This is a genomic window from Aeromonas sp. sia0103, assembly GCF_963895295.1.
GTDB classification, from domain to species: Bacteria; Pseudomonadota; Gammaproteobacteria; order Enterobacterales; family Aeromonadaceae; genus Aeromonas; species Aeromonas encheleia.
In genome coordinates this window covers 1-461,373 of the sequence record NZ_CAWQKG010000033.1, presented here as the reverse complement: position 1 = coordinate 461,373, position 461,373 = coordinate 1, and the positions used below count along the sequence as shown (strand labels likewise).

The 461,373-nt window shown below is 61.6% G+C and carries 402 protein-coding genes, 12 tRNA genes, 1 other RNA gene, 2 pseudogenes and 1 riboswitch; of the genes and pseudogenes, 203 read left to right on the top strand and 214 right to left on the bottom strand.

Going from position 1 to position 461,373, the window contains the following annotated elements; translation table 11 throughout:
* The first annotated feature begins 10 nt into the window (after window positions 1–10).
* Entirely contained in the window at window positions 11–2,887 is a 2,877-nt protein-coding gene (gene gcvP / locus AACW18_RS13400) for an aminomethyl-transferring glycine dehydrogenase (protein WP_218388937.1), read from the top strand.
* Between the two features lie 201 nt (window positions 2,888–3,088).
* Here the strand turns inward: gcvP and AACW18_RS13395 are convergent, their stop codons facing one another.
* Window positions 3,089–3,757 (bottom strand): hypothetical protein, encoded by a 669-nt coding sequence (locus AACW18_RS13395; RefSeq protein WP_218290906.1) that lies wholly within the window; start codon window positions 3,755–3,757, stop codon window positions 3,089–3,091.
* Between the two features lie 219 nt (window positions 3,758–3,976).
* Here AACW18_RS13395 and AACW18_RS13390 point away from each other — a divergent pair, with 219 nt between their 5' ends.
* The 4 genes and pseudogenes from AACW18_RS13390 to AACW18_RS13375 all read left to right on the top strand — a co-directional run bounded on the left by AACW18_RS13390 (window position 3,977) and on the right by AACW18_RS13375 (window position 7,507).
* Window positions 3,977–4,312 carry a helix-turn-helix transcriptional regulator gene (locus AACW18_RS13390; RefSeq protein WP_042652424.1) on the top strand — a complete coding sequence of 112 codons (336 nt, stop codon included), beginning with the start codon at window positions 3,977–3,979 and terminating at the stop codon, window positions 4,310–4,312.
* 41 nt (window positions 4,313–4,353) lie between these two features.
* Window positions 4,354–4,495, top strand: a pseudogene (locus AACW18_RS13385) (IS3 family transposase); the annotation flags it as partial.
* Between the two features lie 926 nt (window positions 4,496–5,421).
* A complete protein-coding gene (locus AACW18_RS13380) occupies window positions 5,422–7,077 on the top strand; it encodes an SEL1-like repeat protein (protein WP_218388936.1) in 1,656 nt (551 codons plus the stop codon).
* Window positions 7,052–7,507 carry a LysR substrate-binding domain-containing protein gene (locus AACW18_RS13375; RefSeq protein WP_218388935.1) on the top strand — a complete coding sequence of 152 codons (456 nt, stop codon included), beginning with the start codon at window positions 7,052–7,054 and terminating at the stop codon, window positions 7,505–7,507. The genes AACW18_RS13380 and AACW18_RS13375 overlap by 26 nt, the downstream gene beginning before the upstream one ends.
* Window positions 7,508–7,651: 144 nt before the next feature.
* Here the strand turns inward: AACW18_RS13375 and AACW18_RS13370 are convergent, their stop codons facing one another.
* The 3 genes from AACW18_RS13370 to AACW18_RS13360 all read right to left on the bottom strand — a co-directional run bounded on the left by AACW18_RS13370 (window position 7,652) and on the right by AACW18_RS13360 (window position 9,179).
* Window positions 7,652–8,137 (bottom strand): VOC family protein, encoded by a 486-nt coding sequence (locus AACW18_RS13370; RefSeq protein WP_218388934.1) that lies wholly within the window; start codon window positions 8,135–8,137, stop codon window positions 7,652–7,654.
* A 61-nt stretch (window positions 8,138–8,198) separates the two neighbouring features.
* The gene (locus AACW18_RS13365; protein WP_218388933.1) at window positions 8,199–8,906 is read right to left on the bottom strand and encodes a dihydrofolate reductase family protein; all 708 of its coding nucleotides are present in this window, start codon (window positions 8,904–8,906) and stop codon (window positions 8,199–8,201) included.
* A 66-nt stretch (window positions 8,907–8,972) separates the two neighbouring features.
* On the bottom strand, window positions 8,973–9,179 hold the full coding sequence (locus tag AACW18_RS13360) for a hypothetical protein (protein WP_218388932.1): 207 nt from the start codon (window positions 9,177–9,179) through the stop codon (window positions 8,973–8,975).
* Between the two features lie 171 nt (window positions 9,180–9,350).
* On the opposite strand from AACW18_RS13360, the gene AACW18_RS13355 reads away from it, so the two are divergent.
* The gene (locus tag AACW18_RS13355) at window positions 9,351–10,100 is read left to right on the top strand and encodes a class I SAM-dependent methyltransferase (protein WP_218388931.1); all 750 of its coding nucleotides are present in this window, start codon (window positions 9,351–9,353) and stop codon (window positions 10,098–10,100) included.
* A gap of 362 nt (window positions 10,101–10,462) precedes the next feature.
* Window positions 10,463–12,022: a GGDEF domain-containing protein gene (locus AACW18_RS13350; RefSeq protein ID WP_218329081.1), complete on the top strand. Its 1,560-nt coding sequence runs from the start codon at window positions 10,463–10,465 to the stop codon at window positions 12,020–12,022.
* Between the two features lie 146 nt (window positions 12,023–12,168).
* Here AACW18_RS13350 and AACW18_RS13345 read toward each other — a convergent pair whose 3' ends face one another.
* The 4 genes from AACW18_RS13345 to AACW18_RS13330 form a co-directional block, all read right to left on the bottom strand.
* Complete coding sequence (locus tag AACW18_RS13345; protein ID WP_218388930.1) at window positions 12,169–12,414, bottom strand: hypothetical protein; 246 nt, start codon at window positions 12,412–12,414, stop codon at window positions 12,169–12,171.
* A gap of 189 nt (window positions 12,415–12,603) precedes the next feature.
* Window positions 12,604–14,190: an alkyl hydroperoxide reductase subunit F gene (ahpF, locus tag AACW18_RS13340; RefSeq protein ID WP_218388929.1), complete on the bottom strand. Its 1,587-nt coding sequence runs from the start codon at window positions 14,188–14,190 to the stop codon at window positions 12,604–12,606.
* Window positions 14,191–14,332: 142 nt separating this feature from the next.
* A complete protein-coding gene (gene ahpC / locus AACW18_RS13335) occupies window positions 14,333–14,899 on the bottom strand; it encodes an alkyl hydroperoxide reductase subunit C (RefSeq protein ID WP_042652416.1) in 567 nt (188 codons plus the stop codon).
* Window positions 14,900–15,543: 644 nt separating this feature from the next.
* On the bottom strand, window positions 15,544–15,990 hold the full coding sequence (locus AACW18_RS13330; protein WP_218388928.1) for a CBS domain-containing protein: 447 nt from the start codon (window positions 15,988–15,990) through the stop codon (window positions 15,544–15,546).
* A gap of 211 nt (window positions 15,991–16,201) precedes the next feature.
* Between AACW18_RS13330 and queA the strand changes: the two genes are divergently transcribed.
* From queA to nlpI, 7 genes are all read left to right on the top strand, one after another.
* Complete coding sequence (gene queA / locus AACW18_RS13325) at window positions 16,202–17,254, top strand: tRNA preQ1(34) S-adenosylmethionine ribosyltransferase-isomerase QueA (RefSeq protein ID WP_218388927.1); 1,053 nt, start codon at window positions 16,202–16,204, stop codon at window positions 17,252–17,254.
* A 72-nt stretch (window positions 17,255–17,326) separates the two neighbouring features.
* Window positions 17,327–18,463, top strand: coding sequence for a tRNA guanosine(34) transglycosylase Tgt (gene tgt, locus AACW18_RS13320; RefSeq protein ID WP_218290915.1), 1,137 nt, complete (start codon window positions 17,327–17,329; stop codon window positions 18,461–18,463).
* Between the two features lie 51 nt (window positions 18,464–18,514).
* Complete coding sequence (gene yajC / locus AACW18_RS13315) at window positions 18,515–18,850, top strand: preprotein translocase subunit YajC (RefSeq protein WP_033129086.1); 336 nt, start codon at window positions 18,515–18,517, stop codon at window positions 18,848–18,850.
* Window positions 18,851–18,868: 18 nt separating this feature from the next.
* Complete coding sequence (secD, locus tag AACW18_RS13310) at window positions 18,869–20,722, top strand: protein translocase subunit SecD (RefSeq protein ID WP_218388926.1); 1,854 nt, start codon at window positions 18,869–18,871, stop codon at window positions 20,720–20,722.
* A 9-nt stretch (window positions 20,723–20,731) separates the two neighbouring features.
* Window positions 20,732–21,679, top strand: a complete 948-nt coding sequence (secF, locus tag AACW18_RS13305) for a protein translocase subunit SecF (protein ID WP_218388925.1) — start codon at window positions 20,732–20,734, stop codon at window positions 21,677–21,679.
* A gap of 98 nt (window positions 21,680–21,777) precedes the next feature.
* Complete coding sequence (locus AACW18_RS13300; protein ID WP_218388924.1) at window positions 21,778–22,146, top strand: rhodanese-like domain-containing protein; 369 nt, start codon at window positions 21,778–21,780, stop codon at window positions 22,144–22,146.
* 90 nt (window positions 22,147–22,236) lie between these two features.
* Window positions 22,237–23,181 (top strand): lipoprotein NlpI, encoded by a 945-nt coding sequence (gene nlpI / locus AACW18_RS13295; RefSeq protein WP_331854090.1) that lies wholly within the window; start codon window positions 22,237–22,239, stop codon window positions 23,179–23,181.
* A 66-nt stretch (window positions 23,182–23,247) separates the two neighbouring features.
* On the opposite strand, the gene AACW18_RS13290 is transcribed toward nlpI, so the two are convergent.
* Both AACW18_RS13290 and ubiU read right to left on the bottom strand, forming a co-directional pair.
* Window positions 23,248–24,120, bottom strand: a complete 873-nt coding sequence (locus tag AACW18_RS13290) for a U32 family peptidase (protein WP_218388923.1) — start codon at window positions 24,118–24,120, stop codon at window positions 23,248–23,250.
* A gap of 77 nt (window positions 24,121–24,197) precedes the next feature.
* Window positions 24,198–25,193, bottom strand: a complete 996-nt coding sequence (gene ubiU / locus AACW18_RS13285; RefSeq protein ID WP_218329075.1) for a ubiquinone anaerobic biosynthesis protein UbiU — start codon at window positions 25,191–25,193, stop codon at window positions 24,198–24,200.
* Window positions 25,194–25,383: 190 nt separating this feature from the next.
* Here ubiU and ubiT point away from each other — a divergent pair, with 190 nt between their 5' ends.
* Window positions 25,384–25,899: a ubiquinone anaerobic biosynthesis accessory factor UbiT gene (ubiT, locus tag AACW18_RS13280; RefSeq protein ID WP_218388922.1), complete on the top strand. Its 516-nt coding sequence runs from the start codon at window positions 25,384–25,386 to the stop codon at window positions 25,897–25,899.
* Here the strand turns inward: ubiT and AACW18_RS13275 are convergent.
* Window positions 25,864–26,280, bottom strand: a complete 417-nt coding sequence (locus AACW18_RS13275) for a hypothetical protein (protein WP_218388921.1) — start codon at window positions 26,278–26,280, stop codon at window positions 25,864–25,866. The genes ubiT and AACW18_RS13275 overlap by 36 nt on opposite strands.
* A 186-nt stretch (window positions 26,281–26,466) precedes the next feature.
* Between AACW18_RS13275 and trmJ the strand changes: the two genes are divergently transcribed.
* The 20 genes from trmJ to AACW18_RS13175 all read left to right on the top strand — a co-directional run bounded on the left by trmJ (window position 26,467) and on the right by AACW18_RS13175 (window position 45,427).
* The gene (trmJ, locus tag AACW18_RS13270; protein WP_218388920.1) at window positions 26,467–27,192 is read left to right on the top strand and encodes a tRNA (cytosine(32)/uridine(32)-2'-O)-methyltransferase TrmJ; all 726 of its coding nucleotides are present in this window, start codon (window positions 26,467–26,469) and stop codon (window positions 27,190–27,192) included.
* A 93-nt stretch (window positions 27,193–27,285) separates the two neighbouring features.
* On the top strand, window positions 27,286–27,789 hold the full coding sequence (gene iscR / locus AACW18_RS13265) for a Fe-S cluster assembly transcriptional regulator IscR (RefSeq protein ID WP_042652403.1): 504 nt from the start codon (window positions 27,286–27,288) through the stop codon (window positions 27,787–27,789).
* 52 nt (window positions 27,790–27,841) lie between these two features.
* Complete coding sequence (locus AACW18_RS13260) at window positions 27,842–29,056, top strand: IscS subfamily cysteine desulfurase (protein WP_218388919.1); 1,215 nt, start codon at window positions 27,842–27,844, stop codon at window positions 29,054–29,056.
* A 55-nt stretch (window positions 29,057–29,111) separates the two neighbouring features.
* Window positions 29,112–29,495: a Fe-S cluster assembly scaffold IscU gene (gene iscU, locus AACW18_RS13255; RefSeq protein ID WP_218329071.1), complete on the top strand. Its 384-nt coding sequence runs from the start codon at window positions 29,112–29,114 to the stop codon at window positions 29,493–29,495.
* A 15-nt stretch (window positions 29,496–29,510) separates the two neighbouring features.
* Window positions 29,511–29,834, top strand: a complete 324-nt coding sequence (gene iscA, locus AACW18_RS13250; protein WP_218329070.1) for an iron-sulfur cluster assembly protein IscA — start codon at window positions 29,511–29,513, stop codon at window positions 29,832–29,834.
* Between the two features lie 109 nt (window positions 29,835–29,943).
* Entirely contained in the window at window positions 29,944–30,462 is a 519-nt protein-coding gene (hscB, locus tag AACW18_RS13245) for a co-chaperone HscB (RefSeq protein ID WP_042652400.1), read from the top strand.
* A gap of 28 nt (window positions 30,463–30,490) precedes the next feature.
* A complete protein-coding gene (gene hscA, locus AACW18_RS13240) occupies window positions 30,491–32,338 on the top strand; it encodes a Fe-S protein assembly chaperone HscA (protein WP_218388918.1) in 1,848 nt (615 codons plus the stop codon).
* Window position 32,339: 1 nt separating this feature from the next.
* Window positions 32,340–32,678 carry an ISC system 2Fe-2S type ferredoxin gene (gene fdx, locus AACW18_RS13235; protein ID WP_005324284.1) on the top strand — a complete coding sequence of 113 codons (339 nt, stop codon included), beginning with the start codon at window positions 32,340–32,342 and terminating at the stop codon, window positions 32,676–32,678.
* 158 nt (window positions 32,679–32,836) lie between these two features.
* A complete protein-coding gene (pepB, locus tag AACW18_RS13230; protein WP_218388917.1) occupies window positions 32,837–34,126 on the top strand; it encodes an aminopeptidase PepB in 1,290 nt (429 codons plus the stop codon).
* Complete coding sequence (pepB, locus tag AACW18_RS13225) at window positions 34,123–35,406, top strand: aminopeptidase PepB (RefSeq protein WP_042652397.1); 1,284 nt, start codon at window positions 34,123–34,125, stop codon at window positions 35,404–35,406. Before pepB (AACW18_RS13230) ends, pepB (AACW18_RS13225) begins: the two co-directional genes overlap by 4 nt.
* A 279-nt stretch (window positions 35,407–35,685) precedes the next feature.
* Window positions 35,686–36,114 (top strand): nucleoside-diphosphate kinase, encoded by a 429-nt coding sequence (ndk, locus tag AACW18_RS13220; protein WP_042652396.1) that lies wholly within the window; start codon window positions 35,686–35,688, stop codon window positions 36,112–36,114.
* 167 nt (window positions 36,115–36,281) lie between these two features.
* On the top strand, window positions 36,282–37,385 hold the full coding sequence (locus tag AACW18_RS13215; protein WP_042652395.1) for a bifunctional tRNA (adenosine(37)-C2)-methyltransferase TrmG/ribosomal RNA large subunit methyltransferase RlmN: 1,104 nt from the start codon (window positions 36,282–36,284) through the stop codon (window positions 37,383–37,385).
* Window positions 37,386–37,397: 12 nt separating this feature from the next.
* The gene (tapF, locus tag AACW18_RS13210; RefSeq protein ID WP_126623341.1) at window positions 37,398–38,189 is read left to right on the top strand and encodes a PilW family type IVa pilus biogenesis/stability lipoprotein TapF; all 792 of its coding nucleotides are present in this window, start codon (window positions 37,398–37,400) and stop codon (window positions 38,187–38,189) included.
* The gene (locus AACW18_RS13205; protein ID WP_218388916.1) at window positions 38,179–39,111 is read left to right on the top strand and encodes a RodZ domain-containing protein; all 933 of its coding nucleotides are present in this window, start codon (window positions 38,179–38,181) and stop codon (window positions 39,109–39,111) included. Before tapF ends, AACW18_RS13205 begins: the two co-directional genes overlap by 11 nt.
* 10 nt (window positions 39,112–39,121) lie before the next feature.
* Window positions 39,122–40,237 carry a flavodoxin-dependent (E)-4-hydroxy-3-methylbut-2-enyl-diphosphate synthase gene (ispG, locus tag AACW18_RS13200; protein WP_042652392.1) on the top strand — a complete coding sequence of 372 codons (1,116 nt, stop codon included), beginning with the start codon at window positions 39,122–39,124 and terminating at the stop codon, window positions 40,235–40,237.
* Between the two features lie 154 nt (window positions 40,238–40,391).
* A complete protein-coding gene (gene hisS, locus AACW18_RS13195; RefSeq protein ID WP_042652391.1) occupies window positions 40,392–41,669 on the top strand; it encodes a histidine--tRNA ligase in 1,278 nt (425 codons plus the stop codon).
* Between the two features lie 3 nt (window positions 41,670–41,672).
* On the top strand, window positions 41,673–42,323 hold the full coding sequence (locus AACW18_RS13190) for a YfgM family protein (protein WP_218388915.1): 651 nt from the start codon (window positions 41,673–41,675) through the stop codon (window positions 42,321–42,323).
* Window positions 42,316–43,500 carry an outer membrane protein assembly factor BamB gene (gene bamB, locus AACW18_RS13185; protein ID WP_218388914.1) on the top strand — a complete coding sequence of 395 codons (1,185 nt, stop codon included), beginning with the start codon at window positions 42,316–42,318 and terminating at the stop codon, window positions 43,498–43,500. The genes AACW18_RS13190 and bamB overlap by 8 nt, the downstream gene beginning before the upstream one ends.
* A 74-nt stretch (window positions 43,501–43,574) precedes the next feature.
* Entirely contained in the window at window positions 43,575–45,089 is a 1,515-nt protein-coding gene (gene der, locus AACW18_RS13180; RefSeq protein WP_218388913.1) for a ribosome biogenesis GTPase Der, read from the top strand.
* Window positions 45,090–45,193: 104 nt separating this feature from the next.
* The gene (locus AACW18_RS13175; protein ID WP_218388912.1) at window positions 45,194–45,427 is read left to right on the top strand and encodes a zinc ribbon domain-containing protein; all 234 of its coding nucleotides are present in this window, start codon (window positions 45,194–45,196) and stop codon (window positions 45,425–45,427) included.
* Between the two features lie 341 nt (window positions 45,428–45,768).
* Here AACW18_RS13175 and mltF read toward each other — a convergent pair whose 3' ends face one another.
* A complete protein-coding gene (mltF, locus tag AACW18_RS13170) occupies window positions 45,769–47,262 on the bottom strand; it encodes a membrane-bound lytic murein transglycosylase MltF (RefSeq protein ID WP_218290931.1) in 1,494 nt (497 codons plus the stop codon).
* Between the two features lie 149 nt (window positions 47,263–47,411).
* Between mltF and purL the strand changes: the two genes are divergently transcribed.
* Window positions 47,412–51,305 (top strand): phosphoribosylformylglycinamidine synthase, encoded by a 3,894-nt coding sequence (purL, locus tag AACW18_RS13165; RefSeq protein WP_218388911.1) that lies wholly within the window; start codon window positions 47,412–47,414, stop codon window positions 51,303–51,305.
* Between the two features lie 283 nt (window positions 51,306–51,588).
* On the opposite strand, the gene nuoN is transcribed toward purL, so the two are convergent.
* The 20 genes from nuoN to mepA all read right to left on the bottom strand — a co-directional run bounded on the left by nuoN (window position 51,589) and on the right by mepA (window position 72,174).
* The gene (gene nuoN / locus AACW18_RS13160; RefSeq protein ID WP_042652384.1) at window positions 51,589–53,052 is read right to left on the bottom strand and encodes an NADH-quinone oxidoreductase subunit NuoN; all 1,464 of its coding nucleotides are present in this window, start codon (window positions 53,050–53,052) and stop codon (window positions 51,589–51,591) included.
* Window positions 53,053–53,095: 43 nt separating this feature from the next.
* Complete coding sequence (gene nuoM, locus AACW18_RS13155; RefSeq protein ID WP_218388910.1) at window positions 53,096–54,613, bottom strand: NADH-quinone oxidoreductase subunit M; 1,518 nt, start codon at window positions 54,611–54,613, stop codon at window positions 53,096–53,098.
* Between the two features lie 89 nt (window positions 54,614–54,702).
* A complete protein-coding gene (gene nuoL, locus AACW18_RS13150) occupies window positions 54,703–56,550 on the bottom strand; it encodes an NADH-quinone oxidoreductase subunit L (protein ID WP_218388909.1) in 1,848 nt (615 codons plus the stop codon).
* Window positions 56,547–56,855 (bottom strand): NADH-quinone oxidoreductase subunit NuoK, encoded by a 309-nt coding sequence (nuoK, locus tag AACW18_RS13145; protein ID WP_042652381.1) that lies wholly within the window; start codon window positions 56,853–56,855, stop codon window positions 56,547–56,549. Before nuoK ends, nuoL begins: the two co-directional genes overlap by 4 nt.
* Window positions 56,856–56,940: 85 nt before the next feature.
* Window positions 56,941–57,492 (bottom strand): NADH-quinone oxidoreductase subunit J, encoded by a 552-nt coding sequence (nuoJ, locus tag AACW18_RS13140; RefSeq protein WP_042652380.1) that lies wholly within the window; start codon window positions 57,490–57,492, stop codon window positions 56,941–56,943.
* A gap of 9 nt (window positions 57,493–57,501) precedes the next feature.
* On the bottom strand, window positions 57,502–58,044 hold the full coding sequence (gene nuoI / locus AACW18_RS13135) for an NADH-quinone oxidoreductase subunit NuoI (RefSeq protein ID WP_042652379.1): 543 nt from the start codon (window positions 58,042–58,044) through the stop codon (window positions 57,502–57,504).
* Between the two features lie 9 nt (window positions 58,045–58,053).
* The gene (gene nuoH / locus AACW18_RS13130; RefSeq protein ID WP_042652378.1) at window positions 58,054–59,022 is read right to left on the bottom strand and encodes an NADH-quinone oxidoreductase subunit NuoH; all 969 of its coding nucleotides are present in this window, start codon (window positions 59,020–59,022) and stop codon (window positions 58,054–58,056) included.
* Window positions 59,019–61,748: an NADH-quinone oxidoreductase subunit NuoG gene (gene nuoG, locus AACW18_RS13125; protein WP_218388908.1), complete on the bottom strand. Its 2,730-nt coding sequence runs from the start codon at window positions 61,746–61,748 to the stop codon at window positions 59,019–59,021. The genes nuoH and nuoG overlap by 4 nt, the downstream gene beginning before the upstream one ends.
* 62 nt (window positions 61,749–61,810) lie before the next feature.
* Window positions 61,811–63,178: an NADH-quinone oxidoreductase subunit NuoF gene (gene nuoF, locus AACW18_RS13120; RefSeq protein WP_218388907.1), complete on the bottom strand. Its 1,368-nt coding sequence runs from the start codon at window positions 63,176–63,178 to the stop codon at window positions 61,811–61,813.
* Entirely contained in the window at window positions 63,175–63,717 is a 543-nt protein-coding gene (nuoE, locus tag AACW18_RS13115) for an NADH-quinone oxidoreductase subunit NuoE (RefSeq protein ID WP_042043686.1), read from the bottom strand. The genes nuoF and nuoE overlap by 4 nt, the downstream gene beginning before the upstream one ends.
* 48 nt (window positions 63,718–63,765) lie before the next feature.
* A complete protein-coding gene (gene nuoC / locus AACW18_RS13110; protein WP_218290938.1) occupies window positions 63,766–65,571 on the bottom strand; it encodes an NADH-quinone oxidoreductase subunit C/D in 1,806 nt (601 codons plus the stop codon).
* Window positions 65,572–65,573: 2 nt separating this feature from the next.
* Window positions 65,574–66,248, bottom strand: a complete 675-nt coding sequence (locus AACW18_RS13105) for a NuoB/complex I 20 kDa subunit family protein (protein WP_042652374.1) — start codon at window positions 66,246–66,248, stop codon at window positions 65,574–65,576.
* Between the two features lie 29 nt (window positions 66,249–66,277).
* Window positions 66,278–66,682, bottom strand: a complete 405-nt coding sequence (locus tag AACW18_RS13100; protein ID WP_042652373.1) for an NADH-quinone oxidoreductase subunit A — start codon at window positions 66,680–66,682, stop codon at window positions 66,278–66,280.
* Window positions 66,683–66,940: 258 nt separating this feature from the next.
* Complete coding sequence (locus AACW18_RS13095; RefSeq protein ID WP_218388906.1) at window positions 66,941–67,816, bottom strand: flagellar motor protein MotB; 876 nt, start codon at window positions 67,814–67,816, stop codon at window positions 66,941–66,943.
* Entirely contained in the window at window positions 67,794–68,552 is a 759-nt protein-coding gene (locus AACW18_RS13090) for a flagellar motor protein (RefSeq protein ID WP_042652371.1), read from the bottom strand. Before AACW18_RS13090 ends, AACW18_RS13095 begins: the two co-directional genes overlap by 23 nt.
* A 598-nt stretch (window positions 68,553–69,150) precedes the next feature.
* A tRNA-Ser gene (locus tag AACW18_RS13085) sits at window positions 69,151–69,238 on the bottom strand.
* 177 nt (window positions 69,239–69,415) lie between these two features.
* Window positions 69,416–70,033, bottom strand: a complete 618-nt coding sequence (locus AACW18_RS13080) for a TPM domain-containing protein (RefSeq protein ID WP_042652370.1) — start codon at window positions 70,031–70,033, stop codon at window positions 69,416–69,418.
* A gap of 22 nt (window positions 70,034–70,055) precedes the next feature.
* Window positions 70,056–70,787 carry a TPM domain-containing protein gene (locus tag AACW18_RS13075; RefSeq protein ID WP_218388905.1) on the bottom strand — a complete coding sequence of 244 codons (732 nt, stop codon included), beginning with the start codon at window positions 70,785–70,787 and terminating at the stop codon, window positions 70,056–70,058.
* Window positions 70,784–71,374 (bottom strand): LemA family protein, encoded by a 591-nt coding sequence (locus AACW18_RS13070; RefSeq protein WP_218388904.1) that lies wholly within the window; start codon window positions 71,372–71,374, stop codon window positions 70,784–70,786. Before AACW18_RS13070 ends, AACW18_RS13075 begins: the two co-directional genes overlap by 4 nt.
* Window positions 71,375–71,430: 56 nt before the next feature.
* The gene (gene mepA / locus AACW18_RS13065) at window positions 71,431–72,174 is read right to left on the bottom strand and encodes a penicillin-insensitive murein endopeptidase (RefSeq protein WP_042652524.1); all 744 of its coding nucleotides are present in this window, start codon (window positions 72,172–72,174) and stop codon (window positions 71,431–71,433) included.
* A gap of 177 nt (window positions 72,175–72,351) precedes the next feature.
* Here mepA and AACW18_RS13060 point away from each other — a divergent pair, with 177 nt between their 5' ends.
* Complete coding sequence (locus tag AACW18_RS13060) at window positions 72,352–72,894, top strand: hypothetical protein (RefSeq protein ID WP_218388903.1); 543 nt, start codon at window positions 72,352–72,354, stop codon at window positions 72,892–72,894.
* Between the two features lie 217 nt (window positions 72,895–73,111).
* A complete protein-coding gene (locus tag AACW18_RS13055) occupies window positions 73,112–73,390 on the top strand; it encodes an RNA recognition motif domain-containing protein (protein ID WP_081965963.1) in 279 nt (92 codons plus the stop codon).
* 71 nt (window positions 73,391–73,461) lie between these two features.
* Here AACW18_RS13055 and AACW18_RS13050 read toward each other — a convergent pair whose 3' ends face one another.
* The gene (locus AACW18_RS13050; protein WP_218388902.1) at window positions 73,462–74,361 is read right to left on the bottom strand and encodes an aldo/keto reductase; all 900 of its coding nucleotides are present in this window, start codon (window positions 74,359–74,361) and stop codon (window positions 73,462–73,464) included.
* A gap of 122 nt (window positions 74,362–74,483) precedes the next feature.
* Here AACW18_RS13050 and AACW18_RS13045 point away from each other — a divergent pair, with 122 nt between their 5' ends.
* The 3 genes from AACW18_RS13045 (at window position 74,484) to ltaE (ending at window position 76,794) form a co-directional block, all read left to right on the top strand.
* Entirely contained in the window at window positions 74,484–74,891 is a 408-nt protein-coding gene (locus AACW18_RS13045; RefSeq protein ID WP_218388901.1) for an XRE family transcriptional regulator, read from the top strand.
* A gap of 80 nt (window positions 74,892–74,971) precedes the next feature.
* Complete coding sequence (locus AACW18_RS13040; protein ID WP_218388900.1) at window positions 74,972–75,688, top strand: short-chain dehydrogenase; 717 nt, start codon at window positions 74,972–74,974, stop codon at window positions 75,686–75,688.
* Window positions 75,689–75,777: 89 nt separating this feature from the next.
* Window positions 75,778–76,794, top strand: a complete 1,017-nt coding sequence (gene ltaE / locus AACW18_RS13035; protein ID WP_218329056.1) for a low-specificity L-threonine aldolase — start codon at window positions 75,778–75,780, stop codon at window positions 76,792–76,794.
* Between the two features lie 74 nt (window positions 76,795–76,868).
* Here ltaE and AACW18_RS13030 read toward each other — a convergent pair whose 3' ends face one another.
* The 4 genes from AACW18_RS13030 to AACW18_RS13015 form a co-directional block, all read right to left on the bottom strand.
* Complete coding sequence (locus tag AACW18_RS13030; RefSeq protein WP_042652362.1) at window positions 76,869–77,300, bottom strand: PAS domain-containing protein; 432 nt, start codon at window positions 77,298–77,300, stop codon at window positions 76,869–76,871.
* Window positions 77,301–77,359: 59 nt separating this feature from the next.
* Window positions 77,360–78,379 carry a response regulator gene (locus tag AACW18_RS13025; protein ID WP_218388899.1) on the bottom strand — a complete coding sequence of 340 codons (1,020 nt, stop codon included), beginning with the start codon at window positions 78,377–78,379 and terminating at the stop codon, window positions 77,360–77,362.
* 53 nt (window positions 78,380–78,432) lie between these two features.
* Complete coding sequence (locus AACW18_RS13020) at window positions 78,433–79,371, bottom strand: LysR family transcriptional regulator (RefSeq protein ID WP_218388898.1); 939 nt, start codon at window positions 79,369–79,371, stop codon at window positions 78,433–78,435.
* Between the two features lie 83 nt (window positions 79,372–79,454).
* Window positions 79,455–80,156, bottom strand: coding sequence for a DUF2982 domain-containing protein (locus AACW18_RS13015; protein ID WP_218291220.1), 702 nt, complete (start codon window positions 80,154–80,156; stop codon window positions 79,455–79,457).
* A gap of 169 nt (window positions 80,157–80,325) precedes the next feature.
* Between AACW18_RS13015 and AACW18_RS13010 the strand changes: the two genes are divergently transcribed.
* The 5 genes from AACW18_RS13010 to AACW18_RS12990 all read left to right on the top strand — a co-directional run bounded on the left by AACW18_RS13010 (window position 80,326) and on the right by AACW18_RS12990 (window position 86,251).
* The gene (locus tag AACW18_RS13010) at window positions 80,326–82,266 is read left to right on the top strand and encodes a putative bifunctional diguanylate cyclase/phosphodiesterase (protein WP_042652523.1); all 1,941 of its coding nucleotides are present in this window, start codon (window positions 80,326–80,328) and stop codon (window positions 82,264–82,266) included.
* A gap of 154 nt (window positions 82,267–82,420) precedes the next feature.
* Window positions 82,421–83,986 (top strand): AbgT family transporter, encoded by a 1,566-nt coding sequence (locus AACW18_RS13005; RefSeq protein ID WP_218290949.1) that lies wholly within the window; start codon window positions 82,421–82,423, stop codon window positions 83,984–83,986.
* A 67-nt stretch (window positions 83,987–84,053) separates the two neighbouring features.
* Window positions 84,054–84,779: an oxygen-insensitive NADPH nitroreductase gene (gene nfsA, locus AACW18_RS13000; protein WP_218388897.1), complete on the top strand. Its 726-nt coding sequence runs from the start codon at window positions 84,054–84,056 to the stop codon at window positions 84,777–84,779.
* A gap of 159 nt (window positions 84,780–84,938) precedes the next feature.
* On the top strand, window positions 84,939–85,703 hold the full coding sequence (locus AACW18_RS12995; protein WP_042652356.1) for a hypothetical protein: 765 nt from the start codon (window positions 84,939–84,941) through the stop codon (window positions 85,701–85,703).
* Window positions 85,697–86,251: a VOC family protein gene (locus AACW18_RS12990; protein ID WP_218388896.1), complete on the top strand. Its 555-nt coding sequence runs from the start codon at window positions 85,697–85,699 to the stop codon at window positions 86,249–86,251. Before AACW18_RS12995 ends, AACW18_RS12990 begins: the two co-directional genes overlap by 7 nt.
* Window positions 86,252–86,315: 64 nt before the next feature.
* Here the strand turns inward: AACW18_RS12990 and AACW18_RS12985 are convergent, their stop codons facing one another.
* A complete protein-coding gene (locus tag AACW18_RS12985; RefSeq protein WP_218388895.1) occupies window positions 86,316–87,527 on the bottom strand; it encodes an MFS transporter in 1,212 nt (403 codons plus the stop codon).
* A 92-nt stretch (window positions 87,528–87,619) separates the two neighbouring features.
* On the opposite strand from AACW18_RS12985, the gene AACW18_RS12980 reads away from it, so the two are divergent.
* The gene (locus tag AACW18_RS12980; protein WP_042652353.1) at window positions 87,620–88,495 is read left to right on the top strand and encodes a LysR family transcriptional regulator; all 876 of its coding nucleotides are present in this window, start codon (window positions 87,620–87,622) and stop codon (window positions 88,493–88,495) included.
* A gap of 88 nt (window positions 88,496–88,583) precedes the next feature.
* Here AACW18_RS12980 and ribA read toward each other — a convergent pair whose 3' ends face one another.
* Window positions 88,584–89,177, bottom strand: coding sequence for a GTP cyclohydrolase II (ribA, locus tag AACW18_RS12975; RefSeq protein WP_042652352.1), 594 nt, complete (start codon window positions 89,175–89,177; stop codon window positions 88,584–88,586).
* A 248-nt stretch (window positions 89,178–89,425) separates the two neighbouring features.
* Here ribA and cmk point away from each other — a divergent pair, with 248 nt between their 5' ends.
* From cmk to pyrF, 6 genes are all read left to right on the top strand, one after another.
* Window positions 89,426–90,118: a (d)CMP kinase gene (gene cmk / locus AACW18_RS12970; protein WP_218388894.1), complete on the top strand. Its 693-nt coding sequence runs from the start codon at window positions 89,426–89,428 to the stop codon at window positions 90,116–90,118.
* Window positions 90,119–90,211: 93 nt separating this feature from the next.
* The gene (gene rpsA / locus AACW18_RS12965) at window positions 90,212–91,882 is read left to right on the top strand and encodes a 30S ribosomal protein S1 (RefSeq protein WP_005327816.1); all 1,671 of its coding nucleotides are present in this window, start codon (window positions 90,212–90,214) and stop codon (window positions 91,880–91,882) included.
* Window positions 91,883–91,974: 92 nt separating this feature from the next.
* On the top strand, window positions 91,975–92,259 hold the full coding sequence (ihfB, locus tag AACW18_RS12960) for an integration host factor subunit beta (protein ID WP_005299934.1): 285 nt from the start codon (window positions 91,975–91,977) through the stop codon (window positions 92,257–92,259).
* Between the two features lie 156 nt (window positions 92,260–92,415).
* Window positions 92,416–92,700, top strand: coding sequence for a LapA family protein (locus tag AACW18_RS12955; protein ID WP_042652349.1), 285 nt, complete (start codon window positions 92,416–92,418; stop codon window positions 92,698–92,700).
* A 9-nt stretch (window positions 92,701–92,709) separates the two neighbouring features.
* A complete protein-coding gene (gene lapB, locus AACW18_RS12950; protein WP_218388893.1) occupies window positions 92,710–93,876 on the top strand; it encodes a lipopolysaccharide assembly protein LapB in 1,167 nt (388 codons plus the stop codon).
* 158 nt (window positions 93,877–94,034) lie between these two features.
* Entirely contained in the window at window positions 94,035–94,733 is a 699-nt protein-coding gene (pyrF, locus tag AACW18_RS12945) for an orotidine-5'-phosphate decarboxylase (protein ID WP_218388892.1), read from the top strand.
* Between the two features lie 128 nt (window positions 94,734–94,861).
* Here the strand turns inward: pyrF and rrtA are convergent, their stop codons facing one another.
* Window positions 94,862–95,440: a rhombosortase gene (rrtA, locus tag AACW18_RS12940; protein ID WP_256351876.1), complete on the bottom strand. Its 579-nt coding sequence runs from the start codon at window positions 95,438–95,440 to the stop codon at window positions 94,862–94,864.
* On the opposite strand from rrtA, the gene AACW18_RS12935 reads away from it, so the two are divergent.
* The 5 genes from AACW18_RS12935 (at window position 95,439) to AACW18_RS12915 (ending at window position 98,311) form a co-directional block, all read left to right on the top strand.
* Window positions 95,439–96,050: a tRNA-uridine aminocarboxypropyltransferase gene (locus AACW18_RS12935; protein ID WP_371317036.1), complete on the top strand. Its 612-nt coding sequence runs from the start codon at window positions 95,439–95,441 to the stop codon at window positions 96,048–96,050. The genes rrtA and AACW18_RS12935 overlap by 2 nt on opposite strands.
* A gap of 28 nt (window positions 96,051–96,078) precedes the next feature.
* Entirely contained in the window at window positions 96,079–96,786 is a 708-nt protein-coding gene (gene queC, locus AACW18_RS12930; protein WP_042652522.1) for a 7-cyano-7-deazaguanine synthase QueC, read from the top strand.
* Window positions 96,787–96,847: 61 nt separating this feature from the next.
* The gene (gene queE, locus AACW18_RS12925; RefSeq protein WP_042652344.1) at window positions 96,848–97,519 is read left to right on the top strand and encodes a 7-carboxy-7-deazaguanine synthase QueE; all 672 of its coding nucleotides are present in this window, start codon (window positions 96,848–96,850) and stop codon (window positions 97,517–97,519) included.
* Window position 97,520: 1 nt separating this feature from the next.
* Window positions 97,521–97,751 (top strand): DUF3820 family protein, encoded by a 231-nt coding sequence (locus AACW18_RS12920; protein ID WP_042652343.1) that lies wholly within the window; start codon window positions 97,521–97,523, stop codon window positions 97,749–97,751.
* Complete coding sequence (locus AACW18_RS12915) at window positions 97,748–98,311, top strand: cob(I)yrinic acid a,c-diamide adenosyltransferase (protein ID WP_042652342.1); 564 nt, start codon at window positions 97,748–97,750, stop codon at window positions 98,309–98,311. Before AACW18_RS12920 ends, AACW18_RS12915 begins: the two co-directional genes overlap by 4 nt.
* A gap of 72 nt (window positions 98,312–98,383) precedes the next feature.
* Here the strand turns inward: AACW18_RS12915 and AACW18_RS12910 are convergent, their stop codons facing one another.
* Window positions 98,384–98,788 carry an H-NS family histone-like protein gene (locus tag AACW18_RS12910; protein ID WP_042652341.1) on the bottom strand — a complete coding sequence of 135 codons (405 nt, stop codon included), beginning with the start codon at window positions 98,786–98,788 and terminating at the stop codon, window positions 98,384–98,386.
* Between the two features lie 321 nt (window positions 98,789–99,109).
* A riboswitch (Lysine riboswitch) is annotated at window positions 99,110–99,281 on the top strand.
* 86 nt (window positions 99,282–99,367) lie between these two features.
* Here AACW18_RS12910 and AACW18_RS12905 point away from each other — a divergent pair.
* Together AACW18_RS12905 and AACW18_RS12900 are read left to right on the top strand one after the other, a co-directional pair.
* The gene (locus tag AACW18_RS12905; RefSeq protein ID WP_218329043.1) at window positions 99,368–100,948 is read left to right on the top strand and encodes a Na+/H+ antiporter NhaC family protein; all 1,581 of its coding nucleotides are present in this window, start codon (window positions 99,368–99,370) and stop codon (window positions 100,946–100,948) included.
* A gap of 87 nt (window positions 100,949–101,035) precedes the next feature.
* Window positions 101,036–101,617: a thymidine kinase gene (locus AACW18_RS12900; protein WP_218388888.1), complete on the top strand. Its 582-nt coding sequence runs from the start codon at window positions 101,036–101,038 to the stop codon at window positions 101,615–101,617.
* 58 nt (window positions 101,618–101,675) lie between these two features.
* On the opposite strand, the gene AACW18_RS12895 is transcribed toward AACW18_RS12900, so the two are convergent.
* Window positions 101,676–103,013, bottom strand: coding sequence for a flavohemoglobin expression-modulating QEGLA motif protein (locus AACW18_RS12895; protein ID WP_218388887.1), 1,338 nt, complete (start codon window positions 103,011–103,013; stop codon window positions 101,676–101,678).
* Between the two features lie 158 nt (window positions 103,014–103,171).
* Between AACW18_RS12895 and AACW18_RS12890 the strand changes: the two genes are divergently transcribed.
* From AACW18_RS12890 to AACW18_RS12880, 3 genes are all read left to right on the top strand, one after another.
* The gene (locus tag AACW18_RS12890) at window positions 103,172–103,627 is read left to right on the top strand and encodes a YbjN domain-containing protein (RefSeq protein WP_218388886.1); all 456 of its coding nucleotides are present in this window, start codon (window positions 103,172–103,174) and stop codon (window positions 103,625–103,627) included.
* Window positions 103,628–103,772: 145 nt separating this feature from the next.
* Window positions 103,773–103,860, top strand: a tRNA-Ser gene (locus tag AACW18_RS12885).
* Between the two features lie 54 nt (window positions 103,861–103,914).
* Window positions 103,915–104,044: non-coding RNA, RtT sRNA (locus AACW18_RS12880), on the top strand.
* A 306-nt stretch (window positions 104,045–104,350) separates the two neighbouring features.
* Here the strand turns inward: AACW18_RS12880 and katG are convergent.
* From katG to AACW18_RS12860, 4 genes are all read right to left on the bottom strand, one after another.
* The gene (gene katG / locus AACW18_RS12875; RefSeq protein ID WP_218388885.1) at window positions 104,351–106,525 is read right to left on the bottom strand and encodes a catalase/peroxidase HPI; all 2,175 of its coding nucleotides are present in this window, start codon (window positions 106,523–106,525) and stop codon (window positions 104,351–104,353) included.
* 737 nt (window positions 106,526–107,262) lie between these two features.
* Window positions 107,263–107,338: transfer RNA gene (locus tag AACW18_RS12870), tRNA-His, on the bottom strand.
* Between the two features lie 49 nt (window positions 107,339–107,387).
* Window positions 107,388–107,464: transfer RNA gene (locus tag AACW18_RS12865), tRNA-Arg, on the bottom strand.
* 37 nt (window positions 107,465–107,501) lie between these two features.
* Window positions 107,502–107,578: transfer RNA gene (locus AACW18_RS12860), tRNA-Pro, on the bottom strand.
* Window positions 107,579–107,782: 204 nt separating this feature from the next.
* On the opposite strand from AACW18_RS12860, the gene folD reads away from it, so the two are divergent.
* Window positions 107,783–108,640: a bifunctional methylenetetrahydrofolate dehydrogenase/methenyltetrahydrofolate cyclohydrolase FolD gene (gene folD / locus AACW18_RS12855; protein ID WP_042652335.1), complete on the top strand. Its 858-nt coding sequence runs from the start codon at window positions 107,783–107,785 to the stop codon at window positions 108,638–108,640.
* 104 nt (window positions 108,641–108,744) lie between these two features.
* On the opposite strand, the gene AACW18_RS12850 is transcribed toward folD, so the two are convergent.
* The 3 genes from AACW18_RS12850 to AACW18_RS12840 all read right to left on the bottom strand — a co-directional run bounded on the left by AACW18_RS12850 (window position 108,745) and on the right by AACW18_RS12840 (window position 112,042).
* On the bottom strand, window positions 108,745–109,908 hold the full coding sequence (locus AACW18_RS12850) for a trans-sulfuration enzyme family protein (protein WP_218388884.1): 1,164 nt from the start codon (window positions 109,906–109,908) through the stop codon (window positions 108,745–108,747).
* A 111-nt stretch (window positions 109,909–110,019) separates the two neighbouring features.
* Window positions 110,020–111,057 (bottom strand): isopenicillin N synthase family dioxygenase, encoded by a 1,038-nt coding sequence (locus AACW18_RS12845; protein WP_218388883.1) that lies wholly within the window; start codon window positions 111,055–111,057, stop codon window positions 110,020–110,022.
* A 346-nt stretch (window positions 111,058–111,403) separates the two neighbouring features.
* Window positions 111,404–112,042: an NAD(P)-dependent oxidoreductase gene (locus AACW18_RS12840; protein WP_218388882.1), complete on the bottom strand. Its 639-nt coding sequence runs from the start codon at window positions 112,040–112,042 to the stop codon at window positions 111,404–111,406.
* 101 nt (window positions 112,043–112,143) lie between these two features.
* Between AACW18_RS12840 and AACW18_RS12835 the strand changes: the two genes are divergently transcribed.
* The 4 genes from AACW18_RS12835 (at window position 112,144) to AACW18_RS12820 (ending at window position 117,463) form a co-directional block, all read left to right on the top strand.
* Window positions 112,144–113,052 carry a LysR family transcriptional regulator gene (locus AACW18_RS12835; protein WP_218329037.1) on the top strand — a complete coding sequence of 303 codons (909 nt, stop codon included), beginning with the start codon at window positions 112,144–112,146 and terminating at the stop codon, window positions 113,050–113,052.
* A gap of 193 nt (window positions 113,053–113,245) precedes the next feature.
* The gene (locus AACW18_RS12830; RefSeq protein WP_218388881.1) at window positions 113,246–114,154 is read left to right on the top strand and encodes a helix-turn-helix domain-containing protein; all 909 of its coding nucleotides are present in this window, start codon (window positions 113,246–113,248) and stop codon (window positions 114,152–114,154) included.
* A 280-nt stretch (window positions 114,155–114,434) separates the two neighbouring features.
* Window positions 114,435–116,579, top strand: a complete 2,145-nt coding sequence (locus AACW18_RS12825; RefSeq protein WP_218388880.1) for a TonB-dependent siderophore receptor — start codon at window positions 114,435–114,437, stop codon at window positions 116,577–116,579.
* Between the two features lie 41 nt (window positions 116,580–116,620).
* Complete coding sequence (locus AACW18_RS12820; protein WP_256351874.1) at window positions 116,621–117,463, top strand: siderophore ferric iron reductase; 843 nt, start codon at window positions 116,621–116,623, stop codon at window positions 117,461–117,463.
* A gap of 55 nt (window positions 117,464–117,518) precedes the next feature.
* On the opposite strand, the gene AACW18_RS12815 is transcribed toward AACW18_RS12820, so the two are convergent.
* Complete coding sequence (locus AACW18_RS12815; RefSeq protein ID WP_218291244.1) at window positions 117,519–118,427, bottom strand: LysR substrate-binding domain-containing protein; 909 nt, start codon at window positions 118,425–118,427, stop codon at window positions 117,519–117,521.
* Between the two features lie 229 nt (window positions 118,428–118,656).
* Here AACW18_RS12815 and metE point away from each other — a divergent pair, with 229 nt between their 5' ends.
* Together metE and AACW18_RS12805 are read left to right on the top strand one after the other, a co-directional pair.
* On the top strand, window positions 118,657–120,936 hold the full coding sequence (gene metE, locus AACW18_RS12810; protein WP_218388879.1) for a 5-methyltetrahydropteroyltriglutamate--homocysteine S-methyltransferase: 2,280 nt from the start codon (window positions 118,657–118,659) through the stop codon (window positions 120,934–120,936).
* 253 nt (window positions 120,937–121,189) lie between these two features.
* Window positions 121,190–122,317: an HPP family protein gene (locus AACW18_RS12805; RefSeq protein ID WP_218388878.1), complete on the top strand. Its 1,128-nt coding sequence runs from the start codon at window positions 121,190–121,192 to the stop codon at window positions 122,315–122,317.
* A gap of 36 nt (window positions 122,318–122,353) precedes the next feature.
* On the opposite strand, the gene AACW18_RS12800 is transcribed toward AACW18_RS12805, so the two are convergent.
* On the bottom strand, window positions 122,354–124,285 hold the full coding sequence (locus AACW18_RS12800) for an amidohydrolase (protein WP_218388877.1): 1,932 nt from the start codon (window positions 124,283–124,285) through the stop codon (window positions 122,354–122,356).
* 168 nt (window positions 124,286–124,453) lie between these two features.
* On the opposite strand from AACW18_RS12800, the gene AACW18_RS12795 reads away from it, so the two are divergent.
* On the top strand, window positions 124,454–125,131 hold the full coding sequence (locus tag AACW18_RS12795; RefSeq protein WP_218388876.1) for a TetR/AcrR family transcriptional regulator: 678 nt from the start codon (window positions 124,454–124,456) through the stop codon (window positions 125,129–125,131).
* 90 nt (window positions 125,132–125,221) lie between these two features.
* Here AACW18_RS12795 and AACW18_RS12790 read toward each other — a convergent pair whose 3' ends face one another.
* The 10 genes from AACW18_RS12790 to nrfA form a co-directional block, all read right to left on the bottom strand.
* Window positions 125,222–126,475, bottom strand: a complete 1,254-nt coding sequence (locus tag AACW18_RS12790; RefSeq protein WP_042652323.1) for a D-amino acid dehydrogenase — start codon at window positions 126,473–126,475, stop codon at window positions 125,222–125,224.
* 337 nt (window positions 126,476–126,812) lie between these two features.
* Window positions 126,813–127,733 (bottom strand): D-alanyl-D-alanine endopeptidase, encoded by a 921-nt coding sequence (gene pbpG, locus AACW18_RS12785; protein ID WP_042652322.1) that lies wholly within the window; start codon window positions 127,731–127,733, stop codon window positions 126,813–126,815.
* A 415-nt stretch (window positions 127,734–128,148) separates the two neighbouring features.
* Complete coding sequence (locus tag AACW18_RS12780) at window positions 128,149–128,604, bottom strand: NUDIX hydrolase (RefSeq protein ID WP_218388875.1); 456 nt, start codon at window positions 128,602–128,604, stop codon at window positions 128,149–128,151.
* A 92-nt stretch (window positions 128,605–128,696) separates the two neighbouring features.
* The gene (gene nrfF, locus AACW18_RS12775) at window positions 128,697–129,905 is read right to left on the bottom strand and encodes a heme lyase NrfEFG subunit NrfF (RefSeq protein WP_218388874.1); all 1,209 of its coding nucleotides are present in this window, start codon (window positions 129,903–129,905) and stop codon (window positions 128,697–128,699) included.
* Complete coding sequence (locus tag AACW18_RS12770; RefSeq protein WP_218329026.1) at window positions 129,902–130,474, bottom strand: DsbE family thiol:disulfide interchange protein; 573 nt, start codon at window positions 130,472–130,474, stop codon at window positions 129,902–129,904. Before AACW18_RS12770 ends, nrfF begins: the two co-directional genes overlap by 4 nt.
* On the bottom strand, window positions 130,471–132,444 hold the full coding sequence (gene nrfE, locus AACW18_RS12765) for a heme lyase NrfEFG subunit NrfE (RefSeq protein WP_218388873.1): 1,974 nt from the start codon (window positions 132,442–132,444) through the stop codon (window positions 130,471–130,473). The genes AACW18_RS12770 and nrfE overlap by 4 nt, the downstream gene beginning before the upstream one ends.
* A 145-nt stretch (window positions 132,445–132,589) precedes the next feature.
* Window positions 132,590–133,546, bottom strand: a complete 957-nt coding sequence (nrfD, locus tag AACW18_RS12760) for a cytochrome c nitrite reductase subunit NrfD (protein ID WP_218388872.1) — start codon at window positions 133,544–133,546, stop codon at window positions 132,590–132,592.
* A complete protein-coding gene (locus AACW18_RS12755; protein WP_218388871.1) occupies window positions 133,543–134,223 on the bottom strand; it encodes a 4Fe-4S dicluster domain-containing protein in 681 nt (226 codons plus the stop codon). The genes nrfD and AACW18_RS12755 overlap by 4 nt, the downstream gene beginning before the upstream one ends.
* A complete protein-coding gene (gene nrfB / locus AACW18_RS12750; RefSeq protein WP_042652316.1) occupies window positions 134,220–134,816 on the bottom strand; it encodes a cytochrome c nitrite reductase pentaheme subunit in 597 nt (198 codons plus the stop codon). The genes AACW18_RS12755 and nrfB overlap by 4 nt, the downstream gene beginning before the upstream one ends.
* A gap of 50 nt (window positions 134,817–134,866) precedes the next feature.
* Entirely contained in the window at window positions 134,867–136,303 is a 1,437-nt protein-coding gene (nrfA, locus tag AACW18_RS12745; RefSeq protein ID WP_218389005.1) for an ammonia-forming nitrite reductase cytochrome c552 subunit, read from the bottom strand.
* A gap of 731 nt (window positions 136,304–137,034) precedes the next feature.
* Here nrfA and AACW18_RS12740 point away from each other — a divergent pair.
* Window positions 137,035–150,261, top strand: coding sequence for a retention module-containing protein (locus AACW18_RS12740; RefSeq protein WP_218388870.1), 13,227 nt, complete (start codon window positions 137,035–137,037; stop codon window positions 150,259–150,261).
* A 281-nt stretch (window positions 150,262–150,542) separates the two neighbouring features.
* On the opposite strand, the gene glpC is transcribed toward AACW18_RS12740, so the two are convergent.
* The 4 genes from glpC to AACW18_RS12720 form a co-directional block, all read right to left on the bottom strand.
* Window positions 150,543–151,745 carry an anaerobic glycerol-3-phosphate dehydrogenase subunit GlpC gene (glpC, locus tag AACW18_RS12735; RefSeq protein ID WP_218388869.1) on the bottom strand — a complete coding sequence of 401 codons (1,203 nt, stop codon included), beginning with the start codon at window positions 151,743–151,745 and terminating at the stop codon, window positions 150,543–150,545.
* 51 nt (window positions 151,746–151,796) lie between these two features.
* Window positions 151,797–153,077, bottom strand: coding sequence for a glycerol-3-phosphate dehydrogenase subunit GlpB (glpB, locus tag AACW18_RS12730; protein ID WP_218388868.1), 1,281 nt, complete (start codon window positions 153,075–153,077; stop codon window positions 151,797–151,799).
* Window positions 153,074–154,774, bottom strand: coding sequence for an anaerobic glycerol-3-phosphate dehydrogenase subunit A (gene glpA, locus AACW18_RS12725; protein ID WP_218388867.1), 1,701 nt, complete (start codon window positions 154,772–154,774; stop codon window positions 153,074–153,076). The genes glpB and glpA overlap by 4 nt, the downstream gene beginning before the upstream one ends.
* A 309-nt stretch (window positions 154,775–155,083) precedes the next feature.
* Window positions 155,084–155,539: a YchJ family protein gene (locus tag AACW18_RS12720; protein ID WP_218388866.1), complete on the bottom strand. Its 456-nt coding sequence runs from the start codon at window positions 155,537–155,539 to the stop codon at window positions 155,084–155,086.
* Between the two features lie 271 nt (window positions 155,540–155,810).
* Here AACW18_RS12720 and AACW18_RS12715 point away from each other — a divergent pair, with 271 nt between their 5' ends.
* On the top strand, window positions 155,811–157,022 hold the full coding sequence (locus AACW18_RS12715; protein ID WP_042652310.1) for an ROK family transcriptional regulator: 1,212 nt from the start codon (window positions 155,811–155,813) through the stop codon (window positions 157,020–157,022).
* A gap of 145 nt (window positions 157,023–157,167) precedes the next feature.
* On the opposite strand, the gene AACW18_RS12710 is transcribed toward AACW18_RS12715, so the two are convergent.
* The 3 genes from AACW18_RS12710 to AACW18_RS12700 form a co-directional block, all read right to left on the bottom strand.
* The gene (locus AACW18_RS12710; RefSeq protein ID WP_371317035.1) at window positions 157,168–158,553 is read right to left on the bottom strand and encodes a transglycosylase SLT domain-containing protein; all 1,386 of its coding nucleotides are present in this window, start codon (window positions 158,551–158,553) and stop codon (window positions 157,168–157,170) included.
* 353 nt (window positions 158,554–158,906) lie between these two features.
* Entirely contained in the window at window positions 158,907–160,592 is a 1,686-nt protein-coding gene (locus AACW18_RS12705; RefSeq protein ID WP_218291261.1) for an aspartate:alanine antiporter, read from the bottom strand.
* 772 nt (window positions 160,593–161,364) lie between these two features.
* A tRNA-Asn gene (locus AACW18_RS12700) sits at window positions 161,365–161,440 on the bottom strand.
* Between the two features lie 133 nt (window positions 161,441–161,573).
* Here AACW18_RS12700 and uvrB point away from each other — a divergent pair.
* The 3 genes from uvrB to AACW18_RS12685 all read left to right on the top strand — a co-directional run bounded on the left by uvrB (window position 161,574) and on the right by AACW18_RS12685 (window position 164,674).
* Complete coding sequence (gene uvrB / locus AACW18_RS12695) at window positions 161,574–163,586, top strand: excinuclease ABC subunit UvrB (protein WP_218388864.1); 2,013 nt, start codon at window positions 161,574–161,576, stop codon at window positions 163,584–163,586.
* A complete protein-coding gene (locus AACW18_RS12690) occupies window positions 163,583–163,864 on the top strand; it encodes a YkvA family protein (RefSeq protein ID WP_042652307.1) in 282 nt (93 codons plus the stop codon). The genes uvrB and AACW18_RS12690 overlap by 4 nt, the downstream gene beginning before the upstream one ends.
* 156 nt (window positions 163,865–164,020) lie before the next feature.
* Window positions 164,021–164,674, top strand: coding sequence for a DedA family protein (locus AACW18_RS12685; RefSeq protein ID WP_218291477.1), 654 nt, complete (start codon window positions 164,021–164,023; stop codon window positions 164,672–164,674).
* 272 nt (window positions 164,675–164,946) lie between these two features.
* Here AACW18_RS12685 and dsbB read toward each other — a convergent pair whose 3' ends face one another.
* Entirely contained in the window at window positions 164,947–165,468 is a 522-nt protein-coding gene (gene dsbB, locus AACW18_RS12680; RefSeq protein WP_218388863.1) for a disulfide bond formation protein DsbB, read from the bottom strand.
* 86 nt (window positions 165,469–165,554) lie between these two features.
* Window positions 165,555–167,126: a sodium/proton antiporter NhaB gene (gene nhaB / locus AACW18_RS12675; RefSeq protein ID WP_218291264.1), complete on the bottom strand. Its 1,572-nt coding sequence runs from the start codon at window positions 167,124–167,126 to the stop codon at window positions 165,555–165,557.
* Window positions 167,127–167,442: 316 nt separating this feature from the next.
* Between nhaB and fadR the strand changes: the two genes are divergently transcribed.
* Window positions 167,443–168,156: a fatty acid metabolism transcriptional regulator FadR gene (gene fadR / locus AACW18_RS12670; protein ID WP_218388862.1), complete on the top strand. Its 714-nt coding sequence runs from the start codon at window positions 167,443–167,445 to the stop codon at window positions 168,154–168,156.
* A gap of 55 nt (window positions 168,157–168,211) precedes the next feature.
* Here fadR and AACW18_RS12665 read toward each other — a convergent pair whose 3' ends face one another.
* From AACW18_RS12665 to AACW18_RS12650, 4 genes are all read right to left on the bottom strand, one after another.
* Window positions 168,212–169,732 (bottom strand): SpoVR family protein, encoded by a 1,521-nt coding sequence (locus tag AACW18_RS12665; protein WP_218388861.1) that lies wholly within the window; start codon window positions 169,730–169,732, stop codon window positions 168,212–168,214.
* Window positions 169,733–169,742: 10 nt separating this feature from the next.
* The gene (locus AACW18_RS12660; protein WP_042652301.1) at window positions 169,743–171,014 is read right to left on the bottom strand and encodes a YeaH/YhbH family protein; all 1,272 of its coding nucleotides are present in this window, start codon (window positions 171,012–171,014) and stop codon (window positions 169,743–169,745) included.
* A gap of 24 nt (window positions 171,015–171,038) precedes the next feature.
* Entirely contained in the window at window positions 171,039–172,961 is a 1,923-nt protein-coding gene (locus AACW18_RS12655; RefSeq protein WP_042652300.1) for a PrkA family serine protein kinase, read from the bottom strand.
* A 562-nt stretch (window positions 172,962–173,523) separates the two neighbouring features.
* Window positions 173,524–175,446, bottom strand: a complete 1,923-nt coding sequence (locus AACW18_RS12650) for a RecQ family ATP-dependent DNA helicase (RefSeq protein ID WP_218388860.1) — start codon at window positions 175,444–175,446, stop codon at window positions 173,524–173,526.
* Window positions 175,447–175,780: 334 nt separating this feature from the next.
* On the opposite strand from AACW18_RS12650, the gene sstT reads away from it, so the two are divergent.
* A complete protein-coding gene (gene sstT / locus AACW18_RS12645) occupies window positions 175,781–177,031 on the top strand; it encodes a serine/threonine transporter SstT (RefSeq protein WP_042652298.1) in 1,251 nt (416 codons plus the stop codon).
* A gap of 674 nt (window positions 177,032–177,705) precedes the next feature.
* On the opposite strand, the gene AACW18_RS12640 is transcribed toward sstT, so the two are convergent.
* From AACW18_RS12640 to pabB, 3 genes are all read right to left on the bottom strand, one after another.
* A complete protein-coding gene (locus AACW18_RS12640) occupies window positions 177,706–179,007 on the bottom strand; it encodes a serine/threonine transporter (RefSeq protein ID WP_218291267.1) in 1,302 nt (433 codons plus the stop codon).
* A 216-nt stretch (window positions 179,008–179,223) separates the two neighbouring features.
* A complete protein-coding gene (locus tag AACW18_RS12635) occupies window positions 179,224–179,790 on the bottom strand; it encodes a CoA pyrophosphatase (protein WP_218291268.1) in 567 nt (188 codons plus the stop codon).
* A 38-nt stretch (window positions 179,791–179,828) separates the two neighbouring features.
* Complete coding sequence (pabB, locus tag AACW18_RS12630) at window positions 179,829–181,232, bottom strand: aminodeoxychorismate synthase component I (RefSeq protein ID WP_218388859.1); 1,404 nt, start codon at window positions 181,230–181,232, stop codon at window positions 179,829–179,831.
* A 195-nt stretch (window positions 181,233–181,427) separates the two neighbouring features.
* Here pabB and AACW18_RS12625 point away from each other — a divergent pair, with 195 nt between their 5' ends.
* Complete coding sequence (locus AACW18_RS12625) at window positions 181,428–182,951, top strand: fumarate hydratase (protein ID WP_218291270.1); 1,524 nt, start codon at window positions 181,428–181,430, stop codon at window positions 182,949–182,951.
* A 188-nt stretch (window positions 182,952–183,139) separates the two neighbouring features.
* On the opposite strand, the gene AACW18_RS12620 is transcribed toward AACW18_RS12625, so the two are convergent.
* Window positions 183,140–183,628 carry a cell division inhibitor gene (locus AACW18_RS12620; protein ID WP_218388858.1) on the bottom strand — a complete coding sequence of 163 codons (489 nt, stop codon included), beginning with the start codon at window positions 183,626–183,628 and terminating at the stop codon, window positions 183,140–183,142.
* Window positions 183,629–183,861: 233 nt separating this feature from the next.
* On the opposite strand from AACW18_RS12620, the gene AACW18_RS12615 reads away from it, so the two are divergent.
* The gene (locus AACW18_RS12615; RefSeq protein ID WP_005323525.1) at window positions 183,862–184,059 is read left to right on the top strand and encodes a DUF4250 domain-containing protein; all 198 of its coding nucleotides are present in this window, start codon (window positions 183,862–183,864) and stop codon (window positions 184,057–184,059) included.
* 396 nt (window positions 184,060–184,455) lie between these two features.
* The gene (locus AACW18_RS12610; protein ID WP_218388857.1) at window positions 184,456–186,930 is read left to right on the top strand and encodes a glycogen/starch/alpha-glucan phosphorylase; all 2,475 of its coding nucleotides are present in this window, start codon (window positions 184,456–184,458) and stop codon (window positions 186,928–186,930) included.
* A 307-nt stretch (window positions 186,931–187,237) separates the two neighbouring features.
* Here AACW18_RS12610 and AACW18_RS12605 read toward each other — a convergent pair whose 3' ends face one another.
* Window positions 187,238–188,623: an SLC13 family permease gene (locus AACW18_RS12605; RefSeq protein ID WP_042652289.1), complete on the bottom strand. Its 1,386-nt coding sequence runs from the start codon at window positions 188,621–188,623 to the stop codon at window positions 187,238–187,240.
* Between the two features lie 154 nt (window positions 188,624–188,777).
* Complete coding sequence (trxC, locus tag AACW18_RS12600) at window positions 188,778–189,218, bottom strand: thioredoxin TrxC (RefSeq protein ID WP_218291274.1); 441 nt, start codon at window positions 189,216–189,218, stop codon at window positions 188,778–188,780.
* A 150-nt stretch (window positions 189,219–189,368) separates the two neighbouring features.
* Here trxC and AACW18_RS12595 point away from each other — a divergent pair, with 150 nt between their 5' ends.
* The 3 genes from AACW18_RS12595 to AACW18_RS12585 all read left to right on the top strand — a co-directional run bounded on the left by AACW18_RS12595 (window position 189,369) and on the right by AACW18_RS12585 (window position 195,913).
* Entirely contained in the window at window positions 189,369–192,167 is a 2,799-nt protein-coding gene (locus AACW18_RS12595; RefSeq protein WP_218291275.1) for a hybrid sensor histidine kinase/response regulator, read from the top strand.
* 148 nt (window positions 192,168–192,315) lie between these two features.
* A complete protein-coding gene (locus tag AACW18_RS12590; RefSeq protein WP_218388856.1) occupies window positions 192,316–194,052 on the top strand; it encodes an ABC transporter transmembrane domain-containing protein in 1,737 nt (578 codons plus the stop codon).
* 109 nt (window positions 194,053–194,161) lie between these two features.
* The gene (locus tag AACW18_RS12585) at window positions 194,162–195,913 is read left to right on the top strand and encodes an ABC transporter transmembrane domain-containing protein (protein WP_218388855.1); all 1,752 of its coding nucleotides are present in this window, start codon (window positions 194,162–194,164) and stop codon (window positions 195,911–195,913) included.
* 64 nt (window positions 195,914–195,977) lie between these two features.
* Here the strand turns inward: AACW18_RS12585 and AACW18_RS12580 are convergent, their stop codons facing one another.
* A complete protein-coding gene (locus AACW18_RS12580; protein WP_218388854.1) occupies window positions 195,978–197,159 on the bottom strand; it encodes a hypothetical protein in 1,182 nt (393 codons plus the stop codon).
* Between the two features lie 552 nt (window positions 197,160–197,711).
* On the opposite strand from AACW18_RS12580, the gene AACW18_RS12575 reads away from it, so the two are divergent.
* Window positions 197,712–198,185, top strand: a complete 474-nt coding sequence (locus AACW18_RS12575) for a DUF4442 domain-containing protein (protein ID WP_218388853.1) — start codon at window positions 197,712–197,714, stop codon at window positions 198,183–198,185.
* 39 nt (window positions 198,186–198,224) lie between these two features.
* Here AACW18_RS12575 and ybcJ read toward each other — a convergent pair whose 3' ends face one another.
* From ybcJ to AACW18_RS12555, 4 genes are all read right to left on the bottom strand, one after another.
* Window positions 198,225–198,458 carry a ribosome-associated protein YbcJ gene (gene ybcJ, locus AACW18_RS12570; RefSeq protein WP_218388852.1) on the bottom strand — a complete coding sequence of 78 codons (234 nt, stop codon included), beginning with the start codon at window positions 198,456–198,458 and terminating at the stop codon, window positions 198,225–198,227.
* A 178-nt stretch (window positions 198,459–198,636) separates the two neighbouring features.
* Entirely contained in the window at window positions 198,637–199,047 is a 411-nt protein-coding gene (locus tag AACW18_RS12565; RefSeq protein WP_218388851.1) for a MaoC family dehydratase, read from the bottom strand.
* Window positions 199,044–200,828 (bottom strand): class I poly(R)-hydroxyalkanoic acid synthase, encoded by a 1,785-nt coding sequence (locus tag AACW18_RS12560; RefSeq protein WP_218388850.1) that lies wholly within the window; start codon window positions 200,826–200,828, stop codon window positions 199,044–199,046. The genes AACW18_RS12565 and AACW18_RS12560 overlap by 4 nt, the downstream gene beginning before the upstream one ends.
* A gap of 90 nt (window positions 200,829–200,918) precedes the next feature.
* Window positions 200,919–201,269 (bottom strand): phasin family protein, encoded by a 351-nt coding sequence (locus AACW18_RS12555; protein ID WP_218388849.1) that lies wholly within the window; start codon window positions 201,267–201,269, stop codon window positions 200,919–200,921.
* 314 nt (window positions 201,270–201,583) lie between these two features.
* On the opposite strand from AACW18_RS12555, the gene AACW18_RS12550 reads away from it, so the two are divergent.
* The 3 genes from AACW18_RS12550 (at window position 201,584) to pdxY (ending at window position 204,202) form a co-directional block, all read left to right on the top strand.
* Window positions 201,584–202,147, top strand: coding sequence for a VC2662 family protein (locus AACW18_RS12550; protein WP_218388848.1), 564 nt, complete (start codon window positions 201,584–201,586; stop codon window positions 202,145–202,147).
* A gap of 77 nt (window positions 202,148–202,224) precedes the next feature.
* On the top strand, window positions 202,225–202,980 hold the full coding sequence (locus tag AACW18_RS12545; RefSeq protein ID WP_218388847.1) for a DUF429 domain-containing protein: 756 nt from the start codon (window positions 202,225–202,227) through the stop codon (window positions 202,978–202,980).
* Between the two features lie 358 nt (window positions 202,981–203,338).
* Window positions 203,339–204,202, top strand: coding sequence for a pyridoxal kinase PdxY (pdxY, locus tag AACW18_RS12540; protein ID WP_218388846.1), 864 nt, complete (start codon window positions 203,339–203,341; stop codon window positions 204,200–204,202).
* Between the two features lie 36 nt (window positions 204,203–204,238).
* On the opposite strand, the gene AACW18_RS12535 is transcribed toward pdxY, so the two are convergent.
* The 4 genes from AACW18_RS12535 to cyaB all read right to left on the bottom strand — a co-directional run bounded on the left by AACW18_RS12535 (window position 204,239) and on the right by cyaB (window position 206,196).
* Window positions 204,239–204,550: an antibiotic biosynthesis monooxygenase family protein gene (locus AACW18_RS12535; RefSeq protein ID WP_218388845.1), complete on the bottom strand. Its 312-nt coding sequence runs from the start codon at window positions 204,548–204,550 to the stop codon at window positions 204,239–204,241.
* A gap of 126 nt (window positions 204,551–204,676) precedes the next feature.
* Entirely contained in the window at window positions 204,677–205,183 is a 507-nt protein-coding gene (locus AACW18_RS12530) for a GNAT family N-acetyltransferase (protein ID WP_218291285.1), read from the bottom strand.
* A gap of 51 nt (window positions 205,184–205,234) precedes the next feature.
* Complete coding sequence (locus AACW18_RS12525) at window positions 205,235–205,627, bottom strand: NUDIX hydrolase (protein WP_218388844.1); 393 nt, start codon at window positions 205,625–205,627, stop codon at window positions 205,235–205,237.
* Window positions 205,628–205,644: 17 nt separating this feature from the next.
* Window positions 205,645–206,196 carry a class IV adenylate cyclase gene (gene cyaB, locus AACW18_RS12520; RefSeq protein ID WP_218291287.1) on the bottom strand — a complete coding sequence of 184 codons (552 nt, stop codon included), beginning with the start codon at window positions 206,194–206,196 and terminating at the stop codon, window positions 205,645–205,647.
* A gap of 268 nt (window positions 206,197–206,464) precedes the next feature.
* Here cyaB and AACW18_RS12515 point away from each other — a divergent pair, with 268 nt between their 5' ends.
* The 3 genes from AACW18_RS12515 to AACW18_RS12505 all read left to right on the top strand — a co-directional run bounded on the left by AACW18_RS12515 (window position 206,465) and on the right by AACW18_RS12505 (window position 208,439).
* Window positions 206,465–207,310 (top strand): DUF5718 family protein, encoded by an 846-nt coding sequence (locus AACW18_RS12515; RefSeq protein WP_218388843.1) that lies wholly within the window; start codon window positions 206,465–206,467, stop codon window positions 207,308–207,310.
* Between the two features lie 203 nt (window positions 207,311–207,513).
* On the top strand, window positions 207,514–207,846 hold the full coding sequence (locus AACW18_RS12510) for a YnfA family protein (protein ID WP_042652272.1): 333 nt from the start codon (window positions 207,514–207,516) through the stop codon (window positions 207,844–207,846).
* A gap of 155 nt (window positions 207,847–208,001) precedes the next feature.
* Window positions 208,002–208,439, top strand: coding sequence for an acetyltransferase (locus AACW18_RS12505; RefSeq protein WP_218388842.1), 438 nt, complete (start codon window positions 208,002–208,004; stop codon window positions 208,437–208,439).
* A 69-nt stretch (window positions 208,440–208,508) separates the two neighbouring features.
* Here the strand turns inward: AACW18_RS12505 and AACW18_RS12500 are convergent, their stop codons facing one another.
* Together AACW18_RS12500 and AACW18_RS12495 are read right to left on the bottom strand one after the other, a co-directional pair.
* Complete coding sequence (locus AACW18_RS12500; RefSeq protein WP_218388841.1) at window positions 208,509–209,918, bottom strand: DEAD/DEAH box helicase; 1,410 nt, start codon at window positions 209,916–209,918, stop codon at window positions 208,509–208,511.
* Between the two features lie 234 nt (window positions 209,919–210,152).
* Window positions 210,153–210,635, bottom strand: coding sequence for a glutathione peroxidase (locus AACW18_RS12495; RefSeq protein WP_042652269.1), 483 nt, complete (start codon window positions 210,633–210,635; stop codon window positions 210,153–210,155).
* A 223-nt stretch (window positions 210,636–210,858) separates the two neighbouring features.
* Between AACW18_RS12495 and AACW18_RS12490 the strand changes: the two genes are divergently transcribed.
* Together AACW18_RS12490 and AACW18_RS12485 are read left to right on the top strand one after the other, a co-directional pair.
* The gene (locus AACW18_RS12490) at window positions 210,859–211,467 is read left to right on the top strand and encodes a 2OG-Fe(II) oxygenase (RefSeq protein WP_218388840.1); all 609 of its coding nucleotides are present in this window, start codon (window positions 210,859–210,861) and stop codon (window positions 211,465–211,467) included.
* A gap of 217 nt (window positions 211,468–211,684) precedes the next feature.
* Entirely contained in the window at window positions 211,685–212,674 is a 990-nt protein-coding gene (locus AACW18_RS12485) for a D-alanine--D-alanine ligase (protein ID WP_218388839.1), read from the top strand.
* A 63-nt stretch (window positions 212,675–212,737) separates the two neighbouring features.
* Here AACW18_RS12485 and AACW18_RS12480 read toward each other — a convergent pair whose 3' ends face one another.
* Entirely contained in the window at window positions 212,738–213,151 is a 414-nt protein-coding gene (locus AACW18_RS12480; RefSeq protein WP_218328987.1) for a VOC family protein, read from the bottom strand.
* Window positions 213,152–213,343: 192 nt separating this feature from the next.
* Between AACW18_RS12480 and AACW18_RS12475 the strand changes: the two genes are divergently transcribed.
* Both AACW18_RS12475 and AACW18_RS12470 read left to right on the top strand, forming a co-directional pair.
* Window positions 213,344–214,123, top strand: coding sequence for a tRNA-uridine aminocarboxypropyltransferase (locus tag AACW18_RS12475; RefSeq protein WP_218388838.1), 780 nt, complete (start codon window positions 213,344–213,346; stop codon window positions 214,121–214,123).
* A gap of 336 nt (window positions 214,124–214,459) precedes the next feature.
* Window positions 214,460–215,239, top strand: a complete 780-nt coding sequence (locus AACW18_RS12470; protein ID WP_042652264.1) for a TSUP family transporter — start codon at window positions 214,460–214,462, stop codon at window positions 215,237–215,239.
* A 68-nt stretch (window positions 215,240–215,307) separates the two neighbouring features.
* On the opposite strand, the gene AACW18_RS12465 is transcribed toward AACW18_RS12470, so the two are convergent.
* Window positions 215,308–216,159, bottom strand: coding sequence for a LysR family transcriptional regulator (locus AACW18_RS12465; protein ID WP_218388837.1), 852 nt, complete (start codon window positions 216,157–216,159; stop codon window positions 215,308–215,310).
* A 51-nt stretch (window positions 216,160–216,210) separates the two neighbouring features.
* Window positions 216,211–217,128, bottom strand: a complete 918-nt coding sequence (locus tag AACW18_RS12460; RefSeq protein WP_218388836.1) for a DMT family transporter — start codon at window positions 217,126–217,128, stop codon at window positions 216,211–216,213.
* A gap of 167 nt (window positions 217,129–217,295) precedes the next feature.
* On the opposite strand from AACW18_RS12460, the gene AACW18_RS12455 reads away from it, so the two are divergent.
* From AACW18_RS12455 to yjjG, 11 genes are all read left to right on the top strand, one after another.
* Window positions 217,296–218,174, top strand: a complete 879-nt coding sequence (locus AACW18_RS12455) for a helix-turn-helix domain-containing protein (protein WP_371317033.1) — start codon at window positions 217,296–217,298, stop codon at window positions 218,172–218,174.
* A gap of 259 nt (window positions 218,175–218,433) precedes the next feature.
* Entirely contained in the window at window positions 218,434–220,068 is a 1,635-nt protein-coding gene (locus AACW18_RS12450; protein ID WP_218388835.1) for an ATP-dependent endonuclease, read from the top strand.
* A 110-nt stretch (window positions 220,069–220,178) separates the two neighbouring features.
* Window positions 220,179–220,898, top strand: coding sequence for a hypothetical protein (locus tag AACW18_RS12445; protein WP_042652259.1), 720 nt, complete (start codon window positions 220,179–220,181; stop codon window positions 220,896–220,898).
* 275 nt (window positions 220,899–221,173) lie between these two features.
* Window positions 221,174–221,250: transfer RNA gene (locus tag AACW18_RS12440), tRNA-Met, on the top strand.
* 104 nt (window positions 221,251–221,354) lie between these two features.
* Window positions 221,355–221,431, top strand: a tRNA-Met gene (locus AACW18_RS12435).
* A 109-nt stretch (window positions 221,432–221,540) separates the two neighbouring features.
* A tRNA-Met gene (locus tag AACW18_RS12430) sits at window positions 221,541–221,617 on the top strand.
* A gap of 109 nt (window positions 221,618–221,726) precedes the next feature.
* Window positions 221,727–221,803, top strand: a tRNA-Met gene (locus AACW18_RS12425).
* A 109-nt stretch (window positions 221,804–221,912) separates the two neighbouring features.
* Window positions 221,913–221,989: transfer RNA gene (locus AACW18_RS12420), tRNA-Met, on the top strand.
* A 109-nt stretch (window positions 221,990–222,098) separates the two neighbouring features.
* Window positions 222,099–222,175: transfer RNA gene (locus tag AACW18_RS12415), tRNA-Met, on the top strand.
* Between the two features lie 145 nt (window positions 222,176–222,320).
* A complete protein-coding gene (locus AACW18_RS12410; RefSeq protein WP_218388834.1) occupies window positions 222,321–223,811 on the top strand; it encodes a M17 family metallopeptidase in 1,491 nt (496 codons plus the stop codon).
* A 37-nt stretch (window positions 223,812–223,848) separates the two neighbouring features.
* Window positions 223,849–224,532 (top strand): pyrimidine 5'-nucleotidase, encoded by a 684-nt coding sequence (gene yjjG / locus AACW18_RS12405; RefSeq protein ID WP_218388833.1) that lies wholly within the window; start codon window positions 223,849–223,851, stop codon window positions 224,530–224,532.
* Between the two features lie 67 nt (window positions 224,533–224,599).
* Here yjjG and AACW18_RS12400 read toward each other — a convergent pair whose 3' ends face one another.
* The 23 genes from AACW18_RS12400 to AACW18_RS12290 all read right to left on the bottom strand — a co-directional run bounded on the left by AACW18_RS12400 (window position 224,600) and on the right by AACW18_RS12290 (window position 246,761).
* A complete protein-coding gene (locus AACW18_RS12400) occupies window positions 224,600–225,856 on the bottom strand; it encodes an amidohydrolase (protein WP_218388832.1) in 1,257 nt (418 codons plus the stop codon).
* A 1,632-nt stretch (window positions 225,857–227,488) separates the two neighbouring features.
* Entirely contained in the window at window positions 227,489–227,818 is a 330-nt protein-coding gene (locus tag AACW18_RS12395; RefSeq protein WP_218388831.1) for a hypothetical protein, read from the bottom strand.
* 511 nt (window positions 227,819–228,329) lie between these two features.
* Window positions 228,330–229,793, bottom strand: a complete 1,464-nt coding sequence (locus AACW18_RS12390) for a Shedu anti-phage system protein SduA domain-containing protein (RefSeq protein WP_218388830.1) — start codon at window positions 229,791–229,793, stop codon at window positions 228,330–228,332.
* 666 nt (window positions 229,794–230,459) lie between these two features.
* Window positions 230,460–232,076, bottom strand: coding sequence for a hypothetical protein (locus AACW18_RS12385; protein WP_218388829.1), 1,617 nt, complete (start codon window positions 232,074–232,076; stop codon window positions 230,460–230,462).
* The gene (locus tag AACW18_RS12380) at window positions 232,073–232,624 is read right to left on the bottom strand and encodes a baseplate complex protein (RefSeq protein ID WP_218388828.1); all 552 of its coding nucleotides are present in this window, start codon (window positions 232,622–232,624) and stop codon (window positions 232,073–232,075) included. The genes AACW18_RS12385 and AACW18_RS12380 overlap by 4 nt, the downstream gene beginning before the upstream one ends.
* Entirely contained in the window at window positions 232,621–233,499 is an 879-nt protein-coding gene (locus tag AACW18_RS12375; RefSeq protein ID WP_218388827.1) for a hypothetical protein, read from the bottom strand. Before AACW18_RS12375 ends, AACW18_RS12380 begins: the two co-directional genes overlap by 4 nt.
* A complete protein-coding gene (locus AACW18_RS12370; protein ID WP_218388826.1) occupies window positions 233,496–233,900 on the bottom strand; it encodes a DUF2829 domain-containing protein in 405 nt (134 codons plus the stop codon). The genes AACW18_RS12375 and AACW18_RS12370 overlap by 4 nt, the downstream gene beginning before the upstream one ends.
* Before the next feature lie 8 nt (window positions 233,901–233,908).
* A complete protein-coding gene (locus tag AACW18_RS12365; protein WP_218388825.1) occupies window positions 233,909–235,927 on the bottom strand; it encodes a phage tail-collar fiber domain-containing protein in 2,019 nt (672 codons plus the stop codon).
* Window positions 235,924–236,514, bottom strand: coding sequence for a phage tail protein (locus tag AACW18_RS12360; RefSeq protein WP_218388824.1), 591 nt, complete (start codon window positions 236,512–236,514; stop codon window positions 235,924–235,926). The genes AACW18_RS12365 and AACW18_RS12360 overlap by 4 nt, the downstream gene beginning before the upstream one ends.
* Window positions 236,507–237,691, bottom strand: a complete 1,185-nt coding sequence (locus AACW18_RS12355; RefSeq protein WP_218388823.1) for a baseplate J/gp47 family protein — start codon at window positions 237,689–237,691, stop codon at window positions 236,507–236,509. The genes AACW18_RS12360 and AACW18_RS12355 overlap by 8 nt, the downstream gene beginning before the upstream one ends.
* Complete coding sequence (locus tag AACW18_RS12350; RefSeq protein ID WP_218388822.1) at window positions 237,688–238,011, bottom strand: DUF2590 family protein; 324 nt, start codon at window positions 238,009–238,011, stop codon at window positions 237,688–237,690. Before AACW18_RS12350 ends, AACW18_RS12355 begins: the two co-directional genes overlap by 4 nt.
* A complete protein-coding gene (locus AACW18_RS12345) occupies window positions 238,008–239,882 on the bottom strand; it encodes a phage tail tape measure protein (protein ID WP_218388821.1) in 1,875 nt (624 codons plus the stop codon). Before AACW18_RS12345 ends, AACW18_RS12350 begins: the two co-directional genes overlap by 4 nt.
* Before the next feature lie 11 nt (window positions 239,883–239,893).
* Window positions 239,894–240,037, bottom strand: coding sequence for a DUF6890 family protein (locus AACW18_RS12340; RefSeq protein ID WP_371317034.1), 144 nt, complete (start codon window positions 240,035–240,037; stop codon window positions 239,894–239,896).
* A 41-nt stretch (window positions 240,038–240,078) separates the two neighbouring features.
* The gene (locus AACW18_RS12335; protein ID WP_218388820.1) at window positions 240,079–240,339 is read right to left on the bottom strand and encodes a putative phage tail assembly chaperone; all 261 of its coding nucleotides are present in this window, start codon (window positions 240,337–240,339) and stop codon (window positions 240,079–240,081) included.
* 27 nt (window positions 240,340–240,366) lie between these two features.
* Window positions 240,367–240,690, bottom strand: a complete 324-nt coding sequence (locus tag AACW18_RS12330) for a phage holin, lambda family (protein ID WP_218388819.1) — start codon at window positions 240,688–240,690, stop codon at window positions 240,367–240,369.
* Window positions 240,691–240,721: 31 nt separating this feature from the next.
* On the bottom strand, window positions 240,722–241,174 hold the full coding sequence (locus AACW18_RS12325; protein WP_218388818.1) for a phage protein: 453 nt from the start codon (window positions 241,172–241,174) through the stop codon (window positions 240,722–240,724).
* Window positions 241,175–241,177: 3 nt separating this feature from the next.
* The gene (locus AACW18_RS12320) at window positions 241,178–242,293 is read right to left on the bottom strand and encodes a DUF2586 domain-containing protein (RefSeq protein WP_218388817.1); all 1,116 of its coding nucleotides are present in this window, start codon (window positions 242,291–242,293) and stop codon (window positions 241,178–241,180) included.
* A 4-nt stretch (window positions 242,294–242,297) separates the two neighbouring features.
* Window positions 242,298–243,020, bottom strand: coding sequence for a phage virion morphogenesis protein (locus AACW18_RS12315; RefSeq protein WP_218388816.1), 723 nt, complete (start codon window positions 243,018–243,020; stop codon window positions 242,298–242,300).
* A complete protein-coding gene (locus AACW18_RS12310) occupies window positions 243,017–243,526 on the bottom strand; it encodes a phage tail protein (RefSeq protein ID WP_218388815.1) in 510 nt (169 codons plus the stop codon). Before AACW18_RS12310 ends, AACW18_RS12315 begins: the two co-directional genes overlap by 4 nt.
* A complete protein-coding gene (locus AACW18_RS12305) occupies window positions 243,523–243,984 on the bottom strand; it encodes a head completion/stabilization protein (RefSeq protein ID WP_218388814.1) in 462 nt (153 codons plus the stop codon). Before AACW18_RS12305 ends, AACW18_RS12310 begins: the two co-directional genes overlap by 4 nt.
* Before the next feature lie 117 nt (window positions 243,985–244,101).
* On the bottom strand, window positions 244,102–244,812 hold the full coding sequence (gene gpM / locus AACW18_RS12300; RefSeq protein ID WP_218388813.1) for a phage terminase small subunit: 711 nt from the start codon (window positions 244,810–244,812) through the stop codon (window positions 244,102–244,104).
* Window positions 244,813–245,865 carry a phage major capsid protein, P2 family gene (locus AACW18_RS12295; protein ID WP_218388812.1) on the bottom strand — a complete coding sequence of 351 codons (1,053 nt, stop codon included), beginning with the start codon at window positions 245,863–245,865 and terminating at the stop codon, window positions 244,813–244,815.
* Between the two features lie 14 nt (window positions 245,866–245,879).
* On the bottom strand, window positions 245,880–246,761 hold the full coding sequence (locus AACW18_RS12290) for a GPO family capsid scaffolding protein (protein WP_218388811.1): 882 nt from the start codon (window positions 246,759–246,761) through the stop codon (window positions 245,880–245,882).
* A 190-nt stretch (window positions 246,762–246,951) separates the two neighbouring features.
* Between AACW18_RS12290 and AACW18_RS12285 the strand changes: the two genes are divergently transcribed.
* The 6 genes from AACW18_RS12285 to AACW18_RS12260 all read left to right on the top strand — a co-directional run bounded on the left by AACW18_RS12285 (window position 246,952) and on the right by AACW18_RS12260 (window position 254,141).
* A complete protein-coding gene (locus tag AACW18_RS12285) occupies window positions 246,952–248,769 on the top strand; it encodes a terminase large subunit domain-containing protein (RefSeq protein WP_218388810.1) in 1,818 nt (605 codons plus the stop codon).
* Window positions 248,766–249,779 (top strand): phage portal protein, encoded by a 1,014-nt coding sequence (locus AACW18_RS12280; RefSeq protein WP_218388809.1) that lies wholly within the window; start codon window positions 248,766–248,768, stop codon window positions 249,777–249,779. Before AACW18_RS12285 ends, AACW18_RS12280 begins: the two co-directional genes overlap by 4 nt.
* Before the next feature lie 59 nt (window positions 249,780–249,838).
* Window positions 249,839–250,090: an ogr/Delta-like zinc finger family protein gene (locus AACW18_RS12275; RefSeq protein ID WP_218388808.1), complete on the top strand. Its 252-nt coding sequence runs from the start codon at window positions 249,839–249,841 to the stop codon at window positions 250,088–250,090.
* Between the two features lie 599 nt (window positions 250,091–250,689).
* Window positions 250,690–251,793: an ABC-three component system protein gene (locus tag AACW18_RS12270; RefSeq protein ID WP_218388807.1), complete on the top strand. Its 1,104-nt coding sequence runs from the start codon at window positions 250,690–250,692 to the stop codon at window positions 251,791–251,793.
* Window positions 251,786–252,280, top strand: coding sequence for an ABC-three component system middle component 2 (locus AACW18_RS12265; RefSeq protein WP_218388806.1), 495 nt, complete (start codon window positions 251,786–251,788; stop codon window positions 252,278–252,280). The genes AACW18_RS12270 and AACW18_RS12265 overlap by 8 nt, the downstream gene beginning before the upstream one ends.
* A gap of 4 nt (window positions 252,281–252,284) precedes the next feature.
* Window positions 252,285–254,141: an AAA family ATPase gene (locus AACW18_RS12260; protein ID WP_218388805.1), complete on the top strand. Its 1,857-nt coding sequence runs from the start codon at window positions 252,285–252,287 to the stop codon at window positions 254,139–254,141.
* 342 nt (window positions 254,142–254,483) lie between these two features.
* On the opposite strand, the gene AACW18_RS12255 is transcribed toward AACW18_RS12260, so the two are convergent.
* The 10 genes from AACW18_RS12255 to AACW18_RS12215 form a co-directional block, all read right to left on the bottom strand.
* Window positions 254,484–254,726: a hypothetical protein gene (locus tag AACW18_RS12255; RefSeq protein WP_256351871.1), complete on the bottom strand. Its 243-nt coding sequence runs from the start codon at window positions 254,724–254,726 to the stop codon at window positions 254,484–254,486.
* A 1-nt stretch (window position 254,727) separates the two neighbouring features.
* Window positions 254,728–257,010 carry a replication endonuclease gene (locus AACW18_RS12250; RefSeq protein ID WP_218388804.1) on the bottom strand — a complete coding sequence of 761 codons (2,283 nt, stop codon included), beginning with the start codon at window positions 257,008–257,010 and terminating at the stop codon, window positions 254,728–254,730.
* Window positions 257,007–257,264, bottom strand: coding sequence for a hypothetical protein (locus AACW18_RS12245; protein WP_218388803.1), 258 nt, complete (start codon window positions 257,262–257,264; stop codon window positions 257,007–257,009). Before AACW18_RS12245 ends, AACW18_RS12250 begins: the two co-directional genes overlap by 4 nt.
* A complete protein-coding gene (locus AACW18_RS12240) occupies window positions 257,261–257,713 on the bottom strand; it encodes a hypothetical protein (RefSeq protein WP_256351870.1) in 453 nt (150 codons plus the stop codon). The genes AACW18_RS12245 and AACW18_RS12240 overlap by 4 nt, the downstream gene beginning before the upstream one ends.
* Window position 257,714: 1 nt before the next feature.
* A complete protein-coding gene (locus AACW18_RS21510) occupies window positions 257,715–257,933 on the bottom strand; it encodes a ParE family toxin-like protein (protein ID WP_445206810.1) in 219 nt (72 codons plus the stop codon).
* 38 nt (window positions 257,934–257,971) lie between these two features.
* Window positions 257,972–258,226 (bottom strand): helix-turn-helix domain-containing protein, encoded by a 255-nt coding sequence (locus tag AACW18_RS12235; RefSeq protein ID WP_218388802.1) that lies wholly within the window; start codon window positions 258,224–258,226, stop codon window positions 257,972–257,974.
* A 2-nt stretch (window positions 258,227–258,228) separates the two neighbouring features.
* Window positions 258,229–258,405 carry a hypothetical protein gene (locus AACW18_RS12230; RefSeq protein ID WP_218388801.1) on the bottom strand — a complete coding sequence of 59 codons (177 nt, stop codon included), beginning with the start codon at window positions 258,403–258,405 and terminating at the stop codon, window positions 258,229–258,231.
* 66 nt (window positions 258,406–258,471) lie between these two features.
* Entirely contained in the window at window positions 258,472–258,927 is a 456-nt protein-coding gene (locus tag AACW18_RS12225; protein WP_218388800.1) for a hypothetical protein, read from the bottom strand.
* A 13-nt stretch (window positions 258,928–258,940) separates the two neighbouring features.
* Window positions 258,941–259,456, bottom strand: coding sequence for a phage regulatory CII family protein (locus AACW18_RS12220; RefSeq protein ID WP_218389003.1), 516 nt, complete (start codon window positions 259,454–259,456; stop codon window positions 258,941–258,943).
* A 49-nt stretch (window positions 259,457–259,505) separates the two neighbouring features.
* On the bottom strand, window positions 259,506–259,823 hold the full coding sequence (locus AACW18_RS12215; protein WP_218388799.1) for a Cox family DNA-binding protein: 318 nt from the start codon (window positions 259,821–259,823) through the stop codon (window positions 259,506–259,508).
* A gap of 98 nt (window positions 259,824–259,921) precedes the next feature.
* Between AACW18_RS12215 and AACW18_RS12210 the strand changes: the two genes are divergently transcribed.
* Both AACW18_RS12210 and AACW18_RS12205 read left to right on the top strand, forming a co-directional pair.
* Window positions 259,922–260,221: a helix-turn-helix domain-containing protein gene (locus AACW18_RS12210; protein ID WP_218388798.1), complete on the top strand. Its 300-nt coding sequence runs from the start codon at window positions 259,922–259,924 to the stop codon at window positions 260,219–260,221.
* An 87-nt stretch (window positions 260,222–260,308) separates the two neighbouring features.
* On the top strand, window positions 260,309–261,316 hold the full coding sequence (locus tag AACW18_RS12205) for a phage integrase (protein WP_218388797.1): 1,008 nt from the start codon (window positions 260,309–260,311) through the stop codon (window positions 261,314–261,316).
* A 242-nt stretch (window positions 261,317–261,558) separates the two neighbouring features.
* Here the strand turns inward: AACW18_RS12205 and pfkA are convergent, their stop codons facing one another.
* The 3 genes from pfkA to elyC form a co-directional block, all read right to left on the bottom strand.
* Window positions 261,559–262,530 (bottom strand): 6-phosphofructokinase, encoded by a 972-nt coding sequence (gene pfkA / locus AACW18_RS12200; RefSeq protein ID WP_042652255.1) that lies wholly within the window; start codon window positions 262,528–262,530, stop codon window positions 261,559–261,561.
* A 143-nt stretch (window positions 262,531–262,673) separates the two neighbouring features.
* Window positions 262,674–263,429, bottom strand: a complete 756-nt coding sequence (tpiA, locus tag AACW18_RS12195) for a triose-phosphate isomerase (protein ID WP_218291302.1) — start codon at window positions 263,427–263,429, stop codon at window positions 262,674–262,676.
* A 135-nt stretch (window positions 263,430–263,564) separates the two neighbouring features.
* Window positions 263,565–264,335: an envelope biogenesis factor ElyC gene (elyC, locus tag AACW18_RS12190; protein ID WP_218388796.1), complete on the bottom strand. Its 771-nt coding sequence runs from the start codon at window positions 264,333–264,335 to the stop codon at window positions 263,565–263,567.
* 130 nt (window positions 264,336–264,465) lie between these two features.
* Between elyC and cmoM the strand changes: the two genes are divergently transcribed.
* From cmoM to AACW18_RS12155, 7 genes are all read left to right on the top strand, one after another.
* The gene (gene cmoM / locus AACW18_RS12185) at window positions 264,466–265,242 is read left to right on the top strand and encodes a tRNA uridine 5-oxyacetic acid(34) methyltransferase CmoM (RefSeq protein ID WP_218291304.1); all 777 of its coding nucleotides are present in this window, start codon (window positions 264,466–264,468) and stop codon (window positions 265,240–265,242) included.
* Window positions 265,243–265,475: 233 nt separating this feature from the next.
* Window positions 265,476–266,795, top strand: coding sequence for a chromosome partition protein MukF (mukF, locus tag AACW18_RS12180; RefSeq protein WP_218388795.1), 1,320 nt, complete (start codon window positions 265,476–265,478; stop codon window positions 266,793–266,795).
* On the top strand, window positions 266,776–267,513 hold the full coding sequence (mukE, locus tag AACW18_RS12175) for a chromosome partition protein MukE (protein WP_218291305.1): 738 nt from the start codon (window positions 266,776–266,778) through the stop codon (window positions 267,511–267,513). Before mukF ends, mukE begins: the two co-directional genes overlap by 20 nt.
* Before the next feature lie 45 nt (window positions 267,514–267,558).
* Window positions 267,559–271,986 carry a chromosome partition protein MukB gene (mukB, locus tag AACW18_RS12170; RefSeq protein ID WP_218388794.1) on the top strand — a complete coding sequence of 1,476 codons (4,428 nt, stop codon included), beginning with the start codon at window positions 267,559–267,561 and terminating at the stop codon, window positions 271,984–271,986.
* A gap of 147 nt (window positions 271,987–272,133) precedes the next feature.
* Window positions 272,134–272,535: a septal ring lytic transglycosylase RlpA family protein gene (locus AACW18_RS12165; RefSeq protein WP_218388793.1), complete on the top strand. Its 402-nt coding sequence runs from the start codon at window positions 272,134–272,136 to the stop codon at window positions 272,533–272,535.
* A gap of 395 nt (window positions 272,536–272,930) precedes the next feature.
* Window positions 272,931–273,239 (top strand): putative quinol monooxygenase, encoded by a 309-nt coding sequence (locus tag AACW18_RS12160; RefSeq protein WP_218388792.1) that lies wholly within the window; start codon window positions 272,931–272,933, stop codon window positions 273,237–273,239.
* Window positions 273,240–273,400: 161 nt separating this feature from the next.
* Window positions 273,401–273,892 carry a SixA phosphatase family protein gene (locus tag AACW18_RS12155; RefSeq protein WP_218388791.1) on the top strand — a complete coding sequence of 164 codons (492 nt, stop codon included), beginning with the start codon at window positions 273,401–273,403 and terminating at the stop codon, window positions 273,890–273,892.
* A 106-nt stretch (window positions 273,893–273,998) separates the two neighbouring features.
* On the opposite strand, the gene AACW18_RS12150 is transcribed toward AACW18_RS12155, so the two are convergent.
* Entirely contained in the window at window positions 273,999–274,592 is a 594-nt protein-coding gene (locus AACW18_RS12150) for a hypothetical protein (RefSeq protein ID WP_218388790.1), read from the bottom strand.
* Between the two features lie 177 nt (window positions 274,593–274,769).
* Window positions 274,770–274,973, bottom strand: a complete 204-nt coding sequence (locus tag AACW18_RS12145; RefSeq protein WP_218291312.1) for a hypothetical protein — start codon at window positions 274,971–274,973, stop codon at window positions 274,770–274,772.
* Between the two features lie 241 nt (window positions 274,974–275,214).
* On the opposite strand from AACW18_RS12145, the gene AACW18_RS12140 reads away from it, so the two are divergent.
* Window positions 275,215–276,072, top strand: coding sequence for a PhzF family phenazine biosynthesis protein (locus tag AACW18_RS12140; protein WP_218388789.1), 858 nt, complete (start codon window positions 275,215–275,217; stop codon window positions 276,070–276,072).
* A gap of 112 nt (window positions 276,073–276,184) precedes the next feature.
* Here AACW18_RS12140 and AACW18_RS12135 read toward each other — a convergent pair whose 3' ends face one another.
* Window positions 276,185–276,820, bottom strand: coding sequence for a LysE family translocator (locus tag AACW18_RS12135; RefSeq protein ID WP_218388788.1), 636 nt, complete (start codon window positions 276,818–276,820; stop codon window positions 276,185–276,187).
* Between the two features lie 620 nt (window positions 276,821–277,440).
* Window positions 277,441–278,019 (bottom strand): PhnA domain-containing protein, encoded by a 579-nt coding sequence (locus AACW18_RS12130; RefSeq protein ID WP_218388787.1) that lies wholly within the window; start codon window positions 278,017–278,019, stop codon window positions 277,441–277,443.
* Window positions 278,020–278,252: 233 nt separating this feature from the next.
* On the opposite strand from AACW18_RS12130, the gene AACW18_RS12125 reads away from it, so the two are divergent.
* The 6 genes from AACW18_RS12125 (at window position 278,253) to AACW18_RS12100 (ending at window position 283,358) form a co-directional block, all read left to right on the top strand.
* Window positions 278,253–279,470 (top strand): methyltransferase, encoded by a 1,218-nt coding sequence (locus AACW18_RS12125; protein ID WP_256351869.1) that lies wholly within the window; start codon window positions 278,253–278,255, stop codon window positions 279,468–279,470.
* A gap of 311 nt (window positions 279,471–279,781) precedes the next feature.
* Window positions 279,782–281,224: a chitinase gene (locus AACW18_RS12120; protein WP_218388786.1), complete on the top strand. Its 1,443-nt coding sequence runs from the start codon at window positions 279,782–279,784 to the stop codon at window positions 281,222–281,224.
* Window positions 281,225–281,467: 243 nt separating this feature from the next.
* A complete protein-coding gene (locus tag AACW18_RS12115; RefSeq protein WP_218388785.1) occupies window positions 281,468–281,833 on the top strand; it encodes a VOC family protein in 366 nt (121 codons plus the stop codon).
* Between the two features lie 217 nt (window positions 281,834–282,050).
* Complete coding sequence (locus AACW18_RS12110) at window positions 282,051–282,449, top strand: GFA family protein (RefSeq protein ID WP_218388784.1); 399 nt, start codon at window positions 282,051–282,053, stop codon at window positions 282,447–282,449.
* Between the two features lie 185 nt (window positions 282,450–282,634).
* A complete protein-coding gene (locus tag AACW18_RS21505) occupies window positions 282,635–282,724 on the top strand; it encodes a DUF4287 domain-containing protein (protein WP_256351868.1) in 90 nt (29 codons plus the stop codon).
* 223 nt (window positions 282,725–282,947) lie between these two features.
* Complete coding sequence (locus tag AACW18_RS12100; RefSeq protein WP_218388783.1) at window positions 282,948–283,358, top strand: SRPBCC family protein; 411 nt, start codon at window positions 282,948–282,950, stop codon at window positions 283,356–283,358.
* Between the two features lie 40 nt (window positions 283,359–283,398).
* Here AACW18_RS12100 and smrB read toward each other — a convergent pair whose 3' ends face one another.
* Entirely contained in the window at window positions 283,399–283,923 is a 525-nt protein-coding gene (gene smrB / locus AACW18_RS12095; protein WP_042652236.1) for an endonuclease SmrB, read from the bottom strand.
* A 65-nt stretch (window positions 283,924–283,988) separates the two neighbouring features.
* On the opposite strand from smrB, the gene prmB reads away from it, so the two are divergent.
* A complete protein-coding gene (prmB, locus tag AACW18_RS12090) occupies window positions 283,989–284,924 on the top strand; it encodes a 50S ribosomal protein L3 N(5)-glutamine methyltransferase (protein WP_218329309.1) in 936 nt (311 codons plus the stop codon).
* 16 nt (window positions 284,925–284,940) lie between these two features.
* Window positions 284,941–286,029 (top strand): chorismate synthase, encoded by a 1,089-nt coding sequence (aroC, locus tag AACW18_RS12085; RefSeq protein WP_042652235.1) that lies wholly within the window; start codon window positions 284,941–284,943, stop codon window positions 286,027–286,029.
* Window positions 286,030–286,122: 93 nt separating this feature from the next.
* Here aroC and AACW18_RS12080 read toward each other — a convergent pair whose 3' ends face one another.
* Window positions 286,123–286,947 (bottom strand): substrate-binding periplasmic protein, encoded by an 825-nt coding sequence (locus AACW18_RS12080; RefSeq protein WP_218389002.1) that lies wholly within the window; start codon window positions 286,945–286,947, stop codon window positions 286,123–286,125.
* Window positions 286,948–287,273: 326 nt separating this feature from the next.
* On the opposite strand from AACW18_RS12080, the gene AACW18_RS12075 reads away from it, so the two are divergent.
* On the top strand, window positions 287,274–288,662 hold the full coding sequence (locus tag AACW18_RS12075; protein ID WP_042652233.1) for a DEAD/DEAH box helicase: 1,389 nt from the start codon (window positions 287,274–287,276) through the stop codon (window positions 288,660–288,662).
* Window positions 288,663–288,809: 147 nt separating this feature from the next.
* On the opposite strand, the gene AACW18_RS12070 is transcribed toward AACW18_RS12075, so the two are convergent.
* Complete coding sequence (locus AACW18_RS12070) at window positions 288,810–289,742, bottom strand: LysR family transcriptional regulator (RefSeq protein WP_218388782.1); 933 nt, start codon at window positions 289,740–289,742, stop codon at window positions 288,810–288,812.
* Window positions 289,743–290,268: 526 nt separating this feature from the next.
* Here AACW18_RS12070 and AACW18_RS12065 point away from each other — a divergent pair.
* Window positions 290,269–293,370 (top strand): MGH1-like glycoside hydrolase domain-containing protein, encoded by a 3,102-nt coding sequence (locus tag AACW18_RS12065; RefSeq protein ID WP_218389001.1) that lies wholly within the window; start codon window positions 290,269–290,271, stop codon window positions 293,368–293,370.
* Between the two features lie 159 nt (window positions 293,371–293,529).
* Here the strand turns inward: AACW18_RS12065 and AACW18_RS12060 are convergent, their stop codons facing one another.
* From AACW18_RS12060 to cra, 3 genes are all read right to left on the bottom strand, one after another.
* The gene (locus tag AACW18_RS12060; protein WP_218388781.1) at window positions 293,530–293,757 is read right to left on the bottom strand and encodes a DUF3955 domain-containing protein; all 228 of its coding nucleotides are present in this window, start codon (window positions 293,755–293,757) and stop codon (window positions 293,530–293,532) included.
* Window positions 293,758–293,986: 229 nt separating this feature from the next.
* Window positions 293,987–295,180: an aromatic amino acid transport family protein gene (locus tag AACW18_RS12055; protein WP_042652230.1), complete on the bottom strand. Its 1,194-nt coding sequence runs from the start codon at window positions 295,178–295,180 to the stop codon at window positions 293,987–293,989.
* 281 nt (window positions 295,181–295,461) lie between these two features.
* Window positions 295,462–296,460 carry a catabolite repressor/activator gene (gene cra, locus AACW18_RS12050; RefSeq protein WP_218388780.1) on the bottom strand — a complete coding sequence of 333 codons (999 nt, stop codon included), beginning with the start codon at window positions 296,458–296,460 and terminating at the stop codon, window positions 295,462–295,464.
* A 297-nt stretch (window positions 296,461–296,757) separates the two neighbouring features.
* Between cra and fruB the strand changes: the two genes are divergently transcribed.
* From fruB to AACW18_RS12030, 4 genes are all read left to right on the top strand, one after another.
* Window positions 296,758–297,858 carry a fused PTS fructose transporter subunit IIA/HPr protein gene (gene fruB / locus AACW18_RS12045; RefSeq protein ID WP_218388779.1) on the top strand — a complete coding sequence of 367 codons (1,101 nt, stop codon included), beginning with the start codon at window positions 296,758–296,760 and terminating at the stop codon, window positions 297,856–297,858.
* Window positions 297,858–298,853 (top strand): 1-phosphofructokinase, encoded by a 996-nt coding sequence (gene pfkB / locus AACW18_RS12040; RefSeq protein ID WP_218388778.1) that lies wholly within the window; start codon window positions 297,858–297,860, stop codon window positions 298,851–298,853. Before fruB ends, pfkB begins: the two co-directional genes overlap by 1 nt.
* Entirely contained in the window at window positions 298,850–300,586 is a 1,737-nt protein-coding gene (gene fruA / locus AACW18_RS12035) for a PTS fructose transporter subunit IIBC (RefSeq protein WP_218388777.1), read from the top strand. Before pfkB ends, fruA begins: the two co-directional genes overlap by 4 nt.
* Before the next feature lie 177 nt (window positions 300,587–300,763).
* On the top strand, window positions 300,764–301,342 hold the full coding sequence (locus tag AACW18_RS12030) for a glucose-6-phosphate isomerase family protein (RefSeq protein ID WP_256351866.1): 579 nt from the start codon (window positions 300,764–300,766) through the stop codon (window positions 301,340–301,342).
* A 32-nt stretch (window positions 301,343–301,374) separates the two neighbouring features.
* On the opposite strand, the gene AACW18_RS12025 is transcribed toward AACW18_RS12030, so the two are convergent.
* Window positions 301,375–302,382 (bottom strand): LacI family DNA-binding transcriptional regulator, encoded by a 1,008-nt coding sequence (locus tag AACW18_RS12025; protein WP_218388776.1) that lies wholly within the window; start codon window positions 302,380–302,382, stop codon window positions 301,375–301,377.
* Window positions 302,383–302,594: 212 nt separating this feature from the next.
* Between AACW18_RS12025 and AACW18_RS12020 the strand changes: the two genes are divergently transcribed.
* The 6 genes from AACW18_RS12020 (at window position 302,595) to AACW18_RS11995 (ending at window position 308,205) form a co-directional block, all read left to right on the top strand.
* Window positions 302,595–304,373, top strand: coding sequence for a class I mannose-6-phosphate isomerase (locus AACW18_RS12020; protein WP_218388775.1), 1,779 nt, complete (start codon window positions 302,595–302,597; stop codon window positions 304,371–304,373).
* The gene (locus AACW18_RS12015; protein ID WP_218388774.1) at window positions 304,367–304,798 is read left to right on the top strand and encodes a PTS sugar transporter subunit IIA; all 432 of its coding nucleotides are present in this window, start codon (window positions 304,367–304,369) and stop codon (window positions 304,796–304,798) included. The genes AACW18_RS12020 and AACW18_RS12015 overlap by 7 nt, the downstream gene beginning before the upstream one ends.
* 9 nt (window positions 304,799–304,807) lie before the next feature.
* A complete protein-coding gene (locus tag AACW18_RS12010) occupies window positions 304,808–305,302 on the top strand; it encodes a PTS system mannose/fructose/N-acetylgalactosamine-transporter subunit IIB (protein WP_218388773.1) in 495 nt (164 codons plus the stop codon).
* Between the two features lie 12 nt (window positions 305,303–305,314).
* On the top strand, window positions 305,315–306,118 hold the full coding sequence (locus AACW18_RS12005) for a PTS mannose/fructose/sorbose/N-acetylgalactosamine transporter subunit IIC (protein ID WP_218388772.1): 804 nt from the start codon (window positions 305,315–305,317) through the stop codon (window positions 306,116–306,118).
* Window positions 306,118–306,966: a PTS system mannose/fructose/sorbose family transporter subunit IID gene (locus AACW18_RS12000; protein ID WP_218388771.1), complete on the top strand. Its 849-nt coding sequence runs from the start codon at window positions 306,118–306,120 to the stop codon at window positions 306,964–306,966. The genes AACW18_RS12005 and AACW18_RS12000 overlap by 1 nt, the downstream gene beginning before the upstream one ends.
* A gap of 75 nt (window positions 306,967–307,041) precedes the next feature.
* Window positions 307,042–308,205, top strand: coding sequence for an AGE family epimerase/isomerase (locus AACW18_RS11995; RefSeq protein WP_218388770.1), 1,164 nt, complete (start codon window positions 307,042–307,044; stop codon window positions 308,203–308,205).
* 17 nt (window positions 308,206–308,222) lie between these two features.
* Here the strand turns inward: AACW18_RS11995 and AACW18_RS11990 are convergent, their stop codons facing one another.
* Window positions 308,223–308,474, bottom strand: a complete 252-nt coding sequence (locus AACW18_RS11990) for a DUF1289 domain-containing protein (RefSeq protein ID WP_218388769.1) — start codon at window positions 308,472–308,474, stop codon at window positions 308,223–308,225.
* A 381-nt stretch (window positions 308,475–308,855) separates the two neighbouring features.
* On the opposite strand from AACW18_RS11990, the gene mltA reads away from it, so the two are divergent.
* Window positions 308,856–310,007, top strand: a complete 1,152-nt coding sequence (mltA, locus tag AACW18_RS11985) for a murein transglycosylase A (protein WP_042652224.1) — start codon at window positions 308,856–308,858, stop codon at window positions 310,005–310,007.
* Window positions 310,008–310,130: 123 nt separating this feature from the next.
* Here the strand turns inward: mltA and yfaE are convergent, their stop codons facing one another.
* The 5 genes from yfaE to ubiG form a co-directional block, all read right to left on the bottom strand.
* On the bottom strand, window positions 310,131–310,436 hold the full coding sequence (yfaE, locus tag AACW18_RS11980; RefSeq protein WP_218388768.1) for a class I ribonucleotide reductase maintenance protein YfaE: 306 nt from the start codon (window positions 310,434–310,436) through the stop codon (window positions 310,131–310,133).
* Window positions 310,433–311,566 carry a class Ia ribonucleoside-diphosphate reductase subunit beta gene (gene nrdB / locus AACW18_RS11975; protein WP_042652222.1) on the bottom strand — a complete coding sequence of 378 codons (1,134 nt, stop codon included), beginning with the start codon at window positions 311,564–311,566 and terminating at the stop codon, window positions 310,433–310,435. Before nrdB ends, yfaE begins: the two co-directional genes overlap by 4 nt.
* Window positions 311,567–311,632: 66 nt before the next feature.
* On the bottom strand, window positions 311,633–313,897 hold the full coding sequence (gene nrdA / locus AACW18_RS11970; protein WP_218388767.1) for a class 1a ribonucleoside-diphosphate reductase subunit alpha: 2,265 nt from the start codon (window positions 313,895–313,897) through the stop codon (window positions 311,633–311,635).
* Between the two features lie 544 nt (window positions 313,898–314,441).
* Entirely contained in the window at window positions 314,442–315,125 is a 684-nt protein-coding gene (locus AACW18_RS11965) for an HAD family hydrolase (protein WP_218388766.1), read from the bottom strand.
* Complete coding sequence (gene ubiG, locus AACW18_RS11960; protein ID WP_218291338.1) at window positions 315,125–315,841, bottom strand: bifunctional 2-polyprenyl-6-hydroxyphenol methylase/3-demethylubiquinol 3-O-methyltransferase UbiG; 717 nt, start codon at window positions 315,839–315,841, stop codon at window positions 315,125–315,127. Before ubiG ends, AACW18_RS11965 begins: the two co-directional genes overlap by 1 nt.
* Window positions 315,842–316,028: 187 nt before the next feature.
* Here ubiG and gyrA point away from each other — a divergent pair, with 187 nt between their 5' ends.
* On the top strand, window positions 316,029–318,812 hold the full coding sequence (gyrA, locus tag AACW18_RS11955) for a DNA topoisomerase (ATP-hydrolyzing) subunit A (protein ID WP_218291339.1): 2,784 nt from the start codon (window positions 316,029–316,031) through the stop codon (window positions 318,810–318,812).
* Between the two features lie 295 nt (window positions 318,813–319,107).
* Window positions 319,108–319,284: a hypothetical protein gene (locus AACW18_RS11950; protein ID WP_218388765.1), complete on the top strand. Its 177-nt coding sequence runs from the start codon at window positions 319,108–319,110 to the stop codon at window positions 319,282–319,284.
* 13 nt (window positions 319,285–319,297) lie between these two features.
* On the opposite strand, the gene AACW18_RS11945 is transcribed toward AACW18_RS11950, so the two are convergent.
* Window positions 319,298–320,350, bottom strand: a complete 1,053-nt coding sequence (locus tag AACW18_RS11945) for a PA0069 family radical SAM protein (protein ID WP_218388764.1) — start codon at window positions 320,348–320,350, stop codon at window positions 319,298–319,300.
* Window positions 320,351–320,524: 174 nt separating this feature from the next.
* Between AACW18_RS11945 and AACW18_RS11940 the strand changes: the two genes are divergently transcribed.
* Entirely contained in the window at window positions 320,525–321,133 is a 609-nt protein-coding gene (locus AACW18_RS11940) for a tetratricopeptide repeat protein (RefSeq protein ID WP_218388763.1), read from the top strand.
* 9 nt (window positions 321,134–321,142) lie between these two features.
* On the opposite strand, the gene AACW18_RS11935 is transcribed toward AACW18_RS11940, so the two are convergent.
* On the bottom strand, window positions 321,143–321,355 hold the full coding sequence (locus AACW18_RS11935) for a hypothetical protein (RefSeq protein WP_042652215.1): 213 nt from the start codon (window positions 321,353–321,355) through the stop codon (window positions 321,143–321,145).
* Between the two features lie 386 nt (window positions 321,356–321,741).
* On the opposite strand from AACW18_RS11935, the gene thrS reads away from it, so the two are divergent.
* From thrS to AACW18_RS11870, 13 genes are all read left to right on the top strand, one after another.
* Window positions 321,742–323,670, top strand: coding sequence for a threonine--tRNA ligase (gene thrS / locus AACW18_RS11930; RefSeq protein WP_218388762.1), 1,929 nt, complete (start codon window positions 321,742–321,744; stop codon window positions 323,668–323,670).
* A 3-nt stretch (window positions 323,671–323,673) separates the two neighbouring features.
* Window positions 323,674–324,222, top strand: coding sequence for a translation initiation factor IF-3 (gene infC, locus AACW18_RS11925; protein ID WP_084228267.1), 549 nt, complete (start codon window positions 323,674–323,676; stop codon window positions 324,220–324,222).
* Between the two features lie 88 nt (window positions 324,223–324,310).
* Entirely contained in the window at window positions 324,311–324,508 is a 198-nt protein-coding gene (gene rpmI, locus AACW18_RS11920) for a 50S ribosomal protein L35 (RefSeq protein ID WP_005315535.1), read from the top strand.
* 14 nt (window positions 324,509–324,522) lie between these two features.
* Window positions 324,523–324,879: a 50S ribosomal protein L20 gene (gene rplT, locus AACW18_RS11915; RefSeq protein WP_005300683.1), complete on the top strand. Its 357-nt coding sequence runs from the start codon at window positions 324,523–324,525 to the stop codon at window positions 324,877–324,879.
* A 313-nt stretch (window positions 324,880–325,192) separates the two neighbouring features.
* Complete coding sequence (gene pheS / locus AACW18_RS11910; RefSeq protein ID WP_005315542.1) at window positions 325,193–326,176, top strand: phenylalanine--tRNA ligase subunit alpha; 984 nt, start codon at window positions 325,193–325,195, stop codon at window positions 326,174–326,176.
* 12 nt (window positions 326,177–326,188) lie between these two features.
* Complete coding sequence (pheT, locus tag AACW18_RS11905) at window positions 326,189–328,576, top strand: phenylalanine--tRNA ligase subunit beta (protein ID WP_218388761.1); 2,388 nt, start codon at window positions 326,189–326,191, stop codon at window positions 328,574–328,576.
* A gap of 3 nt (window positions 328,577–328,579) precedes the next feature.
* Entirely contained in the window at window positions 328,580–328,876 is a 297-nt protein-coding gene (gene ihfA, locus AACW18_RS11900) for an integration host factor subunit alpha (protein ID WP_005300715.1), read from the top strand.
* 36 nt (window positions 328,877–328,912) lie between these two features.
* Window positions 328,913–332,857 carry an ATP-binding protein gene (locus AACW18_RS11895; RefSeq protein WP_371317032.1) on the top strand — a complete coding sequence of 1,315 codons (3,945 nt, stop codon included), beginning with the start codon at window positions 328,913–328,915 and terminating at the stop codon, window positions 332,855–332,857.
* A 1-nt stretch (window position 332,858) separates the two neighbouring features.
* On the top strand, window positions 332,859–334,109 hold the full coding sequence (locus tag AACW18_RS11890; RefSeq protein ID WP_218291382.1) for a response regulator: 1,251 nt from the start codon (window positions 332,859–332,861) through the stop codon (window positions 334,107–334,109).
* On the top strand, window positions 334,106–334,720 hold the full coding sequence (locus tag AACW18_RS11885; RefSeq protein ID WP_218329287.1) for a GNAT family N-acetyltransferase: 615 nt from the start codon (window positions 334,106–334,108) through the stop codon (window positions 334,718–334,720). Before AACW18_RS11890 ends, AACW18_RS11885 begins: the two co-directional genes overlap by 4 nt.
* A gap of 73 nt (window positions 334,721–334,793) precedes the next feature.
* Window positions 334,794–335,567: a Sir2 family NAD+-dependent deacetylase gene (gene cobB / locus AACW18_RS11880; protein WP_042652209.1), complete on the top strand. Its 774-nt coding sequence runs from the start codon at window positions 334,794–334,796 to the stop codon at window positions 335,565–335,567.
* An 85-nt stretch (window positions 335,568–335,652) separates the two neighbouring features.
* The gene (locus AACW18_RS11875) at window positions 335,653–336,129 is read left to right on the top strand and encodes a hypothetical protein (RefSeq protein WP_218388760.1); all 477 of its coding nucleotides are present in this window, start codon (window positions 335,653–335,655) and stop codon (window positions 336,127–336,129) included.
* Complete coding sequence (locus tag AACW18_RS11870; protein ID WP_218388759.1) at window positions 336,126–337,787, top strand: GGDEF domain-containing protein; 1,662 nt, start codon at window positions 336,126–336,128, stop codon at window positions 337,785–337,787. The genes AACW18_RS11875 and AACW18_RS11870 overlap by 4 nt, the downstream gene beginning before the upstream one ends.
* Window positions 337,788–337,856: 69 nt before the next feature.
* On the opposite strand, the gene AACW18_RS11865 is transcribed toward AACW18_RS11870, so the two are convergent.
* The 7 genes from AACW18_RS11865 to AACW18_RS11835 form a co-directional block, all read right to left on the bottom strand.
* Window positions 337,857–338,885, bottom strand: a complete 1,029-nt coding sequence (locus AACW18_RS11865) for a substrate-binding domain-containing protein (RefSeq protein WP_218388758.1) — start codon at window positions 338,883–338,885, stop codon at window positions 337,857–337,859.
* The gene (gene rbsK, locus AACW18_RS11860) at window positions 338,885–339,817 is read right to left on the bottom strand and encodes a ribokinase (RefSeq protein WP_218388757.1); all 933 of its coding nucleotides are present in this window, start codon (window positions 339,815–339,817) and stop codon (window positions 338,885–338,887) included. Before rbsK ends, AACW18_RS11865 begins: the two co-directional genes overlap by 1 nt.
* Window positions 339,818–339,916: 99 nt before the next feature.
* Window positions 339,917–340,792: a ribose ABC transporter substrate-binding protein RbsB gene (gene rbsB / locus AACW18_RS11855; RefSeq protein WP_033131835.1), complete on the bottom strand. Its 876-nt coding sequence runs from the start codon at window positions 340,790–340,792 to the stop codon at window positions 339,917–339,919.
* 22 nt (window positions 340,793–340,814) lie between these two features.
* Window positions 340,815–341,780 (bottom strand): ribose ABC transporter permease, encoded by a 966-nt coding sequence (rbsC, locus tag AACW18_RS11850; RefSeq protein WP_025327024.1) that lies wholly within the window; start codon window positions 341,778–341,780, stop codon window positions 340,815–340,817.
* Window positions 341,777–343,300: a ribose ABC transporter ATP-binding protein RbsA gene (gene rbsA, locus AACW18_RS11845; RefSeq protein WP_218388756.1), complete on the bottom strand. Its 1,524-nt coding sequence runs from the start codon at window positions 343,298–343,300 to the stop codon at window positions 341,777–341,779. The genes rbsC and rbsA overlap by 4 nt, the downstream gene beginning before the upstream one ends.
* 18 nt (window positions 343,301–343,318) lie before the next feature.
* On the bottom strand, window positions 343,319–343,738 hold the full coding sequence (gene rbsD, locus AACW18_RS11840) for a D-ribose pyranase (RefSeq protein WP_218388755.1): 420 nt from the start codon (window positions 343,736–343,738) through the stop codon (window positions 343,319–343,321).
* A 208-nt stretch (window positions 343,739–343,946) separates the two neighbouring features.
* The gene (locus tag AACW18_RS11835) at window positions 343,947–344,564 is read right to left on the bottom strand and encodes a glutathione S-transferase family protein (RefSeq protein WP_218388754.1); all 618 of its coding nucleotides are present in this window, start codon (window positions 344,562–344,564) and stop codon (window positions 343,947–343,949) included.
* A gap of 303 nt (window positions 344,565–344,867) precedes the next feature.
* Between AACW18_RS11835 and AACW18_RS11830 the strand changes: the two genes are divergently transcribed.
* Together AACW18_RS11830 and AACW18_RS11825 are read left to right on the top strand one after the other, a co-directional pair.
* Window positions 344,868–345,620 carry a hypothetical protein gene (locus AACW18_RS11830; RefSeq protein WP_042653806.1) on the top strand — a complete coding sequence of 251 codons (753 nt, stop codon included), beginning with the start codon at window positions 344,868–344,870 and terminating at the stop codon, window positions 345,618–345,620.
* 16 nt (window positions 345,621–345,636) lie between these two features.
* Window positions 345,637–346,302 carry a DUF2987 domain-containing protein gene (locus tag AACW18_RS11825; protein ID WP_218388753.1) on the top strand — a complete coding sequence of 222 codons (666 nt, stop codon included), beginning with the start codon at window positions 345,637–345,639 and terminating at the stop codon, window positions 346,300–346,302.
* Between the two features lie 83 nt (window positions 346,303–346,385).
* Here AACW18_RS11825 and ttcA read toward each other — a convergent pair whose 3' ends face one another.
* The 11 genes from ttcA to ccoN form a co-directional block, all read right to left on the bottom strand.
* The gene (gene ttcA / locus AACW18_RS11820; RefSeq protein ID WP_218291392.1) at window positions 346,386–347,294 is read right to left on the bottom strand and encodes a tRNA 2-thiocytidine(32) synthetase TtcA; all 909 of its coding nucleotides are present in this window, start codon (window positions 347,292–347,294) and stop codon (window positions 346,386–346,388) included.
* A 67-nt stretch (window positions 347,295–347,361) separates the two neighbouring features.
* A complete protein-coding gene (gene uspE / locus AACW18_RS11815; RefSeq protein WP_218329278.1) occupies window positions 347,362–348,309 on the bottom strand; it encodes a universal stress protein UspE in 948 nt (315 codons plus the stop codon).
* Between the two features lie 139 nt (window positions 348,310–348,448).
* Window positions 348,449–349,204, bottom strand: coding sequence for an FNR family transcription factor (locus AACW18_RS11810; protein ID WP_042653802.1), 756 nt, complete (start codon window positions 349,202–349,204; stop codon window positions 348,449–348,451).
* 68 nt (window positions 349,205–349,272) lie between these two features.
* Complete coding sequence (locus AACW18_RS11805) at window positions 349,273–349,959, bottom strand: sulfite exporter TauE/SafE family protein (protein WP_218388752.1); 687 nt, start codon at window positions 349,957–349,959, stop codon at window positions 349,273–349,275.
* The gene (gene ccoS, locus AACW18_RS11800) at window positions 349,943–350,131 is read right to left on the bottom strand and encodes a cbb3-type cytochrome oxidase assembly protein CcoS (protein WP_218388751.1); all 189 of its coding nucleotides are present in this window, start codon (window positions 350,129–350,131) and stop codon (window positions 349,943–349,945) included. The genes AACW18_RS11805 and ccoS overlap by 17 nt, the downstream gene beginning before the upstream one ends.
* 91 nt (window positions 350,132–350,222) lie before the next feature.
* Window positions 350,223–352,613 carry a heavy metal translocating P-type ATPase gene (locus AACW18_RS11795; protein ID WP_218388750.1) on the bottom strand — a complete coding sequence of 797 codons (2,391 nt, stop codon included), beginning with the start codon at window positions 352,611–352,613 and terminating at the stop codon, window positions 350,223–350,225.
* Between the two features lie 3 nt (window positions 352,614–352,616).
* Window positions 352,617–353,105 (bottom strand): FixH family protein, encoded by a 489-nt coding sequence (locus AACW18_RS11790; RefSeq protein WP_218388749.1) that lies wholly within the window; start codon window positions 353,103–353,105, stop codon window positions 352,617–352,619.
* Window positions 353,106–353,230: 125 nt separating this feature from the next.
* Entirely contained in the window at window positions 353,231–354,208 is a 978-nt protein-coding gene (ccoP, locus tag AACW18_RS11785; protein WP_218388748.1) for a cytochrome-c oxidase, cbb3-type subunit III, read from the bottom strand.
* Window positions 354,208–354,387 carry a CcoQ/FixQ family Cbb3-type cytochrome c oxidase assembly chaperone gene (locus tag AACW18_RS11780; protein ID WP_042076232.1) on the bottom strand — a complete coding sequence of 60 codons (180 nt, stop codon included), beginning with the start codon at window positions 354,385–354,387 and terminating at the stop codon, window positions 354,208–354,210. Before AACW18_RS11780 ends, ccoP begins: the two co-directional genes overlap by 1 nt.
* Window positions 354,388–354,398: 11 nt before the next feature.
* Window positions 354,399–355,013, bottom strand: coding sequence for a cytochrome-c oxidase, cbb3-type subunit II (gene ccoO / locus AACW18_RS11775; protein ID WP_042653796.1), 615 nt, complete (start codon window positions 355,011–355,013; stop codon window positions 354,399–354,401).
* A gap of 16 nt (window positions 355,014–355,029) precedes the next feature.
* Window positions 355,030–356,454 (bottom strand): cytochrome-c oxidase, cbb3-type subunit I, encoded by a 1,425-nt coding sequence (gene ccoN, locus AACW18_RS11770; protein ID WP_042653795.1) that lies wholly within the window; start codon window positions 356,452–356,454, stop codon window positions 355,030–355,032.
* A 287-nt stretch (window positions 356,455–356,741) separates the two neighbouring features.
* On the opposite strand from ccoN, the gene AACW18_RS11765 reads away from it, so the two are divergent.
* From AACW18_RS11765 to prc, 4 genes are all read left to right on the top strand, one after another.
* On the top strand, window positions 356,742–357,200 hold the full coding sequence (locus AACW18_RS11765; protein WP_218388747.1) for a hypothetical protein: 459 nt from the start codon (window positions 356,742–356,744) through the stop codon (window positions 357,198–357,200).
* A 111-nt stretch (window positions 357,201–357,311) separates the two neighbouring features.
* Window positions 357,312–357,770, top strand: a complete 459-nt coding sequence (locus tag AACW18_RS11760) for a GAF domain-containing protein (RefSeq protein WP_218329271.1) — start codon at window positions 357,312–357,314, stop codon at window positions 357,768–357,770.
* A 102-nt stretch (window positions 357,771–357,872) separates the two neighbouring features.
* Entirely contained in the window at window positions 357,873–358,511 is a 639-nt protein-coding gene (gene proQ / locus AACW18_RS11755) for an RNA chaperone ProQ (RefSeq protein ID WP_042653792.1), read from the top strand.
* Window positions 358,512–358,519: 8 nt separating this feature from the next.
* The gene (prc, locus tag AACW18_RS11750) at window positions 358,520–360,535 is read left to right on the top strand and encodes a carboxy terminal-processing peptidase (RefSeq protein ID WP_042653791.1); all 2,016 of its coding nucleotides are present in this window, start codon (window positions 358,520–358,522) and stop codon (window positions 360,533–360,535) included.
* Window positions 360,536–360,592: 57 nt separating this feature from the next.
* Here the strand turns inward: prc and AACW18_RS11745 are convergent, their stop codons facing one another.
* On the bottom strand, window positions 360,593–361,555 hold the full coding sequence (locus tag AACW18_RS11745; RefSeq protein ID WP_218388746.1) for an IS1595 family transposase: 963 nt from the start codon (window positions 361,553–361,555) through the stop codon (window positions 360,593–360,595).
* Between the two features lie 173 nt (window positions 361,556–361,728).
* On the opposite strand from AACW18_RS11745, the gene pepN reads away from it, so the two are divergent.
* The 10 genes from pepN (at window position 361,729) to rmf (ending at window position 378,210) form a co-directional block, all read left to right on the top strand.
* A complete protein-coding gene (pepN, locus tag AACW18_RS11740) occupies window positions 361,729–364,353 on the top strand; it encodes an aminopeptidase N (RefSeq protein ID WP_218388745.1) in 2,625 nt (874 codons plus the stop codon).
* Between the two features lie 108 nt (window positions 364,354–364,461).
* Window positions 364,462–364,683, top strand: a complete 222-nt coding sequence (locus AACW18_RS11735; RefSeq protein WP_218388744.1) for a DUF2835 family protein — start codon at window positions 364,462–364,464, stop codon at window positions 364,681–364,683.
* 274 nt (window positions 364,684–364,957) lie between these two features.
* Window positions 364,958–369,799, top strand: coding sequence for an NAD-glutamate dehydrogenase (locus AACW18_RS11730; RefSeq protein WP_218388743.1), 4,842 nt, complete (start codon window positions 364,958–364,960; stop codon window positions 369,797–369,799).
* 64 nt (window positions 369,800–369,863) lie between these two features.
* The gene (pyrD, locus tag AACW18_RS11725; RefSeq protein ID WP_218388742.1) at window positions 369,864–370,874 is read left to right on the top strand and encodes a quinone-dependent dihydroorotate dehydrogenase; all 1,011 of its coding nucleotides are present in this window, start codon (window positions 369,864–369,866) and stop codon (window positions 370,872–370,874) included.
* Between the two features lie 85 nt (window positions 370,875–370,959).
* The gene (locus AACW18_RS11720) at window positions 370,960–371,496 is read left to right on the top strand and encodes a cell division protein ZapC (RefSeq protein ID WP_218329268.1); all 537 of its coding nucleotides are present in this window, start codon (window positions 370,960–370,962) and stop codon (window positions 371,494–371,496) included.
* 326 nt (window positions 371,497–371,822) lie between these two features.
* Complete coding sequence (gene rlmKL / locus AACW18_RS11715) at window positions 371,823–374,003, top strand: bifunctional 23S rRNA (guanine(2069)-N(7))-methyltransferase RlmK/23S rRNA (guanine(2445)-N(2))-methyltransferase RlmL (protein WP_218388741.1); 2,181 nt, start codon at window positions 371,823–371,825, stop codon at window positions 374,001–374,003.
* The gene (locus tag AACW18_RS11710; protein WP_042653784.1) at window positions 374,003–374,227 is read left to right on the top strand and encodes a glutaredoxin family protein; all 225 of its coding nucleotides are present in this window, start codon (window positions 374,003–374,005) and stop codon (window positions 374,225–374,227) included. Before rlmKL ends, AACW18_RS11710 begins: the two co-directional genes overlap by 1 nt.
* An 85-nt stretch (window positions 374,228–374,312) precedes the next feature.
* Entirely contained in the window at window positions 374,313–376,223 is a 1,911-nt protein-coding gene (gene uup / locus AACW18_RS11705; protein WP_218388740.1) for an ATP-binding cassette ATPase Uup, read from the top strand.
* Between the two features lie 8 nt (window positions 376,224–376,231).
* Window positions 376,232–377,872 (top strand): DUF3466 family protein, encoded by a 1,641-nt coding sequence (locus AACW18_RS11700; RefSeq protein WP_218388739.1) that lies wholly within the window; start codon window positions 376,232–376,234, stop codon window positions 377,870–377,872.
* Window positions 377,873–378,030: 158 nt separating this feature from the next.
* Window positions 378,031–378,210: a ribosome modulation factor gene (gene rmf / locus AACW18_RS11695; protein ID WP_005315693.1), complete on the top strand. Its 180-nt coding sequence runs from the start codon at window positions 378,031–378,033 to the stop codon at window positions 378,208–378,210.
* Window positions 378,211–378,370: 160 nt separating this feature from the next.
* Here rmf and fabA read toward each other — a convergent pair whose 3' ends face one another.
* The 3 genes from fabA to AACW18_RS11680 all read right to left on the bottom strand — a co-directional run bounded on the left by fabA (window position 378,371) and on the right by AACW18_RS11680 (window position 381,429).
* Window positions 378,371–378,931, bottom strand: a complete 561-nt coding sequence (gene fabA / locus AACW18_RS11690; RefSeq protein WP_042653781.1) for a 3-hydroxyacyl-[acyl-carrier-protein] dehydratase FabA — start codon at window positions 378,929–378,931, stop codon at window positions 378,371–378,373.
* 78 nt (window positions 378,932–379,009) lie between these two features.
* The gene (locus AACW18_RS11685; protein ID WP_042653780.1) at window positions 379,010–380,986 is read right to left on the bottom strand and encodes a Lon protease family protein; all 1,977 of its coding nucleotides are present in this window, start codon (window positions 380,984–380,986) and stop codon (window positions 379,010–379,012) included.
* 53 nt (window positions 380,987–381,039) lie between these two features.
* Complete coding sequence (locus AACW18_RS11680) at window positions 381,040–381,429, bottom strand: helix-turn-helix domain-containing protein (RefSeq protein ID WP_218388738.1); 390 nt, start codon at window positions 381,427–381,429, stop codon at window positions 381,040–381,042.
* Window positions 381,430–381,553: 124 nt separating this feature from the next.
* Between AACW18_RS11680 and AACW18_RS11675 the strand changes: the two genes are divergently transcribed.
* The 8 genes and pseudogenes from AACW18_RS11675 (at window position 381,554) to AACW18_RS11640 (ending at window position 388,696) form a co-directional block, all read left to right on the top strand.
* Window positions 381,554–381,805, top strand: coding sequence for a hypothetical protein (locus AACW18_RS11675; RefSeq protein ID WP_042653778.1), 252 nt, complete (start codon window positions 381,554–381,556; stop codon window positions 381,803–381,805).
* A complete protein-coding gene (locus AACW18_RS11670; RefSeq protein ID WP_218388737.1) occupies window positions 381,792–383,264 on the top strand; it encodes a replication initiation factor domain-containing protein in 1,473 nt (490 codons plus the stop codon). Before AACW18_RS11675 ends, AACW18_RS11670 begins: the two co-directional genes overlap by 14 nt.
* 27 nt (window positions 383,265–383,291) lie before the next feature.
* Window positions 383,292–383,612, top strand: a pseudogene (locus AACW18_RS11665) (hypothetical protein).
* 304 nt (window positions 383,613–383,916) lie between these two features.
* Complete coding sequence (locus tag AACW18_RS11660) at window positions 383,917–384,129, top strand: hypothetical protein (RefSeq protein ID WP_042653774.1); 213 nt, start codon at window positions 383,917–383,919, stop codon at window positions 384,127–384,129.
* 129 nt (window positions 384,130–384,258) lie between these two features.
* On the top strand, window positions 384,259–385,485 hold the full coding sequence (locus AACW18_RS11655; RefSeq protein ID WP_218388736.1) for a hypothetical protein: 1,227 nt from the start codon (window positions 384,259–384,261) through the stop codon (window positions 385,483–385,485).
* A 3-nt stretch (window positions 385,486–385,488) separates the two neighbouring features.
* Complete coding sequence (locus AACW18_RS11650) at window positions 385,489–385,803, top strand: DUF2523 family protein (RefSeq protein WP_218388735.1); 315 nt, start codon at window positions 385,489–385,491, stop codon at window positions 385,801–385,803.
* 3 nt (window positions 385,804–385,806) lie between these two features.
* The gene (locus tag AACW18_RS11645) at window positions 385,807–387,009 is read left to right on the top strand and encodes a zonular occludens toxin family protein (RefSeq protein ID WP_218388734.1); all 1,203 of its coding nucleotides are present in this window, start codon (window positions 385,807–385,809) and stop codon (window positions 387,007–387,009) included.
* Window positions 387,010–387,553: 544 nt separating this feature from the next.
* Window positions 387,554–388,696: an HNH endonuclease gene (locus AACW18_RS11640; protein WP_218388733.1), complete on the top strand. Its 1,143-nt coding sequence runs from the start codon at window positions 387,554–387,556 to the stop codon at window positions 388,694–388,696.
* A 246-nt stretch (window positions 388,697–388,942) separates the two neighbouring features.
* Here AACW18_RS11640 and AACW18_RS11635 read toward each other — a convergent pair whose 3' ends face one another.
* The 4 genes from AACW18_RS11635 to AACW18_RS11620 all read right to left on the bottom strand — a co-directional run bounded on the left by AACW18_RS11635 (window position 388,943) and on the right by AACW18_RS11620 (window position 392,099).
* Entirely contained in the window at window positions 388,943–389,374 is a 432-nt protein-coding gene (locus AACW18_RS11635) for a DUF2158 domain-containing protein (protein WP_218388732.1), read from the bottom strand.
* Window positions 389,375–389,688: 314 nt separating this feature from the next.
* A complete protein-coding gene (locus AACW18_RS11630; RefSeq protein WP_218388731.1) occupies window positions 389,689–390,039 on the bottom strand; it encodes a DUF3653 domain-containing protein in 351 nt (116 codons plus the stop codon).
* Between the two features lie 186 nt (window positions 390,040–390,225).
* Window positions 390,226–391,476: a tyrosine-type recombinase/integrase gene (locus AACW18_RS11625; RefSeq protein ID WP_218388998.1), complete on the bottom strand. Its 1,251-nt coding sequence runs from the start codon at window positions 391,474–391,476 to the stop codon at window positions 390,226–390,228.
* A gap of 317 nt (window positions 391,477–391,793) precedes the next feature.
* Complete coding sequence (locus AACW18_RS11620) at window positions 391,794–392,099, bottom strand: YebG family protein (protein ID WP_042654753.1); 306 nt, start codon at window positions 392,097–392,099, stop codon at window positions 391,794–391,796.
* A 273-nt stretch (window positions 392,100–392,372) separates the two neighbouring features.
* On the opposite strand from AACW18_RS11620, the gene AACW18_RS11615 reads away from it, so the two are divergent.
* The 4 genes from AACW18_RS11615 (at window position 392,373) to rsmF (ending at window position 397,785) form a co-directional block, all read left to right on the top strand.
* Window positions 392,373–393,017 carry a paraquat-inducible protein A gene (locus AACW18_RS11615; protein WP_042654754.1) on the top strand — a complete coding sequence of 215 codons (645 nt, stop codon included), beginning with the start codon at window positions 392,373–392,375 and terminating at the stop codon, window positions 393,015–393,017.
* Complete coding sequence (locus AACW18_RS11610; protein ID WP_042654755.1) at window positions 392,995–393,603, top strand: paraquat-inducible protein A; 609 nt, start codon at window positions 392,995–392,997, stop codon at window positions 393,601–393,603. The genes AACW18_RS11615 and AACW18_RS11610 overlap by 23 nt, the downstream gene beginning before the upstream one ends.
* 54 nt (window positions 393,604–393,657) lie before the next feature.
* Window positions 393,658–396,210 carry an MlaD family protein gene (locus AACW18_RS11605; protein WP_218388730.1) on the top strand — a complete coding sequence of 851 codons (2,553 nt, stop codon included), beginning with the start codon at window positions 393,658–393,660 and terminating at the stop codon, window positions 396,208–396,210.
* A 144-nt stretch (window positions 396,211–396,354) separates the two neighbouring features.
* The gene (rsmF, locus tag AACW18_RS11600) at window positions 396,355–397,785 is read left to right on the top strand and encodes a 16S rRNA (cytosine(1407)-C(5))-methyltransferase RsmF (RefSeq protein ID WP_218388729.1); all 1,431 of its coding nucleotides are present in this window, start codon (window positions 396,355–396,357) and stop codon (window positions 397,783–397,785) included.
* A gap of 255 nt (window positions 397,786–398,040) precedes the next feature.
* Here rsmF and AACW18_RS11595 read toward each other — a convergent pair whose 3' ends face one another.
* The 15 genes from AACW18_RS11595 to yceD form a co-directional block, all read right to left on the bottom strand.
* Window positions 398,041–398,298: a RepB family protein gene (locus AACW18_RS11595; protein ID WP_218388728.1), complete on the bottom strand. Its 258-nt coding sequence runs from the start codon at window positions 398,296–398,298 to the stop codon at window positions 398,041–398,043.
* A gap of 168 nt (window positions 398,299–398,466) precedes the next feature.
* Window positions 398,467–399,495, bottom strand: a complete 1,029-nt coding sequence (locus tag AACW18_RS11590) for a site-specific integrase (RefSeq protein WP_126623323.1) — start codon at window positions 399,493–399,495, stop codon at window positions 398,467–398,469.
* Window positions 399,496–399,782: 287 nt separating this feature from the next.
* Complete coding sequence (locus AACW18_RS11585) at window positions 399,783–400,562, bottom strand: TatD family hydrolase (RefSeq protein WP_218388727.1); 780 nt, start codon at window positions 400,560–400,562, stop codon at window positions 399,783–399,785.
* An 18-nt stretch (window positions 400,563–400,580) separates the two neighbouring features.
* Window positions 400,581–401,528 (bottom strand): DNA polymerase III subunit delta', encoded by a 948-nt coding sequence (gene holB, locus AACW18_RS11580; protein ID WP_218388726.1) that lies wholly within the window; start codon window positions 401,526–401,528, stop codon window positions 400,581–400,583.
* Window positions 401,513–402,154 carry a dTMP kinase gene (gene tmk / locus AACW18_RS11575; protein ID WP_042654761.1) on the bottom strand — a complete coding sequence of 214 codons (642 nt, stop codon included), beginning with the start codon at window positions 402,152–402,154 and terminating at the stop codon, window positions 401,513–401,515. Before tmk ends, holB begins: the two co-directional genes overlap by 16 nt.
* Entirely contained in the window at window positions 402,154–403,155 is a 1,002-nt protein-coding gene (mltG, locus tag AACW18_RS11570; protein WP_042654762.1) for an endolytic transglycosylase MltG, read from the bottom strand. The genes tmk and mltG overlap by 1 nt, the downstream gene beginning before the upstream one ends.
* The gene (gene pabC / locus AACW18_RS11565; protein WP_218388725.1) at window positions 403,145–403,951 is read right to left on the bottom strand and encodes an aminodeoxychorismate lyase; all 807 of its coding nucleotides are present in this window, start codon (window positions 403,949–403,951) and stop codon (window positions 403,145–403,147) included. Before pabC ends, mltG begins: the two co-directional genes overlap by 11 nt.
* 77 nt (window positions 403,952–404,028) lie before the next feature.
* Window positions 404,029–405,270: a beta-ketoacyl-ACP synthase II gene (fabF, locus tag AACW18_RS11560; protein ID WP_218388724.1), complete on the bottom strand. Its 1,242-nt coding sequence runs from the start codon at window positions 405,268–405,270 to the stop codon at window positions 404,029–404,031.
* An 82-nt stretch (window positions 405,271–405,352) separates the two neighbouring features.
* Window positions 405,353–405,589, bottom strand: coding sequence for an acyl carrier protein (gene acpP / locus AACW18_RS11555; RefSeq protein ID WP_005300909.1), 237 nt, complete (start codon window positions 405,587–405,589; stop codon window positions 405,353–405,355).
* 157 nt (window positions 405,590–405,746) lie between these two features.
* A complete protein-coding gene (fabG, locus tag AACW18_RS11550) occupies window positions 405,747–406,481 on the bottom strand; it encodes a 3-oxoacyl-ACP reductase FabG (RefSeq protein ID WP_042654765.1) in 735 nt (244 codons plus the stop codon).
* Between the two features lie 13 nt (window positions 406,482–406,494).
* Window positions 406,495–407,430, bottom strand: a complete 936-nt coding sequence (gene fabD, locus AACW18_RS11545; protein ID WP_218388723.1) for an ACP S-malonyltransferase — start codon at window positions 407,428–407,430, stop codon at window positions 406,495–406,497.
* 66 nt (window positions 407,431–407,496) lie between these two features.
* Entirely contained in the window at window positions 407,497–408,456 is a 960-nt protein-coding gene (locus AACW18_RS11540; RefSeq protein ID WP_218291420.1) for a beta-ketoacyl-ACP synthase III, read from the bottom strand.
* 7 nt (window positions 408,457–408,463) lie between these two features.
* A complete protein-coding gene (gene plsX, locus AACW18_RS11535; protein ID WP_042654768.1) occupies window positions 408,464–409,483 on the bottom strand; it encodes a phosphate acyltransferase PlsX in 1,020 nt (339 codons plus the stop codon).
* Between the two features lie 9 nt (window positions 409,484–409,492).
* Window positions 409,493–409,660, bottom strand: a complete 168-nt coding sequence (rpmF, locus tag AACW18_RS11530) for a 50S ribosomal protein L32 (RefSeq protein ID WP_081966227.1) — start codon at window positions 409,658–409,660, stop codon at window positions 409,493–409,495.
* 21 nt (window positions 409,661–409,681) lie between these two features.
* Window positions 409,682–410,203 (bottom strand): 23S rRNA accumulation protein YceD, encoded by a 522-nt coding sequence (yceD, locus tag AACW18_RS11525; RefSeq protein ID WP_084228411.1) that lies wholly within the window; start codon window positions 410,201–410,203, stop codon window positions 409,682–409,684.
* A 339-nt stretch (window positions 410,204–410,542) separates the two neighbouring features.
* Between yceD and AACW18_RS11520 the strand changes: the two genes are divergently transcribed.
* Entirely contained in the window at window positions 410,543–410,914 is a 372-nt protein-coding gene (locus tag AACW18_RS11520; RefSeq protein ID WP_042654769.1) for a hypothetical protein, read from the top strand.
* Window positions 410,915–410,939: 25 nt separating this feature from the next.
* On the opposite strand, the gene AACW18_RS11515 is transcribed toward AACW18_RS11520, so the two are convergent.
* On the bottom strand, window positions 410,940–411,596 hold the full coding sequence (locus AACW18_RS11515; RefSeq protein ID WP_218388722.1) for an START domain-containing protein: 657 nt from the start codon (window positions 411,594–411,596) through the stop codon (window positions 410,940–410,942).
* Between the two features lie 200 nt (window positions 411,597–411,796).
* Here AACW18_RS11515 and AACW18_RS11510 point away from each other — a divergent pair, with 200 nt between their 5' ends.
* The gene (locus AACW18_RS11510; RefSeq protein WP_218388721.1) at window positions 411,797–412,378 is read left to right on the top strand and encodes a Maf family protein; all 582 of its coding nucleotides are present in this window, start codon (window positions 411,797–411,799) and stop codon (window positions 412,376–412,378) included.
* Window positions 412,379–412,450: 72 nt separating this feature from the next.
* Here the strand turns inward: AACW18_RS11510 and AACW18_RS11505 are convergent, their stop codons facing one another.
* Both AACW18_RS11505 and rluC read right to left on the bottom strand, forming a co-directional pair.
* Entirely contained in the window at window positions 412,451–413,098 is a 648-nt protein-coding gene (locus tag AACW18_RS11505) for an HAD family hydrolase (RefSeq protein WP_218388720.1), read from the bottom strand.
* Window positions 413,098–414,042 (bottom strand): 23S rRNA pseudouridine(955/2504/2580) synthase RluC, encoded by a 945-nt coding sequence (rluC, locus tag AACW18_RS11500; RefSeq protein WP_218388719.1) that lies wholly within the window; start codon window positions 414,040–414,042, stop codon window positions 413,098–413,100. Before rluC ends, AACW18_RS11505 begins: the two co-directional genes overlap by 1 nt.
* A 413-nt stretch (window positions 414,043–414,455) precedes the next feature.
* On the opposite strand from rluC, the gene rne reads away from it, so the two are divergent.
* Window positions 414,456–417,662: a ribonuclease E gene (gene rne, locus AACW18_RS11495; protein ID WP_218388718.1), complete on the top strand. Its 3,207-nt coding sequence runs from the start codon at window positions 414,456–414,458 to the stop codon at window positions 417,660–417,662.
* 731 nt (window positions 417,663–418,393) lie between these two features.
* On the opposite strand, the gene AACW18_RS11490 is transcribed toward rne, so the two are convergent.
* The 4 genes from AACW18_RS11490 to apbC all read right to left on the bottom strand — a co-directional run bounded on the left by AACW18_RS11490 (window position 418,394) and on the right by apbC (window position 422,708).
* Window positions 418,394–419,866 carry an inorganic phosphate transporter gene (locus AACW18_RS11490; protein ID WP_042654775.1) on the bottom strand — a complete coding sequence of 491 codons (1,473 nt, stop codon included), beginning with the start codon at window positions 419,864–419,866 and terminating at the stop codon, window positions 418,394–418,396.
* Window positions 419,867–420,227: 361 nt separating this feature from the next.
* Window positions 420,228–420,809, bottom strand: a complete 582-nt coding sequence (gene dcd / locus AACW18_RS11485; RefSeq protein ID WP_043134827.1) for a dCTP deaminase — start codon at window positions 420,807–420,809, stop codon at window positions 420,228–420,230.
* A 63-nt stretch (window positions 420,810–420,872) separates the two neighbouring features.
* On the bottom strand, window positions 420,873–421,517 hold the full coding sequence (udk, locus tag AACW18_RS11480) for a uridine kinase (RefSeq protein ID WP_042654777.1): 645 nt from the start codon (window positions 421,515–421,517) through the stop codon (window positions 420,873–420,875).
* A gap of 108 nt (window positions 421,518–421,625) precedes the next feature.
* On the bottom strand, window positions 421,626–422,708 hold the full coding sequence (apbC, locus tag AACW18_RS11475) for an iron-sulfur cluster carrier protein ApbC (protein WP_218388717.1): 1,083 nt from the start codon (window positions 422,706–422,708) through the stop codon (window positions 421,626–421,628).
* A 185-nt stretch (window positions 422,709–422,893) separates the two neighbouring features.
* Between apbC and metG the strand changes: the two genes are divergently transcribed.
* Window positions 422,894–424,927 carry a methionine--tRNA ligase gene (metG, locus tag AACW18_RS11470; RefSeq protein WP_218388716.1) on the top strand — a complete coding sequence of 678 codons (2,034 nt, stop codon included), beginning with the start codon at window positions 422,894–422,896 and terminating at the stop codon, window positions 424,925–424,927.
* Between the two features lie 112 nt (window positions 424,928–425,039).
* Here the strand turns inward: metG and AACW18_RS11465 are convergent, their stop codons facing one another.
* Both AACW18_RS11465 and AACW18_RS11460 read right to left on the bottom strand, forming a co-directional pair.
* Window positions 425,040–425,786, bottom strand: coding sequence for a CHAD domain-containing protein (locus AACW18_RS11465; RefSeq protein ID WP_218388715.1), 747 nt, complete (start codon window positions 425,784–425,786; stop codon window positions 425,040–425,042).
* A gap of 27 nt (window positions 425,787–425,813) precedes the next feature.
* A complete protein-coding gene (locus tag AACW18_RS11460) occupies window positions 425,814–426,086 on the bottom strand; it encodes an acylphosphatase (RefSeq protein WP_218291430.1) in 273 nt (90 codons plus the stop codon).
* A gap of 82 nt (window positions 426,087–426,168) precedes the next feature.
* Here AACW18_RS11460 and AACW18_RS11455 point away from each other — a divergent pair, with 82 nt between their 5' ends.
* Window positions 426,169–427,599 carry a methyl-accepting chemotaxis protein gene (locus AACW18_RS11455; protein WP_218388714.1) on the top strand — a complete coding sequence of 477 codons (1,431 nt, stop codon included), beginning with the start codon at window positions 426,169–426,171 and terminating at the stop codon, window positions 427,597–427,599.
* Window positions 427,600–427,721: 122 nt separating this feature from the next.
* On the opposite strand, the gene AACW18_RS11450 is transcribed toward AACW18_RS11455, so the two are convergent.
* Entirely contained in the window at window positions 427,722–430,934 is a 3,213-nt protein-coding gene (locus tag AACW18_RS11450) for an ExeM/NucH family extracellular endonuclease (protein ID WP_256351858.1), read from the bottom strand.
* A 332-nt stretch (window positions 430,935–431,266) separates the two neighbouring features.
* Between AACW18_RS11450 and AACW18_RS11445 the strand changes: the two genes are divergently transcribed.
* Window positions 431,267–432,460 (top strand): class I SAM-dependent methyltransferase, encoded by a 1,194-nt coding sequence (locus AACW18_RS11445; RefSeq protein ID WP_042654784.1) that lies wholly within the window; start codon window positions 431,267–431,269, stop codon window positions 432,458–432,460.
* Window positions 432,461–433,002: 542 nt separating this feature from the next.
* On the opposite strand, the gene AACW18_RS11440 is transcribed toward AACW18_RS11445, so the two are convergent.
* The 3 genes from AACW18_RS11440 to AACW18_RS11430 form a co-directional block, all read right to left on the bottom strand.
* Window positions 433,003–434,901 (bottom strand): alkyl/aryl-sulfatase, encoded by a 1,899-nt coding sequence (locus tag AACW18_RS11440; RefSeq protein WP_339381528.1) that lies wholly within the window; start codon window positions 434,899–434,901, stop codon window positions 433,003–433,005.
* A 305-nt stretch (window positions 434,902–435,206) separates the two neighbouring features.
* Window positions 435,207–435,851, bottom strand: a complete 645-nt coding sequence (locus AACW18_RS11435; RefSeq protein ID WP_218291433.1) for a glutathione S-transferase family protein — start codon at window positions 435,849–435,851, stop codon at window positions 435,207–435,209.
* Between the two features lie 104 nt (window positions 435,852–435,955).
* Entirely contained in the window at window positions 435,956–436,384 is a 429-nt protein-coding gene (locus tag AACW18_RS11430) for an EamA family transporter (protein ID WP_218388713.1), read from the bottom strand.
* Between the two features lie 345 nt (window positions 436,385–436,729).
* On the opposite strand from AACW18_RS11430, the gene selD reads away from it, so the two are divergent.
* Genes selD through AACW18_RS11415 form a run of 3 tightly spaced genes read left to right on the top strand, consistent with a single transcriptional unit; the run spans window position 436,730 to window position 439,594 of the window.
* Entirely contained in the window at window positions 436,730–437,767 is a 1,038-nt protein-coding gene (gene selD, locus AACW18_RS11425) for a selenide, water dikinase SelD (RefSeq protein WP_218388712.1), read from the top strand.
* A gap of 58 nt (window positions 437,768–437,825) precedes the next feature.
* Window positions 437,826–438,956, top strand: a complete 1,131-nt coding sequence (gene mnmH / locus AACW18_RS11420) for a tRNA 2-selenouridine(34) synthase MnmH (protein ID WP_218388711.1) — start codon at window positions 437,826–437,828, stop codon at window positions 438,954–438,956.
* Window positions 438,950–439,594, top strand: coding sequence for an MBL fold metallo-hydrolase (locus AACW18_RS11415; protein ID WP_218388710.1), 645 nt, complete (start codon window positions 438,950–438,952; stop codon window positions 439,592–439,594). The genes mnmH and AACW18_RS11415 overlap by 7 nt, the downstream gene beginning before the upstream one ends.
* Window positions 439,595–439,711: 117 nt before the next feature.
* Here AACW18_RS11415 and rplY read toward each other — a convergent pair whose 3' ends face one another.
* The 5 genes from rplY to AACW18_RS11390 all read right to left on the bottom strand — a co-directional run bounded on the left by rplY (window position 439,712) and on the right by AACW18_RS11390 (window position 446,727).
* On the bottom strand, window positions 439,712–439,999 hold the full coding sequence (gene rplY / locus AACW18_RS11410) for a 50S ribosomal protein L25 (protein WP_042654790.1): 288 nt from the start codon (window positions 439,997–439,999) through the stop codon (window positions 439,712–439,714).
* 171 nt (window positions 440,000–440,170) lie between these two features.
* Window positions 440,171–441,013, bottom strand: a complete 843-nt coding sequence (locus AACW18_RS11405) for a hypothetical protein (protein WP_218388996.1) — start codon at window positions 441,011–441,013, stop codon at window positions 440,171–440,173.
* 73 nt (window positions 441,014–441,086) lie between these two features.
* Window positions 441,087–444,974: an ATP-dependent RNA helicase HrpA gene (gene hrpA, locus AACW18_RS11400; protein WP_218388709.1), complete on the bottom strand. Its 3,888-nt coding sequence runs from the start codon at window positions 444,972–444,974 to the stop codon at window positions 441,087–441,089.
* A gap of 176 nt (window positions 444,975–445,150) precedes the next feature.
* On the bottom strand, window positions 445,151–445,573 hold the full coding sequence (locus AACW18_RS11395; protein ID WP_042654793.1) for a CBS domain-containing protein: 423 nt from the start codon (window positions 445,571–445,573) through the stop codon (window positions 445,151–445,153).
* 83 nt (window positions 445,574–445,656) lie between these two features.
* The gene (locus AACW18_RS11390; RefSeq protein WP_218291440.1) at window positions 445,657–446,727 is read right to left on the bottom strand and encodes a helix-turn-helix transcriptional regulator; all 1,071 of its coding nucleotides are present in this window, start codon (window positions 446,725–446,727) and stop codon (window positions 445,657–445,659) included.
* A gap of 437 nt (window positions 446,728–447,164) precedes the next feature.
* Here AACW18_RS11390 and AACW18_RS11385 point away from each other — a divergent pair, with 437 nt between their 5' ends.
* Window positions 447,165–448,487, top strand: coding sequence for a YjiH family protein (locus AACW18_RS11385; protein ID WP_218388708.1), 1,323 nt, complete (start codon window positions 447,165–447,167; stop codon window positions 448,485–448,487).
* Between the two features lie 87 nt (window positions 448,488–448,574).
* Here the strand turns inward: AACW18_RS11385 and AACW18_RS11380 are convergent, their stop codons facing one another.
* Complete coding sequence (locus AACW18_RS11380) at window positions 448,575–449,441, bottom strand: pirin family protein (protein WP_218388707.1); 867 nt, start codon at window positions 449,439–449,441, stop codon at window positions 448,575–448,577.
* 118 nt (window positions 449,442–449,559) lie between these two features.
* On the opposite strand from AACW18_RS11380, the gene AACW18_RS11375 reads away from it, so the two are divergent.
* Complete coding sequence (locus AACW18_RS11375; protein ID WP_218388706.1) at window positions 449,560–450,468, top strand: LysR family transcriptional regulator; 909 nt, start codon at window positions 449,560–449,562, stop codon at window positions 450,466–450,468.
* Between the two features lie 439 nt (window positions 450,469–450,907).
* Window positions 450,908–452,125, top strand: a complete 1,218-nt coding sequence (locus AACW18_RS11370; protein ID WP_218388705.1) for a S1 family peptidase — start codon at window positions 450,908–450,910, stop codon at window positions 452,123–452,125.
* A 119-nt stretch (window positions 452,126–452,244) separates the two neighbouring features.
* Here the strand turns inward: AACW18_RS11370 and AACW18_RS11365 are convergent, their stop codons facing one another.
* From AACW18_RS11365 to AACW18_RS11350, 4 genes are all read right to left on the bottom strand, one after another.
* Complete coding sequence (locus AACW18_RS11365) at window positions 452,245–452,574, bottom strand: YbaB/EbfC family nucleoid-associated protein (protein WP_042654799.1); 330 nt, start codon at window positions 452,572–452,574, stop codon at window positions 452,245–452,247.
* Between the two features lie 115 nt (window positions 452,575–452,689).
* The gene (gene dnaX, locus AACW18_RS11360; protein ID WP_218388704.1) at window positions 452,690–455,299 is read right to left on the bottom strand and encodes a DNA polymerase III subunit gamma/tau; all 2,610 of its coding nucleotides are present in this window, start codon (window positions 455,297–455,299) and stop codon (window positions 452,690–452,692) included.
* Between the two features lie 182 nt (window positions 455,300–455,481).
* The gene (gene apt / locus AACW18_RS11355; protein ID WP_042654801.1) at window positions 455,482–456,027 is read right to left on the bottom strand and encodes an adenine phosphoribosyltransferase; all 546 of its coding nucleotides are present in this window, start codon (window positions 456,025–456,027) and stop codon (window positions 455,482–455,484) included.
* Between the two features lie 132 nt (window positions 456,028–456,159).
* Window positions 456,160–456,537, bottom strand: a complete 378-nt coding sequence (locus AACW18_RS11350) for a YbaN family protein (RefSeq protein WP_218388703.1) — start codon at window positions 456,535–456,537, stop codon at window positions 456,160–456,162.
* A 177-nt stretch (window positions 456,538–456,714) separates the two neighbouring features.
* Between AACW18_RS11350 and dusC the strand changes: the two genes are divergently transcribed.
* Both dusC and AACW18_RS11340 read left to right on the top strand, forming a co-directional pair.
* Window positions 456,715–457,659, top strand: coding sequence for a tRNA dihydrouridine(16) synthase DusC (dusC, locus tag AACW18_RS11345; protein ID WP_218388702.1), 945 nt, complete (start codon window positions 456,715–456,717; stop codon window positions 457,657–457,659).
* Between the two features lie 96 nt (window positions 457,660–457,755).
* On the top strand, window positions 457,756–458,124 hold the full coding sequence (locus tag AACW18_RS11340; protein ID WP_218388701.1) for a TraR/DksA family transcriptional regulator: 369 nt from the start codon (window positions 457,756–457,758) through the stop codon (window positions 458,122–458,124).
* A 276-nt stretch (window positions 458,125–458,400) separates the two neighbouring features.
* Here AACW18_RS11340 and AACW18_RS11335 read toward each other — a convergent pair whose 3' ends face one another.
* Window positions 458,401–459,057, bottom strand: a complete 657-nt coding sequence (locus tag AACW18_RS11335) for a LuxR C-terminal-related transcriptional regulator (protein WP_218388700.1) — start codon at window positions 459,055–459,057, stop codon at window positions 458,401–458,403.
* A 186-nt stretch (window positions 459,058–459,243) separates the two neighbouring features.
* Here AACW18_RS11335 and AACW18_RS11330 point away from each other — a divergent pair, with 186 nt between their 5' ends.
* Window positions 459,244–459,537, top strand: coding sequence for a PilZ domain-containing protein (locus AACW18_RS11330; RefSeq protein WP_256351856.1), 294 nt, complete (start codon window positions 459,244–459,246; stop codon window positions 459,535–459,537).
* An 80-nt stretch (window positions 459,538–459,617) separates the two neighbouring features.
* On the top strand, window positions 459,618–461,373 hold a 1,756-nt coding region (locus AACW18_RS11325; RefSeq protein WP_218388698.1), incomplete at its 3' end, for a VCBS domain-containing protein.

Sequence of the window (461,373 nt, the reverse complement as noted above, 5' to 3'; positions counted from 1 at the left end):
GAATAGGGAAATGACCCAGTCACTGTTTGAACTCGAGCAAAAAACCGATTTCATCCGCCGTCACATCGGCCCGGGTGAGGAAGAACTGCGCGCCCTGCTGGCCGAAGTGGGCGCCGAGAGCCTGGACGATCTGATCGAACAGACGGTCCCCGCCGCCATCCGCCGCCTGGGCCCGCTCGGCATCGGTGCCCCCATGACCGAGGTCGAGGCGCTGGCCAAGCTCAAGGGCTACGCCGCCCAGAACCAGATCGCCAAGAGCTACATCGGCATGGGTTATCACGACACCCACGTGCCCCACGTCATCTTGCGCAACGTGCTGGAAAACCCGGGCTGGTACACCGCCTATACCCCTTATCAGCCGGAGCTGGCCCAGGGCCGTCTCGAGGCACTGCTCAACTTCCAGCAGCTCACCCTGGATCTGACCGGCATGGATCTGGCCAGCGCCTCCCTGCTGGATGAGGCCACCGCCGCCGCCGAAGCCATGGCGCTCGCCAAGCGCATGGCCAAGTCCAAATCCAACCTCTTCTTCGTGGCCGACGACGTGCACCCCCAGGTGATCGACGTGGTCAAGGAGCGCGCGGTGCACTTCGGCTTCGACGTGAGCGTCGGTCCGGCTGCCCAGGCGGTGAGCGAGGAGGTGTTCGGTGCCATGTTCCAGTTCCCGGGTACCACCGGGAATGTGACCGATCTGCGCGCCCTGATTGCCGCGGTCCAGGCCCAGAAGGGGCTGGCTTGTGTCGGCGCCGACATGCTCTCCCTGCTGCTGCTCAAATCCCCGGGTGAACTGGGCGCCGATGTGGTGTTCGGCTCCGCCCAGCGCTTCGGCGTGCCCATGGGCTACGGCGGCCCGCACGCCGCCTTCTTCGCCACCCGCGACGCCTACAAGCGCTCCATGCCGGGTCGCATCATCGGCGTCTCCAAGGATGCCCGTGGCAAATCTGCCCTGCGCATGGCGATGCAGACCCGCGAGCAGCATATCCGCCGCGAGAAGGCGAACTCCAACATCTGTACCGCTCAGGTGCTGCTGGCCAACATGGCGAGCTTCTACGCCGTCTACCACGGCCCGGTGGGGCTCAAGACCATCGCCTCCCGGGTGCACCGTCTGACCAGCATCCTGGCGCTGGGGCTCAAGGCCAAGGGGCTGAGCCTCAAGCACGACAGCTGGTTCGATACCATCACTGTGCTGACCGCCGACAAGGCAGCCCTGATCGCCAAGGCCGAGGTCCTGCACATCAACCTGCGGGCCGATCTGGATGGCGCCGTCGGGGTATCCCTGTCCGAGACCAGCACCCGCGGCGACGTGGCCGAGCTGTTTGAGCTCTTCCTGGGCCAAGGGCACGGGCTGGATGTCGAGGCACTGGATGCCAAGGCCCAGGCTCATCAGGCCATCCCGCAGGATCTGCTGCGCAGCGATGCGGTGCTGACTCACGAGGTGTTCAACAAGTACCACTCCGAGACCGAGATGTTGCGCTACATCCACCGTCTCGAAGCCAAGGATCTGGCCCTGAACTACGCCATGATCTCCCTGGGCTCCTGCACCATGAAGCTCAACGCCACCGCCGAGATGATCCCGGTGACCTGGCCCGAGTTTGGCAAGCTGCACCCCTTCGCCCCGCTGGCCCAGACCAAGGGCTACCAGCTGCTGCTGGCAGACCTCGAAGACTGGCTGGTGAAGGTGACCGGTTATGACGCCGTCTGCATGCAGCCGAACTCCGGCGCCCAGGGCGAATACGCAGGCCTGCTGGCCATCAAGAAGTATCACGAGTCCCGCGGCGAAGGGCATCGCGACGTCTGCCTGATCCCGGCATCGGCCCACGGTACCAACCCGGCCTCCGCCCAGATGGCGGGCCTCAAGGTCATCGTCACCGCCTGCGACAAGTTCGGTAACGTGGATCTCGACGATCTGCGCGCCAAGGCCGCCGAGGTGGGGGATCAGCTCTCCTGCCTGATGGTGACCTACCCATCCACCCACGGGGTGTACGAGGAGACCATCAAGGAGGTGTGCGACATCGTTCACCAATACGGCGGTCAGGTGTACCTCGACGGTGCCAACATGAACGCCCAGGTGGGCCTCACCGCACCGGGCTTTATCGGCGCGGACGTGTCGCACCTAAACCTGCACAAGACCTTCGCCATTCCCCATGGCGGTGGCGGCCCGGGTATGGGCCCCATCGGTGTGAAGCAGCACCTGGCGCCGTTCGTGGCCGGTCATGCGGTGGTCAAGACCGACAAAGAGAGCCGCAACAACGGCGCCGTCTCCGCGGCTCCGTTCGGTTCGGCCAGCATTTTGCCCATCAGCTGGATGTACATCGCCATGCTGGGGGACGAGGGGCTGAAGAAATCCACTCAGGTGGCCATCCTCAACGCCAACTACCTGGCCAAGAAGCTGGGGGAATCCTTCCCCGTGCTCTACACCGGTCGCAACAACCGTGTGGCTCACGAGTGCATCCTGGACATCCGTCCGCTCAAGGAAGCCTCCGGCATCAGCGAGATGGACGTGGCCAAGCGGCTGATGGACTACGGCTTCCACGCGCCGACCATGAGCTTCCCGGTGGCGGGCACCCTGATGGTCGAGCCGACCGAATCCGAATCCAAGCGCGAGCTGGATCGCTTCGTCGAGGCCATGACCCGCATCCGCGCCGAGATCGGCAAGGTGCAGGACGGCCACTGGAGCCTGACCGACAACCCGTTGGTCAACGCGCCCCACACCCAGGATGACGTGATGGACGAGCAGTGGGCGCGCGGTTACAGCCGCGCCGAGGCGGTCTTCCCCTCCGACGCCGTGCGCGCCGCCAAGCTGTGGCCCTCGGTCAACCGCATCGACGACGTCTATGGCGATCGCAACCTGTTCTGCTCCTGCATCCCGACCGAGGATTACGCCAAGTAATCACGGCCATTTAAGCTGGAAACTCAAGGACCCTGCATTGGCAGGGTCTTTTTTATTCTCGTCCATAAAATATGCAATTAAATTACAAAACAGATCAGATTTGATCTTTTTAGAGCGATTCATGGGTGCTCGCGGTCATTAAAATTGGAAACGATAAAACCCTGTATCAGCAGACTTTATCGGGTCTGGGATTGCGATACATCAATCGTCCTTTGGCAGCAACCGAGATAGGCCCACTTGGGCCGGTAGTTCCCCGATGACCTCAATCTCCCAACCCGTCATATTGGCACGACACATGTGATAGTAGTGCGCGATGTTGGCCTGCGCTTGCAAGGCGTGACGGGCTTTATCCAGGGCCTCTGTTGCATCGATGCCAATGCGGCTCAGCAATAGCTCAACGCGGGTTTCCAGTTGCCTGCATTCATGGGGGGAGAGCACCCCAGCCATCACCTTTGACGCCACGTAAAGACGGGCGTCGTCTTGCGAAATTGGCTTCAAGACACCGCGAGCATACTCGTTGGCAAGCGTGACCTCTTGGGCCATGTATTTGTGCATGAGATGGCCCTCTTCGAGGCGCATGATCACCTCGTTGACGTTGTAGTGACTGTGCTCCTCCAGATAATCACGCACCAGGAGCTTGTGGGCCAGCGCGAGTACATCAGCCAGCTCGATAGCGTTAGTGAGCCGAAGGCGCAATTCGGTTGCGCTGGCCAATTTGCCCATCGCGGCAGAAAGCAGACGACCACGTTGCGCCTGACCGGGGGATTCATCGCGACCGATAACGCCCGTTGGCAGGAATTGATCGGCTAGGTCGCGGCTGACGGTGACGCGAATGCGGCTATTTTCTACGGTGAGGGTTTGATGCGTCATGTTACTGCTCCTGAGGCTTCTCGATGACCCGCCTGTTGTACGGTGGCCCGTGAATATTTAGCAAATACGATAGAGCTGAAAACGGATTTATATGGCATTTATTGCCAAATTAGTTCCCCAAAAGGAACCTTGACGGTGTTACTCGTCATTTCTATTATGTTCCATATATGGAACTTAACGGCATTAAAAGGCTCCAGTGTCCCGATAATGGAACATAACATGAACATCTCCAATAGCGATCCTGTCGATGCTATCACCCAAGAGCTGGGGGTGAGATTGCAGCGGGTACGGTTGAATCTCAATATCACTCAGGCAGCACTTGCAACACTGGCAGGTGTGACTCGCAAGAAAGTGATCCACGCCGAGACAGGCAATGCCGATCTAGTCACCGTCGTCAGATTGATGCGAGCAATGAATATTGCCGACCAGCTTGATAGCTTCCTGCCCCCAGTGCCCGTCTCACCACTTCAACTTGCCAAGTTAGCAGGAAAAAAACGGCGGAGAGCGTCCGGTACACCCGACACACAAAGTAAAAAAGTGGTCAGCGAATGGTAATCGAGTTCATCAATATCCATTCATATACAGGATCTTTAGCTCACCGGATTTATCGGGAACTGGCACTCAACTTGCGGATAAAGCCCAGGAAACGGCTGGTACGTGCCAAACCGGCGGCGTTGGCGGTCCAATAGTTGCTGGTCGATGGACTTCATGCATGACCAACTGTCTGATGGCCGCTCGGTTGCATATTCCGGCCGTAAATGAACACCTATTCCGGACTGCTCTGGACACGTACTCTGGAGCCAAATGAACGGTCATGATTCGACCTGTGGGCATGATAACTGCCGTGCCGTGCCGTGCCGTGCTGTGCTTGGCTGCTGGCTTGTTCGGCGAGTCGAAAAGATGCCTCCCCTCAAAGCTCAGCTTCTGCTCGAGTACTCCCTGTCGGCATCCTTTCCGGAAATGGTGTACACAGATTCCGGAATCGCTGTTCAACTTGGCCGGAATACGCATCGGTACGGTTGTTCAATGTGATAGACGACTTCAACCGTGAGGCGTTATGCATCGAAGTGGATTTTTCGCTGCCCGCCTCGCAGGTGAAGCCACCTGCAATAGTCACCTATTTTTGTAATTAAGTTACATGAACGCTATCAGGTCAAACGGAGATTGGTTTCCAACTTCAATGTCTTATTTGCTTGTGGTACAGGTGGAGGTTCGCTTTTGAGTTTCCAACTTAAATGTCACATTGGGTATCGATAACTTATTGAATTTTTTGACCTGCCTGTTTCCAACTTAAATGGTCGTGATCAGGTGGTGATGATCACGGCCATTTAAGTTGGAAATCGTGACATTGAAGTTGGAAACTAGAGGACCCTGCATTGGCAGGGTCTTTTTTATTCGTCTTCTGACTGTACTTGGTGTTGGCCCGGTCTCGGCCTTGATCAACAGGGCCGCGGCATGTTCATCGCTCGCAATAAAACTCCGCTGAGGACTCTCAATCCACCCAGCCGGACATCCATCGAGGCTGCGCTCTGTGGTTGCACCAGGCCACCGAGTTCTGGCAGCGCCATCCATCCCGTGGTGATTGGAGACTCAATAACCGGCTGCACTACAATGCGAAAGGGGAACAAACATCAGCAGGGCGGTATCCAGGGATGAAAAAAACGATGTTGGCACCGTTGTTGGCGGTGTTGCTGGTAACCGGTTGCCCCGATCGGCAAGCGGAGCCGACAACAGACAAGCAAGAGAAAGCCAGCGTGAAGGCCCCGGCAGGCGATGTTGTCGCTCTGGCTCAGCAGGGTGATGCCAAGGCGCAATTTAACCTGGGCCTGATGTATGCCACCGGCGAAGAGGTGCCGCAGGACTTCAAGCAGGCGCTTGCCTGGTACCGCAAGGCCGCCGAGCAGGGGGATGCCGGGGCGCAATACAACCTCGGCCTGATGTATTACCGCGGCCAAGGGGGGCCACAGGACTACAAGCAGGCCGCGGCCTGGTATCGCAAGGCCGCCGAACAAGGGGATGTCCAGGCGCAATTTAACCTGGGCCTGATGCATGCCACCGGCCAAGGGGTGCCAGAGGATTTCAAGCAGGCGTTCACCTGGAGCAGTAAAGCCGCCGAGCAGGGGGATGCCAAGGCGCAAAGCAGCCTGGGCCTGATGTATGCCACCGGCCAAGGGGTGTCTCAGGACGACAAGCAGGCGTTCGCCTGGTATCGCAAAGCCGCCGAGCAGGGGGAGGCCAATGCGCAATTCAACCTGGGCGTGATGTATGACCACGGCAAAGGGGTGCCACAGGACGACCAGCAGGCGTTCACCTGGTACCGCAAAGCCGCCGAGCAGGGGGATGCCGGGGCACAATACAACCTGGGACTGATGTATTACCGCGGCCAGGGGGTAGCACAGGACTTCAAGCAGGCCGCTGCCTGGTATCGCAAGGCAGCTGAGCAAAGGGATACCCATGCGCAATTTAACCTGGGGGTAATGTATTACAACGGCGAAGGGGTGCCACAGGACTTCAAGCAGGCGCTCGCCTGGATCAGCAAAGCCGCCGAGCAGGGGTATGCCATGGCGCAGAACAACCTGGGGGTGATGAATTACCGCGGCCAAAGGGTGCCACAGGACTTCCTGCAGGCGTTAGCCTGGTATCGCAAAGCCGCCGAGCAGGGATATGCCAAAGCGGAGTTCAATCTGGGCGTGATGTATGAACGGGGTGAAGGGGTGCCACAGGACGACCAGCAGGCGCTCGTCTGGTACCGTAAGGCCGCCGAGCAGGGGGATGCCGATGCGCAAAACAACGTGGGCCTGATGTATTACCACGGCGATGGGGTACCACAGGACTTCAAGCAGGCGCTCGCCTGGTATCGCAAGGCCGCCGAGCAGGGTGAGGTCAATGCGCAAACCAGTCTGGGGGTGATGTATGAACACGGGCAGGGGGTACCAAAAGACGGCCAGCAGGCGGTCGCCTGGTACCGCAAGGCCGCCGAGCAGGGGTATGCCGGGGCGCAAACCAGCCTGGGGGTGATGTATTACCGCGGCGATGGGGTGCCAAAGGACTTCAAGCAGGCCGCGGCCTGGTACCGCAAGGCCGCCGAACAGGGGTATGCCGGGGCGCAAACCAGCCTGGGGATGATGTATGCCAGCGGCCAAGGGGTGCCGAAGGATGTCAAACAGGCATATGCCTGGTTCTCGGTTGCCGCGGCCAACGGCAGTGGCAAGGCGGCCGAGTGGCGCGACGCTGTGGCCAAGGAATTGCCCCCCGCCACACTGGCAGCTGCGCAGGCACTGGCTGGTCGCTATTTTGAGCAGTATCCATCCAAGCCGTAACGAGCTGGCGCGCAAGCTGGAAGAGGTACCCCTGGGGCTATTCGCGGCGCCCGACTATATCGAGCGCATGGGCATGCCTTCTTCGTTGGCGGAATTAAAAACCCATCGCTGTATTCTGTTTTTGATCCCCAGCACCGGCCGCGCGCTCCCCTGGCAATTGTGCGAGGGGGGCGTGGATGTGGATTGGATGCCGGAGGCCGCGCTGGAGGTCACCGATGATCCCCTCGGTGTCGTGTCGCTGGCAGAGAGCGGGCTGGGTATTTGTCAGGCTTATGATTTCATCGTCGCCGAGCGGATTGCGCGCGGCACTCTGGCGGAAATCATGCTGGAACTGCGCGGGCGCCTGCGCGTTTTTTCGCTGATCTATGCCCCCCATAAAACCCTGACCGCGGCGGCCAAGGCCTTTATCGAGGTGATGTTGTCTGACTAAAGGTTTGTGGTACGGTGCCTGATATGGCATTTGATAGGCAATCAGTTTCCCACTTGAACCAGCCGTTTTATCCCCAGTAAAAGCCCCCGCCAGTTGGTGAGGGCTTTGTTTTTATACGAGATGCATCCTGAGGCGATAGTAATCTCAACCGCGGCGCGCCGCCTCTATGGTCGCGATGTCGATCTTTCTCATCTGCATCATCGCATCGAATGAGCGCTTGGCGGCTGCGGGGTCGGGATCGGTGATCGCCTGCAGCAGGGCGACCGGGGTGATCTGCCAGGAGATACCCCACTTGTCCTGGCACCAGCCGCACTCGCTCTCCTGGCCACCGTGGTCGATGATGGCGTGCCAGTAGCGATCCGTTTCGGCTTGGGTCTGGGTGGCGACCTGAAACGAGAACGCCCAGTTGTGCCTGACCCCGGGTCCGCCATTGAGCCCGAGGCAGGGGATCCCCATCACCCTGAACTCGACCGTCAGCACATCCCCTTGCATGCCCGACGGAAAGTCGCAAGGCGCCAGGTACACAGCGCCGACGGAGGAGTCGGGAAAGGTGCTGGCGTAGAACTGCGCCGCCTCCTCGGCATCGCCGTCATACCAGAGGCAAATGGTGTTCTTTGCGGGGGTATTCATGTCATTTCTCCATCCTGATAGGCCGTCCTGCGCCGCCACAAGGGAGGCGGGTCCTTTTTCATCACCATTTAGCATTGGCCATCCGTTGGCGCCTGGCCAACTCCAGCTCGCTCGGTGCGCTGCCGGGGAAGGTGCCGGGCTGGATATCGCCGTCCGGTACATAGGTGCTCATCAGCACGCCGGAGTCTGACACCCGGGAGCGCACCAGCCGCAGTGCCGATGGCCTGGCCGCCTCGCCAAACAGGCGTTTGCCCCGGCCAAGCACCACCGGAAAGGTCCAGAGGTGGTACTCGTCTATCAGTGGCATACCCGGCAGTGGCATACCCAGCGACGGGTCCAGGGTCGCGGCCTGGAGCGTCTGGATCAGGTTGCCGCTGCCAATCACCTGCAGATCGGGGCCAGGCTGGCCCTTGAGGGCGATGACGGCCGCGACGACATCGCCCTCAAGCAGGCTCGAGTTGTGCCACTGGAGCCGCGTCAGGGTGCGCGAGGCGACGTGCTTCTTCGCGGCGTTGAGCGTCTTGGCGATGGGGTGATCATGGGGCTGATAAGGCCAGTAGGCCTCGAAGATCTGGTAGGTTCTGCGCCCGAGCAGCAGCTCGCGATCCTTGCCGTCGAAGCCCGCGGCCGAGATGTCCATGCTGTCGTCCGCATAGTTGAACATCCAGCCGCCAAGGGCAAAGCCGCCGGTGGGGTCCTCTTCTGGCCCGCCGGGGGCTTGCATGATGCCGTCGAGGGACACAAAGGCAGAGACGATGACTCTTCTCATGGCAATCCTCCTGTGGTGATGCGAGTCGGGTAAAGGGGCTAGTCAGGCTGGTGCGGAGCGGTGTGTTTACTGGGAATTGGCCGCGGAAGCGGCAGCCTGAGTGGCTCGCATGGCCTCATCGAGCTGCAGTTTGAGCTGATCCGCCTGCGCCTTGGCTTGTTCTGCCTGCTCTGCCTGCAGTTTCCCGTTGATCACGGCCGTGCCAACCACCTCGGCGCCGCATCCGCTCAGCAGGGCCGCGATGAGGGGGAGCAGATAGTGGGATCTCGGCATGGGGACTCCTGCGGTGCTGGATAGCCGACCTGATGTGCTCGTGCTGTGTTGAGTGTAGTGGCATAGTGAATCTGGCCACCAGGGGAGGGCGACGCGCGCCCATGCCTGAATCATTGCCAGTGGGCGGCGTGGCGCAGGGTTGGCACAGAGATAACCAGAGAGGAGTGAGCAATGGACAGTACCCAGCGATTCTCGGCCCGGGTCGAGGCCTATGTGAAGTATCGCCCCGGCTACCCGGCGGCCATGCTGGATTTTCTGGCGCAGGAGCTCGGCATGGGGCCCTCGGCTGTGGTCGCCGACATAGGGGCGGGCACCGGCATACTGACGGCGCTGCTGGCGCCCAGGGTGAGTCAGCTGTGGGCGGTGGAGCCCAATGCCGAGATGCGCAGCGCCGCCGAGCGGCTGTTGGCGGGGGCCGGCAACCTCAGCTGGCACAGTGGCAGTGCGGAGGCCACCGGCTTGCCTGCGGGCGCCGTGGATCTCGTCACCGTCGCCCAGGCCTTCCACTGGTTCGACCGCGCCGCCTTCAAAGCCGAATGCCGTCGGCTGCTCAGGCCCGGTGGCCGGGTTGCGCTGATCTGGAACGACAGGCTGACCAATACCCCCTTCCTCGAGGCCTATGAGGCGGGGCTGCGCACCTATTCCGGGGATTATGAGGAGGTGAACCATCGCAATCTCGGCGAGGCCGATTTTCGCGCCTTCTTCGAGGGGGACTATCGGCTCGATCGTTTCGAGAACCGCCAGCTGTTCGACCTCGACGGGGTACTGGGGCGGCTCAACTCCTCCTCCTATGCGCCCGCCATGGGCACACCGGCCTATGAGGGGCTGACGGCGCTGATCCGCCGCGAGTTTGCCCGCTGCGCCGTCGATGGCCAGATAGCCTTCAACTATTGCACCCTGGTCTACAGCGGCCGGGTCTAGCCCCGGGCGATGGGGGACACCAGGGGGAGACACGGGCAGGGTGATGTTCATTAAAGCCCCTGCCGATGGCGCTGTCTGCCGACGAAGTGCCCCGTTTGTCCCCTTGTTCCAGGATCCCTCCTCGCGGAGGGCGAAACCGGCGGGCTTGCCCACTGGTTTTTTTTTGCCCAGAAAATATCTCCTATCTCTCTGTTCCACTTAACGAAACCCCATTTTGATGAAAAAGTTGCCTGAATCACAGTTGAATGAGGTCGGGAAAATGATTCACTACCCCTAAAGTGATGGCGGCATACTGTGCGCCCTCCGATGGAGCCATGCCGCATGGCAGGGTGCACCACGAGGTGATGAGCAGGACCCCAGGTATGTTGATTTTCAAACGCACGAAGAAAAATTTTGCCTTTATCACGGGCTATCTCTGGCTGTTGGCCTTGCCGATGCTGCTCGGGATCGGCGGCATGTTTGCCCTCTCGGTCTACAACCATGGGGTGGTCGTTGAGCAGAAGCTGGTCAGCCTCAACAGCATGGCCGTGGTCGCCGAGGCGAGAATGCTCGATCACATCGAGCAGCTGATGGCCGTCGAGGTCACCGCGGACAAACTGAACCCGGTGATCTCGTCGACCCGGGCCCGGCAGGAATACCGCGAACTCTGGGGTAACAAGGCCGCCCTCGACTCCCTGATCACGCTGATCTTTTATGCCGACTCGACCGGACGTTTCTTCTCCGGCAGTGAGGAGGCGGATCAGGCCTGGGTGAACGCCAGGGTCAATGTGAACTCCCGCGCCTGGTTCAAGGGGGCGCTGGCGGCCCGGACGTTTTACTGGACGCCGGCCTATCAGGACATCTTAACCGGCGACTATATCCTGACCCTCGCCCATCGGCTGACGGATGGCCAGCAGGAGGGGGCCCGTGTCATCGGCACCGATGTGAACGTCGCGGAATGGTCACAGATGCTCAGAGACATGCTGTACGGGGACAACGCCTTGAGCCACATGGTGATCGATCGCCGCACCAACCAGATCCTGGTGAGCTCGCAGTCGGCCTACAACGGCCAGATATTGCAGGCCCCCTGGCTGGCGCGCCTGACCTCGCAATCCGGCTCCTTCTACTCGGAGCAGAGCAACGAGTATGTGGCCTATGGGACGCTACCCAAGCGTGAACATTGGTTGGCCATCACGGTACAACCCAGGCGAGATTCGGTCGCCGTGCTGGGAGGCAGCCTCGCCCTGGGGCTGCTGGTCGTCGCCTGCGCGCTCTTCATCACCATGTCGGCCTTCTTCCGCCTGCGGTTGCTGGTGCTCATCGACAGCCTGGTCAACCGGATCCGCCAACTCGGTGCCGGCGCTATGGGGGGGCCCTCATCGAGCGTCCTGCCGGTGTTCCCGGAGATGGCGTTGCTGGATCAGGCGCTGAATCAGGTGTCTGATCACCTGCAAGAGTCGTTTGACATGGCACACAGGGACGCCCTGACCGGCATCTACAATCGACGCTTCCTGGATGGGCGCCTTCGTCAGCTGCATGAGGAGGGAAGCCCCTTCGTGCTGGCCCTGGTCGATCTGGATAACTTCAAACAGATCAACGATGTCTATGGCCATACCGGCGGAGATGCGGCGCTTTGTCGCAGCGTCGAGCTGGGTCAGGAGCTGCTGGGTGAGAGTGCCTCCCTGTGCCGTTACGGCGGCGAGGAGCTGGTCGCCCTCTTCGAACACGGCACGCTGGCGGAGGCCGAGGCGCTGATGGAGCAGTGGCGTTGCCGTGTCAGCGAGCTGAAGTGGCGGGAGAAGGGGATGCTGGTCACCTTCAGTGCCGGCATCGGCAGCAGTAATGGCCGCACCCCCGAGGAGCTGCTGGCCATGGTCGACAATGCCATGTATCAGGCCAAACGGGCCGGCAAGAACCGCATCTATCGCATCGAGGGAGAGTAAGCGGCATAGCGTTCGCTCGATGAGCGTGACACGGCTCCCGCATGACAAGGCCCTCGCCATGGCGAGGGCCTTGTTGTTTGTATCGCCTCTGCGTTGGGCATCACCGGCCGGATGATGCCTCTCGTCGCCAGGACGTGCAGGCGGGATCAGGTCTTGTCGATGCCAAGCAGGGTCATGGCCTTGGCCAGGGTATCGATGGACTCCTGATGCTTGCCCTCCTTGTGCAGGATCTCGCCCTCGGCCCTCAGCTGCTTCACCTCGGCCAGCCGCTCGGCACTGATGGGAGGGCCCGCGGCCAGGGCATCGTCAATCCTCTTCATGTCCATGGGACAGTGAAACGCGAAGGCAGTGCCGGCGAAGAGCAGGCCTGCCAACAACAACATGAGCCTCATTTTGACTACCTCCGTGATGGGACCCCATTAAGGATAGCCCGTCTATGCTGGGGTTATCGATGGGGGCGGGGAGGCCAGGGCTAGCAAGCCGTCTGGTCAGGGAGGCACTATCTCTCTCATGCCGGGCCTGCAAGGGAGATAAAAAAAGCCGACTCCAGGGAGTCGGCTTTTTTATTGGCGATGCGCCTATCATGCGGTCACGGCATCGGCCTTGACGGCGGCGGCTTCCGGCGCCGCATTGCGGATGAGGTAATCGAACGCCCCCAGCGCGGCGGTGGCACCGGCACCCATGGAGATGATGATCTGCTTGAACGGCACCGTAGTGGCGTCACCGGCGGCGTAGACACCGGGCAGTGAGGTCGCGCCCTTGGTGTCGATCTCGATCTCGCCGAAGCGGGTCAGTGCTACTTCGCCCCCCTTGAGGAACTCGGTGTTCGGCACCAGGCCGATCTGCACGAAGATACCGGCTACCGCCAGGTGCTTGATCTCACCCGTGGTGCGGTCTTCGTAATCCATGCCGACCACCTTGCTGCCGTCACCTATCACTTCGGTGGTGCGGGCGCTCATGATGATGTCGATGTTGCCCATGGAGCGCGCCTTCTTCTGCAGTACCTCGTCGGCGCGCAGGGTGTCGGCGAATTCCACGACGGTGACGTGCTCGACGATGCCGGCCAAGTCGATGGCGGCCTCGATGCCGGAGTTACCACCACCGATCACCGCCACGCGCTTGCCCTTGAAGAAGGGACCGTCGCAGTGCGGGCAGTAGGCCACGCCCTTGGTGCGGTACTCGAGCTCGCCCGGCACGTTCAGATCGCGCCAGCGGGCACCGGTGGCCAGGATCACGGCGCGGCTCTTGAGGGTGGCACCGGAGGCGAGCGCCACGTTCACGTAGCCATCCTTGCTGATGGCGGCGGCGCGCTGCTCGGTGATCACTTCCACGCCGTACTGCTTGACGTGCTGCTCCAGGCTGGCGGCCAGCTTGGGGCCTTCGGTGTAGGGCACGGAGATGAAGTTCTCGATGCCGACGGTGTCCATTACCTGACCACCGAAACGCTCGGCGACGATGGCGGTACGGATCCCTTTACGGGCGGCATAGATGGCGGCGGCGGCGCCAGCCGGGCCACCACCGACGACCAGTACGTCGTAGGGGGCTTTCTCGCTCAGCTCGGCGGCTTTGCGTTCGCTTGCGCCGGTATCGAGCTTGGCGACGATCTCTTCCAGCGAGATGCGGCCCTGGCTGAACGGCTGACCGTTCAGGTAGACATTCGGCACCGCCATGATCTGACGCTCATTCACCTCATCCTGGAACAGGGCACCGTCGATCATGGTGTGGGTGATGCCGGGGTTCAGGGTGGCCATCAGGTTCAGGGCCTGTACCACGTCCGGGCAGTTGTGGCAGGAGAGGGATATATAGGTCTCGAAGTGGAACTCACCCTTCAGGTTCTTGACCTGCTCCAGCACGGCCGGATCGGCCTTGGAGGGGTGGCCGCCGCTTTGCAGCAGGGCGAGCACCAGGGAGGTGAATTCATGACCCATGGGGATGCCGGCAAAATGAACACGCGGGGCCTGGCCCTTCGGCGCGATGCTCATGGAAGGCTTGCGAGCGGCAGTGCCATCGGTCATGGAAATCTTGGGGGACATGTCGCTGATTTCTGTGGCCAGGGCCAGCAGCTCCGCGGACTTGTCGCTGTCATTGCCGGACACGCTGATCTCGATGGGATTGACGATGTACTGCAAGTAACCGTTGAGCTGCTGTTTGAGGTTGGTATCTAACATCTTCGAATTCCTTCTTGTTATGGCGGGTCGGCACTATTACTGGATACAGAAAGCACTGGATGCAAAAAACAGTGAACGCAGAAAGCACTGAGCCAGAAAGCAGACCGGCCCTTGGATGGGCCGGTCTTGGAGAGCAGGAGGCTTAGATTTTGCCTACCAGATCCAGGGACGGGGCCAGGGTGGCATCGCCTTCTTGCCACTTGGCCGGGCACACTTCACCCGGGTGAGCGGCAACGTACTGGGCAGCTTTGACCTTGCGCAGCAGTTCCAGAGCGTCACGGCCGATACCGCCGGCGTTGATTTCAACGATCTGGATAACGCCCTGCGGGTCGATCACGAAGGTACCACGGTCAGCCAGGCCAGCCTCTTCGATCATCACGCCGAAGTTGCGGGTGATGGCGCCGGTCGGGTCACCGATCATCGGATACTGGATCTTCTTGATGGTGTCAGAAGTGTCGTGCCAGGCCTTGTGAGTGAAGTGGGTGTCGGTAGAGACGGCGTAGATCTCGACGCCCAGCTTCTTGAATGCGGCGTAGTTGTCTGCCAGGTCGCCCAGCTCGGTCGGGCAAACGAAGGTGAAGTCAGCCGGGTAGAAGAACACCACGGACCACTTGCCTTTCAGGTCAGCGTCAGACACCTGAACGAATTTGCCATTGTGGTAGGCGGTAGCGTTGAACGGCTTGATTTCAGTGTTGATATAGGTAGACATGTATTTGCTCCTTGGTGATGTACATATGCCCGTCCGGTAGTGAAGAGTCTTGCCAGACGAGGCGCTTAACTTTCGATGGGGTCATCATAGGGCCTTTCGCTAATCGGTTAAAGCCACAATTTTGAATCACTTAAATCTACTTATTAGATAGCCCATCGCAACTGTACCTAACATGAATATCTCAGGCCTTCGAAGATAACTCATTGGCGAAGTTCAATTTCTGTCCTGCAGCTCACATTTTCAAGGCCCGGATGGGATCTTGTTTTATGAAATGTGAGGATGCTCGAGTGGCAATCGGCCTGTGGTGCGAAAGAGGGGGCAGGGAGAGGCGGACAAAAAAATCCCGGCGCTATCGCGAGGATAGGGCCGGGTCATCAAACAAGGAATGGCGATATAACAAATGCTTTACAGCAAAGACTTACTACGGGGTGTGCAAACTTGCAGACATATGAAGAGAAGACCCGGGTGCACAATCCCTTATCTCCCCTTCGGCAATAATTGCATGACGGGCATCATAGTGTGACGACGATCACAAATCAAGGTTGTGGTGTAATTTTTCAATCAAAATGAAAGGCTTTCAGATTAATGGCCGATTTTTTCCGCTGAAAACGCTTTTATTGTAATTTAATTACAGGTTTTGGCGATCAGAAGTCCACAGGTGGCTCCTGCTCCTCCATCAGCTCCAGCAGGTTGATGGCGACGGCGATGAAGTCCGACTCTGTGACTATGCCCACCAGTTTGCTGCCCCGGATGACCGGCAGGCAGCCATATTTGTGGCGCTGCAGGTAGAGGGCGGCCTCCTTGATGCCGGCGTGGGGATCCACGCTCGCCACCTGGTGGGTCATGATCTCGTCGAGCTGGACGCTGTCGGTGAACTCGGCCTCCCGCTCCGGGTTGATGAGCAGCAGCTTGGATTCGCGAGTGGCCAGGATGTCGGAGAGGGTGACCAGGCCCAGCAGGTGATGGTGTTCGTCGACGATGGGGATGTGGCGGATCCGCTCCTGCTGCATCAGATCCATCGCCTGTTTGACGCTGTTCTGTGGCCCCAGGGTGAAGGGATGTTCGGTCATGATTTCGGACAGGGTCATCATGGTGGGACTCCTTGTGTCTCTGGTTTCACCATAGTCCAGCCGCTGGCGCCAAAACATGATCAGGGTCAATACAGATCATTAAAGAATCATTAACCGGCAAGGTGTCACAAAAACGAGCGCTATCCCTTGTCTCTCTTGGGTTTTTGGTCTTTTGGGTTGCCTTGCTGGAAGGGGATAACTAGACTAGCCGCCGATTCCCCCGAGGTGAAAGATGCAAGTATCCGATTTTCATTTTGATCTGCCAGACGAGCTGATTGCCCGCTATCCCATGACGGAACGTACCGCCAGTCGTCTGTTGCAGCTCGATGGTCAAAGCGGCGCCCTGCGCCATGGTCAATTTGTGGATGTGCTGGACCGGCTCAACCCCGGCGATCTGCTGGTGTTCAACAACACCAGGGTCATCCCGGCGCGCATGTTTGGCCAGAAGGCCAGCGGCGGCAAGCTGGAGGTGCTGGTGGAGCGCATTCTGGACGAGCACAGCGTGCTGGCCCATGTGCGCTCCTCCAAGTCGCCCAAGCCCGGCACTCGCCTCATCCTTGATGGTGGGGTCGAGGCCGAGATGCGCGCCCGCCACGACGCCCTGTTCGAGATCCACTTCCTGGACCCGCGCCCCGTGCTGGAGATCCTGGAGGCCATCGGCCACATGCCGCTGCCGCCCTATATCGACAGGCCCGACGAGGATGCCGACAAGGAGCGCTACCAGACCGTCTACAACCAGAAGCCGGGCGCCGTGGCGGCGCCGACCGCGGGGCTGCACTTCGATGAGCCGCTGCTCGAGCGGATCAAGGCCAAGGGCGTGGAGCTGGCCTTCGTCACCCTGCATGTAGGGGCGGGGACCTTCCAGCCGGTGCGGGTGGACAGGATCGAAGATCACCACATGCACTCGGAGTATGCCGAGGTGCCGCAGGAGGTGGTGGATGCCATCAACGCGACCCGGGCTCGTGGTGGTCGCGTGATTGCGGTGGGCACCACCTCGGTGCGCTCCCTGGAGAGCGCGGCCAAGGTAAGCCTGGCCCAGGGCAAGCCGCTGGCGCCCTTCTTCAGCGACACCGACATCTTCATCTTCCCGGGTTATGAGTTCCAGATCGTCGATGCCATGGTCACCAACTTCCACCTGCCGGAGTCGACCCTGATCATGCTGGTCAGCGCCTTCGCCGGCTATGACCATGTGATGGCGGCTTATCAGGCGGCCGTGGCCGAGCAGTACCGTTTCTTCAGCTACGGGGACGCCATGTTCGTCACCCGTCGCCGGGCGCAGGCATAAGCCTCGCCCTTTATACCGGGCCCATCGGGTCCTCTGCTGTCAGACTGTTTCTCTGACTGAATCGAGGTAGCAATGAAATTTGAACTGAAAACCACAGACGGCCGCGCCCGTCGCGGTCAGCTGGTATTCGAACGCGGCGTGGTGCAGACCCCGGCCTTCATGCCGGTCGGCACCTACGGCACCGTCAAGGGGATGACCCCGGAGGAGGTGCGCGAGACCGGCGCCCAGATCCTGCTCGGCAACACCTTCCACCTCTGGCTGCGGCCGGGGCAGGCGGTGATGCGCGCCCACGGTGATCTGCATGACTTCATGAACTGGCAGGGCCCGATCCTGACCGACTCCGGTGGTTTCCAGGTGTTCAGCCTGGGTCACATCCGCAAGATCACCGAGGCGGGCGTGCATTTCCGTCACCCCATCAACGGTGAGAAGATCTTCCTCGACCCCGAGAAATCCATGGAGATCCAGTACGATCTGGGCTCCGACATCGTGATGATCTTCGACGAGTGCACCCCCTATCCGGCGACCTACGAAGAGGCGCGCAAGTCCATGGAGATGTCCCTGCGCTGGGGCAAGCGCTCCCGCGACAAGTTTGATGCTTTGGGCAACAAGAACGCCCTGTTCGGCATCATCCAGGGTTCCGTGTATGAAGAGTTGCGGGATGTGTCGCTGAACGGGCTGCTGGAGATCGGCTTCGACGGCTACGCGGTCGGTGGCCTCGCCGTGGGTGAGCCCAAGGAAGACATGCACCGGATCCTCGAGCACGTCTGCCCGAAGATCCCGGCCGACAAGCCACGCTATCTGATGGGCGTTGGCAAGCCGGAGGATCTGGTGGAAGGGGTGCGCCGCGGCGTCGACATGTTCGACTGCGTGATGCCGACCCGCAACGCCCGCAACGGCCATCTGTTCACCACCGATGGGGTGGTCAAGATCCGCAACGCCAAGTATCGCGAAGACACCAGCACCCTGGACGCGGACTGCGATTGCTACACCTGCAAGAACTACACCCGCAGCTATCTGTACCATCTGGACAAGTGCAACGAGATCCTCGGCGCCCGTCTGAATACCATTCATAACCTGCGTTATTACCAGCGGGTGATGCAGGGTTTGCGGGACGCGATCGAGCAGGGTAAATTAGACGACTTTGTAACTGAGTTTTACCGTCGGCAAGGGAAGCCTGTGCCTCCGATAGCTGAAAATGACGTGAAATAACAACGATTTATAATCTAGTTATCAAATCTACATCAAACAAGAGGTTGTTAAATGAGCATTATCTCCAAGGCATATGCAGAAGGCGCGGTTCCGGGTGCACAGGGTGGTGGCATGGAAATGATCATCATGCTGGCCGTGTTCGGCCTTATCTTCTACTTCATGATCTATCGTCCCCAGGCCAAGCGTGCCAAGACTCATCGTGATCTGATGAGCTCCCTGGCCAAGGGTGACGAAGTGCTCACCTCCGGCGGTCTGGTCGGCAAGATCGCCAAGGTTTCCGCCGATAGCGAATACCTGGTGCTGGCCCTGAACGATCAGACTCAAGTCACCATCAAACGTGATTTCGTCTCTGCCGTTCTGCCCAAGGGTTCTATCCAGTCCCTTTAATCTCCCGAGGAGCACAGCGTGTTAAATCGCTATCCGCTGTGGAAATACCTGATGGTGGTCTTCGTGATCGCCATCGGTTTTCTATATGCAGCCCCCAATCTTTACGGCGAAGACCCGGCCCTGCAGGTATCTGCCAGCCGCGGCGCCGAAGTCAAACTAGAGACGCTGGATCTGGTGAAGGAGACGCTCGAGGCGGCTCAGATCCCGGTCAAGCATGCGGCGTTCGAACACGGCTTCATCCTGGTCCGTTTTAACAACACCGAAGATCAGCTCAAGGCGCGCGATGTCGTTGCCGGCAAGCTGGGCGACAACTTTATCACGGCCCTGAACCTGGCTCCGTCCACGCCTGCCTGGCTCGAAGCCATAGGTGCGGCGCCGCTCAAGCTGGGTCTGGACCTGCGCGGTGGTGTGCACTTCCTGATGGAAGTGGACATGGCCGAGGCGCTGACCAAGCAGCAAGAGCAGATGGTGCAGGATTTCCGCACCGAGCTGCGTACCCAGAAGATCCGTTACTCCGGCGTGCGCCGGGTGGGCGATCAGGTGCAGGTGGTGTTCCGCGAGGAAGCAGATCAGGCCAAGGCCGCCTCTTTCCTGCGCCGCCAGAATCCGGATCTCACCTTCACCACCGAGCAGAAGGGTGACGACTTCATCCTGCTGGCCGGCTTGAGTGACGCCAAGATCAAGGAAGTGAAGAAGTACGCCCTCGAGCAGAACATCACCATCATCCGTAACCGGGTGAATGAGCTGGGTGTGGCCGAGCCGCTGGTGCAGCAACAGGGTGCCGAGCGCATCGTGGTCGAGCTGCCCGGTATTCAGGACACCGCTCGTGCCAAGGAGATCCTGGGCGCGACCGCGACCCTGGAATTCCACATGGTCGATGAGAGCGCCGATATCCAGGCTGCCGCCGATGGCCGGGTGCCGCCGAGCTCCAAGGTGTACAACGATCGCAACGGCCGTCCCGTGGTGCTGCAAAAGCGCATCATCCTGACCGGTGACCACATAGTGGGTGCCCAGTCCGGTTTCGACGAATACAGCCGTCCCCAGGTCAACATCAAGCTCGATGGCCAGGGTGGCAACAAGATGGCCAACTTTACCAAGGACAACGTTGGTAAGGGCATGGCGACCGTGTTCATCGAGTACAAGCCGGTGGGTCAGCCTGGCCCGGATGGCAAGCGCAAGTTCCGCAAGCAGGAAGAGGTGATCAACGTCGCGACCATACAGTCACGACTGGGTAGCCAGTTCCGCATCACCGGGATCGACAACGCCAACGAAGCCCACAACCTGGCGCTGCTGCTGCGTGCCGGTGCCCTGATCGCGCCCATCCAGATCGTGGAAGAGCGCACCATAGGCCCGAGCCTGGGCCAGCAGAACATCGACAGCGGGATGGAAGCCATCGGCTGGGCCATGCTGGTGATCGTGCTGTTCATGGGGATCTACTACCGTGCCTTCGGTTGGGTTGCCAACCTGGCCCTGAGCATGAACCTGGTGCTGATCGTCGGCATCATGTCGATGATCCCGGGCGCCACCATGACCCTGCCGGGTATCGCCGGTATTGTGTTGACGCTGGGTATGGCGGTGGATGCCAACGTGCTGATCTACGAGCGTATTCGTGAAGAGATCCGCAACGGCCGCGGGGTGCAGCAAGCCATTCACATGGGCTTCGACCGTGCCTTCTCGACCATCGCCGACTCCAACGTCACCTCGCTCATCACCTGTGTGATCCTGTTCGGTATCGGCACCGGCGCCATCAAGGGCTTCGCCCTGACGCTGGGCATAGGTCTGACCGCCTCCATGTTTACGGCCATCACGGTATCCCGCGCCATTATCAATCTGGCCTGGGGTGGACGGCGCATCGACAAGCTGCCGATCTAAGGAAGAGACATGTTTCAGATTCTACATTTTGAAAAGCCGATCCCCTTCATGCGCTTCGCCAAGTCGGGAATGGTGTTCTCTGCCCTGCTGACGATGTTCGCCCTGTTCTGCCTGTTCGATCGCGGTCTGAACTGGGGGCTGGACTTCACCGGCGGTACCACCATAGAGGTGGGGTTCCAGCAGTCGGTGAGCCTGGACAAGATGCACGAGGCGCTGGATCAGCAGAAGATTGAAGGGGCGACCCTGCAATTCTTCGGCTCCAGCCGCGACGTGCTGGTGCGCATGACCCCGAAAGAGGGGATCAAGGTGGAACAGCAGGGCAACGAGGTGCTGGCGGCCGCCAAGCTGATCGATGAAGGTGCCGTGCTCAAGCGCGTCGAGTTCGTCGGTCCCTCGGTGGGTGACGAGCTGGCGACAGACGGTGCCCTGGCCATGCTGGCCTCCATCCTCTGTATCCTGGCCTACGTGGCGGTGCGGTTCGAATGGCGTCTGGCCATGGGGGGCATCCTCTCCCTGGCGCACGACGTCATCATCACCCTCGGCATCTTCGCCTACTTCCAGTACGAGTTCGACCTGACCGTGCTGGCGGCGCTGATGACGCTGGTGGGTTACTCCCTGAACGACACCATAGTGGTGTTCGACCGCTTGCGGGAGAACTTCCGCAAGGTGCGCAAGGGGGATACCGCCGAGATCATGGATCTCTCCATGACCGAGACACTGAGCCGGACCATCATCACCTCGGGGTTGACCTTCGTGGTGGTGGTGGCGCTGCTGCTCAAGGGCGGTCCGCTGATCCACGGTTTTGCCATCGCCATGGTGATCGGGGTGGCCTTCGGGACCTACTCCTCCATCTATGTGGCGAGTGCCTCTGCCATGTTCTTCGGGGTCAAGCGGGAGCACATGCTGCCGACCCAGGTGGAAAAAGAGGGTGCGGATCAACAAGAGATCCTGCCGTAATCGACAAGGGCGCCACAAGGCGCCCTTTCTCTTAGGGTCAGGGTGAGTCATTATGCTCCCCATCATTGGGTAAAATGTGCGAGAACAAGGAGCAAGCCATGCATCACAATCCCCGTTTTCTGGCGCTGGTAGAGGCCGTTCGCCCCCAGGTGCAAGAGACTGACGTGCATCAGATCAAACGTTGGCAGGATGAGGGGCGTGCCTTTCATCTGATCGACGTGCGGGAAGATAACGAATGGGCGAAAGGTCACCTGCCGGGGGCCGAGCATCTGGGTCGCGGGGTGATAGAGCGGGACATCGAGACCCGTTATCCGGAGCCAGCCACCGAGCTTTACCTTTACTGTGGTGGGGGTTTTCGCTCCATCCTGGCCACCGCCAACCTGCAGAAGATGGGTTATACCCGAGTGGTCAGTGTCGATGGGGGCTTTCGTGGTTGGAGTGATGCCGGATACCCTGTCGAATCCTGATTTATTTGAAGGATAGGGGTTCCGCCACATGACAAACTGTCGGTGGACCTTTACCATATGGCGGGTCAAGCGTAAGCGTCGGAGTGTTCATTGAACGTCAGGAAAGGGATTGGATACCTCACGGGTATCCTGTTGTTGCTCCCCATGTGGGGATGCAGCAGTAGCAGTCAGGTTGAAGCTCCTCAAGTTCCCAAGCCGCAACCCGCTTCACTGGTATTGGCGACCCCTCTGCAGGTCTCTTACCAGAGCGAGTTGGCGCTGGCGCGACTCGGGCAGATGCTCAGTGAAATGGAATTGACGACAGAGCAGCGGGCCGAACTGTTTTATGAGCGTGCCGTGGTGTTTGACCGGGTCGGGTTGCGTTCCCTTGCCAGATTGGATTTCAACCGCGCCTTGCGGGAAAAACCCGATTTTGCCGAGGCTTACAACTTCATCGGTGTCTATCTGGTTCAGCAACAGAACTATGACGAGGCCTACGAGGCATTCGACTCCGCCCTCGAGCTGGCCCCGGATTACGACTACGCCTACCTCAACCGTGGCATAGCGCTCTACTACGGTAATCGTCCCGAGCTGGCTGCCGCCGACATGAAGCGGTTCTACGAGGCGCAGCCGGAAGATCCCTACCGGGTGCTCTGGCTCTATCTGGCCGAACAGAAGCTCAATGCCTCGGCGGCCATGAGCCGGATGCGCGAGCGGCTGGGCAAGTACGACGACGACGCCTGGAACTGGGATCTGGTGCGCCTCTATACCGGCGAGATCAACGCCACCCAGCTGATGGGCAACGTGGTGAAAGGGGTGAAGGATAACCGGGAGCTGGCAGAGCGCCTGTGTGAAACCTATTTCTACCTCGGCAAGTTTGAGCTGGCCAAGGGCAACCGCAAGGAAGCCATCAGCTACTTCAAGCTGGCGCTCGCCAACAACGTGTATGACTTCATCGAGCACCGCTATGCCCTGCTCGAACTGGAGTTGATGGCGCGCAAGCCGCTGCCGCCGGGTGCCAGTGCACAGGGCAAGAGCAGCAAGCAAGCCTCCTGATACTGGATGCGAGCGATGTAAAAAAGGCCTCTCAACGAGGCCTTTTTGCTGTCTGCGGTTCCCGGATCATTCCACCAGGCTCATGCCGGGGATCTGGCGCCAGTAGCCGTTGCAGTCCCGCTCCTGCTGCAGGGGCAGGGGGGCCTGACCCTGTTGATTGGCCTTGAAGCGGGCCAGCATGTCCAGGGTCTCCATCCCCTCGGGGGAGAGGCGCACCACGTCCACCAAGCCGTCCATGCCGGCAAGCTCGTTGCCAAGGTTGTAGCAGTAGCCGGACTGGGTCTGGATGCCGTTGAGATTGAACACCTTCTGCCCCTCGCGGCTGCTGGCCAGCCGCCCGGTGGGGTAGTGGATGCAGGCGAGCTCGCAGCCATCCTTGGGCTTGTCGAGGGAGCGGGCGGTGAAGCAGCGCGCCGAGTAGGCGAGCGGCAGATGGCCGTAGGCGAACACCTCCACCACGAACTGCTGGCGGGCCGGGCCCAGATCCTGACTGAGCTGCACCAGCCAGTCGCGGGAGAGCTCCACCGGCATCACCCAACGCGTCATCCCGTTTTTAAGCAGCATGCGCAGCACGTCGGCGTTGTAGGCATTGATGGCCGGCCCGCAGACGAAAGGCAGGCCGGCCTCCCGGGCGAGCTGGACGGCGCCGAGATCGTTGGCCTCGATCAGCAGGTTGCCGTTGTCGACCAGCCGCTTGACCTCCTTGAGCTCGGAGGGGGCCGAGATCAACGCCAGGGTGGAGAGCACGGCCTGTTTGCCCGAGCCGGCCACCTGACGGGCGAGGGTAATCCAGTCATCTACTTTCAGTTCGCGGCGCTTGCTGCAGACCGTCTCCCCCAGATAGATGATGTCGGCCTGGCTCTGCGCCGCGGCGTCGTAAAAGGCCTGGGTGTCGGCCTTGGGCCAGTAGAAGAGCAGGGGCCCGAGAGAAAATTGCATCAGATGAGGTCCTCGCGCTGACGGAAGAGGCTGGCGGCAGAGCCGGCTGGCCCGAACAGGAATGGCATGGGGTCTCCTTATTGCCACTGGCGATGATAGGCGCCCAGGGTAGTTTGACTCCCCTCTGAGACGCGGGCGAGCTGGGCATCCCACTCGGCCTTGACGCTATAGGCTTGCGGATTGGCCTGGTAGCTGTCGATGGCGGCGCGCCAGACCCGGGTCACCTGCTCCACATAGGCGGGGCTGCGCTGGCGGCCCTCGATCTTGACCGACTGGATCCCGGTCTGGAACAGCTCGGGCAGGAGGCCCAGGGTGTTGAGGCTGGTCGGCTCCTCCAGGGCGTGATAGGTCTGGCCATCCACCTCGAAGCGCCCCTTGCACAGGGTCGGGTAACCGGCGTTTTCCCCGGGGCCGTAACGGTCGATCAGCACCTCGTTGAGGCGGGATTCGAGGCCGGTCGGGGTCTCCTCCCAGCGCACGAACTTGGCCGGTGAGCAGGCCCCGACCGTGTTGGGGCTTTCCCCGGTCATGTAGGAGGAGAGGTAGCAGCGCCCCTCCGCCATGATGCAGAGGCTGCCGAAGGCGAACACCTCGAGGCCGACGTCGGTCTCGCGGGCCAACTGCCTGACCTGATGCATGGAGAGCACCCGCGGCAGCACCACCCGGCCGACGTTGAAGTGCTGCTGGTAGAAGCGGATGGCGGCGGCGTTGGTGGCGCTGGCCTGCACCGAGACGTGCAGCTCCATGTCGGGGTGGTGACGGCTGGCATAATCGAGCACGGCGAGATCGGCGATGATCAGGGCATCGGCTCCGAGCGCCACCCCGCGATCCACCGCCTGCTTCCACCTGGCGTCAGATCCCGGGTGGGCGAAGGTGTTGATGGCGATGTGCAGCTTGCGGCCGTGCTGGTGTACGTAATCCACCGCCCTTTCCAGCTTGCTGTCGGTGAAGTTGAGACCGGCAAAGTGGCGGGCATTGGTGTCGTCCTTGAAGCCGATATAGACCGCATCGGCCCCATTATCCACGGCCGTTTTCAGTGCCGGCAGGCTGCCTGCCGGACAGAGTAATTCCATCGGGTACGCTCCGAGAGGGCAAAAAATGCAAAAGTGGCTCGATTGTATGCATCGACGCGTCCCCACTTTTTGACCTGAGGCAGCTTTAGGTGGCTTTACCCTTCTTGAGGTAAGTCGGCACAAGTTTGATTTTCAACAGGATCCTGCCGCGGCCCCTGTGCTTGAATGCGCAAAAAACTGGGAGTTTATTGTGTTTCAACAACTGCAACGTCGTCTGGTCGAACAGGCACCCCGTCTCTTGCGCCGCCCGCTCAAGCTGGTGCCCTTCACCCTGCAACAGAGTCTGATGGAGCGCCTGCTGGCGCAGGTGTTCAAGGAGGCCATCCTGGACGGGGACTTCGATTTCCTGGCGGGCAAGTGGCTCAAGGTCGAGGTCTCCGATCTCGAACTCAGCTGGTTCATCAGCGCCCAGGAGGGCAGGCTGGTGGTGGCCCGTGACTGCGAGGCGGCCGATGTCTGCTTCAGTGGCTGCAGTCACGATCTCATCCTGATCGCCGGTCGCAAGGAAGATCCGGACTCCCTCTTCTTCCAGCGCAGGCTGAAGATCGAAGGGGATACCGAGCTGGGGCTGGAGCTGAAGAACCTGCTGGACAGCCTGGATCTGGAGGCATTGCCCAGCCTGATGAAGTACCCCCTGATGGATCTGGCGACCCTGGTCGAGCGCACCCGTTCAGCGCAGGATCCAGTGCCCGCGCCGTTGTGCTGAGCTGCGCCTCAGGTGCCGTGCTATGCCCTCGGCATGGTGGCGGCGATGGCGGCGGGCCCACAGGCAACGACAGCCCCACAGGCAGGGTAGCAGGGCGAGCAGCGCCGTGGTGTCGGGCAGGCGCAGCAGCAAGAGCCCCAGCGCCAGCCATGCGAAGGGCAGGGCCTCGTAATACCACTCGGGTTGAAACCAGTGTTTGGCCGGGAAGATGACGAGATCGGTACGCCTGTAGTTGGAGCGCATCATCCAGACCAGGGCGCCCGCCACAAACAGCAGGGCCGCCGCCAGCCAGAGCAGCGGGGTCTGGGCGAACAGCAGCAGCCCCGCCGACAGCAGCAGGTAGAGGTTGGGTAACTGCTCGTAGAGCCAGGCGGGCAGCATGGGGTGGCGACTCCGGGTGATGCACCTTGCACTCTTTAAGGTTAGCTCGCGCTTTTTCGGCGCTCATGCTGGTTGGTTATACGAATGGCCACTTTTGTGCTGAAATGTGGCGCCAGAACCGGTGCCAAAATAGCGATTGGTTATGTTACAATTACGCGCCATTTTTTGACTGAAGATTGACTGGGCATGTTGGATCAGATTCGTATCGTTTTGGTAAACACCTCTCACACCGGCAACATGGGCTCCGCGGCACGCGCCATGAAGACCATGGGGCTGACTCAGCTGGTGTTGGTGGATCCGCAAGCCTTGCCAGATGACAACGCCATCGCCCTGGCGGCGGGGGCCAGCGACGTGCTGGTCAACGCCCGCATCGTCCCGACGCTGGATGACGCCATCGCCGACTGTGGTCTGGTCATCGGCACCAGTGCCCGCTCCCGCACCCTGAGCTGGCCCATGCTGGATCCCCGCGAGGCGGGCGAGAAGCTGGTGACGGAGGGAGTGAAGCACCCGGTCGCTCTGGTGTTTGGCCGTGAACGCACCGGTCTCACCAATGACGAGCTGCAGAAGTGCCACTATCACGTGGCCATCCCGGCCAATCCCGAGTACAGCTCCCTCAACCTGGCCATGGCGGTGCAGACCCTCTGCTACGAGGTGCGGATGCGCTGGCTGCAGGATCAGTTGCCCGAATCCGACGAGGAGCGGGTCGATTATCCCAGTGCGCAGCAGCTGGAAGGGTTCTATTTGCACCTGGAGCAGACCCTGCAGAAGACCGGTTTCATCACCGAGGAGCACCCCGGTCATGTGATGAGCAAGCTGCGTCGTCTGTTCAATCGTGCCCGGCCGGAAGTGGTTGAATTGAATATATTGCGCGGTATTCTCACCTCGGTGCAGAAAGCCCGGCCGCAGGATTAATCCCGACTGATTTACTCAACCATATACTTGACTGTTTTAGTCGGGTATGTGACCATGTGCCCATATTGATTTGTTCGCAAGACGGTAAGGCATATGAGACTGACCTCAAAAGGACGTTACGCTGTGACAGCCATGCTCGACGTGGCGTTGCATGCAGAGCAGGGGCCCGTGCCCCTGGCTGATATTTCAGAGCGCCAGGGCATCTCCTTGTCCTATCTGGAGCAACTGTTTGCCCGTCTGCGCAAGCATGGACTGGTGAGCAGCGTGCGCGGCCCGGGCGGCGGTTATCGCCTCGGCCTGGCCCCTGGCGAGATCTCGGTAGGTCAGGTGATCACCGCGGTCGATGAGTCGGTCGATGCGACCAAGTGTCTCGGCAAGGGGGGCTGCCATGGCGGTACCCAGTGTCTGACCCACTCCCTGTGGCGTGACTTGAGCGAGCGCATTTCCAGTTTCCTGGGGGACATCACCCTGGCGGAGCTGGTCGGCCAGGCCGATGTGCGTCGCATCGCCGGCAAACAAGATGAACAAATGAAGACCGTGTTGTCCCTGGTTGAACGGGCTGAACGCGGTGATGTGAGCTTGAAAGTCCAACTATAAACGTGCTTTCCACGACGGGTCGCTGTGTGACCCCGTCGTAACGGAGAAAAACATGAAACTGCCTATTTACCTTGATTATTCGGCAACCTGTCCGGTGGACCCGCGTGTCGCAGAAAAAATGATGCAGTGCCTCACCATGGATGGCCTGTTTGGCAATCCTGCCTCCCGTTCTCACCGTTTCGGCTGGCAGGCCGAAGAGGCGGTGGATCAGGCCCGTAATCAAGTGGCAGAGCTGATCGGTGCAGACCCTCGCGAGATCGTCTTCACCTCCGGCGCGACCGAATCGAACAACCTGGCCATCAAGGGCATTGCCCACTTTTATGCTGGCAAGGGCAAACACATCATCACCTCCAAGACCGAACACAAGGCGGTGCTCGACACCTGCCGCCAGCTGGAGCGCGAAGGCTACGAGGTGACCTACCTCGAGCCGATGCCCAACGGCCTGTTCAGTCTGGCGCAGATTGAAGGCGCTCTGCGCGATGACACCGTCCTGGTGAGCATCATGCACGTCAACAACGAGATCGGCGTGATCCAAGACATCGCCGCCATCGGCGAGCTGTGCCGCTCCCGCAAGATCCTGCTGCACGTGGACGCGGTCCAGAGCGTCGGCAAGATCCCGGTTGACGTGGAAGCGCTCAAGGTCGACCTGCTCTCCATGTCCGCCCACAAGGTATACGGCCCGAAAGGGATCGGTGCCCTGTACGTGCGCCGCAAGCCGCGGGTGCGCCTGGAAGCCCAGATGCACGGTGGTGGTCATGAGCGCGGTATGCGCTCCGGCACCCTGCCGACCCACCAGATCGTCGGCATGGGCGAAGCCTTCCGCATCGCCAAGGAAGAGATGGCGGGCGAGAGCCAGCACATCATGGCCCTGCGCCAGCGTCTGTGGAATGGCATCAAGAATATCGAAGAAGTCTATATCAACGGTGATCTGGAGCATCGCGTCCCGGGTAACCTGAACGTCAGCTTCGCCTACGTGGAAGGGGAATCCCTCATCATGGCGTTGAAGGATCTGGCGGTCTCTTCCGGTTCAGCCTGTACCTCTGCCAGCCTGGAGCCCTCCTACGTGCTGCGCGCCCTGGGGATGAACGATGAGCTGGCACACAGCTCCATCCGGTTCAGCATCGGTCGCTTCACCACGGAAGAAGAGATTGATTACGCAATCAAGCTCATCTGCGACTCCATCGGTCGTCTGCGCGAGATGTCCCCCCTGTGGGAGATGTTCAAGGACGGTGTCGATCTGAACACGGTCGAATGGGCTCATCACTGATCGCTTGCCAGAGAGGCAAGGGTTTGGTGAACAACGGAATTAGCAGGAGTTAGATATGGCTTACAGTGAAAAAGTAATCGACCACTACGAGAACCCCCGTAACGTAGGTGGTTTCGACAAGAACGACCCCAGCATCGCGACCGGCATGGTCGGCGCCCCGGCCTGTGGCGACGTGATGAAACTGCAACTGAAGATCAGCGACGACGGCATCATCGAAGACGCCAAGTTCAAGACCTACGGCTGCGGCTCCGCCATCGCCTCCAGCTCCCTGGTGACCGAATGGGTCAAGGGCAAGACCTTGGCCGAGGCTGCCGGCATCAAGAATACCGACATCGCCGAAGAGCTGGCCCTGCCACCGGTGAAGATCCACTGCTCCATTCTGGCGGAGGATGCCATCAAGGCCGCCATCGCCGATTACAAGCAGAAGAAAGGTCTCTAAGGTCCGGAGAGCAGTATGGCCATTACCATGACAGATGCCGCAGCGGAGCGGGTTTCCTCTTTTATGACCAACCGGGGCAAGGGCATCGGCCTGCGCCTCGGCGTCAAGACCACCGGCTGTTCTGGCCTCGCCTATGTGCTCGAGTTTGTGGATGAGCTGGCCGCTGAGGATCAGGTGTTCGAGCAGAACGGTGTCAAGATCATCGTCGATGCCAAGAGTCTGATCCATCTGGATGGCACCGAGCTGGACTTCGTCAAGGAGGGCCTCAACGAGGGCTTCCAGTTCAACAACCCCAACGCCAAGGGCGAGTGTGGTTGTGGCGAAAGCTTCAGTGTCTGAGGCGTTGGTAATTAATACGGCTGGACGGGAAGGTGACTTCCCATCCGGCCGTTCCAACTCTCAAGACGAGTGTGATTGCGGCGCAAGCTTCCTTGTCTGAGGATCCAAGATGAATCATTTCGAGCTGTTCGGGCTGGCACAGGGCTTCGAGCTCGATACCCGACAACTGGCAGAGACCTACCGCCAGTTGCAGACCAAGTTCCATCCCGATCGTTTTGCCACAGCCCCGGAACGGGAGCAGTTGGCCGCGGTGCAGCGTGCCGCCCAGATCAACGATGCCTTCACCACCCTCAAGGCGCCCCTGCGCCGAGCCGAGTATCTGCTTTCCCTGCGTGGCACCGACATCCGTGGCGAGCAACAGACCCTGCAAGATACCGCCTTCCTGATGCAACAGCTGGAGTGGCGCGAGCGTCTTGCCGAGTTGAAGGGGGAATCCAGTCCTGAGCGCGCCATCGAAGATTTTCGCCGCGAGATCAGGCATGATCATCAGTCGCTGATGCAACGGCTGACCGACTGTCTCACCGCGGGTGAGGATCAGACCGCCGCCGATTGCGTGCGCAAACTCAAGTTTGTCGACAAGCTCCTCGAGGAGCTGGAACGATTCGAAGACTCGCTGTTCGAGTCTTGAACCTCTAACGCTGGAATTTTGATTACCCATGGCATTACTGCAAATCGCCGAGCCCGGCCAGAGCGCCGCACCTCATCAGCATAAACGTGCCGTTGGCATCGATCTCGGCACCACCAATTCCCTGGTCGCCGCCGTGCGCAGCGGCCACGCCGACACCCTGTGTGACGAGCTGGGGCGCGATCTGTTGCCCTCGGTAGTGCACTATCAGGCCGACGCCATCCGGGTCGGTTTCGACGCCAAGCGCGAAGCCGCCCTCGATCCCCACAATAGTATCGTCTCCGTCAAGCGGATGATGGGCAAGGCGCTGGCCGACATGGATACCCGCCAGCTGCCCTATCAGTTCGTCGCCGCCGATAACGGCATGCCCCAGTTGCAGACCCGTCAAGGGCTGGTCAACCCGGTGCAGGTCTCGGCCGAGATCCTGAAGACGCTGGCCGAGCGTGGCGTCGCCTCGCTCGGTGGCGCCCTCGACGGCGTGGTCATCACGGTGCCGGCCTATTTCGATGACGCTCAGCGTCAGGGCACCAAGGATGCGGCCCGGCTGGCCGGTTTGCACGTGCTGCGCCTGCTCAACGAGCCGACCGCGGCCGCCATCGCCTACGGTCTCGACTCCGGTCAGGAAGGGGTGATCGCCGTCTATGATCTCGGTGGTGGCACCTTCGACATCTCCATCCTGCGGCTGCATCGCGGCGTGTTCGAGGTGATGGCGACCGGTGGCGACTCCGCCCTCGGTGGCGATGACTTCGATCACCTGCTGGCGGACTGGATCAAGGCGCAGGCCGGCCTGAACGGCCAGCTCGAGGCCCGTACCCAGCGCGAGCTGCTGGATGTGGCGGCCGCCGTCAAGCACGGCCTGACCGATGCCGACAGCGTGGCCTGCAGCTTCGCCGGCTGGCAGGGGGAGCTGAGTCGTGCTCAGTTCGATGCGCTCATCCTGCCGCTGGTCAAGCGCACCCTGCTGGCCTGTCGCCGCGCCCTGCGCGATGCGGGTCTGGAGCAGGTGGAAGTGCTGGAGGTGGTGATGGTCGGTGGCTCCACCCGGGTGCCGCTGGTGCGCGAGCTGGTGGGGGAGTTCTTCCAGCGTCCGCCGCTCACCAGCATAGATCCGGACAAGGTGGTGGCCATCGGTGCCGCCATCCAGGCCGACATCCTGGTGGGCAACAAGCCCGACGCCGAGATGCTGCTGCTGGACGTCATCCCGCTCTCTCTCGGCCTCGAGACTATGGGTGGCCTCGCCGAGAAGGTGATCCCGCGCAACACCACTATCCCGGTGGCCCGCGCCCAGGAGTTCACCACCTTCAAGGATGGCCAGACCGCGATGGCGATCCACGTGGTGCAGGGGGAACGCGAGCTGGTGGCGGATTGCCGCTCCCTTGCCCGCTTCACCCTGACCGGCATTCCGCCGATGGCGGCCGGCGCCGCCCACATTCGCGTCACCTTCCAGGTGGATGCGGACGGGCTGCTGTCGGTCAGCGCCATGGAGAAATCCTCCGGCGTGCAGGCCGAGATCCAGGTCAAGCCCTCCTACGGGCTGGCGGAGGAGGACATCCTCGGCATGCTGAGCGCCTCCATCGCCAATGCCCAGCAGGACATGGAGGCCCGCATGCTGGCGGAGCAGCAGGTCGAGGCCGATCGCGTAGTCGAGAGCCTCAATGCCGCCCTGGCCGCCGATGGCGAGGCGCTGTTGAGCACGGCCGAGCGTGCCGAGATCGACTCTGCCATCGCCCACCTGCTGACCATGCGTGCCACGGGCACCACCAATCAAATCAAAGATGCCATCGAGGCGGCGGATGCCGTCAGTGGCGAGTTTGCGGCCCGTCGCATGGATGCTTCCATTCGCAAGGTGCTGACCGGCCAAAACGTCAACAAGGTGTAATATGCCAAAACTGATCATTCTGCCTCACCCCGAACTCTGTCCGGACGGCGCTGCCCTCGAGGGCGCGACCGGTGAAACCATACTGGACATCGCCCTGCGCAACGGCATCGAGATCGAGCATGCCTGCGAGAAGTCCTGCGCCTGTACCACCTGCCACTGCGTGGTGCGGGAGGGGTTCGACTCCCTCGAGCCGAGCGATGAGCTGGAAGATGACATGCTGGACAAGGCATGGGGGCTGGAGCCGGAATCCCGCCTGAGTTGCCAGGCCCGCCTGGCGGACGAGGATCTGGTGGTGGAACTGCCCAAGTACACCATCAACCTCGCCTCCGAACGCCATTGATGCGACGTTAATTACACATGAGTGAATTGCACGTGCAGCATCTCATGGCGCAGTAATGATATGGTGAAGGCCGTAACCCTCGGGGGTACGGCCTTTTTTGTATTCGTTATTCCCCTATTCGTTAATGCAAGTGCCCATAAAAAAGGAAGCAAGAGAAGATGGCTGACATGATGAACGTACGGTTATCCGCCCAGGCTGCCGCCGCCGTCTGGGGCGAAGGCGCCCTGCTCAGTTTCAGCGGTGACGAGACCCTGATCCATCTGGACAAGGATGCGTTGCGCACTATCCAGCGCGCGGCCCGCCGACTCGAATCGACCGGCATCAAGCGGGTGAGCCTGGCCGGCGAGGGTTGGGATCTGGAGCGCCGTTACGCCTTCGCCCAGGGCTTCTATGCCGCCAAGGGGCAGCGTGAATTGCACTTCGGCGAGCAGAGTGCCGCCGAGGCCAGCGAGCTGGATGCGTTGATCCGCGCGACCCGCTGGGTGCGCGAGGTGACCAACGGTTGCCCGGAAGAGATCTATCCCATGAGCCTGGCGGAGTCGGCCCTGCTGCTGATCCGCGGCCTGGGTGGCGATCTGGTGACCGCCCGCATCACCGCCGGTGAGGCGCTGCGTGAGGCCGGCCATATCGGGATCTGGTCGGTGGGTCGTGGCAGCGAGCGCGAGCCGGTGCTGCTGGAGCTGGACTACAACCCGACCGGGGATCGCCACGCCCCCGTGGTGGCCGCCCTGGTGGGCAAGGGCATCACCTTCGACTCCGGTGGCTACTCCATGAAGTCCTCTGACAACATGCTGCCGATGAAGTCCGACATGGGCGGTGCCGCCATGGTGACCGGCGCCCTGGCGCTCGCCATCAGCCGCGGGCTGAACAAGCGGGTCAAGCTGATCCTCTGCTGCGCCGAGAACCTGGTCTCCGGCCACGCCTTCAAGCTCGGTGACATCCTCACCTACAAGAACGGCATCTCGGTCGAGATCCAGAACACAGACGCGGAAGGGCGCCTGGTGCTGGCCGATGGCCTGCTGGCCGCGAGCGATAGTGGCGCCGCCCATATCCTCGATGCCGCCACCCTGACCGGCGCCGCCAAGACCGCGCTCGGCCGCGACTACAACGCGGTGTTTGCGTTGGATGAAACCGAGCAACAGCGCGCCCTGGTGGCCGCCAAGCTTGAGCACGAGAAGGCCTGGCCCCTGCCGCTCGAACCCTGGCATGCGGGCCAGCTCACCTCGGCCTTCGCCGAGCTGGGCAACGTCGCCTCCGCCGAAGGCACCGCCGGTGCCACCACCGCGGCCGCCTTCCTCTCCCGCTTCGTGCGCGATGAGGGCAAGGGCTGGGTGCACCTGGATCTGGCGGCCTCCTATCAAAAATCGGGCAACGAGCTGTGGGCGACCGGCGCCAAGGGCCACGGCCTGCGCACTATCGCCCGCTGGTTGCAGGAGGTGTGTGCATGAACGTCTGGCTGAGTCGCGAATTTGCCGCCCCCGAGTGGGGCGAGGGGGCGCTGCTCTCGCACCGCACCGATGGCATGGTGATCCATCTGGTGACCGCTACCCCATTGCTGGACATTCAGCAGGCGGCCCGCCGCCTCTGTGGTCAGGGGATCCAGAAGGCCGCGCTCTGCGGTCATTGGGAACGCGAGCAGCAGTGGGCCTTTGCCCAGGGCCTGCAGACCCCCAAGGCCGAGGTCGAGCTGCAGTGGGCGACCTCCTCCGAAGAGGACAGGGAGGAGCTGGAGGCGCGCTGGTTGTGCGGCCGCTGGGTGCGCGAGATGACCAATGCCACCCCGGAACAGCTGGGGCCGCTGGATCTGGCGGTGGAGGCGGCCGCCTTCATCACCGAGCTGGCGCCGGATCGCATTAGCCATCGCATCCTCAAGGGGGAGGCGCTGCAGCAGGCGGGCTGGGTCGGGCTCTATCAGGTCGGTCGTGGCAGCGATCGCGAGCCGGTGATGCTGGAGCTGGACTTCAATCCAAGCCGGGATCCCAAGGCCCCGGTGGCCGCCGCCCTGGTGGGCAAGGGCATCACCTTCGACTCCGGTGGCTACTCCATGAAAACTTCCCAGGGCATGCTGACCATGAAGCATGACATGGGAGGCGCCGCCATAGTGACAGGGGCGCTGGCGCTGGCCATACTGCGTGGGCTCGACAAGCGGGTGAAGCTCATCCTCTGCTGTGCCGAGAACCTGGTCTCCGGCCATGCCTACAAGCTGGGGGACATCCTCACCTACAAGAACGGCACCACTGTGGAGATCGTCAACACCGATGCCGAGGGGCGACTGGTGCTGGCCGATGGCCTGCAGCTCGCCGCCGAGTCGGGGGCGCCGCTGGTCATCGATGCCGCGACCCTGACCGGTGCGGCTGTGATGGCGCTGGGGGGACGCTACAACGCGCTGTTCGGGCTGGACAAGGGGCTGGTGAGCCGCGCCATGGCCTATGCGGATGCCGAGCAGGAGCCGGCCTGGCCGCTGCCGCTGGAGCCCTGGCACCGGCAGCAGTGCCCGTCCCATTATGCCGACACGGCCAACAGCCGCCCCGTGCCGGGCGGTGGCCCGGGCGGTGCCTCCAACGCGGCGGGCTTCCTCTCCCGCTTCGTGGCCAACGAGGGGCAGGGCTGGCTGCACGTCGATCTCGCCGCTTGCTTCAGCGAGAACGGTGACAACCTGTGGTCACCGGGCGCCAATACCCTGGGGATGCGCACCATAGCGCAAGCCCTGCTGGCGGAGACGCGCTGAGCGGCATGACGAAGAACGAGGGCACCCCAGGGTGCCCTTTTCGATGGTGCTGTTTTCTTGAGCAATAGATACAGTTTTAGCGGGTTAACACGGTGATCGTGCACAAGCGCACATTTTTTCCCGACGCACTGGGACAAGATGAGTGGTGATGTTGTTTTAGCGATGTGTTTGTTTAATAAAAAGTTGCTTTTTTGTGTGTTATTTCGGTTTTTGTTTACGTATAATCGCCGCCGAACATGGATTCTTACAATAAAACTCTGTAGTTAAGGAAAGATCTCAATGGCTATCGAACGTACCTTTTCTATCGTCAAGCCGGATGCTGTCAGCAAGAACTTGATCGGTGCCATCTACAACCGTTTCGAGAGCGCTGGCCTGAAGGTTATCGCCGCCAAGATGCTGCACCTGAGCAGCGAGCAGGCCGCCGGTTTCTACGCCGAGCACCAGGGCAAGCCTTTCTATGATGCGCTGGTCGGTTTCATGACCTCCGGTCCCGTCATGGTGCAGGTGCTGGAAGGGGAAGAGGCCATCCGTCGCCATCGCGAGATCATGGGTGCCACCAACCCGAAAGAGGCCCTGGCCGGTACCCTGCGTGCCTGCTACGCCGAGAGCATCGATCGCAACGCCGTACACGGCTCCGATGCCCCGGCCTCTGCCGCCCGTGAAATCGCCTACTTCTTCTCCGACGACGAGATCTGCCCGCGCGGCTGATTTCACCCGGTGATGACCAAGGGAGCCTCGGCTCCCTTTTGTTTTTTGGTCTTTTGGGCCAACTCCTCTTATTCTCCAGGTGGAAAGCCAGACCCATTATTTGTACAATGCCGCCCCCTGACGTAAGTCAGCCAATAATTTATGAAGTGTGTGAGCTGAGGCCATTGATGAGCGAAACAAAAACCAACCTGCTGGATCTCGATCGGGATGCCATGCGTGCCTTCTTCGTCGAGCTGGGCGAGAAGCCATTCCGGGCAGATCAGATAATGAAGTGGATCTATCACTTTGGTTGTGATGATTTCGATCAGATGAACAACGTCAACAAGGCGCTGCGTGAGCGTCTCAAGACCATCGCCGAGATCCGTGCACCGGAGATCAGCCGCGAGCAGCGCTCCTCCGACGGCACCATCAAGTGGGCGTTGCAGGTCGGCGATCAGGAAGTCGAGACCGTCTATATCCCGGAAGGGGACAGGGCCACCCTGTGCGTCTCCTCCCAGGTCGGCTGCGCGCTGGCGTGCACCTTCTGCTCCACCGCCCAGCAAGGCTTCAACCGCAACCTGAAGGTGTCCGAGATCATCGGTCAGGTGTGGCGCGCCGCCAAGGTCGTCGGTGGCAAGCGGCCCATCACCAACGTGGTGATGATGGGCATGGGTGAGCCGCTGCTCAACCTGGCCAACGTGGTACCGGCCATGAAGCTGATGATGGATGACTTCGGTTTCAGCATCTCCAAGCGTCGCGTCACCCTCTCGACCTCAGGGGTGGTACCCGCCCTGGACATGTTGGGTGACCAGATTGACGTGGCACTGGCGATCTCCCTGCACGCGCCGAACGACGAGCTGCGCTCCGAGATCATGCCGATCAACGACAAGTACAACATCGAGAACTTCCTCGCCGGGGTACGCCGCTATCTGGCCAAGTCCAATGCCAACGGTGGCCGGGTGACCGTGGAGTATGTGCTGCTCGATCATATCAATGACGACATGCAGCAGGCCCACGAGTTGGCCAAGGTGCTGAAAGATACCCCCTGCAAGATCAACCTGATCCCGTTCAACCCCTTCCCGGGCAACCCCTTTGGCAAGCCGAGCAACAGTCGCATCGACCGTTTCTCCAAGGTGCTGATGGAATATGGCTTCACCGTCATAGTGCGCAAGACCCGGGGAGAAGACATAGACGCGGCCTGTGGCCAGCTGGTGGGGGAGGTGATCGACCGCACCAAACGCACCATGAAAAATCGGATGCAACGGGATGGGATTTCCGTCAAAATGGTTTGAACCGCTAAGCCATTGTATAGACAGGAAATGGATATCCGTACATTGATCGTAGTGGCGGCGCTCTGCGCGCTGCCAGGCTGTGTCACCGAGACCACTTACGCTGGCCAGAATTCGACCCAGCGTGAAGTGGGACCCGACTTCAAGGCGGCTGCCCAGACGCGTCTCGATCTGGGCATTCAATATCTGCGCCAGGGCAATGCCGAACAGGCCAAGTTCAATCTTGATCGCGCCCTGCAGTACGACCCCAGCAACCCTCAGGTCTATATCGGCTTCGCCTACTTCTACCAGCAGGTCGAAGACTTCAAGGCGGCCGAGACCAACTATCGCAAGGCCCTCGACATAGATCCGACCAATGCTGACGCGATGAACAACTACGGTGCCTTCCTCTGTAACCGGGGGCGTTTCGACGAAGCCGAGAAGGCCTTCATGCAGGCGGTCAGCCAGCCGGATTACGTCAAGATCGCCGATACCTACGAGAATGCGGCGCTCTGCGCCCTGCAAAATAATAGAAATGATAAGGCTGGCGAATACTATCGTCTGGCCTTGGGGTATAATCCTCGCAATCCAAGGTTATTGCTGGACATGGCCGAGCTTTCCATGAAAGATGGCAAGCTGCCTGACGTGCAGTCTTACCTCGTTCGTTTTGCCGAGGTGGCAGACGAAAACGAGGACAGCCTCTGGTTGAGGCTACGGCTGGCGCAAGCCATGGACAAGCCGGCATTACTTCACCAATTCGGGACTGAGCTGGTAAAGCAATATCCCACTTCGCAACAAGCCAAGCGTTACTTAGCCAATGACTACTGAACAGCCACACGATTTTCAAGACGACTCCCAGGCAGTAGGCCCAGGCCAACTGCTGCGCAACGCCCGTGAGCAGCTCGGCTGGACACGAGAGCAAGTTGCGTCCCGCATTCACCTTCGTCTGACCCTGATTTCCGAGATCGAAGCGGATAGCTATGACAAGCACACTTCTCATACCTTTATCCGCGGCTATCTGCGTGCCTATGCCAAGCTGGTCGGCATCCCCGAGGAGACCATACTGGCGGCTTACGACAAGCTGGGGCTGACGCCACCCGATAACATCGACATGCAGAGCTTTTCCCGCCGCTCCCGCCAGCAAGCCAACGACAGTCGGCTCAAGGTGGTGACCTGGTTGGTGATCCTGGTGCTGATCGCGCTCTCCATCGCCTGGTGGTGGCAGAGCACGGCTCGTCGCTCCGCCGGTGATGACGCCCTGGCGGCGACCGAGATGGGGACGACCGGCAACATGCCGAGTGCCAACTCGGTGACCGCCATAGACGTGGCCGATCCCGTGCTGCCCGTCGCCTCCGAGGCGGTGGCCATTGCCGTCGATCCCGTGGTGAGCGATGCCGTTGCCCTCGAGCCGGCCGTCGTCGAGGTCAGCGCCGCTGTGACGACCGAGGCGTCTGCCGCGGTGGCGACCGTGGCTCCGGCCGATGAAGCCAGCACCGAGCCGGGCAAGCTGCCCCAGCTCAAGATGAGCTTCACCGCCGACTGCTGGCTGGATGTCAAGGATGCCAACGGCAAGACCCTGTTCAGCGGTATGAAGAAGGCAAATGACGTACTCGTGCTGGAAGGACCCGAGCCACTCAAATTCATCGTTGGCGCGCCCATGGCGGTCAATCTCGAATATCAGGGCAAGTCCTTCGACATGAGCCGTTACAACAACGGCCGGACTGCTCGCTTCTCACTGCCGCAGGAGTAATCTGTCCGCCATGTCCGCTCACGAATCCCCCATCATTCGTCGCAAATCCAAGCAGATCATGGTCGGCAACGTGCCGGTTGGGGGCGATGCCCCCATCACTGTGCAGACCATGACCAACACCAAGACCACGGACGTGGCCGCCACCGTCGAGCAGATCCAGCGGATCGAGCGGGTGGGGGCGGACATAGTCCGGGTCTCGGTGCCCACCATGGAGGCGGCTGAAGCCTTCAAGCTCATCAAGCAGCAGACCCGCATTCCCATCGTCGCCGACATCCACTTCGACTACCGTATCGCCCTGAAAGTGGCCGAATACGGCGCCGACTGCCTGCGCATCAACCCGGGCAACATCGGCAACGAGGAGCGGGTACGCGCCGTGGTCGATTGTGCGCGCCACTACAACATCCCGATCCGCATCGGGGTCAACGGTGGCTCCCTGGAGCGCGATATTCAGGAGAAATACGGCGAGCCGACCCCCGAAGCCTTGCTCGAGTCGGCCATGCGCCACGTGGATTACCTGGATCGCCTCAACTTCGACAACTTCAAGGTGAGCGTCAAGGCGTCCGACGTCTTCCTGGCCGTGGGTGCCTACCGCCTGCTGGCCAAGCAGATCGAGCAGCCGCTGCACCTCGGCATCACCGAGGCGGGCGGTTTCCGCGCCGGCGCGGTGAAATCGGCCATCGGGCTCGGCATGCTGCTGGTCGATGGCATCGGTGACACCATCCGCATCTCGCTGGCCGCCGATCCGGTGGAAGAGGTGAAGGTGGGCTTTGACATCCTCAAGTCCCTGCGCATCCGCTCCCGTGGCATCAACTTCATCGCCTGCCCCTCCTGCTCGCGTCAGGAGTTCGACGTGATAAGCACGGTGAACGCCCTGGAAGAGCGGCTGGAAGACATCATCACCCCGATGGATGTCTCCATCATCGGCTGTGTGGTCAACGGCCCGGGCGAGGCGCTGGTCTCGGATCTGGGGCTGGCGGGCGCCGCCAACAAGAGTGCCTTCTACGAAGGGGGGCAGCGGGTCGACCGGCTCGACAACAAGGATCTCATTCCGACCCTGGAGCGGCGCATCCGTGCCCGGGCGGCCATGCTGGATCCGGCCAACCAGATCCAGATAGACAAGGGTTGAACCGGTAAAGGTTCAACCAGAGTGGGGCCACCTGGGGTGGCCCCGGCTTTAGGTAGTTGATTTTAAATCCCGCATCTGGGCACCCTGATTTTACCTCGGGGTCGAAAATCCCTATAATGCGGCCAAATTTCACGTCTTTTTCTCGAGTATCAACGTGGCAAAACAGATCCAAGCGATTCGCGGTATGAATGATTGCCTGCCGGAGCAGAGCCCGGTATGGCAGAAAGTGGAACAGATCCTGCGCCAGGTCGTGGCCAGCTATGGCTACAGCGAAGTGCGCATGCCCATCGTCGAGCAGACTCATCTGTTCAAACGCGCCATCGGTGAAGTGACCGATGTGGTCGAAAAAGAGATGTACAGCTTCGAGGATCGCAACGGCGACAGCCTGAGTCTGCGTCCGGAAGGGACCGCCAGCTGCGTGCGTGCCGGCATCGAGCACGGCCTGCTGTATAACCAGGAACGCCGGATGTGGTACATGGGCCCCATGTTCCGTCACGAGCGTCCCCAGAAGGGCCGTTATCGCCAGTTCCATCAGTTCGGGGTCGAGCTGTTTGGCATCAACGGGCCGGACATCGACGCCGAGCTTATCATGCTGACTCATCGCCTGTGGCGCCTGTTCGGCATCAGCGATCACGTCACCCTGCAGCTCAACACCCTGGGCCAGACTGAGGAGCGTGCCGCCTACCGCGATGCGCTGGTGGCCTATCTGGAGCAGTACAAGGATCAGCTGGACGAAGAGAGCCAGCGCCGCATGTACAGCAACCCACTGCGGGTGCTCGACTCCAAGGACGAGAAGGTGCAGGCCATACTGGCGGACGCCCCCCGTCTGTTCGATCACTTGGGCGAGGCGAGCCTGGCCCACTTCGAGGGGCTCAAGCGCCTGCTCGAGTCGGCCGGCATTCGCTATGAGGTGAATGAGCGGCTGGTGCGCGGTCTCGATTATTACAACCTCACCGTATTCGAGTGGGTCACTACCAGCCTGGGTGCCCAGGGCACAGTCCTGGCCGGTGGCCGCTATGACGGTCTGGTGGAGCAACTCGGCGGTCAAGCGACCCCGGCGGTCGGCTTTGCCATGGGCATGGAGCGACTGGTGCTGATGCTGGAGACCCTCGAGCTCAACGCCGACATCCGCCCGGCGGTGGATGTCTATCTCGCCATGGTGGGTGAGGGCACAGAGCAAGCCGGCTTCCAGCTGGCCGAGCGGCTGCGTGATGCGCTGCCGGACTTGCGGCTGATGAGCCACTGCGGTGGCGGCAACTTCAAGAAACAACTCAAGCGTGCCGACAAGAGCGGCGCGGCCATTGCCCTGATCCTCGGCGAGACCGAGGTGCAAAGCGGGGAGATCACCATCAAGTATCTGCGTGGCCAGGCCGAGCAACAGACCGTCACGGTCGATGCCGCCATCGCCCTGCTGGCAGCTAAAGGAGAATAAGCTGTGGAAGTTTATACCACCGAAGAACAACAGGTCGAAGTCATCAAGAGCTGGTGGAAAGAGAACGGGACCTCGGTACTTGCAGGGACTGTGATCGGTCTGGTCGGCCTCTTTGGCTGGCGCTATTACAACGAGCATCAGCTGACCAGCCAGGAGGCCGCCTCCCAGGCTTACAACGAGATGACCGCCCAGCTGGCCAAGGGCGACGATGCCGCCCTTGAGCAGGCGAAGAGCTTCATCACGGCGCACAAGGGCGATGCTTACGCCGAGCTGGCGGCCCTGCAACTGGCGGCGGCTGCCGTCAAGGCCAACAAGCTGGATCTGGCGGTCGAGCAGCTGACCCTGGTCGCGACGGGTGGGGACGAGAGCCTCAAGCCCATCGCCGCCCTGCGTCTGGCCCGGGTCCTGAACGATCAGGGCAAGGCCGACGAGGCCCTGGCCCAGCTCGCCAAGATCAACAACGACGCCTTCAAGGCCCAGGTTGCCGAGGCCCGTGGCGATGTGCTGCTCAAGCAGGGCAAGCCGGAAGAGGCGCGCGACGCCTACCAGGCGGCGGCGGATGCCGGCGGCCTGCAGGCGAGCGCCGAGCTCAAGCTGAAGATGGACGATCTGGCGCTGCCAGCCGTGACTGCGGGTGGGGCACCGGATGCGTAATCTGTACAAACGAATGATGCTGGGGGCTGCGGTCTCCCTGGCCTTGCAGGGTTGCTCCCTGTTCAGCTCGGAAGAAGATCTGACTCCGATGGCCGCGTTGCCGGTGGTGGAGTCGGCGTTCACCGCCGATACCCAGTGGTCTTCCTCCGTCGGGGATGGCATAGGTGACTTCTACTCCCAGTTGAAACCTGCGGTGGAAGAAGATCATATCTATGCCGCCGCCCGGGATGGCGATGTCACCGCCTTCGATCGCAAGAGCGGTCAGGTGCTGTGGAGCGTGGATCTGGCGGAACTGCCGGCCAATGTCGACAAGCGCAGCGCCCGTTTATCCGGCGGTCTGGTCTCTCGCTACGGCAAGCTGTTCCTCGGCTCCGAGAACGGGGTGGTCTACGCCCTGAACGAGGCGGACGGGGAAGTGCTGTGGCAGACCACAGTGCCGGGTGAAGTGGTGGCGAGCCCGGCGGTCGAGGATGGTCGGGTGGTGGTGTTGACCACCTCCGGTCGCCTGATTGCCCTGGACACCGACGAAGGCAAGCAGCAATGGACCCTGTCCGAGGAGCAGCCCCCGCTGACCCTGCGCAGTGCCAGTGCCCCGGTCATCACCAACGGCGCCGTGCTCTATGGCCGTGCCGATGGCAAGGTCGGCATCGCCCTGCTCAGCAATGGCCAGCCGGTGCGTCAGTCCAAGGTGGCGGATCCCCGCGGTGCGACCGAACTGGATCGCATGGTGGACGTGGATGCGACCCCGCTCATCGCCGGTGATGAGCTCTATGCCATCGCCTACAATGGTCAGTTGATGGCGCGCAAGCTGATGACCGGCGACGAGGTGTGGAAGCGCAAGTATTCCGGCTATCGTGACCTGGCGGTGACCGGCAACGCCATAGTGCTGACCGACAGCCGCAGCCACCTGTTCGCGGTCGATCGTCGCAACGGACTGGAGCTGTGGTCCAACACCCAGCTGGAAAATCGCAGCGTCACCGCCCCCGTCATCTTCGGTGACTACGTGGTGGTCGGCGATGTGGAAGGTTACCTGTATTGGCTGGATCGTACCGACGGTACCATCAAGGCGATGCAGCAGCTCGACAGCAGTGGTCTCTATGCCGCCCCCCTGGTGGACGGTGACACCCTGTATGTGCAGAGCCGTGGTGGCAAGTTGTACGCCTTGCAGCGTCCCTGATCACCCTTCAATCTGAATATCCGGCTCTTGGTCTTCGGACCCGGAGCCTTTGTCGTCTTGAGAATGAGGCTTTTATGACTCCTGTAGTAGCCCTGGTGGGCCGCCCCAACGTGGGGAAATCCACCCTGTTTAACCGCCTGACCCGTACCCGGGATGCCTTGGTCGCCGATTTTCCCGGTCTGACCCGGGACCGCAAATACGGCCAGGCGAAGTTGGGCGAGCTGGAATTTATCGTGGTCGATACCGGCGGTATCGATGGTACCGAGGAGGGGATCGAGCTGAAGATGGCCGAGCAGTCCCTGCTGGCCATCGAAGAAGCCGATGTGGTGCTGTTTATGGTGGACGCGCGGGCCGGTCTCACCGCCGCCGATCAGGCCATCGCCGAGCACCTGCGCAAGACCCACAAGAAGGTGTTCCTGGTCGCCAACAAGACCGACGGCATCGACGGTGATTCCGCCGTGTCCGAGTTCTACGCTCTGGCGCTGGGGGAGGTCTACCAGATCGCCGCCGCCCACGGTCGTGGCGTGCTGAGCCTGTTGGAACTGGCGCTGGCCCCCCACCTGGAAGAGCTGGTCGAGGCCGCCGCTGGCAGCGAGGAGGATGCGCAAGAGGAACTGGAAGAGGACTTCGACGAAGAAGCCCTGCTGCGCATGGTTGCCGCCGGTGAGCTGGACACCAGGGAAGACACCAAGGAGACCCCGTTCGCCGACCTGCCCATCAAGTTCGCCATCGTCGGTCGTCCCAACGTCGGCAAGTCGACTCTGACCAACCGCATGCTGGGTGAAGACCGCGTCATCGTCTATGACATGCCGGGCACCACCCGCGACTCCGTCTATATCCCGATGGAGCGTGACGATCAAAAGTACGTCATCATCGACACCGCCGGGGTGCGTCGTCGTGGCAAGGTGCACGAGACGGTGGAGAAGTTCTCCGTCATCAAGACCCTCAAGGCGATCGAGGATGCGAACGTCTGCCTGCTGGTGATAGACGCGCGCGAGACCATCACCGATCAGGATCTCAGCATCCTCGGCTTCGTGCTCCACTCCGGCCGCTCGGTGGTACTGGTGGTGAACAAGTGGGATGGCCTGGATCAGAAGGTGAAAGAGGACGTCAAGAACGAGCTGGATCGTCGTCTCGGCTTCATCGACTTCGCCCGGGTGCACTTCATCTCCGCCCTGCACGGCAGCGGTGTCGGCCACCTGTTCGAGTCCATCCAGGAGGCGTACCAGTCCGCCACCCGCCGTACCAGCACCGCCATGCTGACCCGCATCATGCAGATGGCGCAGGAAGATCACCAGCCGCCCATGGTGAACGGTCGCCGGGTCAAGCTGAAGTATGCTCACGCCGGTGGTTACAACCCGCCGCGCATCGTCATCCACGGCAACCAGCTGAACGATCTGCCGGACTCCTACAAGCGGTATCTGATCAACTACTTCCGCAAGTCCCTGAAGATCATGGGCACCCCGATCCGGGTCGAATTCCAGGAATCGGTCAACCCGTTCGAGGGCAGGAAGAACACCATGACCCTGAGCCAGGAGCGGCAACGGGATCGCTTGCTCAAGGCGAGAACCAAGAGCAGCAAGAAATAAGCCGAAACGGCTGCCCCTGCGGCAGCCGTTTTTTTAGCCTTAAGCGCGAAGGTTAATGAGCCGTGGGCCCACCCAGCGCTCATTCACTTCATGAGGAGTCATCGATGAGCACCCTGACATGCCCAGCCTGCCACGCCGAGCTGGATAGCCGCAGCAGCGAGACAAGCTGCACCCAATGCCAGACCCGCTACCGGATCCTGGCCCGTTGCCCGAGCTGCCAGCAGGCGCTGGAGCGGCTGAGGGCCTGCGGGGCGGTGGATTACTTCTGCAATCATTGCAACAGCCTGGTCTCTAAGCGGGCGGTGCTCCTTGCGGTGAGTCCGGTCGAGTCGGCGTGAGGCAATAAAAAAACCGGCATTTGCCGGGTTTTTTATTCTGTGTGCTCTGCGATCAGCAAGGTGTAGGAGCGGTTTCGGCGCCATATCTTGCGTTTCATGTCATTGAGTTTGAGCTTGCGTCTTGGGCTCCAGGAACATTTTGTCTTCCTGGTCAACGTGGCTCTTCTGCGAGTTCGCATCTTGTTCTCCTCCCTGGTCATCCTGGCACTGATGTTGAGGCCTGTCGGTGCATTCTGTCATCAGTATCGCAACTTGATGAATATGTTGCGATAAGCACCTGTCAGACAGGCTCAGGCCTGGAACGATGTTAACAGAGAACTCAACCGGATAACACACCCGGGTCAAGGGGCGATGATCTGCTTGACCACCTCGGCGATGATGGTAGGGTGCTCGCCGCTGGCTGCCGGCTCGCTGTTGTCATCCTCGTCCAGCTCCTCGCGGCGGTGGGCCTTCTGCTGCTCGTTGTCGAGCCAGAGCAGGCTCTGGTAGTACTGGCGCACGTTGTTGACGTAGTTGCGCGCCTCGCCACCCCGGGCATAGCCATAGCGCACCTTGCGATGCCAGCGGGCCTGCTGCAGCAGCGGCAGCACCTCCTTCACATCACTCCAGGCGTCGGGATTCTTGCCGAGCTCCTTGGTCAGGCGGCGCGCATCCATCATGTGGCCGTAGCCGATGTTGTAGGCGGTGAGGGCGAACCACACCTTCTCGTCGTCCGGCACCGAGTCCGGCACCTTCTCCATCATCTCCTGCAGGTAGCGGGCACCGCCCTTGATGCTCTCCTCCGGGTGCAGCCGGTTGCTGACCCCCATCGCCTTGGCGGTGGGCTCGGTCAGCATCATCATGCCGCGCACCCCGGTATAGGAGCGCGCCTCCGGATCCCAGTGGGACTCCTGATAGCTGATGGCCGCCAGCAGGCGCCAGTCGATCTCCTTGGCGTGGGTCTGGAACAGTTCCTGGTATTTGGGCAGCCGGCTCTTGGCCCGCTGCAGGAAGGTGCGGGTGTCGACGAAGTCGAAGTTCTGCACATGGCCGAAGTACTTCTCGTCCAGCTTGGCGATGGAGCCATCCATGAAGCGCTGGCCGAAGAAGTCGATGATGCTGGCATAGAGGCTGTCATCGGGCAGCTTGGTCATGGCCCAGGCCACGGCCTGCTTCTTGTCGAGGGTCAGCCCCTCGGTGAGCTCGGGGTAGTAGCGCTGGGCGCGGGCCAGCACGGTGTCCTGCACCACCGTATAGTCGAGCTTGCCGTCGGCGACCTGCTTGAGCAGCTCCTCCACATCCGCATCCCGGTTGGTGCTCCAGTCCAGGTTGGGGTACTGCTTGGCGAGTATCTTCATCAGATCCTCCCCGGTGGAGCCGGCGGGTACCACTATGGTGCCCTTGATGTCGCCGAGATCCTTCGGCTTGGGGGAGCCATTGCGATAGACCAGCTTGGGGGAGACCTGGTAGAAGCCGGGGCCGAAGCGAAACAGCTTGCGCCGCTCCGGCGTCACCACGATGGCGGCGGCGGCGAGATCCAGCTTGCCCTGCTCCAGCAGCTCGACCAGCCCGGCGGTGCTGTAGGCCGGGATGATGGTCAGCTTGACCCCCAGCCAGTCGGCATAGTTCTGCGCCAGCTCGTAATCGAAGCCCTGGGCGATGTCGTCACGTTGGTAATAGGAAGTGGGGCCATAGAGGGTGCCAACCCGGATCTCGCCCCGTTGACGGATCTGCTCCAGCTGGCTGGAGGGGGAATAGAAGTCGCAGCCGGCCAGGGCCAGCGTCAGCAACATCCCGATACACAGTCGAAAAATGCAGCGCAAGTAGTTGAATACCCTTGTTGAAAAAATCGGCATTTGTCAAAAAAGAGGCTCCTTTATACCAGAGTGTGTGGAGCGAGTCACATCGGTCTAAGTGAGAAAAACGTTTGTCCGTTGTGGGCCTGATCCCTATAATACGCGCGTCTCAAATCCCCCCACACTCTAAAACTTGGTGAGAAAGGTATATGGAAATCTTGCGTGGTGCCCCAGCACTGTCTGAGTTTCGTGTCCACAAGCTGCTGCAAAGCTGCGTGCAGAGAGGAGTAGAGATAGAGAGCGTCTATGCCGAATATGTGCACTTTGCCGAGCTATCATCCCCCTTGTCGCCGCCCGAGCGAGCGACCTTGGGCCAGCTCCTGCGCTACGGCCCGACCATCCCAGAACACACCCCCAGCGGTCAGCTGTTTCTCGTTACCCCCCGTCCCGGCACTATCTCCCCCTGGTCTTCCAAAGCAACCGACATCGCCCACAACTGCGGCCTAAACCAGGTCAAGCGGCTGGAGCGCGGCATTGCTTATTATCTGCAGCCCAAGCAGGCCCTGACCGCCGTCCAGCGCGGCGAGCTGGCGGCCCTGCTGCACGATCGCATGATGGAGACGGTGTTCGACGAGCTGAGCCAAGCGAGCGCCCTGTTTGCCCATCAGGAGCCGCGCCCCTTCACCCAGGTGGATGTGCTGGCCGGTGGCCGCACCGCGCTGGCTGAGGCCAACGTGGCACTGGGCCTGGCCCTGGCCGATGACGAGATCGATTACCTGGTGGAGAACTTCACCCGGCTTGGCCGCAATCCCAACGACATCGAGCTCTACATGTTTGCCCAGGCGAACTCGGAGCACTGTCGTCACAAGATCTTCAACGCCGACTGGACCATAGACGGACAGCTGCAACCCAAGTCGCTGTTCAAGATGATCAAGAACACCTTCGCGCAGACGCCGGATCATGTCCTGTCTGCCTATAAAGACAACGCCGCCGTGATGGAAGGCAGCGAGGGTGGCCGCTTCTTCCCGAGCCCCGCCAGCGGTGAGTACCAGTATCACCAGGAGCGGGTCGACATCCTGATGAAGGTGGAAACTCACAACCACCCGACCGCCATCTCCCCCTTCCCGGGGGCGGCCACCGGCTCCGGCGGCGAGATCCGCGACGAGGGTGCGACAGGCCGTGGCGCCAAGCCCAAAGCGGGTCTGGTGGGCTTCTCCGTTTCCAACCTGCGCATCCCCGGCTTCGAGCAGCCCTGGGAGCAGGATTTCGGCAAACCGAGCCGCATCGTCAGCGCCTTTGACATCATGCAGGAGGGGCCGCTCGGCGGCGCCGCCTTCAACAACGAGTTCGGTCGTCCGGCCATCCTCGGTTATTTCCGTACCTTCGAGGAGAAGGTGCCGAGCCACAACGGCGTCGAGGTGCGGGGCTACCATAAGCCCATCATGCTGGCGGGCGGCATCGGCAACATCCGCACCGAGCACGTGCAGAAGGGGGAGATCCCGGTCGGGGCCGCCCTGATCGTGCTGGGTGGCCCGGCCATGAACATCGGCCTCGGGGGCGGCGCGGCCTCCTCCATGGCCTCCGGCCAGTCCGCCGAGGATCTGGACTTTGCCTCTGTGCAGCGGGACAACCCCGAGATGGAGCGCCGCTGCCAGGAAGTGATCGACCGCTGCTGGCAGCTGGGCGATGACAACCCCATCGTCTTCATCCACGACGTGGGGGCCGGTGGCCTCTCCAACGCCATGCCGGAGCTGGTCAACGACGGCGAGCGCGGTGGTCGCTTCGACCTGCGCGCCATCCAGAGCGACGAGCCTGGCATGAGCCCGCTGGAGATCTGGTGCAATGAATCCCAGGAGCGTTACGTGCTGGCCGTGGCCCAGGACAAGCTGCCGCTGTTCAAGGCCCTGTGCGAGCGCGAACGCGCCCCCTATGCCGTGATCGGTACCGCCACCGAAGAGAAGCATCTCACCCTGTCCGACAGCCACTTTGACAACCAGCCCATCGATCTGCCGCTGGACGTGCTGCTCGGCAAGGCCCCCAAGATGCACCGCGACGTGGCCAGCCTGCCGGCCCGTGGCAAGGCGCTGCAGCTGGACGGCATCACCCTGAGCGAGGCGGCCGAGCGGGTGCTGCGCCTGCCGACCGTGGCGGAGAAATCCTTCCTCATCACCATCGGCGATCGCAGCGTGACCGGCCTGGTCAACCGCGATCAGATGGTCGGCCCCTGGCAGATCCCGGTGGCCGATTGCGCGGTCACCGCCGCCACCTACGACAGCTATCACGGCGAAGCCATGTCCATGGGCGAGCGCACCCCGGTGGCGCTGCTCTCCCACGCCGCCTCCGCCCGCATGGCGGTGGCCGAGGCGCTGACTAACCTGGCGCCGGCCCACATCGGTTCCTTGAAGCGGGTCAAGCTCTCCGCCAACTGGATGGCCGCCGCCGGCCACCCGGGGGAAGATGCCGGCCTGTACGAGGCGGTCAAGGCGGTGGGCGAGGAGCTCTGCCCGGCGCTTGGCATCACCATCCCGGTCGGCAAGGACTCCATGTCCATGAAGACCCGCTGGCAGCAGGATGACGAGGAGCGCAGCGTCACCTCGCCGCTCTCCCTGCTCATCACCGCCTTCGCCCGGGTGGAGGACGTGCGCAACACCGTCACCCCGCAGCTGCGTACCGATCTCGGCGAGACGGATCTCATCCTGATCGATCTGGGCAACGGCAAGCAGCGCCTCGGCGCCTCGGCCCTGGCCCAGGTCTATCGCCAGCTCGGCGACAGCGCACCGGATCTCGACAACCCGGTCCAGCTCAAGGGCTTCTTCAACGCCATTCAGGCGCTGGTGGCGGATCGCAAGCTCATCGCCTACCACGACAGATCCGATGGCGGCCTGTTCGTCACCCTGACCGAGATGGCCTTCGCCGGTCATTGCGGCCTCGAGATCCAGCTCGATCGCATCGGTGGCGAGCTGCTGCCGGCGCTGTTCAACGAGGAGCTGGGCGCCGTCATCCAGGTGCGTCGCGACGACAAGGAAGCAGTGCTGACCCTGTTGGCCGGCCACGGTCTGGCGGCCTGCTCCCACGTGCTGGGCACCGCCTGTGACGGCGATATCATCTCGTTGCAGCGGGAGGGCCATGAGCTCTATCGCGCCAGCCGCACCGCCCTGCGTACCGCCTGGGGCGAGACCAGCTGGCAGATGCAGCGCCTGCGCGACAACCCGGAGTGCGCCGATCAGGAACACGCCGCCCGTCAGGACGCCGCGGATCCGGGTCTGCACGCCAGCTTGAGTTTCAACCCGAGTGAAGACGTGGCCGCACCCTATATCGCCCGTGGGGTCTCCCCCCGGTTGGCGGTGCTGCGCGAGCAGGGGGTCAACTCCCACGTGGAGATGGCCGCGGCCTTCGATCGTGCCGGCTTCACCGCGGTGGATGTGCATATGAGCGACATCCTGTCCGGTCGCATCAAGCTGGAGCAGTTCCAGACCCTGGTGGCCTGCGGCGGTTTCTCCTACGGCGACGTGCTGGGGGCGGGGGAAGGCTGGGCCAAGTCCATCCTGTTCAACGACGGTGCCCGCGAGCAGTTCCAGCGCTTCTTCGAGCGCGGCGATACCCTCTCCTTGGGCGTGTGCAACGGCTGCCAGATGATGTCCAACCTGCGCACCCTGATCCCGGGCGCCGATCTGTGGCCGCGCTTCGTGCGCAACCGCTCCGAACGTTTCGAGGCCCGCTTCAGTCTGGTGCAGGTGCAGGATTCCCCCTCCGCCTTCTTCGCGGGCATGCAGGGCTCGGTGATGCCCATCGCCGTCTCCCACGGTGAAGGGCGGGTGGAGGTGCGCGATGCCGCTCACCTTGCCGCGCTGCAGGCCAGCGGTCTGGTGGGGCTGCGCTTCGTCGACAACCGCGGTCAGGTGACCGAGCAATACCCGGCCAACCCGAACGGCGCACCGGATGGTATCACCGCAGTCACCACCCTTGACGGTCGCGCCACCATCATGATGCCGCACCCGGAGCGGGTGTTCCGCACGGTGGCGAACTCCTGGCACCCGGACAACTGGGGCGAGGATGGTGCCTGGATGCGGATGTTCAGAAACGCACGGGTACGCCTGGGTTAATCCCGCCCCGTACTGCGCAGAAAATCAAAAACCGGCCCCCGTGGCCGGTTTTTTATTGGCTCATGAGCCTGTCATTCGGTTCTGTGAGTCGATAGCAGATAGCAGATAGCAGATAGCAGATAGCAGATAGCAGATAGCAGATGGCAGATAGCAGATGGCAGATCGGGCTGAAGGGGGAGGGGTTGGCCGGCGAGCCGAGCCGACGCGATACGTACCTCGGCAAGTTGGCGAGATAAAAAAACCGGCCACGGGGGCCGGTTTTTCGTTGGGACTGAGCGTGATGCTAGCGCAGCACCACGTTCTGGAAGCCCTGCACCAGGCTGATGACCGGCTGGGGGTAGATACCCAGCGCCACCACCAGGATGGCGGAGAGCAGCACCACCAGTCCGCCGGAGGAGAAGGCCCAGTCGGCCTTGGCATCGCGCAGCTGCATGCCGGGTTCCCGCAGATAGAGGGTGACCATGACCCGCAGGTAGTAATAGAGCCCCAGCGCGCTGCCGAGCACTATGGCGCCGGAGAGCCACCACAGCTGGGCATCGACCGTCACCCCGATGAGGTAGAACTTGCCGATGAAGCCGAGCGTCATGGGGATGCCCGCCAGGGAGAGCATCATCACCGTCATCACGGCGGTCAGGTAGGGTCTGTGCCAGAACAGGCCGCGGTAGCTGTGCAGGGAGTCCGCATCCTTGCCGCGATAGGGGCTGGACATCATGCTGATGACGCCGAAGGCCCCCAGGCTGGTGAACAGGTACATCAGCAGGTAGACCCCGGCCGCTTCCACCGGCATCTGGCCGAGGCGGCTCGCCACCACCACCGCCAGCAGGTAGCCGAAGTGGGAGATGGAGGAGTAACCCATCATCCGCTTGATGTTGGTCTGGATCAGCGCCAGCAGGTTACCGATGACGATGGAGATGACCGCCATGGCCGCCAGCAGCCAGTGGATCATGGGGTCCGAGGTGGCCGGCACCGCCAGGTAGAAGCGCAGCAGCACACAGAACACCGCGATCTTGCTGACGGTGGCGAGGAAGGTAGCCACCGGTGCCGGGGCACCCTCGTACACGTCCGGGGTCCAGAGGTGGAAGGGGGCGAGGGAGAGCTTGAAGGCGAAGCCCACCAGCATCAGACCCAGGCCGCCCATCAGCAGCGGATGGTGAGCCGGGCTCTGGGCCAGGGTCAGGCCGAGATCGCTGAAGCTCAGGCTGCCCGCCTGGGCGTAGAGCAGCGCCATGCCAAACAGCAGGAAGGCGGTGGCGGCGGCGGAGAGCACCATGTACTTGATGCTGGCTTCCAATGAATGACGCTCGCGGTAGGCGTAGCCCACCAGGCCGAACATGGGCAGGGTCAGCATCTCGATCCCGATGAACAGGGAGGCGAGGTGGCGGGAGCCCGCCAGCACCAGCCCGCCGGCGGTGGCGATCAGCAGCAGCAGGTAGAACTCTTCCCGGTTGTCCGGATAGCCCTTGAGCCAGGAGCGGCCGAAGGTACAGGTCGCCAGGGCGCCGATGAGCACCAGCCCCATGTAGAAGACCGCATAGCTGTCCACTTGCAGCAGCGGGGTGACACCCTGATCCCCCTGGGCCATCACTATGGGCAGGGAGAAAAGGGCCAGGTTCAGGCCGGTGATGGTCACCGCGAAGGCGGTGTCATCGCAGCGTTTCCAGGCGATGGCCAGCATCAGGGCCACCATGGCCCCGGTGGTCAGCAGCAGGGGCAGCAGGGCCAGTAGTTGAGAAGCGGTGAACGTCATGACAGTGCTCCTGACGTGGACGAAGAAGGCGAAAGAGAAAGCATCATTGCAGCGCTCCTGTGCTTGGCAGCGCATACCAGTGCAACACGCTCAGCAGGCTGCTGCTGGCGGTGTCGAGCACGGGCTGGGGATAGAGGCCGAGCAGCACCAGCAGGCCGGCGATGGTGAGCATCATGGCCAGTTCCCGGCCATCCAGCCCCTTGAGCGGCTTCTCATCCTTGGGTGCACCGAAGCAGGCCCGTTGCAGCATGATGAGGGAGTAGACCGAGGCCAGTACCAGACCGAAGGTGGCGATGACGGTGATGACCGGGGCCACCTGGAAGCTGCCGATGAGGATCAGGAACTCGCCGATGAAGTTGCCGGTGCCCGGCATCCCGAGGGAGGCCACCGAGAAGAACAACATCACCCCTGGCAGGTAGCGCAACCGGCCCCAGAGGCCGCCCATCAGGCGCAGATCCCGGGTATGCAGCCGCTCGTAGAGCTGGCCGCACAGGATGAACAGGCCGGCGGCGGAGAGACCGTGGGCGATCATCTGCACCACGGCCCCTTGCAGCGCAAGCTCGCTGCCGGAGTAGATGGCGATCATCACAAAGCCCATGTGGGAGATGCTGGTGTAGGCCACCAGCCGCTTGATGTCGGTCTGGGCGAACGCCAGCAGGGCGCCGTAGACGATGCCGAACAGGCCAAGGAGCATGGCGTAGGGGGCGAACTCGGCGGAGGCCTCGGGGAACAGCGGCAGGGTGAAGCGCAGCAAGCCGTAGGCGGCGGTCTTCAGCAAGATGCCCGCCAGATCCACCGAGCCCGCGGTCGGCGCCTGGCTGTGGGCGTCCGGCAACCAGCCGTGCAGCGGCACCAGCGGCATCTTGACCGCGAAGGCGACGAAGAAGCCCAGCATCAGCAGCCACTGCACGCCCTTGCTCATCGGGGTGTTGAGCAGGTCGAGGTAGTTGAAGGTGAAGACGCCGGTGGCGGCATGGTGGGTCAGCACCAGCCCGAGGATGGCGACCAGCATGATGAGGCCGCTGGCCTGGGTGTAGATGAAGAACTTGGTGGCGGCGTTGATCCGGGATTTGCCGTCGGTGACCGAGTGGCCCCAGAGCGCGATCAGGAAGTACATCGGCACCAGCATCATCTCCCAGAAGAAGAAGAACAGGAACAGATCCACCGCCATGAAGACGCCGAGCACGCCGCCCAGGATCCAGAGCAGGTTCAGGTGGAAGAAGCCGATGCGCTGCACTATCTCCTTCCAGGAGCAGAGGATGGCCAGTACGCCGATGAAGCTGGTGAGCATCACCATCAGCAGGGAGAGGCCATCCACCGCCAGGTGCAGGGAGATGCCGAAGCGGGGGATCCAGGGCTGTTGCCACTCGGCCGCCCAGACCGGGAGGCCCGGATTGGCGAGGGAGAAGTCACCGCTGAGCCAGATGGCACCGGAGAGCAACAGGCAGGCGCTCATCGACAGCAGCGCCACCCAGCGAACGAATTGCCCACCGAGCCGCTCCATCTGCCAGCAGAGCAAGCCGCCGATAAAAGGAATTAACAAGATCCAGAGTAAGGTCACGATATCAGCTCTCGTCTATTTGCTAGTCATGCTGCTAGCTGCAGTGCAGGCCCAGCGGGCCTGCCGTGAGTTCAGGGACCGCATCGGGGTCAGCCGAGCAACAGCAGGGCCAGGATCAGGGCGGCGCCCATCCCCATGGAGGCTGCGTACCAGCGCAACTTGCCGGACACCGTCCAGGCCAGCAGCTGGTGGCCACTCTGGGCCAGCACGGCGGGCAGGTTCATCATCCGATCCAGCGGGTCCTTGCCGAGCAGTCGGGTCACCAGCAGGTAGGGCTTGACCCAGATCCAGTCATACAGCCAGTCGAAGCCCCAGGCATTGAACCAGAGGGTGCTGAGCAGACGACCAGGAGCGCTCTCGGCGATCCCCTTCGCCAGGCGGCGCTCGCCGAGGAACAGGAAGGCGGCCAGCGCTATGCCTGCCACGGCGATGATCCCGGAGAGGATCTCAAGGCTGTGGCGTCCCTCCTCGATGCTGTCACCCGGGCCGGCCGGCAGTACCCCGGCCAGCGGCGGTACTATCATGGAGCCGACGGCGGTGGAGAGCACCAGCAGCACCAGCAGCGGCAGCTTGTGGGCCAGGCCGTGACCGGCGTGGGCCTCGGTCTGGGGCTTGCCGTGGAAGGCGATGAAGATCAGACGGAAGGTGTAGAGGGAGGTCAGGAAGGCCCCCACCAGACCGGCCCACAGCAAGGCGCTCTGGCCACTGGCCTGCACCTGCCACAGGATGGCGTCCTTGCTGTAGAAGCCGGCGGTGACCAGCGGCAGCGCGGCCAGTGCCGAGCCCCCCACCAGGAAGCAGGCATAGACCAGCGGCAGGCTCTTGCGCAGGCCCCCCATCTTGAAGATGTTCTGCTCGTGGTGGGTCGCGACAATGACGGCGCCGGCGGAGAGGAACAGCAGCGCCTTGAAGAAGGCGTGGGTCATCAGGTGGAAGATGGCTCCCTCCCAGGCGCCGACCCCGAGGGCCAGGAACATGTAGCCGATCTGGCTCATGGTGGAGTAAGCCAAAATCCGCTTGATGTCGGTCTGCACCAGGGCCGCAAAGCCTGCCAGCACCAGCGTGATGGCCCCGACCAGCGCCACCAGATGCAGGATCTCGGGGGCCAGCAGGAACAGACCGTGGGTACGGGCAATCAGGTAAACACCGGCGGTCACCATGGTGGCCGCGTGGATCAGCGCCGAGACCGGGGTCGGACCCGCCATGGCATCCGCCAGCCAGGTCTGCAGCGGCAGCTGGGCAGACTTGCCGACCGCGCCGCCCAAGAGCATCAGGCAGGCCAGCGACAGGGCAGGGGAGCCCTCGGCAAACACCACAGGCGCGCGCACCAGCAGCTCATGGATGTTGAGGGTGCCGAGCTCGCGGTAGAGGATGAACAGGCCGATGGCGAGGAAGACATCACCGACCCGGGTCACCACGAACGCCTTGAGGGCGGCGGCGCCGTTGGCCGGATTGCGGTAGTAGAAGCCGATCAGCAGGTAGCTGCACAGCCCCACCCCTTCCCAGCCCAGGTAGACGAACAGCAGATCGTCGGCCAGCACCAGGAACACCATGCTGGCGATGAACAGGTTGGTATAGGTGAAGAAGCGGGAATAACCCTCTTCACCGCGCATGTACCAGGAGGCGAACAGGTGGATGAAGAAACCCACTCCGGTCACTACCCCCAGCATGGTCAGCGACAGACCATCCAGCGCCAGGCGGAAGGTGGGGGTGAATTCCCCCACCGACATCCACTGCCACAGGGTCTGGGTGTAGACGCCGCCCTCCGGCATGACACTCATGAAGTCGAGGCCGACCCAGAGGGTGGTGAGGGCCGACAGGCCGATGCTGCCGACGCCGATCAGTGCCGAGCTGCGCTCACCGAAGCGGCCGATGGAGAAGGCCAGCACCAGCCATCCCAACAGGGGAAAGAGGAAAGTCAGGTATAAGAGGCTCATCCGCGCATCTCGCTCACAGTGTCCACGTTCAGGGTGTGGTAACGACGATAGAGCAGCAGTAGTAAAGCGAGGCCGATACTGGCCTCCGCTGCCGCCAGAGAAATCACCAGTATGTACATGATCTGGCCGTCGGCCTGGGCCCAGCGGCTGCCAGCCACCACGAACGCCAGCGCGGACGCATTCATCATGATTTCGATACTCATGAGGATAAACAGCAAGTTACGACGAATTAACAGGCCGCACAGGCCGATGCAGAACAGGATGGCGGCCAGCAGGAGGCCGTATTCCATTGGGATTCCGTTCATAGCCATTCTCCTTGCGCTTGCTGGATAGAAAGGGAGAGGGGGCCAGCTGCCAGCAAGAGGTCATGCATCACCATTGGGATTCCATTCATGACTGACCTCCTTCCTGGGACGGGCGAGCGGTGGGTTTGGGGACGGAGAGCACTTCCCCGCTCTTGTCTTCACGACCGAGGTGATAGGCGGTGACCAGACCCGCCAGCAGCAGGATGGAGGCCAGCTCCACCGCCAGCACATAGGGGCCGAACAGGGCGATGCCGACTTCCTTGGCGCTGACGTCGGTCAGGCCGAGCTCGCCACCGGTGACCCCGAGGATGCCATAGGCCAGAAAGCCGAGCAGGACGAGGGAGAGCAGGGCGGGTCCACCCCAGGTCATGGGGGTGAGCCAGTTGCGCTCCTGATCCTGGGATGACCCCAGGTTCAGCATCATCACCACGAACACGAACAGCACCATGATGGCGCCGGCGTAGACGATCACCTGCAGGGCGCCTGCGAAGGAGGCCCCCAGGCAGAAGAAGATCATGGCCACGGCGATGAGGGAGATGATGAGATTGAGTAGCGCATGCATCGGATTGCTGGTGCTGATCACCCGCAGCGTACTGTAAACGGCGACCAGGGCCGCGGCATAAAATGCCAGTTCCATGATTGACTCCTAGGGCAGCAGGCTCTTGACATCGATGGGTTTGGCTTCGTTCTCGGCTTCCCCTTTGGGCTTGCCGTCGATCGCCATCCCGCTCATGCGGTAGAAGTTGTAGTCCGGGTATTTGCCGGGCCCGCTGATCAGCAAGTCTTCCTTCTCATACACCAGATCCTGGCGGCGATACTCACCCATCTCGAAATCCGGCGTGAGCTGGATGGCGGTGGTGGGGCAGGCTTCTTCGCACAGGCCGCAGAAGATGCAGCGGGAGAAGTTGATGCGGAAGAACTCCGGGTACCAGCGGCCATCGTCCCGCTCCGCCTTTTGCAGCGAGATGCAGCCGACCGGGCAGGCCACGGCGCACAGGTTGCACGCCACGCAGCGCTCGTCACCGTCCGGATCCCGGGTCAGCACGATGCGACCGCGGAAACGGGGGGCGGCATAGACCGCCTGCTCCGGATAGCTGAGGGTCTCACGGGGCCGCCAGGCATGGGAGAACACCATCCCCAGGCTGCGTAACTGGGTGCCAACACCCTTGATAATGCTAGTAATTTTCATAGTCGTGCCTCACTGCACATTTATCAGCACTACGGCGCCGGTTACCAGCATGTTGAGCAAGGTAAGCGGTAAGCAGACTTTCCAGCCAAAGGACATCACCTGGTCGAAGCGCGGGCGGGGCAGGGAAGCCCGCAGCAGGATGAAGAACACCATGAAACAGGCGGTCTTCAGCGCAAACCAGATGAAGGGCGGCAACCAGGGGCCGTGCCAGCCACCGAAGAACAGGGTCACGATGAGGGAGGAGACCAGCACTATGCCGATGTACTCGCCCACGAAGAACAGACCCCACTTCATGCCCGCGTATTCGATGTGATAGCCGTCGGCGAGCTCCTGCTCGGCCTCCGGCTGGTCGAACGGGTGACGGTGGGTGACGGCGACGCCGGCAAACAGGAAGGTGACAAAGCCCAGGATCTGGGGCACCACGTTCCACAGGCCGGCCTGCGCCTCGACGATCTCTCTCAGGTTGAAGCTGCCGGTCTGGATCACTATCCCCATCAGGGAGAGGCCGAGGAACACCTCGTAGGAGAGGGTCTGGGCCGAGGCGCGCAGGCTGCCGAGCAGGGAGTACTTGTTGTTGCTAGACCAGCCGGCGAACAGCACGGCGTAGACCGCCAGCCCCGCGATGGCCAGGATGTAGAGCAGACCCACGTTGAGATCCGCCACCCCCCAGGTCGGCGTGATGGGCACCACCGCAAACGCCAGAATAAAGGAGGTAAAGGCGATGATGGGGGCCAGCACGAAGATCCGGCGATCGGCGAACGGCGGGATCCAGTCCTCCTTGAAGAACATCTTGACCATGTCGGCCGCCAGCTGCAGCAAGCCGAAGGGGCCTACCCGGTTGGGGCCGTAACGGTCCTGCCACAGCGCCAGCAGACGGCGCTCGATGAAGCTCATGAAGGCGCCAGCCCCCACTATCCCCACCAGCACGATCAGCGCCTTGCCTACTTCCAGCAACAGGTCGATCATTTCATCGCTCATGCTATGGCCTCCTGCAGATCAGTCACATAGGCCTGGTGCAGCGCGGTCGGCAGGCCATGGGCGCCCAGCGGCAGACCGAGCAGCCCCTGTGCCAGCCGCTCGCTGACCCGCAGGGTCAACCGCCAGTGGTGGCCGCCCCAGGAGAAGGCCACCAGGTTGCCGGCATGGAGGGCGAAGCGGGCGGCGTCGCCCGGGTTCAGCACCAGCTCGGGGGCGGCCATGCGCGCCTGGATGACCGGGCTGCGCGCGGAGAGCTCTTCCCCGCCAAAGAGTTGCTCGTAGCTCACCACCTGCAGCGCCGCCTGGGCGCCGAAGGGGGCGGGGATGGTCTCGAACCAGCCGAGGCTGTCTTCACCCGGCTCCAGCAGACGGCGACCGGGATCGCCGGCTCGCAGGTTGCCACCCACCTCGCTCTGGAACTTGTTCCAGGCAGAGGGGGAGTTCCAGCCCGGCGCCCAGGCGAACGGCACCTGTTGCATCGGCTGGCGGGCACCGGCGTAGCCTTCCATGGAGAAGCTGAAGGGGGAGTCCGGATCCTGAGCCACCCTGGGTTCGCTCACGTTCTGATCCGCCAGCATGGAGGTGCGGCCGCTGTAGCGGTGCGGCTCGCGGGCGAGCTTCATGCCACGGATGCGCAGCCCGGCGTTGGGCGCGGCCTCCAGCATGGCGGCCAGCAGCGGCACTGAGGCGGCGCAGGCGGCACTCACCTCGTCGAAGGTGGTCCAGCGCAGCGGCGTGTGATCCAGCGCCCCCTGCAGCGCGGCCAGCCAGCGCCAGCTCTCGCGCACCTGGATGTCGGCGTCGTAGAAGGCGGCGGCATAGACCTGGAAGAAGCGCTGGGCGCGACCTTCCATGTTCACCAGGGTACCGTCGGCCTCGGCGAAGCTGGCGGCAGGCAGCACCAGGTTCGCCTGCTGGGCGGTCTGGGTGTCCTGATGATCGACCACCAGCAGATGCTGCAGGCGCTTGATGGCGGCATCGACCCGGTTGCGCGGGGCGCGGCGATAGAGATCGTTTTCCAGGGTGATCAGCGCCAGCTTCTCCTCCCCTTCGATACGGCTCAGGGCGGCTTCCAGCGGCGCATCCGATGCGGCCAACATGGCCAGCCCCAGGCTGTTGGCTTCCTGTGCCACCAGCGCCAGGCTCACCTCCTGGGCACGGCCCTTGAGGGCGCGCGCTATGTTGCTGGCCGCCTCGAGCAGGGCCTGGGAGCGGGCGCCGGAGCCGGCGATGATGAGCGGCTTCTTGGCATTGCCGAGCAGCTCGGCCCAGCGCGTGGCCAGGGCCTGCTGATCGGCACTCAAGTCGTGCGGGGTCGGGGCCGAGCCATCGAGCAGGTGGGCGATGGCGAAGCCGAGCCGGGCCTGATCGGCGTGGGGCGCATGCAGTGTGCCGCTGGCCACATCGTCGAGGCGGGTCTGATCCAGGCTGGTGATGAGCAGCGGATAGCGATCGTTCTGCGCCAGGGTCTGCACCGCGGCGACCTGCCACAGGTCCACCTTCAGCTTGCGGGCTATCTCGCGGCCCTTGCCCTTGACCGCCTGGCGCAGGGCCAGGGCGATGCGGGCGGCGCTCATGGTGACATCTTCACCCAGCACCAGGATGGCGTCGGCCTCCTCCATATCGCGCAGGCTGGGGGTACGCACGCCGCCGTGCTGCAGTATATGCAGCATCTTCTGCAGGCACTCCCATTCACTCTGCTCGACGCCGCAATAGAAGTTGTCGGCACCCACCAGTTCGCGCAGGGCGAAGTTGCTCTCCAGCGAGGCGCGCGGCGAGCCGATGCCGATGACACCGGCGGCGGTGCGCAGGGCATCGGCGGCGCGGTTGAGGGCGCCGTCGACCGTGATGGCGAGTCGGTCGTTGCCATCATGGAGCAGGGGCTGGCGGGGGCGGTCGGCCAGGTTGACATAGCCGTAGCCGAAGCGGCCGCGGTCGCACAGGAAGTAGTGGTTCAGCGCGCCGTGGTAACGGTTCTCGATGCGGCGCAGCTCGCCGTAGCGCTCACCCGGGCTGATGTTGCAGCCGACCGAGCACTGTTGGCAGATGCTGGGGGCGAACTGCATGTCCCATTTGCGGTTATAACGCTCGGAGTGGGTCTTGTCGGTGAAGACGCCGGTGGGGCAGACCTCCACCAGGTTACCGGAGAACTCGCTCTCCAGGGTGCCATCCTCGACCCGGCCGAAGTAGACGTTGTCGTGGGCACCATAGACGCCCAGATCCTCGCCACCGGCGTAATCCTTGTAGTAGCGCACGCAGCGATAGCAGGCGATGCAGCGGTTCATCTCGTGATTGATGAAGGGGCCGAGATCCTGATTCTGGTGGGTGCGCTTGGTGAAGCGGTAGCGACGGCTGTTGTGGCCGGTCATCACCGTCATGTCTTGCAGGTGGCAGGCGCCGCCCTCTTCACACACCGGGCAGTCGTGGGGGTGGTTGGTCATCTGCCACTCCACCACCGTCTTGCGAAACTCTTTCGCCTCTTCGTCCTCGATGGAGATATAGGTGCCATCGGTGGACGGGGTCATGCAGGACATGACCAGGCGGCCGCGCTTGTCATCGGCATTCTGATACTGTTTGACCGCACACTGGCGGCAGGCACCGACGCTACCGAGCGCCGGGTGCCAGCAAAAATAGGGGACGTCCAGACCCAGCGACAGACAGGCTTGCAGCAGGTTGTCTGCGCCGTCTACCTCGAACTCTTTACCGTCTACATAAATGGTGGCCATACAACTTCCCTGACATCAAATTAGATAAAATCCATGGCTCGCAGCAGGCATGACGCCTCGTGTTACCAGCGTTCGCCCAGCAGATTGGGCTGGATACCCTTGAACAGCTTGTGATTGTCATGGGGGGCCTTGACCCCGGCCTCGAACTCGGACCTGAAGTACTTCATCGCACTGCCAAGGGGCTCGACGGCGCCGGGGGCATGGGCGCAGAAGGTCTTGCCCGGGCCGAGGAAACTGCACAGCTGCTCCAGGGTGGCGAGATCCTCGGGTTGGCCATCGCCGCGCTCCAGTGCCCGCAGCAGCTTGACGCTCCAGGGCAGGCCGTCGCGGCAGGGGGTGCACCAGCCGCAGGATTCACGGGCGAAGAACTCTTCCATGTTGCGCAGCAAGGAGACCATGTTGACGCTGTCATCCACCGCCATGGCGAGGCCGGTGCCCATGCGGGTGCCGACCTTGCCGATGCCGCCTGCATACATCTGGGCATCCAGGTGTTCGGGCAGCAGGAAGCCGGTGCCGGCGCCGCCCGGTTGCCAGGCCTTGAGGCGATAACCGGCCTTCATGCCACCGGCGTAGTTCTCAAACAGCTCGCGGGCGGTGATGCCGAATGGCAGCTCCCACAAACCAGGATTGTTGACCTTGCCGGAGAAGCCCATCAGCTTGGTGCCGTGATCCTCCGAGCCCGGCAGCGCCAGCCCCTGATACCAGGCCACGCCGTTGCCTATGATGGCGGGTACGTTGCACAGGGTCTCGACGTTGTTGACGCAGGTGGGCTTGCCCCAGACGCCGGAGACGGCGGGGAAGGGGGGCTTGGCGCGCGGGTTGGCGCGGCGCCCTTCCAGGGAGTTGATCAGCGCCGTCTCTTCGCCGCAGATGTAACGACCGGCACCGGTGTGGACGAACAGCTCGAAGTCGAAGCCCGAGCCCAGGATGTTCTTGCCGAGCAGGCCGGCGGCCTTGGCCTCTTCCACCGCACGGCGCAGGTGGATGGCGGCATCCACATACTCGCCACGCAGGAAGATGTAGCCGCGGTAGGCCTTGAGCGCCTTGGCGGAGATGATCATCCCCTCGATCAGCAGGTGGGGCAGCTGCTCCATCAGCAGCCGATCCTTGTAGGTGTTCGGCTCCATCTCGTCGGCGTTGCAGAGCAGGTAACGGATGTTCATGCTCTCGTCTTTGGGCATCAGGCCCCACTTCACCCCGGTGGAGAAGCCGGCGCCACCGCGGCCCTTGAGGCCAGCGTCCTTGACGGTGCTGACGATCTCGTCCGGGCTCATCTGGCCCAGCGCGCGGCGGGCGGCCTCGTAGCCCTGCTTGGCCTGGTACTCCTCGATCCAGACCGGCTGGCCATCGTCGCGCAGCCGCCAGGTGAGGGGATGGGTCTCGGGGGCACGGGGGGTGCGGTTGGCGGTGCCAAGGGATGCCAGGCTCATGGGTAAGCCTCCAGGGTTTTAAGCAAGCCGATCGCATCCAGCCCGCCGAAGGTGTCGTCGTCGATCATCAGCGCCGGCCCCTTGTCGCAGTTGCCGAGGCAACAGACCGGCAGCAGGGTGAAGCGGCCGTCGGCCGAGGTCTGGCCAGGGGCCAGATCCAGCACATCTTTCAGACCCGCCAGCAGCTGCTCATGGCCGTTGATGTAACAGACCATGCTGTCACAGACACGGATGATGTGGCGGCCGACCGGCTGGCGGAAGATCTGGCTGTAGAAGGTGGCGACCCCTTCCACGTCGCTGGCGGGGATGCCCAGCTCGGCGGCGATGGCATGGATGGCACCATCCGGTACCCAGCCGCGCGCCTGCTGCACTATCTTGAGTGCTTCTATGCTGGCGGCGCGGGGATCTTCGTAGTGGTGCGTCTCATGCAAGATGGCGTCGCGCTCGGCCTGGCTCAGGGCGAATCCGTCGCCCTTGCCCTGACACGCACTCTGTCCCGCTGAGGACGATGTATTTTTGCACTGACATTGCTGGCTCATGACTTAACCTTTTGTCGTTTATTCTTCTTGTCCCGTCACTGCGGGGACTTAACGATCCACATCCGACATAACGAAATCGATACTGCCCAGGTAGACGATGAGATCCGACACCATCTGGCCGCGGATCACCGAGGGGATCTGCTGCAGGTGGGCAAAGCTCGGGGTGCGGATCCGGGTCCGGTAGCTCATGGTGGAGCCGTCGCTGGTCAGGTAGTAGCTGTTGATCCCCTTGGTCGCCTCTATCATCTGGAAGGACTCGGCGGCCGGCATCACGGGCCCCCAGGACACTTGCAGGAAGTGGGTGATCAGGGTCTCGATGTCCTGCAGGGTGCGCTCTTTTGGCGGCGGTGTGGTGAGCGGGTGATCCGCCTTGAACGGTCCCTCCGGCATGTTCTTCATGCACTGCTCTATGATGCGCATGCTCTGGCGGATCTCCTCGATGCGCACGGTGGCGCGATCGTAAGCATCCCCATTGCTGCCCACCGGCACCTCGAACTCGAACTGATCGTAGCCGGAATAAGGGCGCCACTTGCGCACATCGAAGTTGAGACCGGTGGCGCGCAGACCGCCGCCCGTGGTGCCCCAGGCCAGCGCCTGCGCGGTGTTGTAGGCGGCGACGCCTATGGTGCGACCGCGCAAGATGCTGTTGCGCATGGCAGCCTTCTCATACTCCATCAGCCGCTTGGGCAGCCAGCTCAGCAGGTTGTCCTGGATGAGGCGGGCCCAGCCGATCGGCAGATCGTGCGCCACGCCGCCGATGCGGAACCAGGCCGGGTGCATGCGCGCACCGGTGATGGCCTCGATGATGAGGTAGATCTTCTGCCTGTCGGTGAAGGTGAAGAACACCGGGGTCATGGCCCCCACGTCCTGGATATAGGTACCGAGGAACAGCAGGTGGCTCTGGATGCGGAACAGCTCCGACATCATCACCCGGATCATGTCGACCCGGTTGGGCACGGTGATCCCCGCCAGCTTCTCGACCGCCAGCACATAGGGCAGGTTGTTCATCACCCCGCCCAGGTACTCGACCCGGTCGGTGTAGGGGATGTAGCTGTGCCAGGACTGGCGCTCACCCATCTTCTCGGCACCACGGTGGTGATAGCCGATGTCGGGCACGCAGTCGCGGATCTCCTCGCCATCGAGCTGCAGCACCAGCCGGAAGGCGCCGTGGGCGGAGGGGTGGTTGGGGCCGAGGTTGAGGAACATGTAGTCCTCGTTCTCGTTGCCCCGGCTCATGCCCCACTCTTCCGGCTTGAACAGCAGGTTGTCCTGCTCCTGATCCTGTTTGACCGCATCGAGCATGAAGGGATCGAACTCGGTGGCCCGGGCCGGGTAATCCTTGCGCAGCGGGTGACCCTGCCAGCTCTTGGGCATCATGATGCGGGTGAGGTGGGGGTGGCCATCGAAGGTGATGCCCATCAGATCCCAGACTTCCCGCTCGTACCAGTTGGCGTTGGGGAAGTGGCGGCTGATGGTCGGCAGGTGCAGATCGCTCTCCATCAGCGGCACCTTCAGCATCACATCGGCGTTACGATCGATGGAGATGAGGTGGTAGAAGACGGTGAAGTCGCTCTCGGGCAGGCCGTGGCGATGGCTGCGCATCCGCTCGTCGGTGGCGCTCAAGTCAAACAGCATCACGAAGGGGGAGGGGAGCTTTTGCAAGAAGCCCACCACATCCAGCAGCAGATCGCGGGATAGCCAGAGCACGGGCACCCCGGTGCGGGTGGTCTGGACTGTGAAGCGCTCGGCGCCGAAATGGGCAAACAGCTCGCCGACCACCTGGGCATCGGCGTGATCGGAGGGCTGCCATTGGGCCATGCTGTAGTTATTGGGAAACTCTCGGGTCAATTTCATGGTCAGATCTCATCCGGCGTGCGCAGGTTGGTGACTTGGATGCGCTCTTCCCGCTTGCGATCCTTCTCGGCCGGCATCTCGGGGCGATAGATCCCCTGATCGCCCACCACCCAGGAGAGGGGGCGACGCTCCTTGCCGATGGAGTCCTGCAACAGCATCAGGGCCTGCAGGAAGGCCTCGGGGCGGGGCGGGCAACCGGGAATATAGACGTCGACCGGCAGGAATTTGTCCACACCCTGCACCACTGAGTAGATGTCGTACATGCCGCCCGAGTTGGCGCAGGCGCCCATGGAGATGACCCACTTTGGCTCGAGCAGCTGTTCATACAGGCGCTGGATGACGGGGGCCATCTTGATGAAGGGGGTGCCGGCGATCACCATGAAGTCTGCCTGGCGTGGCGAGGCACGAATGACCTCGGCGCCGAAGCGGGCCACGTCATGGGGGGAGGTGAAGGCGGTACACATCTCGACATAGCAGCAAGAGATACCGAAGTTGTATGGCCAGAGCGAGTTCTTGCGGCCCCAGTTGACGGTGTCTTGCAACACCTCCTCTAGCCGCCCGATCATGATGCCGCGGCTCGCCTGTTGCGCCAGCGGATCATCGACGGTCTGGCGCTGTTCCTGGGGGTAGCGCTCAACGGGCGCATCCGGGTCAATCCGGGTCAGGGTGTACTTCATGGTGCAACCTCAAAGGGATAATCGGTAAATCAGTCTGGCTTCTTGTCAGTCAGGACGCGCTTCTTCGGGGCCCAGTCGAGGGCACCGATACGCCACAGGTAGATGAGGCCTACCAGCAGCAGGGTGATAAAGATGGTGGCTTCGATGAAACCGACCCAGCCACTTTCCCGTACGGAAACGGACCAAGCGAAGAGATAGAGCGCCTCGACGTCGAAGATGACGAAGAACATGGCGACCAGATAGAACTTGGCGGAGAAACGCAGACGGGCGTTGCCGACGGATTCGATGCCGGATTCGAAGGGTCGGTTTTTGGCGCGGCCATAGGCTCGACCCCCCAGCAAGGCCGCGACGCCTATCATGGTCAGGCAGATGCAGATGGCCCCAATGACATAGACAGCAAAGGCCCAATGCTGGACAGCAATATCAGCAAACATAGGAGTTTTCCCTAACCGAATTAATCATGTGACTTAACAAGGATGCTACGTATTATGCCAGTTCCATACTGATTTACATGTCATTTCAAAGGATTAATTATTAATCAGCGGGAGGAAAATCGCTTTTTGCTAGCAAGGTCAATCTTCCTGTTTGAGAATCATTTTCAATCGCTTTTACGGGGTAAGGAAAATGGCAAGTTCGCTTGAAAAATAAACTAATCGGAAAAACGAAAGACCCCGCAATGCGGGGTCTTTTCATCAGGGGGCGAGGAGGGGAAGGGCTTGTTCCGCCGCCTTGCCCTGGGAGAGCACTATCTCCACCCGCCGGTTGGCTTGCCGGTGGGCCGGGGTGTCGTTGGCATAGCGAGGCTGGGTATCGGCCACGCCCTGGGCCACGATCCGTCTGGCATCGAGCTTGGGGTTGGTCAGCAGGATATGGACGATGGCGGCGGATCTGAGCACCGACAGCTCCCAGTTGTTGCGATAGAGCTCCACCGCTGTCAGCGAGTTGTCGGTGTGGCCGGTCACCACCACCATGCCGGGGATGTCGGCCAGCACATCGGACACCTTGTTGACCAGGGGAATGAACTGGGGCTGGAGGAAGGCCGAGTCGGCGGGGAACAGGCTCTTCTCGCCGATGCGGATCACCAGCTGGCTGCCGAGCTGCTCCACCTCCAGATCCTTGGATTCAATCTGGTTCTTGAGCTGCTGCTCCAGCTTCTGCTTGGTGAGGGTGGCCCACTCCTGCTCCTTGGTCTTGTGCGGCCAGGCTTCGGTCGCACTGGGTTTCTCCGAGGCGCCTATGGTCTCGTTGAAGGGATCGGCGGCCGAGGTGGGGGCCTCCGTCTCCAGCACCTTCTCCTTGTCGGAGGTCCCCGGAGTGGTCTTGGACTCGGGCTCCAGGATACCGGTGCCGCCCTGCATCACGGGGGAGCCGGCGGGCAGGGAGATGAGGCCAATCTTGCCAAGGGATTCGATAAAGCCCTGGATCAGCACCCGGGTCTCCGACTGCTTGGCCATGGCGAAGGAGTAGAGCACCACGAACAGGGCGAACAGCAGGGTCATGAAGTCGGCATAGGAGACCAGCCAGCGCTCATGGTTCTCCGGCGCCTCAGCCTTTTTCTTTTTCGCCACCGTGACCTCCGAGGTAGGGTTCCAGGGTCACTTGCAGCCGCTGTTGTGACTCGCCGTCGACGATGCAGAGGATGCCGGTCAGGGTCATCTCCTTGTAGTGGCGGATCTGGTGGGCGAAGCCCTTGTAGCGGTTGCCGAACGGCAGGAAGATCAGGTTGGCGGCGCCGACTCCGTAGATGGTGGCGATGAAGGCCACTGCGATGGCGCCCCCCAGCTTGTCGGGCTGATCGAGCAGCCCCATGGCATGGATCAGGCCGAACACGGCACCGACTATCCCCATGGTCGGGCAGTAGCCGCCCATGGCCTCGTAGAATTTGACGGTCTGCTCGAGATCTTCCTGCTCGAACTCAATCTCGTTCTCCAGCACCTCGTGGATTTTGGTCTTCTCGTAACCGTCGACCATCATCTGCACCCCCTTCTGCAGGAAGGGATCCTTGATATCGTCGATCATGCCCTCCAGCGCCAGCATGCCGCTGCGCCGCGCATTGCCCGCCAGGGTTTCCAGCAGTTGGGCCTGCTCCAGCATGTCGAGCTTGAGGGGAGTAAGCAGCCACTTGAAGCGTTTGAAGGTTTTACCGACGACGGAGAAGGGGAACTGAGTCAGGGCGGCCCCCACGGTTCCCCCGATCACGATGAGGAAGGCGGGCAGATCGAGCAGGGCGCTCGGATGCCCGCCCTCGATCATGTTGCCACCCAATATGGCTGCCAAGGCAAACAGCAAACCGATCAGACTCATGTATCCAGGTCCCTATGTATTGAATGCGGCTAGTGTAGCCATTTAACTATCAGTTTTTCAAAACGATATCCAATCGATGAGCAATATCTGAGAGGCCAAACCAACGCTGGCATCCCCCTTGTTTTCGGCCGGGGAGAGAGAATCATGAGGGGAAGGGGAGAAAGTGGTTTTTACAGTCGAGTAGAGCAGGGGAGAAGGGGGTGCCAGCCAGCAAAGCCCGGCTGGGGGGCGGGTTCTTACGATGGAGTGTTCAATCGGGATTGCACGGGCTTCCTATGGGCAGCTTTTGGCCGTCCGGGAGGGTGGCCTGCCCTATTGTCGAACCAGGGGCCGAACCGGGCCGCCCGTCACAGGATAAAGCAAAAGGGCTCGTCTTTCGACGAGCCCTCAAAGCAAAAACCCGACCTGATGGCCGGGTTTTACTGTTTGGCGGTGGGTCGGGATTGACTCGCGCCATCCCTGGCGCTCGCCCTGCGGGCAGCCTGCGGCTGTCCAAGGGGGCTGTCCTGCCCCCTTGTCGAACCAGGGTTATAACCGAGCCGCCCATCACCGGATAAAGCAAAAGAGCCTGTCTTGCGACAGGCCCTTTTGCTTTATTTGGCGGTGAGGGAGGGATTCGAACCCTCGATACGTTGCCGTATACACACTTTCCAGGCGTGCTCCTTCAGCCACTCGGACACCTCACCAAATTTTTGACTGCTGTTTAACGTGTTCAATCGCCACGTGCTTCGCTGCGCTGTTGCGCTGGAACGGGGCGTAATTTAGGGGAAAGCTGACCCGGGGTCAAACACTTTTCCCCTTATTTTTCAGAATCTTTATCGAATGCCTATCCCTTGCGCAGAATGCCGGTTTTTTAAGCCGGATCAGGGTTTATCCAAAATGATCAGGCTGTCGGGCAACTCGTTCTGATCCCGGGTGGCCGGGAACGCATCGGTCAGGATGGCGCTGGTGCGCTCCACACACTCGAGGAAACCCTGCTCGACCTCCTTGTTGCGCACCCGCACCACGAAGTCATCGATGATCTGCTGCCACTGGGCGTTGTCGATGTGCTGGGCGATGCCATCGTCCACCAGGATTTCCACATAGTGCTCGGCCACCGAGACGAAGATCAGCACCCCCAGCCTGTCCCGGGTGCGGTGCAGCCCCTGCTCGACAAATTGCAGGCGGGCCATCAGCGCGGCCCGGTGCTGGCGCACCTTCCTCGGGATCAGCCGCATCTTGATGGGGGTCCAGTGGAACAGCAGGCTGAGCAGCAGCCAGACCGACCATTGCACCAGCAGGATCTCGTACCAGCCGAGCCAGAAGCCGAGTTGGAACACCAGCAGGGGGGTGAGCATGGCCAGCAGCGCGGCCCACAGGGTGGGGATGTAGCGATAACCGTCGCTGGCCGGGGCCAGCACCGTGACCAGCTCGGCGTCCGTTGCCTGTTCGGCTTGCCGTACCCTGGCCTGCAAGGTGTGATAAAACTGTTTCGAAATCATTATGTTGTCTCTTTATCCCTGATTACCAGCCACCGGAGGCACCACCGCCCCCAAAACTGCCGCCGCCACCGCTGAAGCCGCCGCCACCGAAACCGCCGCCGGAGCGACCGACCCCGAAGCCCGTGGCCAGATAGGCCGCCCGGCGACGCCCGCCCGAGCCACCTCCGCCGCCGCCTCGCAGGTTGTGCAGCACCAGCATCACGATCACCGCCAGGATGAACAGCCAGGGGCCCCCCAGCTTGTCGTCCTGCTTGGCGGCGTCCGCCGGTTGGTACTCACCGGCCAGGGCCTGCATGATGGCCTGGCTGCCGGCGACTATGCCGGCCACCATGTCGCCGCGTTTGAAGGCGGGCAGGATCCGGGTCTGGATGATGTTGGCGGCGATGGCATCGGGCAGGGCCCCCTCCAGGCCATAACCCACCTCGATGCGCACCTTGCGCTCATCCTGGGCGATCAGCAGCAGCACGCCGTTGTTGCGCGCCTTCTGACCTATGCCCCAGTGGCGACCCAGCTGATAGCCGTACTCTTCGATGGTGTTGCCATCCAGGCTGTCGACCGACACCACCACCAGCTGGATGCCGCTGCGCTTCTCGAAGGCGGCCAGTTGCTGGGTCAGCTGATGCGCCTGCTTGCGCGACATCAGGCTCGCCTCGTCCACCACCCGGCCGCTGAGGGCCGGAAACGCGGGGGCCGCCTGCAATGCCGTCGCCCACAGCAGCAGGCAGGGCAGCAGCCAGCGGATCACTGGGCTCATTGGAAGCTGACCTTGGGCGCCTCATCGGCACCCGGCTTGGCGCTGAAACTGGGTTTGGCGGTCAAGTCCGAGTAGAGCAGCTTGGACCAGATGACGCCCGGGAAGGTGCGGATCTCGGTATTGAACTGGCGCACCGCCTCTATGTAGTCGCGTCTGGCCACCGCGATGCGGTTCTCGGTGCCCTCCAGCTGGGCCTGCAGGGTGAGGAATTGCTGATCGGCCTTGAGATCCGGGTAGCGCTCGACCACCACCATCAGTCGGGAGAGGGCGCTGGAGAGCTGATCCTGCGCGGCTTCAAACGCCTTGAGCTGGGACGGATCGCTTAGCTGCAGGCTGCCCACCCGGGCGCGGGCATCGGTCACCGCCTTCAGGGTCTCCTGCTCGTGGTTGGCATAGCCCTTGACGGTCGCCACCAGGTTGGGGATGAGATCGGCGCGGCGCTGGTACTGGTTCTCGACCTGGCTCCAGCTCGCCTTGACCTGTTCATCCAGGGTCGGGATGTTGTTCATGCCGCATCCGGTCAACCCCAGCAGCAGGGTCAGCATCAACAGGTTCTGCGTGGTCGTGCGCCAGAGAGAAGTGGCCATCTTGTTGTCTCCATTGGATCTATTTGATTCGGCGCTGACACCATACCAGCTTGTGGTCAGCCGCCACAACGGCTCGGTAGCACCGGGGCCTGGTAGCTCATTGACACCCTGGGTAGCTGGGGTTTGTCCTTGATCCAGGAGGCCAGCTCGGCGCCACAGCCGTTGCCTGGCGGGATCGGCGCCTGGGGTTGGCAATCCGGGCTGCCCGCCGGACAGCGCAACCTGACATGGAAGTGGCTGAAGTGGCCAACCCAGGGACGCAGCTTGTGCACCCAGGGCTCGTCACTCGCGCGCCGGCACACCTCGGCCTTGAGCACGGGGTTGATGAAGATGCGGGTTACCTCGGGCTGGCTGGCGGCCAGCCGCAGCAGCGTGAGTTGCTGCGGCCCGAAGCGGCCCGGCAGCAGCCGATAACTGGGCTCGTCGATCAGCGCCCACTCCTTGGGGGCATCCTGCTCCCACTTGCTGATGGGGCGATCGGCCATCCGGAACCAGATGTCGGCGTCGAGGCCGGTCTGGTGGCTGCGGTGGCCGGAGCTGAAGGGGCCGCCCCGGGCCATGGCCAGATCGGCGATGTAGAGATCCGGCATGCCGGCCAGCCGGGTCTGGTTGGCCAGTTGGGTGAGGTAGTGGATGAGATCGGGATGGCCGTAGTAGCGCAGCCGTTTGCTGCGGATCACCTGATAGCCGGGTCCCTCCAGCGGCAGGGCCATGGCATGGGTCAGGCAACCGGCCGAGTAGCCGCCGATGGCCTCGGCGTAGAGGGCACTGGTCATGAACAGCAAGGTGGTGGCAAGCATGAGACTCTCGACGATGGTGGCGTGGCTGGCTCAGAGAACCTCAATCATATCAACAGAGCCGGCCGGTCGTCATCCGCATCGCCAAGCGGGTTGCCACGGGCGGGCCGGCTCACGCACAATGCGCGCCAACGCCAAACAGGAACGCCAAGACCGTTCCAATCGAGAGAGGATCTGGAGATGAGAGTCAGTGAATTGGCAGCGCAGGCGGGAATACGCTGGCTGATGCCCCCGGTGCGACGCTTCTACGGGGTCATGATCGGCCTGCTGCTGGCGAGTCTGGGCACAGTCGTAGCCGCGCTGTGGCTGGGTTACCCCGAGATGGGGCTGCTGCCCTGGGTCGGCCTGGTGTTTGGCGGCATAGTGCTGGTGATGATGGTGCTGCCGCGCAACTGGCAGCGCTGGCGGCTGGCCGAGCTCGCCTGGGACGAGCGCCACCTCTATCTGCTCAACGGCGGCGACGACAAGGCGCTGGCCCTGCCCAGATCGGCGCTGGTCGGCATAGCGCGGGATCGCAAGGTGGGTCACGATGGCCAGTGGCTCGACTTCAGCCTGGATCTCGCACTCGATGCCGACACCCTGGCCGAGGCCGCGGCCTTGCTGGGGCTGAGCCGGGAAGGTACCCACGAAGTGGCGCCCGGCATCTACCGTTTCGGCTTTAAGCGAGCCTGGCACGGCCGTCGTGCCCTCGGCGAGGTGCTGAGTGTGCTGCAACCCATATGAGTTGACTATTTTCTCGACAATTTGCCATAAAGCTCAGATACTGCCTCTGATTCGAATTGATCTTTCCTGCTCCGTTAGTCCAAGAGATCAATGACTTGGACTACGGGGTGGGGAGTGCCACGGCATGATGCCATGGCAGGTCCGGCTTGGGGGTTGTGCCCTTACTTCCAGGTCGGTGGATGCATAGATAAGGCACCTTGAATCGAGAGTGGATGGCATGAAGATTTACGTAGGTAATCTGTCGTACCGGATGACGGCCGACGAACTGACAAATGTGTTCAGCCAATTTGGAGAGGTAGAGAAGGTCGATATCATCATCGACCGCGATACCGGTCAGTCCAAGGGTTTTGGCTTCATTGAAATGCCTGTCAACGGGGATGCCGAGAAGGCCATCGCCGGGTTGCATGGCACCGAAATAGGCGGCCGCACTATCACAGTCAATCAGGCCAAACCGAAGACAGATGCACCTCGTGGTCGCCCTCAGCGCCATCGTTGAATCGTCTCGATAACGCAAAACGGCATGGATCACTCCATGCCGTTTTTGTTTGTGCGGTCTGCCGGCGAGGGTCAGGGCACGTCGTAACCGAGCGCGGCCTTGCGGATGCGGAACCACTGCTGGCGGCTGAGCTGGATGGATTCGGCGGCGACGGCGGCGGCGATCCGCTCCCGCTTGCCTGAGCCGATGAGCGGCAGCGGCTGGCTCGGCAGCATCATCACCCAGGCGTAGACCAGCTGTTCGATGTGCTCGGCACCCACCTCATGGCGGATCTGTTCGAGCTCGGCGCGCAGCGGGACATAGGCGGGATCGTTGAACAGCCGTCCACCACCGAGGCAGGACCAGGCCATCGGCTTGATGCGCAGCTGCTGGCACTGATCCAGGGTGCCGTCCAGGGTGCAGTCCTGGTTGAGCGGCGAGATCTCCAGCTGGTTGGTGACCAGCGGGAAGTCGAGGCGCGATTGCAGCAGCTCGAACTGGCGCGCGCTGAAGTTGGATACCCCGGCGTGCTTGATCTTGCCCGCCTGCTTGAGGGTGATGAAGGCATCGGCGACCGCATCGGCATCCAGCAGCGGATCCGGGCGGTGGATCAGCAGCAGATCCAGATGGTCGGTGCCGAGTTTTTGCAAGGAGGCCTCGGCACTGGCGATGATGTGGGCCTTGCCGGTGTTGTAGTGGTTGAGGGCATGCTCCGGCTTGGCGGTGAGGGCGATGCCGCACTTGCTGACGATTTCCATCCGGCTGCGCAGGGAGGGCTCGAGGCGCAGGGCGTGACCGAAGGCCTCCTCGCACTGATAACCGCCGTAGATGTCGGCGTGATCTATGGTGGTCACTCCCAGATCCAGGTGGTATTTCATCAGATCCAGCAGCGCGGCCGGGGAGAGTTGCCACTCCATCAGGCGCCAGTAGCCCATGATGAGGCGGGAGAAGGTCGGACCCTGGGCGTGCAGGGCGAGACGGGATATGGACATGGTGACTCCTAGGCGGATAGATGAAGAGGAATAAATGCTGCCAGCATCTTGGTCTCTTCTGTTGGACAAGGCAATAATGCGCCCCTCGCAAATTCGAACTTTGGTTCTGGGGGAAGAGAAAGATGGAAGGATTTGCCGCCAGGCTGCAGAGCCTGATCGGGGAGGGCAGCGTCAGCGCCTTCGCCCGCAAGGTGGGGTTGAGTGAGGCGCTGCTGCGCAAATACCTGAAGGGGGCCGAACCCGGTCTGGGCAAGGCCAACCAGATCGCCATGGGGGCCAACTGCTCGCTGGAGTGGCTCGCCACCGGCTGCGGCTACCTCTATCGTCAGGCCGAGGTGGTCGACAGGGAGGCCTTGGCCGCCGCGGGCATTCTGCTGCAGGAGCGGATGCCGGACTCCCCCCAGCCCGACGAGCACCAGCTGGTGACCCTGCTCGCCTATTACCAGTTTTTGCGCAGCCACAAGCAGGCAGACGGTTTTCTGGACCTGGCGCGGGCCCGTGAATTTGGCCGCCATCTGGGTGATGCCTGAGTCAGGGAGAGGCGGCCTGAGCTGCCGTCGGCCATTATTCTGATACCCTCTAAACAAACGGCAAATTCAAGGGTAGTGATATGGGCTATCTGATCCTGGGCAGTGGAGGTTTGGGCACGGCGCTGGCACGGGAGCTGGCCAAGCGTGGTGAGGAGTGGCAGCTGGCGGGCAGGTTGCCGCCAAAGGGGCTGGATCCGGCCCGCTATTTCCCGCTGCAGGAGGTGGACCCGCTCTCCTTCGAGGCGCTGTTCACCCTCTATGAGCCCGCGACGCTGCCGAGCGTGGTGATCAACACCATAGGCCTGCTCTATGATCTCAACTTCATGCCGGAGCGGCGGGTGGAAGAGGTCACACCCCAGTGGCTGGGGGAGAGCCTGCAGGCCAATGCCTGGCCGCACCTCGCCCTCGGCGCCTGCCTGAGCCGGCTGATGCCGCCGGATGCCCGTCTGTGGCTCTGCTCCCTCTCCGATCTGGCGGGCAGCCTGGGCAGCCAGGAGGTGGGCGGTCCACATTCGACCAGCCGCTACAGCTACCGGATGAGCAAGGCCGCGCTCAACATGGGCGCCAGGATCCTGGCCGCCGAGTGGGCCGAACGCTTCCTCTGGGCCGGGGTCATCACGGTCCACCCCGGACTCATGGACACCTCCATGCAGCAACCCTTCCTGCACGACCTGCCCCCGGGCAGCCTGCAAGATCCCAACCTGGTGGCGCCGCAACTGCTGGATCTCATCGCGGGCCTGTCGCTGGCGCAGTCGGGCTCATTTGTGGACTTACAGGGGCGGCCGCTGCCCTGGTGAGCCGTCAGCGGGCTCACATTCCCGCGACGGTTTGCTTGCCAAGTCAGTCCTGGCTGGCTAACTTCATCCTCCTGCATCAGGAGGATGTCATGCGCTATATCGATTTACGAAGTGATACCGTCACCCAGCCCACGGATGCCATGCGCCAGAGCATGCTGCACGCCGAGGTGGGCGATGATGTCTATGGGGAAGACCCCAGCATCAACGCGCTGGAGCGCCGCGGCGCCGAGCTGCTGGGCAAAGAGGCGGCGCTGTTTGTGCCATCGGGCACCATGTCCAATCTGCTGGCGATGATGAGTCACTGCCAGCGTGGGGAAGGGGCCGTGCTCGGCAATGCCGCTCACATCTATCGCTATGAGGCGCAAGGATCGGCCGTGCTGGGCTCGGTGGCCCTGCAGCCGGTGCCCATGCAGGCCGATGGCACCCTGGCGCTGGCCGATGTGCGCGCCGCCATCGCCCCCGATGACGCCCATTTTGCCCAGACCCGACTCATCTGCCTCGAGAACACCCACAACGGCAAGGTACTGCCGCTGGCCTATCTGCACGAGATGCGTCGCTTCGCCGACAGCCAGGGGCTGCGGCTGCACCTGGACGGCGCCCGGCTGTTCAATGCCGTGGTGGCGAGCGGTCAGGGGGTGCACGAGATTGCGGCCCCCTTCGACAGCGTCTCCATCTGCCTCTCCAAGGGGTTGGGCGCACCGGTGGGATCCCTGCTGGTGGGGGCACAGGACTTGATCGCGCGGGCCAGACGGCTGCGCAAGATGCTCGGCGGTGGCATGCGTCAGGCGGGGAGCCTGGCCCAGGCCGGGCTGTTCGCCCTGGAGCAGCATGTGACCCGCCTCGCTGACGATCACCGCCGTGCCAGACGGCTGGCCGAGGGGCTGGCGGCCTTGCCCGGCATCGAGCTGGATCCGGACCTGGTGCAGACCAACATGGTGTTCCTGCGGCTGAGCTCTGGTGAGAGCGCCCCCTTGCTCGCCTTCATGAAGGAGCGGGGCATCCTCTTCTCCGGCTACGGCGAACTGCGGCTGGTGACCCATCTGCAGATCAATGACGACGACATCGAAGAGGTGATCGATGCCTTCACCGAGTACATGGGGCGCTAACAGTGGCTTCGGTCACAGATGATCGAAAGAAGGGCGCCCCGGGGCGCCCTTCTTCATGAGGTCGAAACTGCGTCTCAGCCCTGCCGCCTGTCCAGCATTAGCATGGCCTCGTCGGTGGCGTCGTAGATCATGATGGCGATGTGAGTGACCTGGCCGCCGAAGTCGGCCAGCGGCACCAGGGTCAGGTTCTGGTACATGTGGGGCGCCGAGCCGGTGATGGGGCGGTAGTTGGAGAAGCGCAGCAGGTAGGGGCGCTGCTCCCAGGTGCTGAAGGCGCGGTTGTTGAGCTTGAACACCATGTTGGCCTTGCGCTCCAGCCAGGCCCGATCCACGTCGGGGAAGAGGTCGAACAGCACCCGATCGCGCACCTCGCCGGCGAGCCGGCTGCTGTGGCTCTCCATGAAGCCGTTCCACACCTGTATTCTGTACTCCCTGTCGAGCACCACCAGCCCCACGTCCAGGTTCTGTACTATGTTCATCAGCCAATGAAATTCACGGATTTCCATGGTCACTCCTGGAGAATGTGCTTGATGTTGTTATGGATGCTGGCGATGGGATCAAACCGCTAGAGCATGTGCATGATCTTGTTGTTCATGGTGGCGATGGAATCTTCGGTAAACAGCAGCAGCAGATCGCACTGCACCGCGTAGTCCCGGATCTTGTAGTTGATCTCGATGGCCAGGGTGCGGCGCCAGCGGCTCTGGTTGGTGCGGATCAGATCCTGGATGGACCTGTGCTGACCGAGCACCACCGGATGGCCTTGGCTGAAGGGGGTATCGAGCTGGCTGGCGTAGCCGCGCAGGAAGGCGCCGATCAACACGTTGGCGGTGTCCATCAGCAGCTCCAGCTCGGCACCGTGATCCAGCACGCCCTGGTGCTTCATCAGCCGGGCCAGATCCTGGAAGCTGGCGTCGTGGAACAGGATGAGGGCCTCCCCGGCGATGCCGGCACCGATGAAGCCCTGGCAGACGGCGGAGAGGGTATCCGACTCGGCGGCGGCCGAGAGCGCCATGTGCAGCTCGGAGACCTCCAGCACATTGACGTTCGGGATGGGCAGCAGCACGAAGGCGTCGAGCAGGCGTGCCAGCAGATCGGCGGCCTGACCCATGGCGACGTTGGCCAGCTCCTGATAGACATCGCGCAGCTCGGCGTTGAACGGGATGGCGCTCTCGGCCAATATCGGGTGGACGGGGGCTGTGGGCTCGTGGCTCGCGGTGCTCGCCTCCTGCCACAGGCCGTGGCGCTGGAGGAGGGCGCGCAGGGTCTCGGGGACGGCCGGCTTCTTGATGAAGTCCAGGGCGCCCAGTGCCATTACACGTTGATGGGCTTCCGGCTGGATATCGCCGGAGACCACGATCACCTTGTTGCGCAGCCCCTCTCGCTTGAGCGTCTCCAGCACTCCGTAGCCATCCATCTCCGGCATGGTCAGATCCAGGAAGATCAGATCGCCGTGCCCCATCAGGATCTGCTCTATCCCTGCCAGGCCGTCGGCCGCCTGGTGCAGCTTGATGTTCCAGTCCGCAGGCAGGGCCCGGGCCAGCTGCTTTCGCGCAAACCCTGAGTCATCACATATCAATACATTCATGGTGTTAGCAGACCTGTGTCACGAGAGTTGCGCTAAGTGTGGGCCGCCAACCGTCAGATGCAATGGGGCTGGGGGGTGGCCGGTGAAAATTGCTCGTCCCATTGGCGATTGCGGTAGTGGGCGGAGTATTTCTCGACAAATTCGGCGAACATCTTAACACGCAACGGGGTGAACTGGGGCTGGCAGCGCAGCATGTAGAAGGGGCGCCGATCCGAGCGCCAGTCCGGCAAGACGGCCACCAGCTGCTCGTCCTGCAGGAAGGGGGGCACATAGTGCAGCGGAGCGTTGACGATGCCGAGGTGACGGCGGGCGGCCCGCACCGCGGCCTGGGTCTGATGGACGGTCAGCCGGGCGGCCCGTTTGACCTGCACCCTTTGCTCGTCCCGCCCGATCAGCTGCCAGTGCTGATGTGGCCAGCAATAGATGAGATCGTGCTCCTCCAGCTGGGCCGGGTGGGACGGGGTCCCCATCTTCTCCAGGTAGAGGGGGGAGGCGAACAGCCCATATTCGATGTGGCCGAGGCACTGGGCGTTGGGCAGCACCTGGGGCAGCTCGCCGTTGAAGAACATCAGGTCTCTGTCCTGATCGCACAGGGGATGGTGATCATTGGTCTGGCTGATGTCGAACTGCACCTTGGGGTAGCGCAGGCCGAAGTCGGCCAGCATGTCGATCAGGATGGTATTGGAGAGGGCGATGGGGGCCGCGAGGCGGATCACGCCGCTGATGTCGGTTTCCTGGCCCTGGATCTCGCCGGCCGCCTGCTCTATCTCGGCCAGCGGCGTGCACAGGCGCTCATAATAACGCAGCCCCTCGTCGGTGAGGCGCAGCTTGCGGGTGGATCGGTGCAGCAAGGTGCAGCCGAGTTGCTCTTCCAGCTGGGAAATACGTCGACTGATGGTGCCGGTCGGCATGCCCAGCGCGGCAGCGGCGTGGGAGAAACCGCCCTCTTGCACCACCTTGACGAACAGATAGAACTCTTCGATGTACTTCATAAGCGGTATAAGGGGTGTTCTGAATGTAACAAGCCAGTGACCATATGAAACAGTCACCCGGCTTGGCAAGCGCAATCCGGCGTTTAATTGATCTGGATTAGATTCGACTCGCGTCTGTACTGGTTCAATAGGCGGATAAATTCGGCGGGTGCCCGATCCAGGCTGTTGTCGGGCACCAGCAGGTCATAGCCCAGCAGATCGCGCAGGCGGACCATGCGGTTGCCCAGCATGGCGATGACCCCCTCGTAACGCTGGCCGGAGGGGGAGCGAAACCGGCTCTCTTCCAGCAAGCCCTCTCCCAGCAGGCTGGCGCCGCAGCCTCCGCTCAGGCACTCAGGTCGCTCGCTGTTGATCGCTTGCAGCAGCACGGCCCGCTGCTCGGTCAGCAGACGGACGGCCAGCCTGGGTGTGATCAGCGTCAAAAAATCGTCGTAATCCTTAATTTTCAAGCCGATGTAGGGCAGGGCGACCAGATCCCACCCTAAATGGATACGTGGCTGGTCGATCCGCTGAATATTTCTCCATTTCAGGATCCAACCCCCGTACTTATGGTGATATTGCAGGCAATCGTGACACAGAGAGAGGCTTAAATGAGGCTCACTTAGTTTCAGGGCCCCGATAAGCGTCATCATCAAGCCAGCCAGCAGACCGATCATGGCGGGGATTAAGGGTTGTTCGCGGAGCAAAAAAAGTATAAAAATCATAGCAATGGTGACGGCTATGCCCAGCCATACCAGTGTGAGTCCATTTTTTCTGACCATGGGTATCACATGTAGCGTTTTCATATGAAGTCGGCCCTCTTTTCACATGCTTTTTTCCAGATTATGGGCTGGATCTGATTTTGTACCAGCACGAGGGCCCCGCTCGGCGCGTCATCGTGGCTGGTGTTGCTATGAGCTCCATCATGAATCACTTCCCAACATGAATACGCTAGACGAACGCTTACTGAATGCGATTGATGTGCTGCATACCCCCATCTGGATCTATGACATCCAGCATCATCACATCTATTGGGCCAATGGCGCCGCGCTGGTGCTGTGGGAGGCGAGCTCGCTGACCGAGCTGCAATCCCGCGACTTCTCGGCCGACATGGCCGCCGCCATCGACCTGCTGCTGCAGCGCTATCTCGGCGACTTCCAGCAGGGCCGCAGCTACAACGAGTGGTGGACAATCTCCCCCAAAGGGGTCAGGAAGCAGGTCTACCTGCGCCTCTCCGGGGTCGAGATCGCCGGACGCCTGATGATGATGACGGAGGCGGTGATCGATGCCGACACCCTCTATCAGGAGTCGTCGCTCGCCGCCGGCGATACCCTGGCCTGTCTGTTCGACAACAAGGGACGCCTCGAGAGCGGCAACCATCACTTCGATCTGTGCTTCGGCAATGCCATCACCCAGTTGACCCAGATCTTCTCCGGCAGCGATGAGGCCTTCTACCGGCGTCTGTCCCATCTCGACGAGGTGGTGGCCGAGGGGGAGTGCCGTACCCTCAAGGGGATGCGCTGGTTCCAGTACCAGTTTCGCCACATCCAGCAAGGGGCCAGGATCCTGCTCACCATGCGTGACATCACGGATCGCAAGCTCGAGGAGCTGGAGCACCGCCACCTGGCCTGGCACGACTCCCTCACCGGCCTGCTTAACCGCTATGGCCTGATGAAGTCCCTCGAGGCCTATTGCGGCCTGGGGGGGCGCTTCGCCCTGGTGTTCATGGACCTGGACAACTTCAAGCTGGTCAACGACAACTATGGCCACAAGGCGGGGGATCGCCTGCTGGAGCGAGTGGCCGGCCGGCTCAAGCAGATCTGCCCGCGGGATGTCGAACTGGCCCGCCTCGGCGGTGACGAGTTCACGGCCCTGGTGCCGCTCAACCAGTCAAGCGAACGGGCGCAGGAGGTGGCGGATCTCATGCTCTCCCAGATGACCAAGCCACTGCAGCTGAGTGGGGTGCCCGAGGTCACCATAGGCGGCAGCATCGGCATCGCCATCTATCCGGACGACGCCGATGACGGCGACAACCTGATCACCCGCGCCGACATGGCCATGTATCAGGCCAAGCAGATGGGCCGCCTGCGCTGGCAGCGCTTCACCCCCAGCATGCAGCAGAGCCTGCACCGCAAGCTCACCCTGAAACAGTTCCTGGCCAAGGCCATAGGCCGGGGGGAGTTGAGCCTCTGCTATCAGCCCCTGGTGGATGTGGCGCAGGGCAAGCTGATCGGTTACGAGGCACTGCTGCGCTGGTACAACCCTGTGCTGGGGCAGGTCTCTCCGGCGGAGTTCATTCCCCTGGCCGAGGACATGGGGCTGATCCGCGAGATCGGGGGCTGGGTGCTCTCCACCGCCTTGGCCCAGATGGGGGCGTGGCAGCAGCAATACCAGGTGAGGGTGCCGGTCTCGGTCAATCTGTCCGGCTTCCAGCTCACCCCCTCCCTGCCGGAGCTGGTGGCCGAGCAGCTGAGGGAGTTTGGCGTCGATGCCAGGCTGCTGACGCTGGAGCTGACCGAAACCGTGCTGATGCTGGACATGAAGGGCTGCATCGAGATCCTCGACGCCCTGAGCGAGCAGGGGATCAAGATCGCCATCGACGACTTTGGCACCGGCTACTCCTCCCTTGCCTACCTCAACCGGCTGCCCATCGATACCATCAAGCTGGATCGCTCCTTCGTGGTCGGTCTGAACCTGCCGGTGATCCGGGCCACCGTCGCCATGGCCACCAGTCTCGGGCTCGGCATCCTGGCGGAGGGGGTGGAGGACGAGCACGAACTGGCGGCCCTGCGTGCCCAGGGCTGTCATGTGTTCCAGGGTTTCCTGTTCAGCACCCCGCTGACGGCGGAGCAGGTGGTGGTGGCGGGCTTCGGGATCCACGGCAAAGCAGGGCATTATCCGCTGGTGGGCGATTGAATCCGGTATTCGATAATGTGCGGTATATCCCGTTTATTGAGTATTTTATGCAAAATTAAACGTAATTAATCGAATTTATGGCTTGTATCATGGGATTCATTGGAGTTTATCGCTAGGATGCGCGCTCATTCCTTGGTAATGGAGTATCACCATAATGAGTCAAGCCACAGTGAACGAGCGTCCGGCCAGCCCGCCCAACGGCTGGTTGAACCGCTTCCTGAACGGGGTCGAGAAGGCAGGCAACAAACTGCCGGATCCCGCCATGCTGTTCCTCTATGCCTTGCTGATCGTCTGGGTCGGTTCCTGGATCCTCTCCCAGTTCTCCTTTGATCTGGTCAATCCCCGCACCGGGGAGGCCGTCGTGGTCAACAACCTGCTGACCGGGGCTGGCCTGGCCGAGTTCCTCGCCAGCATGGTCACGACCTTCACCAGCTTCGCCCCGCTCGGCATAGTGCTGGTGGCCATGCTGGGGGTCGGGGTGGCCGAGCAGTCCGGCTTCATCAACACCGGCCTGAAGAAGCTGCTGAAAGTCACCCCCGCCCGTTTCCTGACCCCCATGCTGATCCTGGTGGCCATCGTCAGTCACACGGCGGCCGATGCGGGTTATGTGCTGGTCATCCCCATCGGTGGCATCATCTTCCACGCCGCCGGGCGCCACCCGCTGGCCGGGATAGCCGCGGCCTTTGCCGGGGTCTCCGGTGGCTTTGCCGCCAACTTCCTCCCCTCGGGCGGTGATGCCCTGTTGCAGGGCTTCACCCAGTCGGCGGCCCAGCTGCTCGACCCCGATTACATGGTCAACACCCTGTGCAACATCTTCTTCACCGGTGCCTCCTCCCTGCTGATCATCTGCGTGGGCTGGTTCATCACCGAGAAGGTGGTGGAGCCGCGTCTCAGACACATCCCCCTCAACGAGGAGCTCGAGAGCGCCGACGAGATGGGACGCTACAGCGCGCAGGAGAGCCGCGCCTTCAACTGGGCCGGCTTTGCCATGCTGGCGGCCATCGTCCTGCTGGGGCTGGCCCTGTCACCGGGCGATTCGCCGATGCGGGCGGCTGATGGCTCGCTGACCACCTTCGCCGCGCCCGTGATGAAGTCCATAGTGCCGCTCATCTTCCTGCTGTTCATCCTGCCCGGTATCGTCTACGGCTTCGTGGCGGGGAACTTCAAGAGCGGCAAGGACGTGATCGATGCCATGTCGGCCACCATGAACAAGATGGGCTCCTACATGGTGATGGCCTTCTTCTGCGCACTCTTCATCAAGGCCTTCGGTGACTCCAATCTGGGCACCCTGCTGGCGCTGTCCGGCGCCGAGGTGCTGCATGCCCTGGCGCTGCCGGGAGAGGTCACCATAGTCGGCATCATACTGCTGACCGCGTCTGTCAACCTGGTGGTGGGGTCGGCCTCGGCCAAGTGGGCGCTGATCAGCCCCATCCTGGTGCCCATGCTGATGGCGGTCGGGATCTCACCCGAGCTGACCCAGGCGGCCTACCGGGTGGGGGATTCCGCCTCCAACATCATCACCCCGCTGATGGTGTTCTTCCCGCTGGTGGTGGTCTATTGCCAGCAGTATGTGAAGAGCACCGGGATCGGTACCTTGGTCTCCATGATGCTGCCGTATTCGCTGGCCTTCCTGGTGAGCTGGAGCATCTTCCTGCTGCTGTATTGGGCAATGGGCTTCCCGCTCGGGTTGCAGGCGCCCTATGTGTATCCTGCCCCCTGAGGGTGACGAGGGGCCTTGGGCCCCTCGCTTTTTTTGGGTAAAGTGAGGCCTTCTTCCCGGAGGCACCATGAACCCGACCATCGATCTTATTCTCGCCCATCGCTCCATTCGCCAGTTTACCCCCGAGCCCATCACCCCCCGGCAGCTCGATCAGATCCTGAGCGCCGCCCAGTCCGCCTCCAGCTCCAGCTTCCTGCAGGCCAACAGCATCATCCGGGTGACCGACAAGGCGCTGCGCGCCACCCTGGCCGAGCTGGCCGGGCACCAGGCCTATGTGGCCGAGGCGGCGGAGTTTCTGCTGTTTTGCGCCGACTATCAGCGCCACAGCCAGATAGTGGTCGATGCCCAGACCGGCTATGTGGAGCAACTGCTGATCGGGGCCATCGACGGCGCCCTGATGGCCCAGAATGCCCTGCTGGCCGCCCAATCCCTGGGGCTCGGCGGCGTCTACATCGGCGGGATCCGCAACAACCCGGCGGCGGTGAGCGAGGCGGTGGGGCTGCCCCATCAGGTGATCCCCCTGTTCGGCCTCTGCCTTGGCCACCCCGCCCAGCAGCCGGAGCAGAAGCCCAGGCTGCCCCGCGATCTTGTCGTGCACGAGAACCGTTATCCGGCCGAGCTCGATCGCCCTTTGCTGGCGGATTACGATCGGCAGATCCACGACTACTACCTGGCCCGCAGCGGCAACAACAAGCAGCAGACCTGGAGCGGCCAGATCAAGGCGATCCTCGGCAAGGAGGCGCGCCCCTTCATGCTGGGATTCCTGCAATCCAAGGGGTTTTGCCTCAAGTAATGAGGGCCGCGGGCGATATGAGTGATGGCGCGTGTCTGTCGCGACCCGCGGCGGCGCCGGCTTGCATTCTGTGAGGCAGGGCAGAACCCCGCGCTACCTAATGCGGGTAAGCTGTTGTAGGATCACGCAATTGATTTGGGACAGGAGTTTGAACATCCTATGATTTTGACCTTGATATTGCTGTCTATTGGCGCACTCCTGTTTCTGGTTATCGCCTATAACGTGGTGCAGCAATACAAACAGAAGGCCGAGGCGGACAAGCGCCAGGCCATCGCCCGCCACAAAGCCGTGGCGGACGAGACCGAAGAAGTGCTGCTGAACGTCAACCTGGTGCCCTTCTCCAAGAACATGGTGCTGCTGTTGCAGCACCGGATCCTGGACGCCTACCGCGCCATCGCGCAGGTGATGCCGAGCGGCCAGATCAAGCAGCGCATCGCCGACGTCCAGACCCAGATCAAGAGCGTGCAGGAGAACTACAGCGGCCAGGACGAGGGTCACTTCAAGACCCCGGAATCCGATCGCCAGGCCATCCAGATGTTGCAGCTGGCCAAGAAGATGCGGGCCGTGCTGCGGGTCGAGCACAACAAGGGCAAGATAGATCCCCATGGCTTCGCCCAGGAGGATCGCCGCCTCGAGCTGATGCAGCTCAAGATCAACATCGCCAACCTGATCAAGCGGGCCATGGATGCCCAGATCCAGGGGCAATACGGCACCTGCCGCCAGCTTTACACCAAGGGATTGGGGGCCCTGGTCAATGTCTCCGACAAGGATCCCTACCTGCTGGCGCGGGAAGAGGACATGCGTCAGGGGATGCGTCAGCTGGAAGAGCATCTGCAGCAGCACAGCGAGAAGGAGCTGCAGACCATCAAGGACAAAGAGGCGGACGAGCTGGACGTCCTGTTCCAACCCAAGAAGAAATGGTGATCATGTCCCATCCACTGGATACCACACTGGGGCCCATGGCCCCATTTGTCGGCCAACTGCTGGTCGAATTGACGCCGCTGATGGGGGAGATCACTACCCCTGTGGTGGATCACCTCTGTTACCGTGCCGCCAGCCTGCCCGAATACCTGAGCCTGAAAGCCGAGCTGGCCCGCCATGGCGTGCTGCTGGTGGAGGGGATGATAGGGGGTCGCCCCATCGCCACCTATCGGTTGCATCAGCCCCTGTGCTGGCAAGCGCTGAGCGTGCCCTGCATCGAGCTGGCCGCGCCCAAGCCGGGCCGCAGCCATCAGGCGGGGCTCGAGCATATCGAGCTGGTGGTGCCGTCGTTGCATGAATTGGTGGCAAACCATCCCGGTCTGCCGTTCAAGACCGGCAACATCGATGATGGCCGCAACCCGGATGTGGGGCTGATGCTGCCCTCCGGGCAGATCAAGTTTCACCTGCGCCCCCTGAGCGAGGTGATCGACGAGGAGCTGCGCAGCGGCGCCGTGGTGCCGGTGCCGACGGACTATTACGACAGCCTGTGAACCCGTCTGTACCCAACAAGATCAGGCCCCGACATCGGGGCCTGATCTTGTTGGGCTTGGAGCCTCAGGAGGAGTGACAGGAGAGGGGACGCACGCTGCGCCCCTTCAGCTGGCCGAGCCAGAGGCTCAGGGCGGCGGTGACACAGAGTACCAGCTCGATGCCGAGCACCAATCCCCCCAGACCGCCCCGCTCCCAGAAGGGGTGCAGGTAAAGCCCGCCCAGACTGGCCCCCAGATAGTACCCCACCAGATAGAGTGACGAGGCGAGCGCCCGGTTGTGCTCCACATGCTGGCCGACCCAGGCGCTGGCACAGGCGTGGGCGAGGAAGAAGCCGAAACTCGAGATGAGCAGGCCGCCGAGGATGGCGGTCAGCGAGCCGTGCAACAGCGCGAGACTGCCGAGCGCCATCAGTGCTATCCCGACCAGCAGCAGCCGTTGGGCGCCCCAGCGCTGGGCGCCGCGCCCGCTCAGGGAGGAGGCCAGGGTGCCGGTGAGGTAGGTCAGGAACAGCATCCCCAGCCACTGGGTCGGCAATGAGAAAGGGGCCTTGGCCAGCAGGAAGGTGAGGTAGCTGTACTGGTTCAGGAAGACCATGAAGTTGAGCCCGCCGATGAGATAGGCACCGACCAGCAGCGGGTTGCTGAGGTGGCTCTTGATGGCCCCGCGCAGTTGCCCGGGCGCCGCCACCACGGCCACGAAACGGGTCTGGGCCGGCAGCAGCCAGATGACCAGCGGCAGCAGGGAGAGGCTTATCAGCCCTATCCCGAGGAAGGTATGTTGCCAGTCCCCAAACCAGCCGGCCAGCAGGCCGCCGACCACCCGGCCCGCGATCCCGCCGAGGGAGTTGGCGGCGATGTAGACGCCGACCGCAGAGAGCAGGGCGCGTTTGCTGAACTCCTCCCCCATGTAGGCGATGGCGGTGGCGGGCAGCCCAGCCAGCAGCACGCCTTGCAGGATGCGCAACGTCACCAGTTGCTCAAATTGAGTCACCCAGGGAATGCACAGGGAGAGCAGGATGGCGCCGGTCAGCGTCCATAGCATGATCCGGCGTCGCCCGAAGCGATCGGCTAGCCGGGCACAGATCAGCAGTGAGCCCGCGAGCCCGGCGGTGCAGCCCGCCAGCGTCCAGCCCGCCGACAGCGAGCTGACGGAGAAGACGTCCGCCAGCAGGGGTAACAATGGGTGGGTCTGGTAGAGATTGAGAAACACCAGGAAGGATCCCAGGCTCAGGGCCAGGGTGGCGCGTATCCACTCGCGACTACCTGCTTCGATCATATGCGTTGTCCCGACGACTTTTGTGCAGAGTAGTGGGTCGCTTGATATAAATATAATATATTTATGTTATCAATCTGATAAAGATAATTGATATGGATCTGAAACAGCTAACCTATCTGCTGGCGGTGCGCGACGCCGGCTCCTTCACCCGTGCCGCCCATGGGCTGCACGTGGCGCAGCCGGCGGTCAGCATGGCCATCGCCAAGCTGGAGCAGCAGCTCGAGCTGCGGCTATTCGATCGGCAGGATCGCAGCGTGCGGCTCACCCCTGAGGGGGAGGTGCTCTGCCGCCATGCCGAGCGCCTGCTGCTGCAGATGCATCAGGCCGAGGCGGAGATGGCCGAGCTCAAGGGGCTGGAGCGGGGCGAGGTACGCATCGGCATCCCCTACATGATGGGGTCCTATTACTTCCCCCCGATCCTGATGGCGTTCAAGCATCGCTACCCGGGCCTCAAGATCCGGGTGGAGGAGGCCGGCACCCGCGAGCTGCTCAGCCGCATGGTGGATGGCAGCCTGGATCTCGCCATCCTCATCACCAGCGATCTGCCGCCCGGGTTGGAGGGGGCCCAGCTGCTGCGCGAGGAGATGCTGATGGTGGTGGGGGAGGAGCATCCGCTGCGTCAGGCCGGCGCCGTCTCGCTGCCGCAGTTCTTCAGTCAGGAGCTCGCCATGTTCCGCCGTGGTTTCTATCATCGCGAACACATGGAGGCGCTGGCGCAGGGCCTGGGCATAGAGCCCAACATCGGCTTTGAGAGCAACCTCATTCCGCTGCTCAAGGCGGTGGTGCGCCAGGGATTTGCCGTGACCACCTTCCTGCGGATGGCGCTGGATGAGGAGACGGCGCTGATCGGGGTGCCCTTCGCGCCACCGATTTTCCTCGATCTCTGTGTGGCCTGGCGGCGGGGGGATCCGCTCTCCATGGCCAATCGCGCGCTGCGGGATTTTTTGCTGGCGCAGGCCCAGCCATGAGGCAGCACGCCGGATTGAGCCGTGCCCCGCACAAAAAAAAACGCCTCCCGATGGGAGGCGTTCGCCGAGGCTGTGGATGGTCGGTTCGTTACTTCTTGAACAGGTGATCCAGCTTGTCCGCCTTGGTGGAGAGATAGAACTCGTTGTGGGGGTTGCGCCCCTCCTGCAGGGGAACCCGCTCCACCACCGGGATGCCGAAGCTCTCCATCGCCTTCAGCTTGCGTGGATTGTTGGTCATCAGCTTGAGACTCTTGACCTCCAGCGCCTTGAGCATGTCGGCGCAGATGGTGTAATCGCGCATGTCGGCGGCAAATCCCAATGCCACATTGGCCTCGACGGTGTCGGCGCCCTGATCCTGCAGGTGGTAGGCCCGGATCTTGTTGAGCAGGCCGATGCCACGGCCCTCCTGTCGCACGTACAACAGGACGCCACGACCGGCCTTGGCGATGTTCTGCATGGCCGCCTGCAGCTGGAAGCCGCAGTCGCAGCGCAGGCTGAACAGGGCATCCCCGGTTAGACACTCAGAGTGAATTCGGCCCAGCACGGGCTCACCATTTGCGATATCGCCCATCACCAGTGCGGCGTGATCCTTGCCTGTACCGGTTTCCTGAAAGCCTACCAGCGTGAAGGTGCCCCAGGGGGTCGGCAACTTGGATTTAGCCACGAGGCTAATGCTGCTCATAGGGTTGCTCCTGACTACAGCTGCTTAAAAAAGGCGGCCAGTTTAGCGCGCCTTGCCCATAACAACCATAAGAACAAAACCTTGCATTGAGGAATGCTTTGCCTGATTGGTCATAAAGGGGGCAATCGCGACGACTTCTGCGCAATTGTGTGGCCTGACGGCTGCCAGATCCCGTGCATTTGGGTATAATCGGCGCCTATTTCCCCATCCCAACAGGGATGTGTGACCCCCTGTGCAGGAGAAGATTTATGCCTCATATGGCCCCCGTGATGACAATCGATGGCCCGAGCGGTGCCGGTAAAGGCACCCTGTGCCAACTGCTGGCCGAGAAGCTGGGTTGGCACCTGCTCGATTCTGGCGCCATCTACCGGGTGCTGGCTCTGGCCGCCTTGCATCACGATGTGGAACTCGATTCCGAAGCGGCGCTGGTGCCCTTGGCCGCCAATCTGGATGTGCAATTCCAGGTCGACGGCGAACAGGTCAAGGTGGTGCTGGAAGGAGAGGATGTCTCTCGCACCATCCGCACCGAAGAGGCGGGTAACGCCGCCAGCAAGATCGCCGCCTTCCCACGCGTCCGCGAAGCGCTGCTGCGCCGTCAGCGTGCCTTCCGCCAGGCACCTGGCCTCATCGCCGATGGCCGTGACATGGGCACCGTGGTTTTCCCTGAGGCCGAGGTGAAGATTTTCCTCGACGCCAGCGCGGAGGTGCGGGCGCAGCGCCGTTATAAGCAGTTGCAAGATAAGGGCTTTGATGTTAACTTTGAGCGTCTTTTAACCGAGATTCGGGAACGTGACGATCGCGACAGAAATCGCGCCGTAGCCCCCCTGAAACCCGCAGAAGATGCTCTTGTGGTAGACTCAACGTCTATGACCATAGATGAAGTGCTGGTGACGGTGCTCGCCTATGCGGAGCAACAACTTGGTGATATCAGCACGAGCTGATGTCAGTCGTCTGCACCATGGATGGCGCAGATAATTTAAAACAACCCCGCTTGTGCCGGATTGCGAGTGGATGTTTCATTTGTGACACAAACAATGATCGAATCTTTTGCTCAACTCTTTGAAGAGTCCCTGAACGCCGTTGAAACCCGTCAAGGTTCCATCGTCAAGGGTACCGTCGTTGCTATCGAGAACGGTTTTGTACTGGTTGACGCCGGTCTGAAATCCGAGTCTGCCATTCCTGCTGAAGAATTCAAGAACGCCCTGGGCGAGCTGGAAATCAATGTAGGCGACACCGTTGACGTGGCTCTGGACTCTATCGAAGATGGTTTCGGCGAAACCAAGCTGTCCCGCGAAAAAGCCAAGCGCCACGAAGCCTGGCTGCAGCTTGAGAAGGCATACGAAGAGCAAGCTACCGTTATCGGTATCATCAACGGCAAGGTCAAGGGTGGTTTCACCGTTGAACTGAATGGCATTCGTGCCTTCCTGCCGGGTTCTCTGGTTGACGTGCGTCCGATCCGTGACACCGCTCACCTGGAAAACAAAGAACTCGAGTTCAAGGTCATCAAGCTGGACCAGAAGCGCAACAACGTTGTCGTTTCCCGTCGTGCCGTGATCGAAACCGAGAACACCTCCGAGCGCGAAAGCCTGCTGGCCAACCTGCAAGAAGGTCAAGAAGTTAAGGGTATCGTCAAGAACCTGACCGACTACGGTGCATTCGTAGATCTGGGCGGCGTTGACGGCCTGCTGCACATCACCGACATGGCGTGGAAGCGCGTTAAGCATCCTTCCGAAATCGTCAACGTTGGCGACGAGATCGCAGTCAAGGTTCTGAAGTTCGACCGCGAGCGTACCCGTGTATCCCTGGGTCTGAAGCAGCTGGGCGAAGATCCCTGGGTTGCTATCGCCAAGCGTTACCCGGAGACCACCCGTCTGTCTGGCCGCGTGACCAACCTGACCGACTACGGCTGCTTCGTTGAAATCGAAGAAGGCGTTGAAGGCCTGGTACACGTATCCGAGATGGATTGGACCAACAAGAACATCCACCCGTCCAAGGTTGTTAACGTTGGCGACGTGGTTGACGTGATGGTTCTGGACATCGACGAAGAACGTCGTCGTATCTCCCTGGGTCTGAAGCAGTGCAAATCCAACCCGTGGCAGCTGTTTGCCGAAACTCACGCCAAGGGCGACCGTGTTTCCGGTAAAATCAAGTCTATCACTGACTTTGGTATCTTCATCGGTCTGGACGGCGGCATCGACGGCCTGGTTCACCTGTCTGACATCTCCTGGAACAACCAGGGCGAAGAAGCAGTACGTGAATTCAAGAAGGGCGACGAGATCGAAGCCGTTGTTCTGCAAGTGGACCCGGAGCGCGAGCGCATCTCCCTGGGCGTCAAGCAGATCGAAGAAGACCCGTTCAATAAGTACCTGTCTGATAACAAGAAAGGTGCTATCGTGAAGGGTAAGGTTACCGAGGTTGATGCCAAGGGTGCCGTGATCGAACTGGCTGACGGCGTAGAAGGCTACCTGCGTGCCTCCGATGCTGCTCGTGACCGTGTAGAAGACGCGACTCTGGTTCTGTCTGTCGGTGATGAAGTTGAAGCCAAGTTCATGGGCGTTGATCGTAAGAACCGCACCGTAAGCCTGTCTGTCCGTGCTAAGGACGAGGCTGACGAGCGTGTTGCTATCGATAGCCTGAACCAACAAGAAGAAGTTGTGTTCAGCAATGCTATGATGGAAGCGTTCAAAGCCGCCAAGGGTGAGTAATCCTTGATGCAAGAAAAGGGCGGCTTCACGCCGCCCTTTTTTATCTTGGCATAATGAATATTGCATGTGATCGGGGAAGGAGATTTAACCTTATGACCAAATCAGATCTCATCGAACAATTGGCTGCCAGCCGCATGCATATGCCGGCCAAAGATGTCGAAGCCGCGATCAAGGAGATCCTTGAACAGATGGCGTCGACCTTGCAAAACGGCGACCGGATTGAAATCCGAGGATTTGGAAGTTTTTCACTGCACTATCGTGCCCCCCGTGTGGGTCGCAACCCCAAGACCGGGGACAAGGTTGAACTGACCGGGAAATATGTCCCGCACTTCAAGCCCGGCAAAGAGTTACGCGAGCGCGTGAATATCATCGAATAATGCAGAAAATGGCATACCTGGGTATGCCTTTTTTATTTTTGTGACTTGGATTATGCCAATAGTCCGGTTTCTCGAAGTCTTTTCCCATTCGCTCTAGAGTCTTCCCGTGATTTTAAGGATAATCAATCTCTCATTAGCCACAGACAGGGAGCTCCTATGAAGCGTATCTTGGCCCTCATCCCCTTGGTACTGGTGTTTGTGCTGACCCTCGCCATCGGTTCGCAAAACGGTCAACAGGTGCAGTTCAATTATCTGATAGCCCAGGGCGAATTCTCGCTCTCCATGCTACTGGGATTCTTCCTCGCCGGCGGTTTCCTGCTGGGCTGGCTGGTATTCGGTCTGCTCTTCGTGCGTCTCAAACTGCAAAACCGCACCCTCAATCGCACCATGCGTCGTCAATCCCGCGAATTGGAGCTGGCCCGGTCGACAGCCAAGGAATAATGTCCCTCGATGCTTGAACTGCTTTTCCTGCTGTTGCCGATTGCCGCTGGTTATGGCTGGTATATGGGACGCAGGAGTGTTCGCCAGGACACCCAGCAACAGAGTAACCAATTCTCCCGCCAGTATGTGGCGGGTCTCAACTATTTGCTGTCTGACGAGTCGGACAAGGCAGTGGATCTGTTCATCCAGCTGCTGGAAGTGGACAGCGAAACCATCGAAACCCATCTCTCTCTCGGCAATCTGTTTCGCCAGCGTGGCGAAGTCGATCGCGCCATCAAGATCCACCAGAACCTCGTTACCCGCCAGCTGACCCGGGAGCAGCGTCAACTCGCGCTGCAGGAGCTGGCCCGTGACTTCCTCGCCGCCGGCTTGCTGGACAGGGCCGAGGCGCTCTGGAACGAGTTGTGCGAGGACGGTGACTATGAAGAGACGGCGCTGGCGCAACTGCTCGTCATCCATCAACAGCTGCGTGACTGGGACAAGGCCATCGAGGTCGCGGTGCGTCTGCAGAAGTTCCAGGGCAAGAAGCTGGCCGACCCCATCTCCCATTTCTACTGCGAGCAGGCAGAGAGTGCCCTGCGTGAAGGGGACAAGGCGGCGGGACGCGCCAAGTTGAAGCGGGCGCTCGGCGTCAATCCCACCTGTGCTCGCGCCAGTCTGCGACTGGCCGAGCTGGCCATGGAGGAAGGCAAGCATGAAGAGGCCAGCAAGGAGCTGCTGCGAGTGTTCGAGCAGGACATGGACTTTGCCTCCGAAGCCATGCCCAAGCTGCTCAGCTGCTATCAGCAGATGGGCCGCAGCCAGGAGCTGATCCCGCTGCTGGAGAAGGCGGTGGAGGATCATGCCGGTGTCAGCGTGACCCTGGCCCTGGCCAATCTGGTGGAGGCGCGCGATGGCCTGAGCCAGGCCCGTGCGCTGGTGCTGCGTCAGCTGCGCCGCCACCCGTCCATGAAGGGCTTCTATCAGCTGGTCGGCTTCCAGCTGGCCAGCGCCGAGGAGGGGCCCGCCAAGGAGAGCCTGGAGCTGCTGCAGCAGCTGGTCGGCGAGCAGATCAAGATCAAATCCACTCACAAATGCCGTCAGTGTGGCTTCGCCACCCACTCGCTGTTCTGGCAGTGCCCCTCCTGCCGGCAGTGGGGCTCCATCAAGCCGATCCGTGGCCTGGATGGTGAATAGCCGCTGGTAAGAGGCGAAATGTCAGCGCCCAAGTACCTCAGGCTGGCCCTTGGCCTGGACGATGAATCGCTGCTCAGAAAAAATGATGAAATACCAGATCCCAGGGCCTCAAGCTGAGCCTTGGTCTGGACGGTGAACAACAACCCATAGGAAGTGAAATGCTAGATCCCAAAGTACTGGTTGCGCTGGACTATCAGCACGAGGCCGATGCCTTCGCCTTCATTGAACAGATCTCCCCGGCCCAGTGCCGCCTCAAGGTAGGCAAGGAGATGTTCACCCTGTTTGGCCCCCAATTCGTACGTCAGCTGGTCGCCAAGGGATTCGATGTGTTTCTGGATCTGAAGTTTCACGACATTCCGAACACAGTCGCCAAGGCGGTGGCGGCCAGTGCCGAGCTGGGCGTCTGGATGGTGAACGTCCACGCCAGCGGGGGCGAGCGCATGATGCGGGCCGCCAAAGAAGCGCTCGCGCCCTATGGCGACAAGGCCCCCCTGTTGATCGGCGTGACAGTGCTGACCAGCATGGAGCAGTCCGACATGGCGCCCCTCGGCCTCAGCGTCGGCCCGGCCGAGCAGGTGATCCGGCTGGCCAAACTCACCAAGGAGGCCGGCTTGGATGGGGTGGTCTGCTCCGCCGAGGAGGCCCATGAGTTGAAAACCTTGCTCGGGGCCGACTTCAAGCTGGTCACGCCGGGCATTCGCCCGACCGGCTCGGCGGCGGGGGATCAGCGCCGCGTCATGACGCCGCTGGCGGCGATAGAGGAGGGGGCCGATTACCTGGTGATAGGGCGTCCCATCACCCAGGCTGCCGATCCGGCCGCGGTGCTGGCCAGCATCAACGCCGAGCTGAGCCGATAAGACGCCGAGCCCTGAATGACAACAGGCCGGATTTTCAATCCGGCCTGTTGTCTGTTGAACGGTAGCGATGTGGGAAGATGCGGTGATCAGGTTCTGAGCGGTCTGGCCGCCCGGCCATCAGCTGGGGCTCAGGGCTTGACGGTCTGGGCACCCAGACCGAATGGCAGCAGGCCGAGCAACAGGCCTGCGGCTGAGCCAATCAGATGTGATTCGATGTGAACCCGGGCGCCGATCAGCAGGGAGGCCGGGCTCTCACCGGCGCTGTAGAAGTCCAGCCCGAGCTTGATGAGGATCCCCAGCAACATCAGCCAGCCCGAATGGCGGCGATGGCGGATATCCTGCAAGGCACCCCACACGAAGAGCCCATGCAAGGCGCCGGACAGCCCCATGTACCACTGGGTCTGCGGGCACCACCACCAGATCCCCAGGCCGACGGCCGTTCCCAGCAGCAAGAGCAGCACGGGCAGGCGCCAGCCCGCCAGGTACTCGCGAAACAGGCTGTAGAGCACGCCCAGGCCGCTCAGATTGAGCAGCAGGTGCCATCCGTTGGTGTGGGCCAGATTGCCTGTTATGATGCGCCACCCTTCGCCCTGGGCTATCAGGGTACGATCAAAGGAGATCAGGTGATTTGGTACTGTGAGGAAGAGCAAGGCAGTGACGAGCGAAAGCGTGATGACCCAGAGCAAACCCGATTTTTCTGACAACATGAAACGGCCCAACGACAAAGAGAGCCGTTACTGTACACGCTGCACCCGAGCCCTCAAAGCCTGCCTGTGTGATTATATTCAGCAGGTGACCCATCTTGCCCCGCTCCACATTCTGCAGCATCCGACCGAGGTGGCTCACCCCAAGGGCACGGCCGCCCTGCTGGCCGCTTCCCTCAGCCAGGCCCGCATTCATGTGGGGGAGAGCTTCGCCGATGCCGACTGGCTCAATGCCCTGCTCGGCGACCCCGGGGTGCAGTGTTATCTGCTGTGGCCAGACGATCAGGCCCTGACCCTGGCGCAGGTGCGCGAGGGCAGTGGGCAAGCCAGAGAGGTGCATTTCATCCTGCTCGATGGCACCTGGCGCAAGGCGTATCGCATGCTGCACAGCAACCCGGCCCTGCTGCGGCTGCCGAGGATCAAGCTCGGCGCCATGGCGGGTCAATACTCCATTCGCAAGAAGCCGTTCCCCGAGGCGCTGTCGACCCTGGAGGCGGGCTACCATCTGTTATCCCAGTGGGAGGGGGAGCCCGAGCGCTTCGCCCCGCTGATGAACCTCTTTTCCCAGTTGAACCAGCAGTGGCATGATTTTGCACAAGGTCGCCGCGCTTGAATCTGAATTGCAAACAGGAGTGATGAACGTGAAAAAAGCCGTCGTGGTATTCAGTGGTGGTCAGGACAGTACCACCTGCCTGGTGCAGGCCCTGGCCCGCTATGATGAAGTGCACGCCATCACCTTCGACTATGGCCAGCGCCACCGGGAGGAGATCGACACCGCTCGCCGTCTGGCCAGCGAGTTTGGCATCGCCGCTCACAAGGTGATGGATGTGACCATGCTGGGGGAGCTGGCGGTCTCGGCCCTGACCCGGGACGAGATCCCGGTCAGCGGCGAGCTGCAGGACAACGGCCTGCCCAACACCTTCGTGCCGGGCCGCAACATACTTTTTCTGACCCTGGCCTCCATCTACGCCTATCAGGTCGGCGCCGAGACGGTGATCACCGGGGTCTGCGAGACCGACTTCTCCGGCTACCCGGATTGCCGCGACGAGTTCGTCAAGGCGCTCAACCAGGCGGTCTCCCTTGGGCTGGATCGCGGCATCCGCTTCGAGACGCCGCTGATGTGGCTCGACAAGGCCGAAACCTGGGCGCTGGCGGATCATTATGGTCAGCTCGACAGGGTGCGTCAGCAGACGCTCACCTGTTACAACGGCATCCTGGGGGATGGCTGTGGCAGCTGTCCCGCCTGCGAGCTGCGCAGCCGTGGCTTGAACCATTATCTGGCCGATCGGGTCGGGGTCATGGCCCGCCTGCGTGAGAAAACCGGGCTGGGTGAGAAAAGCGGATCCTGAGCCTGCGTCTTGCCCCGGTTTGGGGTATAATCCGCGCCTTTTGCAACAAGCCGTGATCAGCATGCACTACCCAATCAACGAGATCTTCCAGACCATCCAGGGGGAGGGCGTCTTCACCGGCCTGCCCGCCATCTTCGTTCGCCTGCAGGGCTGCCCGGTGGGCTGTCCCTGGTGTGACACCCGTCATACCTGGGTGGTGGATCCGGCGCGTGAGGTGGGCAGTAGCGAGGTGCTTGATCGTTCCAACGAGTCCGATGGCTGGAGCAAGATGAGCACGGTGCAGATCCTGGCCAGCTTCGAGACGCTGGGTTACCGGGCCCGCCACGTGGTGTTAACCGGTGGTGAGCCCTGCCTGTATGACCTGCATGAGCTATCAGCGGCCTTGCTGGCGGCGGGGTATCAGGTGCAGATCGAGACCAGTGGTACCAGCGAGATCCAGACCCACGACGACACTTGGGTCACCGTCTCTCCCAAGATAGGCATGAAGGGGGGCTTGCCGGTGCTGGTGTCGGCGCTCGAGCGTGCCAACGAGATCAAGCACCCGGTGGCCACTGAACGCCATATCGAGGAGCTCGACGCCTTGCTGGCGACGGCCAGCCTGCGTCCCGATGTGATGATAGCGCTGCAGCCCATCAGCCAGAAGCCCAGGGCGACCGAGCTGGCCATGGCGACCTGTATCGCCCGTAATTGGCGGCTCTCCATCCAGACCCACAAATATCTGAATATTGATTAATATGGATGGATTATCTGACGAGCGGGTATTGCTCAGCCTGGCGAAGAAGATGCCATACGGTAAATATCAGGGGCGACGCATCATCGATATTCCCGAGCCCTATCTGGTGTGGATGGCACGGACAGGTTTTCCAGCCGGTAGCCTGGGCCAGTCATTGGCGCTGGCGTACGAGATCAAGCTCAATGGGCTGGAGACCATGATTATTCCCATTATTAACAGGATGTCAGTATGAGAATATATACCCGACAAGGGGACAAGGGCCTCACCCGTCTGGCGGACGGTGCCCAGCTTGCCAAAGATGATATGCGGGTCGAGACCTATGGCGCCGTGGATGAATTGAATTCCCAGATAGGTCTGCTTATTGCCGAAATACCGTCGCAAGAGGCGGTGTTATTGGCCCAGCTGGTGCAGTTGCAGCAGGAGTTGTTTGATCTGGGCGGGGAGCTGGCTTTTTCCAGTGCGGCGCAGAATGCCAGCCTGTGGCAAGTCAACGAGGACTGGACCGCCAGACTCGAGCAACAGATCGATGCCTATAGCGCCCAGTTGCCGGTATTGCGCAATTTCATTTTGCCGAGCGGCTCACGGGCGGCGGCGCAGGCTCATGTGGTGCGCACCCTGACCCGGCGCTGCGAGCGCCTGCTGCTGGGCTTGAGCCGTGCAGAGCAGGTGAATCCGGCCATCCTGCCTTATCTGAACAGGCTGAGTGACTGGTTCTTCACCGTGGCCAGATACCTGCTGGCCTGCACCGGCACCCCCGAGGTGTTGTGGGTCAAGGCGGCCGATCGGGGCTGAGCAACCACCATCTACGGAAATAAAAAAACCTCGCCAGGCGAGGTTTTTTTTATTTGAACAATACGGGATGTATCAGATGGCAAAATCTTCCACGGATTTCCCTTCGGCCACGGCCTTGGCAATGGCGGAGGGCATGCGACCCTGACCGGTCCAGGTTTTTTCCACCCCGTTATCCAGATAACGATATTTGGCGGGGCGGGGAGCTCGCTTGCCCTTGCCGGCCTTGGGAGCATCGATGGCAACACTACCCACTAATTCGGCTGGATCTATGCCTGCGGCCTTCAACATCTCGGCATATTCGGTAATTTTTCGCTGGTGCTCTGCACGGGCCTGACGCTCGGCGGATTCATCCTGCTGGCGCTCGGTGACGATGGCGGTGAGTTTTTCCAGACCCTCTTCCAGTTGTTCCAGAGTCAATTCACGGCAAGTCGCCCGCAGGCTACGGATATTCAGCAGGACTTTCAGAAATTCGTTCATATAGGCTACCACGCGCGCAGGAATATTAAGGAAATGAGATGTGCTTTTCGATAATTTAAAGGGTGGTTTGCGCTCAAGTCAAGCAAACTGAATTAATTAATTCGGCAGGTAAATTAAGCCAGGTGGATAATTGGCGGGAAGATATAGCACAGGTATTGAAGCTGTCATCTCCAAATGAGATTCAAGTAGATGAAAATGTTGTCTATATCGGATTGTTCGCACCATTTGACTACCATTTTGCGTAAGATCCCTGCACTAACATTGAATTTTAATCAAAAAACTTGCTATCACGCGGTGTCCCGATAAAATGTGCCCCGAATACCTTTAAGTAGAGGCGCGCTGCCTATGAGTAACCGAGCGGAGGGTGATGCCTGCGATGCTCGATGAAAGGAGTCGGCGCCGAAGTGACCAGGCCATCATACCGGGTTGCTGGTTCTGCATCTAATAGGTGCAGGACTGCCATAGTCATCCACTATGGAGCGCTACCTGAAGGGGCTGAGGAGTATGCCCGCCCCGGGTTTTGTTTCTTTAGATCCTCTCGGTAGATCTCCACCTGCTGTCTTTAGGTGCAAAGAGATCATGGACATCGTTCATTACGCCGACTCCGGTTGGTCAGTCATTCCCCCCTTATTGGCCGTCGCCCTGGCGATCATCACCCGTCGCGTCCTGGTGTCGCTGGGGGTCGGTATCGTGGCCGGCAGCCTGCTGCTCAACCAGTTTTCCCCGCTCGATTCCCTGCATTACATGCTGAACACCGTGCTCAAGATCGTCTGGGTCGACGGTGCGCTGAACCGTGACAACGTCAACATGATCCTGTTCATGTTGCTGCTGGGCGGTCTCATCAGCCTGATGAGCGTCTCCGGTGCGACCCGGGCCTTCGCCGAGTGGGCCGAGCGCCGTGCCAAGACCCGCAAGGGGGCCAAGGCCCTCACCGGCATGATGGTGTTTGCCTTCTTCATCGATGACTTCTTCCACAGCCTGTCGGTGGGGGCCATCTGCCGTCCGGTCACCGATCGCTTCCAGATCTCCCGCGCCAAGCTGGCCTATCTGCTCGACTCCACCGCCGCACCGGTCTGCGTGCTGATGCCCATCTCCTCCTGGGGGGCCTACATCATCGCCCTGGTGGGGGGCATCATGGCGGCCCATGGCCTGACCGATCAGAGTCCCATCTCCGCCTTCGTCGAGATGATCCCGATGAACCTCTATGCCGTGTTCACCCTGATCATGGTACTGGTGGTGATCGCGTTCCAGCTCGACATCGGCTCCATGCGTCAGCATGAGCAGTGGGCGCTGGAAGGCAAACTGTGGGACGAGTCCAAGGGCCGCCCCATCGGGCTGGACATGGAGTCTCCGGAGGAGAGCAATGGCGGCATGATCGACATGGTGCTGCCGATCCTGACCCTGACCCTGGCGACCGTCTACTTCATGATCCATTCCGGCGCCGCCGTGCTGGAGGGCAAAGGCCTGCCGTTCAGCGTGCTCGGCTCGTTCGAGAACACCAACGTCGGTTCCTCCCTGGTCTACGGCGCCCTGTGCAGCCTGGTGGTCTCCATCGGTCTGGCCATGCGCCTCAAGCTTGGGGCCAGAAACTGGATGAAGGCCGCCCCGCAAGGGATCATGGCCATGCTGCCGGCGATCAACATACTGCTGTTCGCCTGGACCATAGGCGCCGTGGTGCGCGACGTGGAGACCGGCAAATATCTGGCCTCCATGGCCAATGGCAACCTGCCGATCGAAGTGCTGCCGGCGGTGGTGTTCATCCTCTCCTGTGCCATGGCGTTTGCCACCGGTACCAGTTGGGGCACCTTCGGCATCATGCTGCCACTGGCCGGCGACATGGCGGCCGCCAGCGACATCAGCCTGATGCTGCCGATGCTGGCCGCCGTGCTGGCGGGCTCGGTGTTCGGCGATCACAGCTCGCCCATCTCCAGTACCAGCATACTGTCGGCCACCGGTGCTGGCTGCCATCACATCGATCACGTGATGACCCAGCTGCCCTATGCGCTGGCCATCGCCTTCGGTGCCGCGCTCGGTTACCTGGTGATGGGGCTGATGCACTCGGTGCTGGCGGGCTTCACGGTCAGCGCGCTCTGGTTCGTGATCTTCTCCGGCTACCATCTGCGCAAGGCCCGGCTCCAGCGAGACCTGGCCATCGCATAAAATAGAACAAGGGGCCCACGGGCCCCTTGGTTTTGGCGGGGCCTTTGGTTAGCATGCGCCCCATAAATTCAGTTTCGGAACAGCACCATGGCTTCACTGCACTACAAATTTGCCACCATGAACTCAGGCAAGTCCACCCAGCTCATCCAGGCCCACTTCAACTACCTGGAGCGCGGCATGGTTCCGCTGGCCATGACGCCCGTCATCGACGATCGCTTCGGGGCCGGGGTGATCAGCGCCAGAGTGGGGCTGGAGCTGAAGGTGGAGGTGTTCAGTGACAGCTGCGATCTGCTCGAGATGGTCAAGGCTCGTCACGGCAAGAAGAAGATCGATGTGTTCATCGTCGACGAGGCGCAGTTCCTGACCCGCGAGCAGGTGTACCAGCTCGCCCGCATCGTCGATGAGCTCAAGATCCCGGTCATCGCCTATGGCCTCAAGACCGATTTTCGGGGGGAGCTGTTCCCCGGCTCCTACCATCTGCTCTGCCTGGCCGACAAGTTCGAGGAGCTGAAAAGCATCTGCTGGTGCGGCAACAAGGCGCACATGAACTCCAGAGTCAACGAGGCGGGGCAGGTGATGCGTGACGGCGAGCAGGTGGAGATCGGCGGCAACGATCGCTATGTGTCGCTCTGCCGCAAGCACTACCTGGATGGCCAGGCCTTCAAGTAACCGAGCATGCAAAGCAAAAGGGCGCCGACAGGGCGCCCTTCTTGCATCCGCGGGTGGCTCAGTCTATCTCGATGTCCACCGGTGCTATGATGGGATCGGCCACCGGCAGGCGGTGGAACAGCTGACGAAAATGCTGCTGCACCCGGCCTATGTCCACCAGCGACATGCCGGAGGCGAAGCCGAACCAGACATAGAGGCCGGTGAGATCGCGGAACATGGGGGGCAGGTAGCGGGGCGCATCGATCAGCCCCTCCAGGTAGTGTTGGTAGAGCACCGGAATGTCGTCCAGGGTCACCTTGCCCACGAACAGCATGGGCAGGATCTCGGGCACCCCCTCCAGCACGGCGCTGCGGATGAAGTTGACCGTCTCCACATAGCCCTTCACGTAGGAGAGATCCTTGGTGAAGCAGGCGCCCCCCTCGACCATGCCGCCGCGAAACACCCGCTGGGTGATCTTGTAGGCATCGTGCTCGCTGGCCCCCTTCTCGACGAAATGGCGAAACACCTCGATGAAGTCGGCGCCACGCTCCGCCATGTCGATGGCCATCACCCGATCCGAGATACGTTTGGCCCTGTCCGGGAAGGAGCTGAAGGTGAGCGTCTCGATGAGCACCGCCAACCCCTCCTGGCAGGCGGTGATGCGCGGCGAACCGGCGCCTAGCCAGGTGGCATAGGATTGCTGGCGGCCGTTGAGGGTGGTGCCGACATGCACCCAGCCCTCGTGCACCTCCAGCACCTGCAGGTCCAGCTCGGAGAAGCGGGCGTGGGTGCTCAGCTTGATGTAATCCCCCCCGGCGGCGGCGTCCGAGACGATGCCATCGCTCAGCTTGACCTGCACTGTGCCGTCGCTGAAGTAGTTCGACAGCTTGCCCTGCAGCTTGGCCACCGCCGCTTCCCCCTCAAACTCCTTGGGGTAGGGGCGAACCAGGTGGCGGGCGCCGGGCAGCGAGAAGATGTCGCACAGCCTGGCTCCCAGCTCCTTGAGGGTCTTGCGATCCCCGCGCAGGTGGTCGCTGGCCGAGCCGTACAGCAGCTGGCTATAACGCTGGAAGTCAGGCTGCCCGCGCTGGCGCAGCATCTCGATCACCACCATGTACTGATCGACCGTCTCTTGCAGGATCCGGCCCAGATCGTCCTGAGGGCCGAGTCGTCGGCGGATCCTGTCCCTCAGCTCCTTGAGCTCCAGATACTTGTTGCGCGGATCGAAATCGAGGGGGAGGCCCTGATAGAAGTTGGCGTCGATGGCCGGCAACTCTCGTCCGCCCTTGGCCAGAAACTCGGTCTGCAGGTGGCGGGGCCACTTGATGGCATCCAGGATGCGGATGGGCTTTTGCAGGGCAAGCAATTCATCCGAGAGGGACTTCAGATGCAGGCGATATTTTTCTTGGATGGTCATCGGGCCCCCTGTGGGGCGAGTGTGAGGCGAGAATGGCTGAGTATATGCATAGCGCTTGCCAAAAAGAAGCGAGACGCCGGCTTATCCGGCCTGCGTACTTTTGGTTGTCGGAAAATTGGTTTAGACTGCGCCCCTTGATCCTTATTGTGTTCGTGAAAATGATGAATATCCCCAGCTCTGAAATGATAATGCGGTGGTTGCAACAGGCCAGGATCGAGCACTATGTGTGCGATCAGTGTCATGGCATCCACATGGTGTCCCTGCAGTCCGTCGAGGGTATCCAGGAGAGCCGGATCTTTGTCGAAGAGGAAGGGCTGCTGTTCTCATCCGAACTGGAGGTGCGCCCCTCGTCGCTGCTGCCAGTGATGGCCGAGCTGGGTCGCCTCAACATGCAATATCCCTCGCTCAAGGTGTTCCTCGACATCATCGACGACAACCTGCCGCGCCTCATCGTGGGCCATACCGTCTTCACCAAGGCAGGGCTGAGCGTGGAGCAGTTCTTGCTGTTCGTCGAGAGCACCACGGCGACGACCCACGAAGTGGTGGCCGAATGTGAGCGGCTGGGCTTCCTGAACCTGTCGGAAATCCAGGTCGCACCTGAATCGGTGCATTGATCTGTTCGTTAAATGTGCGAACGGTTCGTGGCAGCCAAAAAGCCGTTGACGCAGGCGGGGCTTTCCCCTAAATTACGCCCCGTTCCGGCGCAATGGCGCAACGAACCGGTGTTGGCTGAACACCTTAAACAACAGACAAAAATTTGGTGAGGTGTCCGAGTGGCTGAAGGAGCACGCCTGGAAAGTGTGTATACGGCAACGTATCGAGGGTTCGAATCCCTCCCTCACCGCCAAATTGAAAAACCGACCTCAGGGTCGGTTTTTCGCATCCGGGAACACCACATTCCCTGATGCCAATAGAGGGAGGGTGAGAACCCTCGCCCGGGTTCGAGCAGAGCAGCTTGCTGCGATGAACGGCCGTAGGCCGCCCCGAAGGGGTGAGCCACGCAGTGGCGAATCATCCCTCCCTCACCGCCAAATAAAGTAAGAGGGCCTGTCGCAAGACAGGCCCTCTTACTTTTTCCGGTGACGGGCGGCTCGGTTCGAACCCTGTTCGACAAGCGGGCAGGATAGCCCGCTTGGACAGCTGAAGGCTGCCCGCAGGGCGAGTGCCAGGGATGGTGCGAGTCAATCCCGACCCGCCGCCAAATAGCAAAACCCGACCATATGGTCGGGCTTTTTGCATTGGGGCCTGTCTAGTCCATCAAAAACAACGCTCCGATGCCCGCGATGGCTTGAATGCCATCCGCGGAAACCGGAGCGTTGGTCGCTACTTTTTCAAACTCAGGCGAGATCGAAGCGATCCAGGTTCATCACCTTGGTCCAGGCCGCCACGAAGTCCTTCACGAATTTCTCCTTCGCATCGGCGCTGGCGTAGACCTCGGCCAGTGCCCGCAGCTGGGAGTTCGAGCCGAACACGAGATCGACACGCGTCCCCGTCCACTTGGCCTTACCCGTCTTGCGCTCTACCCCTTCGTAGATCCCTTTGACGCCTGCCGGCTTCCACTCCGTGCCCATGTCGAGCAGGTTGACGAAGAAGTCGTTGGAGAGCGTCCCGGGGGTCGAGGTCAGGATCCCGTGTTTGGAGCCGGCGTTGGCCCCCAGCATGCGCAGGCCACCGACCAGCACCGTCATCTCGGGCGCGGTGAGCGTCAGCAGCTGTGCCTTGTCGACCAGCATGGCTTCCGAGAGCTCCGCGTAGTCGCCGCCCAGATAGTTGCGGAAACCGTCGGCGAGGGGTTCCAGCACGGCGAACGCCTCGACGTCGGTCTGTGCCTGGGAGGCGTCCATGCGGCCTGGCCTGAACGGCACCGTCACCACGACACCGGCTTTCTTCGCCGCCAGTTCGACGCCGGCACCGCCCGCGATCACGATCAGATCGGCCAGCGATACCCGCTTGCCGCCCTTGGCCTCCTTGTTAAAGTCAGCCTGGATACCCTCGAGCACCTTCAGCACCTTCGCCAACTGTGCCGGCTGGTTGGCTTCCCACTGGTTTTGCGGGGCGAGCCTGATGCGCGCACCGTTGGCGCCGCCGCGTTTGTCTGAGCCACGGAAGCTCGAGGCCGCAGCCCATGCGGTCGACGCCAGCTCGGCGACGGACAGGGAGGAGGCGAGGATCTTCTCCTTGAGCGCGGCGACGTCTTTGTCATCGACCAGCTCGTGATTGACGGCGGGGATGGGGTCTTGCCAGATCAACTCTTCCTTCGGCACTTCCGGGCCCAGATAACGAGCCACGGGGCCCATGTCGCGGTGGGTCAACTTGAACCAGGCACGGGCGAAAGCGTCGGCGAAGGCCTGCGGATCCTCGTAGAAGTGGCGGGAGATCTTGCCGAATTCCGGATCGAACCGCAGGGTCAGGTCGGTGGTCAGCATGGTCGGCTTGTGGAACTTGCCCGGGATATGCGCATCGGGAATGATCTCCGGTGCATCCTTGGCCACCCACTGCTTGGCGCCGGCCGGTGACTTGGTCAGCTCCCACTCGTAGTTGAACAGGTTCTCGAAGAAGTTGTTGCTCCACAGCGCCGGGGTCTTGGTCCAGGTCACCTCGATGCCGCTGGAGATGGTGTCCTTGCCATGGCCGCTGCCGTAATTGCTCATCCAGCCCAGGCCCTGCGCCTCCAGGGGCGCGGCTTCCGGCTCGGGCCCCTTGTGGGATTCCGGGGCGGCGCCGTGGGCCTTGCCGAAGGTGTGGCCACCGGCAATGAGGGCGACCGTCTCTTCGTCATTCATGGCCATGCGGCCGAAGGTGGAGCGGATGTCTTTGGCCGCCTCCATGTAGTCGCCGCTGGCATTGGGGCCTTCGGGGTTGACGTAGATCAGCCCCATGTGGGTGGCACCAAAGGGGGCCGCAAGCTCGCGGTCGCCTTTGACCCGATCGGGATCAACCCCGAGCCAGGCGATCTCATCGCCCCAGTTCACGTCCTGATCCGGCTCCCACACGTCCGCGCGGCCGCCACCAAAACCGAAGGTCCTGAAGCCCATCGACTCCAGGGCGACGTTGCCGGCGAGGATCAGCAGATCGGCCCAGGAGATCTGGCTGCCGTACTTCTGCTTGATCGGCCAGAGCAGGCGCCGTGATTTGTCGATGTTGACGTTGTCGGGCCAGCTGTTGAGGGGGGCGAAGCGTTGCTGGCCGCGGCCGCCGCCGCCGCGACCATCTGTGGTGCGATAGGTCCCCGCGGCGTGCCAGGCCATGCGGATGAACTGCGGTCCGTAGTGGCCGAAGTCCGCCGGCCACCACTCCTGAGAGTCGGTCATCAGCCTGACCAGGTCTTTCTTGAGCGCCTTGTAGTCAAGGCTCTCGAACGCCTTGACGTAATCGAAGTCTTTGTCCATGGGATCGGAGCTGGAGGAATGCTGGTGCAGAAGATCCAGCCGCAGCTGGCTCGGCCACCAGTCCCGATTGGTTCTGCCGACGCCGGCGGTGTGGTTGAAGGGGCATTTGCTTTCTTCACTCATCTCAGTCTCTCCTTGGCTGTCGTTTGTAAGGCTAACAACTCATTATGGGGAAGATTTCCACTTTGCTATCTGTGGTTATTGCACGGCCGTCGTCATCACCTGGCTGGGCCCTTATCCATTAATCCTTATTTATCATTATGTTGTTCATTTCTTTCGCGCCTGGCGCGCGAAGAATTGGATTAAGCCTATCTATTTTAACAATATATTCACGATTGCTACCCCCAGGTGGCGCGGCGTCCCCGATAACTCTTGCTCCGGCTCTCTTGCACCTTCACCGCTGTGCCCGGCATGGCTCTGCCTGGGTGAGCGCTCCCGGTTGGCAATATGTGAACAGAATGCATGCGCTCCTGCAGCAATAGCACAGTGCCAAGCGGCAAAGTTTGCGCTGCATCATGGTGCCTAGGGATAGGTCAGGCAGGGAGTATGGCCCAGTTCATTTCTGTGACCTCAGGCTAACTGCATGAATCATTAGTTATTTTGGCGATGCTCTCGCCGGGATAGAGGATGGGTCCAGAGGCGCTTAGCGCGGTGCCGACAGGATCAGGCAGAGGGACATACGCGCAGGGGAGGGCACGGCGGGCAAGAGAGAAAGAGGAAGAGGGTGGCTGGCGCCTTCGCGGTAGCCGGCGCCAAAAACAAAAAAACCGGCACTGGGCCGGTTCTCGAGCGTGCGACGAGGCGTGCACGCGATCAGTCAGACTGACCTCTGTTGGCGCTAAGGCACAAACAGAAAATAATGGGGTGGCTGATGGGGCTCGAACCCACGACAACCGGAATCACAATCCGGGACTCTACCAACTGAGCTACAGCCACCACTGAAATTGTCCGTTAATGAACACCCCCAGACGAGGGTAAACATTAATGGTGCGCCCTGCAGGATTCGAACCTGCGACCCACGGCTTAGAAGGCCGTTGCTCTATCCGACTGAGCTAAGGGCGCTCTGTATCGAGAAGTCTATCTGACACCTCGATGAACTTGGTCGGTGATAAAGGATTCGAACCTTTGACCCTCTGGTCCCAAACCAGATGCGCTACCGGACTGCGCTAATCACCGAGAAATTATCCGTCCAGCATACTCAGAGCGAGGCGGCTGGGCAACGGGCGGGCATCATACCCAAGCGACAAACGCAGCGTCAACGACTTTTTCCGTCAGTAAATTCAAATGCCTACTTATTGCCCGTCCAGTGCGAGCCGCTAACATCCGTGCCAAAAAAATGCGACAATGCGCGGCAGTTGAACACATGGTGAGTGAAGAACGATGTCTGCCAAAATCATTGATGGAAAACAGGTTGCGCAAACGATTCGCAGTCAGGTCGCTGCGAAGGTCCAACAGCGGTTGGCGTTGGGCAAGCGGGCGCCGGGGTTGGCGGTGATCCTGGTCGGGATGGATCCGGCCTCTCAGGTCTATGTCGGCAGCAAGCGCCGCGCCTGTGAAGAGGTGGGCTTTGTCTCCCGCTCCTATGACTTGAGTGCCACCGCGAGTCAGGCAGAGTTGCTGGCCCTGATCGATCGGCTCAATGAGGACGCAGAAGTGGATGGGATCCTGGTGCAATTGCCCCTGCCGGCCCATTGCGACACGACCCAGGTGCTGGAGCGCATTCGTCCCGACAAGGATGTGGATGGTTTCCACCCCTATAACGTGGGCCGCTTGGCACAACGCATCCCGGCGCTGCGCCCCTGCACCCCCAAGGGCATCATGACCCTGATCGAGGCGACCGGGGTCAAGACCCACGGCCTGCATGCGGTGGTGGTCGGGGCTTCCAATATAGTGGGGCGCCCTATGACCCTGGAGCTGCTGCTGGCGGGCTGCACCACTACCACCTGCCATCGCTTCACCCAGGATCTGGAGACCCAGGTTCGCCGTGCCGATCTGCTGGTGGTGGCGGTGGGCAAGCCGAACTTCATTCCCGGTGAGTGGATCAAGCCGGGCGCCCTGGTGATCGACGTGGGCATCAACCGCCTGGCCGACGGCTCCCTGGTCGGGGATGTGGAGTTTGAAACGGCGCGCAGCCACGCCGCCTTCATCACGCCGGTACCCGGTGGGGTGGGCCCCATGACGGTGGCCAGCCTGATGGAGAACACCCTGAGCGCCTGCCAGGACTACCACGACGCCTGATCGGCACGGGCGCCGTGCACGCGAGAGGCGATGCAAGATAAAAGGGAAGGCCTGGCCTTCCCTTTATTGTTCCCGATCATCCATATCCCCTTCGCAGGGGGCTCTCAACTGATGGCCAGGGCCGCCGCCAGATCGGCGATCAGATCGTCGGCATCCTCCACCCCAATGCTGAAGCGGATGAGATCATCATTCACCCCGGCCGCCAGCCGACTCGCCTCGTCCATGGCGGCGTGGGTGGTGCTGGCCGGGTGGCAGGCCAGACTCTCGAGATCGCCCAGGCTCACCGCCTGCACGAACAACTGCAGGTTGTCGAGCAGGATGGCGCAGCGCTTGAATCCCCCCTCCAGCTCTATGCTCACCATGCCGCCGAAGCCGCTGGCGAAGGCGCCGAGGGCGTCGTGGCCCGGGTGGCTGGCGAGCCCCGGGTAGATCACCTTCTTCACCGCCGGGTGGGCGGCGAGGAAGTCGGCGACTCTCTGGGCGTTGTGCAGATGGGCATCCATGCGCAGCGGCAGTGTCTTGACCCCCCGTTGCAGCAGGTAGGCCTCCTGCGGTCCTATGGGGGAGCCGATGTGCTTGAGCGCCACGGTACGAATGGTTTTCATCAGTTCGTGGCGGCCGGCCACCACCCCGGCGATGATGTCGCCATGGCCGCCCAGGTACTTGGTGCCACTGTGCATCACGACATCGATGCCAAGCTCCAGCGGGCGCAGCAGATAGGGGGTGAGGAAGGTATTGTCACAGACGCTGATGGCGCCGACCTTGCGGGCCGCCTCGACCACCACCCGCGGATCCACCACCTTGAGGGTGGGGTTGGTCAGCGTCTCGAACAGCACCACCTTGGTGGCGGGGCTGATGTTGGCCAAGAGATCCTGATCGCTGTCGTAGGCGGTGACCCTGATCCCGGCGCGGCTGAAGGTCTGCTTGAGGAAGGCATCGGTACCGCCGTAGAGCGGGCCTATGTAGGCCACCTCATCGCCGCTGTCCGCCAGGGCATAGAGGATGGCGCTCACCGCCGCCATACCGCTCGCCAGCACCAGCGCCTCGTCGGCCCCCTCCAGCGCCGCCAGCTTCTGCTCCAGCTCGGCGGTGGTGGGGTTGCCGAAGCGGCTGTAGATGAAGCCGGGGGCCTGGCCGGCGAACCGCTCCTTGCCCGCCTGGGCGTTGAAGTAGCTGAAGGTGCTGCTCTGGTAGAGCGGGGTGGTGAGGGCGCCGGTCTGGGGATCGATCCGCTGGCCGCTGTGCACGCTCATGGTCTTGAATTTCATCGCTTTACTCCGTGTTGCCAGGCTCTGGCTGATCTGCTTGTTTTAGGTTTGCCGGGGGACGCCATGGCATCCCCCGTCGAATGGAATGGCAGGGAGGCAGGCTCCCCTGGGTCAGGCCGGCTCGGGCTCCCGCCGCACTGTATTCGGTGTCTGCTCCGAAGCATAGTGGCGCGCCGCCACATCCGGGTGGGAGCGCAGCCGCCCCTTGAGCACGTTCTCCCCCACCTGATAGAAGAGCGGGTTGGCGGGATCGCTTTCGGGTCCCTCGGCCTGGGCCGCCAGCGCCGGCGACAGGCTCAGCCGCGGCACTGTGGCATCGAGCCTGGCCGCCATGAAGAAGGCGCAGGAGAGGCGCGATACCCCGGGCGGCGGGCTCTGTACTCTATGCAGGGTCGCCTTGAGGTAGCCGTTCGAGGCAAGCTCCAGCAGTTCGCCGATGTTGACCACCAGGGCCCCCGGCAGGGGCGGCGCCGGGATCCAGCCCGTGGCGCTCTCCACTTCGAGCCCGGAGTGATCGTCCTGCATCACCAGGGTCAGGTAACCCGGATCCTTGTGGGCACCGACCCCCTGGGCGCTGCCGCCGGCCTCGCGCCCCGGATAGTGGATGAGCTTCATGTGCTGATAGGGGCCGCCGGCTATGCTGGCATCGAACACCCCCTGCGGCTGTTCCAGCACCTCGGCGAAGGCCGAGAGCAGGTTGAGGGTGATGTCGGTCAAGCGTGCCTGCCAGGCCAGCAACTGGTCCTTCATCCCGGGCAGGGTGGCGGGCCACTGGTTGGGGCCGATCAGCCGCTGCCAGGGATGGCCGATCTCCGCTGCGGCGAGCGCCGCTGCCTCCCCCATGATATCGAACTGCTCGCGCCGATCCGGCCGGGCCCGGGTCAACTCGGCGCCCACCTGGTTGTAGCCGCGAAAATGGGGGCTGTGCACCATCTGCACCGCGCGCTTCTGCTGCTCGGGCAGGGCGAAGAAGCGGGCCGCCAGCGCCAGGGTCTCTTTCTGCTGCGCCTCGCTCAGACCATGTCCGGTCAGATAGAAGAAGCCGACTTCCCGCGCCGCCTGGCCCAGCTTGGCCAGCATCTGGCGACGAGCCTCGGGGGCGCCTTTGAGCGCGGCATAGTCGATGATTGGCAGTGATGAATGTTCCATGTGCACCTCTTCCTGTCCCAGTGGCGGGGTATTGGCCCCGCTGACGAAATGTCGGTATCCGGCTGGCTGGCACCGCATGGCGCCAATTGGCTTGAGGTGATGCTACGGTTCTGGGTTATAAGACGGAAACAACAAAATATTCTTAGTTATATACAAAAATCGAAATGGAATTCGAATCCTGTGCGGATTTCACTCTGGTTTGCCGTGTTAAGGGAGCGGGCGCCCTGTGCCGGGGAGGGAAGGCGGTGTGCGGGCAAGGTCGGGTGGGGGGCGTGGTGAGGCCGCTCTGCGGCAAGTGAGATAAAGGTGATCAGGGAGGTGTGGGTCTCCCTGATCATGGGTCTGATCAGTAGCCCAGGGTAAAGCGCTGGCGCAGGTGGGCCGGCTTCTCCACTTCGTCGAGGATCCCGTCCGCCAGATCCGCTACCGTGATCCCGGCAGGCTGCTCGCCGTTGAACAGCACCCGATCATCCCCGAGTCGATAGCCGCCGCGCTTCTCGCCGGGCTCGAGGAACACCGGCGGGGAGACGAAACGCCAGTCGAGGGCGGTTTCACGGCGCAGGGCGGTGAGACCGTCGCGGGCCGCCAGGGCGCCCTGCTTCCACTCGGCCGGGAAGTCCGGGGTATCCACTAGTTGCACCCCGGGGGCAACTTCCAGGCTGCCGGCGCCACCGACCACCAGCAGCCAGCTGTGGGCGGTCACGGCCGCCGCTATGATGGCCTTGGCTCCCTTGAGGTACTGATCATGGATGTCGGGTGCGGCCCAGCCCGGGTTGTAGGCGCTGATCACCCGGTCGTGCCCCTTGAGCACCTCGGCCAGTGCCTGCGGGTCCTGGGCATCCACGGCGACGGCGGTGACCAGCGGGTGGGGCTTGATCTTGCTGAGATCACGGACGATGGCGGTGACGCTGTGGCCACGGTTGATGGCGTCGTTGAGGATGGCTGTTCCGACGAAACCGCTGGCACCGATCAGGGCAATTTTCATGGGGGATTCTCCTTCACTGTTGGAATGAGCTCATCCTACGCCCCCGGATATGATTTAATAATCCATCATAAAATGCATTCACTTGTAAGCTGGATTTAATAATGGAACAGCTCAGACGCTACGCCATCTTCGCCGCCGTGGTGGAGGCGGGCAGCATGACGGGGGCCGCCAAGGCCCTCGGCATGACCCCCTCCGCCGTCAGCCAGCACATCAGTCAGCTGGAGAGCCTGCTCGGCCTCAGCCTGCTGCATCGCTCCACCCGTCGGCTCAACCTGACCGAGGCGGGGGAGGTGGTGTGGCAGGGATGCCAGTCCCTGCAGCAGACCCTGAACCAGACCGAGCTGCGGCTCTCGGAGGTGCGCGACAGCCTGCTCGGCGAGGTGCGTATCACAGCGCCGGTGGGGATGGCGGGCCAGCCGCTGGCCCGGGCCCTGTCGCCGCTGTTGCAGGCCCATCCCGGCCTCTGCATCCAGATCATCGCCGACGACGAGAAGCGGGATCTCATCAAGGATCGCATCGACGTGGCGCTGCGGGTCGGCAGCCTGTCCGACTCCAGCCTGGTGGCGCGCAGACTGGGGCAGACCCGCATGCTGCTGTGCGCCTCGCCCGCCTATCTGGCGCGCAAGGGCAGCCCGCGCAGCCCGGCGGATCTGCTGGCCCACGACTGGCTGGCGGCGGAGATGCAGAGCGGGGGGCTGACCCTGTTCGATGAGAAGGGGCAGGGGCACAGGGTCAAGCCCAAGCCGCGGGTGCTGTGCAACAACGTCTTGCCGCTGCGCCAGTTCACCCTGGCGGGGCAGGGGGTGTCGCTGCAACCCGAGGGGGAGATCGCCGAGGATCTGGCCCTTGGCCGCCTGCTGGAGCTGCTGCCCGGCTACCGGGTGGCGCCGATGGAGATCCACGCCATCACCCCCCAGCGGGAGATCCCGGAGAAGGTGCGGCGGGTGATCGATGCCCTGCGCAGCCACTTCGCCGAGGGGCAGGGCACCGCCTCATCCCGCCCGCTATGAGTCTGCGGGATAGAGCAGGGAGCGCACTGCGGCTGGGGACGGCTATCGCCCTGAACGACCAAGTCCGTGGGGGGCGGCAGAGCCCCTTCATGGCTGGCCGTGTCGGCAGAAGGCTTGCCGCCGGCACCACGGCCATGTTTAATGGGCCCACCTGGACAGCCACTGCCCGTGCCGGCAGAGATCCGAACCCATCATGACATCCGCTCACCCCGTTTTGCCGGGCTCTGTGCCCCTGGCCCGCTCCCACTTCACCCGCATCGAGCGGGTGCTCGACTACATCCACGGGCATCTGGATGAGCCGCTGTCGCTGGAGCAGCTGGCCGAGCAGAGCTGCTGGTCCCGCTGGCAGCTGCAGCGGGTGTTCCTGCACGAGACCGGGCTGACGGTGGCCCACTATGTGCGCGAGCTCAAGCTGAGCCTGGCGGCTGAGGCCCTGCTCTCGAGTCGGCAGCGGGTGCTGGATCTGGCGCTGATCTACGGCTTCGGCTCCGAGGTGAGCTTCAGCCGCGCCTTCAAGCAGCAGTTTGGCTGCTCGCCGCTGGCCTACCGCAAGCGCGGCGTGCGGCTGGGGCTGCGCACTCCCCTGGTGCGGGCACCCATGCCGCTCGCGAGCATGCCCAGACTGGTACAGGTGCGGGTCGAGAGCCGGCCTGGCTTCACCCTGCAGGGGATCAAGGGGCAGATCCGCGGCCTGTTCGCCGACGAGCCCGATTTTCAGCAGACGGTGCCCGCCATCTGGCGTGCCGTGCGGGAGGCCAGCGGTCTGCCCGCCGCCAGCGACTGGCTCGGGGTGGTGGATGTGTCGGGGGCGGGGGCGTCGCTGCCTTACTGGGCGGGGGTGGCGGTCGAGGAGGGGACGACCTTGCCGGCGGGGCTGGCCCGTCTGACGGTGCCGCCCCAGGAGTATGCGGTGCTCAGCCACGTGGGTCCCATAGCGCGGCTGGCGGAGACCCTCAACTGGTTCATCCTGCACTGGCTGCCCGCCTCCTGTTACCGGGGGCTGGATGGCTTCGAGCTGGAGCGCTACGACCCCCATTTCGATGGCCAGCAGGCCGATGCCCGCATGGAGTACTGGCTGCCCATCGCCCCCTGCCAGGATTGAGTCCTGGCACCCCCATTAGCTACATCCACTCGGGGCATAGGCACGCCGCCGCACCGTTGATAACAAACCCAATAAACGCCAGCCCTCAGAAAAGATAGCCATTTGAATTCATAGCCCTTTCTCATCGACGCAACATGTTGTCGACTGAGACTGTTCTCGTCCGTTTTTCCCCTCTCTGCCTGCCAACATGCCCCAAATTGTTAATTCAGGGGCAAAATAGAACAATAAAATGCAAATGAGATTTGTTACTATTCACATGCAGTAGGCAGTCGAGGATCAGATGCAACTTGTTCACCCCCCATTGACCGTGGTCGCCGCGACCATTTCCGCCCTGTTGGCAGGCTCAGCACTGGCCGCCGCCCCCCTGGAGTCCCAGGAGGGCGCGGTCGACGAGACCCTGATCGTGCTGGGTCAGACCTATCGCAACACCGCGACCAAGACCCAGCTCGACCCCATCGAGACGCCCCAGGCCATCTCGGTGGTGGACAGCGAGACCCTGGAGCAGCGGGGCGTCAGTTCGGTGAGCGAGGCGCTGCGCTACGTGCCGGGGGTCAACACCGAGCTGCGCGGTGGGGCGGTCAACCGGCTGGATCTGTTCAACATCCGCGGCTTTGACAACTACCAGAATTTCTATGACGGCCTGCTGCTGCAGTACAACGAGTGGAACCTGCAACCCCAGATAGATCCGGTGGCCATCGAGCAGCTGGAGGTGTTCAAGGGGCCGACCTCGGTGCTGTACGGCAGTATGCCGCCCGGCGGCATGGTCAACCTGATCGCCAAGCGCCCGCAGCGGGAAGCCAAGCACAGCGTCAGCCTGGCCACGGGGACCGGCACCCTCAAGGAGATGAGCCTCGACAGCACCGGCGCCATCAATGAGCAGCTCGCCTACCGCGTGGTGGGGCTGGCCCGCCAGAAGGAGGGACAGGCGGTGACCTCGGAAGAGGAGCGCTACGTGTTTGCGCCCTCCCTGGACTGGCAGCTCGGCGAGCGCACCCTGCTCAACCTGAACCTCTACTACCAGAAAGACCCGGAGGCGGGTATCTATACCACGGTGCCGGCCAGCGGCTCGGTCAAGAGCAACCCCCTGGGGCAGCTGGGCAGCGATACCTTCCTCGGCGACGAGAACTGGAATGAGTACAACCGGGACGTGACCCTGCTCGGCTACAAGCTGAGCCACGACTTCAGCGACAACTGGCAGGTGCTGCAAAACGCCCGCTACATGGACGCCTCCGCCTATCAGCGCAACACCTACAACGCGCCGCTGGCGGCGGACAACCGCACCCTGGCCCGCAACGCCTACCTGACGGATGAAGACTCGAGAGGCTTCGTCATCGACAACCAGCTGGCGGGCAAGCTGCAGACCGGCGCGGCCCAGCACAACCTGTTGCTCGGGCTCGACTACCAGTATCTGGATGCGCACATCCTCTACCAGGACACGCTCGACTACTCGGCGCCCCCCATCGATATCTTCAACCCGAACCACGACCAGATAGTGCCGGACTCCCTGAGCTTCCCTTATCAGGATAAAAAGACTATTCGCCAGTCCCAGACCGGCGTCTATCTGCAGGATCAGGTGCGTCTGGACCGGCTGGTGGCCATCGGCGGCGCCCGTTATGACAGCTATCGGATGGACACCGACAGCGACACCCTCTACCAGGGCGCCGCCAGCCAGTCCCTCGCCCGGATCGATCAGGACAATCTCTCCTTCCGCCTCGGCGCCCTCTACGAGCTCGATTACGGCTTCTCGCCCTACGTCAGCTATGCCGAGAGCTTCGAGCCGGTGCCGGGGGCGGACAAGAGCGGCAAGGCCTTCGACCCCTCCACCGGTCAGCAGTGGGAGGGGGGGCTCAAGTTCCTCTCCGAGGATATGAGCAAGACCTTCACCGTGGCCGCCTTCCACATCACCAAGGAGAACGCCCTGGTGACGGATCCGGACAACATCTACGGGCCCAAGCTGCAGACCGGCGAGATCGTCTCCAAGGGGATCGAGCTGGAGGGGCGGGCCGATCTCACCAATAACCTGGATCTGGCGCTGAGCTATACCCGCCAGGACATGGAGATCACCAGGGACACCACAGACTTGCAGGGCAAGACCCCGGTCTGGGTACCCAAGCAGATGGCGTCGCTCTGGAGCAACTACCAGGCGGGCGGCAGCCTGCAGGGGATGCGCATCGGCGCCGGCCTGCGCTACGTGGGGGAGGCCCAGCTCGATGCCGCCAACACCGACACAGTGCCGGATTATGTGCTGATGGACATGTCCGCCTCCTATGATCTCGCCGCCCTCAGCGCGAGCCTGAAGGGGGTAGGGGCCTCCCTCAGCGCTAGCAACCTGTTCAACAAGACCTACTACTCCTGCTACGACCAGAACAACTGCTGGTTCGGCGCCGAGCGTAACGTGGAGGCTCGACTCAAATACGTATTCTAAGCCTTCGCCCCGGCCAGACGCCGGGGCCCTCTCATCACGGGATGCCGGCGCGTGGCGGCTCCTCTGGCAGCACGCCGCCGGGGTTCGGCGGTCTGACCGCCCATCGACAGGCCCGTTACCAGGCGGAGCACGATGCCCTGTTCGCCGCCGCCGTGCAGCTCATTCCCTCCCTCAAGGGGCGGCTGGTGGCCGGGGAGATGCCGCTGTTGGCGATGGCGGGTGCCGACATGGCCCCCGGCGCGGTGACGCTGGCGCTGCACGATCACTGGCGGCTGGCACACCCGGAGGCAGGCCCTGCCTACTGGCTGACCCGCAGCTGGGGCATGCTCTGCTGGCAGTCCATCTATCTGGCCATGGTCGCCGTCTATCGGGTCGGCGCCGTGCCCGCCCTGGATCGGATGGGGCTGGGCTATGGCGCAGGGCTGGTGTCGGGTTTCAGTCTGCCACTGGAGCCCATGATCAGGGGCGAGCGGGAGGTGCTGATCGAGGCGGCGGGCAGGCGGCTGCGCCGTCATTGGCAGGCGTTGTTCGAGGCGATGGCCAGCGGGCAGCGACTGAGGCCCGGCTTCGTGCGTCCGCTCTTGGCGGACGATCTGCTGGCGGCCCTGGTGCGGGTGCCGGATTTCTTCGACGAGGTGAGCCGCGAACAGGTCGCGGCCCATGCGCCGCTCTGGCTGGCCGCCTGCGGCCTGCCGGCCGAGCATCTGGCGGGTTGGCGCCTGGCGGCGGATCCGGCCGGTGGGGCGAGCGCCGCTCCCGGCTATGTGCGCCAGCGCTGCTGCCTGCACCACAAGCGCAGCGACGGCAGCCTGTGCGACAACTGCCCAAGGCAGCAGGATCCTCAGGCCCGCTGTGGCGATGGGGTGGCGCACGCGCAGGAATAAAGGATTGAACGGTTGAGCGGGCCGCCCTTGGGCGGCCTTTGCTTTATGTCCTGAGTCAGGCGCCCATCTTGCTGCGAATGCGCTCGAACAGGCTCTGCAGGCAGGCCTGATCCTTGTCGGCGGCGCGCACGGCCCCATACATATGGCGGCGTACCCCCTGGCCCAGCGGGCGGGCCTCCAGCAGCCCCTGACGCACGAACTCCTCGCTGGCCCAGCGCGGCAGGGCGGCGACCCCCAGCCCGGCGGCGGCCATCTGCAGCATGACGGAGGTGTTGTCCACCGGCTTGCAGCGGGCGGGCTCCACCCCGGCCGGCTGCAGGAAGCGGCTGAACACGTCCATGCGGCTGCGCTCCACCGGGTAGACCAACAGCACCTCCTGCCGCAGATCGGTCGGCACTATCTGCGTCTGATGGCAGAGGGGGTGATCGGGGGCCATCACCAGGGTGAGATCGAAGGCGAACAGCGGCTCGAAGTGCAGATCCCCGCGCGCCTGCACGTCCGAGGTGAGCAGCAAGTCGAGCTGGCCGCCGAGCAGGGCATTGATCGCATCGAAACCGGGCACCGACTCTACCTCCAGCGCCACGCCGGGCCACTGGCGGCGAAAATCGGGCAACAGCGGCAGCAGCCACTGGATGCAGCTGTGGCAATCGAGCGCCAGGTGCAGCCGGCCCGCATCGCCGCTGTGCAGGGCCTGCAGCTGGCGCTCGGTCTGGGCCAGGGCGGGCAGTACCTGACGGGCCAGGCCCAGCAGTTGCTGGCCCGCCGCCGTCAGCACCAGCGGCCGGCTCTTGCGCAGGAACAGCTCCAGGTTGAGGCGGGTCTCCAGCTCTTTCAGCTGGTGGGAGAGGGCGGACTGGGTGAGGTTGAGAACGAGCGCCGCGCCCGCCAGGGATCCCTGCTCGGCCAGTGCGGTGATCGTCTTCAAGTGTTTGATATCGATAGTCGAATTACCGGGCACTGCCATGCATGACTCCTTGTTGCAGCGGTTGCAGATCCTCTCTCAGCTCCGTCGCAGGTTCCCTTCTCTATCGGGCTAAGATGGGCTTGAGCGTCAGTTGAGGATTTCTTGAGGGCCAGTTGAAGAGGATTCAATAGCCAGGGCCACCTTATCTCGCCATTCTAGATGTGTAAACATCTGGATGGCTAAATCATCCAGTTTCCCATCAGATGAATGAGCATAAGGAATTGGACCTATGACCCGAGCACATACCCTGGGCTTCCCCCGTGTCGGCGCCAAGCGCGAGCTGAAATTTGCCCTCGAATCCTACTGGCGTGGCGAAACCAGCCAGGCGGAACTCATCGCCACCGGCAAGAGCCTGCGTGAGCGCCACTGGCAGGCACAGCAGCAAGCCGGGGTCAACCTGCTGCCGGTGGGGGATTTCGCCTGGTACGATCAGGTGCTCGGCACCAGCCTGCTGGTGGACGCCATCCCCGAGCGTCATCGCCATGGCGACACCAACCTCGATACCCTGTTCCGGGTGGCCCGTGGCCGCGCCCCCACAGGCCCCACCGCCGCCGCCGCCGAGATGACCAAGTGGTTCAACACCAACTATCACTATCTGGTGCCCGAGTTCAGCCGGGATCAGCGCTTCAAGCTGGGCTGGAGCCAGCTGTTTGACGAGGTGAACGAGGCCAAGGCGCTGGGGCTGCCGGTCAAGGCCGTGCTGCTGGGGCCCGTCTCCTATCTGTGGCTCGGCAAGGAGAAAGAGAGCGGCTTTTCCCGCCTCGAGCTGCTGGACCGCCTGCTGATCGTCTATCAGGAGATCCTGGCCAAACTCGCCGCCCAGGGGGTGGAGTGGGTGCAGATCGACGAGCCGGCGCTGGCGCTGGATCTACCGGACGAGTGGCGCCTGGCCTATATCAACGCTTATGAGCGCCTCGCCGGCCCCTGCAAGCTGCTGCTCACCACTTACTTTGGCTCCGTGGCCCATCAGCGCGACATCATCACCAGCCTGAAGGTGGATGGCCTGCACCTGGATCTGGTGGCTGCCCCCGAGCAGCTGGAGACGCTCGTCCCGCACTTGCCGGCCCAGTGGGTCCTCTCCGCCGGGGTGATCAACGGCCGCAACGTCTGGCGTGCCAACCTGGCCAAGCTGGCGCCGACGCTCAAAGCATTGAAAGCCAAGCTCGGCGAGCGGCTCTGGGTCGCCTCTTCCTGCTCCCTGCTGCACAGCCCGGTGGACTTGACCCTGGAGCATGAGCTGGACGCCCAGACCCGCAGCTGGTTCGCCTTCGCCCTGCAGAAGTGCTACGAGCTGGGCCTGCTGGCGGCTTATTTGGACAGCAAAGAGTTGGATGGCGGCGATCTGACCAATATTGCGGCTTACAGCCAACCCATCGTCGATCGGGAGTCCGACAACAGGGTGCACAAGAAGGCGGTGCAGTCGCGCCTGGCCAGCCTTACCAACAGCGACTTCGACCGCCAAAGCGCCTATCCGCTGCGGGCCGAGGCTCAGCGAGCGGATCTCAAGCTGCCGCTGCTGCCCACCACCACCATAGGCTCCTTCCCGCAGACCTCGGAGATCCGGGTGCTGCGCCAGGATTGGCGGGCCGGTCGCATCGACGACCAGGCCTACGAGACGGGCATCCAGGCCCAGATCAAGGATGCCATCCTGCGCCAGGAAGCCATAGGGTTGGACGTGCTGGTGCACGGCGAGGCCGAGCGCAACGACATGGTGGAGTATTTCGGCGAGCTGCTGGACGGCTTTGCCATCACCCGCTTCGGCTGGGTGCAGAGCTACGGCTCGCGCTGTGTCAAGCCGCCGGTGATCACCCGTGACATCGACCGCCCGACCCCCATGACGCTGGCATGGACCCAGTACGCCCAGAGCCTGACCGACAAGCCGGTCAAGGGCATGCTGACCGGCCCCGTGACCATCCTCTGCTGGTCCTTCCCGCGGGAAGACGTGAGCCGCGAGCAGTCCGCCCTGCAGATTGGGCTGGCCATTCGCGACGAGGTGGCGGATCTCGAAGCCGCCGGCATCAAGATCATCCAGATCGACGAGCCGGCCATCCGTGAGGGGCTGCCCCTGCGCAAGCAGGATCATCAGGCCTACCTGGACTGGGCGGTGCGCGCCTTCCGCCTGAGCGCCAGCCCTGTGGTGGACAGCACCCAGATCCACACCCACATGTGTTACAGCGACTTCAACCTCATCATAGAGGCGGTGGCGGCGCTGGATGCGGATGTGATCACCATAGAGACCAGCCGTAGCCAGATGCAGCTGCTCGAGGCGTTCGAGCGCTTCAACTACCCCAACGAGATCGGGCCAGGTGTCTACGACATCCACTCACCGAACGTGCCGAGCCAGGGCTGGATCGAAGACTTGATCCGCAAGGCGGCCAGACAGATCCCGGCCGACCGGCTCTGGGTCAACCCGGACTGCGGCCTCAAGACTCGCGGCTGGGAAGAGACGGAGGCGGCGCTGAAAGTCATGGTCGATGCCACCAGGGCGCTGCGCACCGAGCTGGCCTGAGTCGGCAGGCGCCGGGGAGCATAGGCGCCAGCACCAGAGCCGATGGGATAAACGAGGGAGGGAAGGCCAAGGCCTTCCCTCTTTTTTGATCCTAAGGCGCAGAGGCGAGGGGCCGAGACGAGGAGGCCAGCATGTGGGGCAGGGCGGGCTTTGCAGCCTTCATGCAATGCCGCGCACGACGGGCTGGCCTTTTGCCACGGCTTCTCGCTAAAATTGCGCATTTTAAATAGATGTTATCGACGGCGGGAGCAGGATGCAGTTCAGGGATTTTTTTCCGGTATCGACCAATACCGGCCTCAAAGAGTGTGGTTACGGCGCCCTTGGCGCCTTCCTCGGGTTGCTCGGCACCGGCTGGCTATGTCAGTGGGCGCTGGGGATAGATGCCCACTGGCTGATCGCCCCCATGGGCGCCTCCGCCGTGTTGCTGTTCGCCGCCCCGGCCAGCCCGCTGGCCCAGCCCTGGTCCATCGTCGTGGGCAACGGAGTCTCGGCGTTGATGGGGGTGGTGAGTGCCAGCCTGATCCCGGATCCGGCGCTCGCCGCGGCGCTGGCGGTGATGCTGGCCATCGCGGCCATGTTCCTCACCCGCAGCCTGCATCCCCCCGGCGGGGCCGTGGCGCTGACCGCCGTCATCGGTGGTGAGGGGATCCGCCAGCTCGGGCTGGGTTATGTGCTGTTGCCTGTGCTGATCAACTCGGTGCTGCTGCTGGGCCTGGGGCTGCTCTACAACCGCCTGCTGGGGCGCCGTTACCCCAATGGCGGCAAGGCGGCCCCCAACCGCCACCAGACGGCGGATCCCGAGCCGAGCGCCCGGCTGGCGACCCAGGCCACGGACATCGACTTCGCCCTGGAGAAGCACGGCGAGCTGCTCGACATCAGCCGCCAGGATCTGCAGGAGCTGCTGCAGGAGGCGCAACTGCACGCCCTGCGCGAGCGGGTGGGCACGGTACGCTGTCAGGATGTGATGTCGCGGGATCTCATCGTCACCTCGCCGGAGGCGTCGGCCATGGCGGCATGGGAACTGCTTTCCCGGCACAGGGTCAAGGCGCTGCCGGTGGTCGATGAGGCGCAGCAGCTGGTCGGCATCCTCACCCTGCACGATCTCATGATCGACCGGGAGCGACAGCTGCCGAGGGCGGCCGCCTGCTTCGAGCAACATAGGGTGGGGGATCTGATGACCCGGGAGGTGCGCACGGCCCGGCGCTATCAGCCGCTCTACGATCTGGTGGCGGCCTTCTCCGATGGCGGGCTGCACCACATGCCGGTGATGGACGGGGAACGCTTGGTGGGGATCCTGACCCAGTCGGACATGGTGGCCGCCCTCTTTACCCTGGCCCTGCAGCCCGGCTTGGTCGATGAGGCCGCCTCCTCCGGCACATAAGCAACGGGCCCCTCGCGGGGCCCGTTTCGTTTTGGGTCACTGGGTGCCGTAGACCGTCTCCCCCTGGAACACCGTCCGCTCGACTTGAGTTTCTGCAATCTGCTCCGGCGTCCCGGCGTTGACCAGGGCGAACAGATCCCGATCGAGCACGATGAAGTCCGCCGACTTGCCCACCTCGATGGAGCCGGTGATGTCCCCCTGGCGAACCGCCTTGGCGCCGTTGATGGTGTAGGCGGCCAGCATCTCGGAGAGGGAGATGCGCTGGTTGGCACGATAGTCATCCTTGCCATCCGCCGCCTTCATGATGCCGGCGGCCATGTTCTCGAAGGGGCGGGGATCCCGGCTGTCCACCGGTGCGTCGCTGCCCGCCACCAGCACGGCGCCGGCCTTGCGGGTGCTCTCGACCGGATAGAGGGCCTCATGCAGATAGCCAAGGGGATCGTAGATCGCCTCGCTCAAGCTTTGTCCCACCTTGGTCGGCTGGATGAAGGGGCTGACCAGCATGTCGTAGGCGAGCTGGGGCGTGGTCCAGGCGTAGGTGAAGGTGAGATAGAGCCCGAGATCGCCAAGGCGCTTCTGATCGTCGGGATGAACCACCTGCAAGTGAGCCAGGGTGTGGGGAATGCCGTGATCGCCGTTGCTGGCGCGGGCCGCCTCGAGTGCATCCAGCGCCATCCGGGTGCTGCGATCGCCGATGCTGTGCATGTGGATGCTGAAGCCCGCCTCGTCGAGGGCGCCGACGTAGCGCTTCAGATCCGCATCCCTGTAGTTGACGATGCCGTTGCTGCCGGCGTCCTCGCTGTCGGCGGTGATGGTGACCTCGGCACTGTCGGGATCCATGGCCAGATGGGGACGGTGGTAATTCTCCAGCATGCCGGCATTGGGCAGGAAGACGGGGTCCGTGAAGGGATCCCCTTCGATCACGCCATCGAGGAAGATCTTGACCGCGTCGGCCTTGATCAGCGGATCCTCGGCGAAGCTCTCCCTGACTTCTTTGGCCTTGGCCAGGTGGCCGGCGAGATCGAGCTTGCCGCTGAAATCATCGTCGTGGAAGCAGGTGGCTGCGGTGACGCGCATGTGCAGCAGATCCTGCGCCTCCATGTTGAGCAGTCGCTGGCGGATGAAGTCGGAGGAGCAGGCATCCTGTACCCCGGTGATGCCGCGAGAGGCCATCAGCTCGGAGATGGCGGGCAGGATCTTGTCGTATTGGGCGGCGGCCTGATCGCCGCTGGCGCTCAGCACACCGCTGTCGGGCACCGGAATGGCGCTGCGGGCCGCGTCCCGGATCACCCCGCTGGTCAGGTCCACATAGGGAATGAACTCAGCGAACACGCCGCCCGGCGCCAGGGTGGTGGTGTTGAGGCCGACGACATTGCCATCCTTGTCCTGGGCCAACGCCAGCGCCCGGGAGTTGTAGGCACCGGCGTGGCCGTCGACCCCGGCCAGCATCACCGGATTGTCCGGCGCCATGGCATCCAGGGTCGCCAGCAGGGTGGCATAGCTCGGGGTCGGGGTGTTGCCATCGTAGGGGGACCACTGATTGATCACCAGCCAGTCACCGGGTTTCGGTGCATAACGGGGCAGGCACTCCTTGACCTTGGCGGCCAGCTGGTCCAGATCGATGCTCTGGCCGTCGAGATCGCACATGTCCAGTGCCACGGTGCCGAGCAGGTGGATATGGTTGTCGTGCAGGCCCGGCAGCACCATCTTGCCGTTCAGATCCACCACCTTGGTGGCGCTGGTCTTGAGGGCCTCGGCCCCCTCGCGGGAGCCCACGTAAGTAAACTTGCCGTCGCTGACCACCATGGCCTCGGCCTGGCTGCGCTGCCCGTCCTGGGTGTGGATCTTGCCGTTGAGATAGAGGGTATTTTCCTGCGGGGGCTCACTGCTGTCCTGCTGGCAGCCGAGCAGGCCGCCCACCAACATGGCGGCGACACTCAGCCTGAATCTGGTCTGTTTGCTATCCATTGCATGCTCTCCTTTAGTTAATTGCAGTTTTTACTGCATATATGAGCACTTATGTTTATTGCAGCTATTCTGAAAAATGCCAGTAATTACTGCACTTTTTTTTGACTTGTGTTTAGCTTGTCTCATCATGTAGTTATGACAACCAGTCGCCATGGAGTAGGGAAGCCAATGCCGGATCATTCATTGCCGAGCGCGCTGTGCATGCGGCGCCAACCTAGGCAGCAACGTAGCCAGGAGGTCGTGACTCGCATCGAGCAGGCCACCCTGGCACTCTTGCAGGAGCAGGGGTTTGCGGCCCTCAACACCAATGCCATCGCCGCCCGCGCCGGGGTGGGCATCAAGTCGCTCTATCACCTGTTCCCGAACAAGGAGGCCATCATCTGCCGGCTCGCCATGGACTGGCTGGCGGCGGTGTGTCAGGCGCAGGAGGAGATCCGGCAGCAGGCCCATAGCTGGCCGCAGACCCTGCAACTGCTGGATCAGGCGCTGGACGCGCTGGACAGCCGCTTCGTCGGTTATGGCGCGCTCTGGCAGGCGATGGATCTGATCCCGGCTCTGCACGAGGTTGAGCAGGAGCACGAGCGGGGTCAGATTGCGTTCTGGTCCGAGCGGCTGCGTCATTTCGGTTGCCGCTGGCCCGATCCCGAACTGGAGGTGCTGGTGCGCTACTTCTACCGGACGGCGGACGTGGTGAAGCAGTACGCCAAGGAGCAGGGAGCGCTGGGGCAGCGGGTCTGGCTGCTGCATCGCGGCTGGAGTGAGCGGCTGGTGGCGGCGGCTATCGAGGAGCCCGATCCCGAGCGGGTCTGGCAGTCGCTGCCCGGGCTGACGGCGAGGGGAGCTTGAAGGAGCAGAATGGGCGGGATGACAAGAGGGAGTGCCAGGCACTCCCTCTTGCATAAGGCGTCATGGCCTCTGTGGGGGGCCGCCAGGGGCTCAGCCATAGCGTGCCAGGGTCAGCCCCTCGTCACTGATGGCGGGCACCTTGCCCCCGATGAGATCCGCCAGCAGCTGACCCGAGCCCGCCGCCATGGTCCAGCCCAGGGTGCCGTGGCCGGTGTTGAGCCAGAGCCCTGGTATGGGGCTGGGGCCCACCAGCGGGGTGCCGTCCGGCGTCATGGGGCGCAGCCCGGTCCAGAATTCGGCCCGGGCGAGATCGCCACCGTCGGGGAAGAGATCCCTGACCACCATGGCCAGGGTGTCGTGGCGCTTGGGATTGAGCGCCAGGTTGAAGCCGCTGAGCTCGGCCATGCCGCCGACCCGGATCCGCTCATCGAAGCGGGTGATGGCGACCTTGTAGGTTTCGTCCAGCACTGTGCTGCGCGGCGCCGCCTCGGCATCGATCATCGGCAGGGTGAGGGAGTAGCCCTTGACCGGGTAGACGGGCAGCGCTATCCCGAGCGGGCGCAACAAGCCGGTGCCGTAGCTGCCGAGGGCGCAGACGATGGCATCGGCCTGCCAGCGTCGCTCACCGGCCCGCACCGCCACGGCCCGACCCGCCGCCAGCTCGACCTCGTCGATGGCGCAGTTGAAGACAAACTCCACACCCAACCGTTGCGCCTCGGCCGCCAGTGCCTGGGTGAAGCGGAAGCAGTCGCCGGTCTCATCGCCGGGCAGCCGCAGACCGCCGACTATCTTGCCGCGCACCCGGGCCAGGGCCGGCTCGGCCCCTTCGCAGCCGTCGGCATCGAGCGCCTGATAGGGGACGCCGTACTCTTCCAGCACGGCGATGTCCCGCTTGCTGGCCTCCAGCTGCGCCGCGCTGCGAAACAGCTGCAGGGTGCCGAGCTGGCGCCCCTCATAGTCCAGCGCCAGCTCATCGCGCAGTTGCTTCATGCAGTCACGACTGTACTCGGCGAGGCGCACCATGCGCCCCTTGTTGGTGGCATAGGCCGCCGGGGTGCAGTTGGCGAACATCTTCAGCATCCAGCTGAGCTGGAAGGGATCCGAGGTGGGCCTGACCGTGAAGGGGGCATGCTTCTGCAGCAGCCATTTCGCCGCCTTGAGCGGGATGCCGGGCGCCGCCCAGGGGGAGGCGTAGCCGGGGGAGATCTGGCCCGCATTGGCATGGCTGGTTTCGAGCGCAACCCCGCTTTGTCGCTCCAGCAGGGTCACCTGATGACCCGCCCTGGCCAGATACCAGGCGCTGGTCACCCCAATCACCCCGCCACCCAATACGACAATCTTCATCACATCATCCTTTGTGCATGTTGAATCCTGCTGCAACCTCGCCGACTGCGAGCCGAGATCGCCGGTTGCCTATCACGTTATCATCGGCAGCGGGATCGGCAAATCCGATGGCTTGAAAATGTGATTTATCACCGCCTTAACATTCAACGCTAGTGTTTCATCATGGCTGTTCATGTTTCGTTGATGTTTGATGCTGAGGAAAAACGGGGGAGAGGCATGCCGAGATCGGCCAATGCAGGCGACCCCGCCGGGCGCCGGCTGAGGGCGACCGCCTGGCGAGCCGATAACAAAACACCGCAGGCGGATGGCCTGCGGTGTTGGCGGGGAGTCTGAGGGCTTAGGGCGCCGAGAAGAGCTTGGTCTGCGGCGTGGATTGGGCGGTCAGGGTCATGCGGCCAGAAGTCTCCAGCCAGGTCTTGATCCGCTTGGCATCGGCGACCCGCTCGGCTGTGGTATCTGCGTGCAGCAGCACCATGATCACGGGTTCGTTGCTGACGGTGGTGCCCATCACCAGGCAACGGCCCGCCTCGCGGATATAGCCGGTCTTGGAGACCAGAATGGGCCAGTTGCCCTCCCGCACCAGCCGGTTGGAGTTGTGGTATTGCATCTGGCGTTTGCCGTTGCGCACCAGCCTGTGTTCGGTGGAGGTGTACTGGCGGATCAGCGGGTAGCTGGAGGCGGTGGCCGCCAGCTTGGCGAGATCGTGGGCGCTGGAGACGTTGCGCGGATTGAGCCCCGTGCTGTCGGCGAAGTGGGTGTCCCACATGCCGAGCATGCGGGCCTTGGCGTTCATCGCCTCGACAAAGGCGCGGCGGCCACCCGGGTAGTGCCTCGCCAGGGCCGAGGCGGCGCGGTTCTCCGACGACATCAGGGCGATGTGCAGCATGTCGGCACGGCTCAGGCGCGAACCGATGGCCAGGCGCGAGCCGGTGCCCTTGATCCTGTCCACATCGTCCATGGTGACCGTGATGGGGTCGGCGAGGCGTTGATTGCCGTCCAGCACCACCAGCGCCGTCATCAGCTTGGTGATGGAGGCGATCGGCATTACCCGGTCGGCGTTGCGCTCGGCCAGGATCTCGCCGGTGCGGGAGTTGGCAACCACGAACGCATCCGAACTCAATGAGAGGTTGTTGCGTGTCTGGATCAGGCTGTTGGTGGAGGAGGAGGTCGCAGAAAATGGATTGGCATGGGCGCTTTCCATGCTGACGGGAAGCAGGAAGGCACCGAGCAGCACAGGAAGAAAAGGGCGAAGGTTCATGATTGGGCTCTACTACGACTCACAGGGATATTTGGCTAAGTTATATGACGGGAACTGACGCTTCACAATGCCAAAAGTTCCCTTTTTTCATTTTTATGGGGTGGCGCGTCTTGAAATAAGCCGCCTGGCGACTACGGCGCCATCCCATTCGGCAATACAGGGCCATGGATGGGTCTGATGACCCCGGGTTTTCACCGCCATGGCGGTGCACTATATGCCTGTTATGGCCATCCGTTACCACTCTTTTTACGCCCCCTGTCGCCTTATCCCCAGCCAGGTCCCTGAATGTCATCCGGGATTGAAAAACCATGACCAGAGGACATGCCAACTGTCCTAGGATGGAGGCATCTCCTTGCTTCTATGATATGGGGCTAGAGATGCCGCACAGGGCAGACATGACCGCCGGCACTCGGGGTTATGGGTCTATGTTGACCTTCATCAGCGCCGAGGGGCGGCTGGCCACGAAGCAGTGCCAGACGTGGTCATAGAGCGCCTTCTGGCCGGGAAAGCTTACCAGCGTCTTGGCCTCGGTCAGGGTGCACCAGCGATACTCGGTGTGCTCGTCGTTGAGCCGCACCTGCTGGTTGGGTGGGCAATAGACCACGAAGACCGGCACCACCATCACAGTATTCGAGGCCGCCTCGTAAAACTGCTCCAGATATTGGCCGTTATACAGCTCGGAGACCGCGATACCAGTCTCCTCGCCAAATTCGCGCACTATGGTCTGCCAGCCGGTTTCCCCCGCCTCGACCGTACCCGCCACATGGCACCAGAAGCCGCCCTTGACCCTGTTCATCAGCAGCATCTTGGTCTGGCCATCGATTTCAGATAGCGCCACACCGGCAACGGCGTGACAGCGAATGGGGATCATGTGGGCACCTTGGGGTTGCTCAACCAGGGTGTGCATTATGGATTTGATCGATGTGCTTGCGCCATCTTCTGCATCCGCATCTCCCAATTCGATTATCCCCCCATGATGCGGGCGGTCTGGATGGCCTGAATAAGGGCGGCCCGGTTGATACGGGGGCGCTCGCCATCAAGCAGCCGCTGCCACAGGGCGATGGCGTCGCCGTAGCGGCCGTGCAGGAAGTGATCGGAGGCGAGCAGCATCAGGGCGCTCACTTCGCCGCTGTCGAGGGCGAGCGAGGCATCGAGCAGGCGGCTGGCCTCCGGGGTGAGCCGCTGGCCCGCCTGGTAGTAGCGCACCGTGGCCTGGGCGGCCAGGGTGGCGGCGCTGGCGCCCTCTTCCAGCAGGGCGAGCCGCTGATAGGCGAGCCAGGCGTCCTCGTATTCGTCCCGATAAAGGTAGAGCTGACCTAGCTCGGCCCAGCCATCGAGATCCCGGGGGTTGTCTTGCAGCCGCCGGTGCAGGGCGCCGAGCTCCTTGTCCTGCAAGTCGCGGGGGCTCAGCCCCGCCAGGGAATCGGGGCGCGACTGATAGGCCTGCCAGGCCTGATAGCGGCCTGTGCTGGCATAGAAACCGATGACCAGCGCCAGCAGCACCATGCCCAGCAGCAGCCAGGGCAGGGGCCTGAGGGGGCCCGAGTCTGCGAGTCTGGCCCGCAAGGCTTGCTCGGCAGCTGGGGTGGCATTGGCGAGCCGCGCCTGCTCCAGCTCCCGATGGAGGCGCGAGTGCGGGGCCAGTCCGGCCTGCTGCTCCACCATGATCAGCCGATTGAGCTCGGCCCTGGGATCCTGGGCGGGAGCCCCCTGCGGCTGATAACCGAGCAAGGGTGCCCGCGCCTGGTGCCTGCGCCGCAGGCTACGGCGCAGGAGCAGCAGCGCCAGCAGCAACAGCAGCAGCGGGCCGGCCCAGAGCAGCGCCGTGCCGGCCTTGAGGGGGGGATCGTAGCGCACGAAGTCGCCGAAGCGGGCCGTCATGCGGGCGATCACCTGCTCGTCGCTCTGCCCCTCGTCCACCCAGCGGTAGACCTCGAGCCGCAGATCCCGGGCGATGGGGGAGTTGGACTCCACCAGGTTCTGGTTCTGGCACTGGGGGCAGCGCAGGGCGCGGGCCAGCTCCTGGGCGCGGCTCTGCAATTCGGGGTGGCGGAATTGATAGGTATCGACCCCGCTGGCCAGGGCCGTCAGGCTGATGCCAAGGAGCAGGGCAGTCAGAGAGAGGGGGCCCAGCCAGGCGCCGAGGAAGCGGGGGATGGCGCCGCGTCTCATGGGGTAGCCTCCGCTGGGTTGGTCCGGCGTTGAGCCCCGGTGCGGGCCTTGGCCTGGGCTTGAGCCAACAGCGGTACAAACTGGCGCTGCCAGATCTCCCAGGTCAGCTCGCCGGTGTGACGGCTGAGCAGGGTGCCGTCCGCATCGAATAGATAGGTCTCAGGGGTGCCATAGACGCCGAGCTCCAGCGCCAACTTGCCGTCCGGATCCGCCAGCACGGCGTTATAGGGGTTGCCTGCCGCCTTCAGCCAGGTACGGGCCGCGTCCCCCTTGTCTCTGTAGTTGAGGCCATAGAGCGGCACTGTGCCCACCAGCTCGGCCAGCAGCGGGTGTTCGGCGCGGCAGTTGGGGCACCAGCTGGCCCAGACGTTGAGCACGAAGGGTTCCCCCTTGAGGGCCTGGGTGTGGATGGGATCACCGCCAAACAGATCCGCGCTCTGCCAGTCGGGCAGGCGGCGGCCCAGGGTCGCCTCGTCCTGGCCGTAGGGATCGTTGCCCAGCCCGAGCCAGAGCAGGGTGCCGAGGCCCAGGGTCAGCAGCAGAGGGATAAAGAGGCGTAGCCGGCTCATTGTGCCTCCTCGGGTTGGCGGGTTTGGCCCGGCGAGATATTGCATGCCTGGCTGGCGGAGGGACATTGGGCCACGAGCAACGGGCGGCGACCCAGCAAACGCAGGGCGCCGCCCGCCATCATCAGCAGGCCCCCCAGCCAGATCCAGCGCACCAGCGGCTTGTGGTGCAGGCGCATGGCATAAGCGTCCGGTCCCATCTTCTCCCCCAGCACCACGTAGAGATCGCCAAACAGGCCCCAGGCGATGCCGGGCTCGTTCATGTTCATGGTGCGCACGCTGTAGTGGCGCCGCTCCGGCTGCAGCCGGGCCACCTCCTTGCCCTCCTGGTGCACGCTGAGGGTGATGCGCTCGGCGGTGTAGTTGGGGCCGAGCAGCGGCTCGCTCCCCTCATAACGAAACTCATAGGCACCGAGCGAGTAAGGGCTGCCCGGCTTGAGCACTGTGCCCCCCTCCTGGCTGTGGTGGCTCACCTGATTGATGCCGAGGGCGCACACCGCCACCCCGAGGTGGGCCAGCAGGCTCCCCAGCCGGACGGCACTCAGGGCGCCCGACTTGAAAGGGAAGTTGAGCAGCAGGCTCGCCAGCAGCCAGAGGCTGACCACATTGGCGGCGAGGCCAGTCCAGCTGAGCGCTCCCTGCTCGCGATAACCGAGGCTGAGCAGGCCGCCCCCCAGCATGCCCAGCAGCAGTGGCAACAAGGTCTTGATGGGGGTGCTGGCCTTCAGTCCCTGCCAGCGCAGGCGCGGGATCTGGGTCATCAGCGCCATCAGCACCAGCGCCAGCGGCACGAAGATGGCATTGAAATAGGGGGCGCCCACCGAGAGCGAGCCCAGGTGCAGCGACTTGAACACCATGGGGTAGAAGGTGCCGAGCAGCACGCTGGCACAGGCCACGCAGAGCAGCAGGACGGCGGCGCCGAGCAGCCCCTCCTTTGACCAGAAACCGAAGCGGGCGTAGGGGGCACGGGTATCGGCCCGCAGCGCAAACAGGGTGAGCGCCGTGGTGAGTAGCAGGCCGAGCAACAGCAGCAGGGTCAGGCCGCGGTTGGGATCCACCGCGAAGGCATGCACCGAGGTGAGCACCCCGGAGCGCACCACGAAGGTGCCGAGCAGGCTCAGGGAGAAGGTGAAGATGGAGAGCAGCAGCACGCCGTGGCCGTAGGCGCCGCGTTTCTCGCAGACCACGAGGGCATGCAGCAGGGCGGTGCCGAGCAGCCAGGGCAGCAGGGAGGCATTCTCCACCGGATCCCAGAACCACCAGCCGCCCCAGCCGAGCTCGTAATAGGCCCACCAGGAGCCAAGCACTATGCCGGCGGTGAGAAACACCCAGGAGCCGAGTGCCCAGGGGCGGCTCCAGTGGGCGACGGCGCCATCCAGCCGGCCCGAGTGCAGCGCCGCCATGGCGAAGGCGAAGTTGACCGCGAAACCCACGTAACCGAGGTAGAGCAGGGGCGGATGCACGATGAGGCCGATGTCCTGCAGCATGGGATTGAGATCGCGTCCCTCCAGCGGCCCCGGGAACTGCCGATCGAACGGGCTGGAGAAGGCGAGGGTGTATAGGCCGAACAGCCCGACGATGAGCCCCATGATGGCCAGCACCCGCACGCTGATCAGCGGATCAACCCGCGTCGAGCAGAGCGCCACCAAGGCGCCCCAAAGCGCCAGCGCAAACACGAAGAACAGCATGGAGCCCTCGTGGCCGCCCCACACGGCCGCGAGCTTGAAGCCCATGGGCAGGGCGCTGTTGGCGTGCTGGGCCACATACACCAGGGTGAAGTCGTTTTGACCAAAACCGATGGCGAGCAGCCCCAGCGCCGCCCCGAGCAGGGCGGCATTGAGCAGCGCCAGCGGTTTGGCGCAGCCGAGCAGCGGGCGCGAGGCGAGCCTCAGCCCCAGCCAGGGCAGGGTGCCTTGCACCAGAGACAGCGCCGTCGCCAATAACAGTGAGAGATAGCCCAGCTCGGCCAGCACACAACCTCCAACATCCAGAATCCAATCAGGTCATGCCGCATCCGCCGTCTGAGGTGACAGAGGCTGTGGCATGACCAGAAACCGCGGGGCTTCAACAATGAACAAGCGCCAGCCGCCCGGGGCGACTGGCGCTTGTGGTTTTTCCTTATACCACCGTCATCTGGCCGGCATAGAGCACGAAGTAGCGCAACAGCAAAACGCCGAGCAGGGTCAGGCTGCAGACCAGTACCAGGTGGCCGCGCCTCTCCCGCAATGGGGCCGGGGTGAGCAGGCCGAGCAACTGGGGCAACAGCATGCCGATGCCGACCACCCCGACCCAGAACACCTGGGACCAGAAGCCGCCGCCGATGGCGGCCCACATGGCCACCTCCTTCTGACCACCGCCAAAATAGAGGCCGGTGAAGAAGCAGATCAGCAGCAGTATCTCCACCGCCAGCAGCGGGCGCTCGAAGCGATGCACGAAGTGCACCCCCGCACTGTGGTGATCCTCTTTAAAGAGCGTTACCGCCAGCAGGATGGTGGCGGCTATCCCCGAGCCGATGCCGGACACCAGGAACAGCACCGGCAACACAGGGTTGTTCAGCAGCGGATAGGTTTTGAGGGCGGAGAGCAGGAAGCCGGTATAGGCACCGAGCAGCACCGCCAGCAGCAACAGCAGCGGTGCCAGCAACCGCTCGACCCGGGCCAGCAGGCCTATCAGACCGTCCACGAAGGCGAACTTCTGCTTGAACAAGCGCCCGCGCAACGCCTCGATCTCGGCCCTGAACACCACCCCTAGCCAGGCGAACAGCACCGCCATGTAGAGCTGGAACAGCATGACCCCCATCGACATCACGGAGTCGAACTGGTAGTGGAACATCAGCTTCCAGAAGGTCCAGGGGCGGGCCAGGTGGAAGATGAGGATCAACAGCCCCAGCATCACGCACAGCGGCGCCAACAGGGCGGTCGCCTTGATGATGCCGCTCTCGCTGCCGGCCCCTTTCCTGCGCAGCAGCACCGAGAGGCTGGTGGCCCCGGCGGAGATACCGAGCAGGAACAGGTAGATGGCGATTGGCCAGTCCCATACCAGCGAGGGGAAGTGAAATGCGGCTTGCATTGTCATGACTTGATCTCCCCTTTGGGCACGCGGTACATCTTGGGCGAAGTGCCGAGCGCCTGCTTGTAGCGATAGGTGGTCTCCTTCACCAGCCGTTTTGCAATCGGGCTGTCGGGATCATCCAGATTGCCGAACACCAGCGCCCTGGTGGGACAGGAGGCCACGCAGGCGGGCTCCTTGCCCTGGGCCAGGTTGGTCTTGCGGCAGAAGTCGCACTTGTCGGCGACCCGGGTCACCGGGTTGATGAAGCGCACCTGATAGGGGCAGGCCGCCAGGCAATACATGCAGCCGACGCAGAGATCCGGGTTCACGTCGACGATGCCGTCCTCCACACGAATGTGGGAGGCGCCGGTCGGACAGACGTGCACGCAGGGGGCGTTGTCACAGTGCTGGCAGGACTTGCGAAAGAAGTGGTAGTCGGCGTCGGGAAACTCGCCGACGGGGCCGGTGCGGAGGATCTCGAGGCGCGAGACCCCCTGTGGCACCTGGTTCACCTCCCGGCAGGCATCCATGCAGGCGGTGCAGCCGATGCAGGCCGTCTCGTCGTGCAGCATGCCGTAACGCACCCCGTCTATGGTCTGGCTGTGGGCGAGGGTGCCGGCGTTGGCGCGAGCAGGGCCCGTCATCATGATCAGCGCACCCGCTCCCATGCCAGCCATAAACTGACGGCGAGAGCAGCTCATGGTGCCTCCTTGCCCGCATTGACCTGCAGGCCGGCCGCCTTGGCTTCATGCTGCTTGCTGTGGCAGTCGACGCAGAGCTTGATGCGGGATTTTTCCGGGATGCCCACCATGGGCTCCTTGGCCGGGTGCAGAGCATGACAGCTGGTGCAGCTGAGCTTGCTGGCGTGCACATCGTGGGCCCAGAGCGCCTCGCGCAGCGGTTTGGGCTCGTGGCAGCTCATGCAGACCCCGTTCTGCTCCGCGATGGGATAGCCATTGTCACCTTGCTTCTCATTGAAGCTGTCGCTGAAGCGCATCACATCCTTGACCCCTTCCCGGTGCTGGGGGGAGGGGTTGCCGTGACAGTTGGTGCAGGTCACAGGCGCCAGGTTGTTGGGGTTGGTCGCCTGGCCATGCTTGCCGTGCATGCCCTCCTGCTGCTCCTTGTGGCAGTCGGTGCAGGCCTTGTCGGGGTTGCGCAAGAACTCCACTTCATGTGTCTGGGGCAGTGCGGCCGGGGCGGCGGCGCTGTCCGCGGCCTGGCCCTGCAGGCTGGTGAGCAGCATGGCTGCCATCAGCATCAATCGTAAGAAATCCATCGTTAAATCACCCATAGGAAGCCTCCATCCAGCTGCGGGCCCGGCTTGCGGGCCCGCAGGCCTCGTTACTGTGCGAGCCGTCCGGCCGCCTTGGCCTCGGCTTCCCAGGCAGGGACTGTGGTCTTGAGGAACTGGGCCTTGTCGGCATTCATCTGCTTCATGTCCATGCCGAGGGCGGCCTGGGCCTTCTCCTTGGTGGAGATGTCAGGAATGGCGATCTCGTGGCTGATCCCCTTGGCGGCCAGCAGACGGGCCAGCTTGGTGCGGGCATCGGCGGCCTTGTCCAGGGCGGTGCCCAGCATGCGCAGCGCCACTTCCGGGGCGTGCATCTGCACCCCGTGGGAGGCGATGGAGAAGTCCCAGCGCCATTGGGCGTGACGGATGTCCTGCAGGATGTCCTTCATCTCGGCCTCGGTGGCGCCGGCATCCCAGGCCGCCTTGGCCTCGAAGTGGGCATGCACCAGCTGCTTCTCGACCTTGAGCTTGATCTCGGTCACCGCATCCTTGCGCTGCTTGACGACCCCTTGCAGCATCTCCTTGCTCTGGGTGTGGCAGTTGCGGCAGGTCTGCTCGAAGCGATCGAAGGGGTTACCCACCTTGTGATCCGTGTAGACCTTGCCCTGCTCGTTCTGCACCTTGGGCATGTGGCAGTCGACGCAGGCGACGTTGTTCTGGCCGTGGATGCCGGCGCGCCAGGTCTCGTATTCGGGGTGTTGTGCCTTGAGCATGGGGGTCTTGGAGAGGGCATGGACCCAGTCGGAGAAACCGATCTCGTCGTAGTACTCTTCCATCTGCTCGACCGTGGTGCCCTTGTCCCAGGGGAATTTCACCGCCTTGGTGGGGCCGTTGAAGTAGTACTCCACGTGGCACTGGCCGCACACCTGGGACTGCTGATCGAAGCGACCCTGCTGCTTGAACGGCTTGTCGATGGCGGTCATGGCTCTGTCGGCATAGGGACGGGAGAGGTGCAGGGCGGGTTTGCCCTCCTTGAACTCCTTCGAGGCGGTGTCATGGCAGTCGGCGCAGCCGATGGTGTTGACGATCTCGGGGCCACCCTTGGCCCACATCCCCTTGAAGTAGCCATCCTCGCCCTTCTCATCGATGACGCGGGCGACGTCCGGTCCCTTGCAGCTCCAGCACGCCATGGGCAGGGGGCCATCCTCGGCGGTCTTGGGGGCACCGGTGCGCAGGCTTTCCCGCACGTCGGTCAGGGCGTAGAAGTGACCGCGCGGCTTGTTGTAATCCTTGGAGAAGGGGTAGCCGGCCCAGAGCACCACCATCTGGGGATCCTCGGCCAGGGCGTCGGTGCGCTCCCGGCTCTCGCTGGTCGACTCCCAGCTGTTGAACTGATCGGCGTGATCCTTGGCAAACAGCTCGCTGCGAGCCTCGATCTTGCCCTTGGCCTCATCGGCCTGTGCCCAACTGCCGGTGCTCAGCAGGGTGGTCAGTAGCAGGGCGGCGAGGCCCGGCCTGAATAGCTTGTTGTGTGAACCCACGGACATCACTCCCAGATAAATATCATTGCCGGACCTGACCGTTCCATCTTGTTGCGTGGACATCTGTGCTCATCGGCGATGGGCATGGCAGGTCGATTAATTGTTATTGATGCATAAACAATGCTTTTTATACGATTACTCGAGGGGGATGATACCAAATGGGTAATATGGATGATGATTAATCACCGGCGCCTTTGCGCTAGATCAATTGCCGATGCAGGCAAATGCCAGAAATGAGATCCAGGTTTAATTCTTTAACTGTATTGAGGCTTTAGTGCCGAATGTCGCGCCGCAATGAGAAAAGCGCAGGTAGAGGAGGGACGCAGGCGCTGCCGATGGAGGCCAGGGGCGTGCGGGCTGTGTTCGCCTCTCTGAATCGTCAGGCCTGTTTGAATTTAAATTCACTTTCCATGCCGCTTGGCAGGGGCTCCAGTCAGGCTGTTGAAATAATGGAGAACCATCTCCGAATGAGCTCGATGTCAGTAGTTGTCGTATAAATGGGTGCCAAGAGAGCCATGTTCGGTGCCAATAGCGGCTAAATTAATCACTCCAGGGTTATTTTGCGCTGACGCGAACGTTTTGCTGAATTAAATAGGACGTTAGAGGGGGTTTTCTTTCGATATTTTCGAAAATGTCGAAGGGATCTCTGCGGCTCGAGACGGTAAAATAGCCGTCTATTTACCACGCATTCCTTCGTATGAATACGAAAGAGTCCGTGTTCATGAGTTGGAGGATATATGGCTGAGCTGCGAATCGAGAAACCGACCCTTATCACGCAACTGGAGGGCACCGTGCTTGTCATGGATGCCGATGGCTCCACGCGCCGTGCCACCCTGGGGATGCAGTTGCAGCCTGGCGAGCGTCTGCTCGCCGAATCCGATGGGCGATTCGAGCTGGCCGATCCCGCCGGCGAGACTCATGAACCCGCTCAACCCGACCCGGTACCGGGGGCGCAGACCGCCGCGGTGGATCCCGAGCTGGCCAGCCTGCAGGAGGCCATCCGCCAGGGGGCCGACCCGACCGCGGTGTTTGAAGAGACCGCGGCCGGCAACGCTGCCGCCGCCACCGGTGGCGGTGTCGTCGGCTCCAGTGCCGGCGGCTTCGTGGTGGTGGACAGAGCCAACGATGCCACCCTGGCCGAGGCCGGGTTTGATACCGACCACCAGCGCCTGCCCCAGGGCAATGACGATCCTTACGTGGAAGATCAGGATCAGGTCGCCGAGATCACCATCACCGAACCCCAGACCCTCGACAACATCATCAATGCCGACGAGGCCACCGGGGTCATCATCCGCGGCACCGTCGAAGACGTCGAGGTGGGCCAGACCGTCACCGTTACCCTGATCGATCAGGATGGCAATCGCCTCACCACCACCACTGTGGTGCTGCCCGGTTTCGTCTGGGAGGCCGATTTCGGTGACGTCACCGGCAAGCTGGTGGACGGCCCCCTCAGCATCCAGGCCGATACCCAGGATGCGGCAGGCAACCGGGCCAGCGATCTCGGCCAGACCCTGCTCGACACCATCACCACCATCACCCTCGACCTGAGCGACGAGAGCGACACCGGCGCCAGCCAGGTGGACGACCTGACCCGCGACACCACCCCGCTGCTGCAAGGCAAGGGGGAGCCCGGCGCCACCGTCACCCTGAGCCTGGGGGGCAAGGTGCTGACCGTGCTCACCGTCGATGGCAACGGCAACTGGCAATATCAGATCCCCAGTGACATGGCCGACGGTGCCTATGATTTTCGCGTCGACTCGGTCGACATCGCGGGCAACCGGGCCAGCGACATCCTGACCGTGACCGTCGATACCCGGGCCGGTATCGACATCGACGATCTCGACACCCAGAACATCCTGGGCCACGACAACGTCACCCTGAGCGGCAGCACCACCCAGGTGGAGGCGGGCCAGAGCGTCACCATCACCCTGATTGGCCAGAACGGCCAGACGCTCTACAGCGGCGCTGCCCTGGTGGGCAGCGACGGTCGCTGGCAGCTGAACGGGCTGGATCTCTCCAGCCTCTCAGGCCCCTATGAGGTGCGGGCCGAGGTGACCGATCTCGCGGGCAACCGGGTGATCGACGGTGCCCCGCTGATCGGTCAGAGCGACACCCTGACCCTGTCTGAGGCCGACCTGGCCGACGGCCCCGTCAGCGCCACCGGCTCCCTGCATACCGGCGCCGGCATGGATGGCAATCTGCAGGTGGGCTTCGCCGCCGATCAAGGCGCGCTCCAGGATCTGGGCCTCACCAGCCAGGGCTCGGCCCTGAGCTATCAGCTAAGCGGCCAGACCCTCACCGCCACCGCCGGCGGCGCGACCGTATTCACCCTGACCCTGGCCAATGACGGCAGCTACCGCATCGTCTGGAACCAGAGTCTGGATCACGGCCAGGACAGCCTGAGCCTGCCGTTCTCGCTGGAGTATCGCGACAGCGACGGGGACCTGGTCAATGCCAACCTCGATATCAAGCTGGTGGACAGCACCCCGCCCGACTTCACGCTGGCGCCCATCACCCTGACCGAGGATGCCTTCACCGATCAGGGGGCCGTGGTCGGGCAGAGCCAGTTTGTGGTCAGCCATCAGGCCGATCCCCTGCTGGCGGACTCCGTCGCCTTCGCCGATCAGGCGGGCACCCTGGCGCGCCTCAATGGCAGTGATCTGCGTAGCGACGGTCATGCGCTCAGCTTCGAATTCAGCGGCGATCGCCTGCTGACCGGTTATTACCTGGATGCCAACGGCAACCGGGTCGACGTATTGAAGGCCGAGCTGAGCGCCAGCCAGTCGGGCAGCGACATCGAGGGGAAGGTCACCGTCTCCCTCACTGGCCCGCTCGATCATCAGGGCAGCGACCAGCTCTCTCTGGGGCTCTCCGTCTGTGCCAAGGAGATTGACGGCGACGAGACCCGCGCCGATCTCGTCGTGACCATAGATGACGGCATAGATCCCAGCCTCGGCCTCGACGCTGGCATCAGCCTGCAGGAGGGCGGGGCCAGCCAGAGCCTGGACGGTCAGCTGCCGGTCCATGTCGGCAGCGATCGTCTGGTCTCCCTGAACTTCGAGGCGAGCCAGCCCGGTCTGGACGATCTGACCAGCGGCGGCAAACCGACCACTTATCAGGTGAACGGCAATCAGATCACCCTGCTGGATGCCGGCGGCAAGACCATCTTGACCGTCACCCTGGATCTGGATGGTAAATACCATCTCACCCTCGACGGGGTGCTGGATCAACCGGTCAATACCGACAGCGTCAACCTGGGGCTGCAGGTGCAGGGCACCGACTTCGACGGTGATCAGAGCAACCTCGGCACCCTGAATATCGCCATCACCGACGGCGCCCTGCCGAGCGTGGATGCCGTCTCCCTGAACCTGGTGGAAGACGGCGATTGGAGTGCGGGTCAGACCCTGACCGGCTCCCTCAACATCACAGCCGGCACCGATCCGCTCGCCAATATCAGCTTCGACGCCAGCCAGCCGGGCCTGCAGGGGCTCACCAGCGGCGGTGCGCCTGTGCTGATCAGCGTCAGCGGCAACAGCATCAGCGGCAGCGTCAACGGCCAGAATGTCTTCACCCTGACCCTGGATCAACAAGGCCACTACGTCTTCACCCTCAACCAGCCGCTGGATCAGGGCAGTGCCGACAGTCGGCTTTTGGCGGGCTTCACCCTCACCGATTCGGATGGTGACAAGGTCTCCTCTTCCCTGAGCGTGTCTGTCGGCGATGGCGCCAACCCGGTGATCAGCGCCGTGACCGGCACCAGCCTGACTGAGGCCAACCAGGGCGATGGCGCCGTGGTGGGCAACATGAGCTTCACCGTGAGCCACGGCTCCGATGCCCTGGCGCCCGACAGCCTCAAGTTCGACCTCGGCGCCATCCAGCAGAGCCTGGATGGCAAGTTCAGCAGCCACGGCAGCCCGATCACCTTCAGCCTGCATGCCGATGGCTCCCTGGTGGGCACCAGCGCCGACGGCCGCGAGGTGCTGCGCGCCGAGCTGGATCTGGCGGATAACAACGGCAACTGGAGCGTCACGGCCAAGGTGACCCTGAGTGGCGAGTTGGATCATCAGGGCAACGAATCCCTCGATCTGCCGCTCAGCGTGACCCTGACCGACAAGGACGGGGACAGCGCGTCCACCACCTTGCCGCTGGTCATCAAGGATGGCAATGCCCCCGGCTTCGTGGCGGGCAGCGGGGTGAGCCTCGATGAGGGCAACCTCGATGGCAGCAACACCCTGACCGGCACCGGCCACTTCAGCGTCAACGCAGGCTCGGATCGGGTGAGCGAGGTGTCGTTTGCCGAGGTCGCACAGCAACCGGCGTTGACCGCGCTGGGGCAGCAGGTCAAGTACGAGCTGGTCGATGGCGACCCCAGCATCCCCGGTAACCAGATCCTCAAAGGCTACGTCGAGGTCAACGGCCAGCGCATTGAAGTGCTGCAGGTCGAGATCAGCGGCGACCTCAAGGGCGCCGCCAGCAATGACTTCGACTACAAGGTGACCCTGTTTGAAGGGGTGCACCAGGCCAATGGCAGCAGCACGACAGAGCTGCCGTTCAAGCTCAATATCGTCGACAGCGACAAGGGCGCTGGCAACAACGACAGCACCACAGGCACCCTCAACGTCAGCATCGGCGAGGGGAACAAGCCCGTCATCTCTCTGACCGGGGTGACCCTGAATGAAGGTCGCTTCGATGGCGCCGCCAGCGGCGCGACCGGCGACGATCAACAGGCCACCGGCACCCTGACCATCACCGCCGACTCGGATCCCGTGGTGGACGTGCGGCTGACCCTGAGCGGTCAGGTGGTCGATGCCAGCGGCCAGCCCATCACCCACAACGGTGAGACTCTGACCTGGCAGGAAGTGCCGGGCAGCAACGGCCACAGCTTCCAGGGGTTGACCGCCAGCGGCACCCTGGTGCTGACGGTGACCCTGCCGAGCGTGCCGGGTCGCATCGAAGCCCACAACTCGGCGACCCTCGACTACGACGTCACAGTCCACACCAACCTGGATCACGGCGCGAGCGACAACCTCAACCTGACCCTGCCGCTGCAGGTAACCGACAGCGACGGCACCCTGATCAACGGCGAATCCACCGTCGTGATCAAGGATGCGGCCGATCCCAGCCTCGGCATCGACGCCGGCATCAGCCTGCAGGAGGGCGGGGCCAGCCAGAGCCTGGACGGTCAGCTGCCGGTCCATGTCGGCAGCGATCGCCTGGTGTCCCTGAACTTCGAGGCCAATCAGCCTGGTCTGGACGATTTGACCAGCGGCGGCAAACCGACCACTTATCAGGTCAATGGCAACCAGATCACCCTGCTGGATGCCGGCGGCAAGACAGTCTTGACCGTGACCCTGGATCTGGATGGCAAGTACCATGTGCAGCTTGATGGCGTGCTGGATCAACCGGTCAATACCAACAGCGTCAACCTGGGGCTGCAGGTGCAGGGCACCGATTTTGACGGTGATCAGAGCAACCTCGGCACCTTGAATATCGCCATCACCGACGGCGCCCTGCCGGGCGTGGATGCGGTCTCACTGAACCTGGTGGAAGACGGCGACTGGAGTGCGGGTCAGACCCTGACCGGCTCCCTCAACATCACAGCCGGCACCGATCCGCTCGCCAATATCAGCTTCGACGCCAGCCAGCCGGGCCTGCAGGGGCTCACCAGCGGCGGCCAGCCGGTTCAGATCAGCGTCAGCGGCAACAGCATCAGCGGCAGCGTCAACGGCCAGAACGTCTTTACCCTGAGCCTGGATCAACAAGGCCACTACGTCTTCACCCTCAACCAGCCGCTGGATCAGGGCAGTGCCGATAGTCGGCTTTTGGCGGGCTTCACCCTGACCGACAGCGACGGCGACAAGGTCTCCTCCTCCCTGAGCGTGTCTGTCGGCGATGGCGCCAACCCGGTGATCAGCGCCGTGACCGGCACCAGCCTGACTGAGGCCAACCAGGGCGATGGCGCCGTGGTGGGCAACATGAGCTTCACCGTGAGCCACGGCTCCGATGCCCTGGCGCCCGACAGCCTCAGGTTCGACCTCGGCGCCATCCAGCAGAGCCTGGATGGCAAGTTCAGCAGCCACGGCAGCCCGATCACCTTCAGCCTGGATGCCGATGGCTCCCTGGTGGGCACCAGCGCCGACGGCCGCGAGGTGCTGCGCGCCGAGCTGGATCTGGTGGATAACAACGGCAACTGGAGCGTCACGGCCAAGGTGACCCTGAGTGGTGAGTTGGATCATCAGGGCAACGAATCCCTCGATCTGCCACTCAACGTGACCCTGACCGACAAGGACGGGGACAGCGCGTCCACCACCTTGCCGCTGGTCATCAAGGATGGCAATGCGCCCGGCTTCGTGGCGGGCAGCGGGGTAAGCCTGGATGAGGGCAACCTCGATGGCAGCAATGCCCTGACCGGCACCGGCCACTTCAGCGTGAATGCCGGCTCGGATAGGGTGAGCGAGGTGTCGTTTGCCGATGTCGCGGAGCAACCGGCGTTGACCGCGCTGGGGCAGCAGGTCAAGTACGAGCTGGTCGATGGCGACGCCAGCATCTCTGGTAACCAGATCCTCAAAGGCTACGTCGAGGTCAATGGCCAGCGGGTCGAGGTGCTGGAGGTCGAGATCAGCGGCGACCTCAAGGGCGCCGCCAGCAACGACTTCGATTACAAGGTGACCCTGTTTGAAGGGGTGCACCAGGCCAATGGCAGCAGCACAGAGCTGCCGTTCAAGCTCAACATCGTCGACAGCGACAAGGGCGCGGGCAACAACGACAGCACCACCGGCACCCTCAACGTCAGCATCGGGGAAGGGGACAAGCCGGTCATCTCCCTGACCGGGGTTAACTTAAGTGAAGGGCGCTTCGATGGCGCCGCCAGTGGCGCGACTGGCGATGATCAACAGGCCACCGGCAAGCTGACCATCACCGCCGACTCGGATCCCGTGGTGGACGTGCGGCTGACCCTGAGCGGTCAGGTGGTCGATGCCAGCGGCCAGCCCATCACCCACAACGGGGAGCCCCTGACCTGGCAGGAAGTGCCGGGCAGCAACGGCCACAGCTTCCAGGGGTTGACCGCGAGCGGCACCCTGGTGCTGACGGTGACCCTGCCGAGCGTGCCGGGTCGCATCGAAGCTCACAGCTCGGCGACCCTCGACTACGACATCACAGTCCACACCAACCTGGATCACGGCGCGAGCGACAACCTTGAGCTGTCCCTGCCGCTGCAGGTCACCGACAGCGACGGTACCCTGATCACCGGCGACACCACAGTGGTGATCACCGATGCGGCCGATCCGCTGATCTCGGCCATCGACTCCGTTCGGGTCGAAGAAGCGGATCTGGATGCGATCGGTTCCCAGCATCCGGGCACCACGCCGGCCGAGAATGGGGAGGCTGCCGGTGGCAAGGTGACCATCGGCGCCGGCTCGGACAGGGTGGCTACCCTCGAGCTGGACGTGGCTGCCTTCAATCAGGCCAACCACCTCACCTCGGGGGGCAAGGAGGTCACCCTGGCGGCCCATAGCCCGGGCTGGTATCTGGCCAGTGCCGAAGGTGGCAAGCCGGTGTTCTGGGTCCATCTCGACGTCAACGGCAGCTACAGCTTCCATCTGGTGGGTCAGCTCGATCATGACGCCCAGGGCAAGGACGAGCTTGGCATCGAGTTGCCGTTGTTCGTGACCGACTTTGATGGGGATCGCAGCCCCAATGTGACGGTCGAGGTGACGGTACAGGATGACATGCCCATCGGCACCGAGCTGGCTCACAACCTGAGCGAGGCCGGCAGCGTCGTGAGCGGCGATCTGTTGCCGCCGGCCAATGAGGGGGCGGATGGTGCCAGGGTGGCCTCGGTCACCGTCAACGGTCAGGTTCATGACATCAACGGCAGCCTGACCCTGGAGGTGATGAGCCCGGACGGCAAGCAGGTGATGGGGTCGCTGACCATAGGCCAGGATGGCAACTACAGCTTCACTCCAAGGCCAGGATTTGATCACGATGATGCCAGCCTCAGCCAGCGCATCACCGCCCAGATCGTCGATGGCGATGGCGACACCGCCAAGAGCACCCTGACCCTCAACCTGCAGGATGAGGCGGTGCGCTTCACCGTGGACGGGGCGACGGGCCAGGAGGATCAGGGAGCGCAGGATCCGAGTCAGGGCATTGCCATCCACATGAGCCTGGATATCGGCGACTTCGACCGGGGCGAGCACGTGGATCAGCTGCTGATCCAGGCCCCGGCCAACGCTCACGGCACCTTCTACTACAACGGGGTGGCGCTCACCACCACGGCCGATGGCAAGTGGTTTATCGTGCCGCCCGAAGCCATGGTGACCACGGACAAGGTCAACTACAGCACCTCGGGTCTCAGCTTCGTGCCGGCGGATGACTGGTCGAGCTGGAGCAACAACAAGCAACCGCTGCACTTCCAGGTGCAGGTGCAGGTCGGGGTGACCGAAGGGACGCCGCCGCCCGCCGTGAACGGCGATCTCGCCATCACGGTGCAGGGCATAGCCGACAAGCCGGTCTGGGTCTCTGGCAGTACCGATCAGCACTACAGCATCAACGAAGACGGCAATGGCATAGCGCTCAATGTGAAGGCCGAGCTGACTGACACCGATGGATCCGAGACCCTTGGCTACCAGATCCACTGGGAGTCCGGTCATGGCAGCCTGACCCTGAACGGTCAGGTGCTCCAACCCGGCAGCAATGGGCTTTACACCGTCAAGGCGGGCGACATCAACAAGATCACAGTGGTGCCCGACAAGGATTACAGCGGCGACATCAAGCTCACGGTGACGCCGGTCAGTACCGAAAAGACGCCGGTTGTCAGCGGCCAGGACAAGGCGATCGGCGATCCCATCGAGCTGATGATCAACGTCAATCCGCAGGCGGATGACGCCAAGCTCAGCATCCGCGACATCCAGGGCAAGGAAGACAGCCAACTCGATCTGGGCAGCAAGATCTCGCTCGCCCACCTCGGGGATCTGAGCGATGGCTCCGAGAAACTCTTCGTGCGTATCGAAGGCCTGCCCGCCGGCGCCACCCTGCTGCTCGGCGGCGTGGTGGTGGTGCAGGATGCCAAGGGTTACTACGAGGTGGCCTACGATCGCATCGGCGAGCTCAAACTGCAGCCGCCAAAGAACAGCAACATCGACTTCGATCTCACCATCAAGGGGGTGGTGAAAGACTCGGCGACCCTGACCGATGCCAATGGCCAGACCCATATCGTCGTCAATGAGAAGGAGACCGGCTCCCAGAGCCTGCATGTGGACCTGATCGGGGTGGTGGATCAGCCTCACTTCGATCTCGGCACCACCGGCTGGACGGCCGAGGGCAATGGTTACACGACCACCATCCAGGAGGATGGCCGGGCGCCGCTCGACTTCAGGCTCGAATCGGGGGAGAAGACAGATACTCCGCTGGATAACTCAGAGAGCCTCAACCTGGTGCTGGAAGGCTTGCCGGAGGGGGCCAAGGTGTTCGATGCCAGTGGCAAGGAGCTCACCCTGACCTTCGCCGGGCTCGACGCCCAAGGCAAGCCGACCTACCAGGTCGATGTATCGGATCTGGGGAACCTGCAGATCCAGCCGCCGGCCAACAGCACCGCCGATATCCACCTCATCGCCCACGTGGTGGTGACCGAGAACGACGGCGACAGCAAGGGCTTCGATGTGCCGCTCACCATCAAGGTGGAGCCCGAGATCGATGCCGGCAACTATGACAAGAGCAGCCATGGTCTGGAGGATCAGTTTGTCGTGCTCGACTGGCATCCAGATCTGACCGACGGCGCCGAGCAGGTGACCCACCTCAGTCTCTCCGGCATCGAACCCGGCTATGAGATCTGGGTAACGGATGCCAAGGGTACCCATCAGCTCAACCTGAACGGTGGTGCCGTCGACCTGAGCGATGTGGATCTGCAGAGCCTGCTTAACGGCGGAAAGCTGTTGGTGAAGGCGCCACAAGACAGTGACAAGGACACCAATATCCAGAGTCATGTGACCGTGACCCAGCACGACGTGGATTCCAGCGTGGTGGTCGATAAGGTGATCGACGGCCAGCTGCATGTGGATATCCAGGCGGTGGTCGAGCCGGATGGCAACCTGGTGCAGACCGGCGGGACACTGGAGAGCCCGGATGGTCACGATATCCCGCTGGGCGGGGTGTTTGAATTCCAGGATCTGGATCCGAGCAGCGTCGAGACCATCGACTATCTGGTCATCAGCGATCTGCCGCCCGGTTTCGTGGTGGTGGGGGGGATCAGCGACGGCAAGGGCAACTGGACCGTGCCCAATGGTGCCCTGGGCAGCTATGCCCTGCATGCTCCCAATGGCTTTACCGGCAAGGTCGAGTTCAAGGTGAGTGCCCTGGTGCATGATCTCAGCGATGACGGCGACGTCAGCGCCTCGGTGCGCAAGGATCTCAATGCCAGTGCCGACTTCGGTCCCGTGACCACCCCGGATCAGAAGGCCGCCGATATCGATTTCGACAACAGTGCCCCCATCACAGGGGTGGAGGATCACGGCGTCAACTTCGGCAGCCAGCTCAAGAGCATGGTGACCCTGGGCTCGGTAGACGGCGGCGATGACGAACTCAGCATCGTCATCACCGGCTTGCCGCAGGGCGTGAGCGTGCAGGGGCTGACCTTTGACTTCGCCAACGGCGAGTACCTCATCAAGCTGCCGGGCGGACTGGACGACCTCGACAAGCTGACCCTCTCTTTGCCAGAGGACTATGCCGGCAACGACCTGGACTTCAACGTGAGGCTGGTCAACACCGACACGGTGAGCGGGGATACCAAGGTGGTGGAGAAGGAGGTTTCCCTCTCCATCACCCCCGAGGTCGACATCAACGGCGGTACCGATGGCCTGCCCGAGCTGCAACTGCAGATCAAGGATGTGAATGGCGACGGCCAGCCTGACAACCTGGAAGACACCCAGATCCACCTCGATCTCTCGGTCAAGCTGGCGGACATCAGCCCCTCGGTGGCCGACGGTGGTCTGGAGACGGTGGAGTCGGTCACCGTGACCGTCGATGCCAAGTACGGCCATTTCCTCGATGGCAACGGCCAGCCGACCAACAGCCTGGTGGTGAAGGATCCGGCGGCGCTCAAGGATCTGGTGTTCGTGCCCAGGGAGCACTTCAGCGGCCAGGTGCCCCTCGATATCAAGGTCGATATCCTCGACACCGCCACCACAGGCGAGGATCGCGGCAGCTGGAGCGGCCAGGTGGGCTTCGAGGTCAAGCCGGTCAATGATCCGGCCAATATCAGCGTGCACGACGTGAACGGCAACGAAGATGGCCGCGTCAGCCTGGCCGGCTTCGGCGCCAGCCTGATCGACAACGACGGCTCAGAGCAGATAGTGGCGTTGCAGATCAAGGGGGTGCCGGATGGCTTCACCCTGTCGGCTCCCGCGGTCAACAACGGCGGCGGCGTATGGCAGGTGCCTGTCGGCACCGACTTCGCCAAGCTGAGCCTGATCCCGCCGGCGAACTTCAGTGGCAGCCTGGATCTCGGCCTGAGCGTCTTCACCCTGGACAAGGGGCTCACCGTGCCCCTCGAGACCAGCGGGGACTTCACCGTCACCGTCAATCCGGTGGGGGATGCCATCATCGCCGACATGCAGGACAAGGCAAGCGGCACCGAGGGGGATGTGATCACCCTGAATCTGGGGCTGGAGACCCGGGATACCCAGGCCACCGGCGGCAGTGCCGGCAATGTCCATGAGAATGGCCCCGAACAGGTGCGGGTCACCCTGGAAGGGGTACCCGACGGCGCCGAGATCCGTCTGCCCAGCGGGGTGGACGGCAGCGTCGTGGATCTCGGCGGCGGCCGCTGGCAGATCACCACGGATGGCGGCAAGCTGGACGCCATCGAACTGGTGACCAAGGATGCCAACGGGGTGCTGGACCTCAAGGTGACGGCCCAGAGCCTGGACAACGGCGCCCTCGGCCCCGAGGTCAATGGCAACATCCAGGTGGAGGTGAGCGCGGTCAACGATGCGCCCATCAACCTGCTGCCAAGCGATCCCCAGGTGGCCCAGGAGGACAAGCCCTTCACCATCCAGGGTTTGCAGGTCAAGGACGTGGATGCGGGCAGCGGCAACATAGAGGTACGCCTCTCGGTGAACCATGGCACCCTGACCGTGCTCAATGCCGCCGGGGTGGCGGTGAGCGGCGACGGCAGCGGTTCCCTGGTGCTCAACGGCACCCTGGCCCAGATCAATGCGCTGCTCAATGGCGGCATCGACTATAAGGGCAGCGCCAACTTCCATGGCGACGATGCCCTGACCATGACCACCAACGATCTGGGCAACACCGGCAGCGGCGGCGCCCTGAGCGACAGCGACGTGCTGCCCATCGAGGTGCAACCGGTCAACGACGCCCCGGTCAACCTGTTGCCCACCGAACCCCAGATAGCGCAGGAGGACACGCCTTTCCGCATCCAGGGACTGCAGGTGAACGACGTGGATGCGGGCGGCAGCCCCATCAAGGTGACCTTGTCGGTCATGCACGGCATCCTGGAGTTGCCGGCGGGCAGCGGCGTGACGGTGACGGGTAGCGGTAGCGACACATTGGTGTTGAGCGGCTCTCAGGCGGAGATCAACGCCCTGCTGGCGGGTGGCGTGACCTATCAGGGTGAGCAGGACTTCAATGGCCAGGATGCGCTCACCATGGTCACCGACGATCTGGGCAACACCGGCAGCGGTGGCGCCCTCGGCGACAGCGACGTGCTGCCCATCGAGGTGCAACCGGTCAACGATGCGCCGCTCAACCAGGCGCCGGCGGCCATGTCGGTGAAGGAGGATGGTTCGCTGTCCCTGTCCGGCATCAGCGTGAAGGACGTGGACGCTGGCAGTGCGCCGCTCTCCATGGTGCTGCGGGTCGAGCACGGCGTGCTGACCCTGCTGGGGGCGGCGGGCGCCGTCTCGGTGCAGGGGGCGGGCACCGGCGAGATCACCCTGGTGGGCTCACTGACCGATCTGAACAGCCTGATCAACGGCAGCCTGCATTACGAGCCGGCCAAGGACTTCTGGGGACAGGACAACCTGACCATTACCACCTCGGATCAGGGCAACAGTGGGTCGGGTGGGGCGCTGACCGACAGCACCCAGGTCGGCATTCAGGTGACCGCCGAGGCGGACGATCCGCAGCTTAGCCTGGGTACCCACGATATCCACGCCCTGCAGGGGGCCTGGGTGCCGCTCAACCTGAGTGCCAGCGTGGTCAACCCGGCAACCGGCGAGCTCTCGGTGCGGATCCAGAATCTGGGCGGTGCCCAGGTGGTGGACGAGCATGGCCAGAGCGTGGGTCATGCCGACAGCAACGGTGACTGGTTGCTGCCGATGGATCAGTCCGTGCCTATCTATCTCAAGGATCTGCCGATGGGGGATCACGCCCTGACCCTGAGCGCCGAGTCGAGCGCGGGTGGCTCGACCCTCAGCTCGACGCCGGATACGGTCACGGTCCACAGCCAGAGCGGCCACGATCTGCTGGGCTCGGATCAGAATGACTGGCTGTTTGGCTCCAGCGGCGACGATCGGATTCTGGGCGGCCTGCGGGATGACGTGCTCAGGGGCGGCCATGGCAACGATATCCTGACCGGCGGCGCCGGCAGCGATCTCTTCGTGTGGGGCAGTGGTGATGAGGGGACGACGGGGCACACGGCCATCGACACCATCACCGACTTCCACCCGGAAGAGGGGGACAAGATCGACCTGGCGGATCTGCTGCAAGGGGTGACCGACAACAGCGTGGATGGCTTGCTCAATCACCTCTCCGCCAGCGTGGCCACCGGCAGTGGCGGGCTGAGCGACGTGAGCCTGTCGGTCTCACCGGCGGGGGATGGCCAGGTGACCCAGCAGATCACCCTGAAGGATGTGGATCTCAATAGCTGGAACCTGAGCGGTTCCTCCTCCCACGACATCCTGCAGTCCATGCTGGATAACCACAGCCTGATCATCCAGCATCCCTGATGCGTCAGCGAGTATGAAAAGAGCCGGCACTTGCCGGCTCTTTTGTTTTTCTGCGTGGATGCGTTGTTATGCTTCTTTCGTCGGGCCTGCACCTGGCCCGCGAGTCGGTGAGACCAGCACGGCGACGTCTTGGCGTGCTGGTCTTGTTATCTCTCTGCCTATGCCTCCAAACAACCTGTCATACCTGCCCTCATATCAGCGCCTGGGCCAGCAGATGGATGGGTTGTTCGCAGCGGTAAATTGGCGTGCTCATCTCGATTCGCTTGTTGCCATGCCAACCCTCATACCAGCGCCTGCGCCAGCAGATGGATGGGATGCTCGCAACGGAAGGCGGTGCTCATTTCGATCTGCCACTTGCAGGTCTCGCAGTCGGTGATGACGAGATCAGGCTTGAGGCGGTTTATCTGATCGAAGAGCCCTTCGCCTATGGCCTGGCTGGTCTGGTAGTTCTCCGACTTGAAGCCGTAGGTGCCGGCGATGCCGCAGCACTGGGACTCCAGCACCGTCACCTTGACCCCAGGGATGGCCCGCAGCAGCTCGAGCGTGTAGATGACGCCCCCCATCTTCTCCATGTGGCAGGGGGTGTGATAGGCGATGTGCAGATTGAGCGGCTTCATGGCCGGCTTGTTGCCCCGGTAGAACTCGTTCCACAGGAAGCGGGTCACCAGTGAGATGCGATCCCGCACCTTGTGGTTGTCCTGCTCCAGCAGGTGGGGGTATTCGTCCCGCAGGGTGAAGCCGCAGGTGGAGGAGGTGGCCAACAGCGGCATCTCGTTGCCGAGCAGGGTGTTCTCCAGCTGCTGGATGTTGAAGGCGGCCTGGCGCTTGGCTTTGTCCATGAAGCCGTTGGCGATGAGCGGCACGCCGCAGCACTTCTCCCGCTCCAGCAGTTGCATGCCTATGTTCATGGCGTTGAGCACCTGCATCAGCTCCTTGCCGAGCTGCGGGTGGTTGTAGTTGACGTAGCAGCCGTGGAAGTAGGCTATCTGGCGCTTGTAGCTGGCCTGGGTGGCCTTCTGCTTCTTGTACCAGCCACGGAAGGTGCCCTGGGAGTACTTGGGCAGATCGCGGTGGGAGGAGACGCCGAGCGCCTTGTCCAGCACCAGCTTCATGGGCTTGAGGCCGGTGGTGAAGTTGACCAGGGGCGCCATCAGGGTGGACATGCCGCCCATCAGATCGGTGTGGGAGAGCACGAACTCGCGGATCCCCGGCTTGAAGCCGCTGTACTTGTGCTTGGCCTTGGCGATGATGTCGCCGATGCGCACTCCGCTTGGGCAGGCCACCTCACAGCGTTTGCAGTTGGTGCAGTGCTTGAGGGCGCTGTCGAACAGCTCAGGGCTCTTGATGCGCAGCCGCTCCCCGTCGGGACCGGCCTGTTTCGGGCCCGGGTAGGCGGGGTTGGCTTTGGCCACCGGGCAGTAGGCGGTGCAGACGGTGCATTTGATGCACTGATCGAAGGTTTGATTGGCGTGATCCAGTAGCATCTCAGTGCTCCTCCCGTCGGTGGTGAAGGCTCGGGATTGGGAATGAGGCAGTCATTGGGCTGCCTCCAGAATATGGCCGGCGGCCTGCCAGCCGGTAGCGACGGCGACCCCGGAGCCTGACCCCTCTCGCACGGGGTCGTAATGGGCCAGCACGCTGCCGGCGCCATAGAGGTTGACGAGGGGCTTGCCGCCGCGCAGCACTCGCAACTGCGCGTCCGTCTTGACCCCGAAGCCCATGAAGGGGTGATGGTCGAACAGGCGGCGGCCGGCCCAGGCGTCGCGCTCGGGGAGGCTCAGCACGTCGGCGTCGAAGATGGGCTCGCGAATGCCGCCGAGGCGGGACTCCAGGCCGCGGCTGAAGAAACTGCCGGAGGCGAGCACGAAGTGGTCCGCCTCGAACAGCTGATCGTCGCCGTTCTGGCTGTGCACGCCTATCACTCTGTCCCCCTCATAGCGGGCGCCCAGCACCCGCTCGCTGGTGAGGAAGGTGCCGCCCAGGCTCTGGAAGCGACGCTTGAGTGCCTCCTGCATCCGCATGCCGATGAGGGAGGGCGGCATGGTGGCGACCTCCCGTATGGTGCAGCCGGTGCGCTGCTCCAGCTCCGCCAGGCGCGGGCCGACCAGGCCGAGCGACAAACAGGCGGGCAGCACTATATGACGGCAGCCCGGTTCGCCACACTCCTGCACCATGCGGCCGATCTCGCGGGCCAGATCCGCCAGCAGATCCTGCTGGTCGTGCTGCTGTTTATCGAACAGCCGGGCTATGTCGGCGGAGCGAAACTCGTGGGGATTGCGGCTGAACTCCGCCAGCTGGGGCAGGCGAATTTCGCCCGTCAGGATGCGGCAATGGGCGAAACGTGGCTGGGCCGCGAGATTGGCCGCCGCCAGCGCCGGGTGGAAGTCGCGAAAGCCGGCCAGGGTGGCCAGCAGGATGGCTGCGGGGGCCGGGGCATCGGTCAGACAGGCGCAGGTCGCGGGCGAGAGCCAGGTGGACTTGAGGGTGCCGATGGGAGTCAGCCTTTGGTGGTTGCGCTCCTGGCGAAACAGCGGCAGGCCCTCTTCCGCGCAGTGGCGCTGCAGATCCGCGAGGCTGGCCTCTATGTTGGCGAGCCCGACCTTGCCGTAGGGGTGCTCGGGGTGTGCGGCCAGGAAGGCGGGCAGGGCGGCGCGGGGATCCCCGTCGCTCTCCAGCAGATCGATGGAGCCTGAGGAGAAGTGCAGGGCGCTCTGGCCGGAGGCCATCAGCAGCGTCTTCTGACCCGCTTCGGCCAGGCGCAGCGCCGCCGACAGGCCCGCCATGCCGCCGCCGATAACGATACTGTCGAATTTCATGATGGCTCTCCTTGAGTCGATAAGGCCTGGCTAGCGTCCCCTTTGGCACTCTTGGCCGCCGTGTCGAGCGGGAAGGGGGGCTCGGCCACCAGATGGGGGGCCGTCCACTCTCCCAGGCCAAACAGCCCTTCGTAGATCCAGTAGGTAAATTCCGCCTCTCGCAGGGCGTCCCCCCAGAGCACGGGGCGGGTGCCCTTGTAGCGCTCCTCCAGGAACTGGCGCAGCATGACGCAGGCCTCACGGCCATCGGCCTTGCCGTACTCCTGCATCAGGCCGGCGGCGCGGTAGGCGCACAGCTCACCCTGGCAGGGACCCATGCCGAGGCGGGTGCGGCGGCGCAGATCCACCAGGTTGTCCACGTCCAGCTCGCGCAGGGCGTATTCGATCTCGCCGGCGGTCACCATCTCGCACTCGCAGATGAGGGCGTTGGCCTTGGGGTTGTCGCGGAAAAACGCGATGACCCGCTCGCCGTGGCGATACTGGGCTGAGCCCTCGACCGGGGCCGACAGGCCGGGGGCAGAGACCTTCTCCGGCTCCCGCGAGCCGGGCAGGCTGAGCTCGGCGGTGCGACAGGGTGCCTTGTTGCCGATCTTGTTGGCGATGAGGTCGGTGGCCATCTCCGCCATCAGCCGGTAGGTCATCAGCTTGCCGCCGGTGATGGTGTTGAAGCCCTGCAGGCCGTCGCGCTCGCCGTGATCCAGCAGCACTATGCCGCGGCTGATGTTGCGGCCGGTCTCGTCACCGTCCACCGCCACCAGCGGGCGCACCCCGGCGTAGGCGCGCAGCAAGCGGGTGCGGGCCATGATGGGGGCGAGCTTGATCCCCTCGCGCAGCAGTACCTCCACCTCCTGCGGATCCACGCTGAGCTGGTCAATCTTGTGGTAGTCGATGCGGCTCGAGGTGGTGCCGATGAGGGAGATGGTATCGCCCGGCACCAGGATGTCCGCATCCGCCGGCTTGCGGGCGCGGTTGAGCACCAGCTGGTTGATGCGGTAATCCATGATGAGCAGCGAGCCCTTGGCCGGGAACATGCGGATGCCGAGATCCGCGTACTCGCAGATCTGCTGGCCCCAGATGCCGGCGGCGTTGATCACCTCCTGACACTCCACCTCGAACGCTTCGCCGGTGCGGGTGTTGATGGCCCTGACCCCATGGACCCTGTCCTGCTGACGCAACAGCCCCAGCACCTTGCTGTGGGTGAAGATGCGTGCGCCGTGCTCCTTCGCATCCAGCACGTTGGCGGCGGCGAGGCGGAAGGGATCGACGGTACCATCCGGCACATGAATGGCGCCTATCATCGCCGGGTTGGCGTTGGGTTCGAGGCGCAGCGCCTCGCGGGGATCCAGCTGGCGGGTGTCGATGCCCGCCTGGGCGCAGGCGGCCATGAAGGTGGTTTGAAAGTGGATGTCATCTTCCGGCAGGGTGACGAAGAGGCCGCCGGTGTCCTCGACGCAGTGGCTGGCGATCCGCTTGAGGATGCGGTTCTCCGCAATGCACTCGCGGGCAGATTCCGGATCCGTCACCGCGTAGCGGGCGCCCGAGTGGAGCAGACCGTGGTTGCGGCCGGTGGTGCCGGCGGCGATGTCATCCCGCTCCAGCAGGATGCAGTCGATGCCGCGCAGCGCACAGTCGCGCATGATGCCGGCGCCGGTGGCACCGCCGCCTATGATGACGACCTCTGTGGTTATTCTTTTCATTCTTGCCCGTCTCATCTCGTCCAGATGGGGCCAGTGTGGCGCCTCCTTTGGCAAAAATGTTTGATATGGGCCAAATTAATGTTCGCAAACGCTCACTAATGGTGAGGTTGATGAGCGAACTGTGACCATAGTCACATCCCGATCAGGGCGGGGCTAGGGCCGGCACCTCAAAAAAGAGAAAAGCGGGAAGGGGAATACGGGGCAGAGCAGGAAGAGAGCCGAGCAGAGAGGGGAAGGGGCAGATGGCGGCTCGCCCCTGATGGACGGCGGGGAGGCGATGGCCACCCCGCAGCCGCGCGGGCCAGGTTTTCAGCCGCAGCACTTCTTGAACTTCTTGCCGCTGCCACAGGGACAGGGGTCGTTGCGACCGACCCGCAGGGGGACGGGATCCTGCTCGCCGTCGGTGTAGACCCAGCGCCCCTGATGGCGTACGAAGCGGGAGCGCTCATGCAGGCAGTGACGCTCATCCTCCTCCTTGAACCAGGCCTTGAACTCCACCATGCCGGTGTCGTCCGCGGGGCCACCCCGGGCGGCGAGGATCTCCAGCCCATCCCATCGGGTGTCGGTGTGGGAGAGCTGATCCGCCGTCAGACCGCCGAGGTGATCAGGGTGCCAGCTGTGAACCAGGTAGTCGCCGAGCCCCAGCACGAAGGCGCTGTAGCGCGAGCGCATCAGCTGCTCGGCGCTGGCGGCAGGCTGACCGTCATGGAGTGGGCCGCAGCACAGCGCGAGTGAGAGGGAAGAACCGCAGGGACAGGTGCTCATGAGTCAGCTCATAGGGTCAAGAGTGAGGAGGACGGGATTGTAGCGAAAGGGGCCCCCGCTCGGCCAGCGCTCAACGCCGGTTCGCCAGCCTGACCGCCCGGCCACGGGGCGACTTGGTCGGCATGGGCGATAAATTGCGCCGGCCTGGCTCCCCCTCTCGTTAGCCGTCACGTTTTTGCCGTCTGGTGGGGATTTTCCGCCGGCAAATTTGGGGATCGGCGCAGAATGTGGGAAAATCTGGGCATCCGCTCTTTTCGTTAACCCATACCCTATGAATGAGATCGTGAAAGGCAGTATCGATTTGATCCGTCAGCTCAACTATGGCCTGGTCTATGCCAGCCTGGAGGAGCACAAGGAGCTGTCCCGTACCGATCTGTCCCGTTTGACTGGCCTCTCGCCGGCCAGCATCACCAAGATCACCCGTGAGCTGCTCGATGGCGGCCTGGTGGTGACCTGTGGTGAGAGCTCGGTGGGCCGTGGCCGGCGCCAGACCCTGCTGCGCATCAACGAGCGCCGCTTCCAGTTTCTCTCCATGCGCCTCGGCCGTGGCTATGTGGACATGGCCCTGTTCGATCTGGCGGGCCGCTCCCTGGCGCGCCATCGCCACCTGTTCAGCGAGGCGGAGCGCGCCGATCTGCTGGCCAGCCTGGTGCGGGCCATCGACGGTTTCCTGCCGAAGAAGTCCCTGCGGCTGGCCTGCATCGCCCTCTGCCTGCCGGGGCAGGTGGAGCGCCACTCCGGCATGGTGAAGCACTTCCCCTTCTACGATCTGCGCAACTGGCCCCTTGGCCCCACCCTGCAGCAGGCATTTGAGGTGCCGGTGCTGGTGAGCGGCGACGTGCGCACCTGGATCCAGGCCGAGCGCGAATGGGGCGCCGCCAAGAACTGCGCCGATGCGGTGCTGGTGTTCGTGCACAACGACATCGGGGTCGGCATGGTGGTCAACGGCCAGCTCATCGAGAGCGAGTCGGCCCTGCTCGGCGATCTCAGCCATCTGCAGCTCGAGCCCTACGGCCAGCGCTGCTATTGCGGCGGCTTTGGCTGTGCCTGCACCCTGGTGACCAATCAGGCGCTGGAGGCGCAATACCGGGATCTGCGCGAGCGCATGCAGGAGCACGATCTGCCGGCGAGCGTCAATATCCGCGAGCTGTGCGAGCTGGCGCTGGCGGGCAACAGCCTGTGCCAGGACATCTTGCATCAGGCCGCCGGCCGCCTCTCCCGGGTGCTCTCCAACCTCATCTGCCTGCTCAACCCGGGCAAGCTGCTGCTGGGGGGGGAGATCACCCGCGCCGATCGGCTGCTGTTCCCCATGCTGCATCAGTCGCTTGCCAGCCAACTGCCGGCCGAGTACCTGGTGCGCCTGCAGATCGAGTCCACCCACTTCTACGAAGACCCCACCAAGCCCACCTCGGTGCAGGTGCACAAGGCCCTGCGCGACGGCAGCCTGCTGCTGGATCTGCTGCGAGGTGACAAGGAGGCATGAGACTCGGGTTGCAAGGACGCTTCCTGCCTGCACTGGTCTGCTTGCTGCCATTGACCGGCTCGGCGCGAGCCGCTGTCCATCCTTAACGGAGCCGGGCTCTCCTCTTGAACAGAGGAGAGCCCGGCCTTGCGTCACTGGGTCCTGGCTAGGATTTCTCCGCCCCTGAGACCGGCTTGCCCGCTGCTTCCTGCTGCTTGATGGCGTCGGTGGCTTTCTGCTTGAGGGTGACCTGCTCCATCACCAGCTTGTAGGCGATGTAGTACTTGTAGATGTTGCCCACATAGGTCACGGTCTCGGGGCCTATCTTCTCCGCCGCCACGTACTCGACGTTATGGAACCAGACGTTGGGATCCAGTCCCCGCTTCTTGGCCTCGGCACGCAGCCGTGCCACCCGGGCGGGGCCGGCGTTGTAGGAGGCAAACGAGAATAAGGCCTTGTCGAGGGCGGTCATGGGCTCGTCCGCATAGTAGTGATCGATCATCCAGCGCATGTATTTGACGCCGCCGTGGATATTCGGCTCGAGCTGGCGGATGTCACCCACCTTCAGCCCCTTCCCGGTGGCGGGCATGATCTGCATGATGCCGATGGCGCCGACCCGGCTGCGCGCCTTCTGATTGAGCGCCGACTCCTGATAGCCCTGGGCCGCGATCAGCAGCCAGTCCACGTCGAAGCGCTCCCCATACTGGCGAAACAGCTCCACCACCTGCAGGAATTTCTTGCGCTCGGCCTCGGCGGCGGCGCTCTTGATGAACTTGTTCTGCTTGAGATAGCGGGCCAGGAGCGCTTCTCCCGTCGACTTGCCCCGCAGCGCGGCTATCTGCTCGTTGAGCATGGCGAGTAGCTGGGGGCTCTCCTTGCGCACCGCCCAGGCGATGATGCCGCCGTCGCGGAACACCGGTTCTTCGTGGATCTGGATAGCCGGGAAGATCTTCTGCCAGAAGCGGGCCTTGTGTTCATCCATGACGATGAAGGGCAGCAAGCCCGCGTTGACCATCTCCACCAGATCTTCATCCTCCAGCACCTCCGAGGCCGGCTGGATGTCGATGAGCGGTTCGCCCGCCTCCTTGCGCGCCTGGTTATAGGCGACCAGGCTCTCGAAGTAGCTGGAGGAGGGCCTGACATAGAGGCTCTTGCCCCCGAGATCGGCGGCGCTCTCCACCTTGGGGGAGTCCGGCCCCGAGATGAGCAGTTCGCGCACGTTCTCGATCAGGGGATCGGAGAACTCGACACCCTGCTGCTTGCGTTTGTCCGTGATGGTGAGGTTGGCGGCGGCGATGTCGCCCTTGCCCGCGATCAGTGAAGTCAGCAGGGCCTCACGGGCGACCGGGATGAAGACGAAGTTCAGCTTGAGGTGGCGCTTGATGGCCTTGTCCTTGCGCAACTGCTCGTTGAAGCGTTTCTCCACCTGCATGAAGGCGTCGTAGGTGATCCCCCGTTGCACCCCCTTGTGGATGAAGTAGCCGGTCTTGTTATAGGTGGTCAGCACCCTGATGGTGCGTCGTTCCAGCATGGCATCGAGATCCCCCAGCATGGGTTTGGCCAGATCCTCGCTGGCGAAGATCAGGGCGCTGCGATCTTCTTCCTCATTCTCCTTGGTCGTTGTCTTGTCGGCGTCGGTACTCCAGGCCGGCAGGGAACCCATTACCCAGATCATGACAATCCATAAGTATTTCATGACGATCACCTCACTCATTTCATTGAGTGTAAGCGGCGGGCCGAGGGCGCTTTAGCTCATTGGGTTTGATCGCGAGAAGCCGATAGCACGATTCTCACTATCCAAGGGAAGTGGGTCGGCTGACAGGAGGAGAGGGGCGAAGTGCAGCCACAAGAATGAAGAGGGAGCCCGCAGGCTCCCTCTGTTGATATGGAGATGTATATTCCGGGTTAGAACCAGAAGCCGATGATGAAGGAGCCCGCCAGGGTCAGCATGACGTTGGCCACCGCATAGGTCCCCGCATAGCCGAGCGCCGGGATGGAGCTGTTGGCCGCCTCGTTCACCACGTCCATGGCCGGGGCGCAGGTCCGGGCCCCCGTGATGGCCCCCAGCAGCAGCGCCGGGTTCATCTTCAGCACCCAGACCCCGAACAGGTAGCCCACCAGCACCGGCAGGGTGGTGACCAGCATGCCGGAGAACAGCACCACCACCCCCACCTCGCTGAGATGATCCAGGATGCCGCCACCGGCCTTGAGTCCGGTACTCACCATGAACACTGCCAGACCCAGATCCTTGGCCAGGCGCAGGGCGCCGGGCGGCACATAGCCGACCGTGGGGTGGTTGGCCCGCAGGTAGCCCATCAGTATCCCCGCCAGCAGCAGGCCGACGGCGTTGCCGAGGCCGAACTCGATCTGGCCGAACACCAGGGAGACGGAGCCGATCAGCAGGCCCAGCACGAAGAAGGTGGTGAAGGCCACCAGATCCGTGGTCTGGCTGTGGATGCTGATGAAGCCTATCTTGTTGGCCAGCAGCTTGACCCGCTGCTTCTCGCCGCTGATCTGCAGCACGTCACCCTTCTGCAGCATGATGTTGCGATCGAACGGCATCTCGATCTGGGAGCGCACCACCCGGTTGAGGAAGCAGCCCTTCTCGGTGAGGTTGAGCTCCACCAGATGGCGACCCACCACCGCATCGTTCTTCACCACTATCTCCTCGGTGACGATCTGCAGATCCAGCAGGTTGCGGTCGAACACCTCCTTGCCGTTGCGGTAGTTGACGTCCAGCTTCTCGTGGCTCTCCGGATAGCCGACCAGGGCGATCTCGTCCCCCTCCTGAATGACGGCATCGCCATCCGGGCTCGCCAGTATGCCGTTGCGGCGGATCCGCTCCACATAGCAACCGGTGTGGGGATAGATGCCGGTCTCGCGCAGGGTGCGACCGCCGATCCAGGCCGCGAGCTCGGGGCCGACTCTATAGGCGCGGATGATGGGCAGATAGGTCTTGCGGCTCTCGTTGTCGGACAGCCCCCGCTCGCGGGCGATCTTCTGGGCCTCGGTGTTCAGATCCAGCCGGGCCAGGGACGGCAGGTAGCGCACCACCAGCATCAGCCCCACCAGACCCACCAGATAGGTCAGCGCATAGCCGATCCCCATGTTGTCGAGCACGGACTGCATGTCGGTCTGATGGGGCAGGTTGAGCAGGCCGCTGCGCAGGGCATCCTGGGCCCCGACCAGCGCCGGGGTCGAGGTAAGCGAGCCCGCCAGGATCCCGGCCGCCATGCCGGGCCCCAGGTTGAAGAACTTGGCCAGCCCCACCGTCAGCAGCAGGGCCGTCAACAGGATCACCAGGGTGAGGGTGATGTAGTGGATGCCATCGCGCAGGAAGACGCTGAAGAAGTGGGGACCAGCCTCTATGCCGACGCAGAAGATGAACAGCATGAAGCCGACATTCTCCGTGGTGGCGGTGAATTCGAAGCCCATCTGGCCGAACAGCAGGGCGGTGAACAGTACGCCTATGGTGTTGCCAATCTGGAAGTTGCCGAGACGTACCTTGCCCAGCAGCAGGCCGAAGGCCAGTACCACGAACAGCAGCAGGGAGTCGCTTTGGTGTAGCAGAGTCACGAAATCTATGGTCATGCCCGGAAAAACCGAGGAAAAAAGTGGGGCCGATATTGTGCCGTATCCCTCACCAAGAAAGAAGCGTCAAAGCGGATTAATAGACAGTTAAGTGGCTCCCCTCCTGTCAGGGAATAGGAGAGGGGGGTATCGGGGGCGAAAACCCTCTCTTTCGCACTGCCGATCCCGTTGTCAATTAGTGATTTCTGCTATCGGCGGGGGAGAGGGCTTGGCCCCTGTGGACAATTTATTACCTGCTGCAAGTGGCACATCTGAGCACGCTTTTCAGCATATTTGACTGAGGGGAGCCGGGGGCTGTCCGACACCGTTCCCTGCCATGACCCGGATGGTGACCCATGCCATGAGGCATGGCGAAAAAAGCACAGGACCAAGGGGCCGGAATGTCAGCATTCGACCCATTTAGGGGGGGTGGCAAAAACAGCAGAAAATGGGGACGAGGGGCGCAACCGGTGCCCGGTCGGAGGGACTGGCTGCCAACCTAGGCCGCGACTGGCTTTGGTCGACTTACCCACAGAAACTGTGGATAACCCTGTTCATGAAACTTGGCGATCAGCCTGCAGGCCGCGCCAATACTGGGATGCAAGCACTGTTCAAAAAATACCGGAAGAAAAATGTTTCTATAAAAATCATATAGTTATACGCAGCAGAACAAAACGCTGCTGGTCGGGGGGAGGGGATCAAATGGGGGTGTCACCACGAGGGGCGGCTTGTGCATTAAAATCGGCAGAGGAAAGCACTAAAGTGGATAACTTGCACCGAGATGGTGAGGAATTGGCTCCCCCGACTGGACTTGAACCAGTGACATACGGATTAACAGTCCGCCGTTCTACCGACTGAACTACGGGGGAACATCAGGCAAGGAGACGCACTATACAGAGCTCGCTTTTCGGGGTCAATAGCCGCTTGGCCATATAGAGTGGATACCCAGGCCACCCCAAGTCGGAGTACACTTCTCTCTTGCTGTTTTTGTCCGGAGTCGTCATGAATAAGCCTTTCAAGCTGGCCAGCCAGTTTCAACCCGCGGGGGATCAGCCAGAGGCGATCGCCCGGCTGCTCGATGGCATCGAGTCTGGCCTCGCCCACCAGACCCTGCTCGGGGTGACCGGCTCGGGCAAGACCTTCACCATGGCCAACGTGATCGCCACCCTGAACAGGCCCACCATGATCTTGGCGCCAAACAAGACCCTGGCGGCCCAGCTCTATGGCGAGATGAAGGAGTTCTTCCCTGAGAACTCGGTGGAGTATTTCGTCTCCTACTACGACTATTACCAGCCGGAAGCCTATGTGCCGACCACGGACACCTTCATCGAGAAGGATGCCTCCATCAACGATCACATAGAGCAGATGCGGCTGTCGGCCACCAAGGCGCTGCTGGAGCGGCGCGACGTGGTGATAGTCGCCTCCGTCTCCGCCATCTATGGTCTGGGGGATCCCCAGGCCTACCTCAGCATGATGCTGCACCTCAAGGTGGGGGACATCATCAACCAGCGGGACATACTGCGCCGCCTCGCCGAGCTGCAATACACCCGCAACGACGTGGCGTTTGGCCGCGGCACCTTCCGGGTGCGCGGGGAGGTGATCGACATCTACCCCGCCGAATCGGACAAGCTGGCCCTGCGGGTGGAGCTGTTCGACGAGGAGGTGGAGCGACTCTCCCAGTTCGATCCCCTGACCGGGGCCATAGAGCAGACGGTGGTGCGCTACACCATCTATCCCAAGACCCACTACGCCACGCCGCGCGAAACCATCCTGGGTGCCATCGACCACATCAAGGAGGAGCTCAAGGGGCGCCGTGAGCAGTTGCTGAGCCTGGGCAAGCTGGTGGAGGAGCAGCGCATCAGCCAGCGCACCCAGTTCGACATCGAGATGATGCAGGAGCTGGGCTACTGCTCGGGCATCGAAAACTACAGCCGCTATCTGTCGGGGCGCGCCCCCGGCGAGCCGCCGCCCACCCTGTTCGACTACCTGCCGGGGGATGGCCTGCTCATCATCGACGAGTCCCACGTCACGGTGCCGCAGATCGGCGCCATGTTCAAAGGGGACAGATCCCGCAAGGAGACGCTGGTGGAGTACGGCTTCCGTCTGCCCTCGGCGCTGGACAACAGACCGCTGAAGTTCGACGAGTTCGAGGCGCTGATGCCGCAGACGGTGTTCGTCTCGGCCACCCCTGGCCCCTACGAGCTGGAGAAGTCCGGTGAGGATGTGGTGCAGCAGGTGGTGCGCCCCACCGGCCTGCTCGATCCACAGATCGAGGTGCGCCCGGTCACCACCCAGGTGGACGATCTGCTGTCCGAGATCCGGTTGCGGGTCGCGGTGGAGGAGCGGGTGCTGGTTACCACCCTCACCAAGCGGATGGCGGAAGACTTGACCGAATATCTGGCGGATCACGACGTGCGGGTGCGCTACCTGCACTCGGACATCGACACCGTCGAGCGGGTGGAGATCATCCGCGATCTGCGGCTCGGCAAGTTCGACGTGCTGGTGGGCATCAACCTGCTGCGGGAAGGGCTCGACATGCCGGAGGTCTCCCTGGTGACCATACTGGATGCGGACAAGGAGGGCTTCCTGCGCTCCACCCGCTCCCTCATCCAGACCATAGGCCGCGCCGCCCGCAACCTCAACGGCAGGGTGATCCTGTACGGCGATACCATCACCAACTCCATGAGGGTGGCCATCGAGGAGACGGAGCGGCGCCGCGCCCTGCAGCATGCCCACAACCTCGCACACGGCATCACCCCCAGGGGCCTCAACAAGTCGGTGGGGGACGCGATGGACATGGGCGGCAGCCGCACGGCTGGCAAGGCGGGCAGGGGCGGTCGCAAGGCGGCCGAGCCGCAAGGGGAGTACCACGCCCGCTCCGCCAGCGAGATCGCCAAGGAGATCAAACGGATGGAAGAGCAGATGTTCCAGCATGCGCGGGATCTGGAGTTCGAGCAGGCGGCCGCCATGCGGGATCAGATCCAGCGGCTGCGCAGCGAGTTGATCGAGAGTTGAGTGCCGGGTTTGGCAAGAAGCCGAGCGGCAAGCGCTGGCTCCTCTGGCGGCGTCTGCGCCGCCTCTACTTCGGCTTTCGCCACCCCGCGACCCCCTGGTGGGCCAAGGGGCTGGTGATCCTGATCCTGCTCTATGGCATCAGTCCGGTGGATCTCATCCCGGATCTGGTGCCGATCTTCGGCTGGTTCGATGACATCAGCCTGCTGCTGTTGCTGCTCTGGGGCTGGGAGTCCTGCCTGCCGGCGGCGGTCAGGCAGGGGCTGGATGCCCTGGAATAGGCGCGGCTTGTCACCCGGATGCTTCTGCCGATGGCGGGAAATGACGTCACCATTACCGGGAAATGGGCTTTCCCCTAGGGCGACCGGCGCCGCTGATTGTGGCGCGCAAGCCATTGGCGTAGACTCCACGCCGTTCACTTCATGGGTATGGAAAAAATGGATCTGATCCTGTTTGCGATTGATTTTATTCTGCACGTCGATGTGCATCTGAAAGAGCTTTTTGAGCACTATGGCGTCTGGGTTTACGCCATCCTGTTCCTCATCATCTTCTGTGAGACCGGCCTGGTGGTGACTCCCTTCCTGCCCGGCGATTCCCTGCTGTTTGCCGCTGGTGCACTCACCGTCGGCAGCGTGCTGGATGTGCACACCCTGGCGGCCGTGCTGATCGTGGCCGCGGTGCTTGGCAACGTGGTGAACTACACCATAGGCCACTTCTTCGGGGAGCAGCTGTTTCGCAATCCGGACTCGAAGATCTTCCGCCGTGACTATCTGGACAAGACCCACGCCTTCTATGCCAAGCATGGTGGCAAGACCATCATCATCACCCGCTTCCTGCCCATAGTGCGCACCTTCGCGCCCTTCGTGGCCGGGATGGGGGCCATGACCTACCCGCGCTTCCTGGCATTCAACCTGGTGGGCGGCCTGCTGTGGGTCCTCTCCTTCGTCTATGCGGGCCACTTCTTCGGCAACCTGCCGGTGGTGCGCCATAACTTCACCCTGCTCATCTTCGGCATCATAGCCGTCTCGCTGCTGCCGATGATCGTCGGCATGGTGAAGGCGAGGCGCAGCAGGGGCAAGACCGCCTCCTGAGCCGATCATCAAGCATGAAAAAGGGGAGCCACTGGCTCCCCTTTTTATATTGCGGCGTGTGACTCAGCCGCAGCAGCGGCCCTTGACCAGGTTGCCAACCGCCACCATCAGGAACACCCGCAGATGGGCGGTGAGGATGGCAACCAGCCCGATGAGGAGCGGCATGGAGAGGCTGGCTCTTGCGTCTGCTAAGGGCTGAGATCGCTGTCGACCATCATGTGAAATGTAAAAAGGGAGCCAGTGGCTCCCTTTCTTGTATGGCGGTGTAGGATTCAGCTGCAGCAGCGGCCCTTGACCAGATTGCCGACCGCCACCACCACGAACACCAGCAGGTAGGCGGCGAAGATGACGACCAGCCACTGAGGCATGGAGAAGCTGAGGAACTGCCAGGTGATCTCGCTGCAGTCGCCATCCGGGAAGAACAGCCAGGGAATCCACTGATCGAGCGGGGCCCAGCTTGGAAAGTCAACAAAGCCTTCGCATACATTGAAGGGGGAGGGGTTGATCTGGTAATCCACATGCTTGAGTGCCAGTTTCAGGCCCCAGAAGGCGCTATAGCCCCACAACAAGAGGGCGCTCCAGCGCAGATACCACTTTTCTGGCGCCACCATGCCGAGCAGGCCGGCCGTGAACACCCCGAGAATGGCGATCCGCTCATAGATACACATGACGCAAGGGTGCAGACCCAGCACATGCTGGAAGAAGAGGGCGCACAGCTCGAAGCTGAGGGCGGAGGCGGCCAGCAACCCCCAGGCCAGACGATGGCTGGCAATACGACGCAGAAATTCGATCATCTGATTGATCTCACTGATAAAAATAGTGGCTGAATTAGAGCAGAGCAGGCCCTAAAAGGAAAGGGCCCCCATGGGCCCTTCCATCATCAATGTGACGCCGGTGCCAGGGCCGGCATGGCGGCGCCCTGCGTCAGCCAGCCGGCCTGGTAGAACCATTCGGTGGCAGGCGCGAGCAGCTGTTCCACCGCGAAGAACCCCACCAGCCCCAGCACAATGGTGTAGGGCAGCGCCATCCAGACCATGCGACCGTAAGAGAGTCGCAGCAAGGGGGCAATGGCCGAGGTCAGCATGAACAGGAAGGCGGCCTGGCCGTTGGGGGTGGCGACGGAAGGCAGGTTGGTGCCGGTGTTGATGGCGACCGCCAGCAGATCGAAATGTTCGCGGCTGATGGCGCCATTGAGCAACGCCGTCTTCACCTCGTTGATATAGACGGTGCCGACGAAGACGTTGTCACTCACCATGGAGAGCAGGCCGTTAGCCAGATAGAAGAGGGCCAGCTGATCCTCCGGCTTGGCGGCCAGTACCCACTGGATCACCGGCTTGAACAGCTGCTGATCGATGATCACCGCCACCACGCTGAAGAAGACGGTGAGCAGGGCGGTGAAGGGCAGTGCCTCATGGAAGGCCTTGCCGAGGGCATGTTCCTCGGTGACGCCGGTGAAGGAGGTGGCCAGGACGATGACGGTCAGGCCGATCAGGCCGACGGCGGCCAGGTGCAGGGCCAGCCCGGTGATCAGCCAGAGCGCGATCAGGGCCTGGACGACCAGCTTGGCCTTCTCTTGCGGGGAGCGCTGGGCATCTTCGTCACGCCCGTAGGCTTCCATGATGCGGCGCACGGGTTCGGGCAGCTTGGTGCCATAGCCAAACCAGCGGCACTTCTCCACCAGGATGCAGGTGAGCAGGCCACAGAGGAAGACCGGGATGGTCACCGGGGCCATGCGAATGGCGAACTCGCCAAAATGCCAGCCCGCCTGTTCCCCTATGATGAGGTTCTGTGGCTCGCCCACCAGGGTGCAGACACCCCCGAGCGCCGTCCCGATGGCGGCATGCATCATCAGGCTGCGCAGGAAGCCGCGAAACTCATTCAGATGCTGGCGGGTCAGCTCGTCGATCCCCTCGTCATTGTGCAAGTTGCCGGACTCATCACTCGATGACACCTTGTGGTAGATGGCGTAGAAACCGGTGGCGACGCTGATCACCACGGCGATCACGGTCAGGGCATCGAGGAAGGCGGACAGAAAGGCCGATACCAGGCAGAACGCGAGGGAGAGGAGCGTCTTGGAGTGGATGCGGATCAGCATCTTGGTGAAGACATAGAGCAGCAGCTGCTTCATGAAGTAGATGCCGGCCACCATGAACACCAGCAGCAGCAGCACCTCGATATTGGCAACCAGCTCGTGCTTGACCTGGTTGGCCGAGGTCATGCCGATCAGCACCGCCTCTATGGCCAGCAGGCCGCCTGGCTGCAGTGGGTAGCACTTGAGCGCCATGGCCAGGGTGAAGATGAACTCGACGACCAGCAACCAGCCTGCCAGGAAGGGATCATAGTGGAAGACAATCGGATTGATCAGCAGGAATGAGACGATGGCAAGTTTGTACCACCGGGGGGCATTGCCCAAAAAATTCTTTGCAAACGCGCGCCCTAGGCTGATTGGCATAATGATGATTCTCTGTTCTGTTGATTGGTATCTGCGTCAATGCAGTCGAGCTTCCGGATATTCACCTTTATCAAATTAATTGCACATGATTTTAATCAAAGGAGCGCTAACTATAAATAACGGGGTGGCGCTTGCCCAGACGCGTTGCCGGTTTATCACCCCCCTTTGGTGTTGACTGGCACCCATCCGGATTCCATATACATTTTTTTAACAAAAAGATCGGGTTAATGTGAGCAGAGGACCGACCTTCTGCTTGCCAGCATGTCCGGCTTTGCTATTATTCGTGAGCCTTTTTACGCACTACAAGAGTCACTACATGGTCATAAAAGCGCAGAGCCCCGCAGGGTTTGCCGAGGAATACATCATCGAGTCCATCTGGAACAATCGCTTTCCTCCAGGATCCATTCTGCCGGCGGAGCGCGAGCTGTCCGAATTGATAGGTGTGACTCGCACTACCTTGCGTGAAGTGCTGCAGCGTCTTGCCCGTGATGGCTGGCTCACCATCCAGCATGGTAAACCCACCAAGGTCAACAACTTCTGGGAGACCTCTGGTCTGAACATCCTGGAGACCCTGGCTCGGCTGGATCAGGACAAGGTACCGGACCTGGTGGCCCAGTTGCTGTCGGCCCGCACCAACATCTGCACCATCTTCATCCGTGGCGCCATCCGGAATAATCCCGAGCAGGCGGCTGAGATCTTGCGTGGCGCCGATGGGGTTGACAACTCCCCTGAGGCGTATGCCGAGTTCGACTATCGTCTGCACCATCAGCTCTCATTTGCTTCCGGCAACCCTATCTACGCCTTGATCCTCAATGGCTTCAAAGGGTTGTACAGCCGCGTCGGGCGTTATTACTTCTCCGACAAGCAGGCGCGTGAGACGGCGGATGCCTATTACAAGACCCTGCTGGGGTTGGCCGAGACCAAGAATCACGAGGCCGTGTTCATGACGGTGCGCCAGTACGGCATCGAGTCCGGCAAGCTGTGGACTCGTCTTCGTCAGGACATGCCGAGCAACCTGTGCGATAACTGATCCGTATCGACTAAGAAAAAACGCGCCAACCGGCGCGTTTTTTTATGCCTCGACGTCAGGTGACGCCCTTGCGTTCCGGGCAACGCCCTATGATGTCGGCGGGCAGTTCCCCGTTATCTTGCTCCAGCAGCACATCAAATCCCCACAGCTGATGCAGATGCCTGAGTACCTCGTGGCGTGACTCGCCGAGCGGGATCCGGTTGTGGGGCACATAGCGCAGGGTGAGCGAGCGATCGCCCTTCACCGCCACGTTGTAGACCTGAATGTTGGGCTCCAGATTGCTCAGGTTGTATTGGGCCGAGAGCGTATTGCGCACCAGGCGATAGCCCTCCTCGTTGTGGATGGCGGACACCTTGAGGTAGTTCTTCAGATCGTCATCGTCGATGGCAAACAGCTTCATGTCGCGCATCACCTTGGGGCTCAGGAACTGGCTGATGAAGCTCTCGTCCTTGAAGTTCTGCATGGCGAAGTGCAGGGTCTCGACCCAGTCGGTGCCGGCGTAGTCGGGGAACCAGTATCTGTCCTCCTCGGTGGGGTGTTCACAGATGCGGCGCAGATCGGTGAACATGGCAAAGCCCAGGGCATAGGGGTTGATGCCGGAATAGTAACGGCTGTTGTAGGGGGGCTGATAGACCACGTTGGTGTGGCTGTGCAGCACCTCTATCATGAAGCGATCGCTGATCTTCCCCTCGTCATACAGATGGTTGAGGATGCTGTAGTGCCAGAAGGTGGCCCAGCCCTCGTTCATTACCTGGGTCTGTTTCTGCGGATAGAAGTACTGGCTGATCTTGCGCACTATCCGCACTATCTCGCGCTGCCAGGGCTCCAGCAGGGGGGCATTCTTCTCGATGAAATAGAGGATGTTCTCCTGCGGCTCGGGCGGGTAGCGCCTGTCCTCGACCCCGGAAGCCTTGTGCTGCTTGGGCAGGGTACGCCAGAGCTCGTTGACCTGGGTCTGCAGGTAATCTTCCCGCGCCTTCTGACGTCGCTTCTCTTCGGCCAGAGAGATCTTCTGGGGGCGCTTGTAGCGATCCACCCCGAAGTTCATCAGGGCATGGCAGGAGTCGAGCAAGCGCTCGACGGCATCGATGCCGTGCTTCTCTTCGCATTCGGTGATGTAGTTCTTGGCAAACAGCAGGTAGTCGATGATGGAGGAGGCGTCGCTCCAGGCCTTGAACAGGTAATTGTTCTTGAAGAAAGAGTTGTGGCCATAGCAGGCATGGGCCATCACCAGTGCCTGCATCGGCATGGTGTTCTCCTCCATCAGGTAGGCGATGCAGGGATCCGAGTTGATGACGATCTCATACGCCAGCCCCATCTGGCCGCGCTTGTAGTTGCGCTCGGTGTGAATGAAGCGCTTGCCAAACGACCAGTGCTGGTAGCCGATGGGCATGCCCACACTGGAGTAGGCATCCATCATCTGCTCGGCGGTGATCACCTCGATCTGGTTGGGATAGGTATCCAGCCGATAAAACCTGGCGACCCGGGCAATCTCCTGGTGATAGATCTCCAGCAAATCAAAGTTCCAGTCAGGACCATCGTCCAGCGGCGCTATTTTTCTCGCGGTTTCTACCATATGACGTCCCTCAAGCCGCTTGCTTCTTGAACAGCTCACGGAAGACCGGATAGATATCCTCCACCTTGCGGATGTGCTCCATCGCGAAGTGGGGGAATTGGCCAGCCACAGATTCGTATTCGTGCCACAGGGTCTGGTGGGCACGGGTGGTGATCTCGATGTAGGAGTAATAACGCACCCGCGGCATGATGTCGCGCATCAGGATCTCCCGGCACTGGGGCGAGTCATCCGCCCAGTTGTCGCCATCCGATGCCTGCGCCGCATAGATGTTCCACTGATTGGCGGGATAACGCTCGTTGATGATGTCGTTCATCATCTTGAGGGCGCTGGAGACTATGGTGCCGCCGGTCTCCTGGGAGTAGAAGAACTCGTGCTCGTCCACCTCCTTGGCCTGGGTGTGGTGGCGGATGTAGACCACCTCCACGTTCTTGTAAGTCCGGCTAAGGAACAGGTAGAGCAGGATGTAGAAGCGTTTGGCCATCTCCTTGGTCGCCTGATCCATGGAGCCCGACACGTCCATCAGGCAGAACATCACCGCCTGGCTGGACGGCACCGGGCGTTTGACGAAGTTATTGAACTTGAGATCGAAGGTATCGATGAAGGGCACGGCCTCGATCCGCCGTTTCAGCTCGCGGATCTCCTTCTCGAGCTGGGCGATTTCGGCAAAGTGATCGTTGGGTGCGCTGGTGAGCTGTGCGAGTCTCTCCTCCAGTTCGCGCAGTTGGCGTTTCTTGCCCGCCTGCAGCGCCATGCGCCGCGCCAGCGAGTTTTGCAGGGAGCGCACCACGTTGATGTTGGCCGGCACCCCGTTGGAGGTGTAGCCCGCCCGATAGGTTTTCATCTCCATCAGCTGGTTGAGCTGGGTTTTCTGCAGGCGGGGTAGCTCCAAGTCTTCAAACAGCAGATCCAGATACTCGTCTTTGGAGATCTGGAACACGAAGTCATCCGCCCCTTCGCCCTGATCCGAGGCCTGGCCTTCTCCGCCACCCTGACCGCTGCCCCCTCCCTTGGGCCGGTCAATCTTGTCGCCGGAGACGAACTGGTCGTTGCCGGGATGCACCATCTCCCGCTTACCGCCTTGCCCCTGATGGAAATGGGGCTCACCGATGTCCTTGGTCGGGATGCTGATGCTCTCGCCCTTGTCCACGTCCTGAATGCTGCGTTTGGAGACAGCATCCGAGACCGCTTGTTTGATCTGCTTCTTGTAACGGCGGATGAAGCGCTGCCGATTGACAGCGCTTTTGTTTTTGCCGTTGAGCCTGCGGTCGATAAAATGCGCCATAACTCCCCCTTGAACCGATCAGGGTCAGGATGACTTGCGTACCCTGAGATACCATTCGGAGAGCAGGCGCACCTGTTTGCGGGTGTAGCCCTTCTCCATCATCCGTTCGACAAAGTTATCGTGCTTCTTCTGCTCCTCGGCCGAGGTTTTGCTGTTGAAGGAGATAACCGGCAGCAGCTCTTCCGTGTTGGAGAACATCTTCTTCTCGATCACGGTGCGCAGCTTCTCGTAACTGGTCCAGTTGGGGTTACGACCTGCATTGTTGGCCCGTGCACGCAGCACGAAGTTGACGATTTCGTTGCGGAAATCTTTCGGATTGCTGATCCCCGCCGGTTTTTCGATCTTCTCCAGCTCGCTGTTCAGCGACGACCGATCAAACAGCTGGCCGGTCTCCGGGTCGCGGTATTCCTGATCCTGGATCCAGAAATCGGCATAGGTGACGTAACGATCGAAGATGTTCTGACCGTACTCCGAATAGGACTCGAGGTATGCGGTCTGGATCTCCTTGCCGATGAACTCCACGTAGCGCGGGGTCAGGTAGCCCTTGATGAACTCCAGGTAGCGATCGTGCAGCTCTTGCGCGAACTGTTCCCGCTCGATCTGCTGCTCCAGCACGTAGAAGAGGTGCACCGGGTTGGCGGCCACTTCCGCGTGGTCGAAGTTGAAGACGCGGGAGAGAATCTTGAACGCGAAGCGGGTCGACAGGCCGTTCATGCCCTCATCCACGCCGGCATAGTCGCGATACTCCTGGTAGCTCTTGGCCTTGGGATCCGTGTCTTTCAGGCTCTCGCCGTCATAGACCCGCATCTTGGAGTAGAGGCTGGAGTTTTCCGGCTCCTTCAGGCGGGAGAGCACGGAGAACTGACCCAGCAGCTCCAGGGTGCCAGGGGCACACTTGGCATCGGTCAGCTCGCTGTTGATCAGCAGTTTTTCGTAGATCTTCACCTCTTCCGAGACGCGCAGGCAGTAGGGCACCTTGACGATGTACACCCGGTCGAGGAAGGCCTCGTTGTTCTTGTTGTTGCGGAACTGCTGCCATTCCGACTCGTTGGAGTGAGCCAGCAGGATGCCGTCGAAGGGCAGGGCGGAGAGACCCTCGGTGCCGTTGTAGTTCCCCTCCTGAGTCGCGGTCAGCAAGGGGTGCAGCACCTTGATGGGAGCCTTGAACATCTCCACGAACTCCATCATCCCCTGATTCGCCTTGCACAGCGCGCCTGAGTAGGAATAAGCATCGGCGTCATCCTGGGCATAGTGCTCCAGCATGCGGATATCGACCTTGCCAACCAGGGAGGAGATGTCCTGGTTATTGTCATCGCCGGGTTCGGTCTTGGCGATGGCGATCTGATCCAGGATGGAGGGGTTGACCTTCTCCACCTTGAACTTGGAAATGTCACCGCCAAATTCGTGTAGCCGCTTGGCCGCCCAGGGCGACATGATGGGGCGCAGGTAGCGGTGCGGGATGCCGTACTCTTTCTCCAGGATCTCGCCATCTTCCTCGATGTCGAACAGGCAGAAGGGGTGATCGTTGACCGGTGAACCCTTGATGCGATAGATAGGCACCTTCTGCATCAGGGATTTGAGTTTTTCGGCCAGCGATGACTTGCCGCCACCGACAGGCCCCAGCAGGTAGAGGATCTGTTTCTTCTCTTCCAGCCCCTGGGCGGAGTGTTTGAGGTAGGAGACGATCTGCTCGATGGCCTCCTCCATGCCATAGAAGTCTTTGAAAGCGGGATAGCGTGCGACGACGCGGTTGGAGAAAAGGCGGCTGAGGCGCGGATTGACCGAGGTATCGACCATTTCCGGTTCGCCGATGGCAACCAGCAGACGCTCGGCGGCGGAGGCATAGCAGGATTTATCCTGTTTGCACATGTCCAGGAACTCCTGGATGCTGTACTCCTCCTCTCTGGCTTTCTCATACCGCTGTTGATAGTGCTCGAAGATGCCCATAACTTAGCCCTCGTTATAGTCGCTTACCCTGAAAAAGAGTGGATCACTACTTTTGTTCTGTTTTCCTCTTAAGCCTAGTCAACAGCCCCCAGTAATCCATCGCCATCATTGGTTTAAGTTTGCACGGGGCTTCCCGATCCTTGTGCGGGAAGGTGCAGTCAATGACATACCTATGTTACTGACTGTTAAATTATTTTTGCCACGACAGTGATGCAAATGTCAAAGACATAAAAAATAAATGTTTGTGTGGCAGGCAGGGAAAGCGGTGGCGTTCGCTTCTTATTTACGGAATGTCAGGCGGGACAAGGCTGGCGGGGGAAGCAGAGATATTTGATTTTCGTTTACGTTAACGTAATGCGTGTCGTTTTGTGTTTAAGCTCTAATTTTTACATTGACGCTACATTCTGGCTGCACTAGATTGGCCCTGTGTCGAGCAGTCATCGCTTTAGCAAGAGAGTGGGTGGCTGTGCAGATACTAAGCTCTGTTTAAGCACGTTTCCGTTGGCTTGACCCTCGCATCCGCGAGGGTCTTATTTTTTCGGCGTCCGGCAAACTTGTGCCATCAAGGCGCGGCGGGGTACAGGCGGGAGACCGCCGTCAGCACCTCGGCGAAGGGATGCGCGGCCAACCGGCCGAAACCGGCCAGACTTTTTGCCTTGGCCTTGGTGGTCAGCGGGGTAGCGATGCCGCACAGGAAGCGGGTCAGGACCCGGGGATCTCGGGTTTGGCACAGGGCCACCAGGGGATCGCACCAGGCGCGCAAGCCGGACTCGTTGGGCAAGCCCAGGGTCGGCAGCTGGGGCAGGATGGCAATCTCGCCGCGGCAAACGGAGCAGTGGCCGCAGTGGCTCGGCGCCTGCTCATCGGCAAAGTAGTGGGCCAGTTCATGGCTCAGGCAACGGGTCGAGGTAAAGAAGGCCAGCAGGGCCTGCAGCCTCGCCAGCTCACTTCGCTCCTTCTGCTCGAACAGGGCATGCAGCTGATCGGCCAGCGGCGCTATGTCCAGCTCCTGGCGCAATACCCGATAGACATCCGTCATCTGCTTGCTCTCCAGCTCGATCCAGCCCTGCTGCTGCAAATAATCCAGCGCGGCGGCACCGCGCTGCCGCTTCCCCTGATAACCCTGCCAGAGCGCATCGAAATCCATGGTGCACCAGCTGCGCGCCTGGGGGGCGCAGGCAAACAGCTGCTCCAGAAACTGGCGCCGATCCGGATTGAAGCGAGCCAGGATTTCTTGTTTTTCCAGCACAAACTTGAAGCGATACTCGGCGAAATAGCTGTAGGCCGGGGCAATGATCCCCGCCATCTCCAGGTAGACCAGCAGGGTCTTGAGCGGCAACTGGCGGATATTGGTCTCGTTGGAGAGGCGCAGCAGGCCAAACTCCCACTCGCCGCCGCTCTCGCGCAGGATCTCGAGCAAGCTCAGGATGGCGGTCCTGTCCGGTGTATCCCCGTAGACGAAGTTCTCCAGCACCGGCAACTGGGCGCGGCTGGCCAGCACGGTGCAGCGGGAGGGGTGACCATCCCGCCCGGCACGGCCGATCTCCTGGCTGTAGTTCTCGATGGACTTGGGCAAGTCGTAGTGGATGACCCGGCGGATATCGGCCTTGTCGATGCCCATGCCAAAGGCAATGGTGGCGACGATGCAATCCAGTCGACCCGCCATGAAGTCATGCTGGATCTGGCTGCGAATGGCAGGATCCAGCCCTGCGTGATAGGCGCTGGCGCGGATGCCGATGGCCTGCAGCTGCTCGGCACACTGCTGCGCGCTGTGTTGCAGGGTGACGTAGACGATGGTGGGGGACTTGGGGTCTCGTTGCAGTTCGTCGCGCAACCAGCCATCGCGCGCCGGGCCAGCCAGGGGGATGACGGCGAGATCCAGGTTGGCGCGATAGAAACCTGTCACCACCAGATCCTCTTCCTCGATGGCGAACTTGGCCTGCATGTCTGCCATGACCGCCGGGGTGGCGGTGGCGGTGAGCAGCAACACCTGAGGAATATTCAGCTCGCGGCGATGATCCGGCAGCTTCAGGTAGTCGGGGCGAAAATTGTGGCCCCACTCGGAGATACAGTGCGCCTCGTCCACCACCAGCAAGGAGAGTGGCACCTGGGCGATGAAGCGGCGAAAGCGCTCGTTCTTGAGCCGCTCCACCGAGATCATCAGGATCTTGAGCTGACCGTCACTGGCCTGCTGCATCACGCGGCGGCTCTCCTCCACGGTCTGGCTGGAGTCCAGGGTCGCGGCGGCAATGCCCTTGCCGCGCAAGAAGGCGAGCTGATCATGCATCAGTGCGATCAGCGGGGAGATGACCAGGGTCAGATGAGGCAATGCCAGTGCCGGCAGCTGATAGCAGAGGGACTTGCCGGAGCCGGTGGGGAAGATGGCCGCCGCACTCTTGCCGGCCAGCAGGCGGCTGATCACCGCTTCCTGGCCGGGTCGCAATTGATCGAAGCCGAAGTGTCGGGTCAACAGGGTGGGGATCATGGCAGGGCTCCAGCACAAAGAGCGGCATGATAGCACGTTGGCGTCGGCTCGGCCGATGAACGGACTGGGATGGCTATTATTTGACCGTGGTTGATATTGTGTTATCACCTTGTTGTAGGTTTTTTGTGAGGTGACCCTGATATTTTTCAGTGATTATGTGGAAAAAAACGGTGGCAGATGGGATATTCCTTGTCCGCAGCCCCGCGCGTATTTGGACGGATCCAGAAGAAGATCTGCCAAGAGGGATCGCCGTCAGTGTGCCGGCATCCCGGCGTGTGGCAGGTTGCCAACAGGACTATTGATTCACGCACCTTGAGTGCACAGGGACTATTTGATGACACAACAACACCCCCTCATACGACTGGTCAACAGCACCAGTCTGGTTAGCCAGATCCTGGTCGGTCTGGTACTCGGTATCCTACTTGCTATGTTCATGCCGGAATGGGCCAAGGCGGCGGGTCTGCTTGGCAGCCTGTTCGTCGGTGCCCTGAAGGCGGTCGCCCCGCTGCTGGTCTTCGTGCTGGTGATGGCGGCGATCCTCGGCCACAAACAGGGTCAGAAGACCAGCATTCGCCCGCTGCTCGCCCTCTATCTGTTTGGCACCTTCGCCGCCGCCGTGGTGGCCGTGGTTGCCAGCTTCCTGTTCCCCTCCAACCTGCATCTGGTCGCCAACAGCGCCGATATCACCCCGCCGGGTGGCATCACCGAAGTGCTGCAGACCCTGCTGTTCAACGTGGTCACCAACCCGGTGAAGGCGCTGATGGACGCCAACTACATCGGCATCCTGGCCTGGGCCATCGGCCTGGGCATCGCCATGCGTCACGCCAACGAGAGCACCAAGGCACTGATCTCCGATCTGTCCCACGGGGTCTCCACCATCGTCAGGGCGGTGATCCGCTGCGCGCCGCTCGGTATCCTGGGTCTGGTGGCATCCACCCTGGCCGAGACCGGTTTCGGTGCCCTGCTCGGCTATGCCCAGCTGCTGGTGGTGCTGATTGGCTGCATGCTGTTCATCGCCTTGGTGGTCAACCCGCTCATCGTGTTCTGGAAGATCAAGCGCAACCCCTATCCGCTGGTGCTGACCTGCCTGAAAGAGAGCGGTGTGACCGCCTTCTTCACCCGCAGCTCTGCCGCCAACATTCCGGTCAACATGGCGCTGTGTGAAAAACTGCGTCTGCCGGAAGATACCTATGCGGTCTCCATTCCGCTGGGGGCGACCATCAACATGGCCGGTGCCGCCATCACCATCACTGTGCTTTCCATGGCGGCGGTGCACACCCTGGGGATGGAAGTGGATCTGGCGACCGCCGTGCTGCTCTCCGTGGTCGCGACCATCAGTGCCTGCGGTGCTTCCGGCGTGGCCGGTGGCTCCCTGCTGCTGATCCCGCTGGCGTGCAGCCTGTTTGGCATCAGCAATGACATCGCCATGCAGGTCGTGGCCGTCGGCTTCATCATCGGGGTGCTGCAGGATTCTGCCGAGACTGCGCTCAACAGCTCCACCGACGTGCTGTTCACCGCGGCCGCCTGTATGGCCGAGGATGAGACACTGCTGGATGCAGCGCCGCTCTCTCGCCGCGAAGCCTGATAACCGCGCGTCAAACCGCCAGAAACGCCCTCCCCGGAGGGCGTTTTTTTATGGCCGCAAAAGAGGGCGAGGGGATGGGGGATTTGCCCTGGCAGGCTAGCCTGTGGTTGTTCGTTGTTCGTTGTTCGTTGTTCGTTGTTCGTTGTTCGTTGTTCGCCTTGCCTTGAACCCGTCACTTAGGTGGGCCTAGATGCCACCAGCTGGGGTCTTGGGGGGCAGCTAACCGCAAGCGGCTCAGTGGCGCGAGCGCCCCGCCGACATGCCCGTCTTGACCCAGGGCTCAATGGATTTCGAGCCGGGGACTCGCACCAGCACTGCGTATGGCAATGGGCGCTGATTTGGCTGGGACAGGAACTGCGACAGGCCCCGATGCTCGGGCTGTGGGAGGGGCACTTATGTTATTTATGGTGCCAAGCGCCCCGACCTTTCCATGTCCTCGATGACATCCCTTGCTCCTCTCCGGCGCTGGGCGCTTTAGGGTATGGGGCCAGGGTTCGGCGACTGGCGCTTAAAGAGGGGCTGCCAGGATCCCAATAGCAGAGCGGGGGGCGTAGGAGTGTCGCGATCAGGAGGCGATCACCGACCCCGGGGGCACAGGCCATGGTGCCAAGACAGGCAATAAAAAATGCCCGCCATCACTGGCGGGCATCTGCTTGCTGGCTAGGCCGAGAGGATTAGCCGAACAGCTGATACAGGATGGCGGAGATGGCAATCAGCCCCATGATGGTGACGAACAGGTTGCTGATATGACCCTGATACTTCGCCATGGCCGGCACACGCTTGATGGCGTACATCGGCATGAGGAACAGGATGGTGGCGATGATGGGGCCGCCCAGTGACTCGATCATGCCGAGGATGGAAGGGTTGATCACGGCCACGCCCCACAGGGTCAGGATGAAGAAGGCGATGATGAACAGCTCAACCTTCTTGGAGGTTGTACCCGTCTTGCCGGCACTGCGCATCTGCTGGTTGATCATGCCGCGCAGACCTTCACGGGCACCCAGATAGTGGCCGAAGAAGGAGGAGACGATGGCAACGAAGGCGACCAGCGGACCGAAGTAGGAGATGATCGGGCTCGAGTGCTGGTTAGCCAGGTAGGAGAGCACGGCGATGTTCTGGGACTTGGCTTCCGCCAGCTGGGCCGGGGTCAGGCTCATCACGCAGGAGAAGACGAAGAACATCACGAAGCCCAGCAGGATGGCCGCGGTACGCTTGAGGATGGCATCGGACTTGGCGACGGCGTTGTCACCGTAGTCGCGGCGCTGGGCCAGGGCGAAGCTGGAGATGGCCGGGCTGTGGTTGAAGGAGAACACCAGCACCGGGATGGTCAGCCACAGGGTGGTCGCGAAGTCCTTGGTGGAAGGCACCTGGGCCAGGGCGGCGCCGGTCCAGTCCGGGATCAAATAGAGGGAGATACCCGCCAGGATGGCAATGAGCGGGTACACCAGCATCTCGGTGACCTTCAGCATCAGCTTCTCACCGGCCAGCATGACCGACATCATCCCCATGATCAGCACGATGGAGAGGATCCAGCGCGGAGGCGCCGTCATCTGCAGCTGGTTGACCAAGAAGCTTTCCACCGTGTTGGTGATGCCCACCCCGTAGATCAGCACGATCGGGTAGATGGCGAAGAAGTAGAGCAGGGTGATTAATTTACCGGCACCAACGCCGAAATGCTCTTCCACCACTTGGGTGATGTCGGCATTGGGGTTCTTGGAGGAGAGCACGAAGCGGGCCAGCCCACGGTGGGCGAGGTAGGTCATGGGACCCACCAGCAGGGCCATCACCACCAGTGGCCAGAAGCCACCCATGCCGGCGTTGATGGGCAGGAACAGGATACCGGCCCCGACGGCGGTACCGAACAGGCTGATCACCCAGGTGGTGTCCTGCTTGTTCCAACTGCGAGATTGCAGGGAGCGGGTACCTTGCTCCTGTGTGGCCGCGACGTCTTGTGCGCCGGTGACAGTATTAGACATGTGTCTTACCCCGAATGTGTAGTTTTGATTGAGTCGGCGCAAGAATACTTTTTTTTTAATCAAAAATGTTGATCAGATTCACCTTTATGAGGCGCAACCCCGTACTTTCTTATAAAAATGTGATCAAAAGAATAAAAAATCAAAATCTCTTTATCATATTCAATGTTAGTTGAGTGTTAATTGGATAATTTTTCATCCGACGAGGTTATCGGAATGTTATTTTGACAGGTGCGCGGAGAGCTGGCGAATCATGCTGGCGGTCGCCCCCCAGATGAAAGATTGCTGCCAGGGGATCCAGTAGATGGTGTGGTGCTTGCCGGCCCTGGGGATGGTCAGGGCGATGTGGTGCGCCAGATCCAGCACATGGTTGAGCGGCACCTCGAAAGCCTGCTCCACCTCATCGGGGCTCAGTGTGAGCTGGTAATCGGCGTCGACCATGGCCAGCACCGGCAACACGTCGTAGAGGGAGATGGTGTTGAGCGGGGTGAGGCTGCCGATGACGTGGATCTTGGATGAGGGGATCCCCAGCTCCTCCCGGGTTTCCCGCAGCGCGGTGTGGATCAGGCTCTCGTCCTCCGGATCCTGGCGCCCACCGGGGAAGCTGATCTGCCCCGGGTGGTGGCGCAACTGCGCGCTGCGACGGGTCAGCAGCAGCTGCAGCCCGGTGGGGCGCTCCACCAGGGGGAGCAGCACAGCCGCCGGCTTGAGCCCGGCCAGCATCAGCCGATGTGCCGGGGCAGGGCGCTGCAGCAGAAACCGGGTCAGCAGTTCGGCACTGTCCATCTTGATGTTTCCCTCCCCGTGGGCGGTGCAAGGGGCCGTCACTGGCGCAGGGCAGCCAGCAGCGGCAAGATACGGGCGACCTTGTCGTAGGTCTCCTGATACTCGCTGTCTGCGTCCGAGTCGGCGATGATGCCACCCCCCGCCCAGCAATGGAGCCGTCCGGCTTCGGCGATCAGGGTACGAATGCAGATGCTGGTGTCCATCCGGCCGTGCTGGCTCAGGTAGCCGATGCTGCCGCAATAGGCATTGCGCCGCTGGGGCTCCAGCTCCTCGATGATCTCCATCGCCCGGATCTTGGGCGCCCCCGTGATGGAGCCGCCGGGGAAGCAGGCCCGCAGCAGATCCACCCCCTGCCAGCGGGCATCCAGTTCGCCATGAATGGTGGAGACCAGGTGATGCACGGCGGGGAAGGACTCCACCGCAAACAGGTGCGGTACGCTGACGCTGCCGGGGCGGCTCACCCTGCCGATGTCGTTGCGCAGCAGATCCACGATCATCAGGTTCTCCGATCTGTCCTTGTCGGCGCTGGCCAGCTCGAGGGCACTGGCCTGATCTTGCTGCGGATCGGCAAGCCGTGGGCGGGTCCCCTTGATTGGTTTGGTCTCGATATGGCGGCCGTCGAGCAGCAGGAAGCGCTCCGGCGACAGGCTCAATATGGCACTCTCTGGCAGCCGGATGAAGGCCGAGAAGGGGGCCCTGTTGGCCGCGCTGAGGCTGAGATAGGCGGACCACTCATCCCCTCGATAGAGGGCGCTGAAGCGCTGGGTGAGGTTGATCTGATAGCAATCCCCCGCCGCCAGATAGGCCTGGATGCGGGCAAATTTCTCACCGTATTCGGCCCGACTCATGTTGCTCTGCCAGGGCCCTTGCAAGGAGAAGGCCTCTTGCGAGGCACAGGGGGGCGCCGTTTGCGCCGTTTGCGCCAGCTGCGCCTCTAGCCATTGCAGCCGGCTGGCGAGCCCCGTTTCGTCCCCCCAATGCACCAGCTGCCAGGCGCCGTTCGCCACCTCCCGCAGCAGTGCCCAGTCGTAGATCCCCACCGCCATGTCCGGCACCCGGATGTCAGCGCGGGCCTGCGTTGGCAGACGCTCGAACCGCCGCCCCAGATCATAGCCAAAGAGCCCGAGGGCACCGCCGATAAAGGGCAGTGCACAGGCCTCCTGCGTCAGCTCCCCCAGCAAGGCGCGCTGGGTGCTGGCGAGCAGGCTGAGGGGATCGCCATCATGTTGCTCGGTCTGGTCACCCCGGCGCAGACAGGTGCTGGCACCGCGGGTTTCCAGGGTGGCGAGGGGATCGGCGCTGAGGATGTCGAAGCGGTTGTCGGCGCCCTGGGCACCGGCTGACTCCAGCAAGATGGCCCAGGGTTGCGGTTGCAACCGGCCAAACAGCTCGTGGAGCGATCTTTGCGGGTCGAAATGGTGGATATGCAGTCTTGGTTTCATTTTTTGTTACACAGGCAACAGTTTGCACCCAGCTCCCTAGCCGGTACGGGAGCTCAAGCGTATCATAGCCGCCGGAATTTTTAGAAAAAACACGCCGTTGTCTCTCGGCCCCGCGACGCTTTTCGCAGGCCGAGAGCCCGGCTCATATGGAAGCCCTTGCTCGCGTTTGCGAAGACAAGGACCAGTGAGGATGATATGAGCATCATTAGAAAACAGGACTTTATCGATTCCATTGCCGACGCCCTGCAGTACATCTCCTTCTACCACCCCCTCGACTTCGTCCAGGCCGCCAAGGCCGCCTATGACCGCGAGATCAACCCGGCCGCCAAGGATGCCCTGGCCCAGATCCTGATCAACTCCCGCATGTCAGCCGAGGGGCACCGTCCCCTGTGTCAGGACACCGGCATCGTCACCTGCTTCGTCAAGATCGGCATGCAGGTGCAGTGGGACAGTGACATGACGGTGCAGGAGATGGTGGATGAGGGGACGCGCCGCGCCTACACCAATCCGGACAACCCCCTGCGTGCCAGCGTGCTTGCCGATCCGGCCGGCAGCCGCAAGAACACCAAGGACAACGCCCCGGCCGTGGTGCATATCGACATGATCCAAGGCAACAAGGTGGAGGTGAGCATCGCGGCCAAGGGCGGCGGCTCCGAGAACAAATCCAAGATGGTGATGCTCAACCCCTCCGATGACGTGGTCGAGTGGGTGCTGAAGACGGTGCCGACCATGGGGGCTGGCTGGTGCCCGCCCGGCATGCTGGGTATCGGCATCGGCGGTACCGCCGAGAAGGCCGCGGTGCTCGCCAAGGAAGCCCTGATGGAGCACATCGACATTCAGGAGCTGATCGCCCGTGGTCCCGAGACCACCGAAGAGAAGCTGCGGGTCGAGCTCTACGACAAGGTCAACAAGCTGGGGATCGGTGCCCAGGGGCTGGGTGGCCTCACCACAGTGCTGGACGTGAAGGTCAAGTCTGCCCCGACCCACGCCGCCTCCAAGCCGGTGGTGATGATCCCCAACTGCGCCGCTACCCGCCACGTCCACTTCGAGCTGGATGGTTCTGGCCCGGCCGAGCTGACGCCGCCGAAGCTGAGCGATTGGCCGGAGATCACCCGCGAGGCGGGTGGCAATGTGCGCCGGGTCAACGTCGATGGCATCACCAAGGCCGAGCTCGCCAGCTGGAAGAGCGGCGATACCGTGCTGCTCTCCGGCAAGATCCTGACCGGTCGCGACGCGGCCCACAAGCGCATCGCCGACATGCTCAAGAAGGGTGAGGGGCTTCCGGAAGGGGTCGACTTCACCAACCGCTTCATCTATTACGTGGGCCCGGTCGATGCGGTGCGTGACGAGGTGGTCGGCCCGGCAGGCCCCACCACCTCGACCCGGATGGACAAGTTCACCGACATGATGCTGGGCGAGACCGGCCTCATCGGCATGATCGGCAAGTCCGAGCGGGGCCCCAAGACGGTACAGAGCATCAAGGAGCACCAGGCCGTCTACCTGATGGCCGTCGGTGGCGCCGCTTACCTGGTGGCGAAAGCCATCAAGAAGGCGCGAGTCGTGGCCTTCGCCGATCTGGGCATGGAGGCCATCTACGAGTTCGAGGTGGAAGACATGCCGGTGACAGTGGCCGTCGACTCCCAGGGCAACAACATCCATGAAACCGGCCCGGCCTACTGGTCGGCCAGGATCGCCGAGCTGGATGTCAAGCTCTCCTGATCCGGGATGGCGAGGGTCATCCTCTCGGTGATGACCCTGTGCGGGCGCACGCCTCGTGGCAAGCCCCGCCGTGATAAAAACCGATGTGACAAGAGGCGACCCCAGGGTCGCCTTTTTCGTGTCCGCAGGATGTGAGGGGAGTTGGAATAACCCATTCCGAGGCGACGCCTATCGCGCCCTGCCGACTCTCAATGGTTGAGGTAGACATCCTGCCCGCCGTAGCAGAGGGGGCCGCTCTGGGCGGGCAGGGCACCCTTGGGTTCGAAGAAGCGGGTCAGCACCCCGAAGCGTTGCCCCAGCTTGTTCAATCTGGCGCGATCCAGGGCGATCTGCTCGGGTAACCAGGTCAGCACGGCGGCGCAGTGGCCATTGCCCAGGCTCTGCTCCAGCATGCGTTGCCAGTTCTTGATCTTGGCGCCGTGCACCACCAGCACCCGGGCGGGATCGATCCCCTGTGCCTGCAACTGTTCGGCGACGGGCAAGCCCGGCGGGGCTATGAGCAGGATCCAGCCCCCCTTGTCCTGACTCAGCCGCCCCAGTTCGTCGAGCAACTGGGTTCCATGAGCATGGGTCGCCAGCCGGTGATCGTGCTCTCCCTTGCCCTGATGGCGGGTGGGCCAGGGGGTGATCAGGCCGAGGGTAGAAGCGAGGGGGCGGTGACTCAGGGGCTGGCTCATATGTTTTTCCTGTATGAATAACCATGCTGTATGTGCATACAGTAGTTGTAACTCGTGCCAGTGACAAGTCATTTATGGTCAAAAATGTGAGCGGATTAACAAGGCGATGAGCTAGTTAATTGAATAAAAAGGAAATTTACATTCAAACCGAATTGGGTGTTTTTTGCGCTATGGACAAAGCCAGGGCAGGCGCCCATGGTTATACAGTATGTATGGGAAGAGGAGAGACCAAGATGGATGTCAGCACCTTGCAACGGCTGGACGCCAACATTCTGCTCGGGATCATCAACGAGAAGCTGCGGCTGGAGTGCGATGGACTGGAAGAGTTGTTGGCCTACTACGACATGACAGAGGATCAGTTGGCCACGCGCCTGCAGCAGATTGGCTATCACTATGATCCCATGAGCAATCAGTTCAAGGCTCATGGCTAATTCGGTCACGGAGGGTGCCCCAACCGGGGCACCTTCTCTTAATTGATGCGTGGCTCCGTCGATTATTGAAACCGGTTTCAACGAGCGCCGTCATTGGGGTTATTTTCACGTATTTTCAGCCACTGGCAATCATTGAAAACCTATTCATGGATGTATATTTTTCATTAATAAGCAACATGATGATTTTTATCGTTATTTTTATTTCATTCAGGCAAGTTTAAGGAAAGGGTTTTCATGCTTGAACTGTCATTTTCATGCGTTAAAGTGTGACTCATGTTAACGTTTGAAGCATCGGCTTTAGCTAGTATTCCCACGCCGGAACATATTCTGAGATAACAACAGCGCCGGTCCCGAATGGGATAACATTTTTTTATTTGTAACGAAGGAAAATGGTTTATGGCTACCAAGAAGAAGACAGACCAGGATCTCCAACTGGATAAAGATCAGCTCAAGGCGAGTATCGTGCGTCACCTGCGTTCTACCTTGGGGACAAGCGAACAGAAAGCCTCGCCAGAAGCGTGGTGGAAAGCGACCGCGGCCGCCGTCAACGAACAGGTGTACGAGCGCCTGACCCGCACTCAGCAGACTCACTTCAAGAAAGATACTCGTGCCATTCATTATCTCTCTGCTGAATTCCTGATGGGGCGCCTGACCTCCAACAACCTGCATAACCTCTCCCTGTACAAAGTTTGCGAAGAGGCCCTTGGTGAACTCGGTCTGGAACTGACCGACCTGTGTGAACAAGAGCCCGACATGGCGCTCGGCAACGGTGGCCTGGGTCGCCTGGCCGCCTGCTTCATCGACTCCCTGGCGACCCTGAACTACCCGGCGGTGGGCTATGGCATTCATTACGAACACGGCCTGTTCCGCCAGGAGATCCAGGATGGCCGCCAGATCGAGCGCCCGGACTCCTGGCGCGAATATGGCAACCCCTGGGAGATCTGCCGCCCGGAATCCGTGCAGGAGATCCCGCTGTACGGCTACGTCGAGACGGTGTTCGGTGACAACGGCGGCCTGAAGAAGGTGTGGCACGCCGGTCGCAAGATCAAAGGGGTGCCTTGGGATATCCCTGTGGTGGGCTTTGGCGGTCACACCGTCAACATCCTGCGCCTGTGGGAGTCCCGCGCCTCCGAGTTCTTCGATTGGGATGTGTTCAACGCCGGCGGCTATATCGACTCCCAGGCGGAGAAGGCCCAGGCCGAGACCATCTCCAAGGTGCTCTATCCAAATGACGAGACAGATGCGGGCAAGGAGCTGCGTCTGATCCAGCAGTACTTCTTCTGTGCCTGCTCCATCAAGGACATCATGCGCCGTTACAAGCGGGCCCATGGCAGCAACTTCGACAACTTTGCCGCCCAGATCGCCATTCAGCTCAACGATACCCACCCGACCGTGGCGATCCCCGAGCTGATGCGGGTGCTGGTGGATGAAGAAGACCTGAACTGGGATACCGCCTGGGGCATCTGCTATCGGGTCTTCTCCTATACCAACCACACCCTGCTGCCGGAGGCGCTGGAGAAGTGGAGCGTCAGCCTGTTCGAGAAGGTGTTGCCCCGTCATCTCGAGATCATCTACGAGATCAACGCCCGCTTCCTGGATGAGCTGGTCGAGCCCAAGTGGCCGGGCAACGATGCCATCAAGGCCAAGCTCTCCATCATCGAGGAAGGGGACGTGCGCAAGGTGCGCATGGGCAACCTGTGCGTGATCGGCTCCTCCAAGGTCAACGGCGTGGCCGAGATCCACTCCAAGCTGGTGAAGGAGGATCTCTTCCCCGAGTATGCCGAGCTGTGGCCCCAGAAGATGTGCAACGTCACCAACGGCGTGACCCCCCGGCGCTGGCTGCTGGCCTGCAACCCCGAGTTGGCCGAGCTCTATAACGAAGTGGTGGGCAAGGAGTGGCCGTTGCAACTGGACAAGCTGCGTGCCGTCACCAAGTTTGCCGACGATCAGGCATTCCAGCAGCAGTTCATGCGCATCAAGCGCCACAACAAGGAGAAGCTGGTCAAGGTCATCAAGGCCGAGACCGGCATCGATGTCAGCGCAGAGGCGATCTTTGACGTGCAGATCAAGCGCCTGCACGAGTACAAGCGCCAGCAGCTGAACCTCATCCACATCATGGCGCTCTACCGTCGCCTGCTGGCGAACCCCGACTATGACATGCACCCGCGGGTGTTCATCTTCGGCTCCAAGGCGGCGCCCGGTTACAAGCTGGCCAAGGACATCATCTACGCCATCAACAAGCTGGCCGAGCGGGTCAACAATGACGCCCGCATCCAGGGCAAGCTGAAAGTGGTGTTCATGCCGAACTACCGCGTCAGCCTGGCCGAGAAGCTGATCCCGGCCGCCGATGTCTCAGAGCAGATCTCCACCGCCGGTTACGAGGCATCCGGTACCGGCAACATGAAGATGGCACTGAACGGCGCCATCACCATAGGCACCCTGGACGGGGCCAACATAGAGATCGCGGAGGAGGCGGGGGTCGAGAACTGCGCCATCTTCGGCCTGAACGTGGACGAGGTGAAGGCGTTGAAGGCGCGCGGTTACAACCCGTACGACTTCTACTATGCCAACTCCGAGCTCAAGGCCGTGCTGGACTGGTTCGATACCGATTACTTCACGCCGGGTCGTCCGGGCGAGCTCTCCGCCATCAAGCGCTCCTTGCTGGAAGGGGGCGATCCCTACCTGACCCTGGCCGATTTTGCCGCCTACTCGGACGCGCACAAGCTGATCGATACCTGGTATCGGGATCCGGCGCTCTGGGCCAAGAAGGCGATCATCAACTCGGCCACCATGGGCAAGTTCAACTCCGACCGCTCCATCCAGGATTACGTGGACAAGATCTGGAGCCTGCAGAGCTGCAACGTGGGCTGATAAACGCCCGATATGAAAGAACCCCGCATCGCGGGGTTTTTTTGTGCCCGTTGCGCACTAGTGTGCTCCCCGCCATGGCCGCTGGCGGCGGTTTTGAGTCGAAGGCGGCAAGCGGAGGCAGGGTCATGGGCAGGAGAGGCCAGACCGATAACAGGTTGCGTTGACGCGACCGAGCGCACCAGCTCCACCCATGGCGGGTGAGGGCGAGCTTGAGTGGAAGGCGGTCTAGGGGCAGAGGGGCAGGAGATAGCAGACATAAAAAAGGCCCCGTCAGGGGCCTTGTCGAGCGGGAGGGTATTTTCTCCTCTCAGTGCAGGATATCGCCAAAGAAATAGGCCAGCAGGGTCAGGATGACGGTGAACACCAGGTTCAGCACCAGGCCGGCCCGCATCATCTCGCGCTGCTGGATGTGGCCGCTGGCGAAGACGATGGCATTCGGCGGCGTGGCCACCGGCAGCATGAAGGCACAGGAGGCGCCGACGGCGATCAGCACCGACACCACTATGGGAGAGACACCCAGCGCCTCGGCCACACCGGCAAACAGGGGCACCAGCAGGGCGGCGGTGGCGGTGTTGGACACCAGCTCGGTCAGGAACACCACGAAGGCGGCGAGGCACAACAGGATGATGAAGATCGGCATGGTGGAGAGGGCACTGGACAGGTGTTCCGCCAGGAAGGCATTGGCACCGGTCTGCTTGAGGATGGAGCTCAGGGTCAGGCCACCCCCGAACAGCAGCAGCACACCCCAGTCGGTGTTCTGGTTGATGTCGTCCCAGTTGGCCACCCGGCTGACGGCGATGGCCAGGATGGCGGCCATGGCGATCAGGGTATCAAACTGGGGAATGCCGCCCAGCGCCGCGGCGATGGGTTGGGAGCCAATCCACAGCAGCACGGTTGCCAGGAAGATGAGCAGGGTCACCTTGCGCTGGCCGGTCCACTGGATGGTGACCTGCTCGGTGCTGACGCGATGGGAGAGGTTGGGGCGCGTCACCCAATAGAGCAGACCTATGCCCACCGGCATGAAGATCAGCACCACCGGGATGCCGAACTTCAGCCAGTCGGTGAAGCCGAGGCCCATCTGGGCGGCGGCGATGGCATTGGGGGGGCTGCCGACTAGGGTGCCGATCCCGCCGATGCTGGCGCTGTAGGCCACACCCAACAGGACGAAGACCAGGGTGCGGCGCTCCTTGTGGATATCGAGACCCTTGAGCATGCCGAGGGCGAGCGGCATCATCATGGCCGCGGTGGCGGTGTTGCTGATCCACATGGAGAGCGCGGCCGTGATGGTGAAGAGCACGATGGCGCCCCAGCCGAGGTGGCCCTTGGCGAGCTGCATCACCTTGGCGGCGATCTGGGTATCTAGCCCCTGCTTGGACAGGGCGGCGGCCAGTGCGAAGCCGCCGAAGAAGAGGAACAGGACAGGGTTGGCGAAGTCGGTCAGCGACTTGCTCATGTCGAACACCCCGAGCAGGGTGGCGAGTACCGGGATGGCGAGGGCGGTGATGGTGATGTTCACCGCCTCGGTCAGCCAGAGGATGGCGATGAAGATCAGGATGCCGAGCCCCTTGTTGACCATGGGGTCAAAGGGGAGCCAGGCGAGCATGGCACAGAGCAGCAGGACGTCGAGAATGACGATCCCGGCCTTGATGTCCAGCCAGCGTGAGGGGGCGGAAGGGACTGCAGAGGTATGCATGTTGTTCTCTCGGTTAATTTATGGTTGTTGTTGTGTTGCCGAGGTTACATTTATCCCCCCGTTTGAAACAGGGGGAAGTCGTCAAACCATGTCGCGACTCACAGAGTCAAGTGAAAATGGATCTAATCATAAACACAAATTAAACAATTATTTATCATTCGTCCCTATTGGTCAGGGAGAGCAGCCACTCCCGCAACAGGCTGGGGGGCAGGGAGCCGCTGCGCTGGGCCAGGATCTCGCCTCGCTTGAAGACCATCAGGGTGGGGATGCTGCGAATGGCATAGCGGCTGGCGATGGCTGTCTCCTGTTCGGTGTCGACCTTCACGAAGCGGATACGCGGCTCGAGCTCCTTGGCAACTTGCTGAAAGACAGGGGAAAACTGCAGGCAGGGGCCGCACCAGCTGGCCCAGAAATCGACCACGACCGGGATGTCGGAGCCGATCAGGATGTCGAACTGCGCCGTGCGCCCCACCAGGGGGGTGACGCCGAACAGCGCGGCGCGGCAGCGACCGCAGTTAGCATTTGAATCCAATTTATCGCTGGGCAGGCGGTTGCGGGTAAAGCAGTGGCTACAATAGGTGGTGATAAGTGACATAATTGATTCCTCCATAAGGCCCGGCAACATCTTTATTGCATATATAGAACTGACTAACGGTAACATAGCCGTCAGTTATTTTTCACAGTTGGCTTTCTGCGGTGGCATCTGTCACCGGGTGGCCGGCCATGACATGAGAATCGAGACGGGATGAAGAGTGTTGCACGCGTCAATCGCGTTGTCCTGAGCCTTATCATCATATCGCTGCTGGCGTTTTCGACCTATTGCTGGCAACTGCTCAGCCAGCAACAACGCGCCTCCGAGCTGAGTGTGGCCGCGGAGCTGGTCTTGAACCGCATCAATACCGACACCGTCTATCTGCTGGGCCGCGAGAAGGCCAGCGATGGCAGCGTGCAGCTGCGGCTCAGCCAGCTGTCCAGCAGCCTCGACAACTTCGTGAGCCGGGTGCGCGAGGATCCGGACTCGGCCGATGATCCCAAGTCCCAGGCGTTGCAGCGGGACATCGATGGCTACCTGCTCGATCTGGCCAAGCTCTATACCATGGAGATGACCATCGAATACCTGGAGCCCCGCTTCCAGAGCCAGCTCAAGTCGCTGACGGCGACCATGCCGCGGGAGACGGCGCTGCACAACGATCTCACCGATCTGGTCAGGCTCAGCCACTATCTCAGACGCAGCTGGGACATGAGTGATCAGCGTCAGCTGCAACAACTGCAGCAGCGCATCAAGGAGAGCTATGGGCAGCAGCCCCAGGTCATGGCGATCAATCAGCTCAGCCAGGAGCTCAATCGCCAGGTGATGGAGTATCACCGCCTGCGCAACCAGATCATCGAGATGAAAGAGTTGAACTCGCTGCCGCTGTGGAAGCAGAGCAAGCTGGATCTGGCATCCTCCCTCAAGAGCCGGTTCTACCTGATGGTGCTGGGCGGTGCCCTGCTCAGCTTCTCGCTGGTGGCCGCCACCCTGTGGCGCCGCAATCAGAAGCTGAGCGAGCTGTCCCGTCATACCGGGCTGCTGGCCCAGGCCAAGAGCGACTTTCTGGCCAACATGAGCCACGAGATCCGCACCCCCATGAATGCGATCATCGGCTTCAGCGCCCTGGCGCTGCAGACGGATCTCAGTCAGCAGCAGCGGGACTATCTCAACAAGATCAAATCCTCGTCGGACACCCTGCTGCTGCTCATCAACGACATCCTGGACTTGACCAAGGTGGAGTCCGGCAAGCTGACCCTGGAGGAGATCGACTTCGACCTGAGCGAGCAGCTCGACTCGCTGGCGGCCATGTTCGCCGATCTGGCCGAGCGCAAGCAGATCGAGGTCATCATCAACAAGTCACCGGCGGTGCCCGACTTCCTGCGCGGCGATCCGCTCCGGCTCGGCCAGGTGCTGGTCAACCTGGTCAACAACGCCATCAAGTTCACCGAGCGGGGTGAGGTGGAGGTGGCCATCACCCTGGTCAACCAACATCCGATGCGGGTGCGCTTCAGCGTGCGCGACACCGGCATCGGCATAGCGCCAGAGAAGCAGGCGCAGTTGTTCCAGCCGTTCACCCAGCTGGAAGCGGGCAACACCCGCAAATACGGCGGCTCCGGCCTCGGCCTCAACATCTCACAGCGGCTGGTGGGCTTGATGGGAGGCGAGATCGGCGTGCAGAGCAAACCCGGGGTGGGCTCGACCTTCCAGTTCGAGATCCCCCTGTCCCAGGCCGTCTATGGGGTCTCCGGGCGGCGGGTCTTCTTCGAGCAGCAGCCCCTGATCCTGATGATGGACGATAACGAGCTGGTGCTGGAGCTGGCCAAGGACATCCTGAGCCGGGCCGGCGCCACCGTGATGACGGTGAACAGCATCTCCCGCGCCCGTCAGGTGCTGCGGGAGGAGGGCCACCATATCCGGCTGGCGATCCTCGACTGGCGCATGGGTCAGGAGGATGGCCTGGATCTCGCCCTCGAGATGTACCAGCACAGCCAGTGGCGGCGGTTGCCGGTCCTGATGACCAGCGCCTGGGCCAGGGAGGGCCTGCACGGACGCATGGAGAGCATGGGGCTGACCCACTTCCTGGCCAAGCCGATGACCGAGAATGCGCTGCTGGCCAAGGTGGATGAGCTGCTCAATGGCAGCTCCCATGATCGCAACGTGCGTCAGGCCGAGGCGCAGGGCGATCAGCAGCACTTTCGCGATCTGCTGCACGGCACCCGGGTACTGCTGGCGGAAGACAACAGGGTCAACCAGCAGCTCATCATGGAGTACCTGCGCCGGGTGGAGGCGGTGGTCACCGTGGTCGACAATGGCCGCGAGGCGGTGGAGCAGGTGGCGGAGCAGCCCTTCGATGTTATTTTGATGGACCTGCAGATGCCGGTACTCGATGGCCTGGACGCGACGCGCCAGATCCGCAAGATGGTGGACAAACACGATGTGCCCATCATAGCGCTGACCGCCAGCGCCATGCCGGGGGACAAGGAGCGCTGCCTCGGCGTCGGCATGAACGGCTATGTCACCAAGCCGGTCAGCAAGCTGGATCTCTACAACAACCTGCTGCAGTGGGTGAAGAACGCCAACGGCGAGCGACGGGCACCGCTCGAGGTGAAGCCGCCGGCTCTGATGGGAGTGCTGGATCTGGAGGATGCGCTGCGCCGGCTGGAGCAGGACAGGGAGGCGTTGCAGATCCTGTTCAAACTGTTCCTGTCCGAGCACAAGGACGATCTCTGGGAGATCCGCTCCGCCCTGCGCCGTCAACAACCCGAGGTGGCTTGCCGCCTGCTGCACACCCTGAAGGGGGTGTCGGCCAACATATCCGCCTCCCGCCTGCAACTGCTGGCCGGTGAGCTGGAATGGCGGTTGCGGCTGAAAGAGGAGCTGGGCGAGAGCGAGCTTATCCAGTTGCAGCAAGTCTTCAATCAGACCCGGGAGCAGGTGTCCCATTTCCTGCTGACCGGCGAGCAGCAGGAGTCTGCCGGCATACTGTTCGAGCCGCGGGATGAGCGGCTGTGACGCGGGGCGGATAGCCATCGTTCTCAAGCTGGCCGCTTTCAGGCTATGATGGCCCCATTTGCATCGCCCCCGCCTCGGGGGCGATTGTATTGAGCTTCTCTTATGACCAACGGCGGCCCCCCTGGGCGCCGCGAGAAAGGATGTTGATGTGAGCGTATTTCTACGGCTTGGCTGGTTTTTCAAGGAGCAGTGGCGGCGTTATCTGACCGCCATCGCCTTGCTGATGATGGTGGCGCTGCTGACCGTGATCCCGCCCAAGGTGGTGGGCTGGGTGGTGGACGGGGTCGCCAAGGGCGAGCTCGATCATGGCACCCTGATGGGCTATCTGGCGGGGCTGTTTGGCCTTGGCCTGCTCATCTACCTGCTGCGTTACGTGTGGCGGGTCATGCTGTTTGGCGCTTCCTATCGGCTCGCCTATGTGCTGCGCAACCGGCTGTTCCACCACTTCACCCGCATGAGCCCCGACTTCTACCAGCGTCACCGTACCGGCGATCTGATGGCCCACGCCACCAACGACATCCAGGCGGTGGAGATGACGGCCGGCGAGGGGGTGTTGACCCTGGTGGACTCCTTCATCGTCGGGATCCTGGTGCTCTCCATCATGTGCAGCCAGTACTCCTGGCAGCTGACCCTGCTCTCTCTGTTGCCGTTGCCGGTGATGGCGTTCTTCATGAACCGCTTCGGGACCCAGATCTACAAGGAGTTCAAGGCGGCGCAGGGAGCCTTCTCCAGGCTCAACAACAAGACCCAGGAGGCCCTCTCCGGGGTGCGGGTGCTCAAGTCCTATGCGGTCGAATCCCTCGAGGATCAGGGCTTTGCCGAACTGACCCGGCAGGCGGGGGAGTGCAACATGGCGGTGGCCCGCATCGATGCCAAGTTCGATCCCGTGATCTACCTCTGCATAGGTTGCTCCTATTTCCTGGCGGTGGCGGGCGGCAGCGCCCTGGTGCTGCAGGACAAGCTGACCCTGGGGGAGCTCACCAGCTTCACCATGTACCTGGGGCAGCTCATCTGGCCCATGTTCGCCATCGCCTGGCTGTTCAACATCATAGAGCGCGGCAGCGCCGCCTATTCCCGCATCGAGAGCCTGCTGGCCGAGCGCAGCGACATTCAGGATCCTGCGGCGCCGCAGCCCCTCACGGCCAGCTTCCCCCTCTGCATGAAGGGGGTGGATTACCGGCTGGAGCAACGCAGCCTGCTGCAGGGGATAGATTTCAGCCTGCAGCAGGGCGGCATGCTCGGGGTGGTGGGACGCACGGGGGCGGGCAAGAGCTCGCTGCTCAAGCTGCTGATGCGGCTGGCCAACCCCAGCGCCGGCCAGATCACCATGGGCGGCGTGCCCATCCAGCAGCTGGCCCTGGCCGATCTGCGCAGCCAGTTTGCCTATGTACCCCAGGAGCCGTTCCTGTTCTCCACCACCATAGCCGCCAACATCGCCCTCGGCCGGCCCGAGGCCAGCCAGGAGGAGATCGAGCGGGTGGCCCGCATCGCCTGCGTGCACGATGACATCAGCCGCTTCCCCATGGGCTATGCCACCGAGGTGGGCGAGAAGGGGGTGACCCTCTCCGGCGGCCAGAAACAGCGCCTCGCCATCGCCCGGGCCCTGCTGCTGCCGGCCCCTATCCTGGTGCTGGACGATGCGCTGTCGGCGGTGGATGCCCATACCGAGCAACAGATCCTGCAGGCGCTCAAGGCCCATAGACGCACCCTGATCCTGATCAGCCACCGCATGACGGCGGTGGAGCAGGCGGACGAGATCCTGGTGCTGGAGCAGGGCCGCGTCAGTGAGCGGGGTCGCCACGGCGCCCTGATGGCCCACAACGGCTGGTACGCCGACATGGTTCGCTATCAGCGTCTGGAGCAAGACGTGGAGGAGAGCCTGTGAGCGTGATGATGAGACGAGTGGTTCCCCTCATCCCCAACCCTTCTCCCACGAGGGGAGAAGGGAGCAAAGAGTGTCAATTCCTTGGGAACGCTGCGCTGGAGGCAAGTCTGTGAATCCAACCATTAAACGCCTGCTGGCCTATTGCGCTCGCTACCCCCGCTGGCTGATCCAGGCGGGCATCTGCCTGCTGCTGGCCACCGGCGCCGAGGTGGCGGGACCGCTGCTGATCAAGCTGTTCATCGATGACTACCTGGCACCGCGCCAGCTGGTGTGGCCGGCCATCGCGGCGCTCGGGGCGGGTTATCTCGGTCTGCAACTGCTGTCGGCCGCCGGTTTCTACCTGCAGTCCCTGCGCTTCAACCGCATCGCCCAGGCGGTGGTGCAGACCCTGCGCGAGCAGGTGTTTGCCACCGCCATCCGGCTGCCGGCCCGCTATTTCGACAAGCATCGCTCGGGCTCCCTCATCTCCCGTATCACCAACGACACCGAGGCGATCATGAACCTCTATGTGCAGGTGATAGGGCTCTTGGTGCAGAAAGTGGTGCTCTTGTGCGGCATTCTCATCTCCATGGCGCTGCTGGATCTGCGGCTGATGCTGGTGTGCGCGACCCTGTTGCCGGCGGTGGGCGCCGTGATGTGGCTCTACCAGCGCCTGAGCGTGCCTGTGGTGCGGACGACCCGCAGCCTGCTGTCCGATATCAACAGCCGGCTCAACGAGTCGCTGCAGGGCATGCCGGTGATCCAGGCCATGGTGCAGGAGCGCCATTTCGCCAACGCCTTCGCCGACATCAACCAGCAGCACTGGTCGGCGCGGCTCAAGAGCCTCAAGATCAACGGCATACTGCTGCGTCCGCTCATCGATCTGTTCTACATGATGGTGCTCATCGGCCTCTTGGCGCTGTTTGCTGAGGAGGGGCTGAGCGCCAATGGCGCCATCCAGGTGGGGGTGCTCTACGCCTTCATCAGCTATCTGGGGCGGATGATCGAGCCGCTCATCGAGATGACCAACCAGCTCAACCAGCTGCAACAGGCCATGGTGGCGGGGGAGCGGGTGTTTGCCCTGCTCGACGAGACCCGCGAGAGCACCGGGGGAGTGAGCCCCGCATTGCAGGGGCGGGTCAGCTTCGATCGGGTGAGCTTCTCCTACGATGGCCAGCAATCCGTGCTGCGGGAGGTGAGCTTCAACGCCCGTCCCGGCCAGATGCTGGCGCTGGTGGGCCACACCGGCAGCGGCAAGTCCACCATCATCAGCCTGCTGATGGGCTTCTATCCGCTGGCGAGCGGGCAGATCCGCTTCGACGATCACCCCCTGGGGGAACTCTCCCTGGCGGCGGTGCGGCGCAGCATCGGCCTGGTGCAGCAGGATCCCTTCATCTTCGTCGGCACCCTGGCCGAGAACCTGCGCCTCGGCCGCGCCGGCATCGACGAGGCCAGGCTGTGGCAGGCACTGACCGAGGTGCAGCTGGCCGAGTTCGTGCAGAGCCTGCCCGACGGGCTGGGCACCCTGATGGAGGAGGGGGGCAAGAACCTCTCCGCCGGTCAGCGCCAGCTGCTCTCGTTTGCCCGGGCGCTGGTCGGGGATCCGCGCATCCTCATCCTGGATGAGGCGACCGCCAGCGTGGACTCCCAGACCGAGTTCGCGCTCTCCCAGGCGCTCTCGGCGGCCCGCCGTGGTCGTACCACCATCGCCATCGCCCACCGGCTCTCGACCATAGTCGATGCCGACGAGATCCTGCTGCTCTCCCGCGGTCAGGTGAACGAGCGCGGCACCCACGCCGAGCTGATGGCGCTGGGGGGCCACTACGCCCAGCTGTTCGAGATGCAGAGCCAGGGCGCCTGGCTGGAAGAGAAGCGGGCCTGAGCCCGCTCCCCATAAAAAAACAGCCGGCTCATGCCGGCTGTGTTGTCTCTGTTGTGTGGGAGGATCAGACCGTGGCCTTGCCCCGTGCGATCTGCTTGGGTTGCAGGGGTGGGAAGTCATCGTTGAAGAAGGTGTCCGCCTCGTCAATCTGCGCCTTGCGCTGCTTCTGGATGAAGTTGTCGAAGTCGCGCTTGATCTCCGGATCCTTCAACGCCTCGTAGTCGAACACGTTGGCGGCATAGAGGTAGTTGAAGTAGATGTCGACAAATTCGGCGCTGGCGCAGGCGGAGGTGAACTTGCTGTTCTGGCGGTCGAAGTTGATGCGGTACTGCTTGATCTTGGGCACATAGACCAGCTCGCTGCCCACCTTGAACACCTCGACTGTGATGCCCACCGTGATGGTCTTGTAGAAGTCCTTGTTGTTCTCCACCCCGAAGCGGATGGCATCCCCCTGCTTTTGCAGGAACTTGTTGAAGCTGGCCAGCGCCGTGGTGCCCTGGCTCACCACCACGTCCATGATGAAGTTGATGAAGTCGGTGGCGATGCTGAGCCCCTTGATGTGGCGGCTGTAGCTCTGCTGATCGATCTTGCTCGGCCCCATCAGGGGGATCTTGGCGAGGGCCCTGGCCCAGAGATCCGCATCCGTCTTGTACTGCTCGCCATAGGCTTCGGCGTAGCGGTTGATATAGGCGGTGACCACGGAGGTGATGGCGATGAGATAGGCCTTCTGCTCGGCCAGCCTGGCCGTCACGGCGGGATCATCGAGCAGCTCGTTGGCCACGATGAACTCCACCAGGCCATCCTTGTCGGCATAGGGATCGTTTGCCACATTCCTGGCGGTGGTGGGCAGGTTGACGTCGTTGAAGAAGGCCTCGGCTTCGGCGAACTGATCCCGGTTGTTCAGACGGCTGGCGGGGGCTTCGCGCACCAGGTGGCAGAGCACTATCTCGGCCTCGTAATCGGACTCGCGCCACAGCGGGGCCTGTGTCTGGTTGCCGAAGGTCTTCTTGTAGGCGAGATTGAAGTCGATCAGCACCGAGCTGCAACCGCAATCCATGGCGAAGTCGACGGCGTAGCTGAGCTGGCCTGAGGGCAGCGGCTTGCTCATCTTGCCCTTGACCGCCAGGTTGGCGTAGCACTTGAGGTACTCCCGGCCAAACAGCTCATAAGCGCGGTTGTTGTTGAAATTGAGCTGGAAGGTGCCGGCGCTCTCGCCGCCGTTGAACAACTGTTGATTGTTACCCATCTCTTTATCCTTGTGCTCAGTTGTGTGAAAAGGTGGCCCGTTGCCGTACGGCCATTCGCGGGCCAGAACAGCCTAGTGAGGGATGAGACGGATAGTTACTGTGACTTATGTCAGTGGCGACCTGAGGGGCGCCGACTAGCGCCGGCGAGGACAAAATTAGTCCTTAGCTTTCATTCGGCTAGGGTTGTCATCTGGCTGACACAGTGGCGCCAAGCTTTAAAAATAAGGGAAGAGAGGGGCTGACCATGCTCGCCATCGGGGTTATGGCGCCCCGTTTTACGATTTTCCACATAAATGAAATCCCTCCTTCATCTGTGGAAAAGTACCTTGGCGAAAATGAAACAGTGCTGTTTGCCCATGGTAATTGGGTGTGCGAGTGCTCAATATCGGGCCTGCTTTTCGCTCACCGATGATGTCCAGGGCGGGGTAACGGGCGCCCTTCTGGCTTGAAAACCACCTGACGGGATGCACAGGGTGTGAAAAGGGGGCTTGCCTATGGGGTGTGATGCTGGCAACATTTCCGTCACACTCACTCATCGGATCAGTTTGCATATGGACTTGCAACGCTTCAAAGCCAATCTGGCGCTGCGCCTGTTTGCCTGGCGCTATATTCCCGTCATCGGATTCTGTTCCCCCGTCATCGAGAGCATGGATGCCAAGGTGCTGCGCATTCGCATTCCACTCGGCTGGCGTACCCGCAACCACCTCGGCAGCATGTATTTCGGCGCGCTGGCGACCGGCGCCGATCTGGTGGGGGGCCTGCTGGTGATGGAGAAGGGACGGACGAGGCGCAAGAAGGTGCACTTCGCCTTCAAGGATGTGCAGGGGGAGTTTCTGAAGCGACCCGAGGCGGATGTGCAGTTTGACTGCGCCGCGGGGGAAGCGATCGATGCCATGATCGACGAATCGCTGGCGACGGGGCAGCGCATCAACCGCCCCATCCAGGTGGTGGCCACCTGTCCGTCGCTCAACGGGGATGAGGCGATGGCGCGCTTCGTGCTGACCCTGTCGATCAAGGCCAGCTGAATGCTAACGGGCGCGTCGGCGCCCTTATTCAAGCAGGGCTCAGAGGATCTCCGGGCTTATTCCTTCCTTTACCACGACCTTCATGCCGTTGAAGTTGACCACCTGCTCGGCGACGATTTTGCAGCGCTTGCGGGTCTCGGTCTGACCATCCACTTCCACCAGTCCCTCGGCGACCAGTGCCTTGGCCGCGCCGCCGCAATCGGCCCAACCCTGATGCTTGATCAGGTCACACAAGGCAACGAAGGGGTGGCCTTCGAGCAGAAACGTCTCCATGGAAAATCCTCTTGCTTAAATGAATGCCTGACGTGGCAGGGCGGCCATTTTAGGCAGTTAGGGCCGACAGGGAAAGGGTTAGGTCCGGATTGGGCAGAAAAAGGGGATTCGGCGCAAGGCAAAAAATTCAGCCCGGCGAGGGCCGGGCTGAAGGATCAGGGAATAGCCCCTGATTATCTCAGGCGAACTTCACCACGGCTTCTCCCGTCACGGCGAGGGCGCCGCTCTGGGTGAAGATGCGGGTAGCCAGGGTGACTATGGGTTTGTCATCGCGAATGGCGATCACTTCGACCTCCGCCAGCACCTCCTCCCCGACAAACACCGGCTGCTTGAAGGAGAGGGTCTGCCCCAGGTAGATGCTCCCTTTCCCCGGCAACTGCTGGCCCAACAGCCCGGAGAAGAGGCTGGCCAACAACATGCCGTGGACTATGGGGCGCTCGAACGGGGTGCTGGCGGCAAACACCGGGTCCAGGTGCAGCGGATTGAAATCCTCCGACAAGCCGGCGAAGGCACCGACCTCTGCCGGCCCGAACCGCTTGCTCAGGCTGGCCTTCTGGCCGACGAACAGGGGGGTTGTTGCTGCACTCATGTTGTTACCTCTTCTGCTGCCTTGGTAAAGATGGGGTTGAGGCGCTCCTTGACGTAGCTGCCGGGGGCCGCCGCCAGGCCTTCGCCGGGCTCGCGTGCGGGGATGGACTCCGACGCCTCATCCCGTGCCTTGATGAAGGCGGTCATCTCGGGCCACCAGGAGCCGCCCTGGTGGGTCGCACCTGCGTGCCAGGCCTCCGGGCTCTCGCAGGGGGCATCGTTTTGCCAGAAGCCGTACTTGTTGGCGGCCGGTGGGTTGATGATGCCGGCGATGTGGCCCGACTCGGCCAGGATGAAGCGCTGCTCGCCACCGAACAGCTTCATGCCCTGCCAGGTGCCTTGCCAGAGCGCGATGTGATCGTCGATGGCCGACACCAGCAGCACCGGTGTCTTCACCTTGGAGAGATCGATCCGGGTCTGGCGGATCTTGAGTTCCCCCTTCACCAGCTGGTTCTCGAGGTAGAGACGGCGCAGCAGGCTGTTGTGGGTCTTGCCCGCCACGTTGGTGCTGTCGCCGTTCCAGTGCAGCAGATCGAAGGCGACCGGGCTCTTGCCCTTGAGGTAGCTGTCGATGTAGTAGTTCCAGTAGAGGTTGTTCTCGCGCAGCAGGCTGAACGAGACCGCCAGTTGCCGCCCATCCATGATGCCCTTGGCCTCATTTTGGGCCTCCAGCGCCGCTATGATGGGCTCGTGAATGAAGATGCCGAGCTCGCCCGGCTGGGAGAAGTCCAGCAGGGTGGTGAACAGGGTGGCGGTGCGCACCCGTTGCTTCTGACGGCGCGCCGCCAGCCAGCCCATGGCCAGCGACAGGGCGGTGCCGCCGATGCAGTAGCCGATGCCGTGCACCTCCCGCTCACCGGTCGCCGCCTCTATGCCATCCAGGGCGGCCAGCACGCCGTCGACCACATAGTCGTCGAGATCGACCTTGGCCTGGGCCGGCCCCGGGTTGCGCCAGGAGATCATGAACACCGTCTGCCCCTGGGCGACCAGCCAGGCGACCAGCGAGTTCTGGGGACGCATGTCCATGATGTAGTACTTGTTGATGAAGGGGGGCACGATCAGCACCGGGGTCTTGGCCACGGTCTCAGTGCTCGGGCTGTACTGGATCAGCTCGTAGAGCTCGGTGCGCTGCACTACCCGACCCGGCGTCAGGGCCAGATCCCGGCCCAGTTCGAAGGCCGCTTCGTCGGTCAGCCGGATGTTGAGCTGATCGGCGCTGCGCTCCAGATCCTCGGCCAAGAGCGCCAGCCCGCGCACCAGGTTCTGGCCGTCGGACTCCAGGGTCAGCTTGAGCAGCTCAGGGTTGGTCGCCAAGAAGTTACTGGGGGCCATGGCATTGAGATATTGGCGGGTGAAGAAACGCAGCCGCTCCCGGCTCTTCTGGGGCACGCCTTCCAGCGCATCGACCGACGCCAGCAGGTGTTTGGCCGTCAGCAGATAAGATTGTTTGAGATAGTCGTAGATGGGCTGCTCGCTCCAGGCCTCGGCCTTGAAGCGGCGATCCCCTTGCTCCGGCTGGATCACCGGGTCGCTCTCCTGACCCGCGCTCTTGAGCAGGGTGTGCTGCACCAGTTTGAGCTGATCCTGCCACCAGTTCATCTGGGCATGGATCAGTTGTCCGGGCTGCTGGCTGGTCTGCTCAAGTACCTTGCCCAGATCGTCCAGATTGGTCTGCAGCAGGGCCTGGGCCGTGCGCTCGGTCTGGGCCTTGGCCATGGTCAGCAGCTTGTCGTTATAGTGGGACAGGGCCTCGAACAGCGGGCCGTACGATGATTGGCTCATGTTCTCTCCTTCACCCACGCTCGTGGCGGGACTAGCCCGTCATATCGAGTCATGGGGAGATGTGGCTGCCCGAACGGGCAGCCAGGGTTATCAGGCCTTGCCCGTGGTCTTCTTGATGCCATCAGCGGTCAGCACGTCCAGTTCTTCCTTGAACTGCTGCCCCAGCGCGTTGAGCTTCTGGATGTCATCCAGCATCTGGCGGGAGAGTTGGCTGGCGGTTTCCAGCTGCACAGTGCCGAGGGCGGCCAGGCTCTGGGCATCCTGCACCTTGCCCGCCGCCTGCAACTGGGTCAGGCCCAGCTCGGCATAGGCGTTGGCGGAGGCCAGTTGCAGTCGGGTCAGCTGTTCAATATTGCTGGCCAGCAACTGGTTGTAGCGGGTGAGGGGGGAGGCAAAGCCTTGCATCTGCTCGGTAAAGCTCTTGAGTATGTCCATATTCATCATGCGTCTCCATTTCGGCAGAACTGTATTGTTATGAGCCAACTGGCCCTGAGTGGGTACAACTTGTCATCCATGGTCACGTGTTGCTTGCTCTGTTCAAACACACGTTTAACTATATTGTTACAAAATGTGGTTTGATGTAAATAACAGAAATGTTAATTTCAGTTTGAATTTTAATTTCATCTGTATTTATCGGCTGTCTTTGGTGAGAGTGGATTCAGACGAGCTGTGACGCAGCGCCGCCGGCGCGGCCTCGAACCCCGGGGCGGGCACTGGTAGGCTGCCCCGATGCTCAGATCCTCAAGGAATCCCCGATGAAATCGCTCACCCTGCTGCTTGGCAGCGGTACGCTGGCCCTCTGTGGCGCCGCCCAGGCCAGTACCCCGGTCCAGATCTCGCTGCCCGGCATCAACCTGCCGGCGTCCCATCAGGTCGAGGGGGCGCGCGCCTCCTTCCTGTACGGTCGGACCGGGCAGGTGAAGGGAATCGACTTGCCCGTCTTCGCCCTCTCCGACGTGGATCAGTTCACCGGCTTGCAGCTCGGCATCTTCTTCGGTGCGGCTCGGGTGCGTCACCAGTTTGGCGGGGTCGCCATCAACGCAGTCAACTGGCATGGCGGGCAGGACACCGGGCTCAACCTGGGCTTCGTCAACCTGACCAACAACGTGCGGGGGCTGAACTGGGGCGCGGTCAACATCGCCCAGGGCAATGCCCTGGCCAACGTCGGCTTCGTCAACTATGCCGAACGCAGCACTTTCCAGATTGGCTTCGTCAATGCCACCAGGCATCTCGATGGCTTGCAGATCGGCCTGGCGAACTACGCCGAGAACGGCATCTTCCCCATCTTGCCACTCATCAACTTCAAGAAATCCTTCTAAGGCGCGGCCCAGCCTTGCATTAGCGAAGGCAACCATTACCCTGTGCAGCATCGACAGTGCAGAGAAGTGATCTTGAGATGACAACTGAGCATATGGATGCCATCGGCATCGGCTGGGATGTGAGAGGCTGGCAGGGCAACGCCCAGGCGGTGGCCGTGGTGGGCTGGCAGGCCCGCGAACAGCGGCTGCACTGGTTTGGCGTTTCCCCCCTGTTTCGACTGAGCTCCCGGGTTGCCCCGGATCTTGACGCACTGCTGCGCCCGGCGTTGCAAGACGAGATGAGCCTGATGCAGGTGCTGGCCTGTCCGCAGCTGGCCCTGGGGATAGATGCGCCGCTCGCCTTCCCACGGGCGTTCGCCGATCTGCTGGCAGGCAGGGGAGGCGAGTGCGCCGTGCCGCAGCGGGAGATAGACAACCCTTACGCCTACCGCGACTGCGAGCGCTGGCTACACCGGCAATATGGCAAGAAGCCGCTCTCGGCCACCTTCGACAGGTTGGGCAACAACGCCACCCTGGCGATCGCCATGCTGCCGCGGCTAGGGGACTTGCAACCGGTGCCAAGACAGGTGCTACTGGCCGATCGCGCCGTGCTGGAGGTCTATCCGGCGCTGGCCAAGGCCGGTGGCAGAGCCTCCCTGGCCAGAGACGAGATAGCGGCCAGTTTGCCGGCGGATGTCATGGCGGGGACGGATCGCTATGATGCCGCCCTCTGCGCCCTGATGGCGCTGCAGTATGCCGCCAGGGGAGGCGTCTCGGCTCTGCCGCCGCTGGTCTCGGCTCCCGCCGATTTCCCGCTGGACGAAGGCTGGGTCTATCACTTCGTCCGGGACTGAGCCTCCAACAAAGCCTTCAACACGGGCTGCCGCATTCCCTCGCGGGCAGCCCCTGTCTTTTCTCCTCGTCTCTTCCCCCTTGCCTCAATGCCCAATCCGGCCTGGGTGTTGAAATATCGTTCTCATATGCCATCAAACAAGAAGATTGAGACACCATAAGACACCCGGCAGACGAGGTGCCAGCCGGCCAAGCGGCAAGGCAGAGGGGTCAGCTGCGCGGGCAGCAGGGCGGATAATCCGTCATGGGGCCGCAGTTTTTTCGGCTCAAATGGCGGTGGGCGCCGCGAATCGCTGGAAGAGGGCTCTCTTCATCCGATATATTGCCTGCTTTCCTCATGCTTCTTCTGTGGTGGTTTCGATGAAACGCATTCTCTCTATCCAGTCCCACGTGGTTTTTGGTTGTGCCGGTAACAGCGCCGCCGTGTTCCCCATGCGCCGTCTCGGCATGGAGGTGTGGCCCATCAACACTGTGCAGTTCTCCAACCATACCCAGTACGAGGCTGGATGGCAGGGGATGGCGATGCCGGCCGGTCACATCGGTGCCCTCTGCAAGGGGCTGATGGAGATCGAGGTGCTGGGGCAGTGCGATGCGGTGCTGAGCGGCTATCTGGGCTCGGCCGAGCAGGGGGACGAGATCCTGGCGGTGGTCGCGGCCGTCAAGGCGGCCAACCCCGAGGCCATCTATTTCTGCGATCCCGTGATGGGCCACCCGGAGAAGGGCTGCATCGTCGCCCCCGGCGTGACCCGCTTCCTGACCGAGCAGGCGCTGCCGGTGGCCGACATCATGGCGCCTAACCTGCTGGAGCTGGAGACCCTGTGCGACACCCACCTGGCCGATCTGAGCCAGACCCGCGCCGCCGCTCATCGGCTGCTGGCCAGGGGCGTCAAGATGGTGCTGGTCAAGCACCTGGGCCGCGCCGCCAGCCAGCCTGGCCGTTTCGAGATGCTGCTGGCCACGGCCGAGGGGGATTATCTGATCGCCCGGCCGCTCTACGAATTTGCCCGCCAACCGGTCGGGGTGGGGGATCTCATCAGCGCCCTGATGCTGGCGAACCTGCAGGCCGGCTTTGATGCCGTGGCGGCCTTCGAGCGCACCAATGCGGCGGTGGATGCGGTGCTGCTACGCACCTGGCAGGCGGATGCCTACGAGTTGCAGCTGATCGCGGCGCAGTCCGACTTCGCCGAGCCTAAGGTTGAACATCGCGCAGAGCGGCTGGCCTGAGGGATAGCGTGATCAGCTAGCCTTGTCGGCGGTTGATCAGGTGACCGCAGATCCGCCCGCGGTGACGGCCTGAAAATGCTCGACGGTGGGGAAGGGGTCGTAGAAGTGATGCAGCAGCGCCTTCCACTGCTGGTACTGGGGAGAGCCCCGAAAACCCCGGGTGTGATCCTCGAGCCGCCGCCAGTTGACCAGCAACAGGTAGCGATGGGGATCGGTCAATGAACGCTGCAGCTGGTGGCCGCCATAGCCGGGCATGGCGCTGATGATGTGCTGGGCCTGGGCGAAGGCCAGCTCGAAGGCGGCGCTCTGACCCGGGATGATCTGCAGTGGGGCGACTTCCAATATCATGCTGGCTCCTTGCCTGTCTCCATGGAGGGGCCATTTCAGCAATGAATGAGCCAATAAACAAGGCCAGCCGCGAGGCTGGCCTTGTCGTTGCAAGCGTCAGGCGCCTGGCCGCACGCCGCCTCTGATTCAGAGCTGCTTGTAGAAGAACTGGGTCGCCGCCAGGGAGCCGTCGCCATTGCGAGCGAAGTCCGGGATCTGGCCCGCCTCCTGATAACCCAGCTGGCGATAGAGGGTGGAGGCCACGTCGCCGACCCGGGAGTCCAGCACCAGCAGGGTGCGCTTGGCGTCGCGGGCGCCTTGCTCCATGGCGTTCATCAGGGCGCGGCCGACCCCCTTGCCGCGGGCCTCGCTGTGTACCATCAGCTTCTCCACCTCGGCTCTATGACCGCCGTTCGCCTTGGTGCAGAGCGCCAGTTGCAGCGCCCCGACCAGGTGGTGCTGATCGAAGGCCACCCAGAGCCTGCGTACCCCGTCGGCCAGATCCGCTTCTATACCCTGCCAATATTCCAGCCCCAGCTCTTCTGGCAGTGGCGGCAAGAAGCCCACCGAGGCGCCACTGGCCACGCAGTCCTGCAACAGGGTGATCAGCGCCGGTTTGATGCCTCTGGTGCTATCGACCTCAATGATCTCCATTGAAACTCCTCATCGTCTATGACTCATCTCTCTTGCTACTCACATCGGGTATTAACGGATCAGCTCTTGCTCGGCCAACCAGTGAAACAGCAGGCGGGAGACCGGGGACACCTGGTCCAGATGGCGGCTGTCCAGCCAGCGCAGCTCGGCGATCTCCGCCGAGGCCACGGGGGTGCCGCTGGCCTCGCCGGTGTAGCAGCGCAAGTTGACGAGCACCCCTTCTGGCTTGCCATCGGCCTGGGCGCTGAATTCGCAGGCAAAGCGCAGCGTCTCAGGCTGCAGGGCGACGGCCAGCTCCTCCTCAATCTCCCGCCGCAGCGCGGCCTCGTCGCTCTCACCCGGCTCGCGCTTGCCGCCGGGAATGTAGTAGATGGCCTTGCCGTGGGAGCGGGCGCACAGCAGCTGCCCATCCTTGAAGCTCAGCCAGGCGAGTTTATCGATCATGGGGCAAGTTCCTCTTGTCAAAATGCGCTCTGCTGCTCGCACAGGGTGCGATAGGAGCGGGTCTCCAGCTGGTCGGCCGAGAGCGCGAGTTGCGCCGCCAGCCCCTGCAACTGCTGGCGATAGCCAGGCAGTTTGGCCTCCTCGTCGGTCATGATGGCCAGCTCGGCAAAGTCGCCGAGCCCGTCCAGATGATCCAGGGTCAGGTGAAAGGGGCCGACGAAATAGATGCTGCGCCGCTTGGTGAGGGTCAGCACCTGCTGATAACCCAGGTTGTGCAGCATGCTGATGGCCTTGTCGGCATCGGTGATGTTGACGGCCTCGCAGCGATCGGCTCCCGGCCCCTTGACGATCCAGAGCCGGATGCCGGAGGGCTGCATGGTGCGGATCACCAGGCTCTTGCCCTGCTCGGCCAGGAGCCGCTGCGGCGTGTCGAAGTAGCAGTCCCGCTCATGATTATCCTCCACCATCACCTCGGGATTGAGGGCTTTGAGGGCGGTGAGGAAGGCGGCGCGATCCGTCAGGCGGTATTTGAACTCCACCTCGAAACGACCCTGAAAATGTGTACTCATGAGGTGCACTTGGCGCTCAAACGGCAAATGAATAGTGCAGACTAGCAAAAGTGCGGTGCTTGCCCAAGCGCCTGGATCACAGCTTGGGAGCGATCGCCGTCTTTGTGCGCAGTCGGCACCTGAAAAGTCGGGCTGGCGCACAGCCCGTGGCAGGGTGACTGGGCGCCGTGGCGGGGCTGTGCTCTAATAAGCTCCCTCTTTGGCGGTAGGGTGCCGCCCATGAACAACGACAGCGGCGGTGAATGGGCCGACGCGAGTGGAGCCATAGATGCAGATCACGCAATTGAGCAACTTTATCGGATTGGGGGTGGCGGGTAACTTCGCGGGCCACCTGGAGCAGGCGGGTGAGGCGGCCGATTTTGTCGCCGTCAAGGTCACGGACAAGGTCGCCCCCAAGGCGCTGTTCCCCTTCTATGTGCCGTCCCATCCGGGCCAGCTCGGTGTCTTCCCGCTCAGCGGCGATGCCATCTTCCTGCCCGAGGCGGCGGTGAGCGGCGATGAGAAGGTGCAGATCGAGCCGGAAGTGGCGCTCTGGTGCGAGCTGGAGTACGCGGGGGAGCAGGTGGTGGCCATCCATCCCCGCGCCTTCGGCGCCTACAACGACTGCTCCATCCGTCGTCCCAACGCCAGGAAGATCAGCGAGAAGAAGAACTGGGGCCCCGAGAGCAAGGGCTTGGCCGAGAACCTGCTACCGCTCAGTGCATTTGCCGCCGGTTGCGAGCTCGATGACTATCGCATCGCCTGCTATCTGGAGCGCGATGGCGAGCTGCATGGCTACGGGGTCGACAGCGCGGCGGTGGATTACAGCTATTTCCATCAGCAGTTGCTGGCCTGGGCCATCGACAAGTTCAACCATCAGCAGGACGAGGGCCCGGCCGAGCACATCCAGGGGCTGCTGGCCCAGGCGGGCCGCCCGGCCCATGCGCTGATCAGCATAGGCGCCACCCGCTACACCCCCTTCGGCGAGACTCACTTCCTCAAGCCCGGCGACACCTCCTGCGTGGTGGTCTACCCGGCCAGCCGCTACGGCGAGCTCGACATCCAGGACGCCATTCGTCGTCGCACCTTCGGCCCGGACGTCTCGGCCCTGCTGCAGGCGGTCAAGACCCGCTGATCCCCTCGGCCCTCCCCATTCCTGGGGGAGGGCCTGTTATTTGTGCCTCGCAGCCATCCCCGCATTGCTTGCGCTTCCTCAAGGGCTGCCGCGATCCTGCCACCTTCCCATGGACAGCATGAGAAGCGGATTGAAGCGCGCCGATATAACAGTATGATTTGCCAAAAGAAGCGCCCTCATCGGCAAGGATCACTGCACCTCACATGATTGAACTCAAAACCATGGCCCTGTTTCTGGTGACGGCGGTCGCCGAGATCCTGGGCTGCTATCTGCCCTATCTGTGGCTGACCCAGGGCAAGAGCGCCTGGTTGCTGCTGCCCGCGGCCTTAAGCCTCATGCTGTTTGCCTGGCTGTTGTCGCTGCATCCCACCGCGGCCGGCCGGGTCTATGCCGCCTATGGCGGCGTCTATATCTTCGTGGCCATTCTCTGGCTCTGGGCCGTGGATGGCATCAGGCCCACGCTCTGGGATCTGGTCGGTGCCGGGGTAGCCCTGCTTGGCATGGCCATCATCATGTTTGCGCCGCGTCAGGCCTAGGGCCAGACACTGGGAGGGTACAAGGCCACCCGCCGATTGTACGGATGGTCAGGCTGTGACTTGGGTTGTCATCAGGCAAGTCGATGCCGGGGAGCTGGCAGGCCCGACCCTGAAGGGCATTAAGCCCGCCAATCAATAGACGGAGTCAACAAAGAATGAAAATTGAACAAGCGCAACCCGGGGATTATCAGACCCTGATCGCCATCTGGGAGGCGTCGGTGCGCGCCACTCATCACTTCTTGCCAGAGGAAGAGATTGTTGCCCTCAGGCCGCTCATTCTGGAGCACTACTTTGCCGCCGTGACGCTGACCCATGCCCGGGACGCGCAGGGGATCGCCGGTTTTTGCGGGGTGCATGATGGCAACATCGAGATGCTGTTCGTCGACCCCAGGGCGCGAGGGCGCGGGGTCGGCAGCCTGCTGGTGGCCGATGCCATCAGCCGGCAAGGTGCGACCTGGGTGGACGTCAACGAGCAGAACGAACAGGCGCTCGGCTTCTATCGGCGCATGGGCTTTGTAGTGACGGGGCGCTCGCCGCTGGATGGCCAGGGCAAGCCCTATCCGTTGCTGCACATGGTGCTCGCCGCCGGTTGAGGCCATCGAAAAACAAAAAACCGCCCGAGGGCGGTTTTTTCATTGCTGGGGCGGGCAGCCTGGCAGGTCTTACTCCTCGGCGGAGTCGTCCTGATAGCTGTCACGCTGGGTCTTGGGCAGACGGCGCATGGGGGTGAAGCCGATGTCTTCACCCACGACCTCGCGCTTGCGCGCCGGGGCCGGCTTTTTGGCGGCATCGCCCCTGGCCGCTGGCTTGCCTTTGCCCTTGGCGCCGGACTTGTCGCTGGCGGACTTGGCATTGTGCTTGGCGTTGGCGTGACCACGGTCGCGCGGCGGGTTCTGCACCGGCTTGCTGCCCGGCAGGGTCTGACGGGTCGGCTTGCCGCTCGGCTCGTAGCCTTCCATGATCTCGCTCGGAATGCTCAGACCGATCAGCGCTTCGATGGCCTTGAGCTGATCCTGTTCATCCAGGCTGACCAGGGAGATGGCCTCACCGCCACGGCCGGCCCGACCGGTACGGCCGATGCGGTGGATATAATCCTCGGCCACCTGGGGCAGCTCGAAGTTGATCACGTGTGGCAGATGATCGATGTCCAGACCGCGGGCGGCGATGTCGGTGGCGACCAGCACCCGGACCTTGCCTTCCCGGAAGTCGGCCAGCGCCCGGTTGCGGGCCCCCTGAGTCTTGTCGCCGTGAATGGCGACGGTATCCAGGCCATCTTTCACCATCTGGTTAGCGAGGCGGTCGGCGATCTGCTTGGTGCGCACGAACACCAGCACCCGCTGCCAGTTCTGGCGGCCGATCATGTGGGAGAGCAGCTCGCGCTTGCGCTCGCGATCGACCTTGATGATGCGCTGGTTGACCTGCTCGGCGGTGCTGTTGCTCGGGCTCACCTCGATGAGGGCCGGATTTTTCAGCAGATCGTCGGCCAGTGCCTTGATCTCGTCCGAGAAGGTGGCGGAGAACAGCAGGGTCTGCCGCTCTTCCGGCAGCGCCTTCATGATGCGGCGAATGTCGGTGATGAAGCCCATGTCGAGCATGCGATCCGCTTCATCCAGCACCAGCACTTCCAGCTCGGTCAGGGTGAGGGCGCGCTGGGTCAGCAGATCCAGCAGGCGGCCCGGGGTGGCGACCAGGATGTCGACCCCGAGCTTGATGGCGTCCAGGTTCGGCTTGATGCTGACGCCGCCGTAGGCGATCAGGGTGCGGAACGGCAGGTGGTGGGCGTACTTGATGATGCTTTCACCCACCTGGGCGGCCAGCTCGCGAGTCGGGGTCAGCACCAGGGCGCGGACCTGGCGACGGCCGCCGCGGCCGTGGTTGGCCATCAGACGATGCAACATAGGCAGGGTGAAACCGGCCGTCTTGCCTGTGCCTGTCTGGGCGCCGCCCAGCACGTCCTGTCCTGCCAGAATGGCCGGGATGGCTTGCTGCTGGATGGGGGTTGGCTGTTCGTAACCCAACTCCTTGACGGCCCGCAGTATGTGCGGTGACAGACCCAGTTCATTGAATGACATGTTCGAGAGAAACTCCGAGCCTTGGGCTCAACGGGTGACGGCAGCCAGAGGGCCCGTCACGACATGGAAAAGATTATGGGCGCGTAATATAGCAGAACTGCGGCGAGCACGCAGTAATCCTGTGGGCAACGAGTGCTTTACGGGGCCGGCCCTCGCGCCGCAAGCCCCTCATCCTGCTGCGCTCGCCAAGGGGAGAGGGGATCCCGGCCTGTGAAAGGCTGCGGCGCAGCCTCTTCAGGCTGGCAGCAGCGCCCGGATCTTGTCGGTCAGCTCTTCGGGCTTGGTCTGGGGAGCGGCTCTGTCCACCACCCGGCCCTCGCGGTCGATCAGGAACTTGGTGAAGTTCCACTTGATGGCCTCGCTCCCGAGCAGACCCGGTTTCTGCTGCTTGAGCCAGCGGTAGAAGGGGTGGGCCTGCTCGCCGTTGACCTCGCACTTGGCCATGAGCGGGAAGCTGACCTGGTAATCCACCGAGCAGAAGCGGGCTATCTCCTCGGCATCGCCGGGCTCCTGATGGCCGAACTGATCGCAGGGGAAGCCCAGGATCACCAGCCCGGTCGGGCCAAATTGGCGATGGAGCGCCTCCAGCCCCTGGTATTGGGGGGTGAAACCGCAGCGACTGGCCACGTTGACCACCAGAATGACCTGGCCCTGCAGGGCGTCCAGGGGAAAGTCGCTGCCATCGAGCCGTTGCAGAGTGAGGGAGGGAAGGGACATGGCGAGCTCCTGAAGGGGTGAACAGGGTCAAAGGTTGAGGCCACTATCGGGCGCTATGGGCACGTTAGCTGGCCCGGCGCGGTGGGGCAAGGGGAAATCGGGGGCGGGCGCCTGCGCCCTTGCGCGTATTGACGGTGGGACTTCTCAGGAGAAGCAATCCGGTTTGTGCCAGGGGGACTAAGTCGCTACAAAGCGCACTCTCTCCACTCGTTGCGAGCCCATCTTGGACTATCAAGCCGTCATGGATGCCATTTACACCCGAGGATGGGTGATAGTGGATGATTTTTTAACCGCCGCCGAGGTGGAGGCGCTGCGTGCGTGCCTGCCGGGGGACTGGCAACCGGCAGGGATCGGGCGGGAAGCGCTGCATCAGGGCAACCCCGATATCCGCCGTGATCAGATCCACTGGCTCGAGGCTGATCTCGGTGCGCCTGTGGTGGATTACCTTGCGCGCATGGAGTCCCTGCGCCTCGCCGCCAATCGCAGCCTGATGCTGGGGCTGTTCGACTACGAGGCACACTTCGCCCGTTATCGCAGCGGTGACTTCTATGCTACCCACAGGGACGCCTTCGCCGGTCGCTCCAATCGCCGCCTCACCTCGGTGTTCTACCTCAACAACGGCTGGCAACCGGAGGCGGGCGGAGTGCTGCGCGTCTACGACAACGACGAGCAGTTTCTGATGGATGTCTCACCCAAGGGGGGACGGCTGGTGCTGTTCCTGTCCGAGGAGTTTCCCCACGAGGTGTTGCCCGCGAGCCAGGAGCGTTACAGCATCGCCGGCTGGTTCAGGGTCAACGGCAACGGCGTCGGCCGGGTCGATCCGCCTCGCTGATTGAAACCGCGAGACCTTTTCTGACACAGGGGTTGCCACAATCGAGGCCTTTGTGGCCCCAAGCGGGGGAAGAGGGCTTCCATCGGCTGACAAGGCTTTGCCTCCCTTGCTACACTGGCCGCACTCAATGTTCGTATCTGGCTTCGTCCGGTTTTTTTTCGTGCGGTGGTTCATCACGGATCATGACGAAGCCGCTTCTCCCAAGGGATCATATCTAATGAAGAACATGCATGTTTTGCTGCTGTGCGGCGGCGGTGGCGCCGAACACGAAGTCTCTCTGCGTAGTGCCACTTTCCTCGAGCAACAACTCGCCCTCCTGCCCAATGTCGAAGTGACCCGGGTCGAGATGTTTGCCGATCGCTGGCTCAGTGCCGACGGCCGCGAGTGCAAGCTGGGGCTGGACAAGCTGCTCTCCTTCGACAGCGTGGCCCGTCCGGTGGATTACGTGGTGCCCTGCATCCACGGCTATCCTGGAGAGACTGGCGATCTGCAATCCTTCCTCGAGCTGGCGGGCCTGCCTTATCTGGGCTGCGATGCCGAGGCGAGCAAGCTCTGCTTCAACAAGATCAGCACCAAGCTGTGGTTCTCCGCCCTCGGTATCCCCAACACCCCCTATCTGTTCCTGACCGAGCAGGATGAGGCGGGGATCGCCGAGGCGAAAGCCGCTCTCGTCAAGTGGGGCAAGGTGTTCATCAAGGCCGCCTCTCAGGGCTCCTCCGTGGGCTGCTACTCCGCCAGCAACGAAGCCGAGCTGGTGCAGGGCATCAAGGACGCCTTCGGTTACTCCGAGCAGGTGCTGATCGAGAAGGCAGTCAAGCCGCGCGAGCTGGAAGTGGCTGTCTATCAGTACGGTGACGAGCTGGTGGCGACCTATCCGGGCGAGATCTGCGTGCCGACCGACAAGTTTTACACCTATGAAGAGAAGTATAGCAGCGCCAGCCACACCGAGACCGCCCTGCATGCCGAAGGCCTGACCCAGGCTCAGTCTGATGCCATCCAGGCCTATGCCCTCAAGGCATTCCGTCAGCTGAAGTTGACCCATCTGTCGCGCATCGACTTCTTCCTGACCGAGGAGGGGGAGATACTGCTCAACGAGATCAACACCTTCCCCGGCATGACCTCCATCTCCATGTTCCCGAAACTGCTGGAGCATCACGGTCACAGCTTCGCCCGCTTCCTCGAGCAGATCCTGCGCAAGCCCGCCTGAGGGGCGTCAGTGGTGAAATGAAGAGGGGCCTGTCGGCCCCTCTGTCATATCCGGCGCGACAACTCACATAGGTGCCGAGGTGAACAGCCAGATGTGGGCGCCCTGGGGATCGGCGATCAGGGCCATGCGCCCGACGGTGGGGATGTCCATGGCGGGCACCACCACGCTGCCGCCATGGGCCGTCACCTTGGCCAGCCTGGCATCGACATCATCCACCGCTATGTAGGTCGCCCAGTGGGGCGGCACGCCGGCCATCTGCGGATTGTCGCGGGTGGCCTGCACCCCGGCCACCGGTCGGCCATTGGCGACCAGCATGGGGTAGTTGCCGCCCTCCATCTCCATGAGCTCAGTCTGCCAGCCGAGCACCTCGGTGTAGAAGCGGACCCCGGCCTCGCCATCGGGCACATAGAGCTCGTGCCAGGTGAAGGTCTTGCCTTCGGCCAGGGCGTGCTCCCTGGCCATGTCTTGTTCTGCCATCTTCTCCTCCTGTGTCCCATCGACCTTCCCGGGTGTGGGATGATGGGGCGACGACCAAGTATAGAGCGACTCATTGGGCTCGCGAGTCTGGCCGGGGAGGGCCGCGCAGCTTGCGGCCCGCAGACCCGCTCGCTACAATCGCCCCCCTTTTGTACTGCAAACCGCACCCCAGACTGTGCCGCCGAGCCCGCCATGAAGCCAATCCCCGATCACGCCGTCAATCGCCTGCGCATCTGGCGCAAGAGCATCTCGACCCGCCCCTTTCTCGCCCGCGGTGGCAGCGTGCCCCGCTGTGAAGCCTGCCAGCTGCGCCATGCCTGGTGTGCCTGCGAATGGCGGCCCGAGCTCAAGGCCGAGGCCGGTTTCTGCCTGCTGATGTACGACAGCGAGCCGATGAAGCCCTCCAACACCGGCCGCCTCATCGCCGATGTCTTGCCTGACACGACCTGGGCCTTCCTCTGGAAGCGTACCGAGCCCCACCCCGACTTGCTGGCCCTGCTGGCGGATCCCGTCTGGCAGCCCTATGTGGTGTTCCCCGCCTGCGAGAAGAACCCGGCACGGGTGACCGAGCGGGTGGCCCTGGCCCCTGGCAAGAAGCCGCTCTTCATCCTGCTGGACGGCACCTGGCCCGAGGCGCGCAAGATGTTCAACATGAGCCCCTATCTGGATGGCTTCCCGGTGCTGTCGGTGCGGCCGGATGCGCTCTCCACCTATGGCATGCGGGTGGCCAATTGTGACGAACACCTCTGCACCGCCGAGGTGGCGGCCTGCGTGCTGGAGGTGGCCGGCGAGCTGGCGGCGGGTCAGGCATTGCAGCTCTGGTTTAATCTGTTCAGCAGCCGCTATATGGCCGGCCGCGTGAGCCGGGCTCCCGGCGAGGACGAGACGCCGCTGTTGCAGGCCCTTGACGAGATCAACGGGGGAGTCGCCGAGCCTGCCGTGGAGACCGGCGAGCCCAGCGTTGCCACCTAACCGTCAGCTCGGCAGCTGCATGGCGAAGATGAAGTCTTCGGGGCAAGAATGGCCCGCGATAAAGGGCAGGGGAGAGACAGCGCCGGCCAGGCTGATCGCCTGAACCGCTGCGCCGGTGATCAACGAACATAGGGGAGCGGATCCACCGTCTGCCCCTGTTTCGCTCGCTGTACGAGTCTGTGCCTGGGGTCGTCTATTGATGAAAACCAGGAATCAATTGGCTGCCATTGTTTCGTTAGCCTCATGAGCCTGCGCCCGCTAGGATAGCGACCAGCGTTACTCATCTGTGCCCGCCTGGCGTCGCCGCGGGGCACCACAATCACACGAGGTCTATGGATGGAATTGGAACTGCTCACCCTGGTCGCCCTGTTCGGGGTCGCCCTCATCGCCGGCTTTATCGACGCCATCGCCGGGGGCGGCGGCCTGTTGACGGTGCCAGCCCTGCTGGCGACCGGCATGCCGCCGGCGCTGGTGCTCGGCACCAACAAGCTGCAGAGCAGCTTCGGCTCCTTCTCCGCCACCTGGTTCTATGCCCGCAAGGGGCTGCTGGAGTGGGCCATGATCTGGCCCGCGGTGATCTGCACCTTTATCGGCGCGGCCATCGGCACCCTGGCGGTGCAGACCATAGACGCCGCCATCCTGGAGCGGCTGCTGCCCTTCCTGCTGATGGCCTTTGCCTGCTACTTCTTCTTCTCCCCCAGGGTGAGCGATGCCGAGAGCGCTCGCCGCCTCACCCCCATGCTGTTCGCCCTGCTGGTGGGCGGCGGGGTCGGCTTCTATGACGGCTTCTTCGGGCCGGGCACTGGGTCCTTCTTCGCCATTGGCTTCGTGGCGCTGGCGGGCTTTGGCATGGCGCGGGCCACGGCCCACACCAAGCTGCTCAACTTCACCTCCAACATCGCCTCCCTGCTGTTCTTCGCCCTCGGCGGCAAGGTGGTGTGGAGCGTCGGTTTCTGCATGGCCCTCGGCCAGTTCATCGGCGCCCGCTTCGGCTCCAAGCTGGTATTGAAGAAGGGGGTGAAGCTGATCAAGCCACTGCTGGTCACCGTCTCCCTGCTGATGTCGGCCAAGCTGGTGTGGAGCCAGTACCCCGAGCTGTTTAGCTGGATCAGCTAAAAGACCTCTTTCGTTGCAGATGACAAGGCCGCGTGATCGCGGCCTTGTTATTTCAGTTACCCTCGGGCTCACCCCGGCCGGGCGAAGTGGGCTCTGATCCCCTCGACCAGCCGGCCGATGCGCTCCCGCTTCAGGCTGCTCTGGCGATAGACCAGGTGCAGCGGCCGCCCCAGCCCCGGCAGGGGACGGGCCCGCTCCCCCTGCTCACCCACCAGGGCCAGCAGGCCTGCCGGCAGCAGCACCGGTCCTATGCCCGCCTTGGCCAGCTCGATCAGCGCCAGATAGGAGTCCAGCTCCATGCTGGGCACCAACCCGAGTGCGGCCAGCGGCTCGCGCAGGTAGCGGTTGGAGGGATTATCCAGATCCATGGTCAGTATGGGTTGCCCCTGATCATGAGATAGCTGCGCCCCTTGATCCGCGTCGCCCACCAGATAGAAGGGCTCTTCCAGCAACAGCTCGGCGCACAGGCCGTGACCGGGGGGTAGCCGACCGGCACAGATGCCGAGCAGGGCATCGCCCCCACGGACCCGCGCCAGTATGACCGGGGTGTGGTGGGTGGAGAGGGCGAGGCAGGGGTCCTGGCTGAGGTAGTCGTGCATGAATCGGGCGAGGTAGCCCGCCAGCAGGGTCTCGGAGCAGGCGACGGGCAGGGGAGTACTGTCGGTGAGGGTCTGGCTGTCTGCCAGCACCCCCTTCATCTCCGCCAGGCTGGGAGCCAGCCGGGCGAGCAGCTCCAGGGCCTGGGGGGTGAGCCGGATCTGGCGGCCATCCGGCTCGATCAGCTTCTTGCCGAGGCGCGACTCCAGCTGATTGATGCGCTTGCTCACCGCCGACTGGCTGATGTAGAGGCGGCTGGCCACCTTGGCCATGGTGCCCTCGCTCGCCAGCAAGCTGAGTGTCTCCAGCCCTTCCAGTAACATATCCCCTCCCATCATCCTCGTTGGAAGGGGTTACCTTAGGGGCTGGCGGACTCAGGGGCAAGTGCCGTCTGCCGCCTTGGGATACGGCCAGCGCCAGGACTTCAGGGGCGGGGTGAAGATCACCAGGTTGCCGAGCAGGCTGATCACCACCCCCACCACGGACACCGTCTGCCAGACGAAGCCTTCATACAGGGTGGAGAGGCTGAGCGCCACCAGGGGGAACAGCACTGTTGCGTAGGCGGCCTTGCTGGCGCCGATGCGCCCCACCAGGGTGAGGTAGGCGGTGAAGGCGATGACGGAGCCGAAGATGGCCAGATAGACCATGGCCGCGAGGTAGCGGGGCTCGGTCGGCAGGGTCAAGGATTGGCCGAGCAACAGGACCCAGCCCAGCAGCAATGCCACCCCGTACACCATGCCCCAGGGCACCATCTGCAGCACCTGATAGCCCTGGCGCTGACCGCGGGCCGACACCAGATTGCCCAGGGAGAAGCAGAGCATCCCCGCAGAGGCGAACAGCAGTCCCTTCCAGCCGTTTGCACCCAGTTGCGCATCCGCCAGCACAGGCCAGAACAGCAACAGGGTGCCGAGCAGCCCCAGCAGGGAGCCCTGCAGCCAGCGCAGACTCGGCTTTTTACCCTCGAACAGCCAGAGGTTGAGGCCGTTGAAGATGCTGGCGCTGGCGAAGATCACCGCCGACAGGCCGCTCGGAATGTAGAGGGTGGCGTGGTAGAAGCAGAGGAAATTGGTGGAGAACAGCAGGGCGCCGAGCAGGGCGGCGTAACGCTGGCCCTGCCAGGGCAGGCGCGGGAACTTGCCACTGAGGGTGAGCAGGGCAAACAGCGCCAGGGCCGCCAGCGCGAAGCGATAGAGCACCGAGACCTCGATGGGGATGGGCCCCAACTGCCAGGCGATGGCGATCCAGGTGCTGCCCCAGATGAGGACGGTGGAAATATACAGCAGTAGGTTCATAGGGGATCCGGTCAGAAAAGGGAAACGACATGGGGATCAGCATGGGCCGGACGGCGTGCGCTGGCTTACAGCATCTTGCGGTTTTTTTGGCGTGACCGCTGTGCGCGGCAAGGGGGAGGGGTAAGATGGGGCAGGATGAGGCGCAAGGCACAGGCAGGTTGCAGCAGATGAGACAGGCGGGAGTATTCGATGCACTGGTCAGCACGGGGGCAAGGCTGGAGGATTCCTGCTGGCTGGAGCCCGGGCTCGGGGTCGCCAGCTGGCGCAACTGTTACGATCAGACCCGCTACCACAAACCTGGCCATCATACGGTCAGCGTCTACCTGCAGGGGGGCGAGCAGACCGAGCGGCTGGACGGGCCCGGCGGCCACGGTGGCACCGGCAAGGTGTGCATCATGCCGGATCACCACAGATCCGAGTGGCTGGTGCGCGAGGAGTTTCGCTTCTTCCACCTCTATTTCAGCCCCGATCACCTCGCTCGCATCGCCGAGCAGGCCTGTGACAAGGAGGGCCGTCATCTGGTGCTGGAAGACAAGACCTTCATCGATGATCCCCAGGCCGCGGCGCTGGTGCAGGCCCAGCTGATGAAGCTGGACTGGCAGCACGGGGTCGATCGCATGGCGCTCTCCCACGGCGCCTGGATGCTGATGTTGCACGCCTATCGCCACCACACCCGGGAGGCGCCCAGCCTGCCCGAGGTGCGCGGCGGCCTGGCCCCCGTGGTGATCCGGCGGGTGCAGGAGTATCTGCTGGCGCACCTGGCCGAGCCCGTCACCCTGAGCGAGCTGGCCCTGGAGGCGGGCCTCAGCGAATATCACTTCGCCCGCATGTTCGGCCAGAGCCTGGGTTGCCCGCCCCATCGCTACCTGCAGGGATTGCGGCTGAAGCGGGCCAAGCAACTGCTGGCAGGACCCGATCCCCTGGCCAGCATCGCCGCCCAGTGCGGCTTCTCCTCCCAGGCCCATCTCGGCAACCGCTTCCGGGAGGCCTTCGGCCTCAGTCCCGGGCAGTGGCGCAGCCAGTTGTCATCCCATTGTCACGGATAGGCGGCAGACTCGTTGGGTAACGGCAGCCTGGCTGCCCTCTATCACCAAGGAGTGTCCATTGAAGCATCGCAAGCGTCAGATCCGTACCCGCCATCTCTGGTTCAGCCATTGGAATGGCCCCAAGACTCGGCTCTGTGTCCCTCCCGCCCCCGAACCTCTCATTCCTCACAGTTCCCGCTGAAAGTCGCCACGACCCGATAGGATTTTCCTGGCAACTTTGCCACTATGACGCCATCAGCATGGACTTGGGTATGGCCTCATGTTTCTGGAACGTATTGAAGTCAAAGGTTTTCGCGGGATAAATCGACTCTCGCTCGGGCTGGATCACACCACGGTGCTCATCGGTGAAAACGCCTGGGGCAAGTCCAGCCTGCTGCGTGCCCTCTGGTGCCTGCTGGGGGATGCCGGCCCCTATCAGTTCACCCGCGATGATTTCCACCAACCGGAAGATCCGGAGCTGGCGTCGTCGCGCAACCTGCAACTGGTGCTCACCTTCAGCGAGTATCGGCCCCAGATGTGCCAGCACTCACGCCGCCTCGCGCGCCTCGGCGAGGCCTGGATCCCGCACCGGGACAAGTTTCACCGCGTCCACTATCGCGCCAGCGCCGAGCTGCAGGATGACGGCAGCGTGCAGACCACCCATGATTTTCTCGACGGTATCGGCAAGACCCTGGCCATCGACGACAACGATGAGCTGGTGCAGCTGCTCATCACCATGAACCCGGTGTTCCGCCTGCGCGATGCGCGCACGATCCGCGATGGAGTCGAGGCGCTACCCTGGGGGGATCTGTCCGAGCAGCGCCTCGGCGAGCTGTCCGGCAAGCTGACGGATGAGCCCCAGCGCATCGGTGAGCCCGAACTGAAGGAGGCGTTGCTGGCGGTGCGCCAGTTGATGGAGCACTACTTCAGCGCCCTGGCCCCCATCAAGCACAAGCCGCGCAGCCAGCGGGAGATCGTCAATCGCCCCATGACGTTGCGCAACCCCGGCAACCTGCAGATGCTGCTGCGCAATGCCGACAACCGGGCCCTGCAGCTGGCGATGGCGGGCATGGCGGCCATGCTGCTCAACGCCCGCGGCAACCGCGAGCTGGAGGAGGGGGCCAGGCCCATCATGATCCTGGAAGATCCTGAGAGCCGCCTGCACCCCACCATGCTGGCGCTGGCCTGGGGCCTGCTCGAGCAACTGCCGGGCCAGAAGCTGCTCACCACCAACTCGGGGGATCTGCTCTCCTCCCTGCCGCTCAACCAGGTGCGCCGGCTGGTGCGCCGTCAACAGGACATCGTCTGCCATCAGCTGGGGGGGGAGCGCTACAGCAGCGACGACCTGCGCAAAATCGCCTTCCATGTGCGGATCAACAGACCCATGTCGATGTTCGCCCGCTGCTGGCTGCTGGTGGAAGGGGAGACCGAGATCTGGCTGCTCTCCGAGCTGGCCCAGATCTGCGGTTACAGTCTGCGGGCGGAAGGGGTGCGCATCATCGAATTCGCCCAGTGCGGCCAGGCGCCGCTCATCAAGGTGGCGCGGGACTTTGGCATCGAGTGGCACCTGCTTACCGACGGCGACGAGGCCGGGATCAAGTACGCCAGCTCGGCCCGCTCCTTGCTCAAGGGTGAGCGGGAGCGGGATCGACTGACCCAGCTGCCGGCGGCCGACATCGAGCACTATCTCTATCAGAACGGGTTCGAGGGGGTGTTTCGGCGCGAGGCCGGCGTCGGCGGTCGCTCGACTCTCAACCCCGGGCGCATCATCGCCAAGGCCATCCATCATCGCAGCAAGCCCGGCCTGGCGCTGGCGGTGGTGGAGGAGGCGGAGCGGCTCGGCGGCGAGCGCATCCCGCCGATGATCCGGCAGATGTTCGCCAGGGTGGTGGCCCTGGCGCGCGGCCAGGGCTAGATCCGGATATCGCCGTTGGGGATGGGGGCGGGTTTGGGTATACTCGCCCCTCTCTTTTTTACTGCCGGGCGCCCCTTTGGCCCCGTCATCCGTTTGCTGCCGGAGACCCTATGTTCGTCCAACTTCCTTTTTGGCTCTTTCCCCTGACCGGCCTGATGGCGCTGGGTGCCCTGATCGCACTCGGGCTGGTGCTGTGGCGCGGCGATCTCTGCCCGGGCCAGCGCTCGCGGATCACGACGCAGCTCTTCTCCATCTGGGTGATCACCGGGCTCTCCCTGATGCTGGCGATGGAGGCCGGGATGAAAGGCTGGCTGATCTGGTGCGGGGGCGCCGCCATGATCCTGGGGATAGTCCTCTCCCTGGCCCAGTCCCGCCTGGAGGGCAAGCGCGCCATCCCGTCCAGTCTGCTGTGGCTGCCGGCCATGCCGCTCGCCCTGTACGGGCTGGGCCTGCTGCAGATCCAGGGCTGGCTGAGCGGGGCGTTGCAGATGGTGCTGCTGGGATCGGCCTTTGCCCACCTGATGCTGCTGCGTGCCCGTCACAGGCTGCAGGCGTTCAATACCCTGCTGCCCATGGCGGGGCTTGTCGCCGCCATCCTGAGCCTGATCTGGCTGGCGGTGCTGGTGGGGTGGCAGGGTCATGGCGCTAGCCTCGATGCCCTGATCCCCGGGGTGCTGACCCAGGCCGGGCTGCTGATCGCCGCCCTGCTGCTCTGGTTCAGCCCGCTCTATCGACAGCAGGAGACGGCGCCTGTGGTGGTCTCGACCACTCTCTGTGGCCTGATCATCGCCCAGCTGGCGGCGACCAGCGTGTTGCATCAGCTGGTCTGAGCCCGCCGCAACGCGTCATGAAGAACAGAGAAGCCCGCGCCGTCCCATAGGCGCGGGCTTTTTCGTGGGAAAGGTGCACCGCCGGCGTGGATCGGCTGTCAGATATAGAGAGGGGTCAGAAGCTTCCTGCGGGGCAGGGCATCAGCTAGCTGACTGAAAAAACTACGGTTTGTTGCAAAAGAACACAACATATGGCGGTTTCATCCCCTAATGCACTTTTTTTAGGATAATTACTTGCAATCTCAGCGCTGGCGCCTATTATTGGCGACCTCAGACGCGGGGTGGAGCAGCTCGGTAGCTCGTCGGGCTCATAACCCGAAGGTCGTCAGTTCAAATCTGGCCCCCGCAACCATCTGAGAGTCGACATCGAAAGCACGAGTTAAGTGGTTGTAGATGAAGGCGTTTTACTGAAGAAAGCAAATTGGCTACTGCTCGGCCAGTTTGAAGAAATACGGACGCGGGGTGGAGCAGCTCGGTAGCTCGTCGGGCTCATAACCCGAAGGTCGTCAGTTCAAATCTGGCCCCCGCAACCAACTATTTGTATTCATGGCACGGCTCAGGTCGCTGCGGTGAGACGAAGACGCAAGGTACCCCTGCTCGGTACCCTGCGGGATAGGTCCGGTAACGGACAAACAATTCGGACGCGGGGTGGAGCAGCTCGGTAGCTCGTCGGGCTCATAACCCGAAGGTCGTCAGTTCAAATCTGGCCCCCGCAACCAACTATTTGTATTCATGGCAAGGCGCATGCCGCTGCGGTGAGACGAAGACGCAAGGTACCCCTGCTCGGTACCCTGTGGGATAGGTCTGGCAACAGACAAACAATTCGGACGCGGGGTGGAGCAGCTCGGTAGCTCGTCGGGCTCATAACCCGAAGGTCGTCAGTTCAAATCTGGCCCCCGCAACCAACTATTTGTATTCATGGCACGGCTTCGGTCGCTGCGGTGAGACGAAGACGCAAGGTACCTCTGCTCGGTACTCTGTGGGATAGGTCTGGCAACAGACAAACAATTCGGACGCGGGGTGGAGCAGCTCGGTAGCTCGTCGGGCTCATAACCCGAAGGTCGTCAGTTCAAATCTGGCCCCCGCAACCAACTATTTGTCCTCATGGCACGGCTCAGGTCGCTGCGGTGAGACGAAGACGCAAGGTACTATTGCTCGGTACCCTGTGGGATAGGTCCGGTAACGGACAAACAATTCGGACGCGGGGTGGAGCAGTTCGGTAGCTCGTCGGGCTCATAACCCGAAGGTCGTCAGTTCAAATCTGGCCCCCGCAACCAACTTTTCATGTTATCCCCCCTGTTTTCCCTCTCTGATCTCCAATTCTATCATTCTGATCTTGAACATTAATTTTCAAGCTACTGGTCGTCGCCAGCCCTTGTTCGGTATCATCGTGACCTCTGTTCATGGATGAGGCCGCTTCCTATGCTGCAACCCTTCAGTTATCTCCCTCCCAAGATTGACATCCAGACCACTAGCCTTGACGAGGTGATGGCAAGCCAGGCGCAGATCAAGCTGCTGCTGGTCGCCGACACCGAGCGCAGCACCCTGCTGGCGCAACCCGCCTTCGCCGGGGTCGCGGCCCAGCTCGCCCTTGGCCAGAAGGCCCCCTATCGGCTGGCCGACGGCCAGGGCCTGCAGCTGGTGATCTTCGTGGATCCCAAGCCAACCCTGGATCATCGGCTCTACAAGCTGGCCCGCTCCTGGGTCGCACCCCTGGCCGGCCTCAAGGTGGAGCAGTTGGCGCTGCATCTTGAGGGATTCGACGACGCCAGCCGGGCCCTGCTGGCCGAGCTGGTGCTCTCGGCGCTGCTCGCGGCCAATGTGCCGCTGCCAACCCACAAGCAGCGCAGCGAGGAGCCCCCGAGCTACCGGTACCTGATGGTGTCACCCGCGTGCGAGCTCGATCTGGTCCGGATCCATGCCGAGGCGCAAGGCAATGGCCTGGCTCGTCATCTTGCCGTGCTGCCGGCCTCCGATCTGACCCCCCGTAGCTACCGGGCCTGGGCGCAGCAGCTGGCGCAGCAGGAGGGCTGGCAGTGGCAGGAGTTCGATGAGGCCGAACTCGCCAGACTCGGCGCCGGCGCCTTCCTGGCGGTGGCCAGGGGATCGGCAGACAACCAGGCCGCCATCGTCAAGCTCAGCTATTGCCCGGCCAAGGCGGAGCGCTGGTTGGCGCTGGTGGGCAAGGGGATCTGCCACGACTCCGGGGGCTACAACCTCAAGGTCGGCGGCAGCATGTATGGCATGCATTTGGACATGGGGGGCAGCGCCGTGGCGCTGGGCACCCTCTATGCAATCAGCCGGGCCAAGCTGCCCTACGAGGTGCACTGCTGGCTTGCCATCGCCGAGAACCACATAGGCCCGCTGGCCTACAAACCCGGGGAGGTGGTGACCGCCATCAACGGCACTACCATAGAGGTGGTCGACACCGATGCCGAGGGGCGCATGGTGCTGGCGGATACCCTGGCCATGGCGGTGCAGGACGAGCCGGACCTGCTGATCGACTACGCGACTCTCACCGGTGCCTGCAAGCGGGCGCTCGGCAGCCGTTACAGCGGCGCCTTTACCAACAGACCCCAGTGGCTCGGCGAGTTGATAAGCCTGGGCCAGCGCAGCGGTGAGCGTGTCTGGCCCTTCCCGCTGGACGAGGATTACGATGACAACCTCGATAGCGAATGGGCCGATCTGCTACAGTGTGCGCCGGGTGCGTCACCGGATCACATCGATGCCGCCCGCTTCCTCAGCCGTTTCGTGCCCGAGCAGACCTCCTGGTTGCACCTCGACCTGAGCGGTTTTCGCAACAAGGGGGGCAACGGTGTGGTCAGCAGCGAGGTGACCGGATTCGGGGTCAGATTGACGCTGGATCTGCTCGACGGCCCGCTGGGGCGGCGCCTCGATGATCGAGATGCATGAGCAAGCAATCTAAGCAAGACAACGAATGAGGACAAGCGTGAAACAACCAAGTTATGACTGGGTGCTGTTCGATCTGGACGAAACCCTGCTCGATTTCCCGGTCGCCCAGGCCCTGGAGCAGACCCTGCAGATCTACGGGGTGACACCCAGCGCGCCCAAGATGGCGCAATATCACGAGCTGAACCACAGACTGTGGCAGCAATACAACTCCGGCGAGATAGACGCCACCCATCTGCAGCAGACCCGCTTTTCGCTGTTTGCCGAGCAGGTGGATGTGGCGCCCATGGCGATGAACGACACCTTCCTGCAGCAGATCATCGCCCTGAGCATGCCGCTGGAGGGGGTGGTCGAGACCCTGGAGGCGCTCCTGCAGGGCCAGGTGAGGATGGGGATCATCACCAATGGCTTCAGCCTGCCCCAGCGTGGTCGCCTCAGCAAGCTGGGCTGGGACGACTGGTTCGAGCCGCTGATCATCTCCGACGAGGTGAATGTGACCAAGCCGGCCGCCGCCATCTTCCAGCATGCGCTCGAGCTGATGGGGCAACCGAGCCCGGCGCGGGTGCTGATGGTGGGGGACAATCCCAAGACCGACATCGCCGGCGCCGCGGCGCAGGGGCTGGCCACCTGCTGGTACAACCCGGCGCGCCAGCAGGTGGCGTGCGAGGCGACCCACGAGATCCATCACTTCGCCCACCTCTCCGCCATAGTGCTGGGGCAATGAGGCACCGGCTCCTCGCCAGCCACAAAAAAGGCAGCCCTTGGGCTGCCTTTTTTCATCTTCGCGCTTCTCAGGTGCCGAGGCGGCTGAGCAACCAGGCTTCGAGCAGGGCGACCCCGTGGCTCAGCACGGTTTCGTCGAAGTCGAATTCCGGATGGTGGTGGGGCGCCGCCAGATCGGCCCCCAGGATCAGATAGGCGGCCTCGCCGCCGCTGCGTTGCACCCGCTCGATGAGGAAGCCGGCATCCTCGCTGGCGCCGAAGCGGCGGCTGTGGATGGTCTCGAGTTGGAGGGCCTGTGCCAGCGGCACTATCTCCTCGAGCAGGGCCGGGCTGTTCTCGATGCCGATGGCTTCCCCCTGCTTGCGGATGAGGTAGGTCGTGCCCTGCATCAGGGCGGCCCCTTCCACTATCTGCTGCACCTGGCCAAACATGTAGTTGTTAAGCTCAGGGGACGCGCCTCGGGTCTCCCCCTGCAGGCGGGCATGGCCCGGGATCACGTTGCGGCCGCTACCGCCGCTGAGCTGACCTATGTTGATGCGGGTCATGCCATCCCGGTGGCGGGGAATGCCGAGCATGGCGGTGGTGGCCATGCAGGCCGCCGCCAGCGCATTGCTGCCCGCGTTGGGCTCGAGCCCCGCGTGGGCGGCACGGCCCATAAACTCCACATCGAACTTGGTGGAGCAGAGGAACTCGGTCGGGTTGACCACCAGTTCGCCACTCTTGGCATGAATGCCGATATGCAGCGCCAGCAGGGCATCCACGTCGTCGAGCTGACCGCCCGCCGCCAGTGCCTTGCCACCGCGGCAACCCTCCTCGGCAGGCTGGAAGAACAGCTTGATGCGCCCGTTGAGCCGCTCGGCCAAGGCAGCGATGCGCTCGGCCAGCACCAGACCGATGGCGGTGTGGCCATCGTGGGCACAGGCGTGCATCCAGCCCGGGTTGTGGGACTGCCATCCCTCCTGGCTGGGGGGATGCAGCTCTCCCTGGCCCTCATCCACTTCTACCGCGTCTATGTCGAAGCGAAACGCCAGGGTAGGGCCCGGTCGGCCGCTCTCCCAGAGTCCCATCACGCCCGTTATCTCTTCGATACGGGCCAGCCAGTCGGGGTGTGCACCCTGGCGCAGGGCGCGCTCCTTCTGGGCCGCGACGTCGATCTCCCGTCCCATGATGAGGTTGCTGGCCAGCAGCTGGTCACCCAGCATGACGGAGAAACCGAGTTCAGACAGATGATGAGCGATGAGGGAGCTGGTTCTAAATTCACACCAGGCCGCTTCGGGCAGACGATGAAGATCACGGCGCCAATGGCGCAGAGCATCTTGGGTCATGGTAATTCCTGCATGGCGAGTCCAGCAGATATTGTGACGGGCAGGGGAGCAAGAGTAAATCCCGTCGGCAGAAATGCAACAAGGGGAGCATGAGGCTCCCCTTGTTGGCGATGGCTTGATCGTAAAACATGCGCAGATTGGCTATAAAGGCCGATTCGTCTGCATATTCAGATCAGTGGCACCAAAAACATATTCTGTGAGTGATTAGCCAGCATCCAGGCCTTGATGGCGTGCAGACCATGTCATTCTCTGGGCAATCAACCGACTCAAAGCTGTGCCAGTGACGGCAGAGAGACGGCAACCAGAGTGAAAAACACGGTAAATACGGCGGTAACAACGAACTCTTTCATTATTTTGTCTCCCTGCACTGACTAATGATGGGATCAAGATACCATAATGGCCGGGTAAAACAATGATAAATGTATTTATGAGGCAGTTTTATTGCCATATAAGAATAAGGCGTCTTTTTTACAATTTTGAGGTCACTTTATCACCACGGTGATAGGTTGGGGGATGTGAAAGTCATCTGCATGGTATTATTTGTAATAAATACATGGCTTTATGTTTTTGTATGGTGATTTTTTGATGGGTTTTATATGGGGCTTTTATTGGGTTTCATAAGTTTTCTCGCCTAAAACCCTCCGTTACTGCGTCTGGAGATGTCGCCATGGAGGCGTTGGCTTGCCGGGATGCACTATATGACTTATCCAGCCACTTTTCCTCTCTATCCTGTCTCTAACCCCAGTCATGGCAGTACCTTAACGTCACTTCCTGGCAGCGTTTTCACAATTCATGGTTAAAAACAGGGGGAATATCGCCTTGGCCAAGAGAAAATCTGGTAGCGGTGGGTGCTTGTTACCCCCCTATCTGGCTGTAATGGAGGCTGCTGGCGGCGCCTTGCCGGGGGAGGGATGGCGCCGGGAAGGCTAGGGACGGGGACCCGGTGCCAGCGAGCCGGATGACGGGCAGAGGCGCTAACAGTATTAGGGGCGTGGCTGGCCACGACGATCGACCTCAGTGAGACAGTCAGAGCAGAGTAAAACGTGTCATGGGCACTGAGTGACCCTTGCTGGGGATAAGCCTGAGGTCAGGTCCCGTGCCTCCATGTCTTCGGGAGCGCTGGGCGCTGAAGTGTGGCACCGAAGGGGCCGACGGCCAGCCGCCACGGACATATAAAAAAACCCTCCGGCGGAGGGTTGAAAATGCACTGTAATGCCATGAAATAAAAGGATTTATTTCAGTCAATGTCCACGCGTTGACCACATTGAGAAAGTCAGACACAAAAGCTCCGGCATTCACCGGGGCTTTTATTTATGGCTAAGTTTATAATCCCTTGATGTTCGCGCCGCGCCGGTTATGACCTATGGCACCATTAAAATAAAAGGCTTACGAAGGCCACTAGTGATAGTGACCTTTTTAGTTTTTAGCCGAATGGTGATAAATGGTGATAGTAGCTACCGCAGCTTTAGATGTTGAATACTGGGTGCACTAAACGATAAGTGGTTACTTAAGCGTGTGACAGCTCAACCAAGTACTGGTGATGTCTTCAATCTCCAATGCGAACAAGGGCACATTGACGACAGTGAGCCCAGATAATCCAAATCTTGAGCACTAAATTTCTTAAATTAGTAATCAACAACTAATAGTTACATTATAAGAACCCATCTTGGATGATTTTCCAGATATAACAAGATTATTGTTTTTCATGTCGTAAAAATAATCTTGGTATTTGTTGGAAAAAACCAAATGGAAATTTTCAGAAGTCATTTTATCTGTTTCATTTAATGAAATTTCACCATCTTCGATTCCATTTCTTATTATTTTTATAATTGTCTTCTCTACCGTTAGTGGTTGAGTATCTGAGTGGTAGATTACACTCCCAAGAAATTTACAATTCCCAAAATCACCTATTTTAATAATGTTATTTTCAATAAAATCGATCAGTGTGTTATTCGAACGCATTTTCTTTTCCTTATAATTCTTTATTTGAGTGTACATGTTTTCAACATTAGGAAGAAAACTACCTTATATATTTTACCATCCTAGTATTATCTATTGCACTTTAATGGCTAGTATATAAGCATACATTATATGTCTCTGTACGAGTCCTGTCACGCATTTGAATGCCTAGTAGGTCTTTTCGCTAGGCTTTGGCTGCATAGATAGGAGATAAAGCGACTTCTAATTGTGGCTACATGCTACGGGGTTTATTGATCGAAATCGTTTTTTGGTGAAGAGCCAGCGGGTATTTGCGGTGATCGTGTGTTAAAATTGAGATCTTGATGTCTAGCGACTCACAGCATCGATGAGCCTGATGCAGGAAAGGCACGTAAAGCGTTTTAAAGTTGTATGGTAACTAATTTAAATTAAAAGATATGTATCAACTGCGTCCACACGTTGACCACATTGAGAGTAAATCAAAGCCCCGCTTCGTCGGGGCTTTGTACTGAATAGGTTTTTGTTTTGCAATGTCCTAAAACAGCACGCCCTCATCTTGTTTGGTGGTCTCAGGTGTTTCCCTTGGTGCGAGCAAGTCATAGAGTGACTGAAGGCGCTCTACCAGTTCGTCAAAAGTGACAACATGGACACCATGCAACGAATGCCGGTATTGCTCAAATCCCTTAGCACGCTCTTCATCCTCTGGTTTTAGACCAATGATCACCACGCAAGCGATGGAGTGTGGCCGGTAACCCCGGCGATCAAGGTCAGTACCCACGTACTTGAAGCTGGATTGAAGTTCAGCTCTTTGGTCAATCACCTGTGCGACTGCACCACTGAGATCCCCTGAAGGTGGATAGATGCCACGGTATTCGCTAGCGAGCAAAGGAATACCAGGGCGTTTGATCTCTACTAAGGCAAGATTATTAGTGGCAGCAGCAGCCAATAGGAAATCGCTATGGGAGCCTCCTCGGCCAGTGTGCAGCTTACCTCCAACGTAGGGTTGGTCACCAATAAGAATTACTGGGTAGTGAAACGCCATGGTGAGGATGAAGGGGTTCGCCGACAAGAAGCTCTGCCATTTTGGTTCAGTCGTCGACTTATCTAGCAGTTCAGAACAGCGCCCGATCAGCTCACGGAGAGTCACCAGCTCAATATCTTGCTTTAGTTGTAATAATGCCGATGGTTCTGACTTTACCAAGTCACTTGCGTGGCCTCTGACTAAGGCTACTGCAGCACGCTGGTCCCGTTTGGTCAGCGTGACTTGCCCCCGGGAGCTAGCCGATAGATTCGCTAACGCATCTGCGGGGAGTGACAAGCGCCTTACATCGAACTGCTTTGGGGCCACTTGATGTAAAAGGCGGTTGTGGCATATTGCGGCTTTTTCTTTTCGAGCTGCCCGTTGATGGCGGGTTGTGGCTGAAGTTATCTCTCTACGTAGCTGATGATAGCTCTGCATCCCAAGAAAGTAGTACGGTGGCTCCAATCGGTCGGTCCCTGGACGAGTTTGTGAGCAGTGAAAGCAGACAGTTGTAATGCCGGGTATTTCAGCAATCGTATTAACGATACTGCGGAACTCCCAGCGTAGACCGAGACCATATCGCCAATTTTTATAGAAACCAACAGGTAGAGATTCAAGAAGGTCGTCAAGTTCTTCAATTGAGGTCGGAAGCTCATAGGGACCGCTGGTTCGAGGTGCAATGAAAAGCTCTTCAATACTGCCATACAATGACCGACCATAGTCTTGATGGTCACCTCTTTGCTGTACTGGCCATATGGATATAAAGTCCTTGGTGATACACATTATTCGTACCCAAGGCCATTCATCGGCGGCATCTTCTTCAAGAACAAGTTTGTCTGAATAGTAAACTTCGACCCTTTCAACTTCGTCCTGAATATCGGTTGGTATCCCCCGATTGTCGAGAAGCAGCAGTTCGGCGAAAGGTCCTCCATCAGTTCGCTGTGAGTAGCGATATTCACTGTTTGGTACTGATGCCATTCTTAATTTCCTTTTGATACTGATGTGACGTTACGCAAAGCTTGTCAGAAGAGGCTGATGGGTCGTCCTTCAATATTTCAGTTTTTAGACTATCCGTCATCACGCTCAACCAACTGAATCAAAACACCTTTCCATCGTTACCCAACAGCAGACCAGATCACCCCAGATCATGCAACTCCCCACTGAAAACCTGAGTTAAACAATATATTCAATGAGTTACGTATTCACACTGTCGGTTTTTATACCGGCGGAACGGTAAAGAACGGAAATTTCTTTCGACGATTTCAGATCCCGATCCTCGCCGAGATCCTAGAACTGGCGCGTTCTCGCGCATTGGTTTTGCGGCACTCCATTTTTGCAAAAATTTTACTCACAGAGCCCGCAGGCGGGAGCGGAAGAGCGCGGTTTCCGTGGCCCCCTGCCGTCCGGGCCATTTCCGTAGGTGCTCCAGGGGGCCCTCGGGTGTGTCAGGATGCACGCTGTATGTCGTGGGGTGGGGAGGCTTGCCGCGAGCGCTCTGCAGCTGTGAGGGCCGCTGGGCTTCGCGTATGATGCAGGGCTGACTGATGGCGCCATGTATGCGGCGCCCTTCCCTGGCCATGCCTGGGCGCTGTCAGGCAGAAAAGAAGAAGGCCCCACAATGTGGGGCCTTCTTCGCTTGGTGGGTTACTCGAGGATGGGGGAGAGCTGTCCCGCCAGCTCTCCAGACTGCTCTGCTTGCTGGCTGAAACTGCCCTGCTGGTTCGGTGGTTGGCCCCGGTCGGGGTGGGTGTGGTCTGCGCTGGTGCTGGCCAATTGCTCCACCACGTTCATCAGCTGCAGCAGCAAGTTGAAGATGTTGATGCTGTCGGTCCCCATCCACGATCGGGGGGCCTCCAGGTGCTGCAGTTCGCCGGCGATGGCCCGGCGCAGTTGCCCCACCACCTCGACCAAGTCCCCGGCCGTGGTCTGGCTCATGTTGCCCAGACTCCCCAGTACCAGGTCATCACCGGCCAGCAGCTCGATGGCGCCGAGCGCCTCGATGCGCTTGTACCCGCCCACCTCCTCGATACTGTGTTGCCCCACCCGCAGCCGATACTGACCGAACGTGCCCTGGTACTCATCCGCCTCGCGCACCATGGTGTGGGCCTCATCATGCTGGGTGCGGTCGGTGGTGCGTCGTTGGTTGCCCACCGGATCGGTACGTTCGAACACCTCGGCCCGTTGTTGCTGCAGCTGCTCGCCCGGGGCGATGTCTGGCAGCGGCCAGCCCGTGCCCAGGATGGTGCGGATAAAGGGTCTGTCGGCACGGCCAAAGGCAAACCCCAGCTCAACCAGGGTGCCCGGCTGCGGGTACTGCAGCAGCCCTTGCTCGGCACCGCCCATCATCACCGGCAGGGGCACGGCCAGATAGACTGGCGTGGCGGTATCGGGTTGCCCATGCTCATCGAGCAGTTGCACGTCTACCGCATAGCGCGGCCGGTAAGGGTCATTGAGCTGGCCGGCGCTGGCGCGATCGCTGATGCGCTCGACCAGACCAAACTTGGGCAGGTGCAGATTATCGGCCAGCTCGGGGTACTCGTGCTCCATGGCATGGCGCTGGGGAGACTTTACCGCCTTGCCCGGGGTAGCCAGGGTCAGGCTCATCTGGTCACCCGACAGGCGCACCCGGGTGATGCGCTGGCCATTGAGCGTTGCCCCCGGGCGCAGGCTGGGCACAGGGGCCATGGTCAGGGTGTCGCCCGCCTGCTTGGCTGACCAGGACGCATCGAGGGGCATGTCCTTGCCGTGCCAGCGACTGTGGGTATAACCGCCGACATAGACGGCGCCATCGGGCTGCTGGTACCAGCAAAAATCGGGGATGGCGAAGGCGCGCCCCGCGTGAGCCAGCAACTGATAGCCGGTGCCAGCGCTGGTGAAGTTGGGGATAGGCTGGTCGGTGTAGTCAGCCCCATCGGGTAGCAGGAAGGCCAGCCCGCTCTGATCGGCGAGCCAGGTCAGCAGGCCGCGCAGGGTGGCATGCTGCTGGCTGACCGGGAACGTGCTGCCAAGTACCGCGGCCAGTTCCCGGCACAGCACTTGCTGGCTGCCGTTCTCGGCCGGGGTCACGTTGTAGACGTAGCCGGTAAACCAGCGGCGTAGATCGCCGTTGTATCCGAGATCGACCGTGACCACCTGTTTCTTGCTGACAGCGCCCTTGACGGTGAGGGCAGCGCGCCCGCCTGCCGAGAGATCCAGCACGATGTCATGACTGACCAGGTGAACGGGTTGGCCGCTTACCGCGGCCCGGGTGCTCAGTTTCATGAGAAAAAGTCATCCGCAGGTTTCAAGACGTTCTCCTCGAACCAGGTCAAGTCCTGGGAGTCGCCGCCCTGTGGGGTGGTGGCACTCGATCCGGTCTTGCTGGTGTTGTCCGTGCCCTGGCCGACCTTGGGCGGTGGCGGGGCTTTGCGCTGCTCGCGCTTCTCCGGTACCGAGTTGTGTTCGCGCAGGGTGAACTGGATGTGCCAGGCCAGCAGCCCCTCCTGTTCGGTGGCACTGATGCGCCCGGCAAACTTGGCCTGGCGCACCTTGATGCTCTTGGCCAGCAGACTGCCCACCCGGTAGAGGTGGCGCTGGCCGCCTTCTGACTTGGCGTCAGCCAGCTCAAACAGGCGGGCCAGCTTGCCCTCTTCCTTGAAGGGGATGAGGCCGGTGACGTCCAGCTCCTTGGCCTTGGCGCCTTGCTCCGAGGTGCTGGTCGCGCTGGTCTGGCCCGATTGGTCGGCGTCCATGAACTGCATGCCGGCGGTGATGCGCATCGACTGCAGGGCGATAGGTTCGCCGTCCAGGGTCAACATGGTGGTGCTCATGGGGTCAGCTCCTGCCAGAAGGTGAGCGGGGAGGGGGAAAGCAGCAGGGCGCCGACGGTCTGGCTCTGGGCCGCTGGCGGGCCGGATTGCTCCAGCTGGGCGGCCAGCGCCTCGATGCTCCCTGTGCCATGCCAACACCACAGCTGGCCCTCCAGCCTGGCCAACTGGTCCAACTGCTCCACCAGGTGAGTCAGGTGCTGCTGGCGGCGGCTGGCCAGCTGGCTCAGCCGCTCGATGGGGGTAGCCTGGTCGGCTGCCAGGCTCTCCAGCTGGGCCAGCTCGGCCCCGACCAGGCGACGGCCTGCACGCAGGGGATCCCAGGTGAGCGGCTCATCCGGTGTCCAGTAGGGCGCTTTGGGGGCACTCGGCAGGGTCATGGTGTCCGATGCGACCTGCAGCCGGCGCAGGGCCGCGCACCACGCCGGAACTGGCAACCAGGGGCAGAGCGCAGCCAAGGCATTGGCAAGCTCAGTGGGATGGTTGCCGGTGACCAGCCAGCCGATGGCATGCTGTTCGCCGGTGGGGTGCAAGGGGTCGGCGCCATCGCGCAGTTTGGCTGCCAGGGCCTTGACCGCCGCGTCGGCCGAGAGGGTCCACTGGCTATCCTGCTGCTGCCCCACGCTGTGCATGAAGGGAGTGACGGCCAGTTGCCGGCCTGTGGCCAGCAGAGCATCCAACTCGGCGCGCAGCCCCAGCAGGGCGGCGGCCTCGTTGCTGAGGGAATGGCGGCGGTACTGGGCCCGCTCGGCCAAGGCCGTCAGGCGACCGGTCGCCTCGGTCATGACGCCGGGCACCTGGCCCAGCACGCCCTCGGCCTGCTGGCGAAGGCTGACCAAGGCGGCGGGCAGTGTGATGGCGGCGCTCGTCCAACTCATTGGGGGGCCTCTGGCCATTGATCCTTTGCAGGCACATCCTCCAGGTAGCTCATTGCGCTCAGCTGCAGGTAGTAATCATGCCAACGCGCCGCGTTCATGAGGTCATTCTGGGATTGGTAGTCACGCAGGACCGCGTAGGCGCTGCGGATGGAGTCCATCAGTTCGGTGCGGGTGTTCACAGCGACCACCACATCAGAAGGCACCACCTCCCAGTTATCAGCCAGCACATCATTGGCCGTGAACAGGATGGGCAGCTCCACACTCCCCAGCGCTACCGTGGACACCCCCCTGAGGTAGGGATATTCACCGGTGACCAGCTCGATGTATGCCACCCCGGACACTCCTGAGCGGCCGATCTTACCGCCCGCTTTCAACTCACCCATTGCATCTTCAAATTTCATACATTCCCTTAATAATAAAGAGCCCAGATAGCGGTAAATTCTTTGTTGATTGAGAGGGTGAGAGTGGCGCCATCAAAGGATGCGTTTAGCACGCCATCGTAGTCGCGGTCAGCGTTCTCCCCACCTCGGTTCGTGAAGGTCACAGATGTGTCAGTGACATGCGCCGTCAGCCAGACCGCCCGGCCTCTTAATATCGCGATAACGTGATAGATGGACCTACCCGCCATGTTGACGGCAAGCGAAGCCCCTCCGGCGCCACTGCCCGGGGTGACGCGGGCGACTTGGTCCATGGTGTGGGAATGTGATGCCGGGGCGGCCCCCGCTTCTGCAGGGGGGTGAGTATGTGATGCCGGGGCGGCCCCGATTTCCGCAGGAGAGTGAGAGTGTGATGCCGGAGCAGCCCCCACCTCCGCTGCGGTCGGCGGAGAGTTCTTGCCATACACCCGTCCCTGGCGGGCGGAGTAGAAGCCGGGGCCGGCGTCCAGGGGGGCTAATAGCTGGGTTTTCGTGCCCGCGCCCACGTGCGGGGTGGTGGACGGCGTGAACGTTGACGTGCCATAGACCACCGAGGTCCCAGTCACGGGCGGCGGCAGCGTATCACGGTACTCAATGGCCACCGGGAACGCCGCGCCATCCACGTAGAAGGCGACGGCACCCGTGCTCTCAGAGGGGACGGTCATGCAGCTCAGCGAGATCTCGTCAGGCTCGTATTGGAAGAACTCGCCAGAGTATTGAGAACCCCGGTCAGTCCATCCACCCGCGCTGACCGTGCCAGCAAAGCTGCTGCAGTTCATCGGCAGGCTAGAGCCACCGGATACCGTATGGATGGTGACAGGCGTCCCGCTTGACCCGACATCAAGGTGGACGAGGACGGGATACCAGGTTCCGGTCACGGCCCCCGCCGGGGCCTGGAGCACGATCTGAGCCATGGCATGTTTTGCGGCCAGCGTCTCGCCCAACCCCTCAATGTCAGCCATCTCGTGCCCGTGTTCAGCCGGGGCTGCGCCGGCCTCGCCCGGGGTGTGGGTGTGTTCTGTCTCAGCCTTGCCCTCCAGTGCCTGCGCCAAGCCCGCCACGTTCTCGATGGTATGGCCGTGGCTGTTGTCCTTGATGGCCACCTCGAGCTGGATACTGTCGGGGCCGTTGAAGCTGGCCTCGCCGGTCACGTCGCCGGTGAGGGTGAGGGTGCGCCTGGCGCGGGTATCGGTGACGCTGTCATCGGCGTTGATCACTGCCAGCTTAGTGACGAAATGCGGGTAGCCGTTGGCATCCACGTAGTCGACCAGATCCGCGGCGCTCAAGGTCAGGGTGAGGTGGTTGACCCAGGGGCTGAGCAGCGTGCCAGCCCGGTATACGTCGAGCCAGAGCCCCATTGGCTTGGCGCTGGGGGTCACCTCCTGCTCGCTGGTGAGCAGGGCCAGTAGCCCGCCCACATAGCCCTGACCAGGTTGCACCTTGTAGAGCCCGGACGCGTTTACCAGCTTGAAGCCGTCCCCATAGAACGCGGCCTGGCCGAAGGTGCCCAGGGCCTGGCGCCGCAGGTCTTCGTCCATCCCGCGCAGGCGCGCGGCGTAGTCAATCTGCCAGGTGCTGGCGTCGATCACCGTCTCGCTCGCCTCGGCGGCGCGGTCGTACTCCATCAGCATGGATTTGACCAGGGAGTTACCGGTCTGGCCATTGGCGGGGTCGGTCTTGAGTTTGGCCTCGTCCCCCTTGTGCACGATCATGGCCACCAGGTTCTGGGCCGAGTTGATGAGGTACATGGCGTTGAAGGTGAAATCGCCGACCGTGGTGTCCATCACGATGGAGTAGGCCACCGCGTCGTTGTTGATGCGCCCGCGCTGGTCCACGGCGTGGCGGTGCACGATCTGCTCGGGCAGCGGCAGGCCGCTGGCCGGGTCGATGGGGGCGTCGGGGTCGAGCCCCGGGACATAGGCCAGCACAAATTCGTCGAGTTCGACCGGGGTCTCGTCGACCAGGCACTGCTGCCAGTAGCTGGCGAAGGCATCGGTAATGACTTGGCTCATGGGGTTCCTTTGAGTGAGGCGGCAAACACTTCCTGGTTCATGTCGATGCGGGCGTGACGCAAGGTCGCACTGATCGGGTAAACCACTTGAAAACGGTAACGGCGGCAGGTGCGGCCATAGTGCTGGATCAGGGCCTGCATCAGCGCCTGGTTGCTCGAGAGGGCGCTGTCGGTCACCTCCACCACGATCACATCCCAATCGGCGCCCTCGACCCGTTCGTGGATCTCGCACCAGCCGATCCCCAGGCGCTCGAAGATGCGCTTGAACCCGGCCACTTCGCCGGAGTCCTGGGCGTTGACGAAGGCGTACTTGACCCGCTTGCGAAACAGATCGAGCGGCTCGCCCTTGAAGCGCTTGATGTCCCGCTCCCAGGCGAGCAGGTCCAGCAGCTCCTTGCTGCAGGTCAGCGGATCCACGGCGCCGAGGGAGATGAGCAGCCAGCGGCGCACCTGCTGCCAGAACGCCATGATCCCCCGGGAGAGCATGGCGGGCTCCTTGACGCCCTGGGTCAGGGTCTCGCCATCCTCCCACCAGGGCGGGGCGCAGGCGGGCAGCGGCGGGGCCAGCTCGTCGTGCTGGTTACTCATGGATCGTGACCTCCACGGTGGTGAGGCGTGGGATCGCGAGGGTCGAGACGATGTCCTGCTCGGTGAACTGCAAGCTCACCAGGGCGGGCAGGGCGCTGTGAATTTCATGCCCGAGCTGGGAGAACGAAAACCGGGCGTTGGGCCAGGTGCGGGTCACCGCCGGGTAGTCGGCCGATTCGCGAAAGGCGGCACGGATCATCTGCTCGGTGGTGGTGAGCAGGGCGGCCTTCTCCTCGTCGGTGAGGTTGCTCACCGGCCACAGTGCGAGGTGGATGGCGTGCTGGGTCTCTGGCAGCGCCATAACAAACAGGTCATCTCCGTGGCCGTGGTAGCCCTGGCGCCCCACATAGTCGTTGAGCTGGTCGAGCAGGCTGGTCGGGGTCTGGCCCACCTCCATCAGCACGTAGGCGTTAGCGGTACCGGGACCGCGCGGACCGTCGTGTTCAAAGAAGATGTGATCGGCGCGCACGCCGGCGGCGCTGGCCAACATGCCGCGATAGACCGCATCGATGTGATAGTGGCCGGTGGTGGAGAACTGGTTCTGGATGCGCAGGCCCAGGGCATCGTCTTCCTCGGCATCCGCGCCTGAGGCAGTGATCCAGTCGGGCGGGTTGCTGGCGGACAAGATGCCCTCGATGGGCTCGGACAGCAGGCAGTAGTATCCGGGGGCCAGGTTCCAAGCCGTGCCGGCAAACTCGGCGGCGCAGATAACCCGGGCCACCGCTTCGCCGGCGGGGCTGATGACCTCCTGCACTGGCTTGACCCGGTAGCGGGTGCCGTTGATGGGCTCGGTCCCTATCCAGACGTTGGTCGGGATGAGGACACTGGCGGCGGGGTCACTCTTCACATACTCAATCACCCCCTGGGTGGCAGTGGCCGGCTTGCGCTGCAGGTTGACGTCCCAGGCCTTGAGATCGAGATAGGTGGCGGTGGCCGTGGCGGCAAAAGTGGCCGGCAGCACATGGGTGGCCAGCAGCGTCTCGATGAGCCACATGGCGGGGGTGATGACCACGGCACGCACCAGGCGCCAGAACGGGGATACGTCGGCGTCGTTGGAAATCAGCGACCCCGCGGCCTCTGTTTGCTTCTTGAGTTCAGCCTCCATGGCCTCGGCGGTGGTGGGCACACCGGCCGAGGCCAGCAGCGGCAGAAAATCGACGTGAGGGCGTTGGCTCATACAGTGGTCTCCACAAGGCCGTATTCGTAGGTCATGGCGCTGATCAGGATGCGATCGGCTGCCTCTTCAATGACGTTGATGGTGCCGGGCACCAGCCGCACGTCGCCTTCGACCTGCAGCTCGATCTCGGTCATGACGTCGGCGCGCAGGGTGGCGCTGCGCTCGCCGATGAGCTTGCTGGCCAGCCCCGACTCCATCAGCCGGTGCTGGATGTCCTGGCCGATGCTGTGGCGATCGCTGGTCATGCGGGGCTGGCTGCCCGCATCCAGTACCCAGGCGCCGTTCTCAACCAGCAGGTCGACGTAATAGGGGTCACTCATCCCGGGGTCTCCAGCCAGAGGTTCTGGGCCATGTCTTGTGGGGTCAGGGGGTTTTGGAAGTGGTTGTGCACTTCGCCTATCTGCATCGCCTTGGTGGGCGGCTGCGCGGCGGCACTAGCGCGGGCATTGGCCTGCACCAGCTGCTGGCCGAGGCCACCGGTCGGGACGCTGGAGGGCGCCCCCTGGCGGTAGCGGGCGAGCGGGGCGGTGATCTGCTCGCCGTTGACCGGCGCCGTGAGCGCCGGCGCGGTGGGCAGCTTGGTGAATCCCTCCCACTCGATGCTCACCCCCGGGATCTGGTTGAGCTGCTCTATCAGCCAGCCGACGGCCTCGCCCAGCAGCTCAAAGGGGGAGAGGTCGCTGAGCCACTGGGTGAAGGTCTGCCAGCTGGTGCAAAGGCCGTCGATCACGCCGCCGAGCATCTCGAATACCCCCCAGTCGGCCAGGATGGCCTTGAGGTCGTCCCAGTAGTAGATGGCCGCGGCCACGGCGCCGACCAGGGCGACGATACCGAGCAGCAGCAGGCCGATCGGGTTGGCGTACATGGCGAGGTTGACCGCCAGCAGGATGGCCCGGAAGGACGCCAGCAAGCCGTTGAGCAGGGTGAGCGGCATCTTAAGCAGCATCAACGCCACGCCCCAGCCCTTGGCCACCAGAGAGCCCAGTGCCGTGAGCAGCACCCAGGCGCCGGTGGCGATGGCAAGCCCCGCGATGGCCAGTACCGCCGTGCTGATCACCTGGGTGAGGTGTGGGAAAAGCTGGGTCCAGCGCACGATGACGGCGGCGCCGTCGGCAAACATCCCGACCACTGCCTCGATGGCGGGCAGGACCGACGAAAAGGCGGCGGCGCGGATGGCGTACCAGGCATTGGTCAATCTGTCCCACTGGGAGATCGTGCCCTTGAGCTTCTCGCTGAGCGCATCGATGCCGTCCACCCCCTTGAGGTTGGCCAGGGTCTTGTCCAGGGTGGCGCTGTCGCCGATGAGCTGCTGCAGCAAGAGGGCGCCATCACCGAGCCCCGCTTCATCGAGCAGGGCCCAGGCCTCGGCGCCGCCCATCTGGTCGATGAGGGGCTGAATGTTTTTCAAGATCTGCTGGATAGGCAGCAGATTGCCCTGGCTGTCCACCATGGCGACGCCGAGTTTCTCCTGGGCGGCGGTGGCCCCCTCCAGCAGGGCGGTGAACTGGGTGACCGCGTCCCCTTCGCCCATGCGGGTCTGCAGCATGGCGAGGATGGCCAGCTGCTCCTCCATGGCCACCCCCATGGTGGAGGGCAGCGAGTGCATGCCCTCCACGGCGCCCATCATCTGCTCCATGGAGACGCCGAATTGCTGGGTGAGCAGGTGGGTCTGGCCGGCGACGCGGGCGGCCCACTCGCCCTGACCCATGGCGTCGGCCGACTGCTTGTAGTTGCCGTAGAGCATCCGGAAATACTGGCTCACGGTGTCGGCGTCGGACTTGGTGGCGGCGCCCAGGATGGCCGAGGTCTGGGTCATGCTGGCGAGCATGGCATCGGGCAGCCCGGGCATGGCCTTCTTCATGGCCGAGGTGTATTCCAGCACGCTGACGGCGGACTGGCCGTAATCGACGGAGAACTGCAGGGCGGTGCGGCTCAAGGTATCCAGCACCTCCTGGGTCATGTCCGGCGTGGCCACCTCGGCCAGCGCCTGCTTCATCTCGATGGCAGGCGTGAGCACCGCCGCGATGGCGAGCCCGCCCGCCACCACCGCGGTGGCACCCATGGCCATCTGTTCATAGCCCTGGCCGACGGAGTCACCGAGCGCAGTGACCTGCTGCTGGATCCCCAGCAGCGGCTTGGTGACGCCGTCTACCAGCGCCACCTGCATCATCAGTTGTTCCATCCAGGCCATGCTGCTACTCGTTATCCGTTGAAGGCTTTGGCGATGCCGTCAGCCACCGCGTGGCTGAGGCGTTCCCGTTCGTGCTTGTCGAGCCAGATTGCGCGGGCGAGGCTGTCCAGATCATCGTCGGCTTGGGGCAGGTAGTGACGGCGCAGCGTCAGCACCTGCTCCAACTGGTTGCGGTCGATGGCCTCGGCGCGCGCGGTCAGTTTTTTACGGTGATGTCCAGGGTCGGGGCGAACTGCGTATTGATGGCGGTGGCGAGCTGCAGGGCGGCGCCGGGACGGGCCAGCAGCTCATCCAGGGCGGCCTTGCTCTGGGTGCTGACGATGCGTTTGAGGTAGTTGTGGGACGGCGCCACCTTGTCGGCGGGCATCAGATCGTTGATGTAACCGTTGTAGGCGGTCAGGGTCGGTTCAAAGCAGAGCTCGGCGCCGGCGACGGTCAGGGTAATGATCTTGCTCATGGTGTTTTCCTTAAGAAATTGAGTGGGTTAATCGTTGATTTGGTTGGCACGGGCATCGATGCGCCGCTCGGCGGCGCTGCGCAGGGTATCCACCCCGAGCAGGCCGACCATACCGCCGATGAAGGGGGTCGCGTCCTCGGCGAGCCCCAGCAGGCGCACACCGGTGGCCACCGCCAGGGTGATGAGCCCGCACAGCAGGGATTCGATGCATCGCTGCTTCCCCCGGCCGCCGTGGTAGGTGATGCGCAGGAACGCGATGGCCAAGGCCAGCAGCGCGCCATAGATGGCGGATCCGTGCTCCAGCAACCAGGCGATGACGATGGCCCACAGGGTGGGGTCCTTGCTTGGCATGGTGTGGTTGTCCTCGTGGGCCACGGTGGGCTTAAAACAGGTGCCGGGTGTCATCGGACGAGAGGTAGGGCACGCCGTTGATGCGGACAAAGTCCGGGCTGGTGACCAGCCCCTTGACCTTGTGGGTGCTCTTCTTGCCGCCGGCCGGATCGACGTCGAGCAGATCGGAGATCTGCAACTTCACGCCGAACGCCTCGACCTTGAAGCTGTCGCTGCCCGAATCGGCGTAGAACAGCACGTCGTCGGTGTCCATCCCGCGCCAGCTGCCGGCCCGGCGGGCGGCCTCGCCCAGCAGGTTGAAGTTCTTGGTGTCGAGCTCGAACTCGACCTCGGCGGAGACGTCCCCGTCGATGAAGCCGTCGGGGATGCCGCGACTGGTGGCAATGGCCGAGTTGTCGGTGATGGAGAGGCTGGCCTTGTCGACGCGTACCATCACGCCCGCCAGTTCTGTGTCGAAGTTGATACCCGAGATGCGGCGAGTCATGGCTTAGCCCTCCTGGTTGTTGAGAGTGAGGTCGAGCACGATGCTGACGGTGATGCCCTTGGGGCAATCGACGGTGCGCACCACGACGTAGATGGCGACCAGGTTCTTGGCGGTCCACTCGATGGTGATGTCGCCATCCTGAGGCGGCGCCACATCGCCCGGGAACGGCTGGCCATTGATGACGGTGGCGCGGCTCATCTCGCGCAAGTCCTTGCCAAAGTAGGTCACCGCGGCGGCGGTGCTGCCGGGGCTCGAGTTGAACGAGCGATCCCCCAGCCGGGAGATGGCCCGCACGCGGGTCTTGCGCGCCACCTTGTAGGCCACCCGCAGGTTTTCGATCACCTGGTAGTCACCGCCCTCGACATCGAGCTGGCGGCCATCGGCCCAGTAATAGCCGTCATAGTCCGGGTACCACATCGGCACCGAGTAGCGGTTCTGCTCGAGCAGTTGCAGGGTATCGAGGGCGAGCGGTGCCCCGTCCATGTCGAGCGGCTTGTCGCCCAGGCTCAGCAGCGGACCGGTTTTGACCCGGCAGGGGCTGTCGGCCACGCTCACGGCGCGGTTGCACAGCCGCCCGGCATAGGCGCCGATGAGGTTGGGCCACAGTCGGGGGATAAGGCCCACCGAGTCGGCGGCGATGCCCGTTTGCAGCGCAACCAAGGAGGCGGCGTAGTCGCTCCAGCTCTGGGTCAGAGGATCGATCGGGGCGACGTCCAGCAGCATGAACTGCCAGCGCCCCCACTTGGCGATCAGCTCCTGGCTCAGGGCGTGGGCGGCTTGGATTTGTTCGGCGTCCCAGCTCTGACCCAGTACCACCGCCCCTTCAAAGCTCCCGCTCTGCTGGGCCTCGCGCACCGCATCCATCCAGTCGCCGTCGGTGGGCAGCACGTAGCCCGCCGCCGTCCAGTTCTGGCCGGCGTTCGCCATGGCCGCCTGCAGGTTGCGCTTGAGCTCGCTGTCGGCCGGGCCCAGCAGCAGATCGAAGTCGGACTGGGTGTTGAAGGAGAGCAGCTTGCCGGTGTTCAGGGGGGCGCTACCGACAAACAGCAGGTGGCGCTCAATCTCGGTGAGCGGCCCCTGCAGCTGGTTTTCGTTGTTGATCTGGACATATGGCCACATGGCGTTACTTCCTTAGGTCTTGTTTGTAGAGGTCCCAGCCGTAATTGATCCCCTGCAGGGCGCGGGCAAAGGCCTGTTTGCGTTGCTCGGAGGTCGCCCCGAGAAAGGCGCGGGCCGGGAGGGTGATCTCCCAGCTGGTCTTGATCGGTTCATCCTTGAGCTTCTTGATGAGCAGGCCCGCCTGGGCGTACCCCAGGTGTTCGGTTATCCAGCCGAGCGAGGCCGAACGGTAGTGGCCGGCGCGCTTGCCTGGGCGCTTGAAGCCGAGCTTGCGCAGCGCCTTGGCCTGCGCCCGGGTGGCCATCTTGCGGGGTGTGGCGGGCCCGTCCCCGGCTTGCTCACCGGCGCCTTGCTCCGGCTTGGCCAGCTTGCGCGCCTGCTGGCCCGCAGTGACCTGATAGGTGTGGCCACGCTGATGGGTGCCGGCGATGACGCCGGGATGGGCGCCATAATCCCCGCCCTTGAAGCGCAGCTCGGCCCGGTCCTTACCGGGCTTTTCGCTGATCACGATGAGCTTGCGCAGCCCCAGCAGCATCTTGCGCTTGCCGTGCTTGCGACCGGGCCAGGGCCTGCCGTCCGGGGTCTGCTGGCGGGTGATGTTGCGGCGGCTGGCGTTGCGGATCTCACTGGCGGCGCGCCAGATCAGGCGTTGGCGCTGTTTGGCCGGCATGGCCAACAGGGCGAGCTGCTCTGCTGTGCGGCGGGTGTCCAGGGTGATGCTGATCATGGGGTCCCCCCGATGGTCGCCGGGGGCTGGAGTGTGCCGACCTGCAGCAGCGCCGCCTCGGCCACCCAGAGGTCATAGGGCATCACCACCCAGCGCCGGCCCGCCCAGTGGATGGGGCCCTGATCATCGGGGCAGAGGCGCAGCGCCTCGACAAAGTCGACCTGCAGCTCCAGGTCGGCGCTGTGCTCGTCGTTGGGCTCGATGCTGAACGCGGGATCGGGTAACTCGAAGCGCTCGCGCTCGGCGTCATAGTCCTGCAGCCAGGCCATCACGGTGGCGAGCAGCACCGCCGGATCGCAGTCGCGAAAAGGCAGCGCCTCGAGGGTGTAGACCGCCTGATAGCTCAGGTAGCCGAGGATGGCACCGGTCGGTCCCATGTCTTTGGGGTCCAGGCGCAGGGTGCCGTTCTCCATCCAGCTGTCGAGCTGGCCCTGGCATTTGCCAGGCAGGGCGGCGTGGAGGGCCTGGTGCAGGGCTTGCAGCTGATAGCCTTGGCGCAGACTCATATCAGGGCGACCCCGCAGCGGCGCTTGCCCTTGATGACCCGGATCAGTTGCTGGCTGATGGCCAGCAGCTGATCCCGGGTCTGGGGTTCGCGCTCGCTGGTCTTGTTGGCGACGGTGCGCTCGGTGACGCTGGCGGCGGCAGGCAGCAGCTCGGCCTGAGCACGAGTGAACAGGGCGGCCAGGTACTGCTCGGTCAGGGCGTTGTTGCCGCCCTCGAGACCGACCCCGGGCACGGCGGCTGCATCCAGGTAACCCTGCTCGCGTTTGCTGTCCTGGTAGACCTGCAGCTGCAGGTTGATCTGACCCATGGCCGAGAGCAGGGCCGAGGCGATGGTCTGATGGTCCAGGTCGGCAGGCTGGGCGGTACGTCGCTCGAACTCGGCGACGGCCACGTCGGGCCACCATCCGTCGTTGCGGATGGTCTGCGCGCTGTAGTCAATCTGCTTACCGGTGAACATGCCTTTTCCTCATGCTGGTCCGAAATAGGTGCACCCCTGTAGCCACGCAATGGCCATCAGGTGACGCCGAGGGCGGCCCGTGGCCGTCGCGCCGGGGTGCGGTGGCGCGGAGAGTCGTTACGACGCCAGCACCCGCAGGCGCATGGCGATCTTGGCGCGCAAGGTGGCGACCCCGACCTTGCTGTGATACTGCTCGGCCTGGGCCAGCCAGTGATCGGCCTGCTCCAGTACCTGGGCGTCCCCCACGGCGCTGGGGCGCGGCTGGCCATCGTGGTCCCGCAGTAACTGCAGGCCGGCGGCCCGGAACCACTTGGCGGTGATGCGCTCGTTAAGGCGCCAGTCGCTTTTCACCTTGTCGAACACCCGGGAGAACCAGGGCTCGATGGCGTGGCCGTTGGTGGCCTGAGTCTCGGCCCACTCCAGCACGGTGTCGGCCACGAAGGTGGCCCAGTCGCGCTTGATGTTGGCCGGGGTCGGCTGGTGCTGGGCGATGGCCACCTCGCTCCAGGCGATCCCGGTGTCGAACTCGCCGACATCGAAGGCCCAGATGATGATCTGGGCAAACAGCTCGTTACGGTGCACCAGGCCGCTGGCCAGATAGCGCTCCACATAGGGGCGGTACTTGGGCAGCAAGGTGTTTCGCTTCATCTCCACCCGATCGCTGATGCGGCTGCATTGGCGCAGACGGGCGATGTCCTGCTCCAGCGCCAGCAACTGCAGGTGCAGGCTGTCGGCCACGGCGCCGCTGGCCTTGCCGGTGAGGGCCGCCTGTTCGGTGGCCTGACTGGCCTGGTGGCGCAGCTTGTGACGCAGACCGGGTGAGAGCATTTATTCCACCGGCGGCAGTTCGGGACGGGCACCAATCACCAGGTCGTTCTCCTCAAAGCCGCCATAGGCCTTGTGCTCGGCGAGGGAGTAGCCATCCATGCGCCAGTACTTGTTCTCGAACGCCTTGGTGTCCTGGTTATCCTTGGCCTCGCGCTTGCGGGTGCCACGCTGGGTGTAGAGATGCAGGTTGTCCAGGGTGGTGACCACCATGCGATTGCCCGGGAAGTAGGGCGGGATGTAGGCGCGGCGGCCGGCGATGGACTTGGCGAGCTGCTGAGCGGCAATCTGCTCGGTCGGCGTGTTGGCCTCGCTGTAGATCTTGGCCTGGGCGGCGGCCACCAGGTCGGTACCGACCAGCACCACCAGGCGCGGATCGTTGCGGAAGATCGGATCGATGGTGGTGTTGATGAGGTCGGACGCCATCTCGTCGAGGGTCTTGTAGTCGCCAGCGCCATCGGGGTCGAAATAGATCTTGTCGTCCGGGCTCGCGGCGATGATCTGGCTACCGCCCTCCCACTCGCGCGCCAGTTGGTGCCAGCCCTTGTTGACGTCTTCGCCAAGCGGGTTGGCCACCGGGTCGGTGGTGGTAGCGATGGAGGTACCGTTCCAGCCGATGCGCAGCATGTCCAGGCCAAAGGAGCGGTTGCTGAAGTCGTTCACCAGGCGCATGAACTCGCCATCGCTGCCGGCGTTGGCCCAGGAGCAGAGGGTGGCCCAGTCCAGCGCGGCGCAGGAGTCGGTCTCGACCAGCTCATAGGTATTGCCATCGACGCCCACGGACTTCTTGAAGCGCCCGCCCGCCACCCGGCCGGTGTAGAGACCGCCGACGCCCACCTGCACCACCTGGCCCTTGATCTGGTCGACGTCCAGGCAGGTGATGAGCTTGAGGAACTCGACGGAGTTGAGCAGCGCCTGGCGCAGTTGGGTTTCGACCGGACCGGTGACGGAGAACTGTGCCCCTAGCTCGTCGGTGGGGATGTTGTAGGCCTTGGCCAGTGCGACGCGGTATTTCTTCACCGCCTCCATGGCTTGGGGGGTAAGGGATTGGCTCATTGTGGTGTTGTTCCTTAAACGAGGCTGGGCAGGTCGTCACCACCCAGCAGGCCCGGGCGTTGGCCCGGCTTCTCGGCGGAGAACTGCTCGATGGTTTGGGTCAGGGAGTCCAGCTTGCCAGTCATGCCGGTCAGGGCCTGCTCCAGCTTGTTGAACTGCTCGTCGCTGATAACGGGCTGCTCGGTGGTGCCAGGTTGCTCGGTTGGCTTCTCGTCGGCCGGTTTGGCAGAGAAGGTTTCGACTTTGCTGGCGAGGGTGTCGAGTTTGCTACCAAGGCCGGTCAGTGCCCCCAGCATCTGGTTGAATTGTTCAGGGTTCATTGCCTCGTCCTCTTGGGTGGGCGGTGGAGTGATATCGAGCTCCTCGCCATGGCTGGCCAGGAAGCTGAAAAACTTCTTGAGAAGGCCGTCGGCCTTCTCGTGCTTGGGGAGCTTGAACGCAGAGAGATCCAGCGGTTCGCTGCGGCCGATAAGATGTGACTCGCTGCGCCCATCCTTGAACTTGAGGTGGGTGGTACCGGTGCTGGCAGGTTCATCGGTGACGCCAAGGCCGCGAAGGTAGGTGCGGCCCAGATCGGCAAATTGCTCCTGGGGCTCGATGGAGCAGAACTGGTATTGGCCAGTCTGGTTGTAATAGATGAGATCCCGGGTCGGGCTCAGGATGGCGAACAGCTTGAGCTTACCGTCCACGGTGTCGGTCTTGAGCTCCTGCACATAGCCGAAGTTGTACCAGCGGTCGTGATCGGGCCAGATCAGGGCGGTGTAATAGCTGGGGTCGTAGGTCTCGGCCATGTCCGTCAGCCAGGCGGCGGTGATCTCCCGATCGTCGACGGTGGTGCCTTCGGTGGCGATACAGACCCAGCCAGTGCGCAGTGTGGAATCGTTGGGGGTGCTCATGCCGTGCTCGCGGTGCCTCTCGGGTGGTCTATGCGAGCTCAGGCTATCGGGGGCGAGGCGGGCTTTCATCCGGTTGTGTTCGGGCAGTTTCGGATATTGGGGCATATCCGAATTCATCCGAACACTGGGGGCCGAAGTCGGGGGGAGGGGGTCGCTAAGATGGCGCCATCATTCACCAGATGGAGGCGCTGTGGCGTATCCCGAAGAGCTCCGTGCGGCCGCGCGGGGTCTGTATCTTAAGCGCTGGACACCTCAGGAGATCAAGGACGAACTGGGGCTCAACTCCTGTCGCATTGTCTACTACTGGGCCGAGAAGTACGGCTGGCGTGACCTCTTGACCGACGAAGCAGTCGAGGATGCCATCGCCCGCCGGGTGCAGACCCTGCTGCATCGGGAGAAGAAAACCCAGGGGGAGCAGGAGGAGCTCGACCGCCTCATTGGCCACCATGTCAGCCTCAAGGAAAAGGCGCTCAAGTTGGCCGAGCGGGAGCATGCCCTCAAGGCCCGCCAGGCAGAGGGGGCAGAGCCTGCGCCCGAGCGGGGCGAACGTGGCCGCCGTGACCAGGACGACAGCCGCAAGCGGCGCAAATCCGGCGGCAAGAACGACATCAGCCAGCTGACGCCCGAGGACTTCCAGCCCTGGCTCGATACCCTGTTCGGCTACCAGCTGCGGGTGCGCGAGGCCAAGGACGATCCGGCGCTGCCGCGTACCCGCAATATCTTGAAGTCGCGCCAGATTGGCATGACCTACTACTTCGCCGGCGAGGCGCTAGAGGATGCCATCCTGCAGGGCGGCAACCAGATATTCCTGTCAGCCACCAAGGCGCAGGCCGAGGTGTTCAAGTCCTACATCCGCAAGATTGCCAGCACCTTCCTCGGGGTCACCCTCTCCAACGGCAACCCCATCATCCTCAGCAACGGCGCCGAGCTGCACTTTTGCTCCACCAACTCCGACAGCGCCCAATCACGCTCTGGCAACGTCTATATCGACGAATATTTCTGGATCTCCAACTTCGAGCGCCTGAACGACGTGGCCTCGGCGATGGCCACCCAGAGCCACTGGCGCAAGACCTACTTCTCCACCCCGTCGAGTAAGGCGCACCAGGCATACCGGCACTGGACCGGCGCCCGTTGGAAGGGGGATGTGCCCAAGCGCCAGGCCATCGACTTCCCAGGTGATGGGGAGTTGCGCGACGGCGGCCGGGTCTGCCCCGACAAACAGTGGCGCTACATCATCACCCTCGAGGATGCCATCCGGCTGGGGTGCAACCTCATCGATGCCGAAGAGCTGCGCGACGAGTACCCGGGCGAGGTGTTCGATCGGCTGTTCATGTGCAAGTTCATCGACGATGCCCTGTCGGTGTTCAAGTTCCAGGACATGGAGCGGGCCGGGGTGGATGCCACCCGCTGGGGCGACTACCAGGGCGGCGCGGCGCGCCCGTTCGGGCTGCGGGAAGTGTGGATGGGTTATGACCCGAGCCGCACCCGGGACAACGCCACTTTGGTGGTGGTTGCTCCGCCCATGGTGGAGGGGGAGCGATTTCGCATTCTGGAGCGCCACTACTGGCGCGGGCTCAACTTCCAATATCAGGCCCAGGAGATCGAGCGCATCGCCAAGCGCTTCAACGTCACCTATCTCGGGGTCGATGTCTCCGGCATCGGCGCCGGGGTGGTCGACCTGCTGCAGCCGGTGTTCAAGGGGGTGCTGCGACCCATTCACTACAGCGTCGAGAGCAAGAGCGCCATGGTGCTCAAGATGATCGACGTGGTGGAGGCCAATCGCATCGAGTGGGACGGCGCAGATCGGGACATCCCGCTCGCGTTCCTGGCCATCAAGCGGGCTACCACAGGCGGTGGCCAGATGACCTTCAAGGCGGGGCGCGACAGTGTGACCGGTCACGCCGACGTGTTTTGGGCCGTGGCCCATGCGGTGGCCAACGAGCCACTGAACACCACCCGCAAACGTAAATCCACCTGGGCAGTGAGCCCAGAGCAGAGAGCCGCATGAACAAGACAGCTTCATCCCGGGGCGCCGCCCTGGCCAAACACAACCCGTCGGTGGCGTTCGCCCTGCCAGAGCCGATAGACCCGACCCACTGGATGACCCACTACACCGAGGTGTTCTATGACCCCTGGGGCGAGTACTACCAGCCGCCCATCGATCGCAAGGGACTGGCCCGGCTGACCCGGGCCAACGCCCACCACGGCGCCATTCTGATGGCCCGGCGCAACATGGTGGCGGGGCGCTTCACCAGCGAAACGGTGCCGCGCACCACCATCACGGCGTTCGTGCACAACTACCTGCAGAGCGGGGATGCGGCGCTGCTCAAGCTGCGCAACTACTTCGGCCAGGTGGTCGGGCTGGCCCCGCTCTCGAGCGTCTACCTGCGGCGGGGAAAAGGGCGGTTTGTGCTACTGCAGCCCAACGGTCAGCAGCGGGAGATCCCGGAGGAGGACGTCATCTGGCTGGCCCAGTATGATCCCGAGCAGCAGGTCTATGGCCTGCCGGACTACCTGGGGGGCTTGCAGTCGGCGCTGCTCAACCGGGATGCCACCCTGTTTCGGCGTAAATACTTCCTCAACGGCGCCCACATGGGGTTCATCTTCTACGCCACCGACCCGAACATGGACGACGAGCAGGAGGAGGCGATGAAGGAGATGATCGCCAATGCCAAGGGGGTGGGGAACTTCCGCTCGATGTTTGTGAACATCCCAAACGGCAAGCCGGACGGCATAAAGCTCATCCCGGTGGGGGACATTGCCACCAAGGACGAGTTTGCGGCCATCAAGTCGATCACCTCCCAGGACGTGCTGACCTCTCACCGCTTCCCGGCGGCGCTGGCCGGCATCATCCCGATCAACGGGGCCGCCCTGGGGGATCCCGAGAAGTACAGCGCGACCTACACCCGCAACGAGGTGCTACCGCTGTGTGAACTCATCAAGGACACTATCAACAGCAGCGGGATCCCGCGTTCACTCTGGGTCGATTTCAGTCTGGAGACCGGCACAACTGTATAAGTAAACAGTGATTGGTTGGTATAATGTTTCCACTTGAACGAAGAGTCAGCGGAGGCGTGATGCGGGTTTATTGCAAAGAATGTGGCCAGCGTGGCCGTATCACCAAGACCAACCACCTGAGCGATTCGGTGGCCGATCTCTACTGCCAGTGCACCGATGCCGAGTGCGGCCATACCTGGGTGGCGACACTTTCATTTACCCACACCCTGAGCCCCTCGGCCAAGACGACAAACCAGCTAGTGCTGAGTTTGATGGGCTCGCTGACGCCAGAGGGGCGGCAGTTGGTACTGAAAGGACTGGGGGCGCGATAGCGTCCCTGTTGTGTTCATCTCTCGCATGACGGTGGGCCGCCAGGCACAACCCCGGTACTGGTCGCCACAACCTCTTCGTTTTGCTGACCGGCATCAAACTATTAGCCAAAAATCAGCGCTATAGATAACTTTTCACTCACTAAGCTGGTTATCGTTTGATACCCTACTCATCCGAACTCGACAGCTTCAAAGGTAATCGAGGTGAATCTGATGGTTATTCCCTCTTCAATCCGGTTACAAGCAGCATACTGGGAGCTGAGACCCCGTGCGGTAGCTATGGTCTTTACTTGATAAAATGGGCAGTAGGGCAACTAACGAATCTTATCAACAAGCCAATCAAGCTAAGCGGAAAGGCCTCATATACCGGCTTGGATAAAATTAGTTGGTGTTTGGTATTAAGATATAAGTAATGTTTCCTATTATTTAAACATCGCACTGGTTATAACTGGAACAGGAAATTATTGCGGTGTGATAGTTTTTGCTTCATATGTTTTATACGGTGGGCTATTTACATTGATATGTCTAAATGACCTCCAAAACCAAATAATCATCTAAGGATGGCTAAGTCAATATTTTTGGCTCAGTGAGTGTGAAATAATATGATAAATGATGGCGATTTTAAAGAGCTCTCTCCCCAATCTCCTGGTGGATTATATAGTTCTGCACATGTAACTTCAGGCATTCCCATCCCTAAAACACAGCGTGTCAAACTATTTGGCGCTGATGAGTGGGAGGCATTTACAGAGGAGTGGGCTTCATCTCTCAAAACTTCATATCATAGCGTTAAGCGTTTTTCAGGTGCGGGTGATAAAGGGCTAGATGTCGTAGGGTTTATTGTTTCCAACCAATTTGATGAAGGTTGGGATAACTATCAATGTAAATTTTATGAGAATCCGCTAACACCAGCTGACATATGGGTTGAGTTCGGAAAGATCATTTACTTTACGTATTCTAAAGAATTCACACCACCAAGAAAATATTATTTCGTTGCCCCTAAGCAAATCGGAACAAAACTTGGAAGGCTTCTCGCTAATGCTTCAAAGTTAAAAGAAGAGCTTAAGGGTAATTGGGGGAAATATTGTGAGGGTGGTATTACATCTACAGCCAAAATAAAACTTGATGGCGATCTTCTTACATATTTTGAGGGGTTTGATTTTACTATATTCGATTCGGTTTCACTTGTAAAAATGCTTGAGCAGCATGCTTCTACGACCTTCCATTCGGTAAGGTTCGGTGGTGGGTTAGGTATTCGCCCTGCTCCTAAAATACCTCCAGCTGATAGTGTATCACTGGAGCATCGGTATGTAAGACAACTTATCAATGTATATGCTCAGTCCATTGGTGAAGATCCGCAATCATCGGATCTTTCCCTGTTGGAAAAAGATTCTCGCATAAAGCAGGATTTTCAACGACAGCGCGAGCGGTTTTATACGGCTGAGTCCTTACGCAACTTTTCGCGTGATACGGTCCCCCATGGTGTTTTCGAGGCTCTTCAAGATGATATTTTTGATGGCGTAGTGGATGTGTGTCAATCTAAGCACGATTGTGGCATGACTCGCTTAAGCGCCACAATGAGCCAGGCTGCTAATATCAGCGTTGATGCCAATCCACTTGTTAGTGTCACTCGCCCACGGGATAAACAGGGAATGTGCCATCAGCTAGTCAATGATAGCCGTTTGAATTGGAGTGAATCTGATGAGTAAAGAACTCAATCAAAATATTACTGTATTCAATAGTGCCCTTGAGACAGGTGTTCGATCTCTGGTCATTCTTGCAGCCCATTTCCCAAGCACTTTAGATCTGCAACGTCTTGTTGATTTTGACTATATGATTGTTCATTCAGGTGACCTAGATGGTCCCAAAAGCCTCCATCCGCCTCTTCCCATGAGAGAAGGTGAACTATTGGTTAGGCGTCAAGTTATCGAGTCAGGGCTGTCTTTAATGATGAGTCGTGGGCTTATTACGCGAATAGCGAGCGGAGAGGGCATTGTGTATCAGGCAAGTGACTACGCGAAGCCATTCGTCGACTCACTAGCAACTCCTTATATGTGTACATTGATAGATAGAGCAAACTGGGTTACAAAAACCTTTGGGAAGATGGGGGCATCCGAGCTTCATCATTTGATTAACAGCTTCTTTGATAAATGGACTACCCAATTTCACCCATCACAAGGCTTAAGTGGTATCTAACGAAATGAATGAGACAATTCAAGTCCGAAATATAAGCTTTTTGGGGGGCAGAGCTGAGCCCGTTTTTATTGGGTTTGATTCAGGCTTAAGCGTTGTATGTGGTGCATCTGACACCGGAAAGTCATTTCTTGTAGAGGCAATTGATTTCTTACTCGGAGGAAAAGATTTACGGCACATTCCAGAGCTCAATGGGTATGAAAAAGCTCGCATTGCTATCGAATCCTCAAAAAAAGGTCTCTGGACATTTGAGCGAAGCATAGATGGTGGGAATTATCGGGTATTTGAAGGGGATGTTAAAACTGCGAATAATTTAAAAGAAAGCTGTATTGTTAAGATGAAACATGCCGCAGGCCGAGAGGATAACATTTCCGGCTGGCTTCTCGGTGCGATTGACTTGCTAAGCAAGTCTGTGCGAAAGAATGCTGCTGGAATGTGTCGTTCTTTGAGTTTCAGAGATATAGCGCGCCTTATCATAGTGAACGAAAAGGAGATAATTCGCCAGGATTCCCCGTTCTTAACTGGCCAATATATTTCCAAAACTGCAGAGAAGTCCACTTTGAAGCTCATGCTCACAGGAGTGGATGATAGCGCCATAGTATCAATCGATGACCATAAGCAAGTTGAATTAAATGATCAAGCAAAAGCCGAACTCCTCGAGCAATGGATAGCTGATGTAGAGGACGAAATAAGCGAGCACGGTTTTGGACGTGAAGAACTGGAGCAACAGCTCGAAAAACTTGAGATTTCTATTTCTTCCAATAGAGAACAACTTAAGTTTTCACAGTTGCAGCTAAATGAATTGACGTCTAAAAGGCGGGATGTTGTGATAGCCAGAGAGGCTAACAGGGATAGAGTAGAAGATATAAAAAATATGGTGGCACGCTTCATGTTGCTAAGAACTCAATATGAAACTGACTTGAATAGGTTGATGGCTATTGAAGAGTCAGGCTCGCTTTTTGTTCACCATGAACGAGTCAACTGTCCGCTTTGCGGTGCTTCACCTGAAGTTCATCAACATACTGCTGAAGAATGTGATGGCGATGTGGAATTGATTGTGACTGCCGCTGTAGTTGAGATGGGAAAAATAATGCGGCTTGCAAGTGATCTTGATTCTACTATAGCTGCGTTACATGAAGAATCCAAGCGTCTACTTGCTGAATATCTTCACATAGAAGAGCAATTTATTATTGTTGACGCGGAAATAAAAAATGCGATTGCTCCAAAGTTATTAGGTGCGCAGCATAGTTATTCTGAATATGTTGATGCTCGCAGTAAAGCCGTGTCACATCTCTCAGTTTTCATCAAGTTAGATAAGCTTCTTGCACAAAAAAATGAGTTGTTTGGAGATGATGAAAATTCACAAAATAGAGATCTAAAAATTGCGACTAAACTTCCCAAGAATGTATTGAATGATTTTTCAAAGACTGTGGAGAAAATACTGAAAGCATGGAACTTCCCTGACACTGAGAGTGTTTATTTCGACGAAGTCACCATGGACTTTGTTATTAATGGTAAGCTTCGTGGTAACAGAGGTAAAGGGCTTAGAGCGATCACACATGCTGCAGCCACGTTGGGCTTGCTCGAATTTTGTAAAGAACGGATGCTTCCACATCCTGGATTTGTTGTCCTTGATTCACCATTACTTTCTTACTATAAACCCGAGGGGGAAGGTGACAGTCTGCAGGGGTCAGATCTTAAGCATAAGTTCTACAAATATTTGATTGAGGAGCATTCCGACAGTCAGGTTATTATTATCGAGAACGAGCATCCACCGGTAGCATTTGAAGGCCAATTCAGACTAACTGTATTCACAAAAAATCCTCGTCAGGGCCGTTTTGGACTATTTTATCCAAAAAAATAGAGGGCTAGGCTAAGTAAATTGGATGCCCGCCCCTCATTTTAAAAATATTAAATTGTGGGTCTCTGATACTTATCAGCGTTCTCCTCTCTCGGTTGGTCTATGGTCAGTCACTACCTGGTGCAGTGCTGGCTTGTACGTTGGGTTGAGCCGCTCGGTTGCGCCCGGGTTGGCGCGATCGGTTATGCTGCCTGGGGCAATCCAGAGGGGGCGGGCCGTTTTGGCACAGCGGATGGTGCCGCTCTGGTCAATGGCCACGGGGGTTAACCCCTCAACAATGTGGCGCCGACCTACTTGGCGGCCATCTACTGTGAGCACCGGCACGGTGGGGCTGTTTGACTTGGCCTAAAACGGGTTTGGCACCTCGGCGGCGATGGCCGGCAAGGCCAGCAGCGTGGGGCGTGGATGACGGCGGCGCAGGATGGCGCAAGCCACGGCCTGCTGTTTCCCCTGCAGCATCGCCACCCACTGGCTGATTTCCTTGGCCGGCCAGCGCTGCTGGAGGATGCAGGTCACCCGATTTTCCAGGCTGCGATACTCGGCACGGCTGACTGTCTGGGCGCTTTCGCCCTGGCGATGGTTGTTCATGTTATACCTCCCACGCTTGTTCGCTGTAGTCGTTCTGTTCTTGCAGCCACTCCGGCATATCCAATCCCTCCAGCACCCGCCACATCTCTGACTGATACGGCTCAGGCAACATCTCAATCCAGCTGTGCGTACCGGCATGACCCTTCACCTGGTACACCTCACCGCAGAGCTGAACCAGTGCTGGCCAGTCCTGGTCACCGTCCGGAATCGCATACTCATCGGGCTGGTTCTGCGCGGCTGGCTGTTGGTCATCGGGCACCCAGTCTGGTTCATTGGGTATCGCTCTGGTCGACTGTAGCTGGCCGTTCTCCAGCCAGAGGGTGAAACCGTCCGCGGTCACGCAGGCACCAGCCCGCAAACGCCCGATGGAGAAGGGCGATAAACCCCATTGCTCTGCCATCAACTGATCCGCGAACGCCGCTGGATCCGGCCGCGTACAGTTATTGTCAGAGCTCCAAGGAGCCGGGCTGTCGCCCGACTTAACCCCAACCCCCCAAGCCGAACCCTCGGCGGCCTTGGTGGCCTTGGTGGCCTCATAGGTACCGGCGGGTACCACTTCCCACCCGGTCAGATGGGTGCGCACACCTAGGCGGGCGGTGTGCAGGCCCATCAGGCGCTTGATGTCTTCTCCATAGCAGTTGGCCTGCTCCTCGATGAGGTGGGCCAGCTTGATGGGGTGTTCGGCACGGGTCGCCAGTGCGCCGCCCATGGCGTGCAGGTAGCAGCGGAAGATGCCGTTATCCGCGGCAAAGCGGGCGGCCTCAAAGCGTGGGTCTTGCAACACCGGTTTAGGTGGGCCCACCAGATCGCCATGCTTCTTGGCGTTGCTGATGCGGCGCAGCTCGCGCCACACCCCGACAGGGGCGCCGCCGATCTGCTGGAAGGTGCGGATCCCCCACCAACTGGCCCAGGCGCATGCATGCTGGGCCCCTTGATCAGCAGGGGTGTCGGACTCCTGATCACCATCCACATGTTCACCGTCGATGTTCTTGGCGATATAGGCGGCGATGTAGCCGGTGGCGTCTCCTTTGGCCGGGTCGATCTCTTTCCAGTCAAAACGGGGTGTGATGTCGGTAAAGGGCGGGCGCCCCTGGATCTCACGCACCAGCTCTTGATGATCATCGGTGAGGGCATAGCGTTGCAGGGTGCTGATCACTTCATTTCTGTCACTGGGGCGCATAAACAGCAGCATGTGCCAGTGCGGGGTGCCGTCGTGGTGAGGTTCACAGACTCGGAAGCCATAGACGGGCACCCCCCATCGTTTAAGGTATGAGCGGGCACGGGTCCATAGCTTGGCCAGATAAGCGCAGGTTTCCCGCGGCGTTGCCCCTTCATAGCGCTTGTTCTCTACGGTCTTGCCGTCGTGCTTCTGTGTCCAGGCATGAAAGCGGGAAGGGGCCGTCCAGGTGAAGAAGACCCCCACATGGCCCTGCTCTTCGGCGTAGTCCTCAAAGCCGCGCATCCGCACCATCATCTCGTTGCGGCGGTTGACCGGGTTGGCGTTGCTGGCTTCCCAGCAATCCTTCATCGAGATCACCAGGTCATGCTGCTCGTTCATCACCTCCGACTCGGCCAGCCAGCGCATCATGGCCCGCTTGCGCTCGCGCACCACCTTCATGGTGGCGTTCGACACATAGGCAGAGACCCCTTTGCGCACCTTGCCGAGCAGGATGCTGATGTGCTCCTGCAGCCGGTCCCAGCAGCGGTTGATGCGTTTCTCCCACCACTTGGCGGAGAGCAGGCGCACCATCACGCTCAGGATCCAGTTATCCCGTGCCTCGTCGGTCTTGAACTTCGGCAGGCGAGGGACAAACCCCCACTGGTCGGCAGGCTGACGGATGGCCTCCCACGTCTGCACCAGATCCGGTTCGGCACCGGCTTTGATGCCCCGCTCGATGTTGGCCCAGATCGCGGCGGTCTGGTTGGCGAACGAGTGCGCCACCCGTTTACGGCCATCGTCATCACGCAGCAGCTGCGGGTCGACCGGGATCGCCTGGATAAGACCGCGCACCCACTTGGTGCGCTCGCGCAGCCAGATATTGGCACTGCGGGCGTGACGGGTGGTGCCATCTTTGCGGCGGCGTACGAATTGCTTGAACAGGGTGAGGGTAAGCTGTGGGGACAGGCCATCGAGCTGCTGAATGGCCCAGACCAGATCGCTTTGACCAGGAGTACCAATGAATGCGGCGTCAAAATTGACGCCGGGCAGAGAGTTGGAGAGAAAGTCGATACGCTGCCGCAGGGTCTTTTTGGACAGCGGTAATCGGTTGGTCTTGCTGCTCATCGAGTGGTAGTGCCTGACTGTTTTCTGATGTTGCCTTTGCAGGTGGCCAGGACATTGGCTGCGTGGAGCTTCATCATGCGAGCGGCGGAGCACTGACGCAGCAGCAGCCTGATGCTGGCATGAGGGCGGGCAGCGAGCTGGCGCGTATTGGCCAGCTCTCGTTGATAGAAGCGCAGCCGTGCCGTGTCCTCCCGGTAGGTGTCCTGCCAGCGATCAAGCAGGCGGTTGAGTTCCCGCTGCAGACTCTGGCTCATTGGATTACCTCGTCCTGGCCATGGAGTGGGGCACACTCATGCCACCAGTCGCCAATCTCCCCGGCCAGGGTTGTATCTCCTTGCCCCAGCGCCTGCCAATAGATGGCACGCACGGCACCGAGTGCCAGCAGTTCGCGAGTGGTATCTCTATTCCCTTGGGCTTCACCTCCTGCAGAGATGAACTCGGCACGGGCAGCAAGCCAGTGAAGGGTTAGCAGGCTGTGCATAGGGGTTTCTTCCGACCCTATATCTTCATCATCTCCATCGGCATCATCCATCAGGGCGGCCGGGTTACTGGTGGCAACCAGCTGGATCTGGATGTACTGCTGGCCGGCGTAAACCCCGCCTAGACAGACCCGGTTATCCTCGGCGTTAGCCGCGAACATGTCGGCCAAAAGCCCTTCGACGTATTTGGGGGCTTCTTTGGCAATCTTGATGGCATCGCTCATGTCAGTGGTTCCGGTTCTTGGCGGCAACTTTGTTGTATCGTTCGTGTGTCATCAGCTGGAATTGGGCAGACCCACAGGGTCTAAACAGCCGATATCGCAATCCAACATCGATAACATCCCCACGCCCGCCTACTAATTTCCTGGGGCGCTGGCAAAGCAGAGACCGAGCTTTGGCCACGACCAGGGTGGGTATCTTTCCGACGGTGATAAATCCACTCATTGCAAACTCCTGGGGCCGCCAAGGCGACCCCTCATGGATTAGGCCACCAGTTCGGGAGCGCCGGTCAGCAGCCAGTCACTGTGTTGCTTCAGCTCTGGGTGGTTGGCGATCAGCAGGAACAGGCCACCGCCGATCTCGCGGTATCCCAGCTCGTAGTTCTTGAGCGTGGTGGCAGGGATCCCCAGCAGATCAGCAAACTTGGGACGGCTCAGGCTCAGTCGTTCCCGCAAGTGGCGCAGGCGCTTGGCAGCATGGTGGTTGAGCAGGTTGATCTGGGTCGGTTGTGCATTCATGGTCAGGCTCCTTGGTGGTTGATGCGGCTGAAGAGGGAGGCCCAAGCCAGCGCAGTGGATCGCTCGGCGGCAGCAATCCAGTCGGGGTTTCGGGTAATGCTGGTGCCATACCGGCCCGCCAGCTTGCGTTGTTGGATACGAAGGTTGCGCAGGGCGCAGGGGATCGCTAAAGTTGCCATATCGACTTCCTAGGTGGTGGTTGATGAAGGCCCGCTTGGAGTTACAGCTCCGTAATGCGGGCTTTTTTATTGCCCGATTGCTCGCGGGCCGGATTGGACTATCTGGTTTGCCGCCAAGACGGCATGCTTCATTTGCATTTTCTTTGTTCTCTCCTTCTTCAATCTCTCGATATCCCCTATTGCCCTGGTGGTCGGTGCCGGGTGCCATGCCTTCGTGTCGCAGCCGCAGCGGAACAACTTCTGATAGTCCAGGGCGATAACGGCTAACCGGATCGCTTCACGCTGCTGGTGTGGTAATGCCGACAGAGTGGCGTGCATCAAGGCATCTCTCGGCTGGCGAGCGATGGTCAAAATGGCGGTTTTCCGTGGGGTGTCGATCGCCAACCAATCAACGTTCAGGCTGGAACTCGTTTTGCCAAATAGCTCCCGCAGCAGCATGCAGCCGGCGGTATTCAGGGCGACCTGCTCTGATGGCGTCAGGCCTGCGAGGTTTCGCTGTTCGGTGTTGAGGTGTGGTTGCATGGGGTTATTTCCCTTACATGGTTGCGGCTTGCAGCAAGATGTCTGATGCACAAGCCAGGGTTGGCACCGCCTGGAAGCGGGCCTCGATGTCGTGGATCAAGATGGCGAGTGACCCCATGGCCGAGGTGGCCACGCTCACCAGGGTGTTGCGCTCGGAGCGGGTAATGCGGCCCCGGTCGGTTAGCTCCAGTGCTCGCTGGCCAATGCTGGCCACCTTGGCGTTGAGGTCGATCGCCTGATGGGGCAGGGAAGGGGCTCGTTCTGTCTGGGGGATCGTGATAGCAGTCAGGCCGCAGCAGAGCAGAGCGCCATCGAACAGGGTCTCGTCTCCAGTGGCGCGAGTGATAGCGATCAGCTCGGCTACGGTGAGCTCGTGCTCTTGTTCGGTGTTCAGCTTATTGCTCAGCGTCTGCGGATTTTTCATGCCGATGGTGCGGGCGATCTCAGCAACGCTTCCCTTGTGTGTCTCAGCAAATCGCTGGCAGGCACTGACCCAGTGCGGATGTGTCCTGGCCCAATCGACATACATGTTTTTCATCCCTCGCCCCCTTATCGTGTCTGCAGGTGATCGCGATGGGTCACACACTCAGCCCCAGCCATGTGAGCCAGCCATCCCGGATCTCCTTGGGGCGACTCTCAAAGGCCAGCTTCATACCCGCGTTCCAGGCGGGCAGGTAGATGTAACGCTCGGCGCGTACGCCCCCCGGCTTTTTCATCTCGACATATGGCACCTTGCCGTCATCGATCATGTCTTTCACGGCCGTTGTCGATTTGCCGAGCTCCAGCGCAAACAGCTCATGGGTGATCACATCCGAGCGGGAGCCGACCAGAAACGGGATCTCGTCAGCCTTTTTCGACTCGGTATTTTTTGGCTCGGTATTGGCTTTACGTCTCATCTGGTATTCTTCCTCGTTGGCTGCCTGTAGCTGCTTGCAACAGCTTCTCGCGTTACAAAAAACTGAAGATGTTCAGATTATCTGAGGATATTTATTTTATGTCAATTTCTCAAGGTGAAAAATTGAAGCTTATTCGAGAGTCAGAGCGGCTAAACAGAAGGGAAATAGCTGATTTAACAGGGATAAATTACGCAAGTTACTTGGGTTACGAAAACGACAAAGCAAAGATGCCATTTGAAACTGGCTCTAAGTTGTTCAAGGCCGAAAGGTTCAGAAAGTACAGAGATTGGTTCATGTTCGATGAGACATCTCCTGAGTCCGGACAAATCGCGCCGGCTCTCGCACACGTTGGGCAAGACAACACCGATTGTTCAGCCTCAGGCCAGCAAACTGGCTGACCTTGCACCTGGCGTTTCTCGACGCCATTGAGGTGATGAGCCTGAGCTATCAGGCGAATGACGCAGTGAAAATCGGAGGGCTCTCTTATGACGATTAAGAAGCTCGATGATGGTCGCTACGAAGTGGACGTAAGACCGCAGGGCCGCAACGGAAAGCGAGTCCGGCGCAAATTTGACAAGAAGCACGAGGCGACAGCTTTTGAGCGGTATGTACTGGCCAATCAGCATGACAAGGCCTGGCTGGATAAGCCGAAGGATGCCCGACCACTGGCAGAGCTGATCCGACTGTGGTGGGCCTATCACGGCCAGCATGCGAAGTGGGGGGAGCGCAACAAGCTGGTGCTGGAGCGAATGGATCAGGAGCTGGGTTCTTTACGAGCCTGTGAACTAGATGAGTTACACATTGCTGCCTACCGTACCCAGCGGTTGATGGCGGGTTGTAAAGCCAGCACGGTGAACCGCGAAGTCACTTGCCTTAGCGGTATGTTTACCTTCCTGATCAACGCCAAGTTGTACCAGGAAGAGAATCGGGTGGGCAGGGTCGGTAAGTTGAAGACGGTCCCCACGGCGATGAGCTATCTCACTTTGGTGGAGATCCATACCTTGCTGGCTAGCCTGACGGGGGACGATCTGAAAATCGTGGTGTTTTGCCTCAACACTGGAGCTCGATGGAGCGAGGCGGCAGAGCTGCGGGCCGAGCACGTGATTAACCAGCGGGCGATGTTTGTGGAGACGAAGAACGGGCGTTCGCGGGTGGTGCCGCTCTCTGCGGAAGTGGAGCAGTTCATTTCCGGCGTGGACAAGGGGCTGCTGTTTCCCGACGCAGATTACACGCAGATCAGGCTGGCAATCAAAGCGGCTAAGCCGCAGATCCCGAAGGGGCAGGCGCTGCACATTTTGCGACATACCTATGCCACTCATTTCATGATCAATGGCGGCAATATTATCGCGCTGCAGCGAATTCTGGGACACGCCAGTATCCAGCAGACGATGACGTATGCCCATTTCGCGCCTGACTACCTACAAGATGCGGTGGCGCTGAACCCGTTACGGGGTGGGGTAGGGGTTCACCCGACCAGACAGTGTACTAGCTGAATCAAGCGGGGCCCAGGAGGCCCCCTCGTTACAAATCAATGAGGAGTAGGTATGACCTGGTGGACGCAGCAGGCACGAAAGTGTGTCCACATTTAGTCCACACAGTGGCACTCAACAGCTACTTGCAGCACCTTGTAGCCCAGTAAATACGGGGGATCACTTTTACAGCCCAACCGTGTAGGTATAAAAAAACCCTCCGGCGGAGGGTTTTTGTCACAGCAACCTGATGTAGCACGAGACGCTTAGAACAGGGTGGTGGAGAGATCGTACAGCTCCTGATCGAACGGGCGCTTGAGGTTCTCGATGCAGTCGATGATGTCGTGGTGCACCATCTCGTTGCCCTGGATACCGACGCAGCGGCCACCCTGGCCGGCCAGCAGTTGCTCGACGGCGAAGGCGCCCATGCGGCTGGACATGATGCGATCCCGCGCAGTCGGCGAGCCGCCGCGCTGGATGTGGCCCAGGATGGTGGCGCGGGTCTCGCGACCGGTCATGGCCTCGATGTCCTTGGCCAGGGCGTTCACGTCGGTGACGTGCTCACAGATGGTGATGATGGCGTGCTTCTTGCCTTTGGCTTCGCCTTCCTTGATCTGTTGCAGCAGCTTGTCCTTGTCGAAGGTCACTTCCGGCACTATCACATACTCGGCCCCGCCGGCCACGGCGGCAGACATGGCCAGATCGCCACAGTGGCGGCCCATGATCTCGACCACCGAGATGCGGTGGTGGGAGCTGCAGGTGTCGCGCAGACGGTCGATGGCGTCCACGACCACATTCAGTGCGGTATCGAAGCCGATGGTGAAGTCGGTACCGGCGATGTCGTTGTCGATGGTGCCCGGCAGACCGATGCAGGGGAAGCCCTCTTCGGTCAGCTTCTTGGCACCCATGTAGGAGCCGTCACCGCCGATCACCACCAGGGCGTCGATGCCGTGCTTTTTCAGGTTTTCGATCGCTTCGGCACGGACTTTCGGATCTTTGAAGGCGGGGAAACGGGCAGAGCCGAGGAAGGTACCACCGCGGTTCACCACGTCGGAGACGCTGTGGCGCTCTAACTTGACGATCCTGTCCTGATGCAGACCGAGGTAGCCATCATAGATGCCGTAGACTTCCAGGCCATGATGCAGACCGGCGCGCACCACGGCGCGGATGGCTGCGTTCATACCCGGTGCGTCACCACCACTGGTCAAAACACCAATACGTTTGATTTGCTTGGTCATGAGTGCCTCTGGATCTGAGTTGTCAAAAATCTGTATCTGAAAATGGGGTCAGCCATGTTTACTATATCGGCTTTCCTATGGAATGCGGACACCATAGGAAAGCGATATACCAGAGAGGGGCCAAGCCCCTCTCTGTGCATCATTTACTGGGCAGCGCCAGCGATGATCTGGGAGAAGTCGTCCACTTTCAGGGACGCACCACCCACCAGGCCACCGTCGATGTCCGGCTGACCGAACAGATCGGCAGCGGTGGCACCGGTGACGGAGCCGCCGTACAGGATCTGGACCTTGGCAGCCACGGCCGCGTCAAAGCCAGCCAGGTACTGACGGATGTGAGCGTGGACGGACTGGGCGATCTCCGGGGTGGCAGTCTTGCCAGTGCCGATGGCCCATACCGGCTCGTAAGCCACCACGGCCTTGCTGAAGGAGGCGATGCCACAGCGATCGATCACGGCTTTGAGCTGGGTTTCGACCACGGTGTTGGTGGTACCAGCTTCGAACTGAGCCAGGGTCTCACCGATGCAGAGCACGGGGATCAGGTCGGCTTTCTGGATGACTTCGTACTTGGCCGCCACCACGTCGTCGGTCTCTGCGTGCAGGGTGCGACGCTCGCTGTGGCCGACCAGGGAGTAGGTGCAACCGAAGGCTTTCAGCATGGAGGGGGCGTTCTCGCCGGTGAAGGCACCAGACTCGTGAAGGTCGGCATTCTGGGCACCGTAGGCGATCTTGCTGCCGGCGGTCAGTTGCTCAACCAGACCCAAAAAGATAACCGGCGGGCAGACGGCGACTTGCACAGAAGGATGAGCGGCAGCAGCCGGGGTCAGTCCCTTGATCAGAGCTTCTACAGAAGCCTTGGTGCCGTTCAGTTTCCAGTTACCCATTACCAGGTGCTGTCTCATCTTGTATATCTCCTAGGCATTTGATTGCGCGACATTATATGAATTGAACCGAGCCCAAGATAGCTGACCCGGCGGCAAATGACGTAATTTTTTTTCGCTTTCCTGATCCAAATCAGGAATGCAAGAGCCGATCGCTCATTCGTTAACCTGCCCCCGCAAACGGGCCCACCATACCCCAATCCACTCGTGAATGGCAGCCTCGGAATACATCAGATAACGCCCCTTGGGCAGGTAACTGTAGAGGGGTTGCGGTTGCTGGCTCTGCTTGGCGGTATAGTCGGTGGGGGCCGGCACCGCATCGAGTCCCTGGCCGCGGTAGAGCGCCATGGCCCGCGGCAGATGGGTGGCCGAACTCACCAGCGCCACCCGCTTGCCCTTGAGATAACGACTGATGCTGACCGCCTCGTCATGGGTGTCTTTGTTGTTTTCAAACAACGTCATTCGGGATCTGTCTACCCCTAAGCTCTGCGCCATGAGGGCGTTGACCTCGGCGTTGGACAAGGGATCCCCCGCCACATAACCGGAGAAGATGAGTTGCGCCTGGGGATAAGCCTGGGCCAGCCGCACCCCCTCGAGGGTTCGCGCCTGGGCGATGTTGTTCTGCCAGCTGCGCATGGGCACGGCGGGATCGCTCACGTGGCCGTTGCCGAGCACGACGATGGCGTCGATGTCCGGGTGCAGGCTTGTCTCAAACGGCGGGAAGGTCTGTTCCAGCGGGCGGGCCAGCTCGTAGCTTACCGGTCGCATCCCCATCAGGGTGATCAGCAGCAGCGCGCACGTGGCCAGCAGCTTGCCGGTCTTCTGAAAGCGGGTGAACCAGAGCAGCAGCAGCGCCAACAGCAATAAGGAGAGGGAGAAGGGCAGCGGCATCAGCAGCTGACCCAGCCATTTTTTTAGCTCAAACACTGTGGTGTCGTCCTTGAGTTTTCAGCAGATCCGGGATGTGACAGAATACCCCTCTTTTTTCCTGTGGCCCAACCCTCTGTGCTCCCATCCCGTGAGCCGACGGACAGGTGTGGCCGAAGATGAGTCTGCCTTGAAGCAAGATCAGAGTTTTGACGGACGCGCCGACAAGTTCGCCCGCAACATTTACGACTCCACCAAGGGGCGCATCCGTACCACTGTGGTGTGGAGCGACATCGAAGCCTGCCTGGCCCGACTCGGCAACCGGCCGCTGCGGATCCTGGATGCGGGGGGCGGCTTTGGCTACTTCGCCCAGAAGCTGGCGGCCATGGGTCACCAGGTGGAGCTGTGCGATCTGTCGGCGGAGATGCTGGAACTGGCCCGGGTCCAGATCGCCGAGAAGGGGCTTGAAGACAGAATTCGTCTCATCCAGTGCCCCATCCAGGATCTGAAACAGCACGTGAGCGGAACCTTTGATCTGGTGCTCTGTCATGCTGTGCTGGAGTGGCTCGCCGAGCCGCGCCAGACCCTGCTCGGTCTGTTCCCTTTCGTCAATGCAGGGGGCATACTGTCGCTGCTTTTTTACAACCGTCATGGCTTGCTGTTCCAGAGCCTGGTGGTGGGCAATTTCGACTATGTGCGGCTCGGCCTTCGCAAGAAGCGTCAGACCGCATTGACCCCCACCAATCCGCAGTTGCCGGAACAGGTATACGACTGGATAGGGCGAGGAGGGCTCAAGATCATCGGCAAGACGGGGGTGCGGGTCATCCACGACTACATGCGCCACAAGCAGGATCAGGTCGAGAAGTTCGATGATCTGCTGGCCATGGAGCTGCAGTACTGCCGCCAGGAGCCCTTCGTGTCGCTCGGCCGTTACATTCATGTGATGGCGCAGAAGCCGACCGGCTGACACCTCGATGCGGGGAGGAGGGCGCAGGACGCTCGCCGGCGCCGTCGAGGGCCTGCGGTCGTCTCGCTCAAGACCCCATGTTGACGATGCACAAGCCAAGCAGCCATGTCCGGTTTTTATGCTAGCGGGATCTAGCTGCCAGGGGTCGCCCGCGCACCCTTGGCCCATACCAGCGCGAGCGGAAACGGCGCCCCGTGCCAGCCCCTCGCCGATAACAACGAGATGATAACGTCATGATGAGTACATCCCGTACCCTGCCCGAGACGGTGGGATGGGTCAGACAGGAAGGTCTGGCCTTGAGCCTGCCCACCGACCGGCTGGCCTTTCTGATCGCGATCAAGACCCTGTCCGAGGACGAGTCTGATCTCTCGGAGGCTGCGCTGCACGATGCCTTCGGTTACGTGAGCAGCGCCTTCGGCCAGATGGACGAGACCCAGAGCGGTCGCGCCAACAACGCCATCAACGATCTCATCCGCCAGCAGCTGCTGTCGCGCTTCAACACCGACATGGTGGCGGGGGAGAGCCTCTACCGCCTGTCGCGCCTGGGGGTGAGCATCGTCGACTTCTTCATGGATCAGCGCCAGGTTGACTCCATCAAGCTCTCCATCCTGCTCGAACACCTGGCGGCCGAACTCGATACCGCCCGCGAGGCGGCGCTCGAGACCAATACCCGCGAGCAGTGGGACGCCGAGGTGCTGCCAAGGCTCACGTTTTCGCTGGAAGAGACCCTGGGGCGCATCGATCTCACCCAGCGCGCCATGGACGAGCAGCAGAATCAGGTCAAGAGCGAGATAGCGGCCCTGCTGACCCAGAACTGGGTCGACGCCATCCACAGCTGCGAGAAGCTGCTGCACGAGACAGGCCAGACCCTGCGCGAACTGCAGGACACCCTGGACGCCGCCGGCCACCGGCTGCAGGAGGGGCTGCTCAACATTCAGGAGGCGGCCCAGGGGCGCGAGGATCTGTTCCACGTCGAGGAGCTGACCCATGCCCTGCAGGGGCGCCTCGACGTCATCACCAGCTGGGGCCAGCAGTGCATCGAGCTGTGGGCCCGCTACGACAGACACGTCCACAAGTTCATCCGCAACGCCATCGACATGGACAAGAACCGCGCCTTCAGCCAGCGGCTGCGCGACTCCATCCGCAATTTCGAGCAGCACAGCTGGCTGCTGCGCATCGCCGAGGAGCCCCGCCTGCTGGAGCTGCGGGACGAAACCATCGCCATCCACGACGAGGAGGTCACCGGCGAGGTGCCGCTCGAGATGGAATACCTGGAGATGGTGGACATCAACCAGGAGCTGGCGGAGCGCATCGATCGCTACCTCGCCCGCTACCCCGAGCAGAGCTCGCGACTGGACTTGGCCGACGTGCTGCGGGAGTACCTGCTGGATTACCCGGCCCATGCCCATTTCGACGTGGCCCGCCTCTTGATAGACCAGGCCGTGCGCCTCGGCCATGCCAGCGGTGAGCGCGAGCTTCACCAGCAACCCGCATGGAAACCCATTAACCAAGCTGGATCCAAGGTTCAGGCCTATGTCATTGATCAATACTGAGTTTCCCTTGCCGCTGCGGCTCGCAGAGGCCATCGCCAACCCCTTGTTTCCGCGCATCGACACCGCCTTGCGCTCGGGCCGCCACCTCAGTGCCGACGATTTCGAACAGCACTCCATGCTGGTGGAGTATCACGGCGAGCTGGAGATCTTCTACGGCCGCTATCAGGTCGAGCTCATCAAGGCACCGGAGGGCTTCTTCTACCTGCGCCCGCGCCCCAGCGCCGACATCGGCACCACTGTCCTGTCCGAGCTCGACATGCTGGTGGGCAAGGTGCTCTGCTACCTGTTCCTGAGCCCGGACCGGCTCGCCTCTGAAGGGGTATTCGCCATGGGCGAGCTGCAAGAGGAGGTGCTGAGTCTGGCGGACGAGAAGCAGCTGCTGCGCATGGTCAACAGCCGCTCCGGCGGCACCGATCTGGACAAGAAGAAGCTGCTGGAGAAGATCCGCACCTCCATGCGCCGTCTGCGCCGCCTTGGCATGATCACGGCGCTCGGCAACGGCGACAAGTTCAGGGTCAACGAGTCGGTGTTCCGCTTCGCCGCCGATGTGCGCTCCGACGAGGATCCCCGCGCCGTGCAGCTGCGCATGATCCAGGAGGGGGAGGCCATCTTCCACGACGACGAGATGCCGAGCAGCGACTCGCTGTTTGAGGATATAGAGGCGGATCTCGATGAAGAGCAGCTCGAGCTGGAGGTTGAGAATGACCCGCAACGTTAAAATTCTGGCCCTGATGGAGCCTATTGGTTTGATGGAGAAAATGGCGTGAGAGGCAAATTTAAATCCCTGACCATGGTCAACTGGAATGGCTTCTTTGCCCGCACCTTCGATCTCGACCAGCTGGTGACCACCCTCTCCGGCGGTAACGGTGCCGGCAAGTCCACCACCATGGCGGCCTTTATCGCGGCCCTGATCCCGGATCAGTCTCTGCTCCACTTCCGCAACACCACAGAGGCGGGATCGAGCAGTGCCTCCCGCGACAAGGGGCTCTACGGCAAGCTGCAGCGGGGCCACTGCTACTCGGTGCTCGAGGTGATGAACAGCCGCGAGCAGCGGATCTGGGTCGGCGTGCACCTGGAGCAGGTCGCCAACCGCGACAACAAGGTCAACATCACCCCCTTCGCCCTGGTAGACGTGCCCGAGGGGCTGGCGCCCACCGATCTGCTGCTGGAGAAACTCCAGGACGGCAAGGGGCGGGTGCGCGCCTTCGCCGATCTGAAGGGGGCCGCCGCCGATCTTGGTGCCATGAAGGTCGCCAAGTTCAATACGGTGACCGACTATCACAACTTCATGTTCGAGTTCGGCATCACCCCGAAGAAGCTGCGCGACCAGAAGGATCGCGGCAAGTTCTATCGGCTGATCGAGGCCTCCCTCTACGGTGGCATCTCCTCGTCCATCAGTCGCTCCCTGCGCGAATACCTGCTGCCGGAGAACTCAGGCGTGCGCAAGGCGTTCCAGGACATGGAGGCGGCCATCTACGAGAACCGCCGCACCCTGGAAGCCATTAAAGAGACGCAGGGCCAGCGGGATCTGTTCAAGAACCTGATCACCGAGACCACTCACTACGTGGCGGCGGACTATGTGCGCAACGCCGCCGAGAAGAATCGCCTCTCCGAGCTGGCCCTCAAGGCCCGGGCTGAGCTGGCCGGCAAGCGCCGGCTGCTGGCCGAGGAGAAGCAGCGCGCCATCTATCTGGCGGACGAGGCGGATCAGCTCACCAACCGTGAGAAGCTCTTGACCGACGAGCTGGAATCCGCCGCCGAGCACCTGGCCAAGGTGATGGCCGCCGTCAGCTTGCAAAAGAAAATCGAGCTGTATCGCGCCGATCTGGCGGATCTCAACGACAAGCTCGAGCAGCAGCAGGCGGTGGTGGAGGAGATCCACAGCCAGCTGCTGGAGGTGGAGGAGCGCAAGGAGCTGGCCCAAGCCGAGGTGGACAGCCTCAAGACCCAGCTCGCCGACTACCAGCAGGCGCTGGACATCCAGCAGACCCGCGCCATCCAGTACCGTCAGGCGGTGCAGGCGCTGGACAGTGCCCGCGAGCAGTGCGAGCTGCCGGGGCTGAGCGCCGAGCAGGCGAGCGAGACCCTGCATCAGTTCCGTGCCGTCGAGCAGAGCCTGACCAGTCGAGTGCTGGGGGCCGAGCAGCAGCTCGCCCTGGCCAAGGCCGCGGTGGCCGAACACCAGGCCGCGCTGACGTTGCTGCTCAGCATTGCCCCCGAGACCGCCCGCGAGGCCGCCTGGCCCAACGCCCAGGCGCTGCTCAAGCGCCACATCGAAGACAAGGCCCGCATCGCACAGGGGCAGGGGCTGCGCGCCGCACTGGCCCGCCTGGAGAAGGAGAGCGAGAGCCAGAAGGCCCTGTTCAAGCTGCGCGATGAGCTGGCCCAGGCTTCTGGCCAGCAGATCGCCAGCGGCGACGAGCTGGAGATCTTCCTCGAAGCCCAGCGCACCCGTCAGGAAGAACTGGCCGATCAGCAGAGCGATCTGAGCCAGCGCCGCGCCAGTCTGGAGCATCAGGGCGTCCAGTTGGGCCGCGACATCGGCGATCTCACCGCACTGGCGCCGCGCTGGCTGAAATCCTTCGAGAAGCTCGAGCAGCTGCGCGAACAGAGTGGCTTAGCCTTGGCCAGCGCCGAGGCGCTCTCCGCCGGCATGCAGACCGTGCTCGACAAGGAGCGCGAGTTCGAGCAGGAGAGCAACCGTATCCAGGCCCGGAAACAGGGGCTTGAGCTGCAAATTCGCAACCTGCAGCTGGGGGCAGGGGAGGCGGATCCTCGCCTCGCCCGCATCGCCGAACAGGTGGGGGGCGTGCTGCTCTCCGACGTCTACGACGACATCTCCATCGACGATGCGCCTTACTACTCCGCCCTCTACGGCCCGGCCCGCAGCGCCCTGGTGGTACTGGATCTGGAAGGGGCCATAGAGCGGCTGAAGAAGCTGGAAGATTGCCCGGAGGATATCTACCTCATCCAGGGCAACCCCGACTCCTTCGACGAGGATCTGGTGGAGGCGGACGAGCTCGGCGACGCCGTGCTGGTGCGCAGCAGCAAGCGTCAGGTGCGCTTCTCCCGCTACCCGGAATTGCCGCTGTTCGGCCGCGCCGCCCGCGAGAAACGCATCGAACAGCTCGATCTGGAACGCGAGAATCTGATCGAGGGTTACGCCAAGGCCGCCTTCGAGCAGCAGAAGTATCACCGCCTCTACGGTCACTTCCGCGACTTCATCGGCCAGCATCTGGATATCGCCTTCCGGCCGGATCCCGAGGCCGAGGTACAGGCGAAGCAGGCCGAGCAGCGCAAGCTGCAGGGAACCATAGCCGAGTGCGACAAGCAGCTTGGCGAGGCCAAGGCGGCGGGTGCCCAGCTGACCCGCTATATCCAGCTGGTGCAGGCCATGCTGCCCTTCGCCCACCTGTTTGCGGAAGGGGATCTGGCCGCGCGGCTCGAGGCCGCCCACGCCGATGTGGCGAGCCTGAAACAGGCCGAAGCCTTTATCGGCAAGCACGGCAAGGCGCTCGAGAGGCTCGAGACACTTGTGCAGGTGCTGCGCCAGGATCCCCAGGATCTCGCCGCCCTGCAGGCCGCGTTCGACGAGGTGAACGAGCAGCTCGCCGAGCAGAAGCGCCGCGCCTATGCGCTGGATCAGCTGGTGGCCCGTCTGCCGCACTTCGCCTATCAGGACGCCCAGGACCTGCTCGGCAAGGCCTCCGAGATGAGCGAGCGCTTGAAAGAGAAGCTCAAGGCCGCCGAGCTGGCCGCCCGCACCGCCGGCGAGCAGCACAAGCAGATCGCCTTGCGCCACACCGAGGCGCTGCAGCTGCGCACCGCGCTGGATTCCAGCGCCTCGGCCAAGCGCCAGACCCTGAACGAGTTCGAGCAGGAGCTGGCCGCCATGGGGCTGACCCTCAGTGCCGACATGGAGGAGAAGTCCCGCGCCCACAAGAAAGAGATCGAAGAGCTGCTCATCCGCACCCGCTCCCGTCGCACCAGCGCCGAGGCCCAGCTGCAGGTATGCAAGCGCGAGATTGAATCCCTGGGGGGTCGCCTCAAGCTGGAGGGCAAGGACTACTTCGGTGCCCGCAAATCCCTGGTGGGCCACAAGGCGAGCTGGTCGCGGGTGGTACGGCTGGCGCGGGAGACCGACGTCGAGAAGCGCCTCAACAAGCGCGAGCTGGCCTATCTCGACAGCGACGAGCTGCGCTCCATGTCCGACAAGGCGCTCGGCGCCCTGCGGGTGGCGGTGGCCCACGACGATGCGCTGCGCGATGCGCTGCGCCTCTCCGAGGGCAACCGCAGCACCGAGCAGAAGGTCGCCTTCTACGTGCAGGTCTACCGTTACCTCAAGGATCGGATCCGCAACGACATCATCCGCTCGGACGATCCGGTGGAGGCCATCGAGGAGATGGAGATCGAGCTGGCCCGTCTCGCCGACGAGCTCAAGCAGCGGGAAACCCATCTGTCGCTCTCCTCCCACGAGGTGGCGGCCAAGATCACCAACATCATCCGCCGCGAACAGAACCGCATCCGGGTGCTGAACCAGGGGCTGCAGAACATCGCCTTCGGGCTGGTGCGCGGGGTGCGCCTCAACGTCAATATCCGCGAGGCTCACACTCGGCTCTTGACCGCGCTGGCGGATCAGAGCGCCATGCACAACGATCTGTTCGCCGACAAGGAGCTCAGCTTCTCCGAGGCCATGGCCAAGCTGTTCCAGCGCCTGAACCCGCAGATCGAGCAGGGGGAGCGCAGCTACCAGGTGATGGGCGACGTGTTGCTCGACTATCGCAACTACCTGGAGCTGGAGATCGAGGTGCAGCGTGGCGCCGACGGCTGGCTGCGGGCGGAGAGCGGTGCGCTCTCCACCGGCGAGGCGATCGGTACCGGCCAGGCCATCCTGCTGATGGTGCTGATCAGCTGGGAGGAGGAGTCCCGCCGCCTGCGCGGCAAGGACATAGCCCCCTGCCGTCTGCTGTTCCTGGACGAGGCGGCGCGCCTGGATGGCAAGTCCATCGCCACCCTGTTCGAGCTGTGCGAGCGGCAGGACATGCAGCTGCTGATCGCCGCCCCGGAAAACATCAGCCCCGAGAAGGGCACCACCTACAAGCTCATCCGCAAGGTGCAGGGCAAGCACGAGCACGTGCACGTGGTGGGCCTGCGCGGCTTCGGTTTCGCCGATGACAAGCTGATCGCCTGACAGAGGCTGACGGAGCAATACGCAAAACGGGAGGCTGGGCCTCCCGTTTTATATGGGAAATATGCGAGAGTGGGCGCCTTAATCGGTGATGAAGCATTGGCGAGCAGGCCAGGCATGAGGCCCCATACACAGTCGAGGAAATACGGAATGAAGAGGAGCGTGCGAAGCGTCCTGCTGTTGGCATTCAGCCTGCTGCTGGCGGCCTGTAGCAGCCAGCCGGAAGCCGGCAAGGGCGGCAAGGGCGGCAACTGGCGCGGCTATAGCCAGACCGGGCTGGCGTCCTACTATGCCGACCGTTATCACAACAAGAGGACGGCCAGTGGCGAGCCCTACAAGAACAACGCGAACACGGCGGCCCATATGACGCTACCCTTCGGCTCCATGGTGAGGGTAACCAACGTCGCCAACGGCAAGAGCGTGGTGGTCAAGGTCAATGACAGGGGCAACTTCCCGAGGGGGCGGGTCATCGATCTCTCCAGGGCGGCGTTCAGCAGCATAGGCAACCTCAGATCCGGCCTCATCAAGGTCAGTCTCGAGGTGATCCAGTAGCCGAGACAGAGACAGGGGGCGCGGCGGATAAAAGCCCGCACCCTTGCGCTCGGCCAGCGCGGCGCCGTGGAGGGGAAACCTGAGGCTGCGCCAACCCGGCAAGTCGGCAGATCGCAACTGGGTCGCCGGATGCCCCGGGTGAAATGACGAGACGGGAGGCACTGCCTCCCGTTTTTATGGCCGCCTCACCGCTTGCCCGCAGGGCCAGCCTCTTCCTGATCCTTCTGCATTCACCTTGTTGTTCAGCTAGGCGAACAGTGTGTCCATATTGTCCATCTATACGCACCAATCGACCGATCTTACACTGCCTCCTGAACCTGGGCCATCGACGGGGTGACAACCCGCCGCGCTGGCGCCTTTGGGTAAGTGAAGCTGTTAAGAACGGAGAGTCAGAGATGAAGATGAGAGCGGACAAGATAGTGTCGATTGCAGTGCTCAAAGCCAGGGCCGGGATGAGGGAGCGCCTGCGGCGCGAGCTGCTCAAGCTTATCGAGCCCACGCGCCTGGAGCCGGGCAACCTGGATTATGTGCTGTTCGAGTTGCAGGAGGAGCCGGGGACCTTCTATATGCGCGAGGCCTTCGTCAATCAGGGCGCCCTGGATGATCATTGCGCGACCGACTATTTTCAGGCCTTTGCCGGCCAGGCCGAGGAGTTGCTGGCGGAGCCCCTGCGGCTGATCTTGATGGAAGAGGTGAGCCCGTAGCCAGTCTCTTGGCTGAGTGAGACCCTGCATTCGCCATCCCAGGCGGCATTCGTCCAGAGCCCTCGCGGCGCTTCGCCATCAGCGGGTGTCACTGAGTGACGGACTGAGCCATGCTTGCCCTCAACAGAGGATGGCGATACGAAAGCCATCGGGGAGGGACAATGGAGAGAACGCTGTTGCTGGTGCGCCATGCCAAGTCGAGCTGGGAGGAGGTTGCCTTGTCTGACAGGGCGCGGCCGCTGGCCAGGCGCGGTCAGCGTGACGCCCCCCTGATGGGCAAGCGGCTGGCAAAGGCCGGGGTCAAGCCCGACGCCATACTGTCGAGCCCCGCCTGCCGGGCGCTGTCGACGGCGAACATCATCGCCGAGGCGCTCGATTTCCGGGCCAAGAGCATCCTCGTCGATGAGCGGCTCTATGCCAGCGACATCGAGACCCTGCTGGCGGTGATAGGGGAGCTTGGCGACCCCCTGAGGTGCGTGATGCTGTTTGGCCACAACCCCGAGTTCACCGAACTGGCGCGCCTATGGTCCGACGAGATAGTGCAGATGCCGACCTGCTCCGTCGCCCGCTTCACCTTTGACGCGCCATCCTGGTCGGTCGTCCCGTCGCAAAGGCCGGTGACGGCCGTGCTCGACTATCCGAAACAGGGGTAGGGGAAGAGGAGGGCTGCCACTCACAGTGGAGACAGGGGGCAAGGAATGGCAAGAGATAAAACAAGAAGGGGAACCCAGGCTCCCCTTCACGTCCCGGTTATGTCGCTTATTTGGCTGCGATTGGCCCCTTGGTGCCTGCATCGTTATCGACCCAGCCATCCTCCCCCTTGATGCGACGATCCCCCTGGATGGTGTAGATGATCATGCCGTCCTTGAACACCAGGGCCCCATCGGATTTCTTGGCACTGACTTTCTTGTCGTTGACCCAGACCTGATCCTTGTCATCGATGCGGATAATGGCCACTGTGGCGCCCGTTTCGGGGAAGGTGGCGACCCAGTTGCCGGTGTAGGGGCTGCCACTGGTGGCGGCCGCGGGGGCATCACCAAACCCGGCGGCGGCATTCTCGGCCTTGGTCTTGTTGATGTCGCAGCCATTGAGTTCAGTCACCTGGGTGCAGCCGGATCGTTCCAGTTTCTGCTTGTAGTTCAGATTCAGGCCAGTGTCGGCGGCCGGGGTGGCAGCGCCGAATCCCGCCTTGGCGTTCTCCGCCTTGGTCTTGTGAATGTCGCAGCCTTGGGCCTCGGTGACCTGTGTACAGCCGGAGTGCTCCAGCTGCTGAGCGTATTTTGCGTTGATGGCATGAGCCGGGGCCATGCCAAGCAGGGTCAGGGTTACGATCAGAGCAGCATTCCTGGACATAGTGAATCCCTCAAAATGTGAGTCTTTCCGGTTCATCGCAGCCTTGACTGCCATGAGAAACAGCCTGTGTTCGCGGCAAGAGATAGCAGGCCTGTTTCACGTTAGCACCTGGAATAGGGCTCGCACAGGGGACCGGCAAACAAGTGCAATCCATCTGGTGCCCATTAATCAGCGGGCTCAGCTCTGGGGCACCCTCACGCCCTTATCGAGATAGAGGCTGCTGTAGTGGGCACGGTGGCTGACAAACATCACCTGGTGGCGGCTGCCGTCGGAGAGGATGACGAAGTCGCCGGCCTGGGCGGGGCTTTGCAGGATGATGTCGTGTTCGGGGGCCGTCAGTTTGTCGACCTCCTCCTTGAAGCTGAGGGTGTAAGAATACATATGGCACTCCAGATCGGCTCATATACAGACACTGTGATCACACTCTAGCCGCCTGTGCCAGGATCTGCGGCGCCCAACCGACACCTGTGCGGCAGTTAATTTAACGGCTAAGCTGGGCCTGTTTTGCTGGTGTCACACATAGCTTTCTTCGCGCACCAGGCCAGTGGCCACATACGGGGCCAGCGTGGCGACAGCGCGAGGGGAGCCCGGTATTCTTTCGACATAAGAACAGGGAGTGATCATGATGGATCTGGTAACTGAGCTGGTGCGGATCGCCGCGTTTTCCGACGGTCCACAAGGGGGCAATCCCGCCGGGGTCTGGACGGGTGCCAGCCTGCCCGGGGCAGAGGAGATGCAACGCATCGCCGCCGAGGTGGGCTTCTCGGAGACGGCCTTTGCCGCCCCGCTGCAACCCGGTGAGTTGACCCGCTGGCGGGTGCGTTACTTCTCGCCCGAGGCCGAGGTGCCCTTCTGCGGTCATGCCACCATCGCCCTCGGGGTGGCGCTGGCGCACCGTTTCGGGGCAGGGGACTATGCGCTGAGCCTCAGCCAGAGCGATATTCGGGTCTCTGGCTGGCAGGATGAGGCCGGACAATGGCAGGCGGCGCTGCAGTCACCGCCGACCCGCAGTCAACCGGCATCCGCCGATCTGGTGCGTGAGGCCTTGGCGCTGTTTGGCTATGGCGCGGCGGATCTGGATCCTCGGATCCCGCCTGCCTTGATCCATGGCGGTGCCGACCACCTGCTGCTGGCCTTAAATAGCCGCACCGCGCTCAGTGCCATGCACTATGAGCTGGCTCAGGGGCGCATCCTGATGCGTCGAGAGGGGTTGGTGACCATATTGCTTGGCTACGCAGCGGAAGATCGGCTGTTCCACACTCGCAACCCCTTCGCCTATGGGGGCGTCTATGAAGATCCCGCCACCGGTGCGGCGACGGCGGCCTTCGCGGGATATCTGCGGGATCTGCACTGGCCCCATGGCGGCGCCATCGACATCGAACAGGGGGAAGACATGGGCATGCCGTCGCGGCTACACGCCGAGATCCCGGCCGAAGCCGGCAGTGCGATCAGGGTGTCCGGCCGGGCGCGGTGGATGTGATGGTTGGGCGGGCCTATGGCGCTGGTCTGCTGTATCGGCAGAGGATGGAAGGGGGGAGGTAAAGCCCCAGGGGGAAGAGATCAGCCCCTGAGCAGGGGCTGACGGGGTGCGCTCAGGGCCGACCGCTCAACAGGATGGCGCCGCCCAGAGAGATGAAGATCCCCCCCGTGATACGGCTAAACAGACGATGGCTGCGCCCCGGCTTGAAGTAGTTGCCGGCGCGTCTGGCCAGGGCCACGTAGCAGAGGTGCACCAGGCTGACGATGACGCAGATGGTCAGGTACATGGTCAGGAACTGGATCGGCAGCGGGCTCTGGTGATCGAGAAACTGGGGCAGCAGGGCGCAGAGGAAGATGATGGTCTTGGGGTTGCTGGCCGAGACCAGAAACGCCTCGCGCAGCAGGGAGGCGTCACTCCTTGTACTCATGGTTCGGCCAGGCAGGGCAACCTCCTGGTTCCCCGCCTTGGCGCTTCGCAGCGCCTTGTAGCCGAGGTAGATGAGATAACCACCACCCGCCAGCTTGAGGGCGATAAACAGGGGTGGCAGCGTCTGCAGCAGGGCGCCCACGCCCATGGCGACCAGGAAGATGAGGATGGCCTGGCAGAACAGATTCGCGCTGATGGAGAGCAGGGCCGAGCGCCAGCCGAGTTGCAGTCCGTTCTTGATCACCAGCAGCACATTAGGGCCCGGGGTCAGGGTCGCCAGCAGATAGGCCAGCAGAAACAACATCCATGTATCCAGATTCATGATATTTCCCTTGTGAAAAAGCCATGATGCCGTGTGCCGGGGGTACCGTCCAGCGGCTTCTATCGCGGCCTTGTGGCGACTTGGATTGCTCGCCGCCTGTTGGAACGGCGCCGAACACCAGGAGGAAGGGATAGGTGAGGCATCCGGTTATCCAAAGCATAAAAAAACCGCCTGATGGCGGTTTTTTTCATGGTGCCGACCCTTATTTCAGGGACTTCTTCAGCTTCTTGATCTTGCCTTCGTGCTTGGCAATCTTCTCCTGGCGGGCGGCGATTTTCTTCTTGACGTCTTTCTTGCTGGCTTTGGCCATCGGTAGTGCTCCTTGTTACGAGAGGGACATCATGGGGTCATGATGTCTTGGATCTGTCCATGGACGACCCAGAGTGCCACAGGGTTTCCATATGAGCTAGTGCTCAGTGACACCGGGTGTCGGCATTATCCCCTGGCGGGGCGACACACCCCAGCGGATGTCGTTGCACACTCAGCGGGGCTGGTTTGCAGGATAGCCCAGTTTCCGGCTCGCGCCACCCTCACCGCGACACCATCTGGCCGGCGGCCGGATACAAAAAAGCGCCCCTGGGGGCGCCTCTTGCATCATCCGACAAACCAGCCGATGGGGATCAGGCCTTCTTCAGGTAGGCCGCGACCAGCACGATCTGCACGCCGTTGACCTTGCCTTCGATATGCAGCGGGTTGTTGGTCAGGCGGATGCCCTTGACCAGGGTGCCGCGCTTGGCGGTGAAGCCGCCGCCCTTGACGTCCAGATCCTTGATCAGGGTGACGGCGTCCCCCTCCTGCAGCACGGCGCCGTTGGAGTCGACGGTCGGCACGCTGTCGTCATCCTCGCTCGCGACGCCCGCCTCGGCCCAGGCCTTGGTCTCTTCTTCCATGTACATCATGTCCAGCATGTCCTGGGCCCAGAGCTCACCCCGGGCGGACAGCGCCTTCAACTGGCGCCATGCCATCACCTGCACCGCCGGCACCTGGCTCCACATGCTGTCGCCCAGGCAGCGCCAGTGGTTGACCTCCAGGGTGTCCGGTTGCTCCAGCTGGCCACGACAGGTATCGCACAGGGCCAGGCTGTGATCATCGTCACTGGCGGGGGAGTGTGGCACCGGGAAGGCGGTCAGCGCATGTTCTGCTCCACACAGCTCACACTTGGCGTCCGCACGCGCTTGCAGGATGGCATTGATGGTCATGTTTTGGTTCCGTTCATATGGGTAAAGCGACCCGCCGGGGCGAGTCGCGCTAATGAGGGGGCGGAATATAGCATAAAACCCCGCTCTTTGTCAGGCTAACGCCAGCGCTGATGGCGGCGGGTCAGGGGAGTGCCGGTATTCATGGGGAGGCAGCCTTGAACCCTGACCCGTGATGGCCTGCCTGCACTGAGGAGTGCTTTTTGGTGGAGGATCGCTAGAATGAGCCTCTTTTTTTGAATTGCAGGACAACCATCGCCGTGCTGGCTCATCGTTTTCAACAACTGGATCGCTTGCTGACCGAGACCCGGCGCTGGTGGCAATATCAGCCCTATCACCACCTGACGCTCGCCTTCGCCGACGAGGCGCCGGCACTGGCCGCGCGGCTCAACGCCATGTCCCTCGCGCAGCTCAATGAGCTCGATGGCGACATGGCGGCGCTGTGCGCGCTGCTCGCCCCCTGGATCCCGGCGGGGGCGGCGCTGCACGGCTTGAGTGAGCTTGAACGCTTCCTCCCCGAGCCCATTCAGTGTGCCAGGGAGATGGCGATGCACATGCCGGGGCGCAAGCAGGCGCAGATAGAGGCATTCTGCGGCAACCTGCCCCCCCATCAGGGGCCCTATCTGGAGTGGTGCGCAGGCAAGGGCCATCTGGGGCGGCTGGTCTCCCTGCATAGAGGCGCCGAGATCCTGAGCCTGGAGCTGCAAGGTCAGCTCTGCGAGGAGGGGCGCCGACTGGCGTCCCGGGATGGCGCCCGCATGCAGTTTATTGAGGCCGATGCCTTCGCCGCCGAGTCGGGGGCGCTTATCGCCGAGCAGCATCACGCCATGGCGCTGCACGCCTGCGGCGAGCTGCACACCCATTTGCTGGAGCGGGTGGTCGAACGCGGTGCCCGCGGGGTCACCGTCTCTCCCTGCTGTTATCACCTGATCCGCGGCAGCCACTATCGCCCCCTGTCCACGGCCGCCCAGGCCAGCGATCTGCAACTGACCAAGGCCGACTTGCGCCTGCCGTTGCAGGAGACGGTGACCGCCGGCGCCCGCATCTCCCGCTTGCGCGAGCTGGAGGTGGTGTGGCGCCTCGCGTTCGACTGCCTGCAGCGCCATCTGCGCGGGGTGGATGAGTACCTGCCGGTGCCCAACATGCAAAAGAGCCTGCTCACCGGCAGCTTCGAGGCATTTTGCGCCTGGGCAGCGCAGCGCAAGGGGCTCATCCTGCCGGCTGGGCTCGATCTGGCCGCGTTTCTGGCCATGGGGGAGGCGCGCTACGGCGATGTCGCCCGCATGGAGCTGGTGCGCCACCTGTTCCGCCGTCCGCTCGAGATCTGGCTGGCGCTGGACCGCGCGCTCTTCTTGCAGGAGCAGGGGTATCGGGTCGAGGTGGGGGAGTTTTGCGACAAGCCTATGACCCCCCGCAACATCCTGATCCGCGCGGTGCGCCAGCAGATGAGCTGAGGGCGTTGCCGCCCTGGAGGCGTCGTCACCCACAGTGCTTCCTATAGAGCCCGATAGCCAGCGCCTTGATGACGCGGGCGTTGGCTCGCCGGGAGGGCGGCCCGGTTATTATGGTTTCTTGCCCGCCTGGACTATATCCAGGTTGTTTTCGGTGGTACTCGGAAATAGGCGCCTTTATCCCCATCAGGCAGAAATACCCGCAGAGTGAAATGGCTCACATATTCGCCACTTTCTTAATTCTCGAAGTGAATTTAGTTATTGCAACGCCTATGCTCGGCCTGAACTTCACGTTGAGACAAGGATTGTTATCTATGTTCAAACTCAAGCACAGCGCCTGGCTGATCACCCTTGCCTGCGCCTTGCCAAGCCAGGGGGCCATGAATATCCAGCCCGATCCGCAAAATAGCGGGGGATATGTGATTGCCGCGCCGGATCTGCTGGCGGTGGAAAAAGCCAAGACCGCCAATCCCATGTATGGCATCTGGTCCAAGGCATTGGCCACTCGTTCCAACACCATAGTGGATGCCATAGAGCCGAGGCAGGCCAGCAATCCGGATAACGTCAAACGGGTCGAGCGGGTATTTTCCGAATCGGATTGGGACTTTCTGACCCAGATGGCCGCACCTGAATATACCTATGTGCGCTTCTTGCGGGCGGTCGGTAAATTCCCGGCCTTCTGTGGGGAATATAGCGATGGCCGCAATGCGGATGCCATCTGCAAGAAATCCATAGTGACGGCCTTTGCCCATTTCGCCCAGGAGACCGGCGGTCATATCGGCAAAAATAACAGCTCCGATAATCCGCTGGCGCTGGAGGAGTGGCAGCAGGCGCTGGTGCACGTGCGCGAAATGGGTTGGTCAGAGGGACAGACCGGCTATACCACCGGCTGCGGTCAGAATGATTGGCAAAACAAGAAATGGCCCTGCTCCACCGGTCAGGGCTATTTTGGCCGCGGGGCGAAACAACTCTCCTACCACTTCAATTACGGCGCCTTCTCCGAGGCCATGTTCGCGGGCGACGCCACTGTGCTGCTCAACGATCCCGGCCGGGTCGCCGACTCCTGGTTGAACCTGGCCTCGGCCATCTGGTTCTTCCTGACGCCGCAGGCCCCCAAACCCGCCATGCTGCACGTGATCGATCGCACCTGGGTGCCCTCCCAGCGCGAGATTGCGGCGGGGATAGGCTATGGCTTTGGCACCACCATCAACGTCATCAACGGTGGCATCGAATGTGGTGAGCAAAATAAGGACAAGGGCCAGCCGGTCAACCGTATCCGTTATTGGGAAGGGCTGGCGGCCCATTACGGGATCTCCATCGAGGCCGATGAGAAAAATACCTGCTGGCAGCAGACCCCCTATGGCAGCCTGAATCTGAACGGTGCCACCGATGTGCTTTATACCAACTGGGACGGCAACTGGAAATATTATGCTGACAGGCCCGGTGGTTATTCGTTTGAATGTGAGCTGGTCGGGTTCCAGACCGCCTATTCGGCACTGGTACCGGGGGATTATGAGAAATGTGTGACCAACTTCTATGGCTCTCACGCCAATTGGCCCAAGGTGCGGGTGGTGGAAAAGCTGGATCCCACGCCGGTCGATCCCAATCCCCCCATGGGTGATGTCCCCGCCTGGTCCGTCAGCAAGGTCTATACCGCCGGTAATAAGGTCAGCCACAAGGGCATTATTTATCAGGCGAAATGGTGGACCCAGGGAGATGATCCCACCAAGGGTGGCCCCTGGGCTCATGTCATTTAATGGCGAGGTGATTGTCCTGCACCAAGGGCATATCGATCCGAGATGGTTATTGGGTCGAGTTGAATAACGCAAGGGAGGCGACGTGCCTCCCTCCATTTATCCCCGAGATGGCACAATAAAGAGGCTATTTGCCGTTCGCGCTGTTTCGGCTTATTGATGATGACCGTTTATTCGATAGCGTCGCGAATCTCCATCAAGGGCCTATTTTCTCGCCAATCTGGCTTCATCAGAAAGGGATCAGTCATGAATATCGCCATCCATTTTGAAATTCCGGTGCGGGATCTCGGGCGGGCCACCGCCTTCTACGAGCGGGTGTTCGAGTTGACTCTGGAGCGGGTCAGTATCGACGGCAACGAGATGGCGCTGTTTCCCCTCGATGAGCAGGCGCCCGGCTGCTCGGGGGCCTTGGCCATGGGAGAGAGCTATGTGCCGAGCCTGGACGGCACTCGCATCTATCTGCGGGTGGCCGAGATCGAGCGGGTGATGGCCCAGGCTCTCGAGGCGGGGGCAGGGGAGCTTTACCCGGTGACCCAAGTGAGCGAGCAGATCCGGGTGGCCGAGTTTCAGGACCCCGAGGGCAATCGCATCGCCTTGCAGGAGATGCGCTGAGCATTATTCGTACGGTGCATGCCAGATGAAATCTCATTCACCGGATTGATAGAGATGGCTCAATCTCGAGAAATACGGCCTGTTACAAGGCGCTGCAGGAGGTATTGACCACAAGATGGTCAGTTGTCGGCCTGTGCTTTGCGTGCTAATCCTCTGTGGCGACCGCGAGTAGAGGGTGGCTCAGCTCGCACAGTTCCCCAAGGTTCAAGGAGGCATCATGGAAGGTCATTGTCTGTGTGGCGGGATCAGCGTTTCAACCGGCGATCATAAAGAGGTCAACCTGTGTCACTGCGCCATGTGTCGGCGCTGGTCCGGGGGGCCCATGTTTGCGGTGCATGGCGGCAAGGATGTCCGCTTCAAGGGGCTCACCCCGGTGGCCTACCGCTCGTCCGAGTGGGCGGAGCGCGGCTTCTGTCCGACCTGTGGTACCCATCTCTTCTACCATCTGCTGCCGACGGATGAATACATACTGCCTGCCGGCCTGTTCCAGGATCAGTCGTTCGAGCTGGCCAGCCAGATCTTCATCGACGAGAAGCCGGACTTCTACGAGCTGAAAAACGACACCCAGACCCTGACGGGTCCGCAGGTGTTCGAGCAGTTCGCCCCCAAGGACTGAGGCAGAGAGCCGCTTATATGGATGAGCTGCGGCGGTTGCGTGGCGCCATGACTCGAGGAGGATAAGATGGATGAACAAGAGAAGCTGAGGGGGCCCGCCTCCTATTTCCCGGCCATCGAGCAGAAATATGGTCAGCCCATCGCCATTGGTTGGCCCTGCTGGCGGCTCGGGAGGAGCGCAAGCACATGGCGCTGGTGGCCTGGCTCAAGAGCGAGCACGGCATGGGGCACGGCCATGCCAATGCCCTGGTGGCCCACCATCTGGCTCAGGGCTGACCCTTTCGGTTGTGGCGGCTTTTCGGGGCGCACAACATCCCTCGGGCTCAGTCACCGATAGGATGTCATCGCCCGGTCGGGCAGGATTAGCCCCTCTCCATCTCGCGTCGACGGGGGGCCAACCTGTCCTTTGCGGCCAAGGGGCGTACCACGGGCACAGGAATCAAGGGACGACTCCATGCCTAACATTGGCGCCGGGGATCCATTCAGGAGGAGGAACTGCATGAAAATAAGCGTCAGCGTCCGGATCGAACGGCCACTCGCTCTGGTATGGGAGGGGTGGAACACCCCTGCCAGCATCATGGCGTGGAACGCCGCGTCCCTCGAGTGGCACTGCCCCAGCAGCCGGGTGGATCTCAGGGTTGGCGGGCGTTTTTGCCACCATATGGCCGCCAGGGATGGCTGCATGGGGTTTGATTTCGAGGGCACCTTTACCGAGGTCACGCCGCCGACCCTGCTGGGCTACGTCATGGACGACGGCCGGGCCGTCAGGGTGCGGTTCGTTGAGGAGCAGGGAAGCATCTGGGTGCACGAGGAGTTCGACGCCGAATCCGAACACAGTGGCGAGCAGCAGCGTGCCGGCTGGCAGAGCATCCTCGACAACTTCAAGCGGTATATGGAGAGCGCGCCCTGAGGCGCGCTTTTCGATCAACCCTTTCCTGCCCGGCGGCGGGCTACTCTTCGATATCCAGCAGCACCAGGATGGCGCTGTCGCCGCCCCATTCGCGCGGCGCCTGATGGAAGGCGCGCACATTGGGATGCTGGGCCAGCCAGCTCGGGATCCGTTGCTTGAGGATGTGTTTGCCGATGCCGTGCATCACGGAGGCGACGTGGATGTTCTCTTTCTGGCACAGGGTCAGCAGGGCGGCCAGCTCCAGTTTCGCCTGGTTCTGGTTCATGCCATGCAGGTCCAGATAGATCTCCGGCGGGTAGCTGCCGCGCTTGAGCTTCTTCAGTTCGAATTTCGAGACGTCCTCACGCACATAACGGGTCGGGCCATCCTCGTCCAGATGGGGCTGGTACTCGTCGCTGAAAAAGTGGCCAACCCCAAGCTTTTCGCGGCTTTCACGCAGTTCGCGTTTCTGCTTGACCGGGCGCAGGTCGGCCCTTATGGTATCTTGCTTAATTTTCCGGGTACCTTTGACAGCATCACGAAACAGCAGGTTTTCCTCGTCTGTGGGTGAGGGCGTTTTTTTCATCAGGTACTCGTCTTGCTCGCTATATAGGTTTCTCGGGCCGGATATTACTCGACTTGGAGGTGGATTTGGACAAGATATTTATCGATGAGGTGGTTGCCGAGATGCACACCATCCAGGACATGTTGCGCTGGGCCATGAGTCGCTTCAACGACGCCGGGATCTTCTACGGGCATGGCACCGACAACGCCTGGGATGAGGCCGTGCAGCTGGTACTGCCCGCGTTACATCTGCCGCCAGACGTGGATCCTGGCATGCGCCACTCCCGGCTGACCACCAGTGAGCGTCACCGCATCGCCGAGCTGATCATCCGCCGGGTGCAGGAGCGGGTGCCGGCCGCCTACCTGACCAACAAGGCCTGGTATGCCGGTTGGGAGTTTTATGTGGACGAGCGGGTGCTGATCCCGCGCTCCCCCATCGCCGAGATGGTGGCCAACCGCTTCGCCCCCTTCCTCAAACATGAACCGACCCGGATCATGGACTTGTGTACCGGCTCAGGTTGCATCGCCATCATCATGGCCCACGAATTCCCGCACGCGGAAGTGGACGCCATCGACATCAGCGTCGATGCGCTGAACGTGGCCGAGCGCAATATCACCGATCACGGTCTGGAGCAGCAGGTCATCCCGATCCGCTCCGATCTGATGCGGGATCTGCCGGTCGGTGACAAGTACGATCTCATCGTCTCCAACCCGCCCTACGTGGACTCCGAAGACATGTCGGACTTGCCTGAGGAGTTCCGGCACGAGCCCGAGCTGGCGCTCGCCTCCGGCTCCGATGGCCTCAAGCTCACCAAGCGCCTGCTGGCCAATGCCGCCGACTTCCTCAAGGATGACGGTGTGCTGGTGGTCGAGGTGGGCAACAGCATGATCCACCTGGAGTCCCAGTTCCCCGAGGTGCCCTTTACCTGGGTCGAGTTCGAGAACGGCGGCCACGGCGTGTTCGTGATGACCAAGGCCGAGCTGGAGCAGTACCGGGACCATTTCGCGATTTACAAGAGCTAAGCAGCAAGGAGCACCCATGGCAGGGAACAGTTTTGGCCAACTCTTTCGGGTCACCACCTTCGGCGAGAGCCACGGCCTGGCGCTGGGCGCCGTGGTCGACGGCTGCCCGCCGGGGCTGGAGATAAGCGAGGCGGATCTGCAAGTGGATCTGGACAGGCGCAAGCCTGGCACCTCCCGCTACACCACCCAGCGCCGTGAGGCGGACGAGGTGAAGATCCTGGCCGGGGTGTTCGAGGGCCGGACCACCGGCACCTCCATCGGCCTGCTGATCGAGAACCAGGATCAGCGCTCCAAGGATTACTCCGACATCAAGGACCTGTTCCGCCCGGGCCACGCCGATTACACCTACCACCAGAAGTATGGTCAGCGTGACTACCGGGGCGGCGGCCGCTCCTCGGCGCGGGAGACCGCCATGCGGGTCGCGGCGGGGGCCATCGCCAAGAAATACCTCAAGCAGATGCACGGCATCGAGATCATCGGCTTCCTCTCTCAGCTCGGCCCCATCAAGGCCGAGGCGTTCGACGCAGGGCAGATCGAGCAGAACCCCTTCTTCTTCCCCGACGCGGGCAAGCTGGAGGCGCTCGATCAGTACATGCGCGATCTTAAAAAAGAGGGCAACAGCATAGGCGCCAAGGTGCAGGTCATCGCCCGCAACGTGCCGGTGGGCCTGGGTGAGCCGGTGTTCGACCGGCTCGACGCCGACATCGCCCACGCCATGATGGGCATCAACGCGGTGAAAGGGGTCGAGATCGGCGACGGTTTCGCGGTGGTGGAGCAAAAAGGCTCCGAGCATCGCGACGAGATGACGCCGGCAGGCTTTGCCAGCAACCATGCCGGCGGCATCCTGGGCGGGATCTCGTCCGGTCAGGAGATAGTGGTGAGCATGGCGCTCAAGCCCACCTCCAGCATCACGGTGCCGGGCAAGACCATCAATACCAGCGGTGAGGCCACCGAGATGATCACCAAGGGTCGCCACGATCCCTGCGTCGGCATCCGTGCCGTGCCCATCGCCGAGGCCATGCTGGCGCTGGTGTTGATGGATCATCTGCTGCGCCACCGTGCCCAGAACCAGGGCGTGTTGACCCAGACACCGCAGTTGCGCTGATCTCGGTGCCGGGCACTCGGCCGATCATGCTGGACGACAAAAAAAGGCGACCCCAGGGTCGCCTTTCTCATTGTGTATTGTCGCGTATTGTCATCAGGACGCGGGCTGGCCCAAGGTGTCGTCATCCGGTGTCTGGCTGCCGTCGAAGCGGCAGAGGGGCGGGGCAAAGGCCTGGCTTGGCTGGGGCAGGGTGGCGATGGCGGCGTCGATGCGGGCGAGCTCGGGCTCGCTCACCGCATCCCTTGCGAACATCAGGCTGACCGGTTGCCGATGCAGCAGCAACTGGCAGTGGATGTACCGATTGGCCCCCAGCTGTGTCAGCCGATAGTTGGCGTACTGCCACTCCATGATGACGCCGTCCAGACGCCGGGCCAGCAGCAGTTCGATCAGCCGCTCGTCCGAGTTGTATTCGGTGGCGAACCTAAGGGCCGGGCAGGCCGCCGTCAACGGGGCAGGGCGGGTGCCGCGCAGCTTGCCAAGGCGCAGTTGCGTCTGCCCGCACAGATCGGTGAGGCGCTGGATCCCTTGCCAGCGATCCACGTGGCCCGGGATGGGGGCGTTGCTCAGCAGCACGAAGCTGGCGCGCCTGTAGGGAGCCGAGAAGCGGGCAAACTGGCGCCGCTGCGGGGTCTCGAGTGCTCCCATGGCCAGATCCAGCCGCTGCTGCTCGACCAGGTGCAGGGCCCGGGCCCAGGGCAGGTTGCGAAACTGGGGGGTCAGACCCGCCTTGTGCAGGATCTGGCGCGTCAGCGCCACATCCAGCCCGGTCAGCTCGCCCCCCTCATCGATCTGGCTGAAGGGCGGCCAGGGACTCCAGGCCACCGACAGCGTCTCCTTGGCCGCCAGCGGCAGGCTCAGGGCGAGCAACAGACCCACTCCCATCGCGCGCCAGAGCGCGCCGGGGGCGCATATCCTCATCAAGCAAAACCTCCTTGTCAGACCTTCGAGGCAAGCGCCAACGGCGGCCAGGCATGGTCGTCTGGCAGAGGCTGGCGCGAGCGGGTGTTATCATCGTCGTTCCACCCAGCAGAGGCACAGTTTTCCATCCATGCTGGGAGGGACGTCACATTTTTCTCGTGTAACAGGGCCAACTCCGATAGACTGCACCTCTATTCTTTCCCCTTTGCTCTGCTCCCCGGGGAAATCGTTGTTTTCTCAATAGGCCCAGATCTTGTGAGATGGCATCGGCTCAGCAGAGGAGCCCCACCACAAATCCCCGGCGCCCCTATCCCTAGCAGGTAATTATGAGTTTTTCTTCCCTCGGTCTGGCCGAACCCTTGTTGCGTGCCGTTGCCGAGCAAGGCTACGACACCCCGTCTCCCATTCAGCTGCAAGCGATCCCCGCCGTTCTGGCTGGCCGCGACCTGATGGCGGCGGCCCAAACCGGGACCGGCAAGACCGCAGGCTTTACCCTGCCGATGCTGCAGCGTCTGATGGAGAGCAAGCGTAAGGTTTCTCCCAACCGGATCCGTGCCCTGGTACTGACCCCGACTCGTGAGCTGGCCGCCCAGGTGGGCGAGAGCGTGCGCAACTACGGCAAGCATCTGCCGATGCGCAGCCACGTGGTCTTCGGTGGCGTCAGCATCAACCCGCAGATGATGGCTACCCGCCGTGGTCTGGACGTGCTGGTGGCCTGTCCGGGTCGCCTGATGGATCTCTACAACCAAGGCGCCGTGCGCTTTGACGAGGTGGAAATCCTGGTGCTGGACGAAGCGGACCGCATGCTCGACATGGGCTTCATCCGTGACATCCGCAAGATCCTGGCCCTGATGCCGAAGCAGCGTCAGAACCTGCTGTTCTCCGCGACCTTCGCCGAAGAGATCCGCGAGCTGGCCACCGGCCTGCTCAACAACCCGGCGGTGATCGAAGTGGCCCCGCGCAACAGCACCGCCGAGCGTATCGAGCAGCTGGTGCACCCCTGCGACAAGGCCAACAAGATCGGCCTGCTGAGCCATCTGGTCACCAGCAACGATTGGCAGCAGGTACTGGTGTTCACCCGTACCAAGCACATGGCCAACCGTGTCGCCGAGACCCTCGACAAGAACGGCGTCAGCGCCGCCGCCATCCACGGCAACAAGAGCCAGGGTGCCCGTACCCGTGCCCTTGCCGGTTTCAAAGATGGTAACGTCAAGGTGCTGGTCGCGACCGACATCGCCGCTCGCGGTCTGGACATCGACAAGTTGCCGCAAGTGGTCAACTTCGAGCTGCCCAACGTGGCGGAAGACTATGTGCACCGCATCGGCCGTACCGGCCGTGCCGGCGCCGCCGGTCATGCCATCTCTCTGGTCGCCGCCGATGAAGGCAAGCTGATCAAGGCCATCGAGCGTCTGACCAAGCAGAACATCAAGTGCGAGCAGGTGGCTGGCTTTGAAGCCTCCCGTGAGACGCTTGACAACATCGCCCGTGGCATTGGCGCGCCGCTGCGCAAAGAGCCGCGCGATCCGAGCGAAGAGCGCCGTGCGCCGCGCCCGCAAGGTCAGCGTCAGGGTGCCGGTCGTTCCGGCAATGCTGGCGGTGCGCGCACCGGCGGCAATGCGGGCAAGCCCAAGCCGCAAGGTGGACAGCGTCCGGCCGAGGGGGCCGCCAAGCCGGCCCAGGCCCGTCGTCCACGTCGCGCCAGCCACAACCAGTAAGCGGTTGAGGGTTCGCCCTCATCCTCCCACCGGTTGATAGAAAAAGCCCTGCCAGATTGGCAGGGCTTTTTTGTGTCCGTCGTTTGCCGCCATCCTGGGCGCCTGGGGTGGTAGCCGAAGACGGGGAGGGCCAGCCTCGGCGCGGCGTCAGCAGGTGGCCATCAAGACGTCATGCTTGCTGACCTGGGTCTGGATCTGCTGGCACAGGGTCTGAATATGGGGCTCATCCATTTTTTCACGAGAAATATAGATACCGATCACCCCCTTGTTATATTCCTCGTCCATGTCGAGCGGGACTATGCCGAATCGGGCGAAATAACTCGCCATGCTGCCCGGATAAGGCATGACGGCATTGCTGGTATTTGCCATGTCGATGCCGGCGACCAGCGAGTTGCAGGTATAAATGATCTTGTCATTGAGCTGCATGTCGGCCTGATCTTGCTGCTTTCTTGCCAGATCCTCGACCAGATGCAGATATTGCTGCTCATCCGTGGTGATCAACAGGCTGGGGTAATTCACCAGATCCTGCTTGCCGCATATTTTCCCCGAGAGGGGGTGCCCGGCCCTGACAAAGACGGCGTCGCTGGACGTGAATAACGGGATGAAGATCAGGCTGTAATGTTTATCCAGGCCATGGATCTCATGCCCCAGAAACAGATCGATGTGATTGCCCAGGAGCAGATCCAATAGCCGCAGGTGATTGCCCACCTCGATATTGATGGCACAGGACGGATTGGCCTCTCGATAGCGCAGGGTGACAGGGTGCAGCACCCGTTGCCACCAGGCATGGCCGGTGCCCACTCTCAGTGGCAGCGCCGCCCGCTCGCGAAGCAGCGCGAGCCGTCTGAGCGTCTCGTCGTAGATCCGCTGCATCACGCGGGCCTGTGTCAGCAGCAGCTCCCCGGCCGGGGTCAGCGCCACGCCGCCGGCGTGCCTGATCAGCAGGGTCGTGCCCAGGCTCTCTTCGAGTTTCTTCATGTTGTGGGTCAGCGTCGGTTGGCTCAGCCCCATATGCCGGGCTGCCAGACTCAGGCTCTGGTGGGTCGCGACTTCGATGAATTGTCTTAGATGTTTGTCCACGGAGAATGGCGTCCGTTCAGGGTCAGGCGGAGCGCAACGCTAGAGCAAGCATGCCATGCTGTCAATCGCCAGGCTGTCGCCCGAAACGGTTTTTATGTGTGGCTCTTCACGTTGTTTTCTATTCGCTTTGACCGGCAATGGCGCCATTTTAGTGCGGGCGATCACGCAATCTCATGCCGTTATAGAGTGTATCTATCTTGCCTGCCGGGTCATCTATGTTTGCTTTCAGGCATGCCGGTGTAAGCTGCGAGAGCAATTTTATTGTGTCACTCAAATAACAAAACAAATAATAAAGTAACGAAGGGAAAATATGAGAATCCATCCATTGGCTTTATCCGTGGCATTATTATGCGGCGGCGTCGTCTTGTCCGGTTGCAACGATAACAGCTCCTCCGCCAGTAATGATAATAACGTCAATCCCGAGGTGAAGGCTCCCTGGGATTTCGATCTCTACCTGGTCGGGGAATTCAGCGGCTGGGATCGCACAGACAAATTCAAGCTGCTCTTCAAGGACGGGGTCTACCGCTTGGATAACCTGAAGATGAATTCAGGCATGTCGCCCTTCAAGGTAGGGGGCCCGGAGTGGACCAAATATCCTGATTTTTCTGCCGACAGCCGCAAAGAGACCAGTATTTTCCCCGATCAGCTCTATCCCATGTATTACCAGAATAACGGCCAGAACAACCGTCTGGTCGTGACCGAAAAAGGGTTGCTGGATATCCAGGTCAAGGTGACCAATGCCGATCTGGCGGCGCCCGTCATCGAATTTTTCATGGTGCGCGATGAGCCCAACTACGACGAAAGCCTCTATCTGAAGGGCATAGATGGCAACCTCGAGCCCGTCTTGCAGATGGTCTACCAGGGCGACAAGCGCTATGTGGTGGTCGCCAAGCTGGCCCCCGGCGAGCACAAGATAAAGATGGCTTCCGCCCAGGATGGGATAGGTTTTGGCCCGAGCGGCGCCATCTCATTGAATGAGAGCGTCAGGATGCAGCGCTGTGACAGCAGCTGCCAGCTGGCGTCCCTGTCGGTGTCACAGGCGGGATATTACAAGTTTGTCCTCGATGCGAGTCAGGATGAGCAGGCACCCTGGCTGCGGGTCAGTGCGGCGACGGACGAGGATCTTGGCATGATCAATCCCCATGAAGGGCACGAGCTTATCGAGAAGCGGGAGTACCAGACCCACAAAGCCGGGGTCAAGGAGGTGGCCACCTTCTCGGTCAAACAGGCCGGAGCCGACTATCGCGGCTATGCCCAGTCGACGACCCAGGAGCTGCGGGATCCGGGGGATAGCTTCACCACGTATCAGGAGCAGGCGGATCTGCCCCGGCTGCGCTCGGGCGACATGGTGTTTGATGCCCTGTTTGCGCTGGCGACGCACGAGATGCGGCAAAACAGCGTGGCCCAGGTCAAGGATGGCAGTTACGGCGGCGGTCAGGCGATCCCCTGCGACTGCTTCGAAACGGGGGCCAAGTGGCATTATGTCTGGACGCGGGATCTCTCCTACGCCACCGATCTGGGGCTGGGGGTCCTGGATCCGCAACGGGCGCGGAACTCCCTGCAGTTCAAGCTCTCCGACTTCAGGGCCGAGCTGAAGCAGGGCCTCGACGGCCTGATCCCGCAGGGGCGCCAGATCATCCAGGATACGGGGACCGGGGGCAGCTGGCCCATCAGCACCGACCGCATGGGCTGGGCGCTGGCGGCCGAGCAGGTGCTGGCGGCGCTGCCTGCCGGGGAGCGCAGTGCCTTCCTGCCCGAGGCGTTCGAGGGGTTGCGCAATACCATAGAGAGCGATCGACTGGCGGCCTTCGATGAGGGCGATGGCCTCTATGTCGGGGAGCAATCCTTCCTCGACTGGCGTGATCAGACCTATGCCAAGTGGATCACCGCCGACATCGCCCACATCGGCATGAGCAAGTCCCTCTCCACCAACGTGCTCCACTATCAGGGGTTAGGGCTGGCGGCGCGTCTGGCTGCCGAGCTGGGCCAGGATGAGCTGGCGACCCGCTACAGCCAGTGGGCCGCCGAGCTCAAGCTGGCCATCAATCATGGCTTCTGGCTGGCGGATGAGCAGATGTATGCCAGCCTGATCAACACCAGCACGGATCCGAGCCCGGCCTACAAGTTCGACCTGCTCGGGGAATCCCTTGCCATACTGGCGGGCATTGCCGATGAGGGCCAGGCCAGGGCGATCGTCAGCCGTTATCCCATGGGGCCTTATGGCGCCCCTGTCTACTTCCCGCAGCAGCCCGATATGCCGGTCTACCATAATCGCGCCATCTGGCCCTTCGTCTCCGCCTATGGGCTGAAAGCCGCCGCCCGGGTGCAGAACGTGGCCGTGGCCGATCGCCATGTCGACTCCCTGATGCGCGGAGCCGCGCTCAACCTCTCCAACATGGAGAACCTGGAGTGGCTCTCCGGTCAGCCCTCGCTGATGGATCTGACCCATCCCGATCTGACAGGTCCGGTTATCAACTCTCAACGCCAGCTCTGGTCCGTCGGCGGCTATCTCGGCATGGTGACCAGCACCCTGTTTGGCTACAACCTGGAAGAGCAGGGGATCCGGGTCTCGCCCTTCGTCACCGCGCACCAGCACAAGCTGATGGGGGCCAAGCCGGAGGCGGCGCTCAAGGGGCTGAACTACCGCGGCAAGCAGATCGAGATCAAGTTGCTGCTTCCCGAGGTCGGGGAAGAGGGCAGTTACTACCCGGTGCGGAGCATCCTGCTCAATGGCGCCCCCGTGGCTGAGCTGATCACCGAGGAGATGCTGGCGGCCAGCAACCTGATCGAGGTCCAGCTGGGAGCCGGGGTGGCCGATGAGCAGGGGATCCGCCTGATCGAGGACGTGGCGCCGCTGGATGTGGAGAACCGCAAGGTGTTCGCCCCGACCGAGCCCACCCTGTCAGGGGTCACCGAGCAAGGGGGCAAGCTGGTCGTCGCCTTGCAAGACAGCGTCAACCAGGGGGCGCTCAGCTACAACATCTATCGGGATGGCAAGCAGGTGGCCGCCGGGCTCGAAGCGGCGAGGGACTGGGTCGACGAGCTGGCGCCGCAACCGGGCATGGCCTATTGCTACAGCGCGGAAGCCATCTACCCCGAGTCCGGTAACCGCTCCCATCACTCCAAGCCGGTGTGCTACCAACCCGAGCGCCAGCGCATCGCTGTCGATGCCGATGCGGTCTCCCATAGCGGCATCCTCACGGCGGCCGATACGGCCATTCCCGTGCCCTATCTGAAGGACTGGGGCCGCCCGGAAGATACCCTGCTGGTGCGGGGCGTCACACTGGATGGCAAGCGCGCCATTCGCCTGCAATACAGCAATGCCCAGCACGCCATCAACCTGGGGGTGACCAACGGGGTGAAGCGGGTGTCCGTGCTCAGCAATGGCAAGGTGGTCGCGAGCGGCGTGGTGCAGATGCCCCACGTGATGCAGGATGGCGACCTCAAGCCGCTGCGTGACTCGACCCCCGTCATCGCCGAGGTGCCGGCGGGACAGTACGACATCCTGGTGAGTGACTTCTATAACATGAGCTATCTGAAGGCGAACGCTACCTACAACGATGCCGGTGGGCAGGGCGGAGCGGTCAACCTGATCGATCTGGCCAGCATCACCGTCTCGGCTCGTTAAGTCGCCGTCGCAGAGCAGCCCCGGGCCGCTGGCTCTGGGCTGTCACCATGATGCAGCCCAATGAAAAAGCCCTGCCAGTTTGGCAGGGCTTTTCTGTGTGTGCCGTTCGCCGGGAGTCCGGCGTTTCAGTCGAGGGCTGAAACGGTTTACAGCGCCGCCTCAGCTGGCTTGCTTATCCGCCTTCGCGCGTTTCTGTCTGCACAATGCCCTGAGCGCGCCGAAGAGGGCGAGCAGTATCCCCATGAAGATGAACAGGAAGCCGATGGGCAACAGGCCGAACGGCTCGTGCAGATAACCCTGGCTATCCAGGTATGAGCCGATCAGCTGGAAGCTGATGAGGGAGATCACCCCGAGTGCCGTGAACAGCGCCGCCAATTTCATCATCATATTATCTCGTGGTCTTGGAAGAGGTCCCAGCCTGTCATGGCAGAGTGAAGTGAATATGAAGTGGGGCTAAAGAGTATTTCAGCGGCAGACTGCCTGATGCGTTGGTCACAGCTATGGGGCAGACCCTGCCAGCGCCAGCGCCAGCATCGGCCTTGTGCGAGGTGTCAGCAGGCACAAAAAAGCCCCGCCAGGTTGGCGGGGCTTCTCTTTTTCCATCCAAGGATGAGGGTCAGAGTGCCGGCAGCAGCCCCAGGCTGACGCTCACCTGGACGCCGACGATCAGTACCCCCATGGCACCGGCCAGCCCCAGCGCCAGCACGCCACCCGGGGCGCGGTAGTGGTGCGCCTCGGCCCGCTTGCGGCTCTGCCACACCAGGGTCACCGGCAGCAGCACCGCCAGCACCGCCAGGGCGATGGCGGCATAACCCAGCGCCATGATGAAGCCCTGCGGGAAGTAGAGCGCGAACAGCAGCGGCGGCACGAAGGTGATCATGCCTGTCTGGATACGGCCGCCGGCATTGTCCTTGCGGCGGGTCACCTTGGCCATGAAGTCGAACAGCCCCAGGGTCACCCCGAGGAAGGAGGTGGCCAGCGCCAGGTCTGCGAACAGGTGCATCGCCTGATTGAACGCCGGCCAGCTGACCAGGTTGCCGACGCTGGCCAGCAGGCTGTCGAGGGCCCCGCCGGTCTGGATCAGGGTCTGTTGACCGAGCAGCCCCAGGATGGCGACCTGCCACAGCACGTAGAGGATGAGCGGCAGGGCGGAGCCCCACACGAACACCCGGCGCAGCTGCTTGGGGCAATCGCCGAGGTAGAGCATCACGCTCGGAATGGAGCCGTGGAAGCCGAACGAGGTGAAGATGACCGGCAGGCCCGCCAGCAGCAGCCCCTGGCCGAGCGGCATGGAGAGCAGGTGCTGTCCCTCGGCGCGCGGCAGCAGCAGCGCCAGCACCCCTACCATGATCACCAATTTCACGGTGAACATCAGCCGGTTGAGGTAATCCACCTGCTTGGTGCCCACGCACACCATGCCGCCAAACAGCAGGGTGAAGGCCCAGGCCGCCTGCTCCTGGCTGACGGTGGTGCCGGCATCGGCCAGCGCCTGCGCCAGCAGGCTGCTGCCGCCGCTGATGTAGGCGGAGGCGAGCGAGTAGAACAGCATCAGGATGCAGAAGGAGGCGATGCGTTTGCCCCAGGGGCCGAGCAGGTGATCCGCCAGCTGGTGCAGGTACCACTTGCCGGTGTTGAGGCTGGCTTCCACCTGCAACATGGCGGTGAAGGCCATCAGCGCCCAGAGCCCGATCATCAAGAGCAGGGTGGCGGGGCCGCCGAGGGAGGAGGAGGCCAGCGGCAGGGCCAGCATGCCGGCGCCTATGGTGGTGCCGGCAATCAACAGGGTACAACCCAGGGTTTTGGTGTTCATGTGTCCATCCGAGATCAGAGAAAGAGTGCCAGAAGCAGGGTCAGGAGGCGCCTCCGGGGCTGAGGCCGGAGGCTAGCAATATCGGAGTGGACGCATCGTTACGAAAAACCGCTCGTTTGTAAAAGATGGTTGCCACGTTAGCGGATCAAAATAGCGGAGACAAGCCTATTACGGCAGATCTTGTACTGCAAGGTGGTGATAAGTGGAAATAAAAGATGACAGAAGGCGGGATTCTTTGGTGAAAAAGCGCACCGACGGTGGTTGCCGCCAGCGCGGTGGGCTCAGCGGCGACGCTTGAGGGTGCGGCTTATGTAGTGCAGGCCGCAGTGGTATTCGCCGTTGATGGCCTTGAGCGCGAGGGCGAGCGCCTGGCCGGCCAGGGCGTCGTGCTGCTGGGGCAGGGAGTTGATGCCGAAGGGGAGAAAGTCGAGCAGGCGATCGTCACCGAAGGTGGCCATGGCGAGCCGGCTCATGTCGGTCTCCTGCTCCAGCAGGTAGTCCAGCACCCCCTCCATCAATATGTAGGAGGTGGCGACCAGCGCCTCGGGCAGCTGACCGAGCCGCAGGTGCAGCTCCTTGATCAGCCGATAGCCCTCGATACGGGAGAAGTGCTCCCCCTCGCAGATGTGGGGCGTCAACTGTGACGCGGCAGCTTGCTGAGCCAGCGCCTGCTCGAAGCCCGCTTTCCGCTCCTGGCTGATCGTGAGGCTGGGCAGCGCTGTGATCAGTGCCACATGCCGGATGGCCGGGGTGAGCAGGGAGGCGGTGAGATCGAAGCTCGCCTTCTGGTTCTCGCTCGCCACAGTGACGAAGTGATCGGCGGCCATGGCCCGATCGATGGCCAGGATCTGGACGCCATGGGCCTGCTGCTGCAGGTAGAAGGGATCCTCCGGCGGCAGGCAGCTCGCCACCAGCAGCGCATCCACATGGCGGCTGACCAGCATCCGGGCCAGCTCCTTCTCGGTATCCGCCTCATCTTCCGAGCAGACGATCAGCAGCTGATAGCCCTGCGCCCTTGCGCCCTGCTCGAGCCGCTTGGCGAGCTTGGCATAACTGGCGTTCTCGAGATCTGGCAGGATGAACCCCAGGGTGCGGGTCTGGCCACCGCGCAGGGAGGCGGCGCGGCTGTCCGGTTGATAGTTGTGGGCATTGACCACCGCCATCACCTTGTCACGGGTGGCCTGGCTGATGCGGTATTGATCGGCCTTGCCGTTGATCACATAGCTGGCGGTGGTGCGCGAGACACCGGCGAGGGCAGCGATTTCATCCAGTTTCATCATCTTGGCTCTGTTTGAGTTGCAAGGTCCGCGACGACCCAGGGTAGGGACACCGAAAAGTGTGCGCGGGATCATATCATTGAAAAGCACTCGGCGTCGGCACTTGAACAATCAGCTGAAACGATTCAGTCTGAGTGTAAGTGAAACGATTCAGCTTGTCAGCAGGCAATGGGTGACCGGGGTTGAAAAGCCGCCCTGGATCACCGAAGGACGCAATCCAGTCTATTGTCAGCAGGCAAATTACCCGAGTGTTAAGCCGGACCGCCAGCAGGCGAGGCCGGCACCTGATGGAGAATCTCTATGTTGAAGTTGGCGCAGCAGCAGATCCTGCTGGGGCAATCGGTGGCGACCAAGGCGGATGCCATCGCCCTGCTGGCAGGCAAACTGACCGAGGCCGGTCTGGTGGAAGCGGGCTATGTGGACGGCATGCTGGCCCGGGAGGCGCAGCACGCCACCTACCTCGGCAGCGGCATCGCCATTCCCCACGGCACCACGGACACCCGTCATCTGGTCAAACACACCGGCGTCATGGTGGCCCAGTTCCCTCAGGGCATCGAGTGGGACCAGGGGCAGATCGCCTATGTGGCCATCGGCATCGCCGCCAAATCCGACGAGCACCTGGGGATCCTGCGTCAGCTCACCCATGTGCTGGGTGATGAGCAGGCGGCGGCGCAACTGAAAACCGCCACCGATGCCGACACCATCATCAATATTCTCACCGGCGCCGGCGCGGCGCAGGAAGTGCAGTACCTGACCCTCGCCGATTTCCCGGCCGAGGATCGCGACCAACTGCTGCTGGGGGCCGCCGCCCGTGCCAAGTCTGCCGGTTGGGGGGAGGCCGCCATGGTGACTTCCCTGCTGGCCAGCGAGCCGGCCTATCTCGGCGAGGGTGTCTGGCTGGCCCGCACGCCAGCCACCCAGACCGGTTGGGTACTGGCGACCCCGAGCACGCCACTGCAGGCCGGGGAGCTGCCGGTCGGCGCCCTCTTGCTGCTGTGTGCCAGCGATGCCAGCCACCTGCCACAGCTGGAGAATCTGGCCAGGCTGGCCGCCGCCGGCCAGCTCGCCACCCTGGCGGGCAGCGAGGGGCTCGCCATGTTGCAGGCGGGCCCCGCCAGCGGCCTCAGCGAGACCTTCACCATCATCAATCCCCACGGCCTGCACGCGCGGCCGGGTGCCATGCTGGTCAAGGTGGCCAAGGAGTTCGCATCCGACATCCGGGTCGCGAATCTCGATGGCAGCGGTGAGGCGGTCTCCGCCAAGAGCCTGATGAAGGTCATCGGTCTGGGCGTCAAGTGCGGTCACCGGCTGGCGTTTCGCGCCGAAGGGGCGGATGCCGAAGCCGCTCTCAAGGGGATTGGCGAGGCCATCGCCGCCGGACTGGGGGAGGGGGCGCACTGATGAAAATCGTGACCATCACCCTCAACCCCGCGCTGGATCTCACCACCCGCCTGGAGGCCATGAGCCTCGGCGAGGTGAATCTGGTGAGCGAGGCTCACTTACGCGCCGCGGGCAAGGGGATCAACGTCGCCATGGTCTTGAAAGATCTCGGCCGTGACGTGGCGCTCACCGGCTGGCTCGGGGCGGACAACGCCCAGGCTTTCGAGTCGCTGTTTGAAGAGCGCATCCTGGCCGATCATTTCGTGCGGGTGGCGGGCAGCACCCGCATCAACGTCAAGATCTCCGAGCAGTCGGGTCGGGTCACCGATCTCAACCTGCCGGGGCTGCAGATCCACGCTGACGCCGTGTGCCAGCTGGAGACGGTGATCGACGCGCTGTGCGCCGATGCCGGCCAGGGCGCCGACTGGTTCGTGCTGGCCGGCAGCCTGCCCAAGGGGGTCGAGCCCGATTACTGCGCCCGTCTCATCGGCCTGCTCAAGGCCAAGGGCAAGCGGGTGATCTTCGATTGCAGCGGGGCGGCGCTCAGCGCAGGCCTCGGCGCCGCGCCGACCCTGGTCAAACCCAATCTGGAGGAGCTCAGCCAGTGGGCCGGGCGCCCCATCGAGACCCTGGAGGAGCAGGCCGACTGTGCCCGCGCCTTGCAGGCGCAAGGGATCCCCCATGTGGTTGTCTCCAACGGCGCAGAAGGCCTGATCTGGTTTGGTCCCGATGCCAGCTGGCAGGCCATTCCGCCGCGTATGCAGGTGGTCAGCACCGTCGGCGCCGGCGATTCGCTGGTCGCCGGGCTTGCCCATGGCCTCAGCCTCGGCTGGGCGCCGGAGCAGACCCTGCGACTGGCCACCGCCGTCTCCGCCCTGGCGGTGAGCCAGGTCGCGGTCGGTTTCAGCGACATCGAGGTGCTGACCCCCCTGCTCGGACAGGTGCAGTTGCAGCGGCTCGATCACCTCGCCCCCATTCAATCCCCTTCCATGGAAAACTCAGGAGATGCCCAATGAAAGCAATCTTGGTTACGGCCTGCCCGGCGGGCATCGCCACCAGCTTTCTCGTTGCTAAACGGATAGAACAACAGGCCAAACTGGCGGGCTGGGAGCTCAGGCTCGATGTCGGCTCCAGCGTGCAGCCGCGTCAGCAGCCCTCGTCTGACGAGATAGCCGCCGCCGACCTCATTCTGGTGGTGGCGAGCGGCCCGGTGGATCTCGCCGCCTATGACGGCAAGCGCCTCTATCAGGGCAGCATGGATCTCGCCCTGCAGGATCCGGCCGCCGTGCTGGCCGCCGCCGAGCGCGAGGCCAGCCTCTATCGTCATCAGGTTGCTGCTGTTGCAGCCAAGCCTGTGACGAGCAAGCCTGACACGGCCAAGCGCATAGTCGCAGTCACCGCCTGTCCGACCGGGGTGGCCCACACCTTCATGTCGGCGGAAGCGCTGGAGACCATGGCCAAGCAGCTGGGTCACCAGATCCGCGTCGAGACCCAGGGCTCGGTCGGTGCCCAGAATGCCCTGACCGCGGAGGAGATCGCCGCCGCCGATCTGGTGTTCCTCGCCACCGACATCGAGGTGGACATGGCCCGCTTCGATGGCAAGCCGGTCTATCACACCAGCACGGGGGCGGCGCTCAAGAAGACCCGCGCCGAGCTGGACAAGGCGTGGACTGAGGCGAAAACTTATCGCCACAGCGGCGCCGCCGCGGCCAAGAAGGAGGAGAAGGCGGGCCCCTACAAGCACCTGCTGACCGGGGTCTCCTTCATGCTGCCCATGGTGGTGGCCGGTGGCCTCATCATCGCCATCTCCTTCATCTTCGGTATTGAAGCGTTCAAGGTGGAGGGCACCCTGGCCGCCGCCCTGATGAAGATCGGCGGCGGCTCGGCCTTCGCCCTGATGATCCCGGTGCTGGCCGGTTACATCGCCTACTCCATCGCCGACAGGCCGGGTCTGGCTCCCGGCATGATCGGCGGTATGCTGGCCAGCTCCCTGGGGGCCGGCTTCCTCGGTGGCATAGTCGCCGGCTTCCTGGCCGGCTACAGCGCCAAGTACCTGAGTGACAAGGTGCGTCTGCCGGTGACTCTGGAGGCGCTCAAACCCATCCTCATCATCCCGCTGGTGGCCAGCCTGTTTACCGGCCTGGTGATGATCTACGTGGTGGGCGGCCCGGTCGCCGGCATCATGAGTGCCATGACCACCTTCCTCAACAACATGGGCTCAGCCAACGCCGTGCTGCTGGGGGTCATCATCGGCGCCATGATGTGCTTCGACATGGGTGGCCCGGTCAACAAGGCGGCCTACGCCTTCGGGGTCGGCCTGTTGGCCTCCAAGACCTATGCCCCCATGGCGGCGGTGATGGCCGCCGGCATGGTGCCAGCCCTGGGGATGGGGATCGCCACCTTCCTGGCCCGCACCAAGTTCATCAAGGCGGAGCAGGAAGCGGGCAAGGCCTCCTTCGTGCTGGGACTCTGCTTCATCTCCGAGGGGGCCATCCCGTTCGCCGCCAAGGATCCGATGCGGGTCATCCCGGCCTGCATGGTCGGTGGCGCCCTGACCGGTGCGCTCTCCATGCTGTTCGGCTGCGAGCTGGTGGCGCCCCACGGCGGCCTGTTCGTGTTGTTCATCCCGAACGCCATCAGCCACGTGTTCATGTACATCCTGGCCATCACGGCAGGCTCGCTGGTGACCGGGGTCGCCTACGCCATGCTCAAGCGCGGTGAGGCCCAGGCCAAGCTGGCGACGGCCTGAGTGGTACAACGTAATTCAATGCAATCAATAACAAGGCGGCCTTCGGGCCGCTTTTTTGTTGTCCAAATAGTGATGTGGGCATCAGCGATGATGCTTGTGGTTAATGGATTAACCTTTTAGGTTGTTCTGGCGAGGCGCAGATGCGCCATCTGATAAAGCGTCACTGAGGAGTAGATGATGATGAAGCTGATGATCCCGCCCATGGTGGATTTTGCGACCGGCAGTCTGTCAGGGGCCGAATTGGTGGAAAAGAGTACAAGGTTGGCCGACCTGCATGGCATGTTTGCCGATCCGGCTGCTGAAGCTGAGGTTGACTCGCAAACTGTGCTCTATCGAGTGGCGATGTTGCCCAGCAGTGGCGTGGAGGGGGATCTCAACATGGGCGTCACCCATCTCGAGGCTGGCAGGATAGGGAGCGAGTTTTTTATGACCCGTGGTCATATACATGCCCGGGCCGAGCAGGCGGAGTACTACTTCGGGTTGTGCGGGACGGGCTTGCTGCTGTTGCAGGATATGGCTGGCGTCTGTCGATTTGAGCAGGTTTTTCCCGGCAGTGTTCACCATATTGCGGGTCACGTGGCCCACCGGCTCATCAATACCGGCGAGACCCGGCTCTCTGCGCTGGCGGTCTGGCCTGCCATTGCCGGTCATGATTACCGGCTGATGGCCGAGCAGGGGTTTGGCTTGCGCGTGGTCGCAGGGAAGGAGGGGGAACCTTGTGTTGTGAGCAGTGTGGTGAGCGCCTCAATCACATAGCAATCAGCCAGAAGGGGCCGTGAGCGACCCCGCTAGCGGCTGCCGCAGGATTGGCGCACCACTAGGGAGGGGGGTAAGATGATGCTCTTGGCCGGTTCATCATTGCCGGCAATCCGCTCGAGCAGCAGCTCACCCGCCTTGCGGCCAATCTCTCGCGCCGCTACCGACACCGTCGTCAGGGCGGGTTCTACCAGCGCGGTTTCCGGAATATCGTCAAACCCTACCAACGCAAAATCCTGACCAATTCGCCGTTCCTGTTTGCGCAAGGCTAGCATGGCGCCCAGTGCCACTATGTCTTGATAACATACGGCGGCAGTGACCTCCGGATGTTTCTCCAGCAGTGTTGTCATCGCAAGGGTGCCTTCCACCCGGCTGGCGCCGCAGCTGATGATCCACTCTGGTTTGGCGGTTATGCCGTGTTCGAGCAATTTGCTCATATAGCCACCTAGGCGCTGGGAGCGGCTGATGGAGGTGGTTGCCCCCCCAATAAATGCGATGTTGCGATGGCCGAGGCGGATCAGATGTTCGGTTGCCAGCTGGCAGCCCAGAAAGTTGTCGGTGCCCACGAAGTCGATCGCCACATCCGGTACCGGCCTCACCACAAGAATGGTGGGCATATGGCGCCGTTGCAGGCTGTCGAAAAAACTGTGCGGGGTAGGCTGGGCTGCGCAAATCACCATGCCTGCGGCGCTGTTGCGTTGCAGCGAGTCCATAAATTGTTGCTGTCTTGCCGCTGACTCCTCGCTGTTGGCAAGAAACAGCATCAGATCGTGATGCTCCATCTCCCGGCCGAGGCCCGCCGTCATCTCCGCGTAGAAGGGGTTGGTGATGTCGTGCAGCAGCAGGCCTACCTGATTACTGCTCTTGTTGCGAAGATTGGCGGCGGTCTGGTTGTAGACGTAGCCGAGTTCATCGATCGCCTTGAGTACCCGCTGGCGGGTATGTTCCGAAATTCGTCCCTTGTTACGCAGGGTCATGGAGACGGTGGCGGTAGATACCCCCAGATGACGGGCAATATCGGCAACGGTCACATTGCTCATGAGGTGTCTCCTGTCATGGTGTTGGCTGTAAAGATATATCGATTAACCTTTCTTACTTAGCCAACACTAACAAAATCGAGCGACTGATCACATATTTCTCTCAATATGCGGAGGGAATGGGCAATAGTTTGAGGTTAATCTTGTTTATCAGGTTGGGGTTAATGGGTTAATCGATTTATCTTTCTCGCAGATGTCAGCGAGAGAGCAGAGCAATGATTCATTCGAGTTATGTTTCCAACTACGACAAGTATCCAGAGATAGCGGTTGCCGGATATGAGGAGGCCGCCTGCGAGGGGTGGGATGCCATCGTCCGGCGGTTACAGGCCACGCTGGCGGCGCAGGGCCAGAGCAAGGTGGTGCTGGTTATCGATTGCTACCACGGAGTCGATCAGCGAGAACTTCGTGAGTCTCTGCTGGCACAACTGGGGCCACTGACCCTGATCGACGTGGAGCAGGCCCGTTGGCCAGAAGCGCGGATCCTCGAGATGCTGGATCGCTTTATCACCGATGACCGGGTGTTCGGGGTGGTGGCTCCCCACAAAATGGTGGAATTTTTTGACCCCGCCGTACTCGCCCGTTTACAAGCAGAGACCAAGGCTGTCCCGCAAGGGCTGGTGGTGGTGATGGGCAGTGGCGCATCGCTGGTTGCTGAGGGTGATGTGCGTGTCTATGCCGACCTGGCCCGTTGGGAGATCCAGCAGCGTTTGCGCCGTAAAGAGATTGGCAACTGGGGTGCTGATAACACGGAAGAGGACATTCTGCGCCGCTACAAGCGCGCCTTCTTTATCGAATGGCGGGTGTTTGATCGTCACAAGGTCGCGCAATTACCGACCATCGACTTCTTGCTCGATACCAATATCAAGGGCAAACCGACAGTGGTGACGGGAGCGGCACTGCATGCCGCACTGCATCAGGCGGCGCACCAACCGTTTCGCGTCGTCCCCTTCTTTGACCCCGGTGTGTGGGGCGGTCAGTGGATGAAGCAAGTGTGTGATCTCGACCCGGCGCCAGCTAACTATGCCTGGTGTTTTGACTGTGTGCCTGAGGAGAACAGCCTCTATCTCCGGTTTGGTTCGGTCCGGGTCGAGATCCCTTCGCAAAACCTGGTGCTCTGTGAGCCCAGGCCGCTGCTGGGTGAGCGGGTTCACGCCCGCTTTGGTGCCGAGTTCCCGATCCGCTTCGATTTTCTCGATACGGTAGAGGGGCAGCACCTCAGTCTGCAGGTGCATCCGCTGACCGAATATATCCAGCAGGAGTTCGGCATGCACTACACCCAGGACGAGAGCTACTACATGCTGGATGCGACACCCGATGCCTGCGTCTATCTCGGCACTCGCAATGACACTGTTCCGCAAGAGATGCTGACGGAGCTGGCGGCAGCCCAGCGCGGTGAGAAGCCCTTCGACGACGAGCGCTTCATCAACCGCTTCCCGGCCCGCAAGCATGACCACTTTCTGATCCCGGCCGGTACGGTGCACTGTTCGGGGGCGGGGGCCATGGTGCTCGAGATCAGTGCAACCCCATTCATCTTCACCTTCAAGTTGTGGGACTGGGGTCGGGTCGGGCTCGACGGTATCCCGCGCCCCATCCATCTGGAACACGGTAGCAAGGTGATCCAGTGGGATCGGGATACCGACTGGACCGAGCGAAATCTGGTCAATTGCATTGAGCCGATCGCTGAAGGGGAAGGGTGGCGTGAAGAGCGCACCGGTCTGCACGAGCGGGAATTTATCGAGACCCGTCGCCACTGGTTCAGCGTGCCGGTAGAGCACGATACCGGCGGTACCGTGCAGGTGCTCAACCTGATAGAGGGTCGGGAGGCAACGGTAGAGAGCCCGGACCACGCCTTCGCCCCCTTCGTGGTGCACTACGCCGAGACCTTTATCGTACCGGCGTCGGTGGGCCGTTACCGCATCCGCCCGAGTGGCGAGAGTGAAGGGCAGACCATTGCCACCATCAAAGCCTTTGTGAGGGGGGAACCGAGATGCTGAGGATCCTTATCGCAACCCATGGTTCACTGGCGCCGGCCCTGCTGGCCAGCGCCAATATGGTCTACGGCGAGATGCCTGCCGTGGCGACCGTCTCTCTCACGGAAGAGGGGGGTATCGAGGCCTTTCGTGCCGAGTTTGAGCAGACGCTGCGCCGCCATGGTGCAGGGGCTGACGGTGTGTTGGTGCTGTGCGACATGGAGTGTGGCACTCCCTATAACGTGGCGTGCCGCTTCGCGTTCGACCCCGCATGGCCACAGCCGGTCGCCATCGTGACCGGCGTCAACTTCCCCATGCTGCTAATGAGCGCCGACTGGCTGGCGGCAACGGATGTGCACGAGGCTGCCCGCCAGCTACTGGAGCAGGCACTGGAATCCATGGTGATCGCCGCACCGGCGGTGACAAATCCGCAAGATGACAACTTCTAGGAGAGCATGATGGCCATTTCATTTGTACGGATTGACGACCGGGTGATCCACGGTCAGCTGGTTACCCGCTGGGCCAGAGAGCTTCCTTGTGACGGCATCGTCGCGATCGATGATGAGGTGGCGGCCGATCCGCTGCTCTCTCAGGTGATGACGGGGGCCGTATCGGACACCAGGGTGTGGCTGTTTGATGTGGCGACCGCCATTGCCAAGTTGCCCAAGGTGATTGCTAGTGACAAACGCTACTTCGTGATTGGCAAATCGCCGGTCACTCTGCAGCGCCTCTGCGCCGCCGGGATCTCCCTTGATAATCTCAACGGCAAAATCAACGTCGGCCCGATGAGTGCCCGCGAGCACACTACCACCATAGGGCCCAATCAATCGGTGACCTCGCAGGAGATAGCTGCCTTTGATTACCTGGCAAGCCTGGGTCATGAGATCGATTTTCGACTGGTGCCGGATGCCAGTCACTACAGCTGGGCGGATGCCCAGAAAAAGCTGAAATAAGGGGAGGTCATCATGTTTCTTGAAGCAACACTCATCGGGATACTCTGTTATCTCGGTGCCCTCAGCAGCCCTTGGCTGCTGGGCTTGACCGGTGGCTGGTACACCATTACCCGCCCGCTGGTATCTGGCATGCTGGTCGGCGCCATTCTGGGGGATATGCAGACTGGGATCCTGATCGGGGTGGCGGTGCAAGCCGTCTATATCGCTATGGTGACGCCGGGTGGCTCCATGCCGGCGGATCTCAACTTCGTCGCCTTTCCGGCCATAGCGCTGGGCATCATGTCGGGCAAGGAGCCCTCGGTTGCCGTGGCGATTGCCGCCACCATCGGCATCGCCGGTACCATCCTCTTCAACTTCATGATGGTGTTCAACTCCTACTGGAACCACAGGGCCGATGTGGCGCTGGAGCAGGGAGATGAACAGGGGGTTTACCTCAACAGCGCCATCTTCCCTCAGGCCAGCAACTTTGTGCTGCGTTTCGTGCCGACCTTCATCGCCGTCTATTTCGGCAACCAGTATATCGAAGGGTTCATGAACAGCCTGCCGGAGCTGGTGATCCGTACCATGACGGTGGTGGGCGGCATTCTGCCTGCGGTCGGCATTGCCATCCTGCTCAAGCAGATCATCAAGCAGAACAGCATGCTGATCTACTTCCTGGTCGGCTTTGTCGGCATCGTCTTTCTCAAGCTCAACATGGTGGGGCTGGTGATGATTGGGGCCCTGCTGGCGCTCATTCACTACAGCTACAAACCCGAACCCAGACAAGCGGTCGCCGCCCGCGGTGCCGTGCCTACCGATGACGAGGATGAATTCTGATGAACACAGAGCTGCAATCAGGGGAGCCGGCGGCCAAGCAGCCGGTCGTGCTTACCTCACGAGATCTGCGCGCCTGCTGGCGTTCGTGGATGATGTACAACCTCTCGTCAATGAGCTTCGAGCGACTCGAATCGTTCGGGTTTTGTCTCGGCATGATGCCGGCGCTGAAGAAGCTCTATCCCGGCAAAGCCGAGCGGATGGAGGCGATGAAGCGTCACGCCTCCTTCTACAATACCGAGCCCCAGATCGGCGCCATTATCAACGGGCTGGCGGTCGGGCTTGAAGAGAAGAAGGCCAATGGCGAGAAGATCGACGGTGAGACCATCAACACCCTCAAGGTCGGCTTGATGGGCCCCATCGCGGGCATAGGTGATTCCATGATCCCCGGTATGCTGGTGCCCATTTTACTGAGTATCGGCATGGCGCTGGCGGCAGGGGGGAGTGTGCTGGGGCCGCTGTTTTACATCATCAGCTTCAACGCCATCGCCATTACCGGCTCCTACATGTTGTTTATGAAGGGCTACAAGCTGGGCACTGGCTCGGTGGAATCACTGGTGAGTGCCGAGTCGGCCAAGCTGCGCGAGGCACTCTCCCTGCTCGGGATCTTTGTGATGGGGGGAGTGGCGGCAAGCTATGTCAACCTCTCAACCGGACTCGATTTCGTCACCTCGGACGGGGTCAACATTCAGGTTCAGACCATGCTGGATGGCATCTTCCCCAAACTGATGCCGCTGCTGGTGGTGCTGGGTACCTGGTATCTGATGGCCAAGCGCAATGTCTCTCCGGTCAGGGCGATGCTCGGGTTGCTGGTGCTCGCCTTTGTTGGGGTCGCCATCGGGCTGTTTTGATGGGGTAAAGGTCATTCGCTCAACAATGGGAGGGCCTGGCTCTCCCATTTTATGGCTGTTGCGAGGGGGGAGTTTATGCATATCGAGGTGATTAAGGCGGCGCAGCGCTGCCACCGCTGGCTGGTGTCCGAGGCGCTGCCCCATTGGGGAACGCAGGGCTTTGACCGCGAACGCGGGCTGTTTGCCGAAGGATTGGACTGTGCTGGCCAGCCTTTATGGCAGCCGACCCGTTTTCGGGTACAGAGCCGCCAGATCTATGTGTTCAGCCATGCAAGCCTGCTGGGTTGGTATGACGGGCGAGCCCTTGCCGAGCGATCTGCTCGGGTTGGTATGGGCCATTTTGACGATGGGGCAGGGAACGGCGTTTTTTCCATTAACCAGGATGGTTCGATTGCTGACGCGTCAGTTTGCAGCTATGAATACGCGTTTGCCCTGCTGGCCGAGTGCTGGCTCTATCGTCTGAGTGGCGATCCACGCTGGCAGCAACAGGCTGAGTCGCGCTATCAGGCCATCGAGCAACTCTTTGCTGACCCGCAGCACGGTGGATTTCACTCCAGTTGGCCGCCCGGTCCACTGCGCAGCCAAAATCCCCATATGCATCTGTTCGAGGCGCTGCTGGTCGCGGCAGAAAGCTTTGATGATGTGATATGGCAGCAGCGAGCAAACGCGCTGTATCAGCTGTTTCGTCAGCGCTTTCTGGAACCCGGGCTATTGCGCGAGTTTTTCGACGACGCGTTGCTGGCTCGCCATGTCGATTCCCGTTTAATCGATCCCGGTCATCACTACGAGTGGTGCTGGCTGTTGGCGCGCTACCGGACGCTTGCCTGCACATGGGAAATCGGGCCAACCAGTACCGAGATTGACGAGGCGCTCGGGATATTGACCCGCTTTGCCATTCGCCACGGTCACGGGAAAACCGGGCTGGTGATCGATGAGCTGACCGATGGTGGCCAACCCTATCGCGATACCAGCCGGCTCTGGTGCCAGACCGAACATTTGAAAGCGCTATTGGCGGCCTATGAGCAACAAGGAGATGAGGGCTCCGCCTGTCAGATCAATGAGGTGGTTGCGCGTATCTTCCACTACTACCTGTTGCCCGCGCAGCCCGGACAGTGGTTCGATCAGGTGGATAGCGAGGGGAAACCGCTGGCCTCCCATGCACCTGCCAGCACCTTTTATCATCTGTTTGTGGCGTTTAGCGAGCTGGCGCGGGTCGCGGGGGTGGGTAACAGGGAATAGGATGGTGCATGGAGCGGTTAGAAATCCCAGCCGGCCTGCGCTTGCTGATCGACCTCTGCGGCTTCCCGCGCCTTGCGCCGCGCCGCCTCGACCCTGGCCTTGCGACCCCGGCACAGCCGCATCACCTCCTGCTGCTCGGCATGGGTCATGACAAGCCAGTTGAAACGCTCCTCCCGATTGCGCAGGCAGCCCTTGCAGTAGCCCTTGTTGTTCACTTCACAGACCCCGATACAGGGGCTCTGCAGCGGGAAGATCTCGAGCTGTTCCATCCATGACCCCTCACATCTTGTCCCCTTGTTATAACCCAGATGATCGGCCTTTGGAAAATCCCGGCGGCCAGGGGAGGGCGGCCCGGCTTGGCGATGACGATCGGGCCCTGAAGGTCTGCAACCCGTGTACCTTCTCGCCTGATCACCAGGGCCACAGATGCCGTGGCAGGGGCCTAGCGATGAATGCACCGGATCTTTCAATTTAAGGGGCCAAGAGGCCCTTTGTTTTTGTATGATAGCGCCGCCTGCATTGGCGCCGCGGCCATGGCCGCGCGGCCCGTGCGGGCGAACAGGCGGATCCGATGTGGCATCCGCTGCTGCCTTTGATTGAATTCATCACCATTTTCATGGTGTTAGCGTTTTTCGGTTAGATGAGGACATATGAAAAAACACGCGTACTGGCTGACCGCCGCTGTGGTCGGGTTGGCCGGTTGTGCGGGCAACCCTGACCCTGCCAAGGTGCCCCAGAAGAAGACCGAAGCCAGATGCTTTCTGAACTGCGAGGTGCCGGAGAATCTGGGCAAGCAGTATCTGGACGGTACCCTGCCAGCCGATCTGGTGCGGGTCGAACGCATCAACAGCCGACAGGCGTCGGATTTCAGCAAGTTCGGCCCTCAGAGCCGGCTGGTGCTGGAGCGCTCCGGCAAGATGACCCGCCGTTATGGCGAGCTCTATCGTCAGCTCTCCCGTTGGGTCGCCAAGGGCGGCAATCCGGCCCAGATCGGCCAGTACGGCATCAGCCTGGCCCAGCTGGGCGGCGCCGATCGCATGGGTAACGTGCTGTTCACCGGCTACTACTCACCGGTGCTGGAGGTGCGTCATCGCCCGGATGGCCAGTACAAGTATCCCATCTATGCCATGCCGAACTGTGCCGGCCGCTGTCCGAGCCGGGCTCAGATCCATAAGGGGGCGCTGGCCAACCGCGGGCTGGAGCTGGGGTATAGCAAATCCCTCATCGACAACTTCCTGATGGACGTGCAGGGCTCCGGCTTCGTCCACTACGGGGATGACGACAGGCTGCAATATCTGGGTTACAGCGGCAAGAACGGCCATGGCTACGTGAGCATCGGCCGGGTGCTGATCGACAGGGGCGAGGTGCCCAAGGCGCAGATGTCCATGAAGGCCATCAAGGAGTGGGCCAACAGCCAGCCGGAGGCGAACGTCAAGGAGCTGGTGGAGCAGAACCCCTCCTATGTCTTCTTCGAGCGTCGTCCCACCAACGACGTGATCGGGGCAGCCGGCATCCCGCTGTTGCCGCTGGCGGCGGTGGCGGCTGACAAGACCCTGCTGCCGATGGGCACCCCCATCCTGGCGGAGGTGCCGCTGCTCGACAAGGCGGGCAACTGGACCGGCAAACACCAGCTGCGCCTGCTGATCGCGCTGGATGTGGGCGGTGCGGTGAAGAAGGGGCACCTGGATCTCTACCACGGCATGGGCGAGAAGGCCGGCGTGGCTGCGGGTCACTACAAGCACTTTGGCCGGGTCTGGAAGCTGGGCCTGCACCAGGGGCCGACTGCCGCGCCCTGGCTCTGAATGAGCGACGGCTCCGCGTCATCCCGACGCGGAGCCGTGTGCGAGATAGCAAAAAGCCGCCGGAGCGATCCGGCGGCTTTTTTTATGGGGCGTCAGGGGCCGATCTTGCCGATCGGCGCCGGGTCACGTCTTCCGGATATCCAGCCGGATGGCCCCCAGCGGTTGGCAGCAGCAGGGCAGGCACTCGCCCTGGGAGACAAACGCCAGCGGCGTATTGGGGTAGTGCACTGTGCCTGCCAGCAGCGGGGTGCGGCAGGCGCCGCAATAGCCACTGCGGCACTGGAACTCCAGCCGATGGCCGTGGCGCTCCAGGGTTTCCAACAGGCTCTCGCCGGGCTGGGCGAGCAGGGCGCCGTCGCGGGTATGCACCAGAGGCGCCGCCGAGGTGGCTTGCTCCGGTGCATGCTGCGGCGCCAGCGTATCACTCACAGCTCGAAGTCACCGAGATCGTCGGCGTGCACTTCGCTATCGATCTGGCCGACCAGGTAGGAGCTCACTTCCACCTCCTGCGGGGCCACCTGCACGTTGTCAGACGACAGCCAGGTGTTGATCCAGGGGATAGGGTTTTGCTTGGCGCCAATGAAGGCTGGCTGCAGGCCGACCGCCGCCATGCGCAGGTTGGTGATGTACTCCACGTACTGGCAGAGGATGTCCTTGTTCAGGCCGATCATGGAGCCGTCCTGGAACAGGTACTCGGCCCACTCCTTCTCCTGAATGGCGGCTTCCTTGAAGATGTCGAAGCAGGCCTGCTCGCACTCGGCGGCGATCTCCGCCATTTCGGGATCGTCCAGGCCATTGCGCATCAGGTTCAGCATATGCTGAGTCCCCGTGAGATGAAGGGCCTCGTCGCGGGCGATCATCTTGATGATCTTGGCGTTGCCTTCCATCAGCTCGCGCTCGGCGAAGGCGAAGGAGCAGGCGAAGCTGACGTAGAAGCGGATCGCCTCCAGGGCGTTGACGCTCATCAGGCAGAGGTAGAGCTTCTTCTTCAACCCACGCAAGGTGATGGTCAGCTCGCGCTCGCCCACCCTGTGGGTGCCTTCGCCGTGCAGATGATAGAGCGCGGTCGCCTCGATCAGATCGTCGTAGTAGTGGCTGATGGAGCCGGCACGCTTCAAGATCTGCTCGTTGGTGATGATGTCGTCGAACACCTGACCCGGGTTGTTGACGATGTTGCGGATGATGTGGGTGTAGGAGCGAGAGTGAATAGTCTCGGAGAAGGCCCAGGTCTCGATCCAGGTCTCCAGCTCCGGGATGGAGACCAGCGGCAGCAGCGCCACGTTCGGGCTGCGACCCTGGATGGAATCCAGCAGGGTCTGGTACTTCAGGTTGGAGATGAAGATGTGCTGCTCATGGGGCGGCAGGGCCTGGTAGTCGATGCGATCGTGGGAGACGTCCACCTCTTCCGGGCGCCAGAAGAAGGAGAGTTGCTTCTCGATCAGCCGCTCGAAGATGTCGTGCTTCTGCTGATCGTAGCGGGCCACGTTGACCGATTGGCCAAAAAACATCGGCTCTTTGAGCTGGTCGTTCTGGGTTTGGCAGAAAGTTGAATAGGCCATGGTGATTTGAATGTCTTGAATGAGAGGAAACAGGAGGGCGGGAGCTTGTCGCTCCCGCCCGGTTCATCAGATCTTGCAGGCCCCACCGGCGCAGTCATCTTGCATGTCGGTCTGGGCATCGTCCGCACCATCACGGGTGTTGTGATAGTACAGGGTCTTGAGGCCGTATTTGTAGGCGGTCAGCAGATCCTTGAGCAGCTGCTTCATCGGTACCTTGTTGCCTTCGAAGCGGGCGGGATCATAGTTGGTGTTGGCGGAGATCGCCTGATCCACGAACTTCTGCATGACACCGACCAGCTGCAGGTAGCCATCGACGCTCGGCTGCTTCCACAGCAGTTCGTATTGGTTTTTCAGGCGATGGTACTCGGGCACCACCTGCTTGAGGATGCCGTCCTTGGAGGCCTTGACCGAGACCAGGCCGCGCGGCGGCTCTATGCCGTTGGTGGCGTTGGAGATCTGGCTGGAAGTCTCGCTCGGCATCAGGGCGGTCAGGGTGGAGTTGCGCAGACCCACGGTCTTGATCTCTTCACGCAGGCTTTCCCAGTCCAGGCGCAGCGGCTCGTTGCACAGGGCGTCCAGATCCTTTTTATAGGTATCGATGGGCAGGATCCCCTGGGCGTAAGTGGTCTCATTAAAGGCCGGGCAAGGGCCGAACTCGCGCGCCAGTTGCACCGAGGCCTTCAGCAGATAGTACTGGATCGCCTCGAAGGTGCGGTGGGTCAGCGCCAGGCCTGAGCCGTCGGAGTAGCGGGCACCGTTCTTGGCCAGGTAGTAGGCGTAGTTGATGACGCCTATCCCCAGGGTGCGACGGTTCATGCTGCCCTTCTGGGCGGCCTTGAGCGGGTAGTCCTGATAGTCGAGCAGGGCATCCAGGGCGCGCACGGCCAGATCCGCCATCTCTTCCAGATCTTCCAGCTTCTCGATGGCGCCGAGGTTGAAGGCAGAGAGGGTGCACAGGGCGATCTCGCCCTCTTCGTCATCCACGTTGTTGAGCGGCTTGGTGGGCAGCGCAATCTCCAGACAGAGGTTGGACTGACGCACCGGCGCGACGCTCGGATCGAACGGGCTGTGGGTGTTGCAGTGATCCACGTTCTGGATGTAGATGCGACCGGTGCCGGCGCGCTCCTGCATCATCAGGGAGAAGAGATCCACCGCCTTGATGGTCTTCTTGCGAATGGCCGGGTCTTGCTCGTACTTGACGTAGAGCTGCTCGAACTTGTCCTGATCCGCGAAGAAGGCGTCATACAGGCCGGGGGCGTCGGACGGGGAGAACAAGGTGATGTCGCCGCCCTTGATCAGGCGCTGGTACATCAGCTTGTTGATCTGCACGCCGTAGTCCATGTGACGGACCCGGTTCTCTTCCACGCCGCGGTTGTTTTTCAGGACCAGCAGGCTTTCCACTTCGGTGTGCCACAGCGGGTAGAACAGGGTAGCCGCACCGCCGCGCACGCCGCCTTGGGAGCAGCACTTGACCGCGGTCTGGAAGTATTTGTAGAAGGGGATGCAGCCGGTGTGGAAGGCTTCACCGCCACGGATGGGGCTGCCCAGACCGCGGATGCGGCCAGCGTTGATACCGATGCCGGCGCGCTGGGAGACGTAACGCACTATGGCGCTGGCGGTGGCGTTGATGGAATCCAGGCTGTCATCGCACTCGATCAGCACGCAGGAGCTGAACTGACGGGTCGGGGTGCGCACACCGCTCATGATGGGGGTCGGCAGGGAGATCTTGAAGGTCGACACCGCATCGTAGAAACGCTTGATGTAGTCCAGGCGGGTCTCTTTCGGATACTTGGAGAACAGGCAGGCGGCCACCAGGATGTAGAGGAACTGCGGGCTCTCGTAGATCTCGCCGGTGACGCGGTTCTGCACCAGGTACTTGCCTTCCAGCTGCTTGACCGCGGCGTAGGAGAAGTCCATGTCGCGCCAGTGATCCAGGTGCTCGTTCAGCTCCTCGAATTCGGCCTGGCTATAGTCGGTCAGCAGGTGCTTGTCATACTTGCCCATGTCTACCAGTTTGGCGACGTGCTGGTAGAGGTGGGGCGGCTCGAACTGGCCGTAGGCCTTCTTGCGCAGGTGGAAGATGGCCAGACGAGCGGCCATGTACTGGTAATCCGGGCTCTGTTCGGAAATCAGGTCGGCGGCAGCCTTGATGACGGTTTCGTGGATGTCGGCGGTACGGATACCGTCATAGAACTGGATGTGCGACTTGAGTTCCACCTGAGAGACAGACACGTTGTCGAGCTTCTCGGCGGCCCAGTCCAGTACGCGGTGAATTTTATCCAGATCGATGGGTTCTTTGTGGCCGTTACGCTTCGTCACAAACAAGTTCATTGGCTGATGACCTTTAGTTGATTCCCGAAAAACCATCGCGCCACGCCCTCACCAGGCCGTTTTCGGCAACAGGAGTAGGGGTGTTTGGCGCGATGAATCACAAGATATAGTGTTATTTTGATTTCGAACTACAAGATAGTGAGGTCATCCCCGTATTGCAACGTGTGGATAACCCGATAGCTGTGGATAAATTGTGAGTCTTATCGCCTCTGTTAGTGACTGCTCACAGTGAGTGGGTTTTCATGCGTCCGATCCGCTAAATGCAAGTCTGATGATCGAAGATGGAAAATTTAAATAACTTTTTTCGCTTGCGAAAAGAGGGCGTTTTTACTAGCGATTTGCAGCTGGCTATCCCTTGTGCAGCAAGGGTCAAAAGGTGTCCGATCCCGTCAGGAGCAGCGTTGCCAAAGGCAAAAAAGTGGGGGCTAATTCGGCTCCCCTCATTGTTTCTGTCGACGGCCCCGAGCCAGTGACTTGAGGGTCTAATGGACCCTTTTTCGTGGAAAGCTGCCTGTGACATCCATCAAAGGCAGCTAGGCAGGCACTAGGTCAGCTCGTAGCGCAGCCAGTGGTGCAGCGCCTGCACGGTATCGAACTGCAGATCCGCGCCCCAGTCGGCGGGATCCTCGTCGTCATGCAGATAACCCCAGCCCGCCACCGCGGTGCGCATGCCGGCATTGCGGCCCGCCTCAATGTCGCGCACATGATCGCCGACATAGAGGCAGTGCGCCGCCTCGACCCCGAGCCGCTCACAGGCATAGAACATGGGGGCGGGATCGGGCTTGCGCACCGGCAGGGTGTCGGCGCTGACCGTCACCCCGCATCTGGCCAGCGCGGGCAGGGCGGCCAGCAGCGGCTCGGTGAGGAAGCCCGGCTTGTTGGTGACGATGCCCCAGGGCATCTGCTGCTCGTCGAGCCACTCGATGAGATCGAGCATCCCCTCGTAGGGGCGGGTGCCGACACAGAGGTTGGCCGCGTAGTAGTCGAGCAGGGCACTGCGCAGGCGCTGGCTGCCGAGCTCCTCCAGCAGTTCGTCGCCAAGGCCCGCCCTGAGCAGCCCCAGGGCGCCGTGGGAGGTGGTCTGGCGGATGATGTCATCGCCGAGCGGCGCAAAGCCTTCGCTCACCAGCACGTGATTGACGGCGGCGCCGAGATCCGGGGCCGTGTCGAGCAGGGTGCCGTCCAGGTCGAACAGCACGCAGCGCAGCGGGGTTGGGTTAGCGCTCATCAGCCTTGCTCCGGGCGCACGAACGCCACCATGTAGTTGACGTCGACGTTGGCCCCGAGCTTGAAGCGGTTGGAGAGCGGCGCGTAGTGCACCCCGCTCATGTCGCGCACCAGCAGGCCCGCGGCTTCGCCCATGCGACAGAGTTCGGCGGGGGTGATGAACTTCTTGTGATCATGGGTACCCTTCGGCACCATCTTCAGCAGGTGTTCGGCGCCGAGGATCATCATCAGATAGGCCTTGGGGTTGCGATTGATGGTGGAGACGAACACCCGTCCACCCGGCTTGACCAGGCTGGCGATGGCGCGCAGCACCGAGGCGGGATCCGGCACGTGCTCCAGCATCTCCATGCAGGTGACCACGTCATACTGGCCGGGCGCCTCATCGGCGTGCTGCTCGGCGGTCATCTGGCGGTATGCGAGCTCGACCCCCTGTTCGAGGGCGTGGAGGCGGGCGACGCCGAGCGGCTCCTTGCCCATGTCGATGCCGGTCACCTTGGCGCCGCGGCGCGCCATGCTCTCGGAGAGGATGCCGCCACCGCAGCCGATATCGAGTACCTGTTTACCGAACAGGCCGTCGCTCTTGTCGGTGATCCAGTCAAGGCGCACCGGGTTGATTTGATGCAGTGGCTTGAACTCGCCCTCCATGTCCCACCAGCGGGAGGCAATGGCTTCAAATTTGGCGATTTCGGTCAGATCGACATTGGCATCACTATTCATTTTCGTGGATCCTGTGGCAGGGCGCGCAACTAGCGTGACAGGCGCGCAATCTATTGTCCTGGCGGGCATTATAACGGACGGACTTTGTCAGACCAGCCCGATTTCCGGCTTAAGGTATTTCGCGTCCTGTGTTACTATGTCGCGCTGTTTAAGCCAAAGAACAACTAATTAGGGATTAAGGCTTTCTATGAGCGATCTGGCCAGAGAGATCACGCCGGTCAACATCGAAGAAGAGCTCAAGAGTTCCTATCTTGATTACGCCATGAGCGTGATCGTAGGACGAGCTCTGCCGGATGTGCGTGATGGCTTGAAACCGGTTCACCGCCGCGTTCTGTTTGCTATGAACGAGTTGGGGAACGACTGGAACAAGCCCTATAAGAAATCGGCCCGTGTGGTCGGTGACGTAATCGGTAAATATCACCCCCACGGCGACAGTGCCGTGTATGACACCATTGTCCGGATGGCGCAGGACTTCTCCATGCGTTACATGCTGGTCGATGGTCAGGGCAACTTCGGCTCGGTCGACGGCGACAACGCCGCGGCCATGCGTTACACCGAAGTGCGGATGGCCCGCATCTCCCACGAGCTGCTGGCCGATCTGGACAAAGAGACCGTGGACTGGGTGCCGAACTACGACGGCACCGAGATGATCCCGGCGGTCATGCCCACCAAGATACCCACCCTGTTGATCAACGGTTCCTCCGGTATCGCGGTGGGCATGGCGACCAACATTCCGCCTCACAACCTCACCGAGATAGTCAACGGCTGTCTGGCGCTGATCGACAATGGCGATCTCACCATCGATGAGTTGATGACCTACATCAGCGGCCCGGATTTCCCCACCGGCGCCATCATCAACGGCCGCGCCGGCATAGTGCAGGCGTACCGTACCGGTCGTGGCTCCGTCTATGTGCGTGCCAAGGCCGAAGTGGAAGTGGACGAGAAGACGAGTCGCGAGACCATCATCGTTCACGAGCTGCCTTATCAGGTGAACAAGGCGCGGTTGATCGAGAAGATCGCCGAGCTGGTCAAAGAGAAGAAAGTCGAGGGCATCAGCGCCCTGCGCGATGAGTCTGATAAAGACGGCATGCGCATCGTTATCGAGATCAAGCGCGGCGAGTCCGGCGAGATTGTGCTGAACAATCTCTACAAGCACACCCAGATGCAGACCACGTTCGGCATCAACATGGTGGCGCTCGATAACAACCAGCCCAAGGTGATGAACCTTAAAGAGATCCTGGATGCCTTCCTGCTGCACCGCCGTGAGGTAGTGACCCGCCGGACCGTGTTCGAACTGCGCAAGGCGCGGGATCGGGCCCACATCCTGGAAGGTCTGGCGGTCGCCCTGGCCAACATCGACCCCATCATCGAGCTGATCCGTCACTCCGATACCCCGGCCGATGCCAAGGCCAAGCTGATTGCCCGTGGCTGGGAGCTTGGCAACGTCGCCGGCATGCTGGAAAAAGCAGGCGACGACGCGGCCCGTCCCGAGTGGCTGGAGCCGGAGTTCGGCATCCGTGAGGGTCAATACTTCCTGACCGAGCAGCAGGCCCAGGCCATCCTGGATCTGCGTCTGCACAAGCTGACCGGCCTCGAGCACGAGAAGATCCTGGAAGAGTACCAATCTCTGCTGGATCTGATCGCCGAGCTGCTGTTCATCCTGGCAAGCCCGGAACGGCTGATGGAAGTGATCCGCGATGAGCTGCTGGCCGTGCGCGATCAGTACGGTGACGAGCGTCGCACCGAGATCAACGCTTCCAGCGCCGAGATCAACATCGAAGATCTGATCACCCCGGAAGACGTGGTGGTCACCCTGTCTCACCAGGGCTATGTGAAGTATCAGCCGCTGACCGACTACGAGGCCCAGCGCCGCGGTGGTCGTGGCAAGTCGGCCACCCGGATCAAGGAAGAGGACTTCGTGGAGCGTCTGTTGGTGGCCAACACCCACGACACCATCCTGTGCTTCTCCACCCGTGGCAAGGTCTACTGGCTCAAGGTGTATCAGCTGCCGGAGGCGTCCCGTGGCGCCCGCGGCCGTCCGATCATCAACCTGCTGCCGCTGGAAGAGGGTGAGCGCATCACCGCCATCCTGCCGGTCAAGGAATATGCCGACGACAAGTACGTCTTCTTCGCCACCGCCGACGGTACCGTGAAGAAGACCAGCCTGTCTGCGTTCAGCCGTCCGCTCTCCTCCGGTATTCGTGCCATCAACCTCAAAGAGGGCGATGAGCTGATCGGGGTGGACATCACCGACGGTAGCAACGAGATCATGCTGTTCTCCGATGCCGGCAAGGTGGTTCGCTTCGCTGAAGGCAGCGGCCGCGCCGATGCGGACGTCAGCGATGATGCCGACGCGGATGACGACAGCGTCATTGACGCCGGCAACGACGACGAAGGCAGCGACGGCGTTGAAGGCGCCGAGAACACCGAGAGCAAGGGCACCTTCAAGGGCGTGCGTCCCATGGGTCGTACCGCCTCCGGTGTCCGTGGCATCCGTCTGCCCAATGGCAACAAGGTGGTCTCCCTCATCGTCCCCCGTGGCGAGGGCGCCATCCTGACCGCCACCGAGAACGGTTACGGCAAGCGGACCGCGTTGACCGAGTACCCGACCAAGAGTCGTGGTACCCAGGGCGTCATCTCCATCAAGGTGGATGATCGCAATGGCAAGGTGATCGATGCGATCCAGGTCGAGGATACCGACCAGATCATGCTGATCACCAACGGCGGTACCCTGGTGCGTACCCGGGTCGCCGAGGTGAGCATCATCGGCCGTAATACCGGCGGTGTCCGTCTGATCCGTACCGGTGAAGACGAGACAGTGGTCGGCCTGCAGCGCATCGCCGAGAGCGACGAGGAAGAGAACGACGTAGTTGCCATCGACGGTGAGCAGGTTGAAGGTGCAGATACTGCGCCAGACGCCGGCGCTGCCGACGCAGGCTCCAGCGAAGAGGGTGTGGCTGGCGACGAATAATCGCTACCCGCATCGATAAAAAAGAGCGACCCTTGGGTCGCTCTTTTTGTTTGTCCTGCCTTGGTTGCCGTTCGCTCCCGCCGTGGCGATCCACCCGAATTCTTCCGAGCCACATCGGCGTGAGGGCGTCGCTCTGCCCAAGCTTGGGCGCCACCTCATTCTCATACTCAATCCTTCATCCCTGCGTCATCTGGCTGTCATCCCACCGGGACAGACTGCGGCTGTTCATCAAGGGGTAAGGGCACGATCATACCCAAGCCCGGAGTGTGCCGATATCATCCAGGAGGAACAGCTTATGACGAGTTGGATCATGTGGGAGATCTGGTGGAGCCGGATGTGGGGAGAGGATGCCAAGGCATCGTCACAGGATGAGCAGGAGGAGGAAGTCGCTTATGAGCCATCGCGCCTGCCCGCCGAGCTGATCGCACAGGGCAAGCAGGTGCGCTCCTATCCGTCACGACCGAGGGGTTGATGGCCGCCTGACGTCAGAACAGGCGTAACTGCTCGTTGGGGCGTATGAAGCGATCCAGGTTCAGTTGAACGTGACGCTTGCCGAGCCCCATCCGTTTGCTGATGAGCCGAAAGCGCTGGGCGAGCAGATCCGCAAACTGGCCTTGGCCCCGCATGCGGGTGCCGAAGGCCGGGCTGTTGAGGCTGCCGTCACGGCTGGCCCGCAGCTGGTTCAGGATGGCCTCCTTCTGACCCGGATGATGCTCGCTCAGCCAGCCGCTGAACAGGGTCGTCAGCTCATGGGGCAGCCGCAGCAGTATGTAGTCGGCACAGCCGGCACCCGCCTCGGTCGCGCTCCTGATGATCTGCTCCAGCTCGGGCTCGTTGAGGCGCGGGATCATGGGAGCCGCCAACACGCCGACCGGCACCCCCGCCTGGGCCAGTTTCTCGATCACCTTGAGTCGCCCGGCCCCGGTGCTGGCGCGGGGCTCCAGCTGCCGCCTCAGCGTCTCGTTGAGGGTGGTCACCGACACCATCACCTGACACAGCCCCTCCCTGGCCAGTTCGGCCAGCAGATCGAGATCCCGCAATATCATGGCGCTCTTGGTGATGATCCCCACCGGATGGCGGTGGGCCAGCATCACCTCCAACAGGGCGCGAGTGAGCCGGTAATGGTGTTCGATGGGCTGGTAGGGATCGGTATTGGCCCCCAGCACTATGGTCTGTGGCTGATAGCTGGGCCTGGCAAACTCCCGCCGCAACAGCTCGGCGGCATTGATCTTGGCGAACAGCTTGGTCTCGAAGTCGAGGCCGGGGGAGAGCTCCAGATAGGCGTGGCTCGGTCTGGCATAGCAATAGATGCAGCCGTGCTCGCAGCCCTGATAGGGGTTGATGGAGCGGCCAAAGGGAACATCCGGCGAGAGATTGTGGCTGATGATGCTCTTGGCCTGGATCTCGCGCACCTCAGTCTGGGGCGCTGAGACCTCAAACTCAGGTGCGGCCTTGTATTGCCAGCCATCGTCGACGACCTCGATCTGCGGGCCGCTGAAGCGGTGATCGATGTTGTGGGTACTGCCTCGTCCTGCCATAGCCGCCGACCAATACTGTTTATATGTACAGTTATTCTGCTCGGGCGCACGCCAAATTTCAAGTTCCGCCAGCAAGCCACCCTCTAAATGACATCACAGAGAGATCTCCTGCTTGATCCCGTCGCTACATTTCGTTTACATAGACAAAATGAGAACTGGATCACGGAAATCATCATGAAACCCACAACGTCTCGCTGGCTGTTTATCGGAGTGATCGGCCTGGTCATCTGGCGTCTGATCCCGCTCTCCACCGAGCAGGATCTGGCGACAGCCAACCGTGCCTGGCGCGTCGGCCACTTCGAGGAGGCGACCAGGATCTGGCAGCCGCTGGCCGATCAGGGTCAGCCCAGGGCGCTGGCGCTGATGGGCTGGAGCCACGAGGTGGGGCAGGGGAGCGAGCAGGATCTGGCGCAGGCCGTCAGCCTCTATCGCCAGTCGGCGCAGGCGGGGGATGCCTTCGGCCAGTACCGGTTGGCGGAGCTCTACCTGCGCGGGGTGGGGGTGCCGCGGGACTTGCGCACGGCGTTTCACTGGATGGAGCTGGCGGCCCACAACGGCGATGTGCCCGCCATGCTCAAGCTGGGGGTGCTCCATCTGATGGGGGCCAACGGCCGGGTCAACATGGCCGAGGCCAAGCAGTGGCTCTATCAGGCATCCCAGAAAGGCAACAAGCTGGCGCTGCGGGTCCTGCAGGAGCTGGCGCTGGCGGAAGAGGGGCGCAGTGACTTCGATTTCAACGGGCAGTCACTCCTGGAGGCAGGCCTGGCCAGCACGCCAAGCTAGTCTGCACCTTCAGGCACTGGCGCTGACCTTGCCCGGGGTGACGTCGGTGACGTAGAGGGTGCTGCGATCGGCGCTGTGCACTATGCTGCAGACCTCGCGCTTGCTGCCATCGCTCAGGATCACCAGCTCCCCTAGATGAACGGGGCAGTGCGTCGTCAGTAGGTGATCCGGATGGATAATCTTCTCCGCGTGCTCCGGAAACGAAATGTCATAGGTGTACATCTTTATCTCCTCTCAGACGGGCTCCTATCTGGAAACCTAGCACAGGGAGGGGGCCAATGGGACGCTCGGCGGCAATAACCATTTGCATAATAAGGAGCCAGCCCTGAGTAGGGATGGGCCCACGCACCCGCTCACGCCATCCGATAACCCGCCCCGTCGCTGTATGCAAAATCGTCGTGGCAACTTGTCTGAGTTGTCACGTCTGATACAATCCTCCGCTGTACCTGTCGATTGATAGCATCACACAACAAATAAATTGTGTGCCACTGTGTGTACCAACCGTATTGTGAACGGTGAAACATCAAAGTGAGCGGCTTGATTTTGAAGGACATTTTCAATTCACACGTGGCCTTTGGTAGGGGTCACCACTGTCAAGGAAATACATAATGCCAATCATTACTCTGCCTGACGGCAGCCAACGTCAATTTGCCCACGCCGTTTCTGTCATGGACGTCGCCGCGGACATAGGTCCCGGTCTCGCCAAGGCATGCATTGCCGGTCGGGTAAACGGTGAACTGGTGGATGCCTGCGAGCTGATCGACGCCGATGCCTCCCTGGCCATCATCACCGCCAAAGACGAAGAAGGTCTGGACATCCTGCGCCACTCCTGTGCTCACCTGCTGGGTCATGCCATCAAGCAACTCTGGCCCCAGACCAAGATGGCCATAGGTCCCGTCATCGATAACGGTTTCTACTATGACATCGATCTCGATCGTACCCTGACCGACGAAGATCTGGCTGCCCTGGAAGAGCGCATGCTGGCGCTGGCCGCCAAGGATTACGACGTCATCAAGAAGAAGGTCTCCTGGCAGGAGGCGCGCGACGTGTTCGAGGCCCGCGGCGAGACCTACAAGGTCGAGATCCTGGATCAGAACATTGCCCGTGATGACCAGCCCGGTCTGTATCATCACGAAGAGTACGTCGACATGTGTCGCGGCCCCCACGTGCCGAACATGCGTCACTGCCACCATTTCAAGCTGCAGAAGATGTCCGGCGCCTACTGGCGTGGCGACTCCAACAACAAAATGTTGCAGCGCATCTACGGTACCGCCTGGGCCGACAAGAAGCAGCTCAAGGCTTATCTGCAGCGCCTCGAAGAGGCCGCCAAGCGTGACCACCGCAAGATCGGCAAGCAGCTCGACCTGTATCACATGCAGGAAGAAGCACCCGGCATGGTGTTCTGGCACAACGATGGCTGGACCATCTTCCGTGAGCTGGAAACCTTCATGCGTACCAAGCTGCGTGAGTATGACTATCAGGAGGTGAAAGGCCCCGCCATGATGGATCGCGTACTGTGGGAGCGCTCCGGCCACTGGGATAAGTATGCCCAGGGCATGTTCACCACCCAGTCCGAGAACCGCGAGTACGCCATCAAGCCGATGAACTGTCCGGGTCACGTCCAGATCTTCAATCAGGGCCTCAAGTCCTATCGCGATCTGCCGCTGCGCATGGCCGAGTTTGGCTCCTGCCATCGCAACGAGCCGTCAGGCTCCCTGCACGGCTTGATGCGGGTACGGGGTTTCACTCAGGATGACGCCCACATCTTCTGTACCGAAGAGCAGATCATGGAAGAGGTGTCCGCCTGTATCCGTATGGTCTATGACGTCTACGGCACCTTTGGCTTCGAGAACATCGTGGTCAAGCTCTCCACCCGTCCCGAGCAGCGTATCGGCTCCGACGAGGCCTGGGATCGTGCCGAGGCGGCCTTGGCCGAGGCGCTGGTGCTGAACGGTCTGAAGTACGATCTGCAGCCGGGTGAGGGCGCCTTCTACGGCCCCAAGATCGAATTCACCCTGCATGATTGCCTTGATCGTGCGTGGCAGTGTGGTACCGTGCAGCTCGACTTTGCCTTGCCGGGTCGTCTGGGTGCCACTTATGTGGGGGAAGATAACGAGCGCCACGTGCCCGTCATGATCCACCGCGCCATCCTGGGTTCCATCGAGCGCTTCATCGGTATTCTGACCGAAGAGTACGCGGGACTGTTCCCAACCTGGTTGGCACCGACTCAAGCCGTGGTGATGAATATCACGGATAATCAGGCCGATTATGCAGTGAAAGTGGCCAAGGCATTGAATGATGCGGGTCTTCGCGCAAAAGCGGACTTGAGAAATGAGAAGATTGGCTTTAAAATCCGCGAGCATACTTTGAAACGAGTTCCTTTCATGTTGGTCTGCGGCGATAAAGAAGTTGAAGCCGGCAAGATTGCAGTGCGAACTCGTAAAGGGGCTGACCTGGGCACTTATCCTGTTGAAGAGCTAATCGCTCTGTTGACCCAGGAAGTTCAGACCCGCGGACAAAAGAAAGTGGAGGAATAAGCTATAAAAGGCGGAAAAAAACTGGGCAAGCAACCGCAAGCCCGCGCTCACCGGATCAATGAAGAGATCCGTCTGAAAGAAGTTCGTCTGACCGGTTTGGATGGTGAGGCCATTGGCGTCACCACCATTCAAGATGCTCTGAACTTGGCCCTTGAGGCCGGAGTGGATCTGGTCGAGATCAGTCCTAACGCTGAGCCGCCCGTTTGCCGGATCATGGATTACGGCAAATTCCTCTACGAAAAGAGCAAAACCACCAAAGAACAGAAGAAAAAGCAGAAAGTTGTCCAGGTCAAGGAAATCAAATTCCGTCCTGGCACTGACGAAGGCGACTATCAGGTAAAACTACGCAACCTGGTTCGCTTTCTAGAAGACGGGGACAAGGCGAAGGTCACCCTGCGCTTCCGTGGTCGTGAAATGGCCCACCAGGATCTTGGTATCAAGGTTCTGGAGCGAGTCAAGACCGATCTGGAAGAGTTGGCCGTAGTCGAGTCGTTCCCGAAAGTCGAAGGCCGTCAAGCTGTGATGGTCCTCGCACCTAAGAAGAAATCTTAAGGCCCACAAGAAATTGACTCATGGGTTCGCCCCATGAGTCGGTTCGCCTTGCGATTTTGTTGTCACTCACAATGCGGAGTATGATGAAATGCCGAAGATGAAAACCAACCGGGGTGCTGCAAAGCGCTTCAAGAAGACTGGCTCAGGTCGCTTCAAGTGTAAGCACAACCACCTGCGTCACATCCTGACCAAGAAGAGCAGCAAGCGTAAGCGCAAGCTGGGGCCGAAGTTCATGGTTTCTGCTGCCGACCACAAACGTGTTGTCGCTTGTCTGCCGTACGCATAAGGGGGATGTGAAAAATGCCAAGAGTTAAACGTGGTGTGACTGCTCGCGCTCGTCACAAGAAAGTAATGAAAGCCGCCAAGGGTTACTACGGCGCCCGTTCCCGTGTCTACCGCGTAGCGGTACAAGCGGTAACCAAAGCTGGTCAGTATGCCTACCGTGACCGTCGCCAGAAAAAGCGTCAGTTCCGTCAGTTGTGGATTGCGCGTATCAACGCTGCAGCCCGTCAGAACGGTCTGTCCTACAGCCGTCTGATCAACGGTCTGAAGAAGGCTTCTATCGAGATCGATCGCAAGATCCTGTCCGATATCGCCGTTCATGACAAGCTGGCTTTCACCGCCCTGGTTGAAAAGGCCAAAGCAGCTCTGGTTTAATCCGGTTCTGTTATGAAAGATAAAAGGAGGCCTAGGCCTCCTTTTTTGTTGCCCCGAAATCCTCCCCCGACAACCAAATCCACCGCTCCTTTCCCCGGATGAACCATCATCTATGCCAACAAACGTGTGACATATCACTCCCTATGTGGCGAAAGAGGGGACAGACTGGCACCCTTCCCCTATAACAAAATGATTTCTAGGGATAAAAGGCCACCATAACTATGGTCAGCCAAGGGGCTTTTTTTGTATTATTCCCCTCTTACCCTTATTTAGCCTAACAGGCTCCTGTTCCGGGAGTGGTGACGAGGAAGACATGCAACAGCTTGAAGAAGTAGTCGGCCAGGCCAAGGCCGAAATTGAGGGCGTCAATGACGTTGCGACCCTCGACGAGATCCGGGTCAAATATCTGGGTAAAAAAGGCTTTTTTACCGAGCAGATGAAGACATTGGGCGCCTTGTCCGCCGAAGAGCGTCCCGCCGCGGGCGCCGTGATCAACCAGGCCAAGCAGCAGGTTCAGGATGCCCTGAACGCGCGCCGCGATGCCTTGGTTGAGCAAGAGCTGAATCAGAAGCTGGCCGCCGAGACCATCGACGTCAGCCTGCCGGGCCGTCGCATCGAGAACGGTGGCCTGCACCCGGTGACCCGCACCATCGAACGCATCGAGCGCCTGTTTGGCGAGATGGGGTTCAAGGTCGAGCGCGGTCCCGAGATCGAAGACGGTTTCCACAACTTCGATGCGCTGAACATCCCGGCTCACCACCCGGCGCGTACCGATCACGACACCTTCTACTTCAATCCCGATCTGATGCTGCGCACCCACACCTCGGGCGTGCAGATCCGCACCATGGAACATCAGCAGCCGCCGATCCGCATCATAGCGCCGGGCCGCGTCTATCGTAACGACTACGACATGACCCACACCCCCATGTTCCATCAGGTCGAAGGCCTGCTGGTGGATGAGCACGCCAGCTTCACCGAGCTGAAGGGGATACTGCACGACTTCCTGCGCAACTACTTCGAGGAAGATCTCACCATCCGTTTCCGTCCTTCCTATTTCCCGTTCACCGAGCCCAGTGCCGAAGTGGACGTGATGGGCAAGAACGGCAAGTGGCTGGAAGTGCTGGGCTGCGGCATGGTGCACCCGAACGTGCTGCGTTCGGTCGGCATCGATCCGGAAAAATACTCCGGTTTTGCCTTCGGCATGGGCGTTGAGCGCCTGACCATGCTGCGCTACGGGGTCAATGACCTGCGTGCCTTCTTCGAAAACGATCTGCGCTTCCTCAAGCAGTTCAAGTAAGGGCGAGAGAACATGAAATTCAGTAAATCCTGGGTGATGGAGTGGGTCCGCACCGAGTTGAGTGACAACGCACTGGCCGAGCAGATCACCATGGCCGGCCTGGAAGTGGACGCCGTGGAAGCGGTGGCCGGCCAGTTCAACAACGTGGTCGTGGGTGAGGTGGTCGAGTGTGGCCAGCATCCGGACGCCGACAAGCTGCGGGTGACCAAGGTCAACGTGGGCGAGGCCGAGCTGCTGGACATCGTCTGCGGCGCGCCGAACTGCCGCACCGGCCTGAAGGTCTGCGTGGCCAAGGTAGGAGCGACCCTGCCGGGTGATTTCACCATCAAGAAGGCCAAGCTGCGTGGCCAGCCTTCCCACGGCATGCTCTGCTCCTTCAGCGAGCTGGGGATCGACGTGGAAGCGGACGGCATCATCGAGCTGCCGTTGGACGCCCCCGTCGGCACCGACATTCGCGACTACCTCAACCTCAATGACGTCGCCATCGACGTGGATCTGACCCCGAACCGTGCCGATTGCCTCGGTATCGCAGGTCTGGCCCGCGAGATTGGCGTGCTCAACAGCGTGGATGTGGTCGAGCCGAGCTGGACGCCGGCTGCTGCCACAATCGATGCCACCTTCCCGATCCGGGTTGAAGCGCCAGCCGATTGCCCCCGTTATCTGGGCCGCGTCATCAAGGGGCTGAACCTGCGTGCCCAGAGCCCGCTCTGGATGCAAGAGAAGCTGCGCCGTGGCGGCATTCGCTCCATCGACGCCATCGTCGACATCACCAACTTCCTGCTGCTGGAATACGGTCAGCCGATGCACGCCTTCGATCTGGCCAAGCTGGAAGGGGAGCTGGTGGTGCGCCGGGCCAAGGCTGATGAGCCCATGACCCTGCTCGACGGTACCGAGGTGAAGCTCAAAGACAACACCCTGGTGATTGCCGATACACAAGGCCCTGCCTGCATGGCCGGCATCTTCGGCGGCGATCGCACCGGTGTGTCCGAGACCACCACCGATATCCTGCTGGAGTGCGCCTTCTTCGCACCGCTCTCCATCACCGGTCGTGCCCGTGCCTATGGCCTGCACACCGACTCGTCCCACCGCTTCGAGCGCGGGGTCGATCCCGAGCTGCAAGCCAAGGTGATGGACAGAGCCACCCGGCTGCTGCTGGATGTCTGCGGCGGTGAAGCGGGTCCGGTCATCGAGGTCAAATCCGATGCCCATCTGCCCAAGGCGACCCCCATCAAGCTGCGTCGTGCCAAGCTCGACAAGGTGATCGGCATCAGCGTGGCCGATGCTCAGGTGGTCGAGATCCTGACTCGCCTCGGCATGCAGGTGACCATCAAGGCCGACGGCTGGACCGCCCTGGCTCCCTCCTGGCGTTTCGACATCGCCATCGAGGAAGACCTCATCGAGGAAGTGGCCCGCATCTACGGCTACAACAACATCCCGAACCTGAAACCGGCCGCCTCCCTGGCCATGGTGGAGCAGGCAGAGGGCCAAGTGACCCTCAAACGGGTGCGTGACCTGCTGGTTGACCGCGGTTTCCAGGAAGCCATCACCTACAGCTTCGTGGATCCCAAGGCCCAGCAGACCCTGTTCCCGCAGAGCGATGCCATAGTGCTGCCGAACCCGATCTCGGTCGAGATGTCCGCCATGCGCGTCTCCCTGTTCCCGGGTCTGGTGCAGGCGGTGGTCTACAACCAGAACCGCCAGCAGGGCCGCGTGCGTCTGTTCGAGCAGGGTCTGCGCTTCATCAAGGACGAGAGCGCCGAAAATGGCATCCGTCAGGAGCCCATGCTGGCCGGCATCATCACCGGCAACCAGAGCGACGAGCACTGGGACATCAAGAGCCGTGGCGCCGACTTCTTTGATTTGAAAGGGGATCTGGAAGCCGTGCTGGATCTCACCGCCGAAGGGGCCAGCTTCAGCTTCGAGCGTACCGAGCACAGCGCCCTGCACCCGGGCCAGAGCGCGGCCATCCTGCGCAATGGCGCCGTCATCGGCCACATCGGCGTGATCCACCCGAGCCTCGAGAAGAAGCTGGGTCTCAAGACCCGTGCCATCATGTTCGAGCTGGAGTTGAACAAGCTGATCCCCGCCAAGGTGCCGGTTGCGGCCGAAGTTTCCCGCTTCCCGGCCAACCGTCGCGACATCGCCGTGGTGGTTGACCACCAGGTTCTGGCCGGTGATGTGCTCGCAGTAATTAAAAAAGTTGGCGGAAATCAGTTAGTTGGAATAAACTTGTTTGACGTATACCAGGGTGCTGGTATGGCAGAGGACAAGAAGAGCCTGGCCATCAGTCTAGTTTTACAAGACAACCAGCGCACCCTGGAGGAGAAAGAGATTGCCGAGACCGTAGACAATGTCGTGCGGGCCCTCGGTGAAGAGTTGAATGCATCCTTGAGGGATTGATCTATGGCGCTTACCAAAGCCGACATTGCAGAGCACCTGTTCACCCAACTCGGGATGAGCAAGCGTGAAGCCAAAGACATGGTGGAAGCCTTCTTTGAGGAAATCAGACAGGCGCTCGAGCGCGGTGAACAAGTCAAGATTTCAGGCTTCGGTAATTTTGACCTTCGTGAGAAGAATCAGCGTCCCGGACGTAACCCCAAGACCGGCGAAGATATTCCCATCAGCGCCCGGCGGGTGGTGACCTTCCGGCCTGGCCAGAAGCTCAAGGCCAGGGTAGAAAATGTTGAACCCAATGAGTGACAGAAAGCCAGGCAAATGCCTGGCTTTCCCATTTCGATGACAAAATTCAGCCTACTGTTGGGCGCGCTGCTGGCCATGCCACTGCGTGCCGCCATACTCCCCCTGCCGCCTGATACCCAGGCCTATGCCGATTCGCTGACCCAGCTGACGTTCTGCTATCCCGCCCTGCAGCGCCCTCCCTATCTGGAAAAACAGGGGGGATTGCTCATCGATCAGATGCAACGCCTGGCACAGCAGCTGCCGGTGCCGTTGCAGTTTGACAAGCTGCCCAACTGGTCGGCGGTAGAGCAGGGTCTGCAAGAGGGGCGCTGCGATCTCATCCCGCACATAGGTCCCTCCCTGCATGCCCAACCCGGCATGGCACTGAGCCGGGCCATGCTGGAAGCGGAGTCCGCCATCCTCTACCGGGGTGAGCTGGAGCAGGCCTCCTTCCTGGTCTCGCCCATCTGGCAGTCGACCGAGGTGCTGAAGCGACTCTATCCCCAGTCGTCCCAACTGGCCCTGACCGATGCCGATAACTGGTACTCGGCCCTGATCGCCGGCAAGGGCAGCGCCTACCTCGGCGATTACCTGCAACTGCGCTACCTGATGCGGGAATACCCGGACGAGGGGCTGCGCCTGCGTCGCCTGCGCAGTGACGAGCTGGTGGTCAGCTACCGGCTGATGATGCGAGACAGACCCGAGCTGCAGCAGCTGATCGACACGGCGATCCGTTTCCTCCCGCCGGGCAGCCTCTACCGGGATCTGGGCCGCTACTTGCCGCAGAGTGAGCAGGACATCAACCCGCTGCACTTCACCGACAAGGAGCAGGCCTGGCTCATCGGGACCTCCCGCACCATCAAGCTGGTGGCGGATCCCGCCTTCATGCCCTACAGCGGCGTCAATCAGCAGGGCCAGCTGGTCGGCTGGAGTGGCGATGTGTTGCGGCGGGTGAGCAGGCAGACCGGGCTGACCTTCGAAGTCATCCCCGTCGCCAGCAAGGAGGAGGCGCTGGCCAAGCTGCGCAGCGGCGAGGCCGCCATGATGGCCGGCCTGCTGGAGACGCCGGCGCTCAACCGGGAATTCGACTTTACCCGCACCGTGGCCATGAGCCGCTATGCCCTGGTCAGCCGCAAGTTGGGGGCCCATCAGCGGCTCGATGAGGTGAAGGGCAAGATAGTGGTGCCCAAGATGCTGTATGACACCAGCCTGCTGGCCAACTTCGGCCGGCATGACTGGCTGCGGGTCGACAGCCTGATGGAGGGATTGGATGCGGTGCAGGAGGGAGAGGCCGACGCCATGCTGGCGGAGCTCTACCAGCTGCAATATCCGCTGCGCAACAACCAGCTGGCCGATCTCAGCGTCAAGGAGCTGCCGGAGAGCTTTGGACTCGGCTTTGCCATCAGGCATGATCAGCCCAGGCTGGCCGGGGTGATCGAGCAGAGCCTGATGACGATCAACGATCGGCAGAACGACGAGCTGACCCAGCGCTGGCGCCGGCTGGTGCTGACCCAGCAGAGCGGCGTCAGCTATGGCTTCTGGCTCGGCTCCGTATTGCTGGCGCTGTTGATCAGCGCGGCGGTGATCTGGTCGATCTGGCGCTCCCGCCAACAGCTGGCCCTGGAGGCCCGCGAGCGGCGCAAGGCGGAGCAGGCGCTGGCCCAGGAGAGCAAGTTCAGGGAGTCCCTGTTCCAGGCACTGCCCATGCCCGTGTTCCTGCGCAACGATAGGGGCGAGATCATCAAGCGCAACAAGCAGGCCAAGCGGCTGGAGGCGCGCTACTCAGCGGAGCTGATCCTGCCCGAGCCACGGCTGCAAGGGGCAGAGGGGGAGCTCCCCCTGCGCGAGCAGGTCTACTCCTATGCCCAGATCCCGCTGCAGCTCGGCCCACAGACCCCGGCCGGCGATCTCATCGCCCTGTCCGACATCAGTGCCCTGCGCGAGCGCACCCGGCTGCTGCACCAGGCGGAGCGGCGGCTGCGCGCCCTCACCAATACGGTGCCCGGGGTGGTGCTCCAGTTCACCCTGCAGGGCGGTGCCATCACCGGGGTGGAATTCGTCAGCCGCGGCAGCTACGAGCTGCTGGGGCTGGCCAGCCAGCAGATCCGGCTCAACTCCAATGCGACTCTCACCCGGCTCGCGCGCCAGGACAGACGCAAGATGCGCGCCCCCATGCTGGCCATGTTGCAAGCGGGGAGTCCCTTCTCCCATCTGCTGCGTTACCAGCACCCGACCAAGGGCTCGCGCTGGTTGCAGTTCTCCGGTCGGGGGCGCAGCCAGGGGAAGGGGTGGCGGGTCTATGGGGTGGTGCAGGATGTGACCGACAGGGTCGAGCAGGAGCATGCGCTGCAGCTCTCCCACGAGCAGGCCCAGCAGGCCGTGCTCGCCAAGGGACGCTTCCTGGCGGCCGTGAGCCACGAGATCCGTACCCCCATGAATGCCATCCTGGGGCTGCTGGAGTGGCTCGATCAGACCGAGCTCTCGGCGGAGCAGGCATCGGTGCTGACCCACGTCAGGCAGGCGGGCAACGAGCTGCTGGGGCTGCTCAACGACGTGCTCGATTTCAGCCGCAACGAGAGCCGCCAGTTGCGGCTTTCCCCGCAGCCGACCGATCTGGTGGAGCTGTGCGAACACGTGGCGGCGGTGCACTGGTCCAAGGCGCGCTCCAAGCGGTTGCAACTGCGCCTCGCGCTGGATACCAATCTGCCCGCCCTGATGGAGCTCGATCCTCACCGGGTGCAGCAGGTGCTGCACAACCTGCTCGCCAACGCCATCAAGTTCAGCCTGACCGGCGAGGTGGTGCTGTGGGCCCGCCGGCAGGGGGAGTGGCTCTGCTGCGGGGTGGATGATCAGGGGCCCGGCATCAGTGCCGAGCTGTTGCCTCGGCTGTTCCTGCCCTTCGAGCAGGGGGAGGAGCCGGGCCAGCCAAGGGCACAGGGGACCGGGCTGGGGCTGGCCATCAGCCGCCAGCTGATGGAGCAGATGGGCGGCGAGATCCGGGTCGAGGCCCTGGCCACCGGCGGCAGCCGCTTCACCTGCTCGCTGCCGCTGCGACCATTGCGGGAGAAGTCACCCTGGCAACCCAGGGTCAATGCCCTCAGCCTGCGGCTGGCTGGTGCTGAGCTGGAATACATGCGTGGCTGGCTGGTCGAGATCGGCGTGAGCGAAGACCTTGACGGGCCTTGCCTGAGCGCTGAGCTGGACGAGCGGGGCCTGCGTTACTGGTCCTGGCAGGGGGAACCCTGGATCCCGGGCTCCGTGGTCAGTCTGCTGCAACCCAGGCTCGCCAGCGAAGGCGGCGAGATCGCGGACCTGCCGGGGGCCGGCATGCGGATCCTGCTGGTGGAGGATCACGAGGTGAACCGGGTGCTGATCGGCATGCAGCTCAGCCAGCTGGGGGCCGAGGTGCTGAGCGCCGCCAATGGCCGGCTGGCACTGGATATCCTGCAGCACGAGTCGGTCGATCTGGTGCTGACCGATCTGCAGATGCCGGTGATGGATGGTGCCGAGCTGTGCCGTCAGCTGCGGGACTCCCCGCGCTGGCAACAGCTGCCGGTCTACGTGATCACCGCCGATCTGAGTGAGCAGGCGGCAGAGCAACTGGCCGACAGTGGCTGCCACGGCCATCTGGACAAGCCGGTGATGCTGAAGGAATTGGCCATCTTGCTGCGCAGCCTGTCCGGGCAGACCGCGGTTACCAGTCAGGAGGAGGAGACGCCCCAGCCCTGGTCAGAGCTGGCGCCGCTCAGCGCCGAGCTTATCAGCCTCTATCTGGCCTCTACCCGCCAGGATCTGGCCGACATTGCGGACTGCGTCACACAAGGGGATGAGCGGGCCCTCAATACGGCTTTACACAAGATGAAGGGGGCCGCCAAAATGGTGGGAGCAGCGGCGCTGGTCGAGGTGATTGAGCGCTGGCAGCGAACCCCCGAGCAGCCCCTGATCGAGTCACTGCGCCATGCCGTGGATGAGGTCTGTCGGCAATTGGGCAAGAGGGTATGAGATGATCATCACAGACGAAGAGTTATTGGCGCTGCTGGAATCGGACGTGAGCCTGGAGCCAGGGTTCCATCCCGTCAGCATCTATGCCCTTGACGCCGCGTCCCATCAGGCCGTGCAGGCGGCAGGGGTGCCCGAGTACGCCAGCTTGCACCGCACCCAGCCCGAGCCTGGCTGGCAGTGGGAAGCGTTGTTTGCCGCCGGTGCCATCGCGCTGTTCGAGCCCGCCGCCCATGCCGGGGCCAGCTATCTGCCCCGGCTGATGACCCGGGGGCAGGGCATCTACCAGCTCTCCGATCCCTGGCTGGTGGGCTTACAGGAGCGGGAACAGGGGTGGCGCGACTGGTTGGCAAGATTGCAGGTGCTGTTGCTGGAGGATCACCCCTTTCAGGGGGCCTGCATCCAGCAGGAGATCCAAGCGCTGGGGCTACCCTGCCAGTGGGTACAGGACGGCGATGCCTGCCTGCGGGCCCTGGAGCAGGGCGAGGTGCGACTGCTGATCTGCGATCTCAGCCTGGCGGAGCAAGATGCCATCAGCCTGTTGATGAGCCATCCCCAGTATCAGCACAGCGGTCTGCCCATCATACTGCTCTCCGCCCACGATCAGACCCTGATCGACGGGGCCCGTCGCCTGCTGCACGACGCCGGTTTCAACGTGCTGGCCGCGCTGGCCAAGCCGCTGCAGAGCGACGATCTGCTCCGCCTGCTCAAGACCCTCTATCTGGGGCCCCAGCGTCAGCGCCGACTGAGCGGGTTGAAGCGCACCATTCGCAGTTGGAATGGCGAGGTGCGGGGTCAGCTCGGCCTGCTGGCAGATGCGGCCTCGTCCAGCTTGCCCATCTGGCTGGCCGTGAGCGGGCTGCCACCCCACTGGGAGCAGCTCAAGACGTGGCTGGAGCAGCACGGCCGCCTGGCGGGCGAGCTGACCCTGGTCATCCACCGGCGCGATCAGCTGCTGAGCAAGGCGGATCGCTTCGCCCTGGTGCTGCAGGCCAGCCTGGCCGGGGCACGTCTGGCGCTGCTGCTCGACAGCATTCAACATCTGCCGTTCGACAAGCTGGAGCGACTGCCGCTCCAGCACCTGCTGCTGGGACAACACCTGTTGCCGGAGCTGGAGGCGATGGCGACGGACTCCCTGCTTGACCGCTTCATCGGCCGGGCCAGGGAATTGGGGATCGCCATCTATATCGACGATCCCTTCAACCTGCTCGATGCCTCCCCCTGGCAGGATCGCGGCATCATGGGGCGCTGGTGACCCGCTATCTGTGCTGGCCGGCCGACGTGGCTCGTCTGCGCGCGGGGCTGGCGGGCTGGCCTCATCCCACCAGCCGGGGCGCCCTGCCTCTGGTGATGGTGGTGGGGGGCCTAAGTTGCCGGTTGCAGGAGTTGGCGGGGGCCGATCCGGCGCCTCTCGAGGCCGCCTATGGGGAGCTCAGCGAACAGAGCGTCTACCTGCGCTTCATGCGCCCCAAGCAGCCACCCACCCCCTCGCAGGTGGCCTTCTTCCTCGATTACCCGCGCGCCGCCCAGATTGGTCTGCTGCTGACGGATGCCGCGGGCCGCCCCCTGGCCGTGGCCCAGTCCATCCGGCGGCGGCTGCACCCGGATCGGGCCGAGTTCTCCTGCATAGTCGCGGATCACTTCCAGCAGCGGGGGGCGGGGCGCCGCATCCTGCTGGCGCTGGCGCTGCTGGCGCGGGCGGAGGGGATCCGGGAGTGGACGGCGGAGGTGCTGAGTCAGAATCGCCCCATGCTGACTCTGCTGCGGGGTCTGGGGCTGCCGCTGACCCTGGTGACGGGGCGGGAGATGATATTCGTCAGGCTGGACTTGAGCGTGCTCGACGGCCTGGATCAGGATCGCTCATAAGACCAAGGGCGAATGGGCTGGCCCGCCCCCCTGTGCTAAGGTCAGCCTGATAATCAGTCGGAGGAAATCAGCCATGGTGCAGTCGGCTAAACATATCGTGATCCTCACCGGTGCGGGCATCTCGGCCGAGTCCGGTATCAAGACATTCCGGGCCAGTGACGGCCTGTGGGAGGAGCACAGGGTTGAGGATGTGGCCACCCCCGAGGGTTATGCCCGGGATCCCGAGCTGGTGCAAAGCTTCTACAACTCTCGTCGCCAGCAGCTGCAGCAGCCCCAGATCCACCCCAATCCGGCCCACTACGCCCTGGCCAGGCTGGAACGCCTGCTGCCGGGGCGCGTCACCCTGATCACCCAGAACATCGACAACCTGCACGAGAGTGCGGGCAGCAAGAACCTCATCCACATGCATGGCGAGCTGCTCAAGGTGCGTTGCCCGGTCTCGGGCCAGGTGCTCGAGTGGCGCGGGGCGCTCCACCAGGAGGAGCTCTGCTCCTGCTGCCAGTTTCCCCAGCCGCTGCGACCCCATGTGGTCTGGTTTGGCGAGATGCCGCTCGGGCTGGATCGCATCTATGGCGCCCTGGCCCAGTGCGATCTGTTCATCTCCATCGGCACCTCGGGGGCTGTCTATCCGGCGGCCGGTTTCGTGCACGAGGCGGGGCTCAACGGTGCCCATACCATAGAGCTCAATCTGGAACCGAGCGAGGTGGGCAGCCAATTCGATGAGAAACGCTACGGTCCGGCATCCGTGCTGGTGCCGGCCTTCGTGGATGAGTTGCTGCAACGGTGCGGCGTGCACCAGCCCAAGGCGGTCGACGGACACAACTGGATGGAGATGCGCGGCCCATAACTATTGTGTAACACCACAGTTGCATTGGCTTGATGAAGCCGCCACACTGGCCCATAAAATATGGGGTGCAGTCGGCGTAATCATCATGAGCATCTTGAAGCATTGGATCGCGTTTTTCCTTCTGGCCCTGATCACGGCCAGCGTGCAGGCATCGACTCCCTTGCTGCAGCTGATCCTGCCCGACAAACGGGAGATCAGCCTCGACGAGGCGGCCCTGGCGGCCCTGCCGCAGGTTGAATTCAACACGGAAACGCCCTGGACCCAGGGCATGCACCGCTACCGTGGTGCCACCCTGGCGGGTCTGCTGGCGGCGCAGGGGGTGAAGGATGCCCGCGAGATCGAGGTCTTCGCCCTCAATGGCTATCAGCAGCGGGTGGATCTCGCCCTGTTTGCCGAGGCGCCGCTGACCCTGGCGCGCTATCAGGATGACAAGGCGCTGACCCGCCGCAACAAGGGGCCGCTCTGGCTGCTGGTGCCGCTCTCCGCTCATCCCCAACTCAATGTCTCCGCCATCCATAACAGCATGGTGTGGCAGGTGACCCGCATCGAGGTCCTCCCTTGACGCGCCGTCACCGCCACAATCTGCTGCTTGCCGCCATCTCGCTGCTGTTCCTGTTCTCGTCGGTGTGGAGTCTCTACCTGCAGCATCGTCACGAGCAGCTGGTGGATACCTTCTATCGCAACATCCACTGGAACATCAGCCAGACCATGCTGGAGTCCCAGCGCTTCCTCTATGACTTGCGCCTCTATCGGGCGGGGGCGCTGGAGATGGAGGTCCTGAGCCTGGATTACGACCTGCTGTGGAACCGGCTGGACATCTTCCTCATCAGCAGCGAGACCGCCGATGCCCGTGGTCGCTACGGGCTGGGCAAGGTGGTGGCGCAGCTGTTTGATCAAATCAAGCTGCTGGAGCCCCAGATGCAGGCCGGTGCGCTGCAGGAGGGGGCCGCACTGGATCGCACGCAGGCCAGGATTGTCGAGCTGACCCACCAGGTGGAGCAGATCGGCAATCAGATCCTCTCCGGCCAGGAGCGGGAAGCCTCGGTCAACCAGATCCGCCAGAGCCTGTTCTGGCTGCAGATCTGGCAACTGATCCTGCTGGTGACGGGGGGCGTCCTGGTGTTTGCCCTCATTCGCGTCAATCTGCAGAACCGTCGCCTCTCTCTGCTAGATCCCATGACCCGGCTGGGGAATCGCCGCGCCTTGCAGGCGCAGCTGAAGCAATCCTTGCGGCTGGGCCGTGCCCAGGCCTTGGTGGTGCTGGATCTGAAGCGGTTCAAGCAGGTCAATGATCTGCTCGGTTATCAGGTCGGCGATCGCCTGCTGCAGACGGTCGCCTCCAAGCTGCGGCAACAGTACCCCGGCCGGGCCTACCGGCTGGGAGGGGATGAGTTTGCCGTGGTGCTGGCCGGTGGTCAGGAGGCCATCGAACAGCAGATGGAAGGGATGGTGGCCTTGCTGAAGTTCGAGTTCGTGACCCGGGAGAGCAGCTTCGATCTGGCCTGTCGGTTCGGGGTGGCGCAGGCGGAGGGGGAGGATGCCGGCATGCTGCTGGAGCAGGCCATCCTGGCCCTGAATCAGGCCAAGCGGGATGACGCCACCCTGATCTGGTTCCAGCCTGCGATGAAGGCGGCCCTGAACATGGGTCAGCGGCAGTTGCATCAGCTGCGGGAGTGGCTGGCGGGTGCCGCCCCATCCCCGCTGGAGACGATGTCAGAGGAGCTGGAAGACGAGCGGGGGCAGCGGGTCCTGGCCATCAGCCTGCGCTGGCGGGTGGGGCAGCAGCCGTGCGATGTGGACTGGATGCAGGAACGCGGGGTGCTGGGCCCGGTGGTGGCGCGGCTGTTGGCGGAGTCGACCCACCCCTTGCCCGTGTTGCTGGTGCTGCATCAGCAGGCGCAACTGGCCCATGTGCTGGCGTACTTGCCCGCCTTGCCTGCGGCGTCGCTGATCCTGGCGCTGCCGACCCTGACGGAGGATCCCCTCCTGCTGGAGAAGATGCGCCAGCGTGGTTGCGTGCTGGCGTTGCATGAGCTGGGCAGTCGGGTCCCCGAGCTTCTGCGATCCGGCTGGCCGGTGCGCTACTGGCTGCCCGAGCCTGCCGATCACGATGTCTTGCTGCAACCCCTGGCGCAGCGGCTGGGCTTGCTGCGCCTGAGTCGGCTCGGGGCGGAAGAGGAGATGGAGGACAGGGTAGAACAGCGCGAGCAGCCGTATTGAATCGGCATAGACAACAAGGGCGGCCATTGGGCCGCCCTTGTTGATCTTGCGCCTTGCCATGGCTGGCGGCTAGGAGTGGTGCGGTGTCTCGGCGGACGGGAAGGGGGCGCAGGAGTCCCTGATCACCAGGTCAGGGTCGACCGTGATCATCCGGTTGTCGATCCGCTCCCCATTGATCCGTGCCAGCAGACGGGTGACGGCGAGGCGACCCAGCTCCTCCTTCGGCTGGTTGACCGTGGTCAGCGGGGGTGACATGTACTGGGCCAGCGCCACGTTGTCGTAGCCGACGAGGGAGAGATCCCGCGGGATGACGAGGCCGGCGCGATGGGCGGCGCTGATGACCCCCATGGCCATCATGTCGTTGCAGACAAAGAGGGCGCTGGGGCGTTCTGGCATGGCCAGCAGGCGCAGCATGGCATCGTGGCCGCTGGCACAGTCGAAATCCCCCTCCTGGATCCAGGCCGGGTTGATGGCAAGGCCTGCCTCCCGCATCGCCTGCTCGAAGCCCGCCAGGCGCTGATTGGCCGGGGCCCGGCTGTGGGGGCCCGTGATGCAGCCGATGGCGCGGTGGCCCAGCGCCAGCAGGTGGCGGGTCGCCAGATAACCGCCGCGATGGGAGTTGTCGGCGATGAGATCCACCTCCTTGCTCTCCATGCCCCAGTCCATCACCACCACCGGCAGGCTCTTGAGCCAGTCGAGCTGGTTGAACACCTCCTGCTGGCCCTCGCTGCACATGATGAGCAGCCCATCCACCCGCTTGCGCAGCATCATCTTGAGATAGGAGAGGGCGGTCTCGGCCTGGCCCTCGGTGTTGCCCAGCATCAGGTTGTAACCCTGCTCGAAGCAGTAACGCTCCACCCCGCGCACCACCTCGGCGAAGAAGGGGTTGCTGGAGGTGGTGACCAGCATGCCGATGCTGTTGGTCTCCTTCACCTTGAGGCTGCGCGCCACCAGGCTGGGGGCATAGTTGAGGCTCTGCATGGCGGCGAAGACCCGCTCCCGGGTCGCATCGCTCACGACGCGGGTCTCGTTGATGACGTGGGAGACTGTGGTGGTGGAGACCTCCGCCAGCGCGGCCACCTCCTTGATATTGGCCATCAGTGCCCCTGCGCGGCTTGCGCGAGCAGGAAGGCCTCCACCTCGGCCTCGCTCGGGATGGAGCTCTGGGCTCCCAGTCGAGTGACCGAGAGCGCGGCCGCGCCGTGGGCGAAACGCACCGCGCCGTGGAAGTCATGGCCCGCCAGCTGCGCCGCCAGCAGGGCGCCGTTGAAGGTGTCTCCCGCCGCCGTGGTGTCGACCGCCGTCACCCGAAAACCCGGGATGAGCGCTTGTTGGCTGGGGTTGCTGCAGTAGACCCCTTGCGCGCCCAGGGTGATCATCACCTCCTGGATCCCCAGCTGATGGAAGCGGGCAGCCGCCTCGCGGGCACTGGCCTCGTCGGTGACGGGGACCCCGGTCAGCAGCTCGGCCTCGGTCTGGTTGGGGGTGATGAGATCCACCAGCGCCAGCAGTTCCGCGGACAGTGGCCGGGCGGGTGCCGGATTGAGCACCACCCGGGTGCCATGGGCACGGGCCAGCCGGGCCGCCTCGAAGACGCTGTCGAGCGGCACCTCCAGCTGCAGCAGCAGGGTGTGGGCGTCGGCAATCATGGACTCGTGGCGCTTGACCATCTCGGGGCTCAGGGCGCCGTTGGCCTCGGCGGAGATGCCGATGCTGTTTTCCCCCTCGTCGCTCACGTAGATGATGGCGATGCCGGTGGGGAGCTGGTCATCGCGCTCGACTGCGCTCACGTCTATGCCGTCGGCGGCGAAGCCTGCCTGCATCTGGCGACCGATGGCGTCATCCCCGATGCGGGCTATGAAGGAGACGGGGGCCCCCAGCCGTGCGGCGGCGACCGCCTGGTTCGCTCCCTTGCCACCGGGGACGACCTGGTAGCCGTGGCCGGTCAGGGTCTCACCGGGACGGGGAAAGTGGGGGACGCGCAGCACATGATCCGCATTGACGCTGCCGAGAACTACGAGACGATTCATATCGATCACCCTTGCTTGAGAACATCTTGGCTTGAGTGGGCCCAAGCCAAGCGGCTCTGTAAGAACCAGCAAAGGGGGAGGCGAGCCTCCCCCTCATGCTTACTTGCTGACGATCTGCAGCGGTACCGGGATGGATTGCTCCACCGGCTGACCCTTGAGCACCTTGTCGGCGGTTTCCACGCCGATGGCACCGATCAGGGCCGGTTGCTGGGCCACGGTGGCGGCCAGTTTACCCTTGGCCACCGCCGCCTTGCCATCGTCCGTGCCGTCGAAGCCGACGATCATCACCTCTTTGCCGGCCGCCTGCACGGCGCGGATGGCACCCAGCGCCATCTCGTCGTTCTGGGCGAACACGGCCTGCACGGTGGGGTGGGCGGCCAGCAGGTTCTCCATGACGTTCAGACCCTTGGTGCGATCGAAGTCGGCGGGTTGGGAAGCCAGCACCTGCAGCTTATTGGCGGCCACCGCCAGGGCGAAGCCCTCACCGCGGTCACGGGCGGCGGAGGTGCCGGCGATCCCTTCGAGCTGGATCACCTTGGTGCCGGTCCCCAGTTTCTCGGTGATGAAGTCACCGGCCAGCTTGCCACCGGCCACGTTGTCGGAGGCGATGTGGGCCTTGACCTCACCCTGGGCCGCGCCTCGGTCCAGGGTCAGCACCGGGATATTCGCCTTGTTGGCCAGGCGGATGGCGTTGCCCACGGCCTCGGAGTCGGTCGGGTTGATCAGGATGGCGTCGACCTTGCGCACGGTGAGATCTTCCACATTGGAGAGCTCCTTGGCCGGATCGTTCTGGGAGTCCAGCACCACCAGCTCGTAGCCAAGCTCCTTGGCCTTGGCTTCGGCCCCTTCCTTCATGGTGACGAAAAAGGGGTTGTTGAGGGTGGACACCACCATGGCCAGGGTGTGATCGGCAGCCTGGGCAGTGCCCAGCACGGACATGATGGCGGCGGCGAGCAGGGTATTGAGCTTTTTCATCGTTTCATTCCTTGTGTGTGCATTACTTGCTTTTGTTATCGATCATCACGGCGAGCAGGATCACGCTGGCCTTGGCAATCATCTGGTAATAGGACGAGACGTCGAGCAGGTTGAGGGCGTTGTTGAGGAAGCCGATGATGAGGGCCCCGATCAGGGTCCCCATGATGCGGCCCTTGCCCCCCATCAGGCTGGTACCCCCCAGCACCACGGCGGCGATGGCATCCAGCTCATACCCCATGCCGGCGGTCGGCTGGGCCGATGACAGGCGGGAGGTGACGATGAGGCCGGCCAGGGCCGACAGCATGCCGCACAGGCCGTAGACCGCGAGCTTGACCCTGGCCACGTTGATGCCGGAGAGGCGGGTGGCCGACTCGTTGCCGCCGAGGGCGTAGATGTAACGGCCGAGGCGGGTGTGGTTGAGTAGGTACCAGGCCAGCAGGAAGACGATGGCCATCAGCCAGATGGGCACAGGCAGGCCGAACAGGTAGCCGGTACCCAGCCAGGCGAAGTGATCGGCGCCGTCGCTGAAGCCGGTGGAGATGGGACGCCCCTCGGTGTAGACCATGGTCACGCCGCGCAGGGCCGTCATGGTCACCAGGGTGGCGATGAAGGCCTGCACCTTGCCCTTGGCGATGATGAGACCGCTGACGCCGCCAAGCAGGGCACCGGCCCCCAGGGTGAGGGGCACCACCAGCCAGATCGGCAGCTCCATGGCCACCATGGTCGCCGCCAGGGCGCCGCACAGGGCCAGCACGGAGCCGACCGACAGATCGATGCCGGCGGTGAGGATGACCAGCGTCATGCCGACCGCCATGATGGCGTTGACCGAGGTCTGGCGCAGTATGTTGAGCAGGTTGTCGGCGGTGAAGAAGTTGGGGCTCAGGAAGGAGACCACGCCGATCAGCACCAGCAGCGCCACCAGGGATTTGTTCTCGATCCACCAGGCCTTGCTCATGACGCCACGGCGGGGAAGGGTTTGGGTTGTCATTGTGCTGCCTCTTGCTCTGCTTGCCACTGTTTGCCGACTGCCGCCGCCATCAGTTTCTCCTGATTGGCCTCGCGGGTGTTGAACTCTGCGCTGATGCGCCCTTCGTGCATCACCAGGATGCGATCACTCATGCCGAGCACTTCCGGCATCTCGGAGGAGACCAGGATGATGCTCATCCCCTCCTTCTTGAACTGGTTGATGAGCTGGTAGATCTCCTTCTTGGCCCCCACGTCGACGCCGCGGGTCGGCTCGTCCAGGATCAGTACCTTGGGCCTTGTCAGCAGCCCCTTGGCGATGGCCACCTTCTGCTGGTTGCCACCTGAGAGCAGCTTTATCAGCTGATCCTGACTCGGGGTCTTGATGTTGAACAGGCGCACATAGTCGCTCACCGCCTGGCGCTCGGCCTTGCCGTCAATCTTGCCGTGACTGATGAACTCGCCGAGGGCGCAGAGGCTCATGTTTTCACGCACCGAGAGCTCCAGCACCAGGCCGTCTCCCTTGCGATCCTCGGAGATATAGGCGATGCCGGCGGCCAGACCGTCAGCCGGGGTGCGCGGTACCAGCACCTTGCCATCGACCTCGACAGCGCCACTGCTGATGGGGCTGGCGCCATAGATGAGCTTCATCAGCTCGGTACGGCCAGAGCCCATCAGGCCGCTGAAGCCGAGGATCTCCCCCTGGCGCAGGGAGAAGCTCACCCCGCGCACGCCGGGACCGGCCAGATCTTTCACCTGCAGGCTGACGGGACCGAGCTCGCGCACGAGGCGCGGATATTGCTCCTCCAGCCGGCGACCCACCATCATCTCGATGATCCTGTCTTCGTCCAGCTCGCTCACCGCCTGCTCGCCGATCCACTTGCCGTCCCGCAGCACTGTGACGCTGTCGCAGATCTGGAAGATCTCCTTGAGACGGTGGGAGATGTAGACGATGCCGCAACCCTGCTCGCGCAGCTCGCGGATGACCACGAACAGCTGCTCCGTCTCGGTGTCGGTCAGGGCATCGGTGGGCTCGTCCATGATGATGACGCTGGCATCGAACGACAGCGCCTTGGCGATCTCCACCATCTGCTGCTCGCCAATGGAGAGATCCCCGAGCCGGGTGTCCGGTCCGTGCTTGACCCCGAGACGGGCCAGCAGGCCGCTGGCCCGCTCACGCAACTGCTTGTGATCTATGTTGCCAAAGCGGGTGCGCGGCTCGCGGCCGAGGAAGATGTTGGCAGCAATCGACAACTCCGGCAGCAGGTTCAGCTCCTGGTGGATGATGCTGATCCCCTGATCCTGGGAGTCGCGCGGCCCCTTGAAGTGAACCGGCTGGCCGCGATAGCTGACGGTGCCCGCATCGGCCTGATAGATGCCGGTCAGCACCTTCATCAGGGTGGATTTGCCGGCGCCATTTTCACCGAGCAGGGCCATCACCTGGCCCGGATAGACTCGCAGACCTGCTTCGTCTAGGGCGCGGACACCGGGGAAGGTCTTGACGATCCCGGTGAGCTCCAGAATGGGTGAGGGGATTGTACTCATGGCTGATTCCTTCAAGGCTTAAAACGCCACACCGGCGCAGAGGATCAGGTTGGCGTAGGGAGTCACCTCGCCGCTGCGCACGATCGCCTTGCTCTGGCGGGAGCGGGTCTTGAACGCCTCGTGCTGGCAGTATTCGATGGTGATGGGCTTGCCCTGAGCCAAGGCGTGGGCCTCTAGCTGCGCAACCAGCGCCTGATGGGTATCCGGGCTGATCAGTTTTATCTCGCTCGCCATGATCACCTTCTCCACCACCAGATCGGTGAGCAGGGCGGTCAGCACTGTGTCCAGGCTGGGAGTGCCCGCCATCAGCGCCAGATCGATGCGCTCAGGCCCCGTCGGAATGGGCAGGCCCGCATCGCAGATGGTGATCTCGTCGGTGTGGCCCATCTGTGCCACCAGGGCACTCAGGGGAGCATTGAGCAGCTTGCCTCGTTTCATACAACACCTCGGCGGCATGGGGACCGCATGTCGATATTTATCTGGGCAACCGGTTACGCAACCGGTTGCGTCGTTGAGGCGAAAGATAGGCGCTAACCGTTAAGGGGTCTAGGAACAGATGACGAAAATGTGAAAACGATCTCAGTGATCAGGCCGTAGGAGGGAAAAACGGGTGCCAGAAGAGCACCCGTACCACGGAAAGAAAGGGTCAGAGGAGGAGGGCCTGTTGCACGGCGGGGCGCGCCAGCATACGCCTGGTATGGGCCGCCACCTTGGGAAACTCGTCGATGGCGACCCCGTCACTCTCGAGCCAGCTGGCCACCACGAACAGGTATATGTCGGCCAGGCTGAAAAGCTCCCCCAATACCCAGGGACCGGCCAGATAGTGGTGCTCTATTTCGGCAAAACCCTCGCGCATGTTCTGGGGCATCCTGGCCTTCATGGCGGCGATGGCGTGCTCGTCATCGGCCCAGCGGCTGCCGCGGCGGCCATGGGCATGGGAGACGTGCACCGTCGAGGCGAGGAAGCTGTGCACCTCCTGCATCCTGGCCAGCAGGAAGGGATCGTCCAGGGGGGCGAGCCCCGCATCGGGAAAACGCTGGGCCACGTAGAGCAGCAGGGCCGGGGTTTCGGTCAGCACGCCGCGCTCCGTCACCAGGGCCGGCACCCGCCCCTTGGGATTGATGGCAAGGTAGGCGGGGGTGCGTTGCTCCCCGGCGGCGAGATCGAGGCGCTTGATCTGGTGCGGGGCACCGGCTTCCACCAGGGCGATGCGTACCGCCATGGCACAGGTGCCGGGGGCGAGATAGAGCGTCAGTTCGGACATTGCGGGTCTCCTTGTGTGCGATCGCCGGCCTGTACCCGAGGGCGAGTCGCCGGCGATCAAATGGGTCTTGGGCATCCTACGCCCATGACGGGCATGGGCCAAGCCGGCTGTCGTGATCGCTGGCGCCGGGCCGGCCTGACACCCGCTTGCCATCGCGGCCTAGCCGGGCGCCGGCCAACAAAATCAATGGCTTTATGAACAACAGATAACAGGAAAAACGGCTACGCATGCCCGGTCAAATCGCTATAATGTGCCACCTTGGATCAGTCGCTTTCGATGTTGGACAGTCAATTGAGTAATAAAATGCGGATCGGTGGAACCCTCGAACAATCCCTCAGCCAGGGATATCGTCTGGACCTGCAAGGGGTGGTGAAGGAGGGCTGGCAACAGACCAGGCGCACCGGCTTTGGCCTGTCGCTGGCCATCGCCGGCGTCATGGCGATCTGGATCCTGCTGAGCAACACCCTGCTGGCCCCCTATCTCAGCCGGGAAGGTGACATGGACATGGCGCTGGTGTTGAGCCTGCTCATCACCGTCATGATGTCCCCCATGACCTCTGCCCTCGACATGCTGGGGCTGCAACAGTCGGTCGGGGTGCGAGCGCGCCCGAACCAGGTGTTCGACTTCTTTCGCCACTTCCTGCGCCTCGGTAGCCTGAGTCTGCTGGGCAGCCTGATCACCAGCCTGTTTGGCCCGCTGTTCGAACTGGTGGGGCTGCCGGTGATGCTGGCGTTCATTCCCTCTGCGCTGGTGGGCATGGGGTTGGTGTTCACCGTTCCCCTGGTGCTGGAGCGCGGCCTGCCGCCGGCCCAGGCCATCCTGGTCTCGCTCAAGCTGTTTGCCCGTGGCTGGCCCAGCATAGTGCTGCTGCACGGTGTCATGCTGGCGCTGTTCTTCCTCGCCCTGATCCCCATGGGGCTGGGACTTATCTGGGTGGCCCCCCTCTATTTCAACTGCAAGGGGATCCTCTACCGGGATCTGTGCGGGGTCGCCGTCGAGGTGACCGAGGTAGGGGAGAGCGCAAGCAAAGAGGGCCCCGATCATTTCAACGCATGATGCAAAAGGACGGCATATGAAGCTGGTTCGACATGGCATGGCGGCAAGCTTGCTGCTACTGCCGACCCTTGGGCTGGCGCAGCCCTCGCTGGATCTGCAGTACTCAACCTTCTACAGCCAGATGAAGACCTTCGCCAAGGGGGAGTTTGGCCAGGCGAGACTCGGCTTTTATCTGACCGATCCGCAGACGGGCCAGCGCTGTGGCTTGAGCGCGGCGCGGGTCAGCACCCAGGATAGGGAGGTGACTGCCGAGGTGACGGTGGACGGCGAACTGCGCCTGCCCTATGACGACGATCTCAACCTGGACAAGGCCACCGTAGTGGTGGCGCTGACCGAGCCGCACGCCAGCTGCGATCTGTCGGTGCAGGTGATGGCGGATGCACCTGCGGGGGCGTTCGAGGTGAGCGAGCTGTTGGGGCGTCAGCAGGACATGCAGGCGTTGCTGGACAAGCTGGCGGGCATGATCGGCAAGTACTTCCTGCCGGGGATGGAAGGGGTAAGGGTGAGCCTGGCACAGCCGAGCGGCACCGCCTATCTCATCGATGGCGACCGTCAGCAGGCGCTGCCCTGGCGAGATGGCCAGTTGTTGCTCGACAATGCACTGCTCGCCGACTTTGCGACGGGCAAATTGCAGCTGCAGGGGGAGATCCTGCGACTGACCCCCTGGCTGCACAAGGGTTGATCAGGGCCCGCCATGAATAGAATCCATAAAAAAGGAGCGCCAGGCGCTCCTTTTTTCTATGTGCGGTGCAGGGAAGGCGGTACTTAGCGCACCTCTATCACATCCAGCACGTCCATCTCGTCGATGTTCAGCAGGGGGGCGGTCGGCAGCTCGGGCGGATCGAATGCCTTGTCGCCGCCGTCGATGATGCCGGAATCGCGGTTGATGCTCTTGAAGTCAAACAGCTTGTGATCGAGCAGGTGGCTCGGGATCACGTCCTGAATGGCGGTAAACATGGTCTCTATGCGGCCAGGGAAGCGGCGATCCCAATCCTGCATCATCTGCTTGATGGCCTTGCGCTGCAGGTTCTCCTGAGAGCCGCACAGGTTGCACGGGATGATGGGGAAGGCCTTGACCTCGGCGTAGCGCACCAGGTCCTTCTCCTTGCAGTAGGCCAGCGGGCGGATCACCACGTTCTTGCCATCGTCACTCACCAGCTTGGGGGGCATGGACTTGAGCTTGCCACCGTAGAACATGTTGAGGAACAGGGTCTCGAGGATGTCATCGCGGTGATGGCCGAGGGCAATCTTGGTGCAACCCAGCTCCAGGGCGCTGCGGTAGAGAATACCGCGACGCAGGCGGGAGCAGAGGGCGCAGGTGGTCTTGCCTTCCGGTACCTTGTCCTTGACGATGGAGTAGGTGTCTTCCTCGACGATCTTGAAGTCGACGCCGAGGGCGGCCAGGTACTCTGGCAGCACGTGCTCGGGGAAGCCGGGTTGCTTCTGATCCAGGTTGACGGCCACGAGATCGAAATGGATGGGGGCGCTCGCCTTCAGGCTCATCAGGATGTCGAGCATGGCGAAGCTGTCCTTGCCGCCAGACAGGCACACCATGATCTTGTCACCCTCTTCAATCATGTTGAAGTCGGCGATGGCCTGACCCACGTTGCGCCGCAGGCGCTTCTGCAGCTTGTTGAAACTGTATTTCTCTTTGGCGTTAAGCTCTTCGTGCATGGCCTCAAACCCGGGACAAAAATAAGCGGCTTATTATAGCCATGTCCCGGGGGAGGGCAAGAAACGCTTATGCCGGATGACGCCTGTCGTCCACCGGACAGCTGTAATCGTCCGGTTTGAGGATCAGGATGTCGCAGTTGAGCCGATCCACCACGTGCTCGGCGGTGTTGCCAAGCAGCGCGGCGGAGAGGCCGGTACGGCCGACGCAGCCCATGATCATCAGGGTTGCCTTGAGATCGTCGGCCATGTCGGGCAGCACCTCTTCCGGCAGCCCCTCTGCCACCTTGGTCCACATGTGGCCGATGCCGAACTGATCCGCATGCTCGCGCAGCAGATCCTCGTGGTGCTTGCGGATGGCGTCGTTATAGGCGTTGGGATCGAATTCGGGCAGCTCTATGGCCACATTGACCGGGGTGCCCGGGTAGGTATTGACCAGATAGAGGTTGGAGCCGAGCAGATCGGCGATGGCGGCTCCCTCGCGGGTGATGCGCTCATTGAGCACCTTCTGCTCCAGATCATCGCTTGAGCAGTTGATGGCGGCAATGATGTTGCCGCCTCGTTGCCAATGACCCTCCTTGACCAGCAGGACGGGGCAGGGACACTTGCGCAGCAGGTGCCAGTCGGTCGGGGTGAAGATGAAGGTCTGCAGGAAGGAGTGATGGTGGGTCGCCTTGACCACCAGATCGTGGCGCTGTGCCAGCACTGTCTGGATCACGCATTCGAAGGGGCGGTTGTGCCACACCACCTTGACCTCGCACTCGACCCCCTTGGCACGGTAGGGCTGCAGTATGTCATCGAGCCATTCCCGGCGCTGCGAGATGACCCCATGGCGCATCTCTTCCCGCTCATCCACCGACAGCATGGCCGTCATCTCGTATGAGAAGTCGTAGATGGTCAGCAACAGGGTCAGCTGGGCGCCCTCGTCCAGCTCGGCGATCTTGACCGCCCGTTCGAGCGCGATCTGGCGCTCCTCTTCCGGGTTGATCACCACCAGAATATTTCGGTACTTGACCATGTTCTCCTCCTTGGCAAAAACGCCAATGATGGCAACTCTTTAGCCTTTACAGCTTAGTCCAAGGGGAGAGGTGGGGAACTGTGCCGGATCAAATTTCAGGGCGAACCGATCCGGCAATAGGGGGAAGAGGCGGGTGTGATCAGCCGCAGGCGGGGCGGGTGGCGCCAGCCATGACACCGAGTGCCACATGATCCAGCACCGTGATGTACTTGCCCTTGACGCTGATGAGGCCGGACTTCTGGAAGCGGCCGAGCAGACGGCTGATGGTCTCGACGGTGAGGCCGAGGTAGTTGCCGATGTCGCCGCGGGTCATGGAGAGACGGAACTCCTTGGCGGAGAAGCCACGCTCGGAGAAGCGTACCGACAGGTTGTGCAGGAAAGCGGCGAGGCGCTCTTCGGCGTTCTTCTTGGAGAGCAGCAGGATCATCTCCTGATCCCCCATGATCTCGTTGCTCATCAGCCGCATGATCTGCTGACGCAGCTTGGGCATCTTGCCGGAGAGATCATCGAGCACGTCGAACGGGATCTCGCACACCATGGCAGTTTCCAGCGCCTGGGCGAAGGAGGGGTGAGCCTGCTTGTGGATGGCGTCGAAGCCAACCAGATCGCCGGCCAGGTGGAAGGCGGTGATTTGCTCGTCCCCCTGCTCGGTAATGGTGTATGACTTGATGGTCCCGGAGCGGATGGCGTAGAGCGACTTCAGCTCATCACCGGCCTTGAACAGCTCCTCGCCCTTCTGGATCGGCTTCTTGCGCTCGATGATGCTGTCCAGCTGATCGAGCTCGTTGTCGTTCAGGGTGAAGGGGATGCAGAGCTGGCTGATGCTGCAATCCTGGCAATGAATTGCACAGCCACCGCTCTGAATACGTCTGCCAGGTTTCTTGTCCGGGATCATAGGCTCATATGAATAATTGATTTATATCAAACAAGTTTACCATCAACTCATCCGTTTTGGATAGGGTTTCAAAAGGATGCACTGCCGATCCAGAGGGTATGCAGTCCATACAGGATGAGCAGCAGAGCCCCTCCGACGCGCAGGCTGCGCAGGGTCAGCCAGTAACGTAACCTGTCCGCCAGACCGCCCAATGCAAACAGCGTCGGCAGGGTGCCGATGCCGAAGCAGAACATGAGCAAGGCCCCGCCGCTGGCGGAGCCGGCCGCCGCACTCCAGGTCAGCATGGAGTAGACCAGACCGCAGGGCAGCCAGCCCCACACCATGCCAAAGGGGAGGGCCTGCAGGGCCGAATGGAAGGGGAGGAACTTGCCCGCCAGCGGCCTGATGTGGGGCCAGAGCCGAGCGCCGAGACGCTCGAGCAGCAGTATGCCCTGCCACCAGCCGGCCAGATAGAGGCCGAGGGCTACCATCAGCAGCGCCGCCACCAGCCGCAAGCCGGCGATGGCATGCTTGCCGGCCCCGAGCTCGCCGGTGGTGGCGAGCAATCCGCCGACCAGGGCGCCCGCGATCACATAGCTGAGGATCCGCCCCAGGTTGTAGTTGAGCAGGTAGCCGAGCCGTCCCCAGAAGTGCTGCTTGTCGGGCGGGATCGCCATGGAGAGAGCGGCCGAGACGCCGCCGCACATGGCGATGCAGTGGCCAGAGCCTGCCAGCCCCACCAGCAGGGCCCCCATCAGATCAAGGCTGTTTGTCATCGCGTTGCGGGTCCTCGCCCTTGGCGGTGGGTTGCTCCTCGTCAAACAGGATGTTGGAGCCCTGGCGATCCAGATCCTCGAACTGCTCCGAACGAATGGCCCAGAAGAAGACGCCCCCCGCGATGATGACGAACAGGATGGCGATGGGGATGAGGACGAAGATGATGTTCATGATGCGAGCCTTGCTGTGGGAGGGGTCATGATAAACCAGTTGAGGCCGGCAGACCCCTGTCATCGCGGCAAGTGGCCCTGGCGCCTGAGCCTCAACGGTTCAGGCGCATGGAGTTGGTCACTACTATGAGCGAGCTAAGGGACATGCCCGCAGCCGCCAGATAGGGGGGCAACCAGCCGCTGGCCGCCAGCGGCAGCACCAACAGGTTGTAGCCGATGGACCAGGCGAAGTTCTCCTTGATGATCTTGCGGGTGCGCAGCGCCAGGGTGCGGGCCGTCAGCAGGCGGGAGAGATCATCGGCCAGCAGTATGGCATCGGCGCTGTTCTTGGCCAGATCCGTGCCACCCGCCATGGCGAAGGAGGCGTGGGCGCCGGCCAGCACAGGAGCATCGTTGATGCCATCCCCCACCATGATGCTGATGTCGCCCGCGGCTTCTCGCGCCTTGAGATAGCTCAGCTTGCCATCCGGCGTCACCCCTTTCACCAGCTCATCCACCCCCAGCTCACCGGCGATCGCGTCGGCCTCGGCCGAGCCGTCCCCGGTGAGTATGGTGGTGTGCAGCCCGGCGGCCTTGAAGGCCTGGATCAGCGCCCTGGCATCTGGGCGCAATGTATCCGCCAGGCTGAAGCGGGCCAGCAGGCGGGAGTCGTCGGCCAGATAGATGGCCAGCCCCTGCGCCGCGCTCTGCTCCTCAGCCAGCCCGAGCCAGCGGGCGCTGCCGATGCGATAGCGGGTGCCGGCGACCGTTCCTTGAATGCCGTGGCCTATGACGGGGAGCACCTCGCTCGCCGGCAACGGTGCGGCAGCTTCGGCGGCCGAGCCCCTGAAGGCGCGGGCGATGGGGTGCTCGGAGTAGGCCTCGAGCGCCTGGGCGATGGCGAGGCACTGGGCCTCACTCAGCTCGGCCAGTGCCTGGGTGCCGGTCAGGCTGATGTTGCCGGTGGTCAGGGTACCCGTCTTGTCCATCACCACCCGGTTGGCGCGAGTCAGCACGTCCAGCACGTGGCCGCGGCGCAGCAGTATGCCGGTGCGAGTGAGGTGGGCGGTGGCCGAGGTGAGCGCGGTCGGGGTGGCCAGCGACAGGGCGCAGGGGCAGGTGGCTACCAGCACCGCCAGCGTGATCCAGAACGCCTGCTCCGGCTGATGGAAGTGCCAGTAGGTCCAGACCCCGGCGGCGATGAGCAGCAGCACCAGGATGAAGTGACGGGAGAGCACATCGGCCAGCTGGGCGATGGCCGGCTTGTCATCCAGGGCGCTGTCCTGCAGCCGCATGATCTGGGCCAGGCGTGACTCCGCGATGGGGTGGCTGACCCGGATCTCGAGCGGCGCATCCGTGTTGATGGTGCCGGCATAGACGGGATCCCCCGGTCGTTTGAGCAGGGGCAACTGCTCGCCGGTCAGCATGGCTTCGTTGAGGCTGGCGCGCCCCTCGGCGATGATGCCATCGGCGGGCAATGTGGCCCCCGCCAGCACCCGCACTCTGTCCCCGACTTGCAGCGTCTTGGCGGCCACGTCGTGCTCGCCATCCTCGTCGATGCGGGTCGCCATGATGGGCACCAGCCGCGCCAGGTTGGAGCTCGACTCCGACGCCTTGCGCCTGGCCCGCAGCTCGAGCAGGCGCCCCAGCAGCAGGAAGAAGACAAACATGGTGATGGAGTCGTAATAGACCTCACCCGTATTGAATACCGTGGCCCAGATGGAGGCGACGAAGGCACCGATCAGCGCCAGCGACACCGACACGTCCATGGAGAGGTGGCCCTGCTTCAGGCTGCGCCAGGCGCCCACATAGAACGGCTGGGCCGAGTAGATCATGATGGGGGTCGAGAGCAAGAGGCTGATCCACTTGAAGTAGATCATGAACTCCTCCTCGACGCTGATGAAGAGATCCATGTAGAGCGCCACGGCGCACATCATCACCTGCATGGAGCCGAGGCCGGCCAGCGCCATGCGGAACATGTAGCTGCGCACCTCGCGGGCGTAGAGCGCCTCTTGGCTGTGAGTCTGGAAGGGGTAGGCGCGATAGCCGATCTTGGCGAAGCCCTTGAGGATGTCACTCAGGGAGAGCCGCGCCGGATCCCACTTGATGCGGGCCCTGTGGGTGGTGGTGTTGACGTTGACGTAGTGCAGGCCGTTGAGTCGGGTCAGGTGGCGCTCGATCAGCCAGGCGCAGGCGGCGCAGGTCAGCCCTTCCACGCTGAGCTGGATCTCGCGCTGGCTGCCCGTGCCGCTGTCGGTGACGAAATCCTGCTGCACCTCGGCCAGATCGTAGTGGCTGAGGGCGGCCAGTTCGCTGGGCACCAACTCCCCCTTGATGCCGGGGGCGGTGCGGTGTTCGTAGTAACTGGCGAGACCGCATTCGAGAATGGTTTGGGCCACGGCCTGGCAGCCGGGGCAGCACATGGGTTGCACTATGCCCTTGATCTCGAGTGCATAGCTGCTGCCAGTGTGCACCGGCTCACCGCAGTGGAAGCAACCCGTCATGGCTTAGCGTCCCTTGGGATCGAGTTCGATGGGGGCCTTGGTCGGCAGCTGTACCGTCTCCTGCAGGCGCCACTCGTGGTCGAAGGCATCGACCCGGATGTGCCACTTGCCGGTGGGGGCCTTGTCGAACAGCAGGCGATAGACGCCATTGCCGTCGGCCGTCACCAGGTGCTCGCTGTCCATGCCGGCCAGGGTCGGATGGAACAGGGAGAGGCGCAGCGCCTGCCCGGGCGGGATATCGCCGGCGAGGGGTTTCAAGGTCAGCTCGTTGCCGTTGACCGCTAGGGTCATGCGGATGTGGAGGGCCTCGGCGCGATCAAACTTGCTGAGGTCCTGATTAATCTCCTTGCCCTGCTTGTAATAGTCTTCGGCCACCAGGTTGACCCCGTCCTTGCTGGCGATGATGGCAGTGGCGATGCTGCCGACGACGGCGGCGCAGGGGAGGGCGATGATGAACCAGGGCCAGAATTGGCGATACCAGGGTTGAGTCATAGTGCTACCGAAACCTATGATTAACAAAATAGAGGGATTTTAGCCAACACAAGATAACAAAAAGCCTCGAAGAGTCGAGGCTTTTTGCTGAGTAATCACGTGCTTATCACATGTTACTGCTTATTTTACTTGTCGTTGTGGGACAAGCTATAGACGTAGGATGCCAGCAGATGGACCTTGTCTTCCCCCAGGATATCCTTCCAGGCAGGCATCACGCCGTGACGCCCGTGGGTGATGGTCTGCTCCACCACCTGACGGGAGCCGCCGTACAACCAGGTGTTGTTGGTCAGATCCGGTGCCCCGAAGGCGATACCGCCCTTGGCATCCGGGCCGTGACAGGCGGCGCACATGGCGAAACGGGCTTCCCCCTTCTTGGCTTCGACCAGATCGACCTTGCGGCCGGACAGGCTCAGCACATAGGAGGCGACCTCCTTGACCCCATCCTGACCCAGGATCTCGCCCCAGGCCGCCATGATGCCCTGACGACCGCCCATGATGGTGGTCTTGATCTGATCCGGTTGACCGCCCCATTGCCATTCGCTGTCGGTCAGGTTCGGGAAGCCGCGACCGCCACGGGCATCGGAGCCATGGCACTGGGAGCAGTTCTGCAGGAACAGACGCTGACCCACCTTGCGCGCTTCCGGATCGGCAGCGACCTCCTCGATGGGGCGATAGCTCTTGCCGTCGGCCAGATAGGCCAGCTCGCGGAACTTGGCGCCATAGACTTCGTCGGCCTTGACCAGCTCACGGTCATACTCGACCGCGCGCCCTTCCGCCTTGGCGGAGGCCACCGCGGCCTTGGAGTCCGCCAGGGAGCGGATGTCCTGGTTGGAGCTCTGCCAGCCCAGCAGGCCCTTCCAGTTGCCGAGGCCCGGGAAGGCGAGCAGGTAGATGAGGCCGGTGACGATGAAGAAGAGGAACATGTAGGACCACCACTTCGGCAGCGGGTTGTTGATCTCCTCGATGCCGTCGAAGGTGTGCCCCATGGGCTTGCCCTCTTCGGACCCCATCTTGTCCTTCATGCACCACATCAGCAGCAGGAAGCAGCCCAAGATGGTGCCCAAACTGATGACGGTCACAAAAATGCTAAACAAAGTGCTCATTATTGCTTCGCTCCTGCGTTCTTGTTATCAGCACTGGGTTGCTCGTCGTCGGCAAAAACCAGGTTGGCAGCCTCGTCGAAGGAGGCCTTGCGGCGCTTGCTGTAAGCCCAGACGATGATGCCGATCATGATGGCCATCAACAGCAGGGTGTAGAGGCCGCGAAATGTGCCGTAATCCATATCCCTACTCCTTATTTCAGGGCATGACCCAGTGATTGCAGATAGGCCACCAGGGCATCCAGCTCGGTCTTGCCCTTCACGGCATCGCTCGCCCCCTTGATGTCCTCATCGGTATAAGGCACGCCGAAGTTGTCCCGGAACAGCGCCAGCTTCTTGCCGGTCAACTCGCCGGTCAGGACGTTGGTCTCCAGCCAGGGGAAGGAGGGCATGTTGGACTCGGGCACCACGTCGCGCGGGTTGATCAGGTGAGCGCGATGCCAGTCATCGGAATAGCGACCGCCGACCCGGGCAAGATCCGGACCGGTACGCTTGGAGCCCCACAGGAAGGGGTGCTCCCACACGCTCTCGCCGGCGACCGAGTAGTGGCCGTAACGCTCGGTCTCGGCGCGGAACGGACGGATCATCTGGCTGTGGCAGACGGTGCAGCCTTCGCGGATGAAGATGTCGCGCCCTTCCATCTGCAGGGCGGTGTAGGGCTTGAGGCCCTCCACCGGCTCCGTGGTCTGCTTCTGGAAGAACAGCGGGGTGATTTCGACCAGGCCCCCCAAACTGATGGCAAAGATGATGCCGACCACCAGCATGGGTACGCTCTTTTCAAAGATCTCGTGACGATTTTTGTTGCTCATGCTTTGACCTCTTCAATCATGCTGGCTGTGCGACAGGTTCCAGGGAACCCTTGGGCGCAGTGATGGTGCGATAGGCGTTGTAGGCCATCAGCAACATGCCGGTGACGAAGAAGCAGCCACCCAGGAAGCGCACGAAGTAGAAGGGATAAGAGGCCTGCAGCGCTTCCACGAAGCTGTAGGTCAGGGTGCCGTCGTCGTTGACCGCACGCCACATCAGGCCTTGCATCACACCGGAAATCCACATGGAGACGATGTAGAGCACGGTACCCACGGTCGCCAGCCAGAAGTGAACGTTGATCAGGCGAATGCTGTACATGCGGCCCTGCTCGAACAGGTTCGGGATCAGGTGATACACGGCGCCGATGGATACCATGGCAACCCAGCCCAGCGCGCCGGAGTGGACGTGACCTATGGTCCAGTCGGTGTAGTGGGAGAGGGCGTTGACCGTCTTGATCGCCATCATGGGGCCTTCGAAGGTGGACATGCCGTAGAACGACAGGGACACGATCAGGAAGCGCAGGATGGGGTCATAGCGCAGTTTGTGCCAGGCACCAGACAGGGTCATGATGCCGTTGATCATGCCGCCCCAGGAGGGCACGAACAGGATCAGGGACATCACCATGCCCAGCGACTGGGCCCAGTCGGGCAGCGCGGTGTAGTGCAGGTGGTGCGGACCGGCCCAGATATAGAGGGAGATCAGCGCCCAGAAGTGCACTATGGAGAGACGGTAGGAGTAGACCGGGCGTCCCGCCTGTTTGGGCACGAAGTAGTACATCATGCCGAGGAAGCCAGCCGTCAACAGGAAGCCGACCGCGTTGTGGCCATACCACCACTGCACCATGGCATCCATGGCACCGGAATACATGGAGTAGGACTTCATGCCGGAAAGCGGCACTTCCATGTTGTTGACGATGTGCAGCACGGCAACCGTGATGATGAAGGCGCCAAAGAACCAGTTCGCCACATAGATGTGGGAGGTGGTGCGCTTGGCCAGGGTGCCGAAGAAGACGATGGCGTAACTCACCCAGACCACGGCGATGGCGATGTCGATGGGCCACTCCAGCTCGGCGTACTCCTTGGAGGTGGTGTATCCCAGCGGCAGTGAGATGGCGGCGGCGAGGATGATGGCCTGCCAGCCCCAGAACACGAAGGAGGCCAGCGGGCCGCCGAACAGTCTGGTTTGGCAGGTGCGTTGCACCACATAGAAGGAGGTGGCCATCAGGGCGCTACAGCCAAACGCGAAGATGACCGCGTTGGTGTGCAGGGGGCGTAATCGGCTGTAAGTCAGCCAGGGAGTGTCAAAGTTGAGGGCAGGCCAGATCAACTGGGCTGCAATCAGTACACCAACCGACATACCGACAATTCCCCAGACAATTGTCATGACGGTGAACTGGCGCACAACGGTGTAGTTGTACTCAGGATGGTTTGTTGTATGGCTCATCGTTGTATTCCGCTTCCGATGCTGCTGTTGTTTGATTTTTTTGTCCGGTGACCAGGACCATTTTCACCCCAAATCTGCGAAATCCCTCTCGTTAACATCTGTTAATAAAAGGAAAAGCAAAAGGTGGTTAAATGAAAATTCATTGAGAATGATACTGAACTGACCGGTAAAATAACAGTACAAACAGTGATATATTTGGCTCTGACGGGTCTCGTGTTTGCCAGTTTTTACCTTGCGCGAGATCACGAAAATCGTATTTTCAAAGTACCTTACAAGGCTGTTTTTTCATGAAAGAGAGACTCACTTCACGCAAAATCGGGCACTTGACGATTGTCCTTGCCATTTTGCTCTCATTGATGGCGTATCGGACCTGGTTTTCGGGCCCGCAGACGGCGCTGCCGCAGGCAGGAAATGATCAGATTTGTGATCTGACCCACAGCCCGTGCGACGGTCTCATCGGCAACAAGCCGTTGACGGTCAGCGTCGAGGGGGCGCCGGTGCAGGCCGAACATGACTTTGTTTTGCGCCTTCAGGGGGGAGATGCGGCCATCACCCCGGTCAAGGCCTGGCTGGAGGGGAAGGAGATGTTCATGGGCCGGATCCCGGTGCAATTTGAGGCCAGCGATGGCGGTTGGCAGGGGAAAGCCCAGGTGGGTTCCTGCACCTCGGCGACCATGGTCTGGCTGCTCAATATCGAGTGGAGCAATGGCCAGCGCCAGCAGCTGGCGCTCTCCGTTCCCCGTTGATGGTGCTGGCCCGTTTGGGTAAAAGCAGGGGGGCCGAGTGAAATTTGATTTGAATTTTTCAGTCAGGACGGTACCTTGCACTGATTATCAAGGAGTGAAGTTCATTTAATCATGATTGAAAAACAAGCATTTTATCGCACCCTGAACCAGCAGGTCCAGGCATTGCTGGAGGGAGAGCCGGACCTCATCGCCAACCTGGCCAACCTGTCCGCGCTGCTTAATCAGGAGCTGGCTGACATCAACTGGGTCGGCTTCTATCTGCTGCAAGGTGACACCCTGGTGTTGGGGCCCTTCCAGGGCAAGCCGGCCTGCGTGCGCATTCCGGTCGGGCGAGGGGTCTGTGGCACCGCCGTGGCCGAGGGCAAGACTCAGCTGGTGGACGACGTACACCAGTTCGTCGGCCATATCGCCTGCGATGGCGCCAGCAACTCGGAGATCGTGATCCCGCTGCGCCGTGGCGGTGACATCATCGGGGTCCTGGATGTGGACAGTCCGATTTTTAACCGTTTTGACCAGGAGGACCGAATTGGCCTCGAAGAAACGGTGCAAATTTTGGAAAGCATGCTCTAAGTCATTGCTAGATGGTTCGCAAAAGGCCCCAAGCTCTCTATAATAGGGCCTTTGTTGTGTTCGGGCATGGCCCGTGCGTCTATATGAAAGCCAAGGTTATACATGGAAAACACTGAAAAGCTGAAGAACAGTAAAGAGATCGTTGCCTACCTGGTCGAGAAATTCCCGGCCTGCTTCATCGCTGAAGGAGAGGCCAAGCCACTCAAGATTGGCATCTTCCAGGATCTGGCCGCGCGCCTTGCTGATGACGACAGAGTCTCCAAGACCATGCTGCGCTCTGCTCTGCGTCAATACACCTCCAGCTGGCGTTACCTGCATGGCCTCAAGGCTGGCCAGGCCCGTGTCGATCTGGACGGCAACCCCGGTGAGCTGCTGACCGAAGAGCACATCGAACATGCCAAACAGGCGCTGAAAGAGAGCAAAGAGCGTGTCTTTGCCAGCCGCCGCACCAATACCAAGGAAAAGGAAGACAAGCCGAAGCAGCCGCGCCGTCCCGCGCCACGCAAAGCCGATGCCGCCCGTTCCGACAAACCGAAAGCCGCCCCCAAGGCCGCTCCCGTTGCCGAAGCTCCGCTGGTGAAAGTCGATGCCGCGACGCTGAAAGTGGACCAGGGCGTGCGCGTCGTGCTGGGCAAGAACCCCGTCCCGGCCACCATCAAGGAAGTGACCAAGGACGACGTACAGGTTCAATTGCAGACCGGCATGATGTTGCGGGTCAAGTTCGAGCATCTGGTTCTCTAAGGAGACAAATGTTGAAGCATGGCGTAATTCGTTTTTCCCTCGTTGCCTGTAGCCTGGCGCTTGCCGGGCTTGCACAGGCCATCGAGCCGGTGCTCAAGGAAAGTGATTTGCCTGTGTTGGCTCAAGAGAGCCAACATGCTACGGCCAGCAAGCGAATTGCCAATCTGTTTACCCGCTCCCATTACAAACAGTTCAAGCTGGACGATGCCTTTTCCTCCGTGATCTTTGACAAGTATCTGGAGAATCTGGACTACAGCCGCAACCTGTTTTTGGCCTCTGACATCAGCCGCTTTGAAAAGTACCGTACCGGTTTTGACACCGATCTCGAAAGAGGACGGCTGGCTCCTGCCTACGAGATGTTCAACCTGAGTCAGCAGCGGCGTTATGAGCGGTTCGAATACGCCCTTAAACTGCTCGACACTCCCTTCGATTTCACCCAGCCCGACAATTACATCTTCGATCGGGAAGGGGCGGCCTGGCCCAAGGACGAGGCCGAGCTCAACGAGTTGTGGCGTCAACGGGTCAAGTTCGATGCCCTGAGCCTCAAGCTCAGCGGCAAGGAGTGGCCCGAGATCAAGGAGTTGCTTGGCAAGCGTTACAACAACGCCATCAAGCGGATGTCCCAGACCGAGAGCGAGGACGTGTTCCAGCTCTTCATGAACTCCTTCGCCCGGGCCATCGAGCCCCACACCAGCTACCTCTCGCCGCGCAGTGCCGATCGCTTCAACACCGAGATGAACCTCTCGCTGGAAGGCATAGGTGCCGTGCTGCAGGCGGAGGATGACTTCACCGTCATCCGCTCCCTGGTGCCCGGTGGCCCGGCCGCCAAGTCCAACCACCTCAAACCCGATGACAAGATCACCGGGGTCGGGCAGGACGATGGCAAGATTGTCGATGTGATCGGCTGGCGTCTGGATGACGTGGTCGAACTCATCAAGGGTCCCAAAGGCAGCAAGGTGAAGCTGGAGATCCAGCGCGGCAAGGGCGCAACCGCCAAGACCGAGCTGATCGAGCTGACCCGTGACAAGGTGCGCCTGGAAGACAGGGCCGCCAAGTCCAAGGTGATCAATGCGGAAGGCAAGAAGATAGGGATACTCGAGGTCCCGAGCTTCTACGTCAATCTGCATGACGACGTCATCAAGGAGCTCTCCAGCCTCAACAAGCAGAAGATCGATGGCCTCATCGTCGATCTGCGTGGCAACGGCGGCGGTGCGCTGACCGAGGCCTCGGCCCTGAGCGGCCTGTTCTTCGCCAGCGGGCCCGTGGTGCAGATCCGTGATCACATGGGCCGCATCACCGTCAATGGCGATGATGACGGCAATGTCTACTACGGCGGCCCCATGTCGGTGATGATCGATCGCTACAGCGCCTCGGCCTCCGAGATCTTCGCCGCCGCCATGCAGGACTATGGTCGCGCCCTGATCCTGGGTGAAAACTCGTTCGGCAAGGGCACGGTGCAGCAGCATCGCAGCCTGGCCAAGGTCTACGACTTCTACGAGCAGCCGCTGGGTCATGTGCAGTACACCATCGCCAAGTTCTACCGGATCAACGGTGGCAGCACCCAGAACAAGGGTGTCGCCCCGGACATCAGCTTCCCCACCGCCGTGTCACCGGAGGAGACGGGGGAGAGCCGCGAGTTCAATGCGCTGCCCTGGGACAAGATTGCCTCGGCCAGTTATGGCAAGTTGGGTGACTTCTCCAGCCTGCTCTCCAGGCTGAAGAGCGATCACGAGGCGCGGATCAACAAGGATCCGGAATTTGCCTACGTGATGCAGGACATCAAGGAGTATCAGGAGGACAAGGACAAGAAGTCGGTCTCCCTGAACGAAGCCGAGCGGTTGGCCGAGCAGGCCAAGCAGGACGAGAAGGCGCTGGTGCGAGCCAATGAGCGACTGACCCGTCTTGGCAAGCCGACGGTGAAGAGCCTGGATGCACTGCCGACCGATTTCGAGGCACCTGACGAGTACCAGATCGAAGCCGCGAACATCACGGCGGATCTGGCTCGCCTGAGCAAGAAAAGCTGATCGAACACGCAGCTATGCGAACTGACAAGGGCGACTTCGGTCGCCCTTTCTTTTTGGCTATGTCCCAATTACGTGTTGCATGGGGCGCCCCAGCGCCTCATGCAAGCAATGTGGGACATCCACTTCCTGCCCATAACGTTCCAGCATCCTACGCCAGCCCAGATAATTCCTCAGATAGTGGGTCGCTACCCCATGAAACCGCTCCATCCACTCCTTCAACCGCCGGTGGTAACCATTCACATGCTGGATGTGATACGCCCCCACCACTCGCTCTCCCGCACGGTTGTGCACCACTTGGTGGGTCATGCCCTGCGACTTGCTGAAACTGGCATACACCCCAGCACCATCGCTGCAGAGCACCGCATCCGGCGCGACTAGCGGCTGCAGCACCGTCCTGACGGTCCTGGCATCCAGCCGCTCCAGCTGAAAGTCAGCCAGATGGCCAGCTCTGTCCTGCACCACCATCGCTGGGATGTAATCCGGCCCTGTGCCACGAGTGCGGCCTTTGCCACCACGGCGACGGGCCGGACGGGGCAATCCACGTTGTCCTTTTAACGACTCTAGGAAGAAGGTTTCATCGACCTCGACGATACCCTCTTCCCATACCGCCTGATGGCTCGCCATGGCCTTCAGGAAACGATGACGCCACAAGAAGGCGGTGTTTTTGCAGACCCCGCAGCGGAGGGCGGCATGTCGGACGGTAAGCCCTTCGATGAGTGCCTGGGCGTAGTCCTCCCAGCACTGGGCCTTGCGCAGTCTGGCCATGGGCGTCTTGGTGAGGGCGGAACTGGTGCGCTGACACTGTTTGCAGCGATAACGGCGCAGCCCTCGGCTCCAGCCCCAGGGGGCCAATTGCGCGGCCTCGGCCTGACAGTGGGGGCAACATCGGCAAGCAGGAAGTTGAGCGGCCAGCGAGGTGATGGGATGGGGGGCCGTGAGTTCATGCTGCGCGAGACGACGCTGGCGCAAGGTGAGCTGTGGGAAGAGAGACAGTAGATGCTGAAAGGCTTGGGTGTCCATGATGACGGCCCTCAGGGTGATGACCTACTTCAAGGTTAGCCTTTCAACACGTAATTGGGACAGCGCCTTTCTTTTTGGCCTCGGTTAGCCAGTGGAATGCAAACCATTTGACCCTGCCGATCCGTTATGACAGCCTCTGACACGTCAATAACAAAGCGTGGAAGCACACAATAATGACCGATCACTCCCAGGCCATGACGGCCAAATATCGCCAGGATTACCAGGCGCCGCTCTACTGGATCGACAGCATCGATCTCGACTTCCAGTTGCAGGAGCCCCTGACCCGTGTCACAGCCATCTCCCGTCTGCGTCGCAACGGTGAGCACAAGGCGCCGCTGGTGCTGGACGGCGAGGGACTCGTCCTGCGGAGCATCAGCGTGGATGGTATTCCGTTCACTCAGTACGAGCAGGGGGAGAGCAGTCTGACGCTGTTCAACCTGCCGGCCGAATGCGTGCTGACCCTAGTCACCGATCTGGATCCCGCCGCCAATACGGCGCTGGAGGGACTCTACAAGTCCGGCGACGCCTACTGCACCCAGTGCGAGGCCGAGGGTTTCCGCAGCATCACCTATTATCTGGACCGCCCCGACATACTGGCGCGTTACAGCACCCGCATCAGCGCCGACAAGGCCAAGTATCCCTTCCTGCTCTCCAATGGCAACAAGGTCGAGAGCGGCGATCTGGACGGGGGCCGTCACTTCGTGCAGTGGCAGGATCCCTTCCCCAAGCCCAGCTACCTGTTCGCCCTGGTGGCCGGTGACTTCGATGTGGAGCGCAGCAGCTACCGCACCAGGAGCGGCCGCGAGGTGGCGCTCGAGATCTTCGTCGACAAGGGCAACCTGGACAGAGCCGGTTTCGCCATGGAGAGCCTGATCAACTCCATGCGCTGGGACGAGCAGCGCTTCGGCCTCGAATACGATCTCGACATCTATATGATCGTCGCGGTGGACTTCTTCAACATGGGTGCCATGGAGAACAAGGGGCTGAACATCTTCAACTCCAAGTTCGTGCTGGCCAACCCGGCGACCGCCACCGACGCCGATTACCACGGCATCGAGCGGGTCATAGGCCACGAGTATTTCCACAACTGGACCGGCAACCGCGTCACCTGCCGCGACTGGTTCCAGCTCAGCCTGAAAGAGGGGCTGACGGTGTTCCGGGATCAGGAGTTCTCCTCCGATCTGGGCTCGCGCGGGGTCAATCGCATCAACAATGTGCGCACCGTGCGCGGCCCGCAGTTTGCCGAAGACGCCGGCCCCATGGCGCACCCCATCCGCCCGGATGTGGTGATCGAGATGAACAACTTCTATACCCTGACCGTCTACGAGAAGGGCTCTGAAGTGATCCGCATGCTGCACACCCTGCTGGGTGAGGATAATTTCCAGGCCGGCATGCGGCTCTATTTCGAGCGCCACGACGGCCAGGCAGTCACCTGCGATGACTTCGTGCAGGCGATGGAAGATGCCGGAGGCCGAGACCTCGGCCGCTTCCGTCGCTGGTACAGCCAGTCCGGCACCCCAGAGCTCACCGTGACGGACGAGTACGATGCCGCCACCGGTATCTACCGCCTGCACGTGCGCCAGCACACGCCGCCGACCCAGGATCAGCCGCAGAAGCTGCCGCTGCACATTCCCCTCGACATCGAGCTGTATGACGAAAACGGGGCCGTGATCCCGCTGCAGTATCAGGGCCAGGCCATCGGCCAGGTGCTCGATGTGCTGGAGGCGGAGCAGACCTTCGTCTTCGATCGGGTGCCGGTCAAGCCGGTCATCTCCCTGCTGCGGGACTTCTCCGCCCCGGTCAAGCTGCACTATGAGTACAGCGACGAGGCGCTGGCCTTCCTGATGCGCTTCGCGCGCAACGAGTTCGCCCGTTGGGACGCCGCCCAGATGCTGGTCAACAAGGCGGTGATCGCAGGGGTGGCCTGGGTGCAACAGGGCCTGGATGTAGAGCTCTCCGCGACCCTGCTGGCGGCCTTCGTCGCCATCCTGGACGAGGCGGAACTGGATCCGGCGCTCAAGGCCGAGATTTTGGCCCTGCCGGGGGAGGCGACCCTGGCCGAGCTGTTCGAGGTCGCCGACATCGATGCCATCCACCGGGTCCGTGATGCCATCCACCGCGCCCTGGCACAGGCGTTCGGTGCGAGACTGGCCGCCAACTACGAGGGACTGCGCCTGCAAGGCTATCGGGTGGTGCATGCCGATATGGCCAAGCGCGCCCTCAAAGGGGTGGTGCTGGGTTATCTGGCGGCGCTCGACAGTGAGGGCACCGATGCCCTGGTGCGCGAGCAATACGCCCAGGCCGACAACATGACCGACACCCTGATGGCGTTGCAGGTGGCCAATGGCCATCTGCTGCCGTGCCGCGCCGAACTGCTGGCCGATTTTGAGGGCAAGTGGGCCCAGGATAGTCTGGTGCTGGACAACTGGCTGCGCCTGGTCGGCAGCAAGCCGGCGAGCGATGTGCTGATCGAGGTGCGTCAGGCAATGGGCCATCCCACCTTCAGCATTCGCAACCCGAACCGGCTGCGTGCCCTGGTGGGCAGCTTCGCCATGAACAATCAGGTGCAGTTCCACGCCATCGACGGCAGCGGCTATCGCTTCCTGACCGATCTGCTGATCGAGCTCAACGAGGTCAACCCCCAGGTGGCCTCCCGCCTGATCACCCCGTTGATCCAGTTCAAGCGGCTGGACGAGGTGCGCAAGGGGCTGATCCGGGCCGAGCTGCTCCGACTGTTCAAGCTGGACGGGCTGGCGCGGGATCTGTTCGAGAAGGTGAGCAAGGCGCTGCAGCAGTAATCTCGCCTGGTTGAGCAGAGGGCAGGGGAGCCAGGCTCTCCTGCCCTCTCGTTCGGGTCGGGCAGACCCATTCATGACGTGCATATAGAGAGAGGAGGAACCAACAAGGTGAGGCAATATACCTTTCGACTGGCATTGAGCTGCGAGGAGATCCTGCTGATGTATCAGGGCCATGCCAGGCGGCTGGTGGTACGCACCGAGCAGGGGTTGACCATAGAGCTCGGGCTGGAAAAAATTCGGAGTTTTGTCGCAACCACTGGCGTATACGGCTACTTTCGGCTGAAAACCCAGGACGATCATCGCTTCATCAGCCTGGAACGCATAAATTAACAAAAACAGAACAGATTCCCGAGTAATTATCTGCTTTAAGTCACTATCTATCCGGTAGATTTGCCATAAGCCAGTGTGATTTTCTATTTTTTGCCGACTTGGCAAAATTTATCACAACCCAAGCCGTGATCTGCCCCTTGTTTTTAACATCCCATTATCACCATTGCTCGCCTTCCTTGATCCAAGACATTACACTTCGCAGCAACTCTGTACCGGTGGGTATCCAGCGTGGTTACCCATGTGTCGGTGATGTCGTCCGATAAGGAAACTAGCAATGGCATTGAAAGACGCCCCTACCTCAGTTCTGCTCGAAAACGTTCTCAGCCTGATCCATCAGAAGTTGCCCAAGAAGAGTGCCTCCCTGGTCGAGTGCTTCGTCGCCAAGTTCTACGGCAACATGGCCAGCACCGATCTGCACGATCGCAATGACAGCGATCTCTACGGGGCGGCGCTGAGCCTGTGGAATGCGCTCAACCAGCGCACCAGCACGGATCCCTATATCCGGGTCTACAACCCCGAGCTGACCCGCCACGGATGGCAGTCTCCCCACACCATCGTCGAGATCATCTTGCAGGACACTCCTTTCCTGGTGGATTCCATCCGCATGGCCCTCAAGCGTCTCAACATCACCGCTCACATGATGCTGCACCAGCCGCTGCACCTCATTCGTAGCAGCGAGGGCAAGATCAGCGCCATTCTTGAGCTCGACAACACCGCCGAGCAGACCTCGGTGGAGACCGCCTTCCTCATCGAGATCGACCATCTGACCTCTGACGAGCAGATGGAGGCCCTGGCCGCCGAACTGAAATCCGTGGCCGGCGAAGTGGCGCTGGCGGTGGGTGACTGGCAGCCGATGCTGGCCCGCCTGAACGAGATCATCGACGAACTGCCCAAGCGCAAGAACCCGGTCAGCCAGGCTGAGGTCGATTCCAGTGTCGCCTTCCTCAAGTGGGTGGCGGCCAATAATTTCACCCTGATGGGTTATCGCCGTTATGACGTGAAGGCGGTGGAAGGGGATCACGAGATCCTGCCGCTGTCGGATTCCAGCCTCGGCCTGATGAAGAACTCCGTCAAGGACGAGGGCCAGCGGCTGGGCAGCATGCCCGCCAGCGCCCGTCACGCGGCCCTGAGCTCGGATCTGCTGATCCTGACCAAGTCCAACAGCAAGGCCCGCGTGCACCGCCCGGCCTATGTGGACTACATCGGCATCAAGCGCTTCGATGAGCACGGCAAGGTGGTAGGGGAGGATCGCTTCATCGGTCTCTACGCCTCGTCCATCTACAACACCAGTGCCACCCAGATACCGCTCATCAGCCATCGTCTCGAGCGCATCATGGCCGCCTCCGGTCACGAGAAGGGCTCCCACGCCTACAAGGCGCTGCTGAACGTCTTGGAAACCTACCCGCGCGACGAGCTGATCCAGGCTCGTGAAGAGGAGCTGCTGGCCACCGGCCTCGGCGTGCTGGAGATGCAGGAGCGCGACATGTTGCGCCTGTTCGTGCGCCGCGATGTGTACGGCCGCTTCTTCTCCTGCATGGTCTATGTCACCAAGGAGCGCTACAACACGGCGCTGCGGGTCAAGACCCAGCAGATATTGCAGAAATATTTTGGCAGCAGCGACGAGGTGGAGTTCAACGTCTACTTCTCCGAAGGCGTGCTGGCCCGGACCCACTACATAGTGCGGGTCAACAATAACAACGTGGATGTGGATGTGAACGAAGTACAGAACAACCTGATTGAAGCCGCCCGCAGCTGGGATGACCGCCTGGATTCCGTGCTGCTCTCCCATTATGGCGAGGCCCTCGGCAACGGCCTGCGTCGCCGCTTCAGCACCGCCTTCCCCCGTGCCTACAAGGAAGATGTGCTGCCAGGCTCCGCCGTGGCCGACATCATAGCGCTGGACAGCCTGAGCGAGAGCAATCCGCTCGGCATGCTGTTCTACCGCGCTCAGGAAGAAGAGAACGATCGCCGGGTGCGCCTCAAGCTATTCCACCGCACCGAACCTATCCACCTCTCTGACGTCCTGCCCATGCTGGAAAACATGGGGCTGCGGATCATAGGGGAGACCCCGTACCAGGTGCGCACCCCGACCGGCGAGGTGTTCTGGATCCTCGACTTCTCCATGCTGCTGCGCGGCGATCAGCCGTTCGATCTGGCCCAGAGCCAGCAGCGCTTCCAGCAGGCCTTCGCCGGCGTCTGGAACAAGACCCTGGAAGATGATGGCTTCAACCGTCTGGTGCTGGGTGCCAGCCTCACCGGCCGTCAGGTCTCGGTGCTGCGGGCCTATGCCAAGTACATGCGCCAGACCGGTGTCTCCTTCAGCCAGTCCTACATCGAGGAGACGCTGACCCGTTATCCCGAGATTGCCCAGCTGTTGTTCACCCTGTTCGAGCAACGCCTCTGCCCGACCATCAAGCAAGATGCCAAGGCGCAGGAGAAACTGCACGAGCAGCTCGCCGCCAAGCTGGATCAGGTCGCGAACCTGGATGACGATCGCATCATCCGCCGCTACATGGAGATGATCGACGCCACCCTGCGCACCAACTTCTATCAGCGGGACGCGCAGGGCGAGATCAAGCCCTACATCTCCTTCAAGCTGGCGCCGTCCAGCATCACCGACATGCCGCTGCCGCTGCCAAAATTCGAGATCTTCGTCTACTCGCCGCGAGTGGAAGGGGTGCATCTGCGCTGGGGCAAGGTCGCCCGTGGCGGCCTGCGCTGGTCCGATCGCAAGGAAGACTTCCGCACCGAGGTGCTGGGTCTGGTCAAGGCGCAGCAGGTCAAGAACACCGTCATAGTGCCGGTCGGTGCCAAGGGCTGCTTCTACTGCAAGCAGATGCCGGTCGGCGCCCCCCGCGCCGTCCTTCAGGAAGAGGGCAAGGCCTGCTATCGCCTGTTCATCCGCGGCCTGCTCGATGTGACCGACAACATCATCCAGGGGGAGGTGATCCCGCCCAAAGACGTGGTTCGCCACGACGAGGATGACTACTACCTGGTGGTGGCGGCCGACAAGGGCACCGCGACCTTCTCCGACATCGCCAACGAGCTGAGCCACGAATATGGTCACTGGCTCGGCGATGCCTTCGCCTCCGGCGGCTCGGTCGGTTATGACCACAAGAAGATGGCCATCACAGCACGCGGCGCCTGGGAGTCGGTCAAGCGCCACTTCCGCGAGCTCGGCCTCAACTGCCAGACCAGCGACTTCACCTGTGTGGGGATAGGCGACATGGCGGGGGACGTGTTCGGCAACGGCATGCTGCTCTCCGAGCACACCCAGCTGGTGGGCGCCTTCAACCACATGCACATCTTCATCGACCCGACCCCCAACGCCGCCAAGAGCTTCGTCGAGCGTCAGCGCCTGTTCGATCTGCCGGGTTCAAGCTGGGATGACTACAATCGCGAACTGCTCTCCGAGGGCGGCGGCATCTTCCTGCGCTCGGCCAAGTCCATCAAACTGAGCCCGCAGACTCAGGCCCTGCTCGGCACCGACAAGACCAGCATGGCGCCGAACGAGCTGATCAAGGCGCTGCTCTGCCTGAACGTCGACCTGCTCTGGAACGGCGGCATCGGCACCTATGTGAAGAGCTCCCGCGAGAGCGATGCCGAGGTCGGCGATCGCAGCAACGACGTGCTGCGGGTCAACGGCCGTGATCTGCGTGCCCGCATCGTCGGCGAGGGCGGCAACCTCGGCTTCACCCAGCTCGGTCGGGTGGAGTACGCCAGCCAGGGCGGTCACATCAACACCGACTTCACCGACAACGTGGGCGGGGTGGATTGCTCCGACAACGAGGTCAACATCAAGATCCTGCTCAACCAGCTGGTGGCCGCAGGCGACATGACCCTCAAGCAACGCAACCAGATGCTGTACGAGATGACGGATGCGGTGGCGAAGATCGTCATCACCAACGCCTACCGTCAGTCCCAGTCCATCTCGGTCACTGCCTTCCGTGGCGCAGAGCAGCTCAAGGAGCAGCAACGCTTCATCCAGGGACTGGAGCGCGAAGGCAAGCTGGACAGGGCGCTGGAATTCCTGCCCTCCGATGAGGAGCTGTCCGAGCGGATGGCGGCAGGGCAGGGGCTGACCCGTCCCGAGCTCGCCGTGCTGGTGGCCTATGGCAAGATGGTGCTCAAAGAGCAGCTCAACTGCCCGGAAGTGATCGACGAGCCCTTCCTCGCCAACATGCTGGTGACCAGCTTCCCGGCCCAGCTGCAGCAGCAGTTCGGTGCCCAGCTTGCCCAGCACCCGCTGCGCGGCGAGATCATCGCGACTCGCGTCGCCAATATGCTGGTCAACGACATGGGGCTCAACTTCGCCAGCCGGATGAAGGACGAGACCGGTGCCTCGGTGGCCGAGGTGGCCTGCTGCTTCGCCATGGCCCGCGAGGTGTTTGGCCTCAATGCGCTCTGGCGTGACATCGAGGGTTGCGACAACCTGGTGGATGCCAATACCCAGCTCGAGCTGATGTTCTACAGCCGCCGCATCGTGCGCCGTGCCACCCGCTGGTTCCTGCGCGCCCGCAATCGCAGCTGGAGCATCAGCGAAAACATCGCCTTCTTCCGCCCGGCCTTCGAGACTTTGGCCCAGCACCTCTACGAGGTGATGGACGAGAGCGAAGTGGCCGAGCACCAGCAGGCGGTGGCCGCCCTGGTGGCCAAGCAGGTCCCCGAGCAGATTGCCCGTCAGGTGGCGCACATGAGCAGCCTGTTCTCCAGCCTGGATCTGGCGCAGATCGCCGCGGAGCACAAGACCGACATACTGCGTGCCGCCAACGTCTACTACCGCCTCGGTGCCAAGCTCGACCTGCACTGGTTCCTCGAGCAGATCAACCATCAACCCGTGGGCAACCACTGGCAGGCGATGGCGCGGGCCTCCTTCCGCGAAGATCTGGACTGGCAGCAACGCAGCCTCACTTCCGTGGTACTGGAAGGGTGCAAAGAGCAGGGCGAATGCGCTACCATACTGGCCGACTGGATTTCGGAGCATGAGCAACTCTTGTCCCGTTGGACCCACATGTTGGCCGACTTCAAGACCACCAGTACTCACGAGTTCGCCAAGTTCTCGGTGGCCTTGCGAGAGTTGAACCTGCTCCAGTTGAATTGCCGAACATCGATATAACGTTTATTGGCATCATCACACCAAAAGCCCCGGCCAGTTGCCGGGGCTTTTTTAAGGAGCAAACATGCTGTACCCCCTCGCAAGGCATTTCCTGTTCAAGCTCAATCCTGAACAGGCACACGATCTCTCCATCAAATATTTGCCCCGCCTTCTCGGTACGCCACTCGATTGTTTCTTCCGCCATGCATTGCCCACTCGCCCCGTCACCGTCATGGGGCTTAATTTTGCCAATCCGGTGGGACTGGCCGCTGGGCTGGATAAAGACGGGGAGTGTATCGATGCATTTGGCGCCATGGGGTTTGGCTTTATCGAAGTGGGGACAGTGACTCCCAAGCCCCAGAGCGGGAATGACAAGCCGCGTCTGTTCCGGGTTATTCCGGCGGAGGGGATCATCAACCGGATGGGATTTAACAACAAGGGTGTCGATCATCTGGTGGCCCGGGTCAAGGAGGCCAAATATCAGGGAGTGATCGGCATTAATATCGGCAAGAACAAGGATACCCCCATCGAGCAGGGCAAGGATGATTACCTGATCTGCATGGACAAGGTTTATGATCACGCCGGTTATATCGCCGTCAATATTTCCTCACCGAACACCCCGGGTCTGCGCCAATTGCAATACGGCGAGGCACTGGATGAGTTGCTGGCGGCGTTGAAGGTTCGACAGCAGGAGCTGGCGGCACAATATAAGAAATACGTGCCACTCGCCGTTAAAATTGCCCCTGACTTGAGCCTGGATGAAATTAATCAGGTGGCCGCCTCCTTGATCAAAAACGGGATCGATGGGGTCATCGCCACTAATACCACTCTGGATCGTGACATGATCTATGACCTGCCCCACGCCGGCGAGGCGGGTGGCCTGAGCGGGCGCCCCCTGCAACACAAGAGCACGGAAGTGATCCGCCAGCTGGCCAAGGCCCTCGATGGCGCGCTGCCTATTATCGGGGTAGGGGGCATCGACAGTGCCATGTCCGCCCGGGAGAAATTAGCCGCGGGTGCCAGTCTGGTCCAAATTTACAGCGGCTTTATTTATAAGGGCCCGAGTCTGGTGAAAGAGATCGTCACCCATATTTAAAAAATAGACGGTTGCCCTTATTTAAAGTTGCTCAAATTCTCGACATGGAATAAAGTCGAGTAACGGCTTAAGTAAGGGCAACTCCATGTGTATCCAACCCAATGACAATTGGCAGTGGCATTACGATGCTCAGGATGATCGTCTGATGCTGGATTTGTCCGATCGCATGATATTTGCCACCGAATATAAGGGACGACAACTCGTCCCCAGCTCCTTCACCACCCAGCCATTCTGTGTGGACGACGCCGCCCTCTATTATCAGCTGATGGACAAGGCTGCCGAACTCGATTGGAGTACACCCCATCAGGTTCAGCTGGTACTGAATGCCATCGCCGTCAGTCGTTTTTATAAACCCTTGATGCCGCAGAGCTGGTTCTTTAATGAACAGCAGACTCATTGCACGCTCGATGTTGGTTCTCTGGTGCGTATGGATACCTCCCATGGCAGGGGAGAATTCATGATCATCGAGGCAGGCGAACAGGCGAGCGTCTGTCTGAACCTGACCGAGGAATTAGTGTTGGCGACCAGCAAGATCCTGCCACGGTTCGGGGTGATCAAGGTGATGAATAATCGCATGCAGATCAGAACGACAACGGTGGCGCAGTATCGACAGGTCAGCTAATAGCGCGCCGCCATTAATCGTTTACTTTTTAACCTCTCCTTCCAATGATCGGCTCCGGTTATTTTCAATGATATCCATCTCCGCCTGGCGGCTCATCGAGCGAGATCGTCGCTGTCTCTATTTCCCTTTTTTTTAAAATGCCTCATTGCGACAGGGACTGAGTCAGCGGTAGCTGGCCTGCAACCGCAGGATGCTGACGGCCCCCCTCAAATAGACCCGGTATAGGCGAGACAACAGGTCGTCCTGGCGCTTGGCCATGGCGGACGGCCCTTTATATTCGCGGGATACCCAAGGTTCGGATGCCGAGTGCAGGCCGATAAGGTATAATGCGGCACTATTTTTATGGCATCCCCGTGAGCGTGATGAAAGAATTCTTTGCAACCTGCCCCAAGGGGCTGGAAAACCTGTTGGCCGACGAGCTGACCACCCTGGGCGCAGAGCAGGTCCGTGAGACCGTGGCCGGCGTGCATTTCAAAGGCGAGCTGGCGATGGGCTACAAGGCCTGTCTGTGGAGCCGCTTCGCCTCCCGCATCGTGCTGGTGCTGTCCGAGTTCCAGATGAACGACGATCTGGATCTCTATCTGGGCGCCCACACCATCCCCTGGGAAGAGCACTTCCCCGGCACCTCTACCATTGCGGTGGACTTTACCGGTACCAACCCCGCCATTCGCAACACCCAGTATGGCGCCTTGAAGATCAAGGATGCCATCGTCGATCGCTTCACCAAGCGCGGTCATGTGCGCCCGGACATCGACAAGAAGTCGCCGGACATTCGCATCATGGCACACCTTGGCAAGGGCAAGGCCAACATCACCCTGGACCTGTCCGGCCCGGCCCTGCACCAGCGTTTCTATCGCCAGGGCACCGGTGAGGCGCCGCTCAAGGAGAACCTGGCCTGCGCCATGATAGCCCGCAGCGGTTGGGCCGGTGAGCCCATGATGGACCCCATGTGTGGCTCCGGCACCCTGCTGATCGAAGCGGCCTTCATCGCCGCCGACATGGCACCGGCCCTGCGCCGCGAGCGCTTCGGTTTCGATCGCTGGCTGCAACACGATGCCGAGCTGTGGCAGAGCCTGATGATGGAAGCCCAGGTGCGTGCCAAGCGCGGCATGCAGCGCTGCGAGGTCAAGCTGTTTGGTTGTGACGCCGATCCCCGGGTGCTGATGAAGGCCCGTGACAACGCCAAGGCCGCCGGTGTCGCTCACCTCATCACCTTCAAGCAGGCCGATGTGAGCGCGCTGGAGAACCCGCTGCCCATGCCGGCCGGTGAGGATGAGGCTCGTCAGGTGGGGATGTTGATCTCCAACCCGCCCTATGGCGAGCGCCTGGGCGAATTCCCGGCCCTGCTGGAAGTGCACCAGGCGCTGGGCGATGCCCTGCGTCGCAGCTTCCAGGGCTGGCGCGTCTCCATTCTGTCTGCCTCGCCGGAGCTGCTGAGCTGCCTGCGCCTGAGGGCCGACAAGCAGTATCGCCTGTTCAACGGCGCGCTCGAGTGTCAGCTGCGCAACTACCAGATAGCGCTGGACTCCGTGGCTTCCCAGAAAGAGGTGGCCCAGGACTTCGCGAACCGTCTGCGCAAGAACCTCAAGACCCTGGAGAAGTGGGCGAGTAAAGAGGGCATCGACTGCTATCGCATCTACGATGCGGATCTGCCGGAATACAACGCCGCCATCGACCGCTATCAGGATTACCTGGTGGTGCAGGAGTATGCGGCGCCCAAGGACATCCCCGCCCAGAAGACCCGTCAGCGTCTGCTCGACATGGTGCAGGCCGCCATCAAGGTGACCGGCATGGACGGCGAGAAGGTGATCCTCAAGGTGCGCGAGCGCCAGGAAGGCAAGCAGCAGTATCAGAAGCTTGCCACCGAGCAACACCGGATGGAAGTGCAGGAGTACGGTGCCCGCCTCTGGGTCAACCTCTACGACTACCTGGATACCGGTCTGTTCCTGGATCATCGTCAGACTCGTCGCATGCTGGGTCAGATGGCCAAGGGGAAGCGTTTCCTGAATCTGTTCGCCTACACCGGCAGTGCCACAGTGCACGCGGCGCTGGGCGGGGCCAGCGAGACCACCACGGTGGACATGTCTTATACCTATCTGGATTGGGCGCAGGACAACATGCGTCTGAACTCCCAGGTGGGTCGCCAGCACAAGTTCGTGCAGGCCGACTGTCTGAAGTGGCTCTCCGAGGCCGATGATCAGTACGACCTCATCTTCATCGATCCGCCCACCTTCTCCAACTCCAAGCGGATGGACGAGAGCTTCGACGTGCAGCGCGATCACCTGTTGCTGTTGCAGCATTTGAAACGTCTGCTGGCGGCCGACGGCACCCTGGTGTTCTCCAATAACAAGCGTCACTTCAAGATGGACTTGGCTGGCCTCGAGGCCGCTGGCCTCAAGGCGCAGAACATCACCCAGAAGACCCGGCCGAAAGACTTCGAGCGTAACGTGCATATCCATAACTGCTGGATCATCACCCACGCCGACCAAGCGGCGGATGCCGGCTGATGCTGACCCTGTTTCACACCGACGGCTGTCACCTGTGCGAACAGGCCTGGGCGCTGGTGGAGGAAGCGGGATTGGCCGCGCGGACCCGCCAGTGCGACATCATGGAGGATGCCGACTGGTTGGCCGCTTACCGGGTGCGCATCCCGGTGCTGCGTGACGAGGCCGGCCGCGAGCTGGGCTGGCCCTTCACCTTGGCCGAGCTCAGGCTCTGGCTGGCGGTGTAGGCGAAACACTATTGTGTGCGTATGACATTGAGAGTGGGGCAGACCGGGTCTGGCCCGCTTTTTCATGAAGAATTAAGGAAATGACATGGCTTTATTAACATTGCACGGCGCCTGTCTGTCGTTCAGTGATTTCCCGCTGCTCGACCATGCCGAACTGGCGATCGAGCGTGGCGAGCGTCTCTGTCTGGTGGGACGCAACGGGGCGGGTAAGTCCACCCTGATGAAGGTCATCGCCGGCGAACTGCCGCTCGATGACGGCCGCATGGTGCAGCAGCAAGACTTGAAAGTGACCCGCCTCGAGCAGGATCCGCCCGCGTCGAGCGATCTGACGGTGTTTGACTACACCGCCGAAGGGCTGGCCGGGGTGGGTGAACTGCTCAAGCAGTATCACCATATCGCCATTGAGCTGGGCCACGATCCCTCCGACGCCAACATCCGCAAGATGAGCGAGCTGCAAGAGCAGCTCGATTACCAGAATGGCTGGCAGTTAGAGACCCGCATCAGCCAGGTGCTGACCCTGCTCAACCTCGATCCCGATGCGACCCTCGACAGCTTGTCCGGTGGCTGGCTGCGCAAAGTGGCGCTGGCCCGCGCCCTGGCCTGCGATCCGGATCTGCTGCTGCTCGATGAGCCGACCAACCACCTGGACATTGAAGCCATCAACTGGCTGGAAGAGTTCCTGAAAGATTTCCGTGGTGCCATCGTCTTCATCTCTCACGATCGGGAGTTCATCCACAAGCTGGCGACCCGGATCATCGACTTGGATCGCGGCGAGATCACCTCCTGGCCCGGCAACTACGATCAGTACCTGCTGGGTAAAGAGGAGTGGCTGCGGGTCGAGGAGCTGAAAAATGCCGAGTTCGATCGCAAGCTGGCCCAGGAAGAGGTATGGGTCCGCCAGGGCATCAAGGCACGCCGCACCCGTAACGAAGGCCGGGTGCGCGCCCTCGAGGCGATGCGGATGGAGCGTGGTCAGCGCCGTGAGCTGCAGGGCAAGGCCAAGCTGCAGATGGACGATGTGAATCGCTCCGGCAAGCTGGTGTTTGAGACCGAAGGGCTGGGGCTGGATTTTGGCGATCGTACCCTGTTCCAGGGACTGGATCTGCAGGTGCTGCGCGGCGACAAGATTGCGCTGGTGGGCCCCAACGGTTGCGGCAAGTCGACGCTGATCAAGCTGCTGCTCGGCCAACTCGAGCCCAGCCGTGGTGTGGTCAAGGGCGGTACCAAGCTGGAAGTGGCCTATTTTGACCAGTATCGCGATCAGCTCGATCCCGAGCAGACGGTGATGGAAAACGTGGGGGAGGGCAAGCAGGAAGTGATGGTGCGCGGCCGTTCCCGCCACATCCTCGGCTACCTGCAGGACTTCCTGTTCGAACCCAAACGGGCAAGGACCCCGGTCAAGGCCTTGTCAGGGGGTGAGAAAAACCGTTTACTGTTGGCCAAGTTGTTCCTCAAACCCAGTAACTTGTTGATTTTGGATGAACCAACCAACGATCTGGATGTCGAAACGCTGGAATTGCTGGAAGAGTTGCTGGCGGATTACCCCGGTACTCTGCTGCTGGTCAGCCACGATCGTCGCTTCATCGACAACACTGTCACCGGTTGCTGGCTGTTTGAAGGGGATGGCCGGATCAGCGATTATGTGGGTGGTTATGCCGACATGATGGCAACCCGTGCCCTGCAAGAGGCACAGCTGGCGGTCAAGACCGCGGCGCCGAAAGTGGCAGAGCCTGTCGCATTGGCGGTGGAGCCGGCGAAAAAAACACGTAAGCTCTCTTACAAGTTGCAGTTGGAGCTGGATAATCTGCCGGCCAGGCTGGAACAGTTGGAGACCGAACTTGATGCCCTGCAGGCGGAGGTAAACGACCCCAGTTTCTTCTCCCTGCCTGCCGAGCAAACCCAGCTTAAACTGGATGCATTGAATGCAGCAGAGGCTGCATTGGAACACGCCTTCTCCCGTTGGGAGGAGTTGGAAGCGTTGAAACATCAAGACTAAGGAAGTAGATGAAAAAGCAATTATCCATGCTGGCCATCCTGGTCGGCGCCAGCCTCAATGCACAGGCGGCACAGAGCCCCTTTTTCACCATTGTCGATGACGAAGTCAAGGGATATGCCAGCGGGATCAGTGCCGATGGTAGCGGACTCATCGGGATCAACACCAGAAACAACATGGCCGAGTACTTCTCGACCGTGCGGTCTGCCGACTTCCTGGTCGATCGTTTCCGGTTTGAGCAGGGCTGCTTCCTCTCAAGCTCCGTCTGCGACTCTTTCTGGGACGACAATCCGGGCTTTGCCTACCAGTGGCGCCGCGATTTCCTTGATGGCATCGATCAGCGCAGCGAAGTCGGTTATGTCGTCAGCACTGAGACCGACGGCCTGGTGACTGCTCTGGGTGATACACCGATAAATCGGGTTGGTTACAAGATGAACGGCAAGCTGCGCACCGCCTTTGCCATCGTCGATGACGGTACTCCGGTTGAGCTTAAGGATGCCGCCAGCACCCACGCGATAAGCGTCCCGACCAGCATCAAGAAGCTGGACAACGGTCAGTACCTGGTGACCGGGACCGCCGCCAGTGGCAAATATCGCCATAACGTAGGCGGTGACTTCTACAACTGGTGCTTCGCTGGCAATGACGATGAGTACGGCGATTTCCGTTACTGCCCGGGCCTCGATACCCAGGCCAGTTTCTGGCTACTCAATGGCTCGGGTGGCTTCAACAAGCTGATGCAGGCCCGCGACTATGGCCGTCAGCGCGACGAGGTGCTGCAGACTGCCTCTGCACTGGGTGCCGCCGAATTCAAGGGCACCCTGTATGGGGTGGGCTATAGCTCCACCGGTGAAGTGGGATCGGGTGATCTGGATGGCCGTAATCTGGCCAGCTACTGGACGCTGGATCTCAATGCCGGTAGCGTAGGCACGACTCAGGTCATTCCGCTGCCCGACGGTGAGCCGGGCAAGGATGATAGTGTGTTGCAGAATAGCTGGGCGGTGTCTGTCAACGAGAATGGTTATGTGATCGGTAACCAGCGTTACAGTATCAACAAGGGTCAGAACCGGCCGACCGAGATGTTCGTATTCAATCTGAATACGAAGGAAACCGCGTCCATCCCCCTGCAGGACAAACCGCTGAGCGGCTCCGGCTCCGAGGGCGCGGCCATCAACGATCACGACATGGTGGTCGGTTGGCGCGACTCCCGCCACCAGACCCAGCCTGTGGCCAACGGCACCAACCGCATGCAGGAAGGCTTCCTGCTCAATGCGGGCACTGGCAACAACTGGTACCTCAACGACCTGATCTGCGGTCTGGATGATGCCGGCACCAAGCTGTGTGCCCAGAATGGCAAGTATTACCATATTGCCTACGCCAGCGGCATCAGCACCGATGGCACCGTGGTGGCAACCGCCTATCGCTACAACAGCGAGAGCGATCTTAACCTGCGCACCAATGCCACCGTAGTGAGTGTGAAACTCACTCCGGCGGTGAAGGATTACCAGGGTAACGATCCAGCCAACTATGTGGTCAGCAATGCGCCGGTCAATAACCAGACCGGTCAGGATGGCGAAGACGGTGGTGGTGGCAGCCTGTTCTGGTTGACGCTGCTGGCCTTGCCTTTTGCCTGGCTGCGCCGCCACCCGCGATAAAAAGTGGGGTAATGAAAAATTAATGCAGTTCAGCACCTTGTGTCACAATGCCGGAATAGCATGACATTTTTTGTTTGACCCTGTTCCCCCCGTGGGGTAAAGATGAAAGCGACCGGTGAAAACTTGGTCGCTTTTTTGTTCCACGAAGAGGGTCGTAGATGATGAAGAGACAGAAACGGGACCGTCTGGAAAGAGCTCGCGCTCGTGGTTATCAGGCTGGCGTAGTCGGCAAACAGAAAGAAGCGTGTCCGTACCAATGCCTGGATGCCAGAGGGCACTGGCTTGGTGGTTGGCGCGACGCCATGGAGGGGCGAGGCTCAGGCCTCTTCATGAAGTAACCGAGACTTCATCACTCATCAAAAAAGGAAAGGGGCCGTGCTGGCCCCTTTACGTTTCCCCGAGAAGCTCCCTCTCGAGCAAGATCACTCTGGTCACCCATCCTGAAAAAGGAAAAGGGGCCATGTTCAGCCCCTTGACCTTATGCGCGCAGGTCACATATCAGAATGCGGTGGTGTCCTTGAACAGGCCCACTTTCAGGTCGGTCGCGCTGTAGATGGGGCGGCCATCCACTTCGACCACGCCATCGGCGATGCCCATGACCAGCTTGCGATTGATGACCCGCTTGAAGGTGATCTTGTAGGTGACCTTCTTGGCGGTCGGCAGGATCTGACCGGTAAACTTCACTTCACCCACGCCGAGGGCGCGGCCTTTGCCCGGACCACCCTTCCAGCCCAGGAAGAAGCCAACCAGCTGCCACATGGCATCCAGACCCAGACAGCCTGGCATGACGGGGTCACCCGGGAAATGACAGTCGAAGAACCAGAGGTCCGGGGTGATATCGAGTTCGGCGATGATCTCGCCCTTGCCATGTTCGCCACCGTTGTCGGTGATCCTGACGATACGATCCATCATCAACATGTTGGGGGCGGGCAGTTGGCTGTTACCTTCACCGAATAATTCGCCGCGGCTGCAAGCAAGCAGCTCGTCACGGGTAAAGGATTCTTTGCCTTGTTCACACAGGGAAAGGCGGGGCTGAATGGTGTCGTTATCTAGGGTCACGCTGTTTATCCTTCATATGAGTCAAAGCCGGGCCAATTTAGCGTACAGTTGTGCGCTAAACAACTCCGATCTCTTTATTTACAGGCCGAATAGGCGGCCAAGCAGGCTGCGCAGCAGCCCGCTCTTGGGGGCGGTGCCATTGAGTTCATCCAGTCTGTCCTGGATCCGGCCAAACAGGGTATCCGGAATATCCGGCTCACCCGCCACGCAGCCGGTCAGCAACTCGATGGCCTCTTCCACATGATCCACCGGATGGATATGGAACTGACCCGCCTCGACGGCGGCAATCACCTCATCGGACAGGTTGAGCTGCTGGGCGTTGGTGCCTGGCAGGATAATGCCTTGCTTGCCGGTGATGCCGTGGATCTTGCACACCCGGAAGAAGCCTTCGATCTTCTCGTTCACGCCACCCACTGCTTGCACATTACCGAACTGATCGACCGCGCCGGTCACGGCGAAGCGCTGGGAGATGGGCTGGCGGGCGAGGGCGGAGAGCAGGGCGCACAGACCGGTCAGGGAGGCGCTGTCGCCGTCGATCTCGTGGTAAGACTGCTCGAACACCAGGTTGGCCGAGAGCGGCGAGGGGTTTTCGGCCCCAAACTTGTTGGAGAGATAACCGTGGATGATCATCATCGCCTTGGCGTGAATGTGGCCAGCCAGCTCGGCCTTGCGCTCGATATCCGCCACATCGCCATCCCCCAGGTGCACGGTCGCGGTCAGACGGACGGGTTCACCGAAATCATAGGGGTGTCCGGCCACCTGAATGACGGACAGGCCGTTGATCTGACCGATCTCCTCACCGTCGGTCTGCAGCAGGATCTGACCATCGATGACCCCCTGATCCGACTGCTCAACCAGATAGTTGAGGCGGTAATCCTGCTCTTCCAGGGCAAGCAGAATGTGCTCGTCGGTGACGGTCGTTGCCTCCAGCTCGCGAGCCAGGCTGTCGGCCATACGCATGATGGCGCCGAGTTGCACCTCGGAGAGGGCGAGCCACTCCTGATGGTCGCACAGGCGGCTGGCATGGCGGCACAGGGCGAGGAGGGCACCCGGGGTGAAGTCCAGCAGGTTCCAGCGCAGCCGCAACCAGGCCAGGTATTGCAGGAACTCGGGCAGATCTTCTTCGATGTTCACTTCTGACACCAGATCGGCCCGCAGGAAGATACGCTCCGACATGTCCCTGTCCAGCATCTGGAACTCGGCCACCTCTAGGCGGTCGCCTACCAGGATCAGCTTGAACCGGATCGGGGTGGCCTCAGGGGTAAAGAAGGGGGTCAGGGTCTTGCCTTCCTGATAGGCGTTCCAGTCCAACTCGCCTTTTTGCATGGCATTCTTGAGCTTGAACCAGAGATGGGGCTGATCGAGCAGCTCGTCGAGCTGCAGGATGAGATAGCCACCGTTGGCTTCTCGCAGCAGGCCCGGCTCCAGCAGATGCTGGTTGGCATAGACCGAGCCTTGTTCCGTCTGGTAGTTGATAGAACCGAACAGGGTGTCCCAGTTCAGGTCCCGGCCATAGATGACGGGGGCTTGCTGGTCCTCATGATGGATCAACAGATTGATGAGCACCGGATGCTGGAATTCGAGCCCCTGGGCCACGTGTGCCGCCAGATCGGAGAGAAAATCCACGATCTTGGGGTCATTTTTCTGTTTGCGGATGATCCGGGTGACCAGACGCTCGGCATCCAGGTGATGGCTCATCAGTTTGAGCAGTTCGCCAACCATCTCGCAAAACTCGAAACCGCTGCCGGGTTGCAGACGCAGCCAGATGGGCTTGAACGGATTGTTGAGGTTCTCCGTGTAGCAGAGATCGAACAGGTCGCCATCCTTGCCATTGGAAGCGGCGATCAGCGTCTGGCAGACATTCTCATAATCGGCCCCGGGGAAGCCGTTGAGCAGCATGACCGGGCAGTCACCGTCGAAACTGGCCAGTCGTTTGATGCCAGAAATGGCTCTGGGTTGTAAGGCGGCAAAAGGGATGGGGTCGAGCTCGCTGAGCGTAGGAAACTGCTCAATCGCAAAAGCGGGTTTTAATTGTTCTGATGTTAATTCAGCCACTTAAGACATCCGGTCGGGGATAGGATCAATTGTTTCCATTATACACAGTTCGATTAGCGGGAACAGGAAACAAGATTATATGATTTAACATAATATACATTATGCGCGGTTAGGTCAGGCCCGGTCATTGGCGCCAGAAGTACCGTCACACCAAGGGCTAGCGCCGTACTGGCTCCCTTTGTGTACTTTGCCAGGATGTCGTACCAAGCTTGTTTCAGCTCGGGATCGGTGGCTCTCACGGCGGCAAGGCTTAACAGCACTTCTTGCACGTCCAGGCCGATTTCCTGGGCAATCTTTTTTGCAGTCGCATCAGTGAGTTGCATCTTGCCTGTAGTCAGGCTTGAGATGTGAGACTTGGTAAAACCTAGCTCTGCGGCGACTTGCTGATATTGGCTGAACTTTTTGGCTCTCATGTAAGCCTGAATCAGTGATTTAGAGTCCATATCATTGCCTCCTGGGCCAAAAAAAGTGGGTTCATCATACTCATTTTTCGGCCAAATGCCTCGGTTGTCAGTGCGCTAATTAACTGATCTAATGCGGTCAGTTCATAAACTTGCTGACTTACCCATGACCCACTCTAGCCCACAAAACACCGATCTGCCTGCGCTCCTGGAGCGCAAGGTCTATTGGCAGGATGAGCCCACGGGCGACATATCCGCTTGTGTGGCGGGCCAGGTCGAGATGTTCCGCGACCTGCATGAGATGCGGATCTACCTGTCCATGACGTACCCCGACACCGCTTTCGAGCTGGTCGAGGTGACTGAGGAGACCTGGCAAGGCTTCTATGACCAGGGAGTATTTTTCGATGACTGGTCATAGCTCGGTGATGCCGATAAATGGGGTTATCGGCAACAAAACCCTGATCGACTTTCTGTCTTTCACCTGGGCACCGGACGAATTGCGCCGGATGACCGACCTTGCCAAGCAAGGCGCACTGCTCAAGGCCATCCCGCGCTTTGAGAGTCAGAACAAGGCCATCCAGGCCGCCTTCTCTGCTGCGCCCGTTGAGGGCCTGCGCTATCTGTGGAAGCGTCCGGCTGGGTTCAACCCCCTCACCCACTTCGACAAGGTCACGGCGCGCCTTTGTGAGAAGGTCGCCGCACAGTCGCAGCCCATCATCAAGGCACCCTCCCCTGTGTGTACCCCGTCCATGACAGACATGATGGAGCGGGCCTTGCACTCGGACTACAAGTCTCGCGCCGACATGCGCAAAGAGCTCAAGGCGGTCTGCTCTGCCCTGCTCGACTTCTCCGAGTTCGAGGTGGTGGCCGATGCGAAATACTGGCACGTCTATAACGACATCATCGACAGCTACGGCGTCCAGTTCCTGGATGCGCTCTGCTGCGCCGAGATCGATTTCTGGCTTGAGGAGCTGAATCAGCGGATTGGGGTGCCTATCCCCTCCCCTCGATTCAGCAAACGGGATCGCCGCTCCGGTCTGCACGGTTACGCTCACTCCGCCGACCTGCTGTGTGATGGTCTGCCCTGTGGCCTCATTGCCTGGGGTGCGGCCAACCACGGTTGCATGGTGAGTTTTTCAGGCGTGGGTTGTGCGGCCCTCGACTTGCCGGCTCTGCATGATGTTATCTCTCACATCCCTGGTATTCGGATCACCAGGGTCGATTTGGCCCTGGACGATTACCAGGGCAAGACGGTGAGCTACCTCAAGGCGGTCGATGCGGCCGAGTCTGGTCAGTTCCACCCACAACGGGGCAATGCCCCTTGCTGGATGGCCATCCAGTCCGGCGAGATCGTCCCCTCTGAGGTCGCCAAGGGCATCGTCAAGCGCTACGGCCTCAAGCCCTCCAAGGGCTGCTCCTTCTACGTAGGCAGCCGTATCAATGGCAAGTGCGCCCGCATCTATGAGAAAGGCAAACAGATGCAGTCGGCTGATTTCCCAGATTGGGTACGCGCCGAAGGCGAGTTGCACAATAAAGACCGGATCATTCCCCTGGATGTGCTGATTAACCCAGACCCCTATTTTGCGGGCATGTATCCGCAGTTTGCCAAATGGCTGGAACAAGTCGCCCAGGTAGAGAACGAGCCTATTCGGATCACCACCTTTAAAAACCGTTTTAAAACATCGCGGGATAATGCCGTATTCAATATGTCGAGAATGGCGGGCCGCCTTGTCAATTGGTTAGCGAATATTGAGGGATTATCCCCTGACAAGATCGTTAACCAATTAACAGCGCACCTGGAACCGTTGGATATTCCAGCGCGGTTAACGATGCCGCTCCCGCCTGATGTGGGTGAGCTGCCATTATTTACGACCTAATCAAGGTTCTTCAACGAGGTAATATCAATGTCTATTCTGTCCGGTGTTCTGGTCACTCGCGTGACTCATGGTTATGGCGTCTCCCGCAAATCCGGTTCGCCTGTTCCTTATGACTTTGCCCAGGTGGAATACCTGGCACCTGCTAATAACGTGAACAAGCCGGAGTGCAATATCACCTCCTAGGGCTATGAGGTGCGTCAATTGGCCTTGCGTAATGATGCGGCCACCATTAAGGAACTGTCTGACTGCCCTAAATTGGTGGCGGTGGATCTTGTCCTGGAAGCCGACCCCAGCAATCCGACCCGCAACGTGGTGGTGGCTTTCCAGCCAACCAAGAAGCCTCTTTAATATGCCGCGCTGAGGAGGAGGAGCGAGGGCGCGCAGCGACCGACGACGATAGCGTGGAAAAACCATGATCTGCACGGATATTACCGCTGAGGGATATATCAGACTCGCTCAGCCGGATAGCTGTCAATATGTGCTCCTGACTCTCCAGGAGCATTCCAAACTCACCGATATATCCAACTGGTTTCAGTTCGATATGACGGAAGTAGGAATAGCCTTTAGCTCTGGCATTGTTATATGGGCTCTGGGTTTAAAAGTGGGCGCAATTGCCCGATTAATCGTAGGTGCAAAAAGAGGATAAATCGAAATGCAAAACTATTTCCGCAATGGCTGTATTGCCCTGACCTGTTCCATGTCTGCAATGGCTGCGAATGCTGAAACTGGTGGCGCTGCTGCCGCTGCGGCTGCTGCCCTGGATGCGGCCAAGGCTGATGTGGATACCACCTCGCCCAAGGTGATGATGGTCGTCGCCTCTGTCGTGGCGTGTGTCATCCTCATCGGGCTCATCCGCAAGGCCTAAGCCATGTCCCTGCTCATCGGGACACTGTGGTTTCTGTTCTTTGTCGAAGGCTACAGATCATCGTTTTCGATATGACACAAGGCGGCTTCGGTCGCCTTTTTTATTGGGGGTCGTGTGAGAGTCCTTTATTTGCTGTTTCTGCTGCCGCTGGGGGCGTTTGCAAGCTGTCCGGCTGGGCTCAAGCTGTCCAACGTGCCGATAAGCACGGCGCTGCCTTACTGCGTGAAATGGGAATCTTCCAGCTTGGGCGGCTGTCAGGTGGCTTGTCCGGGTGTGTGCGTCGAGTTCCCTATTGATGGCACCAAGGGCCCTATGGAAACGACAGGCAGCGAATGCAAGCTCGGTGGGGGCGATGGGGGCGGAGATGGCGGTGACCCTGGTGGTGGTGATGGCGGCGGCCCATGGGATCCCCTGGGGACACTGTTTAAGCAGGTTCAGAGCCCTATCTCCGTGGGCGGTGAAAATCAAGAAATGACAACGTCAGGGCTTAGGCAGCTTGATTCGGATTTTCGTCTATTTGCTAATGCCAATTTTACGCAAAATAAGCAGATGGGGGCGACGTTTACCACCTTTAGTCGAGATTTGATGGGGGTGACTGATGCGTTAAAAACGCAAATTAGCAATAATGAATTATCTGGAAAAACTCAATTTGAAATGCTTACGTCACTTGTGAAAACGCAAGAGACGTTGCAGTATTTAACTAATTGCGTTACCAACCCCAAGAATAATGATTGCGATTTTGATGGCCAGCCTGATGGCGGCGATTCGGATGATAAGCCTTTTTCTCTTTCAGTAGCCATGAAGGATATCCAGTCATCTGTAGATCAAATTTCTGATTATACTTGGCATTCTAGAAATACACTTCGCACTATTAGTGCTGACATTGTAAAGGCTAACGCTGCGCAGTCTGATACGCTTGGGCGGATAAATTCAAATTTATTCGCAGTGGTCGATTTATTGCAAGCTGGTCAAGCTTCAGGTGGTGCAGGTGTTGATTATTCTCAGATGCCTGGCTCGACGCAAAGCCCGTTGCATGTTGAAAAGGCGACTTACACCTCTACCCTGTGCACTGGAGATATAAAGTGTATATTCGATCTTGGGCAAATAAATAAAAAATATGATGAGAGCAAGGAAGAGTTAAAGAATGCCTACAAGGGCATCAAGGATGAGGTTGCCGATATATTCAAGTTCAATCTCAGTGGGTCAGGATCAGCCCCTAAATGCTTTGATATGTTCTCAATGGGCGGTAAGTCTTATTCGGTCTGCCCTCAAGTAGATGGCTATTGGGAAATATTGGCAGCCATCATGATGTTTATTTTCTACTTCGTTGCGTTAATGATAGTGGTCAGGAGGTAAATCATGGAATGGTTAGGAGATTTGTTCAATGGGTTATTCAACGACATATATAACCTCGCTGTCCAGGTAACGGCCTGGATTGTGGTTAAGATGGCGATTCAGTGGGTCGAGTTCAAGTTATTCATGCTGATGTTTTCCTGGGACGTTGCCAGGGAAATCCTGATTAACCTGCAATTCAGCGATTTGATCTCCACCTCTTTCAATAATTTACCGGAGTCGGTGCGCGATATATTGCTCTATCTGCACTTCGATAAGGGCTTATCGGTGATGACTCAGGCGTTTGTGACACGCTTTATGCTTAATATCTTCGGGTGGTGATCCATGTCGATTAAAATCCATCACGGTGCTCCTGGTTCTTATAAGTCGTCCGGCGCCATTCATACCGATGTGATCCCGGCTATCAAAGCGGGCCGCTTCATTATTACCAACGTGCGCGGCTTCTCGGTCGAGCGTTGTCGTGAGGTGCTTGGTAAGGATGTACCCGATGGCTTTGAGGTGCTTTATATCGAGACCGAATCCCAGGAAGGTCGCGACCGTTTGGCGCGGTTCTATCATTGGGCGCCCAAGGGGGCATTTTTCCTGGTCGATGAGGTGCAACGGGTATTTCCGCCAGCATGGCGCCAGAGTGACCTGGACAGGCTCGCTTATCCTGGTGGGCCAGATGTCGCTAAAGATGATGGCCGACCGGAAACTATCGAAGTGGCCTTTGATATGCACCGTCACCATAACTGGGACTTTGTCTTAACGACGCCGAACATCAAAAAGGTGCACCAGGTAATCCGCGCAGCTGCCGAAACGGCGATTCGTCATACCAATATGGCGGTATTGGGTATCGGTGGCCGTTATAAGACCGTGCTCCACCTCTCCGATAACTCCGGCACCTCTATTTCGGATGTGCTGCAAGCCAAGCCATTTAATAAGGTGCCGAAATATGTTTTCAAGCTTTATGACTCGACTACAACCGGTAAGGTCTCGGATACAATCGCGGGCAGTTCGGTACTGCGAGATCCTAAAGTTCTCTTTATTCTGGCGATTTGGGGACTCTGTTTATACTTTGGCTTCATTAAGCCTGAATATGTTGATGCGCCTGCTAAGGCCTCTGCGCCCTCTCCTGCCGCTGCTCCGGTTCCTGGGGCGGTGGGTGCTTCGCCCGCTGCTGATGTACGTCCTGGTGGCGCTCCTGCTTCGCCTACTGATGGCGTCCTTGCTGTAGGGCCGTTCGCCGGCTACCGCCTGATCATCAACTGCCATGTGCTGACCAAAAGTGATCGAGACGTCTACAACGTCGAGTATTGCTTCGCGCTGCGTAAGGGCGATGACGAACAAGCCATCTATGCCGAGGAGTGGCCCCAGTATTTCGTGGGCGTGAAGGCCATGACGGCGTGCCATGCGGTGATCGAGTACCAGGGGCAGTCTGTGGATGTGTATTGTGACCCTGACGGGGATGCGCTGCGTAAGCGGGTTAACGGGGCGCTCTTTGCTGGTACCAAGAATGGCGAGGCGTCTAGCGATGACCGGACATAAAGATGACTGCGGATCTAATGGGAGGTTGCTGTGATTGGTATCGTCGTTGTCTGCATTGATATTGCCATCCTGGTAGCCCTAGGGAGCAATCCTAGCTATTCCACCGAGGCTCGTTGGGCCTGCGTTGTCCTGGTAGCGCTGTTCTCGCTGCCTCCCCTGCTCTGGCTCTTTGGGGGCCACCTTATCGGGCTGGAGGTGAAGTGGCAGCACCATTGCCGCGCTAAACGCCGTGCTCGTACTGCTGCCGCTCGTCTCAAATCTGGCTACTGATCCCCAGGGGCGTTAGCCCCTATAAGGCGACACACCACGGCCCATTGTTGGGAAGGTGGTAGGCTCGCCGAAACTTGTCTGGAGTGCTTACCAGGGGCTGTGGCACCCCCTTCCCTGCTAAACCGGTCTTTGAGGCTTTCCGAGCCTGAGGGAAGTAAACGCTGCAGCACCTCGCGAGCTTTAGATGAATTTCGTGTATTCTGTCCCTTAGCACCTATAAAGGTATTTTATTGGTGGTTATCTATTTAGCCACCTTGATTTTCGAGGTGAGGGTATGAGTTCAAAAAAGAAATGTGCTTTGTGTTCCACAATTCTTATTAAAGGCCTTGAGGGCAATGATTCTGAAGAGCATATCATTCCAAATTCAATTGGTGGTCGGAAGGTAATCTCTGGTTTTATCTGTCAACCTTGTAATAGCAAGGCAGGGGACCATGGTGAAGCTGAGTTAGCTAAACAGTTGAATTGGTGGTCACTAACAATTGGAATTAAGCGGCAACGTAATAAGCCACCTGCTATGAATGTCGATATGGTTGGTGGTGGGAAAGTACGTTTAAAAGCGGACGGCTCTATAGAGAGTGCTGATGTTAAGCTTGAGAAGACTCCACTTGCTGATGGAAGATACCATTTGCACATTACGGCTCCCAATATAAAGCGTGCCGAAGAGATGCTTAATGGCCTAAAAAAGAAACACCCTCATGCAGATTTAAATTCAATCAGAGAGAACTTAGAGCATATAACCATAAACAACCCAGTTCTTGAGGTTGGTTCACCATTTGGTGGCGAAGGTGTGGGGTATTCTGCTGTGAAGTCTGCTTGTGCGTTAGCTGCTTATTATGGACTGGATGTTGATTCTTACGGTTTGTCTGCGCAATTTCTTAGAGGAAAGATTACAGAACCAGTTTATAACTTTCTCTATAATAGAGATGTTGTTATAAATCGCCCTGATAACCATTTGTTTCATTGTGTTGCTGTAAAATCAGATTTGAATAAAAAGCTGCTGCTTGGTTATGTCGAATATTTTGGTTTTGGTCGTTTGGTGATGATTCTATCTGATAAATATACTGGTGGGGAAGTTAGTGCTATTTATGCAATAGATCCAGTTGAGGGGAAGGAAATAGATTTGGATGTGGATTTAATCCTAAGTGATGCAGAAGTTAAGAAAATTAAATGTGGCGAACCTGATTATGATGGATTTGTATCAGCACTTAATTATGCGCTTCCTATTGCATTGAAAATATCTCGTCAGAGATCTTTGATGCTTTCAATTGAACAAGAAGCGGCTATGGCTTACGAAAAAGTAATTCATGAATTGGGGATACACCCTGGGCAAGAAATGACAAAAGAATTAGCGCGAGAAATATCTACTAAGACAGTTAATAATATGCAACCATTTATATCAAAACTTTTTCGTAGATAGTACATTGCCCTATACGATGTCTAATTTTTTTCCACTATAGGCTGGAGTCTCACCTCCCGCCCTCCCCCCGTGTAGTAATACGGGGGGAATTCGTTGCACAGAGCCTCCTGGTACCCTGGATCACATCTTTAGTGGTTTGTGCTGTCCTGCAGCGTACCTGGTCAAGCTTTCACGGCATATCATGCTGCGGCCATGAAAAAGGGGGCTTGCGCCCCCTTAATGCCTAGATTCTTCCTGCATGCCTCATCATTCTGCCTGTACGAGGGTTCGCGTCTCGGTTCGCTGCGGATCATCTTCGATGACAAGGCCATGTAGATGGAACAGGGATGAAGAGAGTTTATGACTGCTCTCATCAAACCATATGCAAGACACTTCCTGTTCACTGCCATTGTCTCGTGAGTAGTACTCAATCGTCATCGTTGGTCCACCACTGCGAAGCCTCACAACCTGCCCAGCTTGCAGCTGTTCATCCTGACGACTGTGTAGGGCCAAAGCCTCAAGCAGACTCAGCGTATTCGATCTGAATGTTGCATAGAAAGGCTCTGGACCTAATGTTGAGTCGAACCACGAGCAATCAACATGCTCATTATTTGCTCTCACATAATTGACCGTCATGTCAGGCCCCCCGCTCCGCAACCTCACTAACTCACCAGGGTGAAAACAAATATCATCTTGCACTAGCAACTCCTTTGCCGACAGAGCGTTAACTACAGACCCTGATCAATGTTGCTTCTGTTCGTGCCATCAGGGCTTGCACAAACAAATCCCGTACCGCATTAGCGTCGTTCGGGCCCCGTGTGAGCATCATAACTAATGGCTTAAAAACAAGCCATTGATGGTGGATAAATCAGTCAATATGCTTAGATGTATTCTTATATATCGCAATGTTCTTGGTATGTAGTGATAGATACTGCCGCGTGGCGTACCTGGTCGAGCATTTATGGCATATCATTCTGCAAAAATGAAAAGAGGGCTTTCGCCCCCTCCCCTGTCTAGTTGATGCCTAGCTTCTTCCTCCAGTGGAAAGCCTCCCTCTGCTTCTCTGACAGCTCTGCCTGGATGATGGCCATCGCCTCGATCCTTCTTCTATCGAACATCACACCGTTAGGTGCGATCAGGGAGTCATTCTTCATCCTCCAGCCTTCCCAAGCCTTGAAGATCGTGGGCAGCTCCCGCCCAGATGCCATACGCATAAGCCGCTTATAGGCAGGTGGGATCTCAATCCCCTTATCCCAATATGTGACCTGCCTCACAGAAACGAAACACAGTTTTGCCACTTCCTCTTCAGATAAGCCGCATTCAAACCAACGAAAAATGAAGTTTTTGGTCAACTCTCGTTCCATCCAAGTAAATACCTGATAAACCAGCAAAATTGCGTGGAGTGGCTTATCGGCAAGCTTCGAATGGGCATTTAACCAAACCGGACATTATGCGCGGTTATTGGTGTGGAGCATGGGCGCTGGCGTTTTCATTGCCATCGTGTGGGTCGTCCACAAACGGCAATCTGGATTCTTTAGTAAGTGGCGGCCTCATTCATGTAGACGATCCAGCGGTTTATGGTTGGCACTCTCGTGGCGCTCGCAGTTGCCGGTGTGCAGATACTTGGAGGTGGTGTCGATGCTGTCGTGCCCCGCATCGGCCTGTACGTGGGACAACGGCCGGCCATGCAAGTTGATGTCGTGGGTGATGCCGGTGTGGCGGATGGAATGTGGTGTCAGCTGGCGCATCTCGGCCGCATCCTGAGGAAAACCGTCCAGCTCGGCCAGGCTGGCCGCTTGCTCCAGTACCGTCATCACCAGATCCCGCAGTTGGCGGATCCCGAGGTTGGCATTCAGCTCACCTTGCTCCCGGCCGTGGGCTGCCGCCTTGTGGCGGACGAAGAGCGGTGTCTGTTCGTTGGGCGCAGGCAACGGCGAGAGTTCCAGAAAGGTGCGATAGCGTTTGAGAGCCTCCAGCAAGGCCTGGGATACGGCCACGGTGCGCCGCTTGCCGCCCTTGCTGCGTGGAATGTAATAGCCCCAGACGCCCGTCTTGCTGTCTCGGCGAAACTGGCTCATGACCGGGCTGAAGCCGGGTCTGGCCGCCACCTCAGAGATACGCAGATAGCAGGCATACATCAGGCTGATGAGGAACCGACTGCGCTCGTGCTGGGCCGGGCATTCGTCCGCCAGCTGGTCGGTGGCCTGCATCACATAGGACCACTGCAATTCAGTAAAAGATTGACCCTGATCGTCGGCATCCTGGCTGACGGGCCGTTTCACCCGCTGCAACAAGAGCGCCGGATTGCGGTCCATGTACTCTTCCTGGATCAGGAACTGGAAGAAGGCCGACAGTATGGCGAGTTTGGTCTTCATCGCCTGCTCGCTCAGACGATATGGCAGTTCCAGGCCCAGTTCCCGTTTGCCCAGGAATGGCCGCCACTGGGGGTTGGGCAGTCGCTCACCCCACTCCTTGTCGAGCATGAACTGGGCCACGTTACGATACGCGATCAGCACCTGTGGCGGTGCCTGGCAGTAGTCGAGATAGCGCATCATGATGCGCCTGGTGAGATCCTTCGGGCTGATGGCCACCTCGCTGAAGCACCAATGCAGGAAGGTGGTCAGCTCGCTGCGATAGGTCTTGTAGTTGTTCTCGCTATGGCGCTGCTCCAGCAGCCAGTCGACGGCCAGCTCATAGACCAGGCCGGCGTCGGGCACGCCGCCCAGGCTGAGATTGGCCAGATACTGGTTAACCTGGGGGTTGCCCGCCTCCAGATGGAGCAAGTTGTCGAACAGCGGCATGGCGGGCGGAAGTGACGGATGGATCATGGTAGCGCTTGTGGTTCTTGTGGACTGAAGTGAGATTGGGGGCCGCTCGACCCTGATGCCGATAAATGGGGTTATCGGCATCAGGGTCGGCTGGACTGCTCTGGCATAGACTGCCGGTCGGTCGCGTTAGTGGCTCAGGCTGCGGCGCAACATGACATTATTCAATGGATATGCACCTTGATTGGAAATTTCCCCGGGGTAATATCGATAAAAATGACTGTGAATTCAAATTTGTTGCATAGGAAAGCTGCTGCCCTGAGTTGTCAGGGGATCACCCCGCCCTCCTCGCCTCAGGCCACACTTTTGAGGGATTTTCCCTTGGGCTTCTCGACGTCCACCTTCTCTTCCTTGGGGCTGATCCCCTGCCCCTTGCCACCGCGCAGCACGTTTTGCAGCAGATCCCGCTGCTCGGCCAGGTAAAAGGCCAGGCTCTCCTGCTGCTCGGGCGTCAGCTGGACGGGGGCCCCGGCCAGCAGCGTCATCAGTTCATCGGCGGTATCCAGCAGCTTGTCATAGGCATCCGCCTCTTTCTTGCTGGCAAAGGTCATCTTCTCCACTCCCCCACGCACGACAACATACTTGATCTCAACGGCCATAGTGGCGTCCTCCTCATGATAGTGAGCACAAGTATATGTACGTATATACAGTATTGCAAATAACGCCATGAGCCTATGCTTCGGGACGCTGAGATCCCATCGCGACTGGGCCGCAGCCTTCTTCTGTACGGCGCTGTTGGGTGGATGCCATGTCCCCTCCCCCCGGCAGCGGGCCGGCGAGCCGCTCTTCTTATTGCCGCCACTCTGCCCCAGACAAGACAGGAGAGCGCTTTTAGGGTAAATTTCATCAATTCCTTCAACAGGTTGAATCGTATGTCGGATCCCCATTCCGTGCTTGTCTGCCCGGCCTGCGACTTGCTGATCGAACGCAAGTTGCTGCCGCTGCGCCGGCATGCCCATTGTCCCCGCTGTCATCAGCACCTCTACGGGCGCTATGCCTTTCGCCCTTCCCAGCTGATGGCGCTCACCATCACCGGCTTTTTGTTGTTGCCTTCCGCCTTCTTCGAGCCGCTGATCTACCTGCGCCTGGCCGGGGTCAACTCCGATGCCAACCTGCTCAAGGGCATCATGGTATTGCTGGATGAGAGCGAGTTCTGGGTGGCGGCTCTGGTGCTCTGGTGCGCCGCGCTGGCGCCGACCGGCTTGCTGCTGGGGATCTTTGCGCTCGCCTCCGGCATCGCCAAACGCTGGGGCATACTGGCCCTGACCCTCAAGATGGTGGAGGTGTTCCGCCATTGGGCCATGCTGGAGGTCTACATCGTCAGCCTGCTGGTCGCGCTGTTCAAGCTCATCGACATCGCCGATGTGCGCTTGGGGGGCGGGCTGCTGAGCCTCGGGATCCTGATGCTGCTCAACATGACGCTGCTGATCCTGTTTGACCCCGCCCCCTACTGGGAGCGGATACCCTTGCAAGCAGCCTCGCAGGAGCAACACCATGATCCCGACCAGCGCCCGTGAGCTGGGGCTGTGCCGTTGCCACACCTGCGGCCTGCTGGTGCGCTATCAGCCTTCGCTGAGTTGCCCCCGCTGCCACAGCCCCTTGCAGATGCGCATCCCCCATTCGCTGGCCTGGTCATGGGGCCTGCTGGCGCTGGCCACCTTCATGCTGCTGCCCGCCAATCTGCTGCCCATCACCCATTTCTACAACAAGGGATTGCTGCAGTCCGATACCATCTTCAGCGGTATCATGGCGCTCTATCGCAGCAAGATGTCGGGCATCGCCACCATAGTGCTGACCGCGAGTATCATAGTCCCCATCGGCAAGATACTGGGCTTGGGCTGGATCTGCTGGCAGTTGCAGCGGGCCAAGCCGGTGCGGCGCAAGCGTCAGCTCATCATGTATCGCATCATCGATTTCATCGGGCGCTGGTCCATGCTGGATCTGTTCGTCATCTCGCTGATGGTGGCCCTGGTGGATCGCGGCGTGTTGCTCAACGTGCGAGCGGGCCCCGGTGCCACCGCCTTCGCCGGCGTGGTGGTGCTCACCATGATGTCGGCCCGCATGCTCGACACCCGCCTGTTATGGGACAAGGCGTCCCGCTAATGCTTTTTTCTCTGTATCGGATGCGCTGTTTATCACAGCCAATAAGGAGTCGTTATGATCGGGGCTGAACCCGTCATCGAGAAACATCGCTGGTTATCCCCAGTCTGGTTATTGCCCGTCATAGCGTTGTTGCTGGCGGGCGGTTTCATCTACCAGCAGTGGACGAGCAGTGGTCAGATCATTCGCATCAACTTTGCCCAGGGCAACGGCATTCTGCCGGGCAAGACCCAGATACGCTATCAGGGGGTCGCCATCGGGGTGGTGCAGGAGCTGGTACTGGCTCAGGATGGTCGCAAGATAGCGGTGCTGGCCAAGATAGACAGCCGTGCCCGGCCGCTGATCCGCAAGGGGTCCGCGTTCTGGCTGGTGAGCCCCAAGGCCTCGCTGACCGAGATCTCCGGCCTCGATACCCTGGTCTCCGGCAACTACATCAACCTGCAGCCCGGCCGGGACAACAACCCGCTGGAGGATGAGTTCGATGCCCAGGACGGCCCTCCCCCCGGTTATCAGGCCCAGGGGCGGACCCTGCACCTGACCGCCGATTCGTTGGGATCGGTCGGCATCGGTGCCAAGATCTATTTCCGCGGGCTAGAGGTTGGCAGCGTCATCAACACCCGCCTCAGCGAGGACAACCAGAATGTGATCCTGGATCTGGTGATCGAGCCGCGCTTCGAACACCTGGTCAAGATGGACACCCGCTTCTGGAACATCAGCGGCATCAAGGGCTCCTTCAGTCTGGCTGGCGTCAATGTGGAGGCCGGCAGCCTCGCCTCCATCCTGAGTGGCGGCATAGCGTTCGACTCCCCCAAAGCGTCGCCGGTCGCCCAGAAGGGGCTGAACTTCACCCTCTACAAGGGACTGGCCGAAGCGGCGCGGGGTGAGCGCATCAGCATCCAGGCGGGGGATCTGCCGATCAAGGAAGGGATGCCCATCCTCTATGAGGGGATCGAAATCGGCAGGGTCGACCCCATCCGCCTGACCGAGCAGGGCCGGATCGTCACCGCCCTGGTCAACCCGGAGCAGGCATTTCGGGTGACCGGCAAGAGCCGCCTCGTCTGGGAGACGGTGTCGCTCTCCCCGAGCGGGCTCAAGCACGCGGATCGCCTGCTGGCAGGGCCGGCCATCCGGCTCGACTACGTGGCGGGTGCCAGGGTCGGCACCATGACTCTGGAGAGTCAGGCCCAGCGCGGCGGCATCAAGCTGACCCTGCAGGCCGACGATCTCGCCGGTCTGAGCGAGGGTGCGCCGCTCTGGTTCAAAGGCTTGCAGATCGGCCAGGTAGGTCCCCTGACCCTGGATGCCAAGGGCAATGCCAGCGTCAGCCTGCTGGTGAACGAGAACCATAGTCACCTGTTGAAGGGGGCGCGTTTCTATCGCGCCGCCCCCCTGCAGATCGAGGCCAATCTGAGCGGTATCAAGGTGGACACCAGCCCGGCGAGCGCCTGGCTGGCGGGCGGGATCAAGCTGGTCCAGGCCCCCGCGGGTGAGCGCATCGACCGGCTCTACCCCAGTCAGGAACTGGCCTTGCTTGGCACCCGCAACGCCAGGCCACAACACTGGTTGCTGCGCGCCGAACAGGCGGATGGCGTCAGCATCGGCTCGCCGGTCCTCTATCTGGGACTGGAGGCCGGCAAGGTCAAGGGGTTGAAGGCGGATGACCGCGGCGTGGAGATCACCCTGGAGATCGATGCCGTCTATGCGCCCCTGCTCAAGCAGCAGCTCCAGTTCTGGAAGAAAGCGGCCATCGACGGCAAGATCCGGCTGGACGGGGTACAGGTCAAGATGGGGAACCTCGCCACCCTGCTGCGCGGCGGCATCGAGTTTGATCGGCTCGGCACCGGCCGCAGCAGTCACCAGCTGTTCGACAGCAAGGAGCAGGCCAGAACCCGGGTGCGGACGCTGACGCTGACCGCCGAGCACAATCCCGGGCTCGGGGTGGGCAGCCCCATTCGCTATCGGGGGGTCGACATCGGCAAGGTGGCGCAGATCGAACTGGATCCTTCCCTCGGTCAGGTGAGCTTCAAGGCCGAGCTGGATGAGCAGTACGCCGCGCGCTTCCTGCAGTCCGGGGCCAGGTTCACCCTGATACAGGCCAAGCTGGGGCTGGGCGGCGTCGCCCATCTCGATACCCTGATCAAGGGATCCTTCGTCGAGGCGAGCCCGGGCCAGGGCGCGGGCAAGGATCGCTTCCCCCTGAGCCAGAGCGGCCCCATCGGGTTGGAGCTGACCCTCAGGAGCCCGTCGGTCAGCGGCATCAGCGTCGGCAGCCCCTTGCTGTTCCGCAAACTGATGGTTGGCAGCGTCACCGGGGTGGCACTGGCCCGGGATGGCAGCGAGGTGCTGATCGACGTGAACGTCGATCGGGAGTACGCCCATCTGGTGCGCGCCAACAGTCGCTTCTGGAATGTGTCCGGCGTCAAGGCCGACATCGGTCTGACCGGTGGCACCATAGAGGTGGAAACCGTGCAGAGCCTGCTGGCCGGCGGCATCGCCTTCAACACCCCGGAGCGGGAGATGGGACCGACCGTCAAGGCTGGCCACCGCTATCCGCTGTATGGCAAGGCGGAGAAAGAGTGGCTGGAGTGGAGCCCCCGCATCCAACCCTGATCCGTTGTTGTCGTTATCTCCAAACCCGGCATTCTGCCGGGTTTGTTCATTCAGCTCTCCCACGCCATCCAGCAAGCTCGCTAAAGAAAACCCTTATCCTGTGATAGGATATGGCCCCTCATTTTGGGTCAGCGAGACTGCGCCGTGCACGATAACACCTATCTTCCCGATCACTTCCTACGCCATATCGCGGCCATCATGCCGGCGCACCTCTCCATGGAGGAGTTTGTGGCGAGTTGTCGGCGACCGCTGCGGCGCAGCATCCGGGTCAACACCCTCAAGATCACAGTGCCGGCCTTCGTCACGCGGATGCAGGGGCTGGGTTGGCAGCTGGATCCCGTACCCTGGTGTGAGACCGGCTTCTGGCTGGTTCGCGCCGATGAGACAGTGCCCCTCGGCAACACCGCCGAGCACCTGAGCGGCCTGTTCTACATCCAGGAGGCGAGCTCCATGCTGCCGGTGACGGCACTGTTTGCGAGCGACAAGATCAAGCGGGATGGCATGTTACTGGATGCGGCGGCGGCGCCGGGCTCCAAGACTACCCAGATCGCCGCCCTGATGGATAACCAGGGGATGCTGATCGCCAACGAATATTCCAGCAGCCGGCTCAAGGTACTCAGTGCCAACATCCAGCGCTGTGGCGTGACCAACGTGGGCATGACCCATTTCGATGCCAAGGTGTTTGGCCAGTGGTTGCCGGAGACCTTCGATGCCATCCTGCTCGATGCCCCCTGCTCGGGAGAAGGCACGGTGCGCAAGGACGAAGATGCCTTGCGCAACTGGAGTACAGAGAGCATCGACGAGATCGCCGCGGTGCAGCAGGGCCTGCTGGAGAGTGCCTTCCATGCGCTCAAGCCGGGCGGTGTGCTGGTCTATTCCACCTGTACCCTGAGCGAGCAGGAGAACCAGGCCATCTGCCACTCCCTGCTGGACCAGTTCGGCGATGCCCTGAGCTTCGACTCCCTTGCCGGTCTGTTCCCCGGTGCCGAGCAAGCCTGTACCGCAGAAGGCTACCTGCATGTCTGGCCCCAGATCTTCGACAGCGAGGGCTTCTTCGTCGCCAGGCTGCGCAAGCATCACTCTGTGCCGAACACCATGTTCAAGCCAGGCAGGCTTGGCAAGTTCCCCTTCTCTCCGTTACCGGCGAAAGAGGCCGAGCCCATGTTGTGCGAGATTGAGGCGAGCTTCGGAATAGTTCCGCGCGGTCAGCTGTCCGGTCGCAGCGACGAGATCTGGCTCTTCCCCCAGGCGTTTGAACAGGTGCGGGGCAAGCTGCGTTTCGATCGCATCGGCATCAAGTTGGCGGAGACCTTCAAGAAGGGCTATCGACTGACCCACGAATGGGCGCTGGCCTATGGCAGTCTGGCTACTCGGGGTTTCGTCGAGCTGGATGTCGCCAATGCCCGTGAATTCATGATGGGGCGGGATGTCTGGCCCGAGCTGGAGGCTGGTACTGGCGAGGTGATCGTCCGCTATCAGGGACATCCGCTGGGGATGGGGAAATGGGTCGGGAGTCGCATCAAGAATGCCCTGCCCCGCGAGCTGGTGCGTGACAACAATCTGTTCAACATCTGAGGCTTCAACAGGCTGGCAGCCGGAGCAAGGCTGCCTCCTGAATCTAAGCGTCGCCGCGGGTGTAAAACCTGTTCGAGTCTGGAAAACCCACACTCTGGTTGAACTTTTAGTCAGATCTTGAAATGCCTCTAGCCTTGTCTAAGATTAAGGCAATCCGCATATCAATTAGCGCACGGCTCTGCAAGGAGCCAATTCCCCTATGCCAGGTACAAGGAATTCGTACCTGGCTTTTTTTATGTTCGCGCGTTCGGCATCTTATTCGATAGTCTCCGTCAACGCCTGCTCGGAGTGGATCAGTGGCACCAGCTCATGCTGGTAAAGCAGATCGATGGCCTGCTCGATGAGCGACGCCTGACAGTCTTCCAGATGGTGACCGAGTTCCTGCAACCGCTGCGCGTGGCGATTGCTGATCCAGCACTGCAGCCGACTGTGGGTCTCCTGCTTGCGCTTCACATGCTGACGCTGCCGCTCGGCATTGTCTTGCGCTTCATTCGCTGTTATTTCCTGGCTCATATTACCTTGCATCGTTCACTTTTGTGACTCGTTATCTCTCACTCTTGGTGGAGAGCCGCCCTATGGCATTTCTCTCATCCGCCCCGCTCCCTTCAGAAGGGATTGGATTATAGGTAACAGGATCAAAGAGATAGTATTTAACATAAATAATGTGGTGGCGCGGTTTTATCAAAGCAAGCCTTCCAGGGCATGATCGGAGAACTTGTGCGCATCGTCGAAATACTCCTGCAGGGTACGCATGTCCTTGTGCCTTGTCACCTCGATGATCTTGTTCATCGGCTTGCCTGCGGTCACGGCCGAGGTGATGAATCCCCGTCGCAGACTATGGCCACTGACATAGAGATCGTCGATGGCCTGGCCGGTGCGCCGCTTTATCATCAGGTTGATGCCCTGCGGGCCCAGGGGATCTGCGGTAAGCTGCCCCCAGCGGGTCATCCGCCGAAACAGCGGGCCCTGGCTTAGCCGGCTCGCTTTCAACCAGCGGCTCAGGGCCGACACCGGACAATGTTGCTTGCCAGGAATGAGCGCGATCTCGGTTTCATGGAGCTGATGCTTGCTCGGCTTGAGCCTAAGTCGGATCCCCTGCCCCACGAAATCGAGGTCGCTCACCTCGATACGGGCGGCTTCCGAACGACGAAGGGCCCCGCTGAACATCAACAGCAGCAGGGTGTGATCCCGCAAACCGGCCAGATTGGAGGTGTCTATCTCATCGAGCACCCGCGTCAGGGGTTGCAGGGTCAAGGCTCCCGTCTTGCGTTTGCGGTTATCACCGAGGCGCACTATGCCGCGCATCATCTCTTTGATCTCCGCATGCTCGGTCGGCATGGGATGAATGCCCTTCTGCTTGAAGGCGTAACGGATCCCGGCGAGTCGCCGTACCAGGGTGGCCGGCTTGCGCGGCTCGCCGTTGCGCAGCTCCCCCTTCCCCTCTTCCCTGTCCAGCCATACCCAGTCGGCCAGAATGCCATCGGCCTGATCCGCCAAAAAATTCATGATGTCGTGATGGCTGGTTTGCAGTGGATCCAGCCCGTGCAGCTGACACCAGAACACGAAGATGCGGGTATCTGCCTGATAGGCGTTGAGGGTCGAGTCCGCCTTGGCACTGCGCAGGAACCGCCGAGCCCGGTTATTGAGCGCTGGATCGAACACGGCCTGCAAGGACTGATGAACAGGGGGTGAGACGGTTGGATATGCCACTTAAGTCTATGATTCTATGCGGAGTTTAGAAGGATCTTACAGGTTCTTTCAGGTACATCAAGTATCGATAATGAATATTATCGATACTTATAACATCTTGGTTTAACCTCATCGGCCTCGGCATCTCTCCCGAGACAACAATGGTAAATGGAACTGGTTTTCCAGGTTATTGGAGCTTGGTCAGGAAATGCTTTGTGAGAGATAACGACCTGTTGAGGTGGGAACGGTGCGGCTGATGATGCTGAACATTTAAAAAAATGAGGCCCCAGTTTATGGGGCCTCATGGATCACTTTTTTGCCAGCTTGAACAATTCGAAGAAGTTATGGCTGGTGGCTTCGGCCAATTCAGCGAGCGGGATCTCGCGCAGGTCGGCGATGAACTGGGCGACGTCCCGCACGAAGGCCGGTTCGTTCTCCCTCCCCCGGTGAGGCACCGGGGCCAGATAAGGAGAATCGGTCTCGACCAGCAGCCGTGATAGTGGCAGTGCTTTGACCACGGCTTGCAGGGCCGTGGCCGTCTTGAAGGTCGCGATACCCGAGATGGAAATATAAAAGCCCATCTCCATCGCGGCTTGTGCCATCTCCAAAGACTCGGTGAAACAGTGCAACACACCGCCGACTTGATCGGCCCCCTCTTCGCGCATAATCTGCAGGGTATCTTGCTGGGCATCCCGGGTATGGATGATGAGGGGTTTATTCAGGGCGCGGGCCACCCGGATATGCTCGCGGAAGGAGGCTTGCTGCACCTCCTTGTTTTCCGGTGAATAGAAATAATCGAGCCCGGTCTCACCGATGGCCACCACTCGGCTGTCTGCCGCCTGGGTCAGCAGCAGATCCGCGTCCACACCTGGATCCTGGTTGAGCGGGTGCACGCCGCAGGAGGCAAATACCTGGGGATAAGGGGTGATGGCCGCCAGCATGGTCGGGAACTGTTGCTGAGTGACGCTCACACACAAGAAATATTCCACCCCCTGAGCAGCCGCCTTGGCCAGCACATCGGCCATGTCGGTCTGCTTGCTGCCATAACTGAGGCGATCGAGGTGGCAATGGGAATCAACGAGTAACATACACAACCTTAAAGCTTGTCATAACCAGCGACTGAGCCAGTTCATCAGATGGATGGTGGGATTGGAGAGCTGGCCCGGCTGGCAGGCCGCTTTCAGGACGACGAGCTGCTGCTCCGCCTCCAGCAATTTCTCGCTGGAGTGCCGCTCGGCCAGCTGTTGGCTGAGGCTGGCCAGATCCGGCATCGCCAGCTGGTGATGGCCACAACCGGCCTGGGTCTTGAGGGCGTCACACAAGAATAGCTGCAGCCAGTGCAGGCGGACCTGACTCTCCTCCGCCAGTTGGGTACAGACGCTGGTGGCGCGGGTCGGCATCTGGGCCAGCGCGACGAAACTCTCCAGCAACGTCCGCCGGGCAACATCCTGCTGCTCTTCGATGTAGCGCAACACCCGCAGCGGCGCCCCCTGACAGATCCGCACCTGGGCCTGAGTAGCCTGATGCCCCTGCTCGGCCAACCAGCGCAGGGTATCCCCCTCCGCCGGCAGCTGACAGACATGTTTATGGCAGCGACTCAGTATGGTAGGCAGCAGGCGAGACACCCTGGATGCGATCAGCAGCAGCAGACTGTCGCCGGCCGGCTCCTCCAGGGTCTTGAGCAGGGCGTTGGCGGCGGACTCCGTCATCCGCTCCGCCTCCGGAATGATCACCACCTTGCCCCGCCCGAGCTGGGCGGTGCTCTGCAAGCGGCCGCAGATCTCGCGAATGGCTTCGACGCCTATGGTCTTGCTGTCGGCGGCGATAGTGCCGAGATCCGGGTGATGGCCCTTGTCGAACAGCTGGCAGGAGTGACACTGACCGCAGGGCTCCCCCGACACAGGTTGCTGACAGAGGTGCAGGCGGGCCAATCGCTCGGCCAGCTGTTCCTTGCCAAGCCCAGGATCCCCGAGCAGCAACCAGGCGTGACCCAGGCGACCGCTCTGGGCACTCTGACTCAGGGCCTGCCAGTCCGGGATCAGCCAGGGATACATAGGCGCTCGTTCGACAGGTAATGGTCCAGTGCGGCCTCGATGGCGGCCTTGACCCGCTCCGGGGTCTGCCCGGCATCGATCACCAGGATGGAATCATCCTTGGCCGCGAGTTCCAGATAGCGGGCGCGGGTGCGCTCGAAGAAGCTGAGCTGCTCCAGCTCGATGCGATCCAGCTCGCCGCGATGGCGGGCCCGCTGCAGACCGAGCGCCGGATCTATGTCGAGATAGAGCGTCAGATCCGGCTTGAAGTTGCCGAGCACCGCCTGCTTGATGGCGTCGATCAAGGCGGCGTCTATGCCACGACCACCGCCCTGATAGGCGCGGGAGGAGAGATCGTGGCGATCCCCCACCACCCAGATCCCTTCGGCCAGGGCCGGTTTGATCCGGGTCTCGACCAGCTGCACCCGGGAGGCATACATCAGCAGCAACTCGGCCTCGATGGTGAGGCGCTCGTCGTGCACCTCCTTGACGATGGCCCGCATCCGCTCGGCCAGTGGCGTGCCACCGGGTTCGCGGGTGCACTCGATCCGAACGATGCCATGGCTGCGCAAATAGTCGGTCACATAGCGTACCGCGGAGCTCTTCCCTGCCCCCTCCAGTCCTTCAATTACGATAAATTTAGACATTAGGGTTTCTTCAATATGTATTCACGAACCGCTCTATTGTGCTCGTCGAGGGTCTTGGAAAATTGGTGGGCCCCGCCCCCCTTGGCGACGAAATAGAGATAATCGGTCGACTTGGGATTGAGCGCCGCCTCGATGGAGGCCTTGCCCGGCATGGCGATGGGAGTCGGCGGCAGACCGTCGATCACATAGGTGTTGTACGGGTTCACGTCGGTCAGATCGCTGCGACGGATGTTGCCATCGTACCTGTCCTTGACCCCGTAGATGACGGTAGGATCGGTCTGCAACTTCATGCCAAGGCGCAGGCGATTGACGAACACCGAGGCGATCTGCGCCCGCTCGTCCGGCTGACCTGTCTCTTTCTCGATGATGGAGGCCATGATCAGCGCCTCGTACGGGGTCTTGTAAGGCAGGTTGGCCTGACGCTTGTCCCAGTTCTCCTGCAGGAAGGCCTTCATGTCCTGATAGGCGCGGCGCAGGATCGAGATGTCGCTGGCATGGGTGGTATAGGCGTAGGTCTCCGGCAGGAACCAGCCCTCCAGCTTGCCGTTCTCGATGCCAAGCTCCTGGGCCAGATCTTCCTCGGTCTGCTCCACGGTCAGCCGCTCCAGATAAGGTGCGCCGGAGAGCTGCTTCAGCCAGTCCTCAAAACGGGAGCCTTCGACGAAGGTGAGGCTGAAGTGGAACTCCTTGCCGGAGGCAAACAGGGAGAGGGCATCCTTGAGCGGCGCCCCTTCCTTGATCTCGTAGGTGCCCGACTTGATGGCGACCAGCTCGGGATGGCCGCGCAGCCAGAGCCGCACCGCCCAGGGACTGGTTTCCCCCTCCCCCAGCTCGGCGATCAGGCGCGCCGCGTGGGCCCCTTTCTCGACGGTGAACAGGCGGGTCGGCCCCTTGTTGGTGAGCGTCTCCACCTGCTGCCATTTGTAATATACATAGCCCCCGGCGACGGCAACTGTCAGCGCCGCCCCCGCGAGCAGGGTGTAAAGCCGATTAAACTTCAATGACCAAACGCTCCTGTAAACGGCGGATCAATACCGGGCTGGGATACTGATGATCCCCGATGCCGGTCACCGGCACTATGCCCATCAGGGTATTGGTCAGCCATACTTCTTCGGCCTGCCACAGTGACTCCAACGGAGCCTCCACGACACGCAGTTCAATGCCCATCTGTTTAAGCATCGCCATCACGCGACGGCGCATGATGCCATCGATCCCCCCGTGGGAGAGATCCGGCGTGAACACCGTCTTGCCGCGACGCCAAAACAGATTTGCGCTGACTCCTTCTACCAGAAATCCGCGGCTGTTCAATACTATACCTTCGACTCTGCCGCGCGCAGCAAGTTCGCTTTTTAATAGTACCTGCTCCAGCCGACCCAGGGTTTTGAGCCCCGCCAGCATGGGCGCATCGCCGAGTCGCTGTTGGCAGACCAGTACCTCTATGCCCTGTTGCCGCCACTCCGGGTAGTGCGCCGGGTACTCGGCCAGAGACACTATGCGGGTGGGCGACTGGCAACCGGCGCCGTCATAGCCCCGACCACCGCTGCCACGGGTCAGCACTATCTTGGCGACAGCCTGCGTCTGCCCTGCCGCAAGTTGCGCCACCTCCTCGGTCAGCAGGTCCCAGGGCAACTCGGCAAACCCGAGTCTGGCATTGGCATGTTGTAATCGCGCCAGGTGCTGCGGCCACCAGATCACCCGCCCTTCCAACACCTGCATGGTGGTGAAATGGCCGTCTCCGTATGCCAGTCCACGATCCCTTGCGGATAAGGTCTCTGTTGGTATTCCATTGATCAGCAAGTGGATCCCTCCGATAAAAAAGGCCCGATACTTGGTATCGGGCCCGACTCTTCGCTTAGCAAGCCGCCCAGCGAGAATTATACGCGTTTGAAGATCAGGGAGCCATTGGTGCCGCCGAAACCAAACGAATTGGACAAGGCATAGTCGAACTGACCCGCCTTGGCCACATGGGGCACCAGATCCAGGTCGCACTCCTCATCCGGATTATCCAGATTGATGGTGGGCGGTACCCGCTGGTCGCGCAGCGCCAGCACTGTGATGATGGCTTCGATGGCGCCGGCGGCACCCAGCAGGTGGCCGGTCATCGACTTGGTGGAGCTGATCATCAGGGCGCTGGCGTGCTCGCCAAACACCTTCTTCATGCCGCGCAGCTCGGCTACATCACCCAGGGGGGTGGAGGTGCCGTGGGCATTGATATAGCCGATCGCCTCAGGCGCGATGCCGGCATCCTTGATGGCGTTGCGCATGGCGCGGGCGCCACCGCTGCCATCTGAAGGGGGCGCCGTCATGTGATAGGCATCGCCGCTCATGCCAAAACCGACCAATTCGGCATAGATCTTGGCACCGCGCGCCTTGGCGTGTTCGTACTCTTCCAGCACCAGTACCCCGGCGCCATCACCCAGCACGAAACCGTCGCGATCCTTGTCCCAGGGACGGCTCGCCTTCTGTGGCTCGTCGTTGCGGGTGGAGAGCGCCTTGGCCGCCGCGAAACCGCCCATCCCCATCGGGGTGGAAGCCTTCTCGGTGCCGCCGGCGACCATCACGTCCGCATCCCCGTAGGCGATCATGCGACCGGCCATGCCGATGGCATGGGTGCCGGTGGTGCAGGCGGTGGTCACGGCGATGTTCGGACCTTGCAGCCCCTTCATGATGGAGAGATGACCGGACACCATATTGATGATGGTGGAGGGCACGAAGAAGGGGCTCAGCTTGCGCGGGCCGCCGTTCATCAGGCTGGTGTGGTTCTGCTCGATGAGACCCAGGCCGCCGATGCCGGAGCCGATGGCCACGCCAACCCGCTCCGCGTTATCTTCGTTGATGACCAGACCGGAATCGTCCAGCGCCTGCACACCCGCCGCCACGCCGTACTGGATGAAGAGATCCATCTTGCGGGCTTCTTTGCGGTTGATGCCGAACTGTTCGGGGTCGAAATCCTTGACCAGACCGGCGAAACGGGTAGCGAACTCGCTGGCATCAAAATGGTCGATGAGGGAAATGCCGCTCTGCCCGTTGAGCAGGGCTTGCCAGCTGGATTCGGCAGTGTTGCCCACCGGGGAAAGCATCCCCAGGCCGGTCACCACGACTCTGCGTTTTGACACTGAGCTAGTCTCCGAGAGGTATTTTGAAAGGGAGTAAACATAAAAGAAGCGGCCCTTGGGCCGCTTCTTTCAGAACAGGAACTTATTCCTGATTAGCGGTGATGTAATCGATAGCCGCTTGAACAGTGGTGATCTTCTCGGCTTCTTCATCAGGAATTTCGGTATCGAATTCTTCTTCCAGCGCCATTACCAGTTCAACGGTATCCAAAGAGTCAGCGCCCAGGTCGTCGACGAAGGAGGCAGCGTTTTTAACGTCTTCCTCTTTAACACCCAGTTGTTCGATGATGATTTTCTTTACGCGTTCTTCGATGTTGCTCATGACCTGAATTTTCCTTTAAAAATACGCTATTGCGTCTGGTTGGGGTAGTGTATTCAATTGACGTGAGTTTGCAAGTAGCTTGCCGCTGGTCAAACCACGAAATTCGCCAAACTTCGGCGTATTATCGCAAATTTGAACAGATCTCACGACAAATTGATTACACCATGTACATCCCGCCATTAACATGCAGGGTTTCGCCGGTGATATAAGCAGCGTCATCAGACGCCAAGAATACCACAGCGGCAGCAATTTCTTTCGGATCACCCAAACGGGCGGCAGGCACCTGATTCATGATACCGGCACGCTGTTCATCATTGAGGGCCTTGGTCATATCGGTCTCGATAAAACCGGGCGCCACCGCATTCACCGTGATACCACGGGATGCCACTTCACGGGCCAGCGACTTGGTGAAGCCAACCAGGCCCGCCTTGGCGGCAGCATAGTTGACCTGACCCGCATTGCCCATGGTTCCGACCACGGAACCTATGCTGATGATGCGGCCGTGACGCTTCTTCATCATGGCACGCAATACCGGCTTGCTCAGACGATACAGAGAGGTGAGATTGGTGTCGATGATCTCGTTCCACTCATCATCTTTCATCCGCATCAACAGGTTATCGCGAGTGATGCCCGCGTTGTTGATCAGGATGTCGATGTCGCCAAAGCGCGCCTTGATGGCGGCGAAGACGGCTTCGATGGATTCTGGGCTGGTCACATTCAGCGCCATGCCACAGCCTTGCTCACCCAGGTAGGCACTGATGGCCTCGGCACCGCTCTCGCTGGTCGCGGTCCCCACCACTTTCGCGCCACGGGCCGCAAAAGTTTCGGCAATCGCACGGCCGATGCCACGACTGGCACCGGTGACCAACACAACCTTATCGGTAAAACTCATGACTCGCTCCTGTTTACTTGATCTGGGCCAGCGCCTGCTCGAATGAGGCGGCATCGTTGGCATGGATACCTTCCACGCGCTTGTCGATGCGCTTGGCCAACCCGGTCAATACCTTGCCCGGTCCCATCTCGATCTCGAGGGTCACGCCGTCGTTCGCCATCCGCTCGACCGTTTCGGTCCAGCGAACCGGGCTGAACAACTGACGCACCAAGGCTTGCTTGATGGCGGCCGGATCCTGTTCACAGGATACGTCGACATTATTGATGACTGCGATGGTTGGAACCTTGATCTCGATCCCATCCAGCGCCGCTGCCAATTTTTCGGCGGCAGGTTGCATCAGGGCGCAATGAGACGGCACCGAGACCGGCAGCGGCAGTGCACGCTTGGCGCCGGACTCTTTCATCAGCAGGTTGGCACGCTCGACCGCTTCCTTATGACCGGCGATCACCACCTGGCCCGGGGAGTTGAAATTGACCGGGGAGACCACCTGGCCCTGCGCCGCTTTCTCGCAGTTGGCGGCGATGGACTCGTTGTCCAGACCTATGATGGCGGCCATGGCGCCGGTGCCTTCCGGCACGGCTTCCTGCATGGCCAAGCCACGCAGTTCGACCAGCTTGACCGCATCGGCGAAGTCCAGGGCACCGCTGCACACCAGGGCGGAGTACTCGCCCAGGCTGTGACCGGCCATGACGGCGGGAGTGGCCCCACCCTGCTGCTGCCACAGGCGCCACAGGGCGACGGAGGCGGTCAGCAGCGCGGGTTGGGTGCGCCAGGTCTTGTTCAGATCCTCGGCCGGACCGTCCAGCACCAGGCTGAGCAGATCATAACCCAGGACCTGGCTCGCCTCGGCGAAGGTCTCTTTAATCACGACGTGTTGCTCGGCCAGCTCGGCCAGCATGCCGACGCTCTGGGAGCCTTGTCCAGGGAAGGCAATGGCAAATTGGGTCATCATTGATTCCTTTAAGGTAAGACGAAATCGCTATGCGGGCACCCGACATCCGGGCGCCGCGTGGTATCAGAGACGCACCAGCGCCGAACCCCAGGCAAAACCACCGCCGAAGGCTTCCAGCAGCACCAGCTGACCCGGTTTGATGCGGCCATCCCGTACCCCTTCATCGAAGGCGATGGGTACGGAGGCGGCGGAGGTGTTGCCATGGCGATCCAGGGTCAGGATCACCTTGTCCAACCCCATACCAAGCTTCCTGGCGGTGGCGTTGATGATGCGGAAATTGGCCTGGTGCGGCACCAGCCAGTCGAGCTCGCTCGGATCGATGCCGGCAGCGGCCAGGGTCTCGGTCACGATCTCGCTCAGACGGGTAACCGCCACCTTGAACACGTCATTGCCCTTCATATACATGTAGGCTTCGAGCTCGGCGCCCGGCATGCCGCGACGGGGCTGCGGCAGCTTCAGCAGCTCGCCATAACGGCCGTCGGCGTGCAAGTGGGTCGACAGGATCCCCGGCGTCTCGCTGGCGCCCACGATCACGGCCCCTGCCCCATCCCCGAACAGGATGATGGTGCCGCGATCTTTCGGATCGCACATACGGGAGAGCACATCGGCCCCCACGACCAGCACATGGCGGGCCGCACCGGATTTGACGAACTGATCGGCGATGGCGAGGGCGTAAGTGAAACCGGCGCAGGCGGCGGCCACGTCAAAGGCCGGGATCCCCGGCACCCCGAGCAGCCCCTGCAGTTCACAGGCGGCGGCAGGGAAGGCATTTTCGGCACTGGTGGTGGCCAGCACTATCATGTCCAGATCGGCAGCCGTCAGGCCCGCCGCGTCCAGTGCCCGCAAGGCAGCCTGATGAGACAAGGTGGCGACTGTCTCGTCGGCCCCTGCGATGCGGCGTTCACGGATCCCGGTACGTTCCACGATCCATTCGTCACTGGTCTCAACCATCTGTTCAAGATCGGCGTTGGTACGCACCGAGCTCGGCAGGTAACTGCCAGTACCCAGAATTTTGCTATGCATAGAGTTCTTATAGGTCCCTGTCGGAAAAGACAGATTCAAGGCGATCTGCTATTTGCAATGGAAGCTGATGCTTGGCCTCTTGTGCGGCGAGCAGGATCGCATTACACAGAGCGCGCCGTTCGGCCCGCCCATGGCTTTTTACCACAATGCCGCGCAATCCTAACAGACTTGCGCCATTATACTGGTCGGGGTTCAGGTAAGAAAAACGCCGTTTGAACATAAATCCGGCGATCCGGCCAAGAAAACTGCGTTTCTTGCGGGGATATCCGGCCAGTTGGGCCATCATTCGCACCACCCCCTCGGCCGTCTTGAGCGCCACATTGCCGACGAAGCCATCGCAGACGATGACGTCACATTCACCGCTGAAGATCCTGTCTCCCTCGATGAAGCCGACAAAATTGAGCGCGCTGCACTGCCGTAGCAGCTCGGCGCTGTGGCGCACCAGATCGTTGCCTTTGATCTCCTCCTCCCCCACGTTGAGCAGCGCCACCCGGGGTGAGGCGATCCCCTCGACCCGCTCCGCCACCACTGACCCCATCACCGCAAATTGCAGCAAGGTGTCGGCATCGCAGCTCACGTTCGCCCCCAGATCCAGCATCACGGTGCGTTTGCCACCCAGGGTTGGCAGCGCCTTGATCAGCGCAGGCCGATCGACACCGGGCAGAGATTTGAGAACACACTTGGCCATGGCCATCAGGGCGCCGGTATTGCCGGCGCTGACGCAGGCATCGGCCTCACCGGCCTTGACCAGATCCAGGACCACACGCATGGAGGAGTCTTTCAGGGTACGCAGCGCCACGATCGGTTTTTCGCCCATGCTCACCACCTGTGAAGCATGCACGATACGAACGCGGGGATGAGTCAGCAAGCCATGTTGCTGTAACAGGGAGGCGGTCTGGTGTTGGTCACCGACCAGAATAAGTTTGAGCTGAGGCAGAAGAGACAGTGCCTGCACGGCGGCAGGCACTGTTTCCGAGGGGCCAATATCTCCCCCCATTATGTCTAGCGCGACAGTTTGCGTAGACAAAGGCAATCCTTAAGCGATTACCTTTTTACCGCGGTAGAAACCATCGGCAGTCACGTGGTGACGACGATGGATTTCACCACTGGTCTGATCAACAGTCAGTGCTGCTGCGGTCAGTGCATCGTGGGAACGACGCATGCCACGCTTGGCGCGGGTTTTACGGTTCTGTTGTACGGCCATGGTAGGCTAACTCCTAAAAATTCACTTACGTTTGAGCTCTTCAAGAACTGCAAAGGGATTCGGCCGCTCATCAGCAGGTTCGATATCACCCCAGGTCATCTCCATGTTCCCTCGCGGGCAAACATCCATTGGATGCATTGCTACCTGAGGCAACGAGAGGATGAGTTCATCCTCCAGGATTTGATGAAGATCTATCTCGCCGTTTTCATCCAACTCAATGGGCTCATAAGCTTCCGGCAGTTCTTCCTCGTTTGTTTTTTCAAACAGCGGAGTGTAGATAAAATCAGCTTCACAAAGGTGTTCGAATGCCTCTCCACAACGTTGGCAAACCAGATTGACCTTGGCATGGGCAGTGCCTTTCATAACGGTCAAATGCTGGATATCTTTACCAAATTGCACAGTGACATCCACATCACTTCGCAAGCCTTCGGTTGACGCTTCCAATCTGGGCATCTGCGACTTTTCCACTATCCCGACATAGTCGAGTAGCTTCAAGGCATTACGGACTGGATCAACCTTAACGGGCAACTTCACCTTTTGCATAGGGCGCGAATATTATAGGTCCAACAAGGGATAGTCAAAGGAAAAAGTCCTTACCGCCGATGATTTTAACCGCACAGGTCCCCTGAATACAGGAACTTGTGTTCATCGGTGGCTGATTATGCCACAAACCTCGGGATCCCACACAGGATCCTGCACGATCCAGTGGCAACGCACTAGCAGGGGCATGCTGAGCGAGCAGATCCAGGCTGATGCGGACGACCGCGCGGCCCTCCCCCTCGACTGAACCTGACGCACTGGTCAAAAAACACCCTTACAGCGTCTTGTGCTCTGTCTTAGGATAAGGGTGGATCTTATAAGGACATCATCTGGAGTGTGCCCATGAAAGGCCTGATCCCCTGGTCGTTCGCCCTGTTGCTGTCAGTTGGCAGCTTACTGCTACCCGCATTCGCCGAAGAGAAGGCCACCGGCCACTATTACTGGGAGCGCGAGGTCGAATCCTTCATTCCCTGCGGCTCGGACAACGCGTTCTGGGTGCTGGGCGAGAAAAGCGTGCTGCAACCCTTGCGGGACAAGGTCAGTAAACTGGGCGACCATCAGCCGATCTATGTCGAGGTAACCGGTCATTTCGAAGATAACGCCGACAGCGAGGGGGCCGCGGCAGATTACGACGGCCTCTATCGCATCGAGTCCGTGATCGCGAGCACTCCTGACAGCCCCGCCACCTGCCCCGTGCTGGTTATGGGTGACTGATCGCAACCGCACCTTCCTTTCCCCCTCAGGGAGTGGCAGGACAATGTTTACTGCCACCCAGCAGCTTCTTTTGAGACTTTGATCGGGGTTGCGCCTCCATTAATCGCCGGATGGCCTGAAAGCTGGCTAGCGCCGCCTTGACAGCCATCGGATTGACCAGCCAGCCCGGCAGGTTGTCGCCTGGGTTGGTATAGGTCTCCAGCCTGATCAGGGTAGAGCCATCCTGTTGTGGCAACGCTTCCCAGCGCCCGGCACTGGCCCGGATCCGCACCAGACCAGGACGCGCAGCCAAGGCATCCGGCTCGGCCCACACCTTGAGTTCCAGCCCGCAGTCGGCCCGTCTGCTCAGATGAGAACGGGTGATAAGCTCTCTGTCCTGTACCGGCCAGGGGGATTCCAGTCGGGTATAGACCAGATCGTCATCGGGGCCGGACCTTGCCAGCAGCCGTACCTCGCGACTCTGGGGCAACCACTCCCGATGACGCGCGGTGTTCCGCAGCACGGCCAGCAGCGCAGCGGGATCCGCCATGACCCGCATCTCCAGGCGCAGGGCCAGGAAGGGGGACGGGGGACGGGGCTGGGTCCAGAGCATCACCCCCGCCTCACTCTGCTGGCGTTGCCACCCCTGCCCCCAGCTCGCCAGGGAGATCAGCATCAGGGCCAGTACTCCGTATCTAGTCATCGGTCTCTCCCGCCTCATTACCCTATGCTTATAGCCGTTTTTCCGGTGGTCTGTGAGACGACCTCTCCACGCCTCCGCATGGCCGCGGCGTGGGCAGTTAGCGCCGGCACCGTCGGGTTGCGATGTCTCCGTTGATTTGTGCTGATCGCCCCACATCGGTAGAATCAACCAATTGATTTATAGATGGATATCACCAAAATATGCGCACGCCCCTGATCCTCGCCTCCACTTCTCGCTATCGCAAGGCACTGCTGGAAAAGCTCAGCCTGCCGTTTCAATGCGCCTCCCCCGCCGTCGATGAAACTCCTCTGCCCGGGGAATCGGCCGAGACGCTGGTCGCCCGGCTGGCGCATGCCAAGGCGAGCGCCATTGCCAGCCAGCATAAGCAGGGGCTGATCATCGGCTCGGATCAGGTGTGCGTGTGTGACGGCCGCATTCTCGGCAAGCCGGGTACGGTGGAGAAGGCGGTGGCGCAGCTGATGGCGGCACAGGGCAAGAGCGTCACCTTCTATACCGGCTTGTGCGTGCTGGATGCCGCAAGCGGTCAGGTTGAGCAGTTGGTCGAACCCTTCACCGTGCACTTTCGCTACCTCGATGAGGCCGCGATCCACCGTTATGTGGAGGCTGAGCTGCCACTTGATTGCGCCGGCAGCTTCAAGTGCGAGGGGCTGGGCATAGTGTTGTTCAGGGGGCTGGAGGGGCGGGATCCCAATGCGCTGATCGGCCTCCCCCTCATCGGCCTGATCGAGCTGCTGGGTCTGCATGGTCTGGCCCTGCCCTAAGCCACGGCATGCGCCGAGATCAACAACGGGAGCCAAGGCTCCCGTTTTACGATGAGTAGATAAGCAGGCCGATCAACTCAGCTGTTGCCTCAGCGCCTCCATGGTATCGACGATGGCGACGGGATGATGCTCGGCCAACCGGGCCCTGTCGTGCACGCCCCAGGTCACGCCGAGGCGCGGCATCTGCAACGCCTCCGCCATCGCCATGTCGTGGACGGAATCCCCTATCATCAGCGCCTGATGAGGGGCCAACCCCAGTTCATCCAGGATCTGCACCAGCATCAGGGGATCGGGCTTGGAGTTCGCCTCGTCCGCGCCACGAGTGGCGGCAAACAAGGGGCGCAGCCCCGTCTCGTCCAGTACCCTGTCCAGGCCACGGCGGGACTTGCCCGTGGCCACCGCCAACGCAATACCCTGCTCATGCCAGTTATGCAACAAGTCGCTGGCCCCGGCAAACAGCGGGCTCGGCGTGTCATCATGCAGGTAGTGATGGCGATAACGGGCGATCAGGGCCTGAGCCCGCTCGCCGCCCTGGGGCAGGTTGAACAGTCGGGGCATGCCGACCTCGAGGCTGAGCCCGATGATCTGATGCGTCTCCTGCGCCGTCGGCACGGGTTCGCCACAATCCCGTGCAGCCCCCAGCAGACAGGCGACGATCCGGCCCACCGAATCCATCAGGGTACCGTCCCAGTCGAAGATGGCGAGCCGGATAGCCTTCATCAGCGCGCCAGCTTGTTCAGGAAGTTGTCGAGCTCGGGAGCGAGTGGCGCCTCCACCTGCATCTCGCGGCCATCGGCCGGATGGGTGAAGCTCAGCTTCCAGGCGTGCAAGAACAGCCGTTTCAAGCCCTGGGCACGCATCTTCTCGTCGAAGGCGGCTTCGCCATACTTGTCATCGCAGGCGATGGGATGGCCGGCATGCTGGGTATGGACCCGGATCTGGTGGGTGCGGCCGGTGATGGGGCTGCATTCAACCAGGGTCGCCTCGGCAAATTCGCGGGCGATCCGGAAACGGGTTTCGGATGGCTTGCCGTCACTGTTGACTCGCACCACCCGCTCGCCGGATTGCAGATCGTTCTTGCGCAGCGGCGCATTGACCACCTTGACGTGGGACTGCCATTGGCCACGCACCAGCGCCAGATATTGCTTGCGCATGGTCTTGACCCGCAGTTGCTCGTGCAGGCTGCGCAGGGCACTGCGCTTCTTGGCAACCAGCAAGACGCCTGAAGTGTCGCGGTCGAGGCGGTGCACCAGCTCCAGGAAGCGAGCTTCCGGGCGCAGGGCTCGCAGCCCCTCGATGACCCCGAAGCTCAGGCCGCTGCCACCGTGCACGGCCATGCCGGACGGCTTGTTGAGCACTATCATGGCCTCGTCTTCAAACAGGATCTGGCTCTCCAGACGCTGGATGCTGCCGAGGTTGGCAGAGGGCAATTCGTTCTTCTCGGCAACGCGCACGGGCGGAACCCGCACCTCGTCACCTGGGCAGAGTTTGTATTCGGGTTTGATGCGTTTCTTGTTGACGCGCACCTCTCCTTTTCGAAGGATGCGATAAATCAGGCTCTTGGGGACGCCCTTTAACTGAGTCTTGAGAAAATTGTCGATGCGCTGCCCTTCATGCTCAGCTTCGATGGTGAGCAGCTGCACTTGTTGATGTATCTGTGTCATGGCGCGGATTTTAACACTGCCGGTGCCCCTTGGCTGCATGCTTTGTTAAAAAATGGCACCTTGCTATAAAAGTGGTTTAAATGGGATAATAAACAAGGTTTTGTCATTGTGTTCAAGCCTTGTACTAAGTGGCCAAAAATTATGCCACCCAATCCCGAAACACCGTGTATACAAGAACATGACGGTTCCCGGGTGCGAGGTACAACGCATGGAGAACGCAAACAGAACCGGTTTAATTGTCTCCACATCGGTATCCTTAATTCACGCCTTCTCGAGAAGGCAGAACCAGAGTGCCCTTAGTTTGCGCCTCATGCATGCCCCAACCGGGAGGTTGCCCAAGCATGCTGAAGACCCGAGGCCGGCACCGGCAGGACCCTGTGGAGGAATCAAAATGACAAAATAATGAGAACTCAATGAAAAGAATGCTAATCAACGCGACTCAGGAAGAGGAGCTGCGCGTAGCGCTGGTTGACGGACAACAGCTCTACGATTTGGATATTGAAAGTCCGGGACACGAGCAGAAGAAAGCGAACATTTACAAGGGTAAAATCACCCGCGTAGAACCCAGTCTCGAAGCTGCTTTTGTCGACTATGGCGCCGAGCGCCACGGTTTCCTACCATTAAAGGAAATCGCCCGCAATTACTTCCCCTCCGGTTACTCCTATCAGGGTCGTCCCAACATCAAAGAAGTGATCCGCGAAGGTCAGGAAGTGATCGTCCAGATTGATAAGGAAGAGCGTGGCACCAAGGGTGCAGCCCTCACTACCTTTATCAGCCTGGCCGGCAGCTACCTGGTGCTGATGCCGAACAACCCCCGTGCCGGTGGTATCTCCCGTCGCATCGAGGGTGATGAAAGGACAGAACTGAAAGAAGCCCTGAGTGGCCTGACCGTGCCGGACGGCATGGGCCTCATCGTGCGCACCGCCGGTGTGGGTAAATCCCCGGAAGAGCTGGAATGGGACTTGAACGTTCTGCTCAACCACTGGGATTCCATCCACAAGGCGTCACAGAACCGCTCCGCTCCGGTGCTTATCCATCAGGAAAGCAACGTGATCGTGCGCGCCATCCGTGATTACCTGCGTCGCGATGTCGGCGAGATCCTGATCGACAATCCGGTCATCTTCGAGCGTGCCAAGTCTCACATCGAGCTGGTCCGTCCCGATTTTCTCAACCGTGTGAAGCTGTACAAGGGCGAAGTTGCTCTGTTCAATCACTTCCAGATCGAGAGCCAGATCGAGTCGGCCTTCCAGCGTGAAGTGCGTCTGCCCTCCGGCGGCAGCATCGTTATCGATCCGACCGAAGCGCTCACCTCCATCGATATCAACTCCTCCCGCGCCACCAAGGGCGGCGATATCGAAGAGACGGCGCTGCAGACCAACCTGGAAGCGGCCGACGAAATTGCCCGTCAATTGCGTCTGCGCGATCTGGGTGGTCTGATCGTCATCGACTTCATCGACATGACGCCAGTTCGCCATCAACGCGAAGTGGAAAACCGTCTGCGTGAAGCCGTGCACCAGGACAGAGCCCGCATCCAGCTGGGACGGATCTCCCGTTTCGGTCTGCTGGAGATGTCCCGTCAGCGTCTGCGCCCCTCCCTCAACGAGTCCAGCAGCCACATCTGCCCTCGCTGCCAGGGTCAGGGTGTGATCCGTGACAACGAATCACTGGCCTTGTCCATCCTGCGTCTCATCGAAGAAGAGGCCATGAAGGACAACACCGAGCAGGTTCATGCTCAGGTGCCGGTCGATGTCGCCGCCTATCTGCTCAACGAGAAGCGTACCGCCATCGCCAGTCTGGAACAGCGTAATGAAGTGCGTCTGTACATCATTCCGAACCAGCATCTGGAAACCCCGCACTACGAAGTGACCCGCATTCGTCAGAATGAAGTCCCGGAAGCGGCCAGCTACGAGCTGAAAACCGAGATTGCCAAACCGGTCTACCAGCCGAAGCAGGCTCAGGTGATCGAGCGCGAGCAACCGTTGCTGCAAGGCTTCGTGCAGGCTCCCCAACCCGCGCCTGTCGCGCCGGCTCCCGTCGCCGCGCCGGCACCGGTTGTCGCCGAAACGGGTCTGTTCGGCAAACTGTGCAAGGCCATCTCCGGTCTGTTCGGTTCCGACGCCGCCCCTGCCGATGTCAAGGCCCCTGCTGCCGAGAAGCCGGCCGTGCAACGGGAAGATCGCAAGGATGACGGTCACCGTCATCAGCGCGATGAGAACCGTGCCCGTGGTCAGCGTCCCCGTCGCGACGACAACCGCAGCAACCGCAACACTGCGGAAGCGGGTGAGAAGCGTGAAGGTACCGCCAACCGCGAGGGTGGCGAGAGCCGCAACCGTCGTCCGCGCAAAGAGCGCGAGCCGCGCCAGGAACGTGAAGTCCGTGGTGAAGCACGCAGCGAACAGCGCATGGATCGTGAACCCCGTCAGGAGCGCGAGCCCCGTGGCGAAGCACGCACCGAACCGCGTGTAGATCGCGAACCTCGTGAACCGCGTCAGGAACGTGAACCCCGCGCCCCGCGCCCGGCTCGCGAACCCCGTGCTCCGCGTGAACCTCGTGCCGAAGTGGTCGTTGAAGCGGTAGAAGCCGTTCAGCTTGATGCTGCCATCGTCAATGACGAGCCGCAGCAGGAGAAAGAGCAGAAGGTGGCCGAGCGCCGCGAACGTCGTCAACTGCGCAAGCAGGTTCGTGTCGATGTCGTCGCTGCCGATACCCCTGCCCTGCCGGTGGACGAGCAGGCGGATGACGTCGTCGAGACGCAGGCTGTGGCCGGTGAGCAAGAGGAGCAGACCGACGGTCAGCGCCGCTCTCGTCGTACCCCGCGCAGCCAGCGTATCGAAGGCCAGCGTCGCAAGCGCATCAACGAAGATGCACGTGGCCAGCGTGATGATGAGCCCCAGGCTGACGTTCAACTGACTGCGGCCGCTCAGGCGGATGCAGCTCAGGTTAAAGTGGAAGAGCCTGCGGTACCCGTCATCACCATCCCGAGCGCCGAAGCCGTTGCCGCCGCGCTGCAAGCCTCTGCCGCCCTGACCGAGCACGTGGTCGCGGAAGCCGTGGCGGAAGAAGCCCGTGAACAGGCCGCTGCGACTGTGGTTGAGCCCGTCGTTGAACCAGTGGTTGCCCAGGCAGTCCAGGCTGTCGCCGAGCCCGTTGCAGAGGTAGCACCCGTTGCCGAGCCGGTTGTGGCGGAAGTCGAAGTCGCTGCTGCCGTGGTCGTCGAAGAGGCGCCTATGGTTGAGGCCCCCATCGCCGAGGTTGCTCCTGCTCCTGTCGCCGTGGAAGTGGCACCTGCTGTCAGCACCGAAGCCGCATTGCCGGTTGAGGAAGTTGCAGCCGCCCCCGTCGCTGAGCCCGCACCAGTGATCGCGCCTCAGGTCGAGACCGTTGCCAAGGCCGCCGTGGCTGCCCCGACCAAACCGGTCGATCAGGGTGTAGGTGTTCTGGCGCGAGCTCGCAAAGCCTCTGCGCCTATGGCGACACCGGCTGCGGCCCCTGCTCAGCCTGAGTCTGAGCAGCCGGTCGAGCAGGCACCGTTGGTTCGCAACGAAGTCGCCAGCTCTGGCCGTCACGCTGGCAGCACTGCTGCGGTCAACGTGGCAACCAGCCCGGCGGGTCGTCCCTGATCTGCTAGTTCGCTAGTCTGATAAAAAGAGCCACACCCTGTGTGGCTCTTTTTTTTGCCTGGCTGCCGAGATCCCCTCAGTAGATCCGTCTCCCCCCTATCTTCCGTCTTTCCTCTTCTTAGTCCTACTATGCTCTGGCGTCGCTGCTGAATGGTGTCTTGCCTGCAATCGGGATGCACATCAGCCCCGGTCATACAGTCGTTGCGGCCTGCTCACGCGCGTCTTCCCGCGAGGTATCCGGCACACAGCCTCTCCCCACATAGGCGCCACCGCAGGATTAGCTCCATATCTCACTCCCTGTTCTTTCATTTAGCCTGCCCACAGGTGCTGACACATAACGTTCGTCTCTCTGGCCGGGTGATAAGGTGCGGTACGCCCCATTGAACCGAGATGCCTCTTCCAGGCAACAGCACGGCCTTATCTGGAAACGAGGCTGACGCCCATCCATCATCACCATATCTCAACGCTCAAGCACCATAGCGCAAGAGGAGCCAGCACTGAGTGCTCCTGCCCTTTCAAGCTCTCGTTGGGAGGTGATCCCTTGGCGTGGTGGCAGGGTTTTGCCGAGGGTGTTGATGGAGGTAAGGTCGGGGGTGTTTATCTGTGTATCACAAAGCTAGTTTGATGGCATATAGTCTGATTCGATCACTAAGTAGCGCACACCATTGCTGATAAGCAGGCATGAAAAAAGGGCCCGTAGGCCCTTCGTCATTCAGTCAGGTTATCTGCTATCAGTTGCCAAACAGGCTGTTGCTGATAAGGAACAGGCCACCGGAGAGCAACATGGTCAGCGGCAGGGTCAGCACCCAGGCCAGCAGTATGGTCTTGATGGTCTGGCTCTGCAGCCCTGACTTGTTGGCCACCATGGTCCCCGCCACCGCAGAGGAGAGGATATGGGTGGTGGATACGGGCATGCCGGTCAGGCTGGCTACCCCAATGGAGGCCGCGGCGGTGATCTGGGCGGCAATCCCCTGGCTGTAAGTCATGCCGGAAGAGCCAATCTTCTCACCGACCGTGTAGACGATACGGCGCCAGCCCACCATGGTACCGCAACCCAGCGCCAGGGCGATGGAGACGATGACCCAGGTTGGTGCATATTCGGCCGTCGCGGTCAGATCCTTGCGCCATTTGGCCAGATCGGTCAGCTCCTTGGCCGGCAGCGGCAACTTGGAAACCTTGCGGGCGGTGTCGTCGATGCAGAGCAGCAGACGACGCACTTCGCGGCGGTCGGTCAAGTCCATCTCTTCATAGGTACGCACCTGACCGAGACGGTTATCCAGCGTGGCCATCGCCTCGAGCGCCTCACCGGCGGAGCAGTGTGTCATCAGCTCTTGCTGGGCATGCGCCGGCACGCTGAAGTTCACGACCTGGGACACCTGCTCGTGGTTGCGCTGGTAGATCTCCAGGATGCGCTGGTTGGCGTCCTGGGTCCGATCCAGCTCGTAGGAGCGGCTGCTCATATCCAGCGCGAAGTAGGCAGGTGCCATGCAGATCAGCACCAGCATCACCAGACCTATGCCCTTCTGGCCATCGTTGGAGCCATGTACGAAGCTCACGCCCATGGCGGAACAAATCAAGGTCACACGGGCCCAGAACGGCGGATGCTTTTTGCCGTCCACCAGCAGACGCTCTTCCGGGGTTTTATGGATCTTGCTGCCCTGCCAGACGCGCTTCATGGCAAACAGCAACAAGGCGGCGATGATGAACCCCACGGTGGGAGAGATGATCAGGGAGAGCATGATGTCGATGGCTTTACCGACGTTGATCCCCTGCGTAAGAGGTTGGTGATTGAGCCAGGCATAGGCACCACCGACCCCCAGAATGGAGCCGATCAAGGTGTGCGAGCTGGATGCCGGGATGCCGAAGAACCAGGTACCCAGGTTCCAGACGATGGCAGAGAACAGCAGGGAGAACACCATGATCAAACCCTGGGTGGAATCCATGCCGAGCAGCAGATCGATGGGCAACAGATGGACTATGGCGTATGCCACCCCCAATCCGCCCATCATGACCCCGGCAAAGTTGAACAGACCAGAAGCCACTACCGCCGTATGAGCGGGCATCGCCTTGGTATAGATAACCGTTGCTACCGCGTTGGCGGTATCGTGAAAGCCGTTGATGAATTCATAAGCCAGCACAAAAAAAACGGCCAATACCAAACCGATTGACCACCACAAACCCAAACCACTAAACATTTCAAACATAAAAACGAACCTGTTTATGAGTTGCGGCGGATTATGCCAGAAGGCTCGATGCGCCATACCCGTTGTTGAAATATTTCAGTAAGAAAAAAAACGGGCATTCCGTCAGAAAATGTCTTAGGGCCTGTGGGAATGCGCCTTGTCAGAGATTAATTAAACCCCTCCTCTCCCTTCTGGATAGGTTTCAATCAACCCCAATTCATCTATGAGAACCCGTTTTTTCGCTCTTTCCCCGCAACCGATTTTGCGGTTTCGCCCTGTGGCGACGGCGAGGACCTCGATGCCAAGCATCATGGCACCTGACCAGAAAATGAAAAAAGGGCACCTGGGTACCCTCTACAAGCTAGCAGTATGCGAGACTCAATCAGTCCTGATTCATCCGACTGGCCACCGCCCCCTGCTGGCTCTTGTACTTGGCATTTTCCCGCTTGTTGTAAGGACGGGCGGCGGCGCCTGAGAGCATCTCGAAGTTGAGCGCGCCTATCTTCATCTTGGGGCGCAACGCCAGCGGCAGCTTGCCGCCGTTGTAGAACTCCAGCACGATGCGACCGGACCAGCCCGGATCGATGCGGTGCGCGGTCACGTGCACCATCAGCCCCAGTCTGGCCAGGGAGGAGCGACCATCCAGCCAGCCGACGATATCGGCCGGCAGGGTGACGGATTCGTAGGTCACCGCCAGGGCCAGCTGACCCGGGTGCAGATAGAAGGCCTCACCGTCCGCAATGTGGATCTCGTCGCTCATCACCCGATCGATGGCATCGGCCATCTCGCTGCTCGGGCCGCTCAGGTCGATATAGGGGGCGGTGTGATCGCGGAACACCCGGAACTCGTTGCCGAGCAGCACATCGACGCTGACGCCACTGATCCGCTCAACACCGGGCCTCGGCTCAATGACGATCTTGCCTTCATCCAGATGGCGTTCGATATCGGTATCACAAAGACGCATTGGGCGACTCTCCTGCTAAATGATTCATTTAAAAAAGCCGGGCATCGCCCGGCTTGTAGCATCTTATCCGATCAACATGTGGCGAATGCGCGCCTTGAGCATGTCGATGGCGATGCGATTCTTGCCGCCGCGGGGCACTATCACATCGGCGTACTGCTTGGACGGGTCGATGAACTGCATGAACATCGGGCGCACCGTCTTCTGATACTGCTTGAGTACCGAGTCCATGGTCCGGCCGCGCTCTTGCACGTCGCGCACCAGCCGGCGCAACAGGCAGATGTCCAGCGGGGTATCCATGAAGATGGAGGCATCCATCAGCTCCCGCAGCCGGCTATCGGTCAGCAGCAGTATCCCTTCCAGGATGATGACCCGACGGGGGGCAAAGGCAGTCACCTCCGCCAGGCGGGTGTGTTCGGTATAGGAGTACTGGGGAATATCGACGGCTTCTCCGCGTACCAGCTGGCTCAGATGCTGCACCAGCAGATCATGATCCAGGGCATTCGGATGGTCATAGTTGGTTTTGACCCGCTCTTCCATGGTCAGGTGGGTCTGATCACGGTAGTAGCAATCTTCGGTGATCACACCAATCTGACCTGCGCCCAGTTCGGCCACCAGCTCTTCATAAATGGTTTGAGCGATAAGACTCTTGCCGGATGCGGATGCACCAGCAATACCGATGATCACACACGAATGTTGAGTATCAGACATTGAAAATACCTAAGGAGAAGAGCACTGGGGATTGTTTAAACCGATCCATTATATAAAAAAGGGTGAGCCATGCCCACCCCAAATCCATTGCAATCGGCCAACAGCCGATTATTCGTCCAGCGCCACCGTGTAGAGCGGGGTCGCAATCGGTTTACCGCTGAAATAGAGCTCGGCACTGACCCGGCGGGCCAGCTTGAGGTAAGCCTCAGCCAGCTCCCCTTCCGGCGCACCGAACACGGTGGGAGTCCCATTGTCCATGTGCTGACGGATATCGATGTGCAGCGGCAGCTGGCCAAGCAGTGCCACTTGATACTGCTCTGCCATCTTCTGGCCGCCACCGGTCCCGAACAGCGCCTCGTGATGACCGCAGGCGCTGCAGACGTGATAACTCATGTTCTCTATGATGCCGAGCACAGGTACATGCACCTTGTTGAACATGGCGATGCCCTTGCGTGCGTCCGCCAGCGCCACGTCCTGCGGGGTGGTGATGATCAGCGCCGCCGTGGTGGGTACCTGCTGGGCCAGGGTGAGCTGGATGTCCCCTGTGCCCGGCGGCATGTCCACCACCAGGTAATCTACCTCGCCCCAGCGGGTCTCGTGCAGGATCTGCGCCAGCGCCTTGCTCGCCATGGGACCGCGCCAGATGGTGGCATCCTGCTCGGCCACCAGGTAACCGATACTGTTGCTCTTGAGGCCACAGGCCATCACCGGCTCCATGGTCTTGCCGTCGCGGCTGCCGGGACGCTCCTTGAGGGTGCCCATCATGGTCGGAATGGAGGGGCCATAGATGTCCGCATCCAGGATGGCGACCCGCGCCCCCTCCCTGCTCAGCGCCAGCGCCAGGTTGACGGCGGTGGTGGACTTGCCCACCCCGCCCTTGCCGGAGGCCACCACCAGGATGTTGCGAATGCCCTGCACCGCCGCCAGCTGCTGGGCGCGGGGCATGCTCGCCACCTCGATGTCGCAGTGCCAGTCGATGGCGGCGGTTCCCGTTGCGATGCGCAGGCGGGAATCGAAGTTTTGCTTAATCTGCGCAAACAGGGAGCGCCCGGCAAACGGCAGCACCAGCTTGATGATCAGGCGCTGCTCATGATGCTCGATGGCACGCACGAAACCGGCCGCCACCAGATCTTTGCCCCACCCTGCCGGCTTAAATTCGGCAAGGATCTGTTTTACTGAATCAATCACCATTAACTCCCCATTATGTTGTCGTTATGCTGAGGTGAACGGTTACCGCACACAAATCAGTGGCTTGACTGCGGATCCGGGATGCCCTCTGCCGCGCCAGGCAAGGCCACAACCCTAGGCAGGCCGCCCCCAATTCGGGTAACATGCACGGCACTGTATCATCCCAACAGGCACATAAAGAACGTATTATGGCAACTGATCCTCGTACAATGCTGGTAACCTGCGCCCTCCCCTATGCCAATGGCTCCATCCATCTCGGTCACATGCTGGAACACATCCAGGCCGATATCTGGGTTCGTTATCAGCGAATGCGTGGCCATCAGGTGCATTTCGTCTGCGCCGACGATGCGCACGGCACCCCCATCATGCTCAAGGCGCAGCAGCTCGGGATCACCCCGGAAGCGATGATCGCGGCCGTGTCCGAAGAACATCAGACGGATTTCGCCGGCTTCAACATCAGCTTTGACAACTATCACTCCACCCACAGCGACGAGAACCGCGAGCTGGCGGGGCTGATCTACGGGCGCCTGAAAGAGGGCAACTTCATCAAGGGCCGTACCATCACCCAGCTGTTCGATCCGGAAAAGTCCATGTTCCTGCCGGACCGCTTCGTCAAGGGCACCTGTCCCAAGTGCAAGTCCCCCGAGCAATACGGTGACAACTGCGACGCTTGCGGTGCCACCTACAGCCCGACCGAGCTCATCGATCCGAAATCCGCCGTCTCAGGTGCGACCCCGGTGATGAAGGACTCAGAGCACTTCTTCTTCGACCTGCCCCAGTTCGAAACCTGGCTCGCCGGCTGGGTGCGCGGCTCCGGCGCCATCCAGGAAGAGATGGCCAACAAGATGCAGGAGTGGTTCGAGAGCGGCCTGCAGCAGTGGGACATCACCCGTGACGCCCCCTACTTCGGCTTCGAGATCCCGGGCGCCCCTGGCAAGTACTTCTACGTCTGGCTGGATGCCCCCATCGGCTACATGGCGTCGTTCAAGAACCTGTGCAACAAGCGCGGCGACATCGATTTCGACAGCTACTGGAAGAAAGATTCCACCGCCGAGCTCTATCACTTCATCGGCAAGGACATCGCCTACTTCCACTGCCTGTTCTGGCCGGCCATGCTGGAAGGGGCGGGTTTCCGCCAGCCGACCAAGGTCAACGTGCACGGCTATGTGACCGTCAACGGCGCCAAGATGTCCAAGTCCAAGGGCACCTTCATCAAGGCGAGCACCTATCTCAAGCACCTGGATCCGGAATGCCTGCGTTACTACTACGCCGCCAAGCTCAACAGTCGCATCGACGATCTGGATCTGAACCTGGAAGACTTCGTCTCCCGCGTCAATGCCGATGTGGTCAACAAGCTGGTCAACCTGGCCTCCCGCAACGCCGGTTTCATCACCAAGCGCTTCGACGGCAAGCTGGCTGACAGCTGCAGCGAACCCGAGCTCTACGCCGAGTTTGCCAACGCCAGCACGGCTATTGCCGACGCCTACGAGGCCCGCGAGTTCAGCCGCGCCATTCGCGAGATCATGGCGCTGGCCGACAAGGCCAACCGCTACGTGGACGACAAGGCCCCCTGGGTCATCGCCAAGCAGGAAGGCGCGGATGCGCAGCTGCAGGACGTCTGCTCCGTCGGCATCAACCTGTTCCGGGTGCTGATGGCTTACTTGAAGCCCGTCATGCCGCTGCTGGCCGAGCGCACCGAAGCCTTCCTGGGTGAGACCCTCAGCTGGGAAGGAGTCGCCAAGCCGCTGACCAACCACCAGCTGGCCCCGTTCAAGGCGCTGTTCTCCCGCATCGAGCCCGCCAAGGTTGAGGCCATGATCGAAGCCTCCAAGGAAGATCTGGCCAAGGAGCAGGCACCCAAGGTGGCCGGTCCGCTGGCGGATGACCCCATCAGCCCGACCATCTCCTACGAGGACTTTGCCAAGCTGGACCTGCGCGTGGCGCTGATCAAGAAGGCCGAAGCCGTGCCGGAGGCCGACAAGTTGCTCAAGCTGCAGCTGGATCTGGGCGGTGAGACCCGTCAGGTGTTCGCCGGCATCAAGTCCGCCTACAACCCGGAAGATCTGGAAGGCAAGCTGACCGTGATGGTGGCCAACCTGGCGCCGCGCAAGATGCGCTTCGGCATGTCCGAGGGCATGGTGCTGGCCGCAGGCCCGGGCGGCAAGGATCTCTGGATCCTTGAGCCGCAGGAAGGCGCCCAGCCCGGCATGCGCGTCAAGTAAGCGCGACCCGCACGCTGTGATCAACACGCTGCGATAAAAAAGAGAGGCCATTGGCCTCTCTTTTTTATCTCTTCCTTTCTAGCCCTTCATTGCCACTGCACGGCCCCAGTCATCAGGCCGGGCGCAGCATCGCCATCCTGAGCCCGACCAGCTCCGCCTGCTGGCAATCGAGCTGCTGCAACTGGCAGTGCATCGCCGCCTCCAGCCGATGCAGCTGACGCTTGCGCTTGTCGCTGACCCGCTTGCGGCGCAGCCGTCTGAGCCATTGCCGACCATCCTGCAGCTGACCGAGCCGCTCCTGCCACTCGATCAGCATGGCCAGCCAGGCCGGATCGCCGACCCCCTGCCCGACCAGCAGCTCCACCCCGTAGCGGGTCTGCTTGAGGATCAGCCGCAGCCGATGCCAATGGCGCAACTGGCGCCGCTCACTGGCGACGGCGACATCCAGCGGCGCCGCCAGCCCGTCGGCCAGCCGCAGTACCAGCTGCAGTTGAAACAGTGGCAAGGGATTGAAGTCGGCGGGCACCTGGGCCAGGCGGCTGATCCAGCGCTCAAGGCGCACCGTCAACATGGGCACCCGGACTGGCGGCATGGGGACGGGCTTGCCGCCGAAGCGCTCCCCATACACCTGGGCATCCCGCAGGGCGGAGAGTCGACAGGTCGCGCGGTGCAGGCGCCGCTCCAGCCCGGGTTGGTGGATCAGGGGGCGCCACAGGGCGAGCAGCGCCAGCAGCCGGCGGGCCGCGATCCGGTAGGCGTGCACCTCGGCCACATCCGCCCTCTGGCGCAGGGCCAGGGTGGCCGCCCAATACTGATCGATGAGCCCGTGTGCCTGCTCCAGCCATGCCGTCTGTGGCATCCTCTCCATGCTCTTGCCTCCCTTCTGCTAGTTGGTATGAAAGCCGCTGCCCGTGGGCGGCGCTGCCTTGGCACACTCCATTCGGGTCACAGTCGCCGTCCTGGGGCCGTGCTCCAGCCAGCCCAGCATCATCTGCACCCTCTCCTCAGGGCCGGCGATCAGGATCTCGACCGAGCCATCCTCCAGATTGTAGGCATGACCCCGCAGCCCCAGCTGCAGAGCCCGCTCCCGGGTGAAGTAGCGAAATCCCACGCCCTGCACCTGGCCCCAGACCCGGACGACAAACGATTGCTCTCCCATTTTCGGCACCTTTCCCTTAAGAAATTTCCCTCCAAGGCGATAATGAGTGCGACACTCTTCCCTTGCAGGACGCAATATCATTATGAAAGAAGTAAAGTTTCGGTGGGTTGACCGTTATCTCATTCACCTCACAATCAGCGAAAAATTTCTCATCACCTTCTGGTGCCCCCTGCTGTTCATCGCCTTCCTCACCTGGTATCTGCTGGCCGACGGTCATGATCGGCAGATGCAGCTGCGGCTGGATCAGTTGCAGCAACGGGTCGAGACCACGGCGCAGCTGGTGAGCCAGCAGCCGACCCTCAGCCTACCGGCCGAGCTCACCCTGAGCCAGAGTGCCAGCGGCGGCCTGAGCCAGCAGGGAGATCACTACAGCTTCAGCGCGAGCGCGGGTCAGGCCGGTTATGTCACCGGCACCCTGGATGCCAGCCACTACTCCCCGTGGGACGGGCAAGGCAAGACTCTCACCATCATCGCCGTGCTGGCCGCCCTGCTGGCCCTCATCACCCACTATCTGATGACCTTCGTGGCGGGGGCGCTCTACTCCACCAACAAGGCGCTGCAGACGGTGGCCGACGGGGATCTCACCTTCCGCCTCAACTTCTTCCCGGTGCGGGACGAGTTCTCCATCCTGGCCGGCAGCATAGACAGATTCACCGATCGCCAGCACAAGATAGTGCGCCTCGTGGATGAGTCCGCCGAGGCGCTGGCCATGGCCGCCGACGAGTTCCGCGAGCACGCCAGCGACGGGGAGACCCTGGCCCGTGCCCAGCGCCAGCACATGGACTCCCTGGCCGCCGCCATGGAGCAGATGTCTGCCGCGATCAGAGAAGTCGCCCGCAACGCCAACGACACCCTGCTGCAGACCCGCCAGTCCAGCGAGGAGGCCGCCAACGGCGCCGAGCGGGTGGCCCGCACCATCACGGCGATCCGCACCCTGGCCGATGAGATCGGCAACGCCTCGGGCGCCGTCGAGCGCTTGACCCACAACGCCAATCGCATCAACGAGGTGGTCAGCGTCATCAACGCCATCTCCCAGCAGACCAACCTGCTGGCGCTCAATGCCGCCATCGAGGCCGCCCGGGCCGGCGAGCAGGGCCGCGGTTTTGCGGTGGTGGCCGATGAGGTGCGTACCCTCGCCAGCCGCACCCAGCAGGCCACGGTGGAGATCCAGCAGATGATCGAGGAGCTGCAGGCCGGCACAGGCGCGCTCAACGACATCATGGAGAAGACCGTCGGCCGCGCCGCCAGCAGCCAGGCGCTCATCACCGAGGTGGGACAGGACATCGACAAGCTGAGCAGCCACAGCGACGCGGTGCTGGAGATGAGCACCCAGATCGCCACCTCCAGCGAGGAGCAGAGCTCGGTCGCCGAGGAGATCACCCGCAACCTGGATCAGGTGCGCAACGAGGCCGGTCGGGTGGAAGAGTCGGCCAGCGCCTCGGTCGCCGGCACCTCAGGCCTCAAGGCCACCGCCACCGAGCTGAGTCAGGCGATGACGGGTCTGCGGATCTGAGGCTCGCCACCACAAACGACAAGGCCATCCAACGGATGGCCTTTTTTATTGGCACACATTTTATCGTCCTATAAAACGCCGGATGAAAAAAGGGACCCTCGGGTCCCTTTCTGCCTGCCGACTCAGCGCCCGAAGGGCCACCAGGACTTGTCGTTGTCCTGGATGTCGACCCGGGTCTCCTGCTGATCACCGGCCTGCGCCCCTTGCAGCCGCTGCAGGCTGACCCTGAACTGCTCGGTGGGCTCGACAAACCAGTCGTCGATGACCAGCACCTTGATGGACTTGACGCCGCCCTCACCGGCGGCCCAGCTCACGGACTGACCAAACCAGGGCAGGAAGTCCAGCCCCCAGCGGGCGCTCAGGCCATCGAGTGCCAGCTGGGCACGAGCGGGCTGACGCAGGTCGCCGCTGCGCACCAGCGGGATCTCGACCAGCCAGTCACCCTCACTCACCTTGATGACGGGACTCTGCAGCGCGATGGTGGAGGGGGCCAACCTGTCTTTGATGGTCACCAGGGTCTGATGCTGCTCCCCCAGGGTGGCACCGCTGGCATCGTGCAGCACCAGGCTGAAGGTCTCATCCCCTTCGTTGCGGGTGTCGCTCAGGATGGGGATCTGCAGGCTCTTCTCCTCCTTGTCCCCGTCCGCCCAGTTCAGCACCCCGCCGAGCTGCGCCACGTCCTGGCCGTCGGCACTGCCGTGCTGCACCCGCCAGCTGACGCTGGCGGTGCCATGACTGCCGGCCAGCCGTTGCACCGCCAGGCTGAGGGTGTTGCCCTCCTCCACGCTGGCTGCGCTCTGGCTCAGACTCAGCTCCCCGGTCGGCGGCAGTGGGTACTGGATGGCCACCAGCACGGGATCGTGATCCGAGGCGCTGAACGGCCCCTCGGACTTGGCCAGCTGACCCGAAAACTTACTGCCGTACTCGAAGAAGTTGCTCTCGGCCGAGTTGATGTGCCAATCCTCGATGCCGATCACCTTGCTCACCAGACTCGGGCTCGCCAGGGCGTGATCCAGATTGCCCAGCTCCCCCTCATAGCTGTAGGAGTAGGTCTCTGTGCCGTGGAACTGGGTGTTGAGGTTGACCAGCCCGGCCCCCTTGCCCACCGCGCTCGGCTGCTCCTCATAGGGCTGCCCCGCCAGCAGGGTGAAGCCGGCACTCATGATCTGGCGGCTCTGGGCGGCCGGATCATAGTCGGTCAGCACCCGCACCGGATCCTCCATCCCGTAGGCGTTGAGATCCCCGATCACCAGCAGATCCCCCGCCTCCTGCTTGAGTCGCTCCCCCAGCACTTTCGCGGCGGAGACCCGCAGCGCGTTGCAGTGTCCCTGCCCATCCAGGGGATCGGCGCTGGCATAGTCGGGATAGTCCTCGTAGCAGGCCGAGCCCTTGGACTTGAGGTGGTTGACCACCAGGGTCAGCGGCGCATCCCCCTTGGGTGAGCGGAAGCGCTGCATCAGGGAGTCGCGCATGCCCTGCCGGATGCTGACCGGCTTGCCCGCGCCGTCGACGGCCTCGGCCACCTGCACCGGCAGCGGGATCAGCTGAGAGCCCCCCTCCAGGCTCACCTTGGCGGGCCGGTAGATGAGCCCCACCGTGATGGCGTCCGTGCCCATGGGTTGACCATCTGGCGACGCCACCCAGGCGTAGTGATCCTGCTCGTCCGGCAGGGCGGCGTTGAGGGCCCCTACCAGATTGGCGATGGCGGAGTTCTCCCCGTAGCCGTTGTTCTCTATCTCCATCAGCCCGACCACATCGGCGTTGAGCCGGGTGATGGCGCTGACGATCTTGGTGCGCTGCAACTCGAACTCGGCCACCGTCAGGGCGCCTCGGTTGCTGCCGGTCGGGTTGGCATCGCCCCCCACCACTGTGGTGAAGAAGTTGAGCACGTTGAAGCTCGCTACCCGCAGATCCCCAGCAGCGGCCAGCTCCGGGGTCTGCACCCGATCCCAGCCGCGGTGATCCACGTCCGCCGGGGTGATCCTGTTGTCGGCCACCAGCCGGTAGAAGTCATAGGAGTAGCCGATGGCCCCCTCCAGGTTGCTCAGCCGATCGCCGATGCGCAGATAACCCTGCTCGGCATCGAAGGCGGGATACCAGGGCAGGACACCATCCGGCGCCTTGGCATCGGTCTCGACCACCAGCTGATTTTGCCGATTGCGCTCCGCCCACTGGCTCGCCTGCTCGCTCATGGCCGGGAACTTCTGGGTCGACTTGATGAGCGGCGCGCCGTAGGCCAGCACCAGGTTGTTGCGCTTGCCATCGTAGTCGAAGCTGAAGTTGCGGGTGACCACCAGGCTGGACTCGGGCACCAGCCGCACCCGCATCCCCTCGTGGCGCTCCAGCAGGGTGGTCAGGCTCTCGCCCGCCGTCGCTACCAGATCCACCGCCGGCACCAAGCCCACCATGGGCTGGGTCACCGTCAGGGCGTCGGCGCTGAGCTGGGTCTGGTTGTAATACTCCTTCACCTTGCCGGAGACACACACCTCGGCCCCGGGCACCAGCCCGCTGGTCTGGCTGCTCTGCACGAACAGGCCGTCGGAGCTGGCGGGATCGCCGTCCCCTTGTGCGTCCTGGATGAAGAAGCCCTTGTAGAGGCCGTTCACAACTTGGGTCACCACCCCGCGGGTGGCATAGGCGGTCTCGGATTCGAACTTGCCGGCCGGCACCAGCGGGCTGCGATCACCGCTGCCTTGAATGGCCGGTACGGAGATCAGCTCGTCCACCGGACAGGCGAAGACCGGCGGCTGCGAGCCATCGCAGCTCTGCTCGCCGCTGCAACCCAGGCCGCTCACCTCATCCCGGGCGAAGGCCTGGTATTCCGCCGCCGGGTCGAAGGTGGACTCGGCCCCGGTGCGCCCCAGGTTGACGCCGGCCTTGCGCCGTAGCGTCATGTCCAGGGTCGAGACGGCGCCGGACACCCAGGCGGTGCCGGGATCCACCCCGATCTGACCCAGGCTGTCGACTATCTCGTCCCCCCGATAGAGTACCAGCCCATCGTCGCCGTTGAACACCAGGTTGCCGCTGAGCTGGTTGGCCTTGGCCAGGGTGGCGGCCAGCGCCGAGGGGTGGGCCAGCACCAGGCTGGCGCCGGGGGCCAGGGTCCCTTGCAGGGGCAGGCTGTTGGTCGGTCCCGCCGCCAGGGTACGGCCGTTGGCGTAGAGGGCCAGCCGGTATTGACCGAGATCGACCGCGCTGGCGCCGAGATTGCTCAGCTCCAGCGCCTTGTTGTTGCCGGATCCTTCCAGATATTCGGTGATGAGCAGCTGTGCCTGCACCTGTCCAGACAATGCCAGCCCGATCGAGAGCGCCAGCAGAGAGTGTCTTCCTGACATGTTAAGCCTTCCTTTCTTGTTTATTGTTGCCAGTGATATTGGGCGACCCTGAGGCCGCAGCACCTTGTTAGCTGCCGCAGGCAAGAGCCAGACGGCGCACATACTCTGCCCGCTTTTCCCGGCTCACACCGCGAGCTGGCTAACAATTGCAGAAGTTTGTTGCTGGCAAGTGACAGATAAGGTTCAGGTTTATCGAGTTGTTTAACATTGGCGGCGCGTCAGGACCGGCGAGGCGCAGGGCGGGCCCACGAAAGCCGCGGGGCAAGGCTGGCTTAAGGCCTCCTTTAACACTAGAATGTGCCCCCTCCTCTTCCTGGCATCGGCAAACACCCATGAGCACATACATCTATCTCGTCAAAGGCCGCGAAAAATCCCTGCTGCGCCGTCACCCCTGGATCTTCTCCAAGGGGATCGACAAGGTGCAGGGCAACCCCATCGATGGCGACACCGTCGAGATCTACAGCAACGATGGCAAGTGGCTCGCCCGTGGCGCCTGGTCCGGCAGCTCCCAGATCCGGGCCCGGGTCTGGACCTTCGATAAAGAAGAGACCATCGATCTGGACTTCTTTATCCGCCGCCTCAAATATGCCCAGGAATCCCGGGATCCGCTGATCAAGCGTCAGGGTCTCACCGGCTATCGCCTGTGCGCCGCCGAGTCCGACGGCCTGCCGGGCCTGACCATAGATCGCTACGCCAACTTCCTGGTGTGCCAGATCCTCTCCGCCGGGGCCGAGTTCCAGCGCGAGCTGATCACCCAGGCGCTGCGTACCCTCTATCCCGAGTGCAACATCTATGAGCGCTCCGACGTGGCGGTACGCAAGAAAGAGGGCCTGCAGGAGCGCACCGGCGTCATCCATGGCGAGGCCCCGACCGAGCCGGTGATGATCGAAGAGAACGACGGCGTCAAGATCCTGGTGGACATCCGCAACGGTCACAAGACCGGCTTCTATCTGGATCAGCGCGACAACCGCCAGGCGGTGGCCAAGTACGCCGAAGGCAAGCGGGTGCTCAACTGCTTCTGCTACACCGGCGGCTTCGGCATCTACGCCCTCAAGGGCGGCGCCCGTGAGGTGGTCAACGTCGATCTCTCCCAGAACGCGCTGGACATGGCCCGCCAGAACGCCGAGCTGAACGGGCTGGATGTCTCCAACACCCAGTTCGTCCGCCACGACGTGTTCAAGCTGCTGCGCGAATACCGCGAGAAGGGCGAGAAGTTCGATGTCATCGTGCTGGACCCGCCGAAGTTTGCCGAGAGCAAGGCCCAGTTGCTGGGTGCCTGCCGCGGCTACAAGGACATCAACATGCTGGCGTTCCAGCTGCTGGCGCCGGGTGGCGTGCTGCTGACCTACTCCTGCTCCGGCCTGATGGAGCAGAGCCTGTTCCAGAAGATAGTGGCCGATGCCGCGCTGGACGCCGGCCGCGATGCCCAGATCCTGGAGCTCTTGTCCCAGGCCTCCGATCACCCGATCGGCACCGCCTATCCGGAAGGCTTCTACCTGAAGGGGCTGGCGGTGCGCGCCCGCTAAGCCGCAGCGACCGCCGGGCTCTCTTTACCAGTAAAGGGAGACCTACCGTGTCACAGAAAAGGCCCGCTATCGCTAGCGGGCCTTTTGTTTGCGCCTTTCCACGGCAAGAGATAACGAAGGTCACGCTGACCAAGGGGCTTGCCACAGATACCCATCGAATCGCCCTTCCTTCACTGCCAACCGTTGGGGCTTGGGGAACTCAGCCCCAACGGCAGGAGAGAGAGTCGCTCTCATTTATATGCAAAAAACTGCACATTCAATCACTGATGCTGGAAATTCCCCGGGGAAATATCGGCGCTATTTTCATAAAAACCCATTTTCATGCATAAAGCATTACGTTTCCCCTGCTGATACCGTCGCCCCCCTGCGCGCTTGCTGCTGCCTAGTTCGACAAGACGCCGAGCCTGTGGGCGCACCCGCCAAGCCGAGCACTCCTCCTCGTCAACGTAAACAGGCCCGCAATTGCGGGCCTGTTTTGTTTGCCGTTTCCCCTCGGCCAGGAGCCAGGCCTGACATGCTTGCCGGCCTGGCGCACCCGAGGATCAGGGTGTGGTGATGTTGAACCAGAACTCGAATTTATCCATGTAGCCCAGCAGATCGTGCAGTTTCTCTGGCTTGCCGCTGATCTTCACTTCGCCCTTGTCTTGCGCCTGCTGGAGCGTCTCCTCCTTCAGGATGATCTTGTTGAGGGTATCGCGACTCAGGGTCACGGTTGCATCGGCATCTTTGGCTTCGGCATCGGCGGTGTGGTTGAGCACGCCGTTTTCCAGCTCCAGCTTGTACTTGCCGCCTTGGGCACCGAGATCGATATTCAGCACCGACTTGGCACTGGCCGCCTTCTCACCGTTGATGTGCAGCGCCAGGTAGTCAAAGAACATCTCGGGCGTCATGGCGCGAACCGTATCCGGGCTGGCGGTGTTCGGCGTCGGCAGCTTCACCACCCCGTTGCGCAGCTCTTGCGCGCCGGTCAGATAGAAGTTGCGCCATGGACCGGATTCGGCCTGATAACCGAGCTGCTCGAGGGCATCAGCCTCCAGATCCCTGGCCGCCTTGTTGTCTGGATCGGCGAATACCACCTTGCTGACCACCTGCGCGACCCAGCGGTAGTGACCCTGGGCGAAGTCCTCCTGCGCTTTTTTCAGGATGTTGTCGGCCCCACCCATGTAGTCGACATATTTCTTCGCGGCCTCCACCGGTGGCAGCTCATCCAGGGTGGCCGGGTTGCCATCGAACCAGCCCAGATAGAGCACATAGGTGGCCTTGACGTTATGGCTGAGCGAGCCGTAGTAGCCCCGGTTCGCCCAGGTGTTGGCCAGGCTGGGTGGCAGTGTGAACTTGGCGGCTATCTCATCGCGGGTATAACCCTCGTTCGCCATGCGCAGCGTCTGATCGTTGATGTAACGATAGAGATCACGCTGGCTCTTGATGAGCTGCTTGACGTTCTCATTGCCCCAGGTCGGCCAGTGGTGCTGCGCCATGATGATCTCGGCCTTGTCACCCCAGAGGGTCAGCGCCTGGTTCAGGTATTTGGACCAGGGCAAGGGCTCGCGGATCTTGGCGCCGCGCAGGGAATAGGTGTTGTGCAGGGTGTGCGTGACATCTTCGGCCGTCTGGATGACTTTCTTCTCCTCGATGAACCAGAGCATCTCGGCGGGAGCCTCGGAGCCAGGTGCCATCATGAAGTCATAGGTCAGGCCATCGATGACCCGCTTCTCTCCGGTCTTGGTGACATAGTCGGTGGGCGCGATCAGGGTGACGGTACCGGCGGAGGTGGTGGTGCCCAACCCGGCGCCAACCTGCCCCTTGGCATCCGGCTTGAGCAGGTTGCCATACATGTAGCTGGCCCGGCGGCTCATCACGTTGCCCGCCATGATGTTCTCGGCCACGGCGGATTCCATGAAGTCGGCGGGCGCGTAAATCTTCACCTTGCCGGCCTTGACGTCCGCTTCGTCCACCACCCCGCGCACACCGCCGTAATGATCGACGTGGCTATGGGTGTAGATCACCGCGACCACAGGCTTCTTGCCGCGCTGCTTGAAGTAAAGCTCCATCCCCACTTTGGCCGTCTCGGCCGAGACGAGGGGATCCACCACTGTGACTCCCTCCTTGCCCTCGATGATGGTCATGTTGGACAGATCGAGGTTGCGGATCTGGTAGATACCCTCGGTGACTTCAAACAGGCCGCTGATGTTGATGAGCTGAGCTTGGCGCCAGAGGCTGGGGTTGACCGTGTCCGGGGCCTTTTCCCCCTCCTTGATGAAGGCGTACTGCTTGGGATCCCAGATCACATTGCCCTGCTCGCCCTTGATCACCGCATCCGGCAATGGCGCGATGAAGCCCTTGTGGGCATCGGTGAAATCCGTCTTGTTGGCAAAGGGCAGCTGTTTATAGAGGGCATCATTGGCCTGCTTGGTGGCCGCTGTCGCCTCTTTGGGGCTCACTTGAGCAAATCCTGGAACGGCAACAGTGGCGAGCATACCCGCCAATGCAACACTCTTGGCAATCTGGGTCAGTCTCATTCTTGAATCCTCGATTAGTTAACGTTTATGGCGTTTTCATACCGGTCACCCTGGATCATTCAGCGATGACAATTCAACCTCAGGCAGGGTACAGGAATCGAATGAGAATCGTAACCATCTGTTTACATTAAAATATCGTTTCTGTAATCAACCGACCAGGTACGCAACCTGGGATGAGGGTGACCATGGGAGCGGGCTCCTTACCTCTCCCATGATGGACCATAGTCTCAGTCACGATCCGGCGCCCCCAGCGGGAAGTAGTGGCGAAATGGCCGCGCCTCGTCCACCGCCCGGGCGACCGAGGGTCGACTCAGCAGACGGGCACGGTAGGCCCGCAGCCTGGCGTGAACGGGCGGGATCTCATGGGCCCAATCTGCATAGAAGAGCGAGGGGGCGGCGGAGCAGTCCGCCAGGGTGAAGGCATCACCGGCGATCCAGCGACGCCCTTCGAGCCGCTCGTCGAGCCAGGGATAGATACTGTCCAGTATCTCGCGGGCCTCGGCCACCCCATGGCTGTCGCGCTCAGACTCTGGCCGCAGCTGGTCCAGTACCACCTTCTGCATCGGGGTCATCACATAGCTGTCGAACAGGCGATCGAGCATGCGCACCTTGATGCCCGCATCACCGGCCGGGATCAGGCACTGGGGGCCGGGATGGTGGCACTGGAGATACTCGATGATGGTGCTGCTCTCGAGCACGGTGCGCTTGCCATCCTGCAGGACGGGGAAGCGCTTGAGGGGCCAGAGGGCCGCCAGTTCGGCGTTGGCCTGGGGATCCTCCAGGTTGCGATAGTCAAACGGCAGGGCGTTCTCGTAGAGGGCGATCAGCACCTTCTGGCAGTAGGACGAGAAAGGGTGGGCATAGAGTTTCATGACAAGGCGGCTCCGCTTCGGTGGGTGACAACCCAGTCTATCCCCATCCTTCGGTGCCTGCCGCCCGCCGACTTGCCAGGTGTGCCGAACCAGCCACCGCGCCCCTAGCGCCTGATGGCGAGCACCAGTACCCCAACCGCAATCAGGCCGATGCCCAACCACTCCCGCGGCGCGGGTCGCTCGCCGAGGAAGAGGCAGGCGAAGAGCACCACCAGCACCAGGCTGAACTTGTCGATCGGTGCAACCTGGGAAGCCTCCCCCAGCTGCAGGGCTCGAAAGTAGCAGAGCCAGGAGGCCCCGGTCGCCAGCGCCGACAGGCCGAGGAACAGCCAGCTGTGGCCAGACAGCAGCAGCGGGTTGCTCCACTGGTGGCTGAGCCCAATGTAACAGCCGAGCACCAGCAAGATCATGGCGGTGCGGATCAGGGTCGCCAGATCCGAGTTGATATGCTGCACCCCCAGCTTGGCGAAGATGGCGGTCAGGGCGGCGAAGATGGCCGATAACAGGGCCCAGGAGAACCAGCTCAGGCTCATGGCGCTTACCTTGCGAGAAAGGGATGCCTAAGTTGTAGCAGAGCCGCTCCCGGCCATCAGGGCCACGGCGGTGCCCACACGCCTCGTCCGCGTGCACTCATCTCAATTGCGGTTCGGATCCCGCACTCGCTTTGTGGCATAATGCCCCGTCCCGTGGCCCTTGGTGGCGCTGCTGTGGGGTCCCTGCCCCCGGCGCCCCGTCCGACTCGACGGCCCATTCAGCGGTCCGCCCGCTATGCCAGCCAAGGTCACCCGTTTTCTGCGATCTATCCGTACCGTGATGGCCGCGCCGTTCTCGAGCAGCGTCGCACCAGCCTGAACGAGCTTGAACCAAGAGGGGTAAGTATGTCTTCCATTCGTCTGACCCAATACAGCCACGGCGCTGGCTGCGGCTGTAAAATCTCCCCCAAGGTGCTCGACACCATTCTCAAGAGCCAGATCCCGGGGTTCGACGATCCGACCCTGGTGGTGGGCAACAGCAGCAAGGATGATGCCGCCGTGGTGGACATCGGCAACGGTCAGGGCATCGTCTCCACCACCGACTTCTTCATGCCCATCGTCGACGATCCCTTCACCTTCGGCCGCATCGCCGCCACCAACGCCATCAGCGACATCTATGCCATGGGTGGCAAGCCCATCGTCGCCATCGCCATCCTCGGCTGGCCCATCAACACCTTGGCCCCGGAAGTGGCCCAGCAGGTGATCGACGGCGGCCGCCAGGTGTGTCACGAGGCGGGGATCTCCCTGGCCGGCGGCCACAGCATCGACGCCCCCGAGCCCATCTTCGGCCTGGCGGTGACCGGCATAGTGCCGCTCGATGCCATCAAACAGAACGACACCGCCAAGGCGGGCGATATCCTTTACCTGACCAAGCCGCTCGGCATCGGCATCCTCACCACGGCCCAGAAGAAGGGCAAGCTCAAGCCCGAGCACGAGCAGCTGGCCCCGGACGCCATGTGCACCCTCAACAAGATTGGCCAACAGTTCGCAGCCTTGCCGGGGGTGCACGCCATGACAGACGTGACCGGCTTCGGTCTGGCCGGCCACCTGCTGGAGATGTGCGAAGGCTCCAAGCTGTGCGCCCGCCTCGAGTTCGGGGCGCTGCCGCTGCTGGACGAGGTGGATTACTACCTGGCCGAGGGTTGCGTGCCCGGCGGCACCCTGCGCAACCACGACTCCTATGGCCACAAGCTCGATGCCATGGACGATCGCACCCGCAACATCATGTGCGATCCCCAGACCAGCGGCGGCCTGCTGGTGGCCGTCGGCAAGGAGAGCGAAGCCGAGCTGCTGAGCATCGCCGCCGATGCTGGCCTCAGCCTCTCCCCCATCGGCGTGATGAAGGCGCTGGATGGCGAACGCTTTATCGAGGTCATCCAATGAGTTCATCGCGGTTTGCCGCCGACATCGATCTGGCCCAGGCCTTGCGGGGTGATGCGCGATGAGTGAACTGCCACTCGCCACGGACCTGGCCGGGATCTTCTTGCAGGATGTGCCGCTCATCGACCTGCGCGCCCCCATCGAATTCAAGGAGGGCGCCTTCCCCACTGCCGTCAGCCTGCCGCTGATGACGGACGAGGAGCGCGCCAAGGTGGGCACCTGTTTCAAGCAGCAGGGCCAGGCCGCCGCCATCGCACTCGGCCACAAGCTGGTGGGCGGCGCGGTGCGCGCCGAGCGCCTCGAGGGCTGGCTGGCCCAGTTGCGCCAGCAGCCCGATGCCCTGCTCTACTGTTTCCGTGGCGGCCTGCGCTCGCAGACGGTGCAGCAGTGGTTACACGAGGCCGGCGTCACCCGTCCACGGGTGGCCGGGGGCTACAAGGAGCTGCGCCGCTTCTTGATCGACACCCAGGACAGGGCCGCGGCCGAGTGCCACTGGACAGTGCTGACCGGTATGACCGGCTCCGGCAAGACCCATATGCTGGGCCAGGTTGCCCAGGCGGTGGATCTGGAGGGGCACGCCCATCACAGGGGCTCCTCCTTCGGGCAGCTGCCGGGCGGCCAGCCCAGCAACATCAACTTCGAGAACAATATCGCCATCGAGCTGCTCAAGCGCCGCCACCGGGGCGAGCACGCCTTCGTGGTGGAGGACGAGAGCCGTCTCATCGGCCGCTGCGCCCTGCCCCATAGCCTCTATGAGGCCATGTGCCAGGCACCGCTGGTGGTGGTGGATGTGCCGCAAGAGGAGCGGGCCGAGCAGATCCGGGTCGATTACGTACAAGATCTCTGGCAGCGCTACCAGGAGATGTATGGCGCCGATGAGGGCTGGCCGCTGTTTGCCGGCTACCTGACCGATGCCCTGGCACGCCTCAAGAAGCGGCTCGGGGACAGGGACCATCGCGAGCTGGATCAGCTGATGCAAGCGGCCCTTTCCGAGCAGGCCGGCAGCGGCCACACCGAGCTGCACCTGGCCTGGATCCGCCTGTTGCTGACCCGCTACTACGATCCCATGTATCTCTATCAGCTCAACAACAAACGGGAGCGGATCCGCTTTCGGGGCGACAAGCAGGCCTGCCTCGCCTTCTTTGCCGAGCAGCAGGCTGCAGAGGCCAATCAGGAGACCCCAGCATGTTGAAATTCGAGGTGATCCCGGTCACCCCTTTCGCCCAGAACTGCTCCCTCGTCTGGTGCGACGAGACCCGCCAGGCGGCGCTGATCGATCCCGGTGGTGAGACAGACAAGCTGCTGGCGGCCATCGCCCGGCACAACCTGGTATTGGAGAAGATCATCCTGACCCACGGTCATCTGGATCACGTGGGGGGCGCCGACCCACTGCGCGAGCAGACCGGGGTCAAGATCATCGGTCCCCACAAGGAAGACGCCTTCTGGCTCGACATGCTGCCTCAGCAGAGCCAGATGTTTGGCTTTGCCCACACTCCCGCCTTCAGCCCGGACGGCTGGCTGGCGCAGGGCGACAAGGTGACAGTCGGTAACTGCGAGCTGGAGGTCTATTTCTGCCCCGGCCACACCCCGGGCCATGTGGTGTTGCTCAGCCAGGCCGAGCGGCTCGCCTGGGTCGGCGATGTGCTGTTCGCCGGTGGCATCGGCCGCACCGACTTTCCCCGTGGCGATCACGGCACCCTCATTCGCTCGATCACCGAGACCCTGCTGCCCCTAGGCGATGACATCGTCTTCGTGCCGGGCCACGGCCCCAGCTCCACCTTCGGTCGCGAGCGGGTCAGCAATCCCTACCTTACTCAGCCGGTCTGGTAGAGCGGCTGACGACAAGGGCGACCCGCGGGTCGCCCTTTTTCATGGCCGCTACAAGAACGCCAGAATGCAAAAAGCCACTCCGAAGAGTGGCTTCTTAATTCAACCGGATCGACGCGATTAGACGCGAACGAAGTCCAGGTGAACCAGCTTGTAACGTACCGGGTGACGCTGGATAGCCTTCACTTTTACGTTAACTTCTTCGCCGTTGATGACCATGGTCAGTACGGACTCGTAGAATTCCGGCTTTTCTTGGGCCAGTACTACTTTTTTGTGGTCCAGGGTGATGGACAGAGCTTCTTTGCCTGCACCGTAGATGATGGCAGGAACTTGGTCAGCGTGACGCAGGCGGCGGCTCGCACCTTTCCCCAGGTCAGAACGGACTTCAGCTTGGAATACGAAAGACATAGTTGTTATCTCTTTTAAGATGAATTTATGGTGTTGACTGCGACCGGTCAGCACCTCGCAAAACGAGCGCGAATACTAGCATGGGGTCATAGCGGATACAAGCCGCGAACCGTGCGGGATCCCCCGAGCCTTCCCATCAGACGAACTGTCGCGGCGGCGGGCCCTGGGCGATCAGTGCCCCTGCTCCAGCCGGGCAAACTGTTGTTGGCGCTGGGCCGGGCTCATGGCATCGAACTGGGCCAGGGTCTCGGCCCGCGGGCAGTAGAGGCTCTGGCCGGCCCGCACCTGGATCCCCTTGCCCATGCTGGTCCGGTTCTCCGCCACCAGCGCCAGCAGATAGCTGTAGGTATCGGCCCCGGCCTGGGCTCCCTGCCCCACCAGCTGGCTCGCGATGCGCCAGAGGGTCTCCCCCGCCACCACCTGATGGCAGAGCCGCGACTCGCCTCCCGCCGCCGGCGCAGACAGGGTCAGGGTGGTCGCCTCGACCAGCTGGCTGACGGCCGCGATCTGCACTGCGGCGGCCCGCTCGGACGCCTGCGAGCCCAGGGCGCCATGGTGCATCAGGCTGGCCAGCAGGGGTTCCGTCTCCGTCGTCCTTCCCTTTGCCGCGCTCATCCCCGGCAGCGAGAACTCGGCGATAAAGGGGGCACTGCTCCCCTCATCCCATGACGAGGGCGCACTGGCGAGTTGACTGACCGCTTGATGGGGCGCCATGCCATAGGCCATCTCGTCGATGCGCTTGAGGCGCGCCAGATACGCCTTGGAGAGCTGGGCCTCCCCCTCGAATAGATCGAAAGGGGGCACCAGCCGGGCGGGGAACAGGACTTGCCAGTGGCCGTTCTTCTTCTTCTGTTCCAGCGGCGGGAACTGGTTGCCCCGCCAGGCCACGAAGATGGGGGGCACGGCGCGGTGCAGCGGATAGTATTCCGGATTGAGCTGCACCCAGGTTTGCTCCGCAATGGGTTGATAGCCGCTGATGTTGACCAGCGCCACTCCTAACCAGATCCCCAGCATCACCACCTCCCCTCGCTCTCTTCGCCCAAGCATTCCGTCACATTATGGCGCAGAAAAACAGCCACATAGCAACTTAGCATTGGGCTATCGCATTCAAGACCCGCTTGTCGGAGACCGGATAAGGGGTCCCCAGCTGCTGGGCGAAGAAGGAGACCCGCAGCTCCTCGATCATCCAGCGGATGTTGGCCACCTCGGCCGGGATCGGCTGGGATTTAGGGATCTTGGCGAGCAGCGCCTTGTAGTCGGCCTCGACGCTCTGCACCTTGAGCATGTAGACCCGGTCGCGGTTCGGATCGATGGCCAGCTTCTCCATCCGCCGCTCGATGGCGCGCAGGTAGCGCAGCAGGTCCGGCAGCCGCTGCCAGCCGGTCTCGGTCACGAAGCCCTTGTGGATGAGCTTGTCGAGCTGCAACTGGATGTCGGACATGGCGAAGGCGGTATCGAGCTGCATCTTGCCCTTGAGCCTTTTCTTGATCTCGTGGGACAGGGTCAGCACGGTTTCCACCTGACTCGCGACCTCCACCACGGCATCGTTGAGCTCGGCGCGCACGAACTCCTTGAGCGCCTCGAAGCCCGCTTCATCCCAGGCCAGGCCGCCGTGGCGCTCGATCAGCTTGTCGCAGCCGCAGGCGATGCAGTCATCGATCAGCTCCGCCACCTTGCCGAAGGGGTTGAAGTAGAGGCCGAGCTTGGCCTTGTTCGGCAGCTTCTCCTGCAGGTACTTGATGGGGGATGGCACCCCCAGCAGGATCAGCCGACGCTGACCGCTCCACATCAGCTGCTGCTGGGCCACCGAGCTCTCCACCAACTGGATCGCGACCGAGTCTTTCTGATCGACCAAAGCCGGATAGGCCTTCACCTCGAAGCCGCCGCGCTTCTGGCTGTACTCCTTCGGCAGCTCGCCAAAGCTCCACAGGGTGAGGCCGGACTGCTCTATGTCGTCATCCGCCACCTGGGACAGGGTCTCCTGCACCTTGCCACGCAGGGATTCCTTCAGCGCCTCCAGATCCTTGCCCTCCGCGATGGGCTTGTGCTTGTCATCCAGCACCCGGAAGGTGAGTTTCAGGTGATCGGGCACCGCCGACCAATCCCAGGCCTCGCGCGGCACAGTCACCCCTGTCATGCGCCGCAGCTGGCGCTCCATCTCGTCCAGCAGCGGCCCCTGCTCGGGGTTTATGCTGGCGAGCAGCGCATCGGCATAGTTGGGGGCCGGCACGAAGTTCTTGCGCATCGGCTTTGGCATCGACTTGATCAGCGCCACCAGCAGCTCGTGGCGCAGGCCGGGGATCAGCCACTCGAAGCCTTTCACCTCCACCTGGTTGAGCAGCGGCAGCGGGATGTGCAGGGTGACACCGTCGGCCGCCTCCCCAGGCTCGAACTGGTAGCTCAGCTTGAGCTTGAGCCGCCCCTGCAGCCAGAAGTTCGGGTAGTCGAGATCGCTGATGTGGGCCGCATCCCCCTTCATCAGCATCTCCCGCTCGAAGTTGAGCAGTTCGGGATCCTGCTTCTGCGCCTCCTTCCACCACTTGTCGAAGTGACGGCTGGAGATCACCTCCTGGGGCAAGCGGGCGTCGTAGAAGCGGAACAGGTCCTCGTCATCCACCAGGATGTCGCGGCGGCGCGACTTGTGCTCCAGCGCCTCCACCTCGGCCAGCAGCTTGCGGTTCTCGCCGAAGAAGCGATGGCGGGTCTCGAAGTCCCCCTCCACCAGAGCGCGGCGGATGAACAGCTCGCGGCACAGGACGGGATCCAGGGTGCTGAAGTTGATGAGCCGCTCGTTGACCAGGGTCAGGCCATAGAGGGTCACCTTCTCCTTGGCCATGACGGCGCCGTTCTTCTTCGACCAGTGGGGGTCGCTGTGGTGCAGCTTGATGAGGTGACCGGCCAGCGGCTCCACCCACTCGGGCTCGATGCGACCGTTGATGCGGGCATAGAGGCGGGAGGTCTCCACCAGCTCGGCGGCCATCACCCACTTGGGCGGCTTCTTGAACAGGCCGGAGGCCGGGAAGAGGTGGAAGCGGCCGTTGCGGGCCCCCAGAAACTCCGGCTTCTCCAGATCCTTGTTGCCGATGTGACTGAGCAGGCCGGTCAGCAGGGCGCAGTGCACCGTCTTGAAGTCCGCCGGCTCCGAGTTGCTCTTGAAGCCCAGCTCTTTCACCGTCTGGCGCAGCTGGAAGTGGATGTCCTGCCACTCGCGCACCCGCAGGTAGGAGAGAAACTCCTTCTGGCACAGGCGGCGGAACGGGTTGCTGCCCAGCAGGTCTTGCTGCTCTTTCAGGTAGTTCCACAGGTTGACGAAGGCGAGGAAGTCGGACTCCTTGTCCTCGAAGCGGCGGTGCTGCTCGTCGGCGGCCTGCTTCTTCTCCATCGGCCGCTCGCGGGGATCCTGGATGCTCAAGCCAGCGGTGATCACCATCACCTCGCTCAGGCAGCCGGTCTGCGCCGCCGTGATCACCATCTTGGCGAGTCTGGGATCAAGCGGGATGCGCGACAGCTGGCGGCCACTCTCGGTCAGCTGCAGCTTGGGCTCCTGCTCGCGGCTGGCGGGCAGCTCGCGCACCGCCTCCAGCTCCTTGAGCAGGGAGAGGCCGTCCTTGATGTGGCGCGACTCCGGCGGCTCGACGAAGGGGAAGGCCTCCATGTTGCCAAGGCCCAGCGCCAGCATCTGCAGGATGACCGAGGCCAGGTTGGTGCGCAGGATCTCGGGATCGGTGAAGGCGGGCCTGTTGTTGAAATCTTCCTCGCTGTAGAGGCGGATGCAGATACCGTCCGCGACCCGACCGCAGCGCCCCATGCGCTGGTTGGCGCTGGCCTGGGAGACGGGCTCTATGGGCAGACGCTGCACCTTGGTGCGCCAGGAGTAGCGGCTGATGCGGGCGGTACCCGGATCGATCACATAGCGGATGCCCGGCACCGTCAGCGAGGTCTCCGCCACGTTGGTGGCGAGCACGATGCGCCGGCCGGCGTGCTGCTGGAACACCTTGTTCTGTTCGCTGTTGGAGAGGCGCGCGTAGAGCGGCAGCACCTCGGTATCGCGCAGGTTGAGCTTGCGCAGGGCGTCGGTGGTGTCGCGGATCTCCCGCTCGCCGTTCATGAAGATGAGGATGTCCCCCAGCCCTTCGCGCGCCAGCTCCTCGACCGCATCGAAGATGCCCTGCAGTTCGTCGCGATCCCCCTCGCCCTCCAGCAGCGGCCGATAGCGCACCTCCACCGGGTAGGTGCGGCCGGACACCTCTATCACCGGCGCCTGGTTGAAGTGATTGGAGAAGCGCTGGGGATCTATGGTGGCCGAGGTGATGATCACCTTGAGATCCGGCCGCCTCGGCAGCAGCTGCTTGAGGTAGCCCAGGATGAAGTCGATGTTGAGGCTGCGCTCGTGGGCCTCATCGATGATGATGGTGTCGTACTGGGTCAGCATCCGATCGTGCTGGATCTCCGCCAGCAGGATGCCGTCGGTCATCAGCTTGATGTGGGTCTGCTCGCTCACCTGATCGGTGAAGCGCACCTTGTAGCCCACGTACTGGCCGAGCTCGGACTGCATCTCCTCGGCGATGCGGGCCGCCACGGTACGGGCCGCCAGCCGGCGCGGCTGGGTGTGGCCTATGTAGCCTTTCACCCCGCGCCCGAGCGCCAGGCAGATCTTGGGGATCTGGGTGGTCTTGCCCGAGCCGGTTTCGCCGGCGATGATCACCACCTGATGCTCACTGATCGCCTTGGCGATCTCGGCCTGCTTCTGGCTGACCGGCAGGTTGGCCGGGTAGGTGACCTTGGGCACCCCCGCCAGGCGGGAGCGATAGCGCGCCTCGGCGCTGTCCAGCTCGGCGGCCAGGGTCTCCAGCACGGCGGTCTGTTTGCCCTCAGGCAATTTCTTGACCCCGTGCAGGCGACTGGAAAGGCGACGGGCATCAAGATTCATGCAGGCAGAGAGACGGCGGCGCAGCGCCTCGATAGAGAGAGACAAGGTACAGATTCCTTATAGAAAGCCCGCGGGGGGCCATATCGATAGCTGGGGAGATCCTAAAGAGCGGGCGGGAGCGGTGCAAGCCTTAAAGCGTGCCGAGTCCGGATAAGCGCAATGGTACGGATGAAAAGAGCAGGCACCCGGCCTGCTCCTGATGACGAATGTCGAGCCGGGCGTCAGCCCCTGGCCTGATGCACGAAGCAAGTACCCAGCTGGGCATGGATTGCCTGCATCACGTTGTGGCGGCTGATCACCCCGAGCAGGCGCCCCTCCTCCACCACCGGATAGATCTTGGGTTTCTGGCCCATCATCATCTCCGCCAGCTCCAGGATGCTGGTGTCGGGTCCGACGGCCAGCACCTCCTTGCGCATCACATCCTTGACCTGAGCCACCTGCTCGCAGTGATAGGCCTCTTTCAACATGACGGCGATGCAGTCCTGCTCCGACACCCAGCCGATCAGATGGCCCTTGGCATCCACCACAGGGCCACCGAGCTGGTGGCTGTTGAGAAACTTGGCGACCGCCGTCTGCACCATCATGTCCGCGCCGAACGTGATGGGCCTGGTCTGCATATAATCCTTCGCCTTGAGTGATTCCATGACGCTTCCCCCACAGGCCTCCCGGGCGGGAGGCGCAAGCCGGGCACTATGTCCGGCTCACTCCAAGCATAGCTGGCAGCATCTCAGGAGATGGATTGCAGCAGCAGCAGAAGCTCGTTCTGGCTGTGGCAGTCGGTCTTCTTGAACACCCCCTTCAGGGTGGAGCGGACTGTCTCGACCTTGACCCCTCGCAGCTCGGCGATATCGTTGCTGCTGTAGCCCTTGCTCATCAGCACCAGCAGCTCCTTCTCGCCTATGGTCAGCGGATAGAGGCTGGCCAGCGCCTCTATGTCGGGATTGAAGGAGTGCTCGGGATCGCGCAGCACCACCTCGACATAACGCTCGAAGCGGCTGAGCCCACTCATCAGGGTGCACTGGATCAGCAGCGGCCTTAAATTGGCCTGACGGGGAATGGACATATAAGCGCTCGCCCCCGGCAACAGATAGGCAAAGCCATTCAATATCTCCTTGAGCTGGCGTTGCTGCTCCTTATTTTGCAGCGAGAAAATACCATTGATCGCCCGCAGCTCCACATTTTCATCGGAGATCCGGTTAAACGCCACATTGGAATAATGAATATGGCCTTTGTCATCGATGATGGCACTGGGCTTATTATGGTTTTTCACCAGCTGTTGCAGCTGATAGTTCTGGGTTTCCAGGGCCAGCAGGTTCCAATAATGCTGACTCCAGGCGGCCAGGCCGGAATAGATCTCGGTCAGGGAGGAGAGATCCTGGGCACTGAAGTCATCCTGGGCGGCGCCGCGATAACTGCACAGGCTGCTGAGGCCGCGCCCCTTCACCCGGCAGACGCCGCCCGCCGCGAACTGGGCGCCGAAGCTGGCCAGCAGGCCGGCGGAGTTGGAGATGGCGTTGGCGCTCACGATGCCCTGGCAGCCCTTGTCCAGGTAATGGTTAAACCACACATCCTGGCGATGGTGCTGCACATAGAACTGCTGCTGCGCCTCGCTCAGGCCGCTGGAGAAGAGCTTGATCCCGTCGCTCTTGTCATCATCCCGCAATAAGAACAGGGACGAGCTGCCGGACAGGTCGGAGCGAAATTGGTCCACCACCAACTTAATGTCAGAGTCATTAATACCGCACTCGTATAACTGGCTGATATACGGCGATATCCTTTCTTTTTCTAATGCCTTCACACCCGAACTCCCAATTCTTATTTTTATTGAAGTGGCATCTTACTCTGCAATGGGAAACACGAAAAGTAGTCAAATGAACAAAGGTTTTATGACCAATCCATAAATAGTAATGAGAAAAGTCTCTATGAATGAAGGGGCAGGGAATTTTTAAATCCAAGCTAATGTTTCATATTGCTTTTGTCGTTATACCACAGGTTTGTCCCGCACACTTTTCCAGGCACTGCGCTTTACCTTCCCCTCGGCAGCCATTTTTCTCCTTCGTCAGCACCAGGCGCGCCCTCCTCAGTCATCGCCGTTCAAACCTCATACGAGACCCGACCTGAGCGAATGTTGCACTTTTGTTTATTAATTGCTTCCATTTCGGCCTTGGATGGATATTGTATATACAATTTCACACCACAGAAGGAGTTGCCCCATGGGGATCACAAGGAGGAAGAATGGAACCTGAACAGGTACTCGCCGCTCCCGTCAAACCGGGGGTAGGCATCAAGCTGCTGGCGACCAGTGTGCTGGGCATCGCCATCTTTTTCGTGCCCTTTGAGCTGGCGGGACGCAGCACCATACTGGTGGATCACCTGGCCGGATTCCTGATGGCGCAGCGTCCGCTCGCCCTGGGGCTGATCCTGCTGCTGATCGCCTATGGCGCCATCACGCCCCTGCTGGACGGCCGCTGGCGGGCCCGCCCCATCGACCGGCTGCTGAGCCTGTTCAAGCTGCTCGGGCTGGTGCTGGCCGTCATGTATGTGGCCGGCGTAGGGCCAGCCTGGCTGATGACCCCGGATCGCCTGCCCTTCCTGTTCGACAAGCTGGCCATGTCGGTGGGCCTCATCGTCCCCATCGGCGCCATGGCCCTCACCTTCCTGCTCGGCTTCGGTCTGCTCGAGTTTATCGGGGTGCTGATGCAACCCGTGATGCGGCCGCTCTGGCGTACCCCAGGCCACTCCGCCATCGATGCGGTCGCCTCCTTCGTCGGCAGCTACTCGGTCGGCCTGCTCATCACCAACCGGGTCTTCCTGGCGGGCAAGTACACGGTGCGGGAGGCGGTCATCATCGCGACCGGCTTCTCCACGGTGTCGGCCGCCTTCATGATCATCGTGGCCAAGACCCTCAACTTGATGGAGCACTGGAACTTCTACTTCTGGTCCACCCTGGTGATCACCTTCGTCATCACCGCCATCCTGGCGCGGGTGCCCCCCATCTCCGGCATGGCGCACCACGGCGAGACCGATGAACCCCTGCCCGCCGGCAAGAGCCGCTGGCAAGCCGCGCTGGATTCGGGGCTGACCCAGGCCAGCCAGGCGGACCCCGTGCTGCGCCAGTTGCAGGACAACCTCAAGGATGGGCTCTACATGGCAGCCGCCGTGGTGCCCACCATCTTGTCGGTCGGCCTGCTCGGGCTGTTGCTGGCGCAACACACGCCGCTGTTCGATCTGCTTGGCTGGTTGCTGTGGCCCCTGACCTGGCTGCTGGATCTGGGCGAGCCGCTGGTCACGGCCAGGGCGCTCGCGGCGGGGCTGGCGGAGATGTTCCTGCCCGCCATCCTGCTCAAGGACGCGGATCTGCTGGTGCGCTATGTCGCGGCCGTGGTGTCGGTGAGCTCGGTGCTGTTCTTCTCCGCCTCCATCCCCTGCGTCCTGGCCACCAAGATCCCGGTGAGCCTGGGCCAGCTGGTGATGATCTGGCTGCTGCGCACCCTGCTCGGCATCATATTGGCCGCGCTCTGTGGCCGGCTGGCAATGACGCTGGGCTGGCTGAGCTAGTCCCCGTTACCACCCGTCAGAAACAAACAAAGCGCCATCGGGCGCTTTGTTTGTTTTATCCGGCGACATCAAGGACGCCGCTGAGGATCAATGGGCGATATTGGCGAAGCGTCCACTGTTGAAGTCGTCGATCGCCTGAGTGATCTCCTCCTGCGAGTTCATGACGAAGGGGCCATAGCCCACGATCGGCTCATCGATGGGTTCACCGCTGAGCAGCAACAGCAAGACCCCCTCGCGGGTCTCAAGCTGGAGGTCACTGCCGCGGGGATCCAGCAGCACCAGCTGTGCCTCGCCCGCCTCCTCCTGACCATTGATGCGCACCGATCCCTTGAGCACCACTATGGCCGTGTTCCAGCCATCGACCGCGGGGAGCACCAGGCTGGCCCCGGCCTTGAGCCGCAGATCCCAGACGTTCATGGGCGAGAAGGTGCGGGCGGGCCCCTGCCGACCGGCGTAGTCGCCCGCGATGAGGCGCACGCTACCCGCCCCGTCGGGCAAGGCGACCTCGGGGATGCTGTCGCTGCGGATGGCCTGATAGCCCGGCGCCGACATCTTGTCCCTGGCGGGTAGGTTGACCCAGAGCTGTACCATGTCAAGGGTACCGCCCGCACGGGTGAAGGCCTCCGAGTGGAACTCCTCGTGCATGATGCCGGCGGCGGCGCTCATCCACTGCACGTCGCCTGGGCCGATCACGCCGCCCTGGCCGGTCGAGTCGCGGTGGGCGACCTCCCCCTCATAGACGATGGTGACCGTCTCGAAGCCACGGTGCGGATGCTGACCCACGCCACGGGCATGGTCGCCGGGCTCGAATTCCGCCGGCCCGGCCCTGTCCAGCAACAGGAAGGGGCTGAGCGCCTTGCCGTGACTCTGGTACGAGAACAACGAACGGACCGGGAAACCGTCGCCAACCCAGTGTTGGCGAGGTGCACTGTAGATACCGATAACTTTTTTCATGATGCTCTCCAAGGTTGCCGCACCGAGATGGTGGCGTTGGATACAGTCTGCATATAGAACGATATTCGCGGTAGGCGTATTATTTGACGTCAGAGTCCTATTTTGTGAACGATAAGCGATGCAGCAAGACCTCAACGATCTCTATTACTACGTCCAGGTGGTGGATCACGGCGGCTTTGCCCAGGCCGGCAGGGCGCTCGGCATGCCCAAATCCAAGCTCAGTCGCCGCATCGCCATGCTGGAGGAGCGGCTGGGGGTGCGGCTCATCCAGCGCTCGACCCGCAGCTTCACGGTCACCGAGCTGGGCCAGGCATATTATGCCCGCTGCCGCGCCGTGCTGGTCGAGGCCGAGGCGGCCCAGGCCGTAATTGAATCCACTCATCAGGCGCCTTGCGGCCTGGTGCGGCTCTCCTGTCCGCTCGACCTGCAGCATGCCCATGTCGGCAGCATGCTGGTGGCGTTCGCCATGCAGTATCCCAGCGTCAGCGTGCAACTGATCGGGGTGAACCGGGCGGTCGACGTGGTGGCCGAGGGGCTGGACATGGCGATAAGGGTACGGCCGCTGCCGCTGGAAGACAGCGATCTGGCCATGCGGGTGCTGGGCCATGCGAACCAGTACCTGGTCGCCAGCCCCGCTCTGCTAGCACAACATGGGGTGCCACGGGCCCCCGCCGATCTGCTGTCCTGGCCCAGCCTGGGGCACGGGCCCAGCATAGAGGGTCATCACTGGACGCTGCAGGGGCCGGAAGGGGCACAGGTGAAGCAGCATCACAGCCCCCGCTTTGTGGCGACCGACATGCAGACTCTGCGCCAGGGGGCGATCGACGGCGTGGGGGTGGTACAGCTGCCCGCCATGATGGTGCGGGAGCCCCTGGCGGACGGCCGGCTGATCCGGCTGCTGCCGGACTGGGCTCCTCGCCGGGAAGTCATCCACGCCGTCTTCCCCTCGCGCCGTGGACTGCTGCCCTCAGTTCGCGCCCTGATCGACCATCTGGTTGACTGCTTCAGGCCGCTGGAGGAAGAGTAGGCCCAGGATAAATACCCACCCTTCTCTATCTGGGCCAGCGCGGCCCTCGCCAGGAGAGACTGGGAACTGGGCGGCTGGCCACCCTTACCCCACGTCCTCCCGCCACGCCGGCACTCCTGCGCTCACCCTTATATGGCGATCTTGGCCCAGCGCGGACAACGCCCACCCGAGCGGTGAATTGATATAGTTCAGAATAATAAGCGGCTGGCCAGAGTAACCAATATCCCTGCGGGCTGAGATTGCCATGCAATATATATAAGCATCATTTTCAGAACATTTTATACACTATCAATGACAGCATCATTAAATGAATAAACAAATAAATATTTAAAACCACCATACCGATCACGATATTCAAATGACTCACCGCTGTATCATTTAATACATTAGCAGATTCATTATTAATAACAAAAGAGACAGTAATATGCTCGATACCAGCATGAAGACATTATCGCTGACCATGTTGTCATTATTTGCATCCGTCGCCCATGGGCAACAAGCCGCTGTGCCGCGTATTCTCGGCGGGACCACCACCCCGGCGCCCAGCTGGATGGTGGCCATCGGCAACGACAGCGACGGTCAGTGGCGCAATTACTGTGGCGGCACCCTGATTGCCAAGGACTGGGTGCTCACCGCCGCCCACTGTCTGGAAGAGGCCAAGCTCGACGGCATGCAGGTGGCCATCGGGGTGAGCGATCTCAGCAAGCCTCATGCGCGCATCAGGGTCGATCAGATCATCATGCATGACACTTATCTCAGCGGCTTTATCAGAAATATCGGTACCGGCCATATGGAGGCCGACTCGGATATTGCGCTGCTGCACCTGAGCACCACCAGCAAAAATAATACCCTGCCCATCTCCGCCAAGGAGATGCCCGCGGATTATAATAACGCCTCTCGTTTTTCGGCCTGGGGATATGGCGGAATTAATCCAGACGCCAGCCTCGCCAGCCCGCAATTACTGAAAGTCGAGCTGGCATTTCAGGGTTTCAGGGATCGCTGGATGTATGACAATACCCAGACTCATATCTTCGCCGGGAATATAGCCGGGCAGGATACCTGCCGGGGTGACAGTGGCGGTCCCCTCACCGACCAGAGCGGTCTCGTCGGCATTACCAGCTATGGCAGTCAACGCTGCGGCCTGGGACAGCCAGGGGGTTATACCTTCGCGCCCCTGTTCAGAGACTGGCTGGCCGAGAAGATGAACGCCATCAGCCTCACCAGCCATCAACTGGTTGCCCTGCCCGCCGGCCAGCACAGCTGGGTCAGCTATACGGTGCTCAACGGATCGGCCGAGGCGATCACCCTGAACGGCGCCACCACCGACACCCCGGTCATGCGAAACGAGTGCCCGTCCGTGCTGGCGGCAGGCGAGCAATGCCGCATCAAGCTGCGCTTCGATGCGAACTTCACGCCGGACACCTATCAGCTCTACCGGTTGAGACTCAACGCCATCCAACCCAATGGGGCCAGCCAGCGTCTCGATGCAAGCCTCATCGCCGTCACCACCCCGCGACGCGAGACCGGTGCGGCCATCGCCGGCGGTTCCTCGTCCGGCACTGAGTCGCACAACGCCTCGACCACCTCCTCCGGTGGCGGCAGCATAGGGCTGCTCGGCCTCCTGTTGTTGCCGCTGGCATGGCGCCGCAGAGCCTGAGTTCCCCCACAGTTACCAAACGCTGATCAATAAAAAGGCCAGAGCATGGCTCTGGCCTTTTTCATTCTGGTTCCCCTCGAGCCGCAAGATAGCGCGGTCGCAAGGGTGAACCCACTGGCTTAGAACGGCATCTTGAAGCCCGGGGGCAGTTGCATGCCACCGGTCAGCTCGCCCATCTTGCTCTTGTTCTGCTCTTCCACCCGGCGAACGGCATCGTTCACGGCGGCGGCGACCAGATCCTCGATCATCTCCTTGTCATCTTCCATCAGACTCGGATCGATCTCGATGCGGCGCACGCTGTGGCTGCCGGCCATGGTGACCTTGACCATGCCAGCACCGGCTTCACCGACTACTTCCATCTGGGCAAGCTGCTCTTGCATCTTCTGCATGCGCTCTTGCATCTGTTGGGCCTGTTTCATCAGGTTACCCATTCCACCTTTACCAAACATAGGTCGTCTCTCGTATTGAAATCCGGCATCCAGCGCCGGGCTGTGGGTTTGTCTGTCCTGAATATGGGGACAGCCACGCTGCGTTTCAACCGGGAGCGGGCTCCCGGCATGGGATTTAGCGACTCAGCGGCTCTATGCTCTCTGGGTGGAGCACGGCCCCGAATCGCTGTTGTAGAAATTGTACGTTGGGATCCTCGGCCAGATCCCGGCTCACCTGCTCACGCACCCCCAGATAGAGGCGGTGCTCGATCTCGAGCGGGGTCTCCCGCGCCGGATCCGTGCCCAGCGTCACCTCGACGCGCACCGACTCTCCAAGCTCTGGACCGATGATCTCGGCCAGATCGGCAAGGGCCCGATCGCTGACCAGATGGCGCTGCTCGGGCTTGAGGATAAGCGACACTCGCTCCCCCTGCCGGGTCATCACCGAGTTGATCGCCAGCTGGCGCAGCCGGCCACCGACCCCGGTGCGGGCGATGAGCTCGGCCCAGGGATCGCCGCAGTTGACCAGCAGGGAGGATGGAATAAGCCTGGCGACCTCCTCCCCCTCCTCCGGCTGGGCTTCGCTCTCCAGCTCATCCCAGTCGATGGTTTCCATCAGGGGTGCCGCTGGCTGCAATTCGCTTTGCTCGGCGGCGGGCACCGGCATCGGCGCTACTGCCGGCGCGACAGAGGTGGGCGTGTCAATTTTCGTAGCGGGCACCCCATCCAGATCCCAGGGGGGCAGATCGTCCGGGTTGGGACGCGCCCTTTGCGGGGCAGTCTGCTGCTGGCTGGGGGCCGCTCGAGCCATTGATGGAGGGGCCACCGGCGCTATCGTGGGAGCAGTGGCAACGCCGTCACCAAAGCCCTGGCTCAGGTACTCTTCGTAATCGTTGCCGCCGTCCTCATAGGCATCGAGCGGCGGCAGCTCATCATAGTCCATCTGGGGCGCGGCATAGGCAGGCACTGGAGCCGCAGGCTGCCTGGCAGCGGCGGCCGGAGTCGCCGGTTGCACCTCGGGACGCTGGGGCGCCGCCGGCTTGGTCGGTGCCACCCTAGGGGCAGTGGTCGTCGCCCCGGGCTCAGCCCGCAGCCGGCTGCGCAGCAGGTTGCGCTTGCCCAGCAGGCTCTGCATGCTGGAAGCCGCCGACGGGGCGGCCTCCAGCGCCGGAGTGACGGCCAGGGGCTCTGGGGCGCTCGCCGGCAGAGGCTCATGGTACGAGGGCCCGGCCTGAGACGGCTCAGCCGGCGCCGCCTCATCGGTAGCCACCAAGGCGTGAACCTGATCGAGTGGCTCGGGCCTGGCCGCCGGCGCCTCATACCCCATCCGCTGCGCCTCGTGCAGCAGCTCGTCCTGCTCGGCAAACAGTTGCGCACTCGGCTCATCGTCGAGGCTGTTCTGCTCGCTGGCATCGACCGCTGCGGCCGTGACGGCGGGTGTTTCTTCCATGGCCGCGGCCTGCGCCGCTACGGCTACCGGGGCGCTAGTCGGCGCAGCCGGTCGGACCGGCGTGGCGACGGCCTGGTTCGGGGCTGGCTCAGCCCCGTGGGGCTTTCCCAAGGGGGCCGGTGCGGCCTCCCTCCCTGCGGCAGGCATGGCCACAGGGAGTCCCGCCATGGACGGGGGCAAGGCCGTCAGGTTGGCGGGGTGCAGCGGCTCGCGGCGCGGCGAGAACGCCAGCATCCGCAAGCAGGTCATCTCGAGAGCGGTGCGGCCATCCGGCGCCCAGGGCAGATCCTTGCGTCCCCCCAACACGATCTGGTAGCAGAGCTGCACCTCTTCCGGGCTCATGGCGCCCGCCAGCTGCAGCAGGGCATCGGCATCCGCCCCCTGCTCCTGCACGCTGGCAGGCAACAGCTGCGCCATGGCGACGCGATGAAGCAGGGCCTCCAATTCGGCGTGGAGCTGGTCGAAATCCGGCCCCAGGGTGGCGATCTCGGTGATCTTGGCCATGGTGGCCGGGGCATCCTGGCGCAGGATGGCCTCCAGCAGCTGGTGCAGATGATGGTGGTCGAGCGTGCCCAGCATGGTCAGCACGCTGTCCAGACGCACGCTGCCGTTGCCATGGGCCAACGCCTGATCGGTGAGGCTCAGGGCATCGCGCATGCTGCCGTCAGCGGCTTTGGCCAGGGCCAGCAGGGCCCGCGGCTCGAACGGCTGACCCTCCTGATCCAGCACCCATTCGAGCTGTTTGGCGATCTGGCTCTGATCCAGACTCTTCAAGTGGAACTGCAGGCAGCGGGACAATATGGTGATGGGGAGCTTTTGCGGATCCGTGGTGGCCAGCAGGAACTTCACATAGGGCGGCGGCTCTTCCAGGGTCTTCAGCAGCGCGTTGAAGCTGTGCCGGGACAGCATGTGCACCTCATCGATGAGGTAGACCTTGAAGCGGCCGCGGGCCGGGCGGTACTGCACGTTGTCCAGCAGCTCGCGGGTGTCTTCCACCTTGGTGCGCGACGCCGCATCGATTTCCAGCAGATCGACGAAGTTGCCCTGATCGATCTCGCGGCAGGTATCGCATACGCCACATGGGTGGCTGCTGATCCCCTGCTCGCAGTTGAGGCTCTTGGCCAGAATGCGGGCAATGGTGGTCTTGCCGACCCCACGGGTACCACTGAGCAGATAGGCGTGATGCAGCCGTCCCTGATCCAGGGCATTGGTCAAGGCGGTCAGCACATGCTGCTGGCCAACCACTTGTTCAAACGTATGGGGGCGCCATTTACGCGCCAGAACCTGATAGCTCATAGATCTCGATGCTGGGAAAACGAGGCATTGAGGCAGGATGCTAACACAAATGCGGGGCGGGCTGTATCGGCTATCGGCCGCTTGGGGAGGGATCGCTTGATTTTCAAACCGGTGCCGCTGGGGCACCGGTTTGGGGGCGAACGGCAGACGGACGAAGCCTGCACGCCGCGCTGGCGGGAGCCTTACTCGCCGGCCAATTCGACCAGTGAAACCACCTTGATGCCGGCCGCCGTCAGGCGGGCATCGCCCCCCAGGGACGGCAGGGAGATGATAAAGGCCGCATCGGCTACTTCACCACCGGCACGGCGGATGAGCTTGACGGTCGCATCGACGGTGCCGCCGGTGGCCAGCAGATCGTCGACCACCAGCACCTTGTCACCGGGCACTATGGCGTCGGTGTGCAGTTGCAGGGTGTCGGTACCGTACTCGAGGGCATAGGACTCCTCGATCACGGCGCGGGGCAGTTTGCCCGGCTTGCGCACCGGTACAAAGCCTAAGCCCATGGCGAAGGCGACAGGTGCACCGAAGATGAAGCCGCGGGCCTCGGTACCGACGATCTTGGTGATCCCTTGATCACGATAATGTGCAGCCAGCAGATCGATGGTGGCCTTGAAGGCCTCGGCGTTCTCGATCAGGCTGGTGATGTCGCGAAACAGGATGCCCGGCTTCGGATAGTCGGGGATGGTCTTGATGCTCGCTTCGATAAATTTCAGGGTATCCGGATTCATTATTTGACCGCTTATTTTTTGAGCCCTGATGTGGCGTCTCTTGCGATGCCGCCAGTGGGCAATAAAAAGGCCCGTCATGCAAAAAATGACAGGCCGACTCCATAGCATTATTGCCGCAATAGCTTAGGGATTTCACTTCTCCATTGCAACTGGCTCCAGCACCGGCAGGCGCATTAACCAGGTGAGCAGGATCACCATTATGGCAACCAACAGCAAGCGTACCCAGGGCATGGGTACCACCAGCAGCGACACCGAGAAGGAGAGCAGAATGAAGATGATGGCCCGGCGCCGGGCATGACGACGAATGCCACGATACTGCTGCCAGTCGACGATGGGTGGCCCGAACCAGGGATGAGCCAGCAGCCAGCGATGGAAACGGGGGGACGAGCGGGCAAACAGCGCCGCCGCCAGCAACATGAACGGCGTGGTCGGCAGCAGGGGCAGGACTATCCCGACTATCCCGGTGGCGAAGGCAAGCCAGCCCAGGGCCATCAGACACCAGCGTTTCATGGGTACTCCTCTGAATGCATCTCTGCCTTTAGCCTAACAGAGTTGGCCCGGAAGCTGACAGCCTGGCCCATGCGGCGGCAGTCGATTAGGCCCATCGAGTGGGCAGACGGCTGACAACGCCGCCCATTGCCACTACAATCTGCGCTCTTTTTTCTCCCCTTGTCTTCGGAAGCAGCTATGCGCGTTATTTTGGCCCCCATGCAGGGGGTGCTGGATCACCTGATGCGGGAGGTGCTCACCTCCGTCAATGATTACGACCTCTGCGTCAGCGAATTTATCCGGGTCGTCGATCAGCTGCTGCCTGCCAAGGTGTTCTATCGTCTCTGCCCCGAGCTGCGTCAGGATGGCAAGACCCGTGCCGGCACCCCGGTGCGGGTGCAGTTGCTGGGTCAGCACCCCGAATGGCTGGCCGAGAACGCGGTGCGCGCCATCGAGCTCGGCTCCCCCGGGGTCGATCTCAACTTTGGCTGCCCCGCCCCCACGGTGAACAAGAGCAAGGGCGGCGCCGTCTTGCTCAAAGAGCCCGACACTATCTATCGCATCGTCAAGGCAGTGCGCGAGGCGGTGCCTGCCCATCTGCCGGTGAGCGCCAAGATCCGCCTCGGTTACGATGACAAGGAGCTCTATCTGGACAATGCCCATGCCGTCCATCAGGCAGGGGCCGACGAGCTGGCGGTGCACGCCCGCACCAAGCGCGAAGGCTACAAGGCACCGGCGCACTGGGAGTACGTGGATGCCATCCGCCGCGCCCTGCCCATTCCGGTGACCGCCAATGGCGAGATCTGGCACCATGCCGACGCGCTCGCCTGCGCCAGGGTCTCCGGCTGTGATGCCCTGATGGTGGGACGCGGCGCCATCTCCCTGCCCAATCTGGCCAACGTGATGAAGACCGGCTGTGCCCACATGAGCTGGGCCGAGGTGCTGCAGCTGATGGTGGGTTATACCGAGCAGGATCTGGCGAGCGAGAAGGCCGACTACTACCCCAGCCGGATCAAGCAGTGGTTCAGCTACCTCAAGCGTGAATACCCCCAGGCCGACCTGCTGTTTCGTGATATTCGTCTGCACAAGGAGACGGGACCTATCCGGGAAGCATTGCTGCAAGCCGCGAAAACTGTGAGCTAACCGACCTTTACTTGACTCATGTCATCTTGATAAACCACTCGATTCCCTATACTGACCGAGTTTTATAATTCGTCTGTGGGGGCTGTTGTGTGTGAAATGACGCAAGCCCAGTTGGCCGAATGGCGTGAGCGCCTGCAGGCCGACTGGGCGCATGTAAGAGAAGAACTGATAGGTCAGCTCAAGGCCTGTCGGCGTGATGAATTGGCGGAGAAGGTGGATCATTGTGAACATGATCAGCTGGTTGAGTTGACCAGTCGCCTCGACTTGCCGAAGGTAGAGCAGAGCGTGGCGCACCTCAAGCGGCTCGACGCGGCGCTGTGCCAAATGGACTTGGGTCTCTATGGCCTCTGCTCCGATTGTGAGGAGCCGCTGGCCATTGCCCAGCTCGAGCAGGATCCAACCCTGCAACGCTGTCCCCGTTGTGAAACCCGCTATCGCAAGGGATTCCACGCCCACGAACTCTGATAAGGGTGCACCTCAGTGCATCCTCTCTTCCAGATTGACCAACATATCCCGCCGTTAACCGCAGCCTGACTGCCGAGCATGATGAAACCGCGCCTGCGGCCTCTTCATCACGCCAGGATCATCCCCTCCCCGCCTGTCCGAACAGCGCTGCTGGGGCTGGCAATGGCTGCGCCTTGCTCGGGGTCCTTGGCGGTGGGCTAATCAGGGGTAAAATCGGTGCCTCCCAGCCACCAAGCTTGAGGATACCGCCTCGCCATCCTGGGATGGGCGGCTCTGTCATCCGGTCAGGGCATGCTTCTGCGCGTAGGCATACAAGCCCACCCGGTTACGTACCCCCAGCTTGGCGTAGATGGAGGTCAGGTGGTTGCGCAAGGTGTGTTCGCTGATGTTGAGGCGCTCCGCAATCTCCAGGGTGCTCGCATCCAATCCCAGGGTGATGGCGGCTATGGTCTGCTTCTCCTTACGGGTCAGCCGTGCGATCTTCTCCTGCTCGGCATGGCTGGCGCCCTGCTCTCTGACGACCGCCATCAGGATGCGTTCCGTCGCGGCGCGATCGACCCAATACTCTCCCCCATGCACCTTCTGGATGGCCTTGCACAACACCTCGATCGGCTCGTGCTTGCTGATGGCACCACAGGCCCCGGCCAATACCGCCCTATCCTGTAACTCGAACTCATTGCGGGTGGAGAGGGTCAGTACCCGTACGTTCGAACCGGACAGCAAGGCGGGGATCTGCTCGATGCCATGGCGGCCATCCAGATCGAGCAATGCGACATAGCGCTTGTCACTGTCGATCCACTGAGCCACCTCGGAGGCATCCGCCACCGAGGCGATGAGTTCCATCTGCTCTGGCTGCGCGGCGATCATCTCTCGCAGGCCCCATGCCACGATCGGCAAGTCGCAGATCAAGATGACGTTGACTCTGGTATCCATACCCTGGCTCCTCTACCGCCGACGGCGGCGTTGCAAGCAATCCCCTCGCGTTATGGCTGCTTTTCCCCCTTCTCAAACTAGTCGAAATGTCCTGCTTTTGTCCTAAATCGAACGACTCTTTTTCCCGGATAAATAGGCCAGATTTTTCCATTTTTCGGCCCCCTCTTCTGGCCTAGGCTAAATCCCATGACAAACACATCGAACGGCAACGCACGTCGAGATGAACGCGTCCAGGTGGTGATGCCAATACGGCTCGCAGGCCAGAGCGGCTTCACCAGGGACATCAGCGTCGGCGGCTTCTATCTGGAAGTGGACGACACCGACATTCATGACGGTGAAGTCTGCTTCGAGCTCGATCTGGGGGCGGCGCACAGGACCATGAAGATGCAATGCCGTGGCCAGGTGGTGCGAACGGAACATATCGGCGGCCTGATAGGCGTCGCCGTAAAGATCAGGGAACTACAACTGTTGGTGAATTAGGTTTTCGAGTCGTCGAAACACGCCGTTCGGACGGATAGCCAACGAGGTTGTTTTTTATCATAGGTTCAAGGAGAGCAGACATGGCCATCACAACGACCAGCAGCGGAACCGTTACCTCATTCTCTAACAGTCCCCAAGCCAAGGATGACACTTTCACTACAGGCCTTATCGACGGGCTGAGCGGGAGTCTCATCACCGAAGATCTCGTGGGCGTCGTCTATCTGGATGTCATGGCCAACGACTTGGGCGGCAACGCGAAGACGCTCTGGTCACTGGACAACGCGGAGAGTTTGTCCACCGCCACCAAGAGCTATGCTCCCACCGATCTCCTCACCCAGGACACCGCCAGATTCGAAGACGTCAGCAATGACACCAGCCTGAATGGCGCCAGGATCTGGATCACCACGGATGGCAAGGTCGGCTACGATGCCGGCACGCTGTCGGCAGCGTTCAAAAACGCCCTGCAGGCGCTCTCGGCAGGAGAGACGCTGAGCGACACCTTCACCTATTCGATCCGCCTCGGGAATGGCACCCTGAGCTGGGCCACCGCGCAGGTCTCCTTTGCCGGCATCAACGACGCCGCCATCATCACCGGCTCCAGCACCGCCAGCCTGACCGAGACCAACTCCGCCCAGAGCACCGGTGGCAACCTCGACGCCACCGACGTGGACAGCTCCGCGGACTTCGTGCCACAGACCAACGTGGCTGGCATCAATGGTTATGGCACCTTCAGTATCGATGCCAGCGGCGCTTGGATCTACACCATGAACGGTGCCCACGACGAGTTTGTGGAGGGCGTCGACTACACCGACTCGATCACAGTGGCCACCGCCGACGGCACCAGCCGGGTACTGACGGTGACGATGCACGGCACCAATGACGCTGCGATTATTACTGGCTCCAGCACCGCGGAGCTAACCGAAACCAATGCCGCCCAGAGCACCGGGGGCAACCTCGACGCCAGCGACGTGGACAGCTCCGCGGACTTCGTGCCACAGACCAACGTGGTTGGCAGCAATGGCTATGGCACCTTCAGCATCGACGATACCGGGGCCTGGACCTACACCATGAACGGCGCCCACGACGAGTTCGTGGGGGGCGTCGACTACACCGACTCGATCACCGTGGCCACCGCCGACGGCACCAGCCGGATGTTGACGGTGACGATGCACGGCACCAACGACGCCGCGATTATTACCGGCTCCAGCACCGCCAGCCTGACCGAGACCAACGCCGCCCAGAGTACCGGGGGCAACCTCGACGCCACAGATGTGGACAGCTCCAACGCCTTTGTCGTCCAGACCAACGTGGCTGGCATCAATGGTTATGGCACCTTCAGCATCGATGCCAGCGGCGCTTGGATCTACACCATGAACGGTGCCCACGACGAGTTTGTGGGGGGCGTCGACTACACCGACTCGATCACCGTGGCCACCGCCGACGGCACCAGCCGGATGTTGACGGTGACGATGCACGGCACCAACGACGCAGCCATCATCACAGGCTCCAGCACCGCCAGCCTGACCGAGACCAATGCGGCCCAGAGTACCGGCGGCAACCTCGACGCCACCGACGTGGACAGCTCCGCGGACTTCGTGCCACAGACCAACGTGGTTGGCAGCAATGGCTATGGCACCTTCAGCATCGATGCCAGCGGCGCCTGGATCTACACCATGAGCAGCGCCCACGACGAGTTTGTGGGGGGCGTCGACTACACCGACTCGATCACCGTGGCCACCGCCGACGGCACCAGCCGGATGTTGACAGTGACGATGCACGGCAGCAACGACGCCGCCATCATCACCGGCTCCAGCACCGCTGGCCTGACCGAAACCA

Coding starts and splice junctions, on each gene's coding strand:
- AACW18_RS11610 (WP_042654755.1), top strand. CDS start 392,995: ATGATCCCGACCAGCGCCCGTGAGCTGGGGCTGTGCCGTTGCCACACC.
- AACW18_RS12795 (WP_218388876.1), top strand. CDS start 124,454: ATGCCGGATCATTCATTGCCGAGCGCGCTGTGCATGCGGCGCCAACCT.
- AACW18_RS12595 (WP_218291275.1), top strand. CDS start 189,369: ATGAAGAGTGTTGCACGCGTCAATCGCGTTGTCCTGAGCCTTATCATC.
- AACW18_RS12565 (WP_218388851.1), bottom strand. CDS start 199,047: ATGAGTGCAGCAACAACCCCCCTGTTCGTCGGCCAGAAGGCCAGCCTG.
- AACW18_RS12505 (WP_218388842.1), top strand. CDS start 208,002: ATGAAAATTGAACAAGCGCAACCCGGGGATTATCAGACCCTGATCGCC.
- pyrD (WP_218388742.1), top strand. CDS start 369,864: ATGCTGTACCCCCTCGCAAGGCATTTCCTGTTCAAGCTCAATCCTGAA.
- mltA (WP_042652224.1), top strand. CDS start 308,856: ATGAAAAAACACGCGTACTGGCTGACCGCCGCTGTGGTCGGGTTGGCC.
- AACW18_RS12030 (WP_256351866.1), top strand. CDS start 300,764: ATGATGAAGCTGATGATCCCGCCCATGGTGGATTTTGCGACCGGCAGT.
- AACW18_RS12385 (WP_218388829.1), bottom strand. CDS start 232,076: ATGAAACTGAGCACCCGGGCCGCGGTAAGCGGCCAACCCGTTCACCTG.
- AACW18_RS12305 (WP_218388814.1), bottom strand. CDS start 243,984: ATGTTCACCGGTAAGCAGATTGACTACAGCGCGCAGACCATCCGCAAC.
- AACW18_RS12230 (WP_218388801.1), bottom strand. CDS start 258,405: ATGGCAACTTTAGCGATCCCCTGCGCCCTGCGCAACCTTCGTATCCAA.
- pepN (WP_218388745.1), top strand. CDS start 361,729: ATGACCGATCACTCCCAGGCCATGACGGCCAAATATCGCCAGGATTAC.
- nuoE (WP_042043686.1), bottom strand. CDS start 63,717: ATGAGCCAGCAATGTCAGTGCAAAAATACATCGTCCTCAGCGGGACAG.
- AACW18_RS12780 (WP_218388875.1), bottom strand. CDS start 128,604: ATGATCCCCATTCGCTGTCACGCCGTTGCCGGTGTGGCGCTATCTGAA.
- fruB (WP_218388779.1), top strand. CDS start 296,758: ATGTTGAAGTTGGCGCAGCAGCAGATCCTGCTGGGGCAATCGGTGGCG.
- rlmKL (WP_218388741.1), top strand. CDS start 371,823: ATGCGGCACTATTTTTATGGCATCCCCGTGAGCGTGATGAAAGAATTC.
- AACW18_RS12235 (WP_218388802.1), bottom strand. CDS start 258,226: ATGAATGCACAACCGACCCAGATCAACCTGCTCAACCACCATGCTGCC.
- AACW18_RS12375 (WP_218388827.1), bottom strand. CDS start 233,499: ATGAGTTGGACGAGCGCCGCCATCACACTGCCCGCCGCCTTGGTCAGC.
- rluC (WP_218388719.1), bottom strand. CDS start 414,042: ATGACACAGATACATCAACAAGTGCAGCTGCTCACCATCGAAGCTGAG.
- yajC (WP_033129086.1), top strand. CDS start 18,515: ATGAGCATTATCTCCAAGGCATATGCAGAAGGCGCGGTTCCGGGTGCA.
- AACW18_RS13215 (WP_042652395.1), top strand. CDS start 36,282: ATGAGCGAAACAAAAACCAACCTGCTGGATCTCGATCGGGATGCCATG.
- AACW18_RS12365 (WP_218388825.1), bottom strand. CDS start 235,927: ATGAGCCAAGTCATTACCGATGCCTTCGCCAGCTACTGGCAGCAGTGC.
- AACW18_RS12825 (WP_218388880.1), top strand. CDS start 114,435: ATGCAACTTGTTCACCCCCCATTGACCGTGGTCGCCGCGACCATTTCC.
- AACW18_RS12555 (WP_218388849.1), bottom strand. CDS start 201,269: ATGAATATGGACATACTCAAGAGCTTTACCGAGCAGATGCAAGGCTTT.
- AACW18_RS11515 (WP_218388722.1), bottom strand. CDS start 411,596: ATGACTAGATACGGAGTACTGGCCCTGATGCTGATCTCCCTGGCGAGC.
- AACW18_RS13345 (WP_218388930.1), bottom strand. CDS start 12,414: ATGAGGCTCATGTTGTTGTTGGCAGGCCTGCTCTTCGCCGGCACTGCC.
- AACW18_RS12355 (WP_218388823.1), bottom strand. CDS start 237,691: ATGAGCCAACGCCCTCACGTCGATTTTCTGCCGCTGCTGGCCTCGGCC.
- nrdB (WP_042652222.1), bottom strand. CDS start 311,566: ATGGCCTATTCAACTTTCTGCCAAACCCAGAACGACCAGCTCAAAGAG.
- lapB (WP_218388893.1), top strand. CDS start 92,710: ATGCTTGAACTGCTTTTCCTGCTGTTGCCGATTGCCGCTGGTTATGGC.
- rbsA (WP_218388756.1), bottom strand. CDS start 343,300: ATGAGTACAATCCCCTCACCCATTCTGGAGCTCACCGGGATCGTCAAG.
- AACW18_RS12830 (WP_218388881.1), top strand. CDS start 113,246: ATGACATCCGCTCACCCCGTTTTGCCGGGCTCTGTGCCCCTGGCCCGC.
- AACW18_RS11990 (WP_218388769.1), bottom strand. CDS start 308,474: ATGGAACAGCTCGAGATCTTCCCGCTGCAGAGCCCCTGTATCGGGGTC.
- AACW18_RS11510 (WP_218388721.1), top strand. CDS start 411,797: ATGCGCACGCCCCTGATCCTCGCCTCCACTTCTCGCTATCGCAAGGCA.
- bamB (WP_218388914.1), top strand. CDS start 42,316: ATGCGTAATCTGTACAAACGAATGATGCTGGGGGCTGCGGTCTCCCTG.
- apbC (WP_218388717.1), bottom strand. CDS start 422,708: ATGGTGATTGATTCAGTAAAACAGATCCTTGCCGAATTTAAGCCGGCA.
- nuoC (WP_218290938.1), bottom strand. CDS start 65,571: ATGAAATTGACCCGAGAGTTTCCCAATAACTACAGCATGGCCCAATGG.
- proQ (WP_042653792.1), top strand. CDS start 357,873: ATGGAAAACACTGAAAAGCTGAAGAACAGTAAAGAGATCGTTGCCTAC.
- AACW18_RS12635 (WP_218291268.1), bottom strand. CDS start 179,790: ATGGACAGTGCCGAACTGCTGACCCGGTTTCTGCTGCAGCGCCCTGCC.
- der (WP_218388913.1), top strand. CDS start 43,575: ATGACTCCTGTAGTAGCCCTGGTGGGCCGCCCCAACGTGGGGAAATCC.
- rplT (WP_005300683.1), top strand. CDS start 324,523: ATGCCAAGAGTTAAACGTGGTGTGACTGCTCGCGCTCGTCACAAGAAA.
- AACW18_RS13370 (WP_218388934.1), bottom strand. CDS start 8,137: ATGAATACCCCCGCAAAGAACACCATTTGCCTCTGGTATGACGGCGAT.
- AACW18_RS12615 (WP_005323525.1), top strand. CDS start 183,862: ATGGATGTCAGCACCTTGCAACGGCTGGACGCCAACATTCTGCTCGGG.
- AACW18_RS11385 (WP_218388708.1), top strand. CDS start 447,165: ATGGAACCTGAACAGGTACTCGCCGCTCCCGTCAAACCGGGGGTAGGC.
- AACW18_RS11790 (WP_218388749.1), bottom strand. CDS start 353,105: ATGACTCAACCCTGGTATCGCCAATTCTGGCCCTGGTTCATCATCGCC.
- AACW18_RS12500 (WP_218388841.1), bottom strand. CDS start 209,918: ATGTCATTCAATGAACTGGGTCTGTCACCGCACATACTGCGGGCCGTC.
- ihfB (WP_005299934.1), top strand. CDS start 91,975: ATGACCAAATCAGATCTCATCGAACAATTGGCTGCCAGCCGCATGCAT.
- AACW18_RS11950 (WP_218388765.1), top strand. CDS start 319,108: ATGACGAGTTGGATCATGTGGGAGATCTGGTGGAGCCGGATGTGGGGA.
- AACW18_RS11430 (WP_218388713.1), bottom strand. CDS start 436,384: ATGAGCCTGAGCTGGTTCTCCTGGGCCCTGTTATCGGCCATCTTCGCC.
- AACW18_RS12995 (WP_042652356.1), top strand. CDS start 84,939: ATGATTTTGACCTTGATATTGCTGTCTATTGGCGCACTCCTGTTTCTG.
- nrfB (WP_042652316.1), bottom strand. CDS start 134,816: ATGGGTGATTTAACGATGGATTTCTTACGATTGATGCTGATGGCAGCC.
- pyrF (WP_218388892.1), top strand. CDS start 94,035: ATGCTAGATCCCAAAGTACTGGTTGCGCTGGACTATCAGCACGAGGCC.
- AACW18_RS11490 (WP_042654775.1), bottom strand. CDS start 419,866: ATGTTTGAAATGTTTAGTGGTTTGGGTTTGTGGTGGTCAATCGGTTTG.
- rpsA (WP_005327816.1), top strand. CDS start 90,212: ATGATCGAATCTTTTGCTCAACTCTTTGAAGAGTCCCTGAACGCCGTT.
- fabD (WP_218388723.1), bottom strand. CDS start 407,430: ATGACCCAATTTGCCATTGCCTTCCCTGGACAAGGCTCCCAGAGCGTC.
- AACW18_RS12015 (WP_218388774.1), top strand. CDS start 304,367: ATGCTGAGGATCCTTATCGCAACCCATGGTTCACTGGCGCCGGCCCTG.
- rne (WP_218388718.1), top strand. CDS start 414,456: ATGAAAAGAATGCTAATCAACGCGACTCAGGAAGAGGAGCTGCGCGTA.
- pheT (WP_218388761.1), top strand. CDS start 326,189: ATGAAATTCAGTAAATCCTGGGTGATGGAGTGGGTCCGCACCGAGTTG.
- AACW18_RS13020 (WP_218388898.1), bottom strand. CDS start 79,371: ATGAAGTACATCGAAGAGTTCTATCTGTTCGTCAAGGTGGTGCAAGAG.
- AACW18_RS12845 (WP_218388883.1), bottom strand. CDS start 111,057: ATGGAACATTCATCACTGCCAATCATCGACTATGCCGCGCTCAAAGGC.
- AACW18_RS12835 (WP_218329037.1), top strand. CDS start 112,144: ATGGAACAGCTCAGACGCTACGCCATCTTCGCCGCCGTGGTGGAGGCG.
- AACW18_RS12900 (WP_218388888.1), top strand. CDS start 101,036: ATGGCTTCACTGCACTACAAATTTGCCACCATGAACTCAGGCAAGTCC.
- AACW18_RS12685 (WP_218291477.1), top strand. CDS start 164,021: ATGGATCTGATCCTGTTTGCGATTGATTTTATTCTGCACGTCGATGTG.
- AACW18_RS12055 (WP_042652230.1), bottom strand. CDS start 295,180: ATGAACACCAAAACCCTGGGTTGTACCCTGTTGATTGCCGGCACCACC.
- rpmF (WP_081966227.1), bottom strand. CDS start 409,660: ATGGCCGTACAACAGAACCGTAAAACCCGCGCCAAGCGTGGCATGCGT.
- AACW18_RS11835 (WP_218388754.1), bottom strand. CDS start 344,564: ATGTCCGAACTGACGCTCTATCTCGCCCCCGGCACCTGTGCCATGGCG.
- AACW18_RS11330 (WP_256351856.1), top strand. CDS start 459,244: ATGACAAACACATCGAACGGCAACGCACGTCGAGATGAACGCGTCCAG.
- AACW18_RS12815 (WP_218291244.1), bottom strand. CDS start 118,427: ATGGCAGTGCCCGGTAATTCGACTATCGATATCAAACACTTGAAGACG.
- pepB (WP_042652397.1), top strand. CDS start 34,123: ATGAACGTCTGGCTGAGTCGCGAATTTGCCGCCCCCGAGTGGGGCGAG.
- uup (WP_218388740.1), top strand. CDS start 374,313: ATGGCTTTATTAACATTGCACGGCGCCTGTCTGTCGTTCAGTGATTTC.
- AACW18_RS11700 (WP_218388739.1), top strand. CDS start 376,232: ATGAAAAAGCAATTATCCATGCTGGCCATCCTGGTCGGCGCCAGCCTC.
- cyaB (WP_218291287.1), bottom strand. CDS start 206,196: ATGAGTACACATTTTCAGGGTCGTTTCGAGGTGGAGTTCAAATACCGC.
- AACW18_RS11405 (WP_218388996.1), bottom strand. CDS start 441,013: ATGCTGGGGATCTGGTTAGGAGTGGCGCTGGTCAACATCAGCGGCTAT.
- AACW18_RS12350 (WP_218388822.1), bottom strand. CDS start 238,011: ATGAGTGACCCCTATTACGTCGACCTGCTGGTTGAGAACGGCGCCTGG.
- mepA (WP_042652524.1), bottom strand. CDS start 72,174: ATGCTTGCCACCACCTTGCTGTTCATGACCAGTGCCCTCTACGCCGAG.
- acpP (WP_005300909.1), bottom strand. CDS start 405,589: ATGAGCAACATCGAAGAACGCGTAAAGAAAATCATCATCGAACAACTG.
- AACW18_RS12805 (WP_218388878.1), top strand. CDS start 121,190: ATGCAGTTCAGGGATTTTTTTCCGGTATCGACCAATACCGGCCTCAAA.
- AACW18_RS12850 (WP_218388884.1), bottom strand. CDS start 109,908: ATGAAATTCAAGACCATGAGCGTGCACAGCGGCCAGCGGATCGATCCC.
- metE (WP_218388879.1), top strand. CDS start 118,657: ATGACCCGAGCACATACCCTGGGCTTCCCCCGTGTCGGCGCCAAGCGC.
- AACW18_RS11615 (WP_042654754.1), top strand. CDS start 392,373: ATGTCGGATCCCCATTCCGTGCTTGTCTGCCCGGCCTGCGACTTGCTG.
- AACW18_RS13350 (WP_218329081.1), top strand. CDS start 10,463: ATGTTGATTTTCAAACGCACGAAGAAAAATTTTGCCTTTATCACGGGC.
- pheS (WP_005315542.1), top strand. CDS start 325,193: ATGCAACAGCTTGAAGAAGTAGTCGGCCAGGCCAAGGCCGAAATTGAG.
- AACW18_RS12280 (WP_218388809.1), top strand. CDS start 248,766: ATGAACAAGACAGCTTCATCCCGGGGCGCCGCCCTGGCCAAACACAAC.
- AACW18_RS11745 (WP_218388746.1), bottom strand. CDS start 361,555: ATGGACACCCAAGCCTTTCAGCATCTACTGTCTCTCTTCCCACAGCTC.
- yceD (WP_084228411.1), bottom strand. CDS start 410,203: ATGCAAAAGGTGAAGTTGCCCGTTAAGGTTGATCCAGTCCGTAATGCC.
- smrB (WP_042652236.1), bottom strand. CDS start 283,923: ATGAAAAAAACGCCCTCACCCACAGACGAGGAAAACCTGCTGTTTCGT.
- AACW18_RS11660 (WP_042653774.1), top strand. CDS start 383,917: ATGCAAAACTATTTCCGCAATGGCTGTATTGCCCTGACCTGTTCCATG.
- AACW18_RS11675 (WP_042653778.1), top strand. CDS start 381,554: ATGACCCACTCTAGCCCACAAAACACCGATCTGCCTGCGCTCCTGGAG.
- AACW18_RS12245 (WP_218388803.1), bottom strand. CDS start 257,264: ATGAGCCAGAGTCTGCAGCGGGAACTCAACCGCCTGCTTGATCGCTGG.
- AACW18_RS13205 (WP_218388916.1), top strand. CDS start 38,179: ATGACTACTGAACAGCCACACGATTTTCAAGACGACTCCCAGGCAGTA.
- AACW18_RS12210 (WP_218388798.1), top strand. CDS start 259,922: ATGTCAATTTCTCAAGGTGAAAAATTGAAGCTTATTCGAGAGTCAGAG.
- AACW18_RS11540 (WP_218291420.1), bottom strand. CDS start 408,456: ATGCATAGCAAAATTCTGGGTACTGGCAGTTACCTGCCGAGCTCGGTG.
- rmf (WP_005315693.1), top strand. CDS start 378,031: ATGATGAAGAGACAGAAACGGGACCGTCTGGAAAGAGCTCGCGCTCGT.
- dsbB (WP_218388863.1), bottom strand. CDS start 165,468: ATGATCGAATTTCTGCGTCGTATTGCCAGCCATCGTCTGGCCTGGGGG.
- sstT (WP_042652298.1), top strand. CDS start 175,781: ATGACACAACAACACCCCCTCATACGACTGGTCAACAGCACCAGTCTG.
- AACW18_RS12390 (WP_218388830.1), bottom strand. CDS start 229,793: ATGGCATCAGTACCAAACAGTGAATATCGCTACTCACAGCGAACTGAT.
- AACW18_RS12260 (WP_218388805.1), top strand. CDS start 252,285: ATGAATGAGACAATTCAAGTCCGAAATATAAGCTTTTTGGGGGGCAGA.
- AACW18_RS13175 (WP_218388912.1), top strand. CDS start 45,194: ATGAGCACCCTGACATGCCCAGCCTGCCACGCCGAGCTGGATAGCCGC.
- AACW18_RS12550 (WP_218388848.1), top strand. CDS start 201,584: ATGAAATCGCTCACCCTGCTGCTTGGCAGCGGTACGCTGGCCCTCTGT.
- AACW18_RS11585 (WP_218388727.1), bottom strand. CDS start 400,562: ATGTTACTCGTTGATTCCCATTGCCACCTCGATCGCCTCAGTTATGGC.
- AACW18_RS13015 (WP_218291220.1), bottom strand. CDS start 80,156: ATGAAAACGCTACATGTGATACCCATGGTCAGAAAAAATGGACTCACA.
- nuoH (WP_042652378.1), bottom strand. CDS start 59,022: ATGAGCGATGAAATGATCGACCTGTTGCTGGAAGTAGGCAAGGCGCTG.
- AACW18_RS13260 (WP_218388919.1), top strand. CDS start 27,842: ATGAAACTGCCTATTTACCTTGATTATTCGGCAACCTGTCCGGTGGAC.
- AACW18_RS12530 (WP_218291285.1), bottom strand. CDS start 205,183: ATGGAGATCATTGAGGTCGATAGCACCAGAGGCATCAAACCGGCGCTG.
- prc (WP_042653791.1), top strand. CDS start 358,520: ATGTTGAAGCATGGCGTAATTCGTTTTTCCCTCGTTGCCTGTAGCCTG.
- iscR (WP_042652403.1), top strand. CDS start 27,286: ATGAGACTGACCTCAAAAGGACGTTACGCTGTGACAGCCATGCTCGAC.
- AACW18_RS12650 (WP_218388860.1), bottom strand. CDS start 175,446: ATGATCCCCACCCTGTTGACCCGACACTTCGGCTTCGATCAATTGCGA.
- pfkB (WP_218388778.1), top strand. CDS start 297,858: ATGAAAATCGTGACCATCACCCTCAACCCCGCGCTGGATCTCACCACC.
- AACW18_RS12660 (WP_042652301.1), bottom strand. CDS start 171,014: ATGGCGCATTTTATCGACCGCAGGCTCAACGGCAAAAACAAAAGCGCT.
- nuoG (WP_218388908.1), bottom strand. CDS start 61,748: ATGGCCACCATTTATGTAGACGGTAAAGAGTTCGAGGTAGACGGCGCA.
- AACW18_RS12655 (WP_042652300.1), bottom strand. CDS start 172,961: ATGGGCATCTTCGAGCACTATCAACAGCGGTATGAGAAAGCCAGAGAG.
- AACW18_RS11595 (WP_218388728.1), bottom strand. CDS start 398,298: ATGAGCCAGGAAATAACAGCGAATGAAGCGCAAGACAATGCCGAGCGG.
- AACW18_RS12755 (WP_218388871.1), bottom strand. CDS start 134,223: ATGAGCTGCTCTCGCCGTCAGTTTATGGCTGGCATGGGAGCGGGTGCG.
- ahpC (WP_042652416.1), bottom strand. CDS start 14,899: ATGTCTACCTATATCAACACTGAAATCAAGCCGTTCAACGCTACCGCC.
- ttcA (WP_218291392.1), bottom strand. CDS start 347,294: ATGCACGAAGAGCTTAACGCCAAAGAGAAATACAGTTTCAACAAGCTG.
- AACW18_RS13090 (WP_042652371.1), bottom strand. CDS start 68,552: ATGAGTCTGATCGGTTTGCTGTTTGCCTTGGCAGCCATATTGGGTGGC.
- AACW18_RS11995 (WP_218388770.1), top strand. CDS start 307,042: ATGCATATCGAGGTGATTAAGGCGGCGCAGCGCTGCCACCGCTGGCTG.
- AACW18_RS13050 (WP_218388902.1), bottom strand. CDS start 74,361: ATGTCCATATCCCGTCTCGCCCTGCACGCCCAGGGTCCGACCTTCTCC.
- AACW18_RS12665 (WP_218388861.1), bottom strand. CDS start 169,732: ATGGTAGAAACCGCGAGAAAAATAGCGCCGCTGGACGATGGTCCTGAC.
- rrtA (WP_256351876.1), bottom strand. CDS start 95,440: ATGTTGTCAGAAAAATCGGGTTTGCTCTGGGTCATCACGCTTTCGCTC.
- gyrA (WP_218291339.1), top strand. CDS start 316,029: ATGAGCGATCTGGCCAGAGAGATCACGCCGGTCAACATCGAAGAAGAG.
- ihfA (WP_005300715.1), top strand. CDS start 328,580: ATGGCGCTTACCAAAGCCGACATTGCAGAGCACCTGTTCACCCAACTC.
- AACW18_RS12580 (WP_218388854.1), bottom strand. CDS start 197,159: ATGGGTAACAATCAACAGTTGTTCAACGGCGGCGAGAGCGCCGGCACC.
- AACW18_RS12120 (WP_218388786.1), top strand. CDS start 279,782: ATGTTCAAACTCAAGCACAGCGCCTGGCTGATCACCCTTGCCTGCGCC.
- AACW18_RS12225 (WP_218388800.1), bottom strand. CDS start 258,927: ATGCAACCACACCTCAACACCGAACAGCGAAACCTCGCAGGCCTGACG.
- iscA (WP_218329070.1), top strand. CDS start 29,511: ATGGCCATTACCATGACAGATGCCGCAGCGGAGCGGGTTTCCTCTTTT.
- gpM (WP_218388813.1), bottom strand. CDS start 244,812: ATGCTCTCACCCGGTCTGCGTCACAAGCTGCGCCACCAGGCCAGTCAG.
- AACW18_RS12980 (WP_042652353.1), top strand. CDS start 87,620: ATGGATCTGAAACAGCTAACCTATCTGCTGGCGGTGCGCGACGCCGGC.
- AACW18_RS12005 (WP_218388772.1), top strand. CDS start 305,315: ATGTTTCTTGAAGCAACACTCATCGGGATACTCTGTTATCTCGGTGCC.
- AACW18_RS12220 (WP_218389003.1), bottom strand. CDS start 259,456: ATGTATGTCGATTGGGCCAGGACACATCCGCACTGGGTCAGTGCCTGC.
- cobB (WP_042652209.1), top strand. CDS start 334,794: ATGGTGCAGTCGGCTAAACATATCGTGATCCTCACCGGTGCGGGCATC.
- AACW18_RS11625 (WP_218388998.1), bottom strand. CDS start 391,476: ATGCCGCTGTTCGACAACTTGCTCCATCTGGAGGCGGGCAACCCCCAG.
- AACW18_RS12485 (WP_218388839.1), top strand. CDS start 211,685: ATGAAGAACATGCATGTTTTGCTGCTGTGCGGCGGCGGTGGCGCCGAA.
- AACW18_RS12315 (WP_218388816.1), bottom strand. CDS start 243,020: ATGATCAGCATCACCCTGGACACCCGCCGCACAGCAGAGCAGCTCGCC.
- AACW18_RS12165 (WP_218388793.1), top strand. CDS start 272,134: ATGAAGAGGAGCGTGCGAAGCGTCCTGCTGTTGGCATTCAGCCTGCTG.
- ccoO (WP_042653796.1), bottom strand. CDS start 355,013: ATGAGCAACAAAAATCGTCACGAGATCTTTGAAAAGAGCGTACCCATG.
- hscA (WP_218388918.1), top strand. CDS start 30,491: ATGGCATTACTGCAAATCGCCGAGCCCGGCCAGAGCGCCGCACCTCAT.
- AACW18_RS12955 (WP_042652349.1), top strand. CDS start 92,416: ATGAAGCGTATCTTGGCCCTCATCCCCTTGGTACTGGTGTTTGTGCTG.
- AACW18_RS11630 (WP_218388731.1), bottom strand. CDS start 390,039: ATGGAACGAGAGTTGACCAAAAACTTCATTTTTCGTTGGTTTGAATGC.
- trxC (WP_218291274.1), bottom strand. CDS start 189,218: ATGTCACTTATCACCACCTATTGTAGCCACTGCTTTACCCGCAACCGC.
- nuoN (WP_042652384.1), bottom strand. CDS start 53,052: ATGACGTTCACCGCTTCTCAACTACTGGCCCTGCTGCCCCTGCTGCTG.
- mnmH (WP_218388711.1), top strand. CDS start 437,826: ATGAGTGAACTGCCACTCGCCACGGACCTGGCCGGGATCTTCTTGCAG.
- nuoI (WP_042652379.1), bottom strand. CDS start 58,044: ATGAAAATTACTAGCATTATCAAGGGTGTTGGCACCCAGTTACGCAGC.
- AACW18_RS12290 (WP_218388811.1), bottom strand. CDS start 246,761: ATGAGCACCCCCAACGATTCCACACTGCGCACTGGCTGGGTCTGTATC.
- AACW18_RS13380 (WP_218388936.1), top strand. CDS start 5,422: ATGTTGGCACCGTTGTTGGCGGTGTTGCTGGTAACCGGTTGCCCCGAT.
- AACW18_RS11645 (WP_218388734.1), top strand. CDS start 385,807: ATGTCGATTAAAATCCATCACGGTGCTCCTGGTTCTTATAAGTCGTCC.
- AACW18_RS11445 (WP_042654784.1), top strand. CDS start 431,267: ATGAGCACATACATCTATCTCGTCAAAGGCCGCGAAAAATCCCTGCTG.
- cra (WP_218388780.1), bottom strand. CDS start 296,460: ATGATGAAACTGGATGAAATCGCTGCCCTCGCCGGTGTCTCGCGCACC.
- secF (WP_218388925.1), top strand. CDS start 20,732: ATGTTTCAGATTCTACATTTTGAAAAGCCGATCCCCTTCATGCGCTTC.
- AACW18_RS11375 (WP_218388706.1), top strand. CDS start 449,560: ATGCAGCAAGACCTCAACGATCTCTATTACTACGTCCAGGTGGTGGAT.
- AACW18_RS12370 (WP_218388826.1), bottom strand. CDS start 233,900: ATGAAATTTGAAGATGCAATGGGTGAGTTGAAAGCGGGCGGTAAGATC.
- purL (WP_218388911.1), top strand. CDS start 47,412: ATGGAAATCTTGCGTGGTGCCCCAGCACTGTCTGAGTTTCGTGTCCAC.
- AACW18_RS11710 (WP_042653784.1), top strand. CDS start 374,003: ATGCTGACCCTGTTTCACACCGACGGCTGTCACCTGTGCGAACAGGCC.
- nuoJ (WP_042652380.1), bottom strand. CDS start 57,492: ATGGAACTGGCATTTTATGCCGCGGCCCTGGTCGCCGTTTACAGTACG.
- AACW18_RS12010 (WP_218388773.1), top strand. CDS start 304,808: ATGGCCATTTCATTTGTACGGATTGACGACCGGGTGATCCACGGTCAG.
- AACW18_RS13025 (WP_218388899.1), bottom strand. CDS start 78,379: ATGAATGTATTGATATGTGATGACTCAGGGTTTGCGCGAAAGCAGCTG.
- AACW18_RS12360 (WP_218388824.1), bottom strand. CDS start 236,514: ATGAGTAACCAGCACGACGAGCTGGCCCCGCCGCTGCCCGCCTGCGCC.
- tgt (WP_218290915.1), top strand. CDS start 17,327: ATGAAATTTGAACTGAAAACCACAGACGGCCGCGCCCGTCGCGGTCAG.
- AACW18_RS11945 (WP_218388764.1), bottom strand. CDS start 320,350: ATGGCAGGACGAGGCAGTACCCACAACATCGATCACCGCTTCAGCGGC.
- AACW18_RS11720 (WP_218329268.1), top strand. CDS start 370,960: ATGTGTATCCAACCCAATGACAATTGGCAGTGGCATTACGATGCTCAG.
- AACW18_RS12255 (WP_256351871.1), bottom strand. CDS start 254,726: ATGAACAACCATCGCCAGGGCGAAAGCGCCCAGACAGTCAGCCGTGCC.
- AACW18_RS13070 (WP_218388904.1), bottom strand. CDS start 71,374: ATGGCCACTTCTCTCTGGCGCACGACCACGCAGAACCTGTTGATGCTG.
- AACW18_RS13275 (WP_218388921.1), bottom strand. CDS start 26,280: ATGCTGCCCGCCTGGCTCTACGAGCAGTTACCCAACCTCTACCTGCTG.
- AACW18_RS13045 (WP_218388901.1), top strand. CDS start 74,484: ATGGAAGGATTTGCCGCCAGGCTGCAGAGCCTGATCGGGGAGGGCAGC.
- rplY (WP_042654790.1), bottom strand. CDS start 439,999: ATGTCTTTCGTATTCCAAGCTGAAGTCCGTTCTGACCTGGGGAAAGGT.
- AACW18_RS12335 (WP_218388820.1), bottom strand. CDS start 240,339: ATGAGCAAGATCATTACCCTGACCGTCGCCGGCGCCGAGCTCTGCTTT.
- AACW18_RS13055 (WP_081965963.1), top strand. CDS start 73,112: ATGAAGATTTACGTAGGTAATCTGTCGTACCGGATGACGGCCGACGAA.
- AACW18_RS12155 (WP_218388791.1), top strand. CDS start 273,401: ATGGAGAGAACGCTGTTGCTGGTGCGCCATGCCAAGTCGAGCTGGGAG.
- AACW18_RS11760 (WP_218329271.1), top strand. CDS start 357,312: ATGATTGAAAAACAAGCATTTTATCGCACCCTGAACCAGCAGGTCCAG.
- AACW18_RS12450 (WP_218388835.1), top strand. CDS start 218,434: ATGTTTCTGGAACGTATTGAAGTCAAAGGTTTTCGCGGGATAAATCGA.
- fdx (WP_005324284.1), top strand. CDS start 32,340: ATGCCAAAACTGATCATTCTGCCTCACCCCGAACTCTGTCCGGACGGC.
- AACW18_RS13365 (WP_218388933.1), bottom strand. CDS start 8,906: ATGAGAAGAGTCATCGTCTCTGCCTTTGTGTCCCTCGACGGCATCATG.
- rbsD (WP_218388755.1), bottom strand. CDS start 343,738: ATGAAACGAGGCAAGCTGCTCAATGCTCCCCTGAGTGCCCTGGTGGCA.
- AACW18_RS13105 (WP_042652374.1), bottom strand. CDS start 66,248: ATGAAGTACACCCTGACCCGGATTGACCCGGATGCGCCCGTTGAGCGC.
- ccoN (WP_042653795.1), bottom strand. CDS start 356,454: ATGAGCCATACAACAAACCATCCTGAGTACAACTACACCGTTGTGCGC.
- nrfF (WP_218388874.1), bottom strand. CDS start 129,905: ATGAGACGCGGCGCCATCCCCCGCTTCCTCGGCGCCTGGCTGGGCCCC.
- AACW18_RS11805 (WP_218388752.1), bottom strand. CDS start 349,959: ATGACAAACAGCCTTGATCTGATGGGGGCCCTGCTGGTGGGGCTGGCA.
- AACW18_RS11620 (WP_042654753.1), bottom strand. CDS start 392,099: ATGGCCGTTGAGATCAAGTATGTTGTCGTGCGTGGGGGAGTGGAGAAG.
- ccoS (WP_218388751.1), bottom strand. CDS start 350,131: ATGAACATCATCTTCGTCCTCATCCCCATCGCCATCCTGTTCGTCATC.
- AACW18_RS12915 (WP_042652342.1), top strand. CDS start 97,748: ATGAGAATATATACCCGACAAGGGGACAAGGGCCTCACCCGTCTGGCG.
- aroC (WP_042652235.1), top strand. CDS start 284,941: ATGGCAGGGAACAGTTTTGGCCAACTCTTTCGGGTCACCACCTTCGGC.
- AACW18_RS12160 (WP_218388792.1), top strand. CDS start 272,931: ATGAAGATGAGAGCGGACAAGATAGTGTCGATTGCAGTGCTCAAAGCC.
- AACW18_RS12020 (WP_218388775.1), top strand. CDS start 302,595: ATGATTCATTCGAGTTATGTTTCCAACTACGACAAGTATCCAGAGATA.
- AACW18_RS11875 (WP_218388760.1), top strand. CDS start 335,653: ATGAGCATCTTGAAGCATTGGATCGCGTTTTTCCTTCTGGCCCTGATC.
- AACW18_RS12510 (WP_042652272.1), top strand. CDS start 207,514: ATGATTGAACTCAAAACCATGGCCCTGTTTCTGGTGACGGCGGTCGCC.
- AACW18_RS12720 (WP_218388866.1), bottom strand. CDS start 155,539: ATGAGCACCTGTCCCTGCGGTTCTTCCCTCTCACTCGCGCTGTGCTGC.
- tmk (WP_042654761.1), bottom strand. CDS start 402,154: ATGTCTAAATTTATCGTAATTGAAGGACTGGAGGGGGCAGGGAAGAGC.
- AACW18_RS12910 (WP_042652341.1), bottom strand. CDS start 98,788: ATGAACGAATTTCTGAAAGTCCTGCTGAATATCCGTAGCCTGCGGGCG.
- fadR (WP_218388862.1), top strand. CDS start 167,443: ATGGTCATAAAAGCGCAGAGCCCCGCAGGGTTTGCCGAGGAATACATC.
- AACW18_RS11780 (WP_042076232.1), bottom strand. CDS start 354,387: ATGGATTACGGCACATTTCGCGGCCTCTACACCCTGCTGTTGATGGCC.
- AACW18_RS13075 (WP_218388905.1), bottom strand. CDS start 70,787: ATGAGCCCAGTGATCCGCTGGCTGCTGCCCTGCCTGCTGCTGTGGGCG.
- AACW18_RS12080 (WP_218389002.1), bottom strand. CDS start 286,947: ATGAGGATATGCGCCCCCGGCGCGCTCTGGCGCGCGATGGGAGTGGGT.
- udk (WP_042654777.1), bottom strand. CDS start 421,517: ATGTCTGATACTCAACATTCGTGTGTGATCATCGGTATTGCTGGTGCA.
- AACW18_RS12075 (WP_042652233.1), top strand. CDS start 287,274: ATGAGTTTTTCTTCCCTCGGTCTGGCCGAACCCTTGTTGCGTGCCGTT.
- AACW18_RS12345 (WP_218388821.1), bottom strand. CDS start 239,882: ATGGCCTGGATGGAACAACTGATGATGCAGGTGGCGCTGGTAGACGGC.
- AACW18_RS12640 (WP_218291267.1), bottom strand. CDS start 179,007: ATGTCTAATACTGTCACCGGCGCACAAGACGTCGCGGCCACACAGGAG.
- AACW18_RS12145 (WP_218291312.1), bottom strand. CDS start 274,973: ATGTATTCTTACACCCTCAGCTTCAAGGAGGAGGTCGACAAACTGACG.
- AACW18_RS12140 (WP_218388789.1), top strand. CDS start 275,215: ATGATGGATCTGGTAACTGAGCTGGTGCGGATCGCCGCGTTTTCCGAC.
- AACW18_RS11370 (WP_218388705.1), top strand. CDS start 450,908: ATGAAGACATTATCGCTGACCATGTTGTCATTATTTGCATCCGTCGCC.
- AACW18_RS12060 (WP_218388781.1), bottom strand. CDS start 293,757: ATGATGATGAAATTGGCGGCGCTGTTCACGGCACTCGGGGTGATCTCC.
- AACW18_RS12740 (WP_218388870.1), top strand. CDS start 137,035: ATGGCTGAGCTGCGAATCGAGAAACCGACCCTTATCACGCAACTGGAG.
- fabG (WP_042654765.1), bottom strand. CDS start 406,481: ATGAGTTTTACCGATAAGGTTGTGTTGGTCACCGGTGCCAGTCGTGGC.
- AACW18_RS13360 (WP_218388932.1), bottom strand. CDS start 9,179: ATGCCGAGATCCCACTATCTGCTCCCCCTCATCGCGGCCCTGCTGAGC.
- AACW18_RS12480 (WP_218328987.1), bottom strand. CDS start 213,151: ATGGCAGAACAAGACATGGCCAGGGAGCACGCCCTGGCCGAAGGCAAG.
- AACW18_RS12205 (WP_218388797.1), top strand. CDS start 260,309: ATGACGATTAAGAAGCTCGATGATGGTCGCTACGAAGTGGACGTAAGA.
- ltaE (WP_218329056.1), top strand. CDS start 75,778: ATGCGCTATATCGATTTACGAAGTGATACCGTCACCCAGCCCACGGAT.
- AACW18_RS12150 (WP_218388790.1), bottom strand. CDS start 274,592: ATGTCCAGGAATGCTGCTCTGATCGTAACCCTGACCCTGCTTGGCATG.
- AACW18_RS12575 (WP_218388853.1), top strand. CDS start 197,712: ATGGACTTGCAACGCTTCAAAGCCAATCTGGCGCTGCGCCTGTTTGCC.
- AACW18_RS12705 (WP_218291261.1), bottom strand. CDS start 160,592: ATGACCATAGATTTCGTGACTCTGCTACACCAAAGCGACTCCCTGCTG.
- AACW18_RS12215 (WP_218388799.1), bottom strand. CDS start 259,823: ATGAGACGTAAAGCCAATACCGAGCCAAAAAATACCGAGTCGAAAAAG.
- AACW18_RS11795 (WP_218388750.1), bottom strand. CDS start 352,613: ATGACGGGTTGCTTCCACTGCGGTGAGCCGGTGCACACTGGCAGCAGC.
- katG (WP_218388885.1), bottom strand. CDS start 106,525: ATGAGTGAAGAAAGCAAATGCCCCTTCAACCACACCGCCGGCGTCGGC.
- AACW18_RS12295 (WP_218388812.1), bottom strand. CDS start 245,865: ATGAGCCAATCCCTTACCCCCCAAGCCATGGAGGCGGTGAAGAAATAC.
- AACW18_RS12820 (WP_256351874.1), top strand. CDS start 116,621: ATGCCGGCGCGTGGCGGCTCCTCTGGCAGCACGCCGCCGGGGTTCGGC.
- folD (WP_042652335.1), top strand. CDS start 107,783: ATGTCTGCCAAAATCATTGATGGAAAACAGGTTGCGCAAACGATTCGC.
- AACW18_RS12890 (WP_218388886.1), top strand. CDS start 103,172: ATGATGAATATCCCCAGCTCTGAAATGATAATGCGGTGGTTGCAACAG.
- AACW18_RS12320 (WP_218388817.1), bottom strand. CDS start 242,293: ATGTGGCCATATGTCCAGATCAACAACGAAAACCAGCTGCAGGGGCCG.
- AACW18_RS11435 (WP_218291433.1), bottom strand. CDS start 435,851: ATGAAACTCTATGCCCACCCTTTCTCGTCCTACTGCCAGAAGGTGCTG.
- mukF (WP_218388795.1), top strand. CDS start 265,476: ATGATGAGTACATCCCGTACCCTGCCCGAGACGGTGGGATGGGTCAGA.
- AACW18_RS12840 (WP_218388882.1), bottom strand. CDS start 112,042: ATGAAAATTGCCCTGATCGGTGCCAGCGGTTTCGTCGGAACAGCCATC.
- AACW18_RS13300 (WP_218388924.1), top strand. CDS start 21,778: ATGCATCACAATCCCCGTTTTCTGGCGCTGGTAGAGGCCGTTCGCCCC.
- AACW18_RS12620 (WP_218388858.1), bottom strand. CDS start 183,628: ATGAGCCAGCCCCTGAGTCACCGCCCCCTCGCTTCTACCCTCGGCCTG.
- AACW18_RS12310 (WP_218388815.1), bottom strand. CDS start 243,526: ATGAGTCTGCGCCAAGGCTATCAGCTGCAAGCCCTGCACCAGGCCCTC.
- rbsC (WP_025327024.1), bottom strand. CDS start 341,780: ATGACAACCCAAACCCTTCCCCGCCGTGGCGTCATGAGCAAGGCCTGG.
- ccoP (WP_218388748.1), bottom strand. CDS start 354,208: ATGAGCACTTTGTTTAGCATTTTTGTGACCGTCATCAGTTTGGGCACC.
- uspE (WP_218329278.1), bottom strand. CDS start 348,309: ATGGTCAAGTACCGAAATATTCTGGTGGTGATCAACCCGGAAGAGGAG.
- ybcJ (WP_218388852.1), bottom strand. CDS start 198,458: ATGGAGACGTTTCTGCTCGAAGGCCACCCCTTCGTTGCCTTGTGTGAC.
- uvrB (WP_218388864.1), top strand. CDS start 161,574: ATGAATAAGCCTTTCAAGCTGGCCAGCCAGTTTCAACCCGCGGGGGAT.
- AACW18_RS13290 (WP_218388923.1), bottom strand. CDS start 24,120: ATGCAATTTTCTCTCGGGCCCCTGCTCTTCTACTGGCCCAAGGCCGAC.
- AACW18_RS12135 (WP_218388788.1), bottom strand. CDS start 276,820: ATGAATCTGGATACATGGATGTTGTTTCTGCTGGCCTATCTGCTGGCG.
- AACW18_RS11825 (WP_218388753.1), top strand. CDS start 345,637: ATGAAGCTGGTTCGACATGGCATGGCGGCAAGCTTGCTGCTACTGCCG.
- dusC (WP_218388702.1), top strand. CDS start 456,715: ATGCGCGTTATTTTGGCCCCCATGCAGGGGGTGCTGGATCACCTGATG.
- AACW18_RS21510 (WP_445206810.1), bottom strand. CDS start 257,933: ATGAGTGGATTTATCACCGTCGGAAAGATACCCACCCTGGTCGTGGCC.
- AACW18_RS13100 (WP_042652373.1), bottom strand. CDS start 66,682: ATGTTTGCTGATATTGCTGTCCAGCATTGGGCCTTTGCTGTCTATGTC.
- AACW18_RS12270 (WP_218388807.1), top strand. CDS start 250,690: ATGATAAATGATGGCGATTTTAAAGAGCTCTCTCCCCAATCTCCTGGT.
- AACW18_RS11605 (WP_218388730.1), top strand. CDS start 393,658: ATGATCGGGGCTGAACCCGTCATCGAGAAACATCGCTGGTTATCCCCA.
- AACW18_RS12400 (WP_218388832.1), bottom strand. CDS start 225,856: ATGACCCAAGATGCTCTGCGCCATTGGCGCCGTGATCTTCATCGTCTG.
- AACW18_RS11340 (WP_218388701.1), top strand. CDS start 457,756: ATGACGCAAGCCCAGTTGGCCGAATGGCGTGAGCGCCTGCAGGCCGAC.
- glpA (WP_218388867.1), bottom strand. CDS start 154,774: ATGAAAAGAATAACCACAGAGGTCGTCATCATAGGCGGCGGTGCCACC.
- mukE (WP_218291305.1), top strand. CDS start 266,776: ATGTCATTGATCAATACTGAGTTTCCCTTGCCGCTGCGGCTCGCAGAG.
- AACW18_RS11465 (WP_218388715.1), bottom strand. CDS start 425,786: ATGCCACAGACGGCATGGCTGGAGCAGGCACACGGGCTCATCGATCAG.
- AACW18_RS11450 (WP_256351858.1), bottom strand. CDS start 430,934: ATGTCAGGAAGACACTCTCTGCTGGCGCTCTCGATCGGGCTGGCATTG.
- AACW18_RS12445 (WP_042652259.1), top strand. CDS start 220,179: ATGTTCGTCCAACTTCCTTTTTGGCTCTTTCCCCTGACCGGCCTGATG.
- ribA (WP_042652352.1), bottom strand. CDS start 89,177: ATGAGCAGCATTAGCCTCGTGGCTAAATCCAAGTTGCCGACCCCCTGG.
- nuoL (WP_218388909.1), bottom strand. CDS start 56,550: ATGAGCCTCTTATACCTGACTTTCCTCTTTCCCCTGTTGGGATGGCTG.
- pepB (WP_218388917.1), top strand. CDS start 32,837: ATGGCTGACATGATGAACGTACGGTTATCCGCCCAGGCTGCCGCCGCC.
- AACW18_RS12380 (WP_218388828.1), bottom strand. CDS start 232,624: ATGAGCACCACCATGTTGACCCTGGACGGCGAACCTATCGCCCTGCAG.
- nhaB (WP_218291264.1), bottom strand. CDS start 167,126: ATGCCAATCAGCCTAGGGCGCGCGTTTGCAAAGAATTTTTTGGGCAAT.
- AACW18_RS13390 (WP_042652424.1), top strand. CDS start 3,977: ATGAACATCTCCAATAGCGATCCTGTCGATGCTATCACCCAAGAGCTG.
- AACW18_RS12465 (WP_218388837.1), bottom strand. CDS start 216,159: ATGTTACTGGAAGGGCTGGAGACACTCAGCTTGCTGGCGAGCGAGGGC.
- AACW18_RS12455 (WP_371317033.1), top strand. CDS start 217,296: ATGAGACAGGCGGGAGTATTCGATGCACTGGTCAGCACGGGGGCAAGG.
- AACW18_RS12100 (WP_218388783.1), top strand. CDS start 282,948: ATGAAAATAAGCGTCAGCGTCCGGATCGAACGGCCACTCGCTCTGGTA.
- AACW18_RS11670 (WP_218388737.1), top strand. CDS start 381,792: ATGACTGGTCATAGCTCGGTGATGCCGATAAATGGGGTTATCGGCAAC.
- apt (WP_042654801.1), bottom strand. CDS start 456,027: ATGAATCCGGATACCCTGAAATTTATCGAAGCGAGCATCAAGACCATC.
- pabB (WP_218388859.1), bottom strand. CDS start 181,232: ATGAAACCAAGACTGCATATCCACCATTTCGACCCGCAAAGATCGCTC.
- AACW18_RS12605 (WP_042652289.1), bottom strand. CDS start 188,623: ATGCATACCTCTGCAGTCCCTTCCGCCCCCTCACGCTGGCTGGACATC.
- AACW18_RS11415 (WP_218388710.1), top strand. CDS start 438,950: ATGTTGAAATTCGAGGTGATCCCGGTCACCCCTTTCGCCCAGAACTGC.
- rbsB (WP_033131835.1), bottom strand. CDS start 340,792: ATGAAAAAGCTCAATACCCTGCTCGCCGCCGCCATCATGTCCGTGCTG.
- ubiG (WP_218291338.1), bottom strand. CDS start 315,841: ATGAATAGTGATGCCAATGTCGATCTGACCGAAATCGCCAAATTTGAA.
- AACW18_RS11730 (WP_218388743.1), top strand. CDS start 364,958: ATGGCATTGAAAGACGCCCCTACCTCAGTTCTGCTCGAAAACGTTCTC.
- AACW18_RS13330 (WP_218388928.1), bottom strand. CDS start 15,990: ATGATGACCCTGTCCGAAATCATGACCGAACATCCCTTCACCCTGGGG.
- AACW18_RS12330 (WP_218388819.1), bottom strand. CDS start 240,690: ATGCCAAGCAAGGACCCCACCCTGTGGGCCATCGTCATCGCCTGGTTG.
- rpmI (WP_005315535.1), top strand. CDS start 324,311: ATGCCGAAGATGAAAACCAACCGGGGTGCTGCAAAGCGCTTCAAGAAG.
- AACW18_RS11865 (WP_218388758.1), bottom strand. CDS start 338,885: ATGGCCAATATCAAGGAGGTGGCCGCGCTGGCGGAGGTCTCCACCACC.
- AACW18_RS11505 (WP_218388720.1), bottom strand. CDS start 413,098: ATGAAGGCTATCCGGCTCGCCATCTTCGACTGGGACGGTACCCTGATG.
- cmk (WP_218388894.1), top strand. CDS start 89,426: ATGCCTCATATGGCCCCCGTGATGACAATCGATGGCCCGAGCGGTGCC.
- AACW18_RS12625 (WP_218291270.1), top strand. CDS start 181,428: ATGAGCATCATTAGAAAACAGGACTTTATCGATTCCATTGCCGACGCC.
- AACW18_RS12610 (WP_218388857.1), top strand. CDS start 184,456: ATGGCTACCAAGAAGAAGACAGACCAGGATCTCCAACTGGATAAAGAT.
- AACW18_RS11380 (WP_218388707.1), bottom strand. CDS start 449,441: ATGAAAAAAGTTATCGGTATCTACAGTGCACCTCGCCAACACTGGGTT.
- AACW18_RS13355 (WP_218388931.1), top strand. CDS start 9,351: ATGGACAGTACCCAGCGATTCTCGGCCCGGGTCGAGGCCTATGTGAAG.
- AACW18_RS12535 (WP_218388845.1), bottom strand. CDS start 204,550: ATGATATTGGAAGTCGCCCCACTGCAGATCATCCCGGGTCAGAGCGCC.
- AACW18_RS12265 (WP_218388806.1), top strand. CDS start 251,786: ATGAGTAAAGAACTCAATCAAAATATTACTGTATTCAATAGTGCCCTT.
- ubiU (WP_218329075.1), bottom strand. CDS start 25,193: ATGGAATTACTCTGTCCGGCAGGCAGCCTGCCGGCACTGAAAACGGCC.
- nrdA (WP_218388767.1), bottom strand. CDS start 313,897: ATGAACTTGTTTGTGACGAAGCGTAACGGCCACAAAGAACCCATCGAT.
- pdxY (WP_218388846.1), top strand. CDS start 203,339: ATGAAACGCATTCTCTCTATCCAGTCCCACGTGGTTTTTGGTTGTGCC.
- fruA (WP_218388777.1), top strand. CDS start 298,850: ATGAAAGCAATCTTGGTTACGGCCTGCCCGGCGGGCATCGCCACCAGC.
- AACW18_RS12800 (WP_218388877.1), bottom strand. CDS start 124,285: ATGGATAGCAAACAGACCAGATTCAGGCTGAGTGTCGCCGCCATGTTG.
- tpiA (WP_218291302.1), bottom strand. CDS start 263,429: ATGAGACAGCACCTGGTAATGGGTAACTGGAAACTGAACGGCACCAAG.
- AACW18_RS12000 (WP_218388771.1), top strand. CDS start 306,118: ATGAACACAGAGCTGCAATCAGGGGAGCCGGCGGCCAAGCAGCCGGTC.
- mltF (WP_218290931.1), bottom strand. CDS start 47,262: ATGCCGATTTTTTCAACAAGGGTATTCAACTACTTGCGCTGCATTTTT.
- AACW18_RS11335 (WP_218388700.1), bottom strand. CDS start 459,057: ATGGATACCAGAGTCAACGTCATCTTGATCTGCGACTTGCCGATCGTG.
- AACW18_RS13030 (WP_042652362.1), bottom strand. CDS start 77,300: ATGGAAATCCGTGAATTTCATTGGCTGATGAACATAGTACAGAACCTG.
- dnaX (WP_218388704.1), bottom strand. CDS start 455,299: ATGAGCTATCAGGTTCTGGCGCGTAAATGGCGCCCCCATACGTTTGAA.
- AACW18_RS12470 (WP_042652264.1), top strand. CDS start 214,460: ATGGAATTGGAACTGCTCACCCTGGTCGCCCTGTTCGGGGTCGCCCTC.
- holB (WP_218388726.1), bottom strand. CDS start 401,528: ATGTATCCCTGGCTGATCCCGGACTGGCAGGCCCTGAGTCAGAGTGCC.
- AACW18_RS11640 (WP_218388733.1), top strand. CDS start 387,554: ATGAGTTCAAAAAAGAAATGTGCTTTGTGTTCCACAATTCTTATTAAA.
- metG (WP_218388716.1), top strand. CDS start 422,894: ATGGCAACTGATCCTCGTACAATGCTGGTAACCTGCGCCCTCCCCTAT.
- dcd (WP_043134827.1), bottom strand. CDS start 420,809: ATGCGTCTTTGTGATACCGATATCGAACGCCATCTGGATGAAGGCAAG.
- AACW18_RS12985 (WP_218388895.1), bottom strand. CDS start 87,527: ATGATCGAAGCAGGTAGTCGCGAGTGGATACGCGCCACCCTGGCCCTG.
- AACW18_RS13395 (WP_218290906.1), bottom strand. CDS start 3,757: ATGACGCATCAAACCCTCACCGTAGAAAATAGCCGCATTCGCGTCACC.
- nrfD (WP_218388872.1), bottom strand. CDS start 133,546: ATGACAATGCAAGCCGCATTTCACTTCCCCTCGCTGGTATGGGACTGG.
- AACW18_RS12905 (WP_218329043.1), top strand. CDS start 99,368: ATGGACATCGTTCATTACGCCGACTCCGGTTGGTCAGTCATTCCCCCC.
- AACW18_RS12990 (WP_218388896.1), top strand. CDS start 85,697: ATGGTGATCATGTCCCATCCACTGGATACCACACTGGGGCCCATGGCC.
- iscU (WP_218329071.1), top strand. CDS start 29,112: ATGGCTTACAGTGAAAAAGTAATCGACCACTACGAGAACCCCCGTAAC.
- AACW18_RS11520 (WP_042654769.1), top strand. CDS start 410,543: ATGAAAGGCCTGATCCCCTGGTCGTTCGCCCTGTTGCTGTCAGTTGGC.
- AACW18_RS12410 (WP_218388834.1), top strand. CDS start 222,321: ATGCTGCAACCCTTCAGTTATCTCCCTCCCAAGATTGACATCCAGACC.
- AACW18_RS12240 (WP_256351870.1), bottom strand. CDS start 257,713: ATGAGCGATGCCATCAAGATTGCCAAAGAAGCCCCCAAATACGTCGAA.
- AACW18_RS12130 (WP_218388787.1), bottom strand. CDS start 278,019: ATGACCATCAATGCCATCCTGCAAGCGCGTGCGGACGCCAAGTGTGAG.
- AACW18_RS11810 (WP_042653802.1), bottom strand. CDS start 349,204: ATGATCCCGGACAAGAAACCTGGCAGACGTATTCAGAGCGGTGGCTGT.
- AACW18_RS11935 (WP_042652215.1), bottom strand. CDS start 321,355: ATGTACACCTATGACATTTCGTTTCCGGAGCACGCGGAGAAGATTATC.
- AACW18_RS12920 (WP_042652343.1), top strand. CDS start 97,521: ATGGATGGATTATCTGACGAGCGGGTATTGCTCAGCCTGGCGAAGAAG.
- AACW18_RS11395 (WP_042654793.1), bottom strand. CDS start 445,573: ATGGAATCACTCAAGGCGAAGGATTATATGCAGACCAGGCCCATCACG.
- AACW18_RS11830 (WP_042653806.1), top strand. CDS start 344,868: ATGCGGATCGGTGGAACCCTCGAACAATCCCTCAGCCAGGGATATCGT.
- AACW18_RS12770 (WP_218329026.1), bottom strand. CDS start 130,474: ATGAGCCGGCTACGCCTCTTTATCCCTCTGCTGCTGACCCTGGGCCTC.
- AACW18_RS11895 (WP_371317032.1), top strand. CDS start 328,913: ATGACAAAATTCAGCCTACTGTTGGGCGCGCTGCTGGCCATGCCACTG.
- AACW18_RS12895 (WP_218388887.1), bottom strand. CDS start 103,013: ATGACCATCCAAGAAAAATATCGCCTGCATCTGAAGTCCCTCTCGGAT.
- AACW18_RS11350 (WP_218388703.1), bottom strand. CDS start 456,537: ATGAAACGCTGGTGTCTGATGGCCCTGGGCTGGCTTGCCTTCGCCACC.
- AACW18_RS12275 (WP_218388808.1), top strand. CDS start 249,839: ATGCGGGTTTATTGCAAAGAATGTGGCCAGCGTGGCCGTATCACCAAG.
- AACW18_RS13080 (WP_042652370.1), bottom strand. CDS start 70,033: ATGATTTCGAAACAGTTTTATCACACCTTGCAGGCCAGGGTACGGCAA.
- queA (WP_218388927.1), top strand. CDS start 16,202: ATGCAAGTATCCGATTTTCATTTTGATCTGCCAGACGAGCTGATTGCC.
- AACW18_RS12515 (WP_218388843.1), top strand. CDS start 206,465: ATGCAGATCACGCAATTGAGCAACTTTATCGGATTGGGGGTGGCGGGT.
- AACW18_RS11460 (WP_218291430.1), bottom strand. CDS start 426,086: ATGGGAGAGCAATCGTTTGTCGTCCGGGTCTGGGGCCAGGTGCAGGGC.
- AACW18_RS11680 (WP_218388738.1), bottom strand. CDS start 381,429: ATGGACTCTAAATCACTGATTCAGGCTTACATGAGAGCCAAAAAGTTC.
- nrfA (WP_218389005.1), bottom strand. CDS start 136,303: ATGTCCGTGGGTTCACACAACAAGCTATTCAGGCCGGGCCTCGCCGCC.
- AACW18_RS12710 (WP_371317035.1), bottom strand. CDS start 158,553: ATGCTGGGGGATCTCGATGCCATGCTGGAACGACGCACCATCAGGGTG.
- AACW18_RS12110 (WP_218388784.1), top strand. CDS start 282,051: ATGGAAGGTCATTGTCTGTGTGGCGGGATCAGCGTTTCAACCGGCGAT.
- glpC (WP_218388869.1), bottom strand. CDS start 151,745: ATGCTACTGGATCACGCCAATCAAACCTTCGATCAGTGCATCAAATGC.
- AACW18_RS12790 (WP_042652323.1), bottom strand. CDS start 126,475: ATGAAGATTGTCGTATTGGGTGGCGGGGTGATTGGGGTGACCAGCGCC.
- nfsA (WP_218388897.1), top strand. CDS start 84,054: ATGAACCCGACCATCGATCTTATTCTCGCCCATCGCTCCATTCGCCAG.
- AACW18_RS12460 (WP_218388836.1), bottom strand. CDS start 217,128: ATGAACCTACTGCTGTATATTTCCACCGTCCTCATCTGGGGCAGCACC.
- AACW18_RS12525 (WP_218388844.1), bottom strand. CDS start 205,627: ATGATCGATAAACTCGCCTGGCTGAGCTTCAAGGATGGGCAGCTGCTG.
- AACW18_RS21505 (WP_256351868.1), top strand. CDS start 282,635: ATGGCGCTGGTGGCCTGGCTCAAGAGCGAGCACGGCATGGGGCACGGC.
- hscB (WP_042652400.1), top strand. CDS start 29,944: ATGAATCATTTCGAGCTGTTCGGGCTGGCACAGGGCTTCGAGCTCGAT.
- pfkA (WP_042652255.1), bottom strand. CDS start 262,530: ATGACCAAGCAAATCAAACGTATTGGTGTTTTGACCAGTGGTGGTGAC.
- nuoK (WP_042652381.1), bottom strand. CDS start 56,855: ATGAACGGAATCCCAATGGAATACGGCCTCCTGCTGGCCGCCATCCTG.
- AACW18_RS11965 (WP_218388766.1), bottom strand. CDS start 315,125: ATGAGCGCTAACCCAACCCCGCTGCGCTGCGTGCTGTTCGACCTGGAC.
- ispG (WP_042652392.1), top strand. CDS start 39,122: ATGTCCGCTCACGAATCCCCCATCATTCGTCGCAAATCCAAGCAGATC.
- AACW18_RS12395 (WP_218388831.1), bottom strand. CDS start 227,818: ATGCGTTCGAATAACACACTGATCGATTTTATTGAAAATAACATTATT.
- AACW18_RS11890 (WP_218291382.1), top strand. CDS start 332,859: ATGATCATCACAGACGAAGAGTTATTGGCGCTGCTGGAATCGGACGTG.
- AACW18_RS11365 (WP_042654799.1), bottom strand. CDS start 452,574: ATGTTTGGTAAAGGTGGAATGGGTAACCTGATGAAACAGGCCCAACAG.
- AACW18_RS13005 (WP_218290949.1), top strand. CDS start 82,421: ATGAGTCAAGCCACAGTGAACGAGCGTCCGGCCAGCCCGCCCAACGGC.
- glpB (WP_218388868.1), bottom strand. CDS start 153,077: ATGAAATTCGACAGTATCGTTATCGGCGGCGGCATGGCGGGCCTGTCG.
- AACW18_RS13060 (WP_218388903.1), top strand. CDS start 72,352: ATGAGAGTCAGTGAATTGGCAGCGCAGGCGGGAATACGCTGGCTGATG.
- selD (WP_218388712.1), top strand. CDS start 436,730: ATGTCTTCCATTCGTCTGACCCAATACAGCCACGGCGCTGGCTGCGGC.
- ndk (WP_042652396.1), top strand. CDS start 35,686: ATGGCTATCGAACGTACCTTTTCTATCGTCAAGCCGGATGCTGTCAGC.
- ahpF (WP_218388929.1), bottom strand. CDS start 14,190: ATGTTAGATACCAACCTCAAACAGCAGCTCAACGGTTACTTGCAGTAC.
- AACW18_RS12715 (WP_042652310.1), top strand. CDS start 155,811: ATGAATGAGATCGTGAAAGGCAGTATCGATTTGATCCGTCAGCTCAAC.
- AACW18_RS12115 (WP_218388785.1), top strand. CDS start 281,468: ATGAATATCGCCATCCATTTTGAAATTCCGGTGCGGGATCTCGGGCGG.
- AACW18_RS13040 (WP_218388900.1), top strand. CDS start 74,972: ATGGGCTATCTGATCCTGGGCAGTGGAGGTTTGGGCACGGCGCTGGCA.
- AACW18_RS11455 (WP_218388714.1), top strand. CDS start 426,169: ATGAAAGAAGTAAAGTTTCGGTGGGTTGACCGTTATCTCATTCACCTC.
- AACW18_RS12325 (WP_218388818.1), bottom strand. CDS start 241,174: ATGACTCGCCGCATCTCGGGTATCAACTTCGACACAGAACTGGCGGGC.
- AACW18_RS12250 (WP_218388804.1), bottom strand. CDS start 257,010: ATGAGCAGCAAGACCAACCGATTACCGCTGTCCAAAAAGACCCTGCGG.
- AACW18_RS12935 (WP_371317036.1), top strand. CDS start 95,439: ATGAAACGGCCCAACGACAAAGAGAGCCGTTACTGTACACGCTGCACC.
- nuoF (WP_218388907.1), bottom strand. CDS start 63,178: ATGAGCCTGGCATCCCTTGGCACCGCCAACCGCACCCCCCGTGCCCCC.
- trmJ (WP_218388920.1), top strand. CDS start 26,467: ATGTTGGATCAGATTCGTATCGTTTTGGTAAACACCTCTCACACCGGC.
- AACW18_RS12025 (WP_218388776.1), bottom strand. CDS start 302,382: ATGAGCAATGTGACCGTTGCCGATATTGCCCGTCATCTGGGGGTATCT.
- AACW18_RS11765 (WP_218388747.1), top strand. CDS start 356,742: ATGAAAGAGAGACTCACTTCACGCAAAATCGGGCACTTGACGATTGTC.
- queE (WP_042652344.1), top strand. CDS start 96,848: ATGCACTACCCAATCAACGAGATCTTCCAGACCATCCAGGGGGAGGGC.
- gcvP (WP_218388937.1), top strand. CDS start 11: ATGACCCAGTCACTGTTTGAACTCGAGCAAAAAACCGATTTCATCCGC.
- rbsK (WP_218388757.1), bottom strand. CDS start 339,817: ATGAATCGTCTCGTAGTTCTCGGCAGCGTCAATGCGGATCATGTGCTG.
- AACW18_RS11650 (WP_218388735.1), top strand. CDS start 385,489: ATGGAATGGTTAGGAGATTTGTTCAATGGGTTATTCAACGACATATAT.
- AACW18_RS12545 (WP_218388847.1), top strand. CDS start 202,225: ATGACAACTGAGCATATGGATGCCATCGGCATCGGCTGGGATGTGAGA.
- AACW18_RS12560 (WP_218388850.1), bottom strand. CDS start 200,828: ATGAGCCAATCATCGTACGGCCCGCTGTTCGAGGCCCTGTCCCACTAT.
- AACW18_RS11940 (WP_218388763.1), top strand. CDS start 320,525: ATGAAACCCACAACGTCTCGCTGGCTGTTTATCGGAGTGATCGGCCTG.
- AACW18_RS12495 (WP_042652269.1), bottom strand. CDS start 210,635: ATGTCCCTTCCCTCCCTCACTCTGCAACGGCTCGATGGCAGCGACTTT.
- thrS (WP_218388762.1), top strand. CDS start 321,742: ATGCCAATCATTACTCTGCCTGACGGCAGCCAACGTCAATTTGCCCAC.
- AACW18_RS12475 (WP_218388838.1), top strand. CDS start 213,344: ATGAAGCCAATCCCCGATCACGCCGTCAATCGCCTGCGCATCTGGCGC.
- pbpG (WP_042652322.1), bottom strand. CDS start 127,733: ATGAACCTTCGCCCTTTTCTTCCTGTGCTGCTCGGTGCCTTCCTGCTT.